Here is a 461,373-nt window from a genome sequence, read left to right on the forward strand (position 1 = left end):
CAATGCCAATCGTTACCGGGCGGAACTGAACCGGAGAGGAATCAGGTAGAACCAACCGGATGAAGAATATCCGTTTAGCTTTTGTTTTAGGCTAAAAAAAGTATCTTTGTCAATTGAATAACAGAATTGTATCAATTCAACAAAAAAATATTTCATGGAAAAACATCTATTTTTAGGGGATGAGGCAATAGCACAAGCAGCTATTGATGCCGGATTGTCCGGTGTTTATGCTTATCCCGGAACTCCGTCGACTGAAATTACCGAGTATATCCAAGGCTCGGCAATCGCACAGGAAAGAGGTATCCACAGCCGTTGGAGCACAAATGAGAAAACTGCAATGGAGACTGCTTTGGGTATGAGTTATGCCGGAAAACGTGCACTTTGCTGCATGAAGCATGTGGGTCTGAATGTGGCAGCCGATTGCTTTATGAATGCTGCTATGAGTGGAGTGAACGGGGGAATGATTATTATTTCGGCCGATGACCCTTCCATGCACTCTTCCCAGAACGAACAGGACAACCGTGTATACGGCAATTTCGCTATGATTCCGATGCTTGAACCTTCCAGTCAGCAGGAAGCGTATGATATGGTATATGACGGTTTTGATTTATCGGAAAAGTTAGGTTATCCTGTCCTTGTCCGTATCACTACCCGTATGGCACATTCCCGTGCCGGTGTGTTACGCCGTGAAATGAAACCGATGAACGAGATGCATACACCGGAAGACGGCCGTCAGCGTTTTATCCTTCTGCCGGCATTGGCTCGTAAACGTTTTAAAACGTTGCTGGCAGCTCAGGAAAGTTTTGTTGCAGAATCTGAATCATCTAAATATAACCAGTATTTCGATGCTCCGAATAAGGAACTGGGTATCATAACAACCGGTATCGCTTTCAACTACCTGTCTGAGAATTATCCGGACGGTTTTGAAAATCCTGTTTTAAAAATCAGCCAGTATCCGCTGCCTAAAAAGCAAATAGAGAAATTGGTGAGCGAATGCAAGGAAATACTGGTTTTGGAAGAAGGCTATCCGGTAGTGGAAGAACAACTGAAAGGCTTCTTAGGATTGACTATCCCTGTACACGGACGTTTGGACGGAACCTTGCAGCGTGACGGCGAACTTACTCCGGATGCAGTAGGCAAAGCATTAGGTAAGGATATTACCAGTTATTATGCGCAGCCGGAAGTGGTAGAACAGCGTCCGCCCGCATTGTGCCAGGGTTGCGGACACCGCGATATGTATGAAGCATTGAATGAAGTGTTGGCGGAATATAAAGGCGCCAAAGTTTTTGGAGATATAGGCTGCTATACATTGGGAGCTTTGCCTCCGTTCCGTGCAATCGACACATGTATCGATATGGGGGCATCCATTACAATGGCAAAAGGCGCTTCGGATGCCGGAGTTTACCCTGCTGTATCTGTAATCGGGGACTCTACGTTTACTCATTCGGGCATGACTGGCTTATTGGATTGCGTAAATGAAAATACCAATATCACGATCGTTATTTCCGATAATGAAACAACGGCAATGACTGGCGGTCAGGATTCGGCAGGTACCGGACGCCTGGAGTCTATCTGTGCTGGTATCGGGGTAGACCCGGCGCATATCCGCGTGATGATTCCCCTGAAGAAAAACTACGAGGAAATGAAGTCTATTATTCGTGAAGAAATTGAATATAAAGGGGTATCCGTATTGATTCCGCGCCGCGAGTGTATACAGACATTAACAAGAAAGAAAAAAGCAAGCAAGAAATGAAAACAGATATTATACTATCAGGAGTAGGAGGACAAGGTATCCTGTCTATTGCTGCCGTTATCGGCGAAGCTGCATTGAAGGAAGGTCTGTATATGAAACAGGCGGAAGTACACGGTATGAGCCAGCGTGGGGGAGACGTACAGTCCAACCTCCGTCTGTCCGACCAGCCGATTGCATCCGACTTGATTCCGAAAGGACAGGCCGACCTGATTATTTCACTGGAACCGATGGAAAGTCTGCGCTATCTGCCGTTCCTTAAAAAAGAAGGTTGGCTGGTGACCAATTCACAGCCTTTTATTAATATCCCGAACTATCCGGAGATAGAAAAGGTAAATGCCGAATTGGATAAATTACCTCATAAAGTCGTACTGGATGTGGAAGCAATTGCTAAGAACGTCGGTTCTCCCCGTACTGCCAATATTGTGATGCTGGGTGCTGCCGCTCCGTTTATCGGCATTGAATATGATAAAATAGCGGATGGCATCCGCCGTATCTTCGGACGTAAAGGCGAAGAGGTGGTGGAAATGAACCTCAAGGCTTTAAAAGCCGGTTTTGATGTCGCTCAGACGATGCGATAATATAGTAGCGGGGGCGGATAAAAAGTCCGTCCCTGTTTTTCCGTCAAACAAAACACATAAATAGTATGAAAAAGTCTCTCTTACTCTGCTTATTCACTCTACTTGCCCTTTCTTGTAAAGCGCAGGATGATGGCGACATTGTAAAGGTGGGCGATAAAATGCCGGCTTTCACAATTGTTTCGGACAACGGACAGCAACTTTCTTCCGCTTCTTTAAAGGGAAAAGTGGTCCTGGTGAACTTCTTTGCTACCTGGTGTCCCCCTTGCCAGAAAGAACTGGCGGAAGTCCAGAAAACGCTTTGGCCCAAGTATAAAGACAATAAAAATTTTGCCCTGCTGGTAATCGGACGGGAACATACGGATGCAGACCTTTCCAAATACAACGAAAAGAAAGGATTTACATTCCCTTTGTACCCGGATAAAAACCGTTCCATCTACGGCGCATTTGCAAAGAACCTGATTCCACGCAGCTATCTGGTTGATAAAAGCGGGAAAGTAATCTATACATCCAAGGGATATAACGACGAAGACTTTGCCTCTTTGATGAAAGCCATAGAGACCGCATTAAAATAAATAACCATGGAATGTAAAAGCGTACATATCGTCTATTTTTCTCCGACACATACTTCTGCAAAAATAGCTTATGCCATTGCCGAAGGGATGCATTTTAAATCCTTGTTGGAATCAGACATCACTTATAATACTCCAAAGGGAACAGTGGATATCTATGATGATGAACTGACGATTGTTGCTGTTCCCGTATATGGAGGGCGTGTTGCCGAAACAGCCATGGAGCGGCTTCGTGCTTTCAGGGGACATAAATCTCCTGTTGTGCCGGTTGTCCTTTACGGAAACAGGGACTATGAGGATGCACTTCTTGAATTATCCGATACATTGACTGCTCAGGGCTTTGTTGCAGTATCCGGTGGCGCTTTTATCGGCGAACATTCATACAGCCGCGAAGAGATGCCGATAGCAGCAGGTCGTCCGGACGAGGATGATTTGCAGATTGCCATGCGTTTCGGGCGCGACATATTGCTGAAGATGGATAAAATATCCTCATTGAAAGGAGTAAAGAAATTAGCGGTTAAAGGGAATTTCCCCTATAAGGTGAAAGGACCTTCCACCCCTCAGGCTCCGGTTGTAAATGAAGAAATCTGCAACCAGTGCGAATATTGTGAAGGGGTATGTCCTGTTTCTGCCATCGTCTTTACCGACGGGGTGGCTTTTACAGACCCTGCTTCCTGCATCAAATGCTGTGCTTGCGTGAAAGAATGTCCATTAGGTGCCCGCTCTTTCGATACCCCTTATACGGCCATGCTTTTCCAGAATTTCAGTGCCCGCCGCGAACCGGAGTTGTTTATTTGAGTATGCTTTTGTTTGAGGAGGCTGTGTCAACCGGGAGATTGATATGGCTTCGACTTCCCGGTTGACGCGACTTCAACCGAGTGATTGACACTGCTTCAACCGGGAGATTGACATGGCTTCAATTTTTTTGATACGGTTTTTTCCCTAAATCTGCATAAAAAGAGAAATCCGGGCGTTTATTTACAGTCTGAAAACTTTATCTTTGTGAATATCTTGAGATTGTAAAACCACTAATACCAATGTATAGTATGAAAACGCACCTTTTCTTGTTGTTATTTTTCTGTTGCAGCCTGTCTCTGTCCTCGCAGATACGTCTGGAAGGATATAAACAGGCGGACATCAATCCTGATTTGCTTGCCGGGCGCTGGAACGCACGCTGGATATCCGTACCGGACGAACCGGCCAATACGTATGGGGTCTACCATATGCGTAAAACATTTGAACTGTCTGAAATCCCGTCTCGTTTTATTGTCCATGTTACGGCGGACAACCGCTACAAACTGTACCTGAACGGCAAATTTGTGTCGTTGGGACCCTCACGTTGCGACATTTACAACTGGAATTATGAAACAGTAGATTTGGCTCCTTATCTGCAAAAAGGAAAGAATGTGCTTGCTGCTGTGGTTTGGAATTATGCGGAACAGAAGCCGGTGGCACAGATAAGCTATAACCAGACCGGATTTTTATTGCAGGGAAATACCGGTGCAGAAGCAATCGTGAATACCGGAGATTCGTGGCTTTGTATGAAAAATAAAGCCTATACCCCATGGCATAAACCCGTTTACGGCTATTTTGTGGTCGGTCCGGGCGAATTGGTTTCGGCTGCCAACTATCCGTGGGGATGGGAACAACCCGGCTATGATGACAGCGGTTGGGCGAAAGCGCGTGCCGGCATGGAAGGTGCAGCAAAGGGAGCACGCGATTATCCCGGAAGGCTGCTTGTTCCTTCTCCCATTCCTCCGATGGAATACAAGCAGGAGCGGCTTGCCTCTGTCCGTTTGGCTGAAGGAATTAAATGCCCTGCTGCTTTTTTGAAGGAGAAAACTACTTTTACTATTCCGGCGAATACGAAAGTCCATCTTTTGCTGGATAATGAGAAATTGACTACCGGCTATCTTTCTTTACTATTCAGTAAGGGACGGGATGCCGAAATTTCAGTGGGGTATGCCGAAGCACTGTATGAAGATAAGGTGAGTGGTACGACAAAATCTTATTCCCTTCCCGTAAAAGGAAACAGGAACGATATCAAAGGAAAACGTTTTGTAGGGTATGAAGACAAAGTGATTGTCGATGGAGGTAGCGGGCGCAGTTTTACATCCCTCTGGTGGCGTACCTGGCGATATTTGGATGTGAATATCACCACAGCCTCGGAACCCTTGGTTTTGGAAGATATATACGGGACGTTTTCCGCCTATCCGTTTCAGAAAGAGATAAGTTTCTCGGCTCCCGGACATAGCGATTTGAACGAGATGCTGGAAATCGGCTGGCGTACGGCACGCCTCTGTGCGAACGAGACCTATATGGATTGCCCGTATTACGAACAATTGCAATATTTTGGAGATACCCGTATCCAGGCAATGATTAGCCTGTATAATACGCGGGATGCCTATATGGTGAAAAATGCCATCGAACAGGGACGGCAATCGATTGTTGCAGATGGAATTACAATGAGCCGTTATCCTTCTTCCGTCCACCAGTTTATTTCATCTTTTTCCCTTTGGTGGATTTGTATGGGGCACGACTATTGGATGTACAGGGGAGACGAAGCGTATATGAAGTCTTTATTGCCCGCCTACCGCAATATCCTTGCCTGGTATGAACAATGGTTGAAACCGGACCATAGCCTCGGATATGTCCCTCACTGGTTTTTTGCCGACTGGGCTGCCGGATTCCCGAATGGCGAACCGGTTCGCGAAAAGAATGGCAATTCCGCTTTTCAGGACCTGATGTATATCCTGACTCTGGAAGCGGCGGCCGAAATGGAGCAGGCTTTCGGAATGCTGACGATGGGAGTGCATTATCAAAAAGTAGCAACCTCCATACGCAATACGATAAAAGCAAAGTATTGGGACGCCGCACGCGGCCTGTTTGCCGATACATACGACCACCGCAGTTATTCCCAACATGTAAACTCATTGGCGGTATTGGCTGGAATCGTAACGGGAAAAGAGGCTACGGAGGTGATGATGAAGACGTTGAGTGAAGATGATTTGATACAGTCCACCATCTATTTCCGTTATTATGTACATCAGGCATTAGGGAAAGCAGGCATGGGAGATTTGCTGCTGGACAACCTGCAAATATGGCGGGACCAAATGGATTTGGGACTGACTACCTGGGCCGAAATGCCGGAGCCGTCGCGTTCGGATTGCCATGCCTGGGGAGCAAGCCCGAATATTGAATTTTTCCGTATTCTGCTGGGAATAGACAGCAAGGCTCCCGGTTTTAAAAAAGTACGGATTGCCCCGTCGTTGGGCATATTGAAAGAAGTGTCCGGTACGATGCCGCATCCTGCCGGAACTATCTTTGCCGGTTATAAAGTAGACAAGAAGGGGAAACTTACGGCACGTCTGGTGTTGCCGGATGGTGTTACAGGAATATTTATCTGGAAGGGAGAACAATATGAGCTGCATTCCGGCGAACAGGTTTTGTCTGTAAAGTAGTGTCTATATGAAGAAAGTCGTTATCGCCATAGATTCTTTTAAAGGTTGCCTGACCTCCGTAGAAGTGGGACAGGCGGCAACCGAAGGTGTGAAAGCTGTTTTTCCTGACTGCGAAATTTGTATGCTTCCTGTTGCCGATGGCGGCGAAGGGATGTTGGATGTCCTGGTCACAGCAACAAAAGGGCACTATGTCTCCATTCAGGCACATGGTCCTTTGATGGAGTTGCGTGAAGCCCGCTACGGCATTTCCGGTGATGGTAAGACTGCTTTGATAGAAATGGCGGCAATCAGTGGTCTGCCGCTTGTTTCGCCAGACAAACGAAACCCGATGCTGGCCACAACCTTTGGCACGGGCGAATTGATTAAAGATGCTCTGGAACGCGGATGCCGTGAATTTATAATCGGTATCGGAGGAAGTGCTACCAATGATGCCGGTCTGGGGATGCTTCAGGCTTTAGGATTCCGTTTTCTGGATACAGCCGGACAGGAATTGGGACTTGGCGGCAGGATGATGGCGGCAGTTGCTTCCATCGATACGGAACTTATACATCCGGCATTGAAGGAGTCACAATTTACCGTGGCATGCGATGTGCGTAACCCGTTTTACGGTCTGGAAGGAGCCGCCCGTATTTTTGCTCCCCAAAAAGGAGCAACGCCAGAGATGGTGGAAGAATTGGATGCCGCTATGCGTATGCTTTCCGGAGTGATAAAACAGCATACAGGGAAGGATATATCCGGTTATCCCGGTTCCGGAGCTGCCGGAGGTATGGGAGGGGGATTGCTCGCTTTTCTACACGCGGCATTGAAACCGGGAATACGTCTTTTATTGGATACGCTCGCCTTTTCGGATAAGATAAAAGGTGCCGACCTGATTATTACCGGCGAGGGGAGAGCCGACCACCAGACAGCGATGGGGAAAGTCCCGTCCGGTATTTTGGAAGAAGCAACAGTGCAAGGTGTTCCTGTCGTGTTATTGGCTGGCAGTATAGAGGATGCCGGTGTGCTGAATAAGGCAGGCTTTTCCGGAGTGTTCTCTATTACTCCGGGACCTGTGTCTTTGGAAAAGGCAATGGAACCTGCCTTTGCGTATGAGAATGTAAAACAACTCGTAACCCAACTTTGCCTTTTTAGAAAAGCAATGGGAACAGACAGATAGGTGAAATAAATTCTCACTCATTTGTCAGGAGAATATTAATAGATGGTTATTTATGGAAAGTGAAAAAGAAAAAGCGAAAGCAGGTAGACTGTATGATGCAAATTATGATATGGAATTACTCGCAGAACGAAAAGCGTGTAAGGAAATATGTTATGAGTTCAATCATTTACGTCCCTCGCAGACAAGCGAACAGGAAAGGCTTATCCGGCAGTTATTGGGTAAGACCGGGAACAGCTTTGTAATAGAACCTCCGTTTTATTGTGATTACGGTTACAATATTGAAATAGGAGAGAACTTCTATGCGAATGTAAATTGTGTGGTTCTGGACGGGGCAAAAGTGACATTCGGAGACAATGTATTTATTGCTCCCGGTTGTGGGTTCTATACGGCAGGGCATCCCTTGGATGTGGAACAAAGGAACCGGGGATTGGAATATGCTTATCCCATTATTATAGGTAACAACGTTTGGATAGGCGCGCAGGTTTGTGTCATGCCTGGGGTAACCATTGGCGACAATACGGTTATCGGTGCGGGAAGTGTTGTGACAAAAGATATACCCTCCAATGTCCTTGCTGTAGGAAATCCCTGCCGTGTGCTTCGGGAAATAACGGATGCGGACCATAAGAAGTAAATAATTAGGAACAGCTTTAATAGCCGGTATGAAAAAGCCGGGTTGCACGACTCTATTTTATAAGAGGGGCAACCCGGCTTCACTCAATCAGTAAGGTTTTTGTTTATAAATTAAGTATATCTGGAAAATTCTTTGAGTGTTTTTTGATATTTTCCAACAGAGCTTTCTCTCTGTCGTCTATTTTGCCATCTTTTTGTATGTGTTGAAGTAACCATTTGGCTTCTTCTTCATCTATTTCTCCCGGAGATTTTTTGTCGTCCAGTAAAAAATTGGTTATTGCGTTTACAAAAAAGGCATCCCAACTTAAATCATTGTCTTCTTTTATGACCTCGTCATTCAGTTCAAAAAGAAATTCAGCTTCTTCTTTGTCTATAATCCCGTCTTCGTAAAGAAGTTCTTGTAGTAATTCAACTTCTTGTGCATCGATGCGTCCATCCATAAGTATGGATTGCTTGAGTTCTTTAAAATGTTTCATTTTCTAAGTTGTTTTTATTGTTAAAGAATAAGTGAGTGTCTATTAGATATTGGAAGCAATGTATATAAATAATTATATTCTGCATAAAATAGACTCAAATATTAGTCTTTTTTTGCTCACTACATGATATTCAGACCATTTATGAACTATTTTAAACAGAGTTGTAGAAACTCTTAGAAGAATAAAAGTCTTGCTTAAAAACGCAAATAATTAATATCCTAAAAAGATGTTATTTATTCAATCCTTCTAATAGCTTTTTTCCAGGTTTAAACTTAATACTTGAACGAGGGGGAATAGTGCAGGCTGTTCCTGTCTTTGGATTACGTCCAACCCGTTCAGTTTGTTTCCATACATGGAAAGCTCCAAACCCCTTTAAAACAAGGCGTTCGTCTTCTTTGAATATTTCTATAATTTCATCATTCAATATATCAATGAAATCTAATACATCTTTGTATGGTAAAGATGTTCGTTCTGATATTCGTTTTGCTAATCCTATTTTATTCATATTTGCAGGAGTGATAATTTAAGATTTATGAGATTTTGTATAATTAAATGAATAAGAACATTGCTTGGCTTTTAGTCTTGATTTATATAGATCAATATCGTAAAATATACCGATTTATATAGGTACAATATTTAACAGAAGCGTAGTTCTGCTTGAACTACATATAATTTGAGTCAGATATGTTGATTATTCATATATGAAAATACTTGTTTATGCAAATCTCGTATGTAAAATAATATATAATATTGTCTATTGTTGTAATATATGCGGTTAAGTAAACGCTTGAAAGATAAAAAAATCAATATAAAAGTGATGACTATACTTTTCCTTTTGAAATATATTATATCTTTGTGTAAAAATAAGAAAGTATGCTGTTAGTTCAAGCAGAACTACGTTTTTTTTAGCTACTAAATGTAATTGCTGTACTGCTTGCATCGTATAATTTTCAATACTTATAAAGTTTTGATTTGTATCTATATTTGAGGTAAATGTTAAACCGAAAAAAACAAATAATTCTATTTAAAAACAACTTTATTTAGTTTTTCTCCGCTGTCTTTTGCTTTTCCGTTTCGCATATCCTTCAGTCATATATATTTAATTATTCGAGAATGTTTTGTTGTAATTCCGTTTTTTGTTGTTCCTTTATAGTGTTAAAACAAGGTATGCAATGGAGGAACTAACATCTGTACAGATAAATTTTATCAAAGAACACTTAGCGGACGACCTAACCCGTTTATTACTTTCTGCTTCTAAATATCCGGATTTGGATATTCCTTTTTTGGCTGACCAGATAGCAGCAAGGCGGCAGATTAAAGATAAGTTGCCTTCCTGGTATGCTAATTTATCTCTGATATTCCCTTCCCGTATCTCAGCGGAGCAATGTTCATCCGAGCAGACGGCCGGTTATAAGCAGTCTTTGGTCGAAGAGAATCATACAATGTGTGATTTGACGGGGGGATTGGGAATAGACAGTTATTTTTTCTCGTGCCGTGTAAAACATCTTACTTATATAGAACGATTTCCTGCGTACTGTGAAGCTGCACGTCATAATTTCCGAATATTAGGTGCCGATAATATCCGTGTTATAAATGCAGACACAACGGAGTATGTGAACGAACTTCCGGCGGTAGATGCTTTTTATATAGACCCGGCCCGTCGCGGCGAGTGTAATAAGCGGGTATTTGCTCTGTCTGATTGTGAACCGGACTTGCCCGTATTGCTTCCTGTACTTTTGCAACGTGCTCCGAGAGTAATCGCAAAATTGTCGCCTATGGCAGATATCCGGTTAACACTGGATTTGTTGCCGGGAACAGCTTCCATTCATGTTCTTTCTGTAAAGAATGAATGTAAGGAACTTCTATTTGTAATTGAGCGGGGCTATTCGGATGTTCCGGCTGTCCATTGTGTAAATTATCTGGCGGATGGTTCTACAGACGCTTTCCGGTTTACACTGGAAGAGGAACAGGATGCGCCTTTGTTGTTGTCCGGCAAAGTAGGGAATTGGCTGTATGAACCCAATGCTTCCATACTTAAAGCCGGAGCATTCAAGCAAGTAGCGGTTGCTTTAAATGTGAAGAAATTACATGTAAGCAGCCATTTGTATACTTCGGAAGATAAAGTGCCCGGTTTTCCGGGACGTATATTCCAGGTGGAGGAAGTATTGCCTTTTAATGGAAAGTTATGTAAGGGGTTATCAAAGCTGATTCCTCGTGCAAATATAACGGTCCGCAATTTTCCTCTTGCCGTTGAAGAATTACGTAAGCGGACAAAAATATCTGATGGCGGTGATATTTACCTGTTCGCAACTACGCTTGCCGATGGAGAAAAAGTTTTGATAAAGTGCAGGAAATAATAATTATCAGAGCGAATTATGCTTGTGGACAGTTTCTGCCGACGTCTTTTTTTTGAAAGGTGCATACGTATAATTGTCTGCAAACTGATGAGGCATTGGCTCATATGATTTAACTGCAATTCGATTCCCTTTTTTACTGAAAATCAGGCATTGGTCTTTTAACTTATGCTCTGCAAAATTGAATACCAGATTCGGGTCGAAATACTGCCCGTTTACCCGGACTTCCAGATGGACATGTTCGGTAGTAGCTCTTCCGGTACGTCCGGTAAGTGCTATGGGTTGACCCGCTTTTACTCTTTCTCCTGGTTTTACAAGATTTTTGGAGTTGTGGCTGTAGAGTGTTTCCAATCCGTTGTAATGACGGATTACCACTAAATTTCCGTAGCCATAATAACTTTTTGCCAAACGGACAATACCGTCAAAAGCAGCAAGCACTGTATCATTTGCACAGGTTTTTATGTCTATTCCCGTATGGTTCCTGCGGCGTCCTCCAAATGGGGAGATTACTTTTGCTCCCGGCAACGGAAATGCAAAATCTTCTTTCTGGATAGATGCTAAATCAATAATGAGCGATTTACTGTCTGCCATTAATACAGGGTCGGGAACAGCAACATCGTTTTTCTCCCTCTGGGAAAAATTCTCATTGATGCTTTTACGTGGGGATACGACTTTATTCAGTTCGGGAGCTTCCGGAAGCAGGAAAGCTATATCTGTAGTGGGTAGGGGGATATCTATGGTGATTGGTTGCAGGGAAACCGGTTCCAATGTGGTATTGGAGGAGGTCTTTAAAATGGTATGACATGCTCCCAAAGCAAACAATCCTAATATTACTATCAGTGTATAGCGTGTTTTCTGCATCGTGTAAAAATTTATAGTTTGCAAAAATAAGAAAAAGTGCAGAGAAATTCCACCTTATTAATCAGGACTTTACAAAACCTTCTGATTTGTTTGGATTTGTTTGGATTTTCTTTTCATCCATCCGCGCAAATAGTTTCCACTACCCGGAACATAGTTTCTGCTATGTTCCGGGTAGTGGAAACTATGTTCCGGGTAGTAAAAGAGAACTGCGCAACTACTTACCACTGTATTTCTTATGTCTTTTTGGGCAGGGTCCGAACTTACGATTACGGGAATATCTTATATTATTTATTATCGGTTTTATTGCCGGATAGAAAAGAACGGGCTATCCCCATTTCCAATCCGCGTAGTTCGGCCAATCCGCGTAAGCGTCCGATACAGGAGTATCCGGGATTGGTTTTCTTTTTTAAATCATCAATCATTTGATGCCCATGGTCCGGGCGCATGGCAATGGAGCAACCCCGGCGTTGCTGTAATTCGAGCAATGCTTTCATTACACCATACATATCGACATCCCCTTCCAAATGGTTGGCTTCATAGAAATTCCCGTATTCATCCCGTTTGGTACTGCGGAAGTGGACAAAATCGATACGGTCGCCATAACGTTCCATAATACGAGTCAGGTCGTTATCACTACGGACTCCAAATGAACCGGTGCACAGGCATAAGCCATTACTTTGGTTCGGGACAGCTTCAATCAGTTTCTGAAAATCATCCGCTGTGCTCAGTATGCGGGGCAGGCCGAGAATCGAGTAGGGAGGATCGTCCGGGTGGATGACCATACGCAAGCCAACTTCGTCGGCTACCGGAGTGATTTCCTTGAGAAAATAAATCAGGTGGTTACGCAACTTTTCTGCATCGATATCTTTATAACGTTCCAGTTCAGCCCTGAATTGTTCCAGTGTAAAACTCTCTTCCGAGCCGGGCAGACCTGCTATCATGTTACGGACAAGCAATTCTTTTTCTGCTTCACTCATTTGGTTGTAACGGGCTTTTGCTATGGCTTTATCGCTCTCGCTGTATTCTTGTTCTGCAGCCGGACGTTGCAGGATATACAGGTCGAATGCCATAAATGCAGCACGTTCAAAGCGCAGGGCTTTGGAACCATCGGGCATTGTATAGGCGAGGTCTGTACGGGTCCAGTCCAATACCGGCATAAAATTATAGGTTACAATCCGGATGTCGCAAGCTGCCAGGTTACGAAGGCTTTCCTTATAATTATCGATATACTTTTGGAAATCTCCGGTTTGTGTTTTGATATGTTCATGTACGGGTACACTTTCTACAACGCTCCAGCGTAGACCGGCGGCTTCTATCAGTTCTTTTCGTTTTTGGATTTCATTTACGGTCCATATTTCCCCGTTGGGAATATGATGTAGTGCATTTACAATTCCTGTTGCACCTGCCTGGCGGATATCCGAAAGGCTGACAGGGTCGTTCGGACCATACCAGCGCCATGTTTGTTCACATAAATACATAGTCTCGTCTTTTTTGAAATTAAATGGAAAAAGCATCGAAACCACCGTCGACGACAGCTACAGTTCCGGTTACAAATCGGGATGCGTCACTAATCAGATATTGAATCGTACCGAATAGTTCGTCGGGGGTACCTAAACGTCTGAACGGAGTATGGGCAATTACAGAAAGAGCACGTTCCGTATATGAACCATCCGGGTTTGTCATTAATGTCCGGTTTTGTTCCGTCAGGAAGAAACCGGGAGCAATGGCATTGACACGTAATCCTTCTCCGAATTTGATGGCAAGTTCGCCGGCAAGATATTTAGTAAGATTGGAAATAGCTGCTTTGGCAGCTCCGTAACCTACCACACGCGTAAGAGGGCGCAGAGCCGATTCGGATGAAAAGTTTACAATTGCTCCCTCTTTCTGTTTTGCCATAACTTCGGCAAAGACCATTGTCGGGAGTACGGTTCCGAACAGGTTCAGGTCGACCACTTTTCGGAAGGCATCAATATCCAGATCAAAAATAGTTTTTTCCGGGGGGATGGTGGCACCTGCCATATTACCTCCGGCTGCGTTGAGCAAGGCATCGATACGACCATGTTTTGAAAGAATATCTTTTTTGTTTTGTTCAAGAGTTTCTTTATTTAAAACGTCTGTTAAGTAGAAGCTTGCATTTCCTCCTTTAGCCTTAATTCCGGCAACAAGCTGTTCGCCGGTTTCTACGGCACGATCGAGGATAATAATCTTAGCGCCTTCTTCTGCCAGATGTCCGGCGATAGCGCTACCTAAAATACCGGCACCGCCGGTAATCAGGACCACTTTGTCCTTTACGCAAAATAAATTAGCCATATTTTTATTGTTTTGTTGTGATAATTCCATAAGTTGTGCTCGCGCACACATTATTGCAAATGTATGTATTTATTTAACATGCCAAAGTAAGAGGAGAAAAAAATACCCTATAAAAGTGCTCCTTAACTTTTATAGGGTATTATGAGTTGCTGGTACAGATGTTGTCTTTAGATATAATTATTATAGTAGCTGATATTCTCTTTTATCAGGATATCTATAGGCATATAGTTTATCTGAGATACTTCTTCTTTTAATACCAAATGATTAAACAGGGCACGTACGGAGTTTAGTCCCTGTACCTCCGGGCGTTGCGCAATCAGGTGGGTAATATGACCGTTTTGGAGGTAATGCACATTGGCATCGATCACATCATAACCGATAAGTTTAAATTTCCGGTTCCGGCTTTCGAAATAGGCTCCGAGAAGATGTACCCTCGAATTGAAGATGATCCCGGCATTTATTTTATCATGTTCTTTTATGAAGTTATCCAGAATGGTTTTGTTTGCCTCTAATTCGTCTGCATGAAGTTGTACGGTGTAAATCTGTCCTTTATGGCCCTTTTCCGACAAATAGCTTTTGAAACCATCTTCCCGTTTCATGATTTGCGTTACCTGTTTTTCGCCTTTACGGATAAAACGGAAGATGGCAACATCTTCATCCTTGGAGATTTGTTCAAATAATAAACGTCCTGCAATATATCCGGAATCATATGAGTTGGTACCATAATAGGCAATACAATTTGTATTTTCTATCAAAGCATCTATCAATACATACGGAATTTCTTTTTCATCCAGTATCCGGATAAGTTGCAGGACGCTGTTTTGAAATTGAGTTGCAGTAATAACCCCTTGGCAATCTGAATTTTCAACTTTTGGAATTAGTTTGTCGAAACTACTTTTGTCATATTGATTAAAGAACATCCTTTCAATCTCTACATTGTAGCTGAACAGTTCCTTCTCTATTTTGTCTATCCCCAGGCAATATTTTTCCCAATATTCACCTTGAGTGTAGGAAGGTATCAGTACAATGAAATGATATGTTTTTTTGAGAGCAAGCGAACGGGCTATCAAATTGGGATGATAGTCTATTTCCTTTAATACTTGCTCTACTTTTTTCTGTGCTTCTTCCGAGACTTTTCCGCGATTATGCAGAATACGGTCTACTGTTCCGGTTGATACACCGGATAGTTCAGCAATGTCTTTAATTCTATATGTCTTTCCCATGAATAGAAAAGCTACCGTTAAATTTCTTCGGGGGTTTCTAATTTAATCGTATTTAATTTTCTGAATGTATAACAATACATTGTGTAAACAACAGGTGTGGTTACAAATATTCCCACAACCAGCAGGATTAAGCCGACCAGCATTATACCAAGCATGGCTAAACCGAGCAGGAATAACGGCATCACTTGTTTGTCAGTAATTTCCCAACTGCGTTTCAATGAATCAAGAATGCCACAGTCCTCTTCAACGATGAATGCAATGAAAAATTGCAGGCGGATAGCAAGGTAAATGCCCGGAATGATAAATAAAATGCAACCGATACCTATGGCTATAAAAACTAAAATGGAAGCGACAATATATGTCAGTATTTTGCGGGATTGCTGGCCGTAAGCTGAGAATTGAGGCTCTTCTCCGTCCAAAGTCTGGAATATGTTTTTATAATATCCCATGGTGAAAAGACCGGAGATGATTAAATTAATCAGTGATGCAATGATTTGTCCGGAAACAGACTTCTGAGCCGGAGTAGTAAACAGTGTGATAATCATGGACAGAATACAAAATCCGATCAATAATCCCACCAAAACCCAAATCTGTGATTTGACGGATTTCCATGATGTGTGGAAAACTTCCGAAATGGTAAACTTAGATTCCATATGAATTAAATTTTATTAGGTTATATTTAGCTGTAAAATTAGGACAATTTGTTTAATAAACAAACACTGCGCACATTTTGTGTTGCAATTTGAACGAATAGATTTTCGAAAGGTCATAATTGAGGTATGTGGTTGATATTGAAATGTGAAAAATAGAAGTTTTTTAGTATAAAAGAATGTATAATCTAAGAAAGTGAAGTGAAAAGATTTTACATTTGTACGTTTTTTCAAGAAAAACGCAGAGTTGTGTATGAAGCGTCAAAAACCGAAGATTATAATTATGGAAAAATATATGGCAAGTAAATCGATTGAAATATATTAATTATAAATATGGATAAACGAATGCTGAAAATTACAGTTACCCCGTTGAGGCAAATAGCGCTATTTGCTGTGGGAATGTCTTTGTTAACTGCCTGTGGAAACAGTCAGAGTGGTGCGAAATTGGGGGATGATGAATTTACTGTTATCGAGGTGAATTCTGCCACCAGCGATCAGACAACTTCTTATCCGGCTACAATCAGAGGTACGCAGGATATTGAAGTACGTCCCCAGGTTTCAGGTTTTATTGTAAAACTATGTGTTGATGAGGGAGCAACGGTTCGTAAAGGACAGGCTTTGTTCCAGATTGATCCTACGCAGTATGCAGCTTCAGTCCGCCAGGCAAAGGCTGCAGTAGAAATGGCTAAGGCAAATGTAAATACATTGACGTTAACAGAAAAGAATAAAAAAGCATTGTTTGATAAGCAAATCATCAGTGAATTTGAGTATCAGACTGCAATGAACCAGTTATTGTCCGCTAAAGCCAGCTTGGCACAGTCGGAAGCTTCTTTAATCAGCGCAGAGCAGAACTTGTCGTTCTGTACGGTAACAAGTCCTTCAAATGGTGTGGTTGGTACATTCCCGTATCGTGTGGGTAGTTTGGTTAGTGCTTCTATTTCCCAGCCGTTGACTACCGTTTCTGAAATCGGTGATGTTTATGTTTATTTTTCTATGACGGAAAAAGAATTATTGGGACTGACACGTGCAGGAGGTACATTGAAAGAACAGTTGGAAAAGATGCCGGCTGTACAACTTCGGTTGTCCGACGGTTCCATGTATTCGGCAGAAGGTAAGATTGACGCGGTAAGCGGTGTTATCGACCAGTCTACCGGTTCTGTAAGTATGCGTGCAATCTTTCCGAACGATAAGAATGTATTGAGAAGTGGCGGTACAGGAAATATTATTTTCCCGTATACAATGAATGACATCATTCTGATTCCTCAATCTGCAACAGTTGAAATCCAGGATAAGAAGTTCGTTTTTGTACTGCAGGCAGATAATACAATAAAAAATACGGAAATCCAGGTTTCTAATTTGGATGATGGTAAATATTACCTTGTAACAGACGGTTTAAAATCAGGAGATAAGGTTGTGATTGAAGGAGTACAAAACCTGAAAGACGGTCAGGCTATCAAGCCCATCTCTCCCGAACAACAACAAGCAAAGTACCAGCAGGCATTACAAGACCAGCATGACGGTAATTTGAAAACCGCTTTTAATTAATATATAAGGTAAAGAATAGGGCAAATTGCTGTTTGCCCGATAAAAACGTAGAATATGAAATTAGATAGATTTATAAACCGCCCGGTACTCTCTACGGTGATATCCATCCTGATAGTTATCCTGGGTATATTAGGCTTGCTATCCCTGCCTATTACCCAATATCCGGATATTGCCCCTCCAACCGTTTCGGTGAGAGCCACTTATACGGGAGCAAATGCACAAACTGTACTGAATAGTGTGATTGCACCGCTGGAAGACCAGATCAACGGTGTTGAGAACATGATGTATATGACCTCTAATGCCTCTAACAACGGATCTGCCGATATTTCCATTTACTTTAAACAGGGTACGGACCCGGATATGGCGGCTGTCAATGTGCAGAACCGTGTTTCTATGGCACAAGGCCTTTTGCCAGCTGAGGTAACTAAAATTGGTGTTACGACCCAAAAGCGCCAGAACTCCATGCTGGTTGTATTCTCTGTATATGATGCAGAAGACCGTTATGGTTTGAAGTTCCTTGAAAACTATGCTAAAATTAATCTGATTCCGGAGGTACAGCGTGTACCCGGTGTAGGTGATGCGAATGTGTTAGGTACGGACTACTCTATGCGTATCTGGTTGAAACCGGATGTGATGGCTCAGTACCACCTGGTTCCTTCTGATGTATCGACGGTTTTGGCAGAACAGAATGTGGAAGCGGCTCCCGGTTCGTTCGGTGAACAGGGTAACCAGTCGTTCCAGTATACAATCCGTTATAAAGGACGTTTGCAAACTCCCACCGAGTTTGAAGATATGGTTGTTAAGGCACTGCCTGACGGTGAAGTCCTTCGTCTGAAAGATATTGCCGATATCGAATTGGGTCGTTTGACTTACAGTTTCGTGAATAAAGTAAACGGACATGATGCCGTTACTTGTATTGTATACCAGATGGCTGGAACGAATGCGACAGAAACCATCAATGACATTCTGGAGCTGTTGGAGAAAACAGAAAAGACAATGCCTCCCGGCATGAAAGTTGACGTTTCCATGAATGCCAATGACTTCTTGTATGCTTCTATCCATGAGGTTATCAAGACTTTGTTGGAAGCATTTATCCTGGTATTTATCGTAGTATATATTTTCTTGCAGGATTTGCGTTCAACCTTGATTCCGGCTATTGCGATTCCGGTGGCTTTGATTGGTACATTCTTCCTGCTGTCGCTGATAGGTTTTAGTTTGAACTTGCTGACTCTTTGTGCTATGGTGCTCGCCATTGCGATTGTGGTCGATGATGCCATAGTCGTCGTCGAGGGGGTCCATGCAAAACTGGACCAGGGTTATAAATCTGCGAAACTGGCTTCTATCGATGCCATGAATGAATTGGGTGGTGCTATCGTTTCCATTACATTGGTTATGATGTCCGTGTTTATCCCGGTAAGTTTCATGAGCGGTACGGCTGGTACTTTTTACCGGCAGTTCGGTTTAACGATGGCTATTGCTATCGGCTTGTCGGCTCTGAACGCATTGACACTGAGTCCGGCGTTGTGTGCGATGTTCCTGAAGCCGCATGAAGAAGAAGCTCATTCAAAGAAGACAACGTTTGTTTCCCGTTTCCATGCTTCATTTAATGCCGCATACGATTCTTTGCTGACAAGCTATAAGAAACGAGTTGTATTCTTTATTCAGAAGAAATGGCTTTCATTTGGTTTTGTAGTCGGAGCCATTGTACTATTGGTTGTTTTGATGAATATTACACCGACCGGTATGGTGCCGAATGAAGATACAGGAACCATCATGGGAGCTGTAACACTGCCTCCCGGAACTTCACAGGAACGTACTATGGAAGTAATGAGTAAGGTGGATAGCCTGATTGCTTCCGACCCGGCAGTAAAATCCCGTACGGCTGTTACCGGTTTCAGTTTTATCGGTGGCCAGGGTTCTTCTTACGGTTCATTCATTATCAAGTTGAAAGATTGGGATGAACGTTCCATGACACAGAGTTCGGATATTGTGTATGGAAGTTTGTTTATGCGTGCTCAGAAGATTGTAAAGGACGCACAGGTATTGTTCTTTACTCCTCCGATGATTCCGGGGTATTCTGCTTCCAGTGATATCGAGTTGAATATGCAGGATAAAACAGGAGGTAGCCTGGAGAAATTCTTTGATGTGACAAAAGACTACATGGCTGCTTTGAAGGCTCGTCCGGAAATTAAATCCGCACAGAGTACCTTTAATCCGAATTTTCCACAGTATATGATTGATATCGATGCCGCTGCTTGTAAGAAAGTAGGTATCAGCCCGAGTGATATTTTGATGACTATGCAGGGATATTATGGTGGTTTGTATGCATCAAACTTCAACCGTTTCGGTAAGATGTACCGTGTAATGGTTCAGGCAGATCCTTCATTGCGTACGAATCTGGAATCATTGAAAAACGTGAAAGTAAAGAATGGCAATGAAATGGCACCTATTTCGCAGTTCGTTTCTATCAAGAAAGTATACGGACCGGATATTATCAGCCGTTTTAATATGTATACCTCTATTAAAGTGATGGTTGCTCCTGCCGACGGTTTCACCAGCGGCCAGGCATTGAAAGCATTAGAAGAAGTTGCCAGTACGACACTTCCTGCCGGGTTCGGTTACGAACTGGGAGGTATGGCTCGTGAAGAGGCTGAAAGTAGCGGAAGTACAACCGGTTTGATTTTCTTGCTCTGCTTCGTATTCGTATACTTATTGCTGAGTGCCCAGTACGAAAGTTATATTTTGCCGTTGGCCGTATTGCTTTCCGTTCCGTTCGGTTTGATGGGTAGCTTCCTCTTTGTTCAGGGATGGGCGGCATTGGGTAATATCCCTGCATTGAAAATGATATTGGGGACGATGTCCAATAATATTTACATGCAGATTGCCTTGATTATGTTGATCGGTCTGTTGGCAAAGAATGCGATTTTGATTGTAGAGTTTGCCCTCGACCGGCGCCGTATGGGTATGAGTATCACATGGGCGGCTGTATTGGGTTCTGCAGCCCGTTTGCGTCCTATCCTGATGACCTCATTGGCTATGGTGGTCGGATTGTTGCCTATGATGTTCGCCTTCGGTGTAGGTGCTCACGGTAACCGTACATTGGGTACTGCTGCTATTGGAGGTATGTTTATCGGTATGATCTTCCAGTTATTTATTGTTCCGGCATTGTTTGTGGCATTCCAGTATCTGCAAGAGAAATTTAAACCGATAGAATGGGAAGACCTGGACAACAGCGATCTGAATACGGAAATAGAACAGTACGCAAAAACAAAATAAGAGAGATGATAATGAAGAAACAGATTATATATATGGTATGTGCAACTGCTTTGCTGAGCAGTTGCCATATCTATAAAGCATACGACCGCCCAAAAGATTTGGATACTGCCGGTATTTACCGTGACCCGGTATCGGCAACAGATACATTGGCTGCGGATACGACCAATATGGGTAATATTTCCTGGAAAGAAATATTTCGCGACCCTAAGTTGCAGGCTTTGATAGAAGAAGGGTTGGAAAACAATGTAGATATGCAGGCTGCGGTTCTTCGTGTGGAAGAAGCCAAAGTATTGCTTACTTCTGCTCGTTTGTCTTTCCTTCCGTCTATTAATCTGGCACCGCAGGGGGCGATTACGAAGATGGAAAATACCGGCTATGTGAAGTCATATACATTGCCGGCTGCTGCAAGCTGGGAGGTGGATTTATTTGGCAAGCTGTTGAATGCAAGCCGTGGACAGAAAGCCACTTATTTGCAGAGCCAATATTCACAACAGGCTGTACGTTCACAGCTTATCAGTGGCATCGCCAATACGTATTTCACTTTGCTGATGCTCGACCGCCAGGTGGAAATAACCTCTGAAACGGTTGATATCTACGAAGAAAACGTACGTGTTATGGAAGCGATGAAAGAAGCCGGCATGACTACCGAAGCGGCTGTTGTGCAGATGCGTGCTGTTTACCATCAGGTTTCCGGTTCTTTAATCGAACTGAAACGTCAGGTTCGTGAAGTTGAAAACTCCTTGTCTGTATTATTAGCTAAAGCTCCGCAGCAAATTGACCGCGGAACGCTTGATGAACAGGTGATACCGGAAGAAATTATGGCTGGTGTGCCTCTGCAACTGCTTGAAAACCGTCCGGATGTGAAGATTGCCGAAATGTCGCTTGCCAGTGCTTATTATACGACTAATAAAGCACGCGCCGCTTTCTATCCGGGGCTGAATATTACAGCCAGCGCCGGTTGGACAAACGGTTCAGGTGTTACGGTTGCCAATCCGGGACAGTTTATGTTCCAGGCTTTGGCTTCGCTGGCACAGCCTATCTTTAATAATGGCAAGTTGATAGCTAACTTGAAGGTCTCGAAAGCGGAAGAGAAGATTGCCCAGATGAATTATCAGCAGGCAATTCTTGAAGCAGGCAAGGAAGTCAGTGATGCTTTGCACCTGTATGATGCAACAAACAGGAAGTTGCTACAGGATAAGTCGCAGATTGAAGAACTGGAAAAGGCAGTAACCTATACAAAGGCTTTGTTCCAGTCTGCACAATCCACTTATCTGGAAATCTTATCAGCCCAGCAGAGTTTGCTCAGTGCACAACTGACAGAAGTATCCGACAATGTTCAGCGTATGCAGGCTGTAATCAACCTGTATAGTGCCGTAGGTGGAGGAAGAGAGTAAAAACCTTTTAAATACAAATATTATGATTAGTCCGTTAGCTTATGTGGATGCCGGTGCAAAGTTGGGAGAGAACGTGATTGTTCATCCGTTTGCATATATTGATAAGAATGTGGAAATTGGCGACGGCTGTGAGATTATGCCGCATGTCAGCATTATGAGTGGTGCCCGTTTGGGAAAAAGAAACCGTATCTTCCAGGGAGCCGTTATTGCGGCGGAACCTCAGGACTTTGAGTATAAAGGGGATGAAACGGTTGCTGTTATCGGTGATGATAATGTAATCCGTGAAAACGTCGTTATCAACCGTGCAACGAATTCCGGAGGACAAACCTTTATAGGAAACGGCAACTTCCTGCATGAAGGGGTACACATTTCGCATGATACGCATATCGGCAACCATTGTGTATTAGGTTACGGCAGCAAAGTATCCGGGAACTGTTTTTTTGAAGACTATGTCATTTTCGGTGGCAATGTCCTGATAAGCCAGGGATGCCGTTTAGGAACCTGGTCGATGACACAGACCGGTTGCCGCGTCCGTAAAGATATACCTCCTTATATTGTTGCCGCCCAGGAACCGGTAACCTATTACGGGGTCAGTTCCGTAATACTTTCCCATCAAGGGGTAAGTGATAAAATTATTAAGCATATCGGTCATGCTTACCGTATTGTTTACCAGGGAAAGAGTAGTATTTTCGATGCATTGTTGATGATTAAGGACCAGGTTCCGATGAGTGCGGAGATTCAGCATATCGTCGATTTTATCAATGATTCAAAACTGGGTGTTATCGGAAGATAATACATATCCAAATAAAAGAAGAAGCTGTCTGGTAAATTGAAGCCGGGCAGCTTCTTTTTTGTTATGCCGCCATCCTCTGCTGACCCGGTGCAAAAAGTTAACGTAATTATAACTGACATAACTGTCATAGTAGGTTTAATATTCTGTTTAATAGCTTATTATCTTATGATAGTTGTCTGTTTAACTATCATGGCAACTATCATAACTATCATAGCAACGCTGTTCCGGAATACGATACATACTTGTTTTTCTTATTAAATAAACTGCTTAATATGAAAGAGATAGTATGTTATTGTTCCTGACATCCGGGTGTCGGAACCACTGAGACCCAGGTGTTGCTACATGCAAAATGCAGGTGTAAACCCGTTTGTATTCCTTGTCTTTCCAGTTTATCTATTATGATTTTCCGGTTTTTCTGCCTGATATGTGCTCTTGGCTTCAAAGAAAAAGAGGATAACTCCGTAGAGCCATCCTCTTTATATAATCAAAAAGTTTATTTGCCGATTAAAGAGCGCCAACTTCTTTCAACGCTTCGTTTGTTTTGTGAACGGCTACTGCACTCTTAGCGAACAATTCTTTTTCTTCAGCAGTCAGTTCCAGTTCAACGATCTTTTCGATACCGTTTTTACCAAGGATTACAGGAACACCGATGCAAAGATCTGATTCGCCATATTCACCTTCCAGATATACTGAGCAAGGAACCATCTTCTTCTGGTTGTGGATGATAGATTCAACTACAAATGCTCCTGCTGCACCCGGTGCATACCATGCGGAAGTACCCAGCAGTTTAGTCAGTGTAGCACCACCAACCATAGTCGCAGAAACTACTTCCTGCAATTTTTCTGCGCTCAACAGTTTGCTAACAGGGATACCTTTGTATGTAGCCAAACGAGCCAAAGGAATCATAGTTGTGTCGCCGTGACCGCCGATTACCATGCCTTCTACTTCGTTAGCATTGCAACCTAACGCCTGAGACAGGAAATATTTGAAACGAGAGCTATCCAAAGCACCACCCATACCGATAATACGGTTTTTCGGCAGACCCAGAGATTTCAATGACAGGTAAGTCATTGTATCCATAGGGTTAGAGATAACAACTAAGATAGCATTAGGAGAATATTTCAGGATGTTCTGAGCTACGCTTTTAACGATACCAGCGTTAACACCGATCAGTTCTTCGCGAGTCATGCCCGGTTTACGAGGTATACCTGAAGTGATAACAACAACATCAGAGTTGGCTGTTTTTTCGTAATCGTTAGTGCAACCTACAACTGTAGTATCGAAACCCAGCAGTTGAGCTGTTTGCATCATATCCATTGCTTTACCTTCGGAAACACCTTCCTTAACATCAAGCATTACAACTTCGTCTGCCACTTCATTGAAGGCAAGAACATTTGCGCAAGTAGCACCTACATTACCGGCGCCAACAACTGTTACTTTAGACATAATAATAAGTTTTATATGTTTTACTTATAATAATACTCTCTCATTTTTACCGTGAACAAAGGTACAATGTATTGCCGAATAAAGAAATATTTCCGTATATTTTTGTACACATTGATTATTAATTATCGCTAAAGGCTTATTCTACATAAAGTACCAATCCTTTCAGATATTCGCCTTCGGGATGATATATGTTTACAGGATGGTCGCCCGGTTGTGTAAGCTGGTGCAGGATACGAACACTGCGCCCTGATTGTGCGGCAGCACTAAACACGGCAAGGCGGAAGTTTTCTTTGCTTACAACTTGTGAACAGGAGAATGTGAAAAGGATGCCGCCCGGTTTGATTTTTTCGAAAGCGATGGCATTCAGTTTGCGATATCCCTGCAATGCATTGCGAAGTACATTCTTATGTTTGGCAAAGGCAGGAGGGTCCAATATGATAAGATCGTAATTATCTCCCATCTTTTCAAGATATTTGAATGCATCTTCCGCAAATGCCTGGTGGCGGGAATCTCCGGGGAAGTTCAATTCTACGTTTTTATTTGTCAAAGAGATAGCTTTGGCCGAGCTGTCTACCGAGTGTACAATTTTTGCACCTCCGCGCATTGCATAGAAAGAAAAGCCTCCGGTATAACAAAACATATTCAGGACGGAACGGTCTTTGGAGTAATGTTCCAGCAAGGCACGGTTCTCGCGTTGGTCAACGAAGAAACCGGTTTTCTGTCCTTTTTGCCAGTCCACACAGAATTTCAACCCTTTCTCGATTGCGATGTCTTCAACATCACCTCCGTACAGGTAGCCGTCTTCACTGCCCAGGTTGGCTTTGTAGGGCAGCGTCGCTTCCGATTTATAATAGATATTCTGTAAAGAATCTCCCAGTACCACTTTTAGCGCTTCCGCTATCTGGTGGCGGGCGAAATGCATACCTACGGAATGGGCTTGCATAACGGCTGTATGAGCATACATATCGATAACTAACCCGGGAAGGTTGTCTCCTTCGCCATGCACCAGGCGATAGGTGTTATTATTGTCTACACCCGCTAATTGTAAGGTTTGCCGAAGTGTATAAGCAATACGAATCCGTTCTTCCCAGAATTTATTGTCGATAACCACTGGCTTGAACGATAAAATACGTACTGCAATACTACCGATCTGATAGTGTCCGATACCCAGAAAACGTTGATTGGCTCCGTATATTTCCACCAGGTCTCCTTCTTCTGGTTTTCCTTCAATGGATTGGATAGCCCCGGAAAAGACCCAGGGATGGAATCTCAATAACGATTCTTCCTTTTTCGGTTTAAGGAATACTTTACAATAGCTCATTTATACTTGTTTCAATTGATTATATATTCTAAGACATGCCCATGCATCCAATGCCGCATATTTTTTTTGTGCATCTGTTAATACATCTGCTTCCCAGTTTGTGAGGCGCTGTCCTTTCGAGATTTTTTTGTTGAAGAGGATTGCATAAATCTTTTGAAGGCTTGCATCTTCAATCCCGAACTGGCCTACATAATTCTGAAGGTCGAGGAAGTTCTCCGGCTGTATGTCCGTACGTTTTCTCATTGCGCCGAAGTCGTCCCGTAAGGAGAGGCCTATTTTTTTTATATCCGTGTTCGCCAGAAATTCCTCCAAAGCTTCAGGAATGCCTATGCGGTTTACCCGGAACAGGAAACAGGCTTCATCGGTTGAGATTTGTATAAGAGAAATCTTGAACCGTTGTCCTTTCTTGAAACTGGGACGTGTTTCCGTATCGAAACCGACTTCTGTAAATTGCGACAGATAGCATACCGCTTTCCGGGCATCCGCTTCGGTGTCGATGACGATAATCCTTCCGGTATATTCTTCTATGGATAATTTTGATATTTCTTCTTTGCTTATGGAATGTGTATATTGCTGTATCATTTTTCTTCGTTCGTTTCTAAATCATCTTCTTCGTTGTAACGTATGAAATGAAGAGCTTTAAGTGCGTTTAATAATTGTTGTCCCCAGAATTCACGGAAATTAGTCCGGCATATGGCAATCGCTTCAAGCATAACTTCCTCGTTCCCCTGACGGAATAAGGAAATAAAATTGCCCATATCCTGATATATGTCTGCCAGATTTTCAGAAATAAAAGCAGCGATAGGAGTATCGCTGTATTGCATATCCGCATGGAATGTTTCCAGATAGGAATCTTTGTCTCCCAAAAGAGAGGCGATCCGGGTACGGACACTTTCATACATATCTTCCGTAACGGTTTGTTCCGGTTCGATGTCTTCATTTTCTTCTACAGGCGGAAGTAAATTAGCTTTCAGGTATAACAAGGGTAATAGCTTCACAGCTTTGTCTGCGAAATCCAACCAGCCGGATTGTCCTGCACTCTCGGCGAATGTACAGAATTCCAATGCTACCGTTACGAATTCCAGCGTATTATGTTCATATATCGGACTATTCTTTTTTTCAATGCTCATTGCTATATAGGACCTTATAAATTATCCTTGCAAAAGTAAGAATTATATTTGGAACGAGCAGGTAAATGTCCTTATAAAAGTTGAAAGGGGGAGGGGTAAACCAAAAAGAGATTACCGTTTCCAGCAATCTCTTTTTGGTTGTTTGTGTCCTGTTTAAGGAGCGTGTTGTCTTTTATTTACGAATTAATGCGATGGCATTATCTCCCATAAGTGCTTGTTTGCAATTAAGGGTTCCGTCTTTTTGGTTATACGTAAATGTGCCTTTTTGAGCGCCTAACATATCAAAAGAAAATTCACCTGTACCTTTCTTGGCATCATAAGTATAGGTTATCGCCTGATCCTTGAGAATATCTCCTGCAGCAGATGTTACATTTAACGTTCCGGGTAAACCGCCATTAATAGCATAAGGGTATAATACGATATTTACAGATATTCCACCTGCTATTGTTTCTTTATTCACCCAGGTACCGGCAATGGAATTAGGAAAAGTTGTTTTTGTTACCGTATAAGTTCCTAACTCAACTGTGCTTGTAAAGTTGACAGCTAACTGGTCGCCTCCGTTAGATTGTAAAGTTGCTTTAGACGGTCCTCCGTCTGTTGTTTCAAAAGTTACGGTTGCTGTACCTGTCGTCTGATCATATACATACCGTCCGTCATATGAGCCACTTTCTTTTTCACCGGGAGCGGCAATTGTGATGGTACAAATTTGACCACTGCTTGCGCTACTTGAAAAAATAACATCGCATGTATAACCTGTGGAGCCATTGCCACCGGTCCATACACCATCAAGAGTTGCCGGATACGTTGTCGGATCATCTTTTTTACAAGAAACGCAAGCAAGGCATACCATAAGGATAACCCCCAATTTTGTCATCATCTGTTTCATAATTTAATAATAATTAGTTTGTTAATAATTTGAATTGTATATTTTAGTTTGTTAGTGTTACTAGGTTTTGTGCTTTTATTTTCATTACCTGAGTGACAATAAGAAATTAAAAGTTTTGCTGCAAACATAGGTGGAAATTTCATAAAAGGGTGTTAAATCTCTTGTACTGGCTTTTGTTGGGACTTTTTTTTGATGAAATGGGAATGTTTGAGGTATATCGGAATATTATTTGTTGAAAAATGGGAATATGTTTTTCTTGTTATACTGTGACTTTTGAGGTATATAGACAAAAAAGGCGGGTAACCTTTTCGGGTTACCCGCCTGCTGAATAATTAATTTAATCGACTCTCATGTGAAAAGAGTGTTTTATTTTCCTTTAGCCAAGGTGTATGTGAATTCATCAATTTCACCTTTCATTTTACCATCAGGTGATAGTTTGAATACATAAGTTTGAGCTTCTGCACCTTCAACTGCAACCTTGAATTCAACTGTACCTGTATCTTTAGTGTAGCTGCAAGTTCCTGCCATTGTTTTTGCCTGAACACCGTCAACCTGTGTTATGATAGTACAAACCTGACCACCATCGATGGCTTTTGCATCAATATTAGCAGTCATTGTAGCAGTTTTACCATCTTTGTCACCTGTTCCTGCCCATTTTCCGGCAACACTTGCGGGGAAATTGGTTTTAGTCACGTCATATTTAGGATATTCTATCGTACCAATTACAGATACAGTTAAAATATCACCTGCTTCATTAAATTGTAAAGTTGCACTGATTGGACCTCCATCTAAAGATTTTTCAAATTCTACATCGATTCTTCCTGCTGAAGCATCATAGGTAAAATGTCCCTGTCCGGTAAGTATGTCATCTTGTCCTGGACTTGAAATTGTGATATCACAATAATTGCCAACGCTACCGCTTACGGTAAATACAACATCGCAATTATAACCTGTAGAGCTATTGCCTCCGCTCCATACACTGCTTTCGATAGTTGCCGGATATGAATTGTTGTCGTCTTTTTTACAAGCCACGAGAACTAAACACATCATAAAAACTACGCTTAAACTAGTCAATAATCGTTTCATAATCTAACTAAATGATTTTGTTGTTAATATTAATTTGACACTTTTGAAGTCTGGGTGTCTGTTTTGAGAATAAAAAACTAAAACTAAAACAATGATTAAAGTACTTTTGTTCTTAATACTATCTTTTGTTGAAAATCAGTTTTTTCTAAGAGTTAAGTAAATCTTTATAAATAAGGGGTTAAACATATAGTTCCTTTAAATTACTGTGAGATGTTGATTCCGGATAGGGGAATCAAAGTGTCCTTGAAAAGTCCTTTTGGATTGGTCCATTGTTTTTGGGTTCGCATATTCATTAATGGTTATTGTTCCTTTTCTTTTTCGCATACAAATATATGAAAACTTTTGTAATACAAAGTCGGTGTTTCTATGAAAAAATCCAACCTTAACTCTGTTTAACTATGATTTTGATACAAAAAACATGTTAAATCTATCATGTTGCTTATGAATTGTAAGGCTTGGGTGGGATTGTTGCAAGAATAGTCCGGATACACTATTTCACATTCTGATAAGTCTATCCGGAGGTTTCCATGCATTGAATAAAAGCGTATCCGAATTTAAAACAGAGAACCTAAATTCGTAAGACTGCAAATTAAAATATTCTGTGTACATTTGCGGGTTGTAAATATATCAGTATGGCTAAGAAAACGACTACAAAGCAAAATAGCAATAACGGGGAGAGTAAGTGGAGCCGGATCAAAATCTTTTTTAAGAGTGAGCGGACTCGTTTTATTACAGGATTAGTTATTTCCATTATTACAATATATGTGGGGCTTGCCCTTATATCCTTCTTTTTTACAGGTGCAGCGGACCAGAGTAAGATAGAGAATGTCCCTCTGGGTGATTTGGTAACAAACCGTGGGGCTGTGGACAACTGGACCGGAGTAAGAGGTGCGTTCCTTGCCGATTTATTGATGAACCGCTGGTTCGGTATTTCATCCTTCCTTATATTATTGTTTTTAGGGACCGTGGGAGCCAAGCTGATGAACCTGAGCAAGGCCTCTATATTGAAGCGTTTCCTGTTTTGTGCAGCCATGCTTGTCTGGGGGTCCCTGTTCTTTGCTTTTATCTTTATCGAAGGATATGAAGATACCTTTATTTATTTAGGAGGACAACACGGTTACTATTTGTCGGAAGTGATGATGAATAATATAGGTATACCCGGCACCCTGTTGTTTTTGCTGGGCATATTCCTGATTATCGCCATATTTACCAGTAAACGGACGATCCCTCTTCTTCAGAGTTTCTTTTCTTTCGGCTGGTTGAAGAAACGCCTGAAAAAGGAATCGGCAATAGATGAGGAAGACGATACACCCGTCAGCCCCTCGTTGACAGAACAACCGGACGAACAGCCGGAAATGGATGATTTTGTATTCGACACAGAGAAAGAAATCCGGGAAGCCCGGAAGGAGAATCCCGTCAAACAGCAAACATCCGCTTATAGAGCCGAAGTGGAAGAAGACGGTTTTGTGGTAACCGTCCCGGAAGAAGAAGAAACATACAATAACTCCAATGACCCCGACACTTCTTTAGATGCAAGCGAAAACGAAGCCGACCCCCAATTCACGGTGGAAGTCGCTTCCGGCGATGATGAAGCCTACGATGCTTCGGTGCAGGGAGATTACGACCCGAAACTGGACCTCTCGTCTTTCCGCAACCCGACAATCGAATTACTAAAGAAATATGATGTCAGCGACCACCAGGTCGATATGGAAGAACAGATGGCTAACCAGAAACGTATCAAGCAAACGCTGGAAAGTTTCGGTATCAGCATCTCTTCCATCAAGGCAACGGTTGGACCGACCATTACCCTTTATGAAGTGATTCCCGATACAGGTGTCCGTATCTCCAAAATCAAGAATCTGGAAGACGACATCGCCCTGAACCTTTCGGCTTTGGGTATCCGTATCATCGCCCCGATGCCGGGTAAGGGTACCATCGGTATCGAAGTGCCGAATAAAGACCCGCAGATTGTATCCATGCAGTCGGTGATCGCTTCCCGCAAATTCCAGGAATCAAAATACGATTTGCCTGTTGTGCTGGGTAAAACCATTACGAATGAGATTTTCATGTTCGACCTCTGCAAGATGCCTCACCTGTTGGTGGCTGGTGCTACCGGACAAGGTAAGTCCGTCGGTCTGAATGCCGTGATTACATCCTTATTATATCGTAAACATCCATCGGAGTTGAAATTCGTGCTGGTAGACCCGAAGATGGTTGAGTTCGGCATCTATTCGGAACTGGAACGCCATTATCTTGCCAAGCTGCCGGATGCGGACAAAGCCGTGATTACCGACTGTACGAAGGTAATTATGACCTTAAACTCCATCTGTAAGGAAATGGACGACCGGTATGAGTTACTGATGAAAGCCCATGTCCGTAATATAAAGGAATACAACGCTAAATTCATCTCCCGCCATCTGAATCCCGAGAAAGGGCATAAGTTCATGCCGTTTATCGTGGTGATTATCGACGAGTTCGGCGATTTGATTATGCAGGCCGGAAAAGAAATCGAAACCCCTATCGCCCGTATTGCCCAGAAAGCGCGTGCCGTAGGTATCCATATGATTATCGCGACACAGCGTCCGTCTACCAATATCATTACCGGTATTATCAAGGCGAACTTCCCGGCGCGTATGGCGTTCCGTGTGATGCAGATGGTAGACTCCCGAACCATTTTGGATGCACCGGGTGCCAACCAGTTGATAGGCCGTGGCGACTTGCTCTTCTCGCAAGGCGGCGAAACCAACCGTGTGCAATGTGCGTTTGTCGATACTCCGGAAGTGGAACAAATCGTAAATTACATATCCGAACAGCCCGGCTATCCTACCGCCTTCATGCTGCCCGAATATGTGGGTGAAGGAGGCGACGACAAGGCTCCGGGCGCTGTTGATTTGTCCGACCGCGACCCCTTGTTTGATGAGGCAGCACGTCTGATAGTCATCCAGCAGCAAGGTTCTACCTCCTTAATCCAGCGTAAGTTTGCTATCGGATATAACCGTGCGGGTCGTCTGATGGACCAGTTGGAGGCTGCCGGTATCGTAGGGCCGTTTGAAGGAAGTAAGGCACGCCAGGTATTGATTCAGGACGAGTACAACCTGGAACAATTACTGAACTCCCTCAAGTAAGCCTTTTATGTATAATGTTTATTGAATTTTCATCTTATGAAGAAAGTAATATACCTGTTCATTTCCCTGTTCTGCCTCTTTTCGGAAGCAGGCGCACAGAATGTGGCATCCATACTCGATAAAGCCGCTTCCATTTATGAAAAGTCCAACGGACTGTCGGCCGGCTTTACCATGCAGGCAAGTTCGGATATGGATAACGTATCCGAAAGTTTTGACGGTACCATAGATATTAAAGGAGATAAATTCGTGCTGAAAACTCCGGATATGGTGACTTGGTTCGATGGAACAACCCAATGGACCTATCTGGAACAGACTGAAGAAGTAAATGTATCCACCCCTACGGGAGAGGAGCTACAAATGACAAATCCCACCTTGCTGTTGCGTTCCTATAAAGAAGGTTTCAATGCGAAATATATGGGTAGCAGCACGGCTTTCAACGGAAAGACGGCACACGACATAGAGCTGACTCCGAAAAAGAAAGGCACGATTGTCAAAATCGATTTGCAGGTGGACAAGTTTTCCAACCTTCCGGTATCCATCTCTATTACAGCTAAAAACGGCATCAGCAATACAATACGTATCGGCAAAATGAAAACCGGGGTAAACCAACCCGACAGTTTCTTTGTTTTTAACGAAAAAGAGTACCCGCATGCCGAAGTCATAGACTTGAGGTAATCTTAACAGTATTCATTATCAACTATCAATTTTAAAAACTATGAGTGACTCTACAAACGAAAAAGTTCGTTGCCTGATTATTGGTTCCGGTCCTGCCGGATATACGGCTGCCATTTACGCATCCCGTGCAAATTTGTCTCCTGTCCTTTACGAAGGGATACAACCGGGCGGACAGTTGACCACCACTACGGAAGTGGAAAACTTCCCGGGCTATCCGGAAGGTATCACAGGTCCGGAGTTGATGGAAGATTTGAAAAAACAGGCAGCCCGTTTCGGTGCGGATATGCGTATCGGCATTGCCACAAGTGCGGATTTATCGGCTGCTCCCTATAAAGTGACCATAGACGGTGAAAAGGTTATCGAAACGGAAACCCTGATTATCGCAACCGGGGCCACCGCTAAATATTTAGGATTACCCGACGAACAGAAATATGCCGGCATGGGTGTTTCAGCCTGTGCAACCTGCGACGGTTTCTTCTATCGCAAGAAAACTGTAGCTGTAGTAGGGGGCGGGGATACTGCTTGCGAAGAGGCCCTTTATTTGTCCAGCCTTGCCAAACAGGTATACCTGATTGTCCGTAAACCATTCCTGCGTGCATCGAAAGTAATGCAAGACCGGGTGATGAAGGCTCCGAACATCACTGTATTGTTCGAACATAACACACTGGGCTTGTTTGGTGAAGACGGCGTAGAAGGTGCCCATCTGGTAAAACGTATGGGCGAACCGGATGAAGAAAAAGTGGATATTGCCATCGACGGTTTCTTCCTTGCCATCGGTCATAAACCGAACTCGGATATCTTCAAGCCGTGGGTGGATACGGATGAAGTAGGTTATATCAATACAGTTCCGGGAACTCCGAAAACCCGGGTGCCGGGCGTGTTTGCTGCCGGAGACGTAGCAGACCCGCATTACCGCCAGGCAATTACTGCTGCCGGTAGCGGATGCAAAGCAGCTATCGAAGCTGAACGCTATTTATCCGAAATCGGGAAATAATCCGGTGAAAGGAATATAGGGCGAGCGACTATATATAAGGAAGCCGTGTCAGAGCCTAATCTGACACGGCTTCTTTACATAACAGAACTTGAGACTTCCTCTTTTGGCTGAGGATAAACAAGATACAAACGTCTGAACTCCCAAAATCAACGTTCTTTACAATAGCTTTTTCAGTTCCTCAATGTCCGGCAGAGCATTACGAAGTCGTTCCGGCATATCTTTGGATGCATGGTAAGTAGCAACTCCCATCGGCTTGTTATAATCACGAACTGCAAATTCTACAAAGGTTTGATTCATTTCCCTACAAAGGATTATTCCGATAGAGGGATTTTCGTGCGGCTTTCTGATATATGTATCTAAGGCGGATAGATAAGTATTCAATTGCCCCAAATAAGATGTACGGAATTTTCCAGATTTCAGCTCGACCGCAACCAGGGAATTAAGCTCCCGATTGAAAAAGAGCAAATCAATGAACATTTCTTCTCCTGCAACCTCCATGCGATATTGATTGCCTATAAAACTGAAATCTTGCCCAAAAGTCATGATGAATTTTTTCACGTTAGCCACAATCGCCTTTTCTACTATCTTTTCGTCTAAATCCTCCTCTTGCTCATTTAATTCCTCTACATTGATGAAATCAAGTAAGTATTCATCTTTGAAGGAACAAACAGCTTTAAGTGCTTGCTTAGTATCGGGCAATGTTTGTGTGAAATTGTTAGGTAAAGTCCCCCGATGGCTGTAAAGGTCTGCTTTTAAGTAATCCCTTAAAATATATTTACTCCAATAGCGAGTGGCACACTCATGTATATAAAATAACCTTGCTTCCAAAGTCTTAGCTTTGGATATGATTTCAGTATGATGACTAAAGCCGATTGAAAGGAAATCAGTCCAATTAAATTCGTCAGCTACTGGCTGGCGAATTACGCTCAACAGTAATTTTTCGTCTAATACCAAATCGTCAGCCATTGGCTGGCGATTTAAAACGGACTCCCATTCTTCATAGAAAATCCGCATATTTTTTATATTTGAAGCTGAAAATCCTCTTAGTCCCGGCAATTCTTTTTGCAGCAGAGAAGATATCTGTTCAATTGCACCTTTCCCCCAAAAGCCAGTACGGGAGTTTTCTGACACGTAACGTCCAATGCCGTAATAAAGGGATAGCTGTTCCTTATTCACTGATGCAACAGCACGATACTGACTGCGTAGGATAGCTTCTTTTATAGTCTTTACTGCTTCTGTATAATTCTGATTTATATCCATTTGAGCTTTGTTATATGCGGCAAAAGTACAAAAATAATGCTGGTGAAAAGAGAAAGCAAAGATGTTTTTTCTTTTTGCCATTTGCACCGATTCTGCCCAACGATATAGTATTTTATCCGAAATCGGGAAATAATCCGGTGAAAGGAATATAGAGCAAGCGACTATATATAAGGGAGCCGTGTCAGAGCCTAATCTGACACGGCTTCAGTGTATAATCTGACGGTGTTTCAGTGCCCCGTCTGACACTGCTTCAGCGCCTCGTCTGAAACACCTTCAGACGAGGCGCTGAAGCAGTTCCCTTAGTACAAGTCCGCATATAAAAGTAAGTCTGACATAATAATGATGTTTATTTGTGCCTGCTGCCGATGTTTGATGGGGCAGCAGGCGGGTTATGTATAAATAATGAATCAGATGAATCGAATGCAGTCGGCAATCGAAGATCAGCCTTAGCTAATTCGCCGGCCTTTAATCTTCTTGGATACACCGAACGGAGAAGCCGAGCGCCCTGAAGTTTATGGACTCGTTCAACGTAGCACTATTGAAGTACATGTGGCTGGCGCCCATACCATCCAACAGAATCGACGACGACCAGTAGTAGCCGTTGGAACCCTGAAAGTTGGACGAACTGACATCGTGGCGCCGATAGCCCGCAGCAGGCAAAACGATCTGGGGGTAGCCACTATCTCCATCTACGTTAAATAAACCACCGCTGCCATCCCAAGTGGTTGCTTTCCCGATAGATTTTAATTCATCGATAGTAGGCACACGGTATCCCGGAGGACAAGGGTCGTTTGTCCCTTTACTACTACCGTTCCACAAAGTGTTATTTTGAATGTTTAACCAGTCCCAAGGTTCGTTGGGCGCTGTATAAAATGTATTATCATTAGGTCTGGAATTACCTATAGGACCGGAAGCTGTAGAACCACCATGATTCGTGGCATCCTGACGCCCCCACTGGTAGATATTTCCGGTTCCTTCTACTTTCCCGGGACTGTTTCCATCACCAGCCTGAGCCACACGGGTAGCACCGCAATTAACGGGAGCCCAATAATAAGCACCTTTCCTGATAGCGGTATAATAAGGAGAAGCACTGGCGCTCCCCATCGGATAACCCACATAAGAAGCACCACGCCAGATTGTATAAGATTTAACAGTTGTGCTATTCTGTTTGATATTCATTACTGCCTTGTGAAGCTGGTAAGCGGCATCCGTTCCACTTGAACCAACCACTTCTATGTTGTAAGTGTATTTGCGGCGGTTGTTAACAACCTCTGTTTTTAACAGTTTGGAACTGTTTAGCCAGGTATCACCACCGTTCTTTGAGGAACAATAAGTGCCATCGTAAGATGCTGATAATTCAGGGGCTACAAACATCCCGTAGAAGGATACTGTCATCGTTTTTCCTATTGTTTTCACACGGTATCCGTCCGATGTCTTTTCATCAAAATTTGCAAGGTCTTCCACCAACCATGCATCCGCCTCGGTAAAGCTAACCGTTACTTCGGAAGTCTTGTTTGCATCTGCCTTGTTCTTAATCGTGATGGTCTGTGCAGAAGGTAATGCATCAGGGAAGTTCGCTTTAGAAGGATTCAGTTCGATGACATAAGAGAAATTTATTTTATCTGAGCTTGTTGTTTTATAAGTCAGCCACTCGGGACCTTCTATAGTGGAACCGCCGATGCTTTTTCCAGTTATTACCAGGGTCGGTATCTTATTGTTTGCTTCGGTATGAAGCGTTACGGTAGCCGGAGAAGTCAGAAAAGGTTCTCCCGGGGCGGCTTCCACTATCACAATATTTTCATTCCCGTCCATCCCATTAGTAAAGCGAAGGACGGCTTTCGGATAATCATCCTTATCGTAACCGGCTTTAACGGATACTGCATATTGATAACCTGAAACGGCAGCTTTGGTAACAGGGGTCGCTGCGCTTATTTCCAGCCAGTCGTATTGTTGGGCGGCAACACTGCCGGAATAGGTTTTTTGCAGCTTGGGTTCACTACCGGTTCCAACTTCCACCGTAAAGCCATCACCGGCATTCAAGGTTCTCATTGTTACAATACGGGTGGTGGCATCATAACTTATCTTATCTATCAGAGCATCAGGAATAGCAATAGTAGTACCTGAACCGTCAGTGCCTGCATTCGGGTCGTACTCGTCTATGCTGCCGCCTTCATCCCATTCGGCTACATCAAGTGTGAAGTTCAGGCTGTATTCGTCCGCTTTAGTGATACCGATGGTATACCGGTGGTTGGGGTTGATTTCGAGTCCAACCGAGCCTCCATCAGCGGTTTGTTGCTTGAAAGGAACCTTATAAGTTACTTCTTTCTTCTCCGTTAGGTTTACTTGGTAGGTACCGTTCAGAATCAGGTAGCCCTCATCTTCCAACAAACAGGGATAACTGTAGAAAGCCGATACCTGCAAGCCCATATTTGCCTTATTTCCTTCAAAAGCACTTGCCGGGTAAGTAATTAGCTCCCCGTCTACAGCAGGGGTAGCGCCATATACCTTAGCAGGGAAGAAAGTAGTTCCCCTCCGTCCATTTCCCATCGAGATAGACTCCAGATGGAATTTAGAGTCAGCTTCTATATTGCTTACATCGAAGCGTGCCATTGTACGGGTTAGTTTGAAGCCTACCTGTACACGTGCTGAGGAACCGAAGTCTGTCAAATCAATAGGTGTAGTTTGTGCGTCTGTCATCGGGAGGGGTAAGGCTAATGCCGGAGAGGCATTCGTTAGCAATGAGGAATGGTATTTCTGAAACTGTAGCTCAGTAGGTATACCGTCTGTCAGGAGTCCTGTTTCTATATCATAAATAAGTGGAGTGAAATCGGTATCTGCTACCGGATTTCCATCGACCGGATTAATTAAATCTGTTTGATTGGCAATACAATAAAGGTGAACGAATACCCCTTTTTGCAGTTCTAAGAGTGCTGTAGTAGTAGCATTATCCGCACCCGGTGTAAGGTTAAGTTCTTTTGCTCCTGCCGGAAGTGCCGAACCGTCTTGTCGATAGGAGAACCGTTCGCGGAAAGTATACACATCACCTTCTGCTTTCGCTCCGAATACATACACATCGAGTGTAGCAATTTCGTTTTCTGCTTCGGTGGCAATGGGAGCATCCGCCTTTGTCTCTGCCTTGGTTGTTCTCACTGTGAGCTTGTTCTTAAAAGAAAGAAGTACCTCGCGTTTGTTTTCACTGCCAGCTCCATCTGTGGATGTACGGTCTGTCTTGTCTGCTTCTGTTGTACAGGAAGCAAACAGCACGGTGGCAAGTAAATATATACTTGCCACGAGTGCTTGTACCGGTCTGATAGAGGGACATAGACCTTGTAGTTCTGTTTTCATCATCATAGATATTTAATTGTTTATGTTTGTTATTACCCTATTCCTTAAATGTATCGAAGAACCAGTAATCCGTTTATATCCGCCTAATCCGTATCATCCGTAAACCTGGTTCTTTGTGGTGTCTGATTCTTTTTCATTCAAAAAGATATAATTCCGAGTCCATCAAAGACTACGTTAAAAATTAGGGAATCTTAAGAAAATTCATGCCGTGAAAGTTGTTGAGATTCATATATCCTCACGATTTCGAGGGTTTTCTATAAGCAATAAGCCTTAATAATCAAAGGGTTATGGTATTAATATGTAGTAATATCTTTATATATTTGCTAAATATTAACGTAGTCTTTGATGGACTCGCTATAGATTATTGGGTAATTTATTACAAAATATACAGGAAAAGTCTTCCTTTTAGAGTGGTATCCTATGTTTTTCCTTATGTGTGTAATACAGTGAAGGGCAAAAAATAGCCTAAAGTCATAAAAAACTTTAGGCTATATCTCATTTTAACCGCTTTTGCGGCTTGGTTTATCTTCTCTCTCTGAATTATCAGAGTTTTGGTCTACAGTATTATTTCAATGCCTGTTCAATATCCGCAATAATATCACCTGCATTTTCGATACCTACAGACAGACGGATTAAATCAGGAGCAACCCCGGCTTCGATCAATTGTTCATCGGTAAGCTGGCGATGCGTATGGCTTGCCGGGTGCAATACACAAGTGCGCGCATCGGCAACGTGGGTAACGATACAAATCATCTTCAGGTTGTCCATGAAACGGATGGCATCTTCGCGTGAACCTTTCAAACCGAATGCAATTACGCCGCAAGTACCGTTAGGCATATACTTCTTAGCCAGTTCGTAATACTTATTGCTCTTTAAGCCAGGGAAGTTAACCCATGCCACCTGCTCGTTGGCTTCCAGCCATTCTGCCACCTGCTGTGCATTTTTACAGTGCTGAGGCATACGCAGATGCAATGTTTCCAGTCCCAGATTCAACAAGAAGGAATTCATTGGCGACTGGATAGAGCCTAAGTCTCGCATTAATTGGGCGGTAGCTTTGGTCATATAGGCCATTTTACCGAATGCCTTTGTATAAGTCAAGCCATGATACGATTCATCCGGTTCGGTCAGCCCCGGGAATTTGTCTGCATGGGCATTCCAGTCGAAATTGCCACTGTCTACAATGGCACCACCCACAGCTGTAGCATGTCCGTCCATATATTTGGTAGTGGAGTGGGTCACGATATCTGCACCCCATTCGAACGGGCGGCAGTTGATAGGAGTGGCAAACGTGTTGTCCACAATTAAAGGAACACCGTGTTTGTGGGCGATGCGTGCGAACTTCTCGATATCCAGTACATTCATACTCGGATTAGACAGGGTTTCTCCGAACAACGCCTTGGTATTCGGACGGAAAGCTGCCGAGATTTCTTCTTCGGAAGCATCCGCATCGACGAAAGTAACTTCGATGCCCAGCTTTTTCAGCGTTACGCTAAACAGATTGAATGTTCCTCCGTAGATAGTGGATGAGCACACCATATGGTCGCCTGCCTCGCAGATATTGAATACGGCATAGAAGTTGGCAGCTTGTCCGGAAGCGGTAAGCATAGCACCTACGCCACCTTCGAGAGCCGCTATTTTGGAAGCAACGGCATCGTTGGTCGGATTCTGAAGACGGGTGTAGAAGTAACCGCTCTCTTCCAAATCGAACAAGCGTGCCATCTGTTCGCTGGTTTCATACTTGAAGGTTGTACTTTGATAGATAGGCAAAACGCGGGGTTCGCCTTTTTTCGGTTGCCAGCCCCCTTGTACGCAGAGGGTTTCCGGCTTTAATGAATTATTCATAAAGTAAATGCTTTTACTGTACTATTGTTATTGAACGGCAAAATTAGCGAATAGTTTGATAGTGTCACAATATTTTCTTTTGTAAAATGCGGAACCAGAGGAATGCCACAATCCCTTTTAGGATACTGGATATACTGATTGCCCACCAAACACCTGCAACCCCCAAACCTAAAGCCGTCAGCCCTATTGCCATCGGAATGCGCAGGCTATTGAATGTAATACTGATGATAGCAGGCGGGATGGTACGTCCTGTTCCGTAAAACAACCCTTGCATGGTTATCTCCAACATCATAAACATCATCGAATAACCGTCGATACGCAGGAATATGCCTCCGGCTTCGTAGGCCGCCTGTTCCGGTACAATCAGTGAAAAGACTTCGCTACCGAAGAAAACGAACAGCAGCGTACAGAGTATACCGAAAATAGAAGTCATTTTCAGCGTGGTATGATAGGCGCCTAAAACCCTTTCTTTTTGCTTTGCCGCGTAGTTCTGGGCTACAAAGGCACTCAGTGCGGTACTGAATCCCTGGGAGGTATTCCAGGCTATCGCTTCGATTTGCCCTCCGGCAGTCAACGTCATTAACCCGATATGACCGCCATAGGTGGATGCCGTACGAGCCATTAATACATTGATAATGGCAAACAGCGTATTCAGCATGGCTACCGGAAGCCCCAACCTGAAAATATGTTTGCTCGGCGTGCTTTTCAATGGGACAAAGAAACGGAAACCGCCGAACAGGGGATGCCGCTTTTTTAGCTGGTAAACAAACAGGGCGCATACAGTTCCTTCCGACAACCAGGTTGCCCATGCCGCCCCGTTGGTTCCCATATCCAGAACGAGGATAAAAAGCGGGTCGAGTATCATATTCATGGCAAGCCCGCATCCGTTGATATAGAACGGTATCTTGCTCTGACCTGCCGCATTGTGGATACCGGTGAAAGCCGTTGTCAGGAAAACGAATGGAAAAGCAGTCGCAATAATCCGCAGGTAGTTGACTGCATTTTCGGCAATAGGCGCTTCCAGCTTATATATATCGATAATCGGATGGGCAAAAATAAACAGGACAAGTCCCCAGCATAGCGACAGGATAAGGGCGATGGTCAGGTTATGTGAGGCATAGTTGCGGGCATTCTCTTCATTCCGTGCCCCGATGCTTTGCCCGACGCTAACTTCCGAACCCACCTTGTTCAATAAGGCAATGGAGTTGGTCATCCAGGTCAGGATACCGACTGCACCGATAGCGGCGACTGCTTCACTGCCGAGGCGTCCTACCCATGCCATATCCGTAATACTGTATGCCATCTGGATAAACGAAGTACCCATAATGGGTAAAGCCAGATTGAATAATTGCCGTTTAATCGGCCCCTCTGTCAGATTTTTAGCTCCTTGCATATTCTTTGTTTATTGTGCCAGCGAGAACCTCAGGCTGATTCCGTAATTGGAGTCGCTTGTTGGATAGGCGCCGCTGGTGACAAGCAATTTATTTATTTGTAAATCATAAAAAGCCCGCACTGTTAATGAACGGCTTAGTCCGTAATCCACAGACAGCCGGGCTGATGTTATTGCACTGCCGCCGACGGCTTGTGATATATTCTGCTGTATCCTCCGTATTAGCGATTGTACCCGTTGGAAAGAAAAATCCATCCGTGCTATCAGGTCGTTACTGAAATTGCGGGTGCTCTTTATTCTTAGGATTCTGTTGAATTCCGTCAGCTTATACCCTAAACCGATAGTTATCTTCTGGCTGAAAGATTCCACCAACAGGCAGGAGGTGATATTTAAGCTCAGATTACGTGTAGTCGTATAGTCCGAACGGAATGTAAGATGATTGAGTAAGGATATATCGATACCCAATAACGGACTGAAACTTTCCGTGATGCTGACCGAAGGAATATCATAAGGAGAAGAGGGTACGGGTTTTCCATTCGAAAGGGATTGGATATATCCCAGTTCTTCTTCGCCACTGCCCAGCCAGTCGGGGAAAGACGAATAAGCGCCCACCGAATAGGTACACCGGTATTGATGGTTCAGCGTGATGCTCCGGATATATTTCCGGACAGCCGGAATACGCGACAGGCCATTATACGTGATGCGCCAGTTCGGCAACATACGGAATACGGATGGAAAAGGGGAGGTTTTTATCTTATCCGGGTTTTGTCCTGTATAAGCCGCGAGAAATGCGGGTATCAGGACATCCGCCGAGTTCGGATTGACTCCGTTTTCGTGGTTGGCTCCCGAATGATACGGGCGTTTTCCCAATTGCTGTTCGTGGATAAAACCTTTATCCGGATAGAGTTGCCCGGTATATTTCTGTTCCAATCGCCGGGCTATTGTTTCCCTGTTTTCCAGAAAGCAGTTGAATATGGAAGAGGTATAGTTATTGTCTGCACGTCCGCTTTTCCTCAATGCGCTGCCGAGGGCGACAGTTGTTATCGAGAAATTTCCTCCCGGTTGTTCGGGCATATCCTTATACATATAATAGATGTCGCAATTCCGGGTATCATTCCGGAGTGCTTGTAATTCTATTTTCAGACCGGAGACGGGTTCGAGTCCGGTACGTATTTCCAGAAGGCTTACCTTGTTTAACAGGGCAGGTGTCTGGTTGCTTTGCGTTTGGTCTATCAACCATCCTTTATCAAGGGATTGCCTGATATATTTTCTGTTTACGGAACCAAAGGCGAAACCGATTCCCGGAGCCAGCCCGTTGGTAGTTCGTCCCTGTCCGAAAATATCTCCTATTTCAGGCCGGAACCCGGTCAGCATCATTCCTGCCGTATGGGTGTACCGGACATGCAGGCGGCGGAGCATTGCCAGAAAGCGACAGATACCCTGTACTTTTTTAGGATATAACATGGCAAAATTCAAACTACTGTTTAGTTGGAATTGCCGTTGGTTTTTGACTGTATTTCCTAATTCGATGTCTTGTCCGGAATCTGCTCCACGATACCAGTTATAGGTAGCCTGATAGTTGACGGAAGTTTGTATCCAGCGGGTAGCAGCAGAATACCGGAAGGGCAACTGCCAAGTAACGGACATCTGCTGGTCGTATTGTATGGGAGTTCCCAGGTCTGCTATGCTTCTCAATACTGAATCTTTCCAGAGCTGGTATTGGTCCGGATTCAGTTGTTTGTTTACCTGCATATGTGGTTCCTCTATGCGTGCATTGGTTCCCGAGCTGAAACTGAAATTCAGGTCTTTGAATAATTGCCAGTTCAGTCTGAATGCCCTGTCCCAATAGAAATCCTGGCTGAATGTAACCGGGATATCGTTTTTTGTTCCCGATGTTAATCCTTCCAAATCACGTAATTGTTGTTCATAGTAATTACGCGTCAGTTCCGTCCTGAAATAAATGGACGGAAGCGGATTGACAGACAAGAGCTTGATCGGTTTCATAGCGGGCACAAAGTTATAATTAAAATTGAGATGGTAATCTTTCGTATTCTCATATTCGGTTTGCGGGTTCTTTCTCCGGGATACGTTATAGGTATATCCTACGGAGAAGTTGGCGGGGTCGTAAGGTTTGGGAATTTTGCTCTTTATACCAATCCGGATATTGTTGAGTGAAATGCTTTTGCTAACGAACCGCTCCTGTACGTAGTTGTAAATGGAATCTTTCGAACTTTCGGCAACCGTTTTTCCGAGTATGTTCTTTAAGGGTATATCCGGATCGAACGGGTTATATTCTGGTGTGTATGTTTCATTGGAACAGGAATAATAAAGTGGGATGCTGGCTTTTACTTTGTCGGGAAAGAATTTGCCAAGCTGTATGGAGGTGGCTATGTGGTACTGCTTGAAGTCTTCCATCCGGCGCTCATATACGGATTGGTCTAATGCTCCGAAACCGGCTGTTTCTATTTGTCCCCTTATATTGAACGTTGCAAAGTCGGAAAGGACGATATGGAGTTGGGTATTTGCCGCCCATCCGTTTTTATCATCCAAGCCGGTAAGCCTTAATTCATCGAACCATACTTCAATATCCTTTTTGTCGGAAGAGCGGTTCCGGATTCCCAGCATAATGGTTCGTATATCCGATAGGGAGGGGTTGCCGGATATGCTGATTTTGTTTCGGGTGTTATTGGGGTCTTGTTCAGAATAACGGTTAAGGGTTGCATTGCTTCGGTTGGTTTTCAGTGTGATAAGGGAATTGAGTGGGATGTCCAGCCTGTTGTTTGCCTGCCATACGGCTTCCCGGTCTGTTTGGGTTAAGGTGTATTGTCCGTGAGGGGTCAGGGTTAAAGGCACTTCATATTCGTAATAGTTGTTTTTGTAGTCGGAGCCGATACGAATGAAGTAGGTAAGTTCATTGTCATTCAGGTTGGTGATGTCGTCGGGTAGGTTTTCTGCATGGACAAATAACTGTAGCCGTTCATATCTGCGTAAATCATAAGATACATTTTTATAGACAGCGCAGGCGTCTGCCGGATAGAGATTGGTAACTTTCAGGGAAAGGGATTGTTCGTTTTCCTGCCTTAATTGGGGTTGTGACGTATCTATTATACGGTCCACTTCGGGTGGTAATACATAATTTACGGGTTTCCTATCGCTGTTTTCTTCATAGCTGACGGTGGAAACTTCTACTGTTGCTTTTGGGGATGAAGCAGCCGGAGTATCAGACAGGTTTTGTTCATAAACACGCCATTCGCCTCTGACCAGTTGAAGGCTTGCAAGTCGAAGGATGGTTGTCTCGCTAAAACCAGTCATGTAAAGTCGCATGAAACGGATACTTTTGAAATCTTGGATGTTCCCGATGTTTTGGCTGTATTGTTTGACCGGTATTTTAAATTGGAACCATCGCACTTCTTCCTCTGTATTGTTTGGAAGCTTGACGGATGATACCCGTTTGTCGGAAATAAAGTTTGTACCGATAACCGTATCTGCCGGGCGAATGGATATTTTATATTCAAAATAGTTCTCGTGTTCGTTCAGTGTATAATCCTGGTTGATGTCTTCTATGTCCGGAATGGATTTGGCTGAGGTGTTATAGCTTTCGTTGCTGCTGCCGGATTCCCGGGAATTACCTTCCGTACCGTTGTATCGTTTATAGCGGGTCAGGATATTAGCTTTTTTCCTGTCGTAATCGGAACCTCTGAAATAGTGGTATTTATCTCCTGCCGGGTCATGGAACGGGGAGAGCTGGAAAGGGTCGTTTTCCATTTGTTGTAATGTTTCTGCGCTTAGTTTTGTCCTGAGTTTGCGTAGATATTCGGCGTAGGTTCCGAATGTGGCTTCCGCTTCGGATGATAATCCGTTTAATCCGGCATCTTGAAGGTTTCTTGCTTCTGAGGTATTGTCGAAGGCATATAGGGTTGCCGGGAGTTTAGGGACTTTTCCCCATACGGTGGTTTCTGTCTGTTCAGTATCTTCATTGACAGGCAAGCCGTTTTCAAAGAATTTCTTCCCGTCTTTCAGTATGTCTTCCGATATTTCTCCCAGATTAAGGTATAGGTCGCCTCCTCTGGCCTTTGCATTATGCATAAAGGGGTTCATTAGCCAGAACTCGATGTATTCGATATTGGCGACTTCAAAATCGCATGGTTCTATTTTACGCATAATCCCTCCGAAGCGTTTTTCGGGAGAAAGAAGTGTTCCGTCCGTATTTATGTTATCGGCATCCAGATTATAGGGACCCCGTTCTGCCGGATAATAAGCCAGGTTGAGTATTTTTAACGTGTTGTTTTCATTATTGGAAAGTTGCCGCTGAGGAAAGAGTTCGTTTACTTGTACGGCACGGATGTAGTGGTTGGATAATTGTTCTTTATCGATATGCTTCGGTCGGAGGGAGGAATGTTCGCGAGTGAATAGTTCGTCGATAGAATACCATGCCAGCAAAGCCCTGTTTTTCCCATAATTAATATCATTGGTCAGGTTGGCTTCGGGAAAGAGTGGTTGGCGCGTATCCTGATAAGGTACGCTGGATAGTTGCCAGAAATAAGGATCTTTCAGGTCTATATAGCTGCGGGTCGCTTCAAAATCGTCCAGATAGGAGTAATCGCCGGTTTCCTTGTTTTGATAATGCCCGGCTATCAGATGGGCAAATTCGGCATTAAAGGAAATGCGGCTGGGGTTGGTTAAATGTAAAAGAGGTATTTTGTTGGCTAACCGGGTCAGCCAGCGGTTTTCTCCTTTATAAGCGAGGTTGAATCCCCATAAGGTATTATTTACGCCCTCATTTCCAATGGATGTCTTGATTGTGGAGGACCTTTCGGATAGATGCATAAGCGTGGCACCTAATGTCAGATGCCTGTTCAGCCGGTATGTGAGGTCAAGACCTATCATTGTTTTCCGCTCCGAATATCCGTCAGCCTGGTTATCGAGTGATATGCTGACCGGGGTTCCTGATGTTTTGATTTCTTCATTCAGGATGGTAACGGTTCCTGTGGTATAATCGATAATGTAGTCTGTGTTTTCGGATAAGGTCCTTCCATTTGCTGTGACATGGACGGAACCGGGAGGGATATTGTTTGCTCCCAAAGATATCTGGTTTTCGCTGGCTGCTTTGTAAGTCCCGCGTAGAATGAATTTGTTCTTTTCGGCAATTTGCCTTGCCACAGTAAGTGTGGAATCGTATAGTTCCTGATAAATATATTTACCGGATAGGGTATGGTTTCCTATTTGTTTTTGCAGATAGCTTCCGAATGGTTCTACAGAAGGAAAGATGATTTTCCCGTTTTCGGAAAGAATTGTATAGCCTTCCATAAAATCGAAGAAGCCATCCGGCCGGCGTTCATTGTTTTTATCCAGATTGTCGAGGTTCATCACACGAAGTAATATTTCATTTGCCCTGTTTCCTTCCGGCAAACTATTTCTGTAGGTTCCGGTCGTATCGCTTCTGTAGAGTATTTGCAGGTTGAATTTATCCTTTTGGATGGAATGGGCTTCTAAGGAATAAATATTCTTCATCATCAGGTTCCAATAGGGCATTTGTGGGGATAGGGAAGTTCCTTTCAATAATTTTACATACAAACAGGCCGTTGAGGATTGGGTGTGGTCTGTGGCAAATTCTCCCACCTGGTGTACTTGTCCTTCGGAATCGGTATAACTATAGGCTACTCCCAGACTTTCGCCTGCTTGCAACCGGGTTTGCAGGGAGATGTATCCTAATTGCGAGTTAAGCGTATATTCTGAAGGGGCGAGCATCCGGGCATTGTTTATTTTTTCATAGTCTGTACCGTTAGCGAGGAAACCGTTGAATAACTGATTGACGAGCTCGATATTACGGGCATCCGGATATTGGCTGGTTAAGGTGGTATATAATGTATTTGCTTGGTTATAAGGCTTGTCCCGGTTGCCGGTAGGGGCGATTTGTTTGTTGTGGATATGTTTGTGTTCGGCAAGGTCGGAGAAAGCAATAAGGTTACGAACCTGCTCGTAGCTCCCTTGTTTATTGGTAATCCATACTTCTATTTTATTGATTTTGATGCTGGAAGTAATTGCCGGAAGGTTCTTGATGGAAGTTTCGTAGGTGTCACGGAAATAATGGGAAAGGAAGAAATGCCGGCTCTCATCATATTGGTCTGCTGCCAGTTCAAAAGTTTGGGTCTGTATATTGCCTTTTGAGTTGATGGTTTTGAGTTTGGATTTTTGTTGGGCGAACAATGTGTTTAATCGTAGCTTTCCGAACTGTAAATCAGCTTTTAATCCGAATAGGGCCGCTCCGCCTTTAATCAGTGAGTTTCCGGTAACCATGCTGACATTTCCTGCTTCTATGGATTTGATAATCTCATCTTCTTCTCCCGTATAGGCCAGTTTGATTTTTTTAGCGTCGAAATCGAAAGTGGCATCCGTGTCGTAATTCATTTTAAAAGCCACTTTACTGCCGGCAAAGGCTTGGACATCCAGTCGGATATCCTTATCGAAGTTGAAAAAGGAACGGTTTCGTGCTTTTTCGGGTAGGGAAGGGTTCTGTATCCGGCTTTGCTTTAGTCCGAGAGAAATTTCGGCTGAGCCTTGAGCTTTGATACGGACGCCTCCCGGACCGAATATGCGTTCGGCAAGATTAGCATGTGCCGGCAGGTTGCCGGGGAAAAGAGGAGGGAGTGCCGCATTCATAAACTCTTCTTGATTTCTCAGGTGGAAATAAGGATGGATGAATTGCAGCAGGTTGCCGTTTATCTTTTGAGAGGCTTTTTGAATAACGGGGTTCGTAAGGAATTTGTAGTAAGAGATTGTATCGTTTGTTGTAGAAATGGTATGTAACAAGCCGGATGATATAGACGGATAGGATTGCCCGTTTATGTTTTGCGCATGTATATGGATGCAAAATGCACTGGTCAGGATGCCAAGCAGGCATCGTAATCTATATTTTTTCATATGTCAGGAGTTGGTATAAGTAGAGATAACGAAGCGATACGAAATGATTCCATATCAGGCTCCGACTATAACTACTGTATAGGCAGTGCCTGATATGGAATGTTTTTCCTTAGAGCATACGGAGCGCGGTCTTTACCACTTGCTCGACGGCAAGCGCAGGCGAACCTTTCAATATCGTGGATACGGCTTTTTGTGAAGCTGCTTTCTGGAAACCTAACATAACCAATGCCGCTACCGCTTCTTCTGCCACCGCACCATTTCCGGCAAGGCGTTCACCGGATGTTCCGGTAAGGCCTTCTATAGGTTTAACCTTGTTTTTCAGGTCAACCAATATACGCTGGGCAGTCTTCAAACCGATACCTTTGACGGCTGTCAAAGCTGTTTCGTTTTTCTCTGTTATCACCCGTACCAGTTCGGATGGGGAGAAAGAGGATAGTATCATCCGGGCTGTATTGGGTCCCACTCCCGATACGGAAATAAGTTGCAGGAAGATTTCCCGTTCGGCTTTATCAGCAAAGCCGAACAGCAGATGGGCGTCTTCACGTATTATTTCATATACGTAGACTTTTCCGGTTGGCTTACCATTGTAAAAACTGTATGTATTCAGGGATATGTTCAATTCATAGCCTATCCCTGCACATTCCAGAATCATCCGGGCAGGGGCAAGTTCTATGATTTCACCTTTGATATATTCAATCATTTTGGATTGGATTTAATATGTGCTACTTTATCTATAACGCAAAATTACAAAAAAGAGTATAACTGGGGAAATATTTGTTTGAGCTTCACCCGTCAACTGCCTGCTGTTTAAAAATGTGTGTCTGTAAGGTCTTGTTTTTATTGGCATGTAGATTTTAAGAATAAAATGCTTAGGTAAATAGCTTCGTTTTTGGCAAAAAGGATTATATTTGAGACTTGAAATAATCTTAGTGTAAGTGTATTGTATGTTTCTGATTAACATGATGGAAGGAGCATAATATCTAATTAATTTACTTAATCGATAAAACCATGAAACAAGTTAAAGGAATTTTAATCCTCTTATTGTGCCTGTTTGTTGTCGTACCGGCAGATGCAAAGAAAAAGACCCGTGTAATTGCCCATCGCGGCTATTGGAAAACAGAAGGCTCTGCGCAAAACTCACTTCGTTCATTTGAAAAGGCCGGTGAAATAAAAGCATACGGCTCAGAGTTTGACGTTCATCTGACCTCCGACAATGTACCGGTGGTTTTTCATGACAATAAAATAGAAGGAATCGTTATCCAGCAAACTCCTTATGCAGACCTGAAAGATAAGAAATTGCCGAATGGGGAAACCCTTCCTACGCTTCAACAGTATCTGGAAAATGCCCGAAAGGTAAAGAATATAAAGCTTATTTTTGAATTGAAATCTCACGCTACTCCTGAACGGGACCGTGAGGCTGCGGCTATTGTTGTAGATATGATCAATAAAATGAAGCTGCAAGGGCGTACCGAGTACATCGCATTTAGCCTGGAAGCTGCAAAGGAGTTGCACCGTCTGGCTCCGAAAGCGGATGTTTACTATTTGAACGGAAACCTTTCACCCAAAGAATTGAAAGAATTGGGCTTTGCCGGATTGGACTATAATTATAATGTAATGAAAAAACATCCGGAATGGTTTCAGGAAGCAAAAGATTTAGGGTTGAAAGTTAATGTATGGACTATAGATAAACCGGAACAAATGAAGGAGATGATAGAAATGGGCGCAGATTTCATTACTACCGATTTACCGGAAGAGGCATTGGAAATAGTGCAACAATATCGCTGACAGCCTTAATACGATTTCTTACCAATGTAAAACTATAAATTAAAAAATTGACCAATGAAAAGATTTCAGATTGTAAATCTGGCAGTATTTTTTGCCAGTGTAATGGTATTGTGTTCTTGTGGGAAGGACAATGACTCCCCGGTAGTAACGAAAACCCGTGTAATAGCGCATCGCGGCTATTGGGATACGGATGGTTCTGCTCAAAACTCCATTCGTGCATTGGAAAAAGCTGCGGAGATCAAGGCTTATGGCTCTGAGTTTGATGTTCATCTTACTTCGGATGATGTAGCAGTAGTTTTCCATGATAATAAAATCGGTGGCCTTGAAATTCAGAAGACTCCTTATGCACAGTTGAAAGATAAGACATTGACGAATGGTGAAAAGCTACCTACTCTTCAGCAATATCTGGAAAAAGCACAACAACTGAAGGATATAAAGTTAATATTCGAATTAAAATCACATTATAATGCCCAACGTGATATTGAGGCGGCACAAGCTTCGGTAGCCATGGTTAAAAAGATGAACCTGCAGGATCGTACGGAATATATTTCATTCAGCCTGACTGCTGTTAAGGAAATACACCGTCTGGCTCCTGAAGCGGATGTTTATTATTTGAGTGGCGATATTTCTCCGAAAGGATTGAAATCTTATGGTTTGTCCGGTTTGGATTATAATTTTAGTGTGATGCAGAAACATCCGGAATGGTTTCAGGAAGCAAAAGATTTGGACTTGAAAGTAAATGTATGGACGGTAAATGATGTGGCGATCATGAAGGACATGATTAAAATGGGTGCTGATTTTCTTACTACGGATAATCCGGTGTTAGCTCTTCATGTGGCAGACAGTGTGGTGGTAACACAAAATGTTTTACATTTGCAGTATTGAATGTAAATGTAACATGAAGAAGTATTGTTTTTTATTCCTTTTCGTCCTGATTATACAACTTGCTGGTGCTGTGGAAGCGCCTAAAAAAGAAATTCGTGGAGTTTGGCTTACCACAGTTTACGGGCTGGACTGGCCTAAAAGGCCGGCAACAAACGAAGCAACCCGGAAAGCCCAGCAACAAGAATTGTGTGATATACTGGATCGTTTACAGGATGCAAATTTCAATACGATATTCTTGCAGGTCCGGTTGCGGGGAGATGTGATATACCGCTCTGCAATCGAACCTGCAAGCAAAACCTTTTCCGGAAAATACGGGGTAACACCCGGCTACGACCCTTTGGCTTTTGCTATTAACGAATGTCATAAAAGAGGAATGGAATGCCATGCCTGGTTTGTCACGTTTCCGCTCGGAACGGATAAAAATATAAAGGAGCAAGGTAAACTATCGGTCGTTAAACGTCATCCTAAACTTTGTAAACGCCATAATGGCGAATGGTATCTGGACCCGGGAGTCCCCGAAACATCGGATTATATACTTTCCCTCGTAAAAGAAATAGTAAACGGATATGATATTGATGGCATTCATTTTGATTATATCCGTTATCCGGAAGAAGCCAAAAAATTTCCGGATAAGGCGTTATATAATAAATATGGAAATAAAAGACCGTTAGCCGAATGGCGGCGGGATAATATAAACAAGATGGTTGTCCGGATTTACGATTGGGTGAAATCCGTAAAGCCCTATGTGCAGGTAAGTAGTTCGCCGCTTGGGAAATATAATCGTATCGAACGGGTTCCTAATGCAGGCTGGACGGCTTATGAGAGTGTTTTCCAGGATCCGAAGAAATGGATGGAGCAGGGAAAACAGGATATGATAGTTCCTATGATGTATTATCTGCATGATAACTTTTTCCCTTTTGTTGATAATTGGGTTTCCAACTGTAACGGCAGGTTGGTTGTTCCCGGATTGGGAGCTTACCGTATGAAGAAAGAGGAAGCGGACTGGACGATAAATGACATTACGGATCAAATTGATTATAGCCGTTATTTCGGGGGAGCAGGCTGTGCATTCTTCCGTTGTGCCAATGTGTTGGATAATGAAAAAGGGCTGTATAGCGAACTCCGGGATAAGTATTATAAATATCCGGCACAACTTCCGCCACTTACCTGGCTGAACGATTCGATTCCGGCTTCTCCTGAAGAAATCCGGGTGGAAAAGGAAGGAAATGAATTGAAACTGTCCTGGAACAAGTCTGGTGCAGATACCCGGACTTATACCATATATGCTGCTGCGGCAGATACATTGAACACGGCTCTTGCCCGGAATATATTAATGACAGGTATTCGTGATACGGTTGTTTACTTACCGGTAGATACGACTAAAGAACGCGGATATACATTTTCCGTATCGGCATCGACCCGTTATCATATAGAGGGAACTCCTTCACGGGAAACGTATTACTACCTTTCCAAATTTCCTAAATAATACTAACCGTTAGGAAAAACTAACATAAATATTTTATCTTTGCCGCCATGAAGAATGCCCTGACATACTTGTTTGTGGTTTTTCTGGCAGCACTTGTTTTCTATGGTGGTGCCGGAGTGAATCTGGTAACCTACTGCTGTACGGATTGCAGTTCGGAAGGGGTTACGGCTTTGCTCGAAAGTAAATGCTGTGATATACACCACCACCATCACTGCGTACCGGAGAAAGGAGAGATGTCTCCCTGCTGCCACTCCGGGGATGGGGATTGTTGCAGTATGGAACGTATCAGTTTCGATTGGAGTTCTTTTCATTCTTCTGATATAAACCTCCAACCTGTGGTTACGGATTTATTGTATTCGGATTCTTTCCTTTCCGTTTTACCTTTGGTTTCTGAATTGAAAGAACCGTTCTATGCTGATAGAACCGGTCCCTCGTGGGTTTGTCCCCGTATTTATTTATCCCTCCTGACTACTCTTTTGATTTAATTATCAGACTTGTATAACGTATGTTTCTGCTGTGTGTTGCACGGCAGGAAAGGCTGTTCGTATATATCTGATATTTAAATTAAATTATATTTATGTTGAAACAATTCTACATTATTATATTATTGTTTTTTGTCTTGCCGGTTTCGGCGGATAAGTGGGTGAAAGGGCATGTGTTGGATGAACATGGCGAGCCTGTTATCGGTGCTAATATTTATTGGGAAGGAACACAGCAAGGGACAACATCCGATGCCAATGGTTTCTTTGAGTTGACGCAGAAAAATGGGAATAAGAATTTGGTTGTAAGCTATATTGGCTATACTACATCTGTTATTCCTGTTACCGATACAAGTAAACCGTTAAAAGTAATTCTTGTAGGCGAGGTCGCTTTACAGGAAGTGGTGATTAGCGAGCGCAAGATGGGAACGATTGCTTCCCGGACCAGTGTGTTGCAGACACAGAAAATAACCTATGACGAGATATGCCGTGCAGCTTGCTGTAATCTGGCTGAAAGCTTTGAGACAAATCCTTCAGTGGATGTCTCTTATTCGGATGCGGCAACCGGAGCCCGGCAGATTAAGTTGCTGGGGCTTGCCGGTACATATGTCCAGATGTTGACGGAGAACTATCCGAATTTCCGTGGTGCTGCTTCTCTTTACGGGTTGGATTATGTACCCGGAGCTTGGATGGAGAGTATACAGGTTTCAAAAGGAACATCTTCTGTGAAAAACGGGTATGAAGCTCTGGCAGGACAGATTAACGTGGAGTTTAAGAAACCGCCTACGGCTGATATTTTCTCTGTGAATTTATTCGGCAGTGATGCCGGGCGTTATGAAGGGAATGCGGATGCTTCCTGGCATATCAATGACAAAGTTTCAACAGGCTTGCTGGTTCATTATTCCAATGATAAGATGCAACATGATGGAAATGACGACGGTTTCCTGGATAATCCTCTGAAGGAACAGGTGAATGTGATGAATCGTTGGTATCATAAACTGGATAAATATGTAGCACAGTATGGTGCCCGTTATCTGCATGAGAGTCGTACCGGTGGGCAGGATACCAAGCATCATAATTTTGTAGACCCGTACCGGGTACATCTGAATACAAACCGTGCGGAACTGTTTACCAAACAGGCGTATATCATCGATAAGGAAAAAGTGGAAAGTGTAGCTATGATTCTTTCCGGTTCATACCATGAACAGAAATCCATGTACGACCGGACTCCTTATAATGTATATCAGAAGAATGTATATGCCAGCTTGTTGTATGAGAAAGAGTTTTCTCCGGCCCATGCCTTAAGTACGGGACTAAGTATGAATTATGATGGCTTTGATGAAAACTTGCGGCAGGACGGTGTAGAGAATTTGTACGACCGTACCGAAATAGTTCCGGGAGCCTATGTACAATATACCTATAATTGGAGTGATAAATTAACGGTACTTGCCGGCATACGTGCCGATTACAGTTCTTTGTACGATTTCTTTGTAACACCCCGCCTGCATGTAAAATACAATCCGTTTAACTGGTTCCATATCCGTGCTTCAGCAGGAAAAGGTTTCCGTACGGCAAATGTATTGGCGGAAAATAATTTCCTGCTGGCAAGTAGCCGGAAAATGCGTATAGCAGATAATCTGGACCAGGAAGAAGCTTGGAATACCGGTTTGAATCTATCTTTTTATATCCCATTGTTCGGAAAGGAACTGACTGTAAACGGTGAGTGGTATTATACCAATTTCCTGAAACAAGTGGTGGTAGATATGGATAGCGACCCGCATGCCGTAAGCTTTTATAATCTGGACGGTAAATCATATTCGAATAGTTTCCAGATAGAAGCAACTTATCCTTTCTTCCGTGGCTTTACGCTCACAGCTGCTTACCGTTATACGGATGCAAAAACGGATTATAAAGATGCAAACGGGGTCGTTTCACGTCTGAAAAAGCCGCTTGTCAGCGATTATAAAGGGCTTGTTACGGCTTCGTATCAGACCCCGTTGAAGAAATGGCAGTTCGATTTAACCGGGCAGTTTAACGGAGGCGGGCGAATGCCTGTACCGGATAAAACCAATCCGTTATGGGATACGGACTTTAAGGCGTATACGGTTGTAAATGCCCAGATTACGAAATATTTCCGTCGTTGGTCTATCTATGTAGGGGCTGAAAACCTGTTTGATTTCAAACAATCGCATCCCATTATCGACCCGGAAAATCCCAGGGGAGATAACTTCGACGGTTCCATGGTATGGGGGCCGGTACATGGCCGTAAGATTTATGCCGGACTCCGGTTTAATATCAGCCGGGATTAACAAAAAGAATTATTCATTTATTTAATACTTTATGTATATGAAACAATTAGTAGTAGCTTTGATTTGTGCCGTATTTACTTTTTCCACGGCCTATGCACAGGATGCAAAAAAGAAGAAAGAGACCGTGAAATTCTTTGTTGAAGGAATGGATTGTGCTCATTGTATTAAAAAAATAGAAAATAACATTGCATTTGAGAAAGGGGTTACCGACCTGAAATGTGATTTGACTACCCGCACGGCTGTTGTTACTTATCGTACAGATAAAACGACAGAAGTTAAATTGGCAGAAGCATTTAAAAAGATAGGACTGGATGCTGTCGTTGCAAAAGAAGGAGAGGCTCAACCTGCCGATTCGTCAAAAAAAAATAATTCTAAGCATGAACATTAACATGATTATATGACAGAAGATTTTATCTTTGCAGACGATTCCGGTTGAAACTGTGTTCGTCCGACAAAAATAAGAACATTGTTATAGAAACACGGAGTTTTCATTTATTAAGAAAGTGGACTCCGTGTTTTTGTGTTTTTAAAATATTTTTTCGTTAGACATGCAGCATTTCCCGAATAAATAGCATCTATTAATTGTACAGCCTCGCAAGAGGCTGTGAAGGTACACACTGAATGACGGAGAAACAACTGATAGAAAGTTGTAAAAAGGGGGAGCGTTTAGCTCAGAAAGAATTGTACGATACGTATTCCCGTAAGATGATGGGAGTTTGCCTGCGTTATGTGAATGACAGGGAGACTGCCCGGGATTTATTACAGGATGGTTTCGTCAAGGTCTTTACCAGTATGGATAGCTATACTGGCCTCGGTTCGTTTGAAGGTTGGCTTCGGAAGATCTTTGTAAATTGTGCGTTGGAATATTTACGTAAGTCGGATGTTTTGCGTGAGGCTGCCGATTTGGATAATTCGGCAGAGCTTGTCAATCCGGACAGCTCGGTCATATCCGAAATGTCGGCGGCAGAACTGATGAAGCTGGTACAGCAATTACCGGCAGGTTTCCGTGCAGTATTCAACTTGTTTGCCATTGAAGGTTATTCACACAAAGAAATCGGTGAGATGCTGGATATAACGGAAAGTACTTCAAGGTCGCAGTTTACACGGGCAAAACAGTTATTACAACGCCAAATTAACACAATGTATTGAGAACAGGATGGAAGAGAAGGAAAGAGATGCATTAGATGATTTGTTCCGTTCGAAATTACAAGATTTTGAAGTGGATACAATGCCAGATGATTGGGATGCCATTGCCAGTCGTTTGCCAGGGAAAGTGTCTGTACCTCTCCGACGTAAACTATACTATTGGAGTGCTGCTGCTGTTATTTCATTATTAATGATAACCGGCGGTGTCTATATATTCAATAAAGATAACCGGCAGCAACCTATAGTAGCAGCTATACAGGAGCAAACAGATACCATAGAATCCCAATTGATAGAACAGAAAGCAGAACAGGTGACTGTTGCGGAAGTTCCGGCTGAAAAGAAAGAAACTCCGGCAAAAGCGATTGCCCGGGTACAGTCTAAACCGGTAGCTGCTAAAGTTGCAGCCAGGTCTTTACGAATTGGGAACAATGTAGAAGAGCCGGCTACGGTTTTAGATACAGTTCAGGTTGCAGCAACAATCGAGATGGCAACACAAGTTGTTGCAGAAGAGGAAGCAATCAGAGAAGATGCCGTTGAACAACAGCAGGCGGAAGAAGTGCAGGCTGTAGCAGCCAATACATTGATTGCCGATGCATCTCCGGTTACTAAGAAGAAGCAACGCAGATGGTATTTTGGAATGGGAGGCGGTAGTGTTACTGCCGGAACATCGAGTTCACTTAATATGTATGCCTTGAAAAATACATTACTTCCCGATCCGGAATTGATGTCGCTTAATTCTCCTTATTTTGACAGGGATGCAGCGAAAACGAATATTCATCATAATACTCCGATTACAGTCGGGGTGGGGGTAAGTTACCTGTTGAGTAATCGCTTTTCTTTGCAATCCGGATTGAATTATACGTTTTTGTCCTCTACCTGGGAAACAAACGGATATCCTTTCTGCCGGGAGACAAAACAGAAATTACATTTTATCGGCATACCTTTATCTCTTTCTTATAGGATAGCAGAATGGAAAGGTATCCAGTTCTATGCAGCGGCAGGAGGAATGGTTGAAATGAATGTTGCCGGTAAGTTAAAAACAAAGATGTTTGTCTCGGAAGGGGAAGGTTCCGTATCGACGGAAACGGAACACGTACGGATGAAACCGTTACTTTGGTCTGTGAATGCCCGTATAGGTGCCAGCTATCCTTTATGGCGTTTCCTCAGTATTTATGCAGAGGCAGGTGCCGGATATTATTTTAAGAATGGAAGCGATATAGAGACGATTCGTTCGGAAAAACCATTCAATGTAAATCTACAGGCCGGTTTTCGTTTTGGATTTTAGTATTATAAATATAGATAAATAGCGAATATAAAATTTAAAAGTAGAGAAAATGAAGAGACTTAAAGTTCTAAGTTTGGCAGCAGCTGCTGCCGGTGTGATGTTGTTAACTTCCTGTATGAAAGGAAATAGCTCGTATTCTACGGCAGATTATGCCTTAGTGGAAAGTTCCAGTAAACCTCCTTATCAGAAATTAGTTTACCCGTCTTCAGATTATCCTTTATATATTTCAAATGCAACAAACATTTTGGAATTGAAGGATGGAACTTGTATGGCAGTATATTATACGGTAGATAATGATGCTGCGGAAAATGCGAATTTTGCAACAAAAGGTTATAAAACTGCAACCTTAGCTGCAAATTATAGTATTATTAAAGATTCACCGATGGTTTTAGGTGCCTCTGACACAACAAAGGTGCTTGATCCTGTTGGTGATAAAAAAGAAATACTGTTTACCTCTTCTAAGATAGCATCTTTTGTTTCAGGTACTTCTAAAAAGAGATTGTTTATTGAGGCTACTTTGCCTAAAATGCTGACAAAGCAGGAAAATGACTATATCTTGTCTTGTGACTTTTCTCAACAGCCGGAAACAGTGAATGGAGAAAACGTTTATACCATATTTTTCCGTGGAAAGAAGAAAGCTGATGGAGAAACTCCTACAATAGAAGGTGCATCTGTTGCTCATGCTTTTGAAGCAGAAAATTTCTATAATTATGCAAAGAGCAAAGCGACAAGCCAGTCTGGCAGTGACAAGAAAATTAGTTTCAGACTTAAGTTCCCGAAAGAATTTAATGCTGATTCAACGAAGATAAAGACTTGGGGAACATCTGATGTTGTAACATTTGTTATTCCGGCAGAATCGTAAATATAAGTTTTAGGATAGATATAAAAAAGGGATTGTCTTCAATTTATGAAGGCAGTCCCTTTTGTCATTTTGATAAAATATCCTATTCTTACGTCTTCTGTATGGGGCACGGTTCGGGAGGGCTTGCAAATATGTCATTCTCGCGAGGTTTAGCTTTATCAGTTTGTCAACGCAGATGGACTTTAGGTAGCTAAAAGATAAGGCGCGGAATTTATTTATTAGACGCAGATGACGCGAATGAACGCGGATTAAGAAATACAAAATCTATATTAATCCGCGTTTATTCGCGTCATCTGCGTCTAATCATATTGTTGTGTTTATCGGGACATAATAATCTATTTAATATCTGCGTAAGGATCGGTTTTCTTACCATTCCAGAGCCGCATCCATGCTCAATAACATTTAAAAACGAAGCATATATGCTTTGAAATCAAAACATATATGTTTTAAAGTCAAAATATAGGTGTTTTGCCGCGCAGATTATTGTATTTTTATGCGCAGATAGTTGGAATTAGTACCGCTACTAATTGAAATTAGCCTCTGAGTAAATAGGAAAAAGTCCCGGATTCTATACAAAAAGCCTCCTTTTAGCGCTAAAAAGGGATGGTTTTCCCCTGAAATGGCTTTCATATAAACCGGTTGAGTTAGTAAAAAAAAGGTTATCCTGTCAAAGTGTTGCTTGATGGGATGAAAGATTGACTTTCTGTAAAACAAAAAAAGGTTGTCCAAATCGTTGGGCAACCTTTTTTTGTTCTAAAATGAATTATTTATTGTTTCAATGTTTCGTTGATGGAAGCTAAAATCTTTTTGCATTTTTCGTCTGCCGGATTCAATGCGATAGCCTGATCCAGATAATCTTTCGCTTTCTTCATCTGCGTATCCGCTTTATCTTTTTCTGCGTTATACTTGTCGGCATCTGTTGTTGCCAAAGGAGTTGCAGCAGTCAGGATTTTAGCTCCTTCATTATAATACATAGCTCCGAGGCTATATAAAGCATTTCCTTTATAGGTTTTGTTTGCTACAACTAATACGTCTTTGAATAGTTCTTCCGCATCGTTTATTTTACCGGCTTTCTGGGCTGCCTGTCCTTTTTTCATGCAATATCCGTACAGTAACTTTTCCAGGTTCTGATTGTTTGGATTTGCTTTTAATCCGGCTTCAACCGTAGATGTAAATTCTGCAGCTTTATCCTGGTCGCGTAACGACATAGCCTTTCCAACATAGGCATTGTCTACATTTTTTCCTTTTTGAATAGCCATGTCGTAAAACTTAACGGCATCATCATACTTTTTCGCATTAAATGCTGCATAGCCGCAGTTGAATACACGGTCTGCATCTTCATAGTTCGTAAGTTTTAAATACTCGCTGTACTTAGTTAAAGCTTCTGCATAGTTTTTCGCTTTCATAGCAGCGTCCCCTTCTGTGCAAAGTTTGTTTGCATCAGCATCTTGTGCAAATAAGTTTCCAATACTAAGGCAAAAAGCCAATAATAAGACAATTTTCTTCATGGTGATTTATTATTTGTTTAAATTTAAATTCGGACTAAGTTAGTAAGTGTAGAGGAAGGAGAGAAGTTTTTTTTTATTTTTTTAGATTTATAAAGAAAAAGGAAACATTGGTCTTCTGCTTTATGGGGATTGCATTATCGATAGATATGGCATGAATCTTAAAGAAGGGAGGGAAGAAGAAGGCTTTTGGACCGCGGTTTGTTGTAAGGAATACAGGCAAGGTTGATTAAACCGGTTGATTATTAAACAAAATAAGGGAATTTGAGCTTTTCAGTAACCTGTCTGTATTCCTTTATGGTGGATTTATTCGATAGGATAGCAAGGTAATCCGAATGCTTCGGCTACGGCCGGATATACGATTTTACCTTCTATGATGTTTAATCCGAGGGCAAGGCCTTTATCTTCTTTACAGGCTTTTTGCCATCCTTTGTCTGCCAGTTTAATGATATATGGCAGTGTGGCATTTGTCAGGGCCAATGTAGAGGTTTGTGGGACTGCTCCCGGTATATTGGCTACACAATAGTGGGTAATGCCGTCTACTTCAAAGATAGGCTCTGCATGAGTGGTCGGATGGGATGTTTCAAAGCAGCCTCCTTGGTCTATTGCTACGTCGACCAGCACGCAACCCTTTTTCATTAGTTTCAGCATGTCGCGCGTAATCAGGTGGGGGGCTTTTGCCCCGGGGATTAAAACAGAGCCTATAACGAGGTCTGTTGTAGGCAATTCCTGTTCTATATTATGGGCGGATGAATATAATGTCTTTACATTTGCCGGCATAATTTCACTTAAATAACGCAGGCGGGGTAATGATATATCGGCTATAATAACATCTGCTCCCATACCGGCAGCCATTAAGGCTGCGTTGTGCCCGACAATGCCTCCTCCAAGAACCAGTACCTTTGCCGGTTTAACACCGGGAACGCCTCCCAAAAGAATACCTTTGCCTCCTTGTGGCTTCTCCAGGAAACGAGCGCCTTCCTGTACGGACATGCGGCCAGCAACTTCACTCATGGGGATAAGTAGCGGAAGGGTCCTGTCCTGATTTTCTACTGTTTCGTAAGCAAGGCAGATAGAACCGCTTTCCATCATGGCGCGGGTAAGTTTTTCTTCGGATGCAAAATGGAAATAAGTGAATACCAATTGCCCTTTGCGTACCAGCGAATATTCTGCGGCAATGGGCTCTTTTACCTTGACAATCATTTCGGCAACATTGTATACATCTCCGATACTGGGAAGAATTTGAGCACCTGCCGCCTCATAGGCGGTATCGGAAAATCCACTGTTTTCTCCTGCCGTATGCTGGATGTAGACAGTGTGTCCTCTTGTTACTAACTCTTTTGCTCCGGCGGGTGTAAGTGCCACGCGGTTCTCATTGTTTTTGATTTCTTTTGGGACTCCGATAATCATAATGTTAGTATTTTATAGGTTTATGGTCGTAATATACGATTTTTTTGACATTATGTTATTTTATTCTTGAAAATATTAGAAGATTTTTTATAAAACTTATTAGATAAACTTTCGATAAAAAGAAAAATCCCATTCATTGCGGGGGGAAGTTCTGGAATGGAGGCGGCTGAATGAGGGATATGTATATGAAAAAAGGTGTCACAATTGCTTGCAACACCTTTTCTATTGATTCTTGCGAACTTGGTTATAATCCTTGTCCGTGACAGTTTTTATACTTCTTTCCGCTACCGCAAGGGCAAAGGTCGTTACGGCCTACTCGCTTTTCGGCACGAACCGGAGCCTGACGCGGTTGAGGTGCAGCCTGGCCTTCCATCGTATTGTTTCCGGAAAGGTCTGACTTCTCCGTACGGTATTTGCTCATATCCTCGTGACGTTCGGGAGCTGCCTGCTGTACGGCTATACGCTGGCGTGCTGCTTCAGCCATTGCTGCTTGGCGTGCTGCCATTGCCTGCTTTTCTTCTTCAGTCGGCTCTTCGCGTACCGGAATCTGGCCACGCATCAGGATAGCTGCCGTTTTACGGTTCATGGAATCAACCATCGTCTTAAACAGGTTGTATGATTCGAGTTTGTAAATCAACAATGGGTCCTTGTTTTCGTAGCTGGCATTTTGTACGGAGTGGCGCAGTTCGTCCATTTCACGTAAATGTTCTTTCCATGCTTCGTCGATGGTATGCAGTACGATTGATTTCTGGAATGCTTTGGTAATCGCTTTGCTTTCGGTTTCGTATGCTTCTTTCAGGTTACAAGAAACGTTGTACATGCGTTTTCCGTCTGTAACGGGGATCAGGATGTTTTCATACATCGCTCCCTGGTTTTCATATACCTGTTTGATAACCGGATTGGCTACCTGAGTCAGGCGTTCCATACGACGTTTGAAGAGTTGCAGGGCGCTGTCGAACAGTTTGTCTACCAGTTGTTCGGATTTAGTGCTCCTGTATTCTTCTTCCGTGAATGGGGATTCCATTGCGAATGTTTTGAATAATTCCAGTTTGAACCCTTCATAATCGCTTTCTGCATGTTGTTCAACAATAGCGACAGAAGTATCATAGATTGTATTCAATACATCCAGTCCGATACGTTCTCCCATCAAAGCATGGCGACGGCGGGTATAGATTACGTTACGTTGTGAGTTCATCACATCGTCGTATTCCAGCAAACGTTTACGGATACCGAAGTTGTTTTCTTCCACTTTCTTCTGTGCACGTTCAACAGACTTGCTCAGCATGTTGTGTTCCAGCACTTCACCTTCTTTGAAGCCCAATTTGTCCATCAGCCCGGCAATCTTTTCAGAAGCGAACAAACGCATCAAATCATCTTCCAGTGAAACGAAGAATACAGAAGAACCCGGGTCTCCCTGACGTCCGGCACGACCACGTAACTGACGGTCTACACGGCGGCTTTCATGACGCTCCGTACCGATAATAGCCAAACCACCGGCTGCTTTTACTTCCGGCGACAACTTGATGTCGGTACCACGACCTGCCATGTTGGTTGCAATGGTTACGGCTGCGGTTTGTCCGGCTGTAGCTACAATCTCGGCTTCTTTCTGGTGCAACTTCGCATTCAATACGTTATGTTTAATCTTACGCATGGTAAGCATACGGCTCAGCAACTCGGAGATTTCGACAGATGTCGTACCTACCAGTACCGGGCGTCCGGCTTCTGTTAACTGAACGATTTCTTCGATTACGGCGTTATACTTTTCGCGTTTGGTCTTGTAGATACGGTCGTTCATATCGTTGCGGGCAATCGGGCGATTGGTCGGGATAACGACAACATCCAGTTTATAGATGTCCCACAACTCACCGGCTTCCGTTTCGGCAGTACCAGTCATACCGGACAGCTTGTGGTACATACGGAAGTAGTTCTGTAATGTAATGGTTGCAAATGTTTGTGTAGCGGCTTCCACTTTTACACGTTCCTTTGCTTCGATAGCCTGGTGCAAGCCATCGGAATAACGGCGACCGTCCATAATACGTCCGGTCTGTTCGTCTACAATCATTACTTTGTTGTCCATCACAACATATTCATCATCCTTTTCGAATAAGGTATATGCCTTCAATAACTGGTTGATTGTATGGACACGTTCGCTCTTAACAGAGTAGTTGGCAAGCAGTTCGTCTTTCTTTGCTTGTTTTTCTTCATCATTCTGGATATGTTCCAACTCGGAAAGCTGTGAAGTAATGTCCGGAAGAACGAAGAATGTAGGGTCGTCGGTCTTACCGGTCAGCAAGTCGATACCTTTATCTGTTAATTCGATGCTATTATTTTTTTCATCGATCACGAAGTACAGTTCGTCTGTCGCTTCGTGCATATGACGCATGTTTTCAGACATGAAATATTCTTCAGTCTTCAACATCTGGGCCTTGATACCCTGTTCGCTCAGGAATTTGATTAGTGCCTTATTACGGGGATATCCCTTGAATGAGCGGTATAATTGGATAGAGCCTTCTTCCACTTCCTTCTGGTCGCTGCTTGCCATTTTCTTTTTGGCTTCAATCAACATTTTGGAACAAAGGTCTTTCTGTGCATTTACCACAACTTCTACATTCGGACGGAACTGCTCGAACAATTGTTCTTCGCCGCGTGGAATAGGGCCGGAGATAATCAACGGAGTACGGGCATCGTCAATCAATACGGAGTCGACCTCATCGACAATCGCATAATTATGTTTGCGTTGTACCAAATCGCTCGGGCTGATTGCCATGTTATCACGCAGATAGTCGAAACCAAATTCGTTGTTGGTACCGAATGTAATGTCTGCATTGTATGCTTTACGACGGGCATCGGAGTTCGGCTGGTGTTTATCGATACAGTCTACAGACAGACCGTGGAACATATACAGCGGTCCCATCCATTCCGAGTCACGTTTAGACAGGTAGTCGTTCACCGTTACAACATGTACACCGTTGCGTGTCAATGCGTTCAGGAATACCGGCAGGGTAGCAACAAGTGTTTTACCTTCACCGGTCGCCATTTCTGCGATTTTGCCTTTATGAAGAACGACACCACCGAACAACTGCACATCGTAGTGAACCATATCCCAGGTGATTTCGTTACCTCCGGCAATCCAATGGTTCTGATAAATGGCTTTGTCTCCCTCGATATGAACAAAATCGTAGCTTGCTGCCAGGTCGCGGTCGAAATCGGTGGCTGTTACCTCGATTGTTTCATTTTCAGTAAAACGGCGTGCCGTATCTTTCATAATGGAAAATACTTCCGGAAGGGATTCTTCCAGGACAACTTCCATTTTTTCGGTTATACTCTTTTCTATCTTGTCTACTTCAGCCCAGATTGCTTCACGTTCTTCCAGTTCTTTATCTTCAATACCTTTACGCAGCTCTTCCACTTTGGCACGGTCTGTAGCTACATAATCCTGGATGCGTTGTTTGATTTCGTCTGTTTTTGCACGTAACTCGTCGTTGGAGAGTTTTTGTATAGACGGATAAACCGCCTTGATTTTTTCCACATAAGGCGTAATCTCCTTAAGGTCTCGCTGCGACTTGTTGCCAAACAGCTTCGTCATAAATTCATTAAATCCCATGATATAATTTTGTTTTATTTATTTTTAGTTAGTCGGGTCGAATCAGTTGACTGTCGGCAAGTGACAGTTGACTGGGAAATACCTTTGGTCATTGTTGCCGGTATTTTCAACCCATTCATTCAGTAATAGAATATGTACGAGAGGTTAACTGTCAATTGTTACTTATTAACTGTCATTTCTCTCAAAGGTAAACTGAGAGATGCATTCGGTGGCCTGATCCTTAGCACATGGGTTACCGTAGGGGCTACCTCTGTGGCTTTCACTTCACGGTAGATATGTTCGGGCTTGATGCCGTTACCCATAAATACCAATGGGGTTAGAACTGCATTATTTCGTATTACTTTTATTTTTTCCTTCGGATTATCGTAATTGATTACCCATCCCGGCTGTAACTCGAGAATGAGGTCTCCACGGGTTGACAAATGAGTACCTTGCAGATATTTGGCTGTGCGTTCGTTCCAGTTTCCCGTACGCAGTACATGCTCTGTAACAACATATTGCACTCCACTGAACTCACGTAAAAATTCAGCCGCTTTTTCCTGGATGACTGTCAGGTCCAGTTTGGCATCTTCAATCGCTTTGCGGTTCAGGTATATCTGGTTGTTGTAGTAGCCTTTTACCCAATTGTGCTGCTGGCCATAAATAGCCATCAGGTACATATTGAGCAATGCAATACAACGTTTCGGATGGAACTCTCCGCTTATCAGGGATAATCCCTCTGCATATTCTTCTTCGCTTTTATAGTATCCGGAGCCGGTGAATACAATTAATGTATTATGAAGACCGACCTTTTTGTCTATTTTATCAATCAACTGCTCGATATCTTTGTCCAGTTGATAGTAAGTATCTTGTATTTCGCGGGTATATTCCTTATTCATATTACCGCGATAGTTTCCGGCATAGTAAGTGATAGCCAGCATGTCCGGACAACTTCGTGTACCAAATGCCCCATATTCCAGGAACTGGAGTGCCAGACGGTTGATTTCCTTATTAATAAAAGGAGAAGTTTTCAGATTAAAGAAACATGAAGTTGTGTTCTCTTTAAATGTATATCTGAAAGGAATCTCGTCTAATACATAAGGAAAGGCATCGAACTTTTCAAAAGGAAGAGAGGGAGTCCATACCATTTGTTCCAAACGGGCGGAAAGGGATTCCGGTCCGTTGTTATAACGGTCTACATACCACGGAATACCTTTATAATAGGTAGTTGTCGCCCATTTTCCGTTATAATCGTCCATCCAGAATGCGCCATTGGCTGCATGACCTGCTGAAAGAATCGCACTTTCCGGATTAGGTGCAATGGAGTAAACGTCGCTTCTGCCTTTAGACGCAATTTTCAATTCGTCTCCGATAGTCGAACTGATTAATTTTTTAGGTGAATAATTTTCTTTAGTATAGTTACCTAAATAGTTCGGGTCATTTAGTATGGAGAATTCTTTTCCTTTCTCGAAATCATACGTTCTGTCACCGGAAATACCGTTGAAGGAGGGATTGCTACCTGTAAATAAAGTGGCAAAAGCACTGGCTTCATCTATATCGGAAAAGTCAAAACGAAGGTTGTTGTATACCATGCCTTCATTCAGTAACCGTTTGAAGCCCCGTTCTCCGAATGTATTATAAAAGTACTCGATATAATCGCCCCGTAACTGATCTACAGTGATGCAGACAACCAGTTTGGGGGTACGTTGTTGTGCTTCCAGATTGGTTACAACCAGAATCGCAATCAGTGATGTTAATATTTTTCTTACCGGATGTTCCATAATTTTCTATATACGCCGTATCCCGAACGTAGCCAAAGGCTCATTACTAAGGGAATAAATGCTGTGTTTAAATGCTGCGGAATAAAATACCAGCCAGCCAGCATCAGCGTAAGCGCCGCAAAGTTAATAAAATGATAATAATATGCCGCCTTTCTGTATTTTTTTACGGCAAACAAAATGACTGCAATTAAATTGAACGGTTGCAACCATATGATAGACCAGTTCGGCCAAATGCTTGGATGTGTGGAAATAAAACATAGAAAGAATAAAACGGCTCCTGCCATTCCGGCCATGAAAAACAACACACAATCTACTATACGGAAATATTTTTTCTTATGCCATTCTATTAATGTAATGGCTAATATGAGGAAGAAAAAAGCCCAACAACAGAATAAGGGTGTCAGAAAACTTTTTTCCGGGATCGAATCATCCGTTATTTCTTCAATAATACATTTTGTCGAACTGACCAGTTTTTTCTCCGAACCATCGGTCCCTTTTACCGTTGCCTTTTCAAAAGCATCTTTCAGATAAACAGGCAGGAACATTTCTTCATGCGGGGTGGCTATACGGTCGGTCGGGCTGCCTAAAGCAAGGTCGCATCCAAAAGTGAGCCAAGGCTTGTTGCGCGTACAATAATTAATCATGTCCCGGAATGTTTGCGGTTCACCCGGGCTATTATAGCTTACCTGTCCGTTTATGTACTTTTCAATAATAGCGGCAGGGCGCGTTGCACAATTATCAAAAAAGAAATTGTAACGATATACCTGGTTTTCCGGCTGGTTGTTTATCAAAAGGGCTTGCCAGATAGCTCTTTTCTCCCGGATGTCCAGGTTTAGTTCCTGTTCTATGACTTCGCTTCCGCGCATTTCATATTCAATCATAAACTGGCGGAATGTTTGTACGCCCAACCGGTAGTCTGTTTCTCCTTTGGCAAACCTGTAAATGAAGTTGGGTTTAGAGAAATCGAATATGCCATAATTGAAAATATGGTCGATATTATTTACCGGGTCGTTGATACGGATTGCAGAATGTCCGTATACGGTATAAACCTCGTCGTCAGAAGGCGAAACCGTGAGCAGGCTGATTTTTGCTTCATCACTAAGTATTATCTGGGCACGGAGCGGCAGAAAGGTTAGTAAGATAAAAAACAGAAGCAGGCTCTTTTTCATATGTAAATAATGTTGTCTGTAACTTTTTTACAAAGGTACATGATTTTCCCGGATTATCTTTTAAATAGCCATAAAACAAACTCATAGTTATGGTTTTTGAAAATCATAGTTATGATTTCGGAAAACCATAACTATGAAAGCAAATAAAAAGATAAAGGTCCGGTTCCTCCATATGGGTGAAACCGGACCTTTTATTCTATCAGGTTGATAGTAGGACAAACATTAAAATGTCATAGAGGCATATATACCAAAGTGTTTATCCCCGGCAACCGGGCTGATAGACAAATTATGTTTTTGTGCAAACGGGCGTGTAAAAATGTAAGCACTGCCTACACCTATAGCCGCCCCGGCTGCAACATCCCACCAGTCATGTTTTTTTGCATAAGTTCTACTCCAACCAACATAAGTGGCAACGGCATAAGCCGGAATACCCCATTTCCATCCGTATCTTCGCTGAATAAATGCCGCACCCGTAAATGATACGGAGGTATGCAACGAGGGGAATGAATGATTATCACTGCCGTCCGGGCGTTCTTTTTTTACGATATATTTCAAGGCATAAGTTAATCCTACGGCAGAAACTCCTGCTAAGGCTCCTTGTTTTAACCCCTGCCAATCTTGTAATGCCAGAACGGTAGCTAAACTTGCAACCGGTGTAACGAACGCTAATATATCTCCTGATGTTCGTACTGCTTTACGGCTGCCACTTATTTCTATTTCTTGCGCTTTTCCTGAAAAACAAAAAAATAAAGAAAGAAATATTGTAAGAAGATATTTCATCTTACGAACAAATCCTTAATTATTTACTTTTTTCCAGAATAACACGGCTTAAACGTGCCTGAATTTGCATCAGGGTAACAACGTCTAACTCGTCAAAATTAATGTCGTTGAGTTTAAATTTTTCTTTTGTCGGAACGTGAACGATTCTTGTTTCGCTCATTTCTTTTACTAAATCATCAACTTGCTCTTTAATCTTTTCTGCTCTTTTTACAAAATTTACTGTACGTGCCATAATTCTTAATTTATTATTTAATTAAATGATGACGCAAATATAAAAATAAGAGAATTATAAAACAATAAAAATGTATAGTTTATATGATGTTTCAGAATAAATTCCCGATTTTAGGAATAAAAATAATTAATCCGACTGTTGCTGCAGCAATGGCAAGAATTAAAACGGCTCCGGCTGCAAGGTCTTTTGTTTTTTTGATTGCTTCATTGTAATCCGGAGATACCAAATCGGCCAACGCTTCAATTGATGAATTAATTGCTTCCGCGGCAAATACGGCTCCGATTACGATTGAAATGGCAATCCATTCCGTGGATGATAATCCAAAAAAGAATCCGGCTATTAGTACGCATATTGCGGCAAAGCAGTGTATCCATGCGTTATGTTCTTTTTGTATCAATAACCGTATTCCGTTAAAGGCATATCGGAAGCTGGCTATTCTCTTTCGGAAGGTGAAACCATTATTTTTCATATCTAATCTGTCTTTTTTATTTGCAGGCAAAGATACGAATATAACCGGAAAAGTAAGAAAATGATTTGTCTGTCTAATTTTTTAGTCGGAAAAGTTTATTTGGTTTGCTGATTAATTCTGTTTTGAAGCTGATTTATAGAAATGAGAAAATATATGAAAATGAGATGATTTTAAGATATGAGGGAGCAGATATTTTTCAATATCACTGGATAGATTTGTCAATAATGGATATTTTATGTGTTATTTTGGAAGTTTAATATTGGTGATAGGGGTTTATATAAAAGCGATAAGGGGAAATTTATGAATCTTTATGGATTGTGGGAGTTAAATTCTTTTGAAAGCTTGAAATATAACCAGTGCCGATGATTAGTCTGTTCAGAACTCCGTTTTTTTAGTTGCTAATTCGTTCAGTTATTCTAATCGAGTGAGATGCATTCTTATGATGAAGAAATCTACTTCAAAGGCAGTAAAAAAGTTATCTGTGGTATGGTTGGTGCCTCATTAAAAACGGACACACTGTTCATTATCGGACATTCTTGATTTGTCTATTTATCAGATAATCAGAGGAGTATATTTTTGGCATAAGTTTTGCCTACAGGATGGCAAAATAATACAATAATGAAGAAGATATACATAGTTATCACGTCTCTTTTATTGATCAATGCCGGAATGAAAGCTCAGGAACAGGATACGGTCCGCCTTTCTTTGAAAGATGCAATTGGGCTTGCACAGCTTCAGTCGGTTGATGCTGCGGTTGCTTTGAATGAATTGAAAACTGCATATTGGCAATATCGGACACATGTCGCGGAACAATTGCCGGAAATTACCTTTTCAGGAACACTTCCTGCTTATAGCCGGCAGTATACCCGCTATTTGAACAGTGATGGTATTTATACATTCGTCCAAAACAATACCTTGGGCATGAAGGGAGATCTTTCCATCGACCAGAATATTCCGCTGACGGGAGGTAAGATTTCATTGAACACTTCACTTGAATTTACCCGCCAACTTGGCTCCGGGGCTTTTAATGAATTTTTGAGCCTTCCTGTCGGATTAACGCTTAATCAGCCGATTTTCGGAGTAAATGATCAGAAATGGAAACGAAGGATAGAACCGGTCCGTTACCAGGAAGCAAAAGCAGCCTATGTCGAGAGCGTCGAAAAGGTAACGATTACGACAATTACCTATTTTTTCAATTTATTGCTTGCCAAATCAAAGCTGGCTACTGCAGAACAAAATTTACAGAATGCGGAGAAGTTGTATGAGATAGCGCTTGCAAAACGTAAAATAGGACAAATATCCGAAAGCGAACTGATGCAGTTGAAACTGTCAGCCTTGCAGGCTAAAGGGAAAGTAACGGAAGAACAATCCAATTTGAATGCCAATATGTTCCAACTTAGGGCATTTCTTGGATTAGGCGAACAGGACGTTATCGAACCTCTTGTTCCGGAAACTGCACCTGCATTACGGATGGATTATCAGATAGTGCTTGAAAAGGCTCAGGAAAACAATTCTTTTGCTAAAAATATTCTCCGTCGCCAGCTTGAAGCGGATTATGATGTGGCAATTGCAAAAGGGAACCGGCGCAGCATTAATTTGTTTGCATCGGTTGGCTATTCCGGCAAAGACCAAACGATAGGCACTGCCTACCAGAATCTGAATAATAATAATGTAGTGGAGGTTGGTGTTTCCATTCCGCTATTGGATTGGGGAAAACGCAAAGGGAAAGTAAAAGTAGCAGAGTCTAACCGCGAAGTCGTTTTATCCAGGATTCGCCAGGAACAATTGAACTTTAACCAGAATATTTATCTTTTGGTAGAGAATTTCAATAACCAGGCAGCCCAGTTGGATATTGCGGAAGAAGCGGATGAGATAGCCCAAAAACGTTATAAAACCTCGATTGAAACCTTTATGATTGGGAAAATTAATATTCTTGATTTGAATGATGCACAACAATCCAAGGATGATGCCCGGCAGAAACATATCGAGGAATTGTATTATTATTGGAATTACTTCTATAATATCAGAAGCCTTACTCTCTATGATTTCCAGCATAACCGAACCTTGGATGCGGAGTTTGAAGAGATTGTTAGAAAGTAAAATCCTATTGAATGCTAATGATTAATTCGTTACTTTTGTAACACAAATAACAATATGAATGATATTGATCGTAGATGATGATGCCGCTGTTCGTTCTTCGCTTACCTTTTTGTTGAAGCGGGCAGGATATGAGCCGGAGGCTGTTCCGGGTCCGGAAGATGCGTTGGCAGTAGTACGTACTATTGCTCCGGAACTTATATTGATGGATATGAATTTTACCTTGACCACCACAGGAGAGGAGGGAATACAACTCTTAAAGCAGGTAAAGATATTCCAACCGGACGTACCGGTTATATTGATGACTGCATGGGGCTCTATTTCCCTGGCAGTACAAGGGATGCAGGCCGGTGCGTTCGATTTTGTAACAAAGCCTTGGAATAACCTTGTCTTACTGAAATCTATCCGGACAGCTCTCGAACTGAGTGAACAGAAAAAAGAGCAGAAAGTACCTCTGAACAGAACGGATGCAGACCATAAATTTCATTTTGATAAAATAATAGGTCAAAGTACTTCTTTGATGGAAGTGCTGGGTACTGTTTCCCGTATAGCTCCTACAAACGCTTCTGTTTTGATAACCGGTGAGAGTGGAACAGGGAAAGAGCTGATTGCAGAGGCGATTCATGCAAACAGTCCCCGGATGAAAGAACCTTTCGTGAAGGTGAATCTGGGTGGATTGTCCCAAAGCCTCTTTGAAAGCGAGATGTTCGGGCATAAAAAGGGAGCCTTTACAGATGCGTATATAGACCGGACCGGACGGTTTGAAATGGCAAATAAGGGTACAATATTCCTGGATGAGATTGGGGATTTGGAACTTTCCTGCCAGGTAAAATTATTGCGTGTATTACAGGACCAGACCTTTGAGGTATTGGGCGATAGCCGTCCCCGGAAAGTGGACATCCGTGTGGTAAGTGCAACAAACTGTAATTTGAGGGAAATGGTAGAAGCACGTACGTTCCGTGAAGATTTATTTTATCGGATTAACCTGATAAATATCCATTTGCCTGCACTCCGCGAGCGGATGGAAGATATACCTCTTTTAGCGCGTTATTTTGCTGATAAACAGTCTGAATCGAATGGACTTCCGAAGGTCGGTTTTTCATCCGAAGCATTGGTTTATTTGCAGCGTTTACCATATCCCGGCAATATCCGCGAATTAAAAAATCTGGTAGAGCGTACCATGCTCGTATCCGGTAAAAGTATTTTGGATGTTTCAGATTTTGAAGCCCAAAATATGTATAATATGTCTTCTAATAAACAACAAATTACAGCTGTTCCGTGTGGAATGAGGTTGGATGAATTGGAGAAGCAAACTATTTTACAGGCATTGGATACTCATGGAGGAAATTTGTCTCATGTGGCAACCGCTTTAGGAATTAGCCGGGCAGCATTGTACCGGCGGTTGGAAAAATATGGTATCCCTATAGAAAAATAAACAAAAGACGAATGAGGATTAAAGGTTTGTTTTGGGTATTGACGATACTGCTTTTGTGTTCAATGGCAGTAATCTCGTATTATGTTTTTTATTCTTCCTCGATTCGTTTGTTTTTTGTTGTCGAAGGGCTTTTGCTGCTGACTGCTGTTTATTTGTTTATTTTCTATCGCCGTATAATTAAACCGTTGCATATCATAGGTAGTGGTATGGAATTGTTGAAAGAACAGGACTTCAGTTCCCGTTTAAGTAGGGTTGGGCAACCGGAAGCAGACCGCATTGTGGATATTTTTAATAAAATGATGGAGCAATTAAAAAATGAACGTCTTCATTTGAGGGAACAAAATCATTTTTTGGATTTGCTGGTTAATGCTTCTCCGATGGGAGTGATTATTCTGAATCTGGATAGAGAGGTTTTGTCCGTCAATCCTGCCGCTCATAAGATGTTCGGAGTACCGTTTCTTTCGGAAGTCCAGGGTAAACGATTGGAACAGATTGATTCTCCTCTGGCTTTGGAACTGACAATGATACCTCTTTACCATTCCCAGACAGTTCGCCTGAATGATGCCAATATATATAAATGTACGCATTCTTCGTTTGTGGATAGTGGCTTTCACCATTCATTTTATCTGGTTGAGATATTGACACAAGAAGTTTTTAAAGCAGAGAAAAAGGCATATGAGAAGGTTATCCGTATGATTGCCCATGAGGTAAATAATACGACAGCCGGTATAACGTCTACACTGGATACATTGGAAGCAACATTCAGTGAAATGCAGGATACGGAAGATATATGTGAGGTACTTCGTGTGTCGATTGAGCGTTGCTATAGCATGAGCCGTTTTATTACCAATTTTGCCGATGTGGTCCGCATACCGGAACCCCAAACCAGTATACAGCCTCTGAATACCGTGGTAGTATCTTGCAAGCGATTTATGGAAATGGTTTGTCAGAACAGGAATATTCAAATTATCATGGACTTAGCTCCTGTATCGCCGAAAGTATCTTTGGACACGACTTTGTTTGAACAGGTTCTTCTTAATATTATAAAAAATGCTGCCGAGTCGATCGGCAGCGATGGAAAGATTTATATTCGTACGACTGAAGTTCCTGTCTGCCTCGAAATTGCAGATACGGGAAAAGGAATAGATAAGGAAACGGAAGCAAAGTTGTTTAGTCCATTCTTCTCAACAAAACCTAATGGGCAAGGTATCGGACTTATTTTTATTCGTGAAGTGTTACAGAAACAAAACTGTTCTTTTTCCCTTCGTACTTATGCGGATGGATTGACACGTTTCCGAATCTTATTTGAAGCGAAATAACGTTTTAGATAAGGTCTCTCAATAGCCAGCCTAAATAAATCAGATAAAAAATAAGCAAGACGAAACCTTCCGCACGGGATATTTTCTGTCCGCTTTTAACTAATGGCAATAATAGAATGGAAAAACCGATCATTACCAGCAAATCGATATAATTCACATTTTTTGCCTGTATCGGATGTATCAGGGAACTGGTACCGGCAATGGCAAGTACGTTGAATATGTTGGAGCCGACAATATTGCCGATAGCCAGGTCTGGTTTTTTCCGGGCAGCAGCGATAATAGAAGTAGCAAATTCCGGCATACCGGTTCCTGCAGCAACGATTGTTAATCCGATAACTGCTTCGCTGATACCAACTTCCCTTGCAATGGCAACGGCATTTTCTACTAATAGATTGGATGAGAATATAAGAATAACCAGTCCGCCTGCCAGGTAAAGCAAATCTGTAGACCAATGTTTGGGTTGATTTTCCAGTTCGACATCGGCACTGTCTTTTCCGTGTTTACGTGAATAGTACAGGCTGAATAAAGTATAAAGAATAATACCTAAAACAAAAAGGCCACCTTCAAGTCGTCCTAAATATCCGTTCCAGAAGAAAACGGTTAGTAGGATTGCTGCCAGTAGCATGATTGGAATGTCTATTTTTGTAAGCTGTTTTTCTGCTTTCAGCGGATAAATGATAGCAGAAATTCCTAAAATTACTCCGATATTAAAAATATTCGAACCAATAATATTTCCGATAGCTATATCCCCTTGTCCGCTTAAGGTTGCATTTAAACTGACGACTAATTCGGGAGAACTTGTTCCGAATGCGACAATCGTAAGTCCGATAACCAAAGGAGATATTTTGGCTTTCATAGCCAGCGCGGAGCTACCCTGAACCAACCAGCCTGCCCCGATATAAAGTGCGACTAATGAAAGTATAAGTAATGTTACACTTGTGACCATACAATAAGAGTTTATAAGAATGTCCGGTTTCCTGTTATCCGGCAAAGTTATACCGTATCCAAATAAACAGCAAGTTTTTTATAGGCAGAAAAACGTATTTCAGAAAACCTCGAGATCACCACGAAGTAAATAACAGGAAACCAGGGACATTCAGTCAGGGTATTTGGGATTTTATTTAATAATCAAATTCTTCCGGGGGATTTTTAGCATCCTGTCGCATTGCAATTGCACGGAAAACGACCATCAGGATACAAATAATACCAAGTACACCCATTGTACAGTTTTTTATTACTACGTCATGGAGATCGCTTGTTCCCACTAATACTAAAGAAATAAATGACAACATTAGAGTTGCATCTACCAAATCCTTATTGATTTTCATATTTTTTTGAATTTAAGTTATTCCAAATAGATTTTTATTCCTCATCAGCAAGCGTGTTGTCTTGTTCTGTGGAAGGTGTACTTAGGCCTCTCATTATGCCATACAGACCGGCGCCAAGTGTTACCATTACTACTACCAGTTTCAAATAATCATTTGTGATGATTGAACTGCACGCAAGAACACAACCGATGATGGTGATAATGATATAAATATAAATACGGGATTTACCTGATTTTTTATTATTAGAAGACATATCTTTTTGATTTTTAGTTAATTATTAAATTGATTGTATTGAAAAAACACAATAAAGAAATGTATGGAAATAAAATCCCCATAGCACATACCATGAATGTATAATTAACTAAATAATGATTCTTCGCAGGGCATAGACATGATACCCCATACGGCAAAGCAAGGTGGAAAGGTTAGTTATTTGACATATCGTTACTTCTTCAGATACTTTCTGCAGAAGATCTTCTCCTTTCAGTCGGAAGTATTGAGAAAACTTCTCCTGATATTTGAATAAACGTATATTTAGCGTGTTTGATGTATGCTGAACAACTCTGCGTGGAGTAAGACAATTACTCCCTTTCAGTTCACTGCTTAATACTTGCAAATGATGGTTTATATCGGATGAGCTTTTTTCTTTCATTACGGCTTCCTGCTGCTTGGATAAACCATCAACAGTACTGCTGCTTACCTTCTCTATCGGGATAAAAAGCAACATGCCGAACAATAGTGTTAATATGAATAGAAAACTTCTCATGCCGCAAAGATATATGAATTCTTATAAAAACAACAATCATATAACTTTTTTTGTTTCTATTTTTGTAGGCGAAAAAAAGAAAATGCAATTATGAGTAATCAAAAAAATCGCTTGCAAGCTTGGTTTGAGGCGGCTCGGCCTAAAACATTGCCAGCATCAGTCAGTCCTGTGTTATTAGGATGTGCTTTAGCTTATTATGATGGATATTTGACCGTATCTATCACTGTTTTATGTTTTCTGGTAGCTGTTTTTGCCCAAATAGCCAGTAATTTTGCAAATGATTATTTTGATTATAAAAAAGGTGCAGACAATGAAGACCGTTTGGGGCCTGAACGGGCAGTAGCGCAGGGATGGATTACTCCGAAAGCAATGTTGGCAGGAACTTTTATAACTTTGGGATTAGCTTGCCTGAGCGGATTGGTTTTAGTCTGTCTTACAGATTGGCGTCTTATTTTTGTTGGCATTGCGATAGCTCTCTGTGTTCTTGCTTATTCAGCAGGACCGTTCCCTTTGGCATATAATGGGTTGGGGGATATTTGTGTTTTGCTGTTTTATGGGGTGATTCCGGTTTGCTTTACTTATTATGTACAAACAATGTCTTTTTCTTTATTAACTCTTTTATTATCTATTGCGGTAGGTTTGTTGTCTGTAAATATATTGGTTGTCAATGATTACCGGGATTATGCACAGGATAAAGCGGCTGGCAAACGAACTACGATTGTATTGTTTGGCAAGCGTTTCGGACGTTTTTTTTATGTGGTAAATAATATACTGGCTTTTATCCTTATATGCCCGTTATTGATAGATGCTCCCTGGTGGATTCTGTTCGCTTTCGGAATTGTGTTTGGTTTGATGTTTATGACCAGCAAAGAGGTTTTTACCCGCGAAGGTAAAGATTTGAATATAACATTGGCGCATACGGCACGCAATGTGTTTTTGTTTGCTTTGATATTATCCGTATTGTTTATATCGGTGGTTGTTCTTTAAACCGGTTTTTAACTTGTTCCGTTAGTTGTGTTTTATTTCTATCGATTGTCTATGTATTTAATTTTTGGATAAATGATGGGATAAAATTCTACGTATTCCCCTCAATGCTTTCTGTATGGATTTGGAGAGGATAATTATTGTTACCGCCAGTATGATTAGCAGAATGCCTAATGCAAGGTGTAAAGTAAAAGGTTCTCCGAAAATCAAAACTCCGACACATACAGCCGTAACCGGTTCCATCGCACCAAGAACAGAGGTTAATGTCCCTCCGATATTTTGTACGGCAAGAACCAGTGTTATATTGGAAATTACCGTTGGTACAACAGCCAAAAGTATCAGGTTCATAAGCGACAGGGCATCCGGTATCGGCTGGATACCTTGGTTTGTGCTTGCTTTAATGGCGAACATGCAGGTACTTACGATAAATACAAAGAAGGTCATTTTTCTTCCGGACATCGCTTTTACCCTCGATTTATTTACAGTTGTGATGTATAAGGCATATCCGATAGCGGAAAGCAATACAATGAATACTCCTATAACACTCATACTCACATCTCCCTCACTAATGGAAAGACGGGCTACTCCGCAAATGGCCAGACCGATAGCTGCCAAAGTGACCCAAGAAGTCTTCTCATGGAAGAACAGTAACATAATCAGCGTGACAAAAACTGGATAAGTAAAGTGCAGTGTTGTCGCAATGCCTGCGGACATAAAGTTATATCCCCAAAAAAGGAACATCGCTGAAGCTGTGTAAAAGAAGCCAAGTAAAATGAGCACGGGAATGTCCTTCTTTTCTATGCGGAATGACTCTTTTTTTACCGTCATGATTATTGTTAGGGCCAGGGAGGCAAACAGGAAACGGTAGAACAGGATGGAGTCGAACTGCATCCCTTTAGCCATCAACGGCAAAGTAAATAAGGGTATTAAACCGAAGGTTGCCGCAGTGATGATACCATAGGCAAACCCTTTAATGTTGTTCATATATTGCTTCTTTTATAAATCAAATATCTTTTACTTTCAATATATTGTATGATGTACCTACATCGTATACATCGCTACCGTCTATTTTCTTGATATATTTTACCACTTTTATGGTAATAGGCAGGATGATGACTTCGTATGCTGATTTCAGTACAGCTTGTGTTCCTATCATAATAAAAAGCTCTTTAACCGGGATTAGTCCGGCAAATGCTATCGGGAAAAATATCATCGAATCGGCACTTTCTCCAACGAGGGTAGAGGCAATGGCGCGTAATGAGAAATTTTTTCCGTTTGAAGCAACTTTCATTTTACTCATTACATAGGCATTCAGGAACGAACCGACCAAAAAGGCAATCAGACTCGCTATGGCAATACGTGGCGCCATTCCAAATACAAAATTGAATCCATCTTCTCCTTCCCAGAATGGAGCCGCCGGCAACATTACAGCCAGTTGGGCAAACCCGATTACCAGAAAATTAGATGCAAATCCGCTCCAGATAATCAAACGGGCTTTTTTAAATCCCCAGACTTCTGCGATACAGTCATTGATGATATATGAAATGGGAAATACGATTAATCCAGCTGTTGCAGTGATACCGCCAATCTGTATGACTTTTGTTTCTAATAAATTGGAAGCTACCAGGCAGATATTGAATAAAATACCCAGCAGCATAAAAGGAACGGTTACTGTTGTTTCTTTTTGCATAATTCTTGTTTTTTACGAGGTTTATCAAGCACTCGGGAAGTTAAAACACTTCCTTAGCATATCAAATATTTTATCGGGTGCAAAGGTACGGATTTATTTTCATAAAAGAAGGATACATCCGCTCTGTTCAGAGGCGGAATGTATCCTTCGGACCATTTTGGCATTAGTGCTAATTATTTGAACTATTAAAAATAGACTTGCACACGTGCTGATAGAAAATTAAAATGTTGATTTTCTTTGGCTCCGTTGATACAAGCATGGTCATAATTTAAACGTAAGGTGATAAATTTCTTCCAATAGTAATTGCAAGCCAGTGACAATTGCTTCTGTTTTCCACCTAAAATATTGGCTTCCTGGTCATTCAAATCCAGATAAGAATACCGGGCAACAAATTCCAAAGAACCGGGTTTGGGTAACTTCAACCGTGCCCATTCATTGGCATATGAATATCCGTCGCCGATAGCAAGGAAACCTATTTGCCCATAAGTACCCAGTGCCTGGTATTTAGGCAAATTTTTATACCTGTTCGTCTGTATATAGAAAAACTCTGATTGCAGGCTGAATTTATGAATTGCCCCGATAAATTCTCCGGCAACCTTAAATGTATTTCTGGCATCGGTAACTTTTGCTTCCACAAACTTCTGGGAATTAATCGGACTACCTAATGTAGCCCCGAAAGTCACATCCCTAATGTTACCTTCCTTTGCCGGGTCCGGCCTGCGGAAAGTAGAGGCTACGCCAATATGTACAATTCCCCCTTGTTCTTTAACAGGATTGAATGCAATACGCCCGGTAACAGCATATCCGTCTGTTTGTGTATAGTTGATTTTCTCCTGGAAATGCGTATCACCGAATACACCTCCGGCATACCAGAACCAACCTTTCCATCCGATGTACTCGATACCTAATTTTCTACCCGGAGCAAAAGCTTCTGTGACAGCTCCGGCACTGATAAATTTGATATTGGCCGAACTTTCCATATAATCAATACCGAAAGGTTCCCCAAAGTGTCCTGCACGGACATATGAGTTCGGGTGGAAGTCATATTCAACAAAAATATCTTTCAATGAAATCTTGTTCTTAGAGAAGCCAAGCTCTGCCTTTCCTTGGAATTTCTGGTATTTACCTTTTATACCCAGGCGAATATCGCTAAAAGTGGCACCACTGCCTAATTTAGGGTCAGAGTTGGAAAATGCGGTTCCGTCAAGATAAAAGCGTCCGATGGGTGTAACGGAGAACTTTTCCGGTTTTTCTTGGGCAAATGAAGTCCCTATTGCCAGGAATATCCCGGCAATAATACAATTGACTTTTTTCATAATGATTTGCTTAGTAACCGATTACGACTTTACTTTCTTTCGGGTTAGTTACGTTGCTCTTCACACCCCATTCTCCCGTAATATATTTGTAGTTGCCTTCAGGTACATCGTTTGAATAAACGATGATGGTACGAGGATCATCTGTCCAGTATTGTTTTACTGTTTTGTTGTCCATTTCTTTCTCAACTTTCTGGTCGTCCGGATTTACAATCATTTTCAGACCTACAGAGGTGTTCATCATTTCCATGTCGCCGCGACTGTTTCCAGCAGAGAATAGCGGTTTGGCTTTAATAAATGTATTGACAACTTCTGCTTTACCATTGTCTTGGGATACAGGGAATACCAATTGGTCGGTGACGATACCTTCTGCAGTTACCAGAGATTTGACACCCAGGATGCGGTCTTCGGGAATACCTAATTGCTCGGCACAGAATCTTTGGTACAGTAATTCGGGAGAAGCAGATATAATCCAGAGTTCGAAGTCATACTCTTTCAGGTTGGCGAGCAACTGTTTCATTTCCGGGTACATTTTGTTCTGGTATTTTTCATGAAACATGTCGTTACCTATTTTCTGTATTTCATCGGAAGTCAGCCCGGACAAGAAACGGACACGGTTCTGTACGAAGTCGACACCTACATTATTTCCATGTAATAGTTGGTCTACAATCGCCATTTTTTCTTTTGATTTCTGGTCTTTCTTTCCAGCATACGTTTTTTGAGCATAATCGTATAAGGCTTCATCCGCCAGATAATAGGGGACTTGTCCGAAAAGTGTTCCGTCGCAGTCGAATACTGCCACTTTGCGGGTTTTCATGGGAACAGTTGATTCTAAGAATGCTTCCAGTTGGCTGTTTACATCATCGGAGAATCCTTTAATGGGCTTGTAAACAAATGTTTGGGCATCAATACCGGCAACAATAAATAAGAATGCCAGCGTTACGGCTAACAGTTTAGGGAATCTGACTAAAGTTTTCATAACAATGTGTTTTAAATTGGTCTATAGAGAATTTTTCGTAATAGATCTATATAAGGGTATTTTTTATTTCATTGATTCTCTGTGACAAATATAGAAATAAGTCTGAAAATAATTACATTTGTTATCGCTAAAGAAATCTGTTTAAAAACAAGTTATTATGATGAACATTAAGTTAGGGTTGCTGGTTACATTACTTATGCTGACAACAACCGCCCTTGAAGCCCAACAACAGGACTGGGCTCAGTTTAATCGTTATGAAGAAGCAAACAAGTCTGTGAAAACAACTCCTAAAGCTGTATTTATGGGTAATTCAATTACCGAAGGCTGGTGGGGTAATGATGCTCAATTCTTTAATGATCATCAGTTTCTGGGACGTGGAATCGGTGGTCAGACTTCTTCGCAAATGCTGGTACGTTTTCGGGCCGATGTGATTGATTTGAAGCCGGAAGCAGTAGTGATTCTTGCCGGTACCAATGATATAGCCCAGAATACCGGTTATATTTCATTGGAAAATATTTTGGGAAATATTATTTCTATGGCGGAACTGGCAAAAGCTCATAATATCCGGGTTTTGCTTTGCTCTGTATTACCGGCTTATGATTTTGGATGGCGTCCGGGGCTGGAACCTGCTCCAAAGATTGCCCAACTGAATAAAATGATAAAAGAGTATGCCGATAAAAACAAGTTGACTTATGTGGATTATTATTCCAGTATGGTTGACGAACGTGGCGGACTGCCTGAAAAATATTCGAAAGATGGTGTTCATCCGACATTGGAAGGATATAAGGTAATGGAAAAGATTGTGCTCGATGCACTTACTGACTAAATATTCTTTTATTATACATCAATTATAAAAGGCAGGAAGATATTTTTTTACAATATTTTCCTGCCTTTTTAATCATTATATGTTTGTTTTAAATCAATAATCCTGCGGCCACTTCTTCTGTAACTGCGTCACCTTTGATTGCAGCAACCAATGCAAGCGCAAATTCCATTACCAGACCGGGCCCTTTACCTGTAATAACATTCCCATCTTTTTCTACAGCCTCTCCGGTAGCTGTTGCTCCGATTAATGTTGCTTCAAAGCTTGGATAACAGGTCGCTTTACGTCCTTTCAGCAGGCCGAGACCACCCAGAACAAGCGGCGCTGCACAGATAGCGGCAACAATCTTTTCCTGTCTGTACTGTTGAAGTAATGCTTCTTTTAACGGCTCGCAAGCATTCAGGTTATTGCTTCCGGGCATACCTCCCGGAAGGATTAAGGCGTCGGCTTCCGTAAAATCAGCATCAGTGAATAACAAATCTGCTGTTATTTCAACACCATGTGCACCGCAAACCTTCTGTTCGCCTGTGATGGAGACAGTTTTTGCTTCGATACCTCCGCGACGTAAAATGTCGACAGTACCGATGGCTTCCATCTCTTCGAAGCCTGTTGCTAAGAATACGAATGCTTTCTTCATACCTTTTTTCTAATAGGGGTTATACTTATTTCAGTTTATATACATATGTGATTGTACCACTTTGGTTGTTAGTTCCTTGAATACTGTTGAATTTAGCTTTCTTTGCAGCATCCAATGCACTTTTACGCATTGAGGCATTATCAATATTTGTTCCTTTCCCGATTTCGGCTAATATTACATTGCCTTTTGGGTCTACTGTTATATTAATAACAATTTTACCTTCTTCCTGGATAGTATAAGCAGGACGGGGAAGACCGCCGGCACCGATGGAGCGTCCGTTCAAGTTGAAAGAACCATAGCCGCCAACACCTTCGTTTGCTCCGTGGTCAGAGTTTCCAAATGGGCTGCCCTGGTTGCCGGTTCCGGTTTCAGCATCACCCTGGCTGTTGCCTTTTGCGCTACCCATACCGAATGCACCGGCCACCTTGTTTTGGATGGCTTGCTCCTTCTTTCGTTGTTCTTCTGCAATACGTTTCTTTTCAGCTTCTTCCTTGCGGATGCGTTCTTTTTCCTGTTCTTCTTTCCGTTTCTTCTCTTCTTCTTTTTTACGCTCTTCCTCTTTTTTCTTTTTCTCTTCTTTAAGAGCAACGCTTTCTTCCAGATCTTGAGTGATTAGTTCCTCTTTCGGGGCTTCCACTTTAGGTTCCGGAACGGGCGGGGGAGGAGTGGTTGTTTCCTGAGGCAGTTCCTGGCCGGTATATTGAGGTTCGAAAGTGCCGGCTGCGGAATTTACATTACCGAAGTTGACCAGTACACCTCCATCTTCATCCGGAACGACCGTTTTCAACACACAGAAGTACAAGAACAGCAGAATAGCCAGGTGAAAAGCTATCGAACCGACTAAACCGTATATGTCATCTTTGTTAAACTTCATATTATTTCAGTTGACAGTTGATAGTTGACAAGTGACGGTTACCAGCGACAAGGGTGTCGGCTGTCACTTGTTAACGGTCAACTATTTTTTAGCTCTGGTGGCAAGCACCATCTTGAATTTGTTTTCGTTCGCAATATTCAAAATCTTTACAATTTCTTTATAGGGTACCGTTTCGTCTGCATATAAAGCTACGAACATTTCAGGTTCTTTTGCGTAGCTATCCTGCAAGAAAGGAGTAATTTCATCAAATGAAACCTGCGTTTCCCGCTGGTTACCGAATGCGACATAGTAATTCAGGTTTGCATCAATAGTGACACGCGTCAGCGGTTTGGCTGCCGTTTGTTTCTGGGCTTGCGGCAGAGTCACTTTAATGGCATTCGGAATCACTACGGTTGAGGTAACCATAAAGAAAATCAACAGCAGGAATATGACATCGGTCATAGAAGCCATGCTGAAACTTTCATTTACTTTTGTTCTTCGTTTTAAAGCCATAATTTTATAAGTTGACAGTTGTCACTTGATTAGTTTGCAGGTTCATTTAATAAGTCCATAAATTCCATGGTGCGGGCTTCCATTTTATGGACAACATTGTCGACCTGTGAAACCAGGTAGTTATAGGCAAAAAGGGTAATGATACCTACAACCAGACCACCTACCGTAGTAACCAGGGCTTCATAAATACCTCCGGACAGTAAGGAAACGTCTACATTTGTACCGGCATTTGCCATATCGAAGAATGCACGAACCATACCGGTAACAGTACCAAGGAACCCTAACATCGGGGCACCTGCTGCTGTCGTGGCAATCAAAGGGAAACCTTTTTCCAGTTTGGCAATTTCGATATTACCGACATTTTCGATAGCAACCAATACGTCATTCATCGGACGTCCTAAACGGCTGATACCTTTTTCAATCATACGGGCGGAGGGAGTATTGATGCTGCGGCATAACTTGATGGCAGAATCAATCTTGCCCTGATGGATATAATCTTTAATACGGTTCATGAAGTTTTCGTCTTCTTTTCCTGCACGGCGGATAACCATCAGGCGTTGGATGAATATATAACATGCCATTAATGATAACAGCAATAATACAATCATAATCCATCCCCCTTTGAAGGCGAGGTCTATTACATTAATTTCAGCTTCGGTCGGGACGGTTACAGCCGTTAACTCCGGCATCTGTTCTGCAGCCTGTGAACCTACAGCCTGCAGGGAAAGTAGAATACTCATATTGGATTAAATTAATTGAAAATGAATACTTAACATTGTTTTTCAGCCAGAACTTTTTTATTTGTTCAGGCATTCTTTGTATAATCGGATAGTTTCTTTCAAGCCAAGATACAAGGCATCACTGATAAGCGCATGTCCGATGGAAACCTCGTCTAATCCCGGTATATTCTTACTGAAGAACTCCAGGTTTTCCAAGCTCAGGTCATGGCCGGCATTCACACCCAGTCCTAAATTCTTAGCCAGACGTGCCGCCTCGATGAAGGGGGCGATTGCTTCTTCCTTGTTTTTGGGGTAAAGAGTAGCATAAGGCTCTGTGTAGAGTTCGATGCGGTCGGTACCTGTTTTAGCAGCTAATTTGATATTTTCGAGGTCTGTGCCGATAAAAATTGAAGTACGTACACCTTGTGAAGTGAATGTATCCACCAGCTCGCTTAATTGGTCGAAGTGGTCTTTTACATTCCAACCGGCATTGGAGGTGATGGCATCTGGTGCATCCGGAACTAATGTAACCTGTGTCGGTTTCACTTTTAATACAAGGTCGATAAACTTGTCGGAAGGATAACCTTCAATGTTAAACTCTGTTTTAATCTCCGGTTTCAGGGCATATACATCGTTATATCTGATATGTCGTTCATCAGGTCTGGGATGAACCGTAATGCCTTGTGCTCCGAATATTTCGCAATCTTTAGCTACCTGAACTAAGTTGGGAGTATTGCCTCCGCGTGCGTTACGAATAGTTGCAACCTTGTTAATGTTTACACTTAAATTTGTCATCGTATATCGTTATATCTTTTTTCTTTCATTACTTTTGCACAAAGTATCGGCAAATTTAGCAGTATTTAGGGAATTAACAGAATAATGTTGGTAAAAGATTTCATAACGAAGGAACCTCCTGTGTTAAAAAGTTTTGACACAGGAGAGTATGTCTTGGCTCTGATGGATGATTTCAAGTTGAAGCATCTACCGTTGCTGAGTGATGGAGCTTATAAAAGTCTGGTCTCGGAGAAGGATATACTTACCATGCCGGACATTGCTTCCACAATCGGTGATTTGACGATTTTTGCCCCGGGCGTAACGGAAAACAGCCATATACATGAGGCCCTGTCTTTAATGTCCCGTTACCAGTTGAGCCTGCTGCCTGTAATAAGTCCCGAAGGAGAATATCTGGGTGCCGTTACACGTGATAAGCTGGTGGATATTTTGGCTGAACTTTGCTGTGCGGAAGCATCCGGTAGCGTATTTGTTCTGGAAGTAACGCCACAGGATTATTCGCTTACAGATATTGCCCGCCTGATAGAATCCAATAATGCACATGTATTGAATCTCTTTTCCTATACGGATAAGGATACCGGACGTCTTCGTCTGATTATCAAAATAGACCTGGAAGATGCTTCTCCCGTAATCCGCAGTTTTGAACGGTTTAACTATACGGTTCTTTATTATTTTATGGAGAAGGGAATGGTGGATGACTTGTTGCAACAACGGATAGAAGAACTGGTACATTTTATGAATATATAAACCGGTAGTATGAAAGTAGGTGTATTTGGCAGTGAGTACCAGGCTGAGAAACAAAATGTAATCAAGCGTTTGTTTGAGAAACTCCGTCAGCAGGAATCGGAAATTTATATCGATAGCCGTTTCTACTCCTTTCTGACGGACGGGTTGGATTATGAACCTCCTGTTACCGGCATATTGATAGGTGATGAATTTGATTTGGATGTAGCCCTCAGTGTCGGTGGAGATGGTACGTTCCTGCGTACGGCGGCCCGTGTGAACAAACAGAATATTCCTATTTTAGGTATCAATACTGGACGTCTGGGTTTTCTGGCTGATATCAGTAGCAATGAGATAGAGGATGCGTTGGACGAATTATTCAAAAATTATTACAGGATAGAAGAACGTACCCTTTTGAGGCTTTATACGGAAAACCATTCTTTTCAGGGATACAATTATGCACTGAATGAAATTGCCGTATTGAAGCGGGATACCTCTTCAATGATTACGATTCATACCTTTTTGGACGATGAGTATCTGACTTCTTACCAGGCGGACGGTCTTGTGATAGCGACTCCCACCGGTTCGACCGCCTATTCGATGAGTGTGAACGGACCGATTATCCTTCCGAAGAGTAGCAATGTGGTATTAAGCCCTGTCGCCCCTCATTCATTAAATGTACGTCCGCTGGTTATTCCCGATTCATATACCATTAAATTAAGAGTGGAGAGCCGGAATGAATATTTCTTGATAGCATTGGACGGGCGCTCGGAGATATTCCCGGCAGGCATTGAATTAAAAATCAGTAAAGCAGATTATACAGCGAAAGTGATAAAAAGATATAATCATACCTTCTACCAAACCCTGCGTGAGAAACTTATGTGGGGAGCAGATACACGCATGAAATAGCTGGAAAGTATGTTTTATAGCATGTATTTGTTAAACCTGGTTAAATGAATGAGAATTCCAAGTGAAAATATATGCTACATAACATAAAAGCTGTATATTTGCACTGTGTTTTTCATGGTATTAGATTTAAGGTTAACAATGAAGATTGGCTGTCTGTGAAGATGGCCTTTTTTGTTTTTGTACTATAAGGAATTGTCCTATCTTTGCGGCTGAAAGTCGTTCTTTTGTGTTTATACTAAAAAGAAAAATCTGTGTCTTCTGCCTTGCGTAAATTCCGAACGCTTTTGTGAACAATACTCTTTTTGTGGAAGAGTAGGGTATCTGATTAGCTTACTTTTATTACTAATCATATCATAATTGAAAAACAATGAGAAAAATTATTTTACTGATGATGCTTGCCGTAGTAGGGATAAGTTACGGTTATGCGCAGGAGAAAGAGTCTATTCCGTCGTGGGCTAAAGAAACCAAAGAACAGAAAGCCAAACGTATGGCGTGGTGGACACACGACCGTTTCGGGATGTTCATCCATTGGGGATTGTATAGTATGCCGGCAAGAAACGAAAACATGAAAATGATAGAAAGGACAAGCAACGAGAGATACCAAAGGTATTTCGATTATTTCAATCCCGATCTTTACAATCCTGCCGAATGGGCTGCTATAGCCAAGGCTACAGGAATGAAATATGTGGTTGTCACTACTAAGCACTTGGACGGTTTCTGTCTGTGGGACACAAAATATACGGATTTCAAGGTAACCAATACTCCATACGGTAAGGATGTACTTAAAGCTCTGGTCGATGCATTCAGGGCCGAAGGTATCCGTATCGGTTTTTATTATTCGATGATTGACTGGAATCATCCTCATTATACTTACGACCATGCCCATCCTAACCGACCGGATTCTGAGGAAGAACGGAATGAAGCCAACAAGAACCGCGACATGAAGAAGTATCAGCAGTACATGAAGAACCAACTGACTGAACTACTTACCGAATATGGTCAGATCGATGAACTTTTCCTCGACTATTCTTATCCGGGCAAGGGGCATAAGGAATGGGATTCCGAGGGTATGTTGAAACTGATTCGCAAACTGCAACCACAGATTATAGTCGATAATCGTGCTGACTTAAATCATACCTCGTGGGGATGGGACTTCCTGACCCCTGAACTATATGTTCCTTATGAATGGCCGAAAGTAAACGGTGAACGTGTACCTTGGGAAATTTGTCAGACTTTTGACGGATGGTCGTTCGGTTATGCCCGCGACCAGCAGACATGGAAAAGTACCAGACAGCTTGTAGTGATGCTTGCTGAGACTGTTAGTAAGGGAGGAAATCTACTTATGAATGTCGGACCGACAGGCAGGGGTACTTTTGAAGACCGTGCTGTCGAACGGCTCAAAGGCATTGAGGAATGGATGAAATATCATAGTCGCTCGATATATGGTTGTACGCAGGCACCCGATGAGTTTCAAGCTCCGAAAAACTGTCTGCTCACCTATAATCCTGAGACGCACAGGTTGTATATACACGTATTGGAGTGGCCGACCAAATCATTGCATCTTCCGGGATATGAGGGTAAGGTTAAATACGCCCAATTGTTGAACGATGCATCAGAGTTGGGATGGTATACGCAGACGCATGCCGATCCCGGAGCGCATACGGTCGAGACGTCTAAACCGGGCGACCTTATTATGCCTGTTCCGGTAAAACAGCCTAATGTGCTCATGCCGGTCATAGAACTTATGCTTGAAGAGTAATTCTATCCGTTCGGAATTTGAGATTCCTTTTTTACGCTTATATTTGTGACTCCATCTATAGAATAGGAAGAATATGTACCATATATTAGTTGTAGAAGACGAGCCCCGGGTGGCAAACCTGATAAAAAGCGGTTTGGAAGAATCCGGTTATCAAGTGATGTTGGCATATGACGGAGTAATGGCATTGCGTTTGTTTAAGTCGGCTACCTTTCACTTGGTTTTATCGGATATTATCCTACCCAAGATGGATGGTTTCGAGTTGTGCAAAGGTATCCGGCAAATCAATCCGAATGTTCCTATATTGATGCTTACGGCACTGGGTACCACCGACGATAAGTTGGAAGGCTTTGATGCCGGAGCGGATGATTACATGGTAAAGCCGTTTGACTTCCGCGAATTGAATGCCCGTATCAGAATCTTATTGAAGCGTAAAAATGAATCGGTAGTGGAGCCACAGCCGGAAGAATTGACTTATGCCGACCTGAGTATCAATTTAAAAACGAAGACAGTATACCGCGGGGGAAAAGAAATCCGTCTTTCCCCCAAGGAATATAATTTATTGTATTATATGGTAGAGCATGCCGAGCGTGTACTTCCCCGTACCGAGATAGCCGAAAAGGTATGGAATACTCATTTTGATACCGGGACTAATTTTATAGATGTTTATATCAACTATCTGCGTAAGAAAATAGACCGTGATTTTGAGTTGAAGCTCATCCATACAAAACCGGGTATGGGTTTTATCCTTACCAAAGCCTATGAAAATCCGAAGTAAACTGGCGATACGTTATACAGGGGTGACAGCCGCTATTTTTCTACTGTTGATGCTGGCCATTTATTTGTTTAGCGAACAGAACCGGAGTAGTGCGTTTTTCCGTGATTTGAAAAAGGAGGCAATAACCAAAGCCAACCTGTTCTTTGAGAACCGGGTGGATGCCGAAACCATGCAGTCTATTTATCTGAATAACCGGGATTTTATTAATGAGGTGGAAGTCGCTATTTACGATACGACTTTCCACCTGTTATATCATGATGCGATAGATATAGATATAGTCAAGGAAACACCCGATATGATTCATCGGATAGTGGAGAAAAGGTCCATAGAGTTCCTTCAGGGAAATTTTCAGGCAATCGGCATTATTTATGATTTCCATGGAAAAGAGTATATTATAACGGCGGCAGCTTATGATGAATATGGTTACGACAGGTTGAAATCTTTACGGGCGATGCTGATTTTCCTTGCATTTCTGGGTATTACCATTTTAGTCGGTGCCGGTTATTTTTTGGCACGGGCTGCTTTATCCCCCGTTTCCGATATAGTGAATGAAGTGGAAGGTATTACAGCTTCACAAATGAACAAGCGTCTTCCTGTAAAAAATAAAAAAGATGAACTGGGAGAATTGAGTGAAACATTCAACCGTATGCTGGAACGTTTGGAAAATGCTTTCTGTTCCCAGAAAATGTTTGTCAGCAATGTGTCCCACGAACTTCGTACACCTATGGCAGCCTTAATTGCCGAATTGGAACTGGCAACCTTGAAAGAACGTTCTCTGGAAGAATATAAAGGTGCAATTCGTAATGCCCTTCAGGACTCTCATAAGATAGTAAGATTAATTACCGGCTTGCTGAATCTGGCAAAGGCGGATTATTTGCCGGAACAGATAAAGATGGAGCAAGTAAGGCTGGATGAATTGCTGTTGGATGCCCGTGAAGTAGTTTTGAAAGCGAATCCGGATTATTCTGTTATGTTGCTATTCGAGCAAGAGGCGGATGATGACTCTGTCCTTACCGTATCAGGAAACAGTTATTTGTTGAAGACTGCTTTTGTTAACCTGATAGAAAATAATTGCAAGTTTTCCTCCAATAAAACATCTTCTGTCCGTATCTCTTTTAAAGAAGCTATTTCTGTTATCAGCTTTTCCGATACCGGAGTTGGAATGTCGGAAGAAGATTTGGAAAAACTGTTTATCCCTTTTTATAGGGGCGACAATCAGTCCGAGGCGCCCGGTTATGGCATAGGTATGACGTTGACTCATAAAATCATAGCCTTGCACCGAGGTTCAATCCGGGTAGAATCGGTAAAAGGGAAAGGTACTACGTATGTAGTTGAATTGCCTCATATTTGAATGCCTGATGTCATAATCCTGTCTCAAAAACTATGTTTTACAGCATATATCTGTTAAATCAGGTTAAAGTAATGAGAATTCCAAGTGAAAATATATGCTACATAACATAAAAGCTGTATATTTGCATTGTGTTTTTCATGGTATTAGATTTAAGGTTAACAATGAAGATTGGCTGTCCGTGATGGATAGCCTTTTTTTTTGCTCTGAAATGACATACCTTTGCAATGTTTTTTGAATGTCAAGTTTCTAAATAATCGATATGAAAAGAGTATTTTGTCCTAAATGTGATAATCAGTTAGCTTTTGATGAAACAAAATATCAGGAAGGAAAAATCCTTGCTTTTGTTTGTCCTCAATGTGGTTCCCAGTTCAAAATAAAGTTGGGAAGAAAAACTGTCCGTACCCGGGATGGTTTGGAAAAGGAAGTAAAGGAACCGGATTTCTCATGTGGGCATATAACGGTTATTGAAAATGTATTCGGATTTAAACAGGATTTACCTCTTGTGATGGGTGATAACGTCATCGGACGTCGTAATAAGGATACGGATGGTGTGGATGTCCCTATCATTACCAGCGACCCCAGTGTGGGACGTAAACATTGCATAATTAACGTAAAAGAAAACAAGCAGGGAGAGTTGGTGTATACCTTGCGTGATTTCCCCAGTCTGACCGGTACATTCCTGCGTAGCGTTTTGTTAGGGAAAAAAGAGCAGGTACGGATTGAAGAGGGTGCTGTTGTCACTATCGGAGCCACGACATTTATATTGCACGAAGCCGGATATAAGGAAGAGGAATAATTGCATTAGGATTTAATCTTAATGCTCTCCGGGGTAAAAATTAATCTCTTACATCAGGGCGATGAGGGAGATAGGGGGAAAAAATAGTTCAGGTTTCGGAATGATGGATACAAGATTCCTTTTTATCCCCGGAGTAGCAACTAAGATTCAAACTTCATTATTGTGTATATTTGTTTAGATACTGTGGATAAAACAAGTCTATTGGCGTTTGGATTATGCCCTTTAACGTAAAGAAGTTAAAACAAAATAAACAAACCTTTAGATTTTATCGGTTAAAACCTTTCTAAGTTTCTTTTACTTAGTGTTTTATTGGCTGTTTCCGGCTACTTATGTATTTGTTAAAAGCCTTTTACTGAGTGCTATCCGGACTGAGCAATTTATGCTGATTGGGAACAATCCCCGTTTCCGCCTTGTTATAAGTCATAAAATTCGCAAAAACTAAATTTAAACGATAATATGATTTATTACTTAAGGTATTTCAGCATCATCCTGTTGATGTTTCCTGCTTGTGCCTTTGCCCAAACCCACGTTATGGAACTCTCGTTGGAGCAGTCATATTCGTTGCTTCAAAAGGAGAATAGAAGTTTGAAACTGGCAGGGAAGGAGGTTGAGCTGGCAAAAAATGAACATCAGAAACTAAACGCCTTCTGGTATCCCACTCTCAACGCGACCGGAGCTTATCTCCACATGTCGAATCCGGTGGAAGTACGTCAGCCCCTTAACCAGTACACAGACCCGGCGAAGGATTTTGTCCATTCTATCCTGCCCGACGACCAGCTTATTTCATCCATTCTCGATAAGATAGGGCAGAACACACTGACATTCCCGTTAGTCTCCCGGAATGTAACCTCTATCGATGCCAATCTGACCTGGCCTGTTTTTACGGGAGGTAAACGTATCTATGCCGGAAAAATCGGAAAGGAACTGGTTTCTATCGCCGAGATAAACAGGGAGCAGGTAGGAGCCAACCAGCATGCATTGCTTATCGAGAGCTATTTCGGTTTGCGCCTGGGGCAACGTGTGGTGGAAGTGAAAGAAGAAACGTATAAATCTTTAAAAACCCACTATGACCAGGCAGTAAAGCTGGAAGAGCAGGGAATGATAAACCGTGCCGAACGCCTGTTTGCCCAAGTGAGCATGGATGAAGCCAAACGGGAACTGGAATCGGCACGCAAAGACCTGGAAGTGGCTTCCCAGGCATTAAAAAGCCTTATCAATATGGAGGATGATACGGAAATCCGTACAACCACCCCGCTCTTCATCAACGAAAGTTTTCCCTCGGCCGGTTATTTCAAAGAGATGGTTCCGTATAGCAATTATATGGTGAACCAACTGAAACTACAGGAAAGCATAGCCGGAAACCAACTCAAAATGGGACGAAGCGCTTATTTCCCGACGATTGCTTTAATTGGCAAACAGACGCTTTATGCAAACGGAGTCGATAAATACCTGATGCCCCGTACTATGGTGGGTATCGGTTTCACATGGAATATATTCGACGGGTTAGACCGCGAGAAACGTATCCGCCAGGCACGCCTCACCAGCCAGTCGCTGGCTATAGGCAAAGAGAAAGCGGTAACCGACTTGCAGGTTGGCGTCGATAAATTCCATACCCAGATGCAAAATGCACTGGATAATGTAAACGCCTTGAATACGACACGCGAAATGAGTGAAGAACTGGTCCGTATCCGCATGAAGTCTTTCCGCGAAGGAATGGCCACCTCATCGGATGTGGTAGATGCCGAAGTCATGCTGTCGAAAGTTAAAACAGCTTTCCTGCTCGCTTATTACCAATACGATGTGGCACTTGCCAACCTGCTTTCCGTGTGTGGCATACCAGAGCGGTTCGAACAATATCGCAGGGAAGGAAAAACAGAAATATAAAACATCATAATCACTATGGATAAAACAAAGAAATATCTATCGGTCGCCTTCGTTGTCGTATTAGGCGTCGTTATTATCATTTCGGCAATAGGCATGTTGTTGCTGAAAAAGAAACCGGTCATTCTCCAGGGACAGATAGAAGCTACGGAAATACGTATATCCGGTAAGTTGCCCGGTCGTATCGATACCTTCCTTGTCAAAGAGGGGGATTATGTGAAGGCGGGTGATACTTTGGTAGTAATCAACAGTCCCGAGGCTTTGGCAAAATACCAGCAAGTCAATGCCCTCGAGAATATCGCCCGTTTCCAGCATCAAAAGATAGACGAGGGAACCCGTAAACAAATCGTTACGACGATGAAACAGTTGTGGGATAAATCGAAATCCGACCTGATGCTTGCCAAGACCACCTACACCCGTGTGGAAGCTCTTTATAAAGACAGCGTGGTCCCTTCCCAGCGGTTGGATGAGGTGAAAGCCGTTTATGAAGCAGCCCAGGCTGCCGAACGTGCCGCTTACAGCCAATACCAGATGGCTTTGGAAGGTGCACAGGTGCAAGACAAAGAAAGCGCCCGCTCGCTGGTAAATGCTGCCGCAGGCAGTGTGGAAGAAGTTGCCGCCCTCCTGCAGGATGCCCGGCTGACAGCTCCCGAATCCGGTCAGATATCCTCTATCTTCCCCAAGCGGGGTGAGTTGGTGGGTGCCGGAATGCCAATCATGAACCTGGTGGTGTTGGACGATGTACACGTGGTGCTGAATGTGCGTGAAGACCGTCTTCCCCATTTCCGGATGGGAGGAACCTTCAGGGCGGATATTCCGGCTATTGCCCGCGAAAATATCGAATTTAAAATTAATTACCTCAGCCCGCTGGGAAGCTTTGCAACCTGGAAGTCTACCAAACAAACCGGCAGTTACGATTTGCGTACCTTCCAGATACATGCATTGCCGACCTCCAAAGTGGACGGACTCCGGCCGGGTATGTCTGTATTGGTAAATCTGGATAATGTAAATGAATGAAATAAAACAACATAGTGCCTTTTATTCCGTCTTCCGGCGTGAACTGGACCGGATGGTGTCCCGGCGCCTGTATTTCGGTGTCTGTATCATCCTGCCTTTGTTTTCTATCTTCTTTATGTCTACCATTTTCGGCAACGGACAGATGGAAAATATACCGGTAGGCATTGTGGATGAAGACCAGAGCGCTACTTCGCGGGAACTCTCCCGTCAGGTGGAAGCCGTTCCTACCTTCCGCGTCACCCGTCATTTTGTGGATGAAGAAACGGCAAGGAAAGCTACGCAGGCGAAAGAGATATACGGATATCTGGTCATCCCCGATAATTTTGAAGCGGATGCCGTTGCCGGACGTGATGCAACTCTTTCCTATTATTATCATTACGCTCTGTTGAGTGTCGGGGGAGAGGTGCGTGGCGCATTTGAAACCGTGCTGAGGACTTTATCGTTGGCTCCGGTCGTCTCTGTGGCAACCGGTATGGGGATAGGAGAGCAGCAGATTTCTTCTTTCCTGCTACCGGTAAAGTCGCAAAGCCATCCCCTGTTTAATCCGGACCTCGACTATTCGGTGTATCTGAGTAATCCTTTTTTCTTTGTCTTCCTGCAGGTGCTTGTCCTGCTGACGACTGTTTATGCCGTAGGCAGCGAGATAAAGTTCCATACCGGCGATGACTGGCTTGCCGCCGGGAAGATGAATATGTTTGTGGCGGTTACAGCCAAGCTATTGCCCTATACCCTTATTTTCAGTGTAATGGCAATATTGGCTAATTATGTGATGTTCGGCATCATGAATATCCCTTTTTCCTGTGGATTCTTTGTCTTGAACCTGACGGCGGTTTTGCTTGTCATCGCTTCGCAGGCACTCGGGTTATTCCTGTTTTCCCTGTTTCCGGCTATGGGCATTATTATCAGTATCGTTTCGATGGTCGGTTCTTTGGGGGCGACTTTATCGGGCGTTACGTTTCCGGTTCCATCCATGTATGAACCTGTCTATTATGCCTCCTATTTCTTTCCGGTAAGGCATTTTGTGGAGATTACCCAGAATCTGCTTTACGGGGATTACGGCTTTGCTTATACATGGTGGAATTTCAGTGTACTTTTCTGCTTCCTGCTGACGGCATTGGTGATGCTGCCTCATCTGAAGCGGGCAATATTAAGCGGTAAATATGAAAATATTGAATAAGATACAAGAGATAGTTTCCGGTATAAGCGGAATTATCCGTGATGAATTCCGTACCATCTCCGGCAGTTACGCCATTCTGCTTGTGCTGATGGGCGGAATATTCGTCTACGGGTTACTCTATAATTATATGTATGCACCTGACCTGGTTCGTGAAGTGCCGGTTGCGGTCGTGGATAATTCAAAAAGCGAACTGAGCCGTAAGTACATCCGCCTGCTGGATGCTACTCCGCAGGTACATATCCTGTCTACCGGCATGGATTACACCGAGGCACAGGATTTGATGAAGAAAGGAGATGTTGCAGGTATCCTGTATCTGCCCTACGATTTCGAAGACCGTGTGGCACAAGGAGATGAGTCTATATTCATCCTATATGAAACGACCAGTGCTTTCCTTTATTATATGGCGATGCAGGAAGCCTCGTCTGCTTCTATGCTGGCACTGAACGATGAGTATCGTGCGGATATGGTCGTCTTTCTGCCTGTAAAAGACGCAGCACAACTGGCTTCGGCCCAACCGATTCAAGTTGTCGGAACCGCCTTGTTTAATCCGACGGAAGGATATGGCAGTTACCTGATTCCCGCTGTCCTTATTGTGATTATCTTCCAGACATTATTGATGGTGATAGGCATGGTTAGCGGGAGGGAACGGCATAAACATCTGTTGAGGCGCTATGAACCTACCTGGAAATGGGCGGTCAGCCTTGTTGCCGGAAAAACATTTGTCTATACAATGCTTTATGCGGTATTTGCCCTTTTCCTGTTGGGCTTGATACCCTTGCTATTTGATTTGCCGGAAATAGGGAATGGCATGTATATTATAATGTTGTTGATACCGTTCCTTCTATCCACCTGCTTCTTCGGGCTGACGGCTTCTTTGTTCTTTACCGATTCGGATGCCCCTTTGCTGATGATTGCTTTCTTCTCTGTCGGCTTGATTTTCCTTTCCGGTGTTTCTTATCCGATGGAGCTTATGCCCTGGTATTGGCAAGCCGTTCATTATGTGGTGCCAGTAGCTCCGGCAGCTTTGGCATATGTCAAGCTAAGTTCGATGGGCGCCTCGATGGCCGAGATACATGTACAATACCTGACCTTGTGGATACAGTGTGCGGTGTATTTCATTACTGCCTGCTGGGTATATAAACGGAATTTGAATCTGTAAACGATTTTCAGGAAAGGTCAAGTATTGACACCCTGTTTTCAAAACATAGGTGTTTTGCATTTAAAACATATATGCTTTGCATTCAAAACACCTATGTTTTGAAAACAGGGGATATGTGCACTCTTTTTATTGCATTTCCCAACGAATCGTTATCTTTGTGACAATTCATAAATGATAAATTCGCATGGACTTTAATATAAAAGATAAAGTTGAATATATGATTGCTTTGATAAGTGAGTTTGCAAAAGCACATTCACTTACATCCAGTCAGGCATATCGTTACTTGGAACGCTATAAAGCAATAGATTTTATCGACAAGCATTATGATATAGCCCATACACAACGTTTTGAAGATGTAATCTCGGATATAACAGCTTATTGCCGGCGCTTTGGAGGAGCAATTCAATGAAACTTTATCATGGAACAACAATTGACATAGAGAAAATAGATCTCCGGAAGTCTAAGCCAAACAAAGATTTCGGCAAAGGATTTTACCTCTCGGCAGACAGAGAACAGGCGATGGCTATGGCAGATTATAAAGCTGAACAGATAGGTGGTAATCCGGTAGTCAATATCTTTGAGTTCGATGAAAAGATGTTGGAAAGTTCTTCTTTGAAAGTGAAAATATTTACAGCATATGATACCGAGTGGGCTGATTTTATTTTTGCAAATAGGAACAACCCTACATCGAAAAATATATTTGATTATGATATAGTAATAGGTCCTATTGCAAATGATCGCGTTGGTCTCCAGATACGTAAGTATATGGAAAAAGAAATTGATTTGCCTACTTTCATAGAACGGCTGAAATACATGAAAGGAATAACGATTCAATATTACTTTGGGACAGAATGTGCAATTAATTTATTAAAGAAAATATGAGTGATGCTGACTATTTGATAGAAAGTTTATCAAAAGACCTTGTCTTGTTGCTGATGGAGGATTTTAATATGGATATGAAGACAGCCTTACATACTTTATATACATCGGATACCTATGCCAAGTTGCAAAATACAAAGACCGGACTCTATTTTCAAAGTCCTCTCTACGTTTATGATTTTTTGAAAAACGAAATAGAAAAAGGCAAAATGGAATAATTAGCTATTTTCAAATATATTGATGATAATTCCTTACATTTGTGCCCATATCTGATAACATGAAATAAAAATGAAACGAGTACTGCTATTTATGTTTTTTTGCAGCCAGTGCCTATGGGTATCTGCTCAGAAGAAAGCACCTAAATGGATTGATAAAGCCCAAAAAGCTGTAATTAGTATCACAACCACGAATAAAACAGGCAAACAGCTTACTGGAACCGGTTTCTTCATCTCCCAGACGGGCGAAGCTGTCGCATCTTATGATTTGTTCGAAGGTGCCGTGCAGGCTACCGTAACCGACAGTGAAGGAAAGACATTCCCGGTTGAACATATTTTAGGGGCCGACGAATTATACGATGTGGTAAAGTTCAAGGTTGCCGTGCCTAAGAAATCTGCTTCCCTTGCCATTGCGGCCGAACCGGTCGCTAACGGAACAGAGGTTTATATGCTTCCTTATTCTACCGATAAGAAACCGAACTTCCTTTCCGGCGCAATTACGGAAGTAACCAACCTGAAAGACAGTTATAAATATTACAAACTGAATATCCCTTTCGACACAAACAACCTGAGTGCCCCGCTGCTTACCCCGGAAGGTGAAGTGCTGGGACTTGCACAGGCTGACGCTTCAGGCAACAAAGATGTTTGTTATGCCCTGTCTGCCGGTTATGCCAATAGCCTGGCTATTGCTTCCGCCGATTTCCTGAATGCGGTTTATAACAATATCGGAATCAAGAAAGCATGGCCTGCCGATGTAGACCAGGCTACCGTAGCCCTCTATCTGGTAAACAGTTCACAGTCTCCGGAAAAACAACTGGAAACAATAAACGACTTTATCTCAACCTTCCCCGATAATTCCGAAGGTTACCTAAGCCGCTCCAACCTGTATGCATACAACCGGGCTACATTCGGAAAGACTCCTGCCGAACAGGAAAAATACCTGACGATGGCTTTGGAGGATATCAAAACAGCTTCCAAGTACAGTGACAAGAAAGGGGATGGTTATTTCAACCAAGCTAAACTTGTTTTAGGTGTTGCCGCCAACGATACGACACTGACAAATCCCGCATGGACACTGGATGCTTCCCTCGATGCCGTACAGAAAGCAATCAAAGAAGAAGACCTCCCTGCTTATCGCCAGTTGGAAGGGGATATTTACCTTGCCAAAGGGCAGTTCAAGGAAGCTTATGACGATTACATGCTTGTAAACAATAGCGATCTGGCCTCAGCCTCTTCCTATTATTATGCAGCAAAAATATTGGAGAATATAACCGGATTTAATATCGGCGATGTAATCTCCCTGCTCGATAAAGCGATTGAAAAAGCCCAGGCTGCCAATAATCCCGAACTTCCGACTTATGTATTGGAACGTGTGGACTGGAAACTGCGTCTCTCCCAATATCCCCAAGCCATTGCCGATTATGACTTGTATTATGATTTGATGGGCGGACGTGTGAATGCACAGTTCTATTACCTTCGTGAACAGGCTAAGTTCCGTGCCGGAGATTTGGAAGGTGCTTTGAAGGACATTCAAGAGGCAATAAAGAATAGTCCCGAAACTCCTGATTTCTATGCGGAAGAGGCATCCGTTTACGTACGCATGCAGAAATATGCCGAGGCATTGGAGAGCATTAACAATGCATTGAAGATTGCTCCTGATTTTGCCGCATGTTACCGTCTGAGAGGCGTTTGCTATGTCCGTATGGAGAAGAAAGCCGAGGCTTGCGAAGCCTTCCGGAAAGCCAAAGAGCTGGGTGACCCGGTTGCCGATAAGCTGATAAAGGAACATTGTAAATAAAAGATACATCCGTCCGGTTGTCCGGATGCAGATAACATAGACGGGCGCAGGATTCTGTGCCCGTTTGCATTTAATTTAATCCCACAAACTTAACTGAATGCCGCCCTTGTTCTTGTCGTCGGGCTTTTTAGCATCTCCGTAAACCGTTTTCCCTCCGTATTTATAGGAAGTGTTTCGTTCATGTTCCACCCAATCGTCGAAGTAATTGCTGGGAGTATAGTTCTTCTCCATCTCCTGGGAGATTTTAGACAGGTTCTTTAGCGCATCCGATTTATCATTGTCGCCCATCTTCGCCCGGTGGATGGCTTTATTGAATACTTCAATCGTTTCATCATATACACTGGTCGGCACAGGGAACGGGTGTCCGTCTTTGCCTCCGTGGGCAAAAGAGAAACGTGCCGGGTCGGAAAAGCGGGAGGGAGTCCCGTGTATTACTTCACTGACCAACGTGAGCGATTGCAAAGTTCTTGGTCCCACACCTTCCAGCAGTAATAAAGATTCCATGTCGGAAGTGTTTGTTTCGTGTGCCAATAGTAGTGCGGCTCCCAAACGTTTCAGATTGACATCTTCCGCCTTTACCTCGTGATGGCGCGGCAGGATAATGGAAACTTCCCGCATCAACTTGTCCGGTGTTTCTTTGGTTAGTTCCAGGATGCCCGCTTTGGTGGGTGTCGCGAGCTTGTCTGTCAGGTTCAGTATTAATCCCTGGTTCTTGCCACAGACGGAAGTATGAGGCTCTTCCATAAAGGATTGCAGGGTGGAGGATAACCAGTGGTAACGGCGTGCCATACGGCTGTTTCCATTCATCCCTTGTTGGATAACAGCCCATTCGCCTTCCTGCGTAACAACGAAGGAATGGAGATAAAGCTGGAAGCCATCCTGTACGGCTGTATTATCTACTTTGGCGGAGAGTTTGCTGCACCTTACCAGTTCGTCTCCGTTCAGCCCGGTCTTTTCTGCAATGCCTAATAGTTCGGCCGGGGTTTGAAGCGAGGCTTTCCCACGTCCTCCGCAAACATATATCCCCAACTCGCCGGAGCGCTGGTTGATAGCCTTCTTCAAAGCGTGCATGACAGAGGTTGTAATCCCCGACGAATGCCAGTCCATCCCCAATACACATCCCAGCGACTGGAACCAAAACGGGTCGCTGAGCCGTTGCAACAGTGCCGGACGTCCGTATTCCATAACAATCGCTTCTACTATGGCTCCACCCAGTTGGCACATTCGTTGGGCTAACCAGGGCGGAACAGTCCCGTAGTGGAGGGGTAAGTCTGCATATCCTCGTTTCATGCAAGCGAAGATATTTAAAAAAGTAACAGGTTATCCGGTTTCTAACAAAAGATATGATATGTTTATACTATCTTTGTCTGGATAGATAAAAATAAAAGGTATGATTGGGGCAATTGCAGGTGATATTATCGGCTCTATATATGAGTTCGAAAATATCAAGACAAAGGATTTCCCTTTGTTTCTAAGAAGAAGTGACTATACGGACGACTCGGTTATGACAGTTGCTGTAGCCGACTGGCTCCTGAATGGTGGTGATTTGGTGAAAGTTTTACAGGCTTACGGAAATGAATATCCTTGCCCGATGGGAGGATACGGCGGATGTTTCGGCTTTTGGCTGGGAGAAACTGACCCTAAGCCTTATAATAGCTGGGGAAACGGTTCGGCTATGCGTGTAAGTGCTGTGGGATGGAAGTTCGACACATTGGAAGAAACCCTGAAAGTTGCGGAAGAATCTGCCGCTGTCAGCCATAACCATCCTGAAGGCATAAAGGGGGCGCAGGCTACAGCTGCCGCTATTTTCCTTGCCCGTACCGGCAAGACCAAACAGGAAATAAAAGATTATATCGAAACTACTTTCCATTACAACCTGAACCAGACGTGTGACGAAATACGTCCAACTTATTCGTTCAATGAAAGTTGTCAGGGTACGGTACCGGAAGCCATCATCGCTTTTCTGGATAGCCGCGATTTTGAAGATGCTGTCCGTTTAGCCGTATCTTTGGGAGGAGATTCCGACACACTTGCCTGTATCACCGGAGGTATCGCTGAGGCTTATTACGGAGTACCGGAGAACATCGTGGAACAGGTAAAAGACAGAATCCCGGTCGAGTTCTTCGAAATAATACAAAAGTTCAAGAAGCAGTTGACAAGTGACAATTGACAGTTATTTTCGGCTTCCAGCCGATTTGTATACCGGACGCGAAGCCTAACTGTCAACTGTCACTTGTCAACTGTCAATTATTTTAATATTGTCTGCAAAAATACCGTGAAAGGAACTGCCAGTTCTCATGGATAATCGCCTTGCCGCGTTCCGGGCTGAGCAGGCTCTTGGTCTGTGCATCGGCAAGCATACCACGCTCTTCAAGCTCTTTCAGTAAATACGCTTTGCAATTCGGGACGATGAAGAAAGACAATGCCTGGTTTTCGGCTTTCTTTTCGTCGTAGAAAGGATTACGTTCGTCTTTGATATACTCAACTCCCTGTGTCAATAGCTGCAAGCCTTCGGTAGGAGTGGCATATACGGCAAACTTGCGTTCGGTTTCGTCGTTTACATCCTTTCCGTCCCCCGGGTCGAGTCCCAGCTTGTCGGTGGCAAACTCCATAAACTCTTTCTTGCTGTGTAAGTAAATCAGCGGATGTCCTTCGGAAGCCGCCATAAACTTATCGAAATGCTCTTTGAATACCTCCTGGTTCTGGGCGATTGCCGGGTCGATGAAGTTCTGGGTCTTTTCTCCTTCGGCAACGAAGTTCTCATGGTCCGGATGTGTTTCGGGCAAGATGAGAGCTAACCATTTGGCTGAAGTATAAGCCAGGAATGCAGACTTGCTGATGTGTGCCAGCGAATCGTGGATAATCATAATGGCTTGCGGGTTGTTCGCATTGTCCGGATTCTCCTTGTAATAGGCTTTGAAAGTCTCCGTCATCTCTTCCGAGTTACCTACAAACAGATAAGAGTTGTAGTGGAACCAATGAAGCAGCTCATTATACCGTTCGGTCGTTTCGTAGCGAGTTTCCGGGTCAAAGAGCTTTTGCATCTTTTCGTTTTCCGGCGCTGTTGTCCATTCATCACAGAATAGCTTGTAGATTAAGCGTGCCGTTTCGCCGTTCGCTTCGTTGTCCGGATTGACGAAAGTACCTTTACGCGCCCCGTGGTATTGCTGGGTATAATGCCAGAGCAGGAAGCGGATATCTTCGTAGTTCACTTCGTCGTCGTAATAATGGTCGTCGGGCGTATAGAACGGCAGGTATTTGCCGAACATCTCCTTATGGGCAAGGATAAAGGAACGCCAGATGTTCAAACCGGAAATCACATCTTCAAAGTAAGCGGCCATACGGATACTTATCTGCGAGACTTCTTCCTTGTCGAACGAGTTCGCCAGGCCGGTCTCTTCCATTATATCGTAGATACGGTTGGCTATGCCTGTATAATAAAGGTCTGTAGGAGCCGATTGTTTATAGGGGTGCAGTTGCAGCCACTCTTTCGGATAGATTTTAATGTTCTTCATAGAATTGAATTTGTACCTTAAATTGATAAAGACACAAAAGTAATAAAAACTCGTTTTGTACAAACTTTAAGCCTGCCTAAAACATGCGGTATCCCTTATCGGAATAAAATGAGAAAGCCGTCCATCTCCCGACGAACGGCTTTCCTCCAACACTTCATGAATTATATAAAGAATTAATACGCTGTATTCTGCGGGTCGAAGTTGGTCCAACCTTTCAGCCAGTTGTCTGCATCGGAATCGCTTTTGAATGCACCGATGTAGTCTACTTTGTCGAAGAAAGAGTCGTTTAGCTTGGCATCACCGAACAAGTCGCTGTGTCCCAGCAGCGGGCTGCCGCTTTTCGGTCCGTAGTTGGGAGAAGCCGCCATGCTGTTCGGCTGGTTCAATCCCAGTTCGGTGATTGTTTCAAAATACTTGTTACCCGCCTGGGCCAGGAAAAATTCATGCGAGAAAGACTTTCTGCCGGCATCTTCATCCTTGCCGTTGGTAGAATACTGGTCTTTCCATGATTTGTTCACATCGGACCCTACTACGGTCATGCCGGCAAAGTAGATGTTATTCAGTTTCAGTTCGCCTTCGGTAGCCCATGTCTGGGTGGTACCCTTCTGGTTGTCGAGCAACAGGCCTACCGGATATCCCATCGCCACAGAGTTGAAGCAGCTCAGCTTACTGTTGCGACGGATTTGCATAGCAGCCTGGAAAGTCCCCATCTTGGAACCATTGTTCGGGTACAGGTCACCACCGTTGATATAATCGGAAGTATTGCTAAAGTCGGCAGCCTGTCCGATAGGGCCTACGAAAGTAACGTTGCTGAACGTACAAGTCGTGAAAGGTTCTTTTGTCGAGCCATCCGCATCGTTGTCCGATTCAAAACCGTTGGATAAAGACGTATCGGCCAGTTTCGGATGGCGTACGCTCAACAGGAATTGCAGTTTGCCGGAGAAACCGTTGTCCGTATCGAACTCGTCATCCCATCCGTGGTAAGCCACCAGATATTTACAGTTTACCGTACCGCCGAACCATTCGTACGAGTCGTCGTTCGAATAAGAAACCTGCAGGTGGTCAATCTGTGTGCCGCTACCTACGGAACCGAAAGTGATACCGTTGATTTCCTGGTCTTCCTTGAAAGGATAGCCGGCAAACTCGACACGTACATAGCTGATGATACCGGAATTGTCAGCATCGTCCTGACCGCCGTACATCGTTCTCGGTCCTCCTTCTATCTGCTTTTCCACACCATTGTTCTTTGCCTTGCCGCAGACGATTAATCCTCCCCAGTCGCCCGGACGACGTGAACCCGGAGCCTGTTCGGATGTCAGTACGATAGGTGCGTCGGCCGTACCTTTCGCATACAACTTGCCGCCACGTTCCACAATCAGGGCCGCTTTTGTTTCTTTGTCCCCTTTGATAACCGTACCCGGCTCGATAGTCAGTTCCACTCCGTCGGCCACGTAACACCAGCCTTTCATATGGTAGGTTCCTTTCTTGAGCGTGTATTTGCCTTTCGGCATTTCAAATTCCTGGTCGCCGTTACCCAACTGCGTCATTGTGCCGTCTTCCGCTTTGAAAAGCAGTACGTTTTCCAGCAGTTCATTGTTGCCGTCAGGGTTTGGAACATCTTCCGGATTATTCTTGTCGCTGCAAGATACCATCATGGATGCAACACAAACAGTCATTGTGAAGAATAAACTTGTCAGTCTTACCTTTTTCATACTCTCATTTTAAGTTTAAATAAATACTATAAGATGTTTTGATAAATGTTTGTAGCCGGTTTATAAGCTATAGCTCAGGGTGAGGAAGAAGTTCCTTCCCGGCTTGTATTGTTTGGTGATTTGTTCCCGTTCCTGTAGCACATGGTTCGAGTCGTAGAACTTCGGATATTGTATGAAGGTCACTTTCTCGCCCAACAGGTTGCGGGCACTGACTTTCACTTCCCAGCGTTTCGCGAACTTCTTGCTGAAATTCAGGTCGATGGTATTGCGTGCCAGTTCGTAGGTATCGGGGAAATCGTTGTTTACGGAGCCACCTTCGGTCAGGTCCGCATTTCCCACTTCCATGATACGTTTGCCAATCCGGTTGTACAGCAGGCTGGCATTGATACCGTACCGCTCGTTCTGGTAAAAGATACCGGTGTTGATAAGGTAGGGAGACTGTCCCTGCATCGGGCGGTTCTTGTCCATGCTGCCGGAGTTGAAATGTACTTTACTGTTGATGTATGCCCCGTTGAAGTTCCAACTAAAGTCCTTCAACCCGATAAAGTCGAGGTTCTTCTTAATCTCTACCTCGATGCCGTAGTTGTCGGCGCTTTTGGCATTCACATAGGTGTAGGTATAGCTTCCCCCGTTGTCGATGTAGGTCCATTCGATCGGGTTGTCGAAACGTTTATAGAACAATGCGACGGAAAGTATCTCGTTGGGTGTCGGGTAATACTCGTACCTCAGGTCTGCATTCTGTATATAGGCAGGTTTCAGGTTCGGGTTACCCATTACACTGCTGAACAAATCGAAGTCGTAGTATACGGAACCCGACATTTCCCGAAATTCCGGACGGTTCACCGACATTCCGTAGGCAAGCCTCAACTGGTGCTGTTCGTTGAATTTATAGCTGGTGTTCAGGGAGGGGAACAAACGGTTGGTCGGATACTCTTCCTGTTTCGTTTTCCAATCCTTGATGGCAGTGTAGCTCGTCAGTTGCATCCGGTTGTATTCATAGCGTACACCGGCATAAACAGCCAGCTTGTCGATGGGAATGTTTACTCCCAGGTATCCTGCCGCCAGGATGTTGTTGCCTTTGTAGCTGTCGCGGTTGTCGGTATCTTCGTATGCGAACAGCTTGTCTGCCCCGAAGTATTGCGGGGTCAGTATCTCGTTTACCACATCCAGATATTCGAACCCGGAAGGGATATTGGCACGGTTCCAGCGGTAGAAGAATGCCCGGTTGTTGTATTCGCGGCTGCGGTATTCCACATAAGCACCGGCTTTCAGTGTAGGACGCAGGTTGCCGATATTGAAGTCGCGCTGGTAGTTGAGGGCGGCGGAGCCGATATGCTCGTCCAGGCGGTAGAAGAAACGTTTGATTTCATTCTGGTCGATACGCATTTCCCCTTCGTGCGAGTCGCCGGCAAAACCGTTCTCTTCGCGGTTGATGATACGGCGGTCCGGTTGGTTCTTGTTGGCATACGCATAGCCGACGCTCCAGTCCAGTTTCGAGTTGTCGCGGTTGTGCGTACCCGTAAACTGCCCGTTGTAGGTGGTACGGCTGCTGTAGAAATATTCCTGCTGGTCCTGGATATATTCCCCGCTGTTGAACAGGATTCCTTTGCGTGTCGTATAGCGGCTTTGTCCAAGCTGGTTGATGATGTTCTTGAACTCGTACTTATTCCGGTCGTCCGGCATAAATGTAAGGTTCACCATACCGCCGAGGCGTACATCGTTGCTGTACACATTGTCCGTATACTTATTCTTGTAGTCCGCCTGGTCTTTCACAACATCGTAAAGGCTGTAGCGGTTGTTTTGCATGTCCAACTGGCTTTTGTAGGCATTGGTATAGTTTACGGCGGCAATCAGGGCGAGGCGTTTACCGTCTTCGAGGTCGAACTTGCGGTTCAGGGACGCATTCAGACGGAGGTCGGCAAGCGGTGTCTTCGTCTTGATACCCCAGTTGTTGTTGAAACCATTGCGGGTGATATGGTCCACAGCCGCTTTGTCGTCGTTGTTCAGGCGGCTTGTATAGGAACCGTCCAGCTTGCGCATTCCGTTGTCGAAGCCTAAGAAATCGGTACCGCTTCCCGGGCTGTACATAAAGTCGCGGAAATGCGTACGGTCGTTCACGCTTCCTCCCACAGAGATGGAGAAGCCGTTCCGGTCGGGAACATCTTTGGTATTAATTTTGATAAAACCTCCGGAGAAGTCGGCGGGAAGTTCGGGAGCCGGGCTTTTCACCACAACCATATTATCCATTTGCGAACTGGGGATGATATCGAAGGAGAAGGCACGTGCATCCGCTTCGGAACTGGGCACGGCACTGTTGTTTATCCATACATTATTATACCGTTGCGCCAGACCGCGAACCATCACAAACTTGCCGTCTATCACGGAGATACCCGGTATGCGGCGTATCACTTCGGAGGCGTCCCGGTCTTGTGTGCGGGTGATTTGCTGTGAGGAGATGCCCGATTGTACCAACAGGCTGGCTTTGGTAGCTTTCAGCATGGCAAGGTCTGTATTCTGTTTTACCTGTGCCACCACGACAACCCCTTCCAGTGCGAGGCTTGCTTCTGCCATTTCCGCATTCAGGACGGTCTTTTTGCCTTTGGCGATTTCCACGTTGTCCAGTTCGATGGTATTATAGGAAATGTACTTGATAATTACTCTATAGGTACCGGGTTTCAGACCCTCGACAAGGAAGTTGCCATCTATATCGGTGACGGTTCCGGTTGCTGTACCGGCTATTTCAATGGTTGCACCGATTAATGGTTCCTTGTTTGATTTATCTGTCACAGTACCCCCGATAGCGCCAGTATTGCCATCCGCCCAAATGCTTGACGTGTAAAAGAACTGTATGAACAGGAAGAGGCAATACTTCAGATAGACATTTTTCATAACGTTCGTTTTCTTTATATAATTTGCCGCAAATATAGGGGAAGGGGTATTGCGTTTTTATGACAGCGAAGGGACGATATGCTTACATGTTTATTACACTCCTGTAATACCTTCCTTCTGCCTGTGGGACGGAGCATATGTATCCCCGTTGCCCGCTATTCAACAGGTGGGCGGTGGAGGACACTTCCCCTTACCGTGGGAGGCAGTGCAGCATTGCAATGCTGTACTTCGCAGCACTACAATGACGCATATCGCAGCATAGTAATGCTGCACAGCGTCACCCGAAGGGGGGACACAGTGTCTACCACCCGTAGCCGCTATGAAGCAACGGGCGGATGTAGCAGGCGGGTAGGGAGGCGGATGCAAAGTGAAACGGGAATGTCACAGCTTCAACATTTTACTGAAACATCCCCCTTCTATTTTTGCATCGGATTAATTAACAAGCAAAGAACATATGATAAAGAAAGCATTGCCTGTGGTTCTGTTCTCAGCCCTGTCGATAACAACCTGTCTGGCTCAAGACCTTGTTCTGAATGAGGGACACTATTATACGGACGAAACATTAACGCAACTCTACACCGGCCGGTATACTGAATTTTATGACGATGGCATGTTGAAGATGGAACTTTACCTGAAGGACGGCAGGCCCGAAGGTACGTATGTCGTTTATTACCCCGATGGGAAAATCGCCGAAGTACGTGCCTATTATCAGGGACAGTTCCACGGGGAATGGCGTACCTATAATGAAGCGGGCAACCTGATAGCCATTGCCTCGTATAAAGACGGATTGAAAGACGGCCCCTGGCGTATCTGGAACGACAAAGGCATCCTCGTCTACGAAATGTTCTACACCCACGGCAAAAAGAGCGGCATCTGGCGCTCGTGGAATGACGAAGGGGAACTGGGAAGCAGATAGCAGTTGACAGTTGACAAGTGACAGTTGACAGTTATTGTCGGCTTTCAGCCGATTTGTATACCGAGCGCGAAGCCTAACTGTCAACTGTCACTTGTCAACTGTCAACTGCTATCTGCTTCCCAGGTCGTCATAAAGCGTCTGTAAAAGCGCTTTCCCTTTGCGGAGGCGCAGTTCGCTTCCGGATTCCGGTTCTTCGATGAGCGGTCGGTCGGATTCGTTGTCGAATACGGAGACGCCAGTACTGTCGATGAAGCCGAAGCCGTTGGTAAAGGTATAGAATGCGAATTGCGGATAATTGGGGTCGAGCAGGTCTTTGCTGAATGTAAAGTCCTTATGCGGCAATTCCATCTGGCCGAGCAGGGTGGCGGCAAGGTCGGTCTGGTTGGCATAGGTGTCTACTACGACCGGTTCTTTTATCGCTCCTCCCAACCAGAGCATCGGGATATGGAACCGCAGTTTGCCGAACTCCTGAATGTTTTCCGGATACGGGTATCCGTGGTCGGCAAGCAATATCACCAGCGTATTTTTCCATACGGGCAATTCTTTCATCTTGTCGATAAAGCTGCCGATGCAACTGTCGGTAAAGGCTACCGAGTTGGGATATAATTCGTCCAGATGGTGGAAGGGCACATCAAACGGCTCGTGACTGCTGAGTGTAAGGAAGGTACTGAACCAGGGTTTATCGCCGGGACGTCCTTTGATGTCTTCGTACAGATGGTCGAAAGTCAGGTTGTCGTGTACTCCCCATTTGGAGAGGCGGTCGGCTACCGGGAAATCGGTGTCGGCGGTAATCTTGCTGTATCCCGAGCTGTAGAAATAGCTTTGCATGTTGGTGAAGTTTATATCTCCCCCATATAGCATATCGGCCGTGTAACCTACTTCGCCAAGGCTTTTGGCAATGGATGGCAGGGTTTGGCTTTTTGCCGGATACTTCATGATGGATGTGGTGGGTTGTGCCAGATAACCGTTCAGTATGGCTACCGTACCCCGGTCGGTGCGGAAGGAGTTGGCATACATATTGGTGAACAGGATGCCTTCCTTTGACAGGCGGTTCAGTTGGGGCGTTACGGTACTGTCGCCACCTACGGCTCCTACCACATTGCCGGAGAAACTCTCCAGAATGATTATCAATAGATTCGGACGGTCGGTATTCAGCAGTTTGACCCGGCTGCTGTCGGTCGGTTGCATGGGTACGACCTTGCCTAATAGTCCGTCGTACAGCTCTTTCCGTTCTTCTTCGGGAAAGAAGTTGAACTGCTCCGAGAAATTCTGTTGCTTGGTGAGCGATGCAACCAGGCTGAAACAGGGATTGATAGCCGAATGGTTCAGGAACTGGTTCTTGCTGAAATAGACCTTCCCCACATTTGCCGTGGCTGTGCTAAGCCCTCCGCGGATAGCAACGAATTGCAATCCTCCCAATAAGATGAAAGCAACCGTTCCCACGAGGCGGAACCGCGTAGGTGTATTGGGAAATAATGGAACGATAAACCGTTTCAGTATCCAATACATCCCGAATGCATAAACACCGAACATCAATAACTGGACGATGAATTGCCCTACAGGAACGCTTGCCATAGCATTGGCTGGCGATTGGAGGTAGAAGAAAAGCGTGGAATCGAGCCTGAATTTCCAGTATCCGTACAAGGCGACATCCACTGCAAAGATGGCGGCAACCAGTATTGCCATCACGCAGAAATAGCCTGTCAGTGCTTTCCGGTAGAAAGTGCCGGGCAACCATATCGAGACTAATGCAAGCAGCCAGGGAATGATGGCCAGGTATCCCGATACCGTCATATCCAGCAGCGCCCCATGGGCGATTACCTGCAGGTAATCAGTTAGCGAACAACTGTTCGCTAAAGCATGGTTGTAAAGCATAAACACAGGCTTCTGGATAGCGAGAAGTAGAATCCAGATAATGAACGTAGCCAGCAGGAAGATGATTCTTTTCTTCATGAGATGCTTTTTTGGAGGGTGAAAACAGTTGACAGTTGACAAGTGACAGTTGACAGTTATTGTCGGCTTCCAGCCGATTTGTATACCGGACGCGAAGCCTAACTGTCAACTGTCACATGTCAACTGTCAACTGCTTTGTCAATTGTATAGTTTTTCTCTTAGCTCAGCGATAGCTGGGTCGGAGATGTAGTCATCGTATTCCATCATGCGGTCGATGATGCCGTTCGGAGTCAGTTCGATGATACGGTTTGCCACAGTCTGGATAAACTCGTGGTCATGACTGGAGAAAAGAACGTTTCCTTTGAATGCCTGCAATGTATTGTTGAATGCCTGGATAGATTCCAAGTCCAGGTGGTTGGTCGGCGTATCCAGAATGATACAGTTTGCATCGGTCAGCATCATACGTGAAATCATACAACGCATCTTTTCACCTCCCGACAATACGTTTACCTTCTTCAACAGCTCTTCGCCGGAGAACAACATACGGCCGAGGAAGCCTTTCAGGAATACTTCATTCGTATCCGGCGAGAACTGGCTCAACCAGTCGATCAGGTTGTAATCCGAGTTGAAGAATTTGGAGTTATCCAGCGGCAGGTAAGTCGTGGTGATAGTCTGTCCCCATTGGAACGTACCGGCGTCCGGTTTTTCTTCCCCGTTGATAATCTGGAACAAAGCGGTCATGGCACGCGGGTCGTGGCTGATGAATACGATTTTGTCGTTCTTCTCCACATTGAAGTTCAGGTCCTGGAACAATACCTTGCCGTCGATTGTCTTGGTCAGCCCCTTTACTTCCAGAATCTGGTTGCCCGGTTCGCGGTTCGGAGTGAACAGGATACCCGGATAGCGGCGTGAAGACGGTTTGATTTCTTCGATATTCAGTTTTTCCAACATCTTCTTGCGGCTGGTAGTCTGTTTGGACTTCGCTACGTTGGCGCTGAAACGGCGGATGAACTCTTCCAGTTCCTTTTTCTTTTCTTCCGCTTTCTTGTTCTGGTTCTGCTGCTGGCGGAGTGCCAATTGGCTGGACTCGTACCAGAAGCTATAGTTACCGGCAAACATCTGCAACTTGCCGAAGTCGATATCTACCGTGTGTGTACAAACAGAGTCGAGGAAGTGACGGTCGTGGCTTACCACCAATACGGTGTGCTCGAAGTTGGAAAGATAGTTTTCGAGCCACATAACGGTTTCGAGGTCGAGGTCGTTGGTAGGCTCATCCAGCAGCAGGTTGTCCGGTTGTCCGAACAGGGCACGTGCCAAAAGCACACGTACTTTCTGCTTACCGCTCATATCCTTCATCAATGTATAGTGGAATTCTTCGCTGATACCCAGGCCGCTCAACAGGGCTGCCGCATCGCTTTCCGCATTCCAGCCTTCCATCTCGGCGAATTTTTCTTCCAGTTCCGATACGCGGATACCGTCGGCATCGCTGAAATCGGGTTTGGCATAAAGGGCGTTCTTTTCGCTCATCACTTCCCAAAGGGTGGTGTGCCCCATCAATACGGTGTCGATTACCGTGTATTCGTCGAAAGCGAAGTGGTCCTGGCTCAATACGGAAAGGCGTTCGCCCGGTCCGAGGGATACCGTACCGCGGGTAGGGTCCAATTGCTTGCTGATTACGCGGAGGAATGTTGATTTACCTGCACCGTTTGCCCCGATTATACCGTAGCAGTTGCCCGGTGTGAACTTCATATTTACATCCTGGAACAGGATGCGCTTTCCGAACTGTACGTCCAGATTGTTAACCGTTATCATATCTTGTATACCTATTAAATTGCTATAGAGTGCGCAAAGGTACAAAAAAAGAGGTACGAATGAGCTATATTCATCAAAACAAAACACCTATGCCTTGATTTCAAAACATAGGTGTTTTACGTTTAAAACATATATGCTTTGAAAACGAAACATATATGTTTTGATATAAGGGGCCGGACGACTCCTTTTTCTTTACGGGAATAACCGGAAAATATGAAGTAAAAGCGTTGATGCCCGAAAAGAATGTTACCTTTGTAGCAAGATGTTCATATTAAATAATATAACTATGGAAAATAAATCTGCATTAGTTCGTTTTGATTGGGCAGTAAAGAGGCTTCTGCGTAACAAATCAAATTTTGTTATCCTCGAAGGGTTCCTTTCCACCTTGCTTGAAGAGAAGATCACGATTGTACGTTTGCTCGAAAGCGAAGGGAATAAGGATGCCCGCGACGACAAATTCAATCGTGTGGATATGCTTGCCGAGGACAGTAAAGGCGAGCTTATCATCATTGAAGTCCAGAACAACCGCGAGCTGGATTACTTTCACCGCATGTTGTATGGCGCCTCCAAAGCCGTTACCGATTATATCAACGAAGGCCAGGAATATGGAATCATCCGTAAGGTCTACTCCATAAACATCGTCTATTTCGAGTTGGGACAGGGCAAGGACTATGTGTATCATGGTTATACCACATTCCGTGGCATTCATTATAATGATGTCCTTCAGCTGTCCATACGCCAGCGTGAGCAATTCGTGCGTCACGAGGCGGGTGACATCTTCCCAGAATATTATGTGTTGCGTGTGGACGGTTTTAATGAACAAGCGAAAACGCCTCTCGACGAGTGGATAAGGTTTCTTAAAACGGGTGAGATCGAACATGACAGTACAGCCCCCGGTTTACAGGAAGCCAGCGAACGCCTGCGTATCGACCAGCTAAGTCCGAGTGATAAGCAGCAGTATTATTCCGATATGGAAGCAATCCGTTATCAGCGTAGTGTTATCAAAACCGGCTGGATAGAAGGCCGTGCCGACGGTTTAGCGGAAGGTTTAGCGGAAGGTTTAGCGGAGGGTAAAGCAGAAGGCAAAGCGGAAGGATTGGCGGAGGGTGAAGCGAAAGGCAAAGCCGAAAGCCAGCGTCAAATAGCTGCCAAATTAAAGAGACAAGGCATTCCGGTAGATGTCATCATACAATGCACCGGTTTGTCCGCAGAAGAAATATCTAAACTCTCAGATTAAGACATACTCTTTTTCTTATCAATCATACCCCGATATAGTAAAAAACCAGAGGCACCTAAATAAGTGCCTCTGGTTTTTACTATGCATTATGTGCGGTTATTTATAATCCGAAAGATGTCAAAGTCAGGAAAGGTCAGGGTCGGACGACTCCTTCTTTACTTGTACAAACCTTCGCGTGAAAGCTGGTGGTCCAGGTTGGCAACACCCAGTGTCACGATGGCGATAACAGTAGCTGCATGTTGCTGGTATTCGGGAATGCTCTTGCTGTAAGTATCACGTTCGGTATGCCATATCTCGCCGTAGCTGAAGTTGTATCCCTTGATATCATCTTCCATAAAACCGATTGTGGGAACACCTTCCACTGCAAATACGGAAGCATCTGTGCCGCCCGCTTTGGTTGGTTTGGTACGTGCCGGAGACTCTTTCACTTCAAAAGGATATTCCGGATTGATACGGGTAACGGGAGCGCATATTTTCACGAAGTCGTTATACATCGCTTTCGGTACGCGGATACCAACCGGAGGAGTAGGGCCACCGTCGCGGTTGAACAGGTTGGATATTTTATCCAGTTTCTTTGCATTAGCCTTCACATAAGCGGTAGCGCCTAACAGGCCGAATTCTTCACCGGCGAAGGCACAGAACAACATGGTGCGTTTCGGTTTTCCGCCTGCTTTCATAATCATACGGGCAGCTTCCATTACCGGAGTAACGCCTGAACCGCAGTCCACACCGCCGGTCGCAATGTCGAAAGCATCCAGGTGGCCGCTTGCCATTACACATTCGTCCGGATATTTGCTCCCTTTGATTTTACCGATTACGTTATGATATTTAACCGGTCCCATGCGGAAATGGTTGCGGATGTCGAATTCGAGGAAGAAGGTGCGGCGTTCCTGTACCATCTTCTTGATCATAGCGTATTGGCTTTCGTCCAGCTTGATGTCGCAAACGGTAGGCAGGTTGTCGAACGTGAAGTTCGGGTCGGTCATAACCGATTTGTCGTATAAGGCACGGAGGGGAACTTTTGCGGATTGGATGAATCCCAGGACTCCTGCTTCGCACATTTGTTTATAGAACAAGGCGGGAACATCATTCCGGTAGGGAAGGAGCGGGGTATTCTTGCCGTTTACCCAGTTGTCTTCATCTATCTTATCGTTCTTGATGGCTATCTCTTTGTTTTCAGCTATCACTGCGGCGCGGATGGAATCACCTTTGGCTGTGCGGTCGATAGGCCAGCCTACGTTTGTACCGTTCACCAGTACCCAGGCACCTTTCAGTTGTCCTTTCATCCGGTTGAATTCTTCCTGTGTGCGAGGTTCCATCAGGACATGCCCGCGTTGGATGCCCTTCGTTCCGGCGGTATAGGAAGGGGTGACGAAATGGAGAGGCATGCTGTTGTCTCCCAGAAGACGTCCGAACCAAGGACCCCGGTTGAAGCCTACAGGCAGCGTACCGGCTTCCTGTATTTCTACTTCCAGCCCCCATTCTTTGAATTTGGAAGCTACCCACTCGACAGCATTGTCGTAAGCGTTGGAGCCGATTACACGTCCGCCGATGCGGTTTGTCAATACATCGAGATGGTCCATTACCTGATTATCGGTTTGCCCGATTTCAATGATTTTGTTGACAGCGGCATCTTGTGCCGGAAGATGGGATACAGCCATACAAGCGATGGCAATACCGATAAGCAAAGTTCGTTTCATGTCATATTTGTTTTTAAGGTGATGCAAATTAATAGATAAAAATGGGTTGTTCCAAACGAATCGGAGGTAAATGTGATGGAAACGTTATAAATTAATGCAAGCCGTATCATAATAATTAAATATATTTGCACCCAAAATCAGGGGAAGTGAAATATCTGCGTCATCCTATATTGAAATACCTGTTGATAGTGCTTTTCATAAGTTACTATGCAGGAGGTGTTGCCTTTACGCATGTTCACCACTATACCACCTATACGATTATCCATTCCCATCCGTATTTGCCCGGAGCCGACGGGCAGCCTCATCATGACCATAGTACGGATGCACTGAATACGATCGAGACCTTGGAACATGTCACGATGGATGTGGTTCCTTTTTGGGTTGTCGGTGCGGTATGGATACTCCTGTCTGTCTTTTCATTCGAACACACGCTTTCCACATTTACACGAATCCTTCGTGGCTGTAAGTTAAGGGCACCGCCGGCTTATTAGTTGACAGTTGACAAGTGATAATTGACAGTTAGGCTTCGTGCCTGGTTTATGAACCGGGTGGGAGACTGCATAACTGTATTTTATCCTCTCTCAACTGTCAACTGTCACTTGTCAACTGTCAACTGAATAATAACTTACACACATTATATTTATATGAAACAATTGTTTTTACTATTGCTTCCGGCAGTGGTATTCATGTCTTGTCATAGCCGGAAACAGGATGACGGGAATGCTGTTGCCGTAACATTAAAAGGAGATACGATACAGGTAGGAGCCGCTTCTCCCATTCTTTCCCGCCTGAAGACAGAGAAGATACAGCCCGAACTTTACAGCATTGAGTTCAGTACTTCAGGGGTTGTGAAGGCCATACCGTCCAATTATGCAGAAATAGCTTCGCCGTTTGCCGGACGTATCACGAAGTCTTTTGTCCGTCTGGGACAGAAAGTCGTGCCCGGTAGTCCGGTATTTGAAATCAGTTCACCGTCTTTCTTTGAAACGGGGAAAGTCTATTACCAGGCAAAACAGGAGATGGAGCTTGCCCGTAAAAGCCTTAAACGCGAACAAGACCTGGTACGTAACCGGGTGGGCGTCCAGAAAGAACTGGAAGAAGCCGAAGTGAACTACGAGTTGAAGAAGAAAGATTTCGAGAACGCCGAAGCCGCTCTGAAAGTGTTCCAGATAAATCCGGATGAGTTAGTGCTGGGACAGCCGTTGGTGGTCCGTTCCCCGATAGCCGGAGAGGTGGTGACAGACCGTATGGTAATCGGCCAGTATATAAAGGAAGATGCCGAGCCTGTAGCCGTTATCGCCAACCTGAATAAAGTATGGGTGGTTGCCCATGTAAAAGAAAAGGACTTGAACCTGATAAAGGCATTGAATGATGTGGAAATCCGTCTGGTAGCCCTGCCGGAGCAGCCTTTCACCGGAAAGATTTACCATATCAGCGAGATGCTGGATGAAGAAACACGTTCGGTTGAGGTATTGATAGAATGCGACAATACTTCCCGCCAGATGAAACCTGCCATGTACGGAACCGTGAAGCTGAGCGATAAAGCCGCCGAGGTAATCCGTATACCGACATCCGCTATCCTTCAGGAAGAAGAGGACTGCTATGTACTGGTATCGTTAGGCAATAACGAATACCGGAAGCAACGGGTATCGGTTGGGACTACGGCAGATAATAAAACCGTTATCCTGTCCGGTCTGGTTCCCGGTGATGAAATTGTGACAACAGGAGCGTTTTACTTATTAGATGCCCGGTAACGCCCTATGAAAAGACTGATATATATAGCGATACACCGGCGAGGGCTGATGTTCGTGTTGTTCCTGTTTTTAGCCATAGTAGGTTATTACTCATGGACACGGTTGGCAATTGATGCCTATCCCGATATTGCCGATACGACTGTGCAGGTCGTTACCCAGGTTCCCGGTCTGGCTGCCGAGGAGATAGAACAGCAGATCAGTATCCCTATCGAACGGGCGATGAACGGTCTGCCTGGTTTGAATGTCATGCGTAGCAAGAATACGTTCGGGCTTTCCACTGTCGTGCTTGTGTTTGATGACGGTATCGACGATTACTGGGCACGGCAGCGTGTGCAGGAACGTCTGGGGGATGTGGAACTGCCTTATCATGCGACTCCCGGATTGAACCCGCTGACATCGCCTACCGGAGAAATCTTCCGTTATGTGCTGGAAAGCGACCGGTTGGACCGGCGGGAACTGACAGACCTGCACAAGTGGGTGATTATCCCCCGCCTGAAACAAGTGACGGGTGTAGCCGATGTCAGTAACTTCGGCGGTATCACTACCCAGTACCAGATAGAGGTAGACCCGCATAAGATGGACCAGTACGATATAACCTTGGGTGATATCACTGAAAAGATAGAAAAGAATAACGTAAATGCCGGCGGTAGTATGCTGAGCCGGGGTGATTTAAGCTACGTAATCCGTGGAATCGGTCTGGTAAAGGATTTGGACGACCTGGGACATATTGTCCTTAAAACAGTGAATGGCGTTCCTGTCTACCTGAATGACATAGGTAAATTGAAATATGGCAACCTGGAACGTAAAGGAGTACTCGGCTTTACCGACAAGGACCGTGACTTCTCGGACGGTGTGGAAGGTATCGTGCAGATGCTCCGCGGAGAAAATCCTTCGACGGTATTGGAAGGAGTACATGCAGCCGTAGACGAACTGAATAACGAGACACTGCCGGAAGGAACGCATATCCATGTCTTTATGGACCGTACCGATTTGGTGAATATGACATTGAATACGGTATCGCATACGCTTTTCGAAGGAATGGTCTTGGTTATCCTGGTGCTTATCCTTTTCCTGGGTAGCTGGCGCGGGGCTTTGCTGGTTGCCCTTACGATTCCTCTTTCCTTGCTGATTGCCTTTATCCTGATGCACCTGACTAATATTCCGGCGAACCTGCTTTCTTTGGGAGCCATAGACTTCGGTATATTGGTGGATGGTGCGATTGTGATGATGGAAACAATCCTGAAGAAGCGTGAACGCCATCCGGAAGAGATATTGAATGAAGAGTCGATCCTGCGCCGTACGACGGAAGTGGCACGCCCAATCTTCTTCTCCACTTTGATTATCATTACGGCTTATCTGCCTTTGTTCGCTTTCGAGCATATTGAAAGCAAACTGTTTACTCCGATGGCTTATACGGTAGGTTATGCTTTGCTGGGCGCTTTGTGTGTGGCTTTGCTGCTTATCCCCGGACTGGCGTTTTATGCCTATCGTATGCCGCGTAAGATCTATCATAACCGTTGGCTGGAAAAGCTCTCGGAAGGGTACAATAAACAGATAACCGCTTTGCTTGAAAAGCCGAAACGGGTCATTCTGCCTTTTGTTGTGATTCTGGTAGGTGCGGGTATCCTTAGTTATACGGTAGGTAAAGATTTCCTTCCTCCGTTGGATGAGGGGGCTATCTGGATACAGGTGCAATTGCCTCCGGGTATCTCCATAGAGAAGTCGAAAGCGATGGGAGCAGAGCTGCGTAAAGCGTTGAAAGAGTTCGACGAAGTCTCTTATGTGATGACACAGGTAGGGCGTGACGATGAAGGAGCAGAGGCTTTCTCCCTTTCCCATATCGAATGCGGGGTAGGGTTGAAACCTTATAATACCTGGAAATATGGAAAGACAAAAGCCGACCTGATAGAGGAAATGTCTGCCAAATTATCTACTATGCCGGGCTACTCGGTAGGTTTCTCACAACCTATCATCGATATGGTAATGGATCAGATAGCCGGTGCACACAGTGACCTGGCTATGAAGATATACGGGGATGATATTACCGGAACCCGCCATATCGCGGAGCAGGTGGCAAATGTACTGAAACGGATACCGGGAGCTGTGGATGTGGCGGTGGACCAGGAACCTCCGTTACCCCAGTTGCAGATTATAGCAGACCGTGACCGTATCGCACAGTATGGGCTGAATGTCTCGGATGTAGCCGATTTGATAGAGCTTGCTATCGGCGGTCAGGCTATCTCCCAGATATTTGTCGGCAGTAAAAGCTATGATGTGATTTGCCGTTTCGGGGACGAAGACCGCAACTCGCCGGAACGTATCGGTAGCCTGTTGCTGACAACCGATGCCGGAGCCAAGATTCCTCTTTCGCAGGTGGCTGATATTAAAATGACAACAGGAGCCAGTACCATTACCCGTGAAATGAATAAGCGGCACCTTACCGTACGTGTCAACTTGCGTGGCGTGGATTTAACTGCTTTCTTGGAAAAGGCAAACCGTTTGATCGATAAGGAAATAAAATACGACCACGATGCTGTCCATCTGAAATGGGCCGGACAGTTCGAGAACCAGCAACGTGCGTATGGACGGTTGGCTGTAGTTGTGCCCCTGGCTTTGGGTATCATGTTGCTGTTGCTGTTTGCCGCCTGTGGAAAGTTCCGTCAGGCTGCCCTGATGATGTGTGTGGTTCCACTGGCTTTGTTTGGCGGTATGCTGGCTTTGAATGTCCGGGGAATGACCTTGAATGTCTCTTCGGCTGTAGGTTTTATTGCTTTGATTGGTGTAGCTATCCAGAACGGGGTGATTATGATTTCGCATATCAACAACTTGCGTACCCGCGACCGTGCATTCAAAGAGGCGGTAATAACCGGAACCAAACATCGCTTCCGTCCTATTCTGATGACGGCTACCGTGGCAGTGCTGGGTTTGCTTCCCGCTTCGTTGAGTACGGGCATCGGTTCCGATGTACAACGTCCGTTGGCAACCGTAATTGTATACGGGCTGCTGTTCGCTACCGTGATAACCTTGTATGTATTGCCTGCCTTGTATTATATGGTAGAGAAACATTATCTGGATAAAGAACCCTTGTCTGATGCTGATAAAAGTATCGGAAGCGGAGAGACCTTATTATAATGTATTAACCTCTGAAACAGATATAAATTAAAACATCGAACAAATGAAAATATATCTTTCCATCCTCTGTTTGTGCGCATCATGTATAGCGTCTGCCCAACAGATTGTACAACTTTCATACCGCCAGTATATGGAGAAGGTTGCAGAAGGGAACCTGGAATATGCCGCCGAACGGCTGAATATCGATATCTCCGAAGCTGAACTGACAGCTTCGAAGGTATTCAATGACCCGAATCTTGCTGTTTCTTATTTCAACAATGAAAACCGTACCCTGCAAATGGGTGAAGGTGTGGAAGTGGAACTGAGCAAGACTTTCACCTTTGGCAAACGGGGTGCCGGTATCGCCCTTGCACAGAGCGAAAGTGCATTGACAAGGGCTCTGCTGAACGACTATTTCCGTAACCTGCGTGCAGATGCAACGGTAGCCTATCTGGAAGCCCTGAAGCAGTATGAATTGTATAAGGTAAAAGAGAATGCTTATGAGAATATCCGGCGGCTTGCTGAAAGCGACAGTGTCCGTTTCTCTCTGGGGAAAATCATGGAGATAGATGCTACGCAAAGCCATTTGGAAGCGGATATTCTTCAAAATGAATTATTGCAGGCTGCGGCAGAGTTACATAATGCTTACTCTAATCTAAGCCTGTTGATTGGTTCTGCAACACGTGACACGCTTTATCAGCCGGAAGCGGGATTGCATATCCCGTCCCGTAGTTTTATTGTAGGAGATTTGCTTGCCACTGCCAATGAACAGCGTGCCGACCTTGTTGCTGCCCTGAAGAATAAGGAAGTCGCATCGAGAGCTTTGAAAGTGGCGCGCCGGGAACGTAATACCGATGTGGATTTATCCATAGCCGTGAGCCGGAACGGCAGGGTATATAATGAAGAAGCTCCCGCACCGCCTTTCACAGGTGTTACGGCAGGTATCGCTATCCCTCTTAAATTCTCCAATTTTAATAAGGGAACCGTCCGTGCAGCACGTTTCAGGGAACAACAAGCCGAGATGCAATATCAGCAGGCTTTGCTCCAGGTACAAAATGAAGTGATGCAGGCATACCGTAATTATGTGGTATTCTCCAGTCAGGTACAACATTACGAACAGGGAATGTTGCGTAAGGCACGTGAGGTAATCGACGGAAAAGTGTATAGCTACAACAGGGGAGAAGTATCCTTGTTGGAAGTACTGGATGCCCAGCGAACCTATGACGAGGTGCAGGCACAATACATAGAAACCTTGTTCAACCATAGCACATCGCTGGTAGAACTGGAAAAGAGTGCCGGGATTTGGGATATTGAATTATAAAGATTGGCATGAGTAAATTTGTATTATCTTTGTCCGGGTTATCTGCTGAACGCTACTAAGTTGCGGTGTAGGATAGCCAACTCGAAGATAATAAAAAATATACATATGATATTCTATTTCACAGGAACCGGAAACTCTTTTTGGGTAGCAAAAGAATTAGGCAAAGCCCTGAATGAACCTGTCGTATCCATAACCGGCCAGTTGCAAAGCGGGGAAAATGAATATACCTGGACCCTTCGGGAAGATGAAACCATCGTGTTTGTCTATCCGGTCCATTCATGGGGACCGGCAATTCCCATGACTCGTTTTGCCTCCCGCCTGAAACTTTCCGGGTACCGGAAACAATCTGTCTTTTCCGTCTGTACCTGTGGCGACGACTGCGGTTATACCGCAGATATGTTGGGAAAAACACTTGCTAAGCGGGGCATCACCCTCACCGCCGGCTATTCTGTTATCATGCCGAACAACTATATCCTGATGCCCGGCTTTAATGTCGATACGAAAGAAGTGGAGCAACAGAAGTTAAAAGATGCTCCATTGCGTATTGCTGCAATTGCAGAAGCTATAAAAGAGCATACAGACGTTAATTTATATAAGAAAGGAAGTGTGCCTTTCCTGAAAAGTTATCTGGTTAATCCTCTTTTTGTTAACTTTGCAACCGGAAAGAATTCTTTTCATATCACGGATACCTGCATATCCTGCGGACTGTGTGAAAAGATTTGTCCGACCCAAACAATAACACTGGTCGATGGCAAGCCCGTATGGGCGAATACCTGTGTTCAATGTGTCGCTTGTATCCATCGCTGTCCGGTACGGGCAATCGAATATGGAAAAGAGACCTTGAAGAAAGGGAGATACCATCATCCGGATATTAAATAATAAACACAATAAAGATGAAGCAATTCGTATTAGTAGCGCTGACTGCCCTGTTGATGGCAAGTTGTCAGGAAACGCCGAAAGGTTATGTGATAAACGGAGAAGTATCCGGTATGCCGGATGGAAAGATCTATCTTAAATCCTTCCGTAATAAAATGTTTTTTGATGTAGACACCGCCGAGATAAAAGACGGTAAGTTTACCTTTGAAGGTTCGGTAGAACAACCTCTGTTGTATGGACTGGCTACGGAACAGATGAATTATCCTATCCAGTTCTTTATCGAAAATGCACCGATGAATGTAACGATAAGCGGAGATGGCGATGTAATAACTGTCGGAAACTCACCGGTGAATGACATCTTCCTGCCGAATGCCGAAAAAATATTTGAAGACGGTTATAATATCGATAGCCTGATTACCAAATATCCGGATTCTCCGGCTGCCGCATTCTACCTGTACCGTTATTTCACCTACCAGTTGCCATTGGATGAATTGAAGGCAACCCGTGCTAAAATATCTCCGGCATTGGCAAACAGTCCGTATGTGAAGGATTTGGATGGCATTATCAAACAATTGGAAAATGTACAGATAGGAAAAACTGCTCCTGAATTTTCATTGCCCGATACAGCAGGCGTTTCTGTCTCCCTGTCCGATTTCAGAGGGAAATATGTATTACTTGATTTTTGGGCATCCTGGTGTCCCCCTTGCCGCCGTGAAAATCCGAATGTCGTAAAAGCATTCCAGGAATATAAGGATAAAAACTTTACGATTATCGGTATCTCACTCGATAATAATAAAGATAAATGGATGAAAGCCATAGCCGACGATAACCTGGCCTGGACACATGTCTCCGACCTGAAATACTGGGACTCCGAGATACCCGCCCTTTATGGTGTACGTGGTATCCCTGCCAATATCCTGCTGGACCCGAACGGAGTTATCATTGCACGGAATATAACAGGTGAGGATTTGCATAAAACACTTCAAGAAGTAATAAAATAACCGATGAGGAAATCAGTTTTCCTGCTTTTATCCATCCTTCTCTACACCTCTTTGCAGGCTGTGGAGAAGGATGTTTTTAATGAAGCAGTCCGTAATGCCGTTGCCCGGCAAATGAAGGCCTATCCGAAGTCTACATTAAAAGATTTGTATAAAAATTTCTTTCAGGATAAGTTTGGCCCGGGACATATCATTAGCGATACGACCTCTGCCGGAAACTATTTGCGGAGGGAGTTAGCTTCCTATTCGGAAATAGAAGGAGAGATTGCCGAACCTACCGGATGGGAGGGCAATTTCTATCGTGTAAACCTGTCCGTTATAAAAGAAGGGAAAATCCCTTATCAAACTTATTTTGACGCTTTTATCCGCAGTGTTCAGGGAATACAGCCTGTTGCTGTTTCCGACTGGCAAAAAGAGTGGCAAGCCATTGAATTAATTATCCGTTCCATGAATCTGTCCCTGCCCGGTTATGCCGACGACCGGAAAGAAATAGAGGAGCGTTTAGAGCGTGGCGAATATGTGGGGCACCATAGTAAAGTGTTTGAGGAAACCTATTCTCCCCATTATCGTATCATCAGTAAGCAAATATTTGAAAAAGAATTGCAACCTATGTTATAATATACTTATAGCCTGAAACTTATGGCTTGTCCTGATAGTTTTATTGTCAGATAGGATAAAGGTTATAACATAAATATGAGAATTGCAATCAGCGGTAGTTCAGGCTTTATAGGAAAACACCTTACAACATTTTTTGCAGGGCAGGGAGACACAGTCATTCCTTTGCCTCATTCCTTGTTCGGTAAAGAAGACGGCAAAGAATTGGAAGTTTCGCTTTCCGGTTGCGATGTTGTAATCAATCTGGCAGGTTCCACCATTAACCAACGATGGACGAATGCTTCTAAAAGAAATATGTTAAACAGCCGTATAGAGGTCACCCGCCAACTTGTTTCCGTTATAAACCATATGCCTGTCAAACCATCCCTTTTTATCTCTGCTTCGGCTGTCGGCATTTATCCCGATAGTGGAGTTTATACGGAAAGTAACCTGTCCGAAGGCCGTGGTTTTCTGGCGGAAGTTTGTAGCCGTTGGGAAGATGAGGCACAGAAACTTTCTCCCGATGTACGCCTTGCAATTACACGCTTTGGTGTGGTATTGGGAAAGGATGGAGGTGCATTTCCTAAAATGTTGCTGCCTTTCCGTTTATTTGCCGGAGGAAGAATAGCGTCTGGCAAACAAGGGTTTTCATGGATACATATCGATGATGTATTGCATGGTATACAGTTTGTTATCACCCGCGAGCATCTCTCCGGCATTATTAATTTTGTCTCTCCTGAACCGATAACCAACCAAATATTAACAGAAAGTATCGCTAAAGTACTACACCGTCCCGCTTGGATTCCTCTCCCTGCTTTTATCTTTCGTTTATTGTATGGAGAAGGCGAAGCCATGATTACCCACGGACAACAAGCCTATCCCGCCCGTTTATTATCAGCCGGCTATATTTTCCGTTATACGGATATACGTCGCGCGTTATATAGCCTTATCGGATAACTTCAAAACGATATTCCTCCTTCTACAGCCTTTTTTGTATCCTGATTGAATTTATGTTATTTGTGTAATATTTATTAAACTAAATATTAACATAAAAATAAGATTTATAGTGGTAAAAATAGGTTGTATATATTATATGTATTAAAATATAAGGTCTATGGTAAAATATAAATGACTAAAAAAACGTTCGTTTATTTTAGTCATTGCAAATGTATGTATTAAAAACGGTAAAACCAAAAGAAAAAATTATACAAATCTAATACTCTTCGACTTAGCTATTATGTAACATTCCTATAATTAAACACTTACATTGAATTTGATCGACTAAAATAAACGAACGTTTTTTTAGTCATCTGTTCTGCGTTTCACTTTTTGAAACAGCTAAAATAAACGAACGTTTTTTTAGTCCTCTTTCAATCAAAAGAAAGTGATAAATCAGTAAGCGATTCGTTAGTCTCATTTGGGAGTGACGAACCTTTTCGTGAACAAATAATACACTCTCATCTTATGAAAATCAGTGCTTTAATTACATTAGCATTGGGTACGAAATATTTTAACCGCTGGGTAATATTTCTTGCCGACTTATTTTTTTCAACCGGTTCCACCCTTACCGCTTTAGCTTTTGTTTCTTATTTATGGATGGGGGGAATTACAGAGGCCACACTTTGGACGATATTTCTATTATCCATCCTTTGCAGTGCGTTAAGTTTCTTTTTATGCCAGACCTATAAAGGAGTTATCCGTCACTCTTCTTTTACGGAAACAGGACGTATCGCCATGGCTTCTTCCTTGAAGATCGGTCTGATCGTACTCCTGTTAGTCGTCATTCCTGTCAATCTTCCTTTCCGTATACTCTTCTTAGGCGGATTAATCGATCTGTTTTTTACATTCTTCCTGTTAACGATTATCCGTGCCATCCTCATTATAACCTATTCAATCATAACCGATAGCGTAGCCACCTCTTGTGGCAGGTTCTTAATTTACGGGAAAAATATTCCGGCTACCTTATTGAGTGAAATATCCATTGCAGACCAACAAACATTCCGTATAGGGGGGTATCTCCTTATCGGTTCGCATACTTCCATGCGTATCGGCAAATATAAAGTCTATTCTATTGTTACTCAGTCTGAATTTAACAGGTTGGTAAACCGTAAAAATATTAAAGCGATACTGTTCGTAGACTATCAAACCGTAAAAGACGAAAGTGAGCGTTTGGTTCGCTATTGCGAGAAGAAGAAGGTCCATATGTTGATTTTGCCCTCCGTAGATGAACTCATAGAAGGTAAAAGGACCTTGCGTAATCTTCCGGAAGTCCGTATTGAAGACTTGTTGGGGCGTGATGAGATATGTATCAATATGAATGAGATAAGTGCATCGCTTAAAGATAAAGTGGTGCTGGTAACAGGTGCAGCCGGTTCTATTGGTAGCGAACTTTGCCGTCAGCTCTGTTCTTTCGGTTTAAAACAGCTTATCCTGTTCGACAGCGCGGAAACGCCCATGCATAATATCCGTCTCGAATTGGAGGACAAATATCCGGAAGTGGAGTTTTTTCCAATCATGGGCGATATCCGTATGATAGCACGTGTCGAAAGTGTATTCAGCCGTTATCATCCTCAGGTGGTTTTTCATGCTGCCGCTTACAAACATGTTCCTTTGATGGAAGAGAATCCTTGTGAAGCCGTCCATTCCAATGTCTATGGAACCCGTAACGTAGCAGATACGGCCGTCCGGTACAATGTGGAGAAATTCATAATGATTTCCACGGACAAGGCGGTAAACCCGACGAATGTCATGGGAGCCTCCAAACGCCTTGCCGAGATATATGTCCAAAGCCTTAGTATCGCAATCAGTAAAGGCCTGTATCCCGGTAAGACCCGCTTTATCACGACCCGTTTCGGAAATGTCTTGGGAAGTAACGGTTCCGTTATCCCCCGTTTCCGTGAACAGATAATGAAAGGAGGTCCCCTAACCGTAACCCATCCCGATATCGTCCGTTTCTTTATGACCATCCCCGAGGCCTGCCGTCTGGTTCTGGAAGCTGCCTTTATGGGTAAAGGAGATGAAATCTTTGTCTTTGATATGGGTACTCCCGTAAAGATAGCCGACCTTGCACGCCGCATGATTGAACTTGCCGGCCTTGTCCCTGATAAAGATATAGAGATAAAATATACTGGCCTCCGTCCCGGCGAGAAGCTCTACGAAGAATTACTTGCAACCAAAGAGAATACGATCCCAACCGGAAATACAAAAATCTTCCGAGCTAAAGTGAGGGAATATGATTTCAATAATGTCTCCACAGTGGTCAATCACTTGATAGATCTGGCTATTAAGGTGGATAAGTTGGAGATGGTAAGAGTTATGAAGTGGATTGTGCCGGAGTTTAAGAGTAAGAATTCGGAGTATGAGGTGTTGGATAAAGAAAAAGCAACAATATAAAACAAGATGAAAGTATTAGTAACGGGAGGCGCCGGTTTTATCGGTTCCAACCTCTGTGAAGCCTTGTTAAGTCAAGGACATACGGTAAGATGCCTGGATAATTTTGCAACGGGCAAAATTGAAAATCTTTTGCCTTTGTTGGAACAATATCCGGATACCTTTAAACTCATAGTTGGTGATATCCGTAATTTGGAAGATTGCCGAAAAGCAGTGGAAGGCATGGAATCCGTATTACATGAAGCGGCTTTAGGCTCCGTTCCCCGTTCCATTAAGGACCCGGTTACAACAAACGATGTTAATATCGGAGGCTTTCTGAATATGTTGGTTGCAGCACGCGATGCAGGAGTCCGGCGTTTCATCTTTGCCGCCAGTTCTTCCACGTATGGCGATAGCCAATCTTTACCGAAAGTAGAGGATGTAATAGGAAAGCCATTGTCCCCTTATGCAATTACCAAATACGTAGATGAATTATATGCAGATGTATTTGCCCGTACCTACAGTATCGAATATATCGGTCTGCGTTACTTCAATGTCTTTGGTCGCCGTCAGGACCCGTTCGGTGCTTATGCCGCCGTTATCCCCCTGTTTGTAAAGCAATTGATGAAACACGAAAGTCCTGTTATTAATGGCGATGGCGAATATAGCCGCGACTTTACTTATATCGATAATGTCGTTCAGATGAATCTGTTGGCTTTAACTACGGAAAACCCGAAAGCCATCAACCAAATCTATAATACAGCATTTGGCGAGCGTACCACATTAAACCAATTGGTGTCTTATCTGAAAGAATACTTAAGCGGATACGACCCGGCTATTGCCAAGGTGGAAGTTTTACACGGTCCGAATCGTATAGGTGATATACCTCATTCGCTGGCTTGTGTGGATAAAGCAAAAGAATTGTTGGGATATAATCCCGAATATAGCATGAAGGACGGTTTGAAAGAGGCTGTTAAATGGTATTGGAAGAATCTATAAACAGACAATAATTAATGAAAAAATGAATACAGAAGTAAAAATAGCCGTAATCGGTTTGGGGTATGTCGGATTGCCTTTGGCGCGTTTATTCTCTACAAAGTATAAGACAGTAGGCTTTGACATGAATCAAGCACGTGTTGATGCTTTGATGGCAGGACATGATGCCACGCTTGAAGTATCGGATGAATTATTACAGTCTGCGATAGCAAACGGTTTTGTCTGTACGGCAAATATGGAAGATATCCGTGACTGCAATTTCTATATAGTGGCAGTACCTACCCCCGTAGATGAAAATCATAATCCGGATTTAATGCCTTTATACGGAGCCAGTACCACGGTTGGTAAAGTAATCAGTAAAGGTGATATCGTAGTTTACGAGTCGACTGTTTATCCGGGAGTAACGGAAGACGAATGTATTCCCGTAGTAGAGAATGTTTCCGGTTTAAAATTTAATGAAGACTTTTTTGCAGGCTATTCACCGGAACGTATTAATCCCGGTGATAAGGAACATACAGTTGAAAAGATAAAGAAGGTAACTTCCGGTTCCACCCCTGAAACAGCTCAAAAAGTAAACCAAGTATATGCTTCTGTAATAACCGCCGGAACCCATTTAGCTCCATCCATAAAAGTTGCCGAAGCCGCCAAAGTAATAGAAAACTCCCAGCGGGATATAAATATCGCATTTGTAAACGAGCTATCTAAGATATTTAACCGGATGGGAATCGATACGCAAGATGTATTGGAAGCTGCTTCAACCAAATGGAACTTTTTGCCGTTTAAGCCGGGATTGGTAGGGGGGCATTGCATTGGCGTAGACCCATACTATTTGGCACAGTGTGCACAACGGCATGGATATAATCCGGAGATTATATTGGCTGGTCGTAGGATGAATGATGGGATGGGGGAATATGTGGTGAATGAAGTGATAAAACTGATGTTGAAAAAAGGTATTCAGGTACTAAATTCTAATGTATTGATTCTCGGGTTTACATTCAAAGAGAATTGTCCGGATGTGCGGAATACGAAAGTTATTGATATTTACAAAACATTATTAGAGTATGGAGTGAATATTACGGTCTATGATCCGTGGGCGAACCCTGCAATAGTGAAGCATGAGTATAATATGGATATTGTAACCGAGTTGTCCATGGATGCAAAATTTGAAACCGTAATTTTGGCTGTTGCCCACGATGAATTTAAAAGGATGGACATTGCTTCTTTCCAATCTGATAATGGAATCACGTATGATGTAAAAGGGGCACTGACAATGCATGTTAATGGTAAATTATGATTGTATCGTCCATTTATACCCCTATATATGACAATGAGTTCAAATCATTGTTATTTATAATCATTTGTTCCATATTAGTCTCCTTATTCATAAAAAGCTCAAAATCTCGATTTAGTACATTTATTCTTTTGGGATTTATATTGCGGCTGCTACTGATGTTTGCCGACTATTATAAATGGTTTCCGATACTTAATTCAGGTGTAGATAGTGAAGCTTTTAATAGAATTGCAGTGATGAATCAAAGTTCATCTGAAATCCTGTCTAGAACGAACTATACTTATTTCCTTACATTAATATATTATTTGACAGATTCGTCCAGGTTGATTGCACAATATTTCAATGTTCTTTTTGGTTTGGGTGTCGTTATTCTTGTACAGAAAAGTATTGCAACGTTTCGTGTAAACCGGAAGGCTGAGAATGTGGCAATGGCTGTGGTAATCCTTCTACCAAATCTGATTATATTTTCAGGCATTTTACTAAGGGAAGCTTGGGTCGAGTTTTTTGTGGCTGCATCCTTGTATTGCTTTTTGAAATGGTTCCGTACAGGTGGTACCCAATACATGGTGTTCGTGATAACTTATATGCTCGCTGCTATGTGGATGCATTCTGGAGTTGTTGGATTGTTAGCAGGTTATCTTGTTGCTTTTATTACTTACAATCCTCGTAAGTATAGAGTTGATTTTTTGTCTGGTACTATTTTTCGACTAATTCTATTGGTTTTATTGGTTGTAGGCTTTATGGGCTACTCTGAGATGTTTACTGGTAAATTTAATAAATATGAATCGGTTGATGATATTGTTGATGTAACTAATTACAAAGGTGGTGGAGGTTCGGATTACTTAACTTGGATAAATGTAAATAGTGTTTCATTGAGTCTGCTTTTTTCACCATTGAAGATGCTCTACTTCCTTTTTTCACCATTACCAACAGAATGGCGGGGAATAAATGATGTGATTGGCTTTTTAATAGACGGGAGTGTGTATTTGTTTTTAATATATAAAATAGTTCGTTCTGAAGTTGCGTCAAGAATTCCTAAGCTATTGAAACGCTATTTGCTAATCTCAGTGTTGGTTGCAACTTTTATTTTTGCCTATGGAACAACAAATGCTGGTACAGCCTTCAGGCATAGAGCGAAGCTTTTGCCGGTAATCCTTATTACGTATGTTGTTTCTACCGGCGTACAAAGAAAACAATCAAGAAAATAATATAGAAATGGAAACAAAACCAATTGCCATTTGCAGGAATGAACGTATATGGCATCATAAGGGAGATTGGAGTGTCCAAATGATTGAGTATTGCGAGAAAGCTAAAATCAATTACGAAATGGTTGATCCGTATACTCCGGTTTTTATTGAACAGATGGACAAATACAGTGTTTTAGTGTGGTGCATCCAAAATTACCTTTGGGCTGATTTATTAGAAGCTCGTAATATTTTGCGTATCGCTGAACGGAAAGGTTTACGTGTATTCCCAAATCAAAATACTTCCTGGCATTTTGATGATAAGATTGCTGAAATGTATGCTTTTAAATCTATTGGAGCTCCTATCCCGAAGAGCTGGGCATTCTACTTATTAGAAGATACGCTTCATTTTTTGCGTAAGGAGGCAACCTATCCTTTGGTTGCAAAACTTCGTTGTGGTTCCGGAGCAAGCAATGTGAAACTGCTCAGGAATCAATCACAAGCAGTAAGATACGCACGACGGATGTTTTCACGCGGTTACGATCCGTCTCCGAGTCTTCTTTATAAAGCCTATTCTAAAGCTCAGTCGTCGCACGATTGGAAAACGATAATCAGTAGAATTAAGAAGGTTACTGATTTTCTTTATACACGTTCTCATGCCAAACAAATGCCTATAGAAAAGGGATATTGTTATTTTCAAAGTTTTGTGGAGAATGATGGTTACGACATCAAAGTAATAGTAATAGGGGATAAACTTACCTATATTATTCGTAGTGTTCGAAAGGGAGATTTTAGAGCATCTGGTGGAGGGGATCTTTTCTATGATAGAGCTTACATAACGAAACAAATATTAGAGTCTGCATTTGACTCGGCTGATAGGCTTGGATTACAGTGTGTGGGATTTGATTATGTTGTAGATAAATCAAGTGGTATAGGATTGATTATTGAAATGTGCTATGGCTTTGATTTTGAATCTGCAACCGCAGCAGGTGGATACTTTAGACGGGATGGTGTTTGGATAGATGAACCATTGAATATACCAGTTGAAATAATATCAAATTTAATGCATGGTTGACAATGTAATTATTGCTCTAACTACGAAATAGAGGACATTGGATAATAATAAACAAATATAAGATGGAGAAATATCTAATATAATTAAAAAAAATATATTTATTATTAGTCTATTAGCCCTTGCGTTTAAGAGGAAGTTTTGTCGGTTATAATGCGAAAATTATCTCACCTCCAATTTTCCCTCATAGAGTTACGAAGTTGATAATATCCATGCTGGGGGTATATGTGTTGTGATTTCAGAGCAGAGGCGTCTTTCAAAATATGCTTATAAATTAGGCTATGGGGATGGTGATATTGCACTTCTGGAAATTAATTTAATAAATCAAGGTAGTTGGTTTCCTCAGATTGTCTGTGAGAAAGGTCTATTTGGTGAGAACTCCGGAAAAATAATAAAATTACTAAAGAATGAATAGAATCTTACATGTATTTTCGGTAATGAATCGGGGAGGTTCAGAAACGATGATTATGAATTATTATCGTGCAATGGATCGAACGAATATTCAATTTGACTTTGTAGTCCATACTCGGGAAAAGGGTGCTTATGATAATGAAATAGAAAGACTTGGTGGGCGAATATATTATGTGCCATTTTTATACGGATACAATATCTTTACTTACCAGAAAGCGTGGGCGGTCTTCTTTAGAGCTCATCCAGAGTATAAAATCGTCCATGTTCATTATTTCACTGTCGCTGGGGCAATAATGCCCGTTGCCCGTAGATGTAATGTCCCCGTTCGCATTGTTCACTGTCATACAGCATCAAATAAGATGCCATTTTTAAGACTAATAAGATTCCATTTACTACATTCTTCGGCTATTCGCAATGCTACAGACCGATTTGCCTGTGGCAAGGATGCTGGTAAATTTTTCTTTGGAGAAAAGAGATTTACCATTATGAATAATGCAATAGATGCTTCATCGTTTCGTTTTAATCAAGAGCTGAGAGAAAAAAAAAGGGAAGAACTCGGTTTAAGTGGCAAGTTTGTTATTGGTAATATTGCCAGATTTAATATACAGAAAAATCATACATTTATAATTGATGTTTTTGCAGAAGTTTGTAAGATTAATTCTTGTGCAGTACTGTTATTGATCGGTGATGGTCAACCTCTAAGAGGTAAGATTGAGCAAAAAGTAGCAACTTTAGGTTTGACTGATAGGGTCATCTTTGCCGGTGTGCGTTCTGATATTCCCGAATTGTTACAAGCGATGGATGTCTTTCTTTTCCCTTCGCTGTGGGAAGGACTTCCTGTGACAATGATTGAGGCACAGGCGGCAGGATTAAGAGTTGTGGCTTCTGATACGGTAACAACAGAGGTAAATATTACGGAGTTGGTAGATAACTTATCATTGAATAGTTCACCAAAGATATGGGCCGAAAAAATTAATCAATCTGGTTGTGATTACTTCCACTCTGATACATTTAACCAAATATGCAATGCTAATTATGATATAAAAAACAATGTTATTTGGTTGGAAAATTATTATAAAAATATTCAAGGTGATGAATAAGATAAAGATACTTTACTATGGTTTGTCAACAAGGCAAGGTGGTATAGAAACATATCTAAAGAAAATATTTGATAACATTGATCGTAATAGGTTTGAAATATATTTTATTAAAGTAGCAGATAAAGTTTGTTTCGAAGATTATTTTAAGGAAAAAGGGGCTAAATTTTACTTCATAGGAAGACGAAGTAATCCCTTTTATTACATCAAAATGCTGGTGCAATTATTTAGGAAAGAGAAAGTCAGTATTGTTCATGTAAATCTTAATACACTTAGTAGTGCGGAGTTGATTTACATTGCATTACTATATAAATGTAAAGTTATAGTCCACAGTCGAAGTTCAATGAATGCCGGTTCTGTGCTTACTTTATTATTACATACCTTGAATAGGTATTTACTACGAAACAAAAATGTAACAAGAATAGCTGTTTCTGATGTTGCTGGCAAATGGTTATTTGGTTCCAGTAATATATACAACGTATACCCGAATGGTGTCGATACATGTAAGTTTATATATAATAAGACTTCAAGAAATGAAATACGAAAAAAATATAGTATTTCAGAAAATGATGTTCTAATTGGACATGTAGGTCATTTGAGTTATCCTAAGAACCAGTCATTTCTTATCAGATTATTGCCAATGCTACAGCGATTAAATAAGAGTTATAAACTAATGCTTGTTGGTGATGGTTGTGATAAACAGCGATTAATAGACTATGTATCTGAAATTGGAATGATTGATTCTATATTTTTTGTAGGTAGACAAAATGATGTTGAAAAATACTATTCAGCATTTGATATTTTCTGTTTCCCTTCATTTTTTGAAGGTTTCCCTAATGCTGTATTAGAAGCTGAAGCTTCTGGATTGATTCCCATTATCTCGGATCAACTAACTACAGAGGTTATGTTAGAGAATAGAGCTCAACAAATACCTCTTAAGGAGTCATTGTGGGTAGATGCAATATCAAAGTGTAAAATTAGTGACAAGAGAAAACATGCGGTAGATCTTATTAAACAGGCAAAACTTGATGTCACTTCAGAAGTAGAGCGATTGGAAAATTTGTATATAAGTATGATAAAATGATGAGTGATTTTTTTAGGCGATTTAAACAGCAAACATTTAGTTTAAGAGTTAATGTGACAGACTCTTGCCCTTTCTATATAGATTATTTTAAGGTACTAAAAGAAATTAATTCAAATAAATATTCACTTATCATTAATGCGGATCCTTTTTTATATTCATATAAAGATATTCTTTATCTTTTCTATGAAGAAAAAAATATAGATACTCCGGGAGTTATTAAAATGACAAAATCAACAGATGGAAAGATTTGGACTGATTCTGTTATCATTATTAAAGAAGATTTTCATTTATCATTCCCTTTTGTTTTTGAATATGAAGATCATATTTATATAATTCCTGAATCAAATGCTGATAAGTCTATTAGAATATATATTTCTAATTCGGATTTGTCAGAATGGAGATTTGAGAAAAAGATTCTTGAGGGAGAACACTATAGAGATAGTTCAATCATAAGGCATAATAATACTTATTATATTTTTACAACAGTAATTGAAAAAGGTGAGTATGTTTTGAAATTGTTTTATTCGGATTCCCTTTTTGATAAATGGAGTGAACATCCAAAGTCTCCTATAGCGCGTGGAATGAATATAGCTCGTAATGGAGGTGCTGTATTTCTTTTTGAGAACAAATTAATACGACCTGTGCAATATTGTTTTCCATATTATGGAAAAGGATTAGGTTTTTGTGAGATAATGACATTGTCAAAGAATGAATACGCGGAAATGTTATTTATGGATAATTTTTATCTGAAATCAATTCCGTTTTATAATCAGGGAGGACATCATTTTTGTATAACTGAATTTAAAGGTGAAAATGTAATAGCTACAGATAGAGTGCGGTACTCCTTCTCTTCTCGTTCAATATATAATGGAATTAAACGGGGTGTGAAAAAATGTTTGGGGATTTGGGGGTGATAGAATATTATGGGTAAAATGCAGATATATTATTTATGAATAGTATTGAAGCTATATTATGTATTAATAAACAAAATATGAATAATGTCTAAGATTACGGATTTGTCAAATTCAAAGCAGGTTTTATGGCTTGTATTAGGTAGTATTATTTCATTCTGTTTTGCTATTTTTTCTACTGCTATATTAAGTAGATATTTTACAAAAGATGATTACGGAACATATAGGCAAGTTATATTTATTTATACAACATTACTTGAGATTTTTACATTTGGTTTACCTAAAGCATTCAGTTATTTTTTAGCTCGAATATCGGTGGAAAATGGTAGAGGGGTTTCTAATAGATTAAATTTTTGTCTTATTCTTATAGGAGGTGCCTTTTCTGTAACACTACTTGTTTCTTCATCTTTGATTGCACAATTGTTAAATAATCCAAGTTTGTCATACGCACTTAAACTATTTTCACCTGTACCTTTGTTTATGCTTCCAACAATGGGGCTTGATGGAATATGTGCAACCTATAGAAATACAAGAAAATTAGCAGTATATACTATTTTTAGTAGAGTTGTGATGTTTGTTTGTATTGTATTTCCGGTCATTTTGTTTGGCGCTAATTATTTGGTTTCAATCATTGGTTATTCTATCTCATCAGTATTGATGTTTATTTTAGCTATGTATATGAAGAATTCTTTTTATGTGGGTTTTGTCTCAACTCATTGTATTGTGTCTTATAGAGAGATATTTAACTATGTTCTTCCTATATTGGGTGGCTCTTTATTTTCTATTATATTTTCTTTTTTAAGTAATTTTTTTGTGAGTAGATATTTTGGGACTCAGGCTTTTGCTGTGTATGCAAATGGAACTTTAGATATACCTTTTGTGACAATCTTAACAACTTCAATAACGGCTGTTTTGGTTCCGTTATTTGCGAATTATTCTTCTATAAATGCTAGAAAAGAAATGTTGTTGTTGTGGAATAAATCAGTAAGTAAAATAATTATATTGACTTATCCAGTAGTTTTATTTTGTGTGGTTTTTGCCAATGATATTATTGTTGTTTTATATGGGGAAAAATATCTTGGTTCGGCTGTTTTTTTTCAGATAAATTCTCTCTCTAATTTATTTACTATAGTTAATTTCTCTCCTTTGATTTTTGCGATAGGAAAAGTGAAACAATATATGTTAGTACAAGCTATATCTGTGATTTTATTAATACCATTACAATATATTATGGCAGAATATTTCCATTCATTATGCTTGATATTGTTGTCTTATATTTTTGTTAGAATTATTATTATAATTATGTATATATATATAATGTCTGATTTTTTGAATGTTCGATTTTTTAATCTTATACCCTGGAAGATAATATTAAATATTCTATCGGTTGTTGCCTTTATATTGTTAATTATTAGGGCACTGCTAAATATTGATAATCATATTGCCGATTTGTTTGTTGGTGGTGGTGTTTTTATTATCTCGTATTTCCTTTGGTTGAAAATAATAAAGAAAGATAAAATGTATGTGTCTATTATAAAATCAATAATTAACTGACTTAAATAATGCTATTTAAAAATGTAATCTTGTTCAGTTTGCCTTGGGGTAGGCTATATCTTAGATATCGTAAGGTTAAGATCGAATCTTCTTACTTTGATTTTCTTAAATTTAAAATGGGATTTTGTAAAACATATTGGAAATTAGATAAAACGGCTAGGTGTTACAGTCCATTAGATATTTATGTTGGTATAAATTCTAGTATTGGTAGACCTTGTAACGAATTTAATAGTGGTGATAATGGGCGTATATTTATTGGAAATTATGTTCATTTGGCTTGTAATATTGGTATCCTGTCTGATGAACATAGCTTATATCATCAAGATAAATATGTGGGTAAAGATATTCTAATTGGTGACTATTCATGGATTGGCATGAATAGTGTTATATTGAAAGGTGTTAAACTTGGACCTCGAACTATTGTAGGTGCAGGTAGTGTTGTAACTAAAAGTTTTCCCGAAGGTTTTTGTGTTATCGCAGGAAATCCGGCTAAAGTAGTGAAGTATTTAGATAAAGATAAATTTATACCTTACAAATATGAAGAGGAATTTTATGGTTATATACCCAAAGAACAGTTTGAAAAAGTCAAGCATAAGTATTTAAGTAAAGAAATTATAGAAAAGATAGAAAATGGCATATTTCAGTTTTGAATAGCAGTTGTATAATAAATATTATTACAACACTTGTTTTTTTAGAATAAAGGTCCTTGTAAGTAAAAATAAGTTTCAAATTTTAATGGAAGATGATATTATGGATAAAGACGTTTTAATTGTAGGTGGTGATGGTATTAATATGTTAGGTCTTGTTAGAAGTTTTGGAGAAATGAATATAAAGCCGTATATAATTTGTATTTCTCCAAAATTATCCGTAGTTTCTGTTATGTATAGTAAATATGTGAAAAAAGTATATGTTGTAAAGACAAATGCTGATTGTATAGAGAAAATGATATCTTTGTTTAAGAATACAAAAAGTAAGCCTGCTGTATTTACAACAAGTGACCCTATAACGTATGCAATAGATCTTAAATATGATTTGTTAAGTCAATATTTTATTTTATCTAATATAAATAATAAACAAGGAGAAATAGTACAGTTTATGAATAAAGATAAAATGAGTAGATTGGCAGAGAAGTTTGGATTGAGAACTCCGGTATCTTTTATTATAAATCGAAATGATGATATAACTAAAGTGAATGTAAAATATCCTTGTATTACCAAATCGATATTAAGTGTATATGGAGGTAAAAGAGACGTGTTTATATGTAACAATGAAGTGGAACTTTTTGCTGCAGTAAAAGAGGCTAATAGTGACCAATTGCAAATTCAAGAATTTATAGACAAGAGTATGGAGCTAATTTTTTTTGGAGTAGCAAATAAAGAAGATATAATAATCCCTGGTGTCGCGAAGAGTCTAACTACAACGAATGGATTTTATAGTGGTTATGTACAATTAACTCCTATAACTGAACAGTATAATGAAATCATGATGAAGCAATTGGATTTTGTTCGTAGTTGTAATTATACTGGTCTTTTTTCCATAGAATACATCGTGGACAAAGAAGGTAATTGCTATTTTATGGAAATTAATATTCGTAATGATGGTTATACATATATTGTCAATGCCGCAGGAGTGAATTTACCATATATTTGTTTTCAGTCGCTTATTGGTAATATAAATATTGACATTCAAAAGGTTTGTACCAGAACCGTAGTAGCTTTAGAAGAGGACTTGGATTATTGTCAATCAGTAAAAACAAAAAAAATGTCATTTTTCAATTGGCTGAAAAGATTGAAAAATGCAGATGTATTATTGTTTTATAATTCACAGGATGTAGTGCCTGCTATATATTTTATATTTTTAAAAAGACTAACTAGCGTATATCATATGCTAAAATAAAATCAATGTGTTGGTTTTGATTTATATAATGAAGATCTTAGTATTATCAAGTCACACCTTCTCTTTATTCTGGTTTCGTATAGATATGATGAAATCGTTTATCCGATTAGGTCATGATGTTATTGCGGCAGGTCCTGACGATGAATCTTTGTGGAGAGCTAAATTTGAATCAATGAATATCAAATATGTTCAAATTGAAGTTTCCCGTAATGGCTTGAACCCATTGAATGATATAAAAACATTTCTGTGTTTGAATCGCTTGTTAAAGCAAGAAAAACCGGATAAGGTGTTTGCATATCAAGCTAAAACAATTGTTTATGGTTGTTTGGCAGCCAAGAAGAATAAGATAAAAGAAGTTTATCCAATGGTGGCAGGTTTGGGTTCAATTTTTAGAGGAACAGGAGTAAAGAATACATTAACGAAAATTGTGATGCAAACGTTATACCAATTGGCTTTTGCTTGTAGTGAAAATGTATTTTTTCAGAATAAGGATGATAGGAATGAATTGGTTCAACATCGCTTGTTGGATGAATCTAAAACGGTGTTGATAAATGGCTCGGGTGTGAATTTGGAGAAGTTTAAACCTTCGTCATTACCTGCAATTCCTACTTTTCTTTATATAGGACGTTTGATACGTGATAAAGGTATTATGGAATATTTGGATGCTTGTAAACAAATAAAAATTCACTATCCGGATGTCCGATGTTTATTGGTAGGACCTTTTGACAGTAATCCTTCTGCATTAAAGCCTGAGGAACTACAACCTTATATTGATAAAAATATTATCGAATATTATGGAGAACAATCGGATGTTCGGCCTTATATAGTTCAATGTAGTACTTATGTATTGCCTTCTTACCATGAGGGTACTCCTAAAACTGTATTAGAGTCAATGGCTATGGGAAGAGCTATTTTGACTTCGGATGCCCCTGGTTGTCGAGAAACGGTTATAGATGGGAAGAATGGTTTTTTAATTCCTGTAAAAGATGTTTCGACATTAGTACAGAAAATGAAGTTTATGATTTTACATCAGGATTTGAATGCTCAAATGGGTAAAGCGAGTTATGAGATAGCGGTAGATAAGTATGATGTGAAGAAGGTCAACCATTGTATTATGAAAACAATGAGACTTATAAAATGATAAATTATATATCTGGTTAATAGCTCTTTGTTGGATACGATATAGCGTCAATTCATGTTTTATGCTCTAATCTTTGTTCTATTGTTTGTGGTAGAACTAATTTATTTCCGTATTGCCAATCGGTGTAATATCATTGACAAGCCGAACCAACGTTCTTCCCATACCTGTATCACGTTACGGGGAGGCGGTATAATTTTTTATATCGGAATCTTGTTGTACACAATTATTTATGGCTTCCAGTATTTCTGGTTTTTCATAGGGCTTACATTGATTGCAGGTATTAGTTTTTGGGATGATGTTCATTCCGTACCTAATAGAGTACGATTGATATTCCATTTTATGGCCATGTTGTTGATGTTTTTACAATGGGGATTGTTTACTGGTTTTCCGTTGTGGTACATTTTAATTGCATTGGTGTTTTGTACAGGTATTATTAATGCTTATAACTTTATGGATGGAATCAATGGGATAACTGGGGGATATAGTTTGGTTGTGCTTGTGGCGTTGGTATATATTAATTCCCAGTTAGTGCGGTTTGTTCAGCCGGAGTTTGTTTATGTAGCGATTTTGTCTGTCTTGGTGTTTAATCTATTTAATTTCCGGACAGTGGCAAAATGTTTTGCAGGAGATGTAGGGGCGGTGTCAATAGCCTTCATTATTCTGTTTTTGTTGGGTAAACTGATTTTGCAAACGGGTGATTTAAGTTATATCATCTTATTGTCCGTATATGGGGTGGATAGTGTTTTTACAATTACACATCGCCTGATGTTGCGTGAGAATATTTTTGAGGCGCATCGAAAACATGCCTATCAATTGATGGCCAATGAATTGAAAATTCCTCATATTGTGGTAAGTGGATTTTATATGTTATTGCAAATGTCGATAACGATTATTTATTTGGCTCTGCCTGAATATCATAGTATATGTCTTGGAGGCGCGCTCTTGTTACTTGGAGGAATGTATATTTTGTTCATGAATAAGTATTTTGTATTACATGGAGCTTAGGCTCTGGATTTATAATGTGGTTTCTATCAGAAAACAGAGTCATTTTTAAAACACATGGAAAGTTTGATAACCTTGAAATAATTAATAACAGACTCAGATATAGGTCGTGTTATTTCAGTAACCTATACCTGAGTAATATCATCACCCCATAAACCATTTATAGAAACACCCCGCTCCCCCGAGTAGCATCATGCTGTATCCCGAAATTCCGAGCCAGTCGGCTTGCGGGCGGTTGTGGAGAGCGAGAGGACCGCTCCGATGCAGCTTACCGTTACTTCCGTCTCCCGCATCAGCAGGGAGAGGAGAGCCAGAAGGAGCAGGTAGAGGGCCAGGATTCGAGGGCGGATTGGTTGGATAGGGAGACGGGCAGGGGCAGTTATCCGCCGTTTTCTTCTTGCGTGGGAAGATAATCCGCGCAAGGACAGTAAGGAAATCGAGAATAGTTTCAAGGACTTTCATATTAGAAGATAAATAAAGGTGAATAAATTCGGGAAATAATATAATAGTTGACAGTTGACAAGTGACAGTTGACAGTTAAAGAAAAGACAGTAACGGAAGAAACAAAAACACTCGTCCGGACAAGAACCTCCTTTCTTATGTAATACCGACGCGAAGCAACTGTCAACTGTCAACTGTCACCTGATTTGTCAACCTGTTTACAGATTGATATCAACATTTTTCTGTATGCCTCCCTGTTGTCGCCATTCACTTCGCTGATGTATTTGCTGTAGGCGATTTCTTTGGCGAAGGCGGCAGGTTGGAAACTCATATCGGCGGCGCGTGGATAGGCATGGCGGATCAGGCGGGCATAATCCATGAAGGAAGAAGCCGGGTCAGGGTAGGCGCGGAACGAGAGGGAACCTTCGGATATCAGGGCTTTGGCGCCGTGCCACCAGACATTCGGTTTGCCGTATGCCGTGATGCCGAAAAAGTTATGATACTGTACGGCAAGGACACTCTGTCCCCAGCCCGTTTCGATAGCCGCCTGTGCGACAATCACCACCGGATTAATCCGGAAAGCCGCCCCCGCTTTTACGGCAAGGGGCAGGTATAAAGCAATGAATTCTTTTTTTAGCATAATGTTTTTTTTAGTTGACAAGTGACAAATCAATTGACAGTTGACGATTCAGTTGACAGTTGACAAGTGACAGTTGACAGTTGCTTCGCGTCAGTATTACATAAGAAAGAATATTCTTGTTCGGACGAGCATTTTTATTTTTCCCGTTACTGTCTTTTTCTTTAACTGTCAACTGTCACCTGTCAACTGTCAACTGATTTGTCAACTGTCACCTGTCAATTGACAAGTCAATTGACTAGAGTTCCTCCGGTTTGTCCCCATCACTCCCCCCTGAGTTGCCGGGGTCGGTGGCAGCGTCTTTTTTGGGGACGTAGCGTTCGAAGGAGGCGTTGTTTACCAGGTTTATCAACATGGTGCCGGGGTAGAAGACGATATGGGCGCGGTTGAAGAGAGAAGTGTTGAACTCGTCGATGGTTTTTGCACCTTTGCTACCCGCCACCATGCGAAAACTGCCGAACTCGCCCAGATGGACCGATTCGCCGTCGGAAAGCGCTTCGTTCATCACCTTGAGCAGACCGTCGAGCACGAGGAGGATTTCACCGCGGCTGGCGGTACAGTAGTTCTCGATACGGGTGCAGATTTTGTTGATCGTCAGCTTTTTCGTGATGCTGGTTTGCGCATGGTAAAGCGTATCGCCTTCGGCAGCATCCTTACTCATGTTTTGTCGCTTGACTAACGTGTAAACTAATGGCATAATTTTTAGAGTTTAAAGTGTAAGAATTTAAAGTTTGAAAATTAAGAATCGGGAATTAAAAACACGTGTATTAATTTGTACACAACAAAGATACGGCAGGCTAAAATCCCGGAGTCCGGTAGAGGCTGTTAGCGTCGATTACGAACCATTAATAGTTAAGAAAATAAACTACTTGAACCCCATTCCGAAACATAGGTGTTTTGCATTCAAAACATATATGTTTTAAAATCAAAACACCTATGTTTTGAAAACAGGAAAAAAAGAAAGAACGCCATATAATCGAAACAAAAAACAAATTTGTAATGAAAATAAACAACGATAAATATATGTTCGAAGATATCGGGCAATTCATTGGGATTTTAAAAAAAAGTAAATGCGATAACGGGAAGGCATTTGTCGTTTCCACAATTAAGAGACTATATAGAGCGTGAGGAGAATAGTGAAGATTTGCTCCTTTCACTCGTTTTGTTGTTCGGCAGCAAATCCGTTGGCAAATATAAATCATGGCATCCGTTGAAGCATCGTTTTTTTGAAACGTATAGCGATCAGATACATGCTTGCTGCGGATATGATACCGGTCGTCTGGAAATACAAAAAATAGAGTTGCCATCCCCCGGCCTGTTTCTCCATTATATGGGTGCGATGAGACGTTCCGGAATGATGGGCGATTGTTCGTATTCAATGCTTTCCGGTTATTTGGATTTGATATTTAATATGGGAAGTTCCGAAAGTACGGTTTTAAATAAGCTGAAAGAACAAAATCCCGAATTTGAATATCTTGCAGAGCAGATGAATGCGGAAAAAAAGAAGTTCAAAATACGTGAAGTGGAATTATAAGTAATTTATTAATAGTGTTATATGGCTTCTTTCTTTTGTTTTTATCCAAATAAAAATCCGCAAAAAACAGTTTTTTTTTAGTCGAAAACAAGCCCGATATTTGTGACATGGGATGAAAAAAATGTTTTCTGAAAAAAAACTTGAAAATCACGTATTATAAATAATTATAAGAGAATACTTACTTATATATTAAAGAGAAATTTCACGGGCAATGCCGTTTGCCTTTCACGCTATATTATAAATATATGTTTATCAGGAAGTTTCAGAAATCAAAGTCGTTTCATACCCCATTTCATTAAATTTAATCTATTAAAAATGAAAAATTCAACGAAAGAAAAGAGAGTGGCGGATTTTATGGGACAATCGTATGTCTGTATTCCCCGTAAAGTGTTGAGAATGCTGTTAGAAGGCAATAGTCGTGAGAAGAAAATAGGATTTGTCTATCTGTCATTATTGGCAAAGGCTTATTTTATTGATGGTTATGTCGTTTTGAACAAGCATCCTTATAGTTGCAGGCGTGGTGAATATGTAGGAACTTGCAAGCATTTGTCCTTGTGTACAGGTATGAGTCAGGCTTCTGTTTGCCGTATGTTGAAATGGCTGGTAAAGGAAGGCTTGGTGGAAATGTATCCTTTGGAAGATGGCAGTCGCATCCGTGTAAATGAGTACGATTTGTTGACGGTTTCGCGCGTAACCGGAAAAGTAAAAGATACTATGGCCCCTTCCCCGTTCAGCCGTTTTGCCGAAGCGGAACACCTGCTGGGCGGACGCAGTATGGAACGTGATTTGGCAGCCCTCGAGGCAGAAAGGGGGGAAGCATGAATACGGGGGAAATGATGCACGATGTATCCGTGGAAGATGTGGAAAAGGCATTGGTGTGCTGCATGATGGTGTCGGTGGAAGCTCCGGTGTTTGCCGAAGGCCGGTTGACAGGGGAGATGTTTTCCGATGCCTCGTTAGGGTTTGTTTATGAGGTGATTATGGGGCTTTACAAGAAAGGCATACAGCCGGATATGGTGTCGGTGGAAGCCGGGATGCGGCAGGCGGACGAGGCTCTCTGCAACAAGTTGGGCGGACTGTCGTTCCTGTTGCCTTACATGCTGAATGTGCGGCATGGCGGCAATGTGCCGTATTACGTGGAAGAGATGCGGCGGCAGTATAAGTTGCGCTCTCTGGCGATGCTGTTCAGTACGTTGGCATTCAAGGCCGGGAAAGTGTCTTCCCTGCCGGATGAGTTGGCTGAGGAGGCCGACCGCCTGTTGATGCAGTTCCGGCAGGATACGGCGGACGGGCTACCGGTACGCACGGTAGGAGAACTGGCGGTGGAAGCCGTCGAGTGGCACAACTGCCGCCTGAAAGGGAGCCGCGGGACGGAACAGGTGCAAAGTGGCCTTGCCGAGTTCGATTATGTGACCGGTGGCCTTCACAATGCCGAGCTGACGGTTGTTGCCGGACGTCCGAGCGACGGGAAAACGGCTGTCAGCCTCCAAATGGCATTGAATGCGGCACGTGCCGGGAAGTCGGTATGCTTCTTCAGCCTCGAGATGTCGAGCCTGCAAATGCTGAACCGCATCTTGGTGGGGATGACGGGGGTGAACCCGGATAGTTTGCGTGTCTGCAAACCTTCCGCCGGTGATATGACCTTGCTGGAAAAGGCGGCGGCGCAACTGAAGGATTTGCCTTTCTATCTCGATTATACGGCCGGTTCCACGGTGGAGGAAATCCGTGCGAAAGCCATGCTGCAACGCCGGTTGGACAAATGCGACCTGATTGTGGTGGACTACCTGCACCTTTTGGGCGGCGACCGCCAGCGGGGAGAGACGCAGGAGCAAATGGTGGGGCGCAACATCCGTGCACTCAAGCAACTTGCATTGGATGCGAATTGCCCGGTATTGGTTGTTTCGCAGATGAACCGTGCCTGCGAAACGCGTCCGGACAAGGCTTGTCTCCCGGTGATGAGCGACCTACGCGACTCCGGAACCATCGAACAGGTGGCGGATTGCGTGGCGTTTGTCTACCGTCCCGAACGGTATGGTATCACCCGCGACGAGAAGACGGGCCATAGCCTGGTCGGGGTCGGCAGGATTTATATATCGAAAAACCGTAACGGAGCGACCGGCATAGCCCGTTTCCGCTACAATTCATCCTTTACCCGTATCACGGATTATATCCAACCCGGTACGCAAACCAGTTTGATGCTATGACAAAACAAGAGATTAAAGCCCTGAAAGCCTCCCTGTCCATCGAGGAGGTAATCGGGCGCTATATAAAACTGACACGGACAGGACGCTGTCTGACAGGGCTTTGTCCCTTCCACGGCGACCGCCACCCCTCCCTCTCGGTCAACCCGGAAAAGGGCACTTTCATCTGCTATGCCTGTGGCGAAAAAGGGGATGCCATTCGTTTTGTGCAGAAGATGGAAGGACTGAGTTTTAGCGAAACGCTAAATCAGTTGACAGTTGACAGTGGACAATTGACAAATCAGTTGACAGTTGACAGTGGACAATTGACAGTTGAAGAAAAAGACAGTAACGGAAGAAACAAAAACGCTTGTCCGGACAAGAATACCCTTTCCCAAGTAAATACCGACGCGAAGCAACTGTCAACTGTCACTTGTCAACTGTCAACTGATTTGTCAACTGTTCTGAATTTCCTGACCCCTTGCGGTTCAGGAAATTCAGAACTCACCCCCGCCTGGCTGGATTTTGAGGTCGGGCAGTCGCCTTGCCGGATGGAGGGGAAGATGAAAGCCATGCGGAACCGCCTGGTGTTTCCGATACGGGATGAAGAAGGGGAGTTGGTGGGCTTTGCCGCACGGCGGTTGTCGGACGACAATCCGGATGTGCCGAAGTATATCAATACCTCGGCGGCGGACGGGTATAAGAAAGGGGAAACGCTTTACGGGCTTTACCGGGCGAAGGAGGCCATACGCCGTGAAGGATGTGTCTTTGTGGTGGAAGGCTATAAGGATGTGCTGGCGATGCATGCGGCAGGGTTCTGCAATACGGTGGCGCTAAGCGGTACGGCGCTTTGTGAAGGACAACTGATGTTGTTGAAGAAATACGCCATGCCGGTTTATTTGATGTTGGATGCCGACCGTGCCGGCCAACGGGCGGCGGCATCCATACTGGCATGCCTTGGCAGGGAGGGGATGGAGGCTATGAACCTGCTGTTGCCGGAGGGGGAGGATGCGGATTCCCTTTTCAGGAAGGCCGGTAAAGCCGGGTTTGTATCCGGAATAAACAAAATGCTACAGGAGGCACAGCCTACCGGCGAAGGTTTGCTGCTCCGCCGTATCCGCAAAGGCATCCGGTTGATAGCGGCAACGGCGGAACCGGAAGAGCGCGTCCGCCTACTGCGCCTGCTGGGAGAAGTAATCACAACGCTGGGGCGTCTGCCCGAAACGGTTTCCCGCCCGGCAACCATGGATTGGAGGTGGGTATGAACCGTTGGTTTGACGAGGAAAAGAAATGGAAAAGCCGCAGCCTCTCTTTCCGGAGGCTGGGGATGATGTATAGTCCCGATGTGACTCCCGCAGTGGCTTCCCGCCGGCTGAAACGGTGGATAATGACGAACCCGGAGTTGCCCGCCTTGTTGGCTGCAACCGGCTGGACACCTTCCCAACGGATACTGAATCCCCGGCAGGTATCCTGTATTGTGGAGGTGTTGGAAACGCCTTGATTTGAAATACGAACCGAATGGATATAATAAAAAGACGCTTTAAGCTACATTATTTCTGGATAGCCGGTTGCCTGCTGTTGCTGGCGCTGCCTTTGCGGGCGCAGTATGCGATGGGGACAACTGGCTTGTTGAACATCCCCTCGGCGGATATGCAACCGGACGGGACTTTTATGGCGGGGGCTAACTATCTGCCCCGGCAACTGTTGGCTGACGAATGGGGCTATAACACGGGAAATTATTTTGTGAATATGACCTTCCTGCCTTTCCTGGAAGTAGCTTACCGCTGTACGTTCCTCCGGGGAGAATTCAAGGATGGGAACAAACTGCAACAAGACCGTTCGGTATCCGTCCGCCTGCGCCCGCTGAAGGAAGGTACATGGTGGCCTTCGATAGCGGTCGGTTCCAACGACGTGTTTACAACGGGCAATCTGAACCCTTTTTCGGAGGAGAATGGGAACCGTTTCTTCTCATCTGTTTACGCCGTAGCCACGAAGCATTTGCTCTTGAACGGCCACGACATCGGATTTACATTCGGCGGGAATGTCCCTTTCCGCAAAGACAGTTATAAACAAGGGCTCTTTGGCGGCATCACATACAGCCCTGCGTTCCTGCCCCCTGTCCGGTTGATGGTGGAATACGACACGACGGACGCGGTGAATATAGGAGTTGCCGCACGGTTGTTCAACCATTTTTCACTGTATGCGTTTTGCCACGACTTTAAAGCGGTATCGGCAGGTGTGCGCTACGAAATCCAATTGATAAAAAGATGACACGGGTAGAATATTCGACGCGGATTAAAATTTTGACGCGGATTACGCGGAAAACGCGGATCAGGGAGAAGAATTTAAATAGAACGGATAAAGAATATATTTTTCTTAATCCGCGTTTTCCGCGTAATCCGCGTCAAAAAATCATTAGCGTCTGTCTTCTCCTGTTTATCAGCCTCTGCTTTCTCCCTTTCCGCGTAGAAGCAATTCCCGCGTCGGATGTGTCGGCCGTGTCGGAAGGTTTGGTGAAGCTGGGGATGGAAGATGTCCGCGTAGGCGAGGAGGGCGGTATCCTTCGTGTCGCGTATGAGGATAACGTCTACCGGGGCACGTACCGGGGACTGGCTGCGGTGGTATGGATGCTATCGGCAGACAGCAGCGTGAACTCGGCTGTCCATATCGTGGTGCTTGAGAACCGTATTCCCCAGATATCCGTCCGTATGCCTGAAGAAGCCATCGCGTCATACAGGGACGGAGTATCCGGCTGGCAGGAGCTTATAAACAGTCTCCAAATCAGTTATGCGACAGATGAAGATATGCAAATGTTAGGCCGCGTCAAAGCGGAGAACCGCTCTGACGGGAAAGTGGATTTCGTATTGTACCCGCAGGTGAGCCTGAATAATTCGTGGCTCGATAAGCTGTATGGGACGGTACTCAGTGTGGCTCCCGCAGTGGAGGTGGGGCTTTGGAAAGGCGCATCGTTTACCGGGCAGGTGATTTTTCCCGTTTGGAATAATATGGGTGGGGAGTACGACTATATCCGTGCCGGCATGCTGGTGTTCCGTCAGGAATACCGTTTCCCGCATAACCTGTTTGCTTCGTTCAGTATCGGCAACTTCAACGCCAATCGTATCGGTGCGAATGTTTCCCTGCTGTATCGCCCGGACAATGACCGGTGGGCCGTGGGCGTGGACGGAGGGGTGACGGGCTCCTCCACCTTCTATGGCGGCAAATGGGAAGTGTCGATGTGGAACCGAGTGAACGGTTCGGTCTTGCTGCGGTATAACGAACCCCGCTACCATTTGGAGTTTGACCTCCGGGGGGCACGGTATGTGTTTGGCGATTACGGGGTACGTCTAGACTGTACCCGCCATTTCGGGGAGGTTTCCGTAGGCCTGTATGCCATGTACACAGGCGGGAAGACGAACGGAGGCTTCCATTTTGCCATTCCGTTGCCCAGGCGCAAGCGGGGCAAACACCGGGCTTTCCGTATCCGTCTTCCCGAATATTTCGACTGGGAATACCAGGCACAGACCGGTAGCTATTATACCCGGCATTTAGGATGGACGTATGAGACGCGTCCCGACGAGAACCATAGCCGGAATTATTATAATCCGGAGTTTATCAAGGCAAAACTTATGACAGGTGACAATTGACAGGTGACAGTTGACAATTGACAGTTGACAATTGACAGGTGACAATTGACAGGTGACAAGTGACAGTTGACAGGTGATAGTTGATGGGAGAATTTCTTAATTAATATTTATTCATTTATTTAATTTACATGAGTATGAAAACAAAAAGTGTGCTGGTGGCAGGACTTTCTTTATGCCTGCTTGCCGCAATGAGTGTCGGAACGATGTCGTGCAAAAAAAGCGACCCGGTTCCTGAAGATGTAACGAACCCGCTTGACGAGGAAGTGTATTACATCACCGGTAAGGTGACGGAAGGCACGGCTGCCCTTTCAGGCGTATCGGTGAAGGTTTCCGGTGGTGAAGCCTCTACCGCAACCGACGGGACCTATACCCTTTCGGTAAAGAAGAAGGGCGATTACCAGGTCTCTTTTGAAAAGAGCGGTTATATTTCCGTATCCGGAAATGTGACTATTGCCTCCTCTGCCGCCAAACGCAGCAGTGTGGCCCTTTCACAGACATTGACAAAAGCCAATGCCCCGGTAACCGTAACAAAGGACGAAGCCGTAGAGATTCACAGCGGTGAATCCCAGGAAAAAAGCGTTACCACCTTGCAAGTTCCTGCCGGTGCGGTGAAAGAAGATGTTGCCGTAACCGTTACCGAGTATGTACCCGGTGCACAGAAAGCAACTTCTACCGCTATTGCCAGCCTTTCGACTATCAACTGCCAGCCTGACGGTTTGGTCTTTGAAAAGCCGGTGAAAGTATTGGTGAAGAACCCGACTAATCCGACCGTTCATTTTGAAAATGTGGCCCATTACAAAGAAGTAAACGGCGCATGGCAAAAACAGGGGCCTGCTTCGTATGACACGCAGTCCAATTCCTATGCGGTAGAGCTGACCGGTTTCTCCAACCACTCTTTCGGACCTACTTACACGATTGCATCTACCGGTACTTCTTCTGAGAAACTGGCTGACGTGGTAGTAGACAACTTGGGTGTGATGGAAGCCAAAGAAGCGGATGTAACAGGCAAACAGAAATTCGGCTGGCAAATCAACGGTGACCTGAAAGCGTTGCTTCAGAAGTCATTCCCGTCATTGAGCAGCGAAGACCAGGCTACGCTTGCCGCATCTATCGAAAGTGCCATTGCATCCTCCAAAGGCTCGAATGCAGGAGTGACGGAAGCAGCGCTTTCTTTAGGTAAGGCAAAAGTTAGCGGCGACACGAAGATGACTGTCTCCTTTACCGCCAAGGTTGCGGAAACAACCGGTACATTCAAGCTGAGCTACAACGGTTCACCTACCGACTTTGTGGTTCCGGTGAAGACCTACAATGGTGTGGATACGAAGATTACTTACGAACAAGGTAGCAGCCGTCCCGACCACTCAGGTGGAGGCGGAAACTAAAAGGTCTTGTAAGATGAATTATTTGAAATGGACAATGTTGTGCATGGCGGTGGTTTTCACCGCCTGCACTTCCCCTAAGAAAATCCTGTACCTACAGGATGTTCCGGTGTCGAGTGAGCAACAAATAGCGAACAAGTATGAAGTGAAAATCCATGCGGACGACCAACTTGCCATTATGGTGAACAGCAAAGAACCGGAAGTGGCAATCCCGTTCAATATGCCGATGGTGACGTACCAGTTGGGAACGACCGGGACCTATTCGGGGCAACAACGGGTACTCGGTTATCTGGTGGATACGGATGGTTATATCAATTTTCCAGTGCTGGGACGTATTCCGGTGGAGGGATTGACGCGTATGCAGCTGACCGACCTGATTCGTGAAAAACTGATCGCCGGGGATTTTATTAAAGACCCGATAGTGACGGTACAGTTCCTGAACTTTAAAGTATCTGTGATGGGAGAAGTAGCACGTCCGGGCAGTTTCAACATTACAGGCGACCGCATTACGCTTCTCGAAGCGTTGGGAATGGCAGGAGACTTGACCATCTACGGGAAACGTGACCGGGTGGCGGTGATCCGTGAAACGGACGGCGTACGTACCATCCGTTACCATGATTTGCGCTCGTCGGATATTTTTCTTTCACCTGATTATTATCTGCAACAAAATGACATTGTTTACGTGGAACCGAATAAAGCACGTGTGGGACAGAGTGAAATCAACCAGAATAATTCGGTGGGAGTATGGTTGTCGGCAGTATCGGTACTGGCCTCCCTCGTGTCACTGATAGTAACTCTCTCCAGATAAGTATAGAAGAATTTGTAAAAACGCACAAGAATATCGAATGGAACCGAATCAAGAAATAGATAACCAGTTACAACAGCAAGAGGAAGAAGGAATGAATTTAGGAGACATGGTTCGTATCGTACAGGCCAACTGGCATTGGTTTGCCCTGTCGGTTGTAGTCTGCCTGTCGGTTGCCGCTTTTTATCTCCAGTGGGCGCCGAAAGAATATATCCGTACGGCAACCGTCCTGATAAAAGACGATACGAAAGGGGCGGGGGAGGCTTCTGCCTTTTCAGACCTCGGGATGCTTAATATGAAAAGCAGCGTGGATAATGAGGTGCTGGTTTTCCAGTCGAAACAATTGATGCACAATGTTGTGAAGCGTCTGAACCTGGATGTAGGGTATACGGTGAAGCAAGGAATACGTACGGTGGAACTTTATACTGAGAGTCCTGTCCATCTGGAATTTCCGGATGCGGAACCGAATCAGCGGTTTGCCTTGGATGTAGTTCCTCTGGATGAAAACAAAGTGTCCTTGTCTGGTTTCGATGCCGGTTTGGTGGATGTGTCCGGGCCGGTTTCCGCAGTTTTGGGAGATACGGTACAGACTCCGGTCGGACGTGTGGTAGTGACGCCTACATTGTACTATACAAGCGAGTATATGGGGAAAACAATCTCTGTCAGCAAGAAAGACCGGGATGAAGTTGCCATTTATTTTAACGGGGCTTTGAAGGTGATGCTTGCCGGTAAGACAGCTACGATTATTAACCTGACTTTACAGGATGTTTCCATTCCCCGTGCGGAGGATGTGATTAATACCCTGATTGCTATTTATAATGAAGACGCGATAAACGACAAGAACCGGATTACGGTAAATACTTCCGAATTCATTAACGACCGCCTGATTATTATAGAGAAAGAATTGGGAAGCGTGGACTCCGATATTGAATCTTTCAAACGTGAGAACCGCCTGACGGATATTGTATCGGAAACCAGCATGTACCTGAAAGAGAGCAGCGATTACAATAAAGAAGGTTTAGGGCTGGAAAACCAGTTGACTCTGGCGCACTATATCCGCGATTATCTGGCTTCCCCCGCTAAAGAAGGGGAGCTTATTCCTGCTAATTCCGGTATTTCGGACATGAGTCTGGAATCGCAGATCGCGGAGTATAATACGATGTTGTTAAAGCGCGACCGCCTGATGTCGGAAAGCAGTGACCGCAATCCGGTGGTGATGAATCTGAACCAGTCGCTTATAGCCCTTCGCCAAACGATTATTCGTTCGGTGGACAACCTGATCGTGAACCTCGATATTCAGAATAGGAATATAAAGATGCGTGAAAGCCAGACGTCCAAGCGCATAGCGGCTGTTCCGGGGCAGCAAAAACAGGTGCTTAGCATAGAGCGCCAGCAGAAAATCAAAGAAGAGCTTTATTTGTATTTATTGAACAAACGGGAAGAGAATGCTTTGTCGCAGGCTATTACGGAGAGTAATGCCCGTATTATAGACCCTGCTTCGGGTAGCAAAAATCCGGTCGCTCCTAAGTCTATGATAGTGATGCTTGCTGCAATGCTGCTTGGCTGTATGCTGCCGGCAGGTGTATTGTGGTTGATGAATATTGTGGACACGAGGGTTCGTACCCGCAGGGATTTGGAGGAAAAGGTAACAATACCGTTCTTAGGTGAAATTCCGGAACGGGGGGAGCATAAAAGAGCTTTCTTTATTGGAAAGGAAAAGAAGAAGAAAGAAGAGAAAACCGAAATTGTTGTTCGTGACGGTGGTCGTGATGCTGTGTCCGAAGCCTTCCGTATTGTCCGTACAAATATGGATTTCATGCGTGTAAAGGCAAAGGACCTGAAAGTAGTAATGCTTACTTCTTTTAATCCGAATGCGGGTAAGACGTTTATATCCATGAACCTTGCGATGAGTTTTGCCCTGGCGAAAAAGAGGGTCGTCCTTGTCGACCTCGATATTCGTAAGGGTACCCTTAGTTCCCATGTTAGTGCCACTAACATGGGAATAACAAACTATTTATCCGGTAAAGTTGGGAACGTGAAGGATATTATCCGCAAGGGCGAACTTCATGAGAACCTCGACATCATCCATGCCGGTCCTGTTCCTCCGAATCCTGCCGAGTTATTGCTTAGTGACCGTCTGGATGAACTGGTTGCCGAACTGAAAGCGCATTATGATTATATCATCCTCGACAATGTCCCGGGAGGCGTGGTAGCCGATGCAGCCATCGTAAACCGGGTGGCGGACCTTACCATCTACATTATCCGTGCCGGCCTGTTCGACCGCCGGCAATTGCCCGAACTGGAACGTTTGTACCGGCAGGAGAAATTCCACAACCTTTGTTTGATTCTGAATGGGGTTCGTTACAAACGGAGCGGGTATGGATACGGTTATGGCTATGGCTACGGCTACGGATATGGTTACGGGTATGGTTATGGCAACGAACATGATAAGAACAGCCCTGTATAAGGGGGTACACTTCAAAAAGCTATTACTGAACGCTGACGACGCAGAATACGCAGACAAACGCAGATAATAATTAGAATAAATTAGTCTGCGTAAATCTGCGCTCTGTCTGCGTAGTCTGCGTTCCTAATATAGACTTTTGATATATTCATCCAAAAAAATATTTTATGTTCTCCTTGTTTTCACGAAAGCGAAATATCCTCGACACAGGCTTGTTAGCAAATAAGACGGACGTTCACTGCCACCTTTTACCCGGCGTGGACGATGGTGTCCGTACGGAAGCCGAAGCGGTTGCCTCGTTAAAGGCATTGAATGAAAGTGGTATCGCCCGTTTTGTGTTTACGCCCCATGTGATGGAGGAAATGCCTGATAATACGGCCCGGTATCTACAGCAAAGGTTTGAGGCTTTCCATATGCTTATTCCTTCCGGCATAGAGGTAAAGCTTGCAGCGGAATACATGCTCGATGTGCGTTTCCGTTCTCATCTGGAAATGGGGCTTTTATCTATGGGGGGACGTTCCGTTTTGGTGGAGACATCTTACCTCTCGGCCCCTCCGGATGTGGACGCCATGCTCTATGAGATTGCCCTTGCCGGATATACGCCTGTCATCGCCCATCCTGAGCGTTATGTGTATATGGAAGGTGAAGGATATAATAAATGGAAAGCAGTCGGTTGTGCGTTACAGCTGAATATGTTGTCGTTGGGAGGGTATTATGGGAAGTATGCTTATGAGATATCGCATAAACTATTGAAAAGGGGGATGTACGACTATACAGGGACAGACTTCCATAACCTGAAAAAGCATAATTGGGGGATGGAACATCTGCAACTTACTGCTTCAGAACAGAAGCAGGTGAGGGGGCTTTTAGAAAACAATGCTGCCTTGTGGTAGTCGGAAATTATTTTGATTTTTCACAAACAGTTTCTAAAAGATATCCAAAACCTTATATTTAAGTATACATAATACAAAAATTGATTTGGAACGTTTGGGATGTGATATCTCGAACGTTCCTTTTTTATATGTATTCCGGATGTAATATGGACGGGTTATTCGTCGTCGGTGTCGAAATCGAAATCGAAGTCGAAACCGTCGCCCATCTCATCCGGGCTGGTGAATTGTTCCAGTTCGCGGCGGTCTTTCTTGGTGGGACGGCCTAATCCGCGGGCACGGTCTACGAAACCGGAGATACGGTTCATTTCCAGGATTTCGTACTGGTCGGGAGTGGTTACGTTCTCCAGGAAATCGGGCACTAATTTAGCTCCCATACGGCGTTCGGTGAGCGCCAATACTTTGAAGGAAAAGGTAACGGGTGGTTTACGCACCTGGATGACGTCGCCTACCTTGATCATGCGGGAGGCTTTTACGTTGACACCACCGATCATGACACGGTTTTTCTTACATGCCTCGGCGGCGATGGTACGGGTTTTGAAGATGCGGGTTGCCCACATCCATTTGTCGATACGGACTTCGTTCATATTTTTCTCTGTCGGGGCGGGGTCTGCCCGCCCTATGGCGGATGATCCGTTGGGGCGGGGTTTGCCCGTCCTATCGCGGATGTTCCTGATGACCATAGGGGCGGGCGGACCCCGCCCTTACGTTTATTTGTTATTATATTGGTTCATTGTTATTTGGACACCGGCGAGGCAGAAGCTCTTGATGATTTCGATGGCGCGTTTCAGCTTCTCCGGCATTTGCTCCAGTTCTTCCGGGGGGAATTTACCGAGGACGTAATCGATTTGCCCGCCACGGGGGAAGTCGCTACCGATTCCGAAACGGAGGCGGCTGTACTCTTGGGTGCCTAATAGTTGCTGGATGTTTTTCAAGCCGTTGTGTCCGGCATCGCTGCCTTTGGGTTTCAGGCGGAGTGTACCGAAGGGGAGGGCAAGGTCGTCTACGACAACCAGCAGGTTTTCAACCGGGATATTTTCTTTTTGCAACCAGTAGCGGACAGCGTTTCCACTCAGGTTCATAAAGGTATTCGGCTTCAATAGGATGAGCTCGCAATTCTTCACGCGCATACGGGAGATTGCACCGTATCGTTCTTCGGTGAAAGGTGCGCCTCCGTCTTCAGCCAGCGCATTCACAACCCGGAAACCGATATTGTGACGGGTTCCCCAGTATTCGGAGCCGATATTTCCCAGTCCGGTTATCAGATATTTCATTATCAGTCGGTTTAAACGTAAAACGAATAATTCTGTTGCAAATTTACAAAAGAAAGGGAAGAATACTCTGCTGAATATTCTCCCCTTACAACACATATCGTGATAAATTCTTATTGTCCCTTAGCCTGAGCACCACGAGCGGCACGAGTCAACTGAACAGCGCAAACAACAGCGTTCTTAGCGTTCATCAGTTCAAGACCTTCGAAGTGAAGAGAACCAACCTGCATAGTTTTACCTAAGCCCAGGTGGTCTACATTGATCACTAATCTTTCAGGGATTGTATTGTAAAGAGCTTTTACTTTCAGTTTTCTCATCTGAAGTGTCAGCTTACCACCGGCTTTAACACCTTCTGCGTGACCTTCCAAAACAACAGGCACTTCCATTACTACCGGTTTGTTTTCAGATACTTCCAGGAAGTCGATGTGCATGATAGCGTCGCTTACCGGCTGGAACTGGATATCTTTCAGGATAGCCATTGTCTTTTTGCCGTCGATAGTCAGTTCGACAACGAAAATTTCCGGAGTGTAAACCAATTTACGAACGCCTTCAGTTGTAACGCTGAAGTGAGTTACTTTTTCGCCACCGTACAGAACAGCAGGGATTTCGTTGTTGCTACGCATTGCCTTCAAGGCTCTTTTCTGATCAGCAGAAGTAGCTGCTACTTCTCTTGTCTTTCCTTCTAATTGGAATGTTTTCATTTCTTTAATTTTTTGTGTTACTCAAAATTAGATACTTTGCTTTCTAATTTTCCCATCACACGGTACGGGGTTAAAAGCGGCGCAAAGGTAGGATTTTTTTTGTAATTATCAAATCATCTCCGGGATTAAATATCCTTTTTGCTTTAAAAGGGTTTCCGTCTGTTCCCATAACAGCCCTTGAACAGGGTGACGGAGGATACGTTTCGGGAGTTTCTTCTCTTTACAGTTTGCATAGCAATAGCCGCTCTTGCCCTCTACCTGTTCCGACAAAGCCAGATGGATGGCTGTTGCCGCTCCCTGTTCCGCAGTCTTGATAAACGGCCGGAAGAAGAGGTCGGTCAATGGGTCGAACCAGGCATTCATGGTAATCATTTTCGTGCTGACGATACCGGGGTCGGAGGCATTGACGAGGATGTTCCGTGCTTTCAGCCGTTCTGCCAGTTCGCGGGTGAACAGGAGCAGGGCGAGCTTGGTATTGCTGTAGACCGGGATACGCAGGAAGCGTCCGTTCTTGCCTTTTTCGAAAAAGTCCCTTTCTATTTTTCCGATGGCGTATGTACACGACACGGTGTTTACTATCCGGGCACCCGGTTGCATAAGGGGCAACAGGCAGCGGGTCAGTAAATAGGGGGCTACATAGTTCACGCTGACGATGGTTTCCAACCCGTCTTCCGTCCGGCGGACGGGGATTGTCAGGACACCTGCGTTGTTGTGCAGCCTGCTGACGGGGCGCCCTTCTTTTAAGATTTCTTGGGCGAATGTATAGGTAGAGGCGAGAGAGGCCAGGTTGATTTTCCGTACTTCTATATCGGGGTTGCCTGTTTCCTCTTTAATCCGGTCGCATACGGGTTGTGCGGTATCCGGGTTCTGGCATGCCATGATAACGGGATATCCTTCTTTTGCAAGGGCGGATGTGATAATCCGTCCCATTCCTCCGTCGGCACCGGTTATGATTGCAATTCCTTTTTCCATTTTTATTTATATTCCAGTTTTTCGATTTCTTTCAAGATACCTTTTGGCAGGTTCTTCATTTGTTTGTGGCATGCCATTTCGAGGCTGTACATCCGGGCGATGCAATAGTTGCTATGCCCGCAGTCGCAGCGTGCATGTTCGTCTTCCTTCATATGGTTGACGAATGCCGGGTCGTTCAACAGGGCACGTGCCATACTGACAAATTCGAATCCGTCGTTTAATACTTCGTCTATCTTTTCGCGGGATACCAAACCGCCTACGTATACCAGAGGCATTTTCAGGGCGGCACGGAATTTCAGGGCATCTTCCAGGAAATAGGCTTCCTTGAATGGTTCGGTGGGTATCATGAAGCGTCCCGCCATCCTCACTCCGACGGGCAACCAGCCGGCAGGCATGTAGTGGGTCATCGTGCGGATAGGCATGGCGCCGCGCATTACATACATAGGGGCTTTGCTTACGAAGCCGCCGCTCAGGATAAGGGCATGTGCGCCGCATTCGTCCTGCAGGGTACGTGCCACCTCGAGTGTTTCGTCTAACTCCATTCCTCCCTTGAAGCCGTCGCGCATATTCATTTTGACCAGTACGGCCATATCGGAACCGGCGGCTTTCATTACTTCGTCCATGCACATTTTCATGAAGCGCATACGGTTTTGCAGGCTGCCTCCGTATTCGTCTTTCCGGTGGTTGGTATAGGGCGAAAGGAACTGGCTGATAAGGTAACCGTGGCCGGCATGGATTTCCACAGCATCCATTCCTGCCTCGCGTGCCAACCGTACGGCGTTACCGAAGGCTTTGGGCATCGCCATTATTTCGGATTGTTTCATTCCACGGACAATCGTCGGCGAATAGATATTGAAACCGCTTGAAGCGGAGATGGGGGTACATCCGCAGATGCTTTTATGGGACATGTTGCCGCAATGGCCGAGCTGTACGGAGGCGGCAGCTCCTTCTTTATGGATGGCATCGGTGATGGCACGAAGGCCGGGGATGATTTCCTCGCGCATCCATAACTGGCGGTCGAAGGATAAGCCGCTGCGGGTTACGGCGGCATAGGCGAGGGTGGTCATGCCGATACCTCCTGCTGCTACGGATTTGTGGTAGTTATAGAGCATTTCCGAAGGGGCATTTCCTGGGCACATACTTTCGAATGCAGCGGCGCGTATGGTCCGGTTCCTGAGGGTGAGCGGGCCGATTGTTGCCGGTGTGAATAGCTTTGAGTTTGTATTCATGGGTTGTAGTTTTTTATAATATGGGGCAGGCGGACCCTGCCCGTACACGATTGAGATTCCATCGGGGCAGGGTCCGCCTGCCCTGTATTTTGATAAGATGCTTTTATAATTAGTAGATGAAAGGGATGATTCGTTTCCGTTTTCCCAATTCATTGCCGAACATCATTTTGTATTTATGATAGATTGTATTGGCACGGGGTACGAGGTTGGCAATGGTCCACCAGGCGAAGACTGCTCCGCTTGCGCTCCATGTCAGGATGGCAAAACCGCACCATTCGATGATTTCCCCGAAATAGTTGGCGGAGGTTACATAATTAAACATGCCTCCTTTAGGCAAATAATGGTTGGTATCGCCCGGTTTTCTTAAATGCCTTACGATATAGTCCGATTGTATGTTGATACCCATACCGGTGAAGAAAAGCAAGGTTCCGATGATGAATTGAGGGGTACTCAACCACTCATCGGTATACATACCGGCAGGTGCCAGGTGGAAGAGCCATTCTCCCTGCATATAGCCGTTCAACAGGTTGAAGGTGATACCCATCAGCATGATACCTGCAGGCATTTTACTGTTTCCTTTTATCAGAAGGGGGAAAATGAATGCCCGTTGCAGGTAATGCAATTCGAAGAGCAGGAAGAAGAGGAGAGGAGCTGTGTCGAATTGCCTGTCCGATGTACTCCATAACAGAAGCATTACGATAAAGACGGGAGCTTCCATGCATACCCATGCAATCCGGTTGGGAATGGGGTAACCCCATTTCTTGTCGAACAACATGCCGTAGCCGGCTTCCACAAAATATAAGGCTATAAAGACAATGGCAGCTATTGCTGCCATACTGATCAGGAAGATGGTGAAATATTCGTTTGTCATACTGGGATAAGATTTTATGGTTTCTGTTGGTATTGAATCGCTTTGCCCTGTACATATTTGAAGAATACAGCTTCTTTCATCTCTTCAAAAGTACAATCCAGCGCCCGGTTTGAAATACAAATGGGGGAACCGTAGTAATTTTGTTTGAGTTCGAGTGTCCTCTTTTTGCTGCGGGTAGGTTCCCTATTGATGTATTCCTGGGGATTGGATACTTTCAGCACGATATATTTGTATTTAAGGTTCTCGAGATCGTTTATGATTTTAATATCTTCAACATCTCTCCATAAAACCGTACCGATGCGGCAGCCGGTCGATATGTCATAGATGCCTTCTTCCGAGATATACATCGCTGTAAACTGTTCTTTTGCCAGAAGGTAAAAAGCCTTCAGGCAAAAGAAAGTGATAAGCAAAAGGAAAAATCCCAGCAACATGAAGACCAAACGCCCGTTTCCTATTTTGAGGTGGCTCGAGACGATAAGTCCCCCTATGCCAAAGAACAGGGAACCGATTGTAAACAGGAGCAAGCCTCTTTTTTTCTTGCCGCTTAGTTTGAATTTGATTACTGAAGATTTTTCCATAAAAGATACTCGTATTTAATTAAATCGTTTTTTCAATATTCCACACAAACGCGCGTAGCCCCTGGGCTTCCGTTTGTTTGTCCATTTTGTGCAACAGGTCAAGAAAATGGTCTACTTTTTCGTCTTCGACCATTGTCAGTATGGATGAGTTCAATGTCGGCCATGCATGGCTTCCGTAATGCGGTTCGCCTGTTCTGGAACCGCGTCCCTGGACTTCATCCCAATAGGTGAAACCACGGATATTGTTACGGTCCATGATACTGAGTATCATTTCGTAATACGCCTGATTGAATGATATAAAGATTGCTTTCATAATTTTTGCCAGTTTTTATTATAGTTGTTCCAACACGTTCAGTTCAGCCAGCTTTTTACGCTTGCGTTTTACGCCGTTAGCTGCAAAGATACAATAAACTGTCGGTACGATAATCAATGTGATTAATGTAGATACGGATAATCCCCAGGCTACTGTCATACCCATCGATTTCCACATTTCCGAACCTTCGCCTGTACCTACAGCCATCGGGATCATACCTAATACGGTGGTCAATGTCGTCATCAGTACCGGACGGAGACGGGATTTGCCGGCTGCTACGGCTGCCGTAAGGATGCTTAATCCGCGTTCGCGGCACAGGATAGTATAGTCGATCAATACAATACCGTTCTTCACCACGATACCCATCAACATAATTACCCCGATTAAAGCCATTACACCCAATGGCGTTTGCGTAATGGACAAACCTAAAATCACTCCAGTGAAGGCGAACGGGATGGAGAACATGATTACGAACGGGTCGGTCAGCGACTCGAACTGGGCTGCCATCACGATAAATACCAGAATGATAATCAGGGCCATCAATGTACCGAGGTCTTTGAAGGTATCCTGCTGGTCTTCGTATGTACCACCGATTATATAGCTGATGTCCGAGGGAAGGTGCATCTGTTTCAATTCTTTCTGTGCAGCTTCCACCAGGTCGCTCAATGCTGTTCCCTGCGCGGCAATGGCGGATACGGTGATTACACGTTCACGGTCTTTACGTTCGATTGTGGGAGGCGTCATACGTTCTACTACGACACCTAAGTCGCGGACGCGGATACCTTGTCCGGCATTGTTATATATAATGATATTCTCGAGGTCTTCGATCGATTCCCTGAACTCCGGGGCATAACGTACCTTGATGTCGTATTCGTCTCCATCTTCACGATATTTGGAAGCTGTGGAACCGTTGATACGGTTACGCAGGTACATGGATGCTGTCGTGATGTTCAAGCCGTTGAGGGCAAGTTTCTCGCGGTCGAAATCGATCTGGTATTCCGGGATATAGTCCTTACGGCTGATGTTTACCTGCGAGCAACCTTTGATACTGCCCAGTCTTTCGGCAAGTTCGGCAGCTACAGCGTCTGTCTTGGCAAAATCGAAACCATAGATTTCAACATCCACCGAGGTTTCGCCACCCATCATTCCGGAGCTACCTCCGGCTAATACCTTGAACTCTTTGATTTCCGTATATTCGCTTAAATCCTGACGCATCAACTCGCATATTTCGGTCAAGCCTCTTTCGCGGTCGCCTACACTCGACAGGTTGATGTTGATGGAGATGATATGGGAACCGTTGTCGCTTAATTGAGCGAAGGTGTTATCCGTATCCGCCTGTCCTTCCGTGAAGTTGAATATCTGGATTTCGGGATATTTTTCACGGAATTGTTTGTCTACACGGAGAGCCAGGTCGCGGGCGATTTCCTGACGCGTACCGATCGGCAATTCGATGGTGACACCGATACGGGCATTGTCCTGTGTCGGGAAAAACTCGGTTTTTATTGTAGGCAACAAAAACATACTGGCGGCAAAGATTGCAAATGCACCGAATACGACTGTCTTACGGTGATGCACTGCCCAATAAAGGAAACGGGCATATCCGTGGTCGAGTGCATTCAATGCTTTCTCAATCGGAGTGAAGAACAGCACATATAAACGTCCTTTCTTCGGGTCCAGACGAAGCATCTGGGAACAGAGCATCGGAGTCAGTGTCAAAGCGCCGACTGTAGATACAATCATAATGATACTGACAATCCATCCCAACTGGGTGAACAGGATACCTGCCATACCGGTTACCATAGTCAGCGGAAGGAATACAGCCAGCATGGTCAATGTAGAAGCAATAACGGAGATAGCCACCTCGTTGGTCGCATGTACGGCCGCTTGTTTCGGCCTGCTACCGCGTTCGATATGGGTCGTGACGTTCTCCAGTACCACAATCGCATCATCCACCACCATACCGATCGCTATGGAAAGCGAGCTCAGTGAGATAATGTTCAGTGTATTTCCGGACGCCAGCAAATAGGCGAATGCGGCAATCAACGAAATCGGAATCGTCAGGATAATGATAAATGTAGCTCTCCAGCGTCCCAAGAATACGAATACGACCAGCATAACGACGATGAACGTAATCATAATCGTTTCTTTCAAACTGTCGATTGTATTCAGGATGTTGGTTGAAGTATCCATGATGACACCCAGCTTCACGTCGGAAGGCAGACTGGCTTGTATCTCCGGAAGTTTGGCATGTACCTTCTTGGCAATGTTTACGGAGTTGGCACCGGACTGTTTCTGAATAACGATCATACCTCCCTTTACGCCGTTGTTGTAGGTTTCCTGGGCGCGTTCTTCCACAGAGTCTTCCACCTTTGCCACATCACGCAGGTAGATGTTTTTCCCGTTTTGCGAACCTACTACGATATCCAGCATTTGCCGGGCATCGGTAAACTCGCCTTGTACACGCAGTGAATAGGTATTCGAACCGATATCGATGCTACCACCGGGTGTATTCCGGTTTTCCTGGGCGATAATAGAGGAGATGCCTTCGATGGTAAGCCCGTAAGCTTCCAGTTTATAAGGGTCACAATACACCTGTACCTCACGAATGGGGGCACCGGAAATAGATACGGCACCTACGCCGCTGATACGTGCCAGCGGGTTTGCCACCTTGTCATCCAGGATTTTGTAGAGGGCATTGGTACTCTCTTCCGCTGTAACGGAAAGAAGGAGGATAGGGATATCGTCGGTACCGAATTTGAAGATAATCGGATTCTCGGCATCATCCGGAAGGGAGGATTCTACAATATCCAGCTTGTCGCGGACATCGTTGGTAGCCACGTCTATATCCGTACCATATTCAAATTCGAGGGTAACGATCGAGATATTTTCCCTGGATTGAGAGGTGATATGCTTCAGGTCGCTCACACTGTTCAACACATTTTCCAGAGGCTTGGACACGTTCATTTCAATATCTGAGGCACTGGCTCCGGGATAGGCTGTCATGACCATAATCGTGTTGGTCTCTATTTCCGGCAGCAAGTCTACAGACAATCTGGTTAAGGAAAAAAGCCCGATGATTACGACTGCCACGAAAACGAGGGCTGTTGTTACCGGCTTTTTTACCGCTGTTCCGTATAAACTCATATGCTGTATTTCTTACTTGTCAAGTTCAACTTCCATTCCATTATTCAAACGGCTCTGACCGGTAATGACAACCTGGTCTCCGTCTTCCACTCCGGATATGATTTCATATTTATTTCCCATACGGCGTCCTAATTCTACTTTTTCATAGGATACTTTGCCGTCTTTGTATACATAGATATAGCGGTCGCCGGCGCCGGATTGTTTTACAATAGCCTGGTCGGGAGCCACAACGTTGTTCTTTGTACCGAAGTTCATGGTAACGCGGGCAAACATACCCGGGCGTACCCGTTCGTTTTTGTTCGCTATCTTTATTTCTACCGGGAATGTGCGGGTTGCCGGGTCGATAGTCGGATAAACGAGGCTGACGTTCCCTTTGAATACTTCGTCTCCGTATACATCCAGTTTCACATCGACTTCGTTCCCTTTTTTCACTTTTGTGAAGTAGCTTTCCGACACATGAACCAGCAGTTTGACCGGTTGGATATCTTCAATGATGAAAACAGGATTTCCTCCGCTGTACATGTCTCCGCTATCGTAATTACGTGCAGTTACCACTCCGGTGATGGGGCTTAACAACTGGGTATTCTCATGCAGGTTCTTGTAAGCGGCACGGCTCACTTCCAATTGGGTTTTCTGGGCATCCCAGGCAGATTTGGAAGCACCGCCCACTTTGTATAGTTCGTCGATGCGTTTAAATTCAAGTTCCTGGTTGTCGAGTTGTATCTTGGCTTGCTTCAGGTTGGTTTCATCCATTTTGACGAGCACTTGTCCGGCTTTCACATGGTCGCCTACTTCGGCAAACAACTTGACGATGCGGACCGGGCTTTGAGGAGCGATGTTATTGCTTATGTTCGCTTTTACTGTGGCGGTAAACTCTCCGATCTGGTCTACATTCCGGGCAGATACGGTTTCCACTTTTACCTTGACCTTCTCCTGAACGGTTTCTGTATCGGCTTCTTTCTTTCCTCCTGCACATGAAGCCAGCAGAGCCAGGGAAATGAACGGCAAGACCTTGTATATTTTTCTTGTTTTCATATTGTGATTTATATTTATTCTGTTTGTATTCATTTATATTGTTATTGATGTTCTTGTCCCATAATTTTCTCCAGATCGGATTTCGCTACGATGTAGTTGAAAATTGCTTGGTTGAAATTCAGCCGTGCTTGTGTAAGAGCCAGCTCGGCATCATTCATTTCCAGTAGCGTTCCGGCACCGGTATCGTATCGTTTCTGTGAAATCAGGTATCCGCGTTCCGCCTGTTCAACCCCTTTACGGGCGGCATCGAATTGCTTGACGCAGGTATTCATATTATCTATATTCTGCTTAACGGCCAGTTGCAGGTTCCGTTCGGTATCTTCCCTTTGCAGGTTCAGCTGTTCCATGGATACGCGGGTTTGCCTGATTTTATAATATTTGCTTCCGCCAGTAAATATGGGAATGCTCAGGGACACGCCAATCACGGAATAAGGATTCCAGCGGTAATCTTTGAACTTGAAATCGTTGTTCATAGAGGTCCACTGGTACAATCCGGTAAGAGACAAGGTAGGCAGGTAGTCGAACTTCTGCATCAGCAATGTTTTGCCCAATTGTTTGCTTTGGATATCCAATTGCTTCAAATCCGTATTATTGGCCAGTGTGGTGTCGGTGGACAGGAAATCTGCAAACAGCTCATTTTCGTAATCCGTTAATGTACCGCTGCATTCAATACCTGTATCCAGGTCCATACCCAGTAATGCTTTTAGTTGCCATTTGGCCAGGGTAAGGGCATTTTGTGCCTGAAGCATGTTCGGTTCGCTGTTCTTTACCGTTACATCAGCCCGTATCAGGTCAAATTCGGCTACTGTACCCTGTTCGTACTTTTTCTTGATGTCCAGGTAGTTTTGCATGGCATTGTCGTAGCTCTCCTTAAATACCTGATAGGAATCGTTGGCCAGCAATACATTATAATAGCTTTTCTTTACCTGGTTCACCATCGCTATTTTGGATGAACGGGCTTGTTCTACCGCCAGTTCCACATCGATACCGGAGATAGACAGGCTTTTCCACAAAGAGGCATTGACAAGCGGCATGGAGGCATTGAAGCCAAGGCTCCAGTTGTTATCGCGCCCTACTTTGATGCCTTTGCTCAAATCGACATCAGAGGAACTTCCATTGGAACTTTCCGGGGGCGTTTCGGTACCCATTCCCATACCTGAATCGAAACCGTCCATGTACATTACCTGTTTCTTCAATGTACGGTTATAGTCTGCCCCAAAACTTATCTGGGGGAATAAAGCGGCATAGGAACCTTTTTTCGCATACTTTTTCTTTTCTATTTCCTTGTTGGCAACTTTTACGGTCGGATTTTCGCTCAACGCAATCTCTAAAGCCTTTCCTAAGTCAAGACGGATGGTGTCCTGAGCTTTAGATTGGCTAAAGAGCATGAAGGGCAAGAGCAGTGTCGCTGCCCAGGTCATCTTTTTTCTGCTTAGTTGTTTCATTTTAAATAAGTTTGAATATGAAAAACTTTTATTCTTCTGATTGGTATTTATGTTTTAATAAATAACGGTCTAATATCGCAATACCTTTGTCTGTGGAAATTCCCCGGAGAAAGGTAAATACAATCGTATTGAAAACTTCCTTTGTGGAATGTTTGCAAAATGTGTTGGACGGACGTATCATTTTTGCCTGTTCCTTAGCCAGTAGGGCTACGATTTCAAAATTGATATCCGGCTGGAATACCCCTTCCTTCACACCTCTGGCTAATAACTTCGTGCACTTTTTCTGAAATGCCGATTTCTCTTTTTCTTTTTTCAGTAGTGCTTTCGGAAAATGCTTCAGGTCATCATAAAATTTCTGGTTGAACCAACGTGTATGTTTCATCAACTCTTCATAAAACAATAGCATAACGTCCAATGCCGTAACCGGTTCTTTTTCCAGTTGTTCCATGAAGGTACGCATATGGGTGTAATTTATGTCCATGCTTTCTATCAACAAGGTTTCTTTGTTGTCGAACAGTTCATAAATGGTCCGCTTAGAGATATTCATGTTATGTGCAATATCATCCATACTTACATTCTTAATGCCATATTGAGAAAACAGGTTGAATGCTGTTGACATAATATGTTTTTTTATTACCATAAATTTTATCTGAAATCATTCTTTGTGGGCAAAGGTCGCGTATCTATAGAAAACCGGAAAGGTTTATTCAGTGAAGAAACTGGTTTAAAACGAAAGTGGAATTGGGTGATAATTGGAATATGAGGCTTGTTTGTTGGTAAAAAATGAAACTTTCTTTGGTTTATAGAGAAAATGGTTATCTTTGCTGATAGAACAAATAGATTAAGGATATGAGTATGGAAAAACTTCCTTTAGTAGAGTTGGAGGAATTGAATAACAGTATAATTCATCGTGATAATTTTCAGGACGTTTTATCAATTGCTGATTTAGGAAGAAATTTATTGATGGAAGAGTTGAACCCTGAACATACTCCTCCGATGCGTTTGAATGCGCTTCTCATGGTACTGGCCTTGGAAGGTACGAGTGAAATCAGCCTGGACTATATTCCTTATACTGTAGGTGCGAATAGCTTTGTCACGATTATGCCCAGCCATACATTCCAGTTGAACCGCGTTAGCGAAGATTTTAAAGGAATACTGATTATTGCATCCAAGGATTTTCTGGAAGAATGTAATGTGGGAAACCGGAACCCCTCCCTTGTCAACTATATGACAATCAAGAAAAATCCGTGTACCCAGTTGGAAGCAAAGGAAGCTGTCAAATTGGTGGCTTGTCTGGATGTGATAAGAGGCAAGATGAAGGAGCATACCCATTTTTACCAGAAAGAAGCCGTTACGCTTTCTTTCCTTAGTTTTCTGGTCGAGCTGGCAAATACTTTTATGGGAAAGGCAAACCGGCTGGTGAAGCCTACGCTTACCCGTAAGGAGGAATTGTTTGAGCAGTTTCTCCAACTGTTGTTCGAGCACTGCAAAGAGCAGCATGTGGTTACTTTCTATGCGGATAAGCTCTTTATCACTCCCCAATATTTATCATTGATATTGAAAGAACTGACGGGGAGGTCGGCAAATAAATGGATCGACGATGCATTGATAGTGGAAGCCAAGATCTTGCTGAAAGCTCCCCAAGCCACGGTACAGCAGGTAGCGGATGAGCTTCATTTCTCCGACCAGTCCACTTTCGGTAAGTTTTTTAAGAAACATATGGGGATTTCCCCGATGGAGTACCGTAAGTCTTAACAAACGGTACTCCGGCTATTTTATCTTTTACGGAATTTATACCAGTTGATTAATTCTGATATTCCGTAAATAAGGCTTGCTACGCCAAATATGACAAAGGTATTGGCTGCCGCCCCGAACGGGTAAGCCAGAATCATGATTCCGGTAATAAGAATCAGTATCGGAACGATATAAAAGGCAAAAGGAACCACGCTCCATTTACGTGCCGATACGAGCGAGACAATCTGCTGTACGCCTCCCAGCACCAATAACGCTCCCAGGATATACATCAGGATACTTACGAAGAACTGCGGCATGATAACCAACCAGGCACCGAACAGGATACTTCCAGCCCCGTCGATCGGGAACATGGGACTGGGTTCTCCTTCCACTCTTTCGCGGGTGAAGTAATTCAGTAAAGTGAAAATCCCTGGCAGGATAAAGCAGATACCTATGGTGACAACCAGATAAGTAATAGCAGCTTCGGGCCATAATACTAATACAAGTCCTAATACGATAGCAAAAATACATCGCAGGACAGAACCATTTAAACTCTTCATCTTTATATGTTTTATAATTAGTCTTTACTTTATATAACAGCGAAAGTACACTATTTTCTTTTTCTTTTTGTCACTTTCTCAGATAAAGTATATCTTTCACATTCAAAACATATATGTTTTAATTGCAAAGCATATATGTTTTAAAATCAAATCATATATGTTTTGAAAGGTGTTGTGTGATGGAACAGAAAAAGGAGGAAGTTCGCTATTGGATTGAAAGACTGGGTATGCAACCTCATCTGGAAGGAGGATACTATAGTGAAGTGTATCGTTCGGAATGGTGGATACCGGTTGAGGGAATGCCTGCTCCCCGCAGGGTTCTGACTACGATTTATTATTTATTGGAAGATAAGGCTTTTTCTGCTTTTCACCGTATAAAGTCTCCTGAGAGTTGGTTTTTTCATAAAGGGATGCCTTTGCTTATTTATTCTTTTGAAGAGGGAAAGTTAATTTGCCGTGAGTTATCGGACAGGGAAGAGGGGAGCCTGCAAGTGACGATTGAGTCTGGTATTTGGTTTGCAGCCCGGTTGAAGGGGCAGAAAGGATTTACGCTGGTGAGCTGTGCAGTGGCTCCGGGATTCGAGTTTGAAGATTTTGAATTGGCAGACAGGAAAGATTTATTGGATGGATATCCGGAACATGAGGCTGTGATATTGGGGTTGACAAGGCAGAAATAAAAGGTGAATTTTATCTTTTTATACAATAAAAATACCCTGGTGTCTTTGTGAAGTACACCAGGGTATTTTGTATATATCAATAGTATCCTACAATTTTTCAATCTCATCCAACCAAAGCTTCGCCATTGCATCACTCGGCATACGCCAGTCTCCGCGGGGGGATAAACTAACCGAACCTACTTTTGGACCATCGGGCAGGCAACTGCGTTTGAATTGCTGCTGGAAGAAACGGCGGAAGAAAATATGTAGCCATTCCTTTATGGTTTCCTTGTCATAATTCCCGTTAAATGCTTTCTGTGCCAGATAGAATATTTTGGCAGGGTGGGAACCGAAACGGAGGAAATGGTACAGGAAGAAATCGTGCAATTCATACGGGCCGACTAAATCTTCCGTTTTCTGTTTGATGTTTCCATGTTCGTCGGCAGGTATCAGTTCCGGACTGATAGGCGTATCGACGATGTCCAGAAGCGTCAGGCGGGAAGCCTCGTCCACTTTATAGTTGGCAACCCATTCGACCAGATATTTCACCAAAGTCTTGGGGATACTTCCGTTTACACCATACATGGACATATGGTCTCCGTTATACGTAGCCCAGCCGAGAGCCAGCTCCGAAAGGTCGCCGGTTCCGATAACCAGGCCATTTTCCTGATTCGCCACATCCATCAGCAGTTGGGTACGTTCGCGTGCCTGGCTGTTTTCATAAGTAACATCATGTACCGACGGGTCGTGGTCGATATCTTTGAAATGTTGCAGGCAAGCCTCCTTGATAGATATCTCTTTCAGGGTAACGCCCAGCGAACGGATCAGATGAACGGCATTGTTGTAAGTACGTCCGGTTGTACCGAAACCGGGCATTGTGATACCTATTATTTGTTCGCGCGGAATATTCAACGCATCGAACGTCATTACTGTAACGAGCAAAGCAAGTGTCGAATCCAATCCGCCGGATATGCCGACTACGGCTGTCTGGGCATGTGCATGAACCATCCGTTTGGCAAGGCCGGCCACCTGTATATGGAATATTTCTTCACACCGTTCTTTCAGGGCATCCCCGGAAGGCGTGAAAGGATGCGGGTCTATGGAACGGGTCAGTTCGAATGTTTCAGGAGCCTGCATCCGGAAACCTACGGTTTGCGTTTCCTCTTTCAACAGGGAAGAGGCGCCATACATAAAGCTGGTGTTTACCTGGCGGTCGTTTTGCAGGCTTTCTATGTCAATCTCGCTGATGATAAGTTGCTCTTCCATGGTAAAGCGGGGAGACTCTGCTAATAAGTTACCGTTTTCGGCAATGATACCGTTTCCTGCAAATACCAAATCCGTACTGGACTCTCCGAAACCGCAGGAGGCATACACATATCCCGCCATACTACGGGCTGACTGCTGGCAAATCAAAGCACGCAGATAATTGTGTTTGCCAATCAATTCATTGCTTGCAGACAGGTTGAAAATGATATTGGCTCCTTCCATCGCCAACAGCGAACTGGGAGGAACGGGAACCCAAAGGTCCTCGCATATTTCGATTCCTACGGAAACATCTCCTGAGTTAAACAGTAAATGGCTGCCAAGCGGATAACTTTTGCCACCGATGCAGATACTCCGGTTACGCAATTCCGAAGCGGAAGTGAACCAGCGTTGTTCCTGAAACTCTTTGTAGTTCGGTAAATAGGTTTTCGGGACTACCCCTAAGATTTTTCCTTCCTGGAATACTACGGCAGCATTGATAAGCCTGTTCTCCGTCCGTAACGGAACACCCACAATAGACAAGATGCCGAGGTCTGCCGTATCGGCAATTAGTTTCAGCAATGCCTTTTCCGCATTATCCAGCAAGGTTTGCTGGTTAAATAAATCGAGGCAGGTATAAGCCGTAACAGAAAGTTCCGGGAAAGCCATCATTTGTACGCCCTTTTCAGTGGCCTGTCGCATCAGGTTTTCAATCTGCCCTATATTATAAAAACAATCCGCAACCAGCACATGAGGTACCGCTGCTGCAACTTTTATAAATCCGTAGTTCATAATCTCTGTGTTTTATGGGCTTCAAAGATAGCTGTTTTAGATGAAATATACGATGAAAAAAGGAAAGGTGTAACTAACCGGTATTTGCCTCTGATTTCTGGGAAGTGTTGAATTATTGAAAATAAGATATATGAATGTTATAAATTTTTTCTGCATTATAGCGCTTGGTTTATTTGCTTTGGGCTGTTTTTCTTATTCGGTGAATAAAAGGATTGTTTGTATAAATAAAGAAATATTTTATATATTTGTGTGCATTAGGAAAAAGAGATTCTTTATCTGGATTAAATATAATGAAGAGAAAAATATTGTTGTTATTCTTTATCATCTTGTTTTTGCCTGGTTTTATTTTAGGAAATGAACCGGATACAGGGTTAAAGTTTAATGCACATACTCACTTAGCTGAAAATCGTACATCGTTAGTGCTGGATGCAGGAAAAGGTATAGCTCTGGAACAAGAACTGGCTATATCTTTTGATATGTTGGTGCGTAAGGAAAATTCATATTTTGGATTTATATTCCGGATCATTACGGATACGGACCAAAATATAGATTTGATTTTTTCATTGGATAAGCAGTATAAACCGTTCCCGGAGTTTATAGTGGGGGATAATACGTATCCTGTTACACAACAGGTGAAGACAGAAGAGTGGTTGCCGGTGGAGGTTCTCTTTTTGAAGAAAAAGAAAAGTATTTCATTTACATATGATAGTTTGTCTTTTGAAATTCCTTTTTCATTTGAACATGTGAAAGATGTATATATATCATTTGGAAAATGTAATCATGGAAAATATGCTTCTAATGATGTCGCTCCGGTAGATATAAAGAATATAAAGATAAAGGAAGACAATAAGGTGATCCGGCATTGGCAATTAAGCAAACACAGGGGAGATGTTTGTTATGATGTGGTGTCCGGTAAACAAGCAGTGGCACAGAACCCTTCATGGAAAATAGATGAACATTGCACATGGGAGAAAGTCACAACTATCTCGGTTGACAATAATGTACAGTTGGCTTTTGATCAGAAACGTACCCTGTTATATATAGTACCGGATCAATCCAGGGTAATAGCTTTTAATCTGAAAGCTATGCAGAAGAGAGAAATTAAGGTTAGGAGTGGTTTTCCTGCAGCGGGCAATTTTTCGCAACTGGTTATGGATACTTTACATAACCAACTGATATCTTTTAATATAGATAAAGAAGAGGTCTCCTTTTTCTCGTTTGAGGATTCTTCCTGGACGAAGAAAGACCAGCCTTCTTATGAAAGCGTTTTTTGGCATCATTCTTCTTTATTTTCAATGAATAATGATTCGTCTATCTTTATTTTCGGAGGATATGGAGGATATAAGTATAATAATATACTGGTACAGGTCAATCCGTTTAACAATGTATGGCAAAGACATATGGTTAATAATATATATCCCCGTTATTCAGTAGCGACAGCCATTGTCGGTAAAGATTTATATATATATGGTGGACGGGGAAGTAAAACCGGGCGTCAGGAGCTGGCAACGGAATATATGTATGACTTGCATAAAATAAACATAGAAACAGGTAAAACCACTCATCTCGGGAATTTTGCCTTGGATAAAGCTACTTATCTTCCGGCGGAGAATATGATTTTCAATTCGAAAGACAGTTGTTTCTATTTACTGACGGATTTTGAAGGAGGGCATTTAATGAAACTTTCTTTGAAGGAAAAGAAAGTCAGCCTAATGGGGGATGTCATGGCAGAAAAAATGTCCAGTTTGCATCTGTACAGGAATCTTTTCTATGAACCTGTTGCTTCGAAGATATATGCTGTTTATGATAAGACTCCGCAAAACAGTCAAAAGTCTGTTATTGTATATTCGATGAAATATCCTCCTTTAATGGTATCGGATACTATTCAGCCTTTGGAACCAGGGTATAAAGTTAGCCTTGTATGGAGTATTGTTTTGATAGTAACGATTTCTTTGGCTTTCTTTTTTTATTACAGGAAAAAGAAAAAAATAAGTAAGGTGAATAGTTCTGTCTCTGTAGAGAAGGAGGAAGTTCAGGAAAAAGAATCTTATTTTGATTTGAGTAAACAGAATATCTGTCTGTTGGGTGGATTTTCTGTGATAGATAAAGCAGGCGGGAACATCACGAACAGCTTTAGTCCGACTTTGCGTAATTTGTTATTAGTGTTGATTCTATATTCGGATGGACCTAAAAAAGGTATTATTAGCTCAAAGCTGGATGAATTACTTTGGGGAGATAAGGATGAAAATTCGGCGCGGAATAATAGAAATGTATCTATCCGCAAATTACGTGTATTGTTGGATGTTGTAGGCGAGGTGTCGATTACGACAAGTAACAACTACTGGACAATAACGTTCGGACAGCATGTTTTTTGCGATTACAACGAATTGATGTATTTTTTGCATAACCGGAAAAGCCTGGAAGATAAAACACAGTTTCTTAAGTTTCTGGAATTGGTATCTTTCGGAGATTTATTGCCGAATATGCAGATAGATTGGCTGGATCCTTTTAAATCGGAACTGTCGTCGGCTGTGATTGATATCTTACTGGACTTCTCACAAAAAGAGGATTACAGGCAAAATAATAAAATGATTATTCAGATTGCAGATGCGATTTTTTTCAATGACCCTTTGAATGAAGAAGCATTGCAATTGAAATGTGCCGCTCTATTTAATTGTGGAAAAACAGGTTTAGCTAAAAATACGTATGATAATTTTTGTAAAGAATATAAAAACCTGCTTGCAGTCCAATACGAGAAGACTTTTAATCAGCTTATTGAAAAATAAAATATAAAACAGGTCCTCATTGTTGTGTATTATCTCTGGATGAAGTGTTTTCCAGTGAAAAAACTATGCTTAATCATGAAATTAAGTCCCTTGTTAAGTATGTATTCTCCGGATTATTAAGAAGTCTCCGTTTTATTTGCACTACATTTTTGTAATTAAAAAAGTATGCCATGAAAAGAAGATTTTTGTATGTTTTGTTTACATTCATATTTATTTCAACATGGGTAAGAGGAAACCATTTGGTTGTATCCGGTGGCGAAGGGTATCCTTTGATTTTCCCAGGTACCGGAACGAAGAATATACGTGTATCTGTTCACTTGGATACTCTTTCTTCCGGTGTGGAATTGTATGCAATCGTAAAGAAGGCCAAGGGCGGTGAGGTAATAGGCGAGAAATTTGTAAAGCTGGATACAGGTTTACATCATGATTTGCCAATTGATTTTGAATTTCCTCAATGGGGCTATTACAGGTATGAGGTCCAATTGAGAGATATAATAAAAGGAACTGTAATCGATTCCGTATCGACAAGTATCGCTATTGTTCCGGAAAGGCAGGAAATAGGCCCTTCTGATTTTGGAACCTGTACACATTTTGGACATTTTAAAGGTTCTGTACCTTATGGATTGGATTTGATACGGTTAGTGGGTTTTTCTTCTATCCGGGATGAAATATTCTGGGATCGTGTAGAGCTGAAGCCAGGTGTGTTTTCTTTTGACCCCAGATATGACAGGTATGTGGATGCGGCAGTCGAGAGGGATATACGGGTTTTAATGATTTTAGATTATGGGAATCCGTTACCCGGCGAGAAAACAGCTCATGGATTTCCATTGGATGATAGTGGCCGTAAACGTTTTGCCAGATATGCTGAAGAAATGGTAACACGTTATAAGGATAAGATTTTTCTATGGGAATTATGGAATGAACCGTCCAAAGCCTTGGGAATAGATCCAGGGACCAGCTATTTTGAGTTATTGAAAGAAGTTTATCCGGTAATAAAAGCGGTTCAGCCTCAGGGAGAGTTTATATGTTCTGGAGGGGCGCCCAATTTAGTGGACGGAGCTTATGTCAATCCTATATTTAAACGTGGAGGGGCGTCTTTTATGGATGGTTTTGCCATGCATACATATGTGGCTCCTTATGGTCCGGAAGACGGATATGAAACGAAAGGACATCCGTTTCTGAAAAATGTATCTGTACCCTCTTTGTGGCCTCATTATGGAAAGATGGCTGAACAGCAATCGGATGGGAAAAATAAGCAATTAGATGTCTGGATTACGGAAATGGGCTGGCATTTGGCTGATTCGTTACCTACAAGCAAAGGTGAGTCTCTTTTTATCGACGAATATCGCCAGGCGGCTTATATAACCAGGTTGTTTTTGTTAGCCCGGAGATATCATACGACTAAATGTGTTTATTTGTATGATTTTCAAAACGATGGAGTCGATTTAAAGGAGAAGGAGCATAATTTTGGAATCATAAGAAAAGATTTCTCCCCGAAAGCTGCTTATCCGGCAGTAGCCGTATTATCCCATTTGCTGGCTGAAAAGAAGTTTGCAAGAGCATTACAAGAAACAACAGATACAAAAGTTTTCTGCTATGGAGAAGGCAAAGAAGAAGTAATAGCGCTCTGGAGTGTAAACCGTTATTGGGAGCCGTTGGAAAGCCATAGTAAAACGATATCACTTGATATCGGCAGGAAAAAAATAGGATTGATTGACTGGCAAGGGCAGAAAACAGTTATGGAGTCGGTAACAGGGAAATATACTTTACCCATCTCGGAGAATCCCTCTTTTATTGTATATGAGTAATGTGTAATGAGCCAGATCTGATATAATATATTGGAAAGCAAGGAAAAACCGTAAAATTAATTGATAATTAAGCGGCATTAATTGTGGAAAATCCGGGAAATTAATTGAGTGGCTTTTTCTTTGCTCCTGAAAAATAACAAAAGACTAATTTTAAATCTAATCGTCTAATATGGTAAGAATTTGTAAAAACAGATTATGGAAGTTCAGAAAAAATTGTAGTTTGTTGCTCAGTTTTTTTGCTGTATTCCAAGTGGAAGCCGGTATCTCGGGGCTTGTTGACCAGAAAGCGGATACGGTGGAAGTTCTTTTCGGAAAACAAAAACGTACATCGGTTATTTCTTCTATTTACTCGATAGCAGGAGATCCTCTTAAGAATGTACCGAATTTAAACAGGAAAAATACTTTGACAGGTTTACTTCCCGGGTTAACAATCATGCAGACAAACGGAGAGCCCGGCGAGGAAGGTGGGAACATGTTTCTTCGCGGACAAAGAACATTAGGTAATAATACTCCTTGGGTTTTAGTAGATGGCATCCAAAGAAACATGGATATGCTTGAACCCAACGAAATAGAAAGCATCACCATCTTGAAAGATGCGGCAGCCACGGCTATTTATGGCTTAAGAGGTAGTAATGGCGTTATATTAATCACAACGAAACGAGGTTCCCAACAAAGGTTGACTATCGACTTTGATGCACGTGTTGCCATGTCATCACCTGTGAAATTACCTAAGTTTCTGGATTCTTACAATTATGCATCCCTTTATAATGAAGCGTTAATCAATGATGGGCGGCAGCCTTTTTATAGCCAGGATATGTTAGATGGGTATAAACAAAATGCCGATCCCTATCTGTATCCTAATAATGATTATCTGGATATGTATCTGAAAGATTATTCGGTACAGCAAAAGTATAACCTGAGTGTAAGGGGAGGCGGCAATATTGCCAAATATTTTTTCGCTGTTGGATATACAAGCAATTCCGGAATTTATAATGTAGATAAAAATGCAAATACATATAATACCAATGCCAGTATGGATATGTATTCGATTCGTTCCAATGTCGATTTGAAAGTAAACCGGAATCTGGATATCCATTTAAATCTGGCTGGACGGATTCAGGACCGTACTTATCCGGGACAAAAATCTAACAGTGTAAGTAGTATCTTAAGTTCATTATATAAACTTCCGCCTAATCTATTTCCGGAAAGGTATATGGGAGAGTATTTGATAGAGGGAACCGATGATATGGTAGTGAACCCTTTGGCCGGTAATGCCCAGTATAGGAATAATCCTTATGGATTACTGAATAACAGCGGGTACTCTGCTTATAAGTCAGTGGAAGTTAATTCTACCATATGGGCTGATTACAAATTGGATTGTATTACTCCGGGTTTAAAGGCTACAGCTTCTTTAAGTTATGACAGCCGTTATGCCAAGAATGCCAATCGTTCAAAAACATTTGAAGTCTATGAGTTGATTGATGAAAATACGGTAAGGCAACATGGAACTCCCGGTAAAATGAATCCGCAATGGACACCACAATTCTATCAGCGACGACTTGATATTCAGGCAGGGTTGGATTATTCACGCTCTTTTGGCAAGAATGAAGTATCAGCGATGTTGAAATATAATTATAATGAATACCGGGAGGTGAATACAAATGGTTTACCTAACTTGAATTCCAGTTGGTTAGGACGGTTTGCTTATGCCTATGACAGCCGTTATTTAGCTGAATTTTCTTTTGCTTATGCAGGTACGGAACAATTCCCGAAGGGAAATCGTTACGGTTTTTTCCCTGCCGGAGCGATAGGATGGAATATTGCTAATGAAAGTTTTATAAAAGACAATATTGATTTTCTTGATGTTCTGAAATTGAGGGCTTCTTATGGATTAACCGGTAGCGATAAAGGCATCCCTTATTTCTATTATATAGAAAATTATGCACAAAGAGCATCTATAACAACCGGAGTAAACGGGGCTGCTCCTTCGGCTACAGCTTGGTATAAGGCTTTAGTGGCTAATCCGGATATAACATGGGAGAAAAGTAAAAAAGCGAATATAGGGTTGGATGTAGCTCTATTTCATAATTCATTGAATTTTTCATTCGATATTTTTAAAGAACGTTCCACTGATATTCTGATTAGCAGTGGAAAAATACCTGATTTGTTTGGTGGGATAATCCCGCAATTGAATCATGGCATAGTGGAGAATAAAGGATTAGAATTTTCTATCGGATATAATGATAAGATTGGCGACTTTGCTTATTATGCAAATTTTAATCTGGCAGCGACAAAGAATAAAGTAATAAACAAAGATGAACAGGATTGGAAAGAATCTTATCGTTATACGACCGGGCATCCGGTGGGCGAACAGTTTGGACTGATAGCAGAAGGTTTGTTCCAGAGCCAGGAAGAGATAGATAAAGCTCCGAGTCAGGCTTTTTATGGAACAGTCCGGCCTGGTGATATCCGGTATCGTGATATGAATAATGATGGCAAGATCGATTCGGATGATATTACCCGTATAGGAAGAAATCAGGTTCCTTCAATTAATTATGGATTGTCTATAGGATTTAGTTATAAGAACTTTGATTTTGGTGCTCTCTTCCAGGGAACGGCCCAGTCGCAGGCTATGGTGACCGGAGCTCTAACATGGGAATTTTACAATAATGGAAAAGTATTGGAGCATCATTTGGATCGTTGGGCTTATTATACTGACCCTGCTACAGGGCAGGTAGTTGATACGCGTGCTACGGCAACATATCCTCGTTTGTCGTTGGCTGAAACGAATAATAACCGCCAGAATTCCACTTTTTGGCAAAAAGACGTAAGTTATCTTCGTTTGAAAACATTGGAACTTGGCTATTCTTTCGATCAATTCCTGAAAGGCACATTCATTTCAAAGGCCAGGCTTTATCTGAGCGGCTATAATTTGTTAACCTGGAGTTCATTGAAGGATATGGATCCGGAAATGGCAACCAACGAATTTGAATATCCTATACAGAGAACATTTAATGTTGGTGTAAATCTAACTTTTTAAAATGGAGAGAAAATGAAAAAACATAATTTATTTTGCTTGTTAGGTACTTTTCTGCTGGTGGCATTTACATCCTGCGAAATGCTTGATAGTAAACCACTGGATAAAATAGAGTCTTACGATGTTTTTAAAGATAGCACACGTGTAGATGCTTATGTGCTTGGGCTATATAAATATTTACCACAAGGTTATAATCGTTTTGATAATCAGGCAATGTTATCATCGGCTACCGATGAATCTACACAATGTATATCGAATAATGGCATGACTCCCTTTATAAACGGTTCATGGGGACCTACGTCAAATCCGGATGCCGGATGGACGAATTATTATGAAGGAATTATGATGGTTAACTTGCTGTTTGAGAATATAGGTATGTTGTATCCGTCGACTTCAGAAGATTTTAAAAACAGTGTATTGGCTGAAGCGCATTTCTTAAGAGCTTACTACCATTTTGAATTAGTGAAACGATTTGGAGGTGTTCCGATTATTACTAGGACATTGACTGTCAATGATAGTCCGGATATTCCCCGTGATTCTTATGCGGATTGTGTGGATTTTATTGTGAATGAATGTGATTCGGCAATTTTGTATTTACCTACAGTGGAAGTGGCTGCTCGTGTAGGACGGGCAACCGGAGTTGCAGCGATGGCACTAAAAAGCCGCATGTTATTGTATGCTGCCAGCCCATTGTTTAATGGTCCGGATGTGACCGGTAGCAATAATCCGTTGGTAGGTTATGGCACGGAAAATCCTGAAAGATGGAAGGTCGCAGCTAAAGCTGCCCATGATTTGCTGGAATTTTATCCCGGAACAATTTCTCTTTTCAATACAGGGGCTAATGCAATGTTGAAATATCAGAATTTGTTTACTACACCGGCACTGGCACAGAATAAGGAAAATCTGATGGTTAAAACGCGCCAGCAGGATAATGAAATAGAGAAAAATAATGCACCGATTGGTTATACCAATGCACGTGGCGGAGTTTGCCCTTCCCAGAATCTGGTAGATGCATATGAAATGAAAAACGGGAAAAGTATCCATGAAGAAGGATCAGGGTATAATGCAAAAAATCCTTATGCCAATCGTGATCCCCGTTTTGCAGCATCAATACAGTATAATGAAGCGACTTGGTGGAACCGTAAAGTTGAAACGTTTATTGGAGGGTTAGATGCATCTGATGCTGATATTAACGCGACGAAAACAGGGTATTATCTTCGTAAATTTAGTAATCCGACTGCAATTATTTTTGGAAATACGAAAAATGGTATTCATTATTTTCCTCTGTTCCGGACAGGTGAGGCCTTGTTGAATTATGCAGAAGCAATGAATGAGGCATATGGTCCGACGGCTAATCCGTTTGGCGATGGTAGAACTGCAAAATGGGCTGTTGATGAAGTTCGTAAGAGAGCTGGTATGCCTGTTGTTCCGGCGAAAGGATTGACTTACGAAGTAATGAAACAAAAAATAGTGAATGAAAGAAGAATTGAATTAGCATTTGAGGAACATAGACATTGGGATATACGTCGTTGGAAAATAGCGGAACAAGTTTTTAAAGAACCTATTAAAGGGGTTCGTATCGAAAAGGAAGGTACATCTTTTAAATATACTTATTATGATGTCGAACAACGGATATTTTCTCCGAAAATGTATTTGTATCCGATACCTCAAGGTGAATGCTATAAAAACAAAGCATTGGTTCAGAATCCATTATGGGGTAATTAAAATCTTAAATTATTTATTAGTATGAAAAATATAACTACATTAATAATTATTTTCTGTTTGTTTACATTTCAACTTTTTGCACAGCAAACAACAGTTTCCGGACGTGTAAGTGATGAAGCTGATATAGAGTTGGTTGGTGTTAATATTGTTGTAAAAGGAACAAATAAGGCTACTATTTCTGATTTGGACGGAAAATTCTCACTATCAGTTAATAAGGGAGACATTCTGGTTTTTTCTTATGTCAGTTATGAAACGAAAGAGGTAAAGGTCCAGAATCAAAAGGTTTTGAATGTGAATCTGGAGCCTAAGGTTTCGGAGCTTGATGAAATCGTGGTCATAGGTTATGGTACACAGAAAAAAGAGTCTGTAGTTGGAGCTATCTCATCTGTAAAAGCGGATGATTTGAAACAAAGTGCTTCCGCAAATTTAAGTAATGCAATAGCCGGACGTATTTCGGGAGTGATGACGAAGATGGTTTCCGGTCGCCCCGGTGCAGATGATTCTAAAATATATGTCAGAGGTATGGCTACGATGAATGATGCGACTCCGCTGATTTTAGTAGATGGGGTGGAACGTAGCTTTGACCAGATCGATCCGGAGGATATAGAATCATTTTCTGTTATGAAAGATGCTTCTGCTACGGCAGTATATGGAGTCCGGGGAGCGAACGGGGTCATATTGGTAACAACAAAACGAGGTATGAAAAATAAACCGGTGGTTTCATTGAATACTTCTGTCGCAGTACAGTCGCCGATTCGTTTACCCAAGCCTTTGGATGCCTATAATTTTGCGCTATTGAAAAATGAAGCGATTCGTAATGACGGCGGTGATATAAACTCGTATGATTATTCAAGTGATGAAGATTTACAGCATTATTTATTGGGTGATTCTCCTTTTACCCATCCTAATAATGATTTGCTTGATATGTTCTTGAAAAAATATACCCCTCAGGCACAAGTGAATCTCAATGTTCGTGGCGGTACGGATTTTGTCAAGTATTTTGTTTCTGCCGGTTTTCTATATCAGGATGGTATTTATAAGCAATATGATAATACGGATTATAGTACGAATGCCAATTATAAACGGGTGAACTTACGTTCGAATCTGGATTTTACAGTAACAAAAACGACTCAGGTGAGTGTGGATTTGAGTACCTCATTACGTTCCAGGCATAATATTGGTATGAAAAACAGGCTTTCATTTGATAGTGGCCCTGAATCGAATAACTTATTTGAAGTACTGATGCGTCAGCCGGCTAACTTTATGACCTTGAAGAATCCGGATGGAACTTATGGAGCCGGTAGTATGGACCCGATAGGTACAGGCATGAGAAATCCACTTCAAATTATAGAAAGAGGAGGATATTATCATGTAAATAATGATGTCTTGGAAGGTAATTTTAAATTAAATCAGAAACTTGATTTTGTGACGAAGGGGTTGTCTGTAAAAGCTATGGCCGGTATTACAGCTTTTGAATCTTCAAGTCAAACGTTGACAGAATGCCCATATACTGTACGATATACTAAATTTGGAGAGTATGATAAATCGATTATGACAGAGGAAGTTTTGCCCTCTTTGTCAACGCAGACATTGGATGATTATCAACGAATTTATCTGGAAGCCTCTTTAAATTATGCAAGGGATTTTGGACCGCATAAAGTAACGGCTTTGGCCCTGTATAACCAAACCCAATATATATCTAAGGCAGCTGTACCTTCCGGGTATCTGGGCTTTGTCGGTCGGTTAACCTATAGTTTTAAGAACAAATATCTGGGAGAAATTAATATGGGCTATAACGGATCCAATCAATTTGCAGAAGGACATCGTTATGCTTTATTCCCTGCATTTTCTGCTGGCTGGGTGATTTCCGAAGAAAAATTCTGGAAAGAGAATGTTCCGTTTGTAGACTTTTTTAAGATTAGAGGATCTTATGGAGAAGTAGGGAATGATAAATTAGGCGGTCAGGCATATCTCTATCAGCATATTTATAATCCGGGCAATGCTAATTTTGGTAATTATAATTTTGGAACGACCCCTCAGGCTTTAAATGGTTATACGGAAGGAAGGTTAGGCAATGAGCTGGTAACATGGGAACGTGCCAGAAAAAGCAATGTGGGTATCGACCTGCGTTTATTGAAAGGCAAACTGACCGTGAGCGCCGATTATTTTAGAGAAGACAGACGGGATATATTATTGACCAATCAGTCTATCCCCAATGTTTTAGGAATAGGGTTGCCTCCGGAAAACATAGGTAAAGTAAGGAATCAGGGTGGTGAGTTGGAACTTGGTTATTCGGATAATATTAACAAGTTTAATTATTATGTTAAAGGGAATGTTTCATATGCACGGAACAAAGTTCTTTTTAAAGGTGAGTCTCCCCAGTTGTATGACTGGATGGCTACGACAGGACAATCGTTAGGACAACATTTTGGTTTGGTTTGTCTTGGAATGTTTAAAAGTCAGGAAGAAATAGATGCCAGTCCGAAACAGTTTGGAGATGTTAAAATTGGGGACTTGAAATACCAGGATTTGAATAATGACGGTGTCATTAATGGGTATGACGAATGCCCGATTGGTTATAGCAATGTTCCACGAATTCAGTTCGGATTATCAGCCGGATTTGAATGGAATGGGTTGGATTTTAGCATGCTGTGGCAAGGCGCAGCCCAATTCTCCGCATATTTTGCTTATGGTGCGGTTTGGGAATTTATGGATGGAGGCAATGTACAGGAAATGCATTTGAATCGTTTTAATCCCGAAGATCCTTCAACTTGGGATACGGCAACTTATCCTCGTTTACATAATGGAAATTTCCCGAATAACCATCGTAAATCTGATTTTTGGTTGAAAAAAGGTGATTATCTCAGGCTTAAAAATTTAGAGATAGGATATACTTTCCCAAAAACGTTGCTTAGCAAAGCAGGCATTTCCCGTTTACGTGTTTTTGTTAGCGGAACGAATTTGTTAACATTCGACTATGTTAAGAATTTTGACCCGGAAACGGAGCAGGAACGTGGGTACAACTATCCTCAAATGGCACAGTATACGTTAGGTTTTAATTTCCAATTTTAAAAACAGGTAGCAATATGAAAAAATATTATATATACTTTTTAATGTCAATATTGGGACTGTCTGCTTGTCAGCAAGATGGTGTAGGATTATTGGATAAAGCAGAGTCGGGAGATATGACAGAGGAGAAAATCTTTTCGGATGGTATTTATGCCCGTAAATATATAGCAAACGTATATAGCCGGTTACCTAAAGGATATGCTCGTTTTTCCTTTGCAAAGACTCCTGTTTATCTGGGATGCTGTACGGATGAAGGACAGCAAGGACCGATAGGTATGTTGACGCAGGCATTATGGTTTAATGAAGGAACCTGGAATGCTGTCAATATTCCCACGGAACTTCCGGGATGGGCCCAAGGATGGACTTCTATACGTCCTGCAAATACGTTTATACAAAATATAGATAAGGTTCCCGTTAATGTTCAAACAGGTATGACCGAAGAAGAGAAAAAGCGATTAAAGGAAGAAGCCCGTTTTTTACGAGCTTTTGCTTATGCGGATTTGGCCCGGTCGTACGGAGGGGTTCCTATTATTAATATTCCGTTAAATTCTTCCAGCCCGGAATTATATATGCCGCGAAGTACATTTGATGAAACGATAAAGTATATAGTGGACCAATTGGACTCGGCAGCTATGGTACTGCCTGCTAATTATCGTTTTACGGAACCGGAGGAATATGGACGTGCGACATCCGTTGCGGCGAAAGCAATAAAGGGACGTACCCTCTTGTATGCAGCCCGTCCTTTGTTCAACGATCCTCAAAATACAAACCGAATTGTTGCGGGTGAATATGATGAGGGAAAATGGAGGGTGGCAGCCGAAGCAAATGCCGAGGCAATCAAACTTGCTGAAGCGAATGGCTACGGATTACACATTGAAGCTAAAGATAAAAAGAGTAGTTATGAGAAGTTTTTTGTGACTCGTGTGAATGATGAAGTAATACTGTCTTATATGAAGCCTCAGGATAAGAATTGCGAGTTGCGTCAGTTGCCTAAACGTTTTTTGGCTGCTAATAGTGCTGTGGCAGGCTATTCGTTACCTACCTTGGATTTGGTGGATGATTATGAGATGAAAAACGGTAAAAGTATTCATGAGGCAGGTTCGGGTTATAATGAACAAGATCCGTATAAGAACAGGGACCAACGTTTTTATGCTTCTATTTTTTATAACGGGGCGGACTATAGAGGACAAAAGATTGAAACATTTAGAGGGAAGGCTGGTACCAAGGTCGTTGATGGAAAAGATTATAATTCGACTTATGTGAATACCGGTTTTTATTTACGTAAGTTTGTGGATGTGACAATTGATCCTAAAAAGTCGGAGTTGGCGGACCATAATTATCCGATTATTCGTTATGCCGAAGTCTTGTTGAATTATGCCGAAGCAATGAACGAAGCTTTCGGACCGGAGGTGGACGGTTTAGGAAATGGAAAAACAGCCAAATGGGCGATCGACCAGATTCGCGACAGGGCTATGCAACCGGCACTACCATCCGGTTTGGGTAAAGATGAAATGAGAACCCGTATTAAACGCGAGCGGCGTATTGAGCTTGCTTTTGAGGAACACCGGTTCTGGGATGTGAGACATTGGAAAGACGCGGATTCACAAAAACAGGTATGGCTTCAGGTTATAGAAAAAGATGAGAAAGGGAAGTTGACTTATAGCCGTGAAAAGCGCGACAGGGTGTTTGAAGCTCCGAAAATGTTTTTAATGCCCATTCCATTTGAGCAAGTAGCAAATGGCAGCTATGAACAAAATCCTGGCTGGTAGGTTGAAGAAGTTCTTTGTGTGTAGTTGATGTATACTATTTATTCTCATTCCGATGAGAATAGAGTTTCATGCTGATGAGAATTTTTTCTCGCTTGGATGAGAAAAAATTCTCACAGTATAAAAATGAAGTGAGAAAAGCCTCCTTTTATTAAATAGGTAAGGAATAATTAAACATACGAATAATGAAAAATATTTTTTTAGGTAAATGTGCAGTTACTCTTGTTACCATGTCTGTGTCCTGTCAGGGATATGCACAGCAGAATAGTAAGAATAACCAGCCTAATATAGTTGTTTTCATAGCAGATGATGCAGGTATGGACTATGGCTGTTATGGCAATAGAAATATATCTACTCCTAACATCGATAAATTGGCGGAAAGAGGAATGCGTTTTCAAAATGCGTTTCTTACCTCTCCGCAATCCAGTCCTTCAAGAACCAGTATGATGACTGGAATGTTTGCACATACGATCGGAACACAGGATTTACATACTGGGATTGATGATAAGACAAAAATGATGCCTTATTATTTTAAACAGGCAGGATATAACACCGCATGCATGTTGAAAACCCATTGGGGACCAAATGGAGACAAGCAATTCGATACGATTATAAAAGGGGGATACTTACCGGACCAAGGACCGTTAAATGATCAGTTGTATATGAATTATAGTCGCTTTTTGGATGAAACGAAGGATTCTCCTTTTTTCTTGTGGGTCGGCTTTATCGATCCTCACAGACCTTATAATCGCAACAAATGCGATCAGAGAAATTCACCGGATCATGTTACGGTTCCTCCTTATTTGGTTGATGCGCCGGATACCCGTCGTGATTTGGCAGATTATTATAATGAAATATCCCGGATGGATGGAGACATAGGAAAAATGATGGCCGAATTGGAGAAACGTAACCTGTTGGAAAATACGATTATCGTTTTTTTGAGTGATAACGGAATGCCATTTCCAAGGGCTAAAGGAACTTTATATGATTCCGGAATCCAGACACCTTTGATCTTTATGTGGAATAATCGGATAATTCCGGGCTCTGTTCATAAAAATGGCTTGATCAGTACGATTGACCTGGCTCCGACTTTATTGGATCTTGCCGGCATAAATATTCCGGAGTGCATGTATGGAAGAGGATTCAAGGATTTGTTGTTCGATTCGTCAAAGAGAGGGCGCGAATATGTTTTTTCCGAACGGAACTGGCACGATACAGACGAGTATATTCGTTGTGTCCGGTCTGAAAAATATAAATTGATTTATAATGCTTATTATGAATTACCTCATGGAACCTCCATGGACTTGAGCACCAGCTTGAGTTGGTATGATTTGAAGAATGAACAACGCAACGGAACATTAAAAAAGGAACAAAGCCAGATTTTTGCCTGTCCGAGGGCAATGGTTGAAATATATGATCTGGAAGCTGATCCTGACGAATTGAATAATGTAGCGGATATGGAAAAATATAAGGCTCCGGGTCGTAAACTGGCAGATCAAATGATTAAATGGCAAAAAGAAACAAAAGATCATCCTTGGTGGAAAAATCGTAGAGGTGATCAGAACGACAGAATTACGGGTTTTCCTTTATTTATGGCGCGTCCTCCTTTATGGGTTGACTAAAATACTGAAATGTTTATGAGATGTAAAATACAATATAATAATATACTTCTTTGTGCATCTATCTGTTCATTGCAGGTTAGTACTGTTTATGCACAATCTGTTGAAAAGAAAAAGCTTCCTAATATTCTTTTCATTATGTCTGACGATCATACTTCACAAGCTGTTAGTGCTTATGGAGGTTTGTTGTCGACCGTGCTTCCTACGCCGAATATAGATCGGTTAGCCAGGGAAGGAGCGATTTTAAAGAATTGTTTCGTTACTAATTCAATCAGTACTCCGAGTAGAGCCTGTATTCTTACAGGACAGTATAGCCAGAAGAATGGGGTTTATACATTGGCGGATAGTTTGGATAGTTGTTTGCCTACTTCTGCTACTTATCTGCATGACCAGGGCTATCAAACGGCTGTTATCGGTAAATGGCATTTGGGTTCGGAGCCTGCAGGATTTGATTATTACTATGTGCTACCCGGGCAAGGTGTTTACGATAATCCCGGGTTAATAAAGAAAGGGGATTGGCATGCAGGAAAGAATGGCGGACCGAAGCCGACGAAAAATCAAGGGCATTCAACTGATATAATCGGTGAAGAGGCTATCCGGTATTTATCATCTGTGGATAAGGAGAAACCCTTTTTCCTGATGTGTCATTTTAAAGCGCCTCATAGACCTTGGAAACCGGCTGCCCGCTTTAAAGATTTACTAAAAGATGTGGAAGTGCCCGAACCGGATAATTTATTGGATGCTTATGAAGGTAAAGGTAAATTTAGCAAAGAAATTAGAATGGGACTGGAATTTATGAATCATATAGATTTAAAAAATGAGCCGGTGCCGTCTGGTTTATCTGTAGAAGAAAAGAGACACTGGATATATCAACGTTACATAAAAGACTATTTGCGCTGTGTTGCGGGTGTTGATGAAAATGTAGGACGCATATTGAAATATCTGGATGATAATGGGCTGACGGAAAATACAGTTGTAGTTTATACGGGTGATCAGGGTTTTTTCTTGGGCGAACATGGGTGGTTCGATAAGCGTTTAATGCATGAAGAATCATTGAGAATGCCTTTTTTAATCCGGTATCCTAAAGAAATTGTACCTAAAACAGTGAATGATGATATCATCTTAAATGTCGATTTTGCTCCATTGTTTCTTGATTATGCTAATATACCTCTGCCTAAACAAATGCAAGGTAAAAGTTTCAGGAAAAACTTACAGGGAAAACGGGTTGCCGGTTGGCGTAAATCGATGTATTACCGTTATTGGCAACATGCGGACGGGGCACATAATGCAACTGCCAATTATGGAATCAGGACGGAACGTTACAAGTTGGTTTATTATTATGCCCGGTCGTTAGGTAAAACAGGTACGAGTAACAAACCTTTAGAACCTGAGTGGGAATTGTATGATTTGAAGAAAGATCCCTGCGAGATGAATAATATCTATCATCAACCTGCATCACAAAAGCTAATAAAGAAGTTAAAATTAGAATTATTGGAATTGAAAAAACAATACGAAGATGAAGATACTGCATATCCCGAAATGCAGGAGTTGAATAAGGGATATTTTTGGTAGGAAGACAATAACTAAGTTATTGAAATAGACAGGAGGTAAATCATGAAATTAACACGAAGGGATTTTATTCGGAAAGCAGGGGTAGCGGCTGGAGTATTATTGTTTCCGCCTACTATACATGCTTTGAGCTTTGGAAAAAAGAAACGTCCGAATCTGGTTTTTGTTTTTGCAGACCAATGGCGTGCACAGGATACGGGGTATGCCGGAAATACGGATATATATACCCCCAATATAGACAGGTTGGCCTCGGAAAGCATTAATTTTAGATATGCAGTCTCATGTATGCCGGTGTCTACCCCTTATCGGGCAACTTTGTTAACAGGACAATATGCTCAGAGTCACGGATTGTTTTTAAATGATGTACAGTTGAATCCGGAAGCAAAGTCGATAGGGAAAGTATATAAATCGGCAGGATATAATACGGGGTATGTCGGAAAATGGCATATTAATGGAAACGGGAGAAGTAATTATATTCCTGAATCGAATAGACAGGGATTTGATTATTTTAAAGTACTGGAATGTACACATGATTATAATAAATCCCAGTATTATGATAATAATGATAGTTCGCCTAAATGGTGGGAGGGGTATGATGTGACGGCACAGACCAATGATGCATGCCGGTATATAGAAGAGTATTCCCGGAAAGAAAAACCGTTTGTTTTATTTTTGTCATGGGGACCTCCTCATAACCCGTATGATTCGGCACCGGAAGAATATCAGAAGTTATACAGAGACAAAGATATTAAGCTAAGACCCAATGTACCGGACGCTTGTAAAGGTCGTGCTATTAAAGATTTGAAAGGATATTATGCACATATCTCTGCCATGGATTCATGTGTCGGGCAATTACAGAAGACAATAAAACAATGCGGTATAGATAAAAATACCATTTTTGTCTTGACATCGGACCATGGAGATATGTTAGGCTCTCAGGGGTTACAACGAAAACAGCAACCTTATGATGAGTCTATCCTTGTCCCGTTTTTACTAAAATACCCTACTGATTTCGGTAATAAAGGAAGAACTGTAGATACGTTATTTAATTCGGTGGATATTATGCCGACTTTATTAGCTATGTCCGGTTTGCCGATTCCGGATGCAGTGGAAGGTAAAAATATCTATCCTATACTGAAAGGTGAAAAAAAAGATAGAATAGAAGGCACTTTGATTGAATGTATAACCCCTTTTGGTGAATGGGAACGGCGTAGTGGCGGACGGGAATATCGCGGAGTACGGACCAAAAGGTATACCTATGTAAAAGATTTGAATGGTCCCTGGCTTTTATATGATAACAGGAAGGATCCGTATCAGCAAACTAATCTTGTACAGGATGAGGGATATACAGAAATACGTTTGCAGTTAGATGGTTTATTGGCACGTTTATTATCAGAAAAGAATGACGAGTTTTTGCCGGGTGAGAAATATATAGAAAAATGGGGATATAAAGTAAATAAATGGGGAACAGTAGAATATACGCCTTAATGCTTTATTTTTATTATAAATATAATGATATCATGAAAAATAGAATCTTATTTGTGTTTTTGATTTTGTCGTATAGCTTTTTCTTTGAAAATGCGGAGGCGAAGAATCCGGTTGATTATGTAAATGCGTTAATAGGGACGAATAATAATAGAAGTTTTTCTCATGGGAATACTTATCCTGCTGTTACGTGCCCGTGGGGTATGAATTTTTGGACTCCTCAAACGGGAATGATGGATGATAACTGGATATATACATATAATTCCGATTCAATCAGGGGATTTCGTCAGACGCATCTACCAAGTCCGTGGATTGGGGACTATGGAACCTTCAGTATAATGCCGGTTTCCGGTGAACTTCGTGTAAAGGATTCAGAAAGAGCCCAATCGTTTTCACATGCCGAGGAAACGGCAACCCCTTATTATTATTCGGTAAAATTGCAGGAAGATGAAATATTGGCAGAAATTACGGCAACGGAAAGATGCGGCTTTTTGAAATTTACTTTTGATAAAAAAGATAGCCGCTATATCGTTCTTGACGCATATCATAAAGGGGCTTATGTAAAGATTGTTCCGGAAGAAAAAAGAATAATCGGATTTTGCAAAAATAGTAATGGAGGGACGCCTGATAATTTTGCCAATTATTTTATAATCGATTTTGATCAGGAGTTTACTGGTTTTGGTGTCTGGAACCGGAAAGAACTTTTCGCTGGGCAACAAGAATTGAAAGAAGAGTATGCAGGAGGATATGTTCAATTTTCAAAGGATATTAAACAGATTCATGCCAGGGTATCTTCTTCCTTTATATCTCAGGAGCAGGCTGAACGGAATTTGTTTTCAGAAATAGGAAGCAAAACGTTTGTTGAGGTAAAAAACGAAACTAAGGCAGTCTGGTCTGAGCATTTGGGTCGAATAGAAATAGATGGCGGAACAGAAGAACAACTCAAGACTTTTTATTCAAATTTTTATCGTACATCTTTATTTCCACGTAAATTTTATGAATATGATGAAAAAGGGGTACCAGTCCATTATAGTCCGTATGATGGAAAAGTGCATAAGGGGTATATGTATACCGACAATGGTTTATGGGATACGTTTCGCTCTTTGCATCCTTGGCTGACAATGATGTTCCCTTCTGTCAGTACGGAAATAATGCAATCCCTTGTAAATACTTTTGAAGAAGGGGGATGGCTTCCCAGTTGGTCCAGTCCGGGATATCGGAACTCGATGATTGGCTCACATGCCGTATCTCTTATTGCAGATGCTTATAAAAAAGGGATTACAGACTTTGATGTACAAAAGGCATATGAAGCCGTTAAAAAGGATTGTTTTGAAAAGGCACCGGTTCCTTATATGGGACGGTATGGTTTTCAGGCCTATAATGAAAAAGGATATATTCCTTATCCGGAATATGAACAGTCAACTTCTATGTCGCTGGAGTATGCGTATGATGATTTTTGTATAATGACTCTTGCCGGTTTATTAGGAAAGTCCGATGAACAGGCTTTTTTTGCAACCCGGGCAAAGAATTATGTAAATTCGTATGATGCTTCGACTGGTTTTATGCGTCCTCGTAAATCCGATGGCAGTTGGTATGAACCTTTTAACGGTTATTTATGGGGCGGGCCTTTTACAGAAGGGAATGCATGGCAATATACCTGGAGTGTTTTTCACGATGTGCAAGGGTTGATTGATTTGATGGGAGGGGATAAAGCATTTACCAATCGTCTTGATTCTATTTTTATCGCTCCGCTTAGCAGTCCGCTGTATGGACGTTATTTTAATGAAATAGCTGAAATGCATGCTGCCAGTATGGGACAGTATGCCCATGGGAATCAGCCGGCACAACATGTTTCTTATTTGTATGTTTATGGAAATCAACCGTGGAAAACCCAACGGTTAGTTCGTAAAATAATGAATAGGCTTTATAACTATACTCCGGATGGATATTGCGGGGATGAGGATAATGGACAAACATCTTCCTGGTATCTTTTTAGTGCTTTGGGATTTTATCCGGTGTGTCCCGGTACGGGAGAATATGTGTTAGGCAGTCCACTTTTCCGAACAGTAAAACTTCATTTGGAGAATGGAAAGACGTTTAAAATAGAAGCTCCGGACAATATAGCCTCATCTGTTTATATTCGGGACAAGAAAATGAATAATAGTCAATATTCTCCTTGGTATATTACTCATAAGGATATAATGAAAGGAGGCGTGTTGCTTTTGGAAATGGGAGAAAGGCCTTTAAAGGACATCACTTCAGGAAAGAGAAACTTCCCATATTCTTTATCAAATAATGGAAATAGCAGATGAAATACATAAAACTGATATTGCTTTTATTGATTAGTCTTTCCCCTCTTAAAAATAATGCAGCAACCCAAATTGAAAAGACCGGTGCTGTCAATTTGAGAGCCGAGTATTTACAGAATCCGATCGGATTGGATGTGATTTCTCCACGTCTTTCCTGGCAGATAAAAGATGTCCGGGAAAAGGGCTGTCAGTATGCCTACCAGATTCTTATATCAGAAGATTCGGCTTCTTTGGCGCATAATAAGTCTATCCTTTGGGATTCAGGTAAAATAGTATCTTCTTATTCTACACAGATAGTTCCGGACATCGTATGTGTACCGCGGACAAAATATTATTGGAAAGTCCGTTGTTGGGATAAGAATAAAAAGAAAATGCCGGATTCTGACATTGCAAACTGGGAGACCGGTTTGGGTGGGGAATGGAAAGGTTCGTGGATTACAGATTCTTTGGATAAAGAGTTGAAACGTGCTCCTTTGTTTCGTAAAACAGTGGAATTACAAGATAAAGTTCGTAAAGCACGCGCTTATATTTGCGGTTTGGGGTACTATGAACTATATGCAAATGGAGAAAAAATAGGTAATCATATTTTAGATCCGGCCTATGCGCGATTTGATAAGACTGCTTTGTATGTAACTTATGATATAACATCTTATCTTAATTCCGGAGAAAATACATTCGGAGTGATTTTAGGTAATGGATGGTATAATATCCAGTCTCAGGCTGCATGGGATTTTCATAAAGCTCCCTGGCGGAACCGGCCTTCTTTTATTCTCAATATATGCGTGGAGTATGAATCTGGAAAAACGGAATGGATTGTGTCCGATTCTTCTTGGAAATGCACTTTGGGGGCTATTATGTATAATAATCTTTACAGCGGAGAATATTATGATGCAAGAAAGGAACAACAGAATTGGAATAAAAGTAACTTTAATGCATCAAAGTGGAAATCTGTAAAGTTAGTGGATTGTCCGTCTGCCCGTGTTGTTGCACAGACAATGCCTCCGATTCGGATAAAAGAACGTATATCTCCTGTTTCCTGTAAGAAGCTGGGGCCGGGTATGTATGTATATGATTTGGGGAGGAATATAGCCGGTTTCTGTAAATTTGTTTTTGAAGGCATACCTGGAACAAAGATACGAATGAAGCATGGAGAAAAACTTTATCCTGACGGGCGTGTGGATATTTCTAATATTGATTATTTTTTTAATCCGGAATTACAGATAGAGGAGCTACAAACAGATTCTTATATTCTTGCCGGTGGTCGGCAGGAGGAATATATACCTCGTTTTACTTATCATGGCTTTCAATATGTTGAAATTATATCAGATAAGCCGATAGAGATGGATATTCAGTCGGTAGAGGGATTGGTTGTTTATACGGATTTGAATTCAACAGCCTCTTTTTCTTGTTCAAATGAATTATTAAATAAGATATATAATGCAACTAACGCTTCCTATGTGGGTAACCTGCATAGTATACCGACCGATTGTCCAACGCGGGAAAAAAACGGTTGGACGGCAGATGCTTATGTTGCCATAGAACATGCTTTGTTTAATTATGACGGGATTACCCTGTATGAGAAATGGATTCGGGATTTTTATGATGCACAAACAAATGACGGACAATTACCCGATATCGTTCCGACAGGAACATGGGGATATTCCGGAGGAAATCCTGCTTGGGATATTGCATTTTTTGGAATACCGAACGAAATATATATGTATTATGGCGACTCTGCCTTGTTAAAAGAATCTTATCCTTATTATAAAAAATACTTGTCTTTCATAAATAAAAAGGCTGTGGGGCACCTGTTAAATATTCGTTTATGGGATTGGGGACAATTGAAAACGAAAACTCCGTTGGAACTTACATCTTCTTGCTATTATTATATGATGAATAAGTTGATGGCAAAATCTTGTCAACTTAATGGATTTTTGGATGAGGCTGAGAGATATGAGTTATCTGCCGATACGATTAAACGGGCAATTAATAAAAAGTATTATGACAAGCAATCCGGGAAATATGCAAATGGAAGTCAAACCTCTCAGGGACTTACTTTATTTGCAGGAATTGTGCCGGAGGGAGATGAAAAGAAAGTAGCTTCCGTTTTGGCAGAGTCGGTAATTAAAAATAATTACTTTTTGGATTTTGGCCTGTTTGGGAGTAAAGCTGTATTAAATATGCTGACAGCATATGGCTATCAGGATATTGCTTATCGTATGGTGACTAAAACAGAATTTCCATCATGGGGATATTGGATTACGAAAAAACAAGCAACTACGTTAATGGAAGGATGGACTGTTGATGATTCCCAATCATTAAATCATGTTTTTTTAGGTGAAGTTTCTGCCTGGATGATGAAAACATTGGCTGGTATCAATTATATTCCTGATAATCCCGGATTTAAGCGTGTACATATAAAGCCGGTTCTTCCTTCTGACGGATTGGATTTTGTCGAAGCTTCTTATCATTCGATTCATGGGGAAATCTATTCAAGTTGGAAAAAAAGTAAGGATGAAATAGTTTATTCATTTATTATTCCTGCTAATACCTCAACCTGTGTAGAACTTTTGTGTAAGGAAGAAGAACATGTTTTTATTTATGATAACAAATCATTGGAAAACTGTTCATCCATTTCCGGGATTCAGAAAAAAGAGGGGAAATTATCTTTTTCTTTACAATCAGGGAAATATACTTTTTATGTGAGACCGTATAAATAGAATTTTTAAGAGCTATTTGTGTAATTTGCAAAAGAAGAGGAGTCATACTTCGCAGTATGCCCCCTCTTTGCAACACAAAACAATCAACAAAAAACTACTGTCTGAATAGTGAAATATTAATCATCTGATAAATAGTAGTTCTCTGTATTTAGGTAAGGTCCAAATCTGGTCGTCTACAACAAGTTCCAGCTTGTCGATATGATAGCGGATTGCTTCCAGCATCGGAACGATTGTATCGTGGTAAGCAATTGCCTTTTCCCGTTCGGATTCAATCTTATTGGCTACCTTTCGGGCTTCTATCATTTCGTCTACTTTTTCTTTGATGAAGTTGGTACGGTTGGCAATGTCTTCGATAATTTCGAGGTTACGGGAAGACAGTTTTCCGGCTTTGTCGGCAGGAAACAAATCTTTCATCTTATAGACATTATCAATCAGGGAAGACTGGTATTTGGTTGCTATCGGGATGATATGGTTCATTGCCAGGTCGCCCAATACACGAGCCTCTATCTGTATTTTTTTAGTATATGTTTCCCATTTGACCTCATTGCGCGCTTCCAGTTCTTTCCGTGTCATGACGCCTGTCGATTCAAACATCCGGATACTGCTTTCTTTCAGGTAGTTGTCGAAGATAACCGGAACACTTGTTTCACAGTCCAGGCCGCGGCGTGCCGCTTCAGCTTTCCATTCATCACTGTAGCCGTTGCCATCGAAATGGATTGCTTTACATGCTTTAATATCTTTGCGGAGTATTTCCAAGATTGCAGCAAACGTTTCTTTACCTTCTGAAATTTGGGCATCTACGTCCGCTTTGAATTGTTTCAGTTGTTCGGCTACAGCTGCATTCAAAGCCAGCATGGCTGAGGCACAGTTTGCTTCGGAACCTACCGCACGGAACTCAAAACGGTTTCCGGTGAAGGCAAAAGGAGACGTACGGTTGCGGTCTGTATTGTCAATCAAAAGTTCGGGGATACGGGCAATATCCAGTTTCATACCCTGTTTGCCGGCAAGCATCAAATCCTCCGGTTCGCTCTTTTCAAGGTGTTCCAATACTTGTGATAACTGGGCGCCGAGGAAGCTGGATATGATAGCAGGAGGCGCTTCATTCGCTCCCAGGCGGTGTGCGTTGGTTGCACTGGAAATGCTTGCCTTCAGCAGACCGTTGTGACGGTATACAGCCATCAGCACGTTTACAATAAATGTGATGAAACGCAGGTTGTCTTCCGGTGTTTTACCCGGAGCCATCAGCAGGATACCGATGTCTGTACCCAGTGACCAGTTATTATGTTTTCCCGAACCATTAACTCCTTTGAATGGCTTTTCGTGCAATAACACCCGGAAGCCATGTTTACGGCTTATCTTGCGCATTAACGCCATTATCAACAGGTTATGGTCGTTTGCCAGATTGCATTCCTCGAAGATAGGAGCCAGCTCGAACTGGTTTGGAGCTACTTCGTTATGACGGGTTTTCAAAGGGATGCCTAATTTGAGGGCTTCTGTTTCCAGGTCTTTCATGAATTCCATCACGCGGGTAGGGATGGCTCCGAAATAGTGGTCTTCCAACTGTTGGTTTTTAGAACTTTCATGTCCCATCAGTGTACGTCCTGTCAGCAATAAATCGGGACGTGCGGCATAAAGCCCTTCATCAACCAGGAAGTATTCCTGTTCCCATCCTAAATATGCATAGACTTTCTTTACATCCGGATTGAAATAGTGGCACACGTCTACTGCTGCTTTATTTACGGCTTCAAGTGCTTTCAATAACGGAACCTTGTAGTCCAGGGACTCTCCGGTATAGGCGATAAAGATGGTAGGAATGCATAAAGTGTCGCCTACGATAAATGCTGGCGAGGAGGGGTCCCATGCCGAGTAACCGCGTGCCTCGAAGGTATTACGGATCCCCCCGTTAGGGAAACTGGAAGCATCCGGTTCCTGCTGGATAAGTAATTTCCCGGAAAATTCTTCAACCATTCCTCCTTTGCCGTCATGTTCAACGAAGGCATCATGCTTTTCGGCAGTACCTTCAGTCAACGGGTGGAACCAGTGGGTATAATGGGTTGCTCCCCTTTCAATCGCCCACTTTTTCATGCCTTCGGCTACAGCATCGGCTGTTTCTCGATCCAATGGAGTTCCATTGTCAATACAATCCACAATTTTTACGTACGCCTTTTCCGGAAGATATTTGAACATTCTCGCACGGTTGAAAACATTCTGTCCGAAATACTCGGAGGGACGTTCGGCAGATGCCGGTACTTCAGCAGCGCGTTTCTTAAACGCTGTTTCCACTACTCTGAATCTTAATTTTGACATAATACCTGATTTTTAGAGAATTAGTAATGTGAATGCTTTTCGAAAAGGCATATAGAGTGCCTGCCATCGTCAGTCGGGGATGGTTGGCAATGGTTTAATATCAAGTAAAATCAATAAGTCAGACAGACACTTCTATACAGGCCTTTTCGTTTTGTTAGATAACCTAAAAAACTTATTCTTATAATGAGATTCCCAATACGAGGAATACATCGTCGTGTTCAGGAGATGCGATTACTTCGGTAAATATCGGCAACGAGAAGGATTTGGTGATTTTTATATCCTTGCTGGCTTTTAGCGAGATGCTGTTGAATCCGAATCCGTCGCTATACATTCCGGTCCAAGGCGAGATACCGATAGATGGTGTAAGGGTGACGCCTCCCCAGACATCAAATTCGTAGGCTGCTTCAAAGTAGGATGAGAAGTATTGCTTACCTTCTTCATCTTTGTCACCTCCGGCAAACATCGTGCTCCATGCAAGTGTAAGAGGAAGTTTCTCGCCGAAATTATATGCAACTGTTCCTTCAAAGTAATGGTCGGTTGCATAACGCCCGTAGCGGGCGCCCTGACCGGACCACCAATAGTCCGTAACGGCCACTTCAAATCCTTTGATTTGGTAACCCAGTGTAATATCGAATTCCTTTGATTTGAATTCGTCGGCAGAGGTCGAGAAGTCCGTAGAGCCCCAGGCCTCCAGGCTAAAGCCGGCATACTTCAATGTCAGGCTGGGCTGAATGGAAGCGCCGGCATCATATTCCCCTCTCCATACATAACTGCTGACGATGTCGGCTGCCGGAGTTACTTCAAACTTTTTCTTTTCCTGCGCGGAGGTTGTAAATGTAATAAGCAGAGTTACAACCGTTAAAAACAGACTTCCGGTAATCGTATTTGTTTTCATTTTATTCTTTTGTGAAAATATAGTTAGACTTTTTGTATAGGTTTGCATATTATCTTTAAAGCAGCCACTTTTTAATTCTGCTCATCGCTTCCAGGGTGTCGTCTCTGTCACCAAAAGCGGTAAGGCGGAGATACCCTTCGCCACTGGGTCCGAATCCCACACCGGGAGTTCCTACGATATTGACTTCATAGAGCAGTTTATCGAAAAATTTCCAGGAGGAGAGGCCGTCAGGGGTTTTCAACCAGATATAGGGAGCATTTTCTCCGCCATATACCCTCAGGCCACAGTCCTGGAGACCTTTTTTCATAATGCGGGCATTGGTCATATAATAGTCGATAGTTTGTTTTATCTGCTCTTTTCCTTCCGGCGAATAAATGGCTTCGGCACCACGTTGCGTAATGTAGCTTGTCCCGTTGAACTTGGTGCTCTGACGGCGGTTCCACATTTTGTTGAGTCCGACCCGTTCGCCACTAAGTGTGAAAGCATTCAGGTCTTTCGGTACTACCGTATAGCCACAACGGACTCCGGTAAATCCGGCTGTTTTAGAGAAGCTGCGGAACTCGATAGCAACCTTCTTCGCGTTTTTGATTTCATAGATGGAATGGGGAATCTCCGGATCCTGTATGTATGCCTCATAGGCGGAATCGTACATAATCAGGCAGTCGTTAGCCAGCGCATAGTTCACCCATTTTTTCAGTTCGTCTTTGGAAAGGGTGGTTCCGGTCGGGTTGTTTGGATAGCAGAGGTAGATGATATCCACTCTGCGGTCAGGCAATTCCGGCACGAAATTATTTTCTTCCGTACAGGGGATATAAACAACATCGCTCCATTTGCCGTTTTCCAGGACTCCTGTGCGTCCACTCATCACATTTGAGTCGATGTATACCGGATAGACAGGGTCTGTAACCCCTATGCTATTGTCGTGGCGCAACATATCGCCGATGTTCCCACAGTCGCTTTTCGCTCCGTCGCTAATGAACACTTCGCTTGGTTCCAATGATACACCTCGGCTTGCATAATCGTGCTTGATGATGGCATCTATAAGGAAAGAATATCCCTGTTCGGGCCCGTATCCATGGAAAGTTTCTTGAGATGCCATTTCATTTACCGCTTTGTGCATGGCATCGATAACAGCAGGAGCTAATGGTTGGGTCACATCTCCGATACCCATACGGATAATCTTTGCTTTCGGATGTGTCACCTTGAAACTGTTTACCTTTTTCGCAATATCGGAAAACAGGTAGTTGCTTTGTAGTTTCAGGAAATGTTCATTAATGAGTGCCATATTCGATAGATCGTTTTTATGTTGTTGTGTTGTGTCTGTTTTTATTGTATTTATATTTCAATTTCACCTTCAAAGACTTTTACTGCTTCACCGGTCATATAGACTTTGTCGCTCTTTTCGTCCCAGTGGATAGAGAGCGGGCCGCCGTCCATAACAACTTCTGCCGTCCGCCCGGTTTTACCTTGCAGGATGGCTGCTACGGCTGTAGCACAAGCTCCTGTACCGCAGGCTTGTGTGATACCTGACCCCCGTTCCCATACACGCATCCGTATTTTATCCGGACTTAGTACTTGGGCAAATTCAACGTTTGTCCGGTCAGGGAACTGCGGATGATTTTCCAGTAAGGGTCCAACCTCAGACAAGTCTATCTGTGCGATATTGTCGGTAAAGATAACAAAATGTGGGTTACCCATCGAAAGGATGGTTCCGGTATAGACTTTATCCCCGGCTTCCAGTTCAATGGCTATTTCTCCGATGGCGGGAAATCCCATATCTACTGTCACTTCCGTAACCGTTTCTTTGAATGGAGTTCCGTTTACCGGGGTAGTTTTGAGTTGCAGTTCTTTTATACCGGATGGTGTTTCGAGCGTAACGGTCTTTTGGGTTGTCAATCCTTCGTCATATACATATTTGCCGATGCAACGGGATGCATTTCCGCACATCATGGCTTCGGAACCATCGGCATTGAAGATACGCATGCTAAAATCGGCAATTTCCGATTTCCCTATTAAGACTAACCCGTCAGAACCAATTCCGGTGTGTGGAGCGCTTAGTTTTACGGCAAGTTCGTCCGGGTTTGCTATTGGGAAAGAAATTGTATTTACGTATATATAGTCGTTCCCGGCTCCATGCATTTTTGTGAATTTGATAGGTTTTGTCATTTTATCTCTTTTTATTTGCTTATTGTATCTTTTTGTTTTGTTGTATTGCAAATATACGACGTTTTGATTTTATATGTCATTTAAACGTGTCTGAATGTTTGAAAAATATACACCTGATGATAATTTATCATGAATAAGTGTGTTAAATCTAATAAATCGTAATCTAATAACAATGTTTACAAGTATATTGTAAGTTGTGATAAGTGAAAAGATGTTGAAATAGGGTTAAAAGAAAAAGGAAAGGGATTGAATGTGAGCCTAAAGACAATAAAAAGTCATCAAATAAACCATATAGTAATAGAATATGATTATTTGATGACTTTTTGTTATGGTATAGATGAAACCCCTTATTTCTGGAATACTTCCGGATATTTGTTTATAAAGTAGACCGGTGTGCAACTCCAGGCATGGCAATAGCTGTTTATCGGGAAGAAACCGTATGGAGACTGAGCGTCGTTGTTCGGGTCGTATACTTCCCAGAATGTATCGGCACCGCGTTCAACCATACTTCCCCAATAATCGAGCACCAGTTTACGGGCTTCCTGTTGCATGCCACATTGTAAGAGGGCTTCGACTACATAATGATAGGCGTAGGGGCATCCCGGATAAACCGCATCCGGCATCGACATAACGGTCGACATGGCTTTTACTCCTTCTTTCTGGTTTAGTGTACCGGATAAAATCATCCATACTTGCGAGAGATAGGAAATTTGTTTGTCTTTTCCACTCAGCATAACTCCTTGTTTCTTATCATAAAAATGATTGCGTGCCGCTTTTTTCATTTTTCCGGCGATAGTGTTCCATTGGGTAGCTTCTTTTTCTTTGCCTAAAAGTTTAGCCAGTTCATAGCTATGTTGCAAGGCAAATATGGTAAGTCCCTGCATGGAAGCCTGGCGGTCGTAACCGTCTTTCCAGTCGAATACCAGCCAGTATTGGGGCTTTTTGTCCATGTCGTAAATCCATTCGGGAGAAAATTGCCGGAGAGCGATTTCTATTTGTCGTACGACGACGGGCCAGAGGTCTTCGGCTGTTTCACGGTCGCCGGTTTCTTTCAGATATTCCAGCAGGGATACATTATATATCAAAGCATAATCTAATGTATGGGTTCCCTGTTGCGGATGCGGATGCGGGTCTTCCAGGACAGTGGCATGGAGTAACCCTTCATTGTTGGAAAGGGCGGCAAGCAGATAGAGGCAGCGTTTGGTCAGGTCGTGGTTTTTGAATGACACGGCGTTTGCCAATGCTTCGAGGTAAAGGTCGCCAATCCAGAGACGGCGGTCGCGTTTGGGACCGTCTTCATAGACTGTCTGCATGCATTCTTTCAAAGTCGCGAGTCCCACATCATTTATTTTCCGGATAAGCGGGTCTGTTCCTTCTGCTAATTGCATGGGGGTCATATTGACGGAAGTCTGTGCTTTGAAAGATAATTTATCGAATACAAAATCGAAGCCGGGAGAAGAACCTAATACATCTATTTTCAGATACCGGAATGCCATACGGCGGGGAATGGTTATCTCAGCAGGTACATACATGATTGTTACGGTTTCGTCCTGCAACCATGCGCGTGATAGTCCTCCGGGGAATGGGTCGAAAGGAGTATTTAGCTCACCGGGAACTTCTGCAAAAGTAAATTTCAACCGTATCGGGGCATCGGATTCCCGGTCGGAAAGGAGTTTCAGGGAGAATGTAAGATTTCCTGTCAGGTGTTCTCCGAAATCGAGGATAATGCCGGATTGTTCTTTAAAAGATTTTCCGAAGAAGCGGGAAGGACTTCCTGCATCTTCCATCCGCCAGCCTTGAAAGGCTTTTGGGTCGTTGACGGATTTAACAATCCGTACCGGTTGTATCTCTTTGTAAATGAGCCCAGGCTTACATGCTTCGCTTTTACGCAGCCATTCTTTACTGTCTTTGTAGTACGTGCTTTGTGCCAGGCAGGGGCTTGCAAGCGAGGCAAGGAAAAGCCCGGCGGTCAACAGGATTTGTTTCATGGTAATATGGTCTAAATAATGAATTATAATAGATTAGGTTTCAAATATAAAATAAATTGGTAAGTTCTTTCATATAAATAATTAATTTATTTTCAGAAGATAGAAGTCGTATAAAGTGTAGAACCATTTTTCCTTGTTTATTTTGTATCATTCCATGCAGGTACGATTTGAGATTTTGGAGGGGAATCGTAAGTAAAAATAAGTACATACGGATCCGGATATAACCAGGTCCGTATGTACTTATTTTTATATCCGTATGTGGTTAAACTTACATGCGCACGTATCTGGAACCACTTATGGGAATAGTTTCAGTAAGCGGATTCATGTATTCCTTTTATCGCCCGCCCACTTGGTTCATTCATGTTTTTAAAAGTAGCATCCCAGGCAAGGGCTTCCGCTGTGGAGCATGCTACACTTGGAACAGACGGAACGCTGCGTGCAGCATTTTCACTGGGAAAATGTTCTTCAAAGATACTACGATAAAAATATTCTTCTTTGTTTTGCGGCGTATTGGTAGGAAAGCGTTGTGCTGCATTCGCCATTTCTTTATCGGATATAGCCAGTGACGTTACTTTTTTTAATGTATCGATCCAACTATACCCCACACCATCGGAGAATTGCTCTTTCTGTCGCCATGCAATTTCTTCCGGTAACATATCGGCAAAGGCCTCACGGAGGATTTTCTTTTCGATGGTACCTCCCGGACACATTTTTGCTTGTGGATTCAGGCGCATGGCTACATCCAGAAATTCTTTGTCGAGGAACGGTACGCGTCCTTCCACACCCCATGCACAAAGGCTTTTGTTTGCACGCAGGCAGTCGTACATATAGAGTTTGCTCAATTTGCGTACGGTTTCTTCATGGAATGCCTGGCTATCAGGTGCTTTGTGGAAATAGAGATAGCCCCCGAAAACTTCATCAGCACCTTCTCCGCTCAGTACCATTTTGATTCCCATACTTTTGATAACTCGTGCCAGTAAATACATAGGGGTAGAGGCGCGGACTGTTGTTACATCGTATGTCTCTATGTAATAGATAACGTCGCGGATGGCATCCAGTCCTTCTTCTATGGTATAATTTATTTCGTGGTGAACAGTACCGATATAATCAGCGACTTTACGGGCTGCTACCAGATCAGGCGCTCCTTTAAGGCCGACGGCGAAGGAGTGAAGTTGAGGCCACCACGCATCAGCCTTACCTTCGGTTTCGATGCGTTTGGCTGCATATTTTTTAGCGATGGCTGAGGTGATGGAAGAATCCAGACCTCCGGAAAGTAGAACGCCATAGGGTACGTCGCTCATCAATTGGCGTTTTACAGCGGCTTCGAGGGCGTCGCGTAATTCCTGGACGCTTGCCGGGTTGTTTTTTACATTGTCATATTGCATCCAGTCGCGGACATACCAGCGGGTGAAGTCTTTGTCTTTGCTGTAGAAATAGTGTCCCGGAGGGAATTGGTTGTAGTGGGAGGCGTAGCCTTCCAAACCTTTCAGCTCAGAAGAAACGAGCAGATGCCCGTTGTCGTCGTAACCGATATATAGGGGGATGACGCCTATCGGGTCGCGGGCAATCAGATAGGTATCTTGTTCTTCATCGTATAGGGCGAAACCAAAGATTCCGCTTAGCATTTCTACACATCGTACACCGTACTGGGAGTAGAGGGCAAGGATGACTTCGCAGTCGCTGCCGGTCTGGAAATCGTATTCGCCTTTTAATTGTTCACGGAGCTTGCGGTGGTTATATATTTCACCGTTGACGGTAAGGATAAGTTTGCCATCTTTGCTTTTTAGGGGCTGACCTCCGGATGCGGGGTCTACGATGGAAAGGCGTTCGTGGGCGAGGATGGCTGTTTTACCTTGGTAAATGCCACTCCAGTCAGGACCACGATGACGGATTCGTTTACTCATTTTCAGGGCTTGCTGCCGGAGTTCGGCGGCGCCTTTACGGATGTTGAAGATTGCTGTTATGCCACACATGATTGTTGGGTTTTGTTGTTTTCCGGTTTGCCACCGGGCAGGCTCTTCATTTCTTTTGGCTTGACCCAAAGAAATGAAGCAAAGAAAAAGTCAAGACCTCTGCCGATAATAAGGGTAGGGGAACTGTTTCAATTTTTATTCAATAAGTACTTGTCGATATTCTCTGCTGCTTTTCGTCCGGATGCCATGGCGCGGACTACCAGGCTGGCTCCACTGACGGCATCACCACAGGCGAAAAGGTTGGTGCCGGGGATTCGGGTGGAGGGGGAGACGGCAATATGCTTGCGTTCTGTTATGGCAAGAGAGAGTTCTTTAACCAGTCCTTCCTGTTCCGGCTGGATGAAGCCCATGGCGAGGAATACTAAATCGGCTTCGATGATTTCTTTCTTACCTGTCTTTTGCATTCCAGGACGTTCGCCATTTGTTGCAGGATACCATTCCACTTCTTCTACTTCTACACCACGCAGGATATTTTTTTCACCGATAAAGCGGCAGGAAGCAAGGTTCCAGCGGCGGATACAACCTTCCTCGTGGCTACTGCTGGTTTTCAGCACTTGCGGATACATGGGCCAAGGGGTTGCCGGATTGTTTCCAATGGGTGGTTGGGGCATGATTTCTATTTGAGTCACGCTTGCGGCACCCTGACGGTTGGCTGTTCCTACACAATCGCTTCCGGTATCACCTCCTCCGATAACCAATACTTTTTTCCCTTTGCAATTGATAATGCTTTTGGTGGGTATGGAGATACCTTCGAGGAGACGGTTTTGCTGGGATAGTAATTCAAGGGCGAAATAAACGCCTTTTAGATTACGTCCTTCAACCGGGAGGTCGCGGGGAACTTCGGAGCCGATAGCAATGCAGACAGCATCGAAAGTTGTTGTTAACTCTTTTGCTGATATTTCACTGCCCACCAGGGTATTTACCCGGAATGTGATTCCTTCCTTTTCCATCAGTCTGATACGGCGGTCGATGATGTTTTTCCCCAGTTTAAAGTTAGGGATACCGAAACGGAGTAATCCGCCGGGAAGCTCGTCTTTTTCGAAAACAGTTACTTCATATCCTTTACGGTTCAGTTGGTTGGCTGCTGTCAGGCCGGCGGGACCGCTACCGATTATGGCGACACGTTTCCCGTTACGTATAGGTTGGACAGGGTGGATGTATCCTTCGCGAAAAGCAATTTCTACTATGGAGGCTTCATTTTCGCGGATGGTGACCGGCTCGTTGCAACTTAGTTTCAATACACAACTTTTCTCGCAGAGTGCCGGACAGATACGTCCGGTAAATTCCGGAAAGTCGCAGGTCTGTTCCAACACATGGTATGCTTCTTTCCATTTGCCTTTATATATAAGATCTTGCCATTCCGGCTGTTTGTTGCCGAGCGGGCATGCCCAGTGGCAGAAAGGTACGCCGCAATCCATGCAACGGGATGCCTGTGTACGACGGTCGCTACTGTTCAGGGTTTGTTCTACTTCGCTAAAATCGTCTATGCGTTCGTGTACAGGACGATAGCCTGCTTCTTGTCTGTGTATGGTGAGGAATGCTCTTGGATTTCCCATATTATTAATTAACGGTTGACAAGTGACAGTTTCTGCCTCTTGTCGGATTTATTATATATCGTTTTTTATTTATAGTCTATCGATAGCCGACAACTAACTGCCAATTGAACTTTGCCGACTGTCAACAGTTTAATAGTCTCTTTGCATTTCTGCTATTTTTTGTTGCAACTTCTTCATTTGTTCTTCCTGTAATACTTTTTTGTATTCGATGGGGACGATACAGATGAATTCGTCTACATACTTCTCCCATTTATCCAGCATCATACCGGCAAGTTGACTACCTGTATAGTGATAATGCTTGCGGATTAGTTCATGCAACTCTTTACGGGTGGCACTGTCTTCTATCAGTGAGAGTTCCACCATTTCCATATTGCAATAGTAGTCGAAGTCTCCTTTCTTATTCCAGACATAGGCAACACCGCCACTCATTCCAGCAGCGAAATTACGTCCAGTATGTCCGAGTACGACAACGCGTCCTCCGGTCATATACTCGCAACAATGGTCACCAACACCTTCCACTACGGCTATGGCACCGGAGTTACGTACACAAAAACGTTCGCCGACACATCCATTGATATAAACTTCTCCACTGGTAGCGCCATACATCAGGGTATTCCCTGCAATCGTATTGTCTTGTGCTACGAATGTGGAGCGGACTGGGGGCATAACACTGATGCGTCCCCCACTCAGTCCTTTTCCCAGATAGTCATTCGCTTCCCCTTCAAGGCGGAAGTTTATACCGTGCGCAAGGAAGGCGCCAAAGCTCTGTCCGGCAGAACCTTTAAATTTGATGTTGAGCGTATGTTCCGGAAGACCGGTATTGCCATAACGTTTGGCAATTTCCCCGGAAAGCATGGCGCCAACCGAGCGATCGGTATTGGCTATTGCATAATCTAAAGATATTTCCTGTTGGTGTTCGATGGCAGGCAGGGCGTGGCGGATGATGTCACGGTCTTTTACACTGTTTATCCGGTGAACCTGTTCTGTGGTATGATGAATGGCATTGAACGTTGCTTGTTCAGGCATGTGAAGCAGGTGAGTGAAATCCAGCAAATCATGTTTGTCGATGCCATCAGACGGTTTGCGTATAATCAGGTCAGCACGTCCGATAATATCATCCAGCTTTGTGTAGCCCATTTCTGCCAGGTATTCGCGTACTTCTTCGGCAAGGAAATTGAAGAAGTTTACCAGATATTCGTGTCGTCCATGGAAACGTTTGCGAAGTTCTTCATCTTGTGTGGCAACTCCTACCGGACAGGTATTCATATGGCATTTGCGCATCATGACACAACCTAAAACAATCAGGGCGGATGTGGCGAAACCGAATTCTTCGGCGCCCAACATAGCCATCAGTATAATATCGCGTCCGGTTTTTAATTGGCCATCGGTTTGTAGGCGTACCTGACCGCGCAGATTGTTCATAACCAATGTCTGCTGAGTTTCGGATAATCCCAGTTCCGGCGGTAGTCCGGCATAACGGATAGAGCTTATCGGGGATGCGCCTGTTCCTCCTTCGGCTCCGGATATGACGATGCGGTCGGCTTTTGCCTTTGCCACTCCGGCTGCGATAGTACCCACTCCGCTCTCGGATACCAGTTTTACACTGATTTCGGCATGCGGGTTGACATTTTTCAGGTCAAATATCAGTTGGGCCAGATCCTCGATCGAGTAAATATCGTGATGGGGGGGTGGAGAAATCAGTGAGATACCAGGAATGGAATGGCGTGTTTTTGCAATGATATCGTTTACTTTATATCCGGGTAACTGTCCGCCTTCGCCGGGTTTGGCTCCTTGGGCTACTTTGATTTGTATTTCATCGGCATTTACCAGATATTCCGTGGTGACACCGAAACGCCCGGAGGCAACCTGCTTGATGGCAGAGCGGAGAGATAAACCGTCTTCACGCGGAATAAAGCGGGCCGAGTCTTCGCCACCTTCACCGGTATTACTGCGCCCGTGTATCTTGTTCATTGCCATAGCCATTGTTTCGTGGGCTTCTTTACTGATAGAACCGAAGCTCATGGCACCGGTAACGAAACGTTTCATTATTTCTCCGGCAGGCTCGACCTGTTCTATGGAAACAGGTTGTCGTTTTTTGAAAGTCAGAAAGTCGCGGAGGAAGATAGGCGTCTCTTTCTCGTCCACTCGTTGGGTATATTCTTTGAATTTCTTGTAGCTGCCCAGGCGTGTAGCCAATTGCAGGGTTGAAATTGTCTCAGGATCCCAGGCATGTTTTTCTCCGTCTTTCCGGAAACTATAGATGCCTTTGTGTTCCAGCATCGAATCGGTTGGTAAGTCAAAAGCCTGATGATGCAGGGTGATGGCATCTTCTGCTATTTCGTCCAACCGGATACCACCTACATTACTGGTTGTACCGCCGAAATAAGTATCGGTAAGTTCACTGCTCAATCCGATGGCTTCAAAAAGTTTGGCTCCCCGGTAGCTTCGGATGGTACTGATACCCATTTTACTCATCACTTTGAACAACCCTTTGCAAAGTGCTTTGATATAATTTTTGCGGGCAGTTTCGTAGTTGAGTTGGATTTCTTGCCTGTCAGCAAGGTCTTTTAGGATAGCGAACACCATATACGGGTTGATTGCACTAGCCCCATACCCCAATAGTAAGGCGGCATGCATTACTTCGCGCATTTCTCCGGTTTCTACCACAAGAGCGGTTTGTACACGTTTTTGCACCGAAATCAGGTGGTGGTGTACGGCGCTTACAGCTAATAGAGAAGGGATGGGGGCATATGCCGAGTCTATATTTTTATCACTCAGGATGATGTAGTTAACTCCATCTATAACCGATTGCTCTGCCTGTTTGCAGAGTTGGTCGAGAGCGGATTTCAAACCCTCACGCCCTTTTGCCGCTTCGAAAAGCATCGGAAGTTTGACGGATTTGAATCCTTTATAGCGGATATTGCAAAGAATATCCAGTTGGGTGTTGGTCAATATCGGATGGTTAAGGCGTACCATTTTGCAATGCCCCTCACTTGGGGTCAGGATATGGTTGCCTACTGCGCCGATATATTCCGTGAGACTCATTACAAGTTCTTCACGAATAGGATCGATAGGCGGGTTGGTTACTTGTGCAAACTGCTGGCGAAAATAGTTATAGAGTATTTGCGGACGCGAAGAGAGTACGGCAAGTGGCGTATCGTTACCCATTGAACCGATAGGTTCCGCACCGCTTATACACATTGGGGTGATGATACGTTCCACATCTTCCCGGCTGTAACCGAATGTACGTAATAGTTTGTTATAGTTTTCTATCATATGGGGGATTTTGCGCCCGGATTTCAGTTCGTCCAGTTCCACCCGGTTATTTGCCAGCCAGCTTCGGTAAGGCTGTGCATGTGCGAGTTGCTCTTTCAGTCCGGTGTCGTAATAGATTTCACCTTTTTCTGTGTCTACCAATAGGATTTTACCAGGTTGAAGGCGTCCTTTTTCTTTTATTTCACTGGGTTCGAAATCCATGACACCGACTTCGGATGCTACGACCATCATCCCGTTTTTAGTAATCAGGTAACGTGCCGGTCGTAGTCCGTTACGGTCTAACATGCCACCGGCATACCTTCCGTCACTGAATAGCAGGGCGGCAGGACCGTCCCACGGCTCCATCAGTATGGAGTGGTATTCATAGAATGCTTTTAAATCTTCGGAGATGGGATTCTTTTCATTGAAACTTTCAGGTACAAGCATGGCCATAGCATGGGGCAGGCTCATTCCTGAAGCTACAAAAAATTCCAGTACATTGTCCAGTGAAGCACTGTCGCTCATTCCCGGTTGGATAATCGGGCGTATCTCTTCAATATCCGGAATGGCAGGCGAGGAGAGTACACTTTCACGTGCCTCCATCCAACCCCGGTTACCGCGTATTGTGTTGATTTCCCCGTTGTGGGCCAGCAGCCGGAAAGGTTGTGCAAGGCTCCATGTCGGAAAAGTGTTGGTACTGAAACGGGAGTGTACGAGAGCCAGCCCACTTGTCAGATAGTTGTTCGTTAAATCCGGGAAATAATGGCGGAGTTGCATGGATTCCAGCATACCTTTATATATAATGCTCCGGGTAGAAAGGGAAACGATATAAAAGTCTTTCTTATCCGGAATATCAGAAGCTGTAATCCGTTTTTCTATCCGCTTGCGAACCATGTATAATTTGAGTTCCAATGCCTGTTGGTCGTCACAACCTGTGATAAAGATTTGTTTGATGTCTGGTTCCGTATCTTTTGCCTCTTTTCCAAGTATATCCGTATGAACGGGGACTTTACGGAGATGCATCAGAGTTAGTCCTTCTTTCTCAATCTCTTCAATCATTATGCTCAGGATGGTTGAGCGTTGTACTTCATCTTTAGGAAAGAAAACCAACCCGGTTCCATATTTACCCTTTTCCGGTACGGGAATGCCTTGTAATAAGATGAACTCGTGTGGAATTTGCAGCAGGATACCTGCACCGTCGCCGGTTTTATTATCCGCTCCTTCTGCACCGCGATGACGCATATTCTCTAATACTTTAAGGGCAGACTCTACTATATCATGCGATTTGCCGCCATGGATGTTTACTACCAATCCTACGCCACAAGCATCGTGCTCATTAGCCGGATTATATAATCCTTGCTTGTTGTTCAAATAGCTTCTTTTTTTCATCGTTTGTTGACCTTATGTCTGTGTGTTATCTATTAATGTGTCAAAATGCTTGGCAAATATATAATATTGATTCCAAAATGTAAATACTATGGGTGGATTTGTTGACAATATTTTGGGTAATACAATACGTTTTCTTTCTATTTGTTATGCTTAAGGTGTTTATTTGTGATAAATTGAAATATTAATAATGTGTTTTGGTTATAAAATGAAATTTCATTTATTGTTTTAGGGGATTATCTAAATGTTGATTTTTTGAATCTAAATGAACATTTGAATGGTAGCTATGTGGTAAAAAATAGTAAATAAAATATAGTGTGGAAAGAAGAAGTGAGATAACAGATGTAAGACTATAAAAGATAATTGATTATGGATTAAGTTCTGAAAGAACTCTGTACATTTTATATCTGTGCAAAGATATGAATTTTTTATGTTGTTGTGTTATTTTTACTCAAAAAATGCATTGTCATTTCATTTTTAACAATTCGGAGAGATAAGAGTCTTTCTTGTATAACTAACGTTTAATAAGAGGTTTAAGTAAACTAAAAGAAAATCACCCTTTTAAAGTGTATTTATTCGAATCTCTGAATATATGTATAATACATTTAAAAATAATACTTTTTATAATAGGGCTTCCAGATGAAACAATAGAGATATGCCTTTTTTATGAATCTTTATTGTCTATTGAATATCAGCATTTTATTGTGTTTTGCAAAAGTGTTTTTAGTCGAGTTCTTTCAGAACCAAGACAACCTTCACTGAAGTTCTATGGGAAACTGATGAATTTGAATCAAAATGGTTCTACAAATGAGGGACGTTTAAGGTTTATAAAATCTCGTACATATTTATATCTCTAATTTTAATAAAAAAATAACGCTGGAAATATAAAGAACATTCTTTCAAATAAAATAAAAACACAAATTATGTTGAAACAAATCAAACCTATCAGCTTAATTCTATTGGCAGGTGTATTTTGCCTCCCGGAAAGCATCTATGCTGTTTCCGGTCCTGCCAGTCAAAGCGTAAGCGTTTCCCAGCAAAACGGGAAATTGTCAGGTACAGTGGAAGATGCCTTAGGACCGGTCCCCGGTGCATCTGTAGTTGTGAAAGGAACAACCAATGGTAATATTACCGATTTGGACGGTAAGTTCACATTGGAGGGTGTAAAGAATGGGGATATCATCCAGATATCTTATATTGGTTACACTACTCAGGAAATAAAGTATACAGGGCAAACTGTATTGAACATTAAGTTGGCGGAAGATACCCAGAAGTTGGAAGAAGTGGTGGTCGTTGGTTATGGTACACAAAAGAAAGTGAACCTGACCGGAGCCGTAGGCATTGCCGATGGGAAAGTACTGGAAGACCGTCCTATCGGAAATATCGCCCAAGGTTTGCAAGGCGTGGTTCCTAACTTGAACATCGATTTTGCGAGTGGTAACCCGACTGCCAAGACAACTTTCAATGTCCGTGGCGCAACATCATTGAACGGTGGACAGGCATTGGTATTGGTGGATGGAGTCGAAACCGACTTGTCTTTGCTGAATCCTCAGGATATTGAAAGCGTTTCCGTATTGAAGGATGCCGCTTCAGCTTCTATTTACGGTGCCCGTGCTGCATTCGGTGTTGTATTGGTAACCACCAAAAAAGGGAAAAAGTCTCAGAAAGTCCAGGTAAATTACAATAATAATTTTTCCTGGTCTGTAGCATCCCGCCTGCCGGATGGAGTTTCTTCCGATAAATGGGTTCGTGCCATGAACCAGGCTAATATTAATAATGGTAGTGGAGCCTATTTTACAGAAAACCAAATAAATGCAATCGATGCTTATATGGCTGGCACAGGCCCTTCCGCTTTTTTGGCAACAGACGGTACGATGACTGCTGCTGGCGAATGGGCTTATGCCGGAAACACCGACTGGTTTAAAGAAATGTACAAACCGGCTTTTATGCACCAGCATAATGCCAGCATCAGCGGTGGTTCGGATAAGACTACTTATTACGGTTCCATCGGATACAAGGGACAGGATGGTATTCTTGCCTATGGCACCGACACATACAAACGTATCAATATGTCGTTCAACTTTAGTACACAGGTAACCAAGTGGTTGGAATTGACATTCCGTACGAAGTATAACCGTAATACATCCGATAATCCGTATGCGGATGCTTATATGGGCAGTTCTCCCTTCTATGAAGTATACCGTGCCTTTCCGTTTATCCCGATGTATTTGCCGGATGGCGAACATTTCGGAGGTATCGCAGGGTCCAACTTTAACTATAATATCGTAGGACGTTTGGCTGAGGCAGGACGGGATAAAGTAAATTCGGATGACTTCTGGTATACGGCTGCCTTTAACCTGACTCCGATTGCCGGTTTGTCTATCAAAGGGGATTATACAGGAAATAAATTTTATAAAGACCAGACACAGCATACCAAGACTATCTACCAATATATGCCGGAAGGAAGTTCTTTGGCTCCGGGTTCGGCCGGTTCTCCCAATGGTGTAACAACAGCACGCTACGGGGATACTTACCAGGCATTGAACTTATGGGCTGAATATAAAAAGTCTTTCAATGATATACATAATTTGGGTGTGATGGTCGGTTACAACCAGGAAAGCAAAAAAACGACCAAACTAAGTGTTACGACCAGCAATTTGTTTGACAACAACTTTCCGGTAAGCGATTTGGCAAGCACACATAACCTGCCGGATGAAGAAGCGACTATCTGGGCTGTACAAGGTGCATTCTTCCGTGTTAACTATGATTTTAAACAGCGTTATCTGTTGGAAGTAAATGGACGTTACGACGGTTCTTCCAAATATGCAAGTGGCGACCGTTGGGGATTCTTCCCTTCCGTATCGGCCGGTTGGCGCATTTCGGAAGAAAAGTTCTTTGAAAATGCACGGAATGTATTTGATAATTTGAAAGTAAGAGCCTCTTACGGTTCTCTGGGTAACCAGGTTACGGATGGCAACTTCCAATATATGAGTTTCTTAGCAAGCGAAAGCCTGAAATATCTTATCAACGGTAATGTGGCAAGTGGTTTGAAACCGCCGACGTTGGCAAGTACGAATATTACATGGGAAAAGGTGTATACTTCCAATTTCGGTTTGGACTGGACAATGTTGAACGGCCGTCTTTCCGGTTCTTTCGACTATTATATCCGTAATACAAATGGCATGGTTGTAAACAAAACCTATCCGTTGGTTTTGGGAACTACCGGTGGTAAGGAAAATCTGGCAGATATGCGCACGAATGGTTGGGAATTATCATTGACATGGAATGACCGTATTAATGATGTAGCCGGAAGCCCGTTTGAATATTCCGTAGGGGTAGGTTTGTCCGACAATACTTCTACTATCACTAAATATGATAATCCGAGAAAGAGTTTGGACGAATCATTCTATGAAGGTCAGAAACTGGGAGAAATCTGGGGATATGTAACAGACGGGTTTATCAAAGATAAAGCGGAAGCTGAACAAATGGCTACTACACAGAAGTATATCAGTACAACTTGGATACCGGGTGATATCCGATATGCTGATTTGAATAATGACGGTAAGATAGATGAAGGAAACCGTGAAGTAGGGGATTCCGGTGATAAGAAAATAATCGGTAACAATACTCCGCGTTATAATTTCAATCTCAATTTGAGTGGTTCATGGAAGGGATTCGATTTAAGATTGTTCTTCCAGGGTACGATGAAACGTGATATTTGGTTGGACGATAACTCTTTCTGGGGATATAAGACCGGTATCTGGTGGGCATCCCTAAATGATTATATCGTAGATAATTCATGGAGCGAAACCAATACAAATGCTTATTACCCGGTTCCGACATGGAGCGACAGAAGTAAACAGGCACAGACAAAATACCTGCAGAATGGTGCTTATATTCGTCTGAAAGATGTCACATTAAGCTATACGCTTCCGAAACGCTGGATTTCCCCGATAGGAGTCAACCAGTTGAAGGTTTTCTTCAGCGGACAGAATTTGTTTGAAGTAACAGGTTTGTATAAATATCTGGATCCGGATATCGTGGGTAGCCGTAAAGATAACGGTGACCTGGCTGTTTCAGATGGAGGAAAGGTATATCCGTTTACTCGTTCATATTCATTCGGTATCAACGTAACATTCTAAATTAAACAAAGAGCATGAAAAAGATAAATATATTATTCGGAGGTTTATTGCTCCTTGCAGTGCAAAGTTGTAATGTATTGGACAAAAGCCCGTTAGATACAATCGATACCCAGCGTTATTTTTCTACGGCAAATGCTTCTGCTTTGGAACAATATTGCAACGATTTGTATCCGAAATTGATAAAAGGACATGGTGACCCGCAGACATATGGGTTCGGTATGATGGAAACGGATTTTCAGTCGGACGACCTTCTGCCATGGGATATGAATACGGTCGCATTCAGTCAGCAGACAATTTCTACAAAAGATGACGAATGGAAATGGGAGAATATCCGTGCTTGCAACGATTTTCTGGCAAATTATGAATTGTCTCCCGAGATAGAGTCTGTAAAACAGCGTTACGCCGGAGAAATTCTTTTCTTCAAATGCATGGATTACTTCAATAAAGTACGTCGTTTCGGCGATGTGCCCTGGTATGATAAGGCATTGGTTCCCGGCGACGAGGATTTGTATAAAGCGCGTGATTCCCGCACCGTAGTGATGGCTAATGTATTAAAAGACATAAATCAGGCTATTGCATGGTTGCCGACAAAAGCGACAACAGGTGTTTCCCGTATCAGCAAGGATGCGGCACTTGCTTTGAAAGCACGTATGTGTTTGTTTGAAGGTACTTACCGTCGTTACCACAATATTGAAGGTGACCAGGAATTTTTGCAGGCTGCTTATGATGCGGCAGGCGAATTGATGAAACCGGAATATGGTTATGCTTTGTTTGTAGGTTCCAAACCTGAAAAGTCTTATTATGAACTGTTTATTCAGGCAGATTACAATAGCAACAAAGAAGTTATATTATCTAAAGAATATGATCCCGGTAAAAGTATGGGTAATAATGTAACCCGCCAGATATATAAAGGTTTGGAAAGACCTATCGGCTTGAGCAAGGATGCAGTAGACGATTATCTATGTGCTAACACAGGTTTGCCTATTTCTATCTGCGGTTGTGAAGGACATACGCAGCATACTACATTAATTGCGGAATTGAAAGACCGTGACCCGCGTTTGTTACAGACTGTTCCGACACCGGAAGCCGGTGAGTTTACTTATTATCTGGAAGGCAAACGTCCGGATATCGGAAAAATAACATCCGGTATCGGTTATAGCACATCGACAGGTTATGCAATTGTCAAATTCTATAATCCGGGTGAATTATCCGAAACACACCATCAGGGTACGGAAGATGCTCCGATTTTCCGCTATGCGGAAATTTTGCTGACCCGTGCAGAGGCTGCAGCAGAATTAGGTTTAGACCCGGAATTGGACAAAACAGTAAACGCTTTGAGAGACCGGGTCGGTTTCAAATGGCATTTAACTGCAAGCCCGAAAGAAGACCCGAAATTGGTTAGCGAATATCCTACTATCAAAGGTCCGAATGCAAACCTTATCCGGGAAATCCGTCGCGAACGCCGTGTTGAATTAATGGCGGAAGGCTATCGTTATTACGATTTGATGCGTTGGGCTTGCGGTGAAAACCTGAATAAACCGAAACTGGGTATTATTCCGGATAAAGCCACGAGTGAAAGTGATCCGACCGGGTATAATGATAAGGATTATGATAGTATTGTAAACGAATTAGGTCTGGTAAATGGATCCGTGGATGTATATACAAAACGTGTAACCAACCCGAAAGCCATGTTTACTTCTCCTAAAAACTATTTGTTTAATGTTCCGACGGCCCAGATAGGTTTGAATCCGAATCTGCTGCCACAGAATCCGGGTTGGGAATAAAAAAATGAAATAAAAACATTTGGCATAATTAATATTGAAAGAGATTTTTGTCAAATTCATCCAGTCCACCGTAGTGATTACAGGCGGACTGGATATTTTTTATGGCTTTTCTGAATCATAACTATGGTTTTCCGAAATCATAACTATGAATTGGAAAAATCATAACTATGAGTTTAGAAAATGGCTATTGCTAAAATAAGAAAGCCTGACAGTTTTTGAGGATATCTTCATAACTGTCAGGCTTTCTTATTTTGTAGTTTTTTATTCCTTATACCTGTAATGCCAATGTGAAACGGCATCCTTTATTATATTCCATATCGATGGAGAGATTACCGTTTATTTTATTTGCGATCAGGGAACAGATAGGCAGGCCGAGTCCGTCGCCTTCAGCCAGGTCTTTAATTTCCCGGAAAGGTTTGAATATGTTTTCTTTTTGTTCTTCAGGAATACCGGGGCCGCTGTCGGATATGATGAACTGGCATAAATGAGCTCCTTTTTTCTTGAATACCAATCTTATTTTACCAGTAGAAGTATATAATGCGGCATTTTTCAGCAGATGTAACAATATTCTTTCCAGTTGCTCCGGATTTGTTTTTATCTCCAGGGAAGGAGCATCTATGATGGTTTCAACTTCCGGCTGAACATCCTCTTTAATTTTGTCCATGATGTCTTTGCAGAAGTTACTTACGTTAAAGGACTGCTTTTCGTAAGTTTCCAGCAAAGAATTTTCCAGTTCGGAAAGTTCCTGGATGTTTTCACTGAATTGTTTCAGGGCATCTATCCGTACTTTGATTGCTTTAGCCTGCTCCGGAGCGGCAGTTCCCAGTTCCTGAACGGAAGTATTCAGTTTATCCAGGGTCGGTTCCATCTGAGCGGAAATATTTTGGATGAACTTGGTTTGTTGTTCATTATGCTCATTGGTGGTCTGGATGATTTTCTTTAATTTCTTATTGAGGATAATAAAGCGCAATAAAATGAATATGACGAAAAGTAGGGCGGCAATAAGGATTGCGGCGAAAGTACATAATCCGATTATCATGTATTGTTTGCCGGCAAGCGTGTTGTCTTTATCCTGAATGGTTTGCAGGCTGTCGTCGTATTTCAGTTGCAAGGCTCCCAGCTTGTCTTGTGCCGTGAGGGCTTTGACTGAATCGGTCCAGACAATATATTTTTCGTATGTACGTTCCATCAGGGGAGCGTTGTTGGCTTTTCGGGCGATTGCTATCAGGTTTTTATAGCATTCGCTTACTTTATCATATTCTTTCTTTTCCTTGTGCTGATTGGTCAATTTCTGGAAATAGCTGTCTCCCTGTTCATTTTGTCCGAACGTATAATAGAAACTTGCCTGGGTATATAATAAATCGTCGGATAGTTGATTGTTGCCGGATTGTTTGGCTAAATTATCCAGTTCGTTAAGCTGGTTCTGGGCTTGTGCCATGTTTTTGAGCTGTATATACATTTGCAGGCGCTCTTTGGTAATGGCGAAGCGCTGATCATAGAATGTCTTTTGTGCTTTCTGCTCTTCATCGAAAAGGAACTGGTTCATTTGCCGGCATAGGTCGAATGCCTCTTTATAATAATTCTCGCGGTAATAAAGCGAGCTTGCTTTCGTTCCGCATTCGATGGCTTGTGCATATTCACCTTTATTGGCAAATGCTTTGTAAGCCTGAATAAAAAGATAACGGGCCTTTGTATAATCTTTTGTTTCAAGACTACTTTGTGCCTGTTTCATCAATTCGTCTGCTCTGTTTTGTGCCTGGAGGGTAGTGCAGAAACAAACGACAACCATGAGGATGTAATACCTGATTTTCATAATACAAAATTTAATTTGAAACAAATATATGTATTTATTCAAAATTAAAGTCAGCCTTACACTGAAAAAGTTTGGAAGGGAAAAGCATTGCATGTAGGAAAAACAAGCGACTGTTCCTGCGATTCGGTATGATAATCATATGGATTTTGGGAACGGAGGGATGCAGGATTACAGCAGATATGTTTAGGACTTTTGTAAATTGTTTATTAAACAGTTGCCTCCATCTTACAGTTTAATAGATAACAGTATCTTTTTTCTACGTATTTATTAAAGTGTCGAAAAAATATCGTTTTATAAAATAAATTAACTAAATGCCGGATAAAGTCCTTATTTCTATTAATGTGTCAAATATGTTTTGTTTGCATGAGCAATATGTAATATATTGTAAGTATCTTTGCAACCAGAATAAACAAGATTGAACCAAATGGAAGTACTTAAACATGAGTGTGGAGTCGCCATGGTCCGGTTACTGAAACCTTTAGAGTATTATCATCAGAAGTATGGTACCTGGATGTATGGCCTCAACAAGCTCTATTTGCTGATGGAAAAGCAGCATAACCGCGGTCAGGAAGGAGCCGGTTTAGCCTGCGTAAAGTTGGAGGCAAGCCCCGGTGAAGAATATATGTTTCGAGAAAGGGCCTTAGGGACAGGAGCGATTACCGATATATTTGCAGCCGTTCATAATCACTACAAAGACTGTCCGCCCGGTAAATTAAATGATCCCATTTACGCTAAAACGAACCTTCCTTTTGCAGGAGAGCTTTATATGGGCCACCTGCGTTACAGTACAACCGGGAAATCCGGTATTTCCTATGTCCATCCTTTTTTACGCCGCAACAACTGGAGAGCCAAGAACCTGGCATTATGCGGTAATTTCAATTTAACTAACGTACAAGATATTTTTGATGAGATAACGGCCATCGGGCAGCATCCGCGTGCTTATGCAGATACTTTTATCATGCTGGAGCAAATCGGGCACCGTCTGGACCGGGAAATCGAACGTCTGTACCAGAAGTTTGAAGGCGAAGGCCTGAAAGGTATGGAGATTACCCATGCAATCGAATCAAATGTAGATTTGTCGAACATGTTGAAACGTTGTGCCCCGCAATGGGATGGAGGATATGTAATCTGCGGCCAGACCGGTAGCGGTGAAATGTTCAGCGTGCGCGACCCCTGGGGTATCCGCCCTGCCTTCTATTATGCGGACGACGAGATAGTTGTTCTTGCTTCCGAGCGCCCGGTTATACAAACAGCAATGAATGTACAGGCTGAGGATATTAAAGAGCTGAAACCTGGACAGGCTGTCCTGATTAGCAAGGCCGGCGAATTTCGTACCTCGCAAATCGTGGAGCCGAAAGAAAACAAAGCCTGCTCTTTCGAACGTATCTATTTCTCTCGTGGCAGTGATGTGGATATTTATAAAGAACGTAAATGTTTAGGTAAAAATCTGGTGCCGGCCATCCTGAAAGCTGTTGACAACGATTTGAACCATACCGTTTTCTCCTTTATTCCGAATACGGCGGAAGTCGCTTATTTCGGCATGCAGGAAGGGCTGAACGAGTATCTGAACAAGTTAAAGAAAGAGTGGATAGCCGACCGCAACCATTTAATTAAAGAAGAAGAACTGGAACAAATACTTTCCATGCGTGTTCGTTGTGAGAAAGTAGCTATAAAAGATATAAAATTGCGTACCTTTATCGCCGAAGGGAACAGCCGTAATGATTTGGCGGCGCATGTATATGATATTACCTATGGCAGTATTGTTCCTTTCGAGGATAATCTGGTGGTGATAGATGACAGCATCGTGCGTGGAACCACTTTGCGACAGAGTATTATCGGTATCCTGGACCGTTTGCATCCGAAGAAGATTGTGATTGTGTCTTCTTCTCCGCAGGTTCGTTATCCGGACTACTACGGTATCGATATGTCCCGGATGAATGAATTTATAGCGTTCAAAGCCGCGGTTGCTTTGCTGAAAGAGAGAGGGCAGGATGAAATAATCCTGGAAGCCTACCGGAAAGCAAAGTTACAGCAGATGCAAAAAGACGGAATGATTGTGAATTATGTAAAAGAGATTTATGCTCCGTTTACCGATGAGGAAATCTCAGCCAAAATGGTTCAGTTGCTTACCCCTCCCGGAACGAAGGCGGAAGTGGAAATCGTTTATCAGACACTCGAAGGCTTACATGCTTCTTGTCCGAATCATCCCGGCGACTGGTATTTTTCCGGCGATTATCCTACACCAGGCGGTGCGCGCATGGTGAACAATGCGTTCATTAATTATATGGAAGAAGAATATTTAATCAGGTGACAGTTGACAGTTGACAAGTGACAGTTGGGTTTGTGACTACCGGCTGCCACTTGTCAACTGTCACTTGTCAACTGTCAACTTTTAAAATTATGCAGATAGAAAAAACGGCAACATTAGTTCTAGATGACGGTACTTGTTTTCGTGGCCTTTCTTTTGGCTGTGAAAAAGATGTAACCGGCGAAGTCGTGTTCAATACCGCGATGACCGGTTATCCGGAGAGTTTGACCGACCCCTCTTATGCCGGTCAGCTAATGGTTTTGACTTATCCTTTGGTAGGAAACTACGGAGTACCTCCCCGTACTTTTGAAAAAAATGGTATCTCCACTTTTATGGAAAGCGAGAAGATACATGCAGACGCCATTATTGTGAGCGATTACAGTCATGAATACAGCCACTGGAATGCGGAGGAAAGTCTGGGCGACTGGTTAAAGAAAGAACAAATACCCGGAATTTACGGTATCGACACCCGTGCATTGACAAAGAAATTGCGTGAACATGGGGTTATGATGGGACGGATTGTCATTGGTGATGGGGATTTGCAGTTCTCGGCCCCCAATTACGGCGACATCAATTATGTGGATAAAGTGTCCTGTAAAGAGATTATCTGCTATCAGCCCGACGGAACCAGCGAATCATTCCCGGTAGAGTACTTCAACAACTCTCAAATGTCGACTCTCAATCCTCAATTGAAACGAGTTATCCTGGTAGATTGCGGAGTTAAACATAACATTATCCGTAACCTGTTGAAGCGGAATGTAGCCGTGATACGTGTCCCCTGGAATTATGATTTCAACGGTTTGGAATACGACGGGCTTTTCATTAGCAATGGGCCCGGCGACCCGGATACCTGCGATGCCGCCGTTCAGAACATTCGCAAGGCACTTGGCGGAGACAAACCCATCTGCGGAATCTGTATGGGAAACCAATTGCTCGGTAAAGCAGGAGGGGCTTCTATTTATAAATTGAAATACGGTCATCGTAGCCATAACCAGCCGGTTCGCATGGTAGGAACGGAAAAATGTTTCATTACCTCCCAGAACCACGGTTATGCGGTAGACAATGATACTTTGGGTGCCGAATGGGAACCGCTTTTTGTAAACATGAACGATGGTACGAACGAAGGTATTAAGCATAAAACGAAACCATTCTTCTCTTCCCAGTTCCACCCCGAAGCATGCAGCGGGCCTACGGATACGGAGTTTATCTTTGATAAATTTGTAGAGTTATTATGATACAGGGTTGGAAGCCATTAAAAAAGAAGCAAACATGAAAGAAGATATAAAGAAAGTCCTGATACTTGGTTCCGGCGCTTTGAAGATTGGCGAAGCCGGCGAATTTGATTATTCAGGCAGCCAGGCATTAAAGGCAATCAAGGAAGAAGGCATCCAAACGGTGCTTATCAATCCGAATATTGCAACGGTACAAACTTCAGAGGGAGTTGCGGACACAGTTTATTTCCTGCCCGTTACTCCTTTCTTTGTGGAAAAGGTCATCGCAAAAGAACGCCCCGAAGGCATTTTGCTGGCGTTCGGCGGTCAGACGGCACTGAACTGCGGAGTCGCTTTATACCAGAGCGGCGTACTCGAAAAATATAATGTGCGTGTATTGGGTACTCCGGTACAGGCTATCATGGATACGGAAGACCGCGAATTGTTTGTCCGCAAACTGGATGAAATCGAGGTGAAGACAATCAAGAGCGAAGCCGTGGAGAATGCGGCCGATGCCCGCCGTGCCGCTGCTGAATTGGGCTATCCGGTTATTGTCCGCGCCGCTTATGCCTTAGGAGGTCTGGGTTCTGGTTTCTGCGATAATGAAGAAGAACTGGATGTCCTGGTGGAAAAGGCATTCTCTTTCTCTCCCCAGGTACTGGTGGAAAAGAGTTTGAAGGGATGGAAGGAAGTGGAATACGAAGTGGTCCGCGACCGTTTCGACAACTGTATCACCGTTTGTAACATGGAGAACTTCGACCCGCTGGGCATCCATACCGGCGAAAGTATCGTAATTGCTCCTTCGCAAACCTTAAGTAATACGGACTATCATAAATTACGCGAGCTTGCTATCCGTATCATTCGCCATATCGGTATTGTAGGCGAATGTAATGTACAGTATGCCTACGACCCGGAATCGGAAGACTACCGTGTGATTGAAGTCAATGCCCGCCTCAGCCGCTCATCCGCTCTGGCATCCAAGGCAACCGGTTATCCGTTGGCTTTTGTGGCAGCAAAACTGGGATTGGGATACGGTCTTTTCGATTTGAAGAACTCGGTAACCCGTACGACCAGTGCTTTCTTTGAGCCGGCTCTCGACTATGTGGTATGTAAAATCCCCCGCTGGGATTTAGGTAAGTTCCACGGCGTGGCCCGCGAGTTAGGCAGCAGCATGAAGTCCGTTGGCGAGGTAATGGCTATCGGACGTACCTTTGAAGAAGCTATCCAGAAGGGGCTTCGCATGATAGGGCAGGGCATGCACGGTTTCGTAGAAAATAAAGAACTGGTTATATCCGATATAGACAAAGCGCTGCACGAACCGACAGACCGTCGTATTTTCGTTATCTCCAAAGCATTCCGTGCCGGTTATACGGTAGACCAGATACACGAGCTGACCAAGATAGACCGCTGGTTCCTTCAAAAACTGTACGGAATCATGCAAACGTCCAAAGAACTGAGGCAGTTGACAGTTGACAGTGGACAATTGACAGTTAAAAAAGAATATAAAGAACAATTGTCACCTGTCACCTGTCAATTGTCACCTGTCACCCTGTTGCGTAAAGCAAAGCAACTTGGCTTCTCCGATTTCCAGATAGCCCGTGCCCTCGGTCTGGATGAAGATATAGAAAAAGGGATGATGCTGGTTCGACAGTTCCGTAAGGAGTATGGAATCCTTCCGGTGGTGAAACAGATAGATACCCTTGCCGCCGAATATCCGGCACAGACAAACTACCTGTACCTGACTTACAGCGGTACGGAAAATGATATTGAATACGAAAACGACCATCGCTCTATCGTAGTGCTCGGTTCCGGGGCCTACCGTATCGGTAGTTCAGTGGAATTTGACTGGTGTGGTGTGCAGGCACTTGAAACCATCCGGAAGGAAGGCTGGCGTTCGGTGATGATTAACTACAACCCGGAAACCGTCTCCACCGACTATGATATGTGCGACCGCCTGTACTTCGACGAGTTGACGTTCGAACGCGTGATGGATATTCTCGAACTGGAAAACCCGCACGGCGTGATAGTCTCTACCGGCGGACAGATTCCGAATAACCTTGCGATGCGTCTGGACGAACAGCATGTCAATATCCTCGGTACATCCGCCAAGAGTATCGATAATGCGGAAGACCGCGAGAAGTTCTCCGCCATGCTCGACCGCATTGGGGTAGACCAGCCGCGCTGGAAGGAACTTTCTTCCATGGACGACATCAACCAGTTTGTAGAAGAGGTAGGTTTCCCGGTTCTGGTACGCCCGAGTTATGTACTGAGCGGGGCGGCAATGAATGTCTGCTCCAACCAGGAGGAACTGGAACGCTTCCTGCAACTTGCCGCCAATGTAAGCAAGAAACATCCGGTGGTAGTCAGCCAGTTTATCGAACATGCCAAAGAAGTGGAAATGGATGCCGTAGCCGATAAAGGCGAGATTGTGATGTATGCCATCAGCGAACATATCGAGTTTGCCGGCGTGCACTCCGGTGATGCCACTATCCAGTTCCCGGCTCAGAAACTGTATGTGGAAACCGTACGCCGCATCAAACGTATCAGCAAGCAGATTGCGAAGGAACTGAATATCTCCGGTCCGTTCAATATCCAGTATCTTGCCAAGGGGAATGAAATCAAGGTAATCGAGTGTAACCTCCGTGCCAGCCGTTCTTTCCCGTTCGTCAGCAAGGTATTGAAGATAAACTTTATCGAACTTGCCACCCGCATCATGCTGGGCTTGCCGGTAGAGAAACCGGGTAAGAACGAGTTCGACCTGGATTATGTAGGTATCAAAGCCTCCCAGTTCTCCTTCAACCGCCTGCAAAAGGCAGACCCGGTGCTGGGTGTGGATATGGCGTCTACCGGTGAGGTGGGCTGTATCGGCGACGACCTCTCTGAAGCCGTTCTGAAAAGTATGCTGTCCGTAGGGCTTCGTATCCCGAAAAAGACCGTCTTGCTCTCTACCGGAACACCGAAGCAGAAAGTAGCCATGTTGGATGCAGCCAAGATGCTGGCAAATAAAGGATACACCTTGTATGCAACCGGAGGCACACATCGTTTCCTCGAAGAAAACGGCATTCCGAACGAGCGGGTCTACTGGCCGAGTGAAGAGGGCAAAGAACCCCAGGCGCTGACCTTGCTCCATGAAAAGAAGATAGACATGGTTGTGAATATTCCGCGTGACCTTTCAGCCGGAGAGTTGAACAACGGATATAAAATCCGCCGTGCCGCTATCGACCTGAATGTCCCTCTTATCACCAATGCCCGTCTGGCAAGTGCTTTCATCGAAGCCTTCTGCACGCTGGGTATGGATGATATACAGATAAAGAGCTGGCAGGAATATAAATAACAGATATAATCCGGTAAAGGGAATGTGTCAAAACGATTTTGATACTTTCTTTTAGGCACGGATTCCACGGATTTCACGGTTTTAGTTTATAAGAACCGTGAAATCCGTGGAATCTGTGCCTAAAATTTTGTCGTTATGTAAGTTGTTATGTGCTTTTGACATACCCTCTTTAATGGGTAGGGTGTGGATGTATGCAACTATACGTCTATACCAGTCAATATAAATCAAAACCTGCGAAACATATTTTCATCAACAAGGGTTATATAAATGTTATAACAAATAAACCAATATGAAGATAGGACTTTTTATTCCGTGTTATATCAATGCGGTTTATCCGGAGGTGGGGGTAGCCTCTTACAAACTATTGAAAAGCCTTGGATTGAACGTGGATTATCCGCTCGACCAGACGTGTTGCGGCCAGCCGATGGCGAATGCTGGTTTTGAAAATGAATCGTTGAACCTGGCGCTCCGTATGGAAGAACTGTTTCAGGAATACGATTACGTAGTGGGACCTTCCGCCAGTTGCGTGGCATTTGTGAAAGAAAACCATCCGCAGATATTGGAAAGGGCAAACCATGTATGCCTGAACCAGGGTAAAATCTATGATATTTGCGAGTTCCTGCATGACGTGGTAAAAGTGGATAAACTGGATGCCGTATTCCCTCATAAAGTGAGTATCCATAACAGTTGCCACGGGGTGCGCGAGCTGCTTCTTTCTGCTCCGAGCGAGTTGAATATCCCGTATTACTCCAAACTGCGCGATTTGCTTTCGCTGGTAAAAGGAATCGAGGTGTTCGAGCCCAAGCGAATCGACGAATGCTGCGGCTTCGGCGGTATGTTTGCCGTGGAAGAACCTGCCGTGTCCGTTTGTATGGGACAAGACAAGGTAAAAGACCATATGAGTACCGGAGCCGAATACATTACCGGTGCCGACAGTTCTTGCCTGATGCACATGGAAGGCGTTATCAAACGCGATAACCTTCCGATAAAAACCATTCATATCGTTCAAATATTAGCCTCCGGATTATGAGTACGAAACATGCAAAAGCAGCAGCCCGCTTTATAGCCGACCACCAACAGGAAGCCTGGCACGATGAAACCCTTTGGATGGTCCGTGTCAAACGAGACAGGATGAGCCGCACCCTTCCCGAATGGGAACGCCTGCGCCAGCTTGCCTGCGATATCAAACTGTATTCGAACAGCCATCTGGAAACCCTCTTGCAGGAGTTCGAGAAACAGGCACTTGCCAACGGCGCCATTGTCCACTGGGCGAAAGATGCGGAAGAACATAACGGGATTGTCCATCAAATCCTTCGCGAACATGATGCGCATACCTTGATTAAAAGCAAGTCCATGCTTACGGAAGAATGCCATATGAATGCCTATCTTCAGTCGCAGGGCTATGATGTAGTAGAAAGCGACCTGGGCGAACGCATCCTTCAGTTGATGCACCTAGCCCCCAGCCATATCGTAATGCCCGCTATCCATATCAAGCGGGAAGCCGTAGGCAAAATGATGGAGCAGGAGATGGGTACGGAGAAAGGCAATTCAGACCCGACATACCTTACCCACGAAGTCCGCAAGAATATGCGTGAGAAGTTCCTTCATGCCGATGTAGCCATGACGGGTGTAAACTTTGCCGTTGCTTCGACCGGCGAGATTGTGGTGTGCACCAATGAAGGGAATGCCGATATGGGAACCTCTTTCCCGAAAGTGCATATAGCCGTTATGGGAATGGAAAAGATTGTACCCGACCTCGAAGCATTGGGCGTATTTACTCGCCTGCTGGCACGTTCGGGCACAGGGCAACCCATCACCTCTTATACCTCCCATTACCGCAAACCGAAAGAAGGAGGGGAATTCCATATTATTATCGTGGATAACGGACGTAGCAATATCTTGTCCCGCCCGGACCATATCCGTACCCTGAACTGTATCCGTTGCGGGGAATGTATGGACACCTGCCCGGTATACCGCCGGAGCGGGGGATATTCCTATACCTATTTCATACCCGGTCCTATCGGCATTAATTTGTCGATGCTGAAAGACCCTGTGAAATATTCGGATAATGTATCCGCCTGTTCGTTGTGCCTGTCGTGTTCCGATGTCTGTCCGGTCAAGATAGACCTGGGCGAACAGATTTACCGCTGGCGTCAGGACTTGGATGAGGTAGGAAAAGCCAGTACGGAGAAGAAGTTAATGTCCGGCGGCATGAAGTTCCTTATGGAACGTCCGGCTCTGTTCAATACCGCACTCAAGTTTGCCCCATTGGTAAACAAGATGCCCCGTTTCATGATATACAATTGTTTGAATGTCTGGGGAAAAGGACGCGAAATGCCGGCCTTTGCCAAAGAATCCTTCAACGAAATGTGGAAAAATAAGAAACTATAAGGGTACGACATAGTCTCGTAAGGGCGAGGTCCGCTCGCCCTTTTCCCCCGCGAAATAATAAAGGGCGAGCGGACCTCGTCCCAGTATAATATAATAAAGGGCGAGCAGACCTCGCCCCAACCGATATGGACTCAAAAAACGAAATCTTATTAGCCATCCGTACACACACCGGCAATCGCTACGAAAAGCCATCCGTCACACTGGATGCCATCAGTTACCCGGACAAGGCAGCACAGTTTGCCGAATCCCTGAAAGCAGCCGGAGGTACAGCCCTTTTCCTTCAACCGGAAGAGGATATAAATGAAGTAATCCGCCGCCATTTCCCGGAAGCCGAACGCATAGCCTCCAACCTGCCGGATATTACCTGTGCCACTTTCAATCCGGACGATTTGGACGATCCGAGGGATTTGAACGATACCGACCTTGCCATTGTAAAAGGCGAGTTTGCCGTAGCAGAAAACGGCGCCGTCTGGATTACCCAGCAAGTGAAGCATAAAGCGCTTTATTTTATCTCCACCAACCTGGTGATACTGGTTCCCAAAGAGGAGATTGTAAATAATATGCACGAAGCCTACCATAAAACGGAACATGCCGATTACGGTTTCAGTTTCTTCGTGTCCGGTCCCTCCAAAACAGCCGATATCGAGCAGGCTTTGGTATTCGGGGCGCATGGGGCGATGAGCGTATTGGTACTGTTTGTCTGAGATAAACCGAAGTGAATTCTGAAAGTCTGACAGAAACTTATTTCAAACGGAAGTCCAGAATCGAATTTTTCTTTGATTTTGAGTTTTGCAAGTTTGTGCAGATATATTTCGGGATTACAGTCAGGAATAGTGTTCTTATGGGCAAAGTGGTATTTAATCTTTGCCTGGCTCATATAGATTTAATTTTGCTTTCGTATAAATGAGAGAATGAACACTATTCTGCGGTTTTCATATTTTCAACCTGTTCATAGACAGTTTCAAACTCTTTTTCGGTAATAATGGTTGCTTTACCTATATCATCAGACAAGTCGCAACTTACATCTTCGTTGTCGCAATCCCAAACATCATTTTCAGCATTATAGCTAACACATCGAACAGCGTCATTGCCAATAAATTCCCAGTAAAAAATCCGGTTATTATCTTCATTGACTTTAAAGTATTGTTTGATTGTATTAAGATGATATTTGTTTATCAGAACTGAAACCAACGATTGCTGAATCTGCCGTATGGCGGGAACGGAAAATTTTGCTGGTTGCAATTCAATATCAACACTGAAAAAATAGTGTTTGTACTTGAATTTTACACATTTCGCAATATCTTCTATCAAGCTCGCAGTCAAATCATTTTTGATATTATTGAAGGCTTCTTTTGTGGATGTGCATATTGGCAGAGCGCAAGAGACTGAAATTTCTACATTATTGCTTAGTTCAAGAATCTTATCATATTTATTTCTCTTCAATCTGTAGTAAATGTTTAGAGACTCCACTTCAACAGCTGCACTTCCGTCAACGATATAAAAAAGATTATCGCCACCCACTTTCTTCATTATCTTTTCGAACTGCTTGTCGTTGGTGTTGTCGCCAATGTAGTATGCTGCAATGAAAGACAATACTACCGATGCGATTAACAAGACAGTACCAATCTTACTGTGCTGGAAATGGACATACACTATTATAATCCCTATTACCACACAGAGCATTAAGAGACCCTTAAGTTGTACATTCGTTTTCATTGCTTATATCCTTTCTATTGTTTCGCTTTATCTTTTATGACGGGGATGTTGAAGAAGCCGTTTTGAAGAGTGAAGATGTAGGTGTCACCCGGATTGGCTTGGTCGTAGGTGGTTTTGCCTACTCCTATACTTTTGTCTTTGAAGTTTTCGCTTTTAAAGTGGAAGATTATTGTATAGCGGTGGTAATTTATTCTTTTACCACCATAACGTACTTTGTTGATTACCGTTACTGTTTCTTCATAATCAGGGTGATTCGTTGGCAGGTAGAAGTTGAGCAAAAATATTATGCTGAAGATAGCTGTTGCTATCAGCATTGCCATCACCGAATGTATGAACGCATAGAATATACCCCCGAGGTACTCTTTCCAATTCCAAACAATGTCCTTGTCCCGGATCAAACGGACGACACCTATTGCAAGACCGATTATCGCAAATGGTATGTACCAACGGTTGTAACTTACCAGTGTGTTGTTTCCTATTTCGAGTGCCAAAAGACAGAAACCCAGTGCAGGTAGGATAATCCACCAAGGCAAATTCTTGGATTGACCTTTTTCTGCTTTACTATGTCGTTTTTGCTGTTTCATGCAACATTGAAATTTACGATTGGAGAACTATTTCAACAACTTTCTGTCATCATTGATGTCGCTTTCCAAGACACTCATCTGATGAATGGCAATTTGGTTTAGTTTAATAAGTCGTTCTCCTTGTGATATGCCCTGTTCTATAAATACGGCATTCAGGTTTTCCATATTCGATAGGCAAATTAATTCGTTTACAAAGTTAGTTTTAAATTCAAAACATATATGCTTTAAATTCAAAACATATATGCTTTGGATTCAAAACACCTATGTTTTGCAATCAGGCTAATAACATACTATAAATGCCACATTCCTTCCTGATTTACATTTTTTTCTGTATTCTGTTCTGATTCTCATTTTTATATTTTACCTTTGCGGTATAATTTTATAAATACTCCGATGAAAATATCTAAGTAAGCCGGTACCAAAAATATGAATAAGAACGCTTCCTAATCTTTCCGGGGGCGATATTTGGTATAACCTTAACCGGCTTTGTGCTATCTCCGGCACTATGTGAATTTCCCTTTTTAGTTTTAACATTTTAATTTTTGAGAAAGTTATGTGCATATCTGTACATCAATTATGCTATGTTCATGCCGATAAAGAACCACTGTTCCAGCATATAAATCTGATTGTAAATAAAGGAGACAGAGTTGCGTTAATCGGTAATAATGGAACCGGTAAATCCACTTTGCTGCGTATTATTGCAGGCGAGTTGAATCCTTCGTCCGGTGATGTGGTTTGTTCCTCGCAACCTTATTATGTGCCGCAACATTTCGGGCAGTATGATAACCTGACAGTAGCTGAAGCCCTTCGGGTTGCTCCTAAACTGAAAGCATTGCATGCCATCCTGAACGGAGAAGCAACCACGGATAATTTTTCTATCCTGAACGACGACTGGGATATAGAAGAACGTTGCTTGTCGGCTCTGGCTTTTTGGGATTTGCCTTATTTGAGGCTCGACCAGCCGATGTCCATGCTAAGTGGCGGTGAAAAGACAAAGGTTTTTTTATCCGGTATCCAGGTTCACTCTCCGGAAATTATTCTGATGGATGAACCTACCAACCATTTGGATGTGTCAGGCAGGCAAAAATTGTATCGTCTGGTGCAGACCGGGCGTGCCACCCTGTTAGTTGTAAGCCATGACAGGACTTTGCTGAGTCTGTTGCCAGCCATTTGTGAGTTGGAGAGAAATACGGTAACCTTGTATGGTGGTAATTATGATTTTTACAAGGAACAAAAGGAAATAGCCTTGCAAGCCTTGCAAAACCAGTTGGATGAAAAAGAGAAGGCTTACCGTTTGGCTCGTAAAACAGCCCGGGAAGCATTGGAACGTAAGGATAAGGCAAATGTCCGTGGTGAAAAGGCGAACATTAAAAAAGGGTTGCCCCGTATTATGTTGAATTCATTAAAAAGTAAATCGGAAAGAAGTACGGATAAGCTGAAAGAAATACATGAGGATAAACAGGCTGCCCTGTTGGCTTCGATAAATGATATCCGTAAAAATATTCCTGACGGCAGGGAATTGCAGACCGATTTTAATTCGCCTAATCTCCATGTGGGCAAGATTCTGGTTACGGCAGACCGGATTAATTTTGGTTACGCTTCTTCCTGCCTGTGGAACGAGCCTTTGAGTTTTCAGATCCGGAGTGGCGACCGTATCCGTATAAGCGGGGGCAACGGCAGTGGTAAAACCACTTTGGTGAAATTGCTTTTAGGCAGCTTGGAACCTGTAGAAGGCCATATTGTACGGGCCGGTTTTACATCCGTTTATATCGATCAGGAATGTTCGTTGATTGATGGAACCTTGACCGTTTTTGAACAGTTGGAACAATTTAACACTGCCCATAAACCGGAGCATGAACTGAAAACAATCCTGAACCGTTTTCTTTTTCCCTATGGGACCTGGGATAAATCCTGTTCTTGTCTGAGTGGGGGAGAGAAAATACGTTTATTGTTCTGTTGCCTGATGGTAGGAAATAATACCCCGGATATATTTATTTTGGATGAGCCGACGAACAATTTGGATATACAAAGTGTTGAAATTATAACAACAACAATTCAGGATTATAAAGGTACCGTTTTGTTGATTTCGCATGATTTTTCTTTCGTAGAAGAAATAAAAATAGACCGGACTATCGAACTTTTTGCTTCCGGTACTGTTATTAAGATATAGTGTTTTTCATGGTATTAGAATTAAGTTAGATTAGGTTATCCGTCTTGTTCGTGAGAATAGGGCGGTTTTTTTATTTTATCCGTCTTGTTTTCATTCTGCATTTATTAGTACCTTCGCAGCAAAATAATTGTCAACAGTCAATTGTCAACTGTCAACTGGATCCACATGCAATTTACAAACAAACAGATTCTTCATATTACATTTCCGGTATTGATGAGCCTTATGATGGAGCATCTGATTGGATTAACGGATACTGCCTATCTGGGACGTGTCGGTGAAGTCGAATTAGGAGCTTCCGCCCTTGCCGGCGTTTATTATTTGGTTATCTATATGTTGGGCTTCGGTTTCAGTATCGGGGCGCAGGTTCTGATAGCACGCCGGAACGGAGCCCAGGAGTATAAGCAGATCGGTTCGGTCTTTATGCAAGGAACACTCTTCCTTTTTTTATTGGCTGCATTGTTGTTTACGGCATCTCACTTATTTTCGCCTTTATTCCTGAAGAAATTAATCAGTTCGGATGCAGTCTATGAGGCTACATTGAAATATATAGACTGGAGGGTTTATGGTTTCTTTTTCTCTTTTATAGCTGTAATGTTCCGTGCTTTTTATGTAGGTATAACGAAGACGAAGATATTGACAGCCAACTCCATCGTGATGGTATTGACAAATGTCGTGTTGAACTATATCCTTATTTTCGGTAAATTGGGTTTCCCTGCGTTGGGAATAGCCGGAGCTGCTATCGCATCTTCAATATCCGAAGGAGTGTCCGTTCTCTTCTTTATCATTTATACCTATAAGAAGATTGATTATAAAAAATATGGCCTTTTCGAATGGGCGGGTATCAATTACCGGATACTGAAGCAAATCCTGAATATCTCCCTTTGGATAATGGTACAACATGGAATTGCTTTCCTCGGATGGTTCATTTTCTTTATTGTAATGGAACGGCATGGCGAACGTCCGTTGGCCATAACCAATGTGGTACGGAGTATTTCTTCATTTCTGTTTATGTTTGTGAATGCTTTTGCATCGACTACCAGTTCGATGGTGAGTAACCTGATAGGAGCAGGGCAGGCAGATGATGTGCTTGGCTTGTGCAAACGTACAATACGGATTTGTTATTATTTTGTCTTGCCTTTAGGCCTTTTGATTGCATTGTTTCCGGAATTGGTTTTACGTATTTATACGGATAATCAGGATTTGATTGCTGCATCGGTGGACTCCCTCTGGGTGATGTTGTCTTCCTACCTGATAGCAGTGCCGGCGTTTATTATATTCTTTAGCGTATCAGGTACGGGAAATACAAAGACTGCACTGCTTATCGATATGGGTAGTATTTTTGTATATGTATTATACGCGTATTGGATCGGTATCGTTGTAAAGGCGGACGTGGCAGTTTGCTGGACTACCGAACATGTATATAATCTGATGATTTTAACTTCAGTCTTTTATATGTGGAAAGGGAACTGGCGAAATAAAAAACTGTAATATTATCGTTTGATTAGGACCGTAAGCCGTAATGATAAATCAAAGAAAATCATTTTTGCATTTACATTCTGTCCGATCTGTTGTTCCGCTTTTGCCAGTTCTTCCATAATATCAAAAACATTCCGCTCATTGATAAAAGGGGCAAATTTTACGGAGAAACCCGCTTCGTCCAGGTTCATGTAATTCAGTTCCGGGGATTGGAAACGGTACATAAAGTTTTCACGTATCAGATGCTGGCAATAGGATAGGAAATTCTTTTGCCGCTCGCGCCCGATACCGGCAAGCAGGTCTGCCATCCCTTTCATCCCTTTTACATTACGTGCCCAGGAATTTCGCATCATCCCTTTAAATTGTTCGAGGAAGAATTTGTTTTCTTCTCCCAGGCTGATTGCTTCAATAGCCTTCAGGTAGTTCCCATTAGCCAGATGAGCAATGTGTTTGGCATCTTCCGGCGCCAAACCGAATTGCGAAACCATGGAGGCGGCAATGGCTTCCGGATGGATTCCCCGTACATTGATACGTTGGGCACGCGACAAGATTGTACCCAATATTTGGTCGGGTGTTTCGGATACCATCAAAATGACGGTATTCTGAGGCGGTTCTTCTATTATTTTCAGTAATTTGTTGGCACAGGTGGGGTGAAGCTTTTCCGGTAGCCAGATTAATAGAACGCGGTATGTAGCCTCGTATATTTTGAGACTGAGTTTACGGATGATTTCATCGCTCTCTTTCGAATAAATCAATGCTTGTGAATTGCCGGCTTCCATATAATCCAGCCATCCGTCTATATCAAAATAAGGACGTTCTTTCAGAAAACTTCTCCATTCCGTAAGGTAATCATCGCAAACCTCTTTTTTCTTTTCTTTTTTGGCAACAATCGGGAATACGAAATGCAAGTCCGGATGTGCCAGTTCATCGTATTTCAAACAAGAAGGACAATGACCGCATGAGTCTGTTTCCGTACGGTTTGTACAATTCAGGTAGCGGGCGTAAGCCAAAGCCAACGGAAATGCGCCTGCACCTCCCTGCTCCGTGAAAAGCTGGGCGTGCGGAACAACACCGGTTTGTGCTGATTGTATAAGTCGTTTTTTTATGTCTTCCTGACCTATGATATCTTTGAAATACATGTATATGCCTTGTTGGTTGATAGAGCAAAGATACAAATAATCGTGTGGATTCTAAAATGTATGGTGAAGAAACGGACATGGATGACTGATATTATAGGATAGCGTGTTTGTTAACAAAATGTCAGCAAAAACTGTTTTATATATGATTTATTGGACTTTGTTTGGCGTAAAATAAATAACTGATAATATATTTTGATTTCAAAATGTTAGTATATATCTTCGTGCCCATAAATAAGAGATAAAGTTGCCGGATATAATATATGTTCGTATGTATTCGCACAAAACAAGAATAAAAACATTTTAAAACAAGAAACGATATGGAATCTAAAATTACAGGAAAAACTCGTACCGAAAGTGATTTGATAGGTGCTCGCGAAGTACCTGAAGAGGCTTTATATGGTGTGCAAACATTAAGAGGAATTGAAAACTTCTCTATCAGTAAATTCCATCTGAATGAATATCCATTATTTATTAACGGCCTTGCCATTACAAAAATGGCTGCTGCCGAAGCGAATTATTCTTTAGGATTGCTGACAGCCGAGCAGTATAAAGCAATCATGCAGGCTTGCCGGGAAATTCTGGACGGACAGCATCATGACCAATTCCCTGTGGATATGATCCAGGGAGGTGCCGGTACTACTACCAATATGAATGCCAATGAAGTAATAGCGAACCGGGCGCTTGAAATTATGGGACATCAACGCGGGGAATATATCTATTGTTCGCCAAACGATCATGTGAACTGTTCGCAATCAACCAATGATGCTTACCCTACAGCTATCCATTTGGGAATGTATGCCACCCATTTTCATTTGCTTCCGTATCTGGAAGCGCTAATCGCTTCTTTCCGCAAAAAAGGAAAGGAATTTGCACATATTATTAAAATGGGACGTACGCAGCTGGAAGATGCCGTACCAATGACATTGGGACAGACTTTCAACGGTTTTGCCAGTATCTTGCAGGATGAAATAGCTCACCTGAACCATGCTGCCGAAGATTTTCTGACTGTCAATATGGGAGCCACTGCCATCGGTACCGGTATTTGTGCAGAGCCCGGATATGCAGAGAAGTGTATCAGTGCATTGCGTGAAATAACCGGTTGGGATATTAAATTGGCAGCCGATTTGGTTGGAGCCACTTCCGATACCTCTTGTCTGGTAGGATATGCTTCTGCGATGAAACGGGTATCAGTAAAAATGAATAAGATATGTAATGACTTGCGTTTATTGGCAAGCGGTCCGCGTTGCGGATTGGGAGAATTTAATTTGCCAGCCATGCAGCCTGGTTCTTCTATTATGCCGGGTAAAGTAAATCCGGTTATACCTGAAGTCATGAACCAGATAGCATATAAAGTAATCGGAAATGAACTGTGTGTAACGATGGCCGGCGAAGCTGCCCAAATGGAATTAAATGCGATGGAACCGGTGATGGCCCAGTGCTGTTTTGAATCGGCAGAATTGTTGATGAATGGCTTCGAGACTTTGCGTACGCTTTGTGTGGAAGGTATCGTGGCAAATGTGGATCACTGTATTGAAGAAGTTCACCATAGCATTGGAGTCGTAACAGCCCTGAATCCTGTAATTGGTTATAAGAATTCCACTAAAATAGCCAAGGAAGCACTGGAAACAGGCAAAAGCGTATACCAGCTTGTATTAGATCATGGCATTCTGACAAAGGAAGAACTGGATACTATATTGAGCCCGGAAAATATGATCCATCCGGTAAAGTTGGATATAAAACCCAGAAGATAACAAGAGTCTTTTATAGAAGCTTTAATAATATTACACTGGAGCCAAATTTAAAATCCTTCGGATATAGTCGAATGATTTGTCCGAAGGATTTTTTGTGCAAATCTATTTGCTTTATTAAGATGTATAACAAGGTGCTTGTTGACAAAATGATATTTATGCGCTCTGTGTATACCCTGTATGAATTGATTTTTGATGTTATGTTATTTAATTCTTGATATATTTTATTTCAAAATGATATTTTCTTATATTTGCAAGAAATATAAACCGTAGATGGCGACATGAATCATCCTAATACAAAGACATCAATTTTATTGATATATACAGGTGGAACTATCGGTATGATAGAAAACAAGGAAACAGGAGCATTGGAAGCTTTTAATTTCCAACATTTGGAAGAACATGTTCCTGAATTAAAGGAGTTGGGACATACGATAGATTCCATACAGTTTGACCCGCCACTGGATTCTTCGTCGATGGGACCGGAGTCATGGACGGATATCGTCCGGGTGATTGCAGATAATTATCATCATTATGATGGTTTTGTCGTATTGCATGGAACGGATACGATGGCATTTACGGCTTCAGCCCTGAGTTTTATGCTTGAAAATCTGGATAAGCCTGTTATCCTTACCGGTTCCCAATTACCCATAGGTATGCTTCGCACGGATGGCAAGGAGAATTTGATAACGGCTATAGAGATCGCTGCAGCCCGTGAAAATGGTATGCCGGTAGTACCGGAAGTTTGTATTTTTTTTGAAAATGATTTGTTAAGAGGAAACCGAACCTGTAAAACCAGTGCGGATAATTTTAATGCATTTCATTCCTATAATTATCCATCTTTGGCTCATGCGGGTATTTCAATCCGGTATGATAATACACAGATTTACCATCCGGTAGCCCGTAAACCTTTAAAACCTCATTATCAACTCGACCGCAATATTGCGATCTTGAAAATTTTCCCAGGTATTCCGCCGCAAGTAGTGGAAAGTATTTTGAACATTCCCGGCCTGAAAGGAGTGGTAATGGAAACTTTTGGAAGTGGGAATGCTCCGGGTGACGAATGGTTTCTTAATATTTTAAAAAATGCGGTAGAACGTGATATTGTCATAGTAAATATAACCCAATGTCGTGCCGGAAGCGTTGAAATGCATCGGTATGAAACAGGGCGTTGGCTGTTGGATGCCGGTGTAATAAGCGGATACGACAGTACGACCGAATGTGCTTTGACCAAACTGATGTTTTTGTTTGGAAGCGGTATGAATTCTATGCAGGTCAAGGAACACATGGGCTGTTCATTAATAGGAGAAATAACGGTGAATGATTAAAGCTTCTTGAATAGTTAAATCTTTCATTATGTGATATTTTTAACTTTAATTTATTGCATGTCAAATTTCTTTTATAGACCTTTGCACTCGTAAACTATTTGTAAGGTGAATTAGAAATTTATTATATAAAAAATAACCCTGTTCTGTTAATTAACAGACATAATTATTAATCCTAACAACGTTAAACAATGAGAACATTTATTATCTCAGTGGCTACCATTCTATTGGTAACCGGGTGTGAGAAGTCTCACGACCTTAATCAAGACAGTAACTCTGAAGCAAAAGTAAAATCGGAAGCTGTTATTTCTTTGCAAGGTGATGACCATGCAGACTATTCCAAATTAACCGTTTCTTCATCAAATGGTAATCAATCAAATTTAGTTATTAACAAAAGTATCGTTGAAAACAGTGCAGAAGCTGCAAACTTTAAGGTAGGCAACACTATTACAGCTTTTACATCACCTAAAGATGCTCTTATCGGTAAAATTCTTTCAATCAAAGAAGAAGGTAACTCTTACGTAGTAGTAATTGAACAAGAGTCAATTGCTTCATTATTTGAAAGCCTTGACGTGGATTTGAGTTTGAATCAATTAGGAGAAAACGGTTCAGAAACAAAAAGTGCCTCACATACAGGTGGTATTGTATATCCTGTTAGAATTATCGGTCAGAATGAAAACGGTGAAGATGTAATCTATAACAACACACCTGCAACACGTGCATCTTGGGATAATTCATTCGAGTATCCTTTTAACTTCTCAATTCCTTTGAGTAAAGACAAACAATCTGCAATTTCAGTAACTAACGGTTTGGTAAAATCTAAAATTACCACTATACTAAATGTACAGATAAGCTGGTTTAAACTTAAAAAGTTTGAAGTGTCTATGCAAGGTTATATCAATGCAAATGCTCCGGTGAATGTTAAATATAATCTGGATAAAGAATACGATTATAATAAAGAGTTCAAAACTACTATCAACACAGAAAAGTATTGGGCTGTTTATAAAATCGCAGGTATTCCTATGGTTGTTGAGTTTACTCCAAGCGTTAAATTTAGCGGTTATGTGAAAGCAAATGCTTCTGCTGATTTGAATATCGATTTAGGAATGAACACTGAATTCAAAGCCGGTGCATATTATACTGGCAGCTGGAGCAAGGTTGCATCAGCAAAACCTGAATTTAAATTTGAAGTATCCGGAGTTAGCTCTCCTCTTCAGGTTCAGAGCAGAATTGGTATTGTTCCAAGTGTGAAATTAAATTTGCTTGGATTTGTATTAGGCGAAACAGAATTGGATAGCTATGCTACAGCTGATGTAAATGCATATGTTAAAACTCCGGCCGACAATGGTAAGGGCGAATTAGGCATATCTCTTAAAGCTTCAGCATATGTTGCCGGATATGTTGATTTAGGATTAGGTGCATTTAAAAATTCAAGCACATACAAGAAAGATTTTAATATCTATGGTCCGAGTGAATTTTTAAACAAGAGCTGGACAGTACCTTACAATAACGTAGGGAAATAATCAGCAGGATACAAAATTCTTATAAAAAAATACCGTTTTTATTTGCAAATAGTGAGAGAATATCTATATTTGCCGACGTAATAACAAAAACAGTGATGAGAACATTTATAGTAAATACATATTGGTGGCGCTTCTTACAACTCAAAAGGTCGTAGGGAAAGCAGTCCTGTGTGTATATAATAAATGAAAATATAGTAAAAGGTCTGTCGCACTTGCGGCAGGCCTTTTTTTATTGCGGAAAAACAAACAAGAATAGATAAAATGAAAACGTATTTAGTAGACAAAAACGGTTATTATGGTGAATTCGGGGGTGCTTATGTACCTGAAATACTTCACCAGTGTGTGGAAGACTTACAGAAAGCCTATCTGGAAGTACTGGAAAGCGAAAGTTTTAAGGCAGAGTATGAGCAATTACTTCGTGACTATGTAGGTCGCCCTTCACCTCTCTATCTGGCTAAACGACTGAGCGAGAAGTATGGTTGCAAGATTTATCTGAAACGGGAAGACCTGAACCATACCGGTGCCCATAAAATCAATAACACGATCGGACAAATCCTGCTGGCACGCCGTATGGGAAAGAAGCGTATTATCGCAGAGACTGGCGCCGGACAGCATGGGGTCGCTACAGCTACCGTTTGTGCCCTGATGAATATGGAATGTATTGTTTACATGGGCAAAACGGATGTGGAACGCCAGCATGCCAATGTCCAGAAAATGGAGATGCTTGGAGCGACAGTCGTACCTGTTACCTCCGGAAATATGACATTGAAGGATGCTACGAATGAAGCAATCCGCGACTGGTGTTGTCATCCGTCCGATACCTACTATATCATTGGTTCGACGGTGGGGCCTCATCCTTATCCCGATATGGTAGCACGTCTGCAATCTGTTATCAGTGAAGAAATAAAGAAGCAATTGAAAGAGCAGGAGGGACGCGATTATCCCGATTATCTGATAGCCTGTGTAGGCGGAGGTAGCAATGCTGCCGGAACAATTTATCATTACATAGACGACGAGCGTGTAAAACTCGTGCTTGCCGAAGCCGGCGGCAAAGGTATTCACTCCGGGATGAGTGCCGCTACCATACAGTTAGGCAAGAAAGGTATTATCCACGGCTCCCGTACTTTGGTTATGCAGGATGAAGATGGACAAATAGAGGAACCTTATTCCGTTTCGGCTGGCTTGGATTATCCGGGAATCGGTCCGATTCATGCAAATCTTTCGGTGAGCCATCGTGCCACGATCCTTGCTGTGGATGACGATGAAGCCCTGGATGCCGCATTTGAACTGACCCGTCTGGAAGGAATAATCCCTGCACTGGAAAGTTCGCATGCCTTGGGAGCCTTGTCGAAAGTGAATTTTAAACCGGAAGATGTGGTGGTACTTACCGTCTCCGGACGTGGCGATAAAGACATGGATACTTATATTAATTACAAAAACAAATAATAGACCGGATATGAACTATTCATTTAAGACAATAAGCAAAAAGGTTCTCGGCGACCTTCACACCCCTGTAAGTATCTATTTGAAGGTACGGGATATTTATCCGGAGTCAGCCTTATTGGAAAGCTCCGATTTCCATGGAAATGAAAACAGTCTTTCTTATATAGCCCTCTGTCCGTTGGCAAGTATCGGTATCAATAATGGCGAATGTACGGCCCAATATCCTGACGGGGCAAAGGAAGTCACTTCCCTGACAGAGCAATATAATGTGGCGGAAGCCATGAATGCCTTCCTTTCACGTTTCAATATTGAAGGGGCTGATAAGAAAGCATGCGGTTTATTCGGCTATACCGCTTTCGATGCTGTCCGTTACTTCGAGCATATACCTGTTATGGAGGCACACCACGAGGAAAATGATGCACCTGATATGTTATACATATTATATAAGTATCTCCTCGTATTCAATCATTTTAAAAACGAACTAACCTTGATTGAGCTATTGCAACCCGGCGAATCGTCCAATCTACAGGAAATGGAGTCACTTATAGAGAACCGGAATTATGCGTCTTACAATTTTCAGGTATCCGGACCGGAGACATCTCCTATTACGGATGAAGAATACAGGGCTTCCGTTCGCGAAGGAATCCGCCATTGCATGCGCGGGGATGTATTCCAGATTGTGTTAAGCCGCCGTTTCGAGCAGCCGTTCCAGGGCGACGACTTTAAAGTGTATCGCGCTTTACGCAGCATCAATCCGTCACCCTATCTGTTTTATTTTGACTTTGGCGGTTTCCGTATCTTTGGTTCTTCACCTGAGACACACTGCAAAGTTACCAATAGGCATGCAAGCATAGACCCTATAGCCGGTACAGCTTTCCGTACCGGAGATGTTGCTTTAGACAAACAAAGGACCGAAGCATTGCTTGCCGACCCGAAAGAGAATGCCGAACACGTCATGCTGGTCGATTTGGCGCGCAACGACCTTAGCCGTAATGCCTACCATGTACAGGTCGATTTTTATAAAGAAGTACAATACTACAGCCACGTTATCCACCTTGTATCCCGCGTAAGCGGTGAAATCAATCCCGGGAGTAATCCCATAAAGACTTATATCGATACCTTCCCGGCAGGAACTCTGAGCGGTGCTCCGAAAGTGCGTGCCATGCAATTGATTACAGATATAGAGAAACATAACCGTGGCGCATACGGAGGATGTATCGGCTTTATCGGTTTCGACGGAGATTTGAACCAGGCAATCACTATCCGTACATTCGTTAGCCGTGGTAATGTCCTATACTATCAGGCTGGAGCAGGAATTGTGGCAAGAAGCAATGACGAGCGCGAATTGCAGGAGGTAAACAACAAACTGGGTGCTTTGAAGAAAGCGATTGACCTTGCCGAGAAACTGAAAAATTAAATGCAGACCAACTAAAAACAGAAAAGACGTATGAACGTATTATTATTCGATAATTATGACTCCTTCACTTACAATTTGTTACATATCCTGAAGGAACTGGGTGCCGATGTCGAAGTGCACCGTAATGATAAAATCTCATTGGATGAAGTAGACCGTTTTGATAAGATATTGCTTTCGCCGGGTCCCGGCATACCTGAAGAGGCCGGCATTTTGCTCCCTTTAATACAACGTTATGCACCGACAAAAAGCATATTAGGCGTTTGTCTGGGTGAACAGGCTATCGGGCAGGCATTCGGGGCAGGACTTATCAACCTGACGGAAGTTCATCACGGAGTCTGTTCGGATATCCGTCTCAAGGCATCCGATTCATTATTTGCCGGTCTTGAACCAGGGTTCCGTGCCGGGCGTTATCATTCATGGGTTGTGTCTAAGGAGAACTTCCCGGAATGTCTTGAAATCACTGCAGAGGATACGGAAGAGGGACAGATCATGGCACTCCGCCACCGTGAATATGATGTAAAAGGCATACAGTTCCATCCCGAATCGGTCCTTACTCCAAAAGGGAAGATTATTTTGGAGAACTGGATACGCGGCTAAGTCTGTTGTTGAATCGAAGTACTAAAATTAATAGCTAAAGAAAATGAAAGAAATATTATATCGCCTGTTTGAGCACCAGTATTTAGGACGGGACGAGGCTCGCCGGATACTTCAAAATATGGCGGAAGGCAAATACAACGACTCGCAAATAGCCAGTCTGATTACTGTATTCCTGATGCGCAGTATCTCCGTAGAGGAGTTGACCGGTTTTAGAGAAGCACTTTTGGAAATGCACGTCCCGGTAGACCTGTCCGAATATAAACCGATTGATATTGTCGGGACAGGCGGGGATGGCAAGAATACGTTTAATATCAGTACCACATCTTGCTTTGTTGTTGCAGGGGCCGGTTATCATGTCGTGAAACATGGTAACTATGGTGCTACTTCCGTAAGCGGAGCCAGTAATGTGATGGAGCAACACGGTGTGAAGTTTACAAACAGTCTCGACCGGTTGAAGCGTTCTATGGATACCTGCAATCTGGCCTATCTGCACGCGCCTTTGTTTAATCCGGCCTTGAAAGCCGTTGCCCCGGTACGTAAGAGTTTAGGTGTCCGGAGTTTTTTCAATATGCTCGGACCGCTTGTAAATCCGGTTATGCCTGCCTATCAGTTGTTGGGTGTATATAATTTGCCGCTTTTACGCCTTTACAGTTATACCTATCAGGCAAACGGGACTCGCTTTGCTATCGTCCATAGCCTCGACGGGTTTGATGAAATTTCGTTGACATCGGACTTTAAGGTCTCCATGCCGGATAAAGAGAAGTTGTATACGCCCGAAATGCTCGGGTTCTCCCGTGTAACGGAAAAAGAACTCGATGGCGGTGAAACCGTTGCCGAGGCTGCACGTATATTTGACAATGTCCTGAATAACCGTGCTACGGATGCACAGAAGAATTGTGTGATTGCCAATTCCGCTTTTGCCATCCAGGTGATATGCCCGGATAAGAAAATAGGCGAATGCCTGGAAGAAGCCCGTCTTTCTTTAGAGAGCGGAAAGGCCTTGGAAACATTCAGGAAGTTTTTGGAATTGAATAGCTAAGTTGCGAGTATGAAAGATATTCTACAAGATATAGTTGCCAATAAGCGAAAAGAGGTAGAGCGGCAGAAACAAGCTGTCAAACTTCAAACTTTATTGGGATTGGGAGGCGATCGTTTAGAACGTGCCACTCATTCCATGCGGGCTTCGCTTGCTTCGTCTCCCTCCGGCATTATCGCCGAGTTTAAACGCAAAAGCCCCTCAAAAGGATGGTTGCATCCCGGTGCCGTTATCGATGAGGTGGTACCTGTATATGAAAAGAATGGCGCCTCTGCATGTTCTATCCTGACCGATACCGATTTCTTCGGAGGTTCGTTAAGCGACTTATGCCGTGCCCGTTCGATGGTAAACCTTCCTTTGCTCCGTAAAGACTTTATTATAGATGAATACCAATTATATCAGGCCCGTGTAATGGGAGCTGATGCCGTTTTGCTGATTGCAGCCTGTCTGACCTCAGATAAATGTCTGGAACTGGCAGAGTTGGCACATACGTTAAGCATGGAAGTCCTGCTCGAAATACATAGCGAGGAGGAATTAGAGCACCTGAATCCTTTCATCGATATGTTGGGAGTGAACAACCGGAATCTGGGAACCTTCCATACCGATGTAGCGAATTCTTTCCGGTTGGCAGAGAAATTGCAAGCCTATACCGGGCAGCAAAATTTATCGCCTTTGCTTGTCTCTGAAAGCGGTATATCTGATACCGGTACAATCACCAGTCTGCGTGAAGCCGGTTTCCGTGGCTTTTTGATAGGGGAGACTTTTATGAAAACCGGGCAACCGGGCGAAACGCTTGCCTCATTTATAGGAGAATTGCCATGTTAATCAAAGTATGCGGCATGCGCGACCCCCGGAATATCCGTGAAGTATCCGAACTGGGTATCGATTGGATCGGTTTCATCTTCTACCATAAATCATTAAGGCAATTGACAAATCAGTTGACAGTTGACAGTGGACAATTGACAGTTAAAGAAGAAAATACAAACGCGAAGCAACTGTCAACTGTCACCTGTCAATTGTCAACTGATTCGTCACCTGCTAAAGTGGGTGTTTTTGTCAACGCCACCATCCGGGAGATGATGGAAACGGCTTCCGATTACCGACTGGACTATTTGCAATTGCATGGAAACGAGTCGCCGGAGGATTGCCATACGCTGCAAAAGCGGGGTTTCTCACTGATTAAAGCCATATCCGTGTCGTCCGGGGAAGATTTGGAGAAAACGAAAGACTATGAAGGGCGCGTCGATTATTTTCTGTTCGATACGAAATGCAGTGGTTACGGCGGTTCGGGAAAAAGCTTTGACTGGTCAGTCCTTTCTGCTTATCACGGAGATATGCCTTTTCTGCTAAGCGGCGGTATTTCACCGGAAAGTCTGGAGGCCGTACGTCATTTTAGTCATCCCCGCTTTGCCGGTATCGACCTGAACAGCGGCTTTGAGATAGAACCGGGATTGAAAGATGTTGGAAAGTTACGGGAGTTTATTTCCCATTTGAAGTAAAAAATAATCATTAGACATAAAAAACAATCATAATATGAATCGCATTACGAACTTATTTGAAACAAAGAAAAGCAACATTTTGTCTGTTTACTTTACTGCCGGATATCCCAAACTGGAGGATACGGCTATTGTACTGAAAGCACTTCAGGATAAAGGTATTGACATGGTAGAAGTAGGTATTCCGTTTTCCGACCCGATGGCAGACGGTCCGGTGATACAGGCGGCTGCGACACAAGCCTTACGTAACGGGATGTCCTTACAACGGTTATTCGAGCAATTGAAAGCTGTCCGTTCGGAAATAAATATACCTGTTGTTCTGATGGGGTACCTGAACCCGATTATGCAATTCGGCTTTGAAGCATTCTGCAAACAATGCGTGGAAGCTGGCGTGGCAGGAATGATTATCCCCGACCTGCCTTTTGCCGATTATATGGCGGATTATAAGGAAGTGGCGGAACAGTACGGTTTGAAAATGATCATGCTTATTACCCCTGAGACTTCGGAAGAACGTATCCGCCTGATAGACGAACATACTTCCGGTTTTATTTATATGGTATCCAGTGCCGCTACCACCGGGGCGCAACAGCGTTTCGATGAGCAAAAGCAGGCCTATTTCCGCCGTATTAACGGAATGAACCTTCAAAACCCGCGCCTTGTAGGGTTCGGCATTTCCAACAAAGTGACTTATGAAGCGGCAGCCGCCAATTCCTGCGGTGCCATCATCGGCAGTAAATTCGTGCAGTTGTTGGGGAGTGAACCTACTCCAGCTGATGCTGTAGATAAATTATTGGATAGTTTGAGTAAATAATAACTGTTTAGAGCTATCGAAAATTACCTGTGCGGATTGTCAAAACTATCTGCGCAGATCTTTTCCACTACCCGGAACATAGTTACGATTATGTTCCGGGTAGTGGAGACAATCCGCGCAGGTAGATGAAGAGGGGGGTAAACCGAAAAAATTAAGCATGGCAATGTAATTCTCCGATAAATAGGTTATTTTTGTACCTACAAATGACAAAAACAACGTCAATAATCTAAATTCTTATAAATGAAAACATTATTTCTTTCTTTATTGCTGGCAGGTTCAGCAGTAACGGCATCCGCCCAGCAACAAAGTTTCTGGAAAGAAGACTTCTCGTCAGGCAAATTACCTGCCGGATGGACTGTCGCCGATTCGTCAAAGACCGGCAAGTGTCAATGGATCGTAACCGACCAGCCTTACCCGGGGTCTTTTCAGTTCGAGCAACAAGCGCCTCCTATAGCTTCCACCAGCCGGGGATTTCATATGCAATACCGCCCGGGTGTTGTAACCGGTGAGGAAATAACCAAATGGAACCAGCGTGGTGAGTACCCGAACGGGTATTTCCAGACTAACGCTATCGATTGTTCCGGTAAAAACGATGTAATACTGAAATTCCAGCACCTGTTCCGTTGGAACAACTGGTTTACCGGTAACCATGCCGGTCTGTGGGTTGGTGTCAGCAACGATGGTACTAACTGGAAAGAGTACAACGTAATCGATAAAATCCCGGCTGCCACCCTGTTGCATGCCCCGATAAATGAAGAAATCAATATCAGTGAAGTGGCAGCGAACCAGAAAACCGTTTACCTGCGTTTCTTCTGGCGCGATATCTTCTCCTGGTACTGGATGGTGGATGATATTGAACTTACCCAACCGTTCGATTACGACCTTGCCTTGGAAGGGGTTACCTCCCATAAGGAAGCCGGAAATACATTTACGAAGGAAGATGTATTGAAGGTAAAACTGAAAAATGTCGGTGCGAAAGCCATACATGAAAACTTTACGGTTACCGCCTCCCTGAACAACGGGCAGAAGCTGACAGCCGAAGTAAATGCTTCGCAGAAGCCGATTGAAAAGCAGGAAGAACGCGAAGTGTCTTTCCCGGCAACAGACCTTACCCAAATGGGCTCTTATAAAATAGAATTTGCCATCGATTACCCAAAAGACCAGCGTGTGGAGAATAATCTATTGAAAACAAACCTGTATGCCGCCAAGATGAATTTGGGCAACTTGACGAAATTTAATAAAATCAGTAATACGGAATATGAATTTGTTTCTGGATATGCCAAGGTAAAACTCATGTTCTACCGGGATGATATTTTCCGTATCTGGCTTGCACCGGATGGCGAATATACGAATCCGGCAGCGAACTCGATTGTCGTGGATTATGGAGTGAAGAACCCGAAAGTATCCATGAGCAATGCCGGGGAGTATTATAAATTCTCCACTCCCCAGTGTGTAGTCCGTGTTTATAAGCATCCGATTCGCTTTGCCATGTACGACAAAAACAATAAATCGGTCTTGTTTGAAGAAGCCGAACCCATCTCTTTTGGATTGAAAACAACCCAGAACCTGCGCCGTAGTGCGGATGAAGACTTCTATGGTTGTGGCATGCAGCAAGGGAACTTCTCGCATAAAGGAAAAGTGCTCGACATAGCTGTTACCGGCTGGGATGAAGACCAGTCATCCAACCCGGCTCCTTTCTATATGTCGACCAAAGGATACGGTGTGTTCCGTAATACTTTTGCACCCGGAAAATATGACTTCAACAGTTCCGCTGTTTCAGAAAAAGCCTATGATGACGGTTTCAAGATGTTGGGATATACAAGTAATCTGACACACGACGAAAACCGTTTCGATGCCTTCTATTTCTTCGGCCCTTCTTTGAAGAATATCCTGAATGATTATACCGATATCACCGGAAAGCCGTTTATGCCCGCTATGTGGATGCTTACGATGGGGGATGCGGACTGCTATAATAAAGGCGAACAACGTACCGGATGGAAACAAACCACTCCGGATGTTATCTCGCAGGTAGCCGATAAATATGTGGAATACGATATGCCGCGCGGCTGGATTCTTCCGAACGACGGTTACGGTTGCGGCTATGTAAAACTGGATTCTGTCGTTTCGGAACTTCATAAGAGAGGCTTCCATACCGGATTGTGGACAGAGAACGGTGTGGATAAGATAGCCTATGAAGTAGGTACTTGCGGGACACGTCTTTGTAAACTGGATGTTGCCTGGGTGGGCGAAGGATATGAGTTTGCATTAAATGGTTGCAAGTCCGCATTCGAGGGCATTCAGAATAATACAAACGAAAGAGGTTTTGTCTGGGCTGTCTGCGGATGGGCAGGGACACAACGTTACTCTACCGTATGGAGCGGCGACCAGGTAAGTAATTGGGATTATATCCGTTACCATATTCCGACCATTACCGGTGCAGGTCTTTCCGCTATGAATGCGGCAACAAGCGATGTGGACGGTATCTTCGGCGGTTCGCCAAAGACCTATACACGCGATTTACAATGGAAAGTCTTTACCCCGATATTTATGACGATGAGCGGTTGGGCGGATGCCGACCGTCAGCCGTGGATTTACGGACATCCTTATACCGACATCAATCGTAATTACCTGAAACTGAAAATGCGCTTGAATCCCTACGGATATTCTTACTGTCACGAAGCGCATACAACCGGTGTTCCTATGGCTCGCGCCATGGTTCTGGAATTTCCGAACGACCCGGTTACCCGCGATACGACTACCCAATATCAGTTTATGAGTGGCGAATGGATGATGGTCGCACCTGTTTATACCCGCCGGAATGTGCGTGAAAACATCTATTTCCCAGCCGGAGAATGGTATGATTACTGGACCGGGGAGAAATATGAGGGAGGCAAGTGGCTGGATAAATATAATGCAGGACTGGATATATGTCCCGTATTTATCCGTCAGGGAGCCATCATCCCGATGTATCCCGATATGAATTACGTAGGCGAGAAGCCGACCGATGAACTTACCCTCGAAATTTATCCGTACGGCAATACCTCCTTCAACCTGTATGAAGACGATTGCCTGACCCGTGATTATGAAAAAGGGGAATTTGCACAGACCTTGATTTCCGTTTCTGCCCCGGAAGGAAAGCCGGGCACGGTTACAGTGAATATCGCTAAGGCAAAAGGCGATTTCAAAGGACGCCATATGGAACGTACGTATATAATCGACAGCCGTTGTGCCGAAGCACCTAAGACGGTAACGGTAAGCGGTAAATCCGTAGCTGCAATTTCAGCCGCCGATTTCAAGGCTGGAAAGGCCGGTTGGTATTTCGATGCTTCCGACCGCCAGGGACGTTTGAAGATACGCACGGCACGTCTGTCCACAAATGCAGACCAGCAAGTGGTAATCGAGTGAATAAATCTTTATCGGAGGTAAATTCCAAACATATTTATATCTTTGCGATATTGTATAACCTAATAAAACAGATGTGTTATGAGCGATAAGAATGATTTGATTTACGATGAAGATGACTCTGTAGCATTTATCCAGAATTATCTTCCGCAGGAATTGAAAGGCAAATTCAGCAACGACGATATTAATTATATTGTAGACCTGATTTATGAGTTCTATGAGTCTAAAGGTTTCCTGGATGAAAATACCAGTGACGATGCGGAAATCGATATCGATGAAGAGGAACTGGTGAACTATGTAATAAAGAATGCCGAAAAGGACGAAGTAGGTAAATTCGATGCCGAAGCAATCACATTTATCGTGCAGGGAGAGCTGGAGTATTGCGATTCCATCAACATGTTCGATTGATTGTTTGTTATACAACTGTAACATAGTTTATAAACAGAAAAGAAAATGAAGAACTGGAAATTATTATCGGTATTGTTACTCTGTATGGCTGTTTTGTTCAGCGGTTGTAAAACATGGAATAATACGGCAAAAGGTACAGCTATAGGTGTTGGCGGCGGTGCTGCCGTAGGTGCGGGTATTGGTGCTTTGGCAGGTAATACGGCATTAGGGTCTATTATCGGTGCGGCTGTAGGTGGTACGGCAGGTGCTTTGATTGGAAAGAAAATGGATAAGCAGAAGAAAGAACTGGAAGAAACCCTTCCGCCGGAAACGACTGTCGAGACTATCAACAACGGCGAGGCTCTGAAGGTTACGTTCGATTCCGGTATCCTTTTCGCAACCAATTCGAGTACATTGAGCGATGCATCCAAAAGCGCACTGCGTAATTTTGCCAACAGCCTGAAAGCAAATCCGGATACGGATATTAAGATTGTCGGTTATACGGATAACACGGGTAGTGTGGATTACAACCAGACCTTGTCTGAAAAACGTGCCAAAAGCGTGTACGACTACCTGATGTTGCAGGGCATAAGCAGCGACCGTATGTTTTACGAAGGCAAAGGCGTTCATGACCCGGTTGCCAGCAACAGCACACCGGAAGGACGTGCATTGAACCGCCGTGTGGAAATTATCATTCTTGCCAACCAGAAGATGATACAGGAAGCACAGCAGGGAACATTGAGGTAATAGTTCTAACTTTAGAGAAAATAAAAGCGGTATAAATCGGGTGTGAAGCCGGGTTTATACCGCTTTTTTATGGTTTACCGGCATTTAACGATTGTTTATGCCCGTTTCAAAATCTTCAAACAAGTTAATTAACATATTCGTAAGGAAAGCTAAGCAAACCTTTTTTAGTTCATATTGTTTAAATAGTAACTTATATATAAGCACAAATAATAGTATAAACTGTTTTAAACGTTGAATGAGATGAAAAAGATTCTTCCATTTTTCTTGCTGGTTCTTTTATTGGCATCCTGTCAGAAAGATCCGGATATGTCAAAACTAAGCGATGATTTCGTTGTGTTTACAGACTACAACAAAGACGCCAATTTTAATTCGTTCACTGCCTTTTATGTTCCTGATAGTGTGATGGTAATAGGAACTAATGAAAAGCCGGAATTTTGGACCGGAGCAGATGCACAACCTATCGTATCCACACTGGTCAAAGCAATGGAGGCACGTGGTTATACCCGTACAACCGATAAGTCGATTGCCGAACTGGGCTTACAGGTCTCTTTTGTGAAAAATGTAAATTATTTCACTAATTATTATGACAACTCCTACTGGTGGTGGGGATACCCCGGATACAGATGGTGGTCTAACTACTGGGGTGGCTGGAACGGATGGTACTATCCATATCCTGTTGTGTACAGCTATAGCGTAGGTTCACTATTGGTTGAAATGGTAGATTTACAAACACCGATTCCCGCAGCAGATGCAAAACTTCCTGTTTTGTGGACTGCCTATATGACCGGTCTGCTGTCTGGTTCCGATAAAGTAAACAACCAGCTTTCTATGCGTGCTATCGAACAGGCATTTGTTCAATCCCCTTACATCGTTAAATAATTAAGCGAGAATTAATGAATCATTTAGAAACGGGTATCCGTTTTGATTATAAATTTAGGTTCTTATGAAAAAGATAAATAAATCAATAAAATTAATCGCTTTACTTATTGCCTGTTTAGCGATTCCATCACTGGCTGGCGCCCAGGTTGTAAAGAATATGTATTTCAATATCGACTGGCAAATCAATTCTCCTTTCGGCCAGAGTTTTGCCGACCGTACAAGCGGTTGGGGTGCCCATGGAGAAGCCGGTTATTATGTTATTCCTAATTTCTCTGTCGGTGCGTTTATTTCCTATCATACGAATAATAAGTATATCGACCGCCAGACGATTCCGGTAAGCAGCACATCGGTTGTTACTTCCGACCAGCAACATTCTATTTTCCAGTTGCCTTTCGGTGCGGCATTCCGTTATAATGTTTCTCCGGAAAACCAGTTCCAGCCCTATGTAGGTTTGCAGTTGGGTGCAAGTTACAGTGAAATGTCTACTTACATGAACGTACTGAAAATGTACGACCGTAACTGGGGATTTTATGTAGCGCCTGAAATCGGTATGAACATGTATTTCACTCCTGATAAGAAAATAGGTGCACACATTGCTATGTATTACAACTATGCAACAAATAAAGGCAGTGTCCTGAATTATAATGTGGATGGTTTAAACAACTGGGGCGTACGCCTTGGTATCGCATTCTAAAATATAGGAAGTTTGTTCTTTTAAGTGTTTTATGTAGTTTATTTGAAAACGGGAGGTACAGCCGGTAGCTGCCTCCCGTTTTTTTTGTCTTTTTTTAATTCTTTCCGATTAAATAATCCAAAAACGATATAATTGTAGGGGCTGTTTGGAAAATTATTAATTTATAGTGTTAAAATGCGGGTTTAGACTAAGTAGTTTTATTTTCTCGTTGGTATATAATAAAGTATTTTGGAAACAGAATGTGAAAAATATATAACTTGGATTTAATGCTAACTCTAATAATATTAACCTATGAAACAGCTTTTTATGGCAACTTTTGTTGCTTTTTTAGGGGGAACTTCACCTGCCGAAGCGTCGGATGTGTCTCTCCCGGAAGTTAACCTTGCAACTCCTGTCATCTCACAAAAATCAAAACAAATAACTGGTACGGTGATAGATGACACCGGGCTCCCTGTAATCGGAGCCAATATTTTGGTAAAAGGAACTACGAACGGGACGGTTACGGATGTGGATGGGAAATTCACCCTCGACAATGTATCGGAAGGCGCTCTTTTAATCGTTTCTTATATCGGTTTCCTGGAGCAGGATGTTAAAGTTTCCCACAATAAAAATGTCTTTCATATTACCATAAAGGAAGACACACAGAAACTGGACGAAGTTGTAGTCGTTGGATATGGTACGCAGAAGAAAGCGAACCTGACAGGCTCTGTCTCGACCGTAAAGTACGGGCAGGAACTGGAAAACAGGCCGATTACCGACCCGTCTCAGGCTTTGTCCGGTAAAGCGACCGGTGTATGGGTAAGCCAGAATTCCGGTTCACCGGGTTCGGATGGGGCTACGATACGTATTCGCGGTTACGGTACATTGAATAACTCGGACCCATTGGTATTGATTGATGGAGTGGAAGGCCGTATGGCTGAACTCGCTCCGAATGATATTGCTTCCATTACCGTGTTGAAAGATGCCGCTTCAGCCGCAATTTACGGTTCCCGTGCTGCGAACGGGGTTATATTAGTAGAAACAAAGAAAGGTTCAGGCGATAAAGTCAGTGTAAATTACACAGGCTATTTCGGCATGCAACAACTGGGACGCCGTTATGATATTATATCCGATAGCCCGGAATACATGGAGTTATGGAACTCCGCATTTACCAATAGCGGCAGCAATCCGCTTTTCCCCCAAGATGTAATAGATGCGTTCCGCAATGGGAACGATCCTTATAAATATCCGAGTACAAATTATTTCGACGAAGTTTTCCGCACCTCCTTCACTACCCAACACAACTTATCAGCCACGATTGGTGGCAAAAAATCACACAGTTACATTTCTTTAGGCTACCTCAATAATGATGGTATTATTAAAAACACGAACTCGGAACGCTACAACCTGACTATTAATACCGAAGCAAAAGTAAACGATTGGCTGAAAATCGGCGGCAGAGCGCGTATTATGCGCAAGATTACGACCCGCCCTTATGATGGTATCAACCGTGTTATTTACATGATGGCAAACGGTCATCCGTTTTCCACGCCTTATTTGCAGGATGGAAAGACATTCGGTGGTACGCAGGCGCTTTATCTTTCGGGCGACAAAGCCGGGCAGCCGATTGTGGATACCCGTAACCCGTTCCCTGATTTGTATAACGGACAGAGCCAGTTTATTAATACTTTCATGAAAGGGAATGTGTATGCGACTATCGATTTTATGAAAGGATTGAGCCTGACCGCACAATACAGCGGGCAGTATAATAATAACAATAACGACAAATATAACGAGACGCATTATTGTTATACCGACCTCGATGGTTCCAATAAGACTAAACCGCTGGATTACCCGTCTACCTTGTATGTGTATCGCGGTGTTTCGGACGAATATTATTCCACCTTCTTTGCCAATATGAATTTCGATAAGACGTTTAATGAAATACATGATATTTCGGCAGTAATAGGTTTCCAGCAGGAATCCATGACCAAACGGGTGACGACGGCACAGAAAACTGATCCTTCGAAAGGAGATATACACCAGATAAATTCAGGAACAAAGAATCCGACTACGACCGGTAATAAGTATCTCTGGCGCATGCTTTCCTATTTTGGACGTGTCAACTATGCCCTGATGGGTAAATATCTGGCGGAAGTGAATCTGAGAGCGGATGCCTCTTCCCGCTTTGCCAAAGGAAACCGCTGGGGGTATTTCCCTTCATTCTCTTTGGGATGGCGTTTGGGTGAAGAACCTTTTATCAAAAAACTGAATATCTTCGATAACCTGAAGGTCCGTGCTTCCTGGGGTAAGTTAGGAAACCAGAATATCGGTTCGGGTAGCAACAGCGACTATTTCCCGTATCTGACTGTAATTACGCAGGATTATGCAAACAGCTATAACTTTAAGAACACACTGGCTCCCGGTGCGGCTATTACCGGTCTGGTAGACCAGAATATTACCTGGGAAACCACGACGACTACGGATATCGGTCTGGATTTGGGCTTTCTGAAAAACCGTCTGAATATAGAGGCTGATTATTTTGAAAGAAGGACCTCCGATATTATTGTACAGTTGCCGATACCGACCGTATTGGGCGGACTGACTGCTCCGTTCGAAAACGTAGGAGAGATGTTGAACCGGGGTGTCGAAATAAATGTGAACTGGCAAGACCGCATCCCGGCTTCCGATTTCAGCTATAGTATCGGTGCCAACCTGACTTATCTGAATAATAAAGTGACCAAGTTCAGGGGCGGAAAATCTCCCGACCAGCTTTATCTGATTCGTGAAGGATATTCTTATAAAACATTGTATGGTTTTATTCAGGAAGGAATTTATCAGAGTGATGACGAAGCCAAGCAACATATGCATAGTAACGGCTACATACCTGTGGCGGGAGATATTAAGTATAAGGATGTAAACGGCGATGGAAAACTGGATTATAAGGATAAACAGGATATGGGAAATACCATTCCTAAATTCACTTATGGCATCAACGGTAATGTGGCTTGGAAAGATTTTGACCTGAGTTTCCAGTTTTCAGGTATTGCCGGAGTCCATGGGTACTACCAGAATGCATGGACCGAACCTCTGGGTATTTCAGGAGGTACCATTACCAAGAGATGGCGGAATGCATGGACGAAAGAGAACCCGTCGGACGAATTGCCGCAGATTAAAGTGAACGATACCTGGAACAGGCAGCAATCTTCTTTCTGGGCATGTAATATGTCGTGGCTGAAACTGAAGAATATCCAGGTAGGATATACTTTACCTACAGAGGTAGCCAATAAGATTTTCTTGCAGAAATGTTATGTATACCTGAATGCTACGGATGTATTTACCATTGTAAGCAACAAATACGAGGGATTCGACCCGGAACGGGATACTTTCTCCGACGGATACAACCACTATCCGATTCCCCGTGTGTTTTCAATCGGTTTGAACCTTTCTTTCTAATGTTGAACTTTTCTAATAATCACGAGATATGAAAAAGATAACAGCCATTCTGTTTTTTATCCCAATATTGTTTTTCTGCTCCTGCGAGAGCTATCTGGATATTCGTCCGGATGACAAAATAACCGAAGAGACTTTCTGGACAACCCCGGAAGATGCCACACTTGCTTTGAATGGCATTTACAGTGTGCTTCGTAACGACTATGTATATGGCTACGGAGGCGGCGAAGATGCCTGTACGCCGAATGCTTACCAGTGGGCATACTGGGAAGGACAGCATATGCAGGTAGGCGACGGGTCTATTTATTCCGGTTCGGGAGGTATCGTATCCGAACGATGGAAATTTTGTTATCAGGGAATTTACCGGGCAAACTATTTCTTTGAGAATATAGGTAGGATACCCAATATGGATACGGTAGAAAAAGAAACCATGTTAGGTGAGGTCCATTTTTTGCGTGGTTTGTTTTATAGCCTGTTAGTACGTTCTTATGGTGGTGTGCCTGTGATTCTTAAAACGCTTACTCCGGAGGAAGGCCGGCAGGTAACTCGTGCGACAGCCGATGCAGTCTGGAAACAGGTACATGAAGATTTTGACAAGGCGATCGGGTATTTGCCTAAAGATGCCTCCGCAAACGGTCATGCAACTTTAGGTTCGGCCTATGGGATGAAAATGAAAGCTTATCTTTATAATTCGCAGTGGGATAAAGTGCTGGAATATTGTGATAAGATAGACGAATTAAAGAAATATGATTTATACCCCTCTTACCATGGATTGTTCCAATATGAAAATGAAGGAAATGTTGAAACACTGTTTTCCGTATGTTTCATGGATGGACCATATTCGCAGGGTAGTATGTTCGACAGACGCTGGCAGCCCCAGAACCTGAAATATGGTATAGATGGTTCCAATTCAGTGGCTCCGACCCAACTGTTGGTAGATGAATATGAAACGATAGACGGTTCTCCTGTAGATAAAAACAATCCGTATGAGAATCGTGACCCCCGTCTGGATTTTACCATTTTACGTCCCGGAGCCAAGTTCCAGGGGCAACTTTATCCAACGGAGATAAAGAACCATACCGGGCAGAAGGTCGGTTTTGCCATACGTAAATATACGATAGAAACCATGCAGGTGGTAGCTGGTCAGTCTCCATTGGATTTTATGGTACTGCGTTATGGAGATGTGCTGCTCTGCCGTGCGGAAGCAATGATTGAAACCAATACCGATATAGATGGCGCTATCGATTTGATAAACCGTATCCGTACCGAACGGAATGATGTGAAGATGCCTCTACTTAAAAGCGGAATGGGACAGACGGAAGCCCGTAAAGCCCTGCGTCATGAACGGCGTATCGAATTAGCTTTGGAAGGGCAATTCTGGGATGATATCAAACGCTGGAATGCCGGGCCTGAATTTTATCCATGTAAAGTGATAGGCGGACAAGGCGAACTGATACAAACCAAGTTCTCGAAAGGATACGACCTGAAAAAGAATAATTTGTTGCCGGTACCGGATAGTGAAATCTCATTAAACCCCGGTCTAACTCAGAATCCGGGCTATTAACTTAGAATTTATAGGCTATGAAATACAAAGCATTGTTTTTGTTTGCAGCTGCCTTATGCAGCGGGGTTTCCCCGGAAGATGCAGCTGCACAAAATCAGAAAAAAACTCCCTTATCCCAAAACAGTAAATCTCAGGGTGCATTTGTTACGATAACTGGTATTGTAACGGATGATTCCGGTATGCCGATTATCGGAGCGAATATCTGGGCGAAGGCGTCATCGACCGGTACGAGCTCCGATCTGGATGGGAAATTTACGATTAAAGTCCCTGTCGGCGAACAGTTGACAGTTTCATATATAGGTTGTGTTACCCAACAAATAAAAGTAACAAAAGCCTCATCCCTGACCATTAAACTGGAAAGCGAAGCCATGGACCTCGATGAGGTAGTTGTGGTAGGCTACGGTACACAGAAAAAGGAACATGTAACAGGTTCTGTAACTCAAGTATCGGCAAAAGAGTTGACTAAAGTACCAATGACCAATGTATCCAATATGCTTGTCGGCAAATTACCCGGTCTGGCGGCTGTACAAAATTCCGGACAGCCGGGTGCCGACCAGGCAAGCATTTCCATCCGCAGTTATGGTACGTTCAACGATTCTTCCCCCTTATTGCTGGTCGACGGGGTGGAACGTACTTTCAATACGATGGACCCGAACGACATAGAGAGCGTCACTATTTTGAAAGATGCGGCAGCTTCGGCTGTTTACGGGGTTAGAGCGGCACACGGGGTGATTCTGGTTAAGACCAAACGAGGGTCCAAAGACCAGAAAGCCAATATTACCTATAGCGGTTCTTTGACGTTTTCAACCAATACCCGTTTCCCGAAATTCCTGAATGCACCGGACTATGCCCGATGGCATAATAAAGCGCGTCAGATGGATAACCATGCCCCTTATTTCAGTGAAGAAGATATAGCTAAGATGGAAGCCGGTTATGATCCGGACGGTATTTTTGGAAATACGGACTGGGTGGATTTGGCGTTTAAGAATTTCGGCGCTACCCAACAACATAATATATCTGCCGTAGGTGGAAATGAAAAAGTACAATACTTCGTGAGCGGCGGTTTTATGGATCAGGATGGTATTGTGAAAAATACGAACTTCAAACGTTGGAACCTGCGTGCAAATATAGATGTGCAGATTTCCAATAATTTGAAATTGTCGATGAATATGGCAGGGCGTATGCAGGAACAGAAATCCCCGGGATTTAGCATTTCTTCAGATGCCTATAACAGTCCTATCATGATGGCAACCCGCACATTGCCGATTATACCTGAAACCTACAACGGTTTGCCCGCAGCCTGGGGAGGAGAGGGAGGAACCCGCACCTTCAATCCGGTTGCCGCATTGGAAAGCAGCGGTTTTAACCAGAATAAGAAAAGTGTTTTTGAAAGCCAGATGACTTTAGCCTATGACATCCCTTTTATAAAAGGATTGCAGGCAAAGATGTTTGTGAGTTTTGACAAAGATTTTACCGAAACCAAAGGATTCCTGACCCCCTATAAAGTGGCTACTTTCGATATAGAAAAACGCCAGTATAATACCGTTACAGCGGAAGGAACAGGCAACGGTTCCCTGTTCCAGTCCGCTTCAAGCGGTCAGAAGTTTATGCTTCGCCCTTCCATTGAATATACGAATACATTCGGCAAACACGATGTCAATGCCTTATTCCTGTATGAGCAGACCAAGAATGACGGCGGTAATATGCAGGCGCAGCGAAAAAAATATTTACTGACGGATTTAGCAGAATTGAGTATGGGGCTCGAAGATGTGGAAAATTCGATACGTGGCAGCAGTTCCGCTTCCGCAATGGCGGGTTTTGTAGGACGTCTTAATTATGCCTATGCAAAAAAATACCTTGCGGAGTTTGCATTCAGGGCAGACGGTTCGTATAAGTTTGCCAAAGAGCACCGTTGGGGCTTTTTCCCTTCACTCTCTTTAGGGTGGTTGATGTCGGAAGAAGCGTGGTTCAGGAATGCGTTGCCTAAAATCGACAAATTTAAGGTCAGAGGTTCTGTCGGTTTGCTGGGACGTGATAATACAGCCGCTTTCTTATATAAGCGTTTGATGGCTTTAACAGCTTCGCCTTCTTATATCATAGGAGAGACCTATACTTCCGTTTACGGTCTTTACACCTTGAACTCTATTCCTTCTTCCACTTTGACTTGGGAAAAGACGCAAACTTGGAATGGCGGGATTGAAATGACCATGTGGAACGGATTATTGAGCGTAGACCTGGATGCATTCTATAAATATACGTATGATATTCTGGAAAATGTATCTGCTACATACCCGCCGTCTTTGGGTGGCAACTTCCCTTCAACCATTAATTCCGGCTCGGTATCCGTAAAGGGATTTGAGTTGAAGCTGGGGCATCGTAACCGGATACAGAAAGTGCATTATAGCGTGGATGGCTATCTGACCTATGCCAGGAATAAGGTATTATCCCGTTTGCAAAGCTCCAATTTGCCGGAATGGCAAAGTCTGATAGGACATCCTATCGGCGAAATACGGGGATTTAAAGCGATAGGTCTGTACCAGACGCAGGAACAGTTGGATAACCGTCCCGAAGGTCCCGGCGGCACACAGCGTTTGGGGGATATTATGTATGAAGACATTAACGGGGATGGAAAAATAGATTCTCACGATATGGTTGTTATCGGGCATTCTTCCCTTCCGGATATGAACTTCTCCCTGAATATGAATGTGGAATGGAACGGGTTCGATATCAGTATGCTGTGGCAGGGGGCAGCCATGAGAGACGTCGCTATCAGCGGGGCATATGCGTCGGGGACAAACGACCAGACCCAGTTCTCGAGACCTTTCTATGGCAATGGGAACTCTCCGTATTATTTGCTTGAAAATTCCTGGACCCCGGAAAATACAGATGCGGCATATCCCCGCTTGGGTGTGGACTGGAACAGCAATAATGCCTGGGCAAGTTCGTGGTGGATACGCAACGGTTCATATCTGCGCCTGAAAAATGCACAGGTCGGATATTCTGTTCCGTCCCGGATACTTAAATGCACAGGCCTGCAACGGTTAAGGGTCTATGTGTCGGGAACCAATCTATTGACATTCGACCATCTGAAATATCTGGACCCGGAAATGCCAAACGTAAATAACGGTTATTATCCGCAGCAAAGGACATACAGTGTAGGTTTAAATGCAACATTTTAAGGAGAGCGAATTATGGAAAAGAATATTATATATTTGATAATAACCACGGTATTACTTTCTTCATGCAGTGTATTGGATGTAGATGTGAAGGATAATTATTCGGAAGAAGTCGCATGGAAAAATGAGACGAACCTGGATTTATACGTACTCGGATTGTATTCGGCATTAAAAGAAACAAATAATGCGGAGATAGGCGGAACCGAACTTTCAGACGGTTATGCGGATATCTTGAAATATAGTCTGACTTCCATGTCGGCAAGTTATCATAACCGTGTATTGCTGATTGAGAATTTTATTACACCGGATAACGGGCAATTGAAAACCTGGGGTAATTATGACCGTATCCGCCGGGATAATGAATTTATTTGTGATGCACCGACCAAAGGCGCTCATCTGAAACCTGAATTTTTGAATATACGTGTTGCCGAAGCCCGTTTCATGCGTGCTTATCTGTATTATAAAATTATCCGGAACCATGCCGGCGCTATTTTACGTACGGCAGAAGGGGGACAGGTGGATAACCAGGACCAGAAAGATAAAGCACGTTCATCCGAGGAAGATTCCTGGAATTATGTGATAAAGGAGTTTCAGGAAATTGCGGAAATGCTGCCGGTTTCCTGGGATAAGGATAATACAGGCCGTGTAACGAAAGGAGCCGCCTACGGTTTGATGGCCCGTTGTGCTTTGTATGCGAAACAATATGATAAAGCTATCTGGGCGGGACAGAAGGTTGTTGATCTGGAAAATCAGGGAATCTATGGCTTGCAGCCTGACTATGCAACAATCTTTACCCAGGCATTTAATAAGGAAATCCTGTTGGCGGTATATTATAAGAAGCCGGAAGTGAAACATTATTTCGACCGTTATTTTGCACCCTCGGGCGATATCGCCGACAGGGGCGGCTGGGCAGGTCCGACTGAAGAGCTTGTCAGCCAGTACCAGATAAAATCGGGCGGCAAATATGTGGACTTTGACTGGAACAACAGCGAACATGCAGCAAATCCTTATGTGAACAGGGAACCTCGTTTTTATGCATCCATCCTTTATAATGGTGCTCCGTGGAAAGGCCGTACCCTTGAAACATTTGTGGGGGGCGCTGATGGATATATCGATTATTCCCAGGGAAATAATAAGGCTACGACAGTGACGGGCTATTATATGAAAAAGTTCCTGAACGAAAAGAATACGAACTTCGATATCGATGGCAGCGATTCTTTCTGGGTGGAAATGCGCTATGCGGAGGTTTTATTGATTATGGCTGAGGCTTATGCGGAAAGCGGTGATATGACCCATGCACTTGCTGCGCTGAACCGGGTAAGGGAGCGTGCCGGTATTTCTCCCCGGAACACATCCGATAAGGAAGAGTTTATGAGTTTCCTCCGTACGGAAAGAATGGTGGAACTGGCTTTTGAAGGACATCGCTACTGGGATTTACGCAGATGGAAACTTGCCCGGGGCGTGCTTCACGGACAGCGTATGCATGCTACCAAAATCACGAAAAAGGCGGATGGCACATTCTCTTACAAACAGGTTGCATGTGATGATGCAAACCGTTATTTCCCGGAGAAATATTACCTGATACCTGTTCCGAATTCTGAAATCCGGAACAATACGAAATGTGTCCAAAATCCGTTATGGTAAATTATACAACCTTTAAATCGTATTCGTATGAAACTCGATAAATATATAAGAACGTTCCTCCTTTTGTCTGTTATTCCGGGATTTATGTCCTGCCATAAGGCCGACGAAGTGAAACTGGGAGACAAGAGTGCCGTTCTTGACATGACAGCACAACTGTTTAACAGTGCCAGTGACAAGGTTTGGCAGGGGATATTATCAGCTAACCAGGATAGTATCTATTTTGATATTCCGTACTATTTGTCGGATACGGCAGCCATAAAGCCGGATTTGACGAAGATGATATTGCGGGCGAATCTTCCTTCCGGAGCTGTTGTGACTCCCGAATTGGGAGGTCTGAAAGATTTATCCAAACCCTATCCGGTAACTGTGCAGGCTGGAAACGGCACGCAACATGCGTATGTAATCTTAGCCCGTCTTTTGAAAAGCGATAAAAAAGAGATGACGGGATTCTCTATTCCTTCATTGAACCTGAAAGGAATAAATGCTTCGACAGATACAATCAAGTTAATCGTACCTCCCAAATTCGACCAGAATCTGTTGAAGCATGTGGTGCCTTCTTTTACCCTTTCTCCGTGGGCGTCTGTTTCCCCCGGTATGGATGAGCCTCAGGATTTTACAAAGAATGTGGTTTATACAGTGACGGCACTGGATGGAAGTACAAGTACGATAACAGTCGTCCAGTCGTATCCAAAGGTATTGGAGTATGGATTTGGCTTGACCTATCTGATGTGGCAGAAAGATTCTGATGCCGCCGGCTTTACCAGAGGCTTGGATTGTGGTTTGGCTGTATGTGGGGATAAACTGATTGTGGCAAGACGGAACCTTGCATTCTCCATCTATAATAAGTTGACAGGACAATTGCTATCCGAGCATGTAAATATTCAAGGGACGGATGCGGACGGCGTAGGCGGCATTATTTTCGGAATAGATACGGACGACAGGGATAACCTGCTTGCTGTTAATTTTACCCGGATAGCAAATGCCGGTAATATATTGAAGATTTTCCGCTGGAAGGACGGATTGAGTAATCCGCCGGAAGTTATCCTGCAATTGCCGGTGACTCATTTTGCGTCGGAGACAAACAGGGGTATCGATTTGGGACGCTCTATTAAAATAGCAGGAGATATAGATGGGGATGCCCAGATAATGGTTTCGATGGGCGGGAATGGTACGGATGAAAACCGTTCATTAAAATTCTCTGTAAAAAACGGGGTGATAACCAATGCCGCGAATCCTGAAATTGTTGCAGGAGAAGGTGTCAAGTATAAATGGAGAGGTAAATCCATACCTACGGCTGCAAGCGACAATACTCCGTATTTCGTGCTATCCGTCGGAACGGATAAAGGACTTGTTTATATGGATGAGAACAGGAAAGCGTTCTTGTTCGAAACCAATGAAAACAGTTCCGCTTTTTACAATAATACGGTTTACAGTATTGCCTATGGTGAGTTCAACCATGCAAAATATATGTTTGCCGCTTCCGGAAACTGGGCGTACCAGACCAAGTTATTGGGATTTGATGTTACCAATCCGTCTCTTATCCCGATTGATAAGAATGATGATGCCTATTATAAGAAATTCAATGTGTTTACTTCGTTGCCTAATATCTTGCAGTTTGCGAAGGGTGATAACGAGAATGCAACGGGAGACATTGCCGTAAAGATGAGCGACGACGGAAATAGCATCTATGTATATATGTTGGTGACGGATGCCGGAATTATGGCATATGAATTAACTAAATATGAAAATGTGAATTGATAGTATATGTATAGCGATAAACATAAAATGAATAAATCATCCGGCAGGAGCCCGCGTGCTTTGCGTTGCCTATATGCGGCAAAATGCTTTTTCCTTTTTCTCATCATTTTGCTATCCAGCCTTCCTGCGATGGTAAAGGCGGAGAAAACCGAAAAGCCCAAGTATATTTGGTTGGATGCGGAAGCCAATTATAAACGCTTCTCGAACCGGGATACGATTCGTTATTATCTGGATAAAATAAAGGATACCGGGTTCAATACGATCGTTGTGGATGTCAAGGCAACCGATGGCTTTGTCCATTATAAACGGACAAAACATATGCACGATGCCCGTCCCCAGCAGAAGTGGGATTATTTGCAGTTCTTTATCAAGGAAGCGCGAAAAAGGGATTTGAAAGTTGCCGTATCGGCAATGATATTCCCGGCAGGACGTCCGGCAAAGAAAAAAGGCGTTGTTTATGCAGATAAGCGGTGGGATGGAAAAACGGCTATCGAATACGCACCGACCGGAATGATGGATATACGGGACGACAGTACAAAAGTAGCCGCTTTCTTGAATCCTATACTACCGGAGGTGAGGGAATATTGTCTTGGGTTTATAAAGGAAATCGTATCTAACTATCAGTTCGATATTTTTGTCCTGGACTATTGTCGTTATTCGGGTGTCGAAACCGATTTCTCCGAAGCCTCCAGAATTGATTTTGAAAAGTATATCGGTGAAAAGGTTCCGGATTTCCCGACCGATATTTTTACTTGGGAGAGGGACAAAAAAGGGGATTGGTATGTAAAGGACGGAGTCTATGCCCCTTTATGGTACGAATACAGGGCGATGGTGATACATGATTTCATTAAAGAGGTGAAAGGGGAAATCAAAAAAATCCGTCCCGATATGGGATTGGATTATTGGGCTGCTTCCTGGCATCATGGTCTGTACCGGCAAGGTCAAAACTGGGGTGGTAATGAATACGACCCTTATGGGAAATATCCCTGGGCTTCCAAAGAGTATAAGAAGACCGGATTTGCATCGTACCTGAGCCATTTTATGAATGGTGCATATCTGAGCAAAGTGTATGGGAAAAGTGATCCGGAGTCTATGGAGTACGCCTATGCCAAAGGACGTGAAATAATAGGAGGGGAAACGATTATGCTGGGAAGTATTTATGCCCTGGCTAAAGATATAATGGAGGATGCTACTTATTTATCGTTGACACAAACCGACGGATTGGTGGTGTTTGATATTGTACAGGTAATTGAGTATGATTTGTGGGATACATTTAAACGGGCAATAGACAAAGCAGGTTACTAAGTTGTATCTTTTTGTAAGAAAGCAAAATATAGAATGAAGCAGGCAATCAGAAATATATGTTTGTTCTTCCTGTGTCTGGCTGTATATCCCTGCCAGGCACAGGCCGATTTAAAAAATATCGGATTCAGTGGGACTGTACGTTGTGAGGGCAAGCCGGTGGCAGGTGTTCCGGTCACCGATGGTATCCGGATAACGGTTACGGATAAACAAGGGCATTATTATTTGCAGAGTTCCCGGGACGCTGAATTTATCTATATTTCCACACCGTCGGGCTATGAATTGTTACCAGGTAGTTTTTATTTGCCGGTGACGGATAAGTCTGCCAAAAAGCAACGTTTTGATTTCGCCTTGAAGCAATTGCCGGTGGACGATAATAAGCATGCTTTTTTTGTTTGGGCAGATCCTCAGGTCTATGTGGATAGCGATTTGGAGCTGGTTGCGGCTTCGGTAAAAGATATGCAACAACTGATAAATGCCAATTATGAAAAGCTGCCGCTTCATGGTATTCTATGCGGGGATATTGTAGGAGACGACAAGTCTTATATGCCCAAAGTGAAAGCCATACTGGAAACAGGTGGTGTTCCGTTTTTCTATACTCCGGGCAACCACGATGTGGACAATGCACGTACGGACGAAGGAGCTAAAAAGACTTTCAAACAACATTTCGGTCCGGATTATTACTCTTTCGACAGGGGAAAAATCCATTATGTTATCTTGGATGATGTCTTTTGCGTGGGGCGCAGTTCGGCAACCATCGCTTATCTGACGGAGAAACAGCTTAATTGGCTGGAGCAGGATTTGAGCAGGATAGAACCGGGCCGTACGGTGGTTGTCTCTTTCCATATCCCGACGTATACCCGTGAGGCACGGAATAAGGAATGGTCGAAGGAATCGAATCATTCCGCTTTGCAAAACAGGCGTCAATTGTATAAGATTTTGTCTCCCTACCGCACGCACATTATGTCGGGGCATACTCATTATAACGAAAATTTTGTATTGGCGGACAGTTTGTATGAACATGTACACGCCGCACTTTGCGGACAGTTCTGGCAAGGGGACGATTGCAGTGACGGCACTCCGCAGGGATATGCCGTATATGAAGTGGATGGCGATTCGATTTCCTGGTATTATAAATGCCGGGGAAAGGATAAAAACTGCCAGTTCCGTGTCCATCCGTTGGGGACGAATCCGGAAAAACCGGATGCCGTAACCGTAAATGTCTGGAATTATGACCCGGCATGGAAAGTATACTGGTATGAGAATGGAATAAAACAGGGAGAAATGATTCAATATAAAGGGAATGACCCTTTTACTGCGGATTTTTATCGCAGGAATAAAGGGGCATTCCGTTATGATTGGTTGGGAACCGCATCGACCGGACATCTGTTTTACGCCGTGCCGTCTTCGCCGGAGAGCAAAGTGTCTGTTGAAGTCATCGACCGTTTCGGGAATCGCTTTAAATAAGCGTATATTATTTTCGGAGCGGTTGCCATTTCATATATGTTCCGGAGCGCCACAGCCATTCCAGCGGTCCGTACCGGAACTTTTTCAGCCAGTAATGGCTTCCTGCTATTTGCAGTACCGTGTAGCCCGTACATAAAAGCATTGCAAAGAATGTTCCGAGATATTCTCCTAATCCTAAACCAAACCGGACAAATAACAGGACACCGATAACCGATTGTGCTATATAGTTGGTTAGCCCCATCCGTCCGTAACTTACAACGGGAGCCAGTGCTTTTTGCACCTTTTCCGAACGGTAGGCCCAAACGATGAATACAATCCATAGATAAGCGGACAACAGGTTAATCATGTTGCCGGCAGGCATGGATATCCAACCTTCAAGATTATCCGGATTACTTCGTGGCATGTACGGTTGTAATAAGTAGAGCAAAGCCAGAAGGATTGCTGCTACTCCTGCCCACCGGTAAAGGATCGTACGGTAGATATTCAGATTCTCGAATAAACGTATCCTTCCGACAATTAATCCCAATGTCATGAATATACGCCCGGATTGCACTTGGTAGTTCAGTTTACGCATCATCCCGCCGGTAGCGTTTTGAATAGCCATTTCCTTAAAATTGGTAGCCGGCTGTATGCGTGCGGGACGGGCATTTGCCTGAACCGATTCTTCCTGCTGCTTGGGTTGGTTAAGGGCTTTATATCCCACAATACCTAACTGTACGCCGCCAAGGAGGAAAAACAAAGCGAGCCCAACCAGAATCTTATTCGATAATTTATACATCAACACCAGCGGGAAGCCGAGGATGGCATAAATACTCAGGATATCCAAACGGAACACCAGGCTGTGCAGTAAACCGATAATGAGCAATAACGTCAGCCGCCAGAAAAAACGGGAGCGGAAATCAATCCCTTTTTGTGCGGCGCGGTCCATCTGGATAAAGAAACTTAATCCGAAAAGCAATGAGAAAATAATATAGAATTTAGACGCTACAAAGTATTGGATGAACCAACGTGCAGCCTCGTTCATAGTTCCTTCCCAGGGAAAAAATTCGGGGGAAGAAGGGAATCCGACGCCAAAATATTGCATAGCGTGTGTCAGGCAAATACCGATTAAGGCAATTCCGCGCATGGCATCAATAACTGTAATCCGGGAGGAAAGACTTTTTACCTTGTCAAACGTGTTCATTTGCATAAAAAACAGGTTGTTTATTTGTATATTAATGATGTGGCAAAGATAAGGTGAATGAAAAACATGGGAGTTATACAAATTACAGGTAAAAGTATAGTTTTTACGGTAAATGAAGTTTTGTAGGTATTGAAGAACCAGCCTGATTCTGTTTTATATTCTGAAATTATTTCATGTTTCGTTTCCGTTTGTTAAATTTGTAGCGGGTTTATGATAACTTATAACGTTCCGCATAAAATACGCCGCATGTTTGACATTTCATTGGTAGAAAAACTAAAAAAAGGAGACCGGGAAGCTTTCAACAGTTTATTCCGCTATTTCTATCCCCGGGTAATGGCCTATGTTGCCGCTATCGTAGAAGATGAGGCGGCGGAAGACATTGTTCAGGATGTTTTTCTATATGTGTGGGAAAATCGTAAAAAAATGTATGCCGGCGAAGGTTTCCATTCCTATCTGTTTCAAGCGGCCTATACGCGTTGCCTGGATTCTTTCAGGAAAAACAGCTCGATGGAAAAGTATAACACGCATCTTTACGAAAAACATCTGGAAGATTACCAATCCCTGCTGAAAGGAGACACTCCTGTTATGGAAGAACTTTACACCAAGGATTTCTATCACCGTTTATATGAATTGCTTGAACAGATGCCTGCACAGCGCCGTGAAGTTTTTATCCTTAGCTATATAAAAGGCCTGACAGCCAAAGAAGTTTCGGAACAACTCCGGATGCCTCAGCGCACGGTGGAAAGCCATCTTTATCTGGCCCTTAAATTCCTGAAAGGGCATATGTCCAAAAACGATTATTACATGCTTTGCCTTTGTCTTTCCTATTCCCTTCTTTCCCAAGGCGTACATACGATTGGCGCCTGATATCCTATTTTATCCGGAAACGTCCTCTGTCGAGCGGCCCTTGATGTTGGTAGCGATATATCTTCGGCGAAACGCCTACCACGGGGATGAACGACTGCGTAAGGTTGGAATTGCTGCTGAAACTGCAATGTTGGGCGATTTCGTCCACGGTCAAATCCGTGTATTTCAGCATCAACTGTGCCTGATGCACCAGATAGAGGCGGATAAATTCCGATGCATTTTGTCCCGTAAGGATTTTCACGAAAGCGTTCAGTTCGGGGGCCGTTACGCCTATTAGCGAGGCGATGCCTTTGACCGTACGGTAGCCGGAGCGAAGGTAACGAAGGAAATCGTCCAATGCATCGATGCCCGTGGCAGGATTTGGGTCGGTAAGCTTCTCCCAATAGATGCTGCCGTCGGGACGGTACTTGCGTTCGTAGGTAAAAGGCGAAGCATAGAGCTTCTCCAGATTGAACTGCGGGGGCTTTCTTTGAATTTTCATGGTTTATAGAATATGTTTAATGCAAAAATATAGTTTTATTTGGTTTAAACATATTTTTTACCATGAAAAGAGGCGGTCGATTATGGTATCCATATATAAATAACATGATCCAACACGATTTTTTTAAGTTTACGTAATTGAATAACGGCTTTATATATGGTTTTCTTTATTTATTATAATCAGATAACGGCTTCTTACATGAATTTCTTTATATGCTGTAATCATATACCATGTTCGGATGTGATTTATTTTATTTTTACATATTGAATCCTAAAATAAATCGATGTTTTTACGAGGCAGGCAGGGAAGAACAAGCCGCCCCATACGGATGCTGCCATAAAAAAACAGTCCTGATTTGAAAAAAATATCATTTTAGCTCAGTAAATTTCCGGGGTAAACCGTTTAGCTTACATAAAAAGGAAAAATGGACTTTGATTATACATTGTTAGCGAAATATCTGATAGATGCACTCTCCCGGGAAGAGTCGGAGGCAGTGACGGAATGGCGTAATCTTTCGGAAGAGAATGAAAAAATCTTTTCCGGACTGGTCAAATTGCGTATTTCCCGGAAGTATATGCAGTATAATACACCTGAACATATAGAAAAGGCGTTGGATGTGGTAAATACAAAGATAAACAGGACATCCCGTTTCCGTCTTTTCCGTTCGGTCATGAAATATGCGGCTGTGGCCCTGCTGCTGCTTTCTCTTTCATATGCGGGTTGGGAATATTATAAGCCTGAAACCTGTGTGACGATTGCCGTAAAGCATGGGGAGGATATGAAACAATTTATGCTGGCAGACGGAACATCCGTCTGGTTGAAAGGCGGGTCTTCCTTAAAATATCCTGCGTCTTTTGGAAAAAAGACGCGGGAAGTCTCCTTGCAAGGAGAAGCGTACTTTGACGTCTCAAAGTACGCAAATGCCCTTTTATATATCTACTGAATATCTGCAAATAAAGGTGCTGGGTACGGCCTTTGATTTAAAAACAGACCTTGCAAACAAGAAGATAGAAACGACCCTGGTAAGGGGCAAAGTAGCTTTGCTGGACCAAGACCGGAATGAGGTGATGACTATGTCGCCGGGAGAGAAAGTTACTTATACCCATGCCAATCATCAATATATATCGGAAAAGGTAGATGTAAATCTGTGTGCAACCTGGCGGTTGAACCAATCCATTTTTGAAAATGCCACACTACGGGAGATCGCAAACCTGCTTTCTGCCAAATACAACGTGAACATAAATATCGAATCGTCCGAACTGGCCCGGCGCAAATTCAGGTGCGTGTTCAATAAGGATGAAAACTTGCAGGATATACTGAATTTATTGGGATATCTGGCTCCTGTCCGTTACAGGATAGAAGGGACGGAGGTCTTTATATGGGAAAGTACAACTAAAAAATGAATGCCTATGAGGAATTAGACGGAAGAAGAACAATTAAACACATTACAGAAACATTACAAGCTATTTGTAACTGAAAAATTAGTACTAACAAAACAAATCACATGTATGAATAAAAAAGCATCTATTGCCACTCTGGCAATGTTTTTGGCTGCCGCATCTCCTGCATTGGCAGTAAACGACGCACATGCTTTGTATGTGAATCTGGAACTGGCTTTAAACAAGACAACAGTCGGTACAGTCATACAAAGCATAAGCCGGCAGACGGGTTATGAATTTTCTTATGATGAAGCATTATTGAACAAAGAAATTTCGCAGGTTTCAATCAATGTAAAAAATAAACATATAGAAAGTGTCTTGAAACAGGTTTTCAGGAATACGGGCATCTCGTTTAAAATCGTGGACAACCGGATTTTCTTGAAAGACGAAACCCGGAGAAATTCTTCTTTCTCCGAAGCGGAATATAAAAATGCCGTTAAACAACAGAAGAAAAAAACGATAACGGGTACGATTATCGACGATAGCGGATTGCCTGTTATCGGTGCGAATATTGTAGTGAAAGGCTTGACGCAGGGTACGGTAACGGATCTGGATGGCAAGTTTACATTGCCGGATGTTCCGGATGGTGCCACCTTGGTGGTTTCGTATATCGGTTATCTGGACCAGCAGATTCCGGTAAATAATAAGACTGCGTTCAATATTACTCTGCATGAAGATACGCAGAAACTGGATGAGGTCGTTGTGGTAGGTTATGGCGTCCAGAAGAAAGTGAACATGACCGGTTCCATTTCGAATGTAAAAGCGGAAGAACTGACGGCTATTCCGAACTCCAACCTTTCCAATTCATTGGCGGGACGTGCACCGGGTATGACAATTACCGGCAACTCCGGTTTGATGGGAGCGTCTTCGCAGATACGTATGCGCGGCGGCTTCGGTGACCCGCTGTTCGTTATCGATGGCATTATTCGTGACAAGGAAGCTTTTGATGCCTTGGAACCGAATGAAATCGACCAGTTGAGTTTCCTGAAAGATGCGGCAACTGCGTCTGTGTACGGTTCGGCTGCCGGTAATGGCGTTGTACTGGTGACAACCCGTGGCGGTGTGAAGAACAGCAAGCCTGTATTTAACTATCAGGGAACCTATTCATTCAGCAAGCCGACCAAGGAACTGTTCTCAGATATGTGGTCTGCCACAGATGAGTTGGCTTATCAGAATAAGGTGGCCGAGTTTAATGGAACAAAACTGCCGAACGGTCAGGCCGAATTTGATTATTTTAAAGACAGGAGTTATAATATAAACGATTGGATCTGGCAGAACCCGTGGAATACGAAGCATTCGTTGAGTGTGACCGGCGGTTCGGAAAAAGTCCAGTATTATGTAATGGGTAGTTTTCTGGGCGAGGAAGGCTCTTATGAAAACCTGAAAAACAAGAAATACTCTTTGCGTTCGAACATTACGATGAATTTGTCGAAATATATCTCCATGAATGTGAACCTGGCTGCCAATCAGTCCGACGACAAGCGTTTTTACTGGCCGTTCTCGGATGACGACGACCAGGTGGTATACGACTTGTACCGTTGTACATTCAACTCCCTTAAAACAACGCCTTTCTATTCATATCTGGACGGCACGCCGGCTAATGAACAGACGGATTACCCGATTTATCCGGATTTCGGCTCCTGGCAGGGATGGAACGTGGTAGACCAGGTGATTGGCGACCGTTACATTAAGACCCGCCGCAGGAATATGAACGGCATCGTTTCGTTCAATGTGGACTTGGGCTTCCTGGTAAAAGGGTTGTCTACTAAAGTAACGGCAAACTATGTGGGCAAGGATTTCTCCCGTAAGAAATATATGACTTACCAGAAAAACTATAAATTCCAGCAGGCAGATCCGAGCGGAAACCGTTTCTTGCCGGCACCGTTGAATGTCGACGAATATAATATCTTCAACTTCAGCCAGAATTATGAAAACCTGCATTATCAGATGAAATCCTTGTGGAGCGAACAGTTCAACTGGTTCGTCAACTACAATAATTCATTCGGCAAGCATGATGTAGGTGCGATGGTCGTATTCGAACAGGCATCCAATGGGGGCGAATATGTACAGGCGAAAGGGGAAGACCCGCTGACGCATATCGACCAGATGTTTGTATTCTCCAGTGATGCGGAACGCCGTTGGGGAGATGCGGAAGAATATACCGGCGGACGTTTGTCGTGGATCGGCCGTTTCAATTATACCTACGACCAGAAGTATATCGCCGAGTTTTCTTTCCGTTATGATGGCAATACCTTGTTCCCGAAAGACCATCGTTGGGGATTTTTCCCTTCCGTATCTGCTGCATGGCGTATCAGCCAGGAATCGTTTATGGAAAGGACATCGGATTGGTTGAGCAACCTGAAATTACGCTTCTCCTACGGTACGACCGGTAATGATTTGGATTTGAGCAAAGACCCGATTGATAAAATTACGGCATTCTCGTTTATCCAGAAATATGAAAGAGTGACAGACAAACCGTATGTGTTCGGTTCGAATCTGGCGAACGGAATCAAAGCGGGGGATACGCCGAACCTGGCATTGACATGGGCTACGTCTACGACTTATAATGGCGGTTTGGATTTCGGTTTCTTTGATAATCGCTTGAGTGGTACATTCGATGCGTTCTATCGTAAGGAAACGGACATCTTAGGCCCGCGTACGATTTCCATACCGAGCACCTACGGACAGAGCCTGGCTCCGGAAAACTATGCGGCCCGCTCTTGGCGAGGTGGCGAACTGGCTTTAACCTGGATGGATAAGGCTGCAAAAGGTGCAATCGACTATTCTGTTTATTTGAATTTAGGTTTCTCGCGCGACCAGTGGGATATTCTGGACGAATCGGCAGTATATAAAGCAGGCGGAAACCTCGAAAACCTGTCGAAGATTGGTATGTCCGACAGCCGTTTGATTGGTTATAAGGCTGTTGGCCTTATCCGTACTCAGGAAGAAGTGGATGCTTTGAAGGCAAAAGGTTTCAAACAGTTTGGCCGCGATCCTTATTTGGGAGGTATTTTATATGAAGATACACGAGGCGATGGATATGCTCCCGGACCGGATGGCAAGATTGATGGTAATGACTATTACAATTTATTGTCAGAGAATACGACTCCGCGTATCAACTATGGTTTTGGCGGTAAAATCAAATGGAAAGGCATCTCGGTGGATGTTCACTTCCAGGGCGTAGGTAAATATGATCGCGCGGTAGGCGGTGTAGACGGCGGTTTCTACCAGCATGGCGGTGCGACCCGTCCTTATTTCCCAATCTGGACGAGTGATGATTGCTGGAGCCTGGATAATCCGGATGGAAAGTACCCGCGTGTGGTTGGCCAGAGCTGGTATGAATCAGGAGTGGGAAAGACCAGTTTCTGGTTGAGGAATGGTGCTTATTTGCGTTTGAAGAACCTGAATGTCGGATATGATTTGCCGAAAGCAATTTTACGCCCGTTAGGTCTGACTCAGGCACAGATATTTGTAAATGCAACGAACCTGTTCTCTATATCCGCTATTAATGAATTTATGGACCCGGAACAGGAATACTATGATTCTTATCCTCTGATGAAGACATTTACATTTGGTCTTAACTTTACATTCTAATAATCATGAAGAGTATGAAATTGAAAGAAATAAAATATGCAATCTTGTGTACTGCCGCTGTTTTGGGCGGAGTAACGACAAGCTGTAATACATTGGACATCGATAACTTGAACAGTTATGATGAAACAATGGTCTGGACGGATGTGAACCTGGCAACTGCCTATGTGAACAATCTGTATGCCGAATGTTTCGGTAATTGGAATTCTGGTGCGGATGCAAACTCGGAACAATTGTCGGGTATTGAGTTCTATCTGGGAAAGATTACAATTACCGGTGGCGATTATAAGAAATGGACATATAATGAAATCCGGCATATCAATGTTGCCATTCAGCAGTTGGAGGCAAGTACGATAGACAAAGAGACTGCTAATTCATTGTTGGGGCAGGCTTACTTTATGCGTGCTTATATGTATTATTGGATGGTGCTTTATCATGGAGGCGTACCTTATATCACAACTCCCCAGGATAAGGATACGGACGATTTGTATGTTCACCGTACAAGTACACCCGAATGTTTTGATAAAATGATTGCCGACCTTGAAAAAGCAATTCCTCTGTTGCCGGAAAAAATAAAAGGCGATTCTCCCGATTATGGACATATAGACCAGGTTTTTGCTAAATCGTGGAAAGCGAAAACTTTATTGTTAAAGGCTTCTCCGCAGTTTAACCCTAAAAATATGTATGGTAATAAATATTGGGAAGAAGCTTACACGGCAGCAAAAGAGGCTTATGATTTCTGTGTGGCACACGGGGTGGCTTTGACGGAAAACTATGAGGATATCTGGGTGAAGGAAAAGGGGCCGGAAGTGGTATTCCCGGTTGTCAATTCGAATCCGAATAAAACTTCTGTATGGGAATATACGACTCGCCCGGCTTCGGTCAGCCGTGATAAGGCATATAATAATCCGACCTGGGATTTTGTAAAAGCCTTTCCAATGCTGGATGGTAAGAAGTTTGATGACCCGTCAGGCAAATATGCTAAGACCGAAGGTGAACTTTTGCAATCATTCTGGGTAAACCGCGACCCGCGTTTTGAAAAGGTCGTTTTGCATAATGGAGCAGAATATCCGGTGGCGGGCAAACCGACTGGTTACAGGCAATACAATGCGCTGGGATTGTGTGATCCGGGCGACCAGTATGGTATAAATCCGAATGCTCATGTGAATGCTACGAATAACGATATCTTTACCGGCATGTATATTTATAAGGCCTCGGACTTATCTTTATCCCAGGAAAAAGTTATGACATATGATATCGACTACATTCTGATGCGTTTTGCCGAAGTAATGTTTATTTATGCCGAGGCGGCGAATGAAACAAACCATTCGGATGTATCTGTCCAAATGTTGAAGGATATTCGTAAACGTGCCGGAATCGAAGCGGGCACGGATGGCCTGTATGGATTGAAAGTGGGCAGCCGTGAAGAAATCCGTCAGGCAATTCTGGATGAACGTAATGTGGAATTGTGCTATGAAGGACACCGTTTCTGGGATTTGCGCCGTACACGCAATATGATGCAGTTGAATAACCTGACAAAATATGGTGTGGAAGCCATTGCAATCAATCCCGACGGTTCGGAAATGGATTTGAACAAGGCTAAGGAATTGGCTCTGAAAAATGAATTGAAACCGGAAGATTTCCGTTATGTAGTTCGCCAGGTTCCTTATACGGATGCAGCAGAGAAAAAGTTTATCATTGAAGAATCTTTCTACTTCTTCCCGATTCAACAAGTTAATATAGATGAAAATCCGAATTTAGAGCAAAATTCTAATTGGGGTGGGACATTTAATCCGACGATGGAATAAAATAATAGTTTATCTTTGCAAGGACGCGGTTGACAACTGCGTCCTTGAATTTCTGTAACGTCAAATTTTTAATACTTTATAATATCATGAAAACAAAAACCTCATTGTTGCTATTAGTGTTACTCTTTACATTTTCGTTTGTTAAGGCCCAGGATAAAATTACAATCGGGGTTATTCAATATGACCACAGTGATATTGATAAGAGTTTTAAAGAACTGCACGAACTGGGCTTCGGCTCTTGCCAGCTAAATTATAAAAATACAGTGGATAAGGCTTTTGCCGATAAAGTAAAAGCGGCATCCAAAAAACATCAGATAAAAGTGACAACGTTAGTAGGTGTTCCGGGACATTGCGTATGGAATTTCCGTCAGGGCCCGGCTACTATCGGTTTAGTTCCGAAGGAGGGACGCGAAGAAAAATTGGAAACTTACAAGAAGATGATCGATTTTTGTGTGATGGCAGATATACCGGCCATGCATTCACATTTCGGATTTATTCCGGAAGATCCGTCTTCTGAACAATATAAAGATTTTATCCGGGTGATGAAAGGATTGGCAAACTATGCCAAAGAACGGAATATCATGATTTATTTCGAGACAGGGCAGGAAACGCCTACAACGCTGATTCGTGCGATTCATGATATAGGAACAGGCAATGTTTTTATCAATTGCGACCTCGCTAATCTGATCATGTACGGTAAAGCAAATGCTTTGGATGCAGTGAAAATGTTTGGCAGCCTGATTAAGGAATTTCATGCGAAAGACGGTAAATATCCGACAGACCCTTATGAGTTGGGTGCGGAAGTCAATATCCCGGAGGGTGAAGTGAATTTCCCGGCAGTTATTGCCGAACTGAAAAAACAGAATTACCACGGTTCGCTGACTATTGAATGTGAGTTGAACGGCAGCCAACGGGACTATATTATTAAGACCCGCAAATACTTGCAGGGATTATTGGATAATTAATAATTGAAGCTTGATTTATAAAATAATTAATTATTGATTCGCTGAATTATTAAATAATTAATATATTTGTCAATCTTCTTTTTTAAGGAAAGGTAATTAAGTACTTAATCGATATAAATAGATTATACCATGAAGACAAGTAGAAGAGGGTTCCTAAAGACCCTTGGGGGGGTGGCATTATTCTCTATTGTGCCGCGCCATGTGTTGGGGAATGGATATATTGCCCCGAGTGATCAATTAACTAAAGGTATTATTGGTACCGGTGGTATGGGACGCGGGCATGTGAATTATGCCGGTACACGCCTGGTTGCTGTTTGTGATGTGGATAAAAAGCATTTGGAACTGGGAAAACAGCTGGTAAAAGATAAAATCGCCGCTTATCATGATTTCCGTGATTTGATTTTGGATGAGAATGTGGACATTGTGCACATTGCAACTCCGCCGCACTGGCATGGAATTATGTCTGTTGAAGCAGCAAAAGCCGGAAAAGACGTGTGGTGTGAAAAGCCTATGACACGTACTATCGGGGAAGGCAAGCGGGTGATGGAAGCCATGAAGCAGTATGGACGTATGTTCCGCCTGAACACCTGGTTCCGTTTTGAAGACCAGTTCTATGGACTGGGAACGCCCGTTAAACCTTTAAAGAAATTAGTGCAAAGCGGTATGTTAGGCTGGCCTTTGAAAGTGACAATCAGTAAACATACGGGTTTCGACTGGAAATTTTATTGGGTAGGAAAAGATTACTTGGAACCACAATCGGTACCTGCCGAACTGGATTATGACATGTGGTTGGGCCCGGCTCCTTATAAACCGTATAATGCACATCGCGTACATCAGACTTTCCGCGGATATTGGGATTATGATGCCGGAGGTTTGGGAGATATGGGGCAACATTATATCGATCCAGTACAATACATTCTGGGTAAAGATGAAACCAGTCCTGTAAAAGTGGAGGTAGATGCTCCTCAACAACATCCGGATGCTGTAGGAACCTGGCGTTCTATTACATATACGTATGACGACGGTTGCCAGATCGTATTGTGGGGTGGCGATTATGGTGATCCGAACACGCCTTATATCTCAGGTCCGAACGGCAATGTATATAAGAATTTCGTTTGCGATATTCCTGATTGGGAAAGAAAGCTGGCTGAATATCCGGAACCGGAACCTCAGGTGACTGATTTTATCGAATGTATCAAAACCCGCCAACCTTTTGCTCTGAATGAACGTAATGGTTTCAGGTCTGCTACGATAGTAAATATGGGAGGTGTGGCTCTGCGTCTGAACCGGACGTTGAACTTTGACCCTGTGAAGTTGGAATTTGTTGGTGATGAAGCTGCAAATCGTTTACTGGAACAGCCGATGCGCGGACCCTGGAATATTTAATAGATGAGAGAGTAGACTTTTGAATTGAAATAAATCAGAGAAAATGAAAAGAACATATATATCGATAGCCGCTTTGTTACTGTGCAGTAGTATGCTGGTTGCACAGGCTCCGGCCAACCGTACTGCAAAAACGATTGCAGCTGATGTGCTTGCCCAGATGCCGGCAGCGAAGCAGGCTGAATACAATAAATTGATAAACGACTTGAGTTCGACCGGCGAAGAAGGGGTTCTGATGCTGGTGAATATGATAAACGCTCCGGGTAAGGGCAGTAATGCCAATGTGGATTACGCATTGAGCGGATTGACTCATTATGTAATGGCTAAAGGAGAAGAGAGTGCACGTTTGACAACAGCCAAAGCCTACATGAAAGCATTGGATATGTTGACAGACCGTGAATCGAAAGCATTTATTATCCGCCAACTTGAAATTCTTGGAGAAGATGAATGTATCGATACGCTTGTCTCTTATCTAAATGATGAAAGTCTCAGCGGTCCGGCTGCGCGTGCTCTTTCTGCCATAGGCAGCGAGAATGCGGGGAAAGCTTTGGTCGCATCGTTAATGCGCCGTTCGGGTACATTGCAGACTCAGAAGGATATTGTCCGTGCCATTGCACAGGCACAGGTCCCGGATTCCGAGGCCGCTTTGAGAGCATTATTGGGTTCCAGTGACCCGAACATGCAGAAAGAATTGTTTTATGCGTTAAGCCGTGTCGGAACAAAAGCCTCATTGCCGAGTCTGGCAGAAGCTGCCGCTGCTGCCGGATATACGATGGATAAATTAGGTGCTAATGAAGCTTATATCACATTAATCAAACGCATTGCCGCACAGGGCGATTTGCAGACAGCGGAAAAAGCTGCGAAAGATTTGATGAAGAAAGCGACAAAGGCTGATGCTTTGCAAAGCCGGGAAGCTGCTTTGCAGATTTTGCTTGCAGTTAAAAGTGGTGAAGCTACCAAACAGGTTGTTGCTGCAATGAAAGATGCAGATAAGGGCTACCGCAATGCTGCATTGAATTTTGCCTCCGATTATGCAAACCAGGCTATGTATGTCGAATTAATGAAGGTGATGATGAAAGCCAAACCGGATGTTAAGGTCGATATTTTAAACTGGCTCGGACGTGAAGCGAAAAGACCTTCACAACATGATATTATCAAGAATCTGGAAATTCGTTTCGACCTTCCTGCCAAACAGGTTTTGCTGGAACAGTTGAATAAAGGGGAATATCCGGTGAGAGAAGCTGCTGCATGGACAATTGTCAAGATTGGTGATCAATCATGTATCCCTGCTTTGGCGAATCTGCTGAAGAGTGACGACAACCAGATGGTTCTGCTGGCTCAGGATGCATTGATTGCATTTAATGGCGATATTGATGCTGCTGTAGCAAAAGCCATACCTGCTGCCGGTAATGCCGGAAAGATTGCCGGACTTCAATTATTGGCTATGCGTAATGCAACAGCAAATATTAATACAGTATTGGAACAGACGAAATCCGAATCGCCGGAAGTTGTGGCTGCTGCTTACGTTGCATTGAAGGATGTGGTAAGCGACCGTGACTTGACAAATCTTTGTGGAATGTTGGAGACTGCCGATGCTTTGGCTATCCCACCGTTACAGCGTGCTGTAATTTCTGCTTTGTCTTTCTTGCCGAAAAATGAACAGGCTTCTACAATTACACGCCGTATGATACAAGCCGGTGATAATAAAAAATCTTTGTATTATGTGGTACTGGCTTCAACCGGACAACCGGAAGCCTTAGCTACAATCGTGAAAGGATTCCGCACAAGTACAGGTGCACAACGGGATGCTGCATTTGAAGCTTTATTGAACTGGAAAGGCATTGAAGCTGCCGATGAACTGTTTAATATCTGCAAGGAAAACACTTCTTCCAATTATTTCAATCCGGCACTGAATGCATATGTCAAGTTGGTTTCTAATCCTGCAATCACAGGTGAAAATCGTTTGTTGAAATTACGTAAGGCTATGGAAATAGCTAAGACAGATCAGCAAAAGATTGAAATATTGAAGCAGATTGAAAAGACTGGAACCTTCCTGGGTATGTTGTATGCCGGTGAGTTCCTGAACCAGAAACCTGTACAACAGGCTGCCGCTAATGCTGTTATGAATATTGCATTAGGCAATAAGGACTATACAGGAACAAATGTCCGCGACTTGCTGAATAAGGTGATACAGGTGCTGGATAATCCGGATGCCGGTTACCAGAAAGAAGCCATCCGGAAACATCTTGCAGAAATGCCGGCCGGTGAAGGGTTTGTTTCCATCTTTAATGGCAAAGACCTGACCGGATGGAAAGGTTTGGTAGAGAATCCGATTGCACGTGCTAAAATGAAACCCGCTCAATTGGCTAAAGCTCAGGAAAAAGCAGATGAACAAATGCGTAAAGACTGGGTGGTGGAAGATGGCATGATGGTTTATGTAGGTTCAGGTTTCGATAATCTGTGTACAGACAAGCAGTATGGAGATTTCGAAATGTATGTAGATTGGATGCTTGATCCGGCAGGACCGGAAGCTGATGCAGGTATCTACCTTCGTGGTACGCCTCAGGTCCAGATATGGGATACTTCCCGTGTGGATGTCGGTGCACAAGTAGGTTCAGGTGGTTTATATAATAACCAGGTGAATGAAAGTAAGCCGTCTAAAGTTGCCGACAACAAATTAGGAGAATGGAATAGCTTCTATATTAAGATGGTGGGCGACCGCGTAACTGTTGTCCTGAATGGGGAAAAGGTCGTGGATGATGTTATCCTGGAAAACTATTGGGATCGTAACCAGCCGATACCTATGATGGAACAGATTGAATTACAGGCTCACGGAAGTAAAGTTTACTATCGCAACCTATATGTAAAGGAACTGGAACGTAAAGAACCGTTCAAACTGTCTGCCGAAGAAGCTAAAGATGGTTTCAAGGTGTTGTTTGACGGAACAAATATGCATGAGTGGACCGGGAATACAGTAGATTATACATTGGAAGATGGTTGTATTTCTATGATACCGAGCAGAAGCTTCGGAGGAAACCTGTATACGAAGAAAGAATATGGAAACTTTATCTATCGCTTCGAATTTCAATTGACTCCGGGGGCTAACAATGGGGTAGGTATTCGCACTCCGATGGAGGGAGATGCCGCTTATGCAGGTATGGAAATCCAGATACTTGATTGCGAACATCCTATTTATAAGGATATTACCAAATATCAGCATCATGGTTCCGTTTACGGGATTATTCCAGCAAATGCCGATCATCCCAAGGCTTTCAAACCTGTGGGCGAGTGGAATGAGGAAGAAATTGTGGCTAATGGAGATAACATCCGTGTAACAGTGAACGGGGTGGTTATCCTTGAAGGTAACATCCGCGATGCTGTGAAAAACGGTACTCCCGACGGAAAGGAACATCCGGGATTGTTCAATAAGAAAGGACACATCGGTTTCTTAGGTCACGGCTCTCCGGTTAAATTCCGCAATATACGTATCAAGGAATTGAAATAATATATCATATTAAAAAAAAGTCAGCGGGGATCGGTTAAATACTGATTCCCGCTTTTGTTTTGCGAAAAGTATTGAATTTTAAAAGGAATAAAGTTTGTTTGTGTGACTTTTTATATCGATTTTTGCTTTCAAATAGCAAATAACTTATATGGAAATAGATAAATACCAGTTGCTGCTGGATAATGCCCAGGTAGGTTGGTGGGAAGCCGATTTTGAAAATGGGTATTATATCTGTTCGGATTATTTGGTTAGCCTGATGGAGCTGAAAGACAAAAGAGTTTCTTTTCTTGATTTTCTGATGCTAATCCATGAAGACTACCGGGCCCGTATTGCGAATGAATTTTCTTTTTTTAAAGGGATTGGTATTTATGAGCAGATATTTCCAATGAAAACATGCTATGGTTTCAAATTTGTCCGTACTAAAATCTGTGAACGTAAAATTGATGAGTCCGGTAAAATAATTGTATTGGGTATCCTGCAATTAATACCCAATAAGGAGTTTAACGAAGAGTCGAATGCAAGTAATGAGCTGGATAGCATACTCCGGCATTTGGGAAGTGTCTCCCGGGCTTTGCATTCATTTATTCAGACAAACGATCTTCCGGGTTCTATCCATTTGGTACTGACAGAGATATTATATTCTATCAATACGAAAGGTAGGGCTTGTATTATGGAATATAACAATGAATTGCGAACCCTAAGTTGTACTTACGAGGTATGCAGTGAGGGAGTTAAAACTGTTCGTGATTCTTTGCAGAATATCTCTGTAGCCACTTTGCCCTGGTCTACGCAAAAAATACAAAAATTATATCCGGTATTGGTTAATAATCTGGATGAATTGCCGTCGGAGGCAGCCGAAGAAAAGCGTTATCTGAAACAGAGAGGAGTGCTTTCCCTGATATTGATACCTTTGGTAATAAAGAATAAGGCTTGGGGATATATCGGTATCGATATAGTAGACAAGTACCGTATATGGAATCTTGAGGACTACCAATGGTTATCGTCGATAGCTAATATTATTAGCATTATTACGAAAATGGCGAGAATAAACGAAGCATTGGATCATAGTGAGAAACTTTTGCGTAATATATATACCAATATACCGGTAGGTATTGAATTATATGATCAGAATGGCTATCTGGTCGATATGAATAATAAGGATCTTGAAATATTCGGTGTGGAATCGAAGAAAGCAGCATTGGGTATCAATGTTTTCGATAATCCGGTTATACCTCACGAGGTAATAGAAAAGGTCAGAAACCGTAAGTCTGTGACTTTCCGTTTAAATTATTCTTTTAAGCTTATCACGGAGAATAACTACTATCCGACAAAGAAAGAGGGAACCATCGATTTGCTTACTAAAGTCAGCATGTTGTATGACAGTCATGGTGAATTGATTAATTACCTTTTTATAAATCTGGATGACACTGATAAAACAATTGCATATAACCGGATTGAGGAGTTTGAGTATTTCTTTACATTAGTCAGCCAATATGCGAAAGTAGGCTATGCTAAATTCGATTTGCTTACCTGTGAAGGCTATGCTATCAGTCAATGGTATCGGAACCTGGGAGAGAAAGAGGGAACACCCCTTCCTCAGATAATAGGTTTGTATAATGCGGTACATCCGGAAGATCGGGAAGTAATGATTCAATTCTTTGAAGACGTTAAGCAAGGGAAAGTGAATAGTATTCGTAAAGAGCTGCGTATTAAAAATGAAGATGGCTGGAAATGGATACGTGTAAATGTAATGCGTAATATGCAGGCGAATGATCCTTCCAAACTGGAAATGATTTGTGTGAATTATGATATTACGGAATTAAAGGAGACGGAGCAGCAGAGAAAGAAAGCAGAAGAGCTGGACCAGCTTAAGTCTGCCTTTTTAGCGAATATGAGCCATGAAATCCGGACCCCGTTGAATGCGATTGTTGGTTTTTCAACATTGCTGGCAGAAACGAATGATGAGGAGGATAAAGTGCAGTTTGCTGATATAATCCAGAAAAATAATGAATTGCTCCTACAATTAATATCAGATGTCCTGGATTTGGCGAAAATAGAGTCCAATACTTTTGAAATGAAACCGACCGACATCGATTTGCAGGAATTATATAAGGAGTTGGTAGTTTCCTTACGGATAAAAATTACGGAAGATGTTGATTTGATTTCTTCTCCCGGGCTTCAACCTTGCATTTTCTATTGTGATCGTACCCGTTTGACACAGATACTGGCTAATTTTGTTAATAATGCGATTAAGCATACGGAAAAAGGTTTTATTCTATTAGATTATCATGTCTATCCCCATGAAATAGAATTTTCAGTAACTGATAGTGGAGAGGGGATGAACCCGGAAATGACAAAGTGTGTTTTTGATCGTTTTTACAAAGGGAATACTTTTAAGCAGGGAACAGGGCTTGGTTTGTCTATTTGTAAAAGTTTAGTAGAGCAGTTAGGCGGAAAAATCGGAGTAAAGTCAGAGTTGGGAAAAGGTTCCTGCTTCTGGTTTACTTTACCCCGTTAATTCCTTATTCTTTTTCACCATAGGCAAGGTCGCCTGCATCGCCTAATCCGGGAACGATATAAGAATGCTCGTCCAGGCCTTCATCGATAGCAGCAACCCATATTGTCGTAATATCGTCCGGCATTTTTCTTTCAAGATATTCGATAGCTTGTTTACTGGCGATGATAGAAGCTACATGTATATGGGCAGGATGTCCTTTGGTCCTTAAAGCCTCATAAGCCAATTCCATGGAACTGCCGGTAGCCAGCATCGGGTCGGTTATGATTAAAGTCTTGTCGCTTATCCGTGGCGAAGCAATGTATTCGATATGAATATCAAAGTTCAGACGGTCTTTATATTTACGGTAGGCAGAAACAAATGCATTTTCCGCGTTGTCCAGATAGCTGAGGAAGCCCTGATGATAGGGAAGCCCTGCACGCAGGATTGTACTGATAACAACATTTTCATCCGGGGTACTCATTGGTGCGAAGCCTAAAGGCGACTGGATTTCTTTGGTGCTGTAACTAAAATCTTTACTGATTTCGTAGGCCATAATTTCACCGATGCGTTCGATATTACGGCGGAAACGTAAACTGTCTTTCTGGATATTAACGTCGCGTAGTTCGGCGACAAACCTGTTTAATATGGAATTGTTTTCTCCAAGGTTAATTATTTTCATGTGAATTGTATTAATTTGGCGCGAATTTAATACAATTAGATTGGGAAGAATAATTTTTTTTCTGAAAAATAGATAACCCTGAATACCCGGTTTAAAATGGGTATTCAGGGTTTCTGTTATGTAACCTTAATTTATTACTTTTTTTCTCCCTGGTTGTTAATTGCATTAAGCAAATACTTTCCTGGTTTGAATTTCACTGTGGTTCTTGCCGGAATCATTACCGGAGTACCTGTTTTCGGGTTACGTGCTAAACGGCTGGTTTGTGGGCGTGGGGTTAACGTTCCGAAGCCGATCAATACGATCTCTTCGTTTTTGGACATGGCTTCGGTTACGATGTCAATGTACGCATCCAGCATCTTCTTACTTTTTTGCTTCTGCATTCCAGCCTTTTCTGCTAAGGCTTCAATCAGTTCTGCTTTGTTCATGAGTGTTTTGATTTTAAAAAAAATTTGTATACATAAAATTGGTCTAAATGTCTTTCTTCCTTCACCAAGGAAGAATTTGACTTCCATACTTATTAAACAAAGGTTTCCGCGAATTGTTACGAGTAGGTAAATAAAAAACGTTAAAAATGAGCGATTTATGGAACCTCCTGTATTTCTTAATTTATAGCGATAAGAGACGATATTAGAATATTTATAGTTATTTTTGTCCTCCCAAATAATAATAAAACAAGTATGAAGATAGAAGAAAATTACTCGTTGGAGGGGCATAATACATTTCATCTACCAGTCAAGACCCGTTGGTTTATGGAGTATGCAAGTGAAGAAGAGTTGTCGCGGATTTTGCATGATGAGTACTTTCAAGAGTGCCGTTCTCTGCATATAGGCGAAGGTAGTAATTTACTTTTTATTAATGATTTTAATGGAATTATTTTACATTCACGGATAAAAGGCATTTCGGTAGAAGAAGAGACTGAACATTCTGTTTTGCTTCGTGTCGGGGCAGGGGAGAATTGGGATGATGTAGTTGCTTATGCCGTGGAGCATGGATGGGGAGGTATAGAAAACTTGTCCCTGATTCCGGGAGAAGCCGGTGCAGCAGCAATTCAGAATATCGGTGCATACGGCGTGGAAATTAAAGATGTTATCGAAACGGTGGAGACTTATAACCAGCTTTCATTTGAAAAACGTATCTTTTCCAACCGGGAATGTGAATATGGCTATCGGCGGAGTTATTTTAAAGATGAAAAGAACGATCCTTATATTGTAACCTATATAACCATTCGTTTGAACAAGCAACCACAGTTTTCTGTTCAATATGGAAATCTGGAAGATGAATTGTCCAAGTATCCCGAAATAACGTTGCAGGCTGTCCGTGATGCGGTTATTGCGATACGGCGCCGTAAGCTTCCGGATCCGGCAGAGCTGGGAAATGCCGGCAGTTTCTTTATGAATCCGGTTATTCCGGTCGCCCAGTTTGAGAAGTTGAAAGTCCAATACCCGGACATTCCTTCCTATCCGGCAGGTGATGGCAAAATAAAAGTTCCGGCAGGCTGGATGATCGAGCAATGCGGGTTTAAAGGCAAATCGCATGGAGCTGTAGGTGTTTATGAAAAACAGGCATTGGTTTTAGTTAATCTGGGAGATGCCAGAGGATACGAAATAGCACTTGTCGCAGAAAGTATCCGTACGGCTGTACAAGATAAATTCGGCATAGAGATTATGCCGGAGGTTAAATATGTTGAATAATGGAAATTACGTTTTTAGGAACAGGAACTTCAACCGGAGTTCCTGAAATTGGTTGTACCTGTGAGGTTTGTACCAGTTCCGACCCCCGTGATTGGCGTTTACGAACTTCAGTTTTAGTAGAAACGGAGGGAAAAAGAATCTTATTGGACTGTGGTCCGGATTTCCGTTGGCAGATGATAAAAAATAAGACCAGCCAGTTGGATGCTGTCCTTATTTCACATGAACATTACGACCATGTCGGTGGTTTGGATGACTTACGTCCTTTCTGCCGTGTAAAAGGGGTGGATATTTATGCGGAGGATTATGTGGCAGAGGCCATAGAAACCCGTATTCCGTATGCCTTTCGTGTAAATAAGTATCCGGGCGTACCCAATTTGGAATTACACCGGATATCAGAGGAACCGTTTGTCGCTGCAGGTATTCCGGTTATACCGATCCGTGTAATGCATGGCAAACTTCCGATTTTGGGATACCGTATCGGGAATATGGCTTATGTAACGGATGTCAAATACCTGCCGGAAGAGGAATATGATAAGCTGAAAGGATTGGATGTTTTGATTATTACGGCACTTCGTAAAACAATCCATCCTACACATGAGACTTTGGATGAGGCTTTAGCAAATATAGAACGTCTGCATCCGAGAGATGCTTACCTGATTCATATGGGGCATAGCATGGGTCTTCATGCGGAGGTTGAAAAAGAATTGCCGCCTCATGTGCATTTGGCTTATGACGGTTTAAAGGTTACGATATAATGCGGTTTACCGGTTGCAACCGGTATAATAAACGTTTTCGCCCTCTATATTAATCTGGTTTTGAATGTGGAATTGTGGAAATATCTGTTCTATACGCAAGGTCAATGTATCGGCAAGCGCCTGGTAAAGTGAATCTGATGTTTGAAAATAAGGAACGCTACCGAAGCAACAGATATTCCCTTCACTCATGAAAATATCAGCTCCTAACCAATAGTCGTTTATTCTCCATTCCGTTGAGTTGCCGGTTTTCACATACAAGTCCAGGCTGTCTGAATTAATCATCAGGTTAAGCGGTGCATTCGGGTCGAATGTTTTTCGTAACTGCTTTTGTCGGGCGGAAAGTGTATGTGGGGAACTTGCCAGTATATCGGCAGCCTCTTCCAGCAACTTTTTGCTATAGCTTGCCACATAGATATTATGGTATTGGAAACAACCGAAAAATTGGTTTCCTGTATCCGGATAATAACTGAATGTAATGTCTCCCTTTGTTTGTATTTGTGGGGCAAAGGAGTTGAAAAACTTTTCCGGAATCTTATTGCCTACCGGTGTATTCGTTTTAGAATAATATACAATCCCTTGCGGGTGGAAAGAAAGGAGGGTAGTCGATTGCTCTTTATTCTCAGAAAGAAGGGATAGGTATATATCCGGTATTTTGCCGGTAAAAGCATCATATACGGGTTTGGATGCAAGCATATGCTTGGTAAAAGAAACCGGACGGTTTATTGCCAGTATGGCATAGGGGTTGGGAGCAGTCAATGCATATAAGTCCGTTTGTATGGTCTTTTTCTTGTTTTCTATATTTCCGAAAAAGAACCAGATAACCGATAATACGATGATGACCGCTATCGGAAAAAAGATTATTTCCCACCGGATTCTCATGCTTTTGTGTTCATGAAATACTTGCACCATTGCTTTAATCCGCATGTTTCACATTTAGGTTTGCGGGCAATACAAGTGTAACGCCCATGCAGAATAAGCCAATGATGAGCTATTGGGATTTTTTCTTCCGGAATATGTTTTACAAGTTCTTTTTCTGTTTCCAGCGGTGTTTTGCTGTTGTTCGTTAATCCGATACGGTTGGCTACACGGAACACATGGGTATCCACAGCCATAGCCGGCTTATTATACACAACGGAAGCGATTACATTCGCAGTCTTGCGTCCTACTCCGGGAAGTTTTTGCAATTCGTCGATGTCCGAAGGAACCACACCTTTGAAATCATTTACCAGCATTTTTGCCATGCCTACCAAATGTTTGGATTTGTTGTTCGGGTAAGAGACACTGCGTACGTATTCGAAGATAACTTCCGGGGTGGAAGCTGCCATTACCTCTGCTGTAGGAAAATCCCGAAACAAAGCCGGGGTAATCATGTTAACCCGTTTGTCTGTACATTGTGCGGACAGGATTACAGCTATCAGTAACTGGTAAGGATTATCGTAATGCAATTCGGTTTCGGCAACCGGTACATTCTTTTCAAACCAATCCAATACACCTTTATATCGTTCTTCCTTGCGCATATCTTTATTTAATTAGATTCATAACATTTTTACCAAGAAATAATCCGAGGAAAACTGCAACAAGACCCAATAGGTTGCTTGCCAGGATATTCAGGAAGGCAAGTTTGTACTCGCCTGTTTTCATCAATGTCATTGTATCTAATGCAAACGAAGAGAATGTGGTAAATCCACCGAACAGTCCGGTAAAGAGAAAGATTCTGGCGTTGGCGGACAGACTTGTGTATTCGGCGATGCTCCAACAGAAACCAATAAGAAAAGACCCTATGACATTAACAGAAAGTATCCCGAACGGAAAGGAGTAAAGTAGCGAACGCTGTACCCATGTCGAAACACCGAAACGGAGTACGGTGCCGATTGCTCCTCCTGCCAAAAGTAATAAAACCTTTATCATATCATCTTATCCTTTGTGTGTTTTCCCCGGGTTGGTTAATGACCCGGGGAAGATGGTAATTGATTTAGGTTTCCAATTTAATTGGCTGATTCAAACTCACGCAGGAAACGGACATCGTTTTCCGAGAACATACGTAAGTCCTTTACTTGGTATTTTAAGTTTGTAATTCGTTCGATACCCATACCCAAAGCGTAACCTGAATATACTTTGCTGTCGATACCGCAATTTTCAAGTACGTTAGGGTCTACCATACCGCATCCGAGGATTTCCACCCAGCCGGTACCTTTACAGAAAGGACATCCTTTTCCGCCACATATGTTGCAGGAAATATCCATTTCGGCAGAAGGTTCGGTAAACGGGAAATAAGAAGGACGCAGGCGGATTTTCGTATCTGCGCTGAACATTTCTTTCGCGAAGAATAACAAAGCTTGTTTTAAGTCGGCGAATGAAACGTCTTTATCAACATATAATGCTTCCACCTGATGGAAGAAACAATGTGCACGGTAAGAAATGGCTTCGTTGCGGTATACACGTCCCGGGCAGATAATACGGATGGGCGGTTCCTGATTTTCCATTGTACGGGTCTGTACGGAAGATGTATGTGTACGAAGTAACACGTCCGGATTATGCTGGATGAAGAATGTATCCTGCATGTCGCGTGCCGGATGGTCTTCTGCAAAATTCAATGAAGAGAATACATGCCAGTCGTCTTCGATTTCCGGCCCTTCGGCAATACTGAAGCCCAAGCGTCCGAAAATGTCACAAATTTCTTTTCTTACGATTGAAAGCGGATGGCGGGTTCCTAATTCAATAGGATAAGCCGTACGGGTAAGGTCGATATCGTCGTTTGCCGTTTGCTCGTTACTGAAACGTTCTTTCAGTTCATTGATTTTATTTTGAGTTGCCTCTTTTAATTGATTGAGGTGCTGACCCACTTCACGTTTTTGTTCTGCCGCAACGTTACGGAAATCATTCATCAGTAAGGAAATCTGACCTTTTTTACTGAGGTATTTAATACGTAAAGCTTCCAGTTCTTCAGCATTTGCAGCTTGCAGGTTTTCTACTTCCCGAAGCAGTGCATTAATCTTATCGATCATTTCTAACCATATTTTATTTTCAATGTGCAAAGTTACTCCTTTCTTTGGATACTGCAACCGATTACAGGAGGTTTTTTAGATAAAATATAAGTTATATCCCGCTTTTTATCATAATTTGTAAGGGAGGAAAGACATAGTGAAGGAGCTTTGGATTGTGTATATATCATCTGTTTTCAAAACATACATGCTTTGCATTCAAAACATATATGTTTTAAAAACAAAACACCTATGTTTTGAAAACAGGCCATTTAGGATGAAATTTATTAGTTGGATTTCTTCCCCTGATTAGCTACAGCTTCCATCAATTTCTTGATTTCTTCCGGGTCGCCAAGGAAGTAGTCGTTTGTCAGGTTTTGGTTTTCATCGAACTCGAATACATAAGGTACGGCTGTTGGCAGGTTCAGATGCACGATTTCATCATCCGGAATATTCTTCAGGTATTTAATGATACCGCGCAAACTGTTGCCATGGGCGGCAACCAATATCTCGTCTGCCGTTTCGAGTGAAGGGAATATCACCTCTTTCCAATAAGGCAAAATCCGGTTTACCGTATCTTTGAGCGATTCCGTACGGGGTAATTCTTTGTCCGGTACATCCTTGTAGCGGAGTTCGAAGCGGGGATTGCGCGGGTCATCTTCTTTTAGGGGAAGAGGGGCGATGTCGTAACTGCGGCGCCAGATAAGTACTTGCTCGTCTCCGTACTTTTCGGCGGTTTCGCTCTTGTTTAACCCTTGTAGCGAGCCGTAATGTTTCTCGTTCAGCCGCCAGCTTTTCTCTACGGGTATCCAATCCTGGTCCATACGGTCCAGCACACAGTTTAAAGTCTTTACTGCACGTTTCAGATAAGAAGTATAGGCTTTATCAAACTTAAATCCTTTTTCTTTCAGCAAATTGCCGGCTTTGGTCGCTTCTTCAACACCCTTGGGGGTGAGGTCTACATCAGTCCATCCGGTAAAACGGTTCTCTTTGTTCCAGGTGCTTTCGCCATGGCGAAGCAATACGATTCTTTTCATTTTTTCTTATTTAGTTATGACTGTTCCATCTGATTATATAACAAGCCGTGGAGAGGAAAAGATTCGTATTACAGAAGTTTTCCATAAAAATATATATCTTTACCGCCGGTTTAAAAACATTAGCTATATGGCTTTGAAGCGTTTTGGAGTTTCTTTGGAAGATAATTTACTGGAATCGCTGGACCAGTATGTGAATGAGAATGGTTTTGCCAACCGTTCCCAGGCGATCCGTTTCCTGATAGAAAAGAACGTTGCAGAGAAGAAATGGCAATGCAACCATATCGTAGCCGGTACCATCATCATTATGTACGACCAGGTACGTAAAGAGATCGCCTCCCGGATAACAGCCATCCAGCAGGGGTATCAGGATGTGATACTTTCATCTTCCCAATATTATGTGAATCGTAATTTTTGCCTGCATATTGTAACGGTTATGGGGACTGCAAGCCGCTTGACCGAACTTGCCGACAAGTTGACAACAATTAAGGGAATAAAACATGGCAAGTTGGTAATGAGCCGTGCCGATTGACTATTTTTTTACATCTGCGGTAACACCTTTTTAATTAATCGTGTTACTTCTGAACTGAATGTATTGATAAAACTATTTGAATATTATATGAAAAAAGAAATGTTATTTGTGGCGGGACTTTTATCGGGTGTTTCTGCTTTTGCATCAGACCCTGCCGCTATAGACAGTTTGATTAATCTGAAAGGTGTAGTTGTTTCTGCAAATAGGATTAATGTGAACCGGAATAGTGTTCCGCTGACTATTTCCGTCATTGACAGGGATGAAATAGAGGCAAGCAGTGAGTCGGCCTTGCTTCCGGTGTTATCGGAGCGTGTACCCGGATTGTTTGTCACGCAAAAGGGTATTACCGGATTCGGTGTCTCGGCAGGTTCGGCAGGAACTGTAAATATCCGTGGAGTAGGGAGCGGTAATAAAGTATTAATGTTGTTTGACGGCCAGCCACAATGGGCAGGTGTGTTCGGGCATTCATTGCCGGATACGTATGTGGCTTCGGATGTGGACAGGGTGGAAGTCATACGCGGGCCGGGGTCTTTACTATATGGTTCCAATGCAATGGGAGGAGTGGTCAATATCATTACCCGTAGGCATAAGCAAGAGGGAAGACGTACGCAGGCCCGTGTCATGTACGGCTCTTTCAATACTCAAAAATATATGGTTAATAATGGGTATAATATCGGTAAGTTCAGTAGCTTTATCTCTATAAACCATGACCGTACGGACGGACATCGCCCTAATTCGGATTTCCATATTACGAATGGTTTTGCCAATTTGGGATATACTATAAACGACCGTTATAAAGTGACCGGAGATGTGAGCCTCGCAAAATCGAAGTTCCAGAACCCGGGTAAAATAACAGCGCCGATATTGGATAATAAGATGGATATTCTTCGAGGAACCACATCTTTCGCACTGGAAAATAAATATGATAAGATGAGTGGCGCTCTGCGTTTGTTTTATAACTGGGGAAACCATGAAATTAATGACGGATATGATCCGGGAGAAAAGCCGCTGACCTATTTATTCCGTTCGGACGACCATAATGTAGGTGTCCTGCTTTATGAATCTTTCCGTCTGTTCAAAGGAAATACTTTTACGGTAGGTATCGATTATAAGAACTGGGGTGGACATGCATGGAATAATAATGATGACGGCAGCAAAAGTGAACTGGTTGATAAAACGGTAAATGAAACGGCCGGATATGTGATTATGCAGCAGGATTTGTTTGATATGTTGAGCCTGAATGCCGGTGTGCGCTATGAACATAACAGTACGTTCGGTGGCGAATGGGTTCCGCAAGGGGGTGTTACTGTGCGTCCCTTTGAAGGGAATACAATCCGTGCATCCGTATCCAAAGGATTCCGTAGTCCGAATATCCGTGAAATGTATATGTTTGGAGCTGCCAATCCGGATTTGAAACCGGAGAGTATGATTAATTACGAAGTTGCCGTCGGCCAACATTTTCTGGATGGAAACTTGTTTGCCGAGGTTACAGCATTCTATATCGATGGTAAGAATATGATTAGCTCGGTAAGTATCAACGGAGATAACCGTCCTCCGTTTAAGAATCGTAATGTGGGAACTTTCACTAATAAAGGAATTGAGTTTGAAGCACGTTACCAGATTTGCAAGAACTTGAATGCAGATATGAATTATAGTTACTTACACATGAACAAACCTATCCCGGGAGCTCCTGAACATAAGTTTTATGCTGGGGCAACTTATATGCCGGGACGTTTTACTTTCAATGTAAGCGTACAGTCCATATTTGGATTATATACGGATGATGCCTGTACGAAGCAGGAAGATTTTACTACCTTGAATGCAAAAGCCGCTTATCGTTTCGGTAGTCGTGATAAAGGTTTGAACCTGTTTGTGAAAGGTGAAAATCTGACGGCTACACGTTATTCAATTAATGATGGCTTTCCTATGCCTAAGGCAATTGTAATGGGGGGTATTGATGTTACATTTTAATTAATACGGTTTCTGTTTCTACCGGTTTTAATCACATGGGCATATAATGGCGGCTATCAAGTATAGGGGCGCTGTTATATGCCCATATCGTTTTATTTATAAGTCGTGTAACCGGATTTATTTTTCAAAAGTAATTGTCCAAACCCTCAAACTGTAGTTTTTTGTTATCCATACCGGAATTTTATTGCTCTCCCGTAAATTAAAATTTCCGATTTCAGAAATCTTTGCTATTCTTAACCCGCTCCCGGAAATCCAAACCGCTTAATTATTGGTTCTAATAAAGACTAATGGAGTGAAAACAGTCTTAATAATATATTTAAAGTATGATACGAAAGCTTTTAATCCGGGATCTGACTCTGCGTGATGGTCAGCAATCAGCATTTGCTACCAGAATGACTCAGGAACAGATAGACAGAGTGCTTCCTTTTTATAAGGAAGCTGGTTTTTATGCAATGGAAGTGTGGGGTGGAGCGGTACCTGATTCTATCATGCGTTATTTAGGTGAAAATCCTTGGGAGCGGCTGGAAAAAATTAAGTCGGCGATAGGAGACAGTTCCAAGCTCACTGCACTTTCAAGAGGTCGTAATTTATTTGGATACAATCCTTATCCGGATCATATAATCAAAGGTTTTTGCCGTAACTCGATGGAGGCGGGATTAGATATTATGCGGATATTTGATGCATTAAATGATGTGGATAATATTAAATCCACCGTGCGTTATGTAAAGAGGTTCGGGGGGCTTGCCGATTGTGCAATCTGTTATACGATAGATCCTCATTTTTCTGCTACCGAAAGAATAAAAGCGGCCTTGCACGGGCATCCGTTGCCTAAGCCTGTTTTTACGAATGAGTATTTCCTGGATAAAGCCCGTCAACTGGAGGAGTTGGGTGCTGATATGGTGACAATAAAAGATATTAGCGGATTGATGCCACCGGCAAGATGTGCCGAATTGATTCGTCTTTTCAAAAGGAACCTGAAGGTTCCGGTAGATTTCCATACACATTGTACGCCTGGGTATGGTTTGGCTTCCGTGCTGGCGGCTATAGTGAACGGTGTCGATATTGTGGATACGAATATCTGGTATTTTGCCGGTGGCCCAGCTGCTCCGGCGGTGGAATTGGTTTATATCTTTTGTAAGAAGTTGGGGATTGAGTTGGATATTAATATGGAAGCCGTAGCTAAAATCAATGGCGAGTTGCATAAGATAAGGAAAGAATTATCAGCCTTTGATACGGCACATCAGTTTCCAAAAGCTTTTAATCCTTTGACCGACAGGATGCCTACCGAAATCGATCGCTTTTTTAATGATGCGATTGATGCTGCCCGGAAAGACAAAGAGAGTGATATGCTTCTTTTCTGCCGTGCAATTGAAGAGTATTTTAATTTTCCGGAACCGAATGAATTAGTGAAGGATGCACAAATCCCTGCAGGAATGTATGCCGGTATAGTAGCCCAATTGAAGCAGATGGGGCAGATCGATTTGTTAGAAAAAGCGATGTCGCTGATACCACAAGTGCGTATGGACGCTGGCTTGCCTCCATTGGTAACGCCAACCAGCCAAATAATCGGAACGCAGGCAATCACCAGTGCATTGAATATAGAGCAGAATAAACCGATGTACGACAATCCGTCGTATCAGTTTATCGCATTGGTTAAGGGGGAATATGGAAAAACTCCGATACCGATCGACCCGGAGTTCCGTTTGAAAATAACAGGTTCCCGTGACGAAGTCCCTTATGACCCGTCGGAATATGAGATGCAGAAAAATCCGGTGCTGGAAGAAACCGGCATATTACTTGCTGAAAATGAAAAAGAAGTTCTGCTGTTGGAGTTATTCCCGATGATGGCTGAACGCTTTTTGGTTAAACGGAAGAAGAGACGGGAAGAAATTCGGTGAATGTATATTTTTGACAATCAGCCATTCTGAAAAGAATCGTATAAAAATGAAAAAGAAATATGTATGAATGCTTGCATATTTCAAATAAACCATCTACTTTTGCACCCGTCTTCGAGACAAGGAAAGATGGCAGAGTGGTCGATTGCGGCGGTCTTGAAAACCGTTGAACTGAGAGGTTCCCGGGGTTCGAATCCCTGTCTTTCCGCAGAGAAGCCATTGGAAATGAAATTTTCCAGTGGCTTTTTTAAAGAGAGAAACAACCGAAAAGGAGAGATGCTCGAGTGGTTGAAGAGGCACGCCTGGAAAGCGTGTAAACCCCTAAAGGGTTTCGCGGGTTCGAATCCCGCTCTCTCCGCAAAGTGTACTAAAAGGTGTTTATGATATGTGTAGACTAGAACAGGTACCAAACTGTTTTAGTCTTTATTATTTTGTATTATAGAGAAGTTCATTGCAGAATTTGGTAATTTGGTGCAACTTATTGTTAGATTTTACTGCGGCAAGCGGCCCAATGGAAGATTACCTGCTTATTTTTAAAATCTTTATGGGTATGAAAATAAGCATGGATGGAACTCAAACTGTTTCCTATTGTATAAACCCTGCTTATATCATTCAGATTATCATCAGCAGAATTAGTCGTGTAGGGGAAGATAACAATATCTTCGTTGTTGTTATTTTGATACACTTTCAATATTTGCCTGGAGCTATTGAGGTCAATCTCCGGAAGTTCTTTATCAAACCCGGCGATTTTGTAATCGCTGGTATTACCCATATCTACGCTTTCAAATTTTGTGGCATAAATATAATGCTCTTTGTTAGTACCGGTTTGGCTTACGGTATCCTGTCCCAAAGCTATGTTGGGAATAATATCCATATTTAAAAATTTTCCTTCTCCAACATAGAAATTTACAGCGCTCAAATTTTCCGTGGTTGCTCTATTAGTCATATAACCATGCCCTGTAATGAAAACATTTACAATTTGGGAAATGATGTTCTTTTTCTCTGTCAGACTCTCCGTACTCCGGCTGACATAGATATGCATCATATTTCCATCATTGTATTCATCCCATTCTATTTCAAGGCTATTTTTAGTCAGGCTTAATATATTCATATCCCATGCATCCGAATTGTCGACATATACGGCATGTATAACTTTCTCTGCCGGATTATAGGTATATGTACAATAATCTATTTTGTTATCCTTATCATCCAGTGCTTTAAGGGTATAGAAGTGGGTATTGTCTATAATCACGTATTTGAATTCATCAAAATCTTTGATCTCCTGCCCTTTGTAAAGGACTTTGTCCACATGCCATATTCCTGTTAAAGTTAAGCTCTCATTTTGGTCTTCATTAGATTTGTGACATGCTGCAAGGCTTACACAGAATAGAATCAGCAATAAAGTTTTACCTAAAAGATTAAAATTTTTCATTGTCTCTAAAGTTTAAGAATAAATTGGTTTTTAAGAAAACACAGGGTTTATTTGTTAAAATATAATCAGTATATAAAAACTTCAGACAAATGTAATCATATTTTTTAGAAATAAAAGTGTTAATATGTTTCTGTAAATCAGCTGTGTAAATATGATGATTGTGAGGGCTTTAATTTTCAGAAGGTCAAGAGTAGAAATGTTGTTTCCAAAATCAATATTATTTTGTTTGTTTTTCCGGATTATAACTATGGTTTTCCAAAATCATAGTTATGAATCGGTGAAAACATAACTATGATTATTTGGAACCGGTATCTTATGTCGTACTATATTAAGTTTAGAACGGAAAGAGCAGGGGCAAAACCAAAATCATGACAATTCCCATAATAATTTGCAGAGGCAATCCCACCTTTACGTAATCCATAAAAGTATATTGTCCGGCTGGCATTACCAATGCGTTGGGTGGAGTTGAGAAAGGAGAGGCAAAACACATGCTGGCTCCCAAGGTTACGGCAAAAAGGAATGGATAAGGGCTTACCCCTATCTGCTGGGCGCTTTGCAGGGCAATGGGAGCGAGCAGTACGGCTGTTGCCGTATTGCTGATAAACATTGTCATTAGAGAGGTTGTGAAGTAAATGCCTGCCATCAGTGCCAAAGGACCATAAACTCCTAACCCGCTAACCAATGTATTTGAGATGTATTCCGAAGCTCCTGTTTTCTCCAAGGCTAAAGACATGGGAAGCATGGCGGCTATCAATACGATACTTTCCCAGTTTATCGTTTTGTAGGCAGCCTCTACGTTTCGGAAGCATCCGGTTAATATCATTAAAATTCCTGCTATCATAACGGCCGTAACCGGAGCAATAGGGATGAAGTCGAATACCATCATGGCTATCATCAACAACATAATTGCAGCAGCTATAGGGGCTTTATAATCTAAAGTAACCTTTGCTGCTTCATCCAGTGGCTGTCCTAAAACAACCCAGTCGGAGTCATCTTTGCTAAGGCGGGCTATATTGCTCCAGGTTCCTTGTACCAGCAAAACATCTCCATTATGTATGCTTTGGGAGCCCAGGTCTTGTAATAGGTATTCTTGTTTACGACGGATGCCCAGGATATTTACATTAAATTTATCACGGAAACCGGCTTCCTTAATCGTCTTGTTTATGAGGCTGGAGGAAGGCATCAGGACGATTTCTGCAATACCTATATCGTAAAATTCCAAAGAATTGCCAGTGCTGTTTGCTTCTTCCGTTGTATGCTCGTCCAGGATGTTTAACCGGAAGTCTTCTGAGAATTGTTCTATCTGGTTGAACTTGCCGGAAATATACAAAATATCGTTTGTTTGCAATATCGTATCCGGTGCTGCAAGTTTCTGGGTAATGGTTTTCAGAAAACGATGCTGGGAAGCATTTCCTCGTCTCACTTCTAAAATATTTAAACCATATTTACGTCGTATATCTAAATCACTAATGGTTTTCCCTTGCAGATGGGATGTCGGTATTACTTGCAGGCGGAACAGGTTATTGGAAATACCATATTCTTTAACCAGTTGTTTTAAAGATTTTCCGGAAAGGGAGTTTTCTGAATTATTTTCTCCCTTTTTAGACAGGAACCATTTGCTGAGAGGTATTAATATCAATGTTCCGACAGTTACACAAATAAGACCGACCGGAAGAAAAGAGAAGAAAGATAAGGGTTGGAAACCTGCGGAGGTCAATGTGTTTTGTATCACAAGGTTAGGAGGGGTACCGATAAGTGTCATCATACCTCCCATGCTGCTGGCAAAAGCAAGTGGCATCAACAGCCGGCTTGGATTCATTCCGGCACTGACTGCCAGGCTGACTACAATGGGAAGCATAAGAGCCACTGTTCCTGTATTACTGACAAAAGCCCCGATTGCTGAAGTAACTAACATAATCAGTAGAAAAAGCCTGAGTTCGCTTTTGCCGGCAAGCTTCAGGATACGGCTGCTAATCATCTTTGCCAATCCGGTCTGGAAAATAGCTCCTCCTACTACAAACAGGCCTACCATCATAATTACAACAGAGTTGGAGAATCCGGATAAGGCTTCCTCTGGTGTCAGTATATGAAATACCAGTAAGGCAATTAAAGCACAAAGTGCCACAATATCAGAACGGAACTTGCCATTTACGAAAAATATGGCAGAAAGAACAAGAATAATAATTGTTGTCAGCATAGTATTTTAGCTACTAATTCGAGTTGTGTGATATTAAAGATTTGTAGATGGAAACATATCCCTCCCTTATCATAAACAAAATAACAGGTAATTTGGTTTTCTGCATAATGTAACGATTTGGCAGATTTATCATTTTGCTTGGTTTTCAGAACAAATTAAAATGTTTTAATGCTTCAAAGTCTTTCGTAAGATGTTAAAATTCTTATCTTTGTAGACAAACGTAAATAATAGAGATTATAACCCTCTTAAACTTATTGCTTATGATTAGAAGATTACTTTCGTATGATAATTCCCAGTTACTCAAAGTTTTTAACCTCGATTTCCCACAATTAGCGATTATGGCGGAAGAAAGTGAGAATGCAGAGCTTTTTGGAGAAGCTTTACGTTCTTATGTATCATCCCGCAGCCGCGAGAATGGTGAAGGCGACAATACAGGGAATACCGCTGCGAAATGTATTCTTCAATTGATTGAGTATAACAATACGACAGTTTCCGAACTGTCTACCGGGGAAGATATGCCGATAGGAACAATCACTTATTTATGGAAGTTCCTTACCGGAAAGCTTACGGACGACGTTTCTCCGGATTTGTTCATCGATTTGTACAAACAAGTTGAATTACTGGAAAAACCGGTGGAGATAATACCGGACCGTACTGTACTGAAGCGACAAATGAACCGTTGGCCTACCGGATTGGACGAAGAAGTTATAGCGATACGGACATTCAACAAAGAACGTATTGTTTCGGGATTAATCCGTAAAATAGAACGCCGGCATGCACCTTCTTCCAGATATCAGTTTACACCGGAAATGTCGTATGAAGAAAAATACTTTAAGGTAAAAGAGTGGTGGGAAACTGCGCGTTTCCATTTGGCTATGGCAATCAAAAGCCCTACGGAATTAAATTATTTCCTGGGTGGTTCTTTGTCGGAAGAGATGATGGATTTATTGATGCAGGCAAAGAAAAAAGGGATGCCTTTCTTTGTAACCCCTTATTATTTGTCTTTGTTGAACACAAATTCCGTAGGATATGATGATTCGGCAATCCGCTCTTATATCCTGTATTCAAATGAGTTGGTAGAGACATACGGCACGATTAAGGCTTGGGAGAAGGAAGATATTGTTGTTCCGGGGCATCCGAATGCTGCCGGTTGGTTATTACCGGACGGACATAATATCCATCGCCGTTACCCGGAAGTCGCTATTTTGATACCTGACTCCATGGGACGTGCTTGTGGAGGTTTATGTGCCTCTTGCCAACGTATGTATGATTTCCAGAGCGAGCATCTGAATTTCGATTTTGAAGCATTGAAACCGAAAGAATCCTGGGATAAGAAGCTTCGCCGTCTGATGCGGTATTTTGAAGAAGATGCCCAGTTAAGGGACATTTTGATAACCGGTGGAGATGCGTTGATGAGCCAGAATGCAACTTTACGTAATATATTGGATGCCGTGTATAAGATGGCAGTGCGTAAACGGAAAGCAAACGAGAATCGTCCCGATGGGGAAAAATATGCCGAATTGCAACGGGTTCGTTTAGGTTCGCGACTGCCTGCATATCTGCCGCTTCGTGTAACGGATGAATTGATAAATATCCTTCGGGAATTTAAAGAAAAAGCCTCTTTGGTAGGGGTTACCCAATTTATCGTACAAACCCATTTCCAATCTCCGTTGGAAGTTACGCCGGAAGCTAAACGGGCTATTGAAGCTATTCTTTCGGCAGGTTGGACTGTTACCAATCAGTTGGTATATAATGTGGCTGCTTCCCGTCGTGGACATACTGCCAAATTAAGGAAGGTGCTAAATTCAATAGGTGTGATTTGCTATTATACATTCTCTGTAAAAGGATTTAAAGAGAATTATGCTGTCTTTACCCCGAATAGCCGTTCTTTACAGGAGCAGCAGGAAGAAAAAGTATTTGGTGTAGTTCCCAAAAACAAACAGAAAGAATTATACCGTCTGGTTCGTCATGAACGTCCGTTGGGAAAGAAACTGATGAGTTTCTTGAAGGAAAACCAATTGCTGTTTGCTTCCACCGACCGGAATGTCCTGAACCTGCCGGCTATTGGTAAAAGTATGACCTTTACTACAATCGGAATCACTTCGGAAGGAAAACGTGTCCTGAAATTCGAGCATGATACAGGGCGTCATCATAGCCCTATTATTAACCAGATAGGGGAAGTCTATATTGTAGAAAATAAATCCATCACAGCCTACCTGAAGCAATTGCAGGAAATGGGAGAAGATGTGAGGGAATATGCCACAATCTGGCATTATACCGAAGGGGAAACCGAACCCCGTTTCAGCCTGTATGAATATGCCGAATATCCGTTCCACATCACAGAAAAGATGACAAATCTTGAATTGGAAAGCGACTAAAAGTGTATCTTTGTTTCGCTAAACCAAGATGAGATGATACAAAACGAACGAGAAATACGACATGAGCATGTGTTACAGGCTGTTCGTCAAATGATGACGGCTGCACGTACTGCTCCGAAAGGAAAAGGCATCGACATTATAGAGATGGCGATGGTTACGGATAACGATATCCGCCTGCTCTCCGAAAAGCTGGTTGAAATGGCTGGCGAAACAGGATTGAAATTCTTTTTACGTGATGCCGATAATATTTTGCAGGCGGAAGCCATCCTGATTATCGGCACGCGTCAGCAAGTACAAGGATTGAATTGTGCCCATTGCGGGTTTGCCACTTGCGTGGAGAAGCCGCAGGAAGTTCCCTGTGCCATTAATTCCGTCGATTTGGGTATTGCTATCGGTTCTGCCTGTGCTACGGCTTCCGATTTGCGGTTGGATACCCGGGTTATGTTTAGTGCCGGACTTGCAGCCCAGAATTTGGGTTGGTTGGGAGAATGCAAATCTGTCATGGCGATTCCGGTAAGTGCCTCATCTAAAAATCCTTTCTTTGACCGTAAACCGAAAGAACAGAAATCATGATAAAGTTTAATAATAAGCTGGAACTTCGTTATTATTTTAACGATAAATCCAACTATATGGATGCAATGGTAAAGCATCGTTGCGAGAAAGAAGTGCTTGCCATGATACGTACCCTGGCAGATATGCTGGATGTGAAGATGACCGTTCACAGTGAACCATACGGACAAGAAGGTTTTAAGGAGATATGGGCGGTGGCAGGCGAAAGTACCCGTTCCATTTCTATCGTATTGAATCTGTTTATGCAGGTATTTACCCGCCAGTCTTTGTTATTGGGTGGACAGCCTGTGGCAGACCGTACAGCGGCGGACGAGGAAAAGATGCAGAAAGAAATAGCATTGTTGCGCCGTAACCTGAAACTGAAATCTCCGGATGCGCTTATTCCCCGTGAGCTGATAGAACTGCTTAGCTCTATGCCCAAGTTCTGTAAATATAAATCAAATTTCTATGAAGCATTGCGCGGCTATCCGAAAGTGACGAAGATAACCTGTCGCGAGCTGAATGAAAATAACCGTAGCCGTTCCGGTTCCCTGGAAGTAAAGCGGGAGCAGTTTGATTATTATATCCTCCGTTCGGATGATTTACCCCCTGTAAAAGATAATAAAGCAACGATTGAAATCATCTCTCCGGTATTGAAAGACAGCCGCTACCGTTGGAAAGGCATCTATAATAAAGGAGGAGAGACTATCGATTTCTATATGAACGATGAGGATTTCAAGAAACAGATGTTCGATGAAAAGGTATCCTTTACAAGTGGCATGTGTATCGACTGTGTATTGGAGATAGAACGTAAACTAAGCGAATTGGGTGAAACGGTCAACGTAAGTTATACGGTGAAGACCGTTATCCGTACCCGTTTCGATAAAATGGAAATCATTACTCCGCAAGGAAAGCGCCATTTGCGTAAACTGGAAGCGGAAAAGAAACAGCTTACCCTCGATTTGTTCGGGTAAGGCGTATGGAAATAAGATAATATGGCGAAAACGAAAACAGTTTATGTCTGCTCCAACTGCGGGGCGGACTCTCCCAAATGGATTGGCAAATGTCCGAGTTGCGGCGAGTGGAACACCTATGTGGAAGAAGTGGTAGCTAAAGAATCCGCATCCAAACGTCCTGTTGTTTCCGGCTTGGCGGACAGGAACACTAAAGTGCGCCCTGTCCTGCTGCGTGATATTACTTCGGAAGAAGAAGCACGTATCGATTTGCAGGATAACGAACTGAACCGTGTATTGGGAGGCGGACTGGTGAAAGGTTCGCTGGTTCTGATAGGTGGGGAGCCGGGTATCGGTAAATCCACGCTGGTATTGCAAACTGTTCTGGGACTGAATAACCTGAAAACGCTCTATGTGTCAGGTGAAGAAAGCAGCCGCCAGCTTAAATTGCGTGCCGACCGTTTGACACATCAGAACCCGAACTGTTTTATTTTGTGCGAAACCAATCTGGAACAGATATTCGTACAGGCTCAGAACGTACAGCCGGATTTGCTTATTATCGATTCTATCCAGACTATATTTACGGAAATAGTGGAATCATCTCCCGGAAGCGTATCGCAGGTAAGGGAGTGTAGTGCCGCTATCCTGAAGTATGCGAAAGAGACGGGAACCCCGGTTCTCCTAATCGGGCATATCAATAAAGAAGGCAGTATCGCGGGGCCGAAAGTGCTCGAACATATTGTCGATACCGTTCTACAGTTTGAGGGCGACCAACATTATATGTACCGTATCCTCCGCAGTATCAAGAACCGTTTCGGGAGTACAGCGGAATTAGGTATTTACGAGATGCGCCAGGACGGTCTTCGGGAAGTGAGCAATCCATCGGAACTTTTGCTGACTCAAAACCATGAAGGGCTGAGTGGTGTGGCAATTGCCGCAGCAATCGAAGGTATCCGCCCGTTTCTTATCGAGACGCAGGCGTTGGTCAGTTCGGCTGTTTATGGAACTCCGCAACGTAGCGCTACGGGTTTCGACCTGCGGAGGATGAATATGTTATTGGCTGTCCTTGAAAAGCGTGCAGGCTTCAAACTCATCCAGAAGGACGTCTTTCTGAATATTGCCGGAGGGTTAAAAGTAAACGACCCGGCTATCGACCTTGCCGTAATCAGTGCGGTGCTTTCATCCAGTCTGGATATAAGTATCGAGCCGGGTATCAGTATGTGCGGCGAAGTAGGGCTTTCCGGCGAAATCCGTCCTGTAAACCGTATCGAACAGCGCATTCTTGAAGCAGAAAAACTGGGATTTTCCCGTATTATTATCCCTCATAACAATCTGAAAGGTTTCGACCCGGCTAAATGTAAAATACAAATCGTACAGGTAAAGAAAGTGGAAGAAGCCTTCCGCCATTTGTTCGGTTAAATCATTCTCCAAATTATTATTTTCCATGATACAAGAATTACAACTTCGTGTTCTCCCGGAAGAAGCAGCAAACGAACAGTCTTTGAAACAAGTTGCCGCCCGTGAAACCGGTACGCCTCTTCAACACATCCATGCTGTCCGTCTGTTGAAACGTTCGATAGATGCCCGCCAGCGGACTATTTATGTAAATGTGAAACTGCGTGTTTTTATTGACGAGATACCGGAAGAGGCTGAATATACATCCGTGGAATACAAGGATGTGTCGGGAGGGAAACCGGTTGTAGTCGTTGGTGCCGGACCCGGTGGGCTTTTTGCCGCTTTGCGTCTGATAGAACTGGGGCTTCGTCCTGTTGTTATCGAACGGGGTAAAAATGTGCGCGAACGAAAGAAAGATATCGCCCTGATTAGTCGCGAACATAAAGTGGACAGTGAGTCGAATTACAGTTTCGGGGAAGGGGGAGCCGGAGCTTATTCCGATGGAAAGTTATATACCCGTAGTAAGAAACGGGGTTCTGTAGATAAAATATTAAATGTATTCTGCCAGCACGGTGCCAGTACATCCATTCTGATAGATGCCCATCCGCATATCGGTACGGATAAGTTACCCCGTGTAATCGAGAATATCCGCGAACAGATTATTCGTTGTGGGGGAGAAGTGCATTTCGAAACCCGCATGGATGCTCTGATTATAAAGAATGAAGAAGCAATCGGTGTTGAAACAAATACCGGAAAGACGTTTTATGGTCCGGTTATCCTTGCTACCGGGCATTCGGCACGCGATATATACCGTTACCTGTATCAGCAACAAATTCCGGTCGAAGCGAAAGGGATAGCAGTGGGTGTCCGTCTGGAACATCCCCAGGAGCTTATCGACCAGATACAATATCATCGTCGCGAAGGACGGGGCAAATATCTTCCTGCTGCCGAATATAGTTTCGTAACGCAGGCTGCTGGACGCGGGGTGTATTCTTTCTGCATGTGTCCCGGTGGTTTTGTTGTTCCTGCGGCAAGCGGACCGAAACAAGTGGTGGTGAACGGTATGTCTCCTTCCAACCGTGGTTCCCGTTGGGCTAATTCGGGTATGGTTGTGGAGATACGTCCGGAGGATTTCCCTTCTCTGTTGGAACATGAAGTATTGAAAACCGAGACAGGCGAACCTGTAAATGCCGATTCGCCATTGGCATTAATGGCTTTTCAGGAACGATTGGAAGAGTTGTGTTGGTTGAATGGAAATATGCGTCAAACAGCACCGGCACAGCGGATGGCTGACTTTATCAATAAAAAGAACTCTTTCGATTTGCCCGAATCTTCCTATACTCCGGGCTTGTTGGCTTCCCCTTTGCATTTTTGGATGCCCGGGTTTGTTACCGGTCGTTTGCGTGAAGGCTTCCGCTATTTCGGCAAAGTGTCCAAAGGTTTCCTGACGAATGAGGCGCTTATGATTGGAGTTGAAACCCGTACCTCTTCGCCGGTTCGCATCTTGCGTGATAAAGAGAGCTTACAGCATATTACGATTAAAGGACTTTTTCCCTGTGGCGAAGGAGCCGGTTATGCAGGCGGCATAGTGTCTGCCGCTATTGATGGCGAGCGCTGTGCGGAGAGTGTGGCGGCGATGATTCGATAAGAAAAGATGAAAAACCTGCTTTGCAGGATGTCGTTTTTTGTCTTGTTTACATAACACTTTGATGAAATAAAGCCTTTTTCGCTAACTTGTATATGGAAAGAAAATCTCTTTTCAGGAAGATTTCGGCAGTTTTTCATGACAAAAACGGACAATTTTACCACTATCCGGAACCTAATTCCCACTATTCGAAGGATATTTCCAGTTATCTGTACAGATAATCCCAACTGTCTGCGCAGATAAATATAGCTGTTTGCGCATATAAAACATGTATATTTTGACTTCAAAGCATATATGTTTCGATTTCAAACCATATATGCTTTGTTTTTGAAGGTTTCCGGATAGAGATGCGACTCTATAATGATAAAAAAAACGAACCTGATGCATATGGCAAATAGATTGTTCTATCTAAAAAAAACATAACAATATGATTGGACGCTGATGACGCGGAAAATGCGGATTAATACGAATAATGTATTTCTTAATCCGCGTTTTCCGCGTCATCAGCGTCTAATAAATTAATTCCGCCTCCTATCAATTAGCTATTATTCAGTCATTATCGGCAACAAACTGATAAACCTTAACCTCGCGAGAGTCGCATATTTGGAACCTCTTTTGGATATTGCTCCGACAGGTAATGTATGAACAGGGTATATTATCAATTTGACAAAAAGAAAACTGCCACTTCACATATGAAAATAGTATTGCCTATTTATAGTCTTCCAATTTTTCCCGAATGTCATCTTCTGATGGGAGTATATTTTTATCTATAGGGATTAGATTCTTTAATTCATACTTAGATATGCTTATTGGTTCATGGCTTTTTTCTACAGTCCATTGAGCTACTAGATCATTTTTTTCTTTACAAATAAGTAGGCCAATAGTTTCATTATCTTCCTTTTCTTTTATTAAATGATTGACTGCTGAACAATAAAAGTTAAGTTTGCTGACAAATTCTGGCTCGAATTTTACAACTTTCAACTCTATAACAATATATCTGCGCAGTTTTATATGATAGAATAACAGGTCGCAGAAGTATTCGTCCCCGTTCACTTCCAGCCGGACTTGTCTACCGACAAAAGCAAAACCATTACCGAGCTCAAGTAAAAAACGGGAAATATTTTCTTCCAAGGCGATTTGCAATTCCCGTTCTTTATAGTCTTCATGTAGAGCTAAGAAATCAAAGTTATATGGGTCTTTCAATATCTCTTTGGCGTAGTCACTATGAACATCTGGTAATGTCTGCTGAAAATTATTAATTGATTTACCTTGGGACTCGTATAGTTTGGTATCTATCATATTGAGTAAAACGGCTCTGCTCCAACCATTCTCTAAAATCTTTTGTATATAAAAGAATGATTTTTCTAAATTCCATTTTTTATCTAATATGTAGCGGATATGTCCCCAAGGGATACGACAAACAGAGTCTTTTATAATTTGTGCCACAGTTTGTGGCGTAATTGACATTTGGGGGGCGAGCTGCAATTTAGCCACAAGCTGTGGCGTAAATGTATCTATCTGGGAAAAAGTAGAATACATTTGTACCATATATTGAAGATTTCTTACAGAAAAGCCCCTCATATTAGGGAAAGAGGTAGATAAATCATGGCTCATGCGTTTGTATAATCCACTGCCCCAAACAACGTTTGCTTTCCGCTTAATTATATCTTCTCCTATAAACCAGTATAAACGAATCATTTCTTCATTTACACTAATTGCTGCCTTCAATTGCATTTGTCCGACCTTTCGTTTTAAATCGGTAAGCCATTGAATATACTCTTTCTCTAATACGATATTATTAGCCATATGTAGAATTTTAGATGTATAGTTGTTATCTAATTATGGCGAATTCGACATAATTAAGATGTTTTGGTTGTAGCGCAAAGATAGTAATACCTTATTTATATTTATGAATTAACCGGTATTATCTTGATTCTTCCGCTTTCCACCACGAACCGTTCGTCATGGTCGGCAAGAAACCGGATTGCGGTAATGCATTTTTCCATAGGGAAAGGGAGTGCCCCTGTTACTTCTTTAATGTCTTTTGCCTCATCCGTCAGGTTTGCCAATAGCGCGTCGCGAATTGCGTTAAAGTCTTTGTTGCTTAGTCCTGAATCATTTTTGGCAAGACAAGTATCGCAACATCCGCAATCTTCCGCATCCTTTTCTCCAAAATAGGTGACAAGCATACGGCTGCGGCATAACCTTTCCTCATTGATGTAATTCAGGACACAGGTAATCCGTTTTTCAAAACGCTCTTTCCGTTCTTCATACGCAGAGCGGGGGATGACAACATATTTAGTCTCTTCTCGGGTTCGCCTGTAGATGATGAGCGGTGTTTTCTTTTGGGGAATATAATTTACTATCCGGAATTTAGATAAACCTGTCAGAATATCGTATAGCTCCTGTTGGCTGATGCCAGCGCGTGTAGCAATAACCCCTTCATTTATATACACATAATCGGCAAACAGTCCGGTATAGGAACGAAGGATAACCTGTATAACTTCATCCGTTTTTTTATCCTGATTCCTGTAACGGTACAATTCGTCGCGGGTAGCATTAAACATCAGGCGTGAGGCATTATCCTGCTCTTCCGTATATTCAATGTAACCCGCCAATTCCAGAATCTTAAGGGCGTGATGCGCTTGTAAGAGCGAGAATTTATAGGCCGAACAGAAATCTGCCAATGAAAAATCGTGAACCGTATCCAGTCCGAATCCTACCGCTATCTGATAATAGTTGCCCAACGCCTCGTATACACGTTTGATAAAGTCTTTATCCGGGAACTCATCGGAAAGCCGCTTTTTAAGTTTCGTGCAATCCCCGTCCGAGCAGAGAGCTACGGCATAGGCTTTTTGTTCATCCCTTCCCGCACGTCCTGCCTCCTGATAATATTCTTCCAGTGATCCCGGCATATCGATATGGACAACCAGACGTACATCCGGTTTATCTATACCCATCCCAAAAGCATTGGTGGAAACAATCACACGGCATTCGTTTTCTTTCCAGCGTTTTTGGCGAAGACTCTTTTCCTCACGGTTCAGCCCGGCATGGAAATAATCTGCCGAAATACCCGCCTGTTGAAGAGCCAAAGCTATTTCCTTTGTGCGTTTCCGGTTGCGGACATATACGATAGCCGTACCGGGAACTTTTCCCAGGATATAAGTCAGCGTTTCTATTTTATCTTCCGTATGCCGTACGATGTAAGCGAGATTCTTACGTATAAAACTTTTCTTGAAAACATTCTTTTCTTTGAAATGCAATCGTTCCTGTATATCATCCACCACTTCCTGTGTAGCAGTAGCGGTAAGAGCCAGTACGGGAATGCCGGGCAGTTGTTCCCGGATATCGGCAATGCTGAAATAGGAGGGACGGAAGTCGTACCCCCATTGCGAAATACAATGGCTCTCGTCTACTACCAGCAGGCAGACGTTCATTGCTTGCAGTTTAGTCTGGAATATCTCTGTGCCTAATCGCTCCGGCGATACATACAGGAATTTGTAATTACCGAAGATGCAGTTTTCAAGCTGGGTGATAATCTCCTGCCTGCCCATCCCGGAATATACAGCCGTCGCTTTAATGCCAAGACGACGCAAGTTATCCACCTGGTCGCGCATTAAAGCAATCAAAGGGGTAACGACAATGCAAATACCCTCCATCGACAATGCCGGAACCTGGAAGGTAATGGATTTACCTCCGCCTGTAGGCATAAGTCCGAGCGTATCCTTCCCGGCGCAGACAGAATGAATAATGTCTTCCTGCAAGGGGCGAAAAGCCGGGTATCCCCAATACTTTTCTAATATCTCATGATAGATATCCACTTTTGTCCTTCACATCTCTTCTTCTTTAATATCCTTAATCATCAATTGGATGGAAGTATTCCCGTTGTAGGTATTCTCCTCGATGGTGTAGCAGATATTAAAGGGTTTCATAGTTTTAATATGTGTATTATGCTTGTGCATGCCGAAGGCGATGCCATGAATAGGCGTATTCGACTTGTCGTCTATCATTTCCAGTTTGATGTGTTCCAAGTCTTTGCCTACCAATTTGCTGGTACCATAGTCTTTAACTCCTAATGAACAGAAGATGGGTTTTTGGTTATCCGGTCCGAAAGGACTCATTTTCTTCAGTTCGTTTACAAATTTGGAATTGATGTCCTGAAGGTCCAATATCGCGTCGATATCGATTTGTGGAGTCATTTGTTCTGGGATGATTTCGTCGGCAGCCAGTTTGAGGAAACGGTCGATAAAGGCATCCAGGTTTTCTTCTTTCAGGGATAATCCGGCTGCATAGGTATGTCCACCGAAGTTCTCCAGCAGGTCCCGGCAATTTTCAATCGCTTTGTATATGTCAAAGCCGGTGATGGAGCGTGCCGAGCCGGTAATCAGTTCGGACGATTTGGTCAGTACCACTGCCGGACGGTAATATTTCTCTGTCAGTCGGGAAGCGACGATGCCGATAACGCCTTTATGCCAGCCTTGGTTGTACACCACAATGGCTTTACGGTCTTCCATGTTTTCAAATTCATCGATGATGGCATTGGCTTCGTCGGTAATCTTCTTATCCAGTTCGCGGCGTTCGTCGTTGTACTGGTTGATGCTTTCGCTCTTTTCACGTGCTACATCCACATCCTTGGCAAGCAACAATTCAACCGCTTCTTTTCCGTTCATCATACGTCCGGAAGCATTGATACGGGGACCTATCTTGAATACGATATCACTGATGGTAATCTCTTTTCCCGTCAGCCCGCAAATATCGATGATACCTTTTAAGCCCAGGCTCGGATTACTGTTCAGTTGTTTAAGCCCGTAATGGGCGAGGATACGGTTTTCACCCGTAATCGGTACAATATCCGACGCAATGCTGACAGCTGTCAGGTCAAGCAGCTTTTCCAAATCGGAAAATGGGAAGTTATTGCTTTTGGCAAACGCTTGCATAAACTTGAAGCCGACTCCGCAACCCGATAAATGTTCATACGGATATTTCGAATCTGTACGTTTGGCATCCAGTACGGCTACGGCCGCCGGCAACGTATCATCCGGCATATGGTGGTCGCAAATAATAAAGTCGATACCTAACTCTTTGGCATACTCAATCTTTTCGATTGCTTTGATGCCACAGTCCAGCGAGATAATCAACGTGATGCCATTTTCTTTTGCATAGTTAATGCCTTTGTAAGAAATGCCATATCCTTCATCATACCGGTCCGGAATGTAATAATCCAGTGTGGATGAATAAGGGCGCAGATACTTGAAAACCAATGAAACGGCTGTAGTCCCGTCTACATCGTAGTCGCCATACACCAAAATCTTTTCTTTATTACCCAAGGCTCTGTTTAGCCGCTGGACCGCCTTGTCCATATCCGGCATAAGGAACGGATCGTGCAGGTCGTTCAGATTGGGTTTAAAGAATTTCTTAACCTCTTCTACAGAAGTAAGTCCTCTTTGAACAAGCAAAAGACAGATAACCGGACTTAATCCCAGTCCGGCAACCAGCTCATCTCTTTTATGTAACTCTTCTTTTGTAGGGGTTTGAAAGTTCCATTTGTTTGTCATTATATATTGTTTTTTTCTTTTTTATCTCTCTCGGGATGAGATGTGCCATAAATAATTACATTCATAACCTCATAATCATGTAACCGATAACCTTAAAATCCGTAAGCATTATGTGATACGGCACTCTCATTTCAATCCGTAAAGTTAGAAATTATAAATGGATATTCAACTATGAAATATATATGTTTATTCTAATTATTATACGTTTTCGTCTCCTCACAATTTCAAATTCTTTCTGTTTTCTTATTTAAATCCATGAATGATTTGTACATTTGCCTCGTTATTGGAAAACAAATGATAGAAGATATTAAAAAAGCTTGTGAAGTCCTCCGTGCCGGGGGATTGATACTTTATCCCACTGATACAATTTGGGGGATAGGTTGTGATGCGACTAACGAAGAAGCTGTAAAGAAGGTGTACGAGTTGAAGAAGCGGTCGGATAATAAAGCGATGCTGGTTCTAACCGATTCACCGGTTAAACTGGAAACTTATGTTTCTGAAATTCCGGATATCGCATGGGACTTGATTGAAGTGGCAGATAAACCTCTTACCATTATCTATTCCAATGCGAAGAATCTGGCAAATAACTTGTTAGGTGAAGATGGCAGTGTAGGCATACGGGTTACAAACGAAGAGTTTTCCCGTAGACTGTGCGAATCATTCCGCAAGCCTTTGGTTTCTACATCTGCTAATGTGAGTGGTGAACCTTCTCCTGCGAACTTCTCGGAAATATCGGAAGAAGTTAAAAATGGAGTGGATTATATAGTCGGATACCGTCAGGACGATATGCAGAAGGCAAGCCCTTCCAATATTATTAAGTTGGGTGCCGGAGGACTGGTGCAGATTATCAGATAGCGATTTCTGTTTGGGTTGACAGTTGACATTTGATAGTTGACAGTTAAAAACAGGTTGTAGGAAGTGGATTTTACAACCGGATAAGGTATAAAAAGAAAGAATGGCGAAGGAAGGTTTATTTTATAGGCTCCTGCTGTGGCGGGACAAACATATTAAGGAGAGAAATTTCATTTTAATCATCAGTTTTCTGGTGGGAATATGTACGGCAGCCGCCGGTATCATATTGAAACATTTGATTCATCTCATTCAACATTTATTGACAAACAACTTTAACCAGGATGGGGCAAACTATCAGTTGCTGCTTTATCCGGTTATCGGTATTTTATTGGCAGGCTTATTTGTTAAATATATCGTAAGAGATGATATAAGCCATGGGGTAACCAAAATCCTATATGCCATCTCACAGCGTAAAAGCCGTATCAAACCTCATAATACCTGGAGTTCTATTGTAGCAAGTTCCGTAACCATCGGTTTTGGCGGGTCAGTCGGAGCGGAGGCGCCTATTGTTTTGACAGGAGCTGCAATCGGTTCCAATCTGGGACGTCTGTTCAAGATGGAACAGAAAACATTGATGTTGCTGGTTGGTTGTGGTGCAGCCGGGGCGATTGCCGGTATATTTAAGGCTCCTATTGCCGGACTGGTATTTGTGGTGGAAGTTTTGATGTTGGACTTAACGATGACTTCTGTGCTTCCTTTGCTTATATCTTCCGTTACGGCAGCTACTGTTTCCTATGTATTTACAGGAACAGAGGCTATGTTTAAGTTTTCCCAGACCGAAGTATTTGAGATTGCCCGTATCCCCTACGTATTATTATTAGGTGTTTTCTGTGGTCTGGTTTCCCTTTATTTTACGAAAGTAATGAACCGGATAGAAGGTATGTACCGTAATTTGGGTATTTACTGGAAAAAATTTGTAGTGGGTGGTTTAATGCTGAGTATTTTGATATTCCTTTTTCCTCCCCTCTATGGTGAAGGTTACGATACGATTGGTTCATTGTTGAATGGACAATTCGGCCATATAATGGATCAGAGTTTGTTTTATGACTTGAACGGAACGTATTGGGGGGTACAAATATTCCTTGTGCTGATACTTCTTACTAAAGTATTTGCTTCCAGTGCTACGAATGCCGGAGGTGGTTGCGGTGGTATATTTGCACCGAGTTTGTACTTGGGTTGTATCGCCGGTTTTGTGTTTGCTCATGCATCCAACTATTTTCCATTTACGATGTATGTATCGGAAAAGAATTTTGCTTTATTAGGGATGGCAGGGGTGATGTCCGGAGTTATGCACGCTCCGCTTACCGGCGTTTTTCTGATTGCGGAACTTACCGGAGGATATGACTTGTTCCTTCCGTTGATGATCGTATCCATCAGTTCTTATATTACGATCAAAATGTTTTTGCCTCATAGCATTTATTCCATGCGTCTGGCACAAAAAGGAGAGTTACTGACTCACCATAAGGACCGTGCCGTATTGACATTGTTGAATACAGATGCTGTTATCGAGCGGGATTTCCTGACCGTTTCTCCGGACATGTCTTTGGGTGATATGGTAAAGGTTATAGCCAAGAGCGGTCGAAATTCGTTCCCTGTTATTGATGATAAAGGTATTTTGCTGGGAATTGTATTATTAGATAATATCCGGAACATTATGTTCCGTCCGGAGTTATATAACCGGTTCCATGTTTCTAAATTTATGGTATCGGCTCCGGCAAAGGTACAGATTGGTACATCGATGGAGCAGATTATGCGTACTTTCGACGATACGAAAGCATGGAATTTGCCTGTGGTAGATGAAGAGGGCCGCTATGTCGGCTTTATGTCGAAATCGAAGATATTTAATTCATACCGCAAAGTATTGGTAGAAAACTTTTCAGGAGATTAAAGATGATGAAGAAAGAAGATTTGCGAATAGTGTATATGGGAACTCCCGACTTTGCTGTCGAGAGTTTACGTGCCTTGGTAGAAGGTGGTTATAATATTGTAGGTGTCGTAACAATGCCGGATAAGCCGGTGGGACGCCATGGAAGTGTTCTTCAGGCAAGCCCGGTTAAACAATATGCCTTGTCGCAAGGACTTCCGGTTCTTCAGCCGGAGAAGTTGAAGGATGAAACATTCCTTTCCGGCCTTCGTGCCCTGAATGCCGATTTGCAAATTGTTGTAGCTTTCCGTATGTTACCGGAGGTTGTATGGAATATGCCTCGTTTGGGAACATTTAATTTGCATGCCTCTTTATTGCCTCAATACCGAGGTGCTGCTCCTATCAATTGGGCTGTTATCAATGGCGATACGGAAACCGGAGCTACCACCTTTTTCCTTACACATGAAATCGATACAGGTAAAATAATCCGTCAAAAGCATCTTCCTATAGCGGATACGGATGATGTGGAAAAAGTGCATGATGCCTTGATGGAAATGGGCGCCGGTTTGGTTCTTGAAACTGTCGATTTATTATTGGAAGGTAAAACCGATGCCATTCCTCAGGAAGAGTTTTATAAAGATCCTTCCGAACTTCGTCCTGCTCCGAAGATATTTAAGGATACCTGCCGTATCAACTGGAATCAGCCGGTTAAACGTATCTACGATTTTATTCGTGGTTTGTCTCCATATCCTGCAGCATGGACAGAGCTTGTTTCTCCGGAGGGAACCCGCTCTGTTTTAAAAATATATCAATCCGAGAAACGTATGGCGGCTCATGACAAGCCTGTAGGTACAATTTTGACAGATAAGAAAAGCTATATAGATGTAGCTGTAGAAGACGGTTTTTTACGCTTGTTGTCTGTACAGTTGGCAGGAAAGAAGCGACTAGCCGTAACCGAATTCTTAAATGGTTTCAAGCAAATTGGTGAATATCGGGTAGATTTGTCTAACCAGGGGTAATAAACAGCCTCAATATATTATATTCCCCTTTTTTTGTAGGGAGAGTGTTCCATAGATGGAGTACCCTCCCTTTTTTTGTTATGAAAATCTTTCTCTTTTTTTATGTTTAGCATTATATGTTATTAACGGATAAAGCAGGATGTGAAATAATGTAAGTGTAGATTTGTTTTTTCTTGTACGCATTGTTTTGTAAATCATCCCGTCGATTTTATAAAACTTCCCGTTCTTTTGTATATTTCATCCTTTGGAAAAATACTTTTGATGAATGTCCTTGTTTCTTCTTATAGAGATTGTTCTTCCTTTTTATATATATTGTTTTTTGTGTTTGATAGTTGTCGAAAGAATATTAGATAGGTTACTTTTCTGTGAAACATTCTAAGATATTAAACAAAGCATACTGCAAATATGGTAATTTAAAGGGTAGATGCAAAATGTATTTGGTAAATATTTTGTCGCTGATCTGATTTTAATTAACAAATATAGTCTGTAAAAAATTGGTTATTAGAAAATTAAATTTCTGTTGTTGTAAATTAGCTTAAAATTAGATATTAAAGATTATTCTTTGGATTATAGGGAATTATAATCATTTTGGGCAATTGTTGTGTGTTTTTTATATTGCGATTTGCTGTATATCGGTTGATGTGTATGGAGTATGTTATTTTTAAAAATGACTAAAAAAACGTTCGTTTATTTTAGTCATTGCAAAGGTATGTATTAAAAACCGTAAAACCAAAAGAAAAAATTATACAAATCTGTAACTCTTCAAGTTAGGTACAATGTAATAATCCTATTATTAATGACTTACATGAAATATAAAACGCTAAAATAAACGAACGTTTTTTTAGTCCTCTTTTCACTAGTGCACTTTTGGGAACGAATAAAATAAACGAACGTTTTTTTAGCCGTTGTTTTTCTTCTTGAAAGTGAGAAATCAGTATGTGATTCGTGGTTCCCTTCTTGGGAGTGACGAACCTTTTTGTGAATAAATAACAATACTCTTAGATGGTGAAAATCAGGATTTTATTAGTTTGTACTATTTGTGGTACCCTCAGCATTCATTTGCATCGGCTTTATAGAGAAAATCTCTACTATTTTTTATTAACAGGAGCTGAAAGTTCTGTTGTTTCATATCCAGTCGATTAAACTCTTACTTACGCCTTGTGCCGCTCTTTATATATAGGAGTGGGCTACTTATTTGAAAAAACATGGAAACTCTTCAGATAAACCGATATAACCAGATTATAAAAGTCCTGATTCTACTCGGTGACCTTTTGATTGTTAATTCGTTGTTCTGCCTACTTTTTTCCAGTCTGGGCAAACATTTGGAATTACGCCTCACACTCCCCCAAATACTTTTGATAATCAGCCTTTGTTACCTCGCATTTTTTGTGCGTGGAGGGATCGTTGTGTATAGACGCCGTGTTTATGCCTATCAGATATTAAGGCGTGTTTTTTGTAATGTGTTCTTTTTTTCCGTATTGGTCGGGATAGTGTTGGAGATAGGCAATTTTGCCCATGTGTTTTCCCTTTTTTATCTGGTTTATGTAAGCTCTTTATTCTTGGCAATCAGTGGATATCACCTGTTTTTCCGTTGGCTTATCAAAGAATACAGGCATCTGGGAGGCAACCTTCGCCATGCTGTGTTGGTAGGCAGTACAGATAATAATAAAGAGCTATACCATGAACTGACGGATGATTCTACATCCGGTTATCGTGTACATGGTTATTTTGATTATGAACCGAATACGGATTTTCCGGAAACTTGCCCTTACTTGGGTACACCGGATAAGGTAGAGGTGTATTTATCCAAACATCCGTTTATTGAACAGTTGTATTGTTGCCTTCCGTCACAGGACCGTTCAACGATCATCGCTATTATCGATTATTGCGAGAACCATCTGGTTCATTTTTTCAGTGTCCCGAATGTCCGTAACTATTTGCAGAACCGGATGTACATGACTTTGATAGGCAGCGTCCCGGTACTTAGTTTGCGGCGTGACCCGTTAAGGCATACGGAGAACCGGGTTGTTAAACGTACATTCGACATCCTTTTTTCTGTATTGTTCCTTTGTACGCTGTTCCCTTTTATCTTTTTGTTTGTGTCGATAGGTATCAAACTGACAATGCCCGGTCCGGTATTTTTTCTTCAGAAACGTAATGGTTTGAATGATAAGGAATTTTATTGTATCAAGTTTCGTTCAATGAAAGTAAATCAGGATGCCGATAAACTTCAGTGTACGAAAAACGATCCGCGTAAAACCAAGTTTGGTAATTTTCTTCGCCGTTCGAATTTGGATGAGACTCCGCAGTTTATAAACGTACTGCTGGGTCATATGTCTGTAGTCGGTCCGCGTCCGCATATGGTAAAACATACGGAGGAGTATTCTACCTTAATCGATAAATATATGGTCCGTCATTTTGTAAAACCCGGTATAACAGGGTGGTCTCAGGTGACGGGGTTCCGTGGAGAGACGAAAGAATTATGCCAGATGGAAGGGCGTGTAAAGGGGGATATCTGGTATATCGAGCACTGGAGTTTTTGGTTGGACTTGGTGATTATCTATAAAACGATAGCAAATGCATTTAAAGGAGAAGAAAAAGCATACTGAAAATATATAATAACAAGAGAAGAAAATATGATAATAGCGGTAGATTTCGATGGAACAATAGTGGAACATAAATATCCCGCAATAGGCAGGGAGCTTCCATTTGCCATCGAAACATTAAAGAAATTAAGGGATGACCGTCACAAATTGATATTGTGGACAGTGCGTGAAGGGCGTTTGTTGGAAGAGGCATTGGTCTTTTGCCGTGAACGCGGATTGGAATTTTATGCGGTGAACCGTGATTACCCGGAAGAGGAGAAAGGACAGAACAATCATTTTTCACGAAAACTCAAAGTAGACTTGTTTATAGACGATCGTAATCTGGGTGGACTCCCCGATTGGGGCACTATCTATGAGATGGTCAGTAAGAAATTATCGTATGAGGATTTGATGCGGAAATACGAAGGAGATTATGAACCGGAGAAAGAAAAAGGCTTTTTTGCCCGCTTATTCAAGTAAAGAAAATAAATACGAACAGGAAATTATGAAGATAAAGAAACTACTACTGTTGGGATTGTTTACAGTATTGGTAACCAGCTGTACATCTTATAAAAGTGTCCCTTATCTGCAGAATCCGGAGGTTGTAAATAATTACGGCAAGGAACTTCCGATGTATGATGCAAAGATAATGCCTAAGGACTTATTAAGTATAACCATCAATACAACAGACCCGCAAGCTGCTGCACCATTTAATCTGACAGTACAGACCCCGTTAAATGCAGCTCTTACGAATATTAATACGACAACACAGCCCACTTTACAACAATACCTTGTAAATAATCAGGGAGAGATTGATTTTCCTGTGATAGGTCGATTGCTTGTCGGTGGCTTAACGAAGAACCAGGCGGAAGACCTGATTCGTGAAAAGTTGAAACCTTATTTAAAGGAGACCCCGATAGTAACAGTCCGTTTGTCAAACTATAAAATATCCGTATTGGGAGAGGTAGCCCGTCCGGGCAGTTTTACCGTGAGTAATGAAAAAGTGAATGTCTTGGAGGCATTAGCCATGGCAGGTGATATGACTGTTTATGGAATCCGTGACAATGTGAAATTGATTCGTGAGGATGCGAATGGCAAACGTGAGATTATCAACCTGAATTTGAACGATGCGGACTTTATAATATCTCCGTATTATTGCCTAAAGCAGAATGATATTATTTATGTGACACCGAACAAGACAAAGGCAAAGAACTCCGATATCGGCAACAGTACGACCCTTTGGTTCAGTGCCACATCCATTTTGGTATCCATAGCCAGTTTGTTAGTAACCATATTCAGATAAGTCAAAAGCGAAAAATAAGAGATTATGATTAACGGTCAAAATACAGGAAATGATCAGAATGTAGAGGAAAGTGTAGATCTTTATGCCCTATTTTTTAAATACATGGCTTACTGGCCCTGGTTTGTGGCAAGTGTGCTTATATGTTGTATAGGATGCTATATTTATTTACGTTATCAAGCTCCTGTTTATAATATAACTTCTTCTGTTTTGATTAAGGAGGAAGATAAAAAGGGGGGAGGAAGTAATAATCCAATGTCCGCTATTCAGGATTTGGGGATGTTTTCTATGACGAGTAACTTTGATAATGAAGTGGAAATCTTACGTTCACGTACTTTGATTAAGAAAGTTATTTGTGATTTGGGGTTATATATCAGTATAGCAGAAGACCGTGTGTTTGCTTATAACCTGCCTCTTTATAAAAGTTCTCCCGTTAATGTATATATGTCCCCTGAAGAAGCTGATAAATTGGAAGAAGTTTCTAAAATTTGGATGGAGTATACTAAAGAAGGGAAATTATCAGTAGAAGTGGAATATGTAATTGATGAAGAGGAAGAAACAATAGAGAAAACATTTGATATGCTCCCTGCTATTTTTCCAACTCCGGTTGGTGTATTTAGTTTTACTCAAAATGATTCAGTTCCTGTTTTAGATGATGATATCAATTTAGTAGCTTATGTGGATTCTCCGACCCGAACTGCGGGAGATTACATCGAGAATTTAACAGTAGAACCAACCTCTAAAACAACGACTATCGCAAAACTGAGTTTACAGAATACCGTAAAGGAGCGTGGAATTGATTTTATAAATCGTTTGATAGCCTTTTATAATCAGGATGCGAATGATGAAAAGAACGAGGTTGCCCAAAAGACAGCAGAATTTATAGAAGAACGCATAGGTATCATTAATCAGGAGCTGGGTAGTACGGAGAGTGAATTGGCAGATTTCAAGCAACGTTCAGGCTTAACTGATTTGACGAGTGATGCCCAGATGGCATTACAGGAAAACTCAAAATATGAACGGCAACGTACAGAAAATTCTACGCAGATTAGTTTAGTGAAGTTCTTGCGTGAATACATCAACAATCCTGCGAATGTGGAAGAAGTGATACCAGCGAATGTTGGTTTACAGGATCAGAACCTGACATCTGTTATAGACCAGTATAATACGATGTTGATAGAGCGCAAACGTTTGCTTCGTACTTCATCAGAAAGTAACCCTGCTGTAATTAACCTGAATACGGGAATTGAGGCAATGCGTCATAACGTACAGACAACAGTAAACAGCGTACTGAAAGGACTGCAGATCGCAAAAGCGGATATAGACAGGCAAGCAAATAAATTTGAGGGACGTATCAGTAATGCTCCGAAGCAAGAAAAGGAGTTTATGACAATCTCCCGGCAACAGGAAATAAAGGCAACACTTTATATTATGTTGTTACAGAAACGGGAAGAGAATGCCATCACATTGGCTGCTACTGCAAATAACGGACGTATTATAGAAGAACCTTTACCTGATAAATATCCTGTATCTCCTAAGAAAAAGATATTTATGTTAGCCGCTTTGGTTTTAGGTTTAGGAATCCCTATAGGCATTGTTTATTTGCATGATTTATTAAAATATAAGATAGAAAACCGTGAGGATGTAGAAAAGATAACGGATGTATCTATATTGGGAGAACTTCCTTTAGTGACAAAGATGGAAGAACAAGGTGCTATAGTGATTCGTGAGAATAAGAATGATATGATGGAGGAAACATTCCGTGGTCTTCGTACAAACTTACTTTTTATGTTGGGGAAAGATGAAAAGGTTATTCTTTTTTCATCGACTCAACCGGGTGAAGGAAAATCATTTGTTGCAGGTAATATGGCAGTTAGTTTGGCTTATTTGGGTAAAAAGGTGATAATCGTAGGTATGGATATTCGAAAACCCGGTTTGAATAAAGTTTTTAATTTATCCCGTAAAGTAGAAGGTATTACAAATTACTTAAGTGATCCGGACAATGTCAGTTTATTTGATATGATTCAAAAATCAGATATCAGTAAGAACTTGGATATTTTGCCAGGAGGTCCTATTCCTCCGAATCCTACTGAGTTAGTGGCACGTGATGTGCTTGATAAAGCGATTGATCAGTTAAAAGAACATTATGATTATGTGATTTTGGATACGGCTCCGATTGGAATGGTGACGGATACAGCTATTATAGGTCGTGTAGCGGATATGTGTGTGTATGTTTGTCGTGCAGATGTGACTCCTAAACTTGGATATCAATATATTAATGTGCTTCGTGACCAGAAGAAGTTTAATAAGCTGGCTACGGTTATTAATGGAATAGATTTGACATCTCGAAAGAGTGGATATGGGTATGGCTATGGCCAGAAGTATGGTTATGGGCATAAATATGGCTATGGATATGGTTACGGTAACGAGTGAAAGGGATATAGTAAGAACTGTAAAACTTTATAAAAGAAATGAACTTATGATTGGTAAAATAATAAGAATTGGTGAAGAAATTAGTGCCAATATTAAAATTGACTTTAAAATCGGATTGGCAGTGAAACTTCATTCGAATGATGTATGTAGCTGTGATGGTAGTTTTCATATGGAAGGTAGCTACTAAAATGACAGTTATTTCTGCATAAAAAATATTAAGTTTATTAGGCTAAAAATCAGATGACTGATGCTGTTTGGGAGACTTTAATCATATTATAAGTTATTCGATGAATATTGGATTCGTAAAAGATTGTTATGGATGTGGTGTTTGTGCCACTGCATGTCCACAAAATATAATAGAAATTATCTTAAATGAATCGGGTTTTTATGAACCTTCTATTTTAGACATTTTAAAATGTACAGATTGCGAATTGTGTTGTGATGTTTGTTCTTATCTTCACGAAGATCTTACGTTACATAATTCGGCCGTACATAGTTTCGCAGCTTGGAGTAAAGATAAGAATGTTAGAAGAAAATGTTCTTCTGGTGGTGTTAGTTTTGAAGTTGGGCGTGCTCTGATAAACAAAGGATATGGAGTTTGTGGTGTTCGATATAATGCAGAAATAAATCGTGCAGAGCATTATATTGCTTCTACAGTGGAGGAACTAATCCCTTCTATTGGAAGTAAATATATTCAAAGTTATACGGTGGATGGCTTCAAGGCCATAGACCGGAAACAGAAATATTTGGTGACAGGCACTCCCTGTCAAATAGATTCTTTTCGCCGTTATGTTCGAAAATTTAAGAAAGAAGAAAATTTCGTATTGATGGACTTTTTTTGTCATGGCGTTCCTTCTATGTTAATGTGGAACAAGTACATTAAGAAAGTGGAGAGAGCGATAGGCAAAGTCACCTACGTGTGGTGGCGCAATAAATTGACTGGTTGGCATGATTCGTATGCGATGGTTATAAACAGTGAGACATACAATGAGAAAAATAATATGAGTAATTCTTCGGATTTATTAACAATAGAAAAAAAGAGCAAGTATAATTCTCGCCTTTCTCAAGGTGATGTTTTTTATCGTTTGTTTTTGAGTGATACTTGCTTGGGAAAAGCCTGTTATGAGAAATGTAAATTTAAATATGATCGTTCAGCTGCAGATATTCGCATTGGTGATTTGTGGGGGAAAATATATCAATATAATGAAGATGGAGTAAGTGCTGCTGTTGCTTTCACACAAAAAGGATGGGAATTATTACATGAGTGTAACTTAGAAATTGTAGAACATTCCTTCGATGTTGTAGCTGAAGGACAAATGAAAGAAATGCTAATACGTGATGGACTTTATGAAAAGATGAGAACTTTACTTCAAAGGGATGATTTGGATATAAATCAGATATATGCAAAATTATCGGTTGCTTTGAAATGGAGGAAAGTGAAGAACAGATTAAAACATCCGATGAGAACAATAAAGAATGCGTTGAAAAAAATAGGGAGGTAATGATGATATGTACAATTATTTGTTATCTGTATATAATCTATGGTATATCATTATAAATTTTTGCATTACAAGACTATCAGGTAGAAATAACATAAAGTAAAAATATAAATCTATTACGTAATGGCTTGTTTTTATTTAATTAAAAAAATAGCAGTTAGTCTAGATATAGAAAAAATATGTCGATAAAAAATTATATAAAACGAGGTGTAAAGTATATCCTTACAGGGGAACCAATAAATCATATCACAGCCAATATCGTTACATTGGCACCTAATGAGCTTCTAAAAGGGCGTACAGCACTTATTACAGGTGGAACGGCAGGTATAGGTAGAGCAATAGCTAAGGCTTTTTTACAAAGTGGTGCAGATGTTGTTATTACAGGTCGAACGAACGAACGTTTGGTTTTCGCTTGTGAGGAGTTGAAACAGGCAGGCACGACAGGGCTGGTTTATAGTATATGTATGGATAATAGAGATGTCTCGTCTTTTTCGGTTCACATTGATAGAATTTCAGAGAAAATTAGAGGTAATATAGATATTTTAGTGAATAATGCTGGTGTCTTAGGTGGTGATATAAAGAATGTGACAGAAGAAGAATACGACCAAATCCTAAATACGAATTTAAAAGGAGTCTTTTTTCTTTCTAAATTCTTCGGTGAATCTTGGAAAGAGAAAGGAGTTGCTGGAAATATATTGAATATAGCTTCTTCTTCAAGTTTGAGACCGGCTGTATCGGCATATACACTAACGAAATGGGGAATTAGAGGATTGACGCTCGGTTTAGGTAAGAATTTTGCACCCTATGGTATAACTGTTAATGGGATAGCTCCTGGACCTACAGCTACGCAAATGATCATAAAAAAGGAGGCAGATAATATCACTTTTCCCACAAATTCTTTAGGCCGACTTACTATGCCTGAAGAAATTGCAAATATGGCTGTATTTTTAGTCAGTGATATGGGACGTTCAATTATAGGTGACATTGTTTATATGACAGGGGGATCGGGGCTTGTTACTTTAGACGATGTGAAGTACTCATTTTAGGACACAACAATGACGAATATAAATAGTGAGAACAATAAAAGAATAGCTAAAAACACACTGTTATTATATTTTCGCATGATATTCACGATGTCGGTGAGTTTGTTCACTAGTCGTGTGATATTAGCTACATTGGGGATAGAAGATTACGGAGTAAATAATGTAGTGGCCGGATTTGTAACGATGTTTTCTTTTTTTTCAGGTTCTTTAGGTGCAGCTATCAGTCGTTTTCTAACTTACGAATTAGGTAGTGGAGATGCAGAGAAATTGAAAAAGATTTTTTCTACGTGTGTAAATGTGCAATTGTTGATGTCGCTTTTCGTGGTAATCTTAGCTGAGACTATTGGAGTATGGTTTTTAAACACTCAATTGAATGTCCCCGAAGCGCGAATGATTGCAGCCAATTGGGTGTTCCAGTTTGCGATTCTTGGATTTGTTTTCAATCTAGTGAGCATTCCATACAATGCGTCCATTATTGCCCACGAATGCATGGACATATTTGCATATATCAGTATATTGGAAGTGATGTTGAAGTTGGTAATAGTCTATATGCTGTATATCTCTCCATTTGATAAACTTATAACCTATTCCATTTTGTTTGCTGCCGTTGGTCTAATAATTAGAATTGTATATGGTATATATTGTAAACAACATTTTGCTGAATGCCATTATCACATGATTTTGGATAAGAGAATGTTGAAAGAAATGTCAAGTTTTGCTGGTTGGAACTTAATGGGGACAGGAGCCTATCTGTTTAATACACAGGGTGTAAATATCATAACGAATATATTCTTTGGTGTGACAATAAATGCTGCCCGTGGAATTGCTACTCAAGTGGAAGGGGTGGTGAAACAGTTTGTGAATAGTTTTACAACGGCTTTGAATCCTCAGATTACTAAATCGTATGCGGCAGGCAATAAGGATTATATGTTTAAATTAGTCTGTAGAGGTGCCAAATACTCCTACTTTCTCATGCTTTTTTTTGTCGTTCCATTTATGTTTGAGGCAGAGACTATATTGAAATTATGGTTGAAAGAAGTTCCTCCGTATACTTCTTTATTTTTGCGGTTAACATTAATAGGGGCAATGTTTGATCTTTTGGGAAATTCTACAGCTAATGCTTGTTGGGCCACAGGACAAGTAAAGCGTTACTATCTGTGGGTAGGTACAATTGGTGCTAGTGTCTTTTTTATTTCATGGGGATTATTTGCTTGCGGATTTCCTGCATATATGGCTTATTTGACCTTCATAGGTGTATATATAGTGATTATTTTTGTGAAGTTGTATGTTCTTAAGGATTTGTTGGAATTTCCGGTGCAGATGTATTATCAAGAAGTTTTTGTCCGTATCATTCTAGTAACTATTACGGTTTTCATTATTCCAAGCATTCTGTATCTCATGATGGAAGCAAGTATCTTTCGTTTCTTGTTAATTTCGGTCGTAAGCGTGTTATCTATTTTGGTATGTATACTTCTATTGGGGTTAGAACGGTCTGAGCGAACAATAGTGGTTAACAAGGTCCAGTTGATAATTAAAAAAATGCATAAATAAATTATGGAACAATATTATACCGATGAACGAAATGTTCAGATATTGATAGCTTTGCTCAAATCACATGGTATTAAGCGAATTGTAGCTTCTCCCGGTTCTACGAATGTGACTTTTGTTGGTAGTTTACAACAAGACTCCTATTTTGAAATATATTCTTGTGTGGATGAACGATCTGCGGCCTATATGGCCTGTGGATTAGCTGCAGAGACGTTAGAACCCGTAGTATTGAGTTGTACGGGAGCAACTGCATCTAGAAATTATTTCTCTGCCTTAACGGAAGCGTATTATCGTGGGTTACCTATATTATCGGTAACTTCTACCCAAGAAAAGTCTAAAATAGGGAATTTGATACCGCAGGTAATTGATCGCAGTGTACAGCCGCATGATATTGTGAAGTTCAGCGTACATCTTCAAACGGTAAAAGATGAAGATGATGAATGGAATGTTACCTTGAATGCGAACAAAGCAATATTGGAACTAAACCATCATGGTTTTGGACCTGTACATATTAATTTAACCACTCGTTATAGTCGTAATTTTAAGATAAAGGAACTGCCTAAAGCTAAAAAAATGATGCGATATATGTTAGGTAGTAATCTGCCTGAACTACCTAAAGGGAAAATTGCAATATATGTTGGATCTCATGGACGTTGGACGGATAATTTTACAAAAGTGGTTGATAAGTTTTGTGAAATATATAATGCAGTGGTTTTTACTGATCCAACGGCGAATTATTATGGAAAATATCGTGTAGCATACGAACTCGTAGCTTTGCAAAAAATAGAAGATGAAAACAAAAAAATGGATTTGCTTATTCACATAGGTATGATGTCGGATACAGCTGGCATTGTAAGACCTAAAGACGTATGGCGCGTATGTGAAGATGGAAAATTAGCAGATAGATACAAAGTGCTGAGTAATGTGTTTGAAATGCCTGAACAAATATTTTTTGAATATTATATAAAGGAAAGCGAAGGAAATAAAGGAGATGATAGTTATATTAAATCGTGTAGAGAGGCAATAAATCGTATAGAGAAAAAACTTCCGGAGTTACCTTTTTCACATATATGGGTAGCTTCCAAATTATTTGATAAATTGCCACAGAATTCAACTTTGCATTTAGGTATTCTAAGTCCACTTCGCTCTTGGGGCTATTTCACTTTCGATTCAACTATTGAAGTATATTGTAATCAGGGAGGCTTTGGTATAGATGGTAATATGTCTTCTTTGGTAGGAGCATCATTGGTAAATTTAAACAAACTGTATTTTGGGGTAGTTGGCGATCTTTCTTTTTTCTATGATATAAATATTTTGGGAAATCGTCATATTGGCAAGAATATTCGAATATTACTCATAAATAATTCTCTTGGTGCGGAATTTCATTTGTCTAAACAATTGAACTGCATTTATGTAAATGGAATTAGTAAATATATATCTGCCGCAGGTCATTTTGGTAATCAATCTTCAACTTTGGTAAAGCATTATGTAGAAGATCTAGGATTTGAATATATTGCGGCTTCGAACAAGGAGGAATTTTGGAGAGAGTATAAATATTTTGTTTCTTCTGAAATAATGGATAAACCCATAGTCTTTGAAATATTTACACAAGTTGAAGCAGAAAATGAAGCTCTAAAAAAAATGATGGAAATTGAAATCTCTTCAAAAAACAAGTTGAAAAATAGTCTTAAGAATATACTGGGAAACTCTATTGTAGATGTGATAAAGAATGTAAGTATTAGATGATTTGAATGTTGCTATTTTGAAAAAATAATATTATAATACTAAATATATATCCTCAAGTATGAAATACTACTTTCCAATACACCTGAATGGTGGCAATCGCGGTTGTGAAGCGATTGCGAAGGGTACTGCCTTAATTTTAAAAGAGAAAAAAGAAAATTTGATAGGTCTCTGTACAAATATAGAACTTGATCATCGTTTAAAGGTAGATGAGTTTGTGACTTTGCATCCCATGCGATCACGTAATCTGATGTTCCGTATTAATAATAAACTATATGGTATGGTAGAGTCAGACGAGTGGAAGCGTAAGCAATTTTCTTATCATTATGAATATATGTCATTTTTGAATCAATTAAAAGAAGATGACATAATGCTTTCCACAGGAGGAGACATGATGTGTTACCAAGAGAATCAGGTGGTTTATACAGTCGATTATCTATATAAACGTGGTATTCGTTCTATTTTATGGGGATGCTCTATTGGAGAAAATAATATTACCCCTCGCAAGTTAAAAGCTTTGAAACAGTTTTCGTTTATTTATGCCCGTGAAACATTAACACAAGAGGTTTTGGAGAATTATAATATCAATAATGTCGTGGTTTATCCAGATCCTGCTTTTGTGCTTGAGCCTATAAAGTGCAAGCTTCCTGAATGCTTTTCGTTAGGGCAAGTTGTAGGAATTAATTTAAGTAACTATGTTATGGGGGGATTTGCTTTAAAATCAGAATTTGCAAAAGAAGTGGACGGTCTGATAAAGCACATTCTTCAAAATACTGATAATCAGATATTACTTATACCTCATGTGTTATGGAAAGGGCAAGATGATCGTATCATCAGTAATTTAATCAAGGAAAAATATCATTCGGATAGAATTTCCATCCTTGATAGTAGTAATTTGAATTATTGCCAAATCAGATTTGTTATTTCAAGGTGCAGTTGCTTTATTGGTGCACGTACTCATTCTGTTATTTCTGCCTATTCAACTTGTACACCTGCAATAGCGCTCGGATATTCTATTAAATCAAAGGGGATAGCTAAGGATTTAGATATGCCTCAAAATACGGTTGTAAATAGTTTAAAAACAAAAAAAGGGGATTTAATTAGTGCGTTCTTATTTCTATCAAATAATGAAAATGAATTAAGAAATAAGTTGAAAATGAAGATTGATAAATATAAGGAAAATGCTTGGAATATTATTGAAATAAAAAAATAAAATATAAATAATATAATATTGTTGAAGTTTTTTTGTAATCATAGCTTCTATAATCAAGTGTGAATATAAATTAAAACGATGTGGATGTTATTTGCAACTAATACTGTAATAATTACTTATGAAATTAGATATAATTGCTCGATATATAATTTATAATTATTTCTTGCTAACAGCTCTTGCTGGATTTGGGAATATGTTAGGAATCGGTATATTGCTAAAATTAGATCTTATTTTACTTTTGTCTGGACTTTATATTTTTTTTTCATCTTCAATAAAGAAGATGCAGAAAATAGATATTCTGTTATTGTTATTTTTGTTATGTATATCTATTTCAAGTGCACTCAATAACTATTCTTCAGATTTATTATATTATGGGCTTAGATATCAAATATTATTAACTATATTCTTCTTTATTGGGAAAAGTGAATGGTTTGCTGACTGGAAGTTTTTTGATAAAATGCAAATACCTATTATAACAGTTTCATTAATTGGATTGTATTTGTATTTAGTACAACCAAGTTGGTATATGGTATGGAAATTACAATCAACAACCGAGTTTTCCAGTGAAAGTCGTATTCTTGAAATGACACGCCTTTCTGCTTTTTGGCAGTATCCTTATTGGGTAAGTTATGGTTGTGCTTTGTTATATCATTATAAATTATATATGATGTTTATGGGGAGTGTGAGAAAACAAGATGTACTAATCATCTTTTTTTTATTTTTAATCGTTGTGCTTACTCAACAAAGAGCTCCTTTATTATTTATAGTTCTTTCAACGGTGTTTTTTTATATATATTCCTTTTGTTCGAAATCAAAATATCAATATAAGAAATTCAGAAGAGCACTAAATATTTCTATTATTGTTTTGTTTATTGCTGTTTTATATGTATTATTTAATATTTTGGATGAAGACCGAATTGTTTTTATGATTAATAAAATTGTTTCTGTAGATTCTAATAATACTTCTTTCTTGAATGAACGATTAGGTTTGTATAAAGATTTTCAAAATATTCCTGTGAAATTTTGGGGAGATGGAATTGGTCGTTATTCTCATTTAGCATATCAGCAAAATAAATTAGCAATTACTGATTGTCAATATATACAAACATTACATGAGACAGGATATTTTGGTTTTATTGGATACATAATTATTTTTGTATATTTAATTATTAATGGAGTGAAGAATATTAAACTAAATATTTTTGAAATAGGTGTATCTGTTTTTTATTTAATAGCAATGATTGGAGCAAACCCTCTTAGCAATCAGGGTATTCATACTGTATTTTTTTGGATATGCTGTGGTCGAATGATTAATAACAATTGTCTGCGATATAAACAAAATGAATATGAAAAGAGTAATTGCAATTAATCTACCTCAATATCATCCATTTAAAGAAAATGATGAATGGTGGGGTAAAGGATTTACAGAGTGGACGAATGTGACGAAAGCAAAACCTCGTTTTTTAAGACATTATCAGCCTCATTTACCGTCCGATACAGGGTTTTATGATTTGCGTTTGCCTGAAGCAAGGAATATGCAGGCCAATATGGCTCATGAATATGCTATTTATGGCTTTTGTTATTATCATTATTGGTTTAATGGAAAGCAATTAATGGAGCGTCCTGTTAAAGAAATTTTAGCGAGTGGACAGCCGGATTTCCCTTTTATGCTTTGCTGGGCTAATGAAAATTGGAGTAGAAATTGGGATGGTAAATTTCGTAACATTCTTATAGAGCAGCATTATTCAGAGGAGGATGATATAGAACATATGCGTTATTTATGTGGTGAAGTTTTTAAAGATACTAGGTATATATGCATAGATGGGAAACCAGTATTTGCTATATATCGTTCTAATTTTTTTCCAAATATGAAACATACAATTGATGTGTGGCGTAAAGTTGCAAAAGAGGAGTATGGAATAGAACTATATTTAATCCGAGTGGAGAATGAACTGGATTTTGGTCCTAAATATCTTGACTGTGGCTTTGATGCTGCAATGGATTTTCAGCCTTTGTTAATGGGGGAATTTAATGCATGGTGGCGAAATCTTCCATTTAGAATAATGAATCATTTATTTAAAGGAAAATATCAATGGTTTAATAAGCATTTTAGTTATGCTTCGTATGTAAAATATCGAATGAAAAAACCAATGGCGAATTATAAATGTTATCCATGTGTCTCACCGGGTTGGGATAATTCTCCTCGACGTAAAAAACCTCCCTATATGGCTTTTGTGGGGAGTACTCCCGATTTGTTTAAGATGTGGTTGAAAGATACTTTATCTCGTTTTAAGCCTTTTAGTAAAGAAGAAAATTTGGTTTTTATCAATGCATGGAACGAATGGGCAGAAGGTAATCATTTAGAACCTGATCAAAAATGGGGAAGACGATATTTGGAAGTTACAAAAGAAGCAATAAATGAAACAAGTAAAGGGTAGTGTTTTATGAAAATGCCATTAGTGACAGTGATTATACCTAATTATAACCATGCAAAGTATTTGAAACAGCGAATTGACTCTGTATTAAATCAAACATATACTTCATTTGAGGTCATTATCTTAGATGATTGTTCGACGGATAATAGTAAGGATATCATCTTGTCTTATAAAGATAACCCACATATTTCAAATATTGTTTTAAATAGCGAAAATTCGGGAAGTACGTTTAAGCAATGGAACAAAGGATTTGAATTGGCAAAAGGAGATTATATATGGATTGCAGAGAGTGATGATTATTGTGATTTGAATCTGTTAGAATTATTACTAACACAAATACGAAAACATTCTTTAACTTCCATAGTATATACTAGTTCCCATTTAGTTGATGAAAAGGGACATTACATAAAAAAAATAAGAAAGAAAGGCGTTCAAATATTAGGAGGGGAAGCTTTTATCATGAAACATATGATGATGGGAAATGCCATATTAAATGCTAGTTCTGCTATTTTCTCGAAAGAGGCATTGGGTAAATGTAAGTTAGATTATACTACTTTTAAAGCTGGAGGAGATCGTTTGTTCTGGATTTATTTGGCAGAACACGGTCGAGTAATACATTTAAGGGAAGCACATAACTATTTTAGACAGCATAATAAAAAAGTAACCTCAAATGCTGCGAAATCTGGTTTAGGATTTATAGAATCATTGAAAATATATGATTATTTAAAATCACATGGATATTTATATGGATTTAGGGAGCATTTAACTCATGGTTATTATATGTGGTTAATTGGGCATGTAAAGGGCTATGAGAATTCACAAGTAAAAGGTCATATATATGATCTATGGAAACCAAAATGTTCCCATCCCATATTAAATGAATATTTGTTTATTCTTTATCGCATATATACAAAACTGATAAGTTTATTTTAAACAATTCTTATACAATTTTTTAAGTTATGAAAATACTAACAATTACTTGTCATAATGTATATAATTTTGGTGCATCATTGCAAGCTTATGCTTTACAGCATTATCTAGAAGAATTAGGGCATGAGGTAGAAATTATTGATTATCGTCCCAGTTACTTATGTAAAAAATATGATTGGAAATCATTTACAAGTAAAAAATATGATAAATTGAATAGTCTTTTTATAACAAGATGGATGTTTCGTATAGCTAAATGGTCTTATTTAAGATTTTCACTAGGACGTAAAAAATGCTTTGATGAATTTACTAAGAATTATTTGAAATTAACCGATAAGACCTATCAGACTATTGAAGAATTGGAGATGGCTCCTCCTTGTGCTGATATTATTATAGCCGGGAGTGATCAAATATGGAATCCTTTATTTCCCAATGGCAAAGATCGCAGTTATTATATTGATTTTGCTTTATCACAAACTAAACGAGTGTCGTATGCTGCTAGTTTTTCTGTAGAATACGTTCCTGACGCAGATAAAGGATTTGTAAAAGGAATGTTGTCTAAAATGGATCATATCTCAGTAAGAGAATATCAAGGAGTAGACATCCTGAAATCATTGGGTATAAAAAATGGTGTAAAAGTATTGGATCCAATCTTTCTTCTTGATAGAAGTTATTGGGAGACATTTATGCATAAAGGCTCAGAAAAGGATTATATATTAATTTATGACTTTGAAGGGAGCGACTTGATGAAGCGTGTCGCTTTATATTTTAAAAGGAAAAAAGGTTGGAAGATTTATTCTATTAATGATGCATTGCCTCGATTGTATGCGGATAAGAATTTTACTAAGGTAGGACCACAGGATTTTCTTTCCTTAATTTATAATTGTAGTATGTTCTTGTCTAATTCGTTTCATGGAACCGCTTTTGCTGTTTATTTTAATAAACCTTTTTATGTATTTGGGCTAAAGGGTATTAGCTTAAATTCAAGAATGGAGAGCCTGCTGCGTTCTGTAGATTTAAAGGATCGCTTTATTACGGAAAATATTGATATAGAAAAACATCATTTAAATTATGACTTTAATAAAGTGAATTTATTAATAGAGGAAGAGAAAAACTATTCTAAGCAATTCTTGGATTCTGTATTGAAAACTAACTAAAAAGATCGTTTATATGACTCTTTTATCAATCTGTATTCCTTGTTATGGACGAGTGGAATACGTTAGGAAAACTTTGAAAAGTATTTTTATAGATAATGCTGATGCTCCATTAGAAAAGTATGAAGTTATTATATCAGATAATGATTCTAATCAGGCAATTAAAGTATTGACAGAAGAATTTAAGTACCCTAATCTGAGATATTTTTATACCAATTGCGAAGGATTCATGAATTCTTATTATGTGTTGACTTATGCACAAGGAGAATTTTTAAAACTGCATAACAGCCAAACTTTATTTAGAAAAGGGAGTCTGAGTAAAATTATTTCCGAGATAAAGAGTAATATAGAAAATAAGACTTTAATCTTTTATACAAATGGATTATTGGGAAGTCGTAAAAGTCAAATCTATTCTAATTTTAATGATTTTATGTACAACCTCTCATATTGGTCTTCATGGAGCAATGGGTTTAATATATGGAAATCAGAATTTGATAAGATAGACAAAAATCTGAAGTTAAATAAATTGTTTCCTCACACTTCCTTGTTTCTTACTCAGCATCAGGCAAAATTGTTTTGTATAAATGATAACCTATTATTTGATGTACAAAGAATACCTAAACGAGGGGGACATAATAAATTTGAGGCATTTACAATTGAGTATCCTTCGTTGCTGGATGAATGTTGTAAGAAAGGGCATATTTCAACGAAATGTAAAAAACACATATTATTTGGAATTATGGTACAGTTTCTTCCGTCTTTACTTTTTAATAAATACATTATTCGAATAGAAACATTTGATGATACGGGTTTTAGAGACAACTTGAAGAAAAATTATCCTCCTTATGCTTATTGGCTTGTTTTAATTTCAGTTTTAGGTGTTCCTTTTAGATTGCTCTGTCGAAAATTAAAAAATAAAAGATGAAGGCTAAGATATTCTGTCTGTTTTTTCTTATAGTATTAGAATTTATAGTATGTCCGCAGAACGGTTGGGCACAAGACAATACTATTCCTATGATTGGTGCCTACTATTTTGACGGTTGGTCCGGAAAAAATAATTCTCAAGAACTATGGGCACAAGAAGCCCCCACTCATCTGACAGAGAAGCTATATAATGATTATAACGAACGTCAACCAATTTGGGGGTGGAGAAATGATGATTTAGCTATAATGGAGCGTCAAATAGATATTGCTTCCCAAAATGGCATTACTTTTTTCCTGTTTTGCTGGTATTGGAAAAAAGATAAGGGTGAGATGGATATTAAAAGTATAGAAAATCATGCATCGCATACTAGTTTAAAGCTCTTTATGAAAGCTCGCAATAAGCATAAAATGAAATTCGCTTTATTAATAGCCAATCACCAGGGAGCTCGGATAGAAGGAGAGGAAAATTGGTTGAAAGCAATGGATTATATGGCGGATACATATTTTCAAGATAGTCAATATCTTAAAATTGAAAATAAACCTGTAGTGGCATTCTTTAATGCCAAAGCGGCTGCTCCATCGCTTATCCAAATGAATGACCACTTAAAAGCTAAAAATTATGCAGGCCTGTTTTCGATATCCTGTAATGATAAGAGTAAGAAATATAGTGCAAATTCGTGGTATAATATTCGTGAACGTGAGCCAGGATATACTTATAGAAAAGAGTATGAAATTTTAGTGAAGAATACAGAAGTAACTTGGTACACTTATCCTGAAGAGTACAATATTATACCATTGGTGATGGCAGGATGGGATCAACGGCCATGGGAGAAACAAGAAAAATCTCTTTATTATGTGAATAGGTCGCCTAAACTCTTTAAGCAGCATCTCAAAAATGCTGTGCGATTTGTGAATGAAAGAGGTTGTAAACCTAAAATGATATTGATATATGCTTGGAATGAATATGGAGAGGGTGGATATGTAGCACCTACTCTAGGAGACCCAAAAGGTGAATATTTGAAAATGATAAAAGAAGTAATGCGTTAGATTATGAAAATAGCATTTATCAGTACCCGTGGCATCCCAAATAACTATGGGGGCTTTGAACAGTTTGCCGAATATATTTCAGTAGGGTTAGCGGCACGTGGGCATGAAGTTGTTGTTTATTCTCCTCATTTTCATCCTTATAAGCAGGATATTTATAAAGGGGTACGTGTCAAGCATATCTATAGTCCAGAAACTTGGATGGGTAGTTCGCTAGGGAGCTTTTTCTATGATTTTGCATCACTGAAGGATGCATTAAAAAAAGAATATTTTGATATCATTTACGAAGCTGGTTATACGAGTATTGTACCTGCTTATATTTGGTTTAATGTGAAGAAGATTAAATATCCTATATTTACAACTAATATGGATGGTTTGGAATATAAGCGTACTAAGTTTAACAAGTGGGTACAGAAATTCATTTTCTGGGAAGAACGTACTACTGTGAGACATAGCCATTATTTGATTGCTGATAACATGGGGATTCATGATTATTATAAGGAGAAGTATAATAAGGAGAGTAAATTTTTGGCTTATGGTGCAGATATCCATGAAGATTATGATGAATCGTTATTGACAGAATTTGGTTTGCAGCCTCGTAAATACTATTTATTAGTGGCACGTCTGGAACCTGAAAATAATGTTGAAATGGCTATACAGGGCTTTTTGGTATCAAACGAGATAGGTAAAAAAGAGCTTATTATAGTTGGAAAAACGAATACCCGTCATGGCAAATACCTCGTAGAAAAATATAGTATTTATTCCGGTATTCGTTTTGTAGGAGGAATTTATGATTTTAAAAAGTTGAATTCGGTCAGATATTATTCGTTTGCTTATTTTCATGGGCATAGTGTGGGTGGTACGAATCCTTCTTTGCTGGAGGCAATGGCGTCAAGTTGCTATATATTAGCACATGATAATATCTTTAACAGGGCAGTGTTGAAAGATAATGCCCACTATTATGCTTCTTCTCAAACTGTTACTAAGCTACTGAATTCTATCTATGAGTTGGATGGGGCTTGGCGTAATAAGTTTATTGAAAACAATTTGCGAGAGATTCAGAACGAGTACTCATGGGAAAATCTGATAGATAAACACGAAAAATATTTTTATTGGTTACTTTCTCAGAAACAATGAATTGCTATCTTTGTTCATAATATTATTATGGATAGTTTAGCTAAAAATATTTATAAACAACTTCTATACAAGAAGAAACAGCATTTATTCTAATGGTGTTGTTTGGTAAGTGTACATTTTGCCAATTGATATTATCTAAAGAAATTGTTTTCTGGGTATCGTTCTTTAAACTACAATATTTATCGTGATAAATTTGAAAAGGAATTAGCTTGACTGCTATTTTTCTATCCTTTCGTTTTAAATGAAGAAATTTTTATTTGTATTTCTGCTGTGTATGATATGGCAGGAAAGTTTTTCTCAGTATATATTATGTAGATGGAACTATCGGACTTCTGTACATGCCTACTGTTGATATGCAACGGGATAAGACATTCTTGTTCGGTGCTTCCGTCAGGTGGATTGATATTTAAAGTGCATTTAAAATAGCTAATACTATATTTATTAATATGAAAGGAATAGTTCTTGCCGGTGGTAGCGGTACTCGTCTGTATCCTATCACTAAGGGAGTAAGCAAGCAGCTTCTTCCTATTTTTGACAAACCGATGATTTATTATCCCATTTCGGTCTTGATGCTGGCTGGTATCCGTGAGATTCTGATTATTTCCACCCCCTATGATCTGCCGGGCTTCAAGCGCCTTTTGGGAGACGGATCGGATTACGGTGTAAAGTTTGAGTATGCCGAACAGCCTTCTCCTGATGGCCTTGCACAGGCATTTATCATTGGTGAGAAGTTCATTGGTAATGATTCTGTATGTCTGGTATTGGGGGATAATATTTTTCACGGAAATGGATTCAGCACCCTGTTGCGTGATGCCGTACGCACAGCGGAAGAAGAACTGAAAGCTACAGTGTTTGGCTACTGGGTGAACGATCCGGAACGTTATGGTGTGGCAGAATTTGATGTGGAAGGTAATTGTTTGAGTATCGAAGAAAAACCGAGGCAGCCGAAATCAAATTATGCAGTGGTGGGCCTCTATTTTTATCCCAATAAAGTTGTGGAAGTTGCCGGGAATATTAAGCCTTCCGCACGTGGCGAACTGGAAATAACGACAGTGAATCAGCGTTTCTTGGAAGATCGTGAATTAAAAGTACAAACGTTAGGACGTGGTTTCGCTTGGTTGGACACGGGAACGCATGATTCATTGGCAGAAGCTTCGACTTATATAGAAGTCATTGAAAAACGTCAGGGCTTGAAAGTTGCTTGTTTGGAAGGAATCGCTTATCGTAAGGGGTGGATAACGGCAGACAAGATGCGTGATCTTGCCAAGCCGATGCTGAAGAACCAATACGGTCAGTATCTGCTTAAAGTTATTGATGAAGTGAAACGTACAGGTAAAGAAAATTTGGATTGAAATATGGAGGTTATAAAAACAGGAATAGAAGGTGTGGTGGTTATTGAACCGCGCATCTTTAAAGATGGAAGAGGGTATTTCTTTGAATCCTTTTCCCAACGAGAGTTCAATGAAAAGGTGATGCCTGTCAATTTTGTACAGGATAATGAGAGTATGTCATCGTATGGTGTGATGCGCGGTTTGCATTTTCAATGTCCACCGTTTACACAGAGTAAGCTGGTGCGTTGTGTAAGAGGTGCCGTACTTGATGTGGCAGTAGACATCCGGAAGGGTAGCCCTACTTTCGGGCAGCATATTGCGGTGGAACTAACTGAAGAAAATCATCTCCAGTTCTTTATCCCTCGTGGATTTGCCCATGGTTTTGCAGTATTAAGTGAGACTGCAGTTTTCCAATATAAATGTGATAATTTCTATGTACCACAAGCCGAGGGTGGTATTCAACTGCGCGATGAAAACCTTAGTATTGACTGGAAGATACCTGTTGTCGAGGCTATCCTGAGTGAGAAGGATTTGAAACATCCTTTGTTGAAAGATTATGACTCTCCGTTTGATTACAATATTAATCTTTACGAATGATGAATATACTTGTTACAGGTGCCAATGGTCAGCTTGGCAATGAGATGCGCAGAGTGTCGCTGGAAAGCCGGAACCGTTATCTCTTTACAGATGTAAATGAACTGGATATCACAGATATGGCAGCTGTTCGTAATATGTTGATAGAGAAACATGTGGATGTGATTGTAAATTGTGCCGCTTATACAAATGTAGACAGGGCGGAGGATGACTTTGCCATGGCAGATTTGCTGAATAACAAAGCTGTGGAGAATCTGGCTGTTGCTGCTCGGGAGATAGATGCAACGTTAATTCATGTATCTACGGACTACGTGTTCCGAGGAGATAAAAACATTCCTTGTCGTGAAACTTGGGAAACTGATCCGTTGGGTGTCTATGGAAAGACGAAATTGGCGGGTGAGCAAGCTTTGGTAAAGTCAGGATGTAAATATATCATTTTCCGCACAGCCTGGCTCTACTCGCCTTTCGGGAAGAACTTCGTAAAGACCATGCGACAATTGACCGGCACGAAGAATTCGTTAAAAGTGGTTTTTGACCAAGTTGGCACTCCTACTTATGCCGGAGATCTTGCCGCTGTGATCTATAAAATAATCGAAGAGAAATTACTGGATCATCAGGGTATCTATCATTTCAGTAATGAAGGGGTATGTTCATGGTATGATTTTGCCAGAGAAATCTGTGATTTGAGTGGTAATAGTTGCGATATACAGCCCTGTTACAGTGACGAGTTTCCCTGTAAGGTGGAACGTCCTCATTTCTCGGTGCTGGATAAAACAAAAGTGAAGGACACTTTCGGTATTAAGATCCCGTATTGGAAAGACTCGCTGAAAAAATGTATTCTCGAATTGAAAGCCGAATAATAACTACATATAGTAAAATTGAAAAATATGGATTCATTCAAACGCAACATAATTATAACCGGTGGTGCAGGCTTTATCGGTAGCCATGTGGTACGTCTTTTTGTAAACAAGTATCCAGAATATCGTATTATAAATCTGGATAAACTGACTTATGCTGGTAATCTGACGAATCTGAAAGATATAGAAGACAAACCGAATTATACCTTTGTTAAGGTGGATATTTGTGATTTCGAAACTATTCAAGAACTGTTGATGCGATACCAAGTAGACGGCATCATCCATCTTGCCGCTGAAAGCCATGTGGACAGAAGTATCAAGGACCCGTTCACTTTTGCACAAACCAATGTGATGGGCACACTGACGCTGCTTCAAGCTGCCAAACTGTATTGGGAATCCCTGCCGGAAAAGTATGAGGGGAAACGTTTCTATCATATCTCTACCGATGAAGTATATGGAGCGTTGGATTTTGACGGAACTTTCTTTACGGAGGAGACTAAATACCAGCCTCATAGTCCGTACTCTGCAAGTAAAGCGGGAAGTGACCACTTTGTTCGGGCCTTTCATGACACGTATGGTATGCCGACTATCGTGACGAACTGCTCTAACAATTATGGCCCCTACCAGTTTCCTGAAAAACTGATTCCACTTTTTATCAACAATATACGTCATGGAAAACCGTTACCGGTATATGGTAAAGGAGAGAATGTACGCGACTGGCTGTATGTGGTGGATCATGCTCGTGCCATTGATCTCATTTTTCATCAGGGCAGGACGGCGGATACATACAATATAGGTGGTTTTAATGAATGGAAAAATATAGACCTGATAAAAGTTATAATTAAAACCGTGGATCGTCTGTTAGGAAATCCGGAAGGCTATTCTTTAGATTTGGTTACCTATATAACAGATCGTAAAGGACATGATTTACGTTATGCTATAGATTCCAGCAAGCTGAAAAATGAATTGGGATGGGAACCCAGTCTTCAGTTTGAAGAAGGCATTGAGAAAACGGTAAAATGGTATTTGGATAATCAGGCTTGGATGGACAATATTACATCCGGAGATTATCAAAAATATTATGATAACATGTATAAATAGATCACACTCTCTTTAAAATACAACTTCCTTTTGGAAATAAGATATTACCAAAACCTTACCCTTTAGTATTACATAATACAAAAAGTTATGTTTGGAACGTTTGGGATGTGATATCTCGAACGTTCTTTTATTTGTTCAAATTGGTTTAAAAATTAAGGGAAGAGGATACTTCACAGAAAGAATGTATCCTTTTCCCTTATCTTTTTTTACCAGATATGTGTACGCATATCTTCCTGTATAAACAATTTATCACCCCACTGTACATCAAATGCATTATACCATGCATCCGTATGAATCACAATTCCATTAACACGGAGCTTGGGTAAAGAGTGCACGTCCGTTTGGGTTGCTTTAATCGCATGTTCTTGTGTATAAATAGCTTTCCAGGCTTGGGCGAATGACAGATAAAATTTCTTTTCTTGGTCTTCCAGTTCGGAGCCTTTGAAACCCTCATTTGCTTTTTTCTCCATAAAAGTTTGGTGGGCTATTTCCAAACCACCCAAATCAGCAATATTTTCACCAAGTGTCTTCTCGCCATCAGCTTGTAATCCCGGCCATGCTTCCATAGAGTTAAAACATTCGACAAAAGCTTCTTGTCTCTTTTTAAATTCCAGTTTGTCAGCAAGCGTCCACCAGTCTTCAACTACACCGTCCTGGTTGAATCGTGAGCCATTGTTATCAAAACCATGCGTCATCTCGTGTCCGATGGTTGTAGCTCCGAGAGCTGCATAATTGAAAGCGTCAGAAACCGATAAATCATAAACAGGAGGAAGCATGGTTGCTGCAGGAATAATCAAGGAGTTGAGAGGTGGATAATAAAATGCATTTACGATATATAACGGGTTTTTCGGAATTACAAAATCCCAAGAGCCTTCTTTAATGGATTTCCCGGAGATACTGATGTTGAATTTATAATTTTGTTCTCTGCACTGCATAATATCCGCACATAGGCAGTTCCCACTTAAACGGGGACTACCCAGTTCATTCCATGTATCAGGATAGCCGATATTAAATTTCATAGCTTCCAGTTTTGCTATCGCTTTGCTTTTGGTCGTACCACTCATCCAGTCCAGATTCTCTATGCGGCGTTTAAATATGTTTCTCATTTCATTGGCCATTTCTGTACCCCGCTGTTTGTAAGAAGGATCGAAATATTTTTCCACATACAGCTTACTTGTATGATAGGTCATGAATTGTTTTATAGCATTGTTTATTAGTGAATCTGCGGGCATAATTTCATTGTAGAATAATACAGCTTCTTTTTGACGGAATTCCATCGGTAAATAATCCCGATTACTCTGTATAATACAATTTTCTATATAATCTTTTAATATTTCCGTATCTTGCTCTGATATAATATCAAGAATGGGAATAGCAGGTTCATAAATTTTTGTGAGTTGGGGGTCTAATCCCATACTTTCAATAAAAACATCCCAGATAGAAGATGCAGCCTTTGTGTTTGTTTGCGACAACTTCTTTAAACGACTGTAGTTATCGGCATCACTCCAATATTTTAAAGTGTAAGAATCTGGATTTGTACAGATTGCAATCGAACGTTCAATATTGATGGCATTGTCCGCTTTCCGATAAGCATCTTCTTTACTGTATCCTATCATTTGAAAGCAGTAAGCAATCCATTCTTTATATATATTAATATGGGAGCTGCCCGGTTGATAGTAGTAAGAATCCGAATAAAAGGTGTACCCTGCATTTAGGCGAGGTGCAAAAATTCCATTAATAGGTGCTACTGTGACAGAAAAGAATGGTTTGTATCCTAAGCTGATAATTTTTCCTATAGCTTTCAATAAATCTGCTTCCGAATATATATTTTGAACTGATTGTAAATGCTTTTTCAAAGCATTGATACTGTTTTGTTCCGTTAGCAGATTATTTGTTCCGTCTTGTCGCAGTTTAGTAATAGTAGGGTCATTTGTAGAATCAAGCAGCTTTTTAATATTTTCTATTTGTTTATCATAAGCTTCCTCATTAATACCATAAATATTTTGTCCGGGGGGAAGTGTAGCCGTTCCTAACCATTCTCCTAAAGCATATTCATAAAAATCATTTCCCGGTAAGACTGTTTCGTCCATATCATCACTATATGACCAAGGCAGCGGATCGGTAGTTGAGTTTCTGGAATCATCGTTGCAAGCAGTTAATAGCAGTATAAGTAGCTGCGTACCAAACAGGATTTTGGCTATTTGCAAAGCAAAACAAAAAAGAGAGTTTGTTTTTCTCATATATTTGTTATTCAATTTGTAATAAACTTTCACAAAGATATAATAATTAAGAACATGTTGTATATCATAACTTAAAGTTATAATCTATTCGGTATTTTGATAACCTTTGGACGGTTTATCTGTTGTATCTTTGCCGGCTGAAAAATAAAAACATAAGTGATATAAACAGATGAATACAATTGAGCAAGTTTTGACAAAGTACAACAAACCATTATTTATCCTTCTTTTTATTCTTTGCCTGATGCCCTTTATTTCACCGGCTATAGCCTTGTTCTTAGGTCTTGCTTTAGGAATGACAGCAGGGCAACCGTTTCCTGTGTTTAGTAAAAAGACTTCTAAATATTTATTGCAGTTTTCAGTCGTTGGTCTGGGTTTTGGCATGAATTTGCATGAATCTTTGCAAACAGGAAAAGACGGAATGATTTTTACAGTTGTGTCTGTCGTTGCGGTTCTCGTTCTGGGAATGTATCTGGGTAAACGTCTGATGATGGACAAAAAGACTGCTTATTTGATTTCTGCCGGTACGGCTATTTGTGGGGGAAGTGCAATAGCTGCTGTTGCCCCGGTAGTAAAGGCGAATGATAATGAAATGTCCATGTCACTCGGAACGATTTTTATATTAAATGCTATCGCCTTATTTATTTTTCCTCCTATCGGGCATTTGTTAGGAATGACACAAGAGCAGTTCGGAATGTGGGCGGCAATAGCTATACACGATACCAGTTCGGTTGTGGGTGCCGGAGCTGCTTATGGTGAGAAAGCGCTTGAAATAGCAACGATGGTTAAACTGACCCGTGCGCTTTGGATTATTCCGGTTACAATTGCAACCATGTTCCTGTTCAAACAGAAAGGTGCCAAAATTAGTATTCCTTGGTTCATTTTCTTTTTTATCTTGGCTATGGTTGCAAATACATTTTTATCTATTCCTGAGGTGGTAAGTTCTTCACTTGTCTGGACTGCAAAGAAAGGGTTGACGGTAACTTTATTTTTAATAGGCAGTGGCTTGTCCCGTAAGGTGATTAAACATGTTGGGGTACGTCCTATGGTACAAGGTGTCATTCTTTGGATATTCATCGGATTGATGAGTTTGGGGGTAATCATGTTGGTAGAATAACGACAGATTTACTTATTTGTATGGCAATAAATTATTACCTTTGCCGACTGAATAACGAAAATAAAGAATGGCTTCAAAAGTAACAAAAGGTATTATTATTGCATTTTGGGTGTTGTTTGCCGCAGGGGTAGGAATAGTAGCCCTGTTGTTTACAGCAATTGCCAATGGTTCTATCGGTTATATGCCTCCGGTAGAACAACTTGAAAATCCGATAGATAAATATGCATCCCAGGTCATCTCTTCCGATGGAAAAGTACTGGGATCCTATGCACATAGTAAAGATAACCGTATATATGTCAATTACCAGGACCTGTCTCCTTATTTGGTAAAGGCATTAATAGCAACAGAAGATATTCGTTTTTCCGAACATAGCGGCATTGATGCACAGGGTCTATTCCGTGCAGTTGTGAAGCGTGGCCTTTTGATGCAAAAAAGCGGTGGTGGAGGTAGTACGATTACCCAACAGCTTGCCAAGCAATTATTTTCGCCCAGCGCCGATAATATCATGGAACGCTTGTTCCAAAAACCTATCGAATGGGTGATAGCCGTACAGTTGGAACGTTTCTATACCAAGGAAGAGATTGTCAATATGTATTTAAACAAATTCGACTTCCTGTATAATGCCGTTGGTATCCAGTCGGCTGCCCGCGTCTATTTTGGAACGACTCCCAAGAACTTAAAAATAGAAGAAGCCGCAACATTGATAGGAATGTGTAAAAACCCATCCTATTTCAATCCGGTACGGCAACCGGAGCGTACACGTGGACGCCGTAATACCGTATTGGAGCAGATGGAGAAAGCCGGTTATCTGAGTAAGGCGGAATGTGACTCTTTGAAAACATTACCTCTTACACTTCGTTTTACCCGTATGGACCATAAAGACGGTCCGGCTCCTTATTTCCGTGAATATCTTCGTTTGGTAATGATGGCAAAGAAACCGGAACGGAAGAATTATGCATCCTGGCAATCCCAGAAATTCAGTGAAGATTCATTAGCATGGGAAACCAATCCTTTATATGGCTGGTGTAATAAGAATAAGAAAGCCGATGGTTCCAATTACAATATTTATACCGACGGTTTGAAAATCTATACAACCATAGATTCACGCATGCAGAAGTATGCGGAAGAAGCGGTACAGGAACATTTCAGTAAGACTTTGCAACCTTCTTTCTTTAAAGAAAAGCAAGGTAGAAGTTATGCCCCGTTCTCCCGTTCTGTTTCAGCTGGCCAGGTTGATACCATGATGGTACGTGCAATGCACCAGACCGACCGTTACCGTGAATTGAAGAAGAGCGGAATGAAAGAAGACGAGATACGGAAAGAATTTAAGAAACCTGTGGAAATGCGGGTATTTACCTGGAGCGGACCAAGGGATACCATAATGTCTCCTTTAGATTCCATCCGTTATCATAAGAGTTTCCTTCGTACCGGTTTTATGTCTATGGACCCGCGGAGCGGACATGTCAAAGCATATGTCGGCGGTATAGACTATAATGATTTTCAATATGATATGGTGAACGGTGGACGTCGCCAGATAGGTTCTACCATTAAACCGTTCCTTTATTCACTGGCTATGATCGAAGGATTTAGCCCTTGTGATGAAATGTTGCATGTGCAGCAACAGTTAACGGATGAGAATGGCATATTGTGGACCCCACGTAATGCCAGTGCTAAACGTATTGGTGAAAAAGTCTCCATCCAGTGGGGATTACAAAATTCGGATAACTGGGTAACAGCATGGCTGATGGGACAGATGTCTCCTTATACATTCGTACGTCTGTTGCATTCATTCGGTTTGAAAAATCATATCGACCCGGTTATATCCGTTTGCTTGGGTACACCGGATGTTTCGGTAGCGGAGATGGTAAGTGCTTACACAACATTTGCGAATAGAGGTATTCGTGTAGAGCCGCTTTATGTAACCCATATTGAAGATCCGTATGGAAATACGATAGCCAACTTTAATCCCCAAATGAGCGAAGTCTTGACAGAAGAAGCCTCTTATAAAATGCTTTATATGTTGCGCAGCGTTATGGATGGAGGTACAGGTAGCCGTGTTCGTTTCCGTTATGGAATCAAAGCTCCAATGGGAGGGAAGACAGGAACGACGCAGAACAACTCCGACGGTTGGTTTATGGCATTTACTCCGAGTTTAGTATCCGGTTGCTGGGTAGGAGGTGAAGACCGTTCTATACATTTCGACCGCTTGCAAGATGGACAAGGTGCCAGCATGGCATTACCTATCTATGGTTTATATATGCAAAAAGTCTATGCAGACAAGACTTTGGATTATTCTGAGACAGAAGATTTCGAAGTCCCTGAGCAATATAACAACCCTTGTAAAACGACAAACGAAGAAGATCGTAAGCAAATACCTACCGATGTAGGGGGCATTGACAAGATGTTTGAATAATATTTCTTAAATTCAGGCACGGACTATCCGTTTCCCATCTTTTAATATTCAAAGTGGAGAATGGGTTTTCGTGCCTGACTTGTGTAAAGCCTTCTGTCTTAATTATTTCATAACGCATTTTTTATCAGATTTTATTTGTTAGATTTGTAGATGTTAATCTTTAAAGATGCGTAATATGAAACGTGAGTTATTAATTTCTCAATTTTTAGACACTGGAAAAGATTTCGATTTCATAGTTATAGGCGGTGGAGCGACGGGACTGGGTGTTGCATTGGATGCAGCAACGCGTGGTTATTCTGTTGCCTTGTTCGAAAGATCGGACTTTTCTAAAGCGACTTCCAGCCGGAGTACGAAACTGGTACATGGCGGGGTACGCTATTTGGCACAGGGAGATGTAATGCTGGTGTTTGAGGCATTGCATGAGCGCGGGTTACTACGAAAAAATGCTCCTCATCTGGTAAAAGACCAAACCTTTCTGATTCCTTGTTATCGCTGGTGGGAAGGACCTTTCTATGCTATCGGTCTTACAATGTATGATTTGATGGCTGGTCGTCTGGGCTTCGGACGGTCTTTATGTATAGGTCCGAAACGTGCTGTCCGTAAAATACCCAAGCTTCGCAGTAAAGGATTGAAAGCCGGTGTACTTTATCATGACGGGCAGTTTGACGATTCCCGCCTTGCTATTAACCTGGCTCGTACGGCTGTAGATGCCGGGGCCTGTGTACTTAATTACACAAATGTGGTAGGCTTGCTGAAAGATGAAGCCGGTAAAGTTTGTGGTGCGGAAGTACGCGATGAAGAAAGCGGTAAAGTATATAAAGTACGTTCCCGTTCTGTGATCAATGCAACAGGTGTTTTCGCCGATGAAATCCTGCAGATGGATAAGCCGGAAAAACGTCCGATTGTACGTCCCAGCCAGGGAGTGCACCTTATTCTGGAATCTTCTTTCCTTGATAGCGATTATGCCGTTATGATTCCAAAAACATCCGATGGCCGTGTGTTGTTCGCTGTTCCCTGGCACAATAAAGTAGTGGTAGGAACTACAGATACATTGATGGATAAATCGTTGATGGAACCTGTAGCCTTGGAAAAGGAAATCCAGTTTATTTTGGATACGGCAGGCAACTATTTGACACGTCCGCCGAAACGCAGTGACGTACAGTCTGTATTTGCAGGTCTTCGTCCTCTTGCTGCGCCCCGTGATGAAGGAAAGAAAACAAAAGAAATTTCCCGCAGCCATAAACTGATGCGTGAAGACTCTGGATTGGTAACGATTATCGGAGGTAAATGGACTACTTACCGTAGAATGGCGCAGGATACGATTGATTATGCACTTCGTGATATGAATATACAGATAGAGGATTGTATAACAGAACATTATATGATACATGGCGCCCGTCCTAATCCGGATTTCAATAATCCTTTGTATGTATTTGGATCGGATGAGGATGACATACGCAAGTTTGAGGCTTCATCTCCGGAAATGGAGGAGAAGTTGCATCCTCGTTATGCTTATACGAGAGGTTTGATTGTCTGGATTATCCGGAATGAAATGGCTCGCACCATTGAAGATATTTTGGCTCGTCGTCTTCGCCTGTTGTTCCTGGATGCCCGTGCGGCTGTAGAGGTAGCTCCTGTAGTTGCTGATATATTAACAGAAGAATTAGGTAAGGATGAGGCTTGGAAGATAGAACAGAAAAAGCAATTTACGAAAGTTGCTTCTAATTATGTATTGGATTAATGTAAGAATTTAAAGATTGAATTTGTATGGACCTTAAAAGTAAATATGTATTGGCAATAGACCAGGGTACTACTTCTTCAAGAGCTATCCTGTTTAACCATCATGGAACCATTATAACACTTGCACAAAACCCGTTTCAGCAGTATTTCCCGAAACCGGGTTGGGTGGAACACGACCCTAATGAAATCTGGTATACACAGTCGTCTGCTATCAAAGAGGCAATGGCTAAAGCAGATGTTACCGATGAACATATTGCTTGTATCGGTATCGCAAACCAGCGTGAAACAACAATTATCTGGGATAGGGAAACCGGTTTCCCCGTATATAATGCAATAGTCTGGCAAGACAGGCGTACAGCCGATTTCTGTGAAGATCTGAAAGCACAGGGATATGCTACTATGATTCAGGAAAAGACCGGGTTGATTATCGACGCTTATTTCTCCGCAACTAAGATACGCTGGATATTGGATAATGTAAAGGGCATTCGCGAACGGGCCGAACGGGGTGAATTGTGTTTCGGCACAATCGATTCCTGGTTGGTTTGGAAACTGACGCGCGGTACTCATTTTATTACGGATATTACGAATGCTTCCCGCACGATGTTGTTCAATATTCATACACAGAAATGGGATAAGGAATTGCTGGAATTGTTCGATATTCCTCTCTCTATGATGCCGGAAGTAAAAAGCAGCAGTGAAGTTTACTGTCAGACAAGTACCCCTTTATTTAAAACCGGTATTCCGGTTTCCGGTATGGCTGGCGACCAGCAGGCGGCACTTTTCGGACAGCTCTGTACGGATGTGGGGATGATAAAAACCACTTATGGAACCGGTTGTTTCATGATTCTGAATACAGGAAACAAGCCTGTTATTTCCCAGAATAATTTGCTGACAACCATTGCCTGGAAGATTAATGGCGAGGTTGTTTATGCGCTCGAAGGCAGTGTGTTCGTTGGTGGTGCTGTAGTACAGTGGCTACGTGACGAACTGGGATTGGTACGTGATGCTGCAATTACGGAAGCAATGGCAAATTCGGTACCGAATAACGGCGGCGTTTATTTTGTTCCGGCCCTGACCGGTTTGGGCGCTCCCCATTGGGACCAGTATGCTCGTGGAACGATTATAGGTATCACCCGTGGAACAAGTGCGGCGCATATTACGCGTGCAGCCCTTGAAGGTATATGTTACCAGGTGTATGATGTGCTTACTGCTATGGAAAACGATATTCATACCCGTCCGAAAGAAATCCGTGTGGATGGTGGCGCCATAGCCAATAATTTCCTTATGCAGTTCCAGGCTGACATCAGCAATTGTCCGGTAGTACGTCCGCAGGTGCTTGAAACAACAGCTTTGGGCGCAGCTTATCTGGCCGGGTTGGCTGTCGGTTACTGGAAAAACGTGGATGAACTGAAAGAGCAATGGTCGTTGGATAAAGTGTTCAGCGCCGAGATGGCTCAGAAAGAAGTCGATACCTTGCTGGAAGGATGGCATAAAGCCGTAGGACGTTCCCTTGACTGGGCTTCCGAATAAGAATAGATGTGATAATTTAATTTGATTTAAATCGTAATACCCTATGACACCATTTTTAGCCGAATTAATAGGAACAGCCTTGCTTCTTCTGATGGGAGGCGGCGTTGTTGCCAATGTATGCCTGAAGAACACGAAAGGACACGGTGCCGGTTGGCTGGCGATTACAACAGCCTGGGCATTAGGTGTTTTTATTGGAGTTGTAGTTGCCGGACCGTATAGCGGGGCTCATTTGAACCCGGCTGTCACTATCGGGCTTGCTATAGCCGGTTCTTTCCCTTGGAGCGAGGTGGGCGGATATATTGTCGCTCAATTACTCGGAGCTGCCATCGGTGCGTTTTTAGTGTGGCTGGTTTATAAAGACCATTTTGACATAACCAGTGATAAGGAAACCCAGTTGGGCGTTTTTGCAACTTCTCCGGCGATAAAAAATACGTTATTGAATTTTATCGCGGAAGTTGTCGGAACTTTTGTCTTGATGTTTGTAGTCTTTTACATAACAGGAGGTGCGGTAACCATGGAAGATGGGAAAAGTACCTTACCGGTCGGTTTAGGCTCGATAGGTGCTATACCTGTTGCCTTTACCGTGTGGGTAATCGGTTTGTCGCTGGGCGGGCCAACCGGATATGCAATTAACCCGGCACGTGATTTTGCCCCGCGTCTTATGCACTTTATCTTACCTATCAAAGGAAAGGGGAGTAGCCATTGGGGATACGCCTGGATTCCGGTTGTAGGACCGATAGCGGGCGCTGCCCTTGCCGCTTTATTGTTCCTGTTTACGAATTATTGAGTCTTAATAATTTACTATATTTAGAGATCGAGATTGTTCGTGCTAAATTCGATATCAGCCTGTCGGGATTGACAGGCTGATGTTTTTTATATATCAGAAGAAATCTCTACTTTTGTGAATATTAAAACAAAAGAAAGTATGAGCAAGACACTGATAAAAGACGCCACAGTCATAAATGAAGGACGCATCTTCAACGGTTCAGTCCTGATTGAAAACGATAAGATCGCAGCCGTTTATGAGGGAGAACTTCCTCCTTCCGCCCTCGAAGGAAAAATAATAGAAGCCAAAGGCAAGTATTTGTTGCCGGGTGCTATCGACGACCAGGTTCATTTCCGCGAACCGGGATTGACTCACAAAGGAGATATTTCCAGTGAAAGCCGTGCTGCCGCAGCCGGTGGAGTTACTTCTTTCATGGATATGCCGAATACCAAGCCGCAGACTACGACGTTGTCCGAACTGGAATGGAAATTACAGCGCGGAGCCGAGACATCAGCAGTCAACTACTCTTTCTTCTTTGGAGGAACCAATGATAATATGGATGAGATACGCAAACTGGATCGCACACGCATTCCGGGGCTGAAGTTATTCCTTGGTTCTTCAACCGGAAATATGTTGGTGGATAAAAAGGAGAGCTTGGAACGTATCTTCGGGGAAGCCGGTATGCTGATAGCTATCCATGCCGAGAAAGAGGAGGTTATCAAACGTAACCTTGCCTATTATACCGATTTATACGGTCAAGACCTGGATATATCCTTCCATAGTAAAATACGTAGTGAAGAAGCATGTTATGCCTCTTCTTCGGAAGCTGTGGAACTTGCCACCCGCCTAAATTCCCGTTTGCATATCCTGCATCTTTCCACGGCGAAAGAATTGACTTTACTCGGCAATAAGCTTCCGTTGAGTGAGAAAAAGATAACAGGAGAGGTCTGTGTACATCATCTTTGGTTCCATGATGGAGATTATAAGTTGTTCGGCAACCGTATTAAATGGAATCCTTCTATTAAAACATTGGAAGACCGTACCGCCCTGCGTGATGCTGTCAATAATAATACAATCGATATTGTGGCAACCGACCATGCTCCACACCTTCTTTCAGAGAAGGAGGGCAGTTGCCTGAAAGCTGCTTCCGGTGGTCCGTTGGTTCAGCATTCGTTGATTGTTATGCTTGAACTGGCTTCTGAGGGACGTTTTACTTATGAGAAAGTAGTGGAGAAGATGGCTCATATGCCGGCAGAACTATTTCGTATAGACCGCCGTGGGTATATCCGTCCCGGTTATTATGCCGATTTGGTTCTGGTAGACCCGCAAAAGACATGGACGGTGGAAAAAGAGAATATCCTCTATAAATGCGGTTGGTCTCCGTTTGAAGGCTATACATTCCATCATGCGGTAACGCAGACATTCGTAAACGGTCATTTGGTTTATGACAATGGTAAGATTGATGATGACTTCAGAGGAATGGAAGTAAAGTATACCCTATAAATAAAATCATGAACTTTTGTGAGACAGCCTAAGCGTTACTTCAACGTTTAGGCCGTCTTTTTTTATATTGTATAATGTCACCCTTTTTAGCTATTGGCTGATATTTTGATAGAATAAAGCCTTTTTTGCTGACTGAGCATGTGTTTGTGAAAGCGTTTTTAGGGGATATTGAGAGCTTTTTAGTGTGAATAAGGTGGATTTATATGGAATTTGGGACCTTTTTTTATTTACTCGGAGGGTAATTTTAATTAGTACCGGTACTAATTCCAACTATTTTCGGACTAAAATCTAACTATTCGCGCGGATCAAAACACCTATGTTTTAACTTTAAAGCATATATGTTTTGAATTTAAAGCATATATGCTTTGTTTTTAGATGTTATTGGGCAGAAATGCAAAGCTGGAATGGTTATAAAACCGGACTTGACGCTAATATTAGATAGATTATTATTACCTGACAAACGTGACAATATGATTAGACGCGGATGACGCGAAAAACGCGGATTAATAAGCAAATAACATGTATTAATCCGCATTTTCGCGTCATCCGCGTCTAATAAATTAATTTCCGTCTCTAACCAATTAGCAAGTATTATGCTATCTGCGGCAACAAAGTGATAAAGCTAAACCTCGCGAGAGCAGCGTATTTTCAATCTCTCACGCTATGATGGTCATGCAGGCGATACACGAACAGGGTCTATTGACATTTTGATAAAAAGACAATTTCCACATTCCTGATGTATTGTGAGACTATCCGGTTCCTTTCTCCCTTTGTACAATCTATGCCCCTGCATAAATAAGGAAGCCCAAGCCGATAATGAATAGAATAAACATACCCATATTCAGTTGGTTTGATGCCTTTGGTGCTCCTTTAAATTCTTTCCAGATTAATATTCCCCATAGAGCGGAAACAAGCGTGGCACCTTGTCCCAGTCCATATGAGATGGCTGCTCCTGCCTTTTCGGAAGCAATCATGCTGAATGATTGTCCGATACACCAGATAACCCCGCCTAAAATACCAACCATATGTGTGCTTAGGTTTCCTTTGAAATAACCGGATATGGAGACAGGTTCTCCTTCTACCGGGCGTTTCATCGCAATCGTGTTGAATATGAAATTGCTGGCGAATACACCTAAAGAGAAGATAAATACGGCAGTATAGGGAGTTAGTTTTCCCGGAGCCGGATTGGCAAAGTTACCCAAGTCCATTGAAGCGGCAACAAAGCGGTAGAAGAATGACATGATAATACCGGCGGCGATGGAAATAAAGATACCTTTGCCTGATACCTTTTTCGACCCTACCAATGCTTTTTTGTATGCCAGCCCGTTCAGTATAATGGCTATAGTGATAAATACAACGCCGATAAATATATACATCGGTTCCCCCTTTGCCGATCCGAAGTAGTTAACAAGAACACCGAGTACCAGTGCCAAACCTATGCCGACAGGGAATGCAACCGACATGCCGCAAATAGCTATTGCCGCCGACAATAAAATATTGGCAGCATTGAATACGATACCGCCGAAGAAGGCGCTTCCCATATTCATACAGTCAGCCTGTGCCAGATTCGTCAAAAAACTTTGCCCTTCTGCTCCCGTACTTCCCAATGTAAAAGCGGAAAGGATGGAGAAGAGCAATACCCCGATTACATAATCCCAATAAAAAAATTCATACCTCCATGTCTTGGAAGCGAGCTTCTGTGTGTTTCCCCACGAGCCCCAACAAAGCATTGTGACTACACAGAAAGCAATTGCCAATGGATAATTTTGTACGATAAACATAGTTTTCTCTATTTATTTAATGGTTGATGCATCATATAATTTTCTAATAAAGCAGCCACTTCTTGATGCGGCATTTTTTCAATCAGGCGAAGGTCTTTCCCTTTCTCGTTAGGTTCCCAGTCGTTATTTCCCTCTTCATCCACGACTTTGAATGTACCTCGTTCTGCCGTATAATAAGGTTCATATCCTTTGATGGCAACCAATACGGCTGTCTGGTCCCAACTCATACGTCCGTCGGGGTCTCCTTCGGCGAAGCTAAGGGCATAGGCTTCTTTTACCGGATCGTTTTCGGTATTCATTTGTACCAGTTTTTTACCAGTAAGGACTACATTTCCGATTTCCCAACCGCTGAATATAATTTCAGTAGGCCATTGTTCTGCCACAATGCGCGACGAGGCTGCATCACAAAAAACGTTGAACTCTTTGCCTTTAGGGAAAACACCGGCCATGGATACTAAATGGTTTACTTTTTTTGCAACCAGGTCCTTGCCGTTAAGAGGGCAGTACTCGTCTCCTTCGGATTGCAATAAGTTACTCAGGTTGGTGAAGAAACCTATCGTACAAATTACAACGCTATTATCCGGTTGGGAACTGAGCACCTTGCGATATACTTTAACCGCATCGGTTGCATCGGATGTCTTTGCTGTCTTATGCGGATATTTGGCAGGTAAAACATCTGTCCATTTTGTTTTATGCCAGGTCGTCAGTGATACGCCATTTTTACTTTTCGGAGCACCCACAGGAATATCAGGGCGCTTAAAGTAGGTGTTCAACACTTCGATACAAGGAATCACCCTTTCGTCACAGTTTGAGGATACGGTAGCAAGAATATTGACCTCTCCGCTGTCCGCCAATGCGTGCATAACGGCAAAGGCTCCGACGTCATCGTAGTCTGGACCTAAATCCGTATCGAGAATTAAGTTGACGGATTGGGTATTCTCTTCATTAAATCCGTTTTTAACCGTTTTTCCTGTGCAGGCAGCTAAGAACAGGACTGTGCAAATTAAAGGAAGAAATTTATTCATGGTATTATATTTTTAGATGTTTAATCGTTATGACGGTCCGCGACATTCTCTGGCGTGTCGGAATACACTAAAGCATCATTGAATTTTACGGAAGCATTGGAAACCGGGTTCAGCCATTTAAAGGTGAATACATGTTCGCCTTTAGGTATCCTGTATTTCCAAAACAACTCATTACGGCGTTTGAGATAGGATGCAGGGAGATTGGCTGTTTCCGTTAATTCCCCATCCATATACATTTCTACTTTTGCCACATATTTATCGTCAGGACATTGGACAAAGCCTTTAAACACAACACCGGTTCCGGTTGTTTTAACTTCTTGTACATCCTGAATTTCTTTATACAGATTGATACGCTCAATAGGGTAGAGCCCTTCGAATGATTTTTCGTAACGGACAGGGACAGGGTGTTGGCAAATAATGGTAATTTCCTGCCCGTTTATTGTTCCTCCATTGCGTCCTATCATTTGCAATGCATGGTTGAAACTCATTTGGTACGCTTTTTTCAATGAGATATCTGTGTAGGCGAGATTCATATCCTCAACCTCTTTCAGGTTATCCAACCAACGGTCCGGTATCAGGTTGTAGCCTAAAATCGTGCCAAGGATACCGGCTGCAGAAGCCGGGTTACAATCTGAATCTTGTCCGCAACGGGTTGCAATGTCCATCGTTTTATAAAAATCTCCTTCTCCATACAATAATCCGATCAGAATATAGGCACTGTTGATGACCGCATCGATGCTGAAAGGCATGAATACGCCATCCGGGCAACCAACTTCTTCCGTCCATTTCCTTTCACATTCAAACCAGGTCCTTTTCCAGTCGTCCGGAAATTCTTTGTGCCACCGGATAACATCACTCATACACTGGTAATAATTACTTTTCTCGGGTATTGTTTTCAATGCTTCCGTAACAATAAATTCAATATCATCGGAAATGAAGGCGAGTGAGTACATGGCGCCAATATACACACCTCCGTACCAACCGTCTCCATAGGTCATGATATGTCCGATTTTATCTGATATTTCGGAGGCTGTATTGGGCATGCCCGGCGACATAAGCCCGGCATAATCTGCTTCAATCTGGTAATCCAGGTCGTCGGCATGCGGATTGTTCAGCCAATGTCCGGAAGCGGGAGGCATAAGTCCTTGCAGGATATTGTAGCGTGCCGCCTGGTTTGCATGCCATAAAGTGTAACCGGCGTTGGCAAAGGCTACGGCGAAAGAGTCGGCTGGTGCATCCAGCCCGAGACGGTCGAATACATTTACAAAAGTAAGGTCCATGTAGACGTCGTCATAAAGTCCGGGAGCATGTTCGTACCACCATTTGATATAATGGTCCGGCCATAGGATAGGGACATAATCTTGTATGATAGTACCGTTATATTTAAACTCGGTAGGTCCGCCGTATGTGCAGCCGATAGTTTGTCCTGCCCAACCTCCCTTAATCTTATCCATCAGCCGCTCTCCTGTGATGAGAAAGGTTTTCCGGGCGGGTTCTTTTATTTTCTTTGTCGGCGAGGAACAGGAGCCACTCAACATTAAAGTGATAGCTGCCGCAATCCAGATCGTGTTTTTCATAATAATATGTATTTATAGGGTTAGAATATATCTACTTCGTTCCGGTAAGGAGCGGATGATTGCGCACCTACCCGTGTGACGGATATGGCGGATGCTTTGCAGGCGAAGCGTACGGCTTCCGGCAGGCTGCGTCCTTCGGATAAAGCAACAGTCAGGGCGCCATTGAATACGTCGCCGGCGGCTGTTGTATCTACCGCCTCTACCTTCAGTGCCGGTACCATTTCCACATCCTTGTCACAATAAGCCAAAGCTCCTTTTGAACCGAGGGTAATGATTACATTTTGGACTCCCATACCTACCAGAACCTTTGCCGCTTCGATGGCAGATGTTTCGTCCGTTATTTTTATTCCGGAAATCATTTCGGCTTCCGTTTCATTGGGTGTTATCATATAAAGGTGCTTCAGAAGGGAAGGAGACAACGGATGAGCCGGAGCCGGATTTAAAATTACTTTCTTTCCAAGGCGATGCCCCTGCTCTGCCACATATTCCACTGTTTCCATGGGAATTTCGAGTTGCATCAGTATCAGGTCGGCTTCCGCGATAGCTTCGTCTGCTTTATTCAGGTCGGATGGTAATAAATTGGCATTGGCTCCTGAGGCGACGACAATACAGTTTTCTGCGTTTTCGTCGACAGTGATTAATGCAACTCCGGAAGGATGTTCGGAATCCGAAAAAATATAGGATGTATTGATTCCTTCTTCTTCAAAAAGTTGTTGGGACTGGTGGCCGAAAATATCACTGCCTGTTTTACATATAAAAGTAACCTGCCCGCCCAGGCGTGCTATGGTGACAGCTTGGTTAGCTCCTTTCCCTCCCGGATTCATAAAGAAGGAACCTCCTAAGATCGTCTCTCCCGGACGTGGCAAATGACGGGCTTTGATTACCATATCCGTATTGCTGCTGCCTACTACCAAGATTTTTCTCCCTGCTGTTTGAGTCGTTTCCATGTTGGTTTTTTATATAAATTAAGTGTTTACAATGAAGTAGTGCAAATATAGATTTATAAAAGGAATCCTTTTATGTATAATTTATTTGTAAAGATAAACCTAAATCGATAGATTTACATTCTCTAAATAAGATAATGTCATAAAAATCAATAAAGTATATTTATGAAAACATCCACAATCCCAGAGCAATTAGTCCTGCTTGTACGGTCGTTGACCAAGGCAGAAAAACGTTATTTCCGTTTATATACGGGTATTCAAAGCGGGGAGAAGAATTACATGATCCTTTTTGATTTAATAAACAGCGAACTTTCACCGGATGAGATTTATGAGCAATATTGCCACCAACTGGATGGTAAAGGACTGGAAATGGCAACTAAACATTTATATCGTGTGGTACTGGATTGCCTGGAACATTTACGGGATAAACAAGATATGCAGGCTGCTATTTTCAGTGCTATTACAAAAGCTGATATATTATTTGAACGTTCCTTGTTTGATGCTGCCTTTGTTGAACTCGAGAAAGCGAAAAGGCTTGCTTTAGCCAGTGAAAATGACCCGTTACAACTGCTTATCCGCCGGACTGAATTGAAATACCTCGGTGCTTTGGGATTTGAAGGGCTTAGCGAACGGGAACTGGTAAGCAAACAGATGAAGATTCACGATATAATGAAATATTCCCGTAATGTCAACCTGCATCTGCAATTATATGATATTCTGAAATATCGCATAGCCTATAAGGGGTATGCCCGTTCCGAGAAACAAAAAGGGGATTTGAACGATTTAGTGTTGAGCGAACTGAACCTGATAGCCAACAGTTCTTATAAAGGGTTTGAGGCAAGGAAGCTGCACCTCCTGTTTCAGGCGACTTATTATCTGAATACAGGCAATTATAAATCGGCTATCCGTTTCTATAAAGAACTCATTACCCTGTTTGAAACAAACCGGCATCTCATTCAGAACCCTCCGCTTTATTATTTAAGTGCGATACAAGGGGTGGTGGATAGTTTGCACATTGCTGGTCTATACGATGAAATGCCTTACTTTATTTCTTGTCTGGAGGATATTACAAAAGGGGATTATCCCATTGGGTTTATACTTGAAGTTCATGCCATGGTTTATTTGTATAAGTTTTCTGCATTACTGAATACAGGCTGTTTTGAAGAGGCTCTTCATTGGATGGAAAGTAAAGAGGAAGACCTTTTTAAGAAAATCTCCCAGCTCGGTTTGGAAACGCAGTTAAAGCTTAACCTGACTTTGCCTGTCCTGTATCTTTGTCTGGGCGACATTAACCGGGCACGGAAAAGCATGAAGAATATCTTTGGTTCGGGTAAGCTATACCATACGTTTCCTTCTTATAAGATAGCCCGGTTGATAAATCTGCTGGTTCAGGCTGAGTCGGGCAATTATGATTTCTTTGAGAATGAAATCAACTCCATCAAACGTAATATCCGTTACGAGAAACAAACGTACCGGACGGAAAAATTGCTGTTTCGCTTTATCAAGGCATATCCGCTGCCTGTTTACCGGAAATCTAAGGAGAAGCTGTGGCAGCAATTCCGTAAGGAGAGTATTCCGGTCAGACAGGATAAGTACGAACGTCAGCTATTGAAGACATTCGATATCCTGGCTTATATAGAAAGTAAGCTGACGGATAGGCCATTGTCCGAAGTCATGGTTTCACCTACCTGATGTCAATCAGTTTATGGGTTTGCAGGCTGAGGCGCCATTCGGGATGGCAGAGGATATAATCGACCACCTCTTCCGTATTTGAGCAGGAGCAGGGTTGCAGGAAATGCCAGTCCGCCTTTAAAGCTGCATAAGCTGATAAATCTTGTCCGGTGTAAACTACTTTCACCTCATCGATATGTTGCAAACGGACGGGAGCTCCTTCTTTAGGGGAACAGGTAATCCAGTCGATGCCGGAGGGAAGCGGATGGGTTCCGTTTGTCTCTATACATATATATTTACCTGCCTTATGCAGTAATTTGATAAGAGCGTCATCTATCTGGAGAGAGGGTTCGCCTCCTGTCAGGATAACTGTATTTGCAGGAAAAGAAGAAATTGCCTCTATAATCTCATTGTCGGACATATATGTACCTTCTTCATGTTTCGTATCGCAGAAGCTGCATTTTAAATTGCAGCCGGAGAACCGTATGAATACGGCAGGTGTCCCGCTATGATAGCCTTCTCCCTGGAGGCTGTAGAATATCTCGTTAATCTTTTTCATAGATGGCGGTATTTCCTTCGGATTCTTTTACTTCCACTTTGTAGCAAGTAGGCAACTGGTCGCATATCCACTTTGCTATATTTTCTGCGGTAGGGTTGAATGGTAACACATCGTTTAGGTTTTTGTGGTCGAGTTGACCTTTCACTACTTGTTTGATGTGGCTGAAGTCGATAACCATTCCATCGGCATTCAATTCCCTGGAACGGCAGTAAACGGTAATAATCCAGTTGTGACCATGCAGATTTTCGCATTTACTGGGATAAGAGAGCGACAGGCTGTGAGCAGCCGAAATCTCCATTTGTTTGATAACGGTATACATATTTATTGAAATAATTAATAAAAGATTAGTACCTAATGTCACCTCGGTACATGCTGCAAATTTAATGCTTTTTTATGGGTATCTTCTTTTTTGTATGTGTATTGAAATATTAAAAAATGAATAACGTGTTTGCAAGTCTTATAAACTATATCTTTAATGCGATTTGATTGAAAAAAGCAACAATCTTGTAGGTAAATGAAATATTTTGCCTTAATTTGCTTCAAAATCAAATAGATTTGATGTTTTTTTCTTATAAGTACTGATATTTAATCGGTGGAGTAATTTTGTTAAAAAATAGAAGAAGCTGCAAATAAGTTTCGATAACTTTAAAAATATGTTGTAGAATATCTTTTTTTATTTGCCCAGTCTTCCAAAATGCTTCATCTTTGCACGCAGATAACCTAAACAATCTTTTTGCCTTAAAGACTAATACCTATTAAACCTATAAAGAGGGCCTTTGAGAAAAGGCCCTCTTTATTATTTTACAAACCAGATGATAAATTCAGTAACTTTCCGTTTCTTCGATTTTAGATGAAATCTTGTTTATCGCATCATTTAATTTTTCCTCAGCAGGGATGATGTTGAAATTTCCCCAGAACTGTTTGTCGTATACAAAACGGGTATCAGAGAAAATGGTACGGGTTGGTTGAACTTCGTTACGGGTGAAGCGGCTTACGCCCGAAGTATCTATTTTGCAAGTAACCATTTCGAAGTAAGCATGAAGCGGAAAAGTATTGAATAACTGCTTTTTCTTTTTTATTTTGAAATGGAGGTCGCCACGGACATGGTTAATGTAATAAAGCCCGTTCCATAATTTATAGGACACCGTGTAAATCACTTTTTGAGGTGTGATTTTATAAAGGCGGCTTCTCTTTTCTACCAGCATCCCGGCTGCCTGAGTGATGTATTTGGGATTGATTTCGAAACGGGCATGCAACAGGGCTGAGTTTTCCGAGTCAATATAGATTTCTCCCCGGTATAAGGGAGCACGGATGTCTTTTTTCTGTTCGAAGCTGATAACGTTGGCTACCCGGTTGTCTGTTATAACGACATCCGTGGAAGAATACGTATACATTTCCTCATTTTGATACGGAGTCAGAAAATCCGGCATTTCTTTTATCAGGTCCAGCATCAGGCTGGCATTGATACCGGATTTCATTTTGGTAATTAATGTATCCCGTTCGTCATTGTTTGTGATTTTGCGCATTTTCAATAATTTCACCTGGTCGGAGGAAGACGCATTCGAGTAAGGAGCTTTGTATATTTTAAAGATACCTTCGGTCAGGTTCACGAATTTATTCTTTCGTTCGATGCCTTCCCTGTAAAAAGAGGTGAAGTAAACCGGGAATTGAGCATAGTTCTCTTTCCTTTTCTCTTCCATTTCACGCAGTATCCGTAGTGGATTTCCGATGCGTACGATTACTTCCTGTAAAGAAATAACTTTAGGTTCCAGTTTTATCATGCAACTGCGTCCGGCAAGGAGGCTGGTTTCCATGGATTGCAGTTCGTAGCCCAGATGGGAGAAAACAATTGTAGATGTATTCAGCGAGTCCGGTAAAATAAGACGGAACTCCCCGTTACTGTTCGTTACACTGCCGATGGATGTGTTGAGAACACCTACTGTCCCGGCCTCGATAGGCAATCCGGTATATTTATCAGCCAGAGTCCCTTGTAAGATAAGGAAGGAATCTTTTTCTATCGTGGGAACAGTATCGGAAGGAGCAGGGGGAGCTTCTTCCGGTTTGCCGGAGATAAGGATATGATTTCCGATTACGCTTAAATCCAGGTTTCTGTTTTCTGTTATCAGATAAATCGCTTCCCGGATACTGTAAGTCCCTTTTTTTACCGGAACGATTTTTTCATTGTCAATAATGTTACTGTCATAAATAAAAAGAAATCCGGACTGTTCGGATACCTCATTGAGCAGACGGTAGACCGTCCCTTTAGTCTTAGATAGCTTTATCATGTGTGAAAGCACATCATCGCCTTTATCCGCCCGTACGGTTCCTGCCAGCAAAAGAAACATGCCGGCGAGGATACAGGATATCCGATAGAGGTTGATGGCTTTTTTCATGATGGTTGCGTTTATTCAGACAAAGTTATCATATTTCCGTTTTGTGTATGTTTCAAATGAAGTACACGGCAGATTAGCTCGCTCATCGTTTCCGGCGTATTGTTGTAGAAGGTAACGGTAAGCAACCTGTTTTCCAGTTCCGGTGTTGTCCGGATTTGTATATCCGGCGATTGCAGGTTCAATACACGGAGGATATTCCCTAACTTTTCATCTTTGAAGCGAATCCGTTCGGTGTACCGGTTGAATACTTCAGCATCCCGGGTCTGTTCTTTATGTAATTTATCGGAGTGGAGGAATACGGTTTCCCCAGCTTTTACATGGATATTTTCTCCGCTTTTCTTTGAGGTAACTTTTACTTCACCCCGTTTAACAGACAGTTCGAAAGGACTTTTTTCGTTACTTTTTACATTGAAGGAGGTTCCTAACACCTCGACTTGCACACTCTCTGTTTCGATAAGGAAAGGACGTGCCCGGTTTCCTGTGATGTCGAACAGGGCATTGCCGGAAAGGCTGACTTCTCGTTTGTCGGTAGAGAAATGCTCCGGATATTGAAGGGAGGTATTCTCTGTCAGATAAACGATGGAACCGTCTTCAAGTGTCGTGACCAGGCTGGTTGTGACCTCCGTATTCTGCCGGGTGAGCAGTGAAGGTTCCTTTGCAGAGGAACCTTCATTACGCAGAAGGGTTGTGTATAAAACGAGGCAGAGTATTGCAGCAACCGATGCTGCAATACCCCACTTCCTTAAAGCCAGGTGCAATATATGGCGGGGCTTTGCATTATCCAGCAATCCTTCTTGGTCGAGCCGGGTATGGAGTTTGTTCCATGCCTGGTCTGTTTTGATTTTATTTCTTTCTTTAGTTGTCATTCTTTATCGTATGTAATTCTCTATTTCTTTTCTTAAGGCGAGCAGGGCTTTTGTCATTTCCGCCTCGATGGTTTTAACCGAAAGGGAAAGTTCGTCAGCTATCTCGGCATATTTTTTACCATCAAAACGATGCATCCTGAAAATCTGCCGGCGCCGTTCCGGTAGCCGGGAAAGGGTTCGGGTTATCAATGTTTCCAGCTCTTTGTATTCAATCAGTTCCAAAGGGTCGGAGGTTTGATTCTCCCTGTCTTTGTTTGATAAAACAGCATCCCGGTAACGGCTTCTTACTTCTGCCTGCTCGTAGTACCGGAGGGATTGGTTCCGGACTGCCCCGTACAGATAGCTTTTGATGGAATGAAACACTTGCAGTTTCTCTTTTTCTTTCCAGAATACGTAGAACAGTTCCTGTACAATCTCCTCCGCAACATCCATTCGTCCGGTAATACTGGCGGCATACATACAAAGCGGGGTATAGTATTGGCGGAAAACATTTTCAAATGTTTTGACGTCCCCTTCTTTTATCTTTGTCAGTACGAATAAATCGTTCAGCATCCCGTGGTGATTTGTTTGCCCAAATATAATGATAACTTTCCTCCGCAGGTTAATCCCTGTGTTGTTTCTTCAGTTTGTTTACCGCATTTTCAAGCGACTCGGTAGGTTCGATGATATTGTAGGCACCCCAGAAGTTTTCATCTGCGAAGTTGGATACTTTATCGGACAATGCCTGCGAGGCTTTGAAGGATTCCCGGTATGGAATACTGTTTACATTTTCATCTTTGCCGTCTGTTACCACCATTTCGGACAGGATTGTATAGTTGGTAGAGAACAGCCTGCGTTTCCAGTCGCATTTGAAGCGGATGCCATTCCGTATATAACTCAGGTAAGTCAGCCCATCGCGTTGTTTATAGTTGACGAAGTAGGATAATTCGACCGGCTTGAAGCGCAGCCCGAACGGTTTCTTCCGCAGGATAGCCTGCGTAGCCTTGTTTTTATCGTCCATATTTAGGAAGAATTCGGCACGGGTGAAGGACAAGTGTTCTTTGTCTATATATAGTTTACCATAGTATAAAGCGAACGGAAGGATTATTTGTGGCGTGAAACTGATTGTATATTGCGGACGGTTGTCGATAGTAGTCGGCTCTTCCATGCGGAAGTTGTACCACTGGATGGTTTCCATATCGAGCAGGATATCCGGATTCTTTACAATATCCACATAGATAGACATATTCGGGCCGCCTAATAGTTTTACGGCAAGCGTATCGCTTGCTTTCTGGCTTAACAGCTTGCGTCCTTTGTAAATTTGAACACGGTCGCGTTCGGCACTTTCTTTATAAGACGTTTTGTAAACATCGATAACCGCTTCCGATATACTGATGTAGCGACGTCCTTTCTGGGCTGTTTCCCGATAGAAGCCGGTCAGCATACTCGCTTTCGGATTATAGTTTTCCGGTATTTTCCGGATGGCTTCTTCAACCAGATAACGGGCGTCGCGTGCATGGATGATTACTTCGTCCAGCATATTGACATAGGGTGTCATCCAGATTGTCTGGCCTTCTATATTCTTTCCAGCAAGAGGAATTTCGGTATTGTAATAGCCGAGATGGGAGACAGCCATCTTCCGGGCATGGATGGAGTCTTTCACTTTGAAAGAAAATTCACCGTCGGCGTTTGTTACGGTACCTATCGAACTGCCCGGAATGGAAATGTTCACATATTCCAGACGCTTCTTGTTTGATTTGTCTTTTACCACGCCACTGATAGTGATGTAATCATCTCCACTTGCAGTGTCGCTTTGTGCGGACATGGGAACAGCATTGCATAACAACAATAGCATCAAGAGGTATCCCAGCGATTTTTTGTACATGGCTTTCATATCTTTCGTTTTTAAATGATTTATTTACTTGCTTGTACTAATAGGTTCGGTCAGGAATGAAATACCCTATGGTTTTGCCGGATTATTTTCTTGTTTTTTATATTTGTGTGTACGTTTAAGCTTTAACAATATGGATATGAGCGATTTTTGTATGGGAGTCCAGCATATAGGTTTATCTGCCTCCGGAAATCAGAGAGAGAAATGAAGGTGTATATTTCTTTAATAAATAATGGAGTGCAACTCCTGCAAATAAGAAAAGAAGTGCACTCCCAAAATATAAAATGATAAGATGCCATTCATGGTGAGGGTGTAGGAATTTGAAACTTGCTTTGATAAGCAGAGCAAGCGGTATTCCATGAAAAGCGTAAACAAAGAAGCTGCTTTCCGCCAGAAACATATTTATTTTCCAGTTCCCTTTATCCAGAAATGTAGCCGTGAAGGAAATGACAAACACACATCCGACAATGATTCCAATCCGGTGCAAAGATTGGCACCATATTTCATTTATAAAGTAAAGATTGCAGGTCACTATGATTATATAAAGGATAGCAGACTGCAATAACAATGGCTTCATCTCTTTTATAAAGTATCTTTGGTGGATACTGAAAAAAGCACCAGTAGAAAAAAAGAATAAAGACATTATGCTGAATCCCGGTAAATTAAACCACCAATTCATAACCCAAAGTATACCCAATATAAGTAATGTGTACTGTCGTAAATACTTCAATAGTAGATAAATTAGTGGAGAAAATATCATCATAACCATTAAATCACGCATGAACCAGAGTTGATAAGCGATGGGGGTATTTACATATCCGTCATGACCGACACTTCCCCATAGGGCATTTAACCAGTATTTCCAGTCCGCAGCGAATATTATATAATCAGGAGATAATAATGACGGATATAAGACCCGTATTGAAAAAAAGAAGCTTATAACTGATAGGTTCCAGAAGAGATAGGGAATCAAAATTGTTCGTACCCTCTTTTTTAGTTTACCTTGGTAGGTTGATAAAGTAAAAGAGGTTTTATAGAAAAAGAGGAATCCTGAAAAAAAGAAAAAGAGGGGAACAGCCAAACGGGCTAAGATTTCAGAAAAAAGGTTTGAGATAATAGTATAAATCGGAAAATCTGTTTCGGGTATCATCGCATTTCCCATGACAGAAGTGAGATTGGAATGTATCAATACCACCCCGATAATTAAGGGAAAGCGTAAAAATGCAATCGTTTTCGACTGTAATTCATCGTCTTTCATTGTAAAAGTCTATGTTTAAAGGGTTCTAAATTAATCACGTGTAAGGGTTTCTTCATCAGAAAACAAAAGTAGATAATATTTAGAAATCCGTATAAGAGGGACAAGCTATTTATAATTTATTTTTACTTTTGGATCAAACTAACAAATGCAGTTTTATGGATATAAGTGTTTTCATCAATAATTACAGAGAGGCTTTTGGCGAGAAAACCGAATTGCCTGTTGTCTTTTGGTACTCCGAAACCGCAGTGAATCCGGTTGATAAAATCGGAGGGTGTTTATTTAAATGTATGAAAGAGGTGAGGGGAGGGCAACCTGTCAGCCTGAGTGTCGATACGATTGGTTGCGGAGGTGGTAAATTCTATACCGGATTTACGGATATGCCGGAAAGAATACCCGGTTTTGTCTCATTGAAAGAGAAGTACAAACAAACACCGGAGCAGGTACAGGCGTTTATTGATGAATTGCAGTTACCGAGAGCGAAAGCCAACTATCTGAATTTTGCCCGCTTGGATAAGGTCGGAAGCTTCGACGGGCTGGAAGGAATCCTGTTCTTTGCTAATCCGGATATGCTTTCAGGTTTGGCTACCTGGGCCTTTTTTGATAATAATGCACAAGATGCCGTAACCTCTTTATTCGGTTCGGGATGTTGTCTGGTGGTTGCCCAGGCCGTTGTAGAAAACATACGAAAAGGACGACGGACCTTTATCGGTCTTTTCGACCCTTCCGCACGTTCTTATTTCGAACCGGATATTCTTACCTTTATGATTCCTATGTCAAGATTTGAAGAAATGTACCATACAATGCGTGAATGTTGCTTATTTGATACACATGCTTGGAAGAAAATAAAGGAAAGAATTGGTAAAGCAGTTGACAGTTGACATGTGACAGTTGTTTCGGCTTTCAGCCTATTTATAAGACCGAGCGCGAAGCCAACTGTTACATGTCAACTGTCAATTGTCAACTGTTTCCAGCACCGCCGGGCAATGGTCCGAATGAACCGCCTCGTTCAGGATGAAGGCATTCTTTATTATATCTTTTGCCGGTTCGCTGACCATGCAATAATCGATACGCCATCCTTTGTTCTTGGCACGGGAGTTGAAACGGTAGCTCCACCAGGTATATTCCTGCTTTTCCGGATTGAGGAAGCGGAAGGAGTCGATATAGCCTGCAGCAAGGAAGCGCGTCATCCATTCCCGTTCTTCAGGAAGGAAACCGCTGTTGGTGGCATTACGTACCGGGTCGTGGATATCGATTGCTTCATGGCAAATATTGTAGTCGCCGCATAATATCAGGTGGGGACGTGATTTCTGTAATTCAACCACATACTTCTGAAAGTCTTCCAGCCATTCCATCTTGAACGCTTGCCGTTCGTCGCCGCTTGTTCCGGAAGGATGGTATACACTGACCACCGATATGTCTCCGAAATCGGCACGGATAAAACGGCCTTCGTTATCATATTTCTCTATCCCCATTCCGTACTCCACATGGTCGGGAGTGAGGCGGGTAAGTATCGCTACACCGCTGTACCCTTTTTTCCGGGCACAGAAAAGATAGGCTTTGTATCCCAATTCCTCAAATACCTCAGCAGGGAATTGTTCCGGTTGGAGTTTGGTTTCCTGGATGCAAATCACATCCGGTTGCTCTTTTGCGAGCCATTCGGGGAAACCCTTGCCAACGGCTGCACGCAGACCGTTTACGTTGTATGTAATTATCTTCAAAGCTATAAAGTTTTATGTGATTAATTTTACCAATCCAAAGATAGATAAAAATGCCGCTCGCTAACTATCATAGAAACAAATTTCAGGCGGGAAGGGATGATTTTTGAAAGAAAAAAACGGATTTGTGCTTATTGAACGTAAACGTTTGATACATTTGCAGCAGCAAAAAGAAAAAACAACTATAGAGAAATTGAAAATGGAAGACTTTAGCTTTGAAGCCCGAGTGCTTCATACGCCTTACGAAAAACCGGATGCTTACAATGCCCTGTCTATGCCGGTTTACAACAGTGCCGCTTATGAATTTGAAACGGCTGAAGCAATGGAGGCTGCTTTCTGTGGACGCACTCCGGACCATGCATATTCAAGGATAACAAATCCTACGGTACAGTATTTTGAAGACCGTGTACGCGTTGTGACAGGCGCGATGAGTGTAACGGCTTTAAATTCAGGTATGGCAGCAATAGCAAATGTTCTGATGACAATTTCCCGCACGGATGCCAATATCGTAACCTCTCCTCATCTTTTCGGTAATACCTATTCGTTGATGAAAACGACATTGGCGGCTTTTGGTGTGGAAGCACGTTTTTGCGACCTGACCAATCCGGCTGAGGTGCGTGCGAATATAGACAGTAATACATGCGCCATTTTCCTGGAAGTGATAACCAATCCGCAAATGGAAGTTGCCGACCTGCGATTGCTTTCATCCATCGGCAAGGATTTGCATATCCCATTGATAGCAGATACGACCGTTGTACCTTTCTCTGTTTTCAATGCACAGAAGTTGGGTGTCGATATCGAAATCGTATCCAGCACTAAGTATATATCGGGAGGAGCTACCAGCATCGGCGGTCTTATTCTGGACCACGGCACATTCGACTGGAGCCACTTTATTACATTGAAACATTGGTATGAACAGTTCGGCGAGAAGGCTTTCACTGCCCGTTTGCGTAAGGAAATCCACCGGAATCTTGGCGCTTACATGACGCCGCAGGTTGCTTATATGCAAACCCTCGGACTGGAAACCATGCAGGTTCGTTTTGAACGTCAGGCGTCTACCTGCCTTGAATTGGCAAAACGTTTGCAGTCGCTCGGCGGTATCGTATCGGTAAACTATACCGGATTGGAGAGCAATCCTTTCTACGAATTGAGTACCTCCCAGTTTGGTAAGTACCCCGGTGCCATGCTCACATTCGATTTGGCTTCGCGCGAAGTATGTTTCGCTTTTATGAACCGCTTGAAACTGATTCGCCGGGCAACCAACCTGTTTGATAATAAGACATTGGCAATCCATCCTGCCAGTACCATCTACGGCTCGTTCTCGGAAGAACAGCGGCAGGGCATGGATATCAGCCAGCAGACTATCCGTCTGTCTGTCGGTCTGGAATCTGTCGATGATTTGTACGATGATATAAAGCAGGCTTTGGAATCTGTCGGATGAGAACGCTTATATTGGCAGATAACCAGGATATAACAAAAGCCGGCATCTTATACTTTACCGATAAGATGCCGGGCTTCGGACTTGTCTTGGAAGCTGCCGACCGTAAAGAGCTTCTGCAATTATTGGTAGTACATCCGGATGCTGTCGTTATCCTCGATTATACATTGTTCGACCTTGCCAGTGCCGATGAACTGGTCATCCTGCAAGAACGTTTCGACAAAGCCCATTGGCTTTTATTCAGCGAAGACTTAAGTGAAGATTTTATCCGCCGTATCTTATTCAGTACCCAATCATCCAGTATTGTGATGAAAGATGCTTCAGAGGATGAAATCAGGACTTCCCTGCAATCTGCTCTTGATTCCGAACGCTTTATTTCTCAACGTATCAATAACCTGCTGTCGAACCATAAGGTAGAGCGGGAACCCAAAGAACATCTTATCCTGACTGCGACCGAAACCGAAATTTTAAAAGCAATTGCTTTAGGCAAGACCACCAAAGAAATAGCAGCCGAGCGTTTTTCCAGTATCCATACCATCACGACCCATCGTAAAAACATCTTCCGTAAACTGGAAGTGAACAATGTGCATGAGGCAACCAAATACGCCCTCCGTGCCGGAATTATCGATTCTGCGGAATATTATATTTAGCAGTACTGTTGCGGGTATCGCAACGATCTTATTCGATATATCGCATGTGCATTATTTCTCTTTTCGGACATACCCTTGTTTACACCATATCTTCCCCAGTCCTTACAATAGCGACCTTCAATGTTTTATGGAACGGGATAAACCTGGATATGACAGCCATGACGATGGCGAACAGTAAAGTGTATCCGAGCAAAGTTTTTAAGCCTAACAGCAGACCTTGTGTTTGCAGGGTATTGTAGAGGGTATTGGTTGCTAATTGTGCGGCCTCTTCCATAGGATGTCCTTGTGCCAGGGCATTATTTAGAGCTTGGTCATATTGGCCGGCGGCAATCGGGTTGTCCATACGCATGTTTTCTGAAAGGACAGACATGGATTGCAGTTGCAGACGGTAAATCATATTGTTAAAGAAAGAAGTGGCAAGTGCCGGCGCCATTACCGAGCGGAAAGTAATCAGGAAGAACGCATTATAAATCATTAGCTTCGGGTCGAGGTCTTCTACCACATACACACCGAAAGCAATAAAGAGGATTAACATACCCATTCCACGGAAAAACATCGGTAGGTAGAGCATTTCGTAGGTTCCATCCGGACGAATGCCGAAATAGAGGATTGCCAAATAGACGACAAAACACGACATACCGCCTGCTATCAGTATCCTGAAGCGCCATCGTTGCCATTTAAACCACCAGTAGCAGATAAATGCACCGCACACAAATCCCGGTATCATCCAGAGATATAAAGAATTGGCATGTACACTGTCTATCCGGAGCACAGAGTTCAGGTAGCTGGTAAGCAATGAACTGGAAGAGGATAGCACCATCGTAATAATCATAAACAGATAGCCTATCAGTGCTTTGCTGCTGTTCAGAATCGAAAGGCGGATAAAAGGCGTTTTCCTTGCCTGTTGCCGGTGTATGAAAAGCCAGAGCAGCAGCGGGGCGATAAATGTATAAGCCAATATCTTTCCCGAAGAAAACCAATCGAGCGTTTTACCGTAAGTCGCTACATAAATAATCATCAGCATGGCAGAAGCTCCCAGCAGCATGCTTTTCCAATCTATTTCCCGGAAAGGAAAGCGGATGGGACGGCGGGCGTAACGGAAAAACAACAGGACGAAAAGAATAGCAACCAACAACAAGCTCATCACAAAATAATACATATGTTGCCATTGGTAGGAGTAAGCGAGCTGGGCTGTCAATGCCATGGATATTTGTCCGCCGGAAAAAACAATCGGGTAGAAGTAGGCATAGAATTCGCTACGGACATTTTTCGGACTGAAAAACGGTTTGGTCATAATGATAAATTCCAGCATAACAAAAGCTTTCAGTATGCCGATAAAGAAGCTGCATGTAATTACAATTTCCATTTGCGTCGCATTGGCACAAATAAAACTCAATATGGCCTGTAGCAATAAGTCGATCAGCAATACCGTTTTTGTGGTAATGACCGGGCGAAGTAAAGGAATAATAGGGTAGGCTATTGCCATACCTGCCGAGGTTGCATAATAAGCCATCCGGATATCTTCGCTCATGACCCCCAATGTGCCCGACACTTCGATAATGTCGCCTGTATAGGCTCCGTTGACCAATGTAATGGGCAAAACGATGACAAAAGCCGTGATAAGTCCTAACCATCGTGGCACCCAGGGGCGAATCGGAACGTTTAATGCTTGCAGGCGGTTCATAGGGCAGTTGGTTAATGGCTGAGTAGAGCTTCCGTTTCCACCATCATCCCTGCACGAAGCAATTGCATGTCTTCGGGAGAAACATCTTCCAGGTCGATGCGGACAGGGATACGTTGCTGGATTTTTACGAAGTTACCCGCAGAGTTGTCTGTCGGAACCAAGGCATATTTGGAACCGGTAGCTTCGGAGATGGCGGTTACAACGCCGTGGAATGTCCTTTGTTTGAGTGCATCTACCTTAATCAGCACTTTTTGCCCGATAAATATGTTGGCAATCTGCGTTTCCTTATAATTGGCGGTAATCCATTTGTCCTGTCCACGTACCAGATAGGTGAGGGTTTGCCCGGCTTGTACCAGTTGGCCTTTTTCAAGAGTACGCCTCCCCATGTAACCGTCGTAGGGGGCCGTAACGACGGCATAGCTGAGATTCAGTTTTGCCATTTCCAATTCGGCTTCTTTACGGAGGATGGCGGCATCGGCGCTGCCTGTCTTTTTGGTCGTTTCCGTATATTGCGATTGCGCCGCCTGCTTCTGATGGAGCAGGGCATCGTAGCGTGCCTGCATCGCTTCGTAATCGGCTTTTGCCTGTTCGTACTGCTGGCGGGAAACGGATTCTTCTTTCAGCAGGTTGGCATAGCGGAGGTAGTCCTGTTCGAGATGCCATAGGCGGGCTTTTGTTTCGGCGATATTTGCTTCCTGTACCGAAACATTCACTTCGGAGGTATGAATCCCGGAACCCAAGGCATCGCGGGCGGCACGTGCATCCATCAGAGCCGCTTCGGCATCCTTCAACTTGATGCGGTATTCGCGGTCGTCGAGGATAAGAAGCGTATCTCCCGCTTTTACAAACTGGTGTTCGGTGAAACGGACATCATTGATATAACCCGGCACACGGATGTTGACCGGAATGATATATTGGTCTACCACAGCGTCGTTCGTGATTTCGTAGTTGGCGTATTTCCAGAAGTAATTGATCGTCCAGGAAATTCCTCCCAATGCGAGAAGGATACAGACCGTATTGAGGATGATATTCCTGATTTTTAACCGAATCAGTTGCCTTCTTCTTTTATGGTGGTTGGATGTATTCATCTTTTTATGGGTTTATAGATTACCACATGCGTGCATAAGTTGATAGTAAGTATAAACAGCTTCACTTTGTGCTGTAGTGAGTTGCAGTTCGGCTTCGAGCCTTACGCTGCTGGCGTCCAGCAGGTCGGTAAGGATAGAGAGCTGGTTGAGATAACGGTTGTTCACGATCCGGTAGTTTTCTTCCGCCTGTCTGACCGATAGTTGCAAGGCCTTTATCCGGTCGATGGCTTCCTGGTGGCGGATATAGGCGCTGCGTACCTGGATACGGATTTCCTGCATCAACTGTTCTTCCGCATTGTGCCGGAGGTCGACGTATTGTTTTGCTTCGTGCATTTTATGTTTATTCCGGTAGAGGGAAGAGAGATTGTAGGAGAGACTGAGGGCAATATTCCAGTTATTGGCGAACACATCCTCCATGGTCGTGCTGAGCGGGCGCGATAATGTATTGCCAGCCCGCACGGAAAGCGAGGGCAGGTAATCAGCTTGGGTAAGCCGTATGTCGTTTTCGGCAAGGCGTGTATTGTAACGGGCTATTTGCAGGCCCGGGAAGTTGGTATAAGCCTGTTGTATGTAAGCTTCGCAATTGTTGAGCGAGGGTTGTACGGATAATAAGGATGTATCCGGCAACAGGAGCAATGTTTCATCCAGCCCGAGCAGAATGTCGAGTTGTTGGGAAACGATAGTGATATTGTCTTTTGCTTCACGAAGAGCCAGTTCGTCATTCGTCAGTTGCAGTTCGCTGCGTATTTCGTCGTTGCGCGTTACGATGCCTTCTTTCCATAGGCGGCGAATATCGTCCAGCCTGCGTTCTGATTCTTCGATGTTACGTGCAAATACTTCTGTCTCCTTATATAAAGAGAAAAGATCCGTGTACTGACGGAGAAGCGAAAGCTTTATATCTGCCTGGTCGCTTGCCGTATTGAGTGACGCTACCTGTTTCTTTAAAGTGGCACGCCGGATGGAGTTGCGTATTCTGCCGCCCTGGTAAAGAGGTTGTGTTACCTCTACATTATAGTTATGCGACCAGTCCGGCATGTCGGGATGTGTAGGATTGGTAAGTCCCTGTTTGAAGATGGTAGGTTGGCCGATATAACCTGCCGTGGCTCCGATATTGATATCCGGTAGCCGGGATGCCTGTGCTGCCTTTTCTTCTTCGCCGGCAATAATTTCCTGTATCCGGCTGGCTTTAAGATGCAGATTGTTTGCCGTCCCCAGTTTGAAAAGGTCATCGACAGAAAGAGGATAAGCCTGTTGCTGCATTTGCGCAGCAGCAGGCTTCGTGAATATCAATAACAATAATAAACTATATTTTATCCAATATGTCATCCAGTTTGTTTAAAAGTTTCATGAACGATTCGATTTGTTTGGGAGTCATCCCAATGCCTACCTGGTGATAGATTTCGTTGAGGAGAGGTCTGACGCGGAGGGAGAGTGCTTCTCCTTCAGGGGTGAGGTGGATAAGTCTGTTGCGTCGGTCCGACGGGTCTTCCCGGCGTTCTACCCAACCTTTTTTCTCGAGATTGTTGATAAGGTAAGTCAGGCAGGATTTGTCTTTGGCTGTCTGTAGTGCCAGATATTGCTGGCTTACTCCGGGTTCTTTCCATAAACGGTGCATTACCTGGAGCATTTCGAATGTCATGTCTATACTGTTTGATTTTAATACCCGCTGAATCGTTTGGCGAAAGTTCATTCGCGTTTTTAGAATCTGGAGCATTAATTCGTGTGCCGCTTCGTTGTTGGTCATTGTTATTTGCTGTTTTCGGCACAAAGGTAGAAAATATCCCTGGAATATTAGTCAAATGTTTGACTAATTATTCCGGAGTCTTTCTTCCACGTCGCCCAGAATGGTAACCCGTTCGAGCGAGAAGGTATGGTCGTGTGTCTGGATATATTCCAGTAAGGTCTTGGCTTGCAGGAGCATCTCTTTTTCTTTATCCGGGTAGAGGTAGCTTTCCTCGATAAGCGTTTTGATAGCTATTTCCAGGCGGAGGATACCCCCTTCGTCGTCCTGGTTCAGACGGTCGATAAGGGCTTCGGGGGATGTGCCCATCAAGGTTTCCCTGTCCAGTTTCAGGGAACTGTATACCGTTTGTATCATCTCCGGTATTTTGCGGGTTGCCCCGTTGTTGCGGTTCGTAATGATTTGGAGCACCACCTTGGCGAGCTCCTGTATCTGAACCATGATAAAGTCTCTTTTTAGCATATTATTCTACGGTTACACTGATTATACGTATATCTTTTTTGGGGCGATCGTAAGCATCTTTAGGCTGTTCGGCAATCTGGTCGAGGATATCGAAGCCTTCGGTCAGTTCCCCGAAGATGGTATAATGACCGTCTAAATGGTGGCAGCCGCCAACGGTGGTATAAGCTTTGCGCTGTTCGTCGGTAAAGACCAGGTGTCCGGGTGTCGCTAAGATCATGGAGTCGACATCCGCACTGATTTTACGCATCCGTTTGGTGTATTCGCGTTTGTTTGTCTGTTTCAGCATCTGCATGTCCATATAAACAGGCTTGTATATTTTATCGATCGCTTTTTGGCGGATGTCTTTGTTGGCAATCAGTTCCAGCGTATCCAGTTCGCCGCTTCTGTACACTTTGCCTTGTACGATAAAGAACTGGGACATATCTGACTTTTTCTGTGGGTTTACGTCGTCGTTTTGGCGGGGAGCGGCAAATGCTCCGCGTTTATGGAAATATTGTGGTTTCATCTCCGGCAGGATTTCCGCATTGCGGTCTCCGAAACCACACTGGGCTCCGGCAGGCGCATTCCGTGAGTCTGGTGCTCCGCCCTGTATCATGAATTCTTTGATTACACGGGTGAAAAGCGTACCGTTGTATTCTCCTTTATTGGCACGGTCGATAAAGGTACGGACATGGTTGGGTACGTCGTTGTATAAGCGTACCTTCATTGTGCCTACATTTGTCTTTATAATGACTGTTTTTTCGGAATCCTGTGCCCAGATAGAAGCTACACAGGCTGATAAGCATAGTAAAATGTAGTAAATCTTCTTCATCTTTTTTTATTGATTTGGTGGGTAAAGATACAGTTTATGTTGTTAAACACAAAGTAAAGAGTTATATTTGCAACCTTTTTTCAGGGCAAATAATAAACTTAAATATAATATGGATTGGATAAATGATTTGCTATGGGGCGAGGGCATAGGGCACTCAATTCTTTTACTCTCCTTTGTCATTGCAGCCGGCATTCAATTAGGAAAAATCAAAGTGTTTGGCGTTTCTTTAGGCATTACGCTGGTATTGTTCGTCGGTATTATCCTCGGACATTTCGGTTTTACGATTAACCACAATGTAATTCACTTTTTTAAGGAATTCGGTTTGATTCTCTTTGTCTATTCTGTAGGTATGCAGGTAGGACCGGGTTTTTTCTCTTCTTTCAAGCAAGGAGGAATAACCTTGAATATGCTTGCCTGCGGGATTGTGTTTTTAGGTGTTGCAACTGCTATTATCTTGCATTTTGTGACGGGTATTCCGATGCCGACAATGGTGGGTATCTTATCCGGAGCCGTAACGAATACTCCGGGTCTGGGGGCTGCCCAGCAGGCTTATTCCGATATGCACGGTGTGGGAGATAATACGATTGCTTTGGGATATGCCGTTGCTTATCCGTTGGGTGTAATCGGTATTATCCTTGCTATTATATTTGTCCGTTATGCCTTCCGCGTAAACTTTGACAAAGAAAATGAGCAGTTGAATAACGAGGACGCTTCACATCAGAATGAAGCCAAGCCTATTTCCTTAATCGTAAAGAACCCGGCAATTTTCGGTAAAAAGGTCAGCGAGCTTTCAAACCTGCTCGAACATCACGATTTCGTGATTTCCCGTATCTGGCGCGATAGCGATAAGAAGATTGAAATAGCATCCGCCAATACGCAGCTTCAGGAAAATGATAAAATCTTTGTTATTACGACGGAAACGGAAGCCGAAACAATCAAGGCTTTTATCGGAGAAGAAATCGATATGGAGCGTAAGCAATGGATTCGTATGGAAAGTCAGTTTGTGAACCGTCGTATCCTGATAACAAAACCGGAATTGAACGGTAAACGTTTGGGACAACTCAAGCTGCGTAAGCTGTACGGTATTAATATTACCCGTATCAACCGTGCCGGTGTCGATTTGGTAGCGACTCCCGGTTTGACTCTTCAGGTGGGCGACCGTGTGAATGTGGTAGGTACGGAAACGGCAATCTCCAATGTAGAGAAGGTGTTGGGAAATTCCATGAAACGTTTGAACGAACCGAACCTGATTACCATCTTTATCGGTATAGCTCTGGGTATCATATTGGGTAGCCTTCCGATTTCTTTTCCCGGTATCCCTCAGCCTGTCAAGTTAGGTCTTGCCGGTGGTCCGCTGGTTGTGGCTATTTTAATCAGCCGTTTCGGATATAAATATAAACTGGTTACGTATACAACCCAGAGTGCCAATCTGATGTTGCGCGAAATCGGTATCACGTTGTTTCTTGCTTGTGTGGGTATCAGCGCCGGCGACGGTTTCGTCGATACGATAGTAAACAACGGTGGTTTCGCCTGGATAGGTTACGGTTTTATTATCACGATTGTTCCGTTGCTGATTATCGGAAGTATCGGACGTTATTTCTGCAAAATCAATTATTTTACTTTGATGGGAATGATTGCGGGAAGTACAACCGACCCGCCAGCACTGGCTTATTCGAATGCTACGGCAGGAAATGATGCTCCTTCGGTGGGGTATGCAACCGTTTATCCGCTGGCCATGTTCCTCCGTGTCCTTACCGCACAATTACTCATATTATTTTTTGCCTGATGGGGGCCGTGGGTATATCTTCTTTAATAGATATTAGCCATACTCACTAAGGGTTCATATAGTTTTTCAATATCCTGAGCGTCCAGCTCGATAGTCAACTGGTCTCCCGCCTGAATAATCATTCCGGCGGGAGGCTGGTTTTTATGGCTGCGGTGTACATTTATAATGATACAATCTCCGGGGAGTTTTAGCTTATCTGTGGGCTTTCCGTCCAGGAATGCTCCTGCCATTACTTCCACATCGAGTGTTACCCTTTTCTGTTTTTTGAACAGGGGCTTATTAATCATTTCTTCATACAACAGGACGTCGAAAGGCTTTATTTCCAATAACTGCGTAAAATAATAGGTAAGCCCTCCCACAACGATGGAAGGATAGAATACCTCAAAATGTCCGGTGATTTCGGTAATCAAAATGATTGCTGTAATCGGCGTACGTATCACGGCAATCAGGAATGCAGCCATCCCTATCAACATTACATAACTTACATTCTCAGGTCCGATTATCCCTTTCTGCACAAGTATCAGGGCACATAATTTGCCGACTAATCCGCCCGTCACAAGTGTGGGGATAAAGCTACCTCCGGGCAAGCCGGATGAAAAAGAATAAACGGTAAAGAACATATGCAGCAACATCATCCCCCCAATCCAGTATAGGTTATTGCTTCCGCCTATTGCCTGCTCGGTGAGGAACTGTTCGCCTCCTCCGGTCAGGTCTGTTACGGTAAGGGAGATGATATAAGCAACGAATACAAGTCCCAGCAACTTAATATATTCGGGTTGCTTGATACGCGGATATAGCCGTTTGACGTGTAGCATCAACTGCGAATAAAGCTTACCGAACAGAGAGATGATTACGGCAAAAAGCAAGAATAGTTTTATCTGTAGCCCGTTTGGAAGGTCGGGAGCTATCGCCTGTATCTCATGATAGGGGTTGATAGGAAACATCATGCTGGCGATTGCTCCGGCAACTACACCTGCCAGCAGGGTGGTAATCGCTGTCTTGGGTGCATCGAAACGTTCAATCGATTCAATTACCAAAGTCGCTGCCGCAAGTGGTGCTGCAAATGCCGCTGCTAATCCGGCTCCAGCTCCTGCTGCAAGCAACTGTTTCCGTTCCCCGCTTAATACATGCCCCCATTTGGCGACCAAATCGCCGATATAAGAACCCATTTGTACGGAAGGTCCTTCCCGTCCCATGGATAATCCGCAGCTTAAAGTCATCACCCCTCCTGTGAATTTAGCCAACAGTTGGCGGAACGAATGCAGATAGCCGATTCTCCCGTTGATGGCAGCCCGTGTCTGGGAGATTCCTCCGCCTGAAATAAACGGGTATTGCTTCACCATCCAGGAAACAATGATGAGCATTCCCCATAGAATGAAGAAAAACAGGATGTGGAGATACCAGGGTGGGGATGAATCGAAGAATGCTTTCCGCAGGTTGTAAAATAATTGCAGCAGGTAGTGGTAGGGTACGGCGACCGCTCCGGTCAGCAACCCCACTATCAGGCTTACGAAATATAGCCTGGCGTCTACTAATTTCAGTTTTATTCTTGTCCTGTTTATTTTCATAAGCTCGTTTAAAACAAGCTTGGGTGGGTTTTGGTTGATATTCTTTTGCCGCTTAACAATCCATTAAATAAAATGTTGTTTTTCCCGGTCATAGTTATGGTTTTCCGAAATCATAGTTATGATTTTGAAAAACCATAACTATGAATTGATAAAATACCCGTATGCAGGTTCTTGTTTAGGAGAGGGAAGAGGGGAGTTGCAAGTATCGATACCCTGTTTTCAAAACATAGGTGTTTTGATTTTAAAACATATATGCTTTGCATTCAAAACACCTATGTTTTGAAAATGCTGTCTTTTTGTTTCGGGTATTTCGTATCTTTGTCAAAACAAAATCTTTAAACCAAGTAATATCATGAAACACGTATCTGTGGGGAAGCTCCTGTTTGTAGCTTTTGCTTTGTTGTTGGCCTGTACGGTATCGGCACGTAAGCCGGTTAAAACACTATTGATTACGGGACAGAATAATCACAATTGGCAGGTTAGCCATGTCGTATTGAAGCAAATATTGGAAAATTCCGGACGTTTTGAGGTGGATTTGGCGGTCTCTCCCGGGCAGGGAAAAGATATGTCCGGATTTGTCCTTGACTTTACGCCTTACCAGTTGGTCGTACTCGATTACAATGGTGATGCCTGGCCGGAAGAAACCAATAAGCATTTCCTGGAATATGCGCAAAGCGGGGGTGGAATAGTTGTTTATCATGCTGCCGATAATGCTTTTTCCGGATGGGCTGAGTTTAATAAGATTTGTGCATTGGGCGGTTGGGAAGGACGCAATGAAAAGTCCGGCCCGTATGTATACTGGCAGGATGATAAGTTGATAAAATACAGTTCGGCTGGGGTAGGCGGCTCGCACGGGCAACAACATGAGTATGTATTGAACGGTCGTAACAAAGTCCATCCTATAGTAAAAGGGTTACCCAATAAATGGCGTCATGCAAAAGACGAATTATATGACCGTATGCGTGGACCGGGAAATATAAAAGATATTCTTTTTACTGCTTATTCCGATAAGGAAACCGGAGGTTCCGGCCGCGAAGAGCCACTGATATTTACTGTCGATTACGGGAATGCACGTATTTTCCATACCATGCTCGGGCATGCAGGGGAAACCGTAGAAGATAATCCCGCCATGCAGTGTGCCGGTTTCCAGGTATTGCTTCTTCGTGGAGCCGAATGGGCGGCAACGGGGAAGGTAACCCAGAAAGTACCGGCGGATTTCCCGACAGAAAACCAGTGCTCTTACCGGAAATCATATAAGTAGCTTTCCTTAAAGCGGATATTCTTCAAAGGCATACAATGCAGTGGAAAGATAACGTTCTCCTGTGTCGGGAAGCAGGGCGACGATTGTCTTTCCTGCATTTTCCGGACGTTCGGCCAGTTTCAGGGCGGCATAGACGGCAGCTCCCGATGAAATGCCGACTAATAAACCTTCCTTCTGGGCAAGTTCGCGGGAAGTACGGATGGCATTGTCTCCTTCTACCTGTATAATTTCGTCTACAACGCTTCCGTCATAAGCTTTCGGGATAAAGCCGGCACCGATACCCTGTATCTTGTGCGGACCGGGTTTGCCTCCGGACAGGACAGGTGAGTCGGTCGGTTCTACAGCTACAATTTTTACATTCGGATTGTGAGCTTTTAAGCCTTTGCCTACACCGCTGATGGTTCCGCCTGTGCCTACACCGGCAACGAATATATCCACCTTGCCATCCGTATCACGCCAGATTTCCTGTGCGGTTGTCTTTTCGTGTTTGGCCGGATTGGCTGGGTTCTCAAACTGTTGCAGGATGATGGAGCCCGGAGTTTCGTTGCGGAGCGCTTCTGCTTTGGCTATCGCACCTTTCATGCCTTCCGCTCCTGGAGTCAGTACCAGGTTGGCTCCTAATGCTTTCAATAAATTACGGCGTTCCAGGCTCATGGTTTCAGGCATGGTGAGTACCAGTTTGTAACCTTTGGCAGCCGAAACGAATGCCAGTCCGACTCCGGTATTGCCACTTGTCGGTTCGATGATGGTAGCACCCGGTTTAAGGAGTCCTTTCTCTTCTGCATCTTCAATCATCGCCAGTGCAATCCGGTCTTTTACGCTACCGGCAGGATTGAAATATTCCAGTTTACCGATTAATTTGGCTTTTAATCCTTTGCTTGCATTGAAATTTGATAACTCCAACAAGGGAGTGTTACCGACAAGGTCGGTCAGTTTTTTTGCTACGTTTGCCATATCTGTAATTTTTTAGTGTTTATCTATTTTTCTTATTGCAAAGATAAAGATAGCTATTCTACTGGTATATACCATAAACAGGGTATATTTACATTTGGTTCTTACTTCCTGCATGAAAAAAAGTGGCGGGAAATAGCCTCCGGGTCTTGCATATTAAAAAATAATATCTACCTTTGCACCCGCAATCGAGAGAGATTGAATGCCTCTTTAGCTCAGTTGGCCAGAGCACGTGATTTGTAATCTCGGGGTCGTTGGTTCGAATCCGACAAGAGGCTCAAAAGAATTGACAATGGAAAGTTGACAATTGACAGTTAGGTGTCGCTTTCTTGTTTTTATCTGTCAATTATTAACTGTCAACTGCTTGGGCAGTTACCAGAGTGGCCAAATGGGGCTGACTGTAACTCAGCTGTCTTTCGACTTCGGTGGTTCGAATCCATCACTGCCCACAAAATAAAAAAGACCTGGAAGAATTTCTTCCGGGTCTTTTTTATTTTACGTATATCTTCCGTTTTATTTAAACACGAGGATTCGTTTGTCCAGCGGGCTGATCTCTTTAGGGCCGGGTTGTTGTGTAGGAGTGCCGAAAGGCATTTGGGCTATCAGGTCCCATTCGGGGTCGATGTTCCATTCTGTACGGATAGCTTCGTCTATTAACGGATTGTAATGTTGCAGGGATGCTCCTAATCCAACGTCTTCCAGCATAGTCCAGATTGCCAATTGGTGCATGGCGGATGTCTGTTGCGACCAAAGCGGGAATTTTACGCTGTAAGTAGGAAAAGAATCTTGTAGATGTTTCACCACCTTTTTGTCTTCAAAATACAGAATCGTTCCGTAACCGGAAGCAAAACTATTGTTTATTTTTGCTTCGGTAGCTTTGAAAGCCTCTTCAGGGACGATTTTCTTTAATGTCTCTTTCGTGATTTCCCAAAGGCGTTTGTGCTGGTCTCCCAACAGGAGGACAATACGGGTGGATTGTGAATTGAAGGCAGAAGGTACATGCTTGACAGCATGGTCTATGATGTCTTTTATTTCGTTGTCTGAAACCGGAGAACCGTTTGTTATATGGTAATAAGTTCTGCGATGCGCTAATGCTTCTTTAAAGTTTCGTGTCATAATTGTTTATTCTTTAATTGTAGTCATTGTTAAAACAGAATATCGGAGGCTTTTGTTTACAAGTGGTAGATGTTTTATTAGGACTCTCCTGTTTAATTTCTTTTATGTTTTTATCAAGAGAATGAAATATATCTTTAACTTCGTTGATATTCCAACTCTATGGTTGGTTAAATAAATGAAAGCAAAACGTCTTTTTATCCTTATTTATATAGGACTTAGCTTATTAAACTCCGGCTTGCGGGCGCAGGAAGTTTATCTTTTAAAGGGGGGATACGAACTTGATATCTCGTTTTCGCCGGATAGCATGCAGGTATTTACTTTAAGGCATGAGGCGATGAGCCGGGTGATAGAAGAGGACCCTTTTCTGCGTTATAGTGGAATTGACTTTAATGCTTATTTGGTGTTGGACCGATGGGAATCTCAATGTGACGTGTGCCTGTATTTGTATGAGAAAAGTTCAGGAAAGAATTTGTTTAAGGATAAGCGATATTATGAAAGCGGTTATGATATGGAGCACGAGTTGTTGTTATATCTCGATACGGATGAGAAGGCGAATCCCGAAGGAAATCTGACATTGCTTGATTTGCATGGATTGTCGGAGATTCATATCGATGTAAGTGCGTTCATTACGGAAAAAGTATTTCCCGTTTATTATTGGACTGAGTTCAGAATAAACAAGGTGGATGATGGTTATGTGTCTATTACTTATGAAGGAGAAGGTCCGCATGTTACCCGAAAATACAAGAGGGAGCTTATCCGGACTCTTAACCATAAATAGAAAATTTATTTCATGAATAATTGGTTTGTTTAAAAATAATTTTTACCTTTGCGCCCTGTAAAAAGAGAGAAACTCTATTAGAATCTTCGTTTTTGTACATGATGCTAGTTCAGAAAAGGGAAGACAGATAGCAGGAGTTGACTTAAATTTCTAATTAACAAAAAAAGAAAGATAGCGATGTCTAAGATTTGTCAAATTACCGGAAAGAAAGCAATGGTTGGCAACAACGTTTCTCACTCTAAAAGAAGAACGAAGCGTAAGTTTGATGTAAACCTGTTTACAAAGAAGTTCTACTGGGTAGAACAAGATTGTTGGATTAGCCTGAATATTTCTGCTGCAGGCTTGCGCACTATTAATAAACTTGGTTTGGATGCAGCAATTAAAATGGCTGCTGAAAAAGGTTATTTAAACGCTTAATTTAAGGAGGAAAACGAAGATGGCTAAAAAAGCGAAAGGTAACAGAGTTCAGGTTATTTTAGAATGTACCGAACATAAGGAAAGTGGTATGCCGGGTACTTCAAGATATATCACTACAAAGAACAGAAAGAATACGACTCAGAGATTGGAGCTGATGAAGTACAATCCTATCCTGAAGAAAATGACATTACACAAAGAAATTAAGTAATAGGAGATTAAACAATGGCAAAAAAAGCAGTTGCAACATTTAAGAAAGGTGACGGTCGTACCTATTCAAAAGTGATTAAAATGGTTAAGTCCCCGAAAACTGGTGCTTACATTTTCCAGGAAGAAATGATTCCTAACGAAGCAGTAAAAGATTATTTCGCTAAATAATTGGCGTATATGATATTTAGAAAGAGGTCTTTCCCGATTGGGAGAGACCTCTTTTTTTATGCATATATCCGGTGACGTATTAAATATTTTCTTAATTTTGTTCGGGCGAACAGAAATGTCTGCCAGATGTTATATGAATAAGTAATATAATTATATAAATAGTTAAGAACCATGAGATTTGATGTATCCAGCACCGCGCTGTTATCCCGTTTGCAGTCTATCAGTAAAGTGATCGCTTCTAAAAACTCGTTACCCATCCTGGACAGCTTCCTGTTTAACCTGGATGGTAATAAGCTGACCATAACAGCTTCAGATGCTGAAACTCGTCTGGTTACTTCTGTCGATGTAATGAACGCACAGGGTGCCGGACTTTTTGCTGTGTCGGCTAAAATCCTGCTCGACCCGTTAAAAGAGTTGCCGGAACAACCGCTTACTTTCGATATCAACGATGAAAACCTGGAAATCTTTATCCATTTCCAGAATGGTAAATACAACTTCATCGGACAGAAGGGGGATACCTATCCGCAACAAAAACCGTTGAACGAAAATGCGATCTCCATTGTAATGGATGCACAGATGCTTCTGAATGGTATCAGCCGTTCTTTATTTGCAACTGCCGATGACGAGCTTCGCCCGGTAATGAATGGTATTTATTTCGATATCCATACGGAAGACCTTACCTTTGTGGCTTCCGACGGACATAAATTGGTACGCTTGCGTAACCTGTCTATTCAATCACCGGAAAGAGCGGCTTTTATCCTGCCTAAGAAACCTGCCAATCTGTTGAAAGGATTACTTGCAAAAGAAGCAGATAGCGTTCATGTAAAGTTTGATGATAATAATGCTTATGTGACTTGTGAGAATTTTGAAATGGTTTGCCGCCTTATCGAAGGGCGTTATCCGAATTACAATAGTGTAATCCCACAGGAAAATCCTTTCAAAGTAACAATCGACCGCGTTTCTTTCCTGAATGCGTTGAAGCGTGTGTCCGTATTCTCCAATCCGGCAAGCAGTCTTGTGAAGTTGCAGCTTAAGGATAATGTGATGGTTGTTTCTGCACAGGATATCGACTTTTCTACATCTGCAGAAGAAAAAATCATGTGTAATTTCGATGGAACCGAATTGAGTATCGGTTTTAAAGCTACTTATCTGATTGAAATTTTAAGTAACATCAATTCCGAAGAAGTTGTCTTGGAATTGGCTGATCCTTCACGTGCCGGTCTGATTATTCCTTCTGAAAATGAAGAGAATGAGGACTTGCTGATGTTGCTCATGCCGATGATGTTGAATGATTAATAAAATTAAAAATGCAGTTAAATCTTAGAAACCCGTTGATTTTCTTTGACTTGGAAACAACGGGTATAAATATAGTAAAAGACCGTATCATTGAAATTTCATTCCTGAAGGTTCATCCGAATGGGAAAGAGGAATGTAAGACAAGGCGAATTAATCCGGGTATGCCCATCCCTCCGGAGTCTACAGCGATTCATGGTATTACGGATGAGGATGTGAAGGATTGCCCTACATTCAAGGAGATAGCCAAGTCTTTGGCTGTGCAAATTGAAGGATGCGACCTCGCCGGATATAATTCCAACCGTTTCGATATACCTTTACTTGCAGAAGAATTTCTTCGTGCAGGAGTCGATATCGATTTAAACAAGCGTAAGTTTGTGGATGTGCAGACTATTTTCCATAAGATGGAACAACGAACGTTATCTGCTGCTTATAAGTTTTATTGTGATAAGAGCCTGGAAAATGCCCATACGGCAGAAGCCGATACGATTGCAACTTATGAAGTGCTGAAAGCCCAGTTGGACCGTTACCCCGATTTGCAAAACGATATAAATTACCTTTCACAATACTCCAGCTTTAATAATAATGTGGATTTCGCCGGACGTATGGTGTATAATGATAAGGGAGAGGAAGTGATAAACTTCGGCAAGTACAAAGGGCAGCTTGTTGCGGATGTGCTGAAGAATGACCCGGGATATTATTCATGGATTATTAATGGGGATTTCCCGTTGAATACAAAGAAAATGCTGACAGAAATAAAATTGAGAGGTTTTAATTCTAAATAAAAGCATTCGTAACTTATGTTGAAAAACAAACATATCATTTTAGGAATAACCGGTAGCATTGCGGCTTATAAGGCTGCTTATATCATTCGTGGCCTTGTGAAGAAAGGGGCTGAAGTTCAGGTTGTAATAACTCCTGCCGGAAAAGAATTTATTACACCGATTACCCTTTCTGCTTTAAGCAGTAATCCGGTAATCAGTGAATTTTTCTCTAATCGAGACGGTTCATGGCACAGCCATGTGGACCTTGGTCTTTGGGCGGATGCCATGTTGATAGCACCTGCTACGGCTGCCACTATTGGCAAGATGGCTAATGGGATTGCCGATAATATGCTGGTGACAACTTATTTGTCATGCAAAGCTCCTGTCTTCGTTGCTCCGGCAATGGATCTGGATATGTTTGCTCACCCTACTACCCAGCAGAACCTGGACCGTCTCCGTTCATTCGGCAATCATATAATTGAACCGGGAGAAGGGGAGTTGGCCAGCCATTTGGTAGGAAAAGGGCGAATGGAAGAACCGGATAAAATAATAGAAGTCCTTGAAGACTTTTTTGCTTCCCAAACTCAACTTCAAAAAAAAAAGATTGTTATAACGGCGGGTCCGACCTATGAGAAGATAGACCCGGTCCGTTTTATCGGGAATTATTCTTCCGGTAAAATGGGGTTTGCTTTGGCTGAGGCTTGTGCGGAACAAGGTGCGGACGTTACGTTGATAGCCGGACCGGTATCCTTGAAAACCGTTCATCCGAATATCCATAGGATAGATGTAGAGTCCGCAGAAGAGATGTATCAGGCTGCGGTTGCGGCCTTTCCGGATGCAGACGCCGGTATATTGTGTGCTGCGGTTGCTGATTATCGTCCGGAAATACAAGCTACGGAAAAAATCAAACGGGAATCGAAAGGGGATATGACGCTTCATTTGGTTCCGAATAAAGATATAGCGGCTTCCTTAGGCAGCATGAAACGGGAGGGGCAGGTCTTGGTAGGCTTCGCTTTGGAAACAGAGAACGAAACCCAGTATGCGGAAGGCAAACTGAAACGGAAGAATCTGGATTTTATCGTTATGAATTCATTAAGGGATGCCGGCGCAGGATTCCGCACGGATACCAATAAGATTACAATTATAGACAGTAGAGGAGAAGTAACGGCGTATCCGCTGAAAAGCAAACAGGAAGTAGCTACAGATATAGTGAATAAATTGGCGTCTTTTCTGAAATAGGAAATATCTCGTAAAGAATCCGTAATCTGACAACTATGCTGAAATCTTTATTTATACAGAATTTTGTCCTTATAGACAGCTTGGATATCCGGTTCGACAAAGGCTTTTCGGTGATAACCGGAGAAACGGGTGCCGGAAAATCTATCATTTTGGGAGCTCTTTCGTTAGTGCTCGGACAGCGTGCCGACGGAAAGAGTATTAAAAACGGTTCGGACAAATGTGTGATTGAGGCTGTATTCGATATTTCAAAATACCGGCTGGAAGAATTTTTCCTGGCAAATGACCTTGAGTATGATGCGGAAATCTGCATTCTGCGCCGTGAGCTTTATGCCTCCGGTAAATCCCGTGCTTTTGTAAATGATTCTCCTGTATCGCTTACTGTCATGAAGGAGTTAGGCAGCCGTTTGATAGATATTCATTCCCAGCACCAGAATCTCCTTTTAGGGGATAACCGTTTTCAACTGAAAGTAATAGATGTAATGGCCGAGAATGAAATTCTGCTTATTCTTTATCGTAAGGAATATACCCATTATCAATCTTTGAAAAGGGAATTGAGAGAGTTGGAAGAAAAAGTTGTCCGGACTAAGCAAGAAGAAGATTATGTGCGTTTTCAACTGGAACAACTGGATGAAGCAGGTCTGGTTGCCGGTGAACAGGAGGAATTGGAACAGGAACTTGAGACTCTTTCGCATGCGGAAGAGATAAAAGGTACTTTATATAAAATCACTCACTTGCTGGACGGGGAAGAACAAGGTGCCGTACAATTGATAAAGGAAGCCCTTTCTGCTGCCGACAATCTGGAACGTTATTTCCCGAAAGCAAAAGAAATAGCCGAACGGCTTCGTTCTGCCTATATTGATTTAAGCGACCTTTCTTCGGAAACGGATGTGTTGAAAGAAGATATAGAATTTAATCCGGAACGTTTGGACTGGGTGAATGAACGCCTAAACACGCTTTATTCCCTGGAACAGAAGCACCGGGTATCTACGGTTGAAGAATTGATGAGCATACAGAAACAGTATACAGCCCAACTTCATGAAATAGATTCTTTTGACGAACAGATTCGTCTGGTGAAGGAACAACTGGAAATATCTTATCAGGAACTTATCCAACAAGCATCCGTGCTGAGCCAGCAACGGCAAATTGCCGCTAAAGCGATTGCAGAACAACTGGTAGAAAGGGTAATGCCATTGGGTATGCCGAATACACGTTTTGCTGTAGATTTCGTATCACGTCCCGAACCTGAAAGTGACGGAATGGATGAAATACGTTTTATGTTCTCTGCCAACAAGAGCGGCGAATTGCAACCGGTTGCACAAACAGCTTCAGGTGGAGAAATCTCCCGGCTTATGTTATGTATAAAGGCAATGATAGCCGGTTTTACCGCCCTGCCTGCTATTATCTTTGATGAAGTGGATACCGGAGTTTCCGGGGATATAGCTGATAAGATGGGAGATATTATGCAGGAGTTGGGAACGAAGATGCAGGTTATTACGATTACCCATCTACCCCAGATTGCTGCTAAGGGAAAAGAACATTTCTTTGTTTATAAGGAAGATACGACCGACCGTACCATTACCCGTATCAAGAAACTTGCCAAAGATGAACGGATAAATGAAGTGGCACGTATGTTGAGCGGCGCTTCACTAACCAATGCATCTATAGCAAATGCCAAGGATTTGCTGCGTGCTAAAAATTAATTTGTTTTAGCTGATTCCTATCCGGTCCAGAATGATATCCCCTTTGTCCTCTTTATTAAAGATAAAACGTATTTGAGTCAGACCGGATAGATTCGGATATTTGTCTTCCGTTTGGAAAGCAGATAAGGGAATCTCTATATATTGTAATACCTTTTCGGCAACGTCTTCCTTACCTAAAGGAAGCAGGGCATGAGATTTGGACAAATGAGGTATTAGTAATGGAGGAAGCGTGTAAAATGAAGAAAAAGCTTTCTGTACGCATCTCCCGTTAAAGGTGAGTTCAATCGTAAAATCAACCATATGGATTGTGTTCGAATTGTTGGCAATAAAGAAAAACAAATTCTTTTCAGAGGTAATATTCAGAGCCTGTAAAGCTAACGAATCGAGTTGTATTGTATATTGTGGGAACATAGTTGAAGCCGTATCTTTTTTATCCCAGCCCAGATAAACCACGGAGGTCAGTTGGGAGGTGCCGTCATTATCTTTGAATGTCAGAACTTCTTCTTTCCAGCTTTTTAAGTTTTCGCCGGATAAGCTGCAATCTTTTAATGTCGCTGTAGTTACGTCCAGGTCTTCTTCAAAATCGGCAATATATTTAAAATTGGAGTCTTCGTATTGATTGACATAATACTCTTTGGGTAATATATCCTTCGCTAACCGGTAATCCTTTAAAACCGGAAGATATTCCGTATGGCCTTTTAATGAGGCGTCTAGAAATGCGGAAATGTATATTTGGGCGATTTTGCGTTGATCATTTTCGTTCATCAAAGGTTTTAAATTGAGTAAGGATGAAAATGGAAATGAGATATCCTTCCGTCCCCAAGCGGTATTAAATTGCCCGTGATTAGCCGTATAAATATATAATGTTGACTTGAAATGGAAATTCGTATCCGTAAAATGGAGGTTGTTATATTCCCGATTGCCAGCCATATAAAATACATCCTGGTCATATCCTCCCTGCAAAAGCAGATAGTCTGTATTTTCTATTTCCAATGGTATATCTTTTTTTAGATTATAATAGGCTGTTGGAGCGATTTCTATGATTCCTTTGATGGAGAAATTGAAATCGAAATTTTGATTGGCGTCACCATAATACTTTTTTTGCTTATTAATCGCGGTGGCTAAAGGTACGGCACGGCCTCCTCTGGAATGTCCGATAAGAGCTATATTATCCATATCTACTAATTGATAGAAGGGATTATTTTCTTGTCGGTCCCATTTTCTCCAATTTTCAAGATGTTTTAAAATTAGCCATGCTCTTGTGAACATCTCATTATGGGCATAGTCACCACTCCAGTTAGAATTCAGAAAATTTTCATCAATGGAAGCGACTATATATCCCCGGCTTGCCAATAAAGAGGCGATATACTCATAGCCGGGATCCGAATATTCGTGCATGATATGGTTTCCATGTACAAATACGACTAAAGGGAATCTGCCATTACTGTCCGGATACCATACACGTCCGTTAATAGGGTAGTTCGTAGCGTCGAATCCCCAATAAGTTTTTCTTATCCAGTTGTCGAATCCGGAAGTTTGATTGAAAAAGGGCGTGGCATCAACCGATGAGGTTTTTATATCACATAATTCAGCAAATTCGGGTCTGTTTTTATCGGTTCCACTTCCATAGAATAATGTTTTTACTTTGTATTTGCCTAAAGCAGAAGGATCGAAGATGATATTTTGAGTCGATTTTTGATTCCAGTAAGTCTCTGATACAGGGTTTGCATTCTCACTTCCTTCATTTACCAAAAAGTGGATAACGTATATATTTAGTCCTAATGCGGTTAGTAACAATGCAATAGATCTTTTTTTTCGTATGCCTGCGGTATAAGCATATCCGATAAATGCACCACAAAATAATTCGAATCCGATAAACATCCGGCTGGCATTCGGATAGGGTAATAATCCAGCCAGAATGTAGGTTGCAGAGCAAATACCGACAAACCAAGGGTTAAACAGCCTTATGATGGCGAATCCCAATTTCGATAATAAAGCTATCAGTCCGGAGATAAGTCCAATTACAATTAAAGCAATAACAATATCGATAACAGGTGATATTCCGAATTTGATAAAAGAAAGGCTGAGAAAAGTGATATAGATAAACATAGCCGCCAATATGCCTATTGCTGCTCCTTTCCACGACTTCTTCGCTATGTGGGTAATTGTAATGCTACAAGTTTTAAACAGTGAGATAAATTTATTCTTTATCATTATAAGTAGATTGCAAATAGTTGGATGATGAAAAAACGGTTACAAACTTAGGCCTTTTTTTATAATAACCTGTTTAATTGATATTAAATAAAAAAGTATGGCATCTGATAGGATGTTAATTGTCGTCTTGCCAACAAAGAAAAAACTTTATTTTCTTTTCGGACACATTATTAGTATCTTTGTGCAGACGCAAAACGTGAAAAAGGAAATATAGATTTTATTATCAAGTTGAAACGACATGAAGAAAGTAAGTTTTATATTTATATTGGTCCTGTTATTCAGTATACAGGGGCATGCACAATTCTGGATTAGTTTTGGTTGGAACGAACCCCATTGTCAGAACTGCCTTTGGATGGAGCAGGCTATCCGGATGAATAACTGGCAAGCAGCCGATTATCATCGTACTATTCATAAATACGGACAGAAAATAGAAAAAGAAGCACGCAAGCATTACCGCTATTGGGACCAGAGTGCACGAGCTATCTTCAAATTGAGAATGGAGCGTGACCGCCGGTTACAACGAATCCTTTCTCCTTCACAGTTCCGTTTATACGTACGTCTTGTTCGTGAAGCTCCTACCCGTATCCATGATTATCAGGGTTGGTTTAATAATCCTGCTTATTCACATTATCGTCCAAGTGATATTTGTTTCCGTTATGAAGACCATTATTGGCATAGTGACTGGGAGTATGCAGGTAGCCGTTGGTCCAATCGTTTTGATGAGAACCACTGGTACCGGGGTAAATATGATCGTCCGGGACATAATGACGGACATTACCGCCCTCAGACACCTCCACGTCCCAATCATGATAATGAACATTTCAGACCTGACCGTCCTACGCGTCCTTCACAACCTGCGCGTCCGAATCGTCCAAGTCGTCCTGAGCAGCCGGTTCGTCCAGAACGTCCAGAGCATTCAAATCGTCCGGAAAACAACCGTCCTTCTCAAACTCGTCCGGATAGAAACCGGCAGAGGAATGAGGTGAAGAAAAATGACAAGGATAAAGAGAAACAAGCAGATAAAGAACGAGTACGGTCAAATAAAAACGACCGTACCCGTAGTAAATCCCGGATCTTAAAAGATTCTTGATAAAAGTTCAGACGTAAAGCTCGATATGTTTTTGTAATTCTACTTGTAGTCTTGCTGTCATACGATTCTGTGTTAAATGTTGTATTTAACTTCATTCAACCATTTTACGGTTTCTGGATCGCGATGGTCCAAAAAGGCACTTTCTTGTTTATCCAATGTTGAAATCAGTGCCATATCTTCGGTTGAAAGAGTAAAATCAAATACATTGAAGTTTTCGATGATGCGCTCTTTGTGGATAGATTTGGGAATAACTACGATATTTCGTTGTATCATCCAGCGTAACACTATTTGAGCAACGGACTTTTTATATTTTTCTGCCAGTGCTACCAATATTGTATCTTTAAACAGATTATTTCGTCCTTCGGCAAAAGGAGCCCATGATTCTGTCCGGATACCCTGTTCCGTCAAGAATTGTTGTGTCTTTATTTGTTGACAGAAGGGATGAAGTTCGATTTGATTGATTGCCGGAATAATCTTTTGGTTACAGATAAAGTCCATTACCCGGTCAGGTTGGAAATTACTGATGCCGATAGCTCTGACTTTGCCTTCTTCATACAGTTCCTCCATGGCGCGCCAGGAACCATATACATCTCCATAAGGCTGGTGAATTAAATAAAGATCGAGATATTCGAGCCCTAAACGTTCCAAAGATTTTTGAAAAGCTTGCTTTGTACGTTCATAACCAGTGTCTTGAATCCATAATTTAGTTGTTATAAAAAGCGCTTCACGGGCAACACTACTTCGTTTGATAGCCCTACCTACGGCTTCTTCATTAACATAGGCTGCTGCTGTATCAATCAAACGGTATCCTGTTTCTATTGCATCATAAACGCTCTGTTCGCATACTGTAGCATCAGTAATTTGATATACTCCAAAACCTAAAACGGGTATTTCAATGCCATTGTTTAATTTTATTGTTTCCATATTCTCTTTATTTATGATTTTATTAAAACAAAAGTAGGGAGGAAGGAGTTGATTACAGCTAAACATTTTACGGATGGTTGTATACAAAATACGGATTTTCGTTTTTTTGTATTAGATTTGTAAATCAATTCATATGAAAAAATGAGTTTCAGGGTAAGTAGACGTACATTATTATTGATAGCCGGCTGTGTGTGGGTGATAGCCGGTGCAAATATTTTGCGTATAGGCGTCCTTACTTGGATGACAGATGAAAACTATTGGCTTTTCAAGATAGGGGAAGCTATTATTATTTTTTTGCTGTTTTTCCATTTTGTATTTCGCCGGTTATTTCATAAGCATCGGGAAAGGATTTCGCGAAAAGGGGAGAAAAATTGTCCTTTTTCTTTCTTTGATGTAAAAGGGTGGGTTATAATGGTATGTATGATAACCTTTGGAATTATGGCGCGTTATTTTCATTTATTGCCTAATTCTTTTATTTCCGTTTTTTATACAGGACTGTCGTCTGCACTGATTATTACAGGAGCTATGTTTTTGCTGTATGGATTTAAAGAGGAAAGAAAATTATAAAAGAATTTTAAATATCCTGTGATTGTCGAGTCGATTTCGTAAATTTGAAAAATCACGAAATTTTTTTTAAAAGTTACCTTATGATCGACATTCAACACTTTACCCCTTGGACTCTTTTTACCGATATTGGTTTTATTTCTATTCTTTTGCTGATAGGCAAAGTAATACGTGTGTATGTAAAGCTGGTTCAGAAACTTTTTATTCCGCCTAGTCTGTTAGCAGGATTACTTGGATTAACCTTCGGTCCGAATGGATTGGGGTGGATTCCTTTTTCTGATAACATTGGAACGTATGCCGCTGTATTAATTGCTCTTGTGTTTGGATCTCTACCTCTTTCGTCTCCAAAAATGTCAATGAAACTGATTTCAGGAAGAGTTGGTCCCATGTGGGCGTATGCCCAGGTCGGGATGTTGATGCAATGGGGATTGGCAGGTCTATTCGGACTTTTTGTTATTAAGCAAATATGGCCTGATTTAAATGATGCTTTCGGAATAATGCTCTCTACCGGATTTTATGGAGGGCATGGTACTGCCGCAGCTATTGGGGCCGCGTTTGATGGATTAGGCTGGGAGGATGCATTTAGTTTGGCAATGACAACAGCAACCGTTGGAATCATATGTGCTATTATCGGTGGATTGATAATGATTAAGTGGGCGGCGCGTCATAAACAGACTTCTTTTATATCTGATTTTGACGACTTGCCGGATGAATTGAGAAGTGGTTTGTTGCCCGAAAATAAGCGGGAATCTATCGGTACAGCAACAACCTCTTCTATTTCGATAGATAGTCTGACTTTCCACAGCGCATTAGTCTTTGTAATAGCCCTTTTGGGGTATGCAGCCAGCCAATGGGTGAAAATCCATTATCCGATGCTGGAATTGCCAGTGTTCAGTTGTGCATTTGTGATCGGATTGCTTTTGAAACAGGTGTTTGACCTTACACGCGTCTCGACTTATATTTGCCCTGTTACAACCCAGCGTTTGAGCAGTTCGTTTACGGATTTGCTGGTAGCATTCGGCGTTGCTTCCATTAAGTTAGGAATTGTTGTGAAATATGCAGTACCTCTTATTGTTCTCATTGTCGGTGGGGTTATAATTGTTTGGGGCATTACTTTTTATTTGGGTAGACGGCTTGCTAAAACCTATTGGTTCGAGCGGACTATTTTTGCTTGGGGATGGTGGACCGGTACAATGGCGATGGGTATAGCCCTTTTGCGTATCGTGGATCCAAAACTGGCAAGTAAAGCGATGGATGATTACGCGTTGGCTTATCTGCCTATTGCTCCTGTTGAAATACTTCTTATAACTTTTGTCCCTATTCTTTTTGTGAATGGTTTTGGTGTTTGGCTTTCACTTGCCTGTGTAGGTATCTCTCTGCTTATTTTGTTGTTTGCCCGTAAAATGGGTTGGTGGAATAAAAAGGCCGTTGCATCTAAATAATAAAAGGCTATGCTGCGATTCGAACCGGAACGATAATATTCGTATATTTGCACTTCAAATAAACGGAAGTAATTACATGAAGGAAAATGAAATGGTATTCGGCATACGTGCCGTGATAGAAGCTGTCCAGGCTGATAAGGAAATAGATAAAATATTGGTGAAGCGTGACTTGCAGGGTGAGCTTTCCCGGGAACTTTTTGAAGTGCTGAGAGGAAAGGAAATACCAGTTCAACGTGTACCGTCCGAACGTCTGGATCGCCTGACGCGTAAGAATCACCAGGGTGTAATTGCTTTCATTCCGGCGGTTACCTATCAGAAGCTTGAAGATATTATCCCGTTTCTTTACGAACAGGGAAAGAACCCGTTTATTGTTTTGCTGGACGGTGTTACCGATGTACGTAATTTTGGGGCAATAGCCCGTACTTGCGAATGTGCCGGAGTAGATGCTATCGTAATTCCTGTTAAAGGTAGTGTAACGGTGAATGCAGATGCGATTAAGACATCGGCAGGTGCTTTGCATGTATTGCCTGTTTGTAAGGAAAAAAGTATTACGCAGGCCATCCGTTTCTTGCAGGAGAGCGGTGTAAAGGTATATGCCGCGAGTGAAAAGGCCTATGAAAACTATACATCAATAAAATATGACGGTCCCGTTGCCATAGTTATGGGAGCGGAGGATACCGGGGTTTCAATGGATAATTTGCGTATTTGCGACAGTATGGTAAAAATACCTCAGTTCGGGACAATCGGCTCTTTGAATGTTTCGGTTGCATCTTCTATTTTAATTTATGAAGTGGTACGCCAACGAATGAATGAACAACAGTCATAACATTATATAAATAAAAGAGAGACAATGAAGAAAGTTATCGCAACAAAAAACGCACCTGCTGCCATTGGTCCTTATAGTCAGGCTATCCAGGCCGGTAATATGCTTTTTGCTTCCGGTCAGTTAGGCATTGACCCTGCTACGGGCAATTTTGTAGAAGGAGGAGTGAAAGAACAAACAGCACAAGCTTTTAAAAATGTTCATGCTATTCTGGCAGAAGCCGGATACAGTATCGATAATGTAGTAAAAACAACTGTGTTTCTTGCTGATATGGGTGATTTTGCAGCTATGAACGAAGTATACGCTTCCCAGTTTGAAGGTACATTCCCGGCCCGCTCTGCCGTAGCTGTGAAGACATTACCGAAAAACGGTTTGGTAGAAGTGGAAGTAATTGCAGTGAAAGCATAATTTTTTAGCTATATGCCTTTTGATAATCCGGTCCGAATAGGGGTGATTCCCTATCTGGACCGGATTTTTTTATTCTTTTGTCAGCGATATTTCCAGTATTTTAAAGCAGGATTCGCAGTCACTTTCAATGAAGTCGACTTTTAAGGTTCCTTCTGGTAAAGGAGGAAAATGTAGTTTAAAAGGATATTCGCCGGATTCCGGCATAGTGAAACGTTCATCCGGTTGTATACCATCTGCTGATTTTAACAAGTAATGGGTTCCGTTTTCTGTTTTCAGATAGGTATCCTTACTGATACTAACCCAGTATCCAGGCGAATTAAAAGCCTTCATATGGAAGATCGTTTCAGTTCCGGTTACTTCTATGCGATTAATTTCTATGGTTTCTGTATTCGTTGATTTCGCGGTAGGAAAATCGATTATTGTTGTGTTACCTTCTTTTTTGACAGTCATGATGCGGTTTGTTTGGTTCATCCACTTGTTCAGTTTGCGTTTGAGTAATCCGGGACTGTATCCGCTCCAGCTATGCAGGATGATTCCTTCCGGTGAAATAATGACATAGTGAGGTATTCCCCTTACATTATATTTGGCTGCCAATCCGCTCATACCTCCAAAGTCATTCAGGTTTGCCCACGGCATATCTTTTGTTTTAGAAATTTCTTTCCATCCTTTTTCCGTATCAGTACTCAGGCTGACAAGGGTTACTTTATCTTTTTGGGTTTCGGAAATCTCTTTCATTTCCGGTAAAGCCATCATACAGGGACCACAGCCACGACTCCAGAAATCGAGCAGGATATATTTACCCTTATAATCTGCTAAATGATGGATATTTCCTTCCAAATCATAAAGGTCGGCATCTGCTATTTCATCGCCATCCTTTACGGCGAGGGGAGGATATAAATTGTTGGTAATTTCTTTTCCGATTGCAGATTGTTTTTCGCTATCGGGTAGCTTTTTATATAAAGCAAGAATATCCTCTTTATAAAGGAAATTTTCCACATACTTCGTAATCATGCTTAAGCCCCGTAGTTTGTTTATCCAGATAGTTTCGACAGGAGTCTGCTGCATAATTTCAATTTCTTTTTTTGCAATGGCAAATCGTATTGAATCACCTTTCTGTCTAAGTGCATCTATTTCTTTTTTTAATTTGTCATTCTCTTCTGTAGGAAGATTCCCGGAACGCAAAAGAAGAATCTTTTCCATCATTTTTATAGATAGTTCTTGTTCCATATTGGTTTCTGCCAGCGTCGCTTTTTTGTATTGATTTAAGGTCTGTTGTTCTTTGATGTTACTGGATACATCCCAAGTCCGTAGCAGTTTGTTATTGCCGCTTATTGTGCTAACGGTATTTGGTGCAACCCATACTTCCAGCCAGGTGTTGGGAAAACCTTCTCCCTGAACTATAATTGATAATGCTTCCGGTTCGTTGTCGGCTGTTTGTCCTTTAAAACTAAAGGATTCTTGAATCACTGTAGCTTGGGCAATGGTGCTCATTACTTGTCCGTCACTTCGGAATAGTGAGATTAAAGTGCTATCTTTCAGACCGGCAACTTTACCCTTAATTGTGAACTCATTTTGGGAATATGCAGTCGTGGCTGCCAGAAATAATATTCCTGTAAGTAGTGTTTTTATCATGATAAGTACTATTTAGTATATGCTTACTATTGCAATAGTACGGTTTTATACTCAAACAAATGCATATTTGGATAAAAAAGATAGATTATCGTCCGAATAATTTACTAATCAAATCTTTCCTTCCGAGTTTTTGTAATGCCAAAGTGATTTGTTTGCGAAATTCCGGCTTATACCAGAAGAAAAACAAGCGCTGTGCTAGTTTCTGTTCTTTCGTGCGTGCCGTATATACTTTTTCCAATGTATACGGATGAAATCCTGTATAATACATTTCAGTGGCGAGCGTCATCGGAGTGGGTGTGAAATCCTGTATCTGTTCCAATTGGAAATGGAGTTGCTTGGTTTGGACAGCAAGACTTGCCATGTCTACTTCCGTACAGCCGGGATGACTGGAAATAAAGTAGGGGATGAGTTGCTGGTTCAATCCTTGTTTCTGGTTGATACGGTCGAATATCTTTTTGAACTGTCCGAATAATTCGAAAGAGGGTTTACGCATCATCTTTAATACCCTATCTTCCGTATGCTCCGGGGCCACTTTCAAACGGCCGGATACATGGCGGGCTATTAGCTCTTCTGTATAAGTTTGTGCAGACCGGTTCAGTTGTTCGTCGTCGTATCTGTGTAATAATAAGTCGTAACGGACACCGCTGCCAATAAAAGAACGTTTAATTTCCGGCAGGCTATCCACTTCTTTATATATTTCAAGCAATGGAGTATGGTCTGCATTCAAGTTCTTGCAGACAACAGGTGAAATACATGACGGCTTCTTGCATTTGGCACAAATCCGCTGGTCTTTACCCCTCATCCGGTACATGTTTGCGGAAGGACCTCCCAAATCACTCAGATACCCTTTGAAATCAGGCATCTGAATAACATCTTTTACTTCTTTCAATATCGACTCTTTGCTGCGGGAAGCTATAAATTTGCCTTGATGTGCAGAGATGGTACAGAAAGCACATCCTCCGAAACATCCACGGTGTATATTGACTGAAAACTTAATCATTTCGAAGGCCGGAATAGTCTTCCCTTTATATTTGGGATGAGGCAGCCGGGTATAAGGCAAGTCGAAAGAAGCATCAATCTGTTCTTCCGTCATAGGAGGGAAGGGAGGATTAACAACAATCGTCCGGTTGCCGGTTGTCTGTTGCAGAATGCGGCTGGCATTATATTTATTTGATTCTTCTTCAATATGGCGGAAATTCTTCGCCTGTTTCAGTTTATCTTTCAGGCATTCGTTATGCGAAAATAGTTCGATGTCATCCGTACCAGCCTGGATTTCTTCTTTTTTTGCCAGATAAACCGTTTGGCGTATATCCTTTAGTTCATGGAATGGAGTACCCGCTTGCAGGCGTGTAACCAGTTCCATTAAAGGCAGTTCTCCCATGCCATAGATAAGCAGGTCGGCTGGACTGTCTGCCAGTATACCGGGCAATAGTTTGTCTTGCCAGTAGTCGTAATGAGTCAGGCGGCGCAGGGACGCTTCGATACCTCCTAAAACAACGGGAATATCGGGATATAATTCTTTTAATATACGGGTGTATACAATACTCGGATAGTCAGGACGCATGCCTGGGCGACGGTCCGGAGTATAGGCATCGTCACTGCGTAGCCGTTTATTGGCTGTATAATGATTAATCATAGAATCCATAGCACCGGCAGAGACACCGAAAAAGAGACGGGGCGCCCCTAATTTTTTGAAGTCGCGGAAGTCTCCCCGCCAGTCGGGTTGAGGCACGATAGCAACGCGCAGCCCCATGGCTTCGAGAGTACGCCCGATAACGGCAGCTCCGAATGAAGGATGATCAATATAAGCATCTCCACTGAAAAATATAACATCTATATAATCCCATCCACGGGCTTCGACTTCTTTTTTGGTGGTAGGCAACCAGGCCTCCGGTTTATATGTTTTCATGTTGCAAAGATACGTATTTTCTTATCGATTTTGTTTGTATGTAAATCCTATAACTTATATTTATGGAAGATTCAAATTAGTGATTAGCTGGAAATTTTTACTTCATTTATCTTTGTTTCCGAAAAGAAATGTAATCAACCAAACATTATTGGGGCGAACATGTTACTTATTAAAGCTAAATCATTTAAATAATATAGATATGAAAACATTAACAGACGAGAAGCTGACGATAGTAGGTGCAGCAGGTATGATTGGTTCCAATATGGCTCAAACAGCTTTAATGATGGGGCTTAGTTCTGAAGTTTGTCTTTACGACCCGTATGCTCCCGGTTTGAAAGGGGTAGCAGAGGAAATGTTCCAGTCCGGCTTTGATTACGCTCATATAACTTATACTTCTGATATCAGCGAAGCATTGCATGGTGCCAAATATGTTGTTTCTTCCGGTGGCGCTGCCCGTAAAGCAGGTATGACCCGCGAAGATTTACTGAAAGGTAATGCTGAAATTGCTGCTCAGTTCGGTAAAGATGTGCGTGCATATTGCCCTGATGTAAAACATGTGGTGGTTATTTTTAACCCGGCTGACATTACAGGTTTGATTACTTTGCTATATTCCGGTTTGAAGCCTTCACAGGTAAGTACCTTGGCTGCATTAGACAGCACTCGTTTGCAAAGTGCATTGGCAAAACATTTCGGCGTTCGTCAGAATCTGGTTCGCAACTGTCGTACTTATGGTGGACATGGCGAACAGATGGCTGTGTTTACTTCTACGGCAACAGTTGATGGCCGTCCGTTGCAGAAATTAATCGGTTCTTCTGAGTTGACAGACGAACAGTGGGCGGATATAAAACAGCATGTTATCCAGGGAGGAAAAGAAATCATTGATTTACGTGGACGTTCTTCTTTCCAGAGCCCGTCATATCTTTCTATTGAAATGATACGTGCTGCTATGGGAGGCGAAACATTCCGTTGGCCTGCCGGTACTTATGTACATTCCGGTAAATTCGACCATATCATGATGGCTATGGAGACAGAAATAAGTAAAGAAGGTATTTTCTATAAAGAAGTGGAAGGCACTCCGATGGAAAATGCAGAACTGGCCCGTAGTTATGAACACTTATGTAAGCTTCGCGATGAAGTGATCGGTATGGGTATTATACCGGAAATCCATCTATGGCATACTTTAAATGAACATATGAAATAATATTTGTGTATTAGTCGCAAATAGATTGTTAGGTTAGGCAAAAGAGAAAAAGGCAGTTCCGTTAAATCGGAACTGCCTTTTTTGTTATGGAATATTTTATTCCTTTGATAGAGCTGAATTTATATTATACCACGAAGAGTGAATTTGTTAACAAAACCTTTTTTTGAAATGCCAGGGTAAGGCATTATTTCTCTAATTATCGTATCTTTGCCCGGCACAATCAAATCATCTAAGATATAACCGTCATCTGTACTGACTTTACGCGGTATTGTGCGATGGCTGGCATTACAACAACTTGAATCCATACAAAACATCATGACCCGAAAACATATACTTGTCGTATCGAGAGGAATCCCCGAAGCAGACAATCCGCTGGAGGGAATATTCGAATGGGATCAGGCCCGAGTTCTTGCAGTTTCAGGTATAAAGGTGACTTTTGCCGTAATCAATTTCAAGGTTGTCAGAAGGAAACCGTGTAGTCGGATACATGATTATATCAGGGAGGGGATTCATGTATATGAGGCAGCCCTGCCGCTTGACCTGATATTCCGATTAGTTCCATATCTGATATGCAAGGTGATGATCAGTTTGTCAGTAAGAATTTACCGTCTGGCAAAAACGATATGTGGTTTCATGCCGGTAAAAAGACAAGGTAAGGACTTAAGGCCAGGCATGGCAGGTAACCGTTCTTTCCAGTCGGAGATGGTTGGAACGAAAATTGTTTGCCCCGTGTAACTCATACACGGTTTCTGATATAATCCAAACCGTTTTTACATGCTGATTTATGAAAATATCCGAATTATCAGGAATAATAAAGAACGTATCAGCCAAAGGTCTCCTCTATATGGTAGGAGCCGGATCGCTTAACAAAATATTAGCTTTTAGCTATACCGTATTCCTTGTCAGGATTCTTGACAAACATGATTATGGCATATATGGTTATGTGATGAATATCATAGCCATGTTCATGATATTCGATGGCCTCGGAGGCAACAATGCCTACTTGCAGTTCGGTTCGGCAGCATCATCCGTACATGAAAGAGAAGCCTACTTCCGTTACAATAAGAGACGCGGTATAATAGCAGACCTCTGTATGTCGGTCGTTATTGTAGGCTATGCATATTTTCTCATTCCCGACACAGAGGCCGGCAAACTCCTTATGCTTGCGGCATTTCTGCCGGCATCGGCATATTTGCTCTCATTATTTCAGATAGACAATATCGTACGCCGTAACAACCGGACATATTCATGGCTCATGACCTTCAATGCGGCAATACTTATGGCCGGCACTCTCGTCGGGGCATATATATGGGGACCTGTAGGAATGATTGTAATGCGCTATCTGGCAACAGGCATATCAGTCATATGCGCATCCATCATGTGCCGCAGGCCATCGGCAGTACGTGTTGATGGATTACCACGTCTTCCGGTAACAGAAAAAAGGCAGTTTGACAAATTCGCACTCATCACCATGTTCAACAACGGTATATCCGCCATGACCGGGATGATAGACGTATATCTCATCGGCCTGATTATGGATGACATGTATGCGGTAGCCGACTATCGTACGGCCTCCATTATCCCGATGGCCCTACTGTTTATCTCCTCCACACTCATGACATTTCTTTATCCGTATTTCGCCGAAAAAAAGGAAGATCCCGTATGGGTGAGACATAATTATATCAGGTTGCTTAAAATTATCATACCTTTTTTTCTGATACTTTCGGTCTCTCTCATTCTGGTCGGGCCATTTTTGATACCACTGGTTTTCGGAGACAGCTATACAGACTCCGTTCCGCTTTTCACAATCATATGCTGCGGTCTTTTTTTTGCGACTGCTTTTAAAATTCCTGCCAGCAATCTGATAGTCGCTATGGGTAAGGTAAAAATCAACTTTTATATCGCAGTCGGTTCCGGGCTGTTCAACATACTGTCAAGCGTAATCCTTATAACCAGTTTGGGACTGTATGGCGCCGCTATATCTTATATGGGCATACTCATGCTTACCGGCATTACCAACACGATATGTATGTTCAGGTTACTGAAACGGCGTTGATGGAATAGCATTCGCGCCACATTAGAAAACAAAAGCGTAACGAACGCTTTTTCAATCGCTTCGCTACGCTTTGCTTAATTTAGCAATCTTGCTATCTGTTTTGTTTTATCTTACAAATTCCTTTCCGGGTAGAGGGCATCCCACCATTCCGGTTCGTCTTTCAGCCATTTGGCAAACCATGCGTAGATACTGTTTTGCCATTCCGTACGTTTTTTGTAGTCTACTATACCATGGTTTTCTCCGTCCACTTGTACGAACTCAACCGTTTTGCCAAGTAACTTAAGAGCAAGGAACATCTGGATACTTTCTCCCAAAGGCACATTGGTGTCGGCATTGCCGTGAAGCAATAGCAACGGCGTTTTGATTTTATCCGCATTAAACAACGGGCTGTGCTTTGTATAAAATTCAGGATTGTTCCATGGGTAGGTTCCTGTATTGGCAACCGAACAGTAGCCGTATCCCCAATATCCTTCTCCCCAATAGCTGCTTAATGCGCTGATACCCGCATGGCTTACAGCTGCTGCGAATAAATCGGTACGGGTTTGCAGGTATTGTGTCATAAAACCTCCATAACTGGCTCCGATACAACCGATTTTCTTGGAGTTTACAAAATCGTGTTCTTTACAGAACTTTTCCGTACCCAAAATGATTTCATCAGCCGTATAATCGCCCCAGGCATTTACGTGACGTGCTGCAAATTCTTGTCCGAAACCGGTAGTTCCGCTCGGGTTAAGCGTATAGACCACATAACCCAGAGCTGCATACATATGCATGGAATAGCGCATTTCCAACGCACGGTTCGTTGGGGATGTTCCACCGTAGTAATAGACAATCATCGGATATTTTTTAGATGCATCGAAATTAGGCGGCAGATAGTAACGTCCCTGGATAACTGTACCGTCTGAAGAGGTGAAGTTCCAGTCGTGTGCTTCTCCCAATTGGATATTTTCCAATCTTTTTGCAGAGAGATCTTCAATCAGACGGTTCTTCCCGTTTTTGAGGTTATAGGCATACAAACGATTCGCGTTTGAAATGCTTTGTCCGTAATAGTACAGAACAGGCGCATTGTCTGCCAGCGTATAGTTGGATATAATATCCTCCGGCAAATCCAGGCGTTTGATTTTCCCGTTTGCCGGATTGCAGGTGTAAAGGCGTTGGTAATCCTGGTCTTCTGTCAGCATGTAGATTAGTCCGTCAGTATGGTTCCATGAGGCTCCGGTTACATTAGGATTGAAGTCTTTAGTAAGAGCTGTTGCTTTGCGGCTTGCCAGATCATACAGGAAAAGCTGCCCGTCATATGTGTTTGATATTTGTCCCTGTTTGATATTTAACCCGATATTGTCGAATGCTTCTCCGGAACCGCTAACCAACAATTGCTTTCCGTCCGGAGAGAATGAACCTCCGTTTACAAATTTCTTGCCTTCCCAAATCGTATCGACAGCCATGGTTTGGAGATCCAACTTGTATAAAGAGTTGCTGGAATGGGGCAGCGAAGTGTAGTCCTGCTCGCTGGTACTGAACAGAAGATAACGGCTGTCTGCACTTACATCATTGATGAATGTATTGGTATGGCCATAAGTCAACTGTTCGTAAAGACCGTTTTTCAGGTTATACCGCCAGATAAAATAGCGGTTGCGGAAACCAGGAAGGCGGTCGTTCGGTTCGAGGATACGAAGCATGTCAGGACCATCTTTCGGGCCTTCTTCACGGATGGTATAGAGTAAAGTCTCTTCATCAGGAGTGAAAGAGAAGTTGCCCTCCGGCAGATTGTTGGCAAGAACCTCTTCCTGCATAGTGGCAGGGTCTATGGTAACCAGTTCCAGGCCGTTCATTCCGGTACGGGTAAAATACATCTTATTGCTTTTAGGCATCCAGGAGGCATTCAGGACAAATCCTTTGTCCTGTAATAAAATACGTCCGGTAGTAGCATCACGCAATTGGGCGAATTGTTCGCTTTTGCCGTTATCCAAGTGAGTGTAATATTTGATAAGTACAAATTTGCCGTCAGGAGAAAGGCTTACTCCACTGTAATTGGTTCCTGTCAGCATATCTTGTAATGTATAGCGCTTTTCCGGGTTTAAGGAAGCTGTGACCTCTGCTTTTCCCGGATTTTTAAAGATTGCTTTCAGTGTTGGCGGGCAAGTATCTGTGTCCATAGTGAGGTATTTCACTACGACTTCATATCGGTGAGGTTCCATTGCCAATTCGGAAGTTGCACCTACAGGTTTATTATTTACAAATACTTCGAAATTACCGGAACCGGATACTTCCAGCGAACCTTTTACATAGCGGTCGCTATTCAGATAGAAAGAGAAAAGATGAAGGGCATACCCTTTTTCCGGTGAAGCAAAAGTTATTTTCCCAGCTGTATCGGCATCGAGTACAGTTGCATTTTCCAACACCCGGTCAGCTGGGAGTGTGGATTTCAGGAGGTCTTTGACTTCAAATTTTTTACCGTTTACATTCAGGCTGTCTGCCATGATGGGCTTATTTACGGGAATAGGCCCGGCATGCTTGTATTGCATGACTTTAATATCATCCGCTGCATACAGTGCAAAAGTGGATAATAATAGCGTAGAAATTAATGCTATTTTTTTGTTCATATATCAGGTGTTTAAGAATTTCGTATGCCGGATACCATGTATAATCGGTTGGTATCCTGAATCGTTTGTATCCGGAAATAAGGTTCCATCATCTGTGCGACTTCTTCCGCAGGAGGTAGGCCGAATGAAATCCTGACAGCTTGTTTGTCATGGTGCATGTTTATTTTGTCCCTGCTTTCGCTGTGGCAAATCACCAGTTCCCCTCCCGGATGCAAAAGTCCGGCAAGATGAGAAATAAGTTCTTTTTGATTGGAGAAATGGGGGAAAACACTATACGCTATGATATAATCGAAACGTTCGTTTTTCAGGTCCATTATATCCATACAATGAAAATCGACTGTTTTTACCGCATATTTGCAACGGGCTTTTTCAATCATAAATGAAGAAAGATCCACTCCTACAATTTCTACAGGCGAATAGGGCAGAAGAAAACTTTCCAGTATGCCGGTTCCACATCCTACATCGAGTATACGCATGCCTTTCCGGAGAGTCGTTTGTTCCAGAATCTCATTGATCTTATCAGGCCCATGCTGGCATAACTCATCCCAGCGGTCGGCAAGGCTGTCGAAGAAGTCTGCTATGGCATTCATTCGAGAGCTCCTTCCCATACAAAACAATCCGGAAATTGTTGTTTCAGTGAAGTCGTTTCTTTAAACAGTCCGAATACGGATGAACCGGAGCCGGACATGGAAGCATATACTGCTCCAGCTTCATAAAGAGCTTCTTTTATCGTTGCAATAACCGGAAACTTAGGGAATACACTTGGCTCAAAATCATTAGCCATCAGCTTTTTCCATTCATAAACCGGCAGTTTTGCAATTTCTTTCAGTGAAACAGACGGTGTTGCAGGTTTAACCATCGAATAGGCTTCAGGAGTGGATACGGCTACATCCGGCTTAACCAAGCAAAGATGGTAGCCTTTTAGCGACAGTTCCACCGGTTCGAATATATTTCCCGTACCTGTAGCAAAAACAGGTGTATTCCGTATAAAGAACGGGCAGTCCGCCCCGATGGAAGAGGCAAGCTCTTCCAGTTCGTTTTCGGGAATGGACAATCTGCAAAAGTCATTGAGAAGTTTCAGCATAAAGGCCGCATCAGCAGAGCCTCCGCCTAATCCCGCTCCAAAAGGGACGGCTTTCAGCAGATGGACTTCCAATTCGGGAATGTCATATTGTTTTTTTAATAAATTCAGGGCTTTTACCACAAGGTTTTTTTCTACCGGAGCATCTACTTGTATGCCTGTTTGCGTGAATGAGAAGGTTTTCGCTTCAACAATTTCAAGCGCGTCTTTTACAGGAACAGGGTAGAAGATGGTTTCGATATTATGATAACCGTCCGGTCGTTTACTAACGATATTCAGCCCTAAATTTATTTTGGCATTCGGGAAACAAATCATAGTGAAATAGTTTATTTAACGCTGTCCTTCGCCAATCATTTCTTCGGCAAGAACAATATCTTCGTCTTTTTTGATATTCGGTAATTCCAATCCGTAACCTTTAATCCGGTCTTCACGTTTCAGCAGTAAGGATATAAAGAGAGCCATTATGCCGAAACATGTGAAAATCATCATTGGAATTGTATAGTCATAAGTCGGTTTACCGTCGATATTACCGGTGACGCAGTAGCTGTCCAGCACTTTTCCAATCAGGTAAGGAACCCCCATCAATCCCCAGTTCTGTACCCAGAAAATCAAGGCATAGGCTGTTCCCAGTTTGTTTTCCGGTATGATTTTCGGAACGGAAGGCCACATAGCCGAAGGTACCAGTGAAAATGCAATACCTAACAGGATAATCAGTATAAGGGCAATAATCCAGTTGTTCAGTACCGGGATAGAGAACATCAGATGGATAAATACCAGCATGACAGCTCCGACAATCATTATGGTTGCTCCTTTTCCTTTGCGGTCGTATAGGTTCCCGAAGAAGGGAGTCAGCAGGATATTGCCGAATGGGAGAAGGGCAGGAATCGTACCCGACCATTCCGGGGCAATGCCGAATTTATTAATCATCAGGCTGGGCGCATATTTAAGGAAGGGGAATACGGCGGAATAGAACAATACACAAAGTAAAGCTACATACCAGAATCCTTTTAAGGTAACGATGCTCCAGATATCGCTGAAACGGAACGGCTCTTCCGGTTCTTCATCATTCACTGTCTCTGCATCTTCCGCATCCCGTTTCTTATCCATGATGACAAATACGATAAAGGAAAGCAAACCGATGCACAAAAGGATTAACCCGATAAGAATAGGCATGCTGATTGAATTATTGAAAGCGCGGCTCAACAATGGAGTAATACCGATTGCCAATCCCGTACCGATACGTGCACAAGCCATTTCCAAACCCATGGCAAGCGCCATCTCTTTGCCTTTAAACCATTTCACAATGATTTTGGAAACAGTAATACCTGCTATTTCCACACCTACGCCGAATAAGGCATATCCTAACGATGCCACCAGCAGGGTGTACGTCCATTCTGTTCCGAAAACAGAGATTGTGGCTCCACCGAAATCGTGCGATATGCCGAACCATTTGGCAAACACACCTATAATCATGATACATGTAGCCATAAGACCGGTGAAACGTACTCCCATTTTATCGAGTATCATACCACCGAAAATCAGCATCAGGAAGAATACGTTAAACCATCCGTAAGCGCTGGTAAACTTTCCATACTCGTCTCCGCTCCAACCTAAGCCTCCGCTACCGACGGGTGATTGCAGTAAATCCTGAAGCGGCGCCATCATATCTGTGATGAAGTATCCGCAGAGCATAGTAAATGCGACGAGTGCCAGAACGGTCCACCGTGCTGTTTTCGACTCGCTTAATTTTTTTTGAATTAGTTCAGTCATGATATTTATTTTAGATAGAATTAAGTTGCATAGTTTCTTTGTCGAATAAAGGAATGGCGTCTGCCACAATAAAAGTACTGCCTCCGATAAAAATGACATCATCTTCCCCGGCGCGTGCCAGGGCTTTGCCGACGGCTTCCGGAACCGTGTCGCAAATAGTACCGCTCAGCCCGTGCATTATACCTTTTGCTGCAAATTCTTCGGCCGGCATAGCCCGTGGAATAGAAGCCTGTGTGAAGAAATAGAAAGCATCCTGAGGCATAAGTTCCATCACGCCGTTGATATCTTTATCATTTACCATGCCTACTATCATAAACAGATGTTTATGGCGTTTTTTCTCTTCTGCCAGTTGCATTTGGATGTATTGCCAGCCTCCTATATTATGACCGGTATCACAGATTACTTTGGGCTTTTGTTGCATGATTTGCCAACGTCCCATTAAACCTGTCAGTTCCACAACATGCTCGAATCCTTCCCTTACGGCTTGTTGGGTAATTTGTATATCCTGCCTATTCAATAAGTTTAAAGCTCCCAATACGGTATTTGCATTACGTACTTGTACGGCTCCACCCAATTCGCCGGACAATTGTCCATATTCGGTTGAATCGAAAGACCATTTTCCGGTATCCATCAAATAGGATTCTCCTAACAAGCCGGCATCCTGTGCAAAATAAACCGAAGTATTGTTTTTTACTGCAGTATCTGCAAAGACTTTGACAACGCTTTCCCTGTCTACTTCACCGACTAATGCCGGTACGCCGTTCTTGATGATACCGGCTTTCTCGAAAGCTATTTTTTCGACTGTATCCCCCAGGAATTGAGTATGGTCGAGACTTATATTGGTGATAATACTTAAAACCGGTGTGATGATATTGGTGCTGTCCAGACGTCCGCCCATGCCTGTTTCGATTATGGCAATATCGACTTTTTCGGAGCGGAAATAATCAAAAGCTAATGTAGAGGTCAGTTCAAAAAAGGAGGGTTGGAGCGGTTCGAAAAAGGATTGATGGTGTGTTACAAAGTCAGTAACGTATTCTTTAGGTATCATTTTACCGTTTACGCGGATTCGTTCTCTAAAGTCGACCAGATGGGGAGAAGTGAAAAGTCCCACTTTATATCCGGACTGTTGTAAAATAGCTGCCAGCAGATGGCTGACGGAACCTTTGCCGTTTGTACCGGCTATATGGATTGTTTGGTATGCTTTGTGGGGATTTCCCAGATAGTTGTCCAATGCTATACTTGTTCCAAGTCCCGGTTTATAAGCAGAAGCCCCGCTGTGTTGAAATACCGGTATACTGGTGTATAGATAGTGCAACGTTTCTTCGTAAGTCATGTTTTTGTTTTTAGAGTTTCGCAAATTTAGATACAAATACTGTAGGAAAAAAGCATTTGTCTAAAATAGTACGGACGGAAAGACGAATATCGATGATTGAATCCCGTGTTAATTATTACACGACAAAGATATCGCGGGTAATAATCCCGGAGTCGGATAGCGACCATTAGAGTCGATTAGAAACCATTAATGATTAAGAAAATAATTGACTTGCCTTCATTTCAAAACATAGGTGTTTTGCATTCAAAGCATATATGTTTTAAAATCAAAACACCTATGTTTTGAAAATAGGGAAGACGCTTCATTTTTGTGATGTAGGATGGTACAAGGATGTATTCTCAAAAAAACAAGAAAATCCCGATTTATAAATAGTTATAAGAAGAATCTTCCTTCTATATTAAAGAGGAGTGCTCATCCTGGGTGTTCACTTTGAATTTGTAAGGTGTTATAAATGGTTGTTAGTCTGTAGGTTTTGGGTAGTCAACATTGTGCCATACCCCCTGCTCACTAATAAATTTATTTGTAATGAGAAATTTAACGGGCAAAAACCGGATATCGGGATTCCTGGAGCAGTCGTTCTTATTAAAAGAAAAAAGGATATGTCCGCGGGACATATCCTTTTCAATAGGTAATATATATTTTACCAATTAGTTTCTTGGAAGTGCTTCTTTAACTACCATCGGGCGACCGGCATATTCTGCACCGTTCAAATCATCGATAGCTTTTTTTGCTTCAGAAGCTTCTGGCATTTCTACGAAAGCGAAACCTTTAGATCTTCTTGTGTCGCGGTCAATGATCAATTTTACTGAATCAACTGTTCCGTACTCTTCCATTACTTCTCTCAAATCTGATTCCCTAACCTGGTAGTTAAGGTTTCCAACATACATGTTCATAGATATAAAAATAAAAAAATTAATAATTTAACAATACAGTTTAGATAGTCCTTAATCAGAAATGGAGATACTCAGTGTTAACAACCGAGGAAATACATGTGAGAGTTCAGAGCGAAATAAATCTTTTATTGTTTCGGCTACAAAGGAAAGCATAATATTTGGAATGTGCACTATTTATTTCCTTTAAAACAGGGGGATTATAAGCTTTTTTATGAAATAAGGGGGATAATAGGTGCATAGACGGCAGATTTTAGTTCTTCTGTTTTATTTGTACCTTTGTATTCGATTATTAAAAATGAAGGATAAAATGAATAAACAGCGTGTTACCTATACACCGGTCGGAGGTGTTTGCTCGAAGATGATGATTATTGATTCGGAGGATGACGTGATTAAGGGAGTACAAATCGTGGGCGGTTGCCAGGGAAATACCCAAGGGCTTTCTAAGTTGTTGGTAGGGATGAATGTACAGGATGCCATCCGGCGCTTGGAGGGTATCGATTGCCGTGAACGTGGTACATCGTGTCCGGATCAGTTGGCACAGGCTTTGAAGAAGATCAGCAAGTAATCTTCTTTTGTGATTTTCATTTAACCGGAATCAATTATATATAAATTCGGCGGTTGTAAGAAAAAACAGCATGAGTCCGTGGATGCTTCCCGATTCGGGAAGTCTTGATAGAAAGGCTGGAGGAAGGAAATTGTGAGTAAAGTAAAGCCGGATTACGATTTGTTACTAAACGTAATCCGGCCTATAAGTTATTTTGTCCAGTAATCGACAACCGTAATGGCTGATGCTTTATTCCCTAAAACTTTTCCAAAAGCTTTGTGGGCAGGATGTATCAGGTAGGTATCCCGGTCTTCCTCAGAGTAGAACGTCAGAAAGAAACAATGGGTTAACCCCTGTTGCAGTCCTTCCGGGCTACAATCCGTACCCCATTCGTAGCCTTTTATCAAATCGATTTGGGAGGGAAGGGCTCTGAAGGCATCTTCTACTTTTTTGATTTGTTCGGCAGAAACTTCCGGTTTAAATCCTAACATTACTACATGGCGGAGGACTTTTTCCGGTTTTTTAGGGCCTGTGCAATCAACCATCAATACGGATACCAGTATTAATGAGATAGTAAAAAGTCCGAATACAATCTTTTTCATACAATTTTTTATATTACAACTCATAAAATGTTTAACAGATAATTATAAAGCCGGTAAGATATGTTCCCAAATCAGGTTGAGTTCCGCTTGCATATCCCCAATATCGGCTGTTACGGCTATTACGGCATCTTTTTCCGGTAATATGATAATGTATTGCCCGCTGGCTCCGTCTGCACGGACTCCATTATGGCGGCAACGCCACATTTGGTAACAATAGCCTTGTAACCAGTCGGAATCTTCCGGCTTCATCTTTACATTTTCCGGGCGTACGCCTGCGGGTAAAGAAGCTATTTTGGAAGTGGTGGCTTCTTCTATCCATGCGGCAGGCAGTAGCTGTTTCCCTTCCCAAACACCGTTTTGGAGAAATAATTGTCCCATTTTCGCCATATCTTCCGTTGTCAGATATAATCCCCATCCGCCGCAATTAATGCCTTGAGGGCTTTCGTCCCATCGAGGGTATGCGATGGATAGAGGTTGGAATAGCCTGGCAGATAGGTAGTCTACGATTTTTTCTCCTGTTACTTTTTGGAGAATAGCCGATAGCATATAGGTTCCCATACTGTTGTAGACGAAGTATGTACCGGGTTTGTGCTTTACCGGAACCGATAAAAATTCCTGAACCCAGTCAACGCCTTCCTGTTTCCGGATACTGTTTGTAGGGTCTGTATCATGTCCACAGGACATCGTTAATAAATCCTGTATGCTCATTTCTTTCAAATCAGGACTGATTTCTGCAGGAAGTTTGTCAGGGAAAAAAGAGATAACTTTATCTGTTACTTTTAATTTACCTTCAGATACAGCAAAACCAATAGCTGTTGCAGTGAAGGTTTTACTTACCGAATATAAAATATGAGGTTTGTCGGCCGCTCCTTCACCCATCCATTTTTCGGCAAGCACTTTGCCATGTTGAAGAACCATGATGCCGTGTAAATCTTGTTTGGAGTTCTTTACCGCTTTCAGGTAGTTAGCCATTGCTTTTGAGAATCCGGCAGGAACTTTTGCACGTGGTAAAGGCTTTGCCGGTTTTTCCTGCTCAGTAAGGATACAGTTTGTAGGACTATCCATATTGTTTATGGATAATGGTTGTTCGTTTCGGGCTGATAAAGAAAAAACGGATGCACACAAAAAACATCCGTAGATCAATTTGTTTGTATTTTTCATAATGTATAATTAATATCTTTGTGATATTTCCGTACAAAGATAACGATTATTTGTATTACTGTTGTTCATAGGCAGTTGCTTATGAGGTTAGAATTTGTAGCCGGATAGTACGATATTTTTTTTCTTGCTCATGGTTTTTAAAAGCTTCATATTCTTTTGGTGTGCTTTCTCTCCGTAAGGGGAGTTCTCATGTATAGTTCTTTTATTTAACAGACTTTTTATATTCTCCAATAATTTAGCGTTCTCAATATGGACACAACTCCATAATTCCAGTACTTCGACCCAGAAATCATAGATATTCCATGCCTCTTCTGAATATAGAAAGTCAGACATGCTTCCCTGAGGCTTTTCTTTTATATACCTCTCATATGCCATATTCAGATCGGAGCTGGGACCCGGATAATCTGCTAAAATAGATTTGATTCTTGTACACCGCTCGTTCGGCTGGTGCACATGTCCTTCAGGATCGGTCCATGGCATAGCCAGTCTTTCGATATTTTTTCCAAACTCAGGGTCCTCTTGTACATATTTGGTCGTATCTACCATGAGGAATGTCATCATACCCGAACACATCATGCACGGTTCCAGGGTGGTTATAATTTGTAATCCATCCAGATAAGGTTTAGAATACTTTTTCATATAGCCTTGCATCAAACGAACTTCGGCATGTTGTGTTTTGTCATTGTATTGATTAACGGAATTTCTTTCAAAAGCAATGATAGAGTCACCTTTTGAATCATATAACAGTGCTCCGATATTGTATCCTCTCGATGGGGATATGTCTTTCCTTTGCCAGTCCTGATAGACATATGCCATTGCAGCCAGTGAGAGGATATGATTTCTTTCTTCTTCAATACTGAGTTGGTTAACCGGTTTAGAACCAGCGGATATGCTAACTGTAAATAGTAGGCAAATAGCCATGATTTTTGTTTTCATAAAGTAGTATAGTTTGTAAAATTATACAGTGTTATTTAAATTTTATATACAAATGTAGTGAGGGTAAATGGATTAACCAAGGTATTTCCTGTTTTAAATTTCTGTCGTCTGCCATTGCCCGGAGATAAATTTATGCGATCGGTTTTCTTAACAAGTGAACAATTTTGCAAATAGATGAGTTATTACAAAACAAGAGCTGAGTGAAAAAGTAGCTGGTGAAAAAATGGTATTATTACATAAAATATTGTTTTATAGTTAGATATGTCCGTATGTTTAGGTCTGCATCAGAATAAACAAGCTCTCTTGTGAATGATATGTTTTAATTTGAAATTAAAAATAGTTAAAATGGTGTTTAATCCTGGGTTTTTAATAAATTTCAGCCGTTTTCGGATGGATAGAGAATCTTAACAGGAAATCATCTTTCCGATAAGTGTAATTCCTTAACAATAAAGATGCTATGGTAAAAAAACTTTTAATCCGTGATTTGACGTTGCGTGATGGTCAACAATCTTCATTTGCAACTCGTATGAGTCAGTCAGAAATTGATCGTGTCCTTCCTTTTTATAAGGATGCAGGTTTTTATGCAATGGAAGTATGGGGCGGGGCCGTTCCGGATTCTGTTATGCGCTATTTGAATGAAAATCCGTGGGATCGTCTGGAAAAAATCAAGGCTGCAGTGGGTGATGCTTCTAAGCTTACGGCATTGTCCCGGGGACGTAACTTATTTGGATATAGTCCTTATACCGATGAGATTATAGAAGGTTTTTGTCGAAATTCCATTGAGTCCGGTTTAGGTATTATGCGTATTTTTGATGCATTGAACGATGTGAATAATGTAAAATCGACTATTAAATACGTAAAGAAGTATGGGGGCATAGCCGATTGTGCAGTTTGTTATACTATCGATCCCCATTTTTCGATGAAAGAACGTTTGCATTCGATGTTTTCGAAGCATAAACTGCCTCATGCCGTTTTTACTGACGAGTATTTTTTGGATAAGGCGAAACAAATGGAAGCTTTAGGAGCGGACATGATCACAATAAAAGATATGAGCGGTCTGATTCCTCCTAAACGGGTGGCCGGTTTGATAAAATTATTCAAAAAGAATCTTTCCGTACCGATTGACTTCCATACACACTGCACTCCGGGCTATGGATTGGCATCTGTTATGTCGGCGATTGTCAATGGGGCAGATATAGTCGATACGAATATCTGGAATTTTGCAGGTGGCCCGGCTGCTCCTGCAGTTGAGCTTATTTATCTGTTCTGTAAGAAAGCGGGAATAGAGATTTCTGCCAATATGGAGACTGTGGCAAAAATCAATGCGGAGTTGTTTACTATCCGCAAGGAATTGGAAGCCTATGATGCAGTCAAGCAGTTTCCTAAGCCGTTTAATCCGTTGACAGACGCTCTGCCGGAGGAAATAGATAAGGCTTTTGATAAAGCGCTTGAATTGGCACGTGCGGATAAAGAAGAAGAATTGCTGGAGGTTTGCCATGCCATAGAAAAATATTTCAACTTCCCGGCTCCGAATGAACTGGTGAAAAATGCAGAAATACCAGGTGGTATGTATACCAATATGGTTGCCCAGCTGAAACAATTGAAATCGGAAGCTATTTTGGAAAAAGCGATGGAGCTGATACCTCATGTCCGTCTGGATGCCGGTCTTCCTCCATTGGTTACTCCTACCAGCCAGATCGTAGGTGCGCAAGCTGTAAACTGTGCGTTGGATTTGAAGAACGGTAAACCGATGTATTCCAATGTGTCCAATCAGTTTGTCAATCTGGTGAAGGGAGAATACGGAAAGACTCCGATTCCAGTTGATCCTGACTTCCGCTTCAAGATAGCCGGGGTACGTGAAGAAACTCCATATGATACGTCTAATTACCAGATGCAGCCCAATCCTGTATTGGAAGAATATGGTGGGGTAAGACTTGCGGAGAATGAGAAAGAAGTCCTTCTGCTGGAACTGTTCCCTCTTGTTGCTAAAACATATTTGACAAACCTGAAAAAAGCCCGTTATGAAGCCGAACAAGCTAAGAATGTGGTAAAAGAAGAGGGTAAAGTTGAAAAGAAAGAAGAAAAGGTTATTAAACATCAACCTGTTACCGGACATGTTATAACCTCTCCGATGCCAGGTAAAATTCTTTCAATCAAGGTTAAGGTGGGTGATGCTATTAACCGGAACCAGGATTTGCTGGTTTTGGAAGCAATGAAGATGGAAAATAGTATCATGTCGGATTATAAGGGTGTTGTTAAACAATTACTGGTTGCGGAGGGCGATATAGTTGCGGCTGATGCCCAGTTGGTAGAGCTGGAATAAAAGTGTAATTTCGGTATAGAATAAAAAAGTGGTGCTATGATGCTTGTTCATTTTCATAGCACCGCTTTTGTGTATTTGGCGGTAGGTATTAAATAATATCCAGACCCGTTAACACGCCTAATAAAAGGAATATCGTTCCTGTTATTTTATTAATCCATTTGGATATCGTAGTGTTGCTTATTAATCTGCTGGAGAATGAAGCAAAGAAAATGCTTAATGCCAAAGTCCAGCATATGTTTATGGAAAGATAGGTAATGCTTAATATCACAAAAGGCAAATGGCTCTCTATTTCCGGGGAGATGACAAACTGTGGAAAAAATGCCAGGAAGAAGAGGATGACTTTGGGATTTAGTAAATTGGTAAGTATGCCGGCAAGGTAACTATCCCTGTGCCGGGATATATCCATTTGCTCATTTTTCATTTCTGATATAATCGGCTTTCTTTGGCAAAATTTACTTATGCCCAAATAGATAATATATGCAGCTCCGGCATATTTTATAATGGAAAATGCGATAGGTGAATGTGCAATTATCAGAGAAAGTCCTAATGTTACAAATGTTGCATGTATCAGAATCCCCGTGTTAATTCCTAATGTTGCATAGATACCGGCTTTTTTCCCTTGTATGATCGACCTGCTTAAGATGAAAAGCGTATCGATGCCCGGTAAAATTGAAAAAAATAGTGACGATAAAATAAAAGTGGCATAATGCTCTATTCCTGTATTCATGATTTTTCCATTGGTTCAAAGTGCGATACAAAGATAGTGTTCTTTTTACAATATTTCTATACGTTTAGGTAATTTGCTTGTTTTCATATAATCCTGTCGCTTTTTGTTTAAATACAGAATATTTTGGTTGAATTGAGATATTTCAAGTCCTAAAAGAATAATATCTCGGAAAAATTTCTATCTTAGAGGCATAATCATTAAATCGAAAGATCATGGGAGCAAAGAAGAATTTTGTGTTGGATACGAATGTAATCCTGCACGATTATAAGTGTATTGAGAACTTTCAGGAGAATGATATTTACCTTCCGATTGTGGTATTGGAGGAGTTGGATAAATTTAAAAAAGGGAGTGATCAGATTAATTACAATGCCCGGGAATTTGTTCGTCAACTGGATACCATAACCAGTAACGATTTGTTTTTGAAAGGAGCGTCCTTAGGACCGGGTAAAGGAACTTTGCATATTGTTACTGGCGACAAATATCAAGATAAGATTTACCAGTCATTTCCCGAAAAGAGTGCCGACCATCGTATTCTTTCCTGCACTCTCTCCGTGGCAGAAGCGGAAAAAGATAAAAAGGTGAAAACAATCCTTGTCACGAAAGATATTAACTTAAGGATGAAGGCCCGTTCTTTAGGTATCGAGGTGGAAGATTACTTTAATGATAAAGTAGTGAATGTCGATATTTTTGAAAGAGCTCAAGATACATACGACGGAATAGATGGGGATTTGATTGACCAGATGTACGCTTCTCCCGAAGGAGTGGATGCTGATTTGTTTGATATTAAATCAAAGTTACAACCGAATGAATGTTTTATTTTAAAAAGCGTACGTAATTCAATTCTTGCCCGTTACAATCCTTTTACGAATAAGTTTAAAAAGGTGGAAAAAGGGACTAATTTCGGTATTATGCCTCGCAATGCGGAACAGACTTTTGCTTTTGAGGTTTTAAATGATCCGGATGTGAAACTTATAGGGCTGACGGGAAAAGCCGGAACAGGTAAAACTTTGCTTGCATTGGCATCCGCATTAAAACAGGCTAATGTATATAAACAGATTTTGCTTGCCCGTCCTATTGTGGCGCTTGCCAATAAAGATTTGGGATTCCTCCCCGGTGATGAGAAGCAAAAAGTGGCTCCTTATATGCAGCCTTTGTTTGATAATCTGAATGTTATAAAAGGACAGTTTGCACCGGGAGGTTCTGATGCGCGTAAAATAGACGATTTACAGAAGAATGGGCAATTGGTTATCGAGGCGTTGGCATTTATTCGCGGGCGTAGCCTTTCTGAAACGTTCTGTATTATTGATGAGGCGCAGAACTTAACACCTCATGAGATAAAAACGATTATTACCCGTGCAGGGGAAGGTACAAAGATGGTATTTACGGGTGATATCCAGCAAATAGACTCCCCTTACTTGGATGCACAAAGTAATGGATTGGCTTATATGGTGGATAAGATGAAAGGGCAAGATTTATTTGCCCATATCAATCTGATAAAAGGAGAAAGAAGCCAGTTATCCGAGTTGGCTTCGGATTTGCTATAGTTCTGTTTTGGAAGAAGAGGCTGCCTGAGAAGTTTTGAAGTGTACTTTGACGAAAATGGTACATTCTCCAGATAGCCTCTTTTTCTTGATATCCGACGTATTTCATTTATAAATGAGATGTTTACATCCGGATATATTAATTTAACATTAACCTTTTCTTCATTTTGTACGGTTGGAACAGCTTTTGTATTTACCACTATTAAGTCTGTCGCAGCATTCTACAGTAATATGATTTCAAAGAGTAATTATTTAGGCAGATAGGATTTTTGTTTTTAATATTTCTTCAAATATTGTCGTTTCAATGCCAAAATATCATGTGTTATATATTTATATATGACAACTTTGGTGGCATTAACATTTATATCTAAATTTGCATGGCAATATAGAGAATAAGCCATGAAAATTATGAAATTACAGGGTACGGAAAAAATGTTGTATGAGCTCGTTGCGCCTTTAGTCATGTGCCCGGCTATCTTGCGGCAGAATAATAATTACCCTTTTAAGACATCACGGAACCATATTTGGTACGTAGCCCTTCATGATATGAGTGTAGTAGGCTTTGTTCCGATAAAAAAGGGAAGCAGTCATTATTCTATAGACAATTATTTTGTGAGTGGGGATAATTCCTCAATTCTAGGTGAACTTCTTAGTGAAGTAATAAAGGATTTATCTTCCTTGTCTTCTCTCGTGGCCGTCGTGCATAAACGTCATGTAATGGTATTTGCTCAAAAAGGTTTTCAGACATGTATTGAGTGGAAAAATTATGATAAAATGCAATATCTTCCGGAGGTATAGTTATGATACGAAGAATGGACGTGTATGAAGCAACGGAGAGAAGATTGAAAATAATATTTGATTATTTCGATTATGTGTATGTGTCTTTTTCAGGAGGGAAGGATAGTGGTGTGTTATTGAATTTGTGTATAGATTATATCAGGAAATATGCTCCGGGAAGACGTTTAGGTGTATTTCATATGGATTATGAGGTGCAATACAGGCAAACGATTGAATACGTGGAAAAAGTTTATGCTGCGAATCCTGATATTCTTGATATTTATCATTGTTGTGTCCCTTTTAAGGTTCCGACATGCACTTCCATGTTCCAGCAATATTGGAGGCCTTGGAGTGAAGGTTGCCGGGATATCTGGGTTAGGGAAATGCCTCAATCATGCCTTAGGGCAAAGGATTTCGATTTTTTTAAAGAAGACTTGTGGGATTATGATTTTCAGAATTTGTTTCCTTTTTGGTTACGTAAGCAGCGGAAAGGGCAGCGTATTTGCTGCCTCGTCGGAATTCGTACCCAAGAGAGTTTTAACCGGTGGCGGGCAATTCACAGCAATAAAAATTACAGGAAACTGGCAAACTATAAATGGACTCATAGGATGGGGTATTACACGTATAATGCATATCCTATTTATGATTGGAAAACTCAAGATGTCTGGATTGCAAACGGAAAATTCGGTTGGCCATACAATCATCTGTATGATTTGTATTATCAGGCGGGTATTCCTTTATCCAGGCAGCGTGTGGCGAGTCCGTTCATATCCCAGGCGATGTCCACGCTTTTTATTTATAAAGCCATAGATCCGGATATGTGGGGGAGGATGGTTGGTCGTGTTAATGGTGTCGGTTTTGCCGGCATGTATGGAAATACTTCAGCTATGGGATGGAGAACCATTAAGTGTCCGCCGGGATTCTCCTGGGAGAGATATATGTATTTTCTGTTAGATACGTTACCTCAGGATATTCGTGAGAATTACTTGAATAAGTTGAAAGTCAGTCGGAAATTCTGGAAAGAAAAAGGTGGATGTCTTAGTGAAGAGACAATCGTCAAGTTACAGAAGGCGGGTATTCCTATTATTGTGGAAGAAAGTACGGCTTACCGTACAGATAAGAAGCCTGTACGGATGGAGTATATCGATGATATAGATATATCCGAATTTAAAGAAATACCGACCTATAAGCGTATGTGTATCTGTATTTTGAAAAATGACCATATGTGTAAATATATGGGATTTTCTCAAACGAAACAGGAAAAAAATATAAGACAACAAATAATGAATAAATATAATTTTTATAAACATGGAAAATTATGTTAGTCCGGCATATGAGGTCAAGGCTGTACCTATTGAAAAAATTGTCGCTAATAGTTATAACCCTAATGTTATAGCTCCTCCGGAGATGCGTTTGTTGGAACTTTCTATTTGGGAAGATGGATATACGATGCCTTGTGTCTGTTACTATCAGGAAGAAAATGATTTATATGAGATTGTAGATGGTTATCATCGGTATTTGGTAATGAAGACATCTCAAAGGATTTATGACCGTGAGAAAGGTTTGTTGCCTGTGACGGTAATAAAGAAGGATATTTCGAATAGGATGGCTTCAACTATCCGCCATAACCGAGCCAGAGGTATACATAATTTGGAGCTTATGACCGAGATTGTAGCAGAATTAGTCAAATCGGGAATGTCTGACAACTGGATAATGCGTAATATTGGGATGGATAAGAATGAATTGCTCCGGTTTAAGCAAATTTCAGGATTAGCAGAATTATTCCGGGATAAAGAATTTAGCATGTCTGACGATTGGTTAGAGGAGGATTAGCCGGGGATTATTATTAAGAAGAATAAAAATCAAAGGGGGATATCCCCCCCATAAAGATTTAAATAGTTTATAAATAGCAAACGGCTCAATTGTTAATATCTTTCCTCAGTATGAAATCATCCATATAATACCCATTCCCTATATGGAGATACCTTGTCGTATGTTCGTGAAATCCCATGTGTTTATAAAATCCGACAGCCTGGTTGTAGCGGTTTACGTTTATTTCTATCGTAAATGGACCCGGATGAATGCTTTTCAGGTACTCGGTGCCTTGTTCTATGATAAAACGACCTATACCGGATCCGTGTAGCGAGGGGAGCGAATATATTTTCTGGAAATTATAAAGGTCTTTGTCTACGGTTTCGATAGAAAGATAGCCGGAAGGGACATCTTCTGATGAAATGATAAAAAATTGGTGATGCAATTCTTCCATCTGCTTGCGTAGATTTATCGGAGCGTACATCATATCAAACATATAACTTATCTGTTCGGGAGACAAAATATTTTTATAAGTCGGTTCCCAGATTTTTGATGCCAGCGAGTTAATCAACAGGCAGTCGTTAGTAGTTGCTTTTTTTATAGAGAACATATTATTTTGTATTAAGACGAACAAAATTACAAATATTTTGGAATAACTGATTTTTTAGCTTGATTTTACATTTATTTCTGGGTCAGTTCATGAAAAAGAATAACTTTGTGGGCGTTTAATACTTTTAGGAAACAAATTTATAAATATATACAGAAATGGATACTAAAATTCAGGAACTGACCGACAAAATCTACAAAGAAGGAGTAGAAAAGGGTAATGAAGAGGCACAACGTATCATTGCCGATGCAAATGCTCAAAAACAAGCCATTGTAAGTGAAGCGGAAACAGAAGCAAAGCGTATTGTCGCTGAAGCTCAGAAGCAGGCGTCTGAACTGAAAAAGAATACAGAAGCCGAGTTGAAATTATTTGCAGCCCAATCTGTAGAAGCATTGAAAAGCGAGGTGGTAAACCTTATTACGGGAAAAATCACATCTTCCAATGTGAAAGCTGTAGTTTCTGATAGTGTATTTATGCAAAAGATTGTTTTGGAAATGGCTAAAGAATGGGCAAAGAAGGAAGCTATTACTATCCAGACAGCCGATGCGGAAGCTCTTACCAAATATTTTGAAGCCAATGCCAAGGCTTTGTTGAATGCCGGAGTAAAAATCGAAAAGGTAAATGGCAAGGATGCCTCTTTCACTATCATGCCAGCCGACGGTTCTTATAAAGTGAGCTTCGGTGAAGAAGAATTTGTTGCATTTTTCAAAGAATTCCTGCGTCCCCAGCTGGTTGAAATGTTGTTCTGATTATGAGTAAATATTATTGCTTAATAGCAGGACTCCCCAATATCGCCCTCGATGATAGTAAAGTACCTTATTCCATTTCTGAATTCAGGAAAGAACTGGACGGTATATTAACGAGCGCCGATAAAAAGCTGATCGATTTGTTCTTCCTGAAGTTTGATAACAGGAACCTGATCGCTCATGCAAAGTACCCGGACCGGGATCCGGATCCCAGGGGATATATCACTTATGATGAATTCATCGCTTTGTTCAGAGCATTGAAGGATGAAGAGAAACTCCCGAAGAATGATAAAATACCTCCTTATTTTAAAGAGTTCTTCTGTAGATATATGGAAAGCGAAAGTAAAGGCGTCAAACCTGAAATTTCGTGGGAAGACCAATTAGCAGCTCTATATTATGCATATGCCATGAAGTGCAGTAACCGTTTTGTGGCAAACTGGTTTGAATTAAACCTCAATATCAATAATATGCTTACTGCGATTACCTGTCGTAAACATGGTATAGAGAAAGCAAATTACATTGTGGGAGATAATGAAGTTGCTGTAGCCTTGCGAACATCCAATGCCCGTGATTTCGGTTTGGGGGATTTGGTGGATTACCTGCCGACCTTGCAACGGATAGCTGAAGAAACAGACCTGATGGTTCGCGAGAAGAAAATAGATTTACTGAAGTGGGAATGGTTGGAGGAATACACTTTCTTCAAGCCGTTTGATATTGAAAGTGTATTTGCCTATCTGCTGAAACTGGAAATGATTGAAAGATGGGTGACCTTGGATAAGGCAACCGGAGAAAAAACTTTCCGTGAAATTGTGAGAGCAATGAAGAAAGGCAGCGAAAATGCTCTGGAAGAATTTAAAAGAAACAATGATAAATAAATTATGGCTACGAAAGGAATTGTAAAAGGGATCGTTTCCAACCTCGTTACCGTTGAGGTTGACGGACCGGTTTCACAAAATGAAATCTGTTACATTTCCGTAGGAGGCGTAAAGCTGATGGCGGAAGTTATTAAGGTAATAGGTAAGAACGCTTTTGTGCAGGTGTTTGAAAGTACTCGCGGTATGCGCGTGGGCGATGAAGCCGAGTTCGAAGGACACATGTTGGAAGTAACTCTGGGACCGGGTATGTTGTCACGCAACTACGATGGTTTGCAGAATGACCTGGATAAAATGGATGGTGTTTTCCTGAGACGTGGGGAATATACATTCGCTCTCGATAACGATAAGCTATGGGATTATAAACCTTTGGCTAAAGTAGGGGACAAGGTGGCAGCCGGTGATTGGCTGGGCGAAGTGGATGAAAACTTCCAGCCGCACAAAATCATGGTCCCATTTACTTTTAAAGGAACCTATACAATCAAGAGCCTGGCTGATGCAGGACAGTATACAATCAACCAGACTATCGCCGTTCTTACGGATGAAGCCGGGAAGGATGTAGAAATAAACATGATACAGAAATGGCCGGTAAAACGTGCCATCACTTGTTATAAAGAAAAACCGCGTCCATTCAAGCTGTTGGAAACTGGTGTCCGTACAATCGATACTGTGAATCCGATTGTGGAAGGCGGTACCGGATTTATTCCCGGTCCGTTCGGTACAGGCAAAACAGTACTTCAGCATGCTATTTCCAAACAGGCGGAGGCCGATATCGTAATCATCGCAGCATGTGGTGAACGTGCGAATGAGGTGGTGGAAATCTTTACCGAGTTCCCTGAACTGATAGACCCGCATACCGGACGTAAATTGATGGAACGTACCATCATTATTGCAAATACTTCAAACATGCCGGTTGCCGCCCGTGAGGCGTCCGTATATACGGCAATGACCATTGCCGAATATTACCGGAGTATGGGATTGAAAGTATTGTTAATGGCAGACTCTACTTCACGTTGGGCACAGGCTTTGCGTGAAATGTCCAACCGTTTGGAAGAACTTCCCGGACCGGATGCATTCCCGATGGACTTGTCTGCTATCGTTGCAAACTTCTATGCACGTGCGGGATTCGTTCACCTGAATAATGGCTCGAGCGGCTCCGTAACCTTTATCGGTACGGTATCTCCTGCCGGTGGTAACTTGAAGGAGCCTGTAACAGAAAATACGAAGAAGGTAGCCCGTTGTTTCTATGCATTGGAACAGGAACGTGCCGACCGTAAACGTTATCCGGCTGTTAACCCCATTGACAGTTACTCCAAATATCTGGAATATCCCGAATTTCAGGAATACATAGCCAAACATATCTCTCCGGCATGGATTGACAAAGTAAATGAAATCAAGACACGTATGTTGCGTGGTAAGGAAATTTCCGAGCAGATTAACATCCTGGGTGATGATGGTGTACCTGTGGAATACCATGTGATTTTCTGGAAATCGGAATTAATTGACTTCGTAATCCTGCAACAGGATGCTTTCGATGCGATAGATGCTGTTACCCCGTTGGCACGTCAGGAATTTATGTTGGATAAGGTAGTTCAGATTTGCCATACGGAATTTAAATTTGACTCCTTCCTCGATGTAATGGAATATTTCAAGAAGATGATCAATATCTTCAAACAGATGAACTATTCCGAATATGAGAGTGAACAATTTAAAGAATTTAATGCACAACTGGACGCATTACTTGCGGAGAATAGAAATTAAAACGAGGTTTTATGAAAGCATTTCAAAAAATATATACAAAGATTACCCAGATTACAAAAGCTACCTGTTCGTTGAAAGCAACAGGAGTAGGGTATGATGAGTTGGCTTCCGTAGACGGTAAGTTGGCCCAGGTGGTAAAGATTATCGGTGATGAGGTTACGTTGCAGGTATTCTCCGGTACGGAAGGTATCCGTACGAATGCCGAAGTAGTGTTTATGGGCAAAGCGCCTTCTTTGAAAGTGGGCGACCAGCTTGCCGGACGTTTCTTCAATGCCTATGGCGAACCAATCGATGGCGGGCCTATACCGGAAGGTAAAGAGGTGGAAATCGGAGGCCCTTCTGTGAATCCGGTACGCCGCCAGCAGCCTTCGGAACTGATTGCTACTGGTATTGCAGGTATCGACTTGAACAATACCTTGGTAACAGGACAGAAGATTCCGTTCTTCGCAGACCCTGACCAGCCGTTCAACCAGGTAATGGCAATGGTGGCACTGCGTGCCCAGTCCGATAAGATTATCCTGGGTGGTATGGGGATGACAAACGACGACTACCTGTTCTTCAAGAATACATTTAGCAATGCAGGGGCTTTGGACCGTATTGTCAGCTTTATCAATACAACGGAAGATCCGTCTGTAGAGCGTATCCTTATCCCGGATATGGCGCTGTGTGCTGCCGAGTATTTTGCTGTGCAGAAGAATGAAAAAGTGTTGGTATTGCTTACCGACATGACCAACTATGCGGATGCTTTGGCTATTGTATCCAACCGTATGGACCAGATTCCTTCCAAGGACTCAATGCCGGGTTCATTGTATTCGGACCTTGCCAAGATTTATGAAAAGGCCGTACAGTTCCCCGATGGCGGTTCTATTACGATTATTGCCGTGACCACTCTTTCCGGTGGCGATATTACCCATGCCGTACCCGATAATACCGGTTATATTACCGAAGGCCAGTTATACTTGCGTAAGGATAGCGACGTAGGTAAGGTTATTGTAGACCCGTTCCGTAGTTTGTCCCGTTTGAAACAGTTGGTAACAGGTAAGAAAACGCGCGAAGACCACCCGCAGGTGATGAATGCTGCCGTACGTCTGTATGCCGATGCTGCCAATGCAAAGACAAAGATGGAGAATGGTTTCGACCTGACCGACTACGACAACCGTACACTTGCCTTTGCAAAGGATTATTCCGAAAAGCTGCTGGCTATCGACGTCAACCTGAATACGACAGAAATGCTCGATGTGGCCTGGGATTTGTTCGGCGAATACTTCAAGCCTGCCGAAGTAAACATCAAGCAGGCATTGGTAGACAAATACTGGAAGAAGTAAGGGCAACATCAGGTTGCTTCAACGAAAAATATAAAATATGGCAATAAAGTTTCAATATAATAAAACCTCCCTTCAGCAATTGGAAAAGCAACTGAAGATGCGTGAGCGTTCCCTGCCAACGATCAAGAGCAAGGAAAGCGCACTGCGTATCGAAGTAAAGCGCACCAAGGATGAAGTGACAAGATTGGAACTTCAGTTGGAACAGGAAATACAAAGCTATGAGAATATGGTAGCCTTGTGGAACGAGTTCAATCCTGAACTTATCCGGGTAAAAGACGTCTCGCTCTCTACAAAGAAGATTGCAGGCGTGATGGTACCGTTGCTGGATGAGATTCAGTTTGAGATTGGACGTTACAGCCTGTTCAATGCCCCGGCATGGTTTACCGATGGTATAGACTTGCTCAAGAAATTGGCACGTACCGGTATAGAAGCCGAGTTTTCGGGGATGAAACTGGAGTTATTGGAGCATGCGCGGAAGAAGACTACTCAGAAGGTCAACCTCTTTGAGAAAGTGCAGATACCGGGCTATAAAGATGCGATCCGTAAGGTGAAACGATTTATGGAAGACGAAGAAAGCCTGTCCAAATCGTCACAAAAGATCATGAGAGCTAATCAGGAAAAGCGTAAAGCAAAAGAAGAAGCAGAGGAGGCTGAAGTATGATAGTAAAGATGAGCAAATATGCCTTTATGGTATACCATAGGGAATATGATACGTTCTTGGATACACTTCGCAACCTGGGTGTCCTGCACGTAAAGGAAACCAATTCTATCCTCGACAATGCCGAGTTGCAGGCACTGATAGCCGAACGGAAGCAGGTGAATCAGGCTATACGTTTCTGTAAAGCCCTGAATTCGCAGAATAAGGGAGTTACACTTGCCCCGGCTCGCGAGCTTACTAAGAAAGACGGCTTGAAGTTAGTCCATAAGCTCGAAGATTTGCAGGAAAAGAAGTTACAATATCTCGCAGCTAAAGCTGCATTGGAGAAGGATATCTCCTATATGGAAATATGGGGCGATTTCAGTTATGCCAACTTCAACCGCCTGAAACGCGCCGGATATGACGTTACGTTCTTTTCTTGTCCGACATCCAAATATGAGCCGAAATGGGGAGAAGAGTATAATGCTTTTCTGGTGAACAACTACCAGTCGGTTACTTATTTTGTTACGGTAACGAAGGAAGGGACACCCATCGAAATAGATGCCGAACGGCCTAAGATGCCGGACCGCGGTTTGGCGAAGTTGCGTAAAGGATATGACTTGTTGCTGGAAAATATGAAGCAACTGGAAAACCGGTTGAAAGAATATGCTGCCTGCCAATACAACACATTAATTGAAGTGGAGAAGCATATCCAGAACGAATTTAACCTGTCCAATACCCTTGTTCAGACCGACCGCGAGGCGGGCGACAAGCTGATGCTTCTGGAAGGATTTGTTCCTACGGAAGAAGCTCCGGCTATGGAAGAAGCGCTTGAAAAAGACGGTTATTACTTCCAGCAGTTGGATATAGAAGAGGGAGATAAGGTACCCATTAAGTTGCGGAACAATAAATTCAGCAAGTTGTACGAACCGATTACAAAGATGTTCTCGCTTCCCAATTACAGCGAATTTGACCCGACTCCGTTCTTTGCTCCGTTCTTCATGCTGTTCTTCGGGCTTTGCTTCGGCGACGGTGGATACGGCTTGTTGGTGCTGATTGTTTGTACGATACTGAAGAAGAAGGTTAATCCGGACTTTAAACCCTATCTGACACTGTTCCAGTATTTGGGACTGGCAGCCGTGATAGTCGGTACTTGTACCGGTTCATTCTTCGGTATAGAACTTGCAAAAATTCCGGCATTGGCATCTGTGAAGGAATACTTTGTAAACAGCGACAACCTGATGACCTTCTCAATCATTATCGGATTGGTTCAAATCATATTCGGCAAAGCTGTTGCGGCATTGAAAATTATGTCACAGAAAGGGACCAAGTATGGTATAGCCCCGTTTGCCTGGGTATTTATCATTACAGCTTTATGCTGTGCTTTCGGCTTGCCGATGCTGAATGTCCATCTGCCGGAAATAGCAACGAATATCTTTATGGGTATAGCTGCCGTAGGCGTATTGGTGGCATTCCTGTATAACACGCCGGGCAAGAACATCTTCCTGAACTTCGGTACAGGATTATGGAATACCTACAATATGGCATCCGGCCTGTTGGGAGATACCTTATCTTACATCCGTTTGTTTGCAATCGGATTGACCGGTTCTATCCTGGGTGGTGTATTCAATTCGTTGGCAGTGGATATGACGGAAGGCATGAATGTGGTATTACGCGTGATTTGTATGCTGCTTATTTTGCTGGTAGGACATGCTATCAATATCGGATTGTGTACAATCAGTTCGCTGGTTCACCCGCTTCGTCTTATTTTTGTGGAATATTACAAGAATGCGGAATTTGAAGGTGGCGGTAAGGAATACCAACCGTTCCGGAAATTATAATCAAACAAGTAAATTAAATAATAACAAAAGAATAAATTAAAACAGTTTTTATTATGGAACCAATTTTATTAGCTTATCTGGGTATTGCAATAATGACAGGTTTAACCTTCATTGGCAGTAGTTATGGTGTAACAATCTGCGGTAACGCAGTAGTGGGAGCAATGAAGAAAAACCCGGATGCACTGGGTACTTATATTGCGTTGAGTGCATTGCCTTCTTCACAAGGTTTGTACGGTTTCGTTGGTTATTTTATGATGCAGAAATTCCTGGTGGAAGGTATTTCCATGTTGACTGCAACGGGTGTATTCGGAGCAGGATTGGTATTAGGATTTGCCGGTTTCTATTCATCTATCCGCCAGGCACAGGTTTGTGCTAACGGTATTGCCGGTGTAGGTGCAGGTCATAACGTATTCGGTGCAACTATGGTGATGGCCGTATTCCCCGAATTGTATGCTATCCTTGCATTGTTGGTGGTTATCCTGATTGGTGGTACACTGCCTGTAGCATAATATAAAATAAGAGAGTAAAGGAAAAGGCTGCTTCTTCGGAGGTGGCCTTTTTTTGTTTATTATCAAAATGTCATTTTGACATTTTGATAATAAACCTGTATGCTCCTTCTTTTGTATGGGTAGAGAGACGGCGCCTCTTTCAAATATGCCGCTCTCGCGAAGTTAAGGTTTGTCGATTTGTCATAAGAAATGACGAAGGGGTTACTAATTGAATGGAGTCCGGAAATTGATTTATTAGGCACGGATTTCGCGGATTACACGGATTAGTAAAATACGTCATATACTAATCCGTGTAATCCGCGAAATCCGTGCCTAAATATAATGTTATGTTTTATGAAAAATAACAATCAAATTGATATTCCTGTCAAGTCTGGTTTTATAACCATTCCAGAACCGCGTCGATACCCGATAACATCTGAAAACAAAGCATATATGCTTTAAAATCGAAACATATATGTTTTGAAGTCAAAACATACTGCTTTTATCCGCGCAGATAGTTGTTATTTACTCCGCATATAGTAGTCTTTTATGTGGAATATAGGTGGAAATTTATCTTGAATAATGGCATTTATGTGCCGGATAGTGGTAATATTGCCTGTTTTTGCAGGTAAAAACGCCTGAGAAAATGCTGGAATGCGATTTTTATTTATAGGGATAGTTAGCATAAAGAGTGATATTTGATAGTATTGTCGTTTTTTCTTCCAAAAAACTGTCATTTTTCTAAAAATGGTGATGCTGGTGGTTAAGGATAAAACCTTATTAATCGGTTGATTTTTGAAAAAACATTATCTATTTTTGTAAAAAATACCAAATTTCGTCAGATGAAAAAACATGTACTATTTATGATGCTGTGTGCCGGATTACTGCACGGCACAAGCGCCTACAGCCAGTCTTCGGAACGGCTGCCCGGTTATGTACAAGCAGAACGGTTTACAAAGGAAAAGCTGAATACAATGCTTTTTTCTACCACTGTAGACCCGCATTGGTTCCAGAATGGCAATAGCTTCTGGTACGAGTATAAAACAAGCAACGGCAACGCCTGGTATGTAGTCAATCCCTCGGCTAAGAGCAAACATCCCTTGTTCAATCTGGATGAAATTGCCTCCCAGCTTACAGAGATTGTGAAAGACCCGTTTACAGCCCAGCAACTTCCTATCCAGAAACTGGAGGCTCAGGCCGACGGACGTACTTTTACTTTCCAAATCACTTCCTCCCAAGACGCCAAGAAAGACAGTACAGACAAGAAAGATGACAAGAATAAAAAGGAAATTTTCTTTTTCTCTTATGATTATCCGACACGCAAATTGACCTGGTTGGAAGATAAGAAAAAAGAAACCGAATATCCGGATTGGGCTTCCTTCTCGCCGGACGGAAAAACGGTGGTTTATGCAAAAGACCTGAACCTTTACCGTATGTCGAGGGAAGATTATGAAAAGCTGAAGAAAGATGATAAAGACAGCACCGTAACCGATATCCAACTGACTACATTCGGTGTGAAGGATTTCGGCTTTGGACAACCTTACAGCCTGTTGAATACGGATACTTTATGCAACGGCAAGCGGAAAGCCGTGTGGGGGATTGTATGGTCGCCGGATTCCCGCCATTTTGCCGTAACAGTGGAAGACAGCCGCACTGTAAAAGACCTTTGGGTAATAAACTCGATGGCATCACCCCGTCCTACGTTGGAAACCTATAAATATCAGATGCCCGGCGAGAAAGAAGCTCCTGTAGAACATCTTTATCTGTTCGACATGAGCAATAATTCTTATAAGGAAATCCGCACGTCTGCATTTAAGGACCAAAGTTTAGGCCTGGTGCGTAAACCCCGTTTGCAGAAACAACGTGATATGAAAGAGCAGGCTAATTATTGGCTGGGTGATAACAAACGTTTCTTTCTTACCCGTTCAAGCCGCGACCTGCACCGTATCGACATCTGCTCGTATACTATCGGCGAGGACAGTATACGTCCGATGATTGAAGAGCGCATGAATACTTATCAGGAAATTCGTCCGCTGGCTGCCGTTAATGATGGGAAAGAGTTTGTCCATTGGAGCGAACGCGACGGTTGGGCGCACCTGTACCTGTATGATGATAAAGGCAATCTGAAGAACCGTATCACCTCCGGCCCCTGGCATGTAGACCAGATTGTAAAGGTGGATGATGCAAAGCGCGTGGTTTATTTCCTTGCCAATGGAAAAGAAAAAGATGAAAATCCTTATTATGAACACCTGTACCGTGTAAACCTGGATGGTTCCGGTTTGCAGTTGGTGACCGAAGGGGATTATTTCCATAACGTACGTATCGATGATAACGCACAGTATATCGTAAACAACTATTCACGTGTGAACACAATTCCTTGTACCGATTTGCTGGATAATACCGGACGCAAGATTATGAAACTGGAAGAGAGCGATTTCTCCCAATTGCTGGCAGCCGGATATAAATTCCCCGAACCGTTTAAGGTAAAGGCGGCTGATGGCGTTACCGACTTGTATGGCGTTATGTATAAGCCCTTCAATTTCGACTCGACGAAAGTATATCCGATTATCGATTATGTATATCCGGGCCCGCAGGTGGAAGCTACCGTTTACCCGTTCAGCCGTATGAGCGTGCGTACGGACCGTTTGGCTCAAGCCGGCTTTATTGTGGTTTCTGTTGGTAACCGCGGAGGACATCCGAGCCGTTCCAAATGGTATCATAACTATGGCTACGGTAATTTGCGCGATTATGGATTGGCAGACCAGAAAGCTGCTATCATCCAGCTTGCCGATAAGTACAAGTTCATTGATGTGAACCGTGTAGGTATCCACGGACATTCCGGTGGCGGCTTTATGTCTACTGCTGCTATCCTGCAATATCCGGATTTCTTTAAGGTAGCCGTATCTTGTGCAGGCAACCACGATAACCGCATCTACAACCGTTGGTGGAGTGAAACTCATCATGGGGTAAAAGAAGTGGTAACGGATAAGGGGGATACTACATTCGTTTACCAAATCAAGACAAACCCGGAGATTGCCAAGCAATTGAAAGGCCATTTGATGCTCGTACACGGTGATATCGACAACAATGTACATCCGGGAAACAGCCTTCGCGTAGTTGACGCCCTGATTCGTGCCAACAAACGTTTCGATATGTTGGTATTGCCGCAACAGCGTCATAGCTTTGGCGATATGGACGAATATTTCTATTGGCGTTTGGTCGATTATTTCTCCCAGCATTTATTGGGAAAACAGGAAACTTCTGTGAATATTCCCAATCGCTGAATGTAAAATAGAAGAAGAGACTTGGTAGGGGATGTGTTAAAAAGCTATTAGGGAACGCAGATTACGCAGAACACGCAGATTATTTATTGAAAAAATATGGTCTGCGTAAATCTGCGCTCTGTCTGCGTAGTCTGTGTTCCCTAATAGATGCTTTTGACACATCTCCTTTTTATTCGTATACCTTTATTTCTCTGTTTATAATAGATGGGAGGATTTATTCCCAATATTTTTGCAATTTCAATAAAAATCCATATGTTTGCTGTGTTCTACATATTCAAATAGAATGTGTTAGGCGTAATTCGATTAGATATGCTCGTTAAATCTTACAGACGGCTTTTCAACTGCCTGATGTTCTATTCCAGGTAGTTTTTCTTTTCTTCATTCTTGCTTTCCGGCAAGAGGTAAATCTTTATCGGCTATAAACAATATGAATCTGCGTTGCGGCAGTCGGTTGTTTGTATGCTTCATCTTCAAACTAAAATAAATACTTATACAATATGGATACAATCACAGCACAGCGTGCACCTCGCAGTGCATCGAATTTTGCCCCGGCAGTTGAGGCAAATGAATATGGAATGAACGAACGTATCAAACGTTTACGTAAACAAACATTTGAAGCCGAGCCGTCTCTGTCTATCGAACGGGCGTTGATAGAAACCCGCTTTTATAAAGAAAACTACGGTAAATATCCGATTCCGGTTCTTCGTGCAATGAACTTTCTGGAAATCTGTAAACAGAAAACTATTTATATCGGGGATGACGAGCTGATTGTGGGCGAACGTGGCCCTAAGCCGAAATGTGTGCCTACTTTTCCGGAGCTGACCTGCCACAGTGTGGAAGACTTGCATGTGCTGAATACCCGCGAACTGCAACGGTATACCATCAGCCAGGAAGATATAGATACCTACGAACGCGAAGTAATCCCTTATTGGGAGGGACGGACCCAGCGTGAACGCATCTTCAACCATGTCCCGAAAGAATGGAGGGAAGCCTATGAAGTAGGTATGTTTACCGAGTTTATGGAACAGCGTGCGCCCGGTCATACCGCTCTCGACGGAAAAGTGTACCAATACGGTTTGTTGGATTTGAAAGAACGTATCCAAGCTGGACTGGATAGTCTGGACTTTATGAATGATCCGGAGGCAACCGATAAACAGGAAGAACTGACTGCCATGTCTATCTCCTGTGATGCAGCTATTCTTTTTGCGGAACGTCATGCAGACTTGGCAGATGAAATGGCTATGACGGAAAAAGACCCGAAGCGTGCCGCAGAATTGCGTCGTATCGCTGAAGTTTGCCGCTGGGTTCCGGCCCATGCACCGCGTGATTACTGGGAAGCTATCCAAATGTATTGGTTTGTGCACCTCGGAACCATTACCGAGCTGAATGGCTGGGATGCTATGAATCCGGGGCATTTCGACCAACATTTGGCTCCTTTCTATGAAAAGGGGATAGCGGAGGGCAGTTTAACCCGTGAGCAGGCTAAAGAACTGATGTCTTGTTTCTTTATTAAAGTAAATAACCATACCGCACCTCCCAAGGTAGGCATTACGGCAAAGGAGAGCGGGACCTATAACGATTTTACCAACCTTAATATCGGAGGAGTAAAGGCGGATGGAAGCGATGGTGTGAGTGAAGTTTCTTACATAATGCTTGAGACTATCGAAGAACTGCATATCCTTCAACCGGGCAGTGCCATCCATATCAGTGCCCGTACTCCCGAACGCTTCCTTCGTGCAGGATGTAAAGTAATCCGTCAGGGACATGGTTATCCTTCCGTATTCAATCCGGATATTTATATCCAGGAGCTGATGAGGCAGGGCAAATCTTTGCAGGATGCCCGCGAAGGCGGTTGTAGCGGTTGTATCGAAGTAGGAGCATTTGGAAAAGAGGCGTATGTATTGACCGGCTACCTGAATGTGCCTAAGATACTGGAAGTGACATTAAATAATGGAATAGACCCGGTATCCGGCCGTAAGGTCGGTCTGGAAACGGGCGACCCGCGTAAGTTTACCACTTATGATGAACTGTATGCCGCTTTTATGGAACAGGTCCGCTACTTCGTGGACATGAAAGTACGGGTCAGCAATTATATCGACCGGATGTTTGCCAAATATGCCCCGGCAACATTCCTTTCCCTCTTTATTGATGATTGCATAGCTAAAGGACGTGATTATTATAATTGCGGTCCGCGTTATAATACAACTTATATCCAGTGTACCGGCTTGGGAACTATCACCGACAGTCTTTCCACTTTGAAGAAACATATATTCGAGGATAAGCGTTTCACGATGGATGAGATGCTGAAAGCAATGGCGGCTAATTTCTCGGGGGCAGAAGTGATGAGGCAGACTATCCTGAACCGTACGCCTTTCTTTGGCAATGATGATGCATATGCCGATGAAATAGCTGTCCGTGTATTTAATGATTTGTATGAAACTATCGAAGGCAAGCCGAATACAAAGGGCGAATGTTTCCATCTGAACATGTTGTCTACTACCTGCCATGTATATTTTGGCAAGGTAATGGGAGCAACTCCCAACGGCCGTCTGGCGGGTAAAGCAATCTCCGACGGAACATCTCCTTCTCATGGAGCGGATACGCACGGACCGTCTGCCGTAGTTAAATCCCTTGGTAAATTAGACCAGGTGAAGAGTGGAGGAACTTTGCTGAACCAGCGTTTCCTGCCCAGCCTGCTGAAACGGGAAGAAGATATTTCCAAGTTGTCATCCCTGATCCGTTCTTATTTTGCTCTGGGTGGCCATCATATCCAATTCAATATAGTGGATACGGAAACTCTCTATGCCGCCCAGAAATGCCCTGAAGACTATCGTGACCTGTTGGTACGTGTAGCCGGTTACAGCGATTACTTCAACGATATGAATGCAGACCTGCAAGCAGATGTGATTGCACGGACGGAACAGGAAGAGTTTTAATAGTTGACAGTTGACAAGTGACAGTTGACAGTTAAAAGAAAAAACAAATATTGTCTGTATTTTAATTGTCAACTGTCACATGTCAACTGTCACATGAAAAAAGTGGTTTATGTTAGTTTTCGATATTAAAAGATATGCCATCAACGACGGTCCCGGTATCCGTATTACCATTTTTATGAAAGGGTGCCCGCTGTCGTGTGTATGGTGCCATAATCCGGAAGGATTGTCTGTCGGGAAAGAAAAACTTTATACAAAGAAGAAATGTATAGGTTGCCGCACTTGTGTGGAGGCATGCCCTTCGCAAGCACTGGCATTGACAGCAGAAGGTATTGTAACGGATACAGGCCGCTGTACGCTTTGCGGAATGTGTGCGGAGGTGTGCCCTTCTTTGGCAATGGAGATTTCCGGTAGGGAATATTCCACAGCCGGATTGATGAAAGAGATAGAAAAGGAAACGCTTTTCATGGATCGTTCGGAAGGAGGCGTTACTTTCTGCGGAGGGGAACCGTTGATGCATCCGGCGGAATTATTGGAACTGCTGAAATGTTGTGGCAGGCAAGGTATCCACCGTGTAGTGGATACGACTTTGTTTGCCCGTCCGGAAGTAGTAAAAGAAGTCATGGCACATACCGAATTATTTCTGGTGGACCTGAAACATATGGATTCAGCCAAACATAAGCAGTATTGCGGAGTGCCGAACGAGTTGATTCTTTCCAATTTGAGAATGGTTGCCGAGGCAGGAAAAGAGTTTTATATCCGTATCCCATTGATAGATGGAGTGAATGCGGATGAAGAAAATATAACCCGTTCCGCTGAATTTTTATCATCCCTTCCCTGGAGCCGGAGAACCGTTAACCTGCTTTTGTACCACGATATAGGCAAAGGGAAACATGAAAAGCTGGGTACGGTTTATAATTCCGGCCATCTTGTAATGAAAACTCCGTCGGATGATACGGTGAAACGTTGTCAGGCCATTTTCGAACGCTTCGGCATACAGGTTATAATCGGCGGATAGAAAAAAGAAGTTCTGATTTTATTCCACCTGTATTTTTACTACTACTTTGCGGATATTACCTTGTCCGATACCAGGGGCGTGTCCGTCTTCCGGAAAATAAACAGCGAATTGTCCCGGATAGATTTTTGTGAAAGCAGTAGGGCGGTCTACATAGAAGGTAATGTCTTTCTCTTCATTGTAGGGAGCTTCTTCTTCCTGTAATTCGCAACCCGGTTTGAAACCTATTTTTTCAACGCCCAATAAAGGCATTTGTATGTCGATATATTTTTTGTGTGTTTCGATAGCTGCGTCTGTTTTGTCTTTACCGGTGAGGCTGGCTATGCTAACATAAAGGCGGGAACCGTCCAATTCATATTTGCCGTCTTCCATTGTAGAGAAATCTGTAGATTTTAGATAGTCGAATGCTTTTTTGAATAGAGGGTGCAGACATTCGATTTTGGTAGAATTGTTCAATGCGTCGAGTATCATACTTGTTGTTTTTGATGGTATTCATCCATTTGAATACGAAGCAAAGGTCGTATATCTAATTGTTAAATAATAGACGCTTACTGCAAATATTTCTATTAATTGGGTTTTGCGCAGAGCAACCTATGAAAATAATAGTTTGATATGGGAAGCTAAGATAACCGGATTGGCACTACTTTTGTTATACTGTATATGAGTAGAAAACTTATTGGGAAGAAGTTATGAAAGATATAGAAACAAAAACACTGCCTGTGCTGGAAATGAGCTGTGCAGTGTGTGCAAATAATGTGGAAGAAACGGTGAAGAATCTTCCGGGAGTTGAAGTGGCTACTGTCAATTTTGCCGCCAATACGCTCCGGGTTACTTATAATCCCTCGCAAATATCTCTGGAACAAATGCAGGATGCTGTCCGTGCAGCAGGCTATGATCTGGTGATAGAGACGGAAGACCCTGTAGCTGTACAAGAGGAAATGGCACGTAAACATTATCATATATTGAGAAGGAATACGATAGGCGCCTGGGTACTTGCCGTGCCTTTGGCACTTATAGGTATGGTCTTTATGCATATGCCTTTTGGCAATTGGATCATGATGGTGTTGGCATTGGTTATTATGGTATTTTTCGGACGTTCGTTTTATGTGAACGGTATCCGGCATGCCTTGAAAGGAAAGGCGAATATGGATACATTGGTTGCACTCAGTACCTCTATCGCTTTTGTATTCAGTCTTTTCAATACGCTTTTTCCTGAATTTTGGTATCATAAAGGGTTGGAACCGCATGTTTACTATGAGGCATCCGGGGTTATTATCGCCTTTGTCTTGCTTGGGAAACTGATGGAAGAACGGGCTAAAAACAGTACGTCTTCAGCGATTAAGGGGTTGATGGGGTTGCAACCGAAAACAGCCCGGCTTGTAAAAGATGGGACGGAAGAGGAAGTTCCTATTGCATCACTCCGTATCGGGGATGTGGTAAGTGTCCGCCCGGGAGAGAAAATACCTGTGGACGGTACGTTGCAGCAGGGTAATTCTTCCGTAGATGAAAGCATGCTGAGCGGTGAACCTATCCCCGTGGAAAAGTCGGCAGGCGACCGTGTTCTTGCCGGGACAATCAATCAGAAAGGAGCCTTTACAATGGTTGCTACCGGAGTCGGAAGTATGACGGTTCTTGCCAGGATTGTCCAGATGGTACAGGAGGCACAAGGCAGTAAAGCGCCTGTACAGCGCATCGTTGACAAAATTAGTGGTATATTTGTACCTGTAGTGGTCGCTTTGTCGCTGGTTACTTTTGCCTGCTGGCTGGTAATAGGAGGAGAGTCCTATTTTTCTTATGCTTTGCTGTCTGCCGTATCCGTGCTGGTGATTGCTTGCCCTTGTGCTTTAGGTTTGGCTACTCCCACCGCTTTGATGGTAGGTATGGGCAAAGGTGCCGAGCGCCACATTCTGATAAAGGATGCGTTTGCACTGGAGAATATGTGCAAGATAGACACCGTTGTATTAGACAAAACAGGTACATTGACTGAAGGAGTACCGGAAGTAACCGGCTCATTCTGGGTTTCCGGCGAGAAATCCCAATGGCTGGATATTCTTTATACGGCGGAACAAAAGTCCGAACATCCTTTGGCTTCGGCTATTATCCGCTGGCTTGAAGCAAAAGGAACTTCAACTTGTGAAGCGACAAATTTTGAAAGTATTACCGGGCGTGGCATACGTATTGAAATAGATGGCGAAACGTATTGGGCAGGAAGCAAAGGTTTGCTCGAACTGTCCGGTGCGGAATTATCTGGCATGGCGGCAGAACGGGTACAGGAATGGCAGGATGAGGGGCGTAGTGTTGTTTTCTATGGGAAAGCAAAACAATTATTGGCTGTATTTGCTATTTCCGACCGGATAAAACCGACATCGGCAGAAGCCGTCAAAGAATTGAAAAGGCTGGGCATAGAAGTCCATTTGCTTACCGGCGACGGAATGAAGACTGCCGGACAGGTTGCGGCAACTTTAGGTATAGAGCATTACAAAGCGGAAGTAATGCCTGATGATAAGGAAGCCTATATCCAATCCCTGCAAAACCAGGGAAAGAAAGTAGCGATGGTAGGCGACGGTATAAATGATTCCCAGGCACTGGCACGTGCGGATGTAAGTATCGCGATGGGGAAAGGTACGGATATTGCCATGGATGTGGCTATGGTGACATTAATCACTTCCGATTTGATGTTGCTGCCGGAAGCGGTCCGTCTTTCAAAACAGACAGTACGGTTGATTTACCAGAATTTGTTCTGGGCATTTATATATAATTTGATTGGAATCCCTTTGGCGGCAGGTGTATTGTTCCCGGTAAACGGCCTATTGCTGAATCCGATGCTGGCAAGTGCGGCAATGGCGTTCAGTTCCGTTTCGGTGGTATTAAACAGCTTGCGGTTGAAGTTTATGAAGTGAATAATTAATAAAGTTTGAAATTATGGCAACAATGAAATTTAAAACAAACGCGAAATGCGGCGGCTGTGTGGCTGCTATAGGTCTGAAACTGAATAAACTGATGTCTTCGGACCAATGGTCTTTCGATCTCTCGAATCCGGACAGAGTATTACAGGTCACGGCAGAGATTGCCCCTGAAACGGTTATTGCAGCAGTAAAAGAAGCCGGTTATCAAATAGAGCCGATAGGCTGAACATTGGATGAGAAATCAAAGACAAACTCATGGTGAGGAGGTGGCAAATGTGCTGACTCACGGTGCAGGAATGATATTCGGATTGGTCGCCATCTATCTGTTGATGTTGGCGGCTATCCGTAATGGTAATCCCTGGGCGATAGCCAGTGCTGCCGTGTATGTGGTTTGCATGACTTCCTCGTATGTTACATCTACTTTTTATCATGCTTCCCGGAATGCGCGTCAGAAAAGGATACTTCGCCGTTTCGACCATGCTGCGATTTATCTGCATATAGCCGGAACGTATACTCCTTTTACCTTAGTGGCTTTGCGGCAGGAAGGATATTGGGGATGGACTTTATTTGCCATCGTATGGATAGCTGCCGCCATCGGAGTCTATCTCAGTTTCCGGAAAATGAAAAAGAAAGACCACCTGAAAACAGTTTGTTATTTGGCGATGGGTTGGGTGGTCGTCATTGCATTCAAGCCTCTGGTAGATGTTTTCCAGCAAACGGGAACCATGCATATATTATACTGGTTGATAGCCGGAGGACTTTGTTATACGGTCGGATGCGTTTTCTTTTTCTTTGACAAATATAAATATATGCATCCGCTCTGGCATCTCTTTGTTTTGGGCGGAAGTGTATGCCATTTTATTTCTGTTTATCTGTTGGTGGCGTAAAAGTTTTTTTAACCGATACTTTTGTATGTATACATCGGATGTAAATTACATTTTGTTTGATTGCTATTTACATCCGGTGTAATACTATGGAATAATACCTGTTTGCATATTTATATTCAGCGTTACTGTAACCGGAAAGTTACAGGTACGGTATACTGGACCTTTACGGTTTTCCCTTTTTCTTTGCCGGGAGTCCATTTAGGCATCAGTTTAAGTACGCGCAATGCTTCGGCATCCAATAGGGGGGTAACTCCTGATTCTATTTTGTAATCCGACAGGCTTCCATCCTTATTAACGATAAAGGATACCGTTACTTTTCCCTGTTCCCCTTTTCGTTGTGACTCTTCCGGGTATTTTATAGTTCTGGCAAGATATTGGAATAATGCACTTTGCCCTCCCGGGTATTCAGGCATTATTTCACACGTGCTGTATATTTTGTCATCTTTCGGAGGAAGAGGTGTTTCGCTATCAGAAGCTACAGCTGTTGGCTGCGGTGCGGTTGCTATTTCCTGTACAGAAGCCTGGGGAAATGCTTGTTCTGTCAATACGCGTGCCATGGCATCGATATTATTGATTAATAAGAGCCCGGTTACAAGCGGTATAAATGCCAGGTACTTTACTTTCCCGGCACTATTTGTTCTTTTTTTATTCAACATAGAGATTCTTCGTTTTAATGGTAAGACACTAAAGTTATTATATAATTTTGCTGCAGCCGTGTTCGGGTGTTCCATCCCGATGAGATGGTATTGGTACTCCTTTTTATTATATCCGGCAAGCATGACCTGATGGTCTGCCAGATATTCGTGATTGATACTGATTTCATTTTTTAATAACCAGGCAAACGGATTGAACCAGCAGATAATACATACCAATTCCCCCAGTAGCACATCCAGGGAATGGAATTGGCTGGCATGGGTTCTTTCGTGGACAAGTATTTCTTCCAATGCCGCTTTACTATGCTGGGAGGGAGCAACGAAAATCCATCCGAAGAAGGAGTAAGGCTCATCCGGTTCCGGAAGAAGGCATACTTTTATTCCGTTGATTACCGCTTTTTTGTTTTTCAGCCGGATACTTATCACCGTGGATAGTTCGATAAGACATCTGGTAAACAGGATGATAACCCCTGCTATATAAATGAAACCGATGGTTCCTCCGAGCATGTTTTTCCAGTTCCAGGCTGAAGATGCAACTTCATTTGCCGTAATCACAGTTTCTTTAGGTAATATGGCGGAGTAGTAAGTAACCATTTCCGCAACATTTCCGCGTAGTGATAACCAGGAAGTGATATCCGGAAGCTGATATAAAAAGGCAATCAGGTAAATGGATAACAAAGCTCCTCTTCTGAGCCGGAAGAACGTGTCTTCCCGAAAGAGCAGGCGGTAACAGATATATAAAATAGCTAACGCGATGTTTACTTTGACAAAGTAAAGAATTATAGAAGTTACCATATGATTCGTCTGTTTAAATGATTACTCTTCGTTTTCAATCTGATTCATTAAATCCTGCAAATCATTCTTAGAGAGTTTACGGTCGCGAACGAAAAAAGAAACCATTTCTTTATACGAACCTGTAAAATAGTTATGGACTACATTCGACATGAATGTGCGTTTATAATCCGCTTCTTTAATTCGTGGCGTAAATTGTGTAATTGTTCCGAATTTATTCGGGGTTACATAGTCTTTCTTTTCCAGATTGCGCACTACAGATGCAACACTGGTATAAGGGGGACGGGGTTCCGGCATTTCATTCAGAATATCACGAATAAAACAAGGGCCCAGTTTCCAGATGTACAACATTATTTCTTCTTCCTGTGCAGTTAATCTTTCCATATCTGTTTTTTAATTTACAGTATATTAATCTACTACTTTTTCGCAAAGCTACTAAAATTAAGTAGCAAGCAAAGAGGTTCACGTGTAAATAATGTTAACGGAAATGAAATAGAGGGGATATTACTTCCATCTACTTACTTTTTCCGTAGTATCGGCAAATTGGGCGGATAGAGATTTCATGCGTGCCTTTAAGAGTATTTTGCGTCCTTCCAGGGTACGGGCATTGATTAGCTCGCAGTTGCCTACCCGTTTTCTCCATTGAAAGTATAAATAGGAGGCAAATTCTTTTTTGCATCCGAGGGATTCCGGTACGGCATGGAAATCGTTTTGAGTTGTGTAGAATAAAGATTTGCTTTTTCGTATAATCAGGTAGCGGGGATTGTTTACAGGAGAAACAATTTCGGACAATGCCCCGATAAAGACAGAATTTTCATATCGTGTGCCTCCTTCGAGATTACAGAAAATACTTCCGTCTTTATTAAGCTCAGTAACCACATTAAGTTGGTTCGTATGGATTACTCCGGCTTTTCTTAGGGCAAAGACTAAAGCTTGTCCTATTTTGTTCAGGTCTTTGGTAATATCCCGGTATCGTATATACAGGTAAAAGGCATTCCATGCTTCTCTACCGAAAATGATTATCCCGAAAATCCCGATAACCAATAAATAGAGTTTTACGCCTTCCCAACTGTGCCGGGCAAGTTTCAAAGCATTGAACAGCCCTTCCATAATGGATTCTCCGAAAACGAGGAGACCGGATGTCAATCCGGCAACCAGAGAGGATATCGTGCGGTTCAGATATAATTTCTTTAAGGTTTGTGCCGGTTCATACTGGGTTTCTGCCGACATGTGTATTTCTTCTGTCAGACGTACCCCACGGCTCAGGGCATCATTCCAGATAAAAGACAGTTCGTTTCTTTGCGAAGCATGCATAAAGGATACCTGGTTGATACTTTCCGCATTATTTAAATTGGAAGGAAGCCCGAGACGGTTCAATCCGTTTTCAATGCCTCCGTTTTCAAGATAAGAGACTCCGACAAAGCTACGGAAACGTCGCCTGAGCATATCAATGTCTTCACCTCCCTCGGGCGATGTGGGATCGAGGCTAACCAGATGCCAGATATTGCTTGTTTTATCAGGATTGCCTTTTTCGGTGCGGATCGCTCGCCCGCGCATTTGATTGGACAAAACGAATGAACCGACAAAGCTGGCTAATATTAATGTATTCAGGGTTGGAGCATCCCAACCTTCCCCTAAAAGAGATTTAGTCCCTATCAGCACTTCTATTCCGCCTTGTTGGAATATTTCAGTAACAATTTCCACCACTTGGCTCCTTACACTTTCCGTCAAAGAGATTTGTATATATCCGGTATCATATGGCAGGGGAGAATAAGATAGCTTTTCTATTTCCCGCCGTTCTGCCTGCGATTCGAGCTGTTCGGATACTGCTACAGGAAGAATTACGATACTTCCGGTCAGTATACCTATCTGCATACCGTTTGTGTTGCTTCTCCTTAGTTTTTCAAAAATGGGAATGACACCGAGTTTATTCAGGTGTAATGTATTTTCTTCTGCATTGGAAAGAAATTCCTTGCGTATATAATCGGCAAGGATTACCATGCGAAGGCTTTTCCCTAATTGCAGGTATTCAAAATCGGTAATCTGCTGTATGCTGTTTAGCTTGCCGATACTTGTGCTCAACAGGGAGGAAATTTCTTTATTTTGTAAAAGTGTAATCCGGTTGCCTTCCTTTAACCCGTAATGTACCAGTTGACGTTCCAGCTTCTCCCGGTGTTTCTTGCTGTCGGGAAACAAATCCGGTTCTTTTATCAGATAGAACTCAAGTAATGTTTCCGCCCATTGGAAATCGAAAGGGGGAATATCTGTTTTTTTGTTTCCCAGTATTTCCCAATGGGCGGAAGGAATCTTTTTTCCGATACTGTGAAAGAAAATGAGTAATGATGAGTAATAAGGAACATTACTATAAATCCAGTCCAGATTTTTAAAAGGTTCCTGCCAGATGGAAACCATTTCCAAAGCATGAATAAATTCCGTATCTTGTTTTAATTCCTGAAAGAATTGTTGTGTCTGGTCGCGGAAATTCCGGATAAGAGCATATTCTTCGCCGGAAGGTTGTGAGAAGCAAATACAATCCTGATGCGGGCATAAATCGCCCTCAGCTATAAGTTCCGGAACGGTGATTTCCGAATCGATCGGACCGTTTAGTTCTGTATAACGTTGCCATTCGGTTGGGGAAACATCGTATGGAGGAGTTGCCGTTAGTCCCACAATAGTAGGTTTCAATAGTTCTTTCAACCGGATTAATACATTCCACCACTCGTTTTTCAGGTGATGGGCTTCGTCGGCTATAATGGTTTGGATACCTTCTTTTTGAAGTTTTCCGGATACCTCTTTTATTAGTGTGGTTGAGGAATGTTTGCTTTCCGGGTCATAGCATGCGGCATGTAAGCCCTGATAGGTGGAAACGGTAACAAATGCCGGGTTATGAATATCCGTCGAAATCCATTCCGGGGCTTGTTCTGTTTCCAGAAAAAGCTCGCAGAAGCGACTTATCCACTGGTTGCGGATTGCTAAGGTCGGAGCTACGATCAAGGTGGGTTTATTCAGGCGAAGCATTACTTCAAGTCCCAGAACCGTCTTGCCCGAACCGGGAGGTGCTACTATATGAAGATTGTTGTCATCCAGATAATTTTTTAATTCGGAAAGTATTCGTGCCTGGTAATTACGCCAGGTATATTTAAATTTTATTCCTTCAGGAAAAGTATTCATATAGCAGTTGTTTGACTTGTGAGCTTGTTTTCGTAAAACCTTCCGGCGTTGTTTAACCGGATGATGTACAAAAATAGGAAAATTATCTAATCCGTAGCGGTTCTGCCTAAGGTTCATTTTAGGAATGATAGTTATGGTTTTCCAAAATCATAACTATGAATTGGAAAAATCATAACTATGATTTTTTTTGGCATGTTTTATAGTCCGCGAATGTTTAAGACCCGGAAAGTGTCAAATAAATATACACCACTGTCCAATAATTTGACAGGTATAGAAATTTATGATTTTTGTAAGTTGTTGTTATGTAGTGTTTTAATGTTTTGGCACGTAATTTGAATTTTAATGGGAAAGTGATAGAGAAAAAAATAATTAGTAAAAAACAAATACAGTCATGATTAAAATTGAAGGTTTGAGCAAATATTTCCGGACAGAAGAAGTGGAAACAATAGCATTGAATAATATATCTTTAGAGGTGAAAGACGGTGAGTTCGTTGCTATCATGGGCCCTTCCGGTTGCGGTAAATCTACTTTATTGAATATTTTAGGTTTGTTGGACAATCCGACTTCCGGAAATTACTGTCTGGCGGATAAAGAAGTGGGGCATCTGAAAGAAAAGGAACGTACCCAAGTGCGTAAAGGAAATATCGGTTTCGTATTCCAGAGTTTTAACCTGATAGACGAATTAAATGTATTTGAAAACGTAGAATTGCCGCTTACCTACCTGAAAGTAAAGGCAGCCGAACGTAAACAGATGGTGAATGATATCCTGAAACGAATGAACATCAGCCATCGTGCCCAGCATTTTCCCCAGCAGTTATCCGGTGGTCAGCAGCAGCGTGTGGCGATAGCCCGTGCAGTCGTATCGAATCCGAAAATCATCCTTGCCGATGAGCCTACCGGTAATTTGGACTCAAAGAATGGTGCTGAGGTAATGCAGTTGCTTACCGAATTGAATAAGGAAGGAACCACTATCGTAATGGTAACCCACTCCAAACATGATGCCGGTTTTTCACACCGTGTGATTAATTTATTTGACGGTAGCATCGTTTCATCGGTAAGTGAGTTTATATAATAGTTATAGTTAACATTTTAGCATAGACACATTTCAATGGTATATCCTGCTTGCGAAAGTGGGATATATCTTAGTTTCTAAATAAAAAATAGATAATGATGAATAATCTCTTAAATATAAGATCTTTCTTTAAATTCCTGAACCGGAATAAGGCTTATACGGCAATCGATGTGTTCGGGCTGTCTGTTTCGTTGATGTTCGTTATCCTGATTGCTACCTATGTTGCAGGAGAGTTGTCGACCGACCGCTATCATGAGAATGTCGACCGTATATATGTTTTAGGCAATGGCGAATATACCGGGTCGGCATGGCAGGTAGGTTACCGTTTGGAAGAGCGTTATCCGGAGGTTGAGAAAGTATGTCATGTAATCACCCGTGTTTTTGATGGTACTCCACTTCAAAAAGGAGATGTTAATCTGACAGCCAATCTGATGCTTGCCGATACGACTTTTTTCGACTTTTTTAATTTTCCATTGGTCAAGGGCAGTAAAGAGCAGGCATTGGTGGCAAAAAACGCAGCTGTAATTTCAGAATCGTTTGCCAATCGTTTTTTTGGTAATGAAGACCCGATGGGTAAAACAATCCGGATCAATGATAACTTATCGTTGATCGTCAACGGTGTTATGAGAGATATCCGAAATTCGGTTATCCCTGATGAAGATATTCTGTTCCGGATTGAAAACATCCATGCTTTGACACAGAATGAAGGTATGTTCGGGAATTATAATAGCTATGGGGCTACTAACGTCTTCGTCATGGAACGTAAGGGCGCCGATATTTCATCCCGTTCGAATGATATAAGGGATTGGTTTAAGACTTTTATTCCGATGTTTGAAAGGGGACGGCATAAAGCCGTCGATTTTGTCCCATTGAAAAAGTTATACTTTTGGGAACAGGCCAATCCATACGGAATGTATACCATAGAAAGAGGCAACTGGCAGTTTGTGATGATTTTGTTGTCGGTCGGTTTACTGATTTTGTTGTTTGCCGTCATCAATTATATTAACCTGACTGTGGCACAGACTGGTTTCAGGGCGAAAGAAATGGCAACCCGGCGGTTGTTAGGTTCTTCCCGCAAAGAATTATTTTCACGCCTGATTATCGAATCGACAATGCTTACGGCCGTTTCTTTCCTTGTCGGTCTACTGCTGGCATTTTTCTTTGTTCCTTTCGCAAGCGATCTGCTTGAAAAGAAAATAGACCTGGCCGGGATGATAACCCCGCTGAACGCAATAATCGTAATACTTCTGATAGCCTTGATAGGATTCATATCCGGGTTGTTGCCGGCTATTGTTATCTCGAATGCGAAACCGATAGAAGTAGTACGGGGTACTTTCCGGAAGCAAACGAAAATGGTATTCAGCAAATTCTTTATTGTTTTTCAGAACACGATTACCATTTGTTTGATTGCATCTTCCATTACGATGTTTTTGCAGGTAAAGTATTTGATAAAAGCTCCGTTAGGTTACAACACCGTTCATATTATCGATATAAGCGGCTCGGAATTGCCTGACGAGCAAACCTGTTATACGCTGATAAATGAGTTGAAACAGTTAGCCTGCGTTAATCAGGTAGGAGTAGGGCAGGGTACCCCTTTTAATATGGGAATGAATTATACCGCCCATTACGACAATAAGGAAATTAGTTTCCAGATAATCCGTTGCAATAAAGCGTTTTGCGATATTCTGGGATTTCAGTTTCTGCGCGATAACCATGTTGCAGGCTCCTCTAAATATTATCTGACCGAAGGGGCCATGAAGGCTTTGGAATTGAGAGAGAATGCCACGGAATTTGATTTTTCAAGTTGGGGAACTTATCCCGTAGGAGGTATCCTGAAAGATTTTCAGTTACGCAATATATTGCAGAAGAATAGCCCGGTTGTTGTTATTATGAATGAGAACAGGGATGAACTGGGACAACCCCGCAATATTCTGGTCGAAATAAATGGTGATCCTTATGCTGCCCGTCAGGAAGTGGCTGCTGTTTATAAGAAAATTACCAGAATGGGTTTTACCGGCAAGTTTATGGATGAACAGGTTGAAGAATCGTTTGCCGCCCAGCAGCAGACGTTGAAGATTGTGATGATTTTTGCCGTGATTGCTATTCTGATTTCCTTGTTAGGCTTGCTGGCCATGTCGACCTATTTTATCCAGCAGCGTTCTTCTGAGATAGCCATACGTAAGGTATTCGGTTCGACAAATGCACAGGTACTTATCCGTTTGGTGAAAGCCTTCCTGATTTATGTGGCAATAGCCTTTTTCATTGCCATACCGGTTATCTGGCATTTTATGAGTGGATGGTTGTCGGCTTATTCTTATCGGATTACCCTGTCACCCTGGGTTTATGTGGCTGCCGGATTGTTTTGTTTTATGATTTCATTTATTACGGTGTTCTTCCAGAGTTGGAGAGCTGCAAATACGAATCCGGTGGAAAGTGTAAAGAATAATTAATTTATTTAGGAGAAGAGCATGATGAATAATCTATTTAGTATCCGGTCTTTTTTAAAGTTTCTGAGCAAGAACAAAGCCTATACGGCAATCGATATATTCGGGCTTTCCGTTTCGTTGATGTTCGTTATCCTGATAGCCGTATATACGGTTCAGGAGTTTTCGACAGATAACTTTCAGGAAAACCGGGACAGGATATATGTTTTGGGATATGAAGAGAATGCCGTCTCCGGTGTGCCTGTTGCCTATCGTTTGCAGGAACGCTATCCTGAAATAGAAAAAGTTTGTCCGGTTATATCCAATAATTTCAATAAGTCCATTGTCCGGGTGGATGATAAGAAACTGGATGCAGACCTTTGTTTTGCCGATTCGTCTTTTTTTCAAGTATTTTCTTTCCAGTTGGCGAGTGGCGACCGGGAACAAGCATTGAAAGCCCGTAACAGTGCGGTTATTTCGGAAACTTTTGCACGAAAGTTATTCGGAAGCGGCGACCCTATAGGAAAAAGTATCCGTATTACTGATTCTACTTCCGTAATGGTTACAGCAGTTATGAAGGATTTCCGTAATTCGATTATTCCTTATGCCGATTTGTTACTGAGAATAGAAGGAGCCGGTGAATTTAATCCGAGTCTGGGAATGAATTCTTATAATAATGCCGGGGCGACCACTCCGTTTCTTCTGATGAAAGAAGGAGCGGACTTACGGTCGAAGTCGGAAGATGTGAAAAATTATCTGAAAGAAATTTTCTGGCCTTATAAGATGGATTTATGGAAAGAAGTAACCCTTACACCCATGAAAGAGTTATACTTTTCAAATATAAGCAATAATGGTAATTCGGGAGACAGGCGTTTCGTTATCGTTTTAATGTCGGTAGGTATTTTGATACTTATTTTTGCCGTTTTCAATTATATCAACCTGACAGTGGCCCAAGCCGGACAACGTGCGAAAGAAATGGCGACCCGCCGTTTGTTGGGTTCTTCCCGCATAGAGTTGTTTATGCGGCTGATGATGGAATCTACATTGCTGACTGTAATTTCTTTCGTATTGGGATTTTTGCTGGCTGTGGCAGTTCTACCTTATGCGAATGATTTGCTGCAGACCCGTCTCATTTTGGCAGACCTTTATAAACCGGAGTGGATGATATCCGGTGCGGTTCTGATATTGCTGATAGGTGCACTTTCCGGTCTGTTGCCCGCGATACTGATATCATCATCCAAACCGATAGATGTTGTACGCGGTACTTTCCGCCGGCAGACCAAAATGGTATTCAGCAAATGCTTTATTACCTTTCAAAATATCATTACGATAGGAATGGTTGCCGCATCTATTGTGATGGTGTTGCAAATTAATCATTTGATACATGCGCCATTGGGGTATAATACTTCTAATTTGCTTGAAACATCCAATAGTTTCCTCACTTCGAATGAACGGGAGGCGGCACTCGATGAAGTCCGGAAATTACCTTTTGTGAAACGCATAGGCCTGACGAAAGGCATGCCTTTCAGCGGTAGCAATAATATGACCGGAACTTATGAAGATAAGACACTTAGTTTTCAGCAGTTCATTATGGATAGCACGACTTTTAATATGCTTGGATTCAAGATATTGAGAGAGAATCATCTGACAAATACCGGTTGGTATCTGTCGGAAACAGCAATGAAGGAAATGGAATTGCCGGAAGATGCTCCGTCTTTTAAGTGGGGAGACCAGCCGACTCCTATTGCCGGTATTATTCGTAATTTCCAGCCACGGGGAAATATCACAAACCAGGACCAGCCGATTATGCTTCGGATAGATAAAACGGAAGATGTAAAATATCCCTGGTCTATAGTTATCGAGATTACAGGTAATCCGTTTACTGCTTACGATGAAATCCGCTCTATTTACGAACGGGTCTCCGGGGTAGGCTTTGAGGCTACATATATGGATCAGCAGATACAGGATTCTTTCGAAGCGCAACGGCGATTAGCAACGATTGTAATTGTTTTTGCCTGTATTGCCATACTGATTTCCCTCCTTGGGCTTTTGGCTATGTCTACTTACTTTATTCACCAGCGCGCACAGGAAATAGCAATCCGTAAAGTAATGGGAGCGGATAATGCCGGTATTCTGCGTAAATTGATATTTACCTTCCTGAATTATGTCGGGATTGCCTTTATCATTGCAACTCCTGTTATATGGTATCTGATGAATATATGGTTGTCCGACTATTCATACAGGATTAACCTTAATCCGCTGATTTTTGTTGTTTCGGGTTTATTCTGCCTGATTAGCTCGTTGGCAGCTGTTTTTGTACAAAGTTGGAGAGCCGCAAATACGAATCCGGTGGAAAACGTAAAAGATAGCTAAACCGCCGAGTGTCAAATAAATATACACCACTGTCTAATTATTTGACAGTGATATGTATTTGTGATGATTGTAAGACGTTGTATTTTAATAAATTAGTATTTTGGCACACAATTTGAATTTGTAATAAAGAGTTATAAAAAAGAATATTTAATAAATAAAAAATACAGTCATGATTAAGATTGAAGGTTTAAGTAAGTTTTTCCGTACGGAAGAGGTGGAAACAATCGCGTTGAATAATGTTTCTTTGGAAGTGAAAGATGGCGAGTTTGTCGCTATCATGGGCCCTTCCGGTTGCGGTAAGTCTACCTTATTGAACATTTTAGGATTATTGGATAATCCGACTTCCGGTGATTATTATCTGGCAGACAAAGAGGTGGGCCATCTGAAAGAAAAAGAACGTACCCAAGTACGTAAAGGAAATATCGGCTTTGTATTCCAGAGCTTCAACCTGATAGACGAACTGAATGTATTTGAAAACGTGGAATTGCCGCTTACTTATTTGAAGGTGAAAGCAGCCGAACGCAAACAGATGGTGAATGATATATTGAAACGAATGAACATCAGCCATCGTGCCCAGCATTTTCCGCAGCAGCTATCCGGCGGTCAGCAGCAGCGTGTGGCGATAGCCCGTGCAGTCGTATCGAATCCGAAGATAATCCTTGCCGATGAGCCTACGGGTAATTTGGACTCCAAGAATGGTGCCGAAGTAATGCAGTTACTCACCGAACTGAATAAGGAGGGAACCACTATCGTAATGGTGACTCACTCCAAACATGACGCCAGTTTCGCACACCGCGTTATCAATCTGTTCGACGGTAGTGTTGTGTCGTCGGTGAGTGAGTTTATTTAATAGCAAGTTTTGAATTTTTAGTATACAATTGTGTTTTGATATATCTTGCTTGTGAAAGTAGGGTATATATTAAAAAAGAATATACAAATGAACAATTTATTAAATATCAGATCATTTTTCAAGTTCCTGAAAAAGAATAAAGCATATACGGCGATCGATATATTCGGACTGTCTGTTTCTTTGATGTTCGTAATATTGATATCCGTGTATACTGTGCAGGAATTATCTGTGGATAATTTTCAGACAGACAGGGATCGTATTTGCATTGTAGCCCACAGTGAGGGTACTGCAGTGGCAATACCGATTGCTTATCGTTTGCAGGAACGTTATCCGGAGATAGAAAAAGTGTGCCCTGTCGTTCTGAATAATATATCGGACCTGCAGGTTTATTATGGTGATAAGAAACTGAAAGCGGAAGCCTGTTGTGCCGATTCCACTTTTTTCAATTTCTTTTCATTCAAATTACTGGCAGGGAATAAGGTCGAAGTATTGAAAGATCGGTATAGTGCGGTACTCTCCGAAACATTTGCTAAAAAGATGTTCGGCATAGAAGACCCGGTAGGCAAAAGTATACGCATTAGCGATTCTACTTCGGTTATCGTGACAGGGGTTATGGCTGATATCCGTAAATCGATCATTCCTTATAAAGACATGGTAATCCGTTTGGAGCGCGCCCAGGAGTTTAATGGGAGTTTGTCGATGACCAATTATGGAAATGCCGGCTCTACAACCGCTTTTTTAATGATGCATGAAGGAGCGGATTTACGTACGAAGACAAAGGATATTTACGATTATTTCAAGACTTTCTTCTGGCCGTACCAGATTGATGTATGGAAGGATGTGGAAATCGTGCCGATGAAGGATCTTTATTTCTCTTCGTATGATTATTCTTCCCTTAAACAGGGGGATAAGCGTTTTGTGCTTGTTTTGATGTCGGTAGGTATTTTGATTCTGATATTTGCCGTATTCAATTATATTAACCTGACAGTGGCCCAAGCCGGACAACGTGCTAAAGAGATGGCGACCCGCCGTTTGTTAGGTTCTTCCCGCAAGGAGTTGTTTATGCGGCTGATCATGGAGTCGACATTGATGACTTTGTTTTCCTTTATCCTCGGCTTATTATTTGCAATTGCCGCATTGCCTACTGCCAATAACTTGTTGGATACGCGTATCGACCTGTTGGATATTTGTACTCCGGCTTGGATTATTGCCATTATCGTACTATTGTTATTGATCGGATTCCTTTCGGGGTTATTGCCGGCTTTGTTGATTTCTGCATCCAAGCCCATCGATGTGGTGCGCGGCACTTTCCGCCGCCAGACTAAAATGATATTCAGTAAAGGGTTTATAACCTTCCAGAATACGATTACTATTGCTACACTTGTTGCCGCTTTGGTGATGGGGATGCAAATCAACCATATGATTAAAGCTCCTTTGGGATATAATACGGATAATATTTTGGTGTCTTACAATGTGTTCAGGTCAGACAATGAAAGAAGCCTGGCTACCGACCGGTTACGGCAGTTGCCTTGTGTCAAGTCCGTTGGTTTTTCGGAAGGAACTCCTTTCAACGGAGGGAATAATCTGACGGGTGTATACGAAGGCAAATCGCTTAGTTTCCAACAATTGGTACTGGATAGTGCCACTTTTAAAATGTTCGGTTTTGAAATTAAGAAGGATAACCATGTAGCGTCCGCCTCCGAAACGTGGAGTTGGTACCTGACGGAAAAAGCGTTTAAAGCCATGGAACTTTCAGAAGATGCCCAGACTTTTGATTTAAAAGGTGATAATCCGGTTCCTATTCTTGGCGTGATTAAAGATTTCCATTTACGGGATATAACTTCGGAAACTCCTCCGGTAATGCTTCGTTTTAAAGATTTCAGCAAACCGAATAGCTGGCCGTGGAATATATTGGTGGAAGTTCAGGGTGATCCGTATACTGCTTATAAAGAAGTAAGTAAAGTTTTTGAAGATGTGTCAAAGATTGATTTTGAAGGTGAATATCTGGACCAGCAGATACAGGAAACATTCGAAGCACAGATTCGATTGGTTAAGATTGTTACGATTTTTGCCTGTATAGCGATTTTGATATCTTTGTTGGGATTACTTGCCATTTCTACTTATTTTATCCAGCAACGTTCGCAAGAGGTAGCTATCCGCAAAGTGTTTGGTTCTGACAACCGTGCTATACTTATCCGTTTGGTACGTACATTCCTGAATTACGTGGGTATCGCATTTTTGATAGCAACGCCGGTAAGCTGGTATTTTATGGAACAGTGGCTGTCTGATTATTCCTACCGGATAAGCCTGAATCCGTTTATGTTTATAGCCGCCGGATTATTCTGTCTTTTAGTATCTTTCGTATCTGTATTTTTCCAAAGTTGGCGGGCTGCAAATGCAAATCCGGTGAATAGTGTAAAAAGTAATTGATATTTTTGTTTGGAAATGGATAAGGTGTTGCAAAAAGTCGTTTGCATTTAGCAGAATCGACTTTTGCAACACTTTTTATTTTCAATTAAATCCGTACCTTTGTCTCCTTAAAAGAAACAACAACATATAATTAAGGTATGAGCGATATCAAAACAAACGAAGAAGAAGGCAAAAAAAGCCTGAATTTTATCGAAGCAATGGTTGAGAATGATTTGGCTAAAGGTAAAAACGGAGGACGTATCCAGACTCGTTTCCCGCCGGAGCCAAACGGATATCTGCACATAGGACATGCCAAGGCTATTTGCATGGATTTTGGAATTGCCGAACAGTATAAAGGTATTTGTAACCTTCGTTTCGATGATACCAATCCTGTAAAAGAAGATATGGAATATGTGGATTCCATCAAGGAAGATATCGAATGGCTCGGTTATCACTGGAACAATATATATTATGCATCCGACTATTTCCAGCAACTCTGGGATTTCGCTATCCGTCTGATTGAAGAAGGAAAGGCTTATATAGACGAACAATCGTCCGAACTGATAGCCCAGCAGAAAGGTACGCCTACACAGCCGGGTACGAACAGTCCTTACCGCGACCGTCCGATAGAAGAAAGCCTTGCTTTGTTCAAAAAAATGAACAGTGGTGAAGTGGAAGAGGGGCAAATGGTTCTTCGTGCCAAGATTGATATGGCGAATCCGAATATGCATTTCCGCGACCCGATTATCTACCGGGTGATTAAAACTCCCCACCATCGTACGGGAGATACATGGAAAGCCTATCCGATGTATGACTTTGCGCATGGACAGAGCGATTTCTTTGAAGGGGTAACCCATTCTCTCTGTACTTTGGAATTTGTGGTGCATCGCCCGTTATACGATTTGTTTATCGATTGGCTGAAGGAAGGCAAAGATCTGGATGATAACCGTCCGCGTCAGACCGAGTTCAACAAATTGAACCTAAGCTATACACTGATGAGCAAACGCAATCTGCTGACTTTGGTAAAAGAAAACCTGGTGGAAGGCTGGGACGACCCTCGTATGCCGACTCTCTGTGGATTCCGCCGTCGTGGTTATTCACCCGAATCTATCCATAAGTTTATTGATAAGATTGGTTATACAACCTATGATGCCCTGAATGATATCGCATTATTGGAAAGTGCCGTACGTGATGATTTGAACGGACGCGCAACCCGTGTATCGGCAGTGCTCGATCCGGTGAAACTTGTCATTACCAATTATCCGGAAGGGCAGGTGGAAGAAATGGAAGCCGTCAATAATCCGGAAGATACGGCAGCAGGCACTCATATCATAGAGTTCAGCCGTGAATTGTGGATTGAACGGGATGACTTTATGGAAGATGCTCCAAGCAAATATTTCCGTATGACGCCGGGTAAGGAAGTTCGTCTGAAAAATGCGTATATCGTAAAATGTACCGGTTGTAAGAAAGACGAAAACGGTAATGTTGTTGAAGTATATTGCGAATACGATCCGAATACCAAGAGCGGTATGCCGGATAGCAACCGTAAAGTAAAAGGTACGCTTCACTGGTTGAGTTGCGCTCATTGTTTGCCGGCTGAAGTGCGTTTATATGACCGCCTTTGGAAAGTAGAAAATCCGCGGGATGAATTGGCTGCCATCCGTGAAGCCAAGAACTGTTCGCCATTGGAAGCAATGAAAGAAATTATCAATCCGGATTCATTGAATATATTGACCGGTTGTTATGTGGAAAAATATTTGGCAGATGCCAAACCGCTCGATTATTTACAGTTCCAGCGTATTGGCTATTTTAATGTCGACAAGGATTCAACTCCTGATAAATTGGTATTTAACCGTACGGTATCGTTGAAAGATACCTGGAGCAAGATCAAGTCGTCGAATTGATCAAAATCAGTAAATTATTGAAATGAAGAAAGAAGAGATTTCTCGTCTGTTGCAACGTTATCTGTCCGGACGCGAAAGTGGGCATGATGCCTATTTTGATGCCGATGAAATTGATATACTGTTGGATAGTTTTGAAGAATCTGACGATTTTACTTATTATGATGGAGTCCTGGCACTTGGGCTTAGGCTCCATCCCGGCAATCCGGACCTGCAAATAAGGCAGTGTAAATCATATGTATATAATGAGGATTATGAGAGTGCGCTTACTTTAATCGACTCCATTGCAGAGAAAGGTAATCAGGAATTGGACATGCTTCGCCTTGAATGCTATGTTATGCAGAATACCTACGATAAGGTTGTGGAGTATACGGAGCAATTGATAGCGGCAGATTGCGAGTATCTGGAAGTCATATTTGAATATACCGCTCCTATTTTAGGGGATATGGAAATGACAAAAGAAGCTCGCGATTATATTAACCGGGGCTTGATGCTTTTCCCGGATAATCTGATCCTGAAAGATGAACTTTGTTATAATCTGGAAGTGGAAGGCGACTTCGAGCATGCAATCCGCATATGCAACGAACTGATTGATAAGAATCCTTATTCGTATGACTATTGGTTTACATTAGGTCGTTTGTATTCCATGACTGCCGATTATGAAAAAGCGATTGAGGCTTTTGACTTCGCACTTACCTGCGACGATTCGGATGACGAGTTGAAGACACTGAAAGCGTATTGCCTGTATATGAATGAAAATTATGAAAAGGCAATCGAATTATATAATGAAATTGTAGTAGACGAGGATTCCCGGCTGCGTGCCGCTCCTTTGTTGGCGGAATGTTATATAAAGCTGGATGAGTTTGAAAAAGCGTATGGTATCCTGAAAGAACTGATTGATAAACGCGGAGATAAAGAAGATGCCAGCACGTACCTGAGTTTTATCCGTTGTTGTGCCGAAACAGACCGGGAGGAAGAAGGTTCCCGGATGCTTGAAGAAGCCTACAAACTGTTTCCCGATAATGTCCGTATACTTTCATTGATGGCTATATCCAGCCTGGACGAAAATGGAGAGAGCCGTGCCGAAGAACTGACCAACCGTCTGTTCGATGCGATAGATAAGGCGGAGGATACTCAGTCTGAAGATCTGGATGGGCTTATGCAGGCTGGGAAATATCTCTATATGCAGGGAGATGCGGAACGGGCTTTGAAATGTTACAACAAAATATTGAAAACCAATCCGGGTATGCCGTACCTGCATTTGAATATGGCAATGGCCTATCTGATGAAAGGCGATATGAAGCATTTTGGAGAGCATTATCGGAAAACGACTCCTGAAGAAATAATGCAATATTTAAAAGAAGCGGGTGCGGATGTGGATATGTTAAAAAGAGATATGCTGGGTAAACAGATACCGCCGGAAGAGCTTGCGTCGGAATTTCTTAAAAACAAAGATAACAAGAATTAAAAATGAACAGAAGTCTGAAAGAGTATGGTCTTTTGGTATTAAAGGGTATGGGCATGGGAGCCGCCGATGTCGTACCGGGTGTATCAGGAGGAACAATTGCCTTTATTGTAGGTATCTATGAAGAATTAATCGATTCAATCAAAAGTATTAATGCCGCCAGCCTGAAGATGCTTTTTACCGGAAAGATTGCCGCTTTCTGGAAAGCGATTAATGCAAATTTCCTGTTTTCTATCGTTGGAGGAATTGCAATCAGTATTTTTTCGTTGGCGAAACTGATTACTTGGTTGCTGACTGACCATCCGGTGCTGGTATGGTCTTTTTTCTTTGGCTTGGTGCTTGCTTCTACCTGGTTTGTTTCGAAAGATATTAAGAAGTGGGATTGGAAAACTATTTTAAGTTTTATAATAGGGGCTGTTGTCGCTTTTTATATAACGGTGGCAACTCCTGCCGAGACTCCATCGAACTTGTTTTTTATATTCCTCTGCGGAGCGATAGCCATATGTGCTATGATTCTGCCGGGGATTTCAGGTAGCTTTATTCTGGTATTGTTGGGCAAGTATTTTTATATCATGGAGGCAGTAAAGACCTTTAATATAAAGATAATCTTGGTATTCATTTGTGGAGCGGCAATCGGTATAACCAGCTTTTCGCGGGTATTATCATTCGCATTACGCCGTTTCCATGATATAACGATTGCCGTACTGGCCGGTTTTATGCTGGGTTCACTGAATAAGGTATGGCCCTGGAAAACCGTAGTGGAAACGTATTTTGATAGCCACGGTGTAGAGAAACCTCTGATTGAAGTAAACAGTATGCCGGACCATCTGGTTGGCGAAGCTGTCGGTTTGATGGTACTGGGTTTTGCTATCGTATATTTCCTTGAAAAACTGTCTGCCAAGACAACTAAATAAGACCGTTTTCAAAACATAGGTGTTTTGATTTTAAAACATATATGCTTTGAATGCAAAACACCTATGTTTTGAAAACAGGATAAAGAAGGGCTGTAAAGAAAATAGACACCCTTGTCAAATAATTGGACACTGATTATCTGGAATAGTTTTACTACTATTCTAATAATCAGTGTCTTTTTTTATTTGGCATATATTTTGCTTGTGTTGGATAAATAATGAATATCGATATGAAAACAGTGCTACGGAACTTCTTGAGCGTACTTCGCCGTTTTAAAACGGCCGCTTTGCTGAATGTATTAGGATTGAGTGTGGCCTATGTCGCCTTTATGATGATCATGATGCAGGTGAACTACGACCTGTCTTTTGATACCTTCCATCCGAATGCAAATTCTATCTTTCGCATAGATCCGAAAATGGGGGATAGCTTTGTCGCTGTCAACAGTCGTCCGTTTGCCCGTTTGTTTACGGAGTCGTCTCCACATATCAAAAGCGGTTGTATTCTATTTGGAATGAATGAAAACCGTTTCTTCTCCATTGAACATGACGGGCAAAAAACAGGATATAAGGAAGATATCCGGACCGTATCTTCCAGCATATTGGATGTGTTTACTTTCGATATGGTGGAAGGAAACAGCCAGGCATTAGAGGAACCGAACAGCGTCATCCTGCCCGAAAGCATGGCACATAAGCTCTTCGGCAATGGTTCTGCCATCGGAAAACAGCTTCTAACGGATAAGCAGGGAAAATCCCCATTACAGGTAAAAGGCGTATATAAGGATTTTCCGGAAAATACGTTACTGGCAAATGTAATCTATGCTGTGATTGATGAAAAGGTAGATTATAATGATAGGGGCGCTTGGAATTATGAGTTTTTTGTCCGTTTGGATAGTCCTGAAAATAAGAAGGATGTACTGGCTAATTTTGTGGAAAATTTCGATGCTAAAACCTATTTTGCAAATAGTATGGGATTGGATACACTGGTGTTGCAAATGACTTCATTGCCGGAAATACACTTTCTGAAAAATGTAGAGTACGACATGGTTCCGAAAGCCAACCGGCAGACTGTATTTATCCTATGTTCCATCGCCATCATTATTCTGATTATTGCAGGTATCAATTTTACTAATTTCAGTACGGCGTTGACACCGATGCGTATCAAAAGTATCAATACACAAAAGGTACTCGGAAGCTCAGATAAAGTCTTGCGTACCGGATTATTGGTAGAGGCGATTGGCACCAGTTTCATTGCCTATCTCATATCGCTTTGGGTGTTGATTATGATAGGACAGACACAAATTGCTTCATTGGTGGATGGCAACTGGTCTATAGGAACACATCCGTTCATTATTGGAGGAACAGCCCTGATTGCAGTTGCAGTTGGATTGCTTGCCGGTTTGTATCCTTCTTTTTATATCACATCTTTTCCTCCGGCATTGGTTCTGAAAGGGAGTTTCGGGCTTTCACTTTCCGGACGCCGTATGAGAAATGTGTTGGTGGGAATCCAGTACATCGCTTCATTTATTCTCATTATCAGTGCGTCATTTATGTTTTTGCAGAATTACTTTGTACAACATGCTCCTGTCGGATATGACAGGGACCAAATGATTGTTGCCGAGTTAAACACTACAATCAATGAGAACAGCAATGCTTTTGTAAATCAGTTGAAAACCTTTTCAGGGATAGAGGATGTTACCTTTTCACAGTTTGCCATATCGAGCCAGGACCAGTATACAAACTGGGCCCGCGATTATAAGGATAAGCAAATCCGTTTCGAATGTCTCCCCGTATCCTCTTCTTTTTTGGAGGTGATGGGTATTCAAGTACGGGAAGGACGCGGTTTCCGTCCGGAAGATGACCTGAAAGACAGTGGATGTTTCATATTCAATGAAAAAGCTCGTGCCGAATATGGGTTGGAACTGAATGAAAAGTTGGCTGACGGTGAAATAATTGGTTTTATCCCGGATATTAAATTTGCATCTTTGCGCCAGGAAGTTTCCCCTATGGCATTTTACCTATGCGGAAAAAATCAGTGGGAAAAAGCGTTTTGGGGATATAAGGGAGATGGCTTCTATTATAATATAGCATATATCAAGGTGAAAGCCGGAACCAATTTGCAGGCGGCAATGGAACATGTAAACGC

Annotated in this window: 353 protein-coding genes, 4 tRNA genes and 3 pseudogenes (2 of these 360 running past the window's edge); 228 read left to right on the plus strand and 132 right to left on the minus strand. The window is 42.3% G+C overall.

Annotated elements, in window-relative coordinates:
• The 8 genes from mltG to ACGE0T_RS04520 form a co-directional block, all read left to right on the plus strand.
• Positions 1-49: the end of an endolytic transglycosylase MltG gene (gene mltG / locus ACGE0T_RS04485; RefSeq protein WP_459189339.1), read on the plus strand. 995 nt of this gene lie to the left of the window's left edge; only the last 49 of its 1,044 coding nucleotides appear in the window; its start codon lies beyond the left edge, outside the window; the stop codon is at positions 47-49.
• A 105-nt stretch (positions 50-154) separates the two neighbouring features.
• Complete coding sequence (locus ACGE0T_RS04490; RefSeq protein WP_459189340.1) at positions 155-1,753, plus strand: thiamine pyrophosphate-dependent enzyme; 1,599 nt, start codon at positions 155-157, stop codon at positions 1,751-1,753.
• Positions 1,750-2,331: an indolepyruvate oxidoreductase subunit beta gene (locus tag ACGE0T_RS04495; RefSeq protein WP_459189341.1), complete on the plus strand. Its 582-nt coding sequence runs from the start codon at positions 1,750-1,752 to the stop codon at positions 2,329-2,331. Before ACGE0T_RS04490 ends, ACGE0T_RS04495 begins: the two co-directional genes overlap by 4 nt.
• Before the next feature lie 65 nt (positions 2,332-2,396).
• Entirely contained in the window at positions 2,397-2,903 is a 507-nt protein-coding gene (locus tag ACGE0T_RS04500) for a TlpA family protein disulfide reductase (protein ID WP_459189342.1), read from the plus strand.
• A gap of 6 nt (positions 2,904-2,909) precedes the next feature.
• Complete coding sequence (locus ACGE0T_RS04505; RefSeq protein WP_459189343.1) at positions 2,910-3,698, plus strand: 4Fe-4S binding protein; 789 nt, start codon at positions 2,910-2,912, stop codon at positions 3,696-3,698.
• 248 nt (positions 3,699-3,946) lie between these two features.
• Positions 3,947-6,361, plus strand: coding sequence for an alpha-L-rhamnosidase-related protein (locus ACGE0T_RS04510; RefSeq protein ID WP_459189344.1), 2,415 nt, complete (start codon positions 3,947-3,949; stop codon positions 6,359-6,361).
• Positions 6,362-6,368: 7 nt separating this feature from the next.
• Positions 6,369-7,517: a glycerate kinase family protein gene (locus ACGE0T_RS04515; RefSeq protein ID WP_459189345.1), complete on the plus strand. Its 1,149-nt coding sequence runs from the start codon at positions 6,369-6,371 to the stop codon at positions 7,515-7,517.
• 52 nt (positions 7,518-7,569) lie between these two features.
• Positions 7,570-8,148 carry a sugar O-acetyltransferase gene (locus ACGE0T_RS04520; protein WP_459189346.1) on the plus strand — a complete coding sequence of 193 codons (579 nt, stop codon included), beginning with the start codon at positions 7,570-7,572 and terminating at the stop codon, positions 8,146-8,148.
• A gap of 103 nt (positions 8,149-8,251) precedes the next feature.
• Here ACGE0T_RS04520 and ACGE0T_RS04525 read toward each other — a convergent pair whose 3' ends face one another.
• Complete coding sequence (locus ACGE0T_RS04525; protein WP_459189347.1) at positions 8,252-8,623, minus strand: TerB family tellurite resistance protein; 372 nt, start codon at positions 8,621-8,623, stop codon at positions 8,252-8,254.
• Positions 8,624-8,852: 229 nt separating this feature from the next.
• Positions 8,853-9,128: an HU family DNA-binding protein gene (locus tag ACGE0T_RS04530; protein WP_459189348.1), complete on the minus strand. Its 276-nt coding sequence runs from the start codon at positions 9,126-9,128 to the stop codon at positions 8,853-8,855.
• Between the two features lie 667 nt (positions 9,129-9,795).
• Between ACGE0T_RS04530 and ACGE0T_RS04535 the strand changes: the two genes are divergently transcribed.
• A complete protein-coding gene (locus tag ACGE0T_RS04535) occupies positions 9,796-10,980 on the plus strand; it encodes a THUMP-like domain-containing protein (protein WP_459189349.1) in 1,185 nt (394 codons plus the stop codon).
• A gap of 6 nt (positions 10,981-10,986) precedes the next feature.
• Here the strand turns inward: ACGE0T_RS04535 and ACGE0T_RS04540 are convergent, their stop codons facing one another.
• From ACGE0T_RS04540 to ACGE0T_RS04560, 5 genes are all read right to left on the minus strand, one after another.
• Positions 10,987-11,838, minus strand: a complete 852-nt coding sequence (locus ACGE0T_RS04540; RefSeq protein WP_459189350.1) for a M23 family metallopeptidase — start codon at positions 11,836-11,838, stop codon at positions 10,987-10,989.
• Between the two features lie 284 nt (positions 11,839-12,122).
• Complete coding sequence (uxuA, locus tag ACGE0T_RS04545) at positions 12,123-13,316, minus strand: mannonate dehydratase (protein WP_459189351.1); 1,194 nt, start codon at positions 13,314-13,316, stop codon at positions 12,123-12,125.
• A 19-nt stretch (positions 13,317-13,335) separates the two neighbouring features.
• A complete protein-coding gene (locus tag ACGE0T_RS04550; protein WP_459189352.1) occupies positions 13,336-14,148 on the minus strand; it encodes an SDR family oxidoreductase in 813 nt (270 codons plus the stop codon).
• 167 nt (positions 14,149-14,315) lie between these two features.
• Positions 14,316-15,371, minus strand: a complete 1,056-nt coding sequence (locus tag ACGE0T_RS04555) for a LacI family DNA-binding transcriptional regulator (protein WP_459189353.1) — start codon at positions 15,369-15,371, stop codon at positions 14,316-14,318.
• A gap of 17 nt (positions 15,372-15,388) precedes the next feature.
• Complete coding sequence (locus ACGE0T_RS04560) at positions 15,389-16,024, minus strand: hypothetical protein (protein ID WP_459189354.1); 636 nt, start codon at positions 16,022-16,024, stop codon at positions 15,389-15,391.
• Between the two features lie 330 nt (positions 16,025-16,354).
• Here ACGE0T_RS04560 and ACGE0T_RS04565 point away from each other — a divergent pair, with 330 nt between their 5' ends.
• Genes ACGE0T_RS04565 through lpxA form a run of 4 tightly spaced genes read left to right on the plus strand, consistent with a single transcriptional unit; the run spans position 16,355 to position 23,029 of the window.
• Positions 16,355-17,566, plus strand: a complete 1,212-nt coding sequence (locus ACGE0T_RS04565) for an efflux RND transporter periplasmic adaptor subunit (RefSeq protein WP_459189355.1) — start codon at positions 16,355-16,357, stop codon at positions 17,564-17,566.
• Positions 17,567-17,620: 54 nt separating this feature from the next.
• The gene (locus ACGE0T_RS04570) at positions 17,621-20,842 is read left to right on the plus strand and encodes an efflux RND transporter permease subunit (RefSeq protein ID WP_459189356.1); all 3,222 of its coding nucleotides are present in this window, start codon (positions 17,621-17,623) and stop codon (positions 20,840-20,842) included.
• A gap of 5 nt (positions 20,843-20,847) precedes the next feature.
• Positions 20,848-22,236, plus strand: a complete 1,389-nt coding sequence (locus ACGE0T_RS04575) for a TolC family protein (protein ID WP_459189357.1) — start codon at positions 20,848-20,850, stop codon at positions 22,234-22,236.
• A 22-nt stretch (positions 22,237-22,258) separates the two neighbouring features.
• Complete coding sequence (gene lpxA / locus ACGE0T_RS04580) at positions 22,259-23,029, plus strand: acyl-ACP--UDP-N-acetylglucosamine O-acyltransferase (protein WP_459189358.1); 771 nt, start codon at positions 22,259-22,261, stop codon at positions 23,027-23,029.
• Between the two features lie 504 nt (positions 23,030-23,533).
• Here the strand turns inward: lpxA and mdh are convergent.
• The 6 genes from mdh to ACGE0T_RS04610 all read right to left on the minus strand — a co-directional run bounded on the left by mdh (position 23,534) and on the right by ACGE0T_RS04610 (position 28,898).
• Positions 23,534-24,475 (minus strand): malate dehydrogenase, encoded by a 942-nt coding sequence (gene mdh, locus ACGE0T_RS04585; protein ID WP_459189359.1) that lies wholly within the window; start codon positions 24,473-24,475, stop codon positions 23,534-23,536.
• Positions 24,476-24,611: 136 nt separating this feature from the next.
• On the minus strand, positions 24,612-25,796 hold the full coding sequence (locus tag ACGE0T_RS04590; RefSeq protein WP_459189360.1) for a class I SAM-dependent rRNA methyltransferase: 1,185 nt from the start codon (positions 25,794-25,796) through the stop codon (positions 24,612-24,614).
• A complete protein-coding gene (locus ACGE0T_RS04595) occupies positions 25,797-26,378 on the minus strand; it encodes a 3'-5' exonuclease (protein WP_459189361.1) in 582 nt (193 codons plus the stop codon).
• The gene (locus ACGE0T_RS04600) at positions 26,375-26,920 is read right to left on the minus strand and encodes a DUF5063 domain-containing protein (RefSeq protein WP_459190417.1); all 546 of its coding nucleotides are present in this window, start codon (positions 26,918-26,920) and stop codon (positions 26,375-26,377) included. The genes ACGE0T_RS04595 and ACGE0T_RS04600 overlap by 4 nt, the downstream gene beginning before the upstream one ends.
• 178 nt (positions 26,921-27,098) lie before the next feature.
• Positions 27,099-27,803 (minus strand): hypothetical protein, encoded by a 705-nt coding sequence (locus tag ACGE0T_RS04605; protein ID WP_459189362.1) that lies wholly within the window; start codon positions 27,801-27,803, stop codon positions 27,099-27,101.
• A 375-nt stretch (positions 27,804-28,178) separates the two neighbouring features.
• Positions 28,179-28,898 (minus strand): hypothetical protein, encoded by a 720-nt coding sequence (locus ACGE0T_RS04610; RefSeq protein WP_459189363.1) that lies wholly within the window; start codon positions 28,896-28,898, stop codon positions 28,179-28,181.
• Between the two features lie 632 nt (positions 28,899-29,530).
• Between ACGE0T_RS04610 and ACGE0T_RS04615 the strand changes: the two genes are divergently transcribed.
• Genes ACGE0T_RS04615 through trxB form a run of 3 tightly spaced genes read left to right on the plus strand, consistent with a single transcriptional unit; the run spans position 29,531 to position 33,692 of the window.
• On the plus strand, positions 29,531-32,023 hold the full coding sequence (locus ACGE0T_RS04615) for an FtsK/SpoIIIE family DNA translocase (RefSeq protein ID WP_459189364.1): 2,493 nt from the start codon (positions 29,531-29,533) through the stop codon (positions 32,021-32,023).
• A 36-nt stretch (positions 32,024-32,059) separates the two neighbouring features.
• A complete protein-coding gene (locus ACGE0T_RS04620) occupies positions 32,060-32,698 on the plus strand; it encodes a LolA family protein (protein ID WP_459189365.1) in 639 nt (212 codons plus the stop codon).
• Positions 32,699-32,738: 40 nt separating this feature from the next.
• A complete protein-coding gene (gene trxB / locus ACGE0T_RS04625; protein WP_459189366.1) occupies positions 32,739-33,692 on the plus strand; it encodes a thioredoxin-disulfide reductase in 954 nt (317 codons plus the stop codon).
• 156 nt (positions 33,693-33,848) lie between these two features.
• On the opposite strand, the gene ACGE0T_RS04630 is transcribed toward trxB, so the two are convergent.
• From ACGE0T_RS04630 to ruvA, 6 genes are all read right to left on the minus strand, one after another.
• Positions 33,849-34,952, minus strand: a complete 1,104-nt coding sequence (locus tag ACGE0T_RS04630; protein WP_459190418.1) for a PDDEXK nuclease domain-containing protein — start codon at positions 34,950-34,952, stop codon at positions 33,849-33,851.
• 465 nt (positions 34,953-35,417) lie between these two features.
• A complete protein-coding gene (locus tag ACGE0T_RS04635) occupies positions 35,418-38,303 on the minus strand; it encodes a fibrobacter succinogenes major paralogous domain-containing protein (RefSeq protein WP_459189367.1) in 2,886 nt (961 codons plus the stop codon).
• A 558-nt stretch (positions 38,304-38,861) separates the two neighbouring features.
• A complete protein-coding gene (locus ACGE0T_RS04640) occupies positions 38,862-40,139 on the minus strand; it encodes an O-acetylhomoserine aminocarboxypropyltransferase/cysteine synthase family protein (RefSeq protein ID WP_459189368.1) in 1,278 nt (425 codons plus the stop codon).
• A 64-nt stretch (positions 40,140-40,203) separates the two neighbouring features.
• Positions 40,204-41,532 carry an MATE family efflux transporter gene (locus ACGE0T_RS04645; RefSeq protein ID WP_459189369.1) on the minus strand — a complete coding sequence of 443 codons (1,329 nt, stop codon included), beginning with the start codon at positions 41,530-41,532 and terminating at the stop codon, positions 40,204-40,206.
• A gap of 9 nt (positions 41,533-41,541) precedes the next feature.
• Positions 41,542-48,450: a T9SS outer membrane translocon Sov/SprA gene (gene sov, locus ACGE0T_RS04650; RefSeq protein WP_459189370.1), complete on the minus strand. Its 6,909-nt coding sequence runs from the start codon at positions 48,448-48,450 to the stop codon at positions 41,542-41,544.
• 109 nt (positions 48,451-48,559) lie between these two features.
• Complete coding sequence (ruvA, locus tag ACGE0T_RS04655) at positions 48,560-49,150, minus strand: Holliday junction branch migration protein RuvA (RefSeq protein ID WP_459189371.1); 591 nt, start codon at positions 49,148-49,150, stop codon at positions 48,560-48,562.
• Between the two features lie 308 nt (positions 49,151-49,458).
• On the opposite strand from ruvA, the gene ACGE0T_RS04660 reads away from it, so the two are divergent.
• From ACGE0T_RS04660 to ACGE0T_RS04700, 9 genes are all read left to right on the plus strand, one after another.
• Positions 49,459-50,235 (plus strand): glycerophosphodiester phosphodiesterase family protein, encoded by a 777-nt coding sequence (locus ACGE0T_RS04660; protein ID WP_459189372.1) that lies wholly within the window; start codon positions 49,459-49,461, stop codon positions 50,233-50,235.
• Between the two features lie 102 nt (positions 50,236-50,337).
• The gene (locus tag ACGE0T_RS04665) at positions 50,338-51,120 is read left to right on the plus strand and encodes a glycerophosphodiester phosphodiesterase (RefSeq protein WP_459190419.1); all 783 of its coding nucleotides are present in this window, start codon (positions 50,338-50,340) and stop codon (positions 51,118-51,120) included.
• 13 nt (positions 51,121-51,133) lie between these two features.
• A complete protein-coding gene (locus ACGE0T_RS04670; protein WP_459189373.1) occupies positions 51,134-52,606 on the plus strand; it encodes a glycoside hydrolase family 10 protein in 1,473 nt (490 codons plus the stop codon).
• A 47-nt stretch (positions 52,607-52,653) separates the two neighbouring features.
• Entirely contained in the window at positions 52,654-53,091 is a 438-nt protein-coding gene (locus ACGE0T_RS04675) for a hypothetical protein (protein WP_459189374.1), read from the plus strand.
• Positions 53,092-53,183: 92 nt separating this feature from the next.
• Positions 53,184-55,394 carry a TonB-dependent receptor gene (locus tag ACGE0T_RS04680; RefSeq protein WP_459189375.1) on the plus strand — a complete coding sequence of 737 codons (2,211 nt, stop codon included), beginning with the start codon at positions 53,184-53,186 and terminating at the stop codon, positions 55,392-55,394.
• 37 nt (positions 55,395-55,431) lie between these two features.
• On the plus strand, positions 55,432-55,782 hold the full coding sequence (locus tag ACGE0T_RS04685; protein ID WP_459189376.1) for a cation transporter: 351 nt from the start codon (positions 55,432-55,434) through the stop codon (positions 55,780-55,782).
• Positions 55,783-56,015: 233 nt separating this feature from the next.
• The gene (locus ACGE0T_RS04690; protein WP_459189377.1) at positions 56,016-56,543 is read left to right on the plus strand and encodes an RNA polymerase sigma factor; all 528 of its coding nucleotides are present in this window, start codon (positions 56,016-56,018) and stop codon (positions 56,541-56,543) included.
• Positions 56,544-56,550: 7 nt separating this feature from the next.
• On the plus strand, positions 56,551-57,825 hold the full coding sequence (locus ACGE0T_RS04695) for a porin family protein (RefSeq protein WP_459189378.1): 1,275 nt from the start codon (positions 56,551-56,553) through the stop codon (positions 57,823-57,825).
• Positions 57,826-57,874: 49 nt separating this feature from the next.
• Positions 57,875-58,687 (plus strand): BFO_2992 family lipoprotein, encoded by an 813-nt coding sequence (locus ACGE0T_RS04700; RefSeq protein WP_459189379.1) that lies wholly within the window; start codon positions 57,875-57,877, stop codon positions 58,685-58,687.
• Between the two features lie 767 nt (positions 58,688-59,454).
• Here the strand turns inward: ACGE0T_RS04700 and ACGE0T_RS04705 are convergent.
• The 8 genes from ACGE0T_RS04705 to ACGE0T_RS04740 form a co-directional block, all read right to left on the minus strand.
• Positions 59,455-60,195, minus strand: a complete 741-nt coding sequence (locus ACGE0T_RS04705; RefSeq protein ID WP_459189380.1) for a tetratricopeptide repeat protein — start codon at positions 60,193-60,195, stop codon at positions 59,455-59,457.
• Positions 60,196-60,498: 303 nt separating this feature from the next.
• Complete coding sequence (ald, locus tag ACGE0T_RS04710; RefSeq protein ID WP_459189381.1) at positions 60,499-61,602, minus strand: alanine dehydrogenase; 1,104 nt, start codon at positions 61,600-61,602, stop codon at positions 60,499-60,501.
• 244 nt (positions 61,603-61,846) lie between these two features.
• On the minus strand, positions 61,847-65,206 hold the full coding sequence (gene secA / locus ACGE0T_RS04715) for a preprotein translocase subunit SecA (protein ID WP_459189382.1): 3,360 nt from the start codon (positions 65,204-65,206) through the stop codon (positions 61,847-61,849).
• Between the two features lie 158 nt (positions 65,207-65,364).
• Positions 65,365-66,966, minus strand: a complete 1,602-nt coding sequence (locus ACGE0T_RS04720) for an alkaline phosphatase family protein (protein ID WP_459189383.1) — start codon at positions 66,964-66,966, stop codon at positions 65,365-65,367.
• Positions 66,951-68,135, minus strand: coding sequence for a lipoprotein N-acyltransferase Lnb domain-containing protein (locus tag ACGE0T_RS04725; RefSeq protein WP_459189384.1), 1,185 nt, complete (start codon positions 68,133-68,135; stop codon positions 66,951-66,953). The genes ACGE0T_RS04720 and ACGE0T_RS04725 overlap by 16 nt, the downstream gene beginning before the upstream one ends.
• A 222-nt stretch (positions 68,136-68,357) precedes the next feature.
• Positions 68,358-68,915 carry a phosphatase PAP2 family protein gene (locus ACGE0T_RS04730; protein WP_459189385.1) on the minus strand — a complete coding sequence of 186 codons (558 nt, stop codon included), beginning with the start codon at positions 68,913-68,915 and terminating at the stop codon, positions 68,358-68,360.
• Positions 68,916-68,934: 19 nt separating this feature from the next.
• The gene (locus tag ACGE0T_RS04735) at positions 68,935-69,147 is read right to left on the minus strand and encodes a hypothetical protein (protein ID WP_459189386.1); all 213 of its coding nucleotides are present in this window, start codon (positions 69,145-69,147) and stop codon (positions 68,935-68,937) included.
• A 91-nt stretch (positions 69,148-69,238) separates the two neighbouring features.
• Positions 69,239-69,616, minus strand: coding sequence for a diacylglycerol kinase family protein (locus tag ACGE0T_RS04740; protein ID WP_459189387.1), 378 nt, complete (start codon positions 69,614-69,616; stop codon positions 69,239-69,241).
• Positions 69,617-70,234: 618 nt separating this feature from the next.
• Here ACGE0T_RS04740 and ACGE0T_RS04745 point away from each other — a divergent pair.
• The 3 genes from ACGE0T_RS04745 to ACGE0T_RS04755 are packed head-to-tail and all read left to right on the plus strand — an operon-like array spanning position 70,235 to position 74,467.
• On the plus strand, positions 70,235-71,716 hold the full coding sequence (locus tag ACGE0T_RS04745; protein ID WP_459189388.1) for a TolC family protein: 1,482 nt from the start codon (positions 70,235-70,237) through the stop codon (positions 71,714-71,716).
• A 58-nt stretch (positions 71,717-71,774) separates the two neighbouring features.
• On the plus strand, positions 71,775-73,148 hold the full coding sequence (locus ACGE0T_RS04750) for a sigma-54-dependent transcriptional regulator (protein WP_459189389.1): 1,374 nt from the start codon (positions 71,775-71,777) through the stop codon (positions 73,146-73,148).
• Between the two features lie 11 nt (positions 73,149-73,159).
• Positions 73,160-74,467 (plus strand): sensor histidine kinase, encoded by a 1,308-nt coding sequence (locus ACGE0T_RS04755; protein ID WP_459189390.1) that lies wholly within the window; start codon positions 73,160-73,162, stop codon positions 74,465-74,467.
• Between the two features lie 4 nt (positions 74,468-74,471).
• Here the strand turns inward: ACGE0T_RS04755 and ACGE0T_RS04760 are convergent, their stop codons facing one another.
• From ACGE0T_RS04760 to ACGE0T_RS04775, 4 genes are all read right to left on the minus strand, one after another.
• Positions 74,472-75,413 carry a calcium/sodium antiporter gene (locus ACGE0T_RS04760; protein ID WP_459189391.1) on the minus strand — a complete coding sequence of 314 codons (942 nt, stop codon included), beginning with the start codon at positions 75,411-75,413 and terminating at the stop codon, positions 74,472-74,474.
• A gap of 175 nt (positions 75,414-75,588) precedes the next feature.
• Entirely contained in the window at positions 75,589-75,795 is a 207-nt protein-coding gene (locus tag ACGE0T_RS04765; RefSeq protein WP_459189392.1) for a hypothetical protein, read from the minus strand.
• Between the two features lie 34 nt (positions 75,796-75,829).
• Entirely contained in the window at positions 75,830-76,048 is a 219-nt protein-coding gene (locus ACGE0T_RS04770; protein WP_459189393.1) for a hypothetical protein, read from the minus strand.
• A gap of 108 nt (positions 76,049-76,156) precedes the next feature.
• Positions 76,157-76,561: a hypothetical protein gene (locus ACGE0T_RS04775; protein ID WP_459189394.1), complete on the minus strand. Its 405-nt coding sequence runs from the start codon at positions 76,559-76,561 to the stop codon at positions 76,157-76,159.
• Between the two features lie 90 nt (positions 76,562-76,651).
• Here ACGE0T_RS04775 and ACGE0T_RS04780 point away from each other — a divergent pair, with 90 nt between their 5' ends.
• On the plus strand, positions 76,652-77,548 hold the full coding sequence (locus ACGE0T_RS04780; RefSeq protein ID WP_459189395.1) for a 1,4-dihydroxy-2-naphthoate polyprenyltransferase: 897 nt from the start codon (positions 76,652-76,654) through the stop codon (positions 77,546-77,548).
• A gap of 57 nt (positions 77,549-77,605) precedes the next feature.
• On the opposite strand, the gene ACGE0T_RS04785 is transcribed toward ACGE0T_RS04780, so the two are convergent.
• The 4 genes from ACGE0T_RS04785 to ACGE0T_RS04800 all read right to left on the minus strand — a co-directional run bounded on the left by ACGE0T_RS04785 (position 77,606) and on the right by ACGE0T_RS04800 (position 81,527).
• Positions 77,606-78,529 (minus strand): DMT family transporter, encoded by a 924-nt coding sequence (locus ACGE0T_RS04785; protein ID WP_459189396.1) that lies wholly within the window; start codon positions 78,527-78,529, stop codon positions 77,606-77,608.
• A 19-nt stretch (positions 78,530-78,548) separates the two neighbouring features.
• Positions 78,549-79,235, minus strand: a complete 687-nt coding sequence (locus ACGE0T_RS04790; protein WP_459189397.1) for a queuosine precursor transporter — start codon at positions 79,233-79,235, stop codon at positions 78,549-78,551.
• Positions 79,236-79,420: 185 nt separating this feature from the next.
• The gene (locus ACGE0T_RS04795) at positions 79,421-80,551 is read right to left on the minus strand and encodes an OprO/OprP family phosphate-selective porin (protein WP_459189398.1); all 1,131 of its coding nucleotides are present in this window, start codon (positions 80,549-80,551) and stop codon (positions 79,421-79,423) included.
• Between the two features lie 10 nt (positions 80,552-80,561).
• Positions 80,562-81,527: an HAD family hydrolase gene (locus ACGE0T_RS04800; RefSeq protein WP_459189399.1), complete on the minus strand. Its 966-nt coding sequence runs from the start codon at positions 81,525-81,527 to the stop codon at positions 80,562-80,564.
• Positions 81,528-81,684: 157 nt separating this feature from the next.
• Between ACGE0T_RS04800 and ACGE0T_RS04805 the strand changes: the two genes are divergently transcribed.
• Positions 81,685-82,353, plus strand: coding sequence for an SGNH/GDSL hydrolase family protein (locus ACGE0T_RS04805; protein ID WP_459189400.1), 669 nt, complete (start codon positions 81,685-81,687; stop codon positions 82,351-82,353).
• A gap of 88 nt (positions 82,354-82,441) precedes the next feature.
• Here the strand turns inward: ACGE0T_RS04805 and ACGE0T_RS04810 are convergent, their stop codons facing one another.
• The 5 genes from ACGE0T_RS04810 to ACGE0T_RS04830 form a co-directional block, all read right to left on the minus strand.
• On the minus strand, positions 82,442-82,987 hold the full coding sequence (locus ACGE0T_RS04810) for a DJ-1 family glyoxalase III (RefSeq protein WP_459189401.1): 546 nt from the start codon (positions 82,985-82,987) through the stop codon (positions 82,442-82,444).
• A gap of 25 nt (positions 82,988-83,012) precedes the next feature.
• The gene (locus tag ACGE0T_RS04815) at positions 83,013-83,861 is read right to left on the minus strand and encodes an energy transducer TonB family protein (protein WP_459189402.1); all 849 of its coding nucleotides are present in this window, start codon (positions 83,859-83,861) and stop codon (positions 83,013-83,015) included.
• A gap of 81 nt (positions 83,862-83,942) precedes the next feature.
• The gene (locus tag ACGE0T_RS04820; RefSeq protein WP_459189403.1) at positions 83,943-84,353 is read right to left on the minus strand and encodes an ExbD/TolR family protein; all 411 of its coding nucleotides are present in this window, start codon (positions 84,351-84,353) and stop codon (positions 83,943-83,945) included.
• 29 nt (positions 84,354-84,382) lie between these two features.
• Complete coding sequence (locus ACGE0T_RS04825; protein WP_459189404.1) at positions 84,383-85,093, minus strand: MotA/TolQ/ExbB proton channel family protein; 711 nt, start codon at positions 85,091-85,093, stop codon at positions 84,383-84,385.
• A 57-nt stretch (positions 85,094-85,150) separates the two neighbouring features.
• Complete coding sequence (locus tag ACGE0T_RS04830) at positions 85,151-85,867, minus strand: pyridoxine 5'-phosphate synthase (RefSeq protein ID WP_459189405.1); 717 nt, start codon at positions 85,865-85,867, stop codon at positions 85,151-85,153.
• Positions 85,868-85,951: 84 nt separating this feature from the next.
• Between ACGE0T_RS04830 and ACGE0T_RS04835 the strand changes: the two genes are divergently transcribed.
• The 14 genes from ACGE0T_RS04835 (at position 85,952) to ACGE0T_RS04900 (ending at position 100,303) form a co-directional block, all read left to right on the plus strand.
• A complete protein-coding gene (locus ACGE0T_RS04835; RefSeq protein WP_459189406.1) occupies positions 85,952-86,611 on the plus strand; it encodes a CBS domain-containing protein in 660 nt (219 codons plus the stop codon).
• Positions 86,612-86,620: 9 nt separating this feature from the next.
• Positions 86,621-87,496, plus strand: a complete 876-nt coding sequence (locus ACGE0T_RS04840) for an NAD kinase (protein ID WP_459189407.1) — start codon at positions 86,621-86,623, stop codon at positions 87,494-87,496.
• A gap of 367 nt (positions 87,497-87,863) precedes the next feature.
• The gene (locus ACGE0T_RS04845) at positions 87,864-89,255 is read left to right on the plus strand and encodes an alpha-L-fucosidase (protein WP_459189408.1); all 1,392 of its coding nucleotides are present in this window, start codon (positions 87,864-87,866) and stop codon (positions 89,253-89,255) included.
• Between the two features lie 73 nt (positions 89,256-89,328).
• The gene (locus ACGE0T_RS04850; protein WP_459189409.1) at positions 89,329-90,030 is read left to right on the plus strand and encodes a response regulator transcription factor; all 702 of its coding nucleotides are present in this window, start codon (positions 89,329-89,331) and stop codon (positions 90,028-90,030) included.
• Positions 90,014-91,381 (plus strand): HAMP domain-containing sensor histidine kinase, encoded by a 1,368-nt coding sequence (locus ACGE0T_RS04855; protein WP_459189410.1) that lies wholly within the window; start codon positions 90,014-90,016, stop codon positions 91,379-91,381. The genes ACGE0T_RS04850 and ACGE0T_RS04855 overlap by 17 nt, the downstream gene beginning before the upstream one ends.
• A gap of 259 nt (positions 91,382-91,640) precedes the next feature.
• Positions 91,641-92,177, plus strand: coding sequence for an FHA domain-containing protein (locus ACGE0T_RS04860; RefSeq protein WP_459189411.1), 537 nt, complete (start codon positions 91,641-91,643; stop codon positions 92,175-92,177).
• A 456-nt stretch (positions 92,178-92,633) separates the two neighbouring features.
• The gene (locus tag ACGE0T_RS04865) at positions 92,634-94,061 is read left to right on the plus strand and encodes a TolC family protein (protein WP_459189412.1); all 1,428 of its coding nucleotides are present in this window, start codon (positions 92,634-92,636) and stop codon (positions 94,059-94,061) included.
• 15 nt (positions 94,062-94,076) lie between these two features.
• Entirely contained in the window at positions 94,077-95,075 is a 999-nt protein-coding gene (locus ACGE0T_RS04870; protein ID WP_459189413.1) for an HlyD family secretion protein, read from the plus strand.
• Positions 95,068-96,252, plus strand: a complete 1,185-nt coding sequence (locus tag ACGE0T_RS04875) for an ABC transporter permease (RefSeq protein ID WP_459189414.1) — start codon at positions 95,068-95,070, stop codon at positions 96,250-96,252. Before ACGE0T_RS04870 ends, ACGE0T_RS04875 begins: the two co-directional genes overlap by 8 nt.
• Positions 96,236-97,411, plus strand: a complete 1,176-nt coding sequence (locus tag ACGE0T_RS04880) for an ABC transporter permease (RefSeq protein ID WP_459189415.1) — start codon at positions 96,236-96,238, stop codon at positions 97,409-97,411. The genes ACGE0T_RS04875 and ACGE0T_RS04880 overlap by 17 nt, the downstream gene beginning before the upstream one ends.
• 184 nt (positions 97,412-97,595) lie before the next feature.
• The gene (locus tag ACGE0T_RS04885) at positions 97,596-97,820 is read left to right on the plus strand and encodes a DUF3791 domain-containing protein (protein ID WP_459189416.1); all 225 of its coding nucleotides are present in this window, start codon (positions 97,596-97,598) and stop codon (positions 97,818-97,820) included.
• Positions 97,817-98,293: a DUF3990 domain-containing protein gene (locus tag ACGE0T_RS04890; protein ID WP_459189417.1), complete on the plus strand. Its 477-nt coding sequence runs from the start codon at positions 97,817-97,819 to the stop codon at positions 98,291-98,293. Before ACGE0T_RS04885 ends, ACGE0T_RS04890 begins: the two co-directional genes overlap by 4 nt.
• Complete coding sequence (locus ACGE0T_RS04895; protein ID WP_459189418.1) at positions 98,290-98,508, plus strand: hypothetical protein; 219 nt, start codon at positions 98,290-98,292, stop codon at positions 98,506-98,508. The genes ACGE0T_RS04890 and ACGE0T_RS04895 overlap by 4 nt, the downstream gene beginning before the upstream one ends.
• Positions 98,509-98,578: 70 nt before the next feature.
• Positions 98,579-100,303 (plus strand): trypsin-like peptidase domain-containing protein, encoded by a 1,725-nt coding sequence (locus ACGE0T_RS04900; RefSeq protein WP_459189419.1) that lies wholly within the window; start codon positions 98,579-98,581, stop codon positions 100,301-100,303.
• A 75-nt stretch (positions 100,304-100,378) separates the two neighbouring features.
• Here the strand turns inward: ACGE0T_RS04900 and ACGE0T_RS04905 are convergent, their stop codons facing one another.
• Positions 100,379-101,593 carry a DUF763 domain-containing protein gene (locus ACGE0T_RS04905; RefSeq protein WP_459189420.1) on the minus strand — a complete coding sequence of 405 codons (1,215 nt, stop codon included), beginning with the start codon at positions 101,591-101,593 and terminating at the stop codon, positions 100,379-100,381.
• Between the two features lie 100 nt (positions 101,594-101,693).
• Between ACGE0T_RS04905 and ACGE0T_RS04910 the strand changes: the two genes are divergently transcribed.
• On the plus strand, positions 101,694-102,473 hold the full coding sequence (locus tag ACGE0T_RS04910; RefSeq protein WP_459189421.1) for an ADP-ribosylglycohydrolase family protein: 780 nt from the start codon (positions 101,694-101,696) through the stop codon (positions 102,471-102,473).
• 82 nt (positions 102,474-102,555) lie between these two features.
• On the opposite strand, the gene ACGE0T_RS04915 is transcribed toward ACGE0T_RS04910, so the two are convergent.
• The 3 genes from ACGE0T_RS04915 to ACGE0T_RS04925 all read right to left on the minus strand — a co-directional run bounded on the left by ACGE0T_RS04915 (position 102,556) and on the right by ACGE0T_RS04925 (position 108,419).
• A complete protein-coding gene (locus ACGE0T_RS04915; protein ID WP_459189422.1) occupies positions 102,556-103,818 on the minus strand; it encodes a DUF3843 family protein in 1,263 nt (420 codons plus the stop codon).
• A 173-nt stretch (positions 103,819-103,991) separates the two neighbouring features.
• Complete coding sequence (locus tag ACGE0T_RS04920; RefSeq protein WP_459189423.1) at positions 103,992-105,530, minus strand: hypothetical protein; 1,539 nt, start codon at positions 105,528-105,530, stop codon at positions 103,992-103,994.
• Between the two features lie 60 nt (positions 105,531-105,590).
• On the minus strand, positions 105,591-108,419 hold the full coding sequence (locus ACGE0T_RS04925) for a TonB-dependent receptor (protein ID WP_459189424.1): 2,829 nt from the start codon (positions 108,417-108,419) through the stop codon (positions 105,591-105,593).
• Positions 108,420-108,873: 454 nt separating this feature from the next.
• On the opposite strand from ACGE0T_RS04925, the gene ACGE0T_RS04930 reads away from it, so the two are divergent.
• Positions 108,874-109,335 carry a toxin-antitoxin system YwqK family antitoxin gene (locus tag ACGE0T_RS04930; RefSeq protein ID WP_459189425.1) on the plus strand — a complete coding sequence of 154 codons (462 nt, stop codon included), beginning with the start codon at positions 108,874-108,876 and terminating at the stop codon, positions 109,333-109,335.
• A gap of 108 nt (positions 109,336-109,443) precedes the next feature.
• On the opposite strand, the gene ACGE0T_RS04935 is transcribed toward ACGE0T_RS04930, so the two are convergent.
• Together ACGE0T_RS04935 and ACGE0T_RS04940 are read right to left on the minus strand one after the other, a co-directional pair.
• Positions 109,444-111,288: an LTA synthase family protein gene (locus ACGE0T_RS04935; protein WP_459189426.1), complete on the minus strand. Its 1,845-nt coding sequence runs from the start codon at positions 111,286-111,288 to the stop codon at positions 109,444-109,446.
• 138 nt (positions 111,289-111,426) lie between these two features.
• Positions 111,427-113,040 (minus strand): ABC-F family ATP-binding cassette domain-containing protein, encoded by a 1,614-nt coding sequence (locus tag ACGE0T_RS04940; protein WP_459189427.1) that lies wholly within the window; start codon positions 113,038-113,040, stop codon positions 111,427-111,429.
• Positions 113,041-113,326: 286 nt separating this feature from the next.
• Between ACGE0T_RS04940 and ACGE0T_RS04945 the strand changes: the two genes are divergently transcribed.
• Positions 113,327-114,277 carry an Rpn family recombination-promoting nuclease/putative transposase gene (locus ACGE0T_RS04945; protein ID WP_459189428.1) on the plus strand — a complete coding sequence of 317 codons (951 nt, stop codon included), beginning with the start codon at positions 113,327-113,329 and terminating at the stop codon, positions 114,275-114,277.
• 155 nt (positions 114,278-114,432) lie between these two features.
• On the opposite strand, the gene ACGE0T_RS04950 is transcribed toward ACGE0T_RS04945, so the two are convergent.
• Entirely contained in the window at positions 114,433-115,977 is a 1,545-nt protein-coding gene (locus tag ACGE0T_RS04950; protein ID WP_459189429.1) for a M20/M25/M40 family metallo-hydrolase, read from the minus strand.
• 125 nt (positions 115,978-116,102) lie between these two features.
• Here ACGE0T_RS04950 and ACGE0T_RS04955 point away from each other — a divergent pair, with 125 nt between their 5' ends.
• The 21 genes from ACGE0T_RS04955 to ACGE0T_RS05055 all read left to right on the plus strand — a co-directional run bounded on the left by ACGE0T_RS04955 (position 116,103) and on the right by ACGE0T_RS05055 (position 141,642).
• Positions 116,103-116,468, plus strand: coding sequence for a hypothetical protein (locus ACGE0T_RS04955; protein ID WP_459189430.1), 366 nt, complete (start codon positions 116,103-116,105; stop codon positions 116,466-116,468).
• Between the two features lie 153 nt (positions 116,469-116,621).
• Positions 116,622-117,731 (plus strand): efflux RND transporter periplasmic adaptor subunit, encoded by a 1,110-nt coding sequence (locus ACGE0T_RS04960; protein WP_459189431.1) that lies wholly within the window; start codon positions 116,622-116,624, stop codon positions 117,729-117,731.
• A gap of 6 nt (positions 117,732-117,737) precedes the next feature.
• On the plus strand, positions 117,738-120,863 hold the full coding sequence (locus ACGE0T_RS04965) for an efflux RND transporter permease subunit (RefSeq protein ID WP_459189432.1): 3,126 nt from the start codon (positions 117,738-117,740) through the stop codon (positions 120,861-120,863).
• Between the two features lie 43 nt (positions 120,864-120,906).
• Complete coding sequence (locus ACGE0T_RS04970) at positions 120,907-122,163, plus strand: TolC family protein (protein ID WP_459189433.1); 1,257 nt, start codon at positions 120,907-120,909, stop codon at positions 122,161-122,163.
• 105 nt (positions 122,164-122,268) lie between these two features.
• Entirely contained in the window at positions 122,269-123,042 is a 774-nt protein-coding gene (locus ACGE0T_RS04975; protein ID WP_459189434.1) for an EFR1 family ferrodoxin, read from the plus strand.
• A gap of 14 nt (positions 123,043-123,056) precedes the next feature.
• Entirely contained in the window at positions 123,057-124,040 is a 984-nt protein-coding gene (locus ACGE0T_RS04980) for a redoxin domain-containing protein (protein ID WP_459189435.1), read from the plus strand.
• Between the two features lie 3 nt (positions 124,041-124,043).
• Complete coding sequence (locus ACGE0T_RS04985; RefSeq protein ID WP_459189436.1) at positions 124,044-124,655, plus strand: hypothetical protein; 612 nt, start codon at positions 124,044-124,046, stop codon at positions 124,653-124,655.
• A gap of 75 nt (positions 124,656-124,730) precedes the next feature.
• Complete coding sequence (locus ACGE0T_RS04990; RefSeq protein ID WP_459189437.1) at positions 124,731-125,588, plus strand: TIGR01777 family oxidoreductase; 858 nt, start codon at positions 124,731-124,733, stop codon at positions 125,586-125,588.
• Positions 125,589-126,095: 507 nt separating this feature from the next.
• Complete coding sequence (locus ACGE0T_RS04995) at positions 126,096-128,024, plus strand: UDP-N-acetylglucosamine 4,6-dehydratase family protein (protein ID WP_459189438.1); 1,929 nt, start codon at positions 126,096-126,098, stop codon at positions 128,022-128,024.
• Between the two features lie 6 nt (positions 128,025-128,030).
• Complete coding sequence (locus ACGE0T_RS05000; protein ID WP_459189439.1) at positions 128,031-128,999, plus strand: SDR family oxidoreductase; 969 nt, start codon at positions 128,031-128,033, stop codon at positions 128,997-128,999.
• 22 nt (positions 129,000-129,021) lie between these two features.
• Positions 129,022-130,290, plus strand: a complete 1,269-nt coding sequence (locus ACGE0T_RS05005; protein WP_459189440.1) for a nucleotide sugar dehydrogenase — start codon at positions 129,022-129,024, stop codon at positions 130,288-130,290.
• A gap of 155 nt (positions 130,291-130,445) precedes the next feature.
• Complete coding sequence (locus ACGE0T_RS05010; protein ID WP_459189441.1) at positions 130,446-131,495, plus strand: hypothetical protein; 1,050 nt, start codon at positions 130,446-130,448, stop codon at positions 131,493-131,495.
• Positions 131,496-131,502: 7 nt separating this feature from the next.
• Positions 131,503-132,546: an ATP-grasp domain-containing protein gene (locus ACGE0T_RS05015; protein WP_459189442.1), complete on the plus strand. Its 1,044-nt coding sequence runs from the start codon at positions 131,503-131,505 to the stop codon at positions 132,544-132,546.
• 404 nt (positions 132,547-132,950) lie between these two features.
• Positions 132,951-134,054, plus strand: a complete 1,104-nt coding sequence (locus ACGE0T_RS05020; protein ID WP_459189443.1) for a glycosyltransferase family 1 protein — start codon at positions 132,951-132,953, stop codon at positions 134,052-134,054.
• The gene (locus tag ACGE0T_RS05025; RefSeq protein WP_459189444.1) at positions 134,047-135,135 is read left to right on the plus strand and encodes a glycosyltransferase; all 1,089 of its coding nucleotides are present in this window, start codon (positions 134,047-134,049) and stop codon (positions 135,133-135,135) included. The genes ACGE0T_RS05020 and ACGE0T_RS05025 overlap by 8 nt, the downstream gene beginning before the upstream one ends.
• Entirely contained in the window at positions 135,132-136,049 is a 918-nt protein-coding gene (locus tag ACGE0T_RS05030; RefSeq protein ID WP_459189445.1) for a glucosamine inositolphosphorylceramide transferase family protein, read from the plus strand. The genes ACGE0T_RS05025 and ACGE0T_RS05030 overlap by 4 nt, the downstream gene beginning before the upstream one ends.
• A gap of 84 nt (positions 136,050-136,133) precedes the next feature.
• The gene (locus tag ACGE0T_RS05035) at positions 136,134-137,600 is read left to right on the plus strand and encodes an oligosaccharide flippase family protein (protein WP_459189446.1); all 1,467 of its coding nucleotides are present in this window, start codon (positions 136,134-136,136) and stop codon (positions 137,598-137,600) included.
• Positions 137,601-137,608: 8 nt separating this feature from the next.
• Complete coding sequence (locus ACGE0T_RS05040; RefSeq protein WP_459189447.1) at positions 137,609-138,250, plus strand: acyltransferase; 642 nt, start codon at positions 137,609-137,611, stop codon at positions 138,248-138,250.
• An 85-nt stretch (positions 138,251-138,335) separates the two neighbouring features.
• Complete coding sequence (locus tag ACGE0T_RS05045) at positions 138,336-139,496, plus strand: ATP-grasp domain-containing protein (RefSeq protein ID WP_459189448.1); 1,161 nt, start codon at positions 138,336-138,338, stop codon at positions 139,494-139,496.
• Between the two features lie 28 nt (positions 139,497-139,524).
• A complete protein-coding gene (locus ACGE0T_RS05050) occupies positions 139,525-140,637 on the plus strand; it encodes a glycosyltransferase family 4 protein (RefSeq protein ID WP_459189449.1) in 1,113 nt (370 codons plus the stop codon).
• A gap of 54 nt (positions 140,638-140,691) precedes the next feature.
• A complete protein-coding gene (locus tag ACGE0T_RS05055) occupies positions 140,692-141,642 on the plus strand; it encodes an MraY family glycosyltransferase (RefSeq protein WP_459189450.1) in 951 nt (316 codons plus the stop codon).
• A 628-nt stretch (positions 141,643-142,270) separates the two neighbouring features.
• On the opposite strand, the gene ACGE0T_RS05060 is transcribed toward ACGE0T_RS05055, so the two are convergent.
• Positions 142,271-142,720 (minus strand): glucosaminidase domain-containing protein, encoded by a 450-nt coding sequence (locus ACGE0T_RS05060; protein ID WP_459189451.1) that lies wholly within the window; start codon positions 142,718-142,720, stop codon positions 142,271-142,273.
• 235 nt (positions 142,721-142,955) lie between these two features.
• A complete protein-coding gene (locus ACGE0T_RS05065) occupies positions 142,956-143,414 on the minus strand; it encodes an HU family DNA-binding protein (RefSeq protein ID WP_459189452.1) in 459 nt (152 codons plus the stop codon).
• A 393-nt stretch (positions 143,415-143,807) separates the two neighbouring features.
• Between ACGE0T_RS05065 and ACGE0T_RS05070 the strand changes: the two genes are divergently transcribed.
• The 3 genes and pseudogenes from ACGE0T_RS05070 to ACGE0T_RS05080 all read left to right on the plus strand — a co-directional run.
• Positions 143,808-144,251, plus strand: a complete 444-nt coding sequence (locus tag ACGE0T_RS05070; RefSeq protein WP_459189453.1) for a hypothetical protein — start codon at positions 143,808-143,810, stop codon at positions 144,249-144,251.
• Between the two features lie 315 nt (positions 144,252-144,566).
• Complete coding sequence (locus tag ACGE0T_RS05075) at positions 144,567-145,073, plus strand: MarR family transcriptional regulator (RefSeq protein ID WP_459189454.1); 507 nt, start codon at positions 144,567-144,569, stop codon at positions 145,071-145,073.
• A 65-nt stretch (positions 145,074-145,138) separates the two neighbouring features.
• Positions 145,139-145,339: pseudogene (locus tag ACGE0T_RS05080) on the plus strand (DnaB-like helicase N-terminal domain-containing protein); the annotation flags it as partial.
• Between the two features lie 44 nt (positions 145,340-145,383).
• Here ACGE0T_RS05080 and ACGE0T_RS05085 read toward each other — a convergent pair.
• Positions 145,384-145,596, minus strand: a complete 213-nt coding sequence (locus ACGE0T_RS05085) for a hypothetical protein (protein WP_459190531.1) — start codon at positions 145,594-145,596, stop codon at positions 145,384-145,386.
• 34 nt (positions 145,597-145,630) lie between these two features.
• On the opposite strand from ACGE0T_RS05085, the gene ACGE0T_RS05090 reads away from it, so the two are divergent.
• From ACGE0T_RS05090 to ACGE0T_RS05130, 9 genes are all read left to right on the plus strand, one after another.
• A complete protein-coding gene (locus tag ACGE0T_RS05090) occupies positions 145,631-146,455 on the plus strand; it encodes a DnaB helicase C-terminal domain-containing protein (RefSeq protein ID WP_459190420.1) in 825 nt (274 codons plus the stop codon).
• Positions 146,452-147,696: a DNA primase gene (locus ACGE0T_RS05095; RefSeq protein WP_459189455.1), complete on the plus strand. Its 1,245-nt coding sequence runs from the start codon at positions 146,452-146,454 to the stop codon at positions 147,694-147,696. Before ACGE0T_RS05090 ends, ACGE0T_RS05095 begins: the two co-directional genes overlap by 4 nt.
• A complete protein-coding gene (locus ACGE0T_RS05100; RefSeq protein ID WP_459189456.1) occupies positions 147,693-147,932 on the plus strand; it encodes a DUF4248 domain-containing protein in 240 nt (79 codons plus the stop codon). The genes ACGE0T_RS05095 and ACGE0T_RS05100 overlap by 4 nt, the downstream gene beginning before the upstream one ends.
• A gap of 17 nt (positions 147,933-147,949) precedes the next feature.
• A complete protein-coding gene (locus tag ACGE0T_RS05105; RefSeq protein WP_459189457.1) occupies positions 147,950-148,702 on the plus strand; it encodes a YjbH domain-containing protein in 753 nt (250 codons plus the stop codon).
• Positions 148,699-150,075 carry a YjbH domain-containing protein gene (locus ACGE0T_RS05110; RefSeq protein WP_459189458.1) on the plus strand — a complete coding sequence of 459 codons (1,377 nt, stop codon included), beginning with the start codon at positions 148,699-148,701 and terminating at the stop codon, positions 150,073-150,075. The genes ACGE0T_RS05105 and ACGE0T_RS05110 overlap by 4 nt, the downstream gene beginning before the upstream one ends.
• A 134-nt stretch (positions 150,076-150,209) precedes the next feature.
• Positions 150,210-151,457 carry a peptidase associated/transthyretin-like domain-containing protein gene (locus tag ACGE0T_RS05115; RefSeq protein ID WP_459189459.1) on the plus strand — a complete coding sequence of 416 codons (1,248 nt, stop codon included), beginning with the start codon at positions 150,210-150,212 and terminating at the stop codon, positions 151,455-151,457.
• 13 nt (positions 151,458-151,470) lie between these two features.
• Positions 151,471-152,262 (plus strand): polysaccharide biosynthesis/export family protein, encoded by a 792-nt coding sequence (locus ACGE0T_RS05120; RefSeq protein WP_459189460.1) that lies wholly within the window; start codon positions 151,471-151,473, stop codon positions 152,260-152,262.
• A 37-nt stretch (positions 152,263-152,299) separates the two neighbouring features.
• Complete coding sequence (locus ACGE0T_RS05125; RefSeq protein ID WP_459189461.1) at positions 152,300-154,726, plus strand: GumC family protein; 2,427 nt, start codon at positions 152,300-152,302, stop codon at positions 154,724-154,726.
• A gap of 164 nt (positions 154,727-154,890) precedes the next feature.
• Positions 154,891-155,616 (plus strand): tyrosine-protein phosphatase, encoded by a 726-nt coding sequence (locus ACGE0T_RS05130; protein WP_459189462.1) that lies wholly within the window; start codon positions 154,891-154,893, stop codon positions 155,614-155,616.
• 155 nt (positions 155,617-155,771) lie between these two features.
• On the opposite strand, the gene ACGE0T_RS05135 is transcribed toward ACGE0T_RS05130, so the two are convergent.
• The 12 genes from ACGE0T_RS05135 to ACGE0T_RS05190 all read right to left on the minus strand — a co-directional run bounded on the left by ACGE0T_RS05135 (position 155,772) and on the right by ACGE0T_RS05190 (position 167,812).
• A complete protein-coding gene (locus tag ACGE0T_RS05135; protein ID WP_459189463.1) occupies positions 155,772-156,200 on the minus strand; it encodes an RNA-binding S4 domain-containing protein in 429 nt (142 codons plus the stop codon).
• A 123-nt stretch (positions 156,201-156,323) separates the two neighbouring features.
• Positions 156,324-156,887: an aminoacyl-tRNA hydrolase gene (gene pth / locus ACGE0T_RS05140; RefSeq protein ID WP_459189464.1), complete on the minus strand. Its 564-nt coding sequence runs from the start codon at positions 156,885-156,887 to the stop codon at positions 156,324-156,326.
• Positions 156,888-156,997: 110 nt separating this feature from the next.
• A complete protein-coding gene (locus ACGE0T_RS05145; protein ID WP_459189465.1) occupies positions 156,998-157,585 on the minus strand; it encodes a 50S ribosomal protein L25/general stress protein Ctc in 588 nt (195 codons plus the stop codon).
• A gap of 108 nt (positions 157,586-157,693) precedes the next feature.
• Positions 157,694-158,557, minus strand: coding sequence for an SDR family oxidoreductase (locus tag ACGE0T_RS05150; RefSeq protein ID WP_459189466.1), 864 nt, complete (start codon positions 158,555-158,557; stop codon positions 157,694-157,696).
• A gap of 2 nt (positions 158,558-158,559) precedes the next feature.
• A complete protein-coding gene (locus tag ACGE0T_RS05155; protein WP_459189467.1) occupies positions 158,560-159,786 on the minus strand; it encodes an NADH:flavin oxidoreductase in 1,227 nt (408 codons plus the stop codon).
• A 109-nt stretch (positions 159,787-159,895) separates the two neighbouring features.
• Positions 159,896-160,657: a DUF1295 domain-containing protein gene (locus ACGE0T_RS05160; RefSeq protein WP_459189468.1), complete on the minus strand. Its 762-nt coding sequence runs from the start codon at positions 160,655-160,657 to the stop codon at positions 159,896-159,898.
• A gap of 14 nt (positions 160,658-160,671) precedes the next feature.
• Positions 160,672-161,235, minus strand: a complete 564-nt coding sequence (locus tag ACGE0T_RS05165) for an STM3941 family protein (protein ID WP_459189469.1) — start codon at positions 161,233-161,235, stop codon at positions 160,672-160,674.
• Positions 161,236-161,254: 19 nt separating this feature from the next.
• Positions 161,255-161,548, minus strand: coding sequence for a PG0541 family transporter-associated protein (locus ACGE0T_RS05170; protein WP_459189470.1), 294 nt, complete (start codon positions 161,546-161,548; stop codon positions 161,255-161,257).
• An 18-nt stretch (positions 161,549-161,566) separates the two neighbouring features.
• Positions 161,567-164,692, minus strand: a complete 3,126-nt coding sequence (locus ACGE0T_RS05175) for an efflux RND transporter permease subunit (RefSeq protein ID WP_459189471.1) — start codon at positions 164,690-164,692, stop codon at positions 161,567-161,569.
• Positions 164,693-164,704: 12 nt separating this feature from the next.
• A complete protein-coding gene (locus ACGE0T_RS05180; RefSeq protein ID WP_459189472.1) occupies positions 164,705-165,727 on the minus strand; it encodes an efflux RND transporter periplasmic adaptor subunit in 1,023 nt (340 codons plus the stop codon).
• A gap of 41 nt (positions 165,728-165,768) precedes the next feature.
• Positions 165,769-167,172 carry a TolC family protein gene (locus tag ACGE0T_RS05185; RefSeq protein ID WP_459189473.1) on the minus strand — a complete coding sequence of 468 codons (1,404 nt, stop codon included), beginning with the start codon at positions 167,170-167,172 and terminating at the stop codon, positions 165,769-165,771.
• A 28-nt stretch (positions 167,173-167,200) separates the two neighbouring features.
• Complete coding sequence (locus tag ACGE0T_RS05190) at positions 167,201-167,812, minus strand: TetR/AcrR family transcriptional regulator (RefSeq protein WP_459189474.1); 612 nt, start codon at positions 167,810-167,812, stop codon at positions 167,201-167,203.
• A gap of 215 nt (positions 167,813-168,027) precedes the next feature.
• Between ACGE0T_RS05190 and ACGE0T_RS05195 the strand changes: the two genes are divergently transcribed.
• Entirely contained in the window at positions 168,028-168,927 is a 900-nt protein-coding gene (locus tag ACGE0T_RS05195; protein WP_459190421.1) for a helix-turn-helix domain-containing protein, read from the plus strand.
• 20 nt (positions 168,928-168,947) lie between these two features.
• On the opposite strand, the gene ACGE0T_RS05200 is transcribed toward ACGE0T_RS05195, so the two are convergent.
• The gene (locus ACGE0T_RS05200) at positions 168,948-169,466 is read right to left on the minus strand and encodes an HdeD family acid-resistance protein (protein WP_459189475.1); all 519 of its coding nucleotides are present in this window, start codon (positions 169,464-169,466) and stop codon (positions 168,948-168,950) included.
• 179 nt (positions 169,467-169,645) lie between these two features.
• Here ACGE0T_RS05200 and ACGE0T_RS05205 point away from each other — a divergent pair, with 179 nt between their 5' ends.
• Positions 169,646-170,143: a cupin domain-containing protein gene (locus ACGE0T_RS05205; protein WP_459189476.1), complete on the plus strand. Its 498-nt coding sequence runs from the start codon at positions 169,646-169,648 to the stop codon at positions 170,141-170,143.
• A gap of 87 nt (positions 170,144-170,230) precedes the next feature.
• On the opposite strand, the gene ACGE0T_RS05210 is transcribed toward ACGE0T_RS05205, so the two are convergent.
• Positions 170,231-172,156 carry an NAD(+) synthase gene (locus ACGE0T_RS05210; RefSeq protein WP_459189477.1) on the minus strand — a complete coding sequence of 642 codons (1,926 nt, stop codon included), beginning with the start codon at positions 172,154-172,156 and terminating at the stop codon, positions 170,231-170,233.
• A 290-nt stretch (positions 172,157-172,446) separates the two neighbouring features.
• Here ACGE0T_RS05210 and ACGE0T_RS05215 point away from each other — a divergent pair, with 290 nt between their 5' ends.
• From ACGE0T_RS05215 to ACGE0T_RS05265, 11 genes are all read left to right on the plus strand, one after another.
• The gene (locus tag ACGE0T_RS05215; RefSeq protein WP_459189478.1) at positions 172,447-174,942 is read left to right on the plus strand and encodes a hypothetical protein; all 2,496 of its coding nucleotides are present in this window, start codon (positions 172,447-172,449) and stop codon (positions 174,940-174,942) included.
• Between the two features lie 170 nt (positions 174,943-175,112).
• Entirely contained in the window at positions 175,113-176,750 is a 1,638-nt protein-coding gene (locus ACGE0T_RS05220; protein WP_459189479.1) for a glycoside hydrolase 5 family protein, read from the plus strand.
• A 220-nt stretch (positions 176,751-176,970) separates the two neighbouring features.
• The gene (locus tag ACGE0T_RS05225) at positions 176,971-179,790 is read left to right on the plus strand and encodes a SusC/RagA family TonB-linked outer membrane protein (protein WP_459189480.1); all 2,820 of its coding nucleotides are present in this window, start codon (positions 176,971-176,973) and stop codon (positions 179,788-179,790) included.
• Between the two features lie 12 nt (positions 179,791-179,802).
• Positions 179,803-181,512 (plus strand): RagB/SusD family nutrient uptake outer membrane protein, encoded by a 1,710-nt coding sequence (locus ACGE0T_RS05230; RefSeq protein WP_459189481.1) that lies wholly within the window; start codon positions 179,803-179,805, stop codon positions 181,510-181,512.
• 21 nt (positions 181,513-181,533) lie between these two features.
• Entirely contained in the window at positions 181,534-184,584 is a 3,051-nt protein-coding gene (locus ACGE0T_RS05235; RefSeq protein WP_459189482.1) for a SusC/RagA family TonB-linked outer membrane protein, read from the plus strand.
• A gap of 14 nt (positions 184,585-184,598) precedes the next feature.
• Positions 184,599-186,350: a RagB/SusD family nutrient uptake outer membrane protein gene (locus ACGE0T_RS05240; protein WP_459189483.1), complete on the plus strand. Its 1,752-nt coding sequence runs from the start codon at positions 184,599-184,601 to the stop codon at positions 186,348-186,350.
• Between the two features lie 182 nt (positions 186,351-186,532).
• Positions 186,533-187,969, plus strand: coding sequence for a sulfatase family protein (locus ACGE0T_RS05245; RefSeq protein WP_459189484.1), 1,437 nt, complete (start codon positions 186,533-186,535; stop codon positions 187,967-187,969).
• A 15-nt stretch (positions 187,970-187,984) separates the two neighbouring features.
• Entirely contained in the window at positions 187,985-189,538 is a 1,554-nt protein-coding gene (locus tag ACGE0T_RS05250) for a sulfatase family protein (RefSeq protein ID WP_459189485.1), read from the plus strand.
• A 42-nt stretch (positions 189,539-189,580) separates the two neighbouring features.
• Entirely contained in the window at positions 189,581-191,023 is a 1,443-nt protein-coding gene (locus tag ACGE0T_RS05255; RefSeq protein ID WP_459189486.1) for a sulfatase family protein, read from the plus strand.
• A 32-nt stretch (positions 191,024-191,055) separates the two neighbouring features.
• The gene (locus ACGE0T_RS05260; protein WP_459189487.1) at positions 191,056-193,332 is read left to right on the plus strand and encodes a GH92 family glycosyl hydrolase; all 2,277 of its coding nucleotides are present in this window, start codon (positions 191,056-191,058) and stop codon (positions 193,330-193,332) included.
• The gene (locus tag ACGE0T_RS05265) at positions 193,329-196,049 is read left to right on the plus strand and encodes a family 78 glycoside hydrolase catalytic domain (RefSeq protein ID WP_459189488.1); all 2,721 of its coding nucleotides are present in this window, start codon (positions 193,329-193,331) and stop codon (positions 196,047-196,049) included. The genes ACGE0T_RS05260 and ACGE0T_RS05265 overlap by 4 nt, the downstream gene beginning before the upstream one ends.
• A gap of 120 nt (positions 196,050-196,169) precedes the next feature.
• Here the strand turns inward: ACGE0T_RS05265 and ACGE0T_RS05270 are convergent, their stop codons facing one another.
• From ACGE0T_RS05270 to gltB, 8 genes are all read right to left on the minus strand, one after another.
• Complete coding sequence (locus tag ACGE0T_RS05270; protein WP_459189489.1) at positions 196,170-198,356, minus strand: glutamine synthetase III family protein; 2,187 nt, start codon at positions 198,354-198,356, stop codon at positions 196,170-196,172.
• Between the two features lie 178 nt (positions 198,357-198,534).
• A complete protein-coding gene (locus ACGE0T_RS05275; protein WP_459189490.1) occupies positions 198,535-199,251 on the minus strand; it encodes a TorF family putative porin in 717 nt (238 codons plus the stop codon).
• Positions 199,252-199,306: 55 nt separating this feature from the next.
• Positions 199,307-200,536: an LL-diaminopimelate aminotransferase gene (locus tag ACGE0T_RS05280; RefSeq protein WP_459189491.1), complete on the minus strand. Its 1,230-nt coding sequence runs from the start codon at positions 200,534-200,536 to the stop codon at positions 199,307-199,309.
• 50 nt (positions 200,537-200,586) lie between these two features.
• Positions 200,587-201,417, minus strand: coding sequence for a diaminopimelate epimerase (gene dapF / locus ACGE0T_RS05285; RefSeq protein WP_459189492.1), 831 nt, complete (start codon positions 201,415-201,417; stop codon positions 200,587-200,589).
• Between the two features lie 347 nt (positions 201,418-201,764).
• Entirely contained in the window at positions 201,765-203,405 is a 1,641-nt protein-coding gene (locus tag ACGE0T_RS05290) for an alpha-L-rhamnosidase-related protein (RefSeq protein ID WP_459189493.1), read from the minus strand.
• 308 nt (positions 203,406-203,713) lie between these two features.
• Complete coding sequence (gene asnB / locus ACGE0T_RS05295; protein ID WP_459189494.1) at positions 203,714-205,378, minus strand: asparagine synthase B; 1,665 nt, start codon at positions 205,376-205,378, stop codon at positions 203,714-203,716.
• Positions 205,379-205,506: 128 nt separating this feature from the next.
• Entirely contained in the window at positions 205,507-206,934 is a 1,428-nt protein-coding gene (locus ACGE0T_RS05300; protein WP_459189495.1) for a glutamate synthase subunit beta, read from the minus strand.
• A 129-nt stretch (positions 206,935-207,063) separates the two neighbouring features.
• On the minus strand, positions 207,064-211,578 hold the full coding sequence (gene gltB / locus ACGE0T_RS05305) for a glutamate synthase large subunit (protein WP_459189496.1): 4,515 nt from the start codon (positions 211,576-211,578) through the stop codon (positions 207,064-207,066).
• A gap of 920 nt (positions 211,579-212,498) precedes the next feature.
• Between gltB and ACGE0T_RS05310 the strand changes: the two genes are divergently transcribed.
• Both ACGE0T_RS05310 and ACGE0T_RS05315 read left to right on the plus strand, forming a co-directional pair.
• Positions 212,499-215,717, plus strand: a complete 3,219-nt coding sequence (locus ACGE0T_RS05310; RefSeq protein ID WP_459189497.1) for a SusC/RagA family TonB-linked outer membrane protein — start codon at positions 212,499-212,501, stop codon at positions 215,715-215,717.
• Positions 215,718-215,731: 14 nt separating this feature from the next.
• Positions 215,732-217,501 carry a RagB/SusD family nutrient uptake outer membrane protein gene (locus ACGE0T_RS05315; protein ID WP_459189498.1) on the plus strand — a complete coding sequence of 590 codons (1,770 nt, stop codon included), beginning with the start codon at positions 215,732-215,734 and terminating at the stop codon, positions 217,499-217,501.
• Between the two features lie 268 nt (positions 217,502-217,769).
• On the opposite strand, the gene ACGE0T_RS05320 is transcribed toward ACGE0T_RS05315, so the two are convergent.
• Entirely contained in the window at positions 217,770-219,314 is a 1,545-nt protein-coding gene (locus tag ACGE0T_RS05320; protein ID WP_459189499.1) for a sensor histidine kinase, read from the minus strand.
• Between the two features lie 424 nt (positions 219,315-219,738).
• Between ACGE0T_RS05320 and ACGE0T_RS05325 the strand changes: the two genes are divergently transcribed.
• From ACGE0T_RS05325 to ACGE0T_RS05350, 6 genes are all read left to right on the plus strand, one after another.
• Positions 219,739-221,625, plus strand: a complete 1,887-nt coding sequence (locus ACGE0T_RS05325; RefSeq protein WP_459189500.1) for an amidophosphoribosyltransferase — start codon at positions 219,739-219,741, stop codon at positions 221,623-221,625.
• An 89-nt stretch (positions 221,626-221,714) separates the two neighbouring features.
• Entirely contained in the window at positions 221,715-222,857 is a 1,143-nt protein-coding gene (gene carA / locus ACGE0T_RS05330; protein WP_459189501.1) for a glutamine-hydrolyzing carbamoyl-phosphate synthase small subunit, read from the plus strand.
• A gap of 34 nt (positions 222,858-222,891) precedes the next feature.
• A complete protein-coding gene (carB, locus tag ACGE0T_RS05335) occupies positions 222,892-226,167 on the plus strand; it encodes a carbamoyl-phosphate synthase (glutamine-hydrolyzing) large subunit (protein ID WP_459189502.1) in 3,276 nt (1,091 codons plus the stop codon).
• Positions 226,168-226,456: 289 nt separating this feature from the next.
• Positions 226,457-227,197 carry a (Fe-S)-binding protein gene (locus ACGE0T_RS05340; protein ID WP_459189503.1) on the plus strand — a complete coding sequence of 247 codons (741 nt, stop codon included), beginning with the start codon at positions 226,457-226,459 and terminating at the stop codon, positions 227,195-227,197.
• On the plus strand, positions 227,194-228,558 hold the full coding sequence (locus tag ACGE0T_RS05345) for a lactate utilization protein B (RefSeq protein WP_459189504.1): 1,365 nt from the start codon (positions 227,194-227,196) through the stop codon (positions 228,556-228,558). Before ACGE0T_RS05340 ends, ACGE0T_RS05345 begins: the two co-directional genes overlap by 4 nt.
• 125 nt (positions 228,559-228,683) lie before the next feature.
• Entirely contained in the window at positions 228,684-229,262 is a 579-nt protein-coding gene (locus ACGE0T_RS05350) for a LutC/YkgG family protein (RefSeq protein WP_459189505.1), read from the plus strand.
• A 214-nt stretch (positions 229,263-229,476) separates the two neighbouring features.
• Here the strand turns inward: ACGE0T_RS05350 and ACGE0T_RS05355 are convergent, their stop codons facing one another.
• From ACGE0T_RS05355 to ACGE0T_RS05365, 3 genes and pseudogenes are all read right to left on the minus strand, one after another.
• Positions 229,477-230,274, minus strand: a complete 798-nt coding sequence (locus tag ACGE0T_RS05355; RefSeq protein WP_459189506.1) for a hypothetical protein — start codon at positions 230,272-230,274, stop codon at positions 229,477-229,479.
• A gap of 14 nt (positions 230,275-230,288) precedes the next feature.
• Positions 230,289-230,858, minus strand: coding sequence for a hypothetical protein (locus ACGE0T_RS05360; protein WP_459189507.1), 570 nt, complete (start codon positions 230,856-230,858; stop codon positions 230,289-230,291).
• Positions 230,859-230,885: 27 nt separating this feature from the next.
• Positions 230,886-231,050, minus strand: a pseudogene (locus tag ACGE0T_RS05365) (KilA-N domain-containing protein); the annotation flags it as partial.
• Between the two features lie 361 nt (positions 231,051-231,411).
• Here ACGE0T_RS05365 and ACGE0T_RS05370 point away from each other — a divergent pair.
• Together ACGE0T_RS05370 and ACGE0T_RS05375 are read left to right on the plus strand one after the other, a co-directional pair.
• Complete coding sequence (locus ACGE0T_RS05370) at positions 231,412-233,028, plus strand: ABC-F family ATP-binding cassette domain-containing protein (RefSeq protein ID WP_459189508.1); 1,617 nt, start codon at positions 231,412-231,414, stop codon at positions 233,026-233,028.
• Positions 233,029-233,193: 165 nt separating this feature from the next.
• Entirely contained in the window at positions 233,194-234,516 is a 1,323-nt protein-coding gene (locus ACGE0T_RS05375; protein WP_459189509.1) for an MATE family efflux transporter, read from the plus strand.
• A 2-nt stretch (positions 234,517-234,518) separates the two neighbouring features.
• Here ACGE0T_RS05375 and ACGE0T_RS05380 read toward each other — a convergent pair whose 3' ends face one another.
• Positions 234,519-235,643, minus strand: coding sequence for a DNA polymerase III subunit (locus ACGE0T_RS05380; protein ID WP_459189510.1), 1,125 nt, complete (start codon positions 235,641-235,643; stop codon positions 234,519-234,521).
• A 317-nt stretch (positions 235,644-235,960) separates the two neighbouring features.
• Here ACGE0T_RS05380 and ACGE0T_RS05385 point away from each other — a divergent pair, with 317 nt between their 5' ends.
• The 22 genes from ACGE0T_RS05385 to ACGE0T_RS05490 all read left to right on the plus strand — a co-directional run bounded on the left by ACGE0T_RS05385 (position 235,961) and on the right by ACGE0T_RS05490 (position 267,491).
• Complete coding sequence (locus ACGE0T_RS05385; protein WP_459189511.1) at positions 235,961-237,394, plus strand: aspartate ammonia-lyase; 1,434 nt, start codon at positions 235,961-235,963, stop codon at positions 237,392-237,394.
• Positions 237,395-237,672: 278 nt separating this feature from the next.
• Positions 237,673-238,719, plus strand: coding sequence for an asparaginase (locus tag ACGE0T_RS05390; protein ID WP_459189512.1), 1,047 nt, complete (start codon positions 237,673-237,675; stop codon positions 238,717-238,719).
• A gap of 188 nt (positions 238,720-238,907) precedes the next feature.
• Entirely contained in the window at positions 238,908-240,239 is a 1,332-nt protein-coding gene (locus ACGE0T_RS05395; RefSeq protein ID WP_459189513.1) for a hypothetical protein, read from the plus strand.
• 261 nt (positions 240,240-240,500) lie between these two features.
• Entirely contained in the window at positions 240,501-241,685 is a 1,185-nt protein-coding gene (trpB, locus tag ACGE0T_RS05400; RefSeq protein WP_459189514.1) for a tryptophan synthase subunit beta, read from the plus strand.
• 10 nt (positions 241,686-241,695) lie between these two features.
• Entirely contained in the window at positions 241,696-243,099 is a 1,404-nt protein-coding gene (locus ACGE0T_RS05405) for an anthranilate synthase component I family protein (protein WP_459189515.1), read from the plus strand.
• 30 nt (positions 243,100-243,129) lie between these two features.
• A complete protein-coding gene (locus tag ACGE0T_RS05410; protein ID WP_459189516.1) occupies positions 243,130-243,696 on the plus strand; it encodes an anthranilate synthase component II in 567 nt (188 codons plus the stop codon).
• Between the two features lie 43 nt (positions 243,697-243,739).
• Positions 243,740-244,735 (plus strand): anthranilate phosphoribosyltransferase, encoded by a 996-nt coding sequence (trpD, locus tag ACGE0T_RS05415; RefSeq protein ID WP_459189517.1) that lies wholly within the window; start codon positions 243,740-243,742, stop codon positions 244,733-244,735.
• A gap of 9 nt (positions 244,736-244,744) precedes the next feature.
• On the plus strand, positions 244,745-245,557 hold the full coding sequence (gene trpC, locus ACGE0T_RS05420) for an indole-3-glycerol phosphate synthase TrpC (RefSeq protein ID WP_459189518.1): 813 nt from the start codon (positions 244,745-244,747) through the stop codon (positions 245,555-245,557).
• A complete protein-coding gene (locus tag ACGE0T_RS05425) occupies positions 245,551-246,231 on the plus strand; it encodes a phosphoribosylanthranilate isomerase (protein ID WP_459189519.1) in 681 nt (226 codons plus the stop codon). Before trpC ends, ACGE0T_RS05425 begins: the two co-directional genes overlap by 7 nt.
• A 34-nt stretch (positions 246,232-246,265) precedes the next feature.
• Positions 246,266-247,039 (plus strand): tryptophan synthase subunit alpha, encoded by a 774-nt coding sequence (trpA, locus tag ACGE0T_RS05430; RefSeq protein WP_459189520.1) that lies wholly within the window; start codon positions 246,266-246,268, stop codon positions 247,037-247,039.
• A gap of 240 nt (positions 247,040-247,279) precedes the next feature.
• Positions 247,280-250,444 carry a glycoside hydrolase family 31 protein gene (locus ACGE0T_RS05435; RefSeq protein WP_459189521.1) on the plus strand — a complete coding sequence of 1,055 codons (3,165 nt, stop codon included), beginning with the start codon at positions 247,280-247,282 and terminating at the stop codon, positions 250,442-250,444.
• Positions 250,445-250,522: 78 nt separating this feature from the next.
• Positions 250,523-250,849 (plus strand): hypothetical protein, encoded by a 327-nt coding sequence (locus ACGE0T_RS05440; RefSeq protein WP_459189522.1) that lies wholly within the window; start codon positions 250,523-250,525, stop codon positions 250,847-250,849.
• Between the two features lie 45 nt (positions 250,850-250,894).
• Positions 250,895-251,575, plus strand: coding sequence for an OmpA family protein (locus ACGE0T_RS05445; RefSeq protein ID WP_459189523.1), 681 nt, complete (start codon positions 250,895-250,897; stop codon positions 251,573-251,575).
• 240 nt (positions 251,576-251,815) lie between these two features.
• Positions 251,816-252,454 (plus strand): DUF4136 domain-containing protein, encoded by a 639-nt coding sequence (locus tag ACGE0T_RS05450; RefSeq protein WP_459189524.1) that lies wholly within the window; start codon positions 251,816-251,818, stop codon positions 252,452-252,454.
• 64 nt (positions 252,455-252,518) lie between these two features.
• A complete protein-coding gene (locus tag ACGE0T_RS05455) occupies positions 252,519-253,148 on the plus strand; it encodes an outer membrane beta-barrel protein (RefSeq protein WP_459189525.1) in 630 nt (209 codons plus the stop codon).
• 291 nt (positions 253,149-253,439) lie between these two features.
• Positions 253,440-256,583: a SusC/RagA family TonB-linked outer membrane protein gene (locus ACGE0T_RS05460; protein WP_459189526.1), complete on the plus strand. Its 3,144-nt coding sequence runs from the start codon at positions 253,440-253,442 to the stop codon at positions 256,581-256,583.
• A gap of 28 nt (positions 256,584-256,611) precedes the next feature.
• The gene (locus tag ACGE0T_RS05465) at positions 256,612-258,144 is read left to right on the plus strand and encodes a RagB/SusD family nutrient uptake outer membrane protein (protein WP_459189527.1); all 1,533 of its coding nucleotides are present in this window, start codon (positions 256,612-256,614) and stop codon (positions 258,142-258,144) included.
• A 17-nt stretch (positions 258,145-258,161) separates the two neighbouring features.
• Positions 258,162-261,323 (plus strand): SusC/RagA family TonB-linked outer membrane protein, encoded by a 3,162-nt coding sequence (locus ACGE0T_RS05470; protein WP_459189528.1) that lies wholly within the window; start codon positions 258,162-258,164, stop codon positions 261,321-261,323.
• A gap of 12 nt (positions 261,324-261,335) precedes the next feature.
• Positions 261,336-262,964 carry a RagB/SusD family nutrient uptake outer membrane protein gene (locus tag ACGE0T_RS05475; protein ID WP_459189529.1) on the plus strand — a complete coding sequence of 543 codons (1,629 nt, stop codon included), beginning with the start codon at positions 261,336-261,338 and terminating at the stop codon, positions 262,962-262,964.
• Between the two features lie 27 nt (positions 262,965-262,991).
• A complete protein-coding gene (locus ACGE0T_RS05480) occupies positions 262,992-264,722 on the plus strand; it encodes a DUF5018 domain-containing protein (RefSeq protein WP_459189530.1) in 1,731 nt (576 codons plus the stop codon).
• 27 nt (positions 264,723-264,749) lie between these two features.
• Complete coding sequence (locus ACGE0T_RS05485) at positions 264,750-266,027, plus strand: alpha amylase family protein (RefSeq protein ID WP_459189531.1); 1,278 nt, start codon at positions 264,750-264,752, stop codon at positions 266,025-266,027.
• Between the two features lie 33 nt (positions 266,028-266,060).
• The gene (locus ACGE0T_RS05490; RefSeq protein ID WP_459189532.1) at positions 266,061-267,491 is read left to right on the plus strand and encodes a calcineurin-like phosphoesterase C-terminal domain-containing protein; all 1,431 of its coding nucleotides are present in this window, start codon (positions 266,061-266,063) and stop codon (positions 267,489-267,491) included.
• Between the two features lie 7 nt (positions 267,492-267,498).
• Here ACGE0T_RS05490 and ACGE0T_RS05495 read toward each other — a convergent pair whose 3' ends face one another.
• Entirely contained in the window at positions 267,499-268,680 is a 1,182-nt protein-coding gene (locus ACGE0T_RS05495) for a DUF418 domain-containing protein (protein WP_459189533.1), read from the minus strand.
• A 204-nt stretch (positions 268,681-268,884) separates the two neighbouring features.
• Here ACGE0T_RS05495 and ACGE0T_RS05500 point away from each other — a divergent pair, with 204 nt between their 5' ends.
• The gene (locus ACGE0T_RS05500) at positions 268,885-269,541 is read left to right on the plus strand and encodes an RNA polymerase sigma-70 factor (protein WP_459189534.1); all 657 of its coding nucleotides are present in this window, start codon (positions 268,885-268,887) and stop codon (positions 269,539-269,541) included.
• A gap of 4 nt (positions 269,542-269,545) precedes the next feature.
• On the opposite strand, the gene ACGE0T_RS05505 is transcribed toward ACGE0T_RS05500, so the two are convergent.
• Positions 269,546-270,022, minus strand: a complete 477-nt coding sequence (locus ACGE0T_RS05505; RefSeq protein ID WP_459189535.1) for a helix-turn-helix domain-containing protein — start codon at positions 270,020-270,022, stop codon at positions 269,546-269,548.
• A gap of 424 nt (positions 270,023-270,446) precedes the next feature.
• Between ACGE0T_RS05505 and ACGE0T_RS05510 the strand changes: the two genes are divergently transcribed.
• The 8 genes from ACGE0T_RS05510 to ACGE0T_RS05545 all read left to right on the plus strand — a co-directional run bounded on the left by ACGE0T_RS05510 (position 270,447) and on the right by ACGE0T_RS05545 (position 285,231).
• The gene (locus ACGE0T_RS05510; protein WP_459189536.1) at positions 270,447-270,965 is read left to right on the plus strand and encodes a FecR domain-containing protein; all 519 of its coding nucleotides are present in this window, start codon (positions 270,447-270,449) and stop codon (positions 270,963-270,965) included.
• Positions 270,943-271,425, plus strand: a complete 483-nt coding sequence (locus tag ACGE0T_RS05515; RefSeq protein ID WP_459189537.1) for a FecR family protein — start codon at positions 270,943-270,945, stop codon at positions 271,423-271,425. Before ACGE0T_RS05510 ends, ACGE0T_RS05515 begins: the two co-directional genes overlap by 23 nt.
• Positions 271,426-271,530: 105 nt before the next feature.
• Positions 271,531-275,055 (plus strand): TonB-dependent receptor, encoded by a 3,525-nt coding sequence (locus tag ACGE0T_RS05520; RefSeq protein WP_459189538.1) that lies wholly within the window; start codon positions 271,531-271,533, stop codon positions 275,053-275,055.
• Between the two features lie 14 nt (positions 275,056-275,069).
• The gene (locus ACGE0T_RS05525) at positions 275,070-276,860 is read left to right on the plus strand and encodes a RagB/SusD family nutrient uptake outer membrane protein (RefSeq protein ID WP_459189539.1); all 1,791 of its coding nucleotides are present in this window, start codon (positions 275,070-275,072) and stop codon (positions 276,858-276,860) included.
• Between the two features lie 86 nt (positions 276,861-276,946).
• Entirely contained in the window at positions 276,947-277,825 is an 879-nt protein-coding gene (locus tag ACGE0T_RS05530) for a sugar phosphate isomerase/epimerase family protein (RefSeq protein ID WP_459189540.1), read from the plus strand.
• 129 nt (positions 277,826-277,954) lie between these two features.
• Complete coding sequence (locus ACGE0T_RS05535) at positions 277,955-279,211, plus strand: Gfo/Idh/MocA family oxidoreductase (RefSeq protein ID WP_459189541.1); 1,257 nt, start codon at positions 277,955-277,957, stop codon at positions 279,209-279,211.
• Between the two features lie 43 nt (positions 279,212-279,254).
• Positions 279,255-282,713, plus strand: coding sequence for a family 16 glycoside hydrolase (locus tag ACGE0T_RS05540; RefSeq protein WP_459189542.1), 3,459 nt, complete (start codon positions 279,255-279,257; stop codon positions 282,711-282,713).
• Positions 282,714-282,861: 148 nt separating this feature from the next.
• Complete coding sequence (locus ACGE0T_RS05545) at positions 282,862-285,231, plus strand: sensor histidine kinase (RefSeq protein WP_459189543.1); 2,370 nt, start codon at positions 282,862-282,864, stop codon at positions 285,229-285,231.
• 4 nt (positions 285,232-285,235) lie between these two features.
• On the opposite strand, the gene upp is transcribed toward ACGE0T_RS05545, so the two are convergent.
• On the minus strand, positions 285,236-285,889 hold the full coding sequence (gene upp, locus ACGE0T_RS05550; RefSeq protein ID WP_459189544.1) for a uracil phosphoribosyltransferase: 654 nt from the start codon (positions 285,887-285,889) through the stop codon (positions 285,236-285,238).
• A gap of 134 nt (positions 285,890-286,023) precedes the next feature.
• Positions 286,024-286,314 (minus strand): HU family DNA-binding protein, encoded by a 291-nt coding sequence (locus ACGE0T_RS05555; protein WP_459189545.1) that lies wholly within the window; start codon positions 286,312-286,314, stop codon positions 286,024-286,026.
• 252 nt (positions 286,315-286,566) lie between these two features.
• On the opposite strand from ACGE0T_RS05555, the gene murB reads away from it, so the two are divergent.
• On the plus strand, positions 286,567-287,580 hold the full coding sequence (gene murB, locus ACGE0T_RS05560; protein WP_459189546.1) for a UDP-N-acetylmuramate dehydrogenase: 1,014 nt from the start codon (positions 286,567-286,569) through the stop codon (positions 287,578-287,580).
• The gene (locus tag ACGE0T_RS05565) at positions 287,580-288,335 is read left to right on the plus strand and encodes an MBL fold metallo-hydrolase (protein WP_459189547.1); all 756 of its coding nucleotides are present in this window, start codon (positions 287,580-287,582) and stop codon (positions 288,333-288,335) included. The genes murB and ACGE0T_RS05565 overlap by 1 nt, the downstream gene beginning before the upstream one ends.
• Positions 288,336-288,341: 6 nt before the next feature.
• Here ACGE0T_RS05565 and ACGE0T_RS05570 read toward each other — a convergent pair whose 3' ends face one another.
• The 5 genes from ACGE0T_RS05570 to gpmA form a co-directional block, all read right to left on the minus strand.
• A complete protein-coding gene (locus ACGE0T_RS05570; protein ID WP_459189548.1) occupies positions 288,342-289,214 on the minus strand; it encodes a hypothetical protein in 873 nt (290 codons plus the stop codon).
• Positions 289,211-289,852, minus strand: a complete 642-nt coding sequence (gene nth, locus ACGE0T_RS05575; RefSeq protein WP_459189549.1) for an endonuclease III — start codon at positions 289,850-289,852, stop codon at positions 289,211-289,213. Before nth ends, ACGE0T_RS05570 begins: the two co-directional genes overlap by 4 nt.
• Positions 289,853-289,856: 4 nt before the next feature.
• Positions 289,857-290,243: a fluoride efflux transporter CrcB gene (gene crcB / locus ACGE0T_RS05580; protein WP_459189550.1), complete on the minus strand. Its 387-nt coding sequence runs from the start codon at positions 290,241-290,243 to the stop codon at positions 289,857-289,859.
• Positions 290,244-290,320: 77 nt separating this feature from the next.
• Entirely contained in the window at positions 290,321-291,340 is a 1,020-nt protein-coding gene (gene pheS, locus ACGE0T_RS05585; protein ID WP_459189551.1) for a phenylalanine--tRNA ligase subunit alpha, read from the minus strand.
• Positions 291,341-291,603: 263 nt separating this feature from the next.
• On the minus strand, positions 291,604-292,353 hold the full coding sequence (gpmA, locus tag ACGE0T_RS05590) for a 2,3-diphosphoglycerate-dependent phosphoglycerate mutase (RefSeq protein WP_459189552.1): 750 nt from the start codon (positions 292,351-292,353) through the stop codon (positions 291,604-291,606).
• Positions 292,354-292,480: 127 nt separating this feature from the next.
• Between gpmA and nikR the strand changes: the two genes are divergently transcribed.
• The 5 genes from nikR to ACGE0T_RS05615 all read left to right on the plus strand — a co-directional run bounded on the left by nikR (position 292,481) and on the right by ACGE0T_RS05615 (position 297,106).
• The gene (gene nikR / locus ACGE0T_RS05595) at positions 292,481-292,882 is read left to right on the plus strand and encodes a nickel-responsive transcriptional regulator NikR (RefSeq protein ID WP_459189553.1); all 402 of its coding nucleotides are present in this window, start codon (positions 292,481-292,483) and stop codon (positions 292,880-292,882) included.
• Positions 292,883-292,969: 87 nt separating this feature from the next.
• A complete protein-coding gene (locus ACGE0T_RS05600) occupies positions 292,970-294,853 on the plus strand; it encodes a TonB-dependent receptor plug domain-containing protein (RefSeq protein WP_459189554.1) in 1,884 nt (627 codons plus the stop codon).
• Positions 294,854-295,176: 323 nt separating this feature from the next.
• Positions 295,177-296,751: a carboxylase gene (locus tag ACGE0T_RS05605; protein ID WP_459189555.1), complete on the plus strand. Its 1,575-nt coding sequence runs from the start codon at positions 295,177-295,179 to the stop codon at positions 296,749-296,751.
• 120 nt (positions 296,752-296,871) lie between these two features.
• A tRNA-Ser gene (locus ACGE0T_RS05610) sits at positions 296,872-296,956 on the plus strand.
• Between the two features lie 62 nt (positions 296,957-297,018).
• Positions 297,019-297,106 (plus strand) — tRNA-Ser (locus ACGE0T_RS05615).
• 126 nt (positions 297,107-297,232) lie between these two features.
• On the opposite strand, the gene ACGE0T_RS05620 is transcribed toward ACGE0T_RS05615, so the two are convergent.
• A complete protein-coding gene (locus ACGE0T_RS05620) occupies positions 297,233-298,180 on the minus strand; it encodes a hypothetical protein (RefSeq protein WP_459189556.1) in 948 nt (315 codons plus the stop codon).
• A gap of 334 nt (positions 298,181-298,514) precedes the next feature.
• Complete coding sequence (locus tag ACGE0T_RS05625; RefSeq protein WP_459189557.1) at positions 298,515-300,377, minus strand: SLC13 family permease; 1,863 nt, start codon at positions 300,375-300,377, stop codon at positions 298,515-298,517.
• A gap of 260 nt (positions 300,378-300,637) precedes the next feature.
• Between ACGE0T_RS05625 and ACGE0T_RS05630 the strand changes: the two genes are divergently transcribed.
• The 5 genes from ACGE0T_RS05630 to ACGE0T_RS05650 are packed head-to-tail and all read left to right on the plus strand — an operon-like array spanning position 300,638 to position 307,300.
• Positions 300,638-302,755 (plus strand): KamA family radical SAM protein, encoded by a 2,118-nt coding sequence (locus tag ACGE0T_RS05630; protein ID WP_459189558.1) that lies wholly within the window; start codon positions 300,638-300,640, stop codon positions 302,753-302,755.
• Between the two features lie 33 nt (positions 302,756-302,788).
• On the plus strand, positions 302,789-303,328 hold the full coding sequence (locus tag ACGE0T_RS05635; RefSeq protein ID WP_459189559.1) for a ferredoxin domain-containing protein: 540 nt from the start codon (positions 302,789-302,791) through the stop codon (positions 303,326-303,328).
• Entirely contained in the window at positions 303,325-304,278 is a 954-nt protein-coding gene (locus ACGE0T_RS05640; RefSeq protein ID WP_459189560.1) for a hypothetical protein, read from the plus strand. Before ACGE0T_RS05635 ends, ACGE0T_RS05640 begins: the two co-directional genes overlap by 4 nt.
• Before the next feature lie 21 nt (positions 304,279-304,299).
• On the plus strand, positions 304,300-305,676 hold the full coding sequence (radA, locus tag ACGE0T_RS05645; RefSeq protein WP_459189561.1) for a DNA repair protein RadA: 1,377 nt from the start codon (positions 304,300-304,302) through the stop codon (positions 305,674-305,676).
• A 25-nt stretch (positions 305,677-305,701) separates the two neighbouring features.
• Positions 305,702-307,300 carry an NAD(P)/FAD-dependent oxidoreductase gene (locus ACGE0T_RS05650; RefSeq protein WP_459189562.1) on the plus strand — a complete coding sequence of 533 codons (1,599 nt, stop codon included), beginning with the start codon at positions 305,702-305,704 and terminating at the stop codon, positions 307,298-307,300.
• Positions 307,301-308,005: 705 nt separating this feature from the next.
• Here the strand turns inward: ACGE0T_RS05650 and ACGE0T_RS05655 are convergent.
• The 3 genes from ACGE0T_RS05655 to recJ form a co-directional block, all read right to left on the minus strand.
• The gene (locus tag ACGE0T_RS05655; RefSeq protein ID WP_459189563.1) at positions 308,006-309,103 is read right to left on the minus strand and encodes a PDDEXK nuclease domain-containing protein; all 1,098 of its coding nucleotides are present in this window, start codon (positions 309,101-309,103) and stop codon (positions 308,006-308,008) included.
• 101 nt (positions 309,104-309,204) lie between these two features.
• Positions 309,205-311,118 (minus strand): RecQ family ATP-dependent DNA helicase, encoded by a 1,914-nt coding sequence (locus ACGE0T_RS05660; RefSeq protein WP_459189564.1) that lies wholly within the window; start codon positions 311,116-311,118, stop codon positions 309,205-309,207.
• Positions 311,119-311,127: 9 nt separating this feature from the next.
• Entirely contained in the window at positions 311,128-312,852 is a 1,725-nt protein-coding gene (recJ, locus tag ACGE0T_RS05665) for a single-stranded-DNA-specific exonuclease RecJ (protein WP_459189565.1), read from the minus strand.
• A 294-nt stretch (positions 312,853-313,146) separates the two neighbouring features.
• Here recJ and ACGE0T_RS05670 point away from each other — a divergent pair, with 294 nt between their 5' ends.
• The 24 genes from ACGE0T_RS05670 (at position 313,147) to rfbB (ending at position 341,455) form a co-directional block, all read left to right on the plus strand.
• Positions 313,147-313,707, plus strand: coding sequence for an L-threonylcarbamoyladenylate synthase (locus ACGE0T_RS05670; RefSeq protein ID WP_459190422.1), 561 nt, complete (start codon positions 313,147-313,149; stop codon positions 313,705-313,707).
• A 100-nt stretch (positions 313,708-313,807) separates the two neighbouring features.
• On the plus strand, positions 313,808-315,592 hold the full coding sequence (locus ACGE0T_RS05675; RefSeq protein ID WP_459189566.1) for a chloride channel protein: 1,785 nt from the start codon (positions 313,808-313,810) through the stop codon (positions 315,590-315,592).
• A 5-nt stretch (positions 315,593-315,597) separates the two neighbouring features.
• Positions 315,598-316,587 carry a methionyl-tRNA formyltransferase gene (fmt, locus tag ACGE0T_RS05680; RefSeq protein ID WP_459190423.1) on the plus strand — a complete coding sequence of 330 codons (990 nt, stop codon included), beginning with the start codon at positions 315,598-315,600 and terminating at the stop codon, positions 316,585-316,587.
• Between the two features lie 1,205 nt (positions 316,588-317,792).
• Complete coding sequence (locus ACGE0T_RS05685) at positions 317,793-319,196, plus strand: undecaprenyl-phosphate glucose phosphotransferase (RefSeq protein ID WP_459189567.1); 1,404 nt, start codon at positions 317,793-317,795, stop codon at positions 319,194-319,196.
• 27 nt (positions 319,197-319,223) lie between these two features.
• Positions 319,224-319,652, plus strand: a complete 429-nt coding sequence (locus tag ACGE0T_RS05690; RefSeq protein WP_459189568.1) for a BT0820 family HAD-type phosphatase — start codon at positions 319,224-319,226, stop codon at positions 319,650-319,652.
• A gap of 25 nt (positions 319,653-319,677) precedes the next feature.
• Positions 319,678-320,475 (plus strand): polysaccharide biosynthesis/export family protein, encoded by a 798-nt coding sequence (locus ACGE0T_RS05695; RefSeq protein ID WP_459190424.1) that lies wholly within the window; start codon positions 319,678-319,680, stop codon positions 320,473-320,475.
• A gap of 24 nt (positions 320,476-320,499) precedes the next feature.
• Positions 320,500-322,905, plus strand: coding sequence for a GumC family protein (locus tag ACGE0T_RS05700; protein WP_459189569.1), 2,406 nt, complete (start codon positions 320,500-320,502; stop codon positions 322,903-322,905).
• Positions 322,886-323,092 carry a hypothetical protein gene (locus ACGE0T_RS05705; RefSeq protein WP_459189570.1) on the plus strand — a complete coding sequence of 69 codons (207 nt, stop codon included), beginning with the start codon at positions 322,886-322,888 and terminating at the stop codon, positions 323,090-323,092. Before ACGE0T_RS05700 ends, ACGE0T_RS05705 begins: the two co-directional genes overlap by 20 nt.
• A 100-nt stretch (positions 323,093-323,192) precedes the next feature.
• Positions 323,193-324,407, plus strand: coding sequence for a Coenzyme F420 hydrogenase/dehydrogenase, beta subunit C-terminal domain (locus ACGE0T_RS05710; protein WP_459189571.1), 1,215 nt, complete (start codon positions 323,193-323,195; stop codon positions 324,405-324,407).
• Between the two features lie 176 nt (positions 324,408-324,583).
• A complete protein-coding gene (locus ACGE0T_RS05715) occupies positions 324,584-325,450 on the plus strand; it encodes an SDR family NAD(P)-dependent oxidoreductase (RefSeq protein ID WP_459189572.1) in 867 nt (288 codons plus the stop codon).
• A 75-nt stretch (positions 325,451-325,525) separates the two neighbouring features.
• Positions 325,526-326,998, plus strand: coding sequence for an MATE family efflux transporter (locus tag ACGE0T_RS05720; RefSeq protein WP_459189573.1), 1,473 nt, complete (start codon positions 325,526-325,528; stop codon positions 326,996-326,998).
• Positions 326,999-327,001: 3 nt separating this feature from the next.
• Entirely contained in the window at positions 327,002-328,741 is a 1,740-nt protein-coding gene (locus tag ACGE0T_RS05725; RefSeq protein ID WP_459189574.1) for a thiamine pyrophosphate-binding protein, read from the plus strand.
• 58 nt (positions 328,742-328,799) lie between these two features.
• A complete protein-coding gene (locus tag ACGE0T_RS05730; protein ID WP_459189575.1) occupies positions 328,800-329,951 on the plus strand; it encodes a polysaccharide pyruvyl transferase family protein in 1,152 nt (383 codons plus the stop codon).
• A gap of 118 nt (positions 329,952-330,069) precedes the next feature.
• On the plus strand, positions 330,070-331,320 hold the full coding sequence (locus ACGE0T_RS05735) for an O-antigen ligase family protein (RefSeq protein ID WP_459189576.1): 1,251 nt from the start codon (positions 330,070-330,072) through the stop codon (positions 331,318-331,320).
• Positions 331,298-332,389 carry a glycosyltransferase WbsX family protein gene (locus ACGE0T_RS05740; RefSeq protein WP_459189577.1) on the plus strand — a complete coding sequence of 364 codons (1,092 nt, stop codon included), beginning with the start codon at positions 331,298-331,300 and terminating at the stop codon, positions 332,387-332,389. Before ACGE0T_RS05735 ends, ACGE0T_RS05740 begins: the two co-directional genes overlap by 23 nt.
• Before the next feature lie 6 nt (positions 332,390-332,395).
• A complete protein-coding gene (locus tag ACGE0T_RS05745) occupies positions 332,396-333,319 on the plus strand; it encodes a glycosyltransferase family 2 protein (RefSeq protein WP_459189578.1) in 924 nt (307 codons plus the stop codon).
• 26 nt (positions 333,320-333,345) lie between these two features.
• Complete coding sequence (locus ACGE0T_RS05750; RefSeq protein ID WP_459189579.1) at positions 333,346-334,470, plus strand: polysaccharide pyruvyl transferase family protein; 1,125 nt, start codon at positions 333,346-333,348, stop codon at positions 334,468-334,470.
• A 13-nt stretch (positions 334,471-334,483) separates the two neighbouring features.
• Positions 334,484-335,392 (plus strand): glycosyltransferase family 2 protein, encoded by a 909-nt coding sequence (locus ACGE0T_RS05755; protein ID WP_459189580.1) that lies wholly within the window; start codon positions 334,484-334,486, stop codon positions 335,390-335,392.
• Positions 335,389-336,438, plus strand: coding sequence for a glycoside hydrolase family 99-like domain-containing protein (locus ACGE0T_RS05760; protein WP_459189581.1), 1,050 nt, complete (start codon positions 335,389-335,391; stop codon positions 336,436-336,438). The genes ACGE0T_RS05755 and ACGE0T_RS05760 overlap by 4 nt, the downstream gene beginning before the upstream one ends.
• A gap of 3 nt (positions 336,439-336,441) precedes the next feature.
• Entirely contained in the window at positions 336,442-337,572 is a 1,131-nt protein-coding gene (locus ACGE0T_RS05765) for a DUF1972 domain-containing protein (protein WP_459189582.1), read from the plus strand.
• A 446-nt stretch (positions 337,573-338,018) separates the two neighbouring features.
• Positions 338,019-338,924 (plus strand): glucose-1-phosphate thymidylyltransferase RfbA, encoded by a 906-nt coding sequence (rfbA, locus tag ACGE0T_RS05770; protein ID WP_459189583.1) that lies wholly within the window; start codon positions 338,019-338,021, stop codon positions 338,922-338,924.
• 3 nt (positions 338,925-338,927) lie between these two features.
• On the plus strand, positions 338,928-339,500 hold the full coding sequence (rfbC, locus tag ACGE0T_RS05775; protein WP_459189584.1) for a dTDP-4-dehydrorhamnose 3,5-epimerase: 573 nt from the start codon (positions 338,928-338,930) through the stop codon (positions 339,498-339,500).
• On the plus strand, positions 339,500-340,357 hold the full coding sequence (gene rfbD, locus ACGE0T_RS05780) for a dTDP-4-dehydrorhamnose reductase (RefSeq protein WP_459190425.1): 858 nt from the start codon (positions 339,500-339,502) through the stop codon (positions 340,355-340,357). Before rfbC ends, rfbD begins: the two co-directional genes overlap by 1 nt.
• 27 nt (positions 340,358-340,384) lie before the next feature.
• Positions 340,385-341,455 (plus strand): dTDP-glucose 4,6-dehydratase, encoded by a 1,071-nt coding sequence (gene rfbB, locus ACGE0T_RS05785; protein ID WP_459189585.1) that lies wholly within the window; start codon positions 340,385-340,387, stop codon positions 341,453-341,455.
• Positions 341,456-341,661: 206 nt separating this feature from the next.
• Here the strand turns inward: rfbB and ACGE0T_RS05790 are convergent, their stop codons facing one another.
• Positions 341,662-343,695, minus strand: a complete 2,034-nt coding sequence (locus tag ACGE0T_RS05790; RefSeq protein WP_459189586.1) for a M13 family metallopeptidase — start codon at positions 343,693-343,695, stop codon at positions 341,662-341,664.
• A 169-nt stretch (positions 343,696-343,864) separates the two neighbouring features.
• Between ACGE0T_RS05790 and ACGE0T_RS05795 the strand changes: the two genes are divergently transcribed.
• The 6 genes from ACGE0T_RS05795 (at position 343,865) to ACGE0T_RS05820 (ending at position 352,761) form a co-directional block, all read left to right on the plus strand.
• The gene (locus ACGE0T_RS05795; RefSeq protein ID WP_459189587.1) at positions 343,865-344,809 is read left to right on the plus strand and encodes a YeiH family protein; all 945 of its coding nucleotides are present in this window, start codon (positions 343,865-343,867) and stop codon (positions 344,807-344,809) included.
• Between the two features lie 67 nt (positions 344,810-344,876).
• Entirely contained in the window at positions 344,877-347,222 is a 2,346-nt protein-coding gene (locus ACGE0T_RS05800; RefSeq protein WP_459189588.1) for a transglycosylase domain-containing protein, read from the plus strand.
• A 175-nt stretch (positions 347,223-347,397) separates the two neighbouring features.
• Entirely contained in the window at positions 347,398-348,963 is a 1,566-nt protein-coding gene (locus ACGE0T_RS05805; RefSeq protein ID WP_459189589.1) for a glycerol-3-phosphate dehydrogenase/oxidase, read from the plus strand.
• Between the two features lie 26 nt (positions 348,964-348,989).
• On the plus strand, positions 348,990-350,492 hold the full coding sequence (glpK, locus tag ACGE0T_RS05810; protein WP_459189590.1) for a glycerol kinase GlpK: 1,503 nt from the start codon (positions 348,990-348,992) through the stop codon (positions 350,490-350,492).
• A gap of 43 nt (positions 350,493-350,535) precedes the next feature.
• Positions 350,536-351,279, plus strand: coding sequence for an MIP/aquaporin family protein (locus ACGE0T_RS05815; protein ID WP_459189591.1), 744 nt, complete (start codon positions 350,536-350,538; stop codon positions 351,277-351,279).
• 138 nt (positions 351,280-351,417) lie between these two features.
• The gene (locus ACGE0T_RS05820) at positions 351,418-352,761 is read left to right on the plus strand and encodes a dihydroorotase (protein WP_459189592.1); all 1,344 of its coding nucleotides are present in this window, start codon (positions 351,418-351,420) and stop codon (positions 352,759-352,761) included.
• A 779-nt stretch (positions 352,762-353,540) separates the two neighbouring features.
• On the opposite strand, the gene ACGE0T_RS05825 is transcribed toward ACGE0T_RS05820, so the two are convergent.
• The 4 genes from ACGE0T_RS05825 to rbsK are packed head-to-tail and all read right to left on the minus strand — an operon-like array spanning position 353,541 to position 358,091.
• Positions 353,541-354,542 (minus strand): GRP family sugar transporter, encoded by a 1,002-nt coding sequence (locus ACGE0T_RS05825; protein WP_459189593.1) that lies wholly within the window; start codon positions 354,540-354,542, stop codon positions 353,541-353,543.
• A gap of 8 nt (positions 354,543-354,550) precedes the next feature.
• A complete protein-coding gene (locus ACGE0T_RS05830) occupies positions 354,551-355,567 on the minus strand; it encodes a nucleoside hydrolase (RefSeq protein WP_459189594.1) in 1,017 nt (338 codons plus the stop codon).
• A 20-nt stretch (positions 355,568-355,587) separates the two neighbouring features.
• Positions 355,588-357,144 (minus strand): ADP-ribosylglycohydrolase family protein, encoded by a 1,557-nt coding sequence (locus ACGE0T_RS05835; RefSeq protein ID WP_459189595.1) that lies wholly within the window; start codon positions 357,142-357,144, stop codon positions 355,588-355,590.
• A 20-nt stretch (positions 357,145-357,164) separates the two neighbouring features.
• Positions 357,165-358,091, minus strand: a complete 927-nt coding sequence (gene rbsK / locus ACGE0T_RS05840) for a ribokinase (RefSeq protein WP_459189596.1) — start codon at positions 358,089-358,091, stop codon at positions 357,165-357,167.
• A gap of 162 nt (positions 358,092-358,253) precedes the next feature.
• Between rbsK and ACGE0T_RS05845 the strand changes: the two genes are divergently transcribed.
• Positions 358,254-359,780 (plus strand): hypothetical protein, encoded by a 1,527-nt coding sequence (locus tag ACGE0T_RS05845; protein WP_459189597.1) that lies wholly within the window; start codon positions 358,254-358,256, stop codon positions 359,778-359,780.
• On the opposite strand, the gene ACGE0T_RS05850 is transcribed toward ACGE0T_RS05845, so the two are convergent.
• The 7 genes from ACGE0T_RS05850 to ACGE0T_RS05880 all read right to left on the minus strand — a co-directional run bounded on the left by ACGE0T_RS05850 (position 359,773) and on the right by ACGE0T_RS05880 (position 366,705).
• Entirely contained in the window at positions 359,773-360,318 is a 546-nt protein-coding gene (locus tag ACGE0T_RS05850; protein WP_459189598.1) for a 7-carboxy-7-deazaguanine synthase QueE, read from the minus strand. The two genes, ACGE0T_RS05845 and ACGE0T_RS05850, sit on opposite strands and share 8 nt — an antisense overlap.
• A complete protein-coding gene (queD, locus tag ACGE0T_RS05855; protein ID WP_459189599.1) occupies positions 360,305-360,637 on the minus strand; it encodes a 6-carboxytetrahydropterin synthase QueD in 333 nt (110 codons plus the stop codon). Before queD ends, ACGE0T_RS05850 begins: the two co-directional genes overlap by 14 nt.
• 502 nt (positions 360,638-361,139) lie before the next feature.
• Positions 361,140-362,711: an STN and carboxypeptidase regulatory-like domain-containing protein gene (locus ACGE0T_RS05860; RefSeq protein ID WP_459189600.1), complete on the minus strand. Its 1,572-nt coding sequence runs from the start codon at positions 362,709-362,711 to the stop codon at positions 361,140-361,142.
• Between the two features lie 11 nt (positions 362,712-362,722).
• Complete coding sequence (locus ACGE0T_RS05865; RefSeq protein WP_459189601.1) at positions 362,723-363,577, minus strand: FecR family protein; 855 nt, start codon at positions 363,575-363,577, stop codon at positions 362,723-362,725.
• Positions 363,578-363,580: 3 nt separating this feature from the next.
• Positions 363,581-364,129, minus strand: a complete 549-nt coding sequence (locus tag ACGE0T_RS05870) for an RNA polymerase sigma-70 factor (protein WP_459189602.1) — start codon at positions 364,127-364,129, stop codon at positions 363,581-363,583.
• 49 nt (positions 364,130-364,178) lie between these two features.
• On the minus strand, positions 364,179-365,450 hold the full coding sequence (locus ACGE0T_RS05875) for a carboxypeptidase-like regulatory domain-containing protein (RefSeq protein ID WP_459189603.1): 1,272 nt from the start codon (positions 365,448-365,450) through the stop codon (positions 364,179-364,181).
• Between the two features lie 172 nt (positions 365,451-365,622).
• Complete coding sequence (locus ACGE0T_RS05880) at positions 365,623-366,705, minus strand: acyltransferase family protein (RefSeq protein ID WP_459189604.1); 1,083 nt, start codon at positions 366,703-366,705, stop codon at positions 365,623-365,625.
• Positions 366,706-366,860: 155 nt separating this feature from the next.
• Here ACGE0T_RS05880 and ACGE0T_RS05885 point away from each other — a divergent pair, with 155 nt between their 5' ends.
• Positions 366,861-367,583: a DUF169 domain-containing protein gene (locus tag ACGE0T_RS05885; RefSeq protein WP_459189605.1), complete on the plus strand. Its 723-nt coding sequence runs from the start codon at positions 366,861-366,863 to the stop codon at positions 367,581-367,583.
• Between the two features lie 72 nt (positions 367,584-367,655).
• On the opposite strand, the gene ACGE0T_RS05890 is transcribed toward ACGE0T_RS05885, so the two are convergent.
• Positions 367,656-368,423: an exodeoxyribonuclease III gene (locus ACGE0T_RS05890; protein ID WP_459189606.1), complete on the minus strand. Its 768-nt coding sequence runs from the start codon at positions 368,421-368,423 to the stop codon at positions 367,656-367,658.
• 196 nt (positions 368,424-368,619) lie between these two features.
• Between ACGE0T_RS05890 and ACGE0T_RS05895 the strand changes: the two genes are divergently transcribed.
• Positions 368,620-369,861 (plus strand): PLP-dependent transferase, encoded by a 1,242-nt coding sequence (locus ACGE0T_RS05895; protein ID WP_459190426.1) that lies wholly within the window; start codon positions 368,620-368,622, stop codon positions 369,859-369,861.
• Positions 369,858-370,508, plus strand: coding sequence for a helix-turn-helix transcriptional regulator (locus ACGE0T_RS05900; protein ID WP_459189607.1), 651 nt, complete (start codon positions 369,858-369,860; stop codon positions 370,506-370,508). The genes ACGE0T_RS05895 and ACGE0T_RS05900 overlap by 4 nt, the downstream gene beginning before the upstream one ends.
• A gap of 79 nt (positions 370,509-370,587) precedes the next feature.
• On the opposite strand, the gene ACGE0T_RS05905 is transcribed toward ACGE0T_RS05900, so the two are convergent.
• The 6 genes from ACGE0T_RS05905 to ACGE0T_RS05930 all read right to left on the minus strand — a co-directional run bounded on the left by ACGE0T_RS05905 (position 370,588) and on the right by ACGE0T_RS05930 (position 376,294).
• On the minus strand, positions 370,588-372,192 hold the full coding sequence (locus tag ACGE0T_RS05905; protein ID WP_459189608.1) for an MFS transporter: 1,605 nt from the start codon (positions 372,190-372,192) through the stop codon (positions 370,588-370,590).
• 11 nt (positions 372,193-372,203) lie between these two features.
• Positions 372,204-373,280: an HlyD family secretion protein gene (locus ACGE0T_RS05910; protein ID WP_459189609.1), complete on the minus strand. Its 1,077-nt coding sequence runs from the start codon at positions 373,278-373,280 to the stop codon at positions 372,204-372,206.
• A 12-nt stretch (positions 373,281-373,292) separates the two neighbouring features.
• Positions 373,293-374,606 (minus strand): TolC family protein, encoded by a 1,314-nt coding sequence (locus ACGE0T_RS05915; RefSeq protein WP_459189610.1) that lies wholly within the window; start codon positions 374,604-374,606, stop codon positions 373,293-373,295.
• The gene (locus ACGE0T_RS05920) at positions 374,584-375,024 is read right to left on the minus strand and encodes a MarR family winged helix-turn-helix transcriptional regulator (RefSeq protein ID WP_459189611.1); all 441 of its coding nucleotides are present in this window, start codon (positions 375,022-375,024) and stop codon (positions 374,584-374,586) included. The genes ACGE0T_RS05915 and ACGE0T_RS05920 overlap by 23 nt, the downstream gene beginning before the upstream one ends.
• 63 nt (positions 375,025-375,087) lie before the next feature.
• A complete protein-coding gene (locus tag ACGE0T_RS05925) occupies positions 375,088-375,483 on the minus strand; it encodes a hypothetical protein (RefSeq protein ID WP_459189612.1) in 396 nt (131 codons plus the stop codon).
• Between the two features lies 1 nt (position 375,484).
• A complete protein-coding gene (locus tag ACGE0T_RS05930; protein WP_459189613.1) occupies positions 375,485-376,294 on the minus strand; it encodes a peptidylprolyl isomerase in 810 nt (269 codons plus the stop codon).
• 109 nt (positions 376,295-376,403) lie between these two features.
• Here ACGE0T_RS05930 and ACGE0T_RS05935 point away from each other — a divergent pair, with 109 nt between their 5' ends.
• The gene (locus ACGE0T_RS05935; RefSeq protein WP_459189614.1) at positions 376,404-378,080 is read left to right on the plus strand and encodes a putative transporter; all 1,677 of its coding nucleotides are present in this window, start codon (positions 376,404-376,406) and stop codon (positions 378,078-378,080) included.
• Between the two features lie 23 nt (positions 378,081-378,103).
• Here the strand turns inward: ACGE0T_RS05935 and ACGE0T_RS05940 are convergent, their stop codons facing one another.
• Complete coding sequence (locus ACGE0T_RS05940; RefSeq protein WP_459189615.1) at positions 378,104-379,648, minus strand: ClC family H(+)/Cl(-) exchange transporter; 1,545 nt, start codon at positions 379,646-379,648, stop codon at positions 378,104-378,106.
• Between the two features lie 352 nt (positions 379,649-380,000).
• Between ACGE0T_RS05940 and ACGE0T_RS05945 the strand changes: the two genes are divergently transcribed.
• A complete protein-coding gene (locus ACGE0T_RS05945) occupies positions 380,001-380,909 on the plus strand; it encodes a ThuA domain-containing protein (RefSeq protein ID WP_459189616.1) in 909 nt (302 codons plus the stop codon).
• A 6-nt stretch (positions 380,910-380,915) separates the two neighbouring features.
• Here the strand turns inward: ACGE0T_RS05945 and cysK are convergent, their stop codons facing one another.
• Entirely contained in the window at positions 380,916-381,863 is a 948-nt protein-coding gene (gene cysK / locus ACGE0T_RS05950; protein ID WP_459189617.1) for a cysteine synthase A, read from the minus strand.
• A gap of 201 nt (positions 381,864-382,064) precedes the next feature.
• Here cysK and ACGE0T_RS05955 point away from each other — a divergent pair.
• Positions 382,065-382,138 (plus strand) — tRNA-Thr (locus ACGE0T_RS05955).
• Between the two features lie 88 nt (positions 382,139-382,226).
• A tRNA-Tyr gene (locus tag ACGE0T_RS05960) sits at positions 382,227-382,309 on the plus strand.
• Between the two features lie 64 nt (positions 382,310-382,373).
• Here ACGE0T_RS05960 and ACGE0T_RS05965 read toward each other — a convergent pair.
• Complete coding sequence (locus ACGE0T_RS05965; protein WP_459189618.1) at positions 382,374-382,976, minus strand: nitroreductase family protein; 603 nt, start codon at positions 382,974-382,976, stop codon at positions 382,374-382,376.
• A 175-nt stretch (positions 382,977-383,151) separates the two neighbouring features.
• Between ACGE0T_RS05965 and ACGE0T_RS05970 the strand changes: the two genes are divergently transcribed.
• From ACGE0T_RS05970 to recN, 8 genes are all read left to right on the plus strand, one after another.
• Complete coding sequence (locus ACGE0T_RS05970; protein ID WP_459189619.1) at positions 383,152-383,754, plus strand: hypothetical protein; 603 nt, start codon at positions 383,152-383,154, stop codon at positions 383,752-383,754.
• A gap of 177 nt (positions 383,755-383,931) precedes the next feature.
• Entirely contained in the window at positions 383,932-384,171 is a 240-nt protein-coding gene (gene rpmB, locus ACGE0T_RS05975; RefSeq protein ID WP_459189620.1) for a 50S ribosomal protein L28, read from the plus strand.
• Positions 384,172-384,190: 19 nt separating this feature from the next.
• Positions 384,191-384,379: a 50S ribosomal protein L33 gene (gene rpmG, locus ACGE0T_RS05980; protein ID WP_005642977.1), complete on the plus strand. Its 189-nt coding sequence runs from the start codon at positions 384,191-384,193 to the stop codon at positions 384,377-384,379.
• Positions 384,380-384,393: 14 nt separating this feature from the next.
• Positions 384,394-384,546, plus strand: coding sequence for a DUF4295 domain-containing protein (locus ACGE0T_RS05985; protein ID WP_005638125.1), 153 nt, complete (start codon positions 384,394-384,396; stop codon positions 384,544-384,546).
• Between the two features lie 171 nt (positions 384,547-384,717).
• On the plus strand, positions 384,718-385,842 hold the full coding sequence (dnaN, locus tag ACGE0T_RS05990) for a DNA polymerase III subunit beta (RefSeq protein ID WP_459189621.1): 1,125 nt from the start codon (positions 384,718-384,720) through the stop codon (positions 385,840-385,842).
• An 11-nt stretch (positions 385,843-385,853) separates the two neighbouring features.
• Positions 385,854-386,624, plus strand: coding sequence for an exonuclease domain-containing protein (locus ACGE0T_RS05995; RefSeq protein WP_459189622.1), 771 nt, complete (start codon positions 385,854-385,856; stop codon positions 386,622-386,624).
• Between the two features lie 15 nt (positions 386,625-386,639).
• Positions 386,640-387,842, plus strand: a complete 1,203-nt coding sequence (coaBC, locus tag ACGE0T_RS06000) for a bifunctional phosphopantothenoylcysteine decarboxylase/phosphopantothenate--cysteine ligase CoaBC (protein WP_459189623.1) — start codon at positions 386,640-386,642, stop codon at positions 387,840-387,842.
• Between the two features lie 35 nt (positions 387,843-387,877).
• A complete protein-coding gene (recN, locus tag ACGE0T_RS06005) occupies positions 387,878-389,542 on the plus strand; it encodes a DNA repair protein RecN (protein ID WP_459189624.1) in 1,665 nt (554 codons plus the stop codon).
• Positions 389,543-389,548: 6 nt separating this feature from the next.
• On the opposite strand, the gene ACGE0T_RS06010 is transcribed toward recN, so the two are convergent.
• Positions 389,549-391,756: an alpha/beta hydrolase family protein gene (locus ACGE0T_RS06010; protein WP_459189625.1), complete on the minus strand. Its 2,208-nt coding sequence runs from the start codon at positions 391,754-391,756 to the stop codon at positions 389,549-389,551.
• Positions 391,757-391,994: 238 nt separating this feature from the next.
• On the opposite strand from ACGE0T_RS06010, the gene ACGE0T_RS06015 reads away from it, so the two are divergent.
• Entirely contained in the window at positions 391,995-392,846 is an 852-nt protein-coding gene (locus ACGE0T_RS06015) for a hypothetical protein (protein WP_459189626.1), read from the plus strand.
• Positions 392,847-392,918: 72 nt separating this feature from the next.
• Here ACGE0T_RS06015 and ACGE0T_RS06020 read toward each other — a convergent pair whose 3' ends face one another.
• On the minus strand, positions 392,919-393,770 hold the full coding sequence (locus ACGE0T_RS06020; protein WP_459189627.1) for an aldo/keto reductase: 852 nt from the start codon (positions 393,768-393,770) through the stop codon (positions 392,919-392,921).
• Between the two features lie 141 nt (positions 393,771-393,911).
• Between ACGE0T_RS06020 and ACGE0T_RS06025 the strand changes: the two genes are divergently transcribed.
• From ACGE0T_RS06025 to ACGE0T_RS06040, 4 genes are all read left to right on the plus strand, one after another.
• Positions 393,912-394,337 carry a hypothetical protein gene (locus ACGE0T_RS06025; protein WP_459189628.1) on the plus strand — a complete coding sequence of 142 codons (426 nt, stop codon included), beginning with the start codon at positions 393,912-393,914 and terminating at the stop codon, positions 394,335-394,337.
• Between the two features lie 80 nt (positions 394,338-394,417).
• Complete coding sequence (locus tag ACGE0T_RS06030) at positions 394,418-395,776, plus strand: sodium/glutamate symporter (protein ID WP_459189629.1); 1,359 nt, start codon at positions 394,418-394,420, stop codon at positions 395,774-395,776.
• A gap of 76 nt (positions 395,777-395,852) precedes the next feature.
• Positions 395,853-396,602 (plus strand): 23S rRNA (guanosine(2251)-2'-O)-methyltransferase RlmB, encoded by a 750-nt coding sequence (rlmB, locus tag ACGE0T_RS06035; protein ID WP_459189630.1) that lies wholly within the window; start codon positions 395,853-395,855, stop codon positions 396,600-396,602.
• A 24-nt stretch (positions 396,603-396,626) separates the two neighbouring features.
• A complete protein-coding gene (locus ACGE0T_RS06040) occupies positions 396,627-397,007 on the plus strand; it encodes a RidA family protein (protein ID WP_459189631.1) in 381 nt (126 codons plus the stop codon).
• 69 nt (positions 397,008-397,076) lie between these two features.
• On the opposite strand, the gene ACGE0T_RS06045 is transcribed toward ACGE0T_RS06040, so the two are convergent.
• Together ACGE0T_RS06045 and ACGE0T_RS06050 are read right to left on the minus strand one after the other, a co-directional pair.
• On the minus strand, positions 397,077-398,639 hold the full coding sequence (locus ACGE0T_RS06045) for a redoxin domain-containing protein (protein ID WP_459189632.1): 1,563 nt from the start codon (positions 398,637-398,639) through the stop codon (positions 397,077-397,079).
• A gap of 85 nt (positions 398,640-398,724) precedes the next feature.
• A complete protein-coding gene (locus ACGE0T_RS06050; RefSeq protein ID WP_459189633.1) occupies positions 398,725-400,548 on the minus strand; it encodes a YgiQ family radical SAM protein in 1,824 nt (607 codons plus the stop codon).
• Positions 400,549-400,747: 199 nt separating this feature from the next.
• Here ACGE0T_RS06050 and ACGE0T_RS06055 point away from each other — a divergent pair, with 199 nt between their 5' ends.
• From ACGE0T_RS06055 to ACGE0T_RS06065, 3 genes are all read left to right on the plus strand, one after another.
• Positions 400,748-401,749 carry a malate dehydrogenase gene (locus ACGE0T_RS06055; protein ID WP_459189634.1) on the plus strand — a complete coding sequence of 334 codons (1,002 nt, stop codon included), beginning with the start codon at positions 400,748-400,750 and terminating at the stop codon, positions 401,747-401,749.
• Positions 401,750-402,064: 315 nt separating this feature from the next.
• Positions 402,065-402,484, plus strand: a complete 420-nt coding sequence (locus ACGE0T_RS06060; protein WP_459189635.1) for a hypothetical protein — start codon at positions 402,065-402,067, stop codon at positions 402,482-402,484.
• Between the two features lie 49 nt (positions 402,485-402,533).
• Positions 402,534-403,805: a lipopolysaccharide biosynthesis protein gene (locus ACGE0T_RS06065; RefSeq protein WP_459189636.1), complete on the plus strand. Its 1,272-nt coding sequence runs from the start codon at positions 402,534-402,536 to the stop codon at positions 403,803-403,805.
• Positions 403,806-403,915: 110 nt separating this feature from the next.
• Here the strand turns inward: ACGE0T_RS06065 and ACGE0T_RS06070 are convergent, their stop codons facing one another.
• The 6 genes from ACGE0T_RS06070 to ACGE0T_RS06095 form a co-directional block, all read right to left on the minus strand.
• Positions 403,916-406,408, minus strand: coding sequence for a S9 family peptidase (locus ACGE0T_RS06070; protein ID WP_459189637.1), 2,493 nt, complete (start codon positions 406,406-406,408; stop codon positions 403,916-403,918).
• Positions 406,409-406,419: 11 nt separating this feature from the next.
• A complete protein-coding gene (locus ACGE0T_RS06075; protein WP_459189638.1) occupies positions 406,420-406,998 on the minus strand; it encodes a class I SAM-dependent methyltransferase in 579 nt (192 codons plus the stop codon).
• Positions 406,995-407,804 (minus strand): 4-(cytidine 5'-diphospho)-2-C-methyl-D-erythritol kinase, encoded by an 810-nt coding sequence (gene ispE / locus ACGE0T_RS06080; protein WP_459189639.1) that lies wholly within the window; start codon positions 407,802-407,804, stop codon positions 406,995-406,997. The genes ACGE0T_RS06075 and ispE overlap by 4 nt, the downstream gene beginning before the upstream one ends.
• Before the next feature lie 15 nt (positions 407,805-407,819).
• A complete protein-coding gene (locus tag ACGE0T_RS06085; protein ID WP_459189640.1) occupies positions 407,820-409,259 on the minus strand; it encodes an MFS transporter in 1,440 nt (479 codons plus the stop codon).
• A gap of 10 nt (positions 409,260-409,269) precedes the next feature.
• A complete protein-coding gene (locus ACGE0T_RS06090) occupies positions 409,270-410,592 on the minus strand; it encodes a bifunctional folylpolyglutamate synthase/dihydrofolate synthase (protein WP_459189641.1) in 1,323 nt (440 codons plus the stop codon).
• Positions 410,593-411,239: 647 nt separating this feature from the next.
• Entirely contained in the window at positions 411,240-411,485 is a 246-nt protein-coding gene (locus ACGE0T_RS06095) for an RNA recognition motif domain-containing protein (RefSeq protein WP_459189642.1), read from the minus strand.
• A 307-nt stretch (positions 411,486-411,792) separates the two neighbouring features.
• Between ACGE0T_RS06095 and ACGE0T_RS06100 the strand changes: the two genes are divergently transcribed.
• A complete protein-coding gene (locus ACGE0T_RS06100; protein WP_459189643.1) occupies positions 411,793-412,050 on the plus strand; it encodes a TIGR03905 family TSCPD domain-containing protein in 258 nt (85 codons plus the stop codon).
• A gap of 188 nt (positions 412,051-412,238) precedes the next feature.
• Here the strand turns inward: ACGE0T_RS06100 and ACGE0T_RS06105 are convergent, their stop codons facing one another.
• From ACGE0T_RS06105 to ACGE0T_RS06115, 3 genes and pseudogenes are all read right to left on the minus strand, one after another.
• Entirely contained in the window at positions 412,239-412,631 is a 393-nt protein-coding gene (locus ACGE0T_RS06105) for a Dabb family protein (RefSeq protein WP_459189644.1), read from the minus strand.
• 42 nt (positions 412,632-412,673) lie between these two features.
• Positions 412,674-413,648: pseudogene (locus tag ACGE0T_RS06110) on the minus strand (serine hydrolase domain-containing protein); the annotation flags it as partial.
• A gap of 231 nt (positions 413,649-413,879) precedes the next feature.
• Complete coding sequence (locus tag ACGE0T_RS06115) at positions 413,880-414,728, minus strand: deaminase (protein ID WP_459189645.1); 849 nt, start codon at positions 414,726-414,728, stop codon at positions 413,880-413,882.
• A 457-nt stretch (positions 414,729-415,185) separates the two neighbouring features.
• On the opposite strand from ACGE0T_RS06115, the gene ACGE0T_RS06120 reads away from it, so the two are divergent.
• Positions 415,186-417,051: a biotin/lipoyl-containing protein gene (locus ACGE0T_RS06120; protein ID WP_459189646.1), complete on the plus strand. Its 1,866-nt coding sequence runs from the start codon at positions 415,186-415,188 to the stop codon at positions 417,049-417,051.
• Between the two features lie 88 nt (positions 417,052-417,139).
• Here the strand turns inward: ACGE0T_RS06120 and ACGE0T_RS06125 are convergent, their stop codons facing one another.
• Positions 417,140-417,778, minus strand: coding sequence for a LysE family translocator (locus ACGE0T_RS06125; protein ID WP_459189647.1), 639 nt, complete (start codon positions 417,776-417,778; stop codon positions 417,140-417,142).
• 212 nt (positions 417,779-417,990) lie between these two features.
• Here ACGE0T_RS06125 and ACGE0T_RS06130 point away from each other — a divergent pair, with 212 nt between their 5' ends.
• From ACGE0T_RS06130 to ACGE0T_RS06145, 4 genes are all read left to right on the plus strand, one after another.
• Positions 417,991-419,322: a PhoH family protein gene (locus ACGE0T_RS06130; protein ID WP_459189648.1), complete on the plus strand. Its 1,332-nt coding sequence runs from the start codon at positions 417,991-417,993 to the stop codon at positions 419,320-419,322.
• Positions 419,323-419,718: 396 nt separating this feature from the next.
• Positions 419,719-420,117: a hypothetical protein gene (locus ACGE0T_RS06135; protein WP_459189649.1), complete on the plus strand. Its 399-nt coding sequence runs from the start codon at positions 419,719-419,721 to the stop codon at positions 420,115-420,117.
• A gap of 2 nt (positions 420,118-420,119) precedes the next feature.
• On the plus strand, positions 420,120-421,421 hold the full coding sequence (locus ACGE0T_RS06140) for a DUF3440 domain-containing protein (protein ID WP_459189650.1): 1,302 nt from the start codon (positions 420,120-420,122) through the stop codon (positions 421,419-421,421).
• Positions 421,405-421,929, plus strand: coding sequence for an IbrB-like domain-containing protein (locus tag ACGE0T_RS06145; RefSeq protein ID WP_459189651.1), 525 nt, complete (start codon positions 421,405-421,407; stop codon positions 421,927-421,929). Before ACGE0T_RS06140 ends, ACGE0T_RS06145 begins: the two co-directional genes overlap by 17 nt.
• Positions 421,930-422,014: 85 nt before the next feature.
• On the opposite strand, the gene ACGE0T_RS06150 is transcribed toward ACGE0T_RS06145, so the two are convergent.
• A complete protein-coding gene (locus tag ACGE0T_RS06150; protein WP_459189652.1) occupies positions 422,015-422,518 on the minus strand; it encodes a GNAT family N-acetyltransferase in 504 nt (167 codons plus the stop codon).
• A gap of 155 nt (positions 422,519-422,673) precedes the next feature.
• Here ACGE0T_RS06150 and ACGE0T_RS06155 point away from each other — a divergent pair, with 155 nt between their 5' ends.
• The 10 genes from ACGE0T_RS06155 (at position 422,674) to ACGE0T_RS06200 (ending at position 437,420) form a co-directional block, all read left to right on the plus strand.
• Positions 422,674-423,264 (plus strand): hypothetical protein, encoded by a 591-nt coding sequence (locus ACGE0T_RS06155; RefSeq protein WP_459189653.1) that lies wholly within the window; start codon positions 422,674-422,676, stop codon positions 423,262-423,264.
• A gap of 2 nt (positions 423,265-423,266) precedes the next feature.
• Positions 423,267-424,136 carry a DUF2764 domain-containing protein gene (locus ACGE0T_RS06160; RefSeq protein ID WP_459189654.1) on the plus strand — a complete coding sequence of 290 codons (870 nt, stop codon included), beginning with the start codon at positions 423,267-423,269 and terminating at the stop codon, positions 424,134-424,136.
• A gap of 3 nt (positions 424,137-424,139) precedes the next feature.
• Positions 424,140-425,894 (plus strand): V-type ATP synthase subunit A, encoded by a 1,755-nt coding sequence (locus ACGE0T_RS06165; RefSeq protein ID WP_459189655.1) that lies wholly within the window; start codon positions 424,140-424,142, stop codon positions 425,892-425,894.
• 11 nt (positions 425,895-425,905) lie between these two features.
• Positions 425,906-427,219, plus strand: coding sequence for a V-type ATP synthase subunit B (locus ACGE0T_RS06170; protein ID WP_459189656.1), 1,314 nt, complete (start codon positions 425,906-425,908; stop codon positions 427,217-427,219).
• Positions 427,220-427,256: 37 nt separating this feature from the next.
• Complete coding sequence (locus ACGE0T_RS06175) at positions 427,257-427,880, plus strand: V-type ATP synthase subunit D (RefSeq protein ID WP_459189657.1); 624 nt, start codon at positions 427,257-427,259, stop codon at positions 427,878-427,880.
• On the plus strand, positions 427,877-429,697 hold the full coding sequence (locus tag ACGE0T_RS06180) for a V-type ATP synthase subunit I (RefSeq protein WP_459189658.1): 1,821 nt from the start codon (positions 427,877-427,879) through the stop codon (positions 429,695-429,697). The genes ACGE0T_RS06175 and ACGE0T_RS06180 overlap by 4 nt, the downstream gene beginning before the upstream one ends.
• A gap of 53 nt (positions 429,698-429,750) precedes the next feature.
• Positions 429,751-430,206 carry an ATPase gene (locus ACGE0T_RS06185; protein ID WP_459189659.1) on the plus strand — a complete coding sequence of 152 codons (456 nt, stop codon included), beginning with the start codon at positions 429,751-429,753 and terminating at the stop codon, positions 430,204-430,206.
• An 821-nt stretch (positions 430,207-431,027) separates the two neighbouring features.
• On the plus strand, positions 431,028-433,469 hold the full coding sequence (locus tag ACGE0T_RS06190; protein WP_459189660.1) for a S9 family peptidase: 2,442 nt from the start codon (positions 431,028-431,030) through the stop codon (positions 433,467-433,469).
• 497 nt (positions 433,470-433,966) lie between these two features.
• On the plus strand, positions 433,967-436,405 hold the full coding sequence (gene hypD, locus ACGE0T_RS06195; RefSeq protein ID WP_459189661.1) for a trans-4-hydroxy-L-proline dehydratase: 2,439 nt from the start codon (positions 433,967-433,969) through the stop codon (positions 436,403-436,405).
• Between the two features lie 109 nt (positions 436,406-436,514).
• Positions 436,515-437,420 carry a glycyl-radical enzyme activating protein gene (locus tag ACGE0T_RS06200; RefSeq protein WP_459189662.1) on the plus strand — a complete coding sequence of 302 codons (906 nt, stop codon included), beginning with the start codon at positions 436,515-436,517 and terminating at the stop codon, positions 437,418-437,420.
• An 18-nt stretch (positions 437,421-437,438) separates the two neighbouring features.
• Here the strand turns inward: ACGE0T_RS06200 and ACGE0T_RS06205 are convergent, their stop codons facing one another.
• Positions 437,439-437,888 carry a YhcH/YjgK/YiaL family protein gene (locus tag ACGE0T_RS06205; protein ID WP_459189663.1) on the minus strand — a complete coding sequence of 150 codons (450 nt, stop codon included), beginning with the start codon at positions 437,886-437,888 and terminating at the stop codon, positions 437,439-437,441.
• Positions 437,889-438,106: 218 nt separating this feature from the next.
• Between ACGE0T_RS06205 and ACGE0T_RS06210 the strand changes: the two genes are divergently transcribed.
• Genes ACGE0T_RS06210 through trhA form a run of 3 tightly spaced genes read left to right on the plus strand, consistent with a single transcriptional unit; the run spans position 438,107 to position 441,210 of the window.
• The gene (locus ACGE0T_RS06210) at positions 438,107-440,317 is read left to right on the plus strand and encodes a heavy metal translocating P-type ATPase (protein ID WP_459189664.1); all 2,211 of its coding nucleotides are present in this window, start codon (positions 438,107-438,109) and stop codon (positions 440,315-440,317) included.
• Between the two features lie 22 nt (positions 440,318-440,339).
• Positions 440,340-440,549: a heavy-metal-associated domain-containing protein gene (locus ACGE0T_RS06215; protein WP_459189665.1), complete on the plus strand. Its 210-nt coding sequence runs from the start codon at positions 440,340-440,342 to the stop codon at positions 440,547-440,549.
• Between the two features lie 7 nt (positions 440,550-440,556).
• Positions 440,557-441,210, plus strand: a complete 654-nt coding sequence (gene trhA, locus ACGE0T_RS06220) for a PAQR family membrane homeostasis protein TrhA (RefSeq protein ID WP_459189666.1) — start codon at positions 440,557-440,559, stop codon at positions 441,208-441,210.
• A gap of 122 nt (positions 441,211-441,332) precedes the next feature.
• Here the strand turns inward: trhA and ACGE0T_RS06225 are convergent, their stop codons facing one another.
• The 3 genes from ACGE0T_RS06225 to ACGE0T_RS06235 form a co-directional block, all read right to left on the minus strand.
• On the minus strand, positions 441,333-442,658 hold the full coding sequence (locus ACGE0T_RS06225) for a M56 family metallopeptidase (protein WP_459189667.1): 1,326 nt from the start codon (positions 442,656-442,658) through the stop codon (positions 441,333-441,335).
• A 21-nt stretch (positions 442,659-442,679) separates the two neighbouring features.
• Positions 442,680-443,039 carry a BlaI/MecI/CopY family transcriptional regulator gene (locus ACGE0T_RS06230; protein WP_459189668.1) on the minus strand — a complete coding sequence of 120 codons (360 nt, stop codon included), beginning with the start codon at positions 443,037-443,039 and terminating at the stop codon, positions 442,680-442,682.
• Between the two features lie 120 nt (positions 443,040-443,159).
• The gene (locus ACGE0T_RS06235) at positions 443,160-445,943 is read right to left on the minus strand and encodes a DEAD/DEAH box helicase family protein (RefSeq protein WP_459189669.1); all 2,784 of its coding nucleotides are present in this window, start codon (positions 445,941-445,943) and stop codon (positions 443,160-443,162) included.
• Positions 445,944-446,217: 274 nt separating this feature from the next.
• Between ACGE0T_RS06235 and ACGE0T_RS06240 the strand changes: the two genes are divergently transcribed.
• From ACGE0T_RS06240 to ACGE0T_RS06280, 9 genes are all read left to right on the plus strand, one after another.
• Entirely contained in the window at positions 446,218-446,898 is a 681-nt protein-coding gene (locus tag ACGE0T_RS06240; RefSeq protein ID WP_459189670.1) for an ABC transporter ATP-binding protein, read from the plus strand.
• 95 nt (positions 446,899-446,993) lie between these two features.
• Positions 446,994-449,348: an ABC transporter permease gene (locus tag ACGE0T_RS06245; RefSeq protein ID WP_459189671.1), complete on the plus strand. Its 2,355-nt coding sequence runs from the start codon at positions 446,994-446,996 to the stop codon at positions 449,346-449,348.
• A gap of 21 nt (positions 449,349-449,369) precedes the next feature.
• Positions 449,370-451,694 carry an ABC transporter permease gene (locus ACGE0T_RS06250; protein ID WP_459190427.1) on the plus strand — a complete coding sequence of 775 codons (2,325 nt, stop codon included), beginning with the start codon at positions 449,370-449,372 and terminating at the stop codon, positions 451,692-451,694.
• A 169-nt stretch (positions 451,695-451,863) separates the two neighbouring features.
• Positions 451,864-452,544, plus strand: coding sequence for an ABC transporter ATP-binding protein (locus ACGE0T_RS06255; protein WP_459189672.1), 681 nt, complete (start codon positions 451,864-451,866; stop codon positions 452,542-452,544).
• An 87-nt stretch (positions 452,545-452,631) separates the two neighbouring features.
• Entirely contained in the window at positions 452,632-454,974 is a 2,343-nt protein-coding gene (locus ACGE0T_RS06260; RefSeq protein ID WP_459189673.1) for an ABC transporter permease, read from the plus strand.
• Between the two features lie 137 nt (positions 454,975-455,111).
• Complete coding sequence (locus ACGE0T_RS06265) at positions 455,112-456,857, plus strand: glutamine--tRNA ligase/YqeY domain fusion protein (protein ID WP_459189674.1); 1,746 nt, start codon at positions 455,112-455,114, stop codon at positions 456,855-456,857.
• A 22-nt stretch (positions 456,858-456,879) separates the two neighbouring features.
• Positions 456,880-458,322 carry a tetratricopeptide repeat protein gene (locus tag ACGE0T_RS06270; protein WP_459189675.1) on the plus strand — a complete coding sequence of 481 codons (1,443 nt, stop codon included), beginning with the start codon at positions 456,880-456,882 and terminating at the stop codon, positions 458,320-458,322.
• Between the two features lie 2 nt (positions 458,323-458,324).
• The gene (locus ACGE0T_RS06275) at positions 458,325-459,233 is read left to right on the plus strand and encodes a DUF368 domain-containing protein (RefSeq protein ID WP_459189676.1); all 909 of its coding nucleotides are present in this window, start codon (positions 458,325-458,327) and stop codon (positions 459,231-459,233) included.
• A 227-nt stretch (positions 459,234-459,460) separates the two neighbouring features.
• Positions 459,461-461,373, plus strand: the 5' portion of a protein-coding gene (locus ACGE0T_RS06280; RefSeq protein WP_459189677.1) for an ABC transporter permease. 472 nt of this gene lie beyond the right edge of the window; the window shows 1,913 of its 2,385 coding nt (coding positions 1-1,913); its start codon is at positions 459,461-459,463; its stop codon lies beyond the right edge, outside the window.

Source organism: Parabacteroides sp. APC149_11_2_Y6 (genome assembly GCF_054506995.1).

Coding starts and splice junctions, on each gene's coding strand:
- ACGE0T_RS04490 (WP_459189340.1), top strand. CDS start 155: ATGGAAAAACATCTATTTTTAGGGGATGAGGCAATAGCACAAGCAGCT.
- ACGE0T_RS04495 (WP_459189341.1), top strand. CDS start 1,750: ATGAAAACAGATATTATACTATCAGGAGTAGGAGGACAAGGTATCCTG.
- ACGE0T_RS04500 (WP_459189342.1), top strand. CDS start 2,397: ATGAAAAAGTCTCTCTTACTCTGCTTATTCACTCTACTTGCCCTTTCT.
- ACGE0T_RS04505 (WP_459189343.1), top strand. CDS start 2,910: ATGGAATGTAAAAGCGTACATATCGTCTATTTTTCTCCGACACATACT.
- ACGE0T_RS04510 (WP_459189344.1), top strand. CDS start 3,947: ATGAAAACGCACCTTTTCTTGTTGTTATTTTTCTGTTGCAGCCTGTCT.
- ACGE0T_RS04515 (WP_459189345.1), top strand. CDS start 6,369: ATGAAGAAAGTCGTTATCGCCATAGATTCTTTTAAAGGTTGCCTGACC.
- ACGE0T_RS04520 (WP_459189346.1), top strand. CDS start 7,570: ATGGAAAGTGAAAAAGAAAAAGCGAAAGCAGGTAGACTGTATGATGCA.
- ACGE0T_RS04525 (WP_459189347.1), bottom strand. CDS start 8,623: ATGAAACATTTTAAAGAACTCAAGCAATCCATACTTATGGATGGACGC.
- ACGE0T_RS04530 (WP_459189348.1), bottom strand. CDS start 9,128: ATGAATAAAATAGGATTAGCAAAACGAATATCAGAACGAACATCTTTA.
- ACGE0T_RS04535 (WP_459189349.1), top strand. CDS start 9,796: ATGGAGGAACTAACATCTGTACAGATAAATTTTATCAAAGAACACTTA.
- ACGE0T_RS04540 (WP_459189350.1), bottom strand. CDS start 11,838: ATGCAGAAAACACGCTATACACTGATAGTAATATTAGGATTGTTTGCT.
- uxuA (WP_459189351.1), bottom strand. CDS start 13,316: ATGTATTTATGTGAACAAACATGGCGCTGGTATGGTCCGAACGACCCT.
- ACGE0T_RS04550 (WP_459189352.1), bottom strand. CDS start 14,148: ATGGCTAATTTATTTTGCGTAAAGGACAAAGTGGTCCTGATTACCGGC.
- ACGE0T_RS04555 (WP_459189353.1), bottom strand. CDS start 15,371: ATGGGAAAGACATATAGAATTAAAGACATTGCTGAACTATCCGGTGTA.
- ACGE0T_RS04560 (WP_459189354.1), bottom strand. CDS start 16,024: ATGGAATCTAAGTTTACCATTTCGGAAGTTTTCCACACATCATGGAAA.
- ACGE0T_RS04565 (WP_459189355.1), top strand. CDS start 16,355: ATGGATAAACGAATGCTGAAAATTACAGTTACCCCGTTGAGGCAAATA.
- ACGE0T_RS04570 (WP_459189356.1), top strand. CDS start 17,621: ATGAAATTAGATAGATTTATAAACCGCCCGGTACTCTCTACGGTGATA.
- ACGE0T_RS04575 (WP_459189357.1), top strand. CDS start 20,848: ATGATAATGAAGAAACAGATTATATATATGGTATGTGCAACTGCTTTG.
- lpxA (WP_459189358.1), top strand. CDS start 22,259: ATGATTAGTCCGTTAGCTTATGTGGATGCCGGTGCAAAGTTGGGAGAG.
- mdh (WP_459189359.1), bottom strand. CDS start 24,475: ATGTCTAAAGTAACAGTTGTTGGCGCCGGTAATGTAGGTGCTACTTGC.
- ACGE0T_RS04590 (WP_459189360.1), bottom strand. CDS start 25,796: ATGAGCTATTGTAAAGTATTCCTTAAACCGAAAAAGGAAGAATCGTTA.
- ACGE0T_RS04595 (WP_459189361.1), bottom strand. CDS start 26,378: ATGATACAGCAATATACACATTCCATAAGCAAAGAAGAAATATCAAAA.
- ACGE0T_RS04605 (WP_459189362.1), bottom strand. CDS start 27,803: ATGATGACAAAATTGGGGGTTATCCTTATGGTATGCCTTGCTTGCGTT.
- ACGE0T_RS04610 (WP_459189363.1), bottom strand. CDS start 28,898: ATGAAACGATTATTGACTAGTTTAAGCGTAGTTTTTATGATGTGTTTA.
- ACGE0T_RS04615 (WP_459189364.1), top strand. CDS start 29,531: ATGGCTAAGAAAACGACTACAAAGCAAAATAGCAATAACGGGGAGAGT.
- ACGE0T_RS04620 (WP_459189365.1), top strand. CDS start 32,060: ATGAAGAAAGTAATATACCTGTTCATTTCCCTGTTCTGCCTCTTTTCG.
- trxB (WP_459189366.1), top strand. CDS start 32,739: ATGAGTGACTCTACAAACGAAAAAGTTCGTTGCCTGATTATTGGTTCC.
- ACGE0T_RS04630 (WP_459190418.1), bottom strand. CDS start 34,952: ATGGATATAAATCAGAATTATACAGAAGCAGTAAAGACTATAAAAGAA.
- ACGE0T_RS04635 (WP_459189367.1), bottom strand. CDS start 38,303: ATGATGATGAAAACAGAACTACAAGGTCTATGTCCCTCTATCAGACCG.
- ACGE0T_RS04640 (WP_459189368.1), bottom strand. CDS start 40,139: ATGAATAATTCATTAAAGCCGGAAACCCTCTGCGTACAAGGGGGCTGG.
- ACGE0T_RS04645 (WP_459189369.1), bottom strand. CDS start 41,532: ATGCAAGGAGCTAAAAATCTGACAGAGGGGCCGATTAAACGGCAATTA.
- sov (WP_459189370.1), bottom strand. CDS start 48,450: ATGAAAAAATATAGATTACGATGCCTGCTTGGCATCCTGACCAGTGCA.
- ruvA (WP_459189371.1), bottom strand. CDS start 49,150: ATGATTGAATATATCAAAGGTGAAATCATAGAACTTGCCCCTGCCCGG.
- ACGE0T_RS04660 (WP_459189372.1), top strand. CDS start 49,459: ATGAAACAAGTTAAAGGAATTTTAATCCTCTTATTGTGCCTGTTTGTT.
- ACGE0T_RS04665 (WP_459190419.1), top strand. CDS start 50,338: ATGGTATTGTGTTCTTGTGGGAAGGACAATGACTCCCCGGTAGTAACG.
- ACGE0T_RS04670 (WP_459189373.1), top strand. CDS start 51,134: ATGAAGAAGTATTGTTTTTTATTCCTTTTCGTCCTGATTATACAACTT.
- ACGE0T_RS04675 (WP_459189374.1), top strand. CDS start 52,654: ATGAAGAATGCCCTGACATACTTGTTTGTGGTTTTTCTGGCAGCACTT.
- ACGE0T_RS04680 (WP_459189375.1), top strand. CDS start 53,184: ATGTTGAAACAATTCTACATTATTATATTATTGTTTTTTGTCTTGCCG.
- ACGE0T_RS04685 (WP_459189376.1), top strand. CDS start 55,432: ATGAAACAATTAGTAGTAGCTTTGATTTGTGCCGTATTTACTTTTTCC.
- ACGE0T_RS04690 (WP_459189377.1), top strand. CDS start 56,016: ATGACGGAGAAACAACTGATAGAAAGTTGTAAAAAGGGGGAGCGTTTA.
- ACGE0T_RS04695 (WP_459189378.1), top strand. CDS start 56,551: ATGGAAGAGAAGGAAAGAGATGCATTAGATGATTTGTTCCGTTCGAAA.
- ACGE0T_RS04700 (WP_459189379.1), top strand. CDS start 57,875: ATGAAGAGACTTAAAGTTCTAAGTTTGGCAGCAGCTGCTGCCGGTGTG.
- ACGE0T_RS04705 (WP_459189380.1), bottom strand. CDS start 60,195: ATGAAGAAAATTGTCTTATTATTGGCTTTTTGCCTTAGTATTGGAAAC.
- ald (WP_459189381.1), bottom strand. CDS start 61,602: ATGATTATCGGAGTCCCAAAAGAAATCAAAAACAATGAGAACCGCGTG.
- secA (WP_459189382.1), bottom strand. CDS start 65,206: ATGGGATTTAATGAATTTATGACGAAGCTGTTTGGCAACAAGTCGCAG.
- ACGE0T_RS04720 (WP_459189383.1), bottom strand. CDS start 66,966: ATGGAACATCCGGTAAGAAAAATATTAACATCACTGATTGCGATTCTG.
- ACGE0T_RS04725 (WP_459189384.1), bottom strand. CDS start 68,135: ATGAAAAAGAGCCTGCTTCTGTTTTTTATCTTACTAACCTTTCTGCCG.
- ACGE0T_RS04730 (WP_459189385.1), bottom strand. CDS start 68,915: ATGAAATATCTTCTTACAATATTTCTTTCTTTATTTTTTTGTTTTTCA.
- ACGE0T_RS04735 (WP_459189386.1), bottom strand. CDS start 69,147: ATGGCACGTACAGTAAATTTTGTAAAAAGAGCAGAAAAGATTAAAGAG.
- ACGE0T_RS04740 (WP_459189387.1), bottom strand. CDS start 69,616: ATGAAAAATAATGGTTTCACCTTCCGAAAGAGAATAGCCAGCTTCCGA.
- ACGE0T_RS04745 (WP_459189388.1), top strand. CDS start 70,235: ATGAAGAAGATATACATAGTTATCACGTCTCTTTTATTGATCAATGCC.
- ACGE0T_RS04750 (WP_459189389.1), top strand. CDS start 71,775: ATGATATTGATCGTAGATGATGATGCCGCTGTTCGTTCTTCGCTTACC.
- ACGE0T_RS04755 (WP_459189390.1), top strand. CDS start 73,160: ATGAGGATTAAAGGTTTGTTTTGGGTATTGACGATACTGCTTTTGTGT.
- ACGE0T_RS04760 (WP_459189391.1), bottom strand. CDS start 75,413: ATGGTCACAAGTGTAACATTACTTATACTTTCATTAGTCGCACTTTAT.
- ACGE0T_RS04765 (WP_459189392.1), bottom strand. CDS start 75,795: ATGAAAATCAATAAGGATTTGGTAGATGCAACTCTAATGTTGTCATTT.
- ACGE0T_RS04770 (WP_459189393.1), bottom strand. CDS start 76,048: ATGTCTTCTAATAATAAAAAATCAGGTAAATCCCGTATTTATATTTAT.
- ACGE0T_RS04775 (WP_459189394.1), bottom strand. CDS start 76,561: ATGAGAAGTTTTCTATTCATATTAACACTATTGTTCGGCATGTTGCTT.
- ACGE0T_RS04780 (WP_459189395.1), top strand. CDS start 76,652: ATGAGTAATCAAAAAAATCGCTTGCAAGCTTGGTTTGAGGCGGCTCGG.
- ACGE0T_RS04785 (WP_459189396.1), bottom strand. CDS start 78,529: ATGAACAACATTAAAGGGTTTGCCTATGGTATCATCACTGCGGCAACC.
- ACGE0T_RS04790 (WP_459189397.1), bottom strand. CDS start 79,235: ATGCAAAAAGAAACAACAGTAACCGTTCCTTTTATGCTGCTGGGTATT.
- ACGE0T_RS04795 (WP_459189398.1), bottom strand. CDS start 80,551: ATGAAAAAAGTCAATTGTATTATTGCCGGGATATTCCTGGCAATAGGG.
- ACGE0T_RS04800 (WP_459189399.1), bottom strand. CDS start 81,527: ATGAAAACTTTAGTCAGATTCCCTAAACTGTTAGCCGTAACGCTGGCA.
- ACGE0T_RS04805 (WP_459189400.1), top strand. CDS start 81,685: ATGATGAACATTAAGTTAGGGTTGCTGGTTACATTACTTATGCTGACA.
- ACGE0T_RS04810 (WP_459189401.1), bottom strand. CDS start 82,987: ATGAAGAAAGCATTCGTATTCTTAGCAACAGGCTTCGAAGAGATGGAA.
- ACGE0T_RS04815 (WP_459189402.1), bottom strand. CDS start 83,861: ATGAAGTTTAACAAAGATGACATATACGGTTTAGTCGGTTCGATAGCT.
- ACGE0T_RS04820 (WP_459189403.1), bottom strand. CDS start 84,353: ATGGCTTTAAAACGAAGAACAAAAGTAAATGAAAGTTTCAGCATGGCT.
- ACGE0T_RS04825 (WP_459189404.1), bottom strand. CDS start 85,093: ATGAGTATTCTACTTTCCCTGCAGGCTGTAGGTTCACAGGCTGCAGAA.
- ACGE0T_RS04830 (WP_459189405.1), bottom strand. CDS start 85,867: ATGACAAATTTAAGTGTAAACATTAACAAGGTTGCAACTATTCGTAAC.
- ACGE0T_RS04835 (WP_459189406.1), top strand. CDS start 85,952: ATGTTGGTAAAAGATTTCATAACGAAGGAACCTCCTGTGTTAAAAAGT.
- ACGE0T_RS04840 (WP_459189407.1), top strand. CDS start 86,621: ATGAAAGTAGGTGTATTTGGCAGTGAGTACCAGGCTGAGAAACAAAAT.
- ACGE0T_RS04845 (WP_459189408.1), top strand. CDS start 87,864: ATGAGAAAAATTATTTTACTGATGATGCTTGCCGTAGTAGGGATAAGT.
- ACGE0T_RS04850 (WP_459189409.1), top strand. CDS start 89,329: ATGTACCATATATTAGTTGTAGAAGACGAGCCCCGGGTGGCAAACCTG.
- ACGE0T_RS04855 (WP_459189410.1), top strand. CDS start 90,014: ATGAAAATCCGAAGTAAACTGGCGATACGTTATACAGGGGTGACAGCC.
- ACGE0T_RS04860 (WP_459189411.1), top strand. CDS start 91,641: ATGAAAAGAGTATTTTGTCCTAAATGTGATAATCAGTTAGCTTTTGAT.
- ACGE0T_RS04865 (WP_459189412.1), top strand. CDS start 92,634: ATGATTTATTACTTAAGGTATTTCAGCATCATCCTGTTGATGTTTCCT.
- ACGE0T_RS04870 (WP_459189413.1), top strand. CDS start 94,077: ATGGATAAAACAAAGAAATATCTATCGGTCGCCTTCGTTGTCGTATTA.
- ACGE0T_RS04875 (WP_459189414.1), top strand. CDS start 95,068: ATGAATGAAATAAAACAACATAGTGCCTTTTATTCCGTCTTCCGGCGT.
- ACGE0T_RS04880 (WP_459189415.1), top strand. CDS start 96,236: ATGAAAATATTGAATAAGATACAAGAGATAGTTTCCGGTATAAGCGGA.
- ACGE0T_RS04885 (WP_459189416.1), top strand. CDS start 97,596: ATGGACTTTAATATAAAAGATAAAGTTGAATATATGATTGCTTTGATA.
- ACGE0T_RS04890 (WP_459189417.1), top strand. CDS start 97,817: ATGAAACTTTATCATGGAACAACAATTGACATAGAGAAAATAGATCTC.
- ACGE0T_RS04895 (WP_459189418.1), top strand. CDS start 98,290: ATGAGTGATGCTGACTATTTGATAGAAAGTTTATCAAAAGACCTTGTC.
- ACGE0T_RS04900 (WP_459189419.1), top strand. CDS start 98,579: ATGAAACGAGTACTGCTATTTATGTTTTTTTGCAGCCAGTGCCTATGG.
- ACGE0T_RS04905 (WP_459189420.1), bottom strand. CDS start 101,593: ATGAAACGAGGATATGCAGACTTACCCCTCCACTACGGGACTGTTCCG.
- ACGE0T_RS04910 (WP_459189421.1), top strand. CDS start 101,694: ATGATTGGGGCAATTGCAGGTGATATTATCGGCTCTATATATGAGTTC.
- ACGE0T_RS04915 (WP_459189422.1), bottom strand. CDS start 103,818: ATGAAGAACATTAAAATCTATCCGAAAGAGTGGCTGCAACTGCACCCC.
- ACGE0T_RS04920 (WP_459189423.1), bottom strand. CDS start 105,530: ATGAAAAAGGTAAGACTGACAAGTTTATTCTTCACAATGACTGTTTGT.
- ACGE0T_RS04925 (WP_459189424.1), bottom strand. CDS start 108,419: ATGAAAAATGTCTATCTGAAGTATTGCCTCTTCCTGTTCATACAGTTC.
- ACGE0T_RS04930 (WP_459189425.1), top strand. CDS start 108,874: ATGATAAAGAAAGCATTGCCTGTGGTTCTGTTCTCAGCCCTGTCGATA.
- ACGE0T_RS04935 (WP_459189426.1), bottom strand. CDS start 111,288: ATGAAGAAAAGAATCATCTTCCTGCTGGCTACGTTCATTATCTGGATT.
- ACGE0T_RS04940 (WP_459189427.1), bottom strand. CDS start 113,040: ATGATAACGGTTAACAATCTGGACGTACAGTTCGGAAAGCGCATCCTG.
- ACGE0T_RS04945 (WP_459189428.1), top strand. CDS start 113,327: ATGGAAAATAAATCTGCATTAGTTCGTTTTGATTGGGCAGTAAAGAGG.
- ACGE0T_RS04950 (WP_459189429.1), bottom strand. CDS start 115,977: ATGAAACGAACTTTGCTTATCGGTATTGCCATCGCTTGTATGGCTGTA.
- ACGE0T_RS04960 (WP_459189431.1), top strand. CDS start 116,622: ATGAAACAATTGTTTTTACTATTGCTTCCGGCAGTGGTATTCATGTCT.
- ACGE0T_RS04965 (WP_459189432.1), top strand. CDS start 117,738: ATGAAAAGACTGATATATATAGCGATACACCGGCGAGGGCTGATGTTC.
- ACGE0T_RS04970 (WP_459189433.1), top strand. CDS start 120,907: ATGAAAATATATCTTTCCATCCTCTGTTTGTGCGCATCATGTATAGCG.
- ACGE0T_RS04975 (WP_459189434.1), top strand. CDS start 122,269: ATGATATTCTATTTCACAGGAACCGGAAACTCTTTTTGGGTAGCAAAA.
- ACGE0T_RS04980 (WP_459189435.1), top strand. CDS start 123,057: ATGAAGCAATTCGTATTAGTAGCGCTGACTGCCCTGTTGATGGCAAGT.
- ACGE0T_RS04985 (WP_459189436.1), top strand. CDS start 124,044: ATGAGGAAATCAGTTTTCCTGCTTTTATCCATCCTTCTCTACACCTCT.
- ACGE0T_RS04990 (WP_459189437.1), top strand. CDS start 124,731: ATGAGAATTGCAATCAGCGGTAGTTCAGGCTTTATAGGAAAACACCTT.
- ACGE0T_RS04995 (WP_459189438.1), top strand. CDS start 126,096: ATGAAAATCAGTGCTTTAATTACATTAGCATTGGGTACGAAATATTTT.
- ACGE0T_RS05000 (WP_459189439.1), top strand. CDS start 128,031: ATGAAAGTATTAGTAACGGGAGGCGCCGGTTTTATCGGTTCCAACCTC.
- ACGE0T_RS05005 (WP_459189440.1), top strand. CDS start 129,022: ATGAATACAGAAGTAAAAATAGCCGTAATCGGTTTGGGGTATGTCGGA.
- ACGE0T_RS05010 (WP_459189441.1), top strand. CDS start 130,446: ATGTTTGCCGACTATTATAAATGGTTTCCGATACTTAATTCAGGTGTA.
- ACGE0T_RS05015 (WP_459189442.1), top strand. CDS start 131,503: ATGGAAACAAAACCAATTGCCATTTGCAGGAATGAACGTATATGGCAT.
- ACGE0T_RS05020 (WP_459189443.1), top strand. CDS start 132,951: ATGAATAGAATCTTACATGTATTTTCGGTAATGAATCGGGGAGGTTCA.
- ACGE0T_RS05025 (WP_459189444.1), top strand. CDS start 134,047: ATGAATAAGATAAAGATACTTTACTATGGTTTGTCAACAAGGCAAGGT.
- ACGE0T_RS05030 (WP_459189445.1), top strand. CDS start 135,132: ATGATGAGTGATTTTTTTAGGCGATTTAAACAGCAAACATTTAGTTTA.
- ACGE0T_RS05035 (WP_459189446.1), top strand. CDS start 136,134: ATGTCTAAGATTACGGATTTGTCAAATTCAAAGCAGGTTTTATGGCTT.
- ACGE0T_RS05040 (WP_459189447.1), top strand. CDS start 137,609: ATGCTATTTAAAAATGTAATCTTGTTCAGTTTGCCTTGGGGTAGGCTA.
- ACGE0T_RS05045 (WP_459189448.1), top strand. CDS start 138,336: ATGGAAGATGATATTATGGATAAAGACGTTTTAATTGTAGGTGGTGAT.
- ACGE0T_RS05050 (WP_459189449.1), top strand. CDS start 139,525: ATGAAGATCTTAGTATTATCAAGTCACACCTTCTCTTTATTCTGGTTT.
- ACGE0T_RS05055 (WP_459189450.1), top strand. CDS start 140,692: ATGTTTTATGCTCTAATCTTTGTTCTATTGTTTGTGGTAGAACTAATT.
- ACGE0T_RS05060 (WP_459189451.1), bottom strand. CDS start 142,720: ATGCTAAAAAAAGAATTCATTGCTTTATACCTGCCCCTTGCCGTAAAA.
- ACGE0T_RS05065 (WP_459189452.1), bottom strand. CDS start 143,414: ATGCCATTAGTTTACACGTTAGTCAAGCGACAAAACATGAGTAAGGAT.
- ACGE0T_RS05075 (WP_459189454.1), top strand. CDS start 144,567: ATGAAAAATTCAACGAAAGAAAAGAGAGTGGCGGATTTTATGGGACAA.
- ACGE0T_RS05095 (WP_459189455.1), top strand. CDS start 146,452: ATGACAAAACAAGAGATTAAAGCCCTGAAAGCCTCCCTGTCCATCGAG.
- ACGE0T_RS05100 (WP_459189456.1), top strand. CDS start 147,693: ATGAACCGTTGGTTTGACGAGGAAAAGAAATGGAAAAGCCGCAGCCTC.
- ACGE0T_RS05105 (WP_459189457.1), top strand. CDS start 147,950: ATGGATATAATAAAAAGACGCTTTAAGCTACATTATTTCTGGATAGCC.
- ACGE0T_RS05110 (WP_459189458.1), top strand. CDS start 148,699: ATGACACGGGTAGAATATTCGACGCGGATTAAAATTTTGACGCGGATT.
- ACGE0T_RS05115 (WP_459189459.1), top strand. CDS start 150,210: ATGAAAACAAAAAGTGTGCTGGTGGCAGGACTTTCTTTATGCCTGCTT.
- ACGE0T_RS05120 (WP_459189460.1), top strand. CDS start 151,471: ATGAATTATTTGAAATGGACAATGTTGTGCATGGCGGTGGTTTTCACC.
- ACGE0T_RS05125 (WP_459189461.1), top strand. CDS start 152,300: ATGGAACCGAATCAAGAAATAGATAACCAGTTACAACAGCAAGAGGAA.
- ACGE0T_RS05130 (WP_459189462.1), top strand. CDS start 154,891: ATGTTCTCCTTGTTTTCACGAAAGCGAAATATCCTCGACACAGGCTTG.
- ACGE0T_RS05135 (WP_459189463.1), bottom strand. CDS start 156,200: ATGAACGAAGTCCGTATCGACAAATGGATGTGGGCAACCCGCATCTTC.
- pth (WP_459189464.1), bottom strand. CDS start 156,887: ATGAAATATCTGATAACCGGACTGGGAAATATCGGCTCCGAATACTGG.
- ACGE0T_RS05145 (WP_459189465.1), bottom strand. CDS start 157,585: ATGAAAACATTCCAATTAGAAGGAAAGACAAGAGAAGTAGCAGCTACT.
- ACGE0T_RS05150 (WP_459189466.1), bottom strand. CDS start 158,557: ATGGAAAAAGGAATTGCAATCATAACCGGTGCCGACGGAGGAATGGGA.
- ACGE0T_RS05155 (WP_459189467.1), bottom strand. CDS start 159,786: ATGAATACAAACTCAAAGCTATTCACACCGGCAACAATCGGCCCGCTC.
- ACGE0T_RS05160 (WP_459189468.1), bottom strand. CDS start 160,657: ATGACAAACGAATATTTCACCATCTTCCTGATCAGTATGGCAGCAATA.
- ACGE0T_RS05165 (WP_459189469.1), bottom strand. CDS start 161,235: ATGGAAAAATCTTCAGTAATCAAATTCAAACTAAGCGGCAAGAAAAAA.
- ACGE0T_RS05170 (WP_459189470.1), bottom strand. CDS start 161,548: ATGAAAGCAATCTTTATATCATTCAATCAGGCGTATTACGAAATGATA.
- ACGE0T_RS05175 (WP_459189471.1), bottom strand. CDS start 164,692: ATGAGTTTATACGGAACAGCGGTAAAAAAGCCGGTAACAACAGCCCTC.
- ACGE0T_RS05180 (WP_459189472.1), bottom strand. CDS start 165,727: ATGAAAACAAGAAAAATATACAAGGTCTTGCCGTTCATTTCCCTGGCT.
- ACGE0T_RS05185 (WP_459189473.1), bottom strand. CDS start 167,172: ATGAAACAACTAAGCAGAAAAAAGATGACCTGGGCAGCGACACTGCTC.
- ACGE0T_RS05190 (WP_459189474.1), bottom strand. CDS start 167,812: ATGGTAATAAAAAAACATATTATGTCAACAGCATTCAACCTGTTTTCT.
- ACGE0T_RS05195 (WP_459190421.1), top strand. CDS start 168,028: ATGGAAAAACTTCCTTTAGTAGAGTTGGAGGAATTGAATAACAGTATA.
- ACGE0T_RS05200 (WP_459189475.1), bottom strand. CDS start 169,466: ATGAAGAGTTTAAATGGTTCTGTCCTGCGATGTATTTTTGCTATCGTA.
- ACGE0T_RS05205 (WP_459189476.1), top strand. CDS start 169,646: ATGGAACAGAAAAAGGAGGAAGTTCGCTATTGGATTGAAAGACTGGGT.
- ACGE0T_RS05210 (WP_459189477.1), bottom strand. CDS start 172,156: ATGAACTACGGATTTATAAAAGTTGCAGCAGCGGTACCTCATGTGCTG.
- ACGE0T_RS05215 (WP_459189478.1), top strand. CDS start 172,447: ATGAAGAGAAAAATATTGTTGTTATTCTTTATCATCTTGTTTTTGCCT.
- ACGE0T_RS05220 (WP_459189479.1), top strand. CDS start 175,113: ATGAAAAGAAGATTTTTGTATGTTTTGTTTACATTCATATTTATTTCA.
- ACGE0T_RS05230 (WP_459189481.1), top strand. CDS start 179,803: ATGAAAAAACATAATTTATTTTGCTTGTTAGGTACTTTTCTGCTGGTG.
- ACGE0T_RS05235 (WP_459189482.1), top strand. CDS start 181,534: ATGAAAAATATAACTACATTAATAATTATTTTCTGTTTGTTTACATTT.
- ACGE0T_RS05240 (WP_459189483.1), top strand. CDS start 184,599: ATGAAAAAATATTATATATACTTTTTAATGTCAATATTGGGACTGTCT.
- ACGE0T_RS05245 (WP_459189484.1), top strand. CDS start 186,533: ATGAAAAATATTTTTTTAGGTAAATGTGCAGTTACTCTTGTTACCATG.
- ACGE0T_RS05250 (WP_459189485.1), top strand. CDS start 187,985: ATGAGATGTAAAATACAATATAATAATATACTTCTTTGTGCATCTATC.
- ACGE0T_RS05255 (WP_459189486.1), top strand. CDS start 189,581: ATGAAATTAACACGAAGGGATTTTATTCGGAAAGCAGGGGTAGCGGCT.
- ACGE0T_RS05260 (WP_459189487.1), top strand. CDS start 191,056: ATGAAAAATAGAATCTTATTTGTGTTTTTGATTTTGTCGTATAGCTTT.
- ACGE0T_RS05265 (WP_459189488.1), top strand. CDS start 193,329: ATGAAATACATAAAACTGATATTGCTTTTATTGATTAGTCTTTCCCCT.
- ACGE0T_RS05270 (WP_459189489.1), bottom strand. CDS start 198,356: ATGTCAAAATTAAGATTCAGAGTAGTGGAAACAGCGTTTAAGAAACGC.
- ACGE0T_RS05275 (WP_459189490.1), bottom strand. CDS start 199,251: ATGAAAACAAATACGATTACCGGAAGTCTGTTTTTAACGGTTGTAACT.
- ACGE0T_RS05280 (WP_459189491.1), bottom strand. CDS start 200,536: ATGGCACTCATTAATGAACATTTCCTGAAACTACAAAGCAACTACCTG.
- dapF (WP_459189492.1), bottom strand. CDS start 201,417: ATGACAAAACCTATCAAATTCACAAAAATGCATGGAGCCGGGAACGAC.
- ACGE0T_RS05290 (WP_459189493.1), bottom strand. CDS start 203,405: ATGAAACAAATCCTGTTGACCGCCGGGCTTTTCCTTGCCTCGCTTGCA.
- asnB (WP_459189494.1), bottom strand. CDS start 205,378: ATGTGTGGCATAACAGCAATCTTCAACATCCGTAAAGGCGCCGCCGAA.
- ACGE0T_RS05300 (WP_459189495.1), bottom strand. CDS start 206,934: ATGGGAAATCCAAGAGCATTCCTCACCATACACAGACAAGAAGCAGGC.
- gltB (WP_459189496.1), bottom strand. CDS start 211,578: ATGAAAAAAAGAAGCTATTTGAACAACAAGCAAGGATTATATAATCCG.
- ACGE0T_RS05310 (WP_459189497.1), top strand. CDS start 212,499: ATGTTGAAACAAATCAAACCTATCAGCTTAATTCTATTGGCAGGTGTA.
- ACGE0T_RS05315 (WP_459189498.1), top strand. CDS start 215,732: ATGAAAAAGATAAATATATTATTCGGAGGTTTATTGCTCCTTGCAGTG.
- ACGE0T_RS05320 (WP_459189499.1), bottom strand. CDS start 219,314: ATGAAAATCAGGTATTACATCCTCATGGTTGTCGTTTGTTTCTGCACT.
- ACGE0T_RS05325 (WP_459189500.1), top strand. CDS start 219,739: ATGGAAGTACTTAAACATGAGTGTGGAGTCGCCATGGTCCGGTTACTG.
- carA (WP_459189501.1), top strand. CDS start 221,715: ATGCAGATAGAAAAAACGGCAACATTAGTTCTAGATGACGGTACTTGT.
- carB (WP_459189502.1), top strand. CDS start 222,892: ATGAAAGAAGATATAAAGAAAGTCCTGATACTTGGTTCCGGCGCTTTG.
- ACGE0T_RS05340 (WP_459189503.1), top strand. CDS start 226,457: ATGAAGATAGGACTTTTTATTCCGTGTTATATCAATGCGGTTTATCCG.
- ACGE0T_RS05345 (WP_459189504.1), top strand. CDS start 227,194: ATGAGTACGAAACATGCAAAAGCAGCAGCCCGCTTTATAGCCGACCAC.
- ACGE0T_RS05350 (WP_459189505.1), top strand. CDS start 228,684: ATGGACTCAAAAAACGAAATCTTATTAGCCATCCGTACACACACCGGC.
- ACGE0T_RS05355 (WP_459189506.1), bottom strand. CDS start 230,274: ATGAAAACGAATGTACAACTTAAGGGTCTCTTAATGCTCTGTGTGGTA.
- ACGE0T_RS05360 (WP_459189507.1), bottom strand. CDS start 230,858: ATGAAACAGCAAAAACGACATAGTAAAGCAGAAAAAGGTCAATCCAAG.
- ACGE0T_RS05370 (WP_459189508.1), top strand. CDS start 231,412: ATGTGCATATCTGTACATCAATTATGCTATGTTCATGCCGATAAAGAA.
- ACGE0T_RS05375 (WP_459189509.1), top strand. CDS start 233,194: ATGCAATTTACAAACAAACAGATTCTTCATATTACATTTCCGGTATTG.
- ACGE0T_RS05380 (WP_459189510.1), bottom strand. CDS start 235,643: ATGTATTTCAAAGATATCATAGGTCAGGAAGACATAAAAAAACGACTT.
- ACGE0T_RS05385 (WP_459189511.1), top strand. CDS start 235,961: ATGGAATCTAAAATTACAGGAAAAACTCGTACCGAAAGTGATTTGATA.
- ACGE0T_RS05390 (WP_459189512.1), top strand. CDS start 237,673: ATGAATCATCCTAATACAAAGACATCAATTTTATTGATATATACAGGT.
- ACGE0T_RS05395 (WP_459189513.1), top strand. CDS start 238,908: ATGAGAACATTTATTATCTCAGTGGCTACCATTCTATTGGTAACCGGG.
- trpB (WP_459189514.1), top strand. CDS start 240,501: ATGAAAACGTATTTAGTAGACAAAAACGGTTATTATGGTGAATTCGGG.
- ACGE0T_RS05405 (WP_459189515.1), top strand. CDS start 241,696: ATGAACTATTCATTTAAGACAATAAGCAAAAAGGTTCTCGGCGACCTT.
- ACGE0T_RS05410 (WP_459189516.1), top strand. CDS start 243,130: ATGAACGTATTATTATTCGATAATTATGACTCCTTCACTTACAATTTG.
- trpD (WP_459189517.1), top strand. CDS start 243,740: ATGAAAGAAATATTATATCGCCTGTTTGAGCACCAGTATTTAGGACGG.
- trpC (WP_459189518.1), top strand. CDS start 244,745: ATGAAAGATATTCTACAAGATATAGTTGCCAATAAGCGAAAAGAGGTA.
- ACGE0T_RS05425 (WP_459189519.1), top strand. CDS start 245,551: ATGTTAATCAAAGTATGCGGCATGCGCGACCCCCGGAATATCCGTGAA.
- trpA (WP_459189520.1), top strand. CDS start 246,266: ATGAATCGCATTACGAACTTATTTGAAACAAAGAAAAGCAACATTTTG.
- ACGE0T_RS05435 (WP_459189521.1), top strand. CDS start 247,280: ATGAAAACATTATTTCTTTCTTTATTGCTGGCAGGTTCAGCAGTAACG.
- ACGE0T_RS05440 (WP_459189522.1), top strand. CDS start 250,523: ATGAGCGATAAGAATGATTTGATTTACGATGAAGATGACTCTGTAGCA.
- ACGE0T_RS05445 (WP_459189523.1), top strand. CDS start 250,895: ATGAAGAACTGGAAATTATTATCGGTATTGTTACTCTGTATGGCTGTT.
- ACGE0T_RS05450 (WP_459189524.1), top strand. CDS start 251,816: ATGAAAAAGATTCTTCCATTTTTCTTGCTGGTTCTTTTATTGGCATCC.
- ACGE0T_RS05455 (WP_459189525.1), top strand. CDS start 252,519: ATGAAAAAGATAAATAAATCAATAAAATTAATCGCTTTACTTATTGCC.
- ACGE0T_RS05460 (WP_459189526.1), top strand. CDS start 253,440: ATGAAACAGCTTTTTATGGCAACTTTTGTTGCTTTTTTAGGGGGAACT.
- ACGE0T_RS05465 (WP_459189527.1), top strand. CDS start 256,612: ATGAAAAAGATAACAGCCATTCTGTTTTTTATCCCAATATTGTTTTTC.
- ACGE0T_RS05470 (WP_459189528.1), top strand. CDS start 258,162: ATGAAATACAAAGCATTGTTTTTGTTTGCAGCTGCCTTATGCAGCGGG.
- ACGE0T_RS05475 (WP_459189529.1), top strand. CDS start 261,336: ATGGAAAAGAATATTATATATTTGATAATAACCACGGTATTACTTTCT.
- ACGE0T_RS05480 (WP_459189530.1), top strand. CDS start 262,992: ATGAAACTCGATAAATATATAAGAACGTTCCTCCTTTTGTCTGTTATT.
- ACGE0T_RS05485 (WP_459189531.1), top strand. CDS start 264,750: ATGAATAAATCATCCGGCAGGAGCCCGCGTGCTTTGCGTTGCCTATAT.
- ACGE0T_RS05490 (WP_459189532.1), top strand. CDS start 266,061: ATGAAGCAGGCAATCAGAAATATATGTTTGTTCTTCCTGTGTCTGGCT.
- ACGE0T_RS05495 (WP_459189533.1), bottom strand. CDS start 268,680: ATGCAAATGAACACGTTTGACAAGGTAAAAAGTCTTTCCTCCCGGATT.
- ACGE0T_RS05500 (WP_459189534.1), top strand. CDS start 268,885: ATGATAACTTATAACGTTCCGCATAAAATACGCCGCATGTTTGACATT.
- ACGE0T_RS05505 (WP_459189535.1), bottom strand. CDS start 270,022: ATGAAAATTCAAAGAAAGCCCCCGCAGTTCAATCTGGAGAAGCTCTAT.
- ACGE0T_RS05510 (WP_459189536.1), top strand. CDS start 270,447: ATGGACTTTGATTATACATTGTTAGCGAAATATCTGATAGATGCACTC.
- ACGE0T_RS05515 (WP_459189537.1), top strand. CDS start 270,943: ATGCCCTTTTATATATCTACTGAATATCTGCAAATAAAGGTGCTGGGT.
- ACGE0T_RS05520 (WP_459189538.1), top strand. CDS start 271,531: ATGAATAAAAAAGCATCTATTGCCACTCTGGCAATGTTTTTGGCTGCC.
- ACGE0T_RS05525 (WP_459189539.1), top strand. CDS start 275,070: ATGAAATTGAAAGAAATAAAATATGCAATCTTGTGTACTGCCGCTGTT.
- ACGE0T_RS05530 (WP_459189540.1), top strand. CDS start 276,947: ATGAAAACAAAAACCTCATTGTTGCTATTAGTGTTACTCTTTACATTT.
- ACGE0T_RS05535 (WP_459189541.1), top strand. CDS start 277,955: ATGAAGACAAGTAGAAGAGGGTTCCTAAAGACCCTTGGGGGGGTGGCA.
- ACGE0T_RS05540 (WP_459189542.1), top strand. CDS start 279,255: ATGAAAAGAACATATATATCGATAGCCGCTTTGTTACTGTGCAGTAGT.
- ACGE0T_RS05545 (WP_459189543.1), top strand. CDS start 282,862: ATGGAAATAGATAAATACCAGTTGCTGCTGGATAATGCCCAGGTAGGT.
- upp (WP_459189544.1), bottom strand. CDS start 285,889: ATGAAAATAATTAACCTTGGAGAAAACAATTCCATATTAAACAGGTTT.
- ACGE0T_RS05555 (WP_459189545.1), bottom strand. CDS start 286,314: ATGAACAAAGCAGAACTGATTGAAGCCTTAGCAGAAAAGGCTGGAATG.
- murB (WP_459189546.1), top strand. CDS start 286,567: ATGAAGATAGAAGAAAATTACTCGTTGGAGGGGCATAATACATTTCAT.
- ACGE0T_RS05565 (WP_459189547.1), top strand. CDS start 287,580: ATGGAAATTACGTTTTTAGGAACAGGAACTTCAACCGGAGTTCCTGAA.
- ACGE0T_RS05570 (WP_459189548.1), bottom strand. CDS start 289,214: ATGAGAATCCGGTGGGAAATAATCTTTTTTCCGATAGCGGTCATCATC.
- nth (WP_459189549.1), bottom strand. CDS start 289,852: ATGCGCAAGGAAGAACGATATAAAGGTGTATTGGATTGGTTTGAAAAG.
- crcB (WP_459189550.1), bottom strand. CDS start 290,243: ATGATAAAGGTTTTATTACTTTTGGCAGGAGGAGCAATCGGCACCGTA.
- pheS (WP_459189551.1), bottom strand. CDS start 291,340: ATGATCGATAAGATTAATGCACTGCTTCGGGAAGTAGAAAACCTGCAA.
- gpmA (WP_459189552.1), bottom strand. CDS start 292,353: ATGAAAAGAATCGTATTGCTTCGCCATGGCGAAAGCACCTGGAACAAA.
- nikR (WP_459189553.1), top strand. CDS start 292,481: ATGGCTTTGAAGCGTTTTGGAGTTTCTTTGGAAGATAATTTACTGGAA.
- ACGE0T_RS05600 (WP_459189554.1), top strand. CDS start 292,970: ATGAAAAAAGAAATGTTATTTGTGGCGGGACTTTTATCGGGTGTTTCT.
- ACGE0T_RS05605 (WP_459189555.1), top strand. CDS start 295,177: ATGATACGAAAGCTTTTAATCCGGGATCTGACTCTGCGTGATGGTCAG.
- ACGE0T_RS05620 (WP_459189556.1), bottom strand. CDS start 298,180: ATGAAAAATTTTAATCTTTTAGGTAAAACTTTATTGCTGATTCTATTC.
- ACGE0T_RS05625 (WP_459189557.1), bottom strand. CDS start 300,377: ATGCTGACAACAATTATTATTCTTGTTCTTTCTGCCATATTTTTCGTA.
- ACGE0T_RS05630 (WP_459189558.1), top strand. CDS start 300,638: ATGATTAGAAGATTACTTTCGTATGATAATTCCCAGTTACTCAAAGTT.
- ACGE0T_RS05635 (WP_459189559.1), top strand. CDS start 302,789: ATGATACAAAACGAACGAGAAATACGACATGAGCATGTGTTACAGGCT.
- ACGE0T_RS05640 (WP_459189560.1), top strand. CDS start 303,325: ATGATAAAGTTTAATAATAAGCTGGAACTTCGTTATTATTTTAACGAT.
- radA (WP_459189561.1), top strand. CDS start 304,300: ATGGCGAAAACGAAAACAGTTTATGTCTGCTCCAACTGCGGGGCGGAC.
- ACGE0T_RS05650 (WP_459189562.1), top strand. CDS start 305,702: ATGATACAAGAATTACAACTTCGTGTTCTCCCGGAAGAAGCAGCAAAC.
- ACGE0T_RS05655 (WP_459189563.1), bottom strand. CDS start 309,103: ATGGCTAATAATATCGTATTAGAGAAAGAGTATATTCAATGGCTTACC.
- recJ (WP_459189565.1), bottom strand. CDS start 312,852: ATGACAAACAAATGGAACTTTCAAACCCCTACAAAAGAAGAGTTACAT.
- ACGE0T_RS05670 (WP_459190422.1), top strand. CDS start 313,147: ATGATAGAAGATATTAAAAAAGCTTGTGAAGTCCTCCGTGCCGGGGGA.
- ACGE0T_RS05675 (WP_459189566.1), top strand. CDS start 313,808: ATGGCGAAGGAAGGTTTATTTTATAGGCTCCTGCTGTGGCGGGACAAA.
- fmt (WP_459190423.1), top strand. CDS start 315,598: ATGAAGAAAGAAGATTTGCGAATAGTGTATATGGGAACTCCCGACTTT.
- ACGE0T_RS05685 (WP_459189567.1), top strand. CDS start 317,793: ATGGAAACTCTTCAGATAAACCGATATAACCAGATTATAAAAGTCCTG.
- ACGE0T_RS05690 (WP_459189568.1), top strand. CDS start 319,224: ATGATAATAGCGGTAGATTTCGATGGAACAATAGTGGAACATAAATAT.
- ACGE0T_RS05695 (WP_459190424.1), top strand. CDS start 319,678: ATGAAGATAAAGAAACTACTACTGTTGGGATTGTTTACAGTATTGGTA.
- ACGE0T_RS05700 (WP_459189569.1), top strand. CDS start 320,500: ATGATTAACGGTCAAAATACAGGAAATGATCAGAATGTAGAGGAAAGT.
- ACGE0T_RS05705 (WP_459189570.1), top strand. CDS start 322,886: ATGGTTACGGTAACGAGTGAAAGGGATATAGTAAGAACTGTAAAACTT.
- ACGE0T_RS05710 (WP_459189571.1), top strand. CDS start 323,193: ATGAATATTGGATTCGTAAAAGATTGTTATGGATGTGGTGTTTGTGCC.
- ACGE0T_RS05715 (WP_459189572.1), top strand. CDS start 324,584: ATGTCGATAAAAAATTATATAAAACGAGGTGTAAAGTATATCCTTACA.
- ACGE0T_RS05720 (WP_459189573.1), top strand. CDS start 325,526: ATGATATTCACGATGTCGGTGAGTTTGTTCACTAGTCGTGTGATATTA.
- ACGE0T_RS05725 (WP_459189574.1), top strand. CDS start 327,002: ATGGAACAATATTATACCGATGAACGAAATGTTCAGATATTGATAGCT.
- ACGE0T_RS05730 (WP_459189575.1), top strand. CDS start 328,800: ATGAAATACTACTTTCCAATACACCTGAATGGTGGCAATCGCGGTTGT.
- ACGE0T_RS05735 (WP_459189576.1), top strand. CDS start 330,070: ATGAAATTAGATATAATTGCTCGATATATAATTTATAATTATTTCTTG.
- ACGE0T_RS05740 (WP_459189577.1), top strand. CDS start 331,298: ATGAAAAGAGTAATTGCAATTAATCTACCTCAATATCATCCATTTAAA.
- ACGE0T_RS05745 (WP_459189578.1), top strand. CDS start 332,396: ATGAAAATGCCATTAGTGACAGTGATTATACCTAATTATAACCATGCA.
- ACGE0T_RS05750 (WP_459189579.1), top strand. CDS start 333,346: ATGAAAATACTAACAATTACTTGTCATAATGTATATAATTTTGGTGCA.
- ACGE0T_RS05755 (WP_459189580.1), top strand. CDS start 334,484: ATGACTCTTTTATCAATCTGTATTCCTTGTTATGGACGAGTGGAATAC.
- ACGE0T_RS05760 (WP_459189581.1), top strand. CDS start 335,389: ATGAAGGCTAAGATATTCTGTCTGTTTTTTCTTATAGTATTAGAATTT.
- ACGE0T_RS05765 (WP_459189582.1), top strand. CDS start 336,442: ATGAAAATAGCATTTATCAGTACCCGTGGCATCCCAAATAACTATGGG.
- rfbA (WP_459189583.1), top strand. CDS start 338,019: ATGAAAGGAATAGTTCTTGCCGGTGGTAGCGGTACTCGTCTGTATCCT.
- rfbC (WP_459189584.1), top strand. CDS start 338,928: ATGGAGGTTATAAAAACAGGAATAGAAGGTGTGGTGGTTATTGAACCG.
- rfbD (WP_459190425.1), top strand. CDS start 339,500: ATGAATATACTTGTTACAGGTGCCAATGGTCAGCTTGGCAATGAGATG.
- rfbB (WP_459189585.1), top strand. CDS start 340,385: ATGGATTCATTCAAACGCAACATAATTATAACCGGTGGTGCAGGCTTT.
- ACGE0T_RS05790 (WP_459189586.1), bottom strand. CDS start 343,695: ATGAGAAAAACAAACTCTCTTTTTTGTTTTGCTTTGCAAATAGCCAAA.
- ACGE0T_RS05795 (WP_459189587.1), top strand. CDS start 343,865: ATGAATACAATTGAGCAAGTTTTGACAAAGTACAACAAACCATTATTT.
- ACGE0T_RS05800 (WP_459189588.1), top strand. CDS start 344,877: ATGGCTTCAAAAGTAACAAAAGGTATTATTATTGCATTTTGGGTGTTG.
- ACGE0T_RS05805 (WP_459189589.1), top strand. CDS start 347,398: ATGAAACGTGAGTTATTAATTTCTCAATTTTTAGACACTGGAAAAGAT.
- glpK (WP_459189590.1), top strand. CDS start 348,990: ATGGACCTTAAAAGTAAATATGTATTGGCAATAGACCAGGGTACTACT.
- ACGE0T_RS05815 (WP_459189591.1), top strand. CDS start 350,536: ATGACACCATTTTTAGCCGAATTAATAGGAACAGCCTTGCTTCTTCTG.
- ACGE0T_RS05820 (WP_459189592.1), top strand. CDS start 351,418: ATGAGCAAGACACTGATAAAAGACGCCACAGTCATAAATGAAGGACGC.
- ACGE0T_RS05825 (WP_459189593.1), bottom strand. CDS start 354,542: ATGTTTATCGTACAAAATTATCCATTGGCAATTGCTTTCTGTGTAGTC.
- ACGE0T_RS05830 (WP_459189594.1), bottom strand. CDS start 355,567: ATGAATAAATTTCTTCCTTTAATTTGCACAGTCCTGTTCTTAGCTGCC.
- ACGE0T_RS05835 (WP_459189595.1), bottom strand. CDS start 357,144: ATGAAAAACACGATCTGGATTGCGGCAGCTATCACTTTAATGTTGAGT.
- rbsK (WP_459189596.1), bottom strand. CDS start 358,091: ATGGAAACGACTCAAACAGCAGGGAGAAAAATCTTGGTAGTAGGCAGC.
- ACGE0T_RS05845 (WP_459189597.1), top strand. CDS start 358,254: ATGAAAACATCCACAATCCCAGAGCAATTAGTCCTGCTTGTACGGTCG.
- ACGE0T_RS05850 (WP_459189598.1), bottom strand. CDS start 360,318: ATGAAAAAGATTAACGAGATATTCTACAGCCTCCAGGGAGAAGGCTAT.
- queD (WP_459189599.1), bottom strand. CDS start 360,637: ATGTATACCGTTATCAAACAAATGGAGATTTCGGCTGCTCACAGCCTG.
- ACGE0T_RS05860 (WP_459189600.1), bottom strand. CDS start 362,711: ATGAAAAAAGCCATCAACCTCTATCGGATATCCTGTATCCTCGCCGGC.
- ACGE0T_RS05865 (WP_459189601.1), bottom strand. CDS start 363,577: ATGACAACTAAAGAAAGAAATAAAATCAAAACAGACCAGGCATGGAAC.
- ACGE0T_RS05870 (WP_459189602.1), bottom strand. CDS start 364,129: ATGCTGAACGATTTATTCGTACTGACAAAGATAAAAGAAGGGGACGTC.
- ACGE0T_RS05875 (WP_459189603.1), bottom strand. CDS start 365,450: ATGAAAGCCATGTACAAAAAATCGCTGGGATACCTCTTGATGCTATTG.
- ACGE0T_RS05880 (WP_459189604.1), bottom strand. CDS start 366,705: ATGAAAGACGATGAATTACAGTCGAAAACGATTGCATTTTTACGCTTT.
- ACGE0T_RS05885 (WP_459189605.1), top strand. CDS start 366,861: ATGGATATAAGTGTTTTCATCAATAATTACAGAGAGGCTTTTGGCGAG.
- ACGE0T_RS05895 (WP_459190426.1), top strand. CDS start 368,620: ATGGAAGACTTTAGCTTTGAAGCCCGAGTGCTTCATACGCCTTACGAA.
- ACGE0T_RS05900 (WP_459189607.1), top strand. CDS start 369,858: ATGAGAACGCTTATATTGGCAGATAACCAGGATATAACAAAAGCCGGC.
- ACGE0T_RS05905 (WP_459189608.1), bottom strand. CDS start 372,192: ATGAACCGCCTGCAAGCATTAAACGTTCCGATTCGCCCCTGGGTGCCA.
- ACGE0T_RS05910 (WP_459189609.1), bottom strand. CDS start 373,280: ATGAATACATCCAACCACCATAAAAGAAGAAGGCAACTGATTCGGTTA.
- ACGE0T_RS05915 (WP_459189610.1), bottom strand. CDS start 374,606: ATGACATATTGGATAAAATATAGTTTATTATTGTTATTGATATTCACG.
- ACGE0T_RS05920 (WP_459189611.1), bottom strand. CDS start 375,024: ATGACCAACAACGAAGCGGCACACGAATTAATGCTCCAGATTCTAAAA.
- ACGE0T_RS05925 (WP_459189612.1), bottom strand. CDS start 375,483: ATGCTAAAAAGAGACTTTATCATGGTTCAGATACAGGAGCTCGCCAAG.
- ACGE0T_RS05930 (WP_459189613.1), bottom strand. CDS start 376,294: ATGAAGAAGATTTACTACATTTTACTATGCTTATCAGCCTGTGTAGCT.
- ACGE0T_RS05935 (WP_459189614.1), top strand. CDS start 376,404: ATGGATTGGATAAATGATTTGCTATGGGGCGAGGGCATAGGGCACTCA.
- ACGE0T_RS05940 (WP_459189615.1), bottom strand. CDS start 379,648: ATGAAAATAAACAGGACAAGAATAAAACTGAAATTAGTAGACGCCAGG.
- ACGE0T_RS05945 (WP_459189616.1), top strand. CDS start 380,001: ATGAAACACGTATCTGTGGGGAAGCTCCTGTTTGTAGCTTTTGCTTTG.
- cysK (WP_459189617.1), bottom strand. CDS start 381,863: ATGGCAAACGTAGCAAAAAAACTGACCGACCTTGTCGGTAACACTCCC.
- ACGE0T_RS05965 (WP_459189618.1), bottom strand. CDS start 382,976: ATGACACGAAACTTTAAAGAAGCATTAGCGCATCGCAGAACTTATTAC.
- ACGE0T_RS05970 (WP_459189619.1), top strand. CDS start 383,152: ATGAAAGCAAAACGTCTTTTTATCCTTATTTATATAGGACTTAGCTTA.
- rpmB (WP_459189620.1), top strand. CDS start 383,932: ATGTCTAAGATTTGTCAAATTACCGGAAAGAAAGCAATGGTTGGCAAC.
- rpmG (WP_005642977.1), top strand. CDS start 384,191: ATGGCTAAAAAAGCGAAAGGTAACAGAGTTCAGGTTATTTTAGAATGT.
- ACGE0T_RS05985 (WP_005638125.1), top strand. CDS start 384,394: ATGGCAAAAAAAGCAGTTGCAACATTTAAGAAAGGTGACGGTCGTACC.
- dnaN (WP_459189621.1), top strand. CDS start 384,718: ATGAGATTTGATGTATCCAGCACCGCGCTGTTATCCCGTTTGCAGTCT.
- ACGE0T_RS05995 (WP_459189622.1), top strand. CDS start 385,854: ATGCAGTTAAATCTTAGAAACCCGTTGATTTTCTTTGACTTGGAAACA.
- coaBC (WP_459189623.1), top strand. CDS start 386,640: ATGTTGAAAAACAAACATATCATTTTAGGAATAACCGGTAGCATTGCG.
- recN (WP_459189624.1), top strand. CDS start 387,878: ATGCTGAAATCTTTATTTATACAGAATTTTGTCCTTATAGACAGCTTG.
- ACGE0T_RS06010 (WP_459189625.1), bottom strand. CDS start 391,756: ATGATAAAGAATAAATTTATCTCACTGTTTAAAACTTGTAGCATTACA.
- ACGE0T_RS06015 (WP_459189626.1), top strand. CDS start 391,995: ATGAAGAAAGTAAGTTTTATATTTATATTGGTCCTGTTATTCAGTATA.
- ACGE0T_RS06020 (WP_459189627.1), bottom strand. CDS start 393,770: ATGGAAACAATAAAATTAAACAATGGCATTGAAATACCCGTTTTAGGT.
- ACGE0T_RS06025 (WP_459189628.1), top strand. CDS start 393,912: ATGAGTTTCAGGGTAAGTAGACGTACATTATTATTGATAGCCGGCTGT.
- ACGE0T_RS06030 (WP_459189629.1), top strand. CDS start 394,418: ATGATCGACATTCAACACTTTACCCCTTGGACTCTTTTTACCGATATT.
- rlmB (WP_459189630.1), top strand. CDS start 395,853: ATGAAGGAAAATGAAATGGTATTCGGCATACGTGCCGTGATAGAAGCT.
- ACGE0T_RS06040 (WP_459189631.1), top strand. CDS start 396,627: ATGAAGAAAGTTATCGCAACAAAAAACGCACCTGCTGCCATTGGTCCT.
- ACGE0T_RS06045 (WP_459189632.1), bottom strand. CDS start 398,639: ATGATAAAAACACTACTTACAGGAATATTATTTCTGGCAGCCACGACT.
- ACGE0T_RS06050 (WP_459189633.1), bottom strand. CDS start 400,548: ATGAAAACATATAAACCGGAGGCCTGGTTGCCTACCACCAAAAAAGAA.
- ACGE0T_RS06055 (WP_459189634.1), top strand. CDS start 400,748: ATGAAAACATTAACAGACGAGAAGCTGACGATAGTAGGTGCAGCAGGT.
- ACGE0T_RS06060 (WP_459189635.1), top strand. CDS start 402,065: ATGACCCGAAAACATATACTTGTCGTATCGAGAGGAATCCCCGAAGCA.
- ACGE0T_RS06065 (WP_459189636.1), top strand. CDS start 402,534: ATGAAAATATCCGAATTATCAGGAATAATAAAGAACGTATCAGCCAAA.
- ACGE0T_RS06070 (WP_459189637.1), bottom strand. CDS start 406,408: ATGAACAAAAAAATAGCATTAATTTCTACGCTATTATTATCCACTTTT.
- ACGE0T_RS06075 (WP_459189638.1), bottom strand. CDS start 406,998: ATGAATGCCATAGCAGACTTCTTCGACAGCCTTGCCGACCGCTGGGAT.
- ispE (WP_459189639.1), bottom strand. CDS start 407,804: ATGATTTGTTTCCCGAATGCCAAAATAAATTTAGGGCTGAATATCGTT.
- ACGE0T_RS06085 (WP_459189640.1), bottom strand. CDS start 409,259: ATGACTGAACTAATTCAAAAAAAATTAAGCGAGTCGAAAACAGCACGG.
- ACGE0T_RS06090 (WP_459189641.1), bottom strand. CDS start 410,592: ATGACTTACGAAGAAACGTTGCACTATCTATACACCAGTATACCGGTA.
- ACGE0T_RS06095 (WP_459189642.1), bottom strand. CDS start 411,485: ATGAACATGTATGTTGGAAACCTTAACTACCAGGTTAGGGAATCAGAT.
- ACGE0T_RS06100 (WP_459189643.1), top strand. CDS start 411,793: ATGAATAAACAGCGTGTTACCTATACACCGGTCGGAGGTGTTTGCTCG.
- ACGE0T_RS06105 (WP_459189644.1), bottom strand. CDS start 412,631: ATGAAAAAGATTGTATTCGGACTTTTTACTATCTCATTAATACTGGTA.
- ACGE0T_RS06115 (WP_459189645.1), bottom strand. CDS start 414,728: ATGAAAACAAAAATCATGGCTATTTGCCTACTATTTACAGTTAGCATA.
- ACGE0T_RS06120 (WP_459189646.1), top strand. CDS start 415,186: ATGGTAAAAAAACTTTTAATCCGTGATTTGACGTTGCGTGATGGTCAA.
- ACGE0T_RS06125 (WP_459189647.1), bottom strand. CDS start 417,778: ATGAATACAGGAATAGAGCATTATGCCACTTTTATTTTATCGTCACTA.
- ACGE0T_RS06130 (WP_459189648.1), top strand. CDS start 417,991: ATGGGAGCAAAGAAGAATTTTGTGTTGGATACGAATGTAATCCTGCAC.
- ACGE0T_RS06135 (WP_459189649.1), top strand. CDS start 419,719: ATGAAAATTATGAAATTACAGGGTACGGAAAAAATGTTGTATGAGCTC.
- ACGE0T_RS06140 (WP_459189650.1), top strand. CDS start 420,120: ATGATACGAAGAATGGACGTGTATGAAGCAACGGAGAGAAGATTGAAA.
- ACGE0T_RS06145 (WP_459189651.1), top strand. CDS start 421,405: ATGGAAAATTATGTTAGTCCGGCATATGAGGTCAAGGCTGTACCTATT.
- ACGE0T_RS06150 (WP_459189652.1), bottom strand. CDS start 422,518: ATGTTCTCTATAAAAAAAGCAACTACTAACGACTGCCTGTTGATTAAC.
- ACGE0T_RS06155 (WP_459189653.1), top strand. CDS start 422,674: ATGGATACTAAAATTCAGGAACTGACCGACAAAATCTACAAAGAAGGA.
- ACGE0T_RS06160 (WP_459189654.1), top strand. CDS start 423,267: ATGAGTAAATATTATTGCTTAATAGCAGGACTCCCCAATATCGCCCTC.
- ACGE0T_RS06165 (WP_459189655.1), top strand. CDS start 424,140: ATGGCTACGAAAGGAATTGTAAAAGGGATCGTTTCCAACCTCGTTACC.
- ACGE0T_RS06170 (WP_459189656.1), top strand. CDS start 425,906: ATGAAAGCATTTCAAAAAATATATACAAAGATTACCCAGATTACAAAA.
- ACGE0T_RS06175 (WP_459189657.1), top strand. CDS start 427,257: ATGGCAATAAAGTTTCAATATAATAAAACCTCCCTTCAGCAATTGGAA.
- ACGE0T_RS06180 (WP_459189658.1), top strand. CDS start 427,877: ATGATAGTAAAGATGAGCAAATATGCCTTTATGGTATACCATAGGGAA.
- ACGE0T_RS06185 (WP_459189659.1), top strand. CDS start 429,751: ATGGAACCAATTTTATTAGCTTATCTGGGTATTGCAATAATGACAGGT.
- ACGE0T_RS06190 (WP_459189660.1), top strand. CDS start 431,028: ATGAAAAAACATGTACTATTTATGATGCTGTGTGCCGGATTACTGCAC.
- hypD (WP_459189661.1), top strand. CDS start 433,967: ATGGATACAATCACAGCACAGCGTGCACCTCGCAGTGCATCGAATTTT.
- ACGE0T_RS06200 (WP_459189662.1), top strand. CDS start 436,515: ATGTTAGTTTTCGATATTAAAAGATATGCCATCAACGACGGTCCCGGT.
- ACGE0T_RS06205 (WP_459189663.1), bottom strand. CDS start 437,888: ATGATACTCGACGCATTGAACAATTCTACCAAAATCGAATGTCTGCAC.
- ACGE0T_RS06210 (WP_459189664.1), top strand. CDS start 438,107: ATGAAAGATATAGAAACAAAAACACTGCCTGTGCTGGAAATGAGCTGT.
- ACGE0T_RS06215 (WP_459189665.1), top strand. CDS start 440,340: ATGGCAACAATGAAATTTAAAACAAACGCGAAATGCGGCGGCTGTGTG.
- trhA (WP_459189666.1), top strand. CDS start 440,557: ATGAGAAATCAAAGACAAACTCATGGTGAGGAGGTGGCAAATGTGCTG.
- ACGE0T_RS06225 (WP_459189667.1), bottom strand. CDS start 442,658: ATGGTAACTTCTATAATTCTTTACTTTGTCAAAGTAAACATCGCGTTA.
- ACGE0T_RS06230 (WP_459189668.1), bottom strand. CDS start 443,039: ATGGAAAGATTAACTGCACAGGAAGAAGAAATAATGTTGTACATCTGG.
- ACGE0T_RS06235 (WP_459189669.1), bottom strand. CDS start 445,943: ATGAACCTTAGGCAGAACCGCTACGGATTAGATAATTTTCCTATTTTT.
- ACGE0T_RS06240 (WP_459189670.1), top strand. CDS start 446,218: ATGATTAAAATTGAAGGTTTGAGCAAATATTTCCGGACAGAAGAAGTG.
- ACGE0T_RS06245 (WP_459189671.1), top strand. CDS start 446,994: ATGATGAATAATCTCTTAAATATAAGATCTTTCTTTAAATTCCTGAAC.
- ACGE0T_RS06250 (WP_459190427.1), top strand. CDS start 449,370: ATGAATAATCTATTTAGTATCCGGTCTTTTTTAAAGTTTCTGAGCAAG.
- ACGE0T_RS06255 (WP_459189672.1), top strand. CDS start 451,864: ATGATTAAGATTGAAGGTTTAAGTAAGTTTTTCCGTACGGAAGAGGTG.
- ACGE0T_RS06260 (WP_459189673.1), top strand. CDS start 452,632: ATGAACAATTTATTAAATATCAGATCATTTTTCAAGTTCCTGAAAAAG.
- ACGE0T_RS06265 (WP_459189674.1), top strand. CDS start 455,112: ATGAGCGATATCAAAACAAACGAAGAAGAAGGCAAAAAAAGCCTGAAT.
- ACGE0T_RS06270 (WP_459189675.1), top strand. CDS start 456,880: ATGAAGAAAGAAGAGATTTCTCGTCTGTTGCAACGTTATCTGTCCGGA.
- ACGE0T_RS06275 (WP_459189676.1), top strand. CDS start 458,325: ATGAACAGAAGTCTGAAAGAGTATGGTCTTTTGGTATTAAAGGGTATG.